This window comes from Paraglaciecola sp. MB-3u-78, assembly GCF_002835935.1.
In the GTDB taxonomy this organism is placed as follows: Bacteria; Pseudomonadota; Gammaproteobacteria; order Enterobacterales; family Alteromonadaceae; genus Paraglaciecola.
The window spans coordinates 115,343-576,715 of sequence record NZ_PJCF01000005.1 but is presented as its reverse complement, the minus strand read 5'-3'; the positions used below and the strand labels follow the sequence as shown (position 1 = coordinate 576,715).

Below are 461,373 nucleotides of genomic sequence, written 5' to 3'. Positions count from 1 at the left end.
ACGCTTAAACCGCGCATGGGGAGGAGTGGTTGATACCTGCCCCGATGCCTGTCCCATCATATCTAAAACCCATATTAAAGGACTGTATTTTAATTGTGGTTGGGGTACCGGTGGCTTTAAAGCCACACCAGGTTCGGGACAGGTATTTGCCCATACCGTTGCCAAAGACGAGCCTCACCCTCTGGCCAAAGCCTTTAACATTGACCGTTTCACTTCGGGTAAATTAATTGACGAACACGGCGCTGCCGGTGTTGCGCACTAAGTACGGGAGTTTTAAGCATGTTACATATCCATTGTCCCTACTGCGAAGAATATCGCGAAGAAGAAGAGTTTAGCGTTGTGGGCGAAGCGCACATTATACGTCCATTAGCGCCAGAGGAACTCACCGACCAGGAGTGGGCGAGTTACTTGTTCTTTCGAAAAAATCCTCGTGGTCTACATCATGAAATGTGGGCTCATAGCCACGGTTGCCGCAAGTTTTTTAATATGACGCGACATACCGTAACCTATCAGATATTAGAAACCTACAAGATGGGTCAACAACCCAGTATCACTACTGAGGATACAAAATGAAACAGATAAACCGTGTCGATAATGGTGGCCGTATCAATCGGCATAAAACCTTAGTTTTCACTTTTAATAACAAAACCTATCAAGGTTTTGAAGGTGACACCCTGGCATCAGCGTTATTAGCTAATGGTGTGGATGTGGTGGGCAGAAGTTTTAAATATAGCCGCCCCCGTGGCATTGTCACCGCTGATGCCCAGGAGCCAAACGCTATTTTCCAGGTGGGCTCAAGCCAAGCCACCACCATACCGAATCCCCGGGCGACACAAACTGAGTTGTATAAAAACCTAGAGTGCCACTCAACCAATGGTTGGCCGAACGTGGATTTCGATTTGATGGGGACGGTAGGGAAAATAGGTGGCGCAGCAATGCCACCGGGGTTTTATTATAAAACTTTTATGTTTCCCCAATCCATGTGGATGTCATATGAAAAAATTATTCGTAAAGGTGCAGGCCTAGGTTGTAGTCCTCAATTACCGGATCCAGATAGTTATGATAAGTTGCATCACCATTGTGATGTAATGATAGTAGGTGCAGGCCCGGCAGGTCTATCTGCTGCGTTGTCAGCTGCCCGCGCTGGCGCACGGGTTATTATTGCTGACGAACAGAATGAATTGGGTGGTAGCTTATTGTGCACCAGACAGCTACTCGACGGCCAGGCGGCACAAGTATGGATAGACAAGACCATAAGTGAATTGGCCCAGAATAAAAATGTCATTTTGCTACCACGCAGTACCGTATTTGGCTATTTTGATCACAATTATATTGGCATAAATGAACGCCGCAGCGATCATTTAGGCGAAGTGGATCATAACGGCACCCGCCAACGTTTACATAAAGTGCGGGCCAAACAAGTTATTTTAGCCACAGGCGCTCATGAACGGCCATTAGTGTACGGCAATAACGATGTGCCTGGTTGTATGTTAGCCTCGGCAGTCTCCACCTATATTAATCGTTATGGCGTCGTACCCGGCAAAACCTTAGCCCTAATGACAACCAATGACTATGCCTATAAAGCCGCCTTAGATTGGCATGACGCCGGCAGAAAGGTTGCATTGATTGTTGATACCCGTGCAAGCTCCGATGGCGACATGGTTAAAGAAGCCATGCAGCGTGGGATCAATATTGTATTTGGCCATGCCATTATCGACGTTAAAGGCAGTAAGCGGGTCAAATCCGTGGAGGTTGCAAAACTCAACGACAGCGCTGATAAAGTCTTGGGCAGTTCAGTTAATTATGTCTGTGATACCGTTGCCAGTTCTGGTGGCTGGAGTCCGGTGATCCATTTATCTTCCCATACCGGCAGCAGGCCCGTATGGCGTGACGACATTCAGGGTTTTGTACCTGGAGAAACGGTGCAGGCACAACATGTATGTGGCGGTTTACAGGGTGTCTATAATCTATCCCAGACACTGAAAGACGGTTTTAGCTGCGGCGCAGTAGCGGCACAAGAAGCCTGCAAAGGTCACGGAAACGATCACGACGATGACCTTAACGTAGTACCACAAATAGATGAATTATCTGAATCTGCGTCAATGGCGCTATTTCATATACCCCACTTTAAACCCACCAGTCGCGCCCCTAAACAGTTCGTCGATTATCAAAACGATGTCACCGCTGCAGGCATAGAGATGGCCAACCGCGAAGGCTTTGAATCTATAGAGCACGTAAAACGTTATACCGCTTTAGGCTTTGGAACCGATCAAGGTAAGTTAGGTAATATAAACGGTATGGCGGTCACCGCCAAATCCCTAGGTAAAACGATACCTGAAACCGGTACCACCATTTTCCGTCCCATGTATACGCCTGTTACCTTCGGTGCCTTAGCGGGCAGTGATGTAAAACAATTATTTGATCCGGCTCGATTTACTGCCATGCATAGTTGGCATTTAGCCCAAGGCGCTGAATTTGAAGATGTGGGCCAATGGAAACGTCCCTGGTACTTCCCTCAGCCGGGTGAAACCATGCAGCAATCGCTACAGCGAGAATGTTTAGCCACCCGCAATAGCGTGGGCATTTTGGACGCCTCCACTTTGGGTAAAATAGACATTCAAGGTAAGGACGCCCGAGAATTCTTAAACCGCATATACACTAATCCCTGGAGTCAACTGGCCCCTGGCAGGTGTCGTTATGGCGTAATGTGTAAAGAAGATGGCATGGTGTTTGACGATGGTGTGACGTCTTGCATAGACGACAACCGTTTTCTGATGACCACTACCACAGGTGGGGCCCCGGGAGTATTAGCTTGGTTAGAACTATGGCACCAAACTGAATGGCCTGAGCTGGAAGTGTACTTTAGTACCGTCACGGATCATTGGGCGACCATGACCATATCTGGCCCTAACAGCCGTAAGGTCTTAGAAAAAATCACCTCGGCCGATGTCAGCAATGAGGCCTTCCCCTACATGGGGTGGATCCCCGCAGAGGTTGCCGGGGTAAAAGCGAGAATATTCCGAATTTCTTTCACCGGTGAATTATCCTTTGAGATCAATGTACAAGCTAATTATGGTCTGCACACTTGGGAAGCGGTTATAGCGGCAGGTGAAGAATTCAATATTACGCCTTATGGCACCGAGACCATGCACATATTACGGGCCGAAAAGGGTTTTATTATTATCGGTCAAGATACTGATGGTTCAGTGACACCTCAGGATCTGGATATGAATTGGGTCGTAGGTAAGAAAAAAGAATTTAGTTATCTGGGCAAACGTTCCTGGACCCGCATAGACAACCAACGCAGCGATCGCAAACAACTAGTGGGACTAAAACCCAAAGATCCCAATTTTGTCTTGCCAGAAGGTGCACAAATTGTTTTTGAAAAAGGTCAGGCCATACCAATGACTATGGTTGGACATGTTACCTCCAGTTATTTTAGTGCCTGTTTAGGCTACTCTTTCGCCCTAGCTGTAGTAAAAGGCGGCATCGATCGCAAAGGACAATCCGTATTTTTGCCCTTAGCGGATGGCACAACAGTGGAAGCTGAAATCTGTAGTTCGGTTTTTTATGACCCCAAAGGAGAACGTCAAAATGTCTAATTCAGCCAGAGTAGAATCCCCCTTAGAGCATGCAGATTTTGCGGGCTTAGCGGCCTTGAAAATCAACGGTGGTGTCATCTTGCGTGAGGCAAAATTACTCGGTCATTTAAATTTACGGGGTAATGCTAATGATCCCGATTTTTTAAAGGGCGTAAAAAGCGCCTTAGATCTAGATCTACCCTTAGCGCCCTGCTCATCTGCTCAAAATGCCAACACCACTATAATGTGGTTATCACCTGATGAGTGGTTGGTCATAGTTGACGGAGTCACTGAAGCTGCTATAGAAGGCAAATTAAGACAATCCCTTAGGGGACATTTTGCAGTATCTGACATCAGTGGTGCCCAGACTATGCTGGAGATAAGTGGTAAAGATTGTCTGCAGCTTTTACAAAAATCCATAGGCTATGATTTACATTTAGATAGTTTCCCCATAAACAAGGTAATTGGCACTGCCTTAGCTAAATCGTCTGCCCATATAAGGCGCACAGGCGAGTATAATTTCCAGTTAATCATTCGTCGCAGCTTTGCGGATTACATCTGGTTATGGCTACAGCAAAGCAGTAAAGAATATGGACTCAGCGTTACCCTGTAACACCTTTTTATTTACCTAAACGCTCAACCTACAAACGGTAGTTGAGCGCTACAAGTGATAGTTAATATTATGATTGATATCAATATAAGCTTTTTTTTGTGGCTCACATTAGGGCCTGTTCAACTGCGGATCCCAAGTTTAAGGAGCAAATATGTCACAGTCTGCTAGCAGCCTACTACAAAGTGCCCAAACGCAGATCATTACTGCCAGTTGTCCAAGTCTACCTGGCACGGTAGATGTGGTTACTAGTTATTTGTACCAGCACGGATTTTATATCACTGAAATTCATTCCTTTGATGATACGGATAAAGGTCAGTTTTTTATTCGTATTGAATTTCGTCCCGATTGTGAAACTGAGTTTGATCGCCAAAGCTTTACTGCGGGTTTTGGTCCTCAAGCTGAAAAGTTTTCCATGCAATGGCAATTATCACCCAAGTCTTATAAACCCAAGGTTGTGATATTGGTATCCAAACAAGATCATTGCCTTAACGATCTGCTGTATCGCTGGCGAATTGGAAGTTTAGCTGTCGATATTCAAGGGATTGTTTCCAATCACCCAGATTGTGAAGCCTTGGCAAGCTGGCACAACATTCCGTATTTCCACTGTCCTATTACTAGCGACACGAAAGTCCAACAAGAAGCACAGATTTGGCAGATAGTTGAGCAATTTGATACTGATTTAGTGATACTTGCGAGGTACATGCAAATATTATCCAGCGATATGTGCAAAAAACTGGCAGGTTGGGCAATCAATATCCATCATTCACTATTGCCTGGATTTAAAGGCGCAAAGCCCTACCATCAGGCTTACGAAAAAGGTATCAAACTGGTTGGCGCAACAGCCCACTATGTCAGTGATGAGTTGGATGAAGGGCCCATTATTAGCCAGGGAGTGGAAACCGTGGACCATGGCTATTATCCACAAGATTTGGCGGCCAAAGGACGTGACATCGAATGTTTAACCCTGGCTAGGGCGGTGCAATATCATATTGAAAAGCGAATCTTTTTACATGGAAAAAAAACCGTGGTGTTTGTAAAATAATCCCCGGTGCAGGGTCTTTGTCTGCACCAAATTCAAAGCAATTGTCATTAACAGCTTAACGATACGACCTATTTTAACGTCAAAAAAACACTTACACGTAACAACCTACTCTCATTAACGGGCAAAAATGAACATCCATCATCAGGTGTTCTGGCCTAGTAAATACTGACTTATGACCCTAACGAATAATGGAAAATGATGTTACTTATCAGGCCTATTTGCTCACTTTCCCGAGCACAAAACCCGTTACCATTTTTTAATAAACATCCCTGCACTGTCTTTTTTAGACATCTTTTGGTCTTGAATGGAAATGTCATGGCCCCTTACAAGGCTTAAATTATAGTAACAAAATTTTAACATCAACCAAAAAAGAGAGTCAGTTATGTCTTCAAATCATGCAAATCGTGGCGTGGTATATACTGGGCCAGGCAACGTTGAGATACAAAATATTGCTTATCCAGAGCTCGCTATAGGTAACCGATCCTGCCATCACGGTGTTATTTTAAAAGTTGTCACAACCAATATCTGTGGTAGCGATCAACATATGGTTAGGGGCCGTACCACAGCCCAACCAGGTTTAGTGTTAGGCCATGAAATCACCGGTATGGTTGTAGAGATGGGCCGCGATGTAGAATATCTTGAGCTGGGTGACATTGTCTCTGTACCTTTTAATATCGCCTGTGGACGATGCAGAAACTGCCGTGAAGGCAACACAGGTGTTTGTCTTAACGTTAATCCTGGTAGGGCGGGTGCGGCCTTTGGTTATGTCGATATGGGTGGCTGGGTGGGTGGGCAATCCGAATACGTTATGGTGCCTTACGCTGACTTTAACCTACTAAAATTTCCTGATAAAGAACAAGCTTTAGAAAAAATAACTGGCCTGACCATGTTATCAGACATCTTCCCTACCGGCTTCCATGGGGCAGTGACGGCTGGTGTTGGCCCAGGTTCAACAGTTTATGTGGCAGGTGCTGGTCCAGTAGGATTAGCCGCTGCCGCCTCCGCACAATTACTAGGCGCGGCTTGTGTCATAGTCGGCGATATGAATCCAGACCGTTTGGCCCAGGCGCGCAGCTTTGGTTGTGAAACCATTGATTTACGCCAAGACGCGACAGTACCCGATATGCTTGAGAAAATTCTTGGTATACCGGAAGTAGATGCAGGGGTCGACTGTGTGGGGTTTGAAGCTCATGCTCATGGTTGTAGTCACCACAAGGAGCAACCGGCAATAGTGCTCAATACTATGATGGAAGTGACCCGTGCCGCCGGTGGTATTGGTATCCCGGGCCTCTATGTAACTGGCGACCCGGGTGCAGCCACGGATGCGGCAAAAACTGGTCAGCTAAGCATGAATTTTGGTCTTGGTTGGGCAAAGTCACATTCTTTTGTTACTGGCCAATGCCCAGTAATGAAATACCATCGCCAGCTGATGCAAGCTATTTTATGGGACAAAATTGATATTGCCAAAGCCGTTAATGTACAGGTTATATCCTTAGATGAAGCGCCTGACGGGTATCATGCTTTCGATCAAGGTGCTGCAAAAAAGTTTGTGATAGATCCTCATGGAATGGTCAACTAATGTTTTAACAACCATGTCATGGAAAAAGGACTTTCTAATGCATCTAAAAATGAAATGCCATCAATTATAATAACTAAAAGAGATACACGCATGAAACTAACAAAACTGAACTGCGCAATTTTAACAGCATTAGCCACCAGCCAACTTGTACATGGGCAAGATGCAACGTCTGTCCCAAAAAAAAGTAAAGCACAAATTGAAACTATTGAAGTAACCGCCACTAAAAGAACAGAATCAATACAGGATGTGCCTGTTTCTGTTTCTGCGTTAAACGGTGAAGCGTTAGAAGTTCTTGGCATTGAAAGCTTTAGTGATTACGTAGAATTTCTACCGAACGTTGTTTTCCAAGGCACTGGCCCCGGTCAAAATGAGATTTATATCCGAGGTGCAGCCACTACACAAACCAATATCTCAGTATCTTCAGTGCAGGCATTACAACCGTCCGTTGCGTTTTATCTCGATGAACAACCCGTTTCCATGCAAGGAAGAAACTTAGACGTTTATGCTGCAGATATGGAAAGAATCGAAGTATTGCCTGGTCCACAAGGCACTCTCTTCGGTGCAAGTTCACAGTCAGGCACAGTGCGCATGATCAGTAAAAAACCTGATCACTCTGGTTTTGCTGCGGGCATGGATGTGAATATTGGTAGTACTAAAGGCGGCGAAATGAGTAATTCCGTTGAAGCTTTTATGAACTTTACACCTACCGATGAGCTGGCACTTCGCGTAGTCGCTTACAATGACAAACAAGGTGGATGGATTGACAATATCCTGAATAAACCTGGCCAAGGCGGCTACATTGGCAGCGCAGTTGTTATTGACAGAATATCAGGTGGTCCCCTTAGCGATCCACTCAATACGCCTGTTGAGTCACCTGAAAATGGCAGATTAGTAGAAGATGATACCAACGATGCCATTTATGCAGGTGTTAGATTTGGTATGTCGTATTTGATCAATAACGATTGGTCTTTGTTGGTGCAACACACCGCTCAATCTCTAGAAACCGAAGGCGTATTCTCTTACGACCCAAATCTTGAAGGTGAAAGCTCTGTTAACCGTTTTACACCTGAAGACAATGATGATGAATTCGGACTCACCACTTGGACGTTAAAAGGTCGTTTAGACAAGCTTGATATAGTGTACACAGGTGGTTATCTAGATCGTGAAATCAGCTCTACCATCGATTACACCGGTTATACCAACGGTGGTTTGTTCTCAGCTTATTATGTATGTAGCTATGGCACTTTTAATGATGGCGTCGTTGCCCCAGAAGATGAACGCTGCCTTGATCCTACTAAATACTACAAAGAACAAACAGATACCTCACGTATAACGCACGAACTTCGGTTTAATACCGATGTAGACAACGCGTGGCGTGTCACTGCTGGTATTTTCTATGATGACCAAGAGCTTGAAACTATTGGTCAATTCAATATTGCCAATACAGAATTAGGCGCGTTCACTGATTTAGGCAGAACACTGCCAGGCTCTGAAGGTATTAACAGCAACGGCGGACCGTTCGAGTCAGGCATTAGTTTTGTTAATGATGTCACGCATACTATCGAACAAATTGCCGTATTTGGTCAGGTTGAATACGATTTAACCGATAAATTAACGGCTACTTTAGGCGCGCGTTGGTATCAAATTGATGACATATTTAAAGGCTCAACAACAAGCACTGATGTTAGCCGTAGAATTCGTGCCTTTGGTACTCAAGACCCTGCAGAACTAGACTTAGCAACGGGTGGTGATGGCCCTGGGGTACTTCAAGCAGCTATTGCAAGTGGCCAGTTGGACGTAAGTTTATTAGACGATAGCGGCACATTAACAGTCGATGATACTATCTTTAAAGCCTCGTTAGATTACAAAATGAATGACGATATACTGTTTTTCACTACTTACTCAGAAGGATTTAGACCACCGGTTACCAACCGTCAAGGTGGTGACCTTGCGAGTAATCAAAGTGGTGCATTTAATGGCTTCAGAATACCCGTTTACTCTACTACCGATAGCCTTGATAACTTCGAGATAGGCATGAAAGGTGACTTTTTAGACGGTATTTTACGAGTTAATGCTACTGCTTTTTACTCTGAAATCACCGATTTACAAACGTCACGTTTTGACCCAACCAATATTAGCTTTTTAGTCTTTACCGATAATGTGGGTGATGCAGAGATAAAAGGGGTAGATGCTGATATTACGTGGTTAGCCTCAGACAACTTAGTCATCAACGCGGCCTTTAGTTTACTCGATACAGAATTAACCCGGGTTAACGCTGAACTAGTAGGTATTGCTCCAGGGATAGGCGCACAACTGCCCTATTCAGCTGAGTTTTCGGGTAATATTCGCGCACGTTATTATTTCGAACTTGATAACGGTTACGACGGTTATTTCAATGCATCTGTCAGCTACACAGGTGACCGTTTAGCCGGAATGTCTATGGATGCTTATGTTACCGAAGACGCGACACGATTGATCTACGGTACTGGCTCAGGCTTACCTATTCAAAATGAAGCGGCAACGTATGACGGTTCTTCATTTTTAAACTCGAATGGCGATGTTTTCCAAGGTGGACGTTACATTCAAGAAAGCTATGCGATTACTAATGTATCTGTTGGCATCACCAAAGACGACTGGAAAGCTGAGCTATATATAGATAACCTGACTGACGAAAGCGCTGTGCTTTATATTGATACACAGCAATTTACGCCAAAGGTTGTGACTAACCGTCCTCGCACATTAGGATTGAGACTATCTTACGATTTCTATTAGACACATTGTTTAGAGTGATTACAGAGGTCAGTCCTGACTTACCTTTGTCATCAACTTAAACAGTTCTGCGATGATTCTGCACCTGTGCATTTTATCTACACATAAAAACTAATTAATTAAATAAATAAATAAAAGCGTCAACTCAAATAATATGCATAGCTAAATAATCTCGTTTAGCTATGCATATAAGGAGTAGTTGCTGGTTTAACTGTAACTATTTTTTGGTTTTTTTTGATTTACCATAAAAATAGTAACGTTTTTTTGCCTTAACATGAGTAGGTTGGCTTATCACTATGCCCAAGTATGGTCTATTGAAAAACATGAATCCGGTCACATCCCTTATATCTATGGCCCTAGTAATAATGTTTTTGTTAGCCGGTATATTTTTTACTGAAGGCTCAGCACTACTTTTTCATACTATTTCAAACTGGATATTAGATTATCTAAAATGGTATTACATAGGCATAGTCACTTCGATTTTATTCTTCTGTATCTGGTTATCCTTCAGTCGCCATGGCAAATTGCGCCTTGGTGACGATGATTCACGCCCGGAATACGGTAATTTCGCCTGGTTTTCTATGCTGTTTAGCGCTGGTATGGGCATAGGCCTGATGTTCTGGTCTATCGCTGAGCCAATCACCCACTTTCAAAGTAATCCTTTTGTAGAGCAAGGGCTTACCCCAGAGGCCGCGCAAGTAGCCATGCGCTTAACTTTTTTTCATTGGGGCCTACATCCTTGGGCGATTTACGTAGTTGTAGGGCTATCGCTATCCTACTTTAGTTATCGTAAAAAATTACCTCTGACTATACGCTCTTCGCTATATCCGCTGATTGGCAATAAAATATATGGCCCAATAGGTCACACCGTAGATATTCTGGCGGTATTTGGCACTATATTTGGCGTTGCAACATCTCTTGGCTTAGGTGTCACCCAAATGAATACCGGGCTTAACCTTATGTTTGGCATGGATATATCTCTGGGTAACCAGATATTACTCATTGGCGTAATATCAAGTATCGCTACGCTATCTGTGGTATCGGGCGTGGGTCGCGGCGTCAAGATCCTATCTGAAGTCAATATGTGGTTAAGTGCAGGCATACTGGTATTTTTACTCTGTTTCGGCCCCACTCGATTTTTGTTGGGTAGTTTGATACAAAATATCGGCGACTACTTGAGTAACCTGTTGTCATTGAGCACGTGGACCGACTCCTATACCGACAGCAAATGGCAATCATCTTGGACTGCTTTTTATTGGGGATGGTGGATGGCCTGGGCTCCTTTTGTAGGTATGTTTATCGCACGAGTGTCTAAGGGGCGTACCATTCGAGAGTTTATTATCGGTGTATTACTGGTGCCAAGTTTACTAGGTTTTATCTGGCTAACCTTATTTGGTAGTACCGCACTGTACTTGGAACTATTCCATCAGATTACTAATTCAAGTGGTGAGTTAGTAGCCGTTGTTGGTCAGGCAGGGGTAGTTGACGCAGTTAATTCCGATATCACGGCCGCTCTATATGTAACCCTGGAAAACCTTGATAATGGTTTTTTCGGTACCCTTGCGGCCTTTACTGCCACCTTATTAATTTCCACTTATTTCATCACCTCCTCTGATTCAGGCACCTTGGTCATTACCACTATTTTATCTATGGGTGACGAAAACCCACCACTTGGACACCGAGTCCTCTGGGGTTTAGGTGAAGGTGCCGTGGCTGCAATCTTATTGCTCGTTGGCGGACTTGCTGCTTTACAAACAGCGGCCATTATTGTTGCCCTACCGTTTTCGATGGTCATGATCATTATGATGTGGGGCTTAGTCAAAGCCTTACGTCAGGAGAACCAATATCATCCACAGCTTATACAAGAGCAATACAGGGAGACTTTTACGAGTCAAATCCTGACAGAAAAAGTTGTGCCTGATACTGAACTAAATTAAAAAGGACAGAGATTGACTTAAGGCCTCAGCTATTTTTGATTCAGCTGTTAATGTCTTTTAAATATACCATGCTGTCTTATTTAGGCTGTTTATTGTCTTTATTAGAAATGCGCTACTGCAATACAAAACGTTAAATAATCGCCAGTAATTTGCGTTTTTAGTTAACTTAATAGAGAAAACCATGATCAGTGTGTTTGATATGTTTAGTATAGGTATTGGCCCCTCCAGTTCGCATACAGTTGGACCCATGCGTGCTGGCAGAGAGTTTTGTCTGCAACTTAAAGAACAAGGACTATTTGAGCAAACAGATGAGCTAAAAATAGAACTATTTGGCTCTCTGGGACAAACGGGTAAAGGCCATGGCACCGGAAAAGCCGTGATTTTAGGATTACAGGGTCTCACACCAGAATCCATAGATATAAACTTAGTAGATGCACTATTACTCAAAGTAGATGATAAGCAAACACTAGACTTAAACGGTGAAAAAGCGATCAACTTTGCTCGAGAAGGATCCATAGTGTTTCATCGACGTAAAACTTTGCCCTTACATGCAAATGGGCTGACATTTCATGCCTTAAGTGGGAAAAAAATCATTGCAAGTCAAAGTTATTATTCCATTGGCGGTGGTTTTATTCTTCGAGAAGAAGATTTTCATAAGGAAAAAGTCAGCGCACTACAACACGACATACAGCCAGTGCCCTATTCATTTTCTTCCGCCGAGGAATTACTCGGTTTATGTAAAGAGCATGGCTTATGTATTAGTTCATTAATGTTAAAGAATGAGCAAGTATTTCAGACTCAAACCGAAATTAAACAAAAACTTTGGCACATATGGCAAGTAATGCAAGAGTGTGTTCAAAATGGAATTAAAAACGAAGGTATACTGCCCGGTGGATTAAAGGTTACACGCCGCGCACCTAAACTTTACCGTCGCTTGCAAAACGAAAATAGCACCGATCCAATGCAAGCCATGGATTGGGTCAACCTATTTGCCCTAGCTGTGAATGAAGAAAACGCGGCGGGCGGAAAAGTGGTCACCGCCCCGACTAATGGTGCTGCAGGTATCATCCCAGCGGTGTTGCATTACTTTGACAAATTTGTGCGCCCAGTAGATGAAGACATAGTGTCACGGTATTTTTTGACTGCCGCCGCCATTGGCATTTTATACAAAAAAAATGCTTCTATCTCAGGAGCTGAAGTCGGGTGTCAAGGGGAAGTGGGTGTAGCTTGCTCTATGGCTGCAGGCGCGCTCACTGAAATACTAGGAGGTACAGTTAACGAAGTAGAAAACGCAGCAGAAATAGGCATGGAACATAATCTAGGTTTGACGTGCGATCCTGTGGGTGGTTTGGTGCAGGTACCATGTATAGAGCGAAATGCAATGGGTTCAATTAAAGCTATTAACGCCTCAAGACTAGCCTTACGCGGTAGCGGTGATCACAAGGTATCACTGGACAAGGTGATCAAAACCATGTGGGAAACGGGTAATGACATGAAATCCAAATACAAAGAAACTGCCCGAGGTGGACTGGCCGTGAATATTATTGAGTGTTAATAGCTAAACAACAACGTTTCCCTTAGCCTACCCCAATGAAACATTATCAGGCACTTCCTGTTTTTTGGAGGGGTACTAGAAAATCCCAAAAATTCTAAGTGTCTCGTCTAGTTAATTAATCACATCAGGTGTTTATACTTGCATTACTGTGTACATCTAAACTGGGAGTATAAAGATCGAACACCACAGACAATATAGATCAATAGATGGACAAAAATTGGCCGTAATATCTTTAAAAAAAATTAAAAGTACGATTCAACAGGCTGCAACATATAAATATTTTAAATGATTTAGCGAACTAAGTTTAATTTGTAGTTGTGCTTAGTTGATTTAAGACTTCCCTAATTTTCAAACCGCATATCGAGTAGGGTGAGGCTTATGCCTCATCCCTCTCACAGAACCGTACGTACGGGCCTCGTATACGGCTCATGCGTACTATAAAACCACCAAGGGTGATAACAAGTTAGTCATAGAATACCCTATCAATGTGATAAAGCCCTATTTCATCGAACCAGCTATTCTTCATGGCAATAGTCGCCATTGGACAATTCGCATTGCGCCATGACGCCATTTTTATGAAGACACACTTTCCTTTGAAGCCAAGTTGCCTTAGTCGTCTATGAAGACGAGCTGGGCGTTTCCACAACTTCAATTGAATAGCGCGCATGCGTCTTCTTATCCATTTCATCAAGCTCACAAACTCTCGCTTGCAATTGGCTATCTTAAAATAATGTGCGAACCCTCTTAGCACAGGGGTTAACCGTTTAATGATATCTATCAGCGGTTTCCCTGTATTACGCTTAGTGAGCTGCTTCACTCGCTGCTTGAAGTTAACCAGTTTCTTAGGTTGAATTCGGGTATATTGTGTCCCAATTTCGACTCCGAGGAACTTAACACCATCATCACTGTGCGTGATATGGGTTTTGGTCTTATTCACAACAAGTTGTAAATCATCCTCTAAAATAGTCGTGGCAATGTTCAAGGCATGCTCTGCGCCTACTCGGCTGATGCATAACACTAAAATATCATCCGCATAACGCACTATTCGGTGCCCTCTGCGTTTCATTTCTTGGTCGAATGCATCAAGGTAAATGTTCGATAACAACGGACTGATTACCCCGCCTTGCGGACTGCCTTTGATAGTCGGTATCACTTCGTTACCTTCCATCACACCACTGGATAAAAACTGTTGGATTAATTTCAGCACACTGCCATCTGTGACTTTGCACTTAACGCCTTTGAGTATTAACTCATGGGATAAACGGTCAAAGCACTTTGACAAGTCCATATCCACGACCCAACGCCGACCATATTGCCTTATAAACAATGTGGCCTTGTTAATCGCATCATGGCAACTTCGCTTCGGGCGATATCCATAGCTAGATGGATGAAAATCCTTATCGAAGATGGGCTGCAATATCGTTAATAACGCTTGTTGGACGATGCGGTCTCGCACTGTCGGTATCCCAAGCAATCGCATACTGCCATCTTCTTTGGGTATTTCTACCCGACGTACAGGCTGCGCTTGGTAGGTTTTACCTTTCAGTTCGAGCAGTAAAATATGAAGATTGCTCTGCAAGTCAGCTGCAAAATCGCTTAGGCTCTGCCCATCTATTCCGGCCGCACCTTTCGCCCTTGCCACTTGTTTATAAGCCGCTTCTAATGCTTGCGCATGTAACAATCGACCATAAAGACTGTAGAACATTTCCACCCTCACCTTTAACTTGTGGTCGTTGTCTTGGCTTTATCATCATTGTGGCTGACAACTTCACTTGTTTCTCAAACGTGCTAGCCCCTTAATCGGGGCAATCTACTTGAGCGTTAACAAGCTAATCCAATACTCGGCTCTTCACCACAGTCCACTTATTCCTAAGCAACCATTAGCAAGATGTCTGTGCCCGTCGGCACACTTATGAGTCCACAACACTTCAAAAAAAAAGAACAACAGACACTTATAGTACACTTCCCCCCTTCGCAACAGACAACACCTTTTGAGTATTGCCTGCTCTGTTGAACACACTGCCAACAGTCGGTCTGGTTTTATCCTCCACACCATTACTGGCTTTCACAGGCCTGACCTTACTCACTACTACGGGTTCATCTGCCACCTCCCACCAATCTGTACCTTGAATCACTTCTTGGATACAAACTTCCAGTTACACTGGAAATGATGTCAGGCTTCCCCAGTTACTGCACTGGCTCCCTATTAGCTATTCCACCCTCAAACACGTAATGGGTCTGATTGAGTATTGGGCGTTGCGCTATTTTGCACGCTTACCCACCCACCACGCCGAAACAGGTTCGCTTACGCTGTGTATCGCTAACTTCCTATGGCTTCCTTCACACCCCACCGTTAGCCAGTGACGCACTTACCATTCGGATTATCTTCCCCTCAATCGGGGTGATTCAGGTTTCTTTCAACCTGACGGGTTTGCCAGCTTCGCTGGGCAAACAAAAAAACCCGCAAATATAGCGGGGTTTTTAGTTTTAATATTCACATTACCCGGCGTCGGTGTCGGCTTTTTTTACAGTTTCATCAGCTTCTACTGGCTTTGACAATAACAATTCTCTTAAACGCTTATCAAGATCTTTAGCCATATCAGGGTGTTCTTTTAAGTAACCAATTGAATTTGCTTTACCTTGACCTATTCGCTCACCATTGCAGCTATACCAAGCGCCGGCTTTCTCAACCATTTTATGGGTGACACCTAAATCAATGAGTTCTCCGAGGCTGTTAATACCTTCGCCATACATGATTTGAAACTCAGCTTGCTTGAAAGGCGGGGCAATTTTATTCTTTACCACTTTTACGCGGGTTTCATTACCGACTATCTCATCGCCGGATTTAACCGCACCAATGCGGCGAATGTCTAAACGTACCGAAGCATAAAACTTCAAGGCGTTACCGCCAGTAGTCGTTTCAGGACTTCCAAACATAACCCCAATTTTCATTCGAATTTGGTTAATGAAAATAAGCATAGTGTTCGAATTTTTTAAGTTACCCGTTAGCTTACGCATAGCTTGGCTCATCATTCTGGCGGCAAGACCCATGTGTGAATCACCGATGTCGCCTTCAATTTCAGCTTTAGGCGTCAGCGCTGCAACCGAATCCACTACTATTACATCGACGGCACCAGAGCGGGTTAACATATCGCAAATTTCAAGTGCTTGTTCACCGGTATCAGGTTGCGACACTAAAAGTTCATTTACATCGACACCCAATTTTTTGGCGTAAATTGGGTCAAGGGCATGCTCAGCATCAATAAAAGCACACACTTTACCGTTACGCTGTGCTTCGGCAATGACTTCAAGAGTCAGGGTAGTTTTACCACTGGATTCTGGTCCGTATATTTCAACGATACGTCCTAAGGGTAAGCCACCAGCACCGAGAGCTATATCTAAACCAAGAGAGCCCGTTGAAATAGTTTCAACGTCCATGGTTTTGTTGTCGCCCAGCTTCATTATAGAGCCTTTACCGAATTGTTTTTCGATTTGACCTAAGGCAGCAGTTAACGCTCTGGTTTTGTTGTCATCCATCAGAATGTCCTTGTGATTAAAGCGTGTTGAAGATTTGTTCTTCAACACTAATATGATTCAGTAATAGGTTTCGAAGTATACTGTATGGTTATACAGTTACAAGTGAAATGTAGAAATAATTTTTAGGGCGCTTGGTCATTTTTTTCATCATTGTTTATTTTTTCAACAACATTAATGTATTTGATAAAGCAAACTCAATAGCTTTTATTCTAACAGCTTGCCTGTTTCCCGTAATCAGAAGTTTTTGACTGATGCTCTGCCCGTTAATATAAAAACCAAACCAGACGGTGCCTACCGGCTTATTGGGTGTGCCGCCGTCGGGGCCTGCAACACCACTAATAGCAATAGCCACTTCAGCATTGGCGTTTTTTGCAGCACCTTCAGCCATTTCTTCGACGGTTTGTGCCGACACGGCTCCATGCTGAATTAAAGTATCCTCACTTACCCCTAATAGTTCTTGTTTAGCGTCATTTGAATAGGTGATAAAACCTTTTTTAAACCATGCTGAGCTTCCAGAAATACTTGTGATGGCGTATCCTACCCCACCTCCTGTGCATGATTCAGCACAAGAGATTTGCCAACCTTTAGCAGAAAGTGTATTTCCTAAACGTTGCGCTAATTGGGTAATGTCTTCAGTCATATGGGCAACCTAAATATGTGATATCTAATGATGAATATGTCACGCCAGCCATCAGATAAAAAGAATAAAGTAATCTCTATTATGCCATCGAACAATTTTTCAGAGCAAACACCCATTAGCCCCGCGCTGCAAACTCACACCCCTATGATGCAGCAATATTTAAAGATAAAGGCTGAACATCCAGACATATTACTATTTTATCGCATGGGTGATTTTTATGAGCTGTTTTTTGATGACGCCAAGAAAGCTTCAGAATTACTCGATATATCTTTAACCGCTAGAGGTAAATCAGGCGGCAATGCGATCCCTATGGCTGGAGTCCCCTATCATGCAGTGGAAAATTACCTCGCTCGTTTGGTTAAAATGGGGCAGTCGGTGGCCATTGTCGAACAAGTGGGCGATCCTGCAACAAGCAAAGGCCCAGTAGACAGAAAAGTCCAACGTATTGTCACCCCAGGCACTGTCTCGGATGAAGCATTGTTAGAAGATAAGCAAGACAGCATTTTAGCCGCGGTAGTGAGTGTCAAACAAAAGAACAACATCTACTTCGGCTATGCCACATTAGATGTCACCACGGGTCGTTTTACACTGTGTGAACCTAAAGATGCTGAAGCACTGGCAGCTGAAATTCAGCGCACCAATCCAGTAGAATTATTGTATCCAGAAGATTTTGCTTTCCAACATATTATTGAACAACGCAAAGGATTGAGACGCCGTCCACAGTGGGAGTTTGATTTTGACACTGCCACTAAGCAGTTAAATCAACAGTTTGGTACTAAAGAGCTAACTGGATTTGGTGTTACAGCCAACAAAATAGGGTTGTGCGCGGCAGGTTGCGTGATGCAATATGTTAAAGACACACAAAGAAGTGCCCTGCCCCATATTCGTAATATCGTGCTCGAGACAGAATCCGATACCGTATTGATGGATGCTGCCACTAGACGCAATTTAGAATTAACTCAAAACCTATCAGGTGGTAAAGAACACACGCTTGCCAGTGTCTTAGACAATGCAGCAACGCCAATGGGTAGTCGGTTGTTACAACGCTGGCTTCATCGCCCTTTAACCAATGTAAGCATACTTAAGCAACGTCAGTTAAATATTAAATCACTTATTAATAGTGATTATCCGCAATTACAAAGCAATCTCAAACAAGTCGGAGACATGCAGCGAGTATTGGCCCGCTTAGCACTTCGCTCAGCAAGACCCAGAGATTTTGTCAGGCTCAGACAAGCTTTTATGTTGTTACCTGATATTCAAGGTTTTGTCACCGACCAATCGGCAGAGTCTGCCAACGCTGGCTTGATGCAATTGGCAAATGACATCAGTCAGTTCCCTAGTTTTGCAGATTTACTCAACAACGCGATACAAGAAGCCCCCCCTGTTTTAATTCGTGATGGCGGAGTCATAAAAACTGGCTATAACCCAGAGCTTGATGAACTTCGCGCCTTGTCCAAAGGGGCCACCGATTATTTAGATGAATTAGAACAGCGCGAAAAAGACCGTACCGGCATTTCTACTCTAAAGGTCGGATATAACCGAGTGCATGGATATTTTATCGAGGTTAGCCGTAGTTACGCCGACAAAGTACCCGCTGATTATGTTCGTCGCCAAACCCTAAAAAATAATGAACGCTATATCATTCAGGAATTAAAAGAGCACGAAGACAAAGTGCTCACCAGTCAAAGTAAATCATTGGCCTTAGAAAAGCGCCTCTACGACGAACTGTTCGATATATTAATGCCTGAATTAGCGAATTTGATGCAAAGCGCTGATGCCATAGCCGAACTCGATGTGCTGACTAATTTAGCCGAACGAGCCGAAACGTTAAATTACCATTGCCCTGAACTCAGCGAAAAGAGTGGAATTCACTTCGATCAAGGTCGCCATCCCGTAGTCGAGCATGTAATGAAGACCCCCTTTATAGCCAACCCTATTGCAGTCAATCCCCACAGACGTATGTTGGTAATAACTGGCCCTAACATGGGAGGTAAGTCAACCTATATGCGCCAAACTGCATTAATAGTGTTGATGGCATATATTGGTAGTTTTATACCGGCTGAAAATGCACAAATAGGCCCTATCGACCGAATATTTACTCGTATTGGTGCATCCGATGATTTAGCATCAGGTCGTTCGACCTTTATGGTAGAAATGACCGAAACCGCTAATATCCTAAATAATGCCACATCCAATAGCTTAGTGTTAATGGACGAAATAGGCCGTGGTACTAGTACCTATGATGGCTTATCACTGGCATGGGCCTGTGCTGAATACCTGGCGATCAACCTTCAGTCTTATACATTATTCGCCACTCATTACTTTGAACTGACGCAATTAGCCGAAGATATGCCTGAACTGGCTAATGTACACCTAGATGCGGTGGAGCACGAAGAAGCGATCCGTTTTATGCATGCGGTACAAGAAGGCGCCGCCAACAAAAGTTACGGCTTACAGGTAGCTCAACTAGCCGGGGTGCCTAGAAGTGTAATTCAGCAAGCAAAACGTAAATTAGCAGAGTTAGAAAGCCAACCAGTATCTAACAATCAGCCATCTTTTAGGCAAGAGCAACAACTCAACCTACTTACTTCTGTAGATGAGTTGCGCCTGAGTCTAAACCAAATTAATCCAGACGATTTAACCCCTAAACAGGCGTTAGAATATTTATATCAACTAAAAACCTTGGCTGCGGAAAATTAAACATCAACGCCATCACATTAACCAAAGGATACACTGTGGAATTACCAGCAATTGTGACACTTATAGCTTTATTGGAATATTTATTTTTTGCCTTCAAAGTCGGTTTTAGTCGGGAAAAATATAACGTGCTAGCGCCTGCTGTGTCAGGCAACCCTATATGGGAAAGGCTGTACCGCGTTCAACTCAACACCCTTGAACAATTAATCGTATTTTTACCTTCGTTGTGGATTTTTTCATATTTGGTCAGTCCCTCAATAGGCGCCGCAATTGGCATTTTATTTATAGTAGGCCGACCTATTTACTATATCAGTTATGTCAAAGATCCTCGCAGCCGAGCCCTTGGTTTTATCATGGGATTTTTCGCTAACCTTGCATTAATAGTGGGTGGTTTGGGCGGAGCGATATATAGCATAATGGCATAATCGGTACTAGACAAAATACTAATCGCCATAAGTAATTACCCTCTGAGCAAATACTTATGGTGATTGCTATATGATATTCACTAAATTGAAATACCTTATGTCTTTTATTTTAGATTAATCTTTGTCTGAGATGGCATTTTTTAGTACAATGTTACTCCGTCCGGTAATGGTTTTTTTCTTGGCTTTTTAACAAGGAAATTCAAACCACACTTTACAACACCTATTCAATTTAAACGCCTTTATTAGGGTTATCATGACACATTATATTTTCGTCACAGGTGGTGTTGTTTCATCACTTGGAAAAGGTATTGCGGCAGCCTCGCTTGCAGCAATTCTAGAAGCTAGAGGCTTAAACGTCACTATGCTAAAGCTTGACCCTTATATCAACGTTGACCCAGGCACTATGAGTCCAATTCAGCACGGTGAAGTGTTTGTCACCGATGATGGTGCTGAAACAGACTTAGACTTAGGTCATTACGAACGTTTTATTCGTACCCGTATGACTAAACGTAATAACTTCACTACAGGCCGAGTATACGAAGAAGTGCTCAAGCGAGAGCGTCGTGGCGATTATTTAGGTGCCACCATTCAGGTTATTCCCCACATCACTAATGAAATTAAACGCCGGATTATTGCTGGCTCAGAAGGTGTAGATGTAGCCATAGTCGAAATTGGCGGCACTGTAGGTGATATTGAATCACAACCTTTTATTGAAGCAATTCGTCAATTAGGCGTAGAAGTTGGCCGTAACCGAGCGATGTTTATGCATCTTACGTTAGTGCCTTATCTCGCAGTAACGGCTGAAGTCAAAACCAAACCTACGCAACATTCGGTGAAAGAATTGCGCTCGGTTGGGGTGCAACCGGATATTCTAGTGTGCCGCTCTGAAGTGCCTTTACCTTCTAATGAACGACAAAAGATAGCGTTGTTTACCAATGTCATAGACAAAGCTGTTATTTCCCTAAGAGACGCTGACAGTATTTACAAAATCCCCGCCATGCTTAAAGCCCAAGGCTTGGATGAATTAGTGGTTGAACGTTTTGGTTTGGAATGCCCTGAAGCCGATCTGACTGAATGGGAACAAGTACTTTACGCAGAGTCGAACCCGACGGGTGAAGTCACCATAGGTATGGTGGGTAAATATGTTGAACTGCCCGATGCTTACAAATCTGTTAATGAAGCCCTAAAACATGCCGGCTTAAAAAATCGATTGACGGTGAAGATTAGGTACATAGACTCACAAGATATAGAGAGCAAAGGCGAACAAATATTACAAGGTCTTGATGCCATTCTGGTACCCGGTGGTTTTGGTGAGCGTGGTATTGAAGGCAAAATCGCAGCAGCTAAGTATGCTCGTGAAAATCAGATCCCATATTTGGGTATTTGTTTAGGTATGCAAATAGCATTAATTGAGTATGCGCGCAATGTGGCGGGCATGGAAAATGCTAACAGTACAGAGTTTGATCCTGATACTCCCTTCCCCGTTGTCGGTCTTATTACCGAATGGTTAGATGCAGCTGGCACCACAGAGTCTCGTAGCGAAAGCTCAGACTTAGGGGGCACAATGCGTTTAGGCAGTCAGCTATGCCATTTACTTCCAGGTAGCAAAGTACATGATATGTATGGTGCCAGCGAAATATACGAACGTCATAGACACAGATACGAAGTAAATAATAACTTACGTGACAAAGTCGAAGCTGCGGGATTAAAAGTCACGGGACTATCTGCTGACAAACGCTTAGTAGAAGTCATCGAAATTCCCGAGCATCCTTGGTTTGTAGCTGGACAATTTCACCCAGAATTCAACTCAACACCTCGCGACGGACACCCTCTTTTTACAGGGTTTGTGAAGGCCGCAGGCGAATATTTTAAGAATCACAATTAATATAAGGCAACAATAATGTCAAAGATAAACAAAATTATCGCTCGTGAAATCATGGACTCACGTGGTAACCCAACAGTAGAAGCAGATGTGTATTTAGACTCTGGTGCTATGGGTAGAGCAGCTGCGCCTTCAGGTGCTTCAACGGGTTCACGTGAAGCTTTAGAATTACGTGATGGCGACAAAAGCCGGTATTTAGGTAAAGGGGTATTAAAAGCCGTTGCTGCAATCAACAACGATATTCAAGCAGCCTTGTTAGGCAAAGATGCCGTTGACCAAGCCTCTATTGATAAAATCATGATCGATTTAGACGGTACTGAAAACAAAGAAAAATTTGGTGCCAATGCCATATTAGCTGTTTCACTGGCAGCAGCTAAAGCCGCCGCTATCCATAAAAAAATCCCTCTTTATCAACATATCTCAGAGTTAAACGGCACACCTGGTGTATACAGTATGCCTGTGCCTATGATGAACATCATCAATGGCGGCGAACATGCCGATAATAACGTTGATATTCAGGAATTCATGGTGCAGCCAGTGGGTGTAACGAGCTTTAAAGAAGCATTGCGTACTGGTGCTGAAATTTTCCATTCTTTGAAAAAAGTGTTGAGTGATAAAGGCTTAAACACCGCCGTAGGTGATGAAGGTGGCTTTGCACCAAACCTTGGTTCAAACGAAGAAGCTTTGACTGTCATCATTGAAGCAGTTGAAAAAGCCGGCTACGTGATGGACAAAGACGTAACTTTGGCTATGGATTGTGCAGCATCAGAATTTTACGTAGATGGTAAATATGATCTCAAAGGCGAAGGCAAAGTCTTCGATTCTGAAGGTTTTGGTGATTTCCTTGCTGACCTATCTAGAAAGTACCCTATCATTTCTATTGAAGATGGCCTTGACGAAAGTGACTGGGATGGCTGGGCAAGTTTAACCAAGAAAATTGGCGACAAAGTACAATTGGTGGGTGATGACTTGTTCGTAACCAACACAAAAATACTTAAGCGCGGTATCGACAATGGTATCGGTAACTCGATCCTAATCAAATTCAACCAGATTGGTACATTAACCGAAACCCTAGAGGCCATCCGTATGGCTCAGGCAGCTGGTTTCACCGTGGTTATCTCTCACCGTAGTGGTGAAACTGAAGATTCGACTATCGCTGATTTAGCGGTAGGTACTGCAGCAGGTCAAATCAAGACCGGTTCATTATGTCGTTCTGACCGTGTTGCTAAGTACAACCAATTGTTACGTATTGAACAAGAGTTAGGTGCCAGCGTAAGTTATAACGGCCGAAAAGAAATTAAAGGTCAATAAACCGTTTCTTAATAGATAATTGAATGTGTAGATAATAAAACTGCAAATTCAACGGTATAGAGTATAAAATGGTCAGCTAACGCTGGCCATTTTAGTTTTAAGCACTTTTATAAAGATTTTTATTAACTCTTTATATGAGAAGCCCATTAGAAACTTTATTAGAATAATGTACACATAATTAACCATGCAAATTTCAAACTCCCAACAGGTAGATATTTTTTCTGACGATCAATGTCAGTTGCATTATGCTGAAATGTGTAATGCTTTGTATGAGCGAGAACTCGCCAGCTTATCCCAACAAAAAATTAGTAATATCAGCCTGTTACAACGAAAAATCGCTGGACTTAGGCATCATGTGAAGCGCGCAGCGTATAGCCTGTTGCAACACCAATCACCATTACAAGTGGATGTACACAACGCCAGTTGGCAAGCTAAACAAGCAGCCAAATGTATGGCTAACAACTATGTCGCACAGAAAACCCAACAGTGGTTTTCTAGTAATATTCAAATTGGTTGCAGTATTGCAGTGCATGTTAAGCAGCTTGGCTCTGAACATATTGAGCTGGACTCAATAGACAAAATCGAACTAAGCAGCAATCGTGTACATACCAATAAATTTGGTTGGTTCAACATAGACGGCGAATTTGCTGAAGATAGTCATAGACAAGCCGATGTGCTTAACCTAAGACTACTCAAACCCACAAAAGCCATTTTAACTGCTGCATGCTGTGGTCATAAGTGGGATCACAAAGGCAAAGGTCAACAACGGGCGCTCTCTTTACGTGAATTGCTGTTGTCCTTATCAATAAATTGGAAGACCTTTCGTTAACTCACCTTCCCAGTGTACCAAGTCAAATTTGAATGGGGATAGATATCTAAAATGCTCACTGTTTGGGAAGTTTTCAAGATGGATTGGTATAATATTTCAATTTATACTTTTAAGTTATATGTTTTAAGCCATTTACAGTTGACCTAAAGCCCCTCCCGCGATACAAATACACTTCAATTTTGTTACACACAAATTAAAGAATTCAAATAATGAATAACGCTATTTTTTCTACTCTACTACTGCTGGCAGCAAGACTGCACGGGTAGGTTGTAAGCGAGCGTTAACTAGTTTACAAAAAACCCGTGCATAGCACGGGTTTTTTGTATGTGTATTTTAAACCGCGATTATATTGTGTAATCCAACAAACAGAACAATTAGGAGAAAGGTATGTCAGGCCCCAATACAAACCAGGTCAAAATTTTCGACACCACCTTACGGGATGGCGAACAAGCGTTACCTGCCAGTTTAAGCGTTAAGGAAAAACTGAAAATTGCTCTGGCTCTGGAGCGTCTTGGTGTAGACATTATCGAAGCGGGCTTCCCGGTTTCTTCTCCTGGTGATTTTAAATCAGTACAAACCATCGCCCGAGAAATAAAAAATGCCACTGTATGTGGCCTATCCCGAGCTCTATCTAAAGATATTGATGCTTGTGGGGAGTCGTTAAAAGTAGCAGAACATTTCCGCATCCATACTTTTATCGCCACATCTGATATTCATGTGAACACTAAATTACGTAAGTCTCAAGATGAAGTGGTCGAGATGGCCGTAAACGCAGTTAAACATGCACGTCGTTATACTGATGATGTTGAATTTTCCTGCGAAGATGCTGGCCGTACACATATAGATTATCTATGCCGTATGGTAGAAGCCGCGATTAACGCTGGCGCAACCACAGTGAATATTCCCGATACAGTCGGCTACACCACACCCACAGAGTTTGGTGGCATTATTCAGAATCTGTTTAATCGTGTACCCAACATTGATAAAGCGGTGATTTCGGTGCATTGCCACAATGATTTAGGTTTGGCTGTAGCTAATTCTTTAGCGGCAGTAGAGCAAGGTGCAAGGCAAGTTGAAGCCACCATCAATGGTCTAGGTGAACGTGCGGGTAACTGCTCATTAGAAGAAATTGCGATGATTTTGCAAACCCGTCAGGCAAAACTTGGGTTTACCACCAATATCAAAAGTGAAGAAATTTCTCGTACTTCTAAGCTGGTCAGTAATTTGTGCAATATGCCAGTACAGGCTAACAAGGCGATAGTGGGTGCCAATGCCTTTAGCCACTCCTCAGGCATACATCAAGATGGCGTATTAAAAGGTCAAAACACTTACGAAATTATGACCCCAGAAAGTGTGGGTATTAACAAAAACAATTTGAATCTCACGTCGCGCTCTGGCCGCCATGTGATCAAACATCGCTTATTCGAATTGGGTTACAAAGACACTGATTTTGACTTAGAAACAATCTACGATTCTTTTGTGAAATTAGCCGATAAAAAGGGCCAAGTGTTTGATTATGACTTAGAGGCACTGTTGTTTTTTAATCAAACCAAACAAGAAGACGAACATTATAAATTACTGTATTTGCAAGCCAATTCAGGTAAACAAATCATACCTAGCGCCACCGTAAGGATGTTAGTGGGTGATAAAGAAATCACCGAGTCTGCAACCGGTAATGGGCCAGTCGATGCGGCTTACAACGCTATCACCAAGGTTGTTGGTCATAATCAGGTTGAGATAGTGGATTTTAAACTTGATTCTAAAGGCAAAGGTGCCAATGCCTTAGCACAAGTATCCGTAGTCGCTGAATACAATGGACGTCGCTTCAACGGTATTGGTTTGGCAACCGATATAGTCGAATCAGGAGTCAAAGCGTTGATTTACGTATTAAACAACACACATTTAGCTGATCAGATTGACCAGCAAAAAGAACAAGTAAAGATTGCAGGGGTATAAAAAAGAATGTCTGACTACAACATAGCAGTATTGGCAGGCGATGGCATTGGTCCTGAGATCATGCGTGAGGCCAAAAAAGTGTTAGCAGCCGTAAGCAAGAAATTTGATATTTCGTTGCAACTAAACGAATTTGATGTAGGTGGCTTAGCCATTGATAATCATGGTAAAGCCTTACCCGCTGACACCTTAAAAGGTTGCGAAGATGCTCACGCCATTTTATTTGGTTCAATCGGTGGCCCTAAGTGGGACAATTTGCCTTTAGAGGAACGCCCAGAACGCGCAGCACTTTTGGCTTTGCGTGGTCACTTTGATTTATTCAGTAACCTGCGCCCAGCGAAAATTTATCCGGGCCTTGAAGCCTTCTCTCCACTTCGAGCAGATATTGCTGCCAATGGTTTTGATGTTTTGGTCGTACGCGAACTCACTAGTGGTATTTATTTTGGTCAACCTAAGGGGTTAGAAGGCGAAGGTGAGGAACAATTTGCTTATGACACTATGCGTTACAGCAAAAGGGAAATTCGCCGTATCGCTATTAGTGCTTTTAACGCTGCGCAAAAACGTGGCAAAAAAATTACCTCGGTAGACAAAGCGAATGTACTGGTTTGCAGCCGTTTATGGCGCGAAGTAGTTGAAGAAGTGGCGAAAGACTACCCAGATGTAGCACTTGAGCATATCTATATTGACAATGCGACTATGCAACTCATCCGCAACCCGAGTCAGTTTGATGTGATGTTATGTTCGAATCTGTTTGGCGATATTATTTCTGACGAATGTGCGATGATCACCGGCTCCATGGGTTTATTGCCCTCAGCCAGTATCAATCAAGACAACTTTGGTATGTACGAACCCGCAGGCGGTTCAGCCCCTGATATCGCAGGTAAAGGCATTGCTAACCCTATTGCACAAATACTCTCAGCATCCATGCTGTTGCGTTTCAGTTTAAACGAAACAGCAGCCGCAGATGCAATTGATGCAGCCGTAGTGAAGACCTTAGGTGATAGTATACTCACAGGTGACTTACTCGGCCCTGAAGAGCGTCATTTAGCTAAAAGTACCAGTGAAGTGGGCGACTATATCGCCGCGTTAATTTAACAAATTTAGGAAATAGTCATGGCTACCACCTTATATGACAAAATATGGCAAGCGCATCTTGTTGATGTGGAATATGTAAAAGATGCGAAAAAAACCTCTGAAACCGGTGAAGAGGGATTAATTTATATAGACAGACATTTGATCCATGAGGTGACCACGCCTCAAGCATTTGCAGGTCTAGATGAAAAAAGTCGCAAAGTGCGTTGCCCAGAGCGCACCTTCGCGACTATGGATCACAGCATATCAACCCGCTCTTTAGCCCTTGATGCCTGTGGTCCAACAAACAAATTACAACTACAGACCTTAGCTGATAACTGCGAAAAACACGGTATAGTTTTGTTTCCAGTGGGCCATCAAAAACAAGGTATTGTACATGTAATGGGGCCAGAACTTGGGCTTATTCAACCGGGAATGACAGTAGTATGTGGTGATTCTCACACCGCTACTCACGGTGCATTTGGCGCATTAGCGTTCGGAATAGGCACATCACAAGTTGAACATGTTTTTGCAACGCAAACCCTAAAACAAAGCAAAGCCAAAAGCATGAAAGTACAGGTCAACGGCAGCTTACCTATTGGCATTACAGCCAAAGATATTATCTTGGCTATCATAGGTAAAATCGGTCACGCTGGCGCAACCGGCTACGTCATTGAATATACTGGTGAAGCTATTTCAGCGCTATCCATGGAAGAGCGCATGACAGTCTGTAATATGAGTATCGAAGCTGGCGCTAAAGCCGGTTTAATTGCACCAGACAAGACCACGTTCGACTACCTTAAAGGGCGTGAATACGCACCTAAAGGCGACGATTGGACTCAAGCAATGGCTTACTGGACTAGCTTAATGTCTGATAAAGATGCTGTTTTTGATAAGATTATTGAATTAAACGCCACTGATATCACACCGCAAGTGACTTGGGGCACCAACCCAGGGCAAGTAATAGGTGTGAATCAACCGGTACCTAAGCCGAGCGATTTTTCAGATCCCATTGATAAAGACTCAGCCAACAAAGCCCTTAAATATATGGACCTAATAGCGGGTCAAAAATTATCTGACATAACGGTTAATAATGTGTTTATTGGTTCATGTACCAATGGACGTATTGAAGATATGCGCGCCGCAGCCGCGATTGCCAAACAAGGTAAGGTAGCACCAGGCGTTACCGCTATCGTTGTGCCGGGTTCAGTATCGGTCAAACAACAAGCAGAAGCAGAACAGCTAGATAAAATATTCATCGAAGCGGGTTTTGAATGGCGTTTACCCGGTTGTTCAATGTGTTTAGGCATGAACGACGATTTCCTAAAACAAGGTGACCGTTGTGCCTCCACCAGCAACCGTAACTTTGAAGGTCGTCAAGGCCGTGGTGCACGTACACATTTAGTTAGCCCTGCAATGGCAGCAGCGGCTGCATTGGCTGGTCACTTCGCCGATGTGCGCGACTATCAATAGGCCGTTTGGCGATAAAGAAGGAATGATTCATGACTAATACAGGTATTAATATCCACACCGGTACCGCAATGCCCCTTAATCAGGCCAATGTAGATACCGACCAAATTATCCCTAAGCAATTTTTAACCGCCGTCACACGCAGCGGTTACGGTAAACACTTATTCCACGATTGGCGTTACCTCGATCAGCACGAACAAGTGCCTAACCCTGATTTTGTATTTAACAAAGCACAGCACCAAGGTGCCAGCGTGTTGTTAACCCGCGAAAACTTTGGCTGTGGCTCAAGCCGGGAACATGCACCTTGGTCACTAGACGACTATGGCTTTAAAGTCGTCATAGGTACCAGCTTTGCTGACATTTTTTACGACAACTGTATCAACAATCAATTGTTACCCGTGCAGCTTGCCAGCGAAACAATGGATCAACTGTTTGCAATAGTTGAAAACGATCCTGCTGCGCAAATAACGGTTAACTTGCAAGATCAAAAAGTCAGCGTGGGTGACCTAAGTGTTACTTTTGAGATTGCCGAGCAACATAAAACTAACTTAATCAAAGGTTTAGATACTATTGGTCAAACCTTAGAGCTTGACGATAAAATCACAGCATTTGAAAATAATTTGCCTGAATGGCAAAGAGCTTAGACTCAGCTATTCATATAAACGGCTCACTTTGAGCCGTTTTTTTATCCACTGCTTATCAATAAATGTCAGATACCAACAACATCACAATTGATTAATTTCATGGCGTAAGTCGAAATTGTTATCGGTCACAATTCTTTCAAGCACTATAACTCTTTCAACCAACACTTCTACCCTCTGTTGCAGAGTTATCACTGCATCAGTATCACTGTCTTTTTGCAGCGCTAAAATCTTTTGATTAGTCTCTGATTTGTAATGAAAGTAATGACGAACAAAGTAACGGCAGAAAAAATCAATGCCCTTTGGACAAGTGCTTTTCTGGACAATAAATCATCTTGAAGCCACAACTGCACTATTTAGAAACCCCTACCCTTAAAAATCCGGCCATAAAAATACCACAGATTAACTTTGGCTCACGGAATTTTAGATAGTTAAAAAAAATAAAAGCCCCAAATAAGTCTTCAAACCACTGACTTTTTTAGCTAACGTATCAGTGCACCTCTGGCCAATTCAAATCTGAGGATGCCAAAGTCGAATAATTTAGGTAATCTAAATCCAGTCCCATCTAGAAAATAAACAGGTCAAAAAATGCACGCCCATTTTACCTTTGTCATCGTAGTTATTCTTTTCACTATGTCGCAGATATGCGTTAAAACTGCCGCTGCAAAATCGGTCGTGGTAAAGATTACAAACTTACAAACAGAACAGAAAGAGGGTCGTCTGCACCTTGTTTTTTCAAGCTCAATGGAGCAAGAGCCAAGGTTATACAGTGCTTGGCCAACAAAAAATATTGAACCACTATTTTCACAAGACCTATTGGGGTTGTCAAAAGGACAAATCATTACCTTTGATACATCGACTAAAGGTTTTCCTTTCGATTCATTGGCTGACCTGCCTGCGGGTAAGTGGTATGTACAAGCTATTTACGACAGTGACTTTCTGGATTCACGCATTAATTCGCCGCTGAATCTCTATTCAGATGTTGTTGAGTATCTCAATGATAGTGCCAGCGATATGTCGTTATCCCTTGATTTAAATCAACGTCTACCAGAGGAAACGTTACCCGTCGGCGATAAATTTTTAAAGTTTGTCAAAATGCCGAGTGACATGCTGTCTGCGTTTTGGAGTGCTGATATGTATCTTCGGGCAGGGGTCATTTTACCCAACAGTTATTATGACAATCCTCTTAAAAACTTCCCAGTGATTTTTAATATTGGCGGCTATCACGCACGATATGACAGAGCTCAAAATATGTATGAGAACGCAGCATTTAAACAGTTTTGGTTAGCCCCCGACACCCCCCAAATGGTCATAGTATTTTTGGATGGTGAAGCCCCATTAGGAGATTCATATCAAATTGATTCAGCAAACAATGGCCCCTATGGACAAGCCACTTGGCAAGAGTTTTTGCCTTACTTAACCAATCAATTTAACTTAGTAGACCATGCTAATTCGCGGTTTGTCACTGGGTGTTCAACGGGCGGCTGGGTCAGCTTAGCGTTACAAACTTACTATCCCGATTTATTTAATGGCGCATGGTCATTCAGTGCAGATGGTGTGGATTTTAAATATTTTCAGTTGGTCGATATTTATCAAGACGAGAATGCCTTTGTGAATGAAAATGGCATGCTAAGACCGTCTTATAGAGCAAAAGACGGCGAAACCATTTTTAGTATAAAGCGTGAAATAATGATGGAAAACCAAATGGGCAGAAATGCATCGTTTGCATACAGTGGCGGTCAGTGGGGAGGTTGGAATGCGGTGTTTGGACCAAAACTGCAAGACGGCTCTCCGTCAACTATTTGGGATCCTCTAACAGGCAAAATTGATCAGTCCATTGCCGCACAATGGACTCAGTATGACTTACGATTATACACCGAAAAAAATTGGAAAACTCTTGGGCCCAAGTTACAAGGTAAGCTGAATATATGGATGGGTGATATGGATAATTTTTATCTTAATAACGCCATGCACTTATATCAGGAAATGTTAAATGTACAGAAAGAGCCACTTTCCGATGCTAAATTCACTTGGGTAAGAGGGGCTGGACATTGCGATTATGAACAGGTTCCGATGCTGGAAAAAATCATGACACAAATGCAGAAAAGGCTGCCATAGCCTTTACCCGCACAGGGCATGTTGCCCCTACATGATTAAATTTCAGGTTCTCATAAAGATGCATATTAATTTCGGCCTAATGACTGATACCAAGGATACGAGCTGACGATTAGTCCTAAGGATAAAAAGGTTGAGCGTAAAATAGTCAACTTGAAGGAAGCACTGGACAAATATTAGAAAAAGAATAACGTATCTTCAAAATACAAAACACTCACAGGGAATTTCCTATTAAACTGATCAAATTGGCAGCTGTTGCTGCCCTCATACTCACTGCACCAGTGTTGGCTAATGACAACATTATTCCTGTTTCAAAAGAGACCAAAGATATCGCCACCCATCTGCGGGATAAGGCCATTGATGATGATAGCGCTTATGAAATATTAAAATCACTCACCACCGAAGTCGGTGCTCGACATCCTGGTACTCCTGGGGAAAAGGCGGGTATTGAATGGGCCATTAATAAATTAAAGGCCCTAGGGTTTGATAAGGTGTACACCGAAGACGTGAACATGAATGGCTGGCTACGCGGCGTCGAAACGGCTGAAATTTTGTTACCCTCTTACCAAAAATTGATAATAACAGCTCTAGGTCGTTCAAAATCGACACCTGAAGGGGGCTTAGAAGCCGATATTGTGCATTTCAAAACTTATGCAGACCTTGAAAAAGCGCTGGATGGCAGCTTAAAGGGAAAAATCGCCTTTATCAGTAATCGTATGCAACAGTTAAAAGATGGTGGTGGTTACGGCCCTGCTAACATCGCCCGGAGTAAAGGCCACGAGCTTGCAGCTCAAAAAGGGGCAGAAGCGTTACTCATCCGCTCTATTGGTACAGATGACCACCGCAACCCACATACAGGTGCAACTAATGTAGCCATGGGTTATACAGCGGTGCCTGCTGTTGCCCTTTCGAATCCAGATGCGGACCAGTTGGTGCGTTTAATGGACTACGGTCACAGCCCGAAAATTCGTCTAAATATCCAAACCAAAGACTTGGGGCCTATTGTCACCAAAAATGTCATAGGTGAAATAACAGGCCGCGAACTGCCTAATGAAGTGGTTGTCATTGGTGGCCATTTGGACAGCTGGGACTTGGGAACAGGAGCGGTTGATGATGGGGCTGGCGTTGCCATCGCCATGGCCACAGGCGCTTTTATCAAAAATAATGCAAAATTACGTCCACGACGCACTATCCGTGTCATCCTTTGGGGCGCGGAAGAATTGGGATTAATCGGAGCACGTGCTTATGCCAAGGCGAGACAAGAGGACGGTACCATCGCAAATCATGTGATTGGATCCGAATCTGATTTTGGCGCGGGTCCTATTTATGGACTTCAATCATCTAACAACGTCTCACCTAATGCTATACATGTGGTTGATACCATGGCCGGACTAATGGGTAAGCTGGGCGTGAGTCGTCGTAGTGGTGATACTAGCGGTGGCCCAGATATGATCCCTTTAGCAGCACTGGGTGTCCCTGCCCTGAATCTGATGCAAGATGGAACAGATTATTTTGATCTGCACCATACGCCTGACGATACCTTTGATAAGGTGAACCCTGAACATATGCGCCAAAATTTAGCGGTATGGACTGTCTTCACCTTTATCGCTGCAGAATGGCCAGGGTCTTTCAAGTAAGACCTTTTAGGATCAGCCAACAATAGAAAATGCCCTGTTAATTTAACCTGAACTCAGGTTATTTAGTATTCACAATGAGACAGGGCATGTTTACTCGCTCCCGCTAAAGAATATTTCGCTGCATAAGCTTATGGCTTATCAACGTTATTGTGTGGCGTGCTTACAAAGAGAACCATGTTAAATTAATAGGCTAGGCAACATTTAACGCTTGGCAGAATAAGGATCTTCAGCCATCAAATAAGCCCGTAAATCGGCTTTGTGGGGTTGGGTATTTAACCATCTGCGCATCTCTTTTATTTTGGCATAAACATCGTCACCAAACTTTTCATGGTAAATATTCACAAAGCTGTCTTTAGCACTAATTTCGCGAATTTTACGTTGCCAAACATTAGTCAAAATTTTGCTTATCTTCTTCAAATAAGGTTTGTAACTCTTGGCGACCTTGTTTACTGATTGCGATCAATTGATCAAAATCCATATTTTGCATCATAGTACTTTCTAGTAAGTTTTTATCGTGAACCGCAAAAATATCAATTAAGCCCTTGGCTTCGGTTTCACTTAGTCCATATGCTTGTAACAGCATGTTTGCGGCTTCCAAGCCACCAGCGAAGACTTCTCTGACATTGGTTTGAATGCCAAGATTATAAAGTTTGACCGCTGTATAACGATTTCTAGCTCTAGCAATAACTTTTACTTCAGGAAAATGCTCCCTGACCAACTCTGCAATCTTAAGTGCATCATCTTCATCATCTACAGCCACCAAGATCACCTTAGCGTGTTCTATTCCTGCCGCCACCAACAAGTCCAATCGACACGCATCACCAAAAAATACTTTATTACCAAACTGCCTGACGAATTCAATATGCTCAGCGTCTTTATCAAGTGCAGTAAAATGAATATTGTTAGCGGCTAAAATCCTGCCAGATACTTGACCAAATCGTCCAAACCCAGCAATCAATACTTCTGGCTCATTAAGATCGCTTTTAGTGTCATACACTGCGGGACAATCTTTGCTGGTAAACCACACACTATGCAAAATAACCAAAGGAGCCGTTAACGCCATAGATATACCTACTATTAACGTAACCTCACTACTAATTTGAACAGGCAATAAACCATTGTTTGATGCTTGTGCCATAACCACGAATGCAAATTCGCCTCCCTGAGACAACATCAAACCAATACGCATGGCATCTGTTTTGCGCTGTTTAGCCAGTTTTAGTATTGAAAATATAATGGTTGTTTTAAGCAACACTAATATGACACTGGCAGACAAGATAAATAGCGGTTTATCGACTAATAAACTTAAGTCGAGGTTCATGCCTATAGCCATAAAAAACAGTCCTAATAACAAACCTTTGAAGGGTTCGATTTCAGTTTCTAGTTGATGTCTAAAACTAGAGTTGGCTAACAAAATACCGGCCACAAAAGCGCCCATGCCCATAGTTAGACCTGCTTCTTGCATGCCTACAGCCGTTGCCATAACAATGAGTAGCGCAGCTGCAGTCATCACTTCTTCGCTACCATATTTAGACACTAGGCGTAAAAACGGATTGGTTAAGTAGCGACCCACGGCTAAGACTGCCACTATGGCTAACACGCCTATCCACCAGGACGGTGAAGCATGATTGTTTGTGGGTGATAGATTTTCGACTAACAACAAAATAGGGATCACCGCGAGATCCTGCATCAACAATATAGAAAAACCCTGCTGACCAATTGGGGATTTTAGAATACGGTGCTCTGTCATCAATTGCACAGCAAATGCAGTGGATGACAAGGCGAGAGACAAACCAATGATCAGTGAAATACTGATAGAAAAATCCAATGCAAAACGTAAAATAAGCGCAATAACGAGTGCGCTGACAAGTAATTGCCCACCGCCAGTGAATACAATTTGATTGCGCATTCGCCAAAGTTTTTCGGGCTGTAACTCTAAACCAATCACAAACAGCAGCAACACCACACCCAGTTCAGCAAAATGTAATATGGTCTGAGGATCATTCACCCAATTCATAACTTGTGGGCCAATCACCAACCCTGCAACCAGATAACCTAAAATAGCACCTAATTTAAACTTCTTAAAAATGGGCACCGCAATGACAGTAGCGGTCAAAAAAATCACTGCTGAACCTAAAACACTCATCAAATTTACTCAGGTTTATTTTGAACAATAGTGTGAAGAAAATGCTGAGGACAATCAATGGAATAAATTTCAACAAGAGCAAGGTAAACTCACCTTCCCATTAACAATTTGCTAACATAAGTATGCAAATCAAATAATAATCAGAGAAAACAGATGAATGACGCCAATACCATGGCACCAAAGTGGTTGGTAATTCTGGCAATTGTCATGGCCATATGGAATCTACTGGGCGTGATGGCTTTTATTATGCAACAAATAACAATAACTATGACAGCCTAGCAAATCGTGGCACTGCCAGAAAAAGAGCAGATGTTCCATGCATTTTTTATCGCTCATGCCTTTGAGGTATATGGGCTAGGCGGCAGTATCATGCCAATGATGGTGCTCATCATTGCACTATATTTAGTTTGGCTGGCCAATAACGCCGAAACTAAGGGTTGGTTAGCCTAATACTTAATAGACCATATCCACTCAGACAATTCAGAATAAGGGGTTTATTTGTACTAATTTGAAACGCTCAATACTAAAAAGCGGATAATCAAACTTCAAATGGTTACTCAAAGGTTTGGAAACCAAAGTAACCATCATTAAAGGTATTTAAATGAACGTTAATATTGCCTCCTCTAATATCATGATATGCAGCAATGGGGGGAGCAGAAACCACTCAACAGATATCACTTAACCACAGATTAACGAGTTATTAAAATGCCAAAAGACCCAACTCCCAACCCACTAATTGCATTCGATTCAACTGATCGAGAGTTGATCGCAGTACTCAAGCGAGATGCAAGAACGCCCATCTCGGTTTTAGCTGAAATACTGAATATATCACGGGGTACAGTGCAAAATCGTCTGGAAAGGCTCTTAAAATCAGGGGCGTTATTGGGATTTACGATCCGCGTCAGAGAGGACTTTGATCCCAACAGCCTTAGGGCGATTATGATGATTGAAGTGGCAGGAAAATCCACTTCACAAGTGATACAGAGATTACGCCGGATCCCAGAAATTGAGAAATTACATACAACCAATGGAGGGTGGGATTTGATAGCCGAATTATCTGTTTGCGACCTTAGAGAGTTTGACAGGGTACTCAGGGATGTAAGAGAAACCAACGGTGTACTCAATAGCGAAACCAGCATTTTGCTAAGTACCGTCTGAGTTTACAACACTCGCTATTCAAACCAATACCACGGGTCAGATGCCGTTAAATCAAAAGTATGTGATCCGTAAAAAATGAACAAAGTTCAATCACCTAGCAATATGTAACATGGGTCTATCAGTTTAGCTAAATGTTGCTTGGTAACTGGCAATCTTGCCCATAGAACTTGACAATATTTCTGCTTACCATGGCTTACGTAAAACCTATTATTCATTGCCACTGAACAGACATTATTTATATGACGTTATCACACTCAAATCCGCAATCTCCGGCTTCGATAGTCATGATTAGGCCCCATCACTTTAACCCCAATCCTGAAACCTTGGCTGACAATGGGTTTCAAGCGCTAAGCAATGATACAAACGGAACAAATCTATCTAATCGCGCCTATATGGAATTTACGCAAGCCGTTGAGTTGCTTAAAAACAGTGGCATTAATGTGCATTTGTTTGAAGATGAATCTCATAACACTCCCGATTCAGTCTTTCCAAACAATTGGTTTTCTACCCATCCGGAGGGTAAAGTTGTGCTGTATCCAATGTACGCGCCTAATCGCAGAAAAGAGCGCCGCAGCGATATAGTAGAAATGCTGAAATGTGAATATGAGGTGTGCGAAATAGTTGATTATTCAGGTTCTGAACATGACGATTTATATTTGGAAGGTACCGGCGCCATGGTTATTGATCATCTTGAACGCGTGGCCTATATGATCCCATCCAATCGCGCCAACCCAGCACTGTTTGAACGCTTTTGTCGCCAATTTAACTATGAACCCTTTGTTTTTTCGGCATTAGATTTAAACGATATTCCGATTTATCACACCAATGTATTTATGTCCATCTGCAGCGACTTTGCGGTTCTGAGTTTGCAAATGATCCCTGACCTCACGCAACGTGACAACATTGTGCGCAACTTAAGTCGTTCTGGTCGTGACATTATTGACCTCAGTGCTGAGCAAGTTTATCAATTTGCGGGCAATTGCATCGAGCTAACCGGAAATACCGGGAAAATATTGGTTTTATCTCGTAGTGCATTTAATTCACTCACCCAAGATCAAATCGCCACGATTGAAAAAAGTGCAGTATTATTGCCACTAAGTGTCGAGACCATAGAATTGGCCGGCGGATCTGTGAGATGTATGATTGCGGGTATTCATCTGCCCCCCACAAAAGACAAGACTAGTTTCACTCACCTTGAACAAGGCGTTGCCCATGATAATTGTTAGGCCAGTAGAGATTGTAGATATTGATCATCTTATGGAGATTGCTGTGGCAGCCTCCCCCGGGATGACAACATTGCCCCCAGACAGAAAAACCTTAGAACATAAAATATTGCTTTCATCAGAAAGTATCACCCGTACCATCAAAGAACCGGGCAGTGAAGTCTACTTGTTAGTCATGGAAGACACTGATACAGGGAAATTAGTAGGTACCGCCAGTATCATCGCTAAGTTAGGTATTGACGATCAGTTTTACTCTTACAAGCTCAATAAACAAACCCAGTACAGTCGACAGATAAACAAAAAAGTGACGGTAGAAACCTTACATCTCACCAATCACTTTGAGGGATTTGCGGAAGTTGCCACTTTATATCTCACTGATGCTTATCGAAAAAATGGTAACGGCAAACTATTAGCACGCAGTCGTTATTTGTTTATGGCCGAGTTTAGAGAAAGGTTTCCCGATAAAGTCATGGCAGATTTGCGAGGATATTTCGATGAAAATGGGCGTTCTCCCTTCTGGGAAGCACTAGGACGACACTTTTTTGATATGAGTTACTCTGAAGCTGATTTGTATGGTGCACTTAATGGCAATCAATTTATTGCTGATTTAATGCCGAAACATCCCATTTACGTCAACTTGTTGCCAATGGAAGCGAGAGAAGTGATTGGACGGCCAAATGATCAAGGTAAGCCTGCATTGACGATGCTCGAAAAAGAAGGCTTTAGAAACAACGGCCAAGTGGATATTTTTGATGGTGCGCCTAGTGTAGATGCCCATATCGACGAACTAAAGACAATCAAAGAGAGTCACAAAGTCAGGGTAAGTGGCACCGTGGCGCTTCAAGAAGGTCAAGAATATCTGGTTTGCGCCGGTACCCTTGAGTCCTATCGTGTCTGTATCAGCTGTTTAGTGATTGAAACTGACGGAAGTGTGCTAATGCCACAAACGGCTTTAAATGCACTTAAGATTGGTATAGATGATTTAATTCGCTACTCAGCCCTGTGAATTAGCCAGTGGTTAAAACTATCGGAAGATAAAGAGCTTAGAATTAAAATCCCGTTCTATAGATGAGTCTGAGTCTTGACTGAAATCTCAAGAGTTGACTACCTTTGCTAAAAATGCTGCTTCTAACCACTGAGCTAAGTTTTCTTTAGGGGACAAAAGAATAGCGCCTTCTGCAGGGTTTCATGAATATTCGCTGGGAAACCCTTGCCAAAAAATTTCATAGCATGATTAAATGCCTGTTAATGAGCCGGCTCACTGTTTATTAAGATGAAGTCCATAAAAATACGCGGTGCTCACAAGCCACCTCATATTCCATTTATTCTTTACTATCGTCGCCTTTAAAATATCCTTATATACGCCCCAACCAATAGCCTAGTGATATCCCCCACCCAGTGGACCCAGAAAACACTGAGCCTAAGCCTAATTCAATATATAACTCAGCATTTTGGTCGACAGCTATCTGCCCATAAAATGAGAGACACCTTGAAGTCTGCAACAATATCCAATCCGCTATTGGCACAACCTGTTATATAATTCCATCTTAATTACTGCCCACCTTTACCCAATCCCTTGGATCTGCATTTAGTATCCTTAGTGGGTCGCTAATATAATCTTTCCAGGCAGATGTACGAACTACAAAGATCTTGTCATTTAATATTTCTTACCTCTGTGTAGCGCAGAGGACACGGATAGCACAGAGAGAAGCAAAGCCTCCTGATTAAGCAAATTTTGCTGTGCCCCTGAATTAGGAAAGAGCAATTAGATCACTCTTTTATATAGAATGGTATTAGCATACTGGTAGCCGCTTTAAAGGCATCGACCAAACCCGCGCTTTGTTCGCAGGGGCTAGGCGGTGAATGGTGATTCAAAGCGGGCATTAACGGTCCCCATCACGGGGCTATTAATGTCATCTGGTGTGGCATCAGTGCCCATCTGATTGTGAAATTCTACCGAACGGGGAAAGTACCTCACCTTGTCTGATATCAAAACTGAGCCCTTGCAAAATATAACTTTCACCCTGTCTTTGGGTTCTGCCATAGGACCTTGGTCGACCATCACAAATTAAGGCGTATTACTTAATTCATGTAAATCCCCCTCAATCTTATTTTGGCCAGCAATATTCCCAAATATCAGAACATAGAAATGGTATGAGATGTCTGTATACGAGAAGAATATCCTTTTTGCTAACCTCCTAAGACCTTGGTCGTATAGACCATGAGCTTATATACAATTTGTTTGTCATGGCTCAATGTCAAAATCGTTTCTTACACACTTGAATAACACTTGGAAAACACATGAATAAATATATTAACAAAACCACAGCGTTTGCCGCGTTGCTAACAGGAGCCAGCCTTTTTGGCTCAGTAGCACATGCAGATGAATTTGAAGTAGACTTCAAAAACGGTGACAAAATGGTGTTTGGTGGCTACATAAAAGCAGATGCACGATATGTTAGCGGCGATTTAAATTATCAAGATTACTGGATTGGCAATAATCCAGGGGCAGTAGACACCTCTAAACTGGGTTTAAACATCAAAGAAACTCGCTTTAATATGACTTACGTTCACGATGACTGGACAGGCTTTATCGAATTGGATTTTTATGGCGGAGGGGGCAACGAAATAATCAGTAACTCGGTACTGCCAAGACTGCGTCATGGGTTTGTTAAGAACAAAAACTGGTTGATTGGTCAAACCTGGTCGACCTTTATGCCCTTAGCTGCATTAGTTGAGTCTCTGGACTTTGGTGGCCCCCATGTGGCCGAAGGATTTATTCGTCAAGTACAAATACGCTATAGCGTTGGAAACTGGCAATTTGCCGTAGAAAACTCGCAAACCTATGGCGACAGTGACGGCAACGGCGGCTCCGGTAATGTGGGAGTCAGTGGCGCGAATGCTGATCCTGATAGTAGTCTTCCTGATTTTGTGGCTAGATATAACTTTAAAGGCGATTGGGGCCAGGCAAGTATGGCTGGTTTAGTTAGAAAAGTCGACCAGGGCGGGATTGATGATACGGCCACAGCTGTAAGTTTTTCTGGCAGGATAAATGCTGTTGGTAAAGATGATATCCGTTTTCAGCTAACCTTAGGTGAGTCGGGTCGATATGTCGGAACAACGCTGGCAACAGATATAGTTATTGACCCTGTTAGCGGTGAAACTAAGGCAGAAAAAACCACGGCCTGGTATGTGGGGTATAGAAGGGTATGGAATGAAGAATATCGCAGTACTGTATTCTACGGTAATGGCGAAACCGATATACTCGGACATGATCGCTCTCATTACGCCGTTAATCTTATCAAACAGTACACGCCTAAAATGATAATTGGGGTGGAATTTGGTAAATACGTAGTCGATGACGGCGGTCTAGATCTTGACTCCAGCTATGTGCAAACCTCAGTGAAATACACCCTATAATGGATATCACTGATGTATGCTCAGAGAGCTCTGCACCCTTGTCTTTTTTATAAGCGTGTAGCGTAAATTCCGGCAGTTATTGTCCAAGTTGAATAACATGTATTGGCCTTTTACCAAAAAGTATTATTCAACTTGTTAAACTGCACATATTTATTCCAATGTCACTTGACTGCACAGTCAAATTCTCTAAGACTTGAACATCTGCTCACCTATAGAAATAAAAAACATGTTAGAAAGGGTTAATGTAGACACACTTTTACCGGGTATGTTCATTGTTAAGGTGACCAAACAAAGGGGTAACATTGCAGTCGCCTCCGCGGGGAAAATCAGTAGTGAGCAAGATATTGTTGGTCTAGTTGCTAAGGGAATATTACAAGTTCAAATTGATCTGACTAAAAGCACGCACCTTGATACTGACGATGAACTAAGTGACTTTGATGACCTAGATGACACGTATATCAACGCTTCTGGATTAAGTTATAGCCAACAATTAAAACATTCACTTAATCTCCATGACCAAGCCAAAACAATTCACGGGCGCTTAATTAAACGCGTAGCAAAGAGCAAAATCGCTGATCTTGAAGATGTTAATACCATTACCCAACAAATTGTTAGAAATGCCTTTGATTGTGATGATGCCCTTGGCATCGTCACCATGCTCAAGAAGGACGATGAATATTTTCTAGAGCACAGTATAAACTGCGCCATCTTGATGGTGATATTTGGCCGTTCACTTGAAATAGAAAAATCTACTCTGCGACATCTGGGTGCGGGTGCTTTGCTGATGGATATATACCCGTGATCAATGAAAATGCTTGATTTTGTCTGATTTGAGGATCAGGCTGTACCTATGATTGATATTTCCCTTACACCCGACCAAAAAACCGCGCTAGAAGCGAGACATACGAAAGCCCGTGATGGAAGGGAGCGTGACCGTATTAAAGCGGTGTTGTTACGCAGTGAAGGGTGGACCGTCGCTAGAATTGCACAAGCCTTGCGTAAGAGTGAAGCCAGCATTACACGCCATATCGGTGATTACGCCAAACGTCTGAAGCTCAAGCCTGCGGGTGGTGGCTCTGCCAGTCATTTAAATACTGAGCAAACCCAGCAATTGGTTGCACACCTGTCAGATATCACTTACTTACACACCCATCAAATAGTGGCCTACATTCAAAAGACGTGGAAGATTACCTATTCAGTGTCTGGGTTAAATAAATGGCTCCACCAAAACGGCTTTAGTTACAAACAGCCTAAAGGTGTGCCTCATAAATTTGATGAGCAAAAGCAAGCTGCGTTTATCGAAGAATATGAAACGTTACGGGATAGCGTATCGGATGATGAGCCTATTTTATTCATGGATGCAGTGCATCCTACTCAAGCGACCAAGGTGACATCTGGATGGATACGTAAAGGGGTAGATAAACCCATTGAAACCACAGGCAGTCGCACCCGAATGAATGTTGTAGGCGCGATCCGGTTAAATCATTTAGCTGAAGCGGTAGTGCATGATTACGAGACTGTAAATGGCAGCACCATCATGGATTTTATGGAGCACCTAAAGCAGAGGTACTTAGCAAATAATACGCTTCATTTAGTGCTGGATGGGGCGGGTTATCATCGTTCCAAGGAGGTGAAAGACAAAGCGGCTGAATTAGGAATTACACTGCATTATCTGCCCCCATACAGCCCTAATCTGAACCCCATAGAGCGATTATGGAAAGTCATGAATGAATATGCTCGCAATAATCGATATTTCTCTAGCGCAAAGGAATTTCGACAACACATTCGGCATTTTTTTAACGTCACCCTTCCGGATATTGCTGACATATTAAACAGTCGGATAAATGATAACTTTCAGGTACTAAAACCTGCAAGTTGAAGTAACTTGGGTATAGGTATGGTCAAACAGCCTCTTTTGTTAACACAAAAGGCCGATAGTTTGTCTGTTCAAGAAACACAAAGAATACAGCGTCATGTAGACATCGCATTAAAGCTCCTAGAGCCCATCGACGGTATAGATGAAGTGTGTCTCACAGTCATTAAGCAACACCATGAAAGACTTGATGGAACAGGATACCCTGACGGATTGAAGGGTGAACAAATATCTCAATACGGCAGAATGGCTGCAATTGTCGATACCTACGATTCATTAACCACCTCTAGACCCTACCGAGATATTTTCAAACCTGCTGATGCCTTGAAAAAAATGCAAGATGAGGACTTGGGTCTAGATAAAGAACTGTTGTGCAAATTTATTGTTTGTATTGGCGCTAATCCTATTGGTTCTTTGGTAAAACTAGCCAGCGGAAAACTCGCCATGGTAATGCGCCTTAATCGCCTTCAGCCGCTGTCGCCAGTGGTAATGGTTTTTTATAATTTAACCACAAAATTAGACGAAGTAGCACAACTAGACTTATCTAAAGTAGAGGATGAGATTGTTGGTAGTATTTCACCTGATGACTTTGGAATTCGCTTATCAGTCTTTTTGCGTCAGTCCTTTTTTACTCAATAATAATTACTCGATACCCAACAAGCTTGGGTATCGGTTTGAACCATTCATGATCATACCCGAGCGAAGGTTATCTACCAATCCGTCAGAGCCGCCATAGAAAAGGTTTGTCCAGAGTAATTTAAGATAACGTGCTGAGGTTCTATACGGACAATTTCAATCATGCCATCAATTTTATCGCCTTCAACCATTCGAGTGCCATTGACTCTAACCCACCTTTCAGATTCGATAGAGGCATACATATGAGCCGAAAAAGCCATACTAGGTAATCGATTCATCACCCATGCCGGTAACTGATCAATTCTTGGTACGTCATTTTTGCTAGATATACTTGGCACAGGCGGCGGGGTAACTGGCGAATCTGCCACTTCGGTGATGGCTTTTCTAAACTTCGCTAGCACTTCAGCAGAAATTTGCGGCTCTGGATCTGGCTCAGGTGCTGGACTCATGGTTGCTACAACGTCACTTGGCTCAGACTTTTTTGCAATATCATCTGTCCCAGCGACCTGTTGCGCAGCTGGATTTATAATGACGTCAGTGTTGGCATCTCGAAGGTTATCAACCTTAACTGATGGTTCAATTTTATTATCCAGTTGCTCAGTCGCAGGGGCAACGGCCGTTGGAACGGCTATAGAAACTATCCTTACTGGCTTATCAGTCTGGAGGCTCCATAAGGTCAATATTTCCTGATAATTAGCCAAGGTCCAGCCTAAGCTCAAACCACCTAGAGCAATAAACGCCGCTAACAAGTAACGTTTAGTATAAAACTGCCAAGCCGATGGAATATCTTGTACAGAAGGTAAATACAAACTGCGATGAAATTGATCTGACAAACCATCATCGATGCGGGTATGGGTGACTTTATTGCTTTCCAGCATTCTGCGAGTCGCCGATTTTTTAATCTGTGGCGCTTCTACTTTTGCGTCTACTTCAACGGTTTGGTCTGGATCAATTTCCACTTGTTGGATACCCATTTCAATCAAGCCTTGCACCATATTTTGGCTAGTGACCAGCCCTGCCTTCTTGATTTTGACATGCCCGTTTTGCGCAGTGATCCGCACAATCACCATGCCTGGCTGTAATTCTTGAATATTTATTTGTCTAAACATTGAACTGGCCTATGACAAAGCCAAGGGCGGCCGCTGCTAAAAATACTCCTAACAGGGTATAAGTCCAGCGTTTGCCTTGTCGCTGTTTCACCACATCTTCCCCTAAAATCTGCTGCGCTGCGGCAATAAAAACATGTTGCGGTACAACGGGCATTTGTTTAGTAAAGGTTAAGGTTAAGGCTCTATCACACAACAAGTTGATCACTCTTGGAATACCACCCGTAATATCAAATGCAGCTCGAATAGTGGCTTTAGAAAACACACTGATATCACCATTAGCCACGCCTAACCTATGGCCAATATACGCACCCACTTCGGAAGAGCTTAAAGGCAAAAGATGATAACGGGCGGTAATCCGCTGGGCTAATTGACGCAACTCATTACGTTTTAACAATTGCTGTAATTCTGGTTGGCCAATCAACACCACCTTCAGCAACTTTTCACGGTTAGTTTCTAGATTTGTCAGTAATCTAAGTTGCTCTAATACTTCAGGCAATAAATGCTGCGCTTCATCAACAATCAACACAGTGTTCACACCAAACTCATGATTATTAGCTAATTTATCGAGAATTTGGTCGGTAAAATATTTAAGGCTGGCATGTTTACGTTTGTATTCAATGCCCAGCTCATTACAAATGGTGCCCAGCAGCTCTAATGCAGATAAAGTAGGATTCAAAATCATCGCAACTTGGGTATTTTCGGGCAATTGCTGCATCAACTTGCGGGACACTGTCGTTTTGCCGGTACCAACCTCACCGGTTAACATCACAAACCCGCCACTTTCACGTAAGCCAAAGGTCAAGTGAGCCAAAGCCTCTTTATGACGAGGGCTCATATACAAATAGTCAGGATTGGGGGCAATAGAAAACGGATTATCGGATAATCCAAAATAGCTGAGATACATAAGTTAGGCAGACAATCCGTGAAAAAGATACAGCATTAATATAAGGTCTAAACTAACCAGTTAGCTAGATATTGTCAAAGAGACAGTTGCTATTTTAGAGTGATTTTAAGCTTAAGCGGCTTCTTCATAGACTAGGTCTGAGGCATAATAGCTTCAACCTAGAAACCGCAGTTGACCGCTAGAAGTGATATTTAACATTTTTACCTATCTGAAAATAAACGTTATTTTATGTCTCACCTCAAAGGTGCAGACGCTACAGACATTGAGGCTGGTTAAAAACCGCTGGCTCTACGTTATAAATTTTATAAGTGGAACAACCACTTATTGCAATTCATGCCTTGATCCAACGATGTTTTCCTGCGCCTCAACGCCTGTCCAACCACGGATTCTAGGTTCAATGAAACATTCTAAGATTTTATGCAAACTTATTTAGTGGGTGGCGCCGTGCGCGACAAGTTGCTTGGCCGCCCTATAAAAGACCGCGATTGGGTGGTGGTAGGCAGCACCCCAAAACAAATGTTAGCCCAAGGTTATCAAGCTGTTGGCGCTGACTTTCCGGTATTCTTGCACCCCAATACCAAAGAAGAATATGCCCTTGCTCGCATTGAACGCAAAATAGGCGCAGGTTATACCGGTTTTATCTGCGATGCCTCTAGTGAGGTCAGCCTAGAAGAAGATTTATTACGCCGAGATCTGACCATCAATGCCATGGCCATGGATGATCAAGGTAATATCATCGACCCTTACCACGGCCAACAAGATTTAGAGAACAGATTACTGCGCCATGTGTCTGATGCTTTTGTTGAGGACCCCTTGCGCGTTTTACGAGTAGCCAGATTTGCTGCCCGTTATTACGACTTGGGATTTCGCATTGCACCTGAAACACTGACATTAATGCAAACAATAGTCGCCAATGGGGAACTCACCGCCCTTAGCGCCGAACGTGTGTGGCAAGAATCCGCACGCAGCTTGTTAGAAACTCATCCTGAAGTGTATTTTGAAAACCTTAGAGCTTGCAAAGCACTAGCCGTATGGTTCCCTGAGTTAGATGTGCTTTGGGGCATTCCCAATCCGCCAAAATGGCACCCTGAAATAGATACCGGCATTCATACTATGATGGTGTTGCAACAGGCTGTTAAGCTATCAGATAAACTAACGGTGCGTTTTGCAGCCCTAGTACATGACTTAGGTAAAGGGCTCACCTCCTCTGAAAAATGGCCATCACACCCAGGCCATGAAAAGCTAGGACTAGAGGCAATCAACACCCTTTGCGACCGCCTAAAAGCGCCTAACGACTGCCGCGAACTCGGTTTAATGGTCAGCGAATTCCACACCCATGTGCATAATGCCTTCGAACTGAAACACAGTACTATATTGGGCATGTTGAATCGCTGTGACGTATGGCGCAAACCGCAAAGGTTTGCCGATTGTTTGCTCACCTGTAAAGCAGATGCCAGAGGTAGAACGACCTTTGAAGAAAGTGAATACAAAAACGCCGAGTATATATGGCAGGCTTATGAAGCGGCGGCAAAAGTCGATATCAAAGCCATAGTTGCCAAAGGTTACCAAGGTAAAGCCATTAAAGAACAAACCGAACAACAACGCATTGGCGTTATTCAAACATTTAAACGTTTTTATAAGACATAACAAAAAAATAAAGGACAACCATCACTATGCTCAGCTCAAACCAACTCGCGACTATGTTATCTCTGCAAGACGCCATGAATAAAAAGGTTAACCCTGATTGGCTCGACGCCGGTTACGCTTATTTACGGGCCGCCATGATAGAGTCAATAGAAGGCATAGAACACCACGGCTGGAAATGGTGGAAAGCCCAGCACAAGGATCTACCGCAGCTACAAATGGAACTGGTGGATATATGGCACTTTGCGTTATCAGACATCATCATTGGTTTTACTGGCGACATTCAAAAATCTGCCAACACCATCGCCGAGCAACTCGCATCCAACCGCAGCCAAGTCACTTTTGATGGCAAGGACTATGTCTTCACAGAACAAGATATTCTAAATAATTTAGAGTTAATGGCCGGCTTATGCGCCGCCAAACGTTTCGATGTACCTTTATTTTTAAAGATAGTCGAACAAGCAGAAATGGACTCAGACGAGTTGTATCGCCAATACGTTGGCAAAAACGTATTGAATTTTTTCCGTCAAGACCATGGTTATAAAGAAGGCACATACCATAAAATTTGGAACGGCCGTGAGGATAATGAACATTTAGTGGATGTATTAAACAGTCTTGATATTGGTCTAAGTGACTATAGTGATAAAGTTTACGCTGGCTTAAAACTCAGGTATCCGACTGAATAATAAATCGTGATATTTCGTGCTCTATGAACTAAAAACACAATTTGATAAGGAGAATGTCATGCGTATTATACACCCCAAGCAGTTCTGTGGATTACTCAACCCTGCGATGGCCCAAAGGTTTACAAATTTAAGTCTGTTACAGGCAATAACTTGGTTGATGATATCTATCGGCCTAGTTACAACCCCTGCATTGGCGGCACAAAACAATAAAAAGCCTTCAAAACAATTTACTGCTGAGCGTGTATTCGATATGGAATACGCGAATGATCCGCAAATTTCTCCCGATGGCAAAACCATTGTATACGTGCGCCAAAGCATGGATAAAATGACCGACCAAGACGCTGGCAAGTTATGGATTTTAGACATAAAATCAGCCACAAATCGGCCATTAATAGCCGACAAAAACGCATCATCCCCGCGCTGGTCTCCCGATGGAAAAAGTCTAGTATTTACCAGTTCTCATGAGGGTAAACCCGAGTTACGACGAGTGTTTATCGATTCAGGTATGAGTTTTTCACTGGCCCAATTACATAAAGGCGCCTCTGGAGTAGTCTGGTCAGCAAATGGAAAACAGCTAGCCTTTAGTATGTTTGTCGAAGCGGATAAACCTTCTTTTGCCACCCCCCTTACGCCCCCTAAAGATGCCAAGTGGAACAAAGCTTTCAATGTAATAGACGATATGACTTTTCGCTTTGATGGGGCAGGCTATTTACAAGACGGTGCCAGCCAAATATTTACCCTGCCAGTAGGTGGTGGCACTCCAAGACAGGTTACATTTGAAGAGGCGGGCCTCTCAAGTCCGCAGTGGCTCGACAATAACCAACTATTGCTTACCGGTAACTTAGCTGAAGATAGAGATCTCGATCCTATCGAAAGTGAAATTTACCAATTAGATTTATCCGACCTAAAGCTATCGGCGTTAACCACAAGAGATGGGCCAGACCATTCCCCTATTGTTTCACCCGATGGTAAAACCATTGCTTTTCGAGGCTACGACGATAAGACACTGTCGTATCAGCAAGATGACCTGTATTTAATCGATGCTGATGGCTCTAACGTGAGGCCTTTGGCAGAAAAATTTGCAGGTAGCATAGGCCAAACAATCTGGGCCCCTGATGCTAAAAGTCTGTTGGTGTTATCTGAAGATCATGGTGTATTAAGCCTATTTAACATCAGTCTACGAGGCAAAATATCTAAGGTAGTCACGAATATTGGCGGGACATCCATTGGCCGACCTTACGCCGACGGCAGTTTTTCTGTGAGCAATGATAAAAAACCACTAATCGCTTTTACCGCGGGATTTAGTGATCGTCCAGCCGAAGTTGGCTTAGTGAGCCTAAATGGTAAAAACCCAGAGATTTTAACGGCTTTAAATGAAGATGTACTGCCCTATCTAGATATAGCACCTATTGAAGAAATCAAAGTTAAGTCTTCCCACGATGGCCTAGAAATAGAGGCGTGGGTAGCCTTCCCTACAGATTTTAAAGCAGATGGCACCTACCCCATGATTTTAGAAATTCATGGCGGACCTTATGCTATGTATGGACCGTTTTTTGCCAGTGAAATTCAGCGTTATGCAGCCGAAGGTTATGTCACTGTGTGGGTTAACCCAAGGGGTTCTACTGGTTACGGCGAAGAGTTTGCACTGGCCATTGATTTAGCTTATCCCGGATACGATTACGATGACCTAATGACAGTCGTAGACGAAGTGGTAGCCAAAAAATACGCAGATCCTGAGCGTTTATTTGTCACAGGGGGTTCAGGCGGAGGCATTTTAACCGCGTGGATCACCACTAAAACCCAACGTTTCGCAGCCGCCGCGTCAATTAAACCTGTCATCAACTGGATGACGATGGCACTAGCTGCTGATATTGGCCAATATGTACGCAGACATTGGATACGCGCCGATCCTTGGGCTGATCCAGAAGCATTTTTAAAACATTCACCTATACGTTATGTGGATAAAGTTAAAACCCCCACACTGCTTATGGTTGGCGAAGAAGATTACCGCACCCCAGCCTGGGAAGCAGAACAATATTATACTGCGTTGAAAATGCTAAAAGTAGATACTGCATTAATACGCGTACCCAGCGCGCCCCATTATATTGCTTCTCGCCCTAGCCGCTTGATCAGCAAAACCGATAATATTATGGGTTGGTTCGCTAAGTATGATCCTGCTAAGCAGGAAAGCAGTGAAACGGAATCGGAAGACGTTAGTCAGTAACTAATCTAGGGCACAGCTTAATGCGTGCCCTAAGATTGTTTTTAACAATCCTAAAAATAATACAGAAGAATTAAGAGTCCAAGTGAGTATCGAGTTAATTTGAAAGCTCGCTACTCGCCATTGCCATCAGAGATATTCCGTAAAGAACCCATTTAAGGTCATTGCTCAACTAATTTTAAGCTAGGCTATCGGTCAAAATAGACATTTATCTTTCCAAATAAAGCGAGTGGCAAATCAAGTGATCTGATCCTTGATTTTGATTTCTTGATTTATGGAACTATTTAACCTGAACTTGGGTTAAGACGTGCCGCGAAACATAAATTAACTCTAATAAAAACAGTAAATTAGATGTGTGCAGTTGATTTGTTCGGTCATTTAATGCATCCAGTGCTGATATTATTGTGTTTATCAAGGCGAGCTTGTGAAGGAATAGCCAGCTATTGAGAGCAAGTTCAACGAAGATAGGCGCAATAATAGCGTTACTGGACGGTATGGCTTATCACGAGTTCAGGTTATTTAATACCCTGTAGTGGTAATTCGTAGTCAGGCGCAAAGGCAATGGGGATAGCGTAGGTACTGCTGTTTTCGGTGTAACGGTCATCGACTAACTCATCTTCCGTACTGGCACTTGGATTCCATACAACGGATATATCATGAATTCCCGGCGATAGCCCAGTTAACGGGACTATTCCAATTAGACCCCGCATTTGAATGTCCATACGTTCAGCAGTTTTGAAAGTGCTCATAGATACCAATTTGTCTCCTATACTCACTGACCACAAATTTCGGAGGCAATTTACTCGGTCTTCTGAATCCTCAGCATCTGGACACTGTGCGTCTAGCATCATGTTGTCGCGCAGCGGTTGGTAAGGTAGAAATAGTGTGACGAAACTGCCTTTTTGACTGAAACTGTCGATTCGTGGCCATGCCCGCAGGCGATCCTTGGGGCTGATCATATCTTCGTAATAGGTACTGCGAAAGCCGGTCGAAGAGGTCGTTGTATCAAGGTATGTAAACTCACCAGATAGCGAAAAACTTCCCCACGCGAGAAACTGCACGTTGCCAACGACAACTATGCTGGTGACGCCAAAAACTAGCGCCAAATAAAAAACCACCGGACGGATGTTACTTTGCAACGTAAGCTGCACAGGCAAAATCAGACGCTGGGGATAGACGAACCCTGCCAATCGCCCGAGAAGACGGACGAAGCCAACAAAAACTCGACTTTTTTGCAGGCTCGGAAACCGCGCCGCCAATTGCGCGTCCATCAACCACAAGAGAAGCGGTGGTCCGGCAAGTACGGCTAGCAGGAACGCAGTAGCGATGCCAATAGCCGCGTTTGTCAGACCAAATCGAGCGCCAATCTGTACTGCAATCACCAGCGTTATCAGCATAATAATGCCAATCCAAAGCGCACTTAAGGTGATCAGGCTAATAACGGCAAACAGTGATGATGCCAACCGATCTGTACGTTGAATCACAGTGTCCAAGTCAAGAAGTACTTCCTTATAACGTTTCTTGGTAACCGGCCCGATACCGGGTGTCTTGCCCCAATTAATGCCCTCTGGAAACGCTGTACGAAGGCCGATAAGTCCTACCCAGTAAGCACGAGCCATTAGATGCATCACAAAACAGGTGGCTAGGACATAACTTACGCCAGCGATCAATGTGATACTTATGGTTCCGGCGACAACCAAACCGTCTGACAGATGAGTATAAATGTTAGAGAAACTATCGAAAAGCCAACCCGGCAGAGTAAAAAGAGCAAAAATTGTCAGGCTCGAAATGATTAGTTCGAGCTCATCAGTGCGATCACGCAATCGTTGTAGAGCGCTTGATTGCGAGGAGGATACTTGCAAGTCGTCCGCAGTCACGGAAGTTTTGTCATCGTCGGAAATCATGGTTATGTTGCCATCGTTTGAAGCAGTTGTCGGTGTACTAAATCGTAGCATTTATTTGATGGGTTCAACTGGATTCTTTAGAAGCACGGATTTGCCCAGTTGAACATCTCGACAGGCGGACGCCGCGCGGGACGTCGAGATTGTTACGCGGTAACCGAGTGCCGATCATCATGGCGTGTGATTGACTAGCTTAAGGATATCCCAATGATTTAATGACTTCCATGTCATTTTCCCTAAGAATAAGCCATTTTTTGCTGAAACGTTAAAGGCGAGGAAAGCAGTGCTTGAGCCACCAGAGCTGATATCGACGTGGTCTATTATTTTACTTACGGCGAGTGTCCATATAATTGTAATAAGTAATGACTCGACTGGAAGTTTTTTTGTCTATTAATACAACGCTATTGATCAGTGGCCATCATATTAACTGTCGCAAAATAGCGAACATTTCAAATTTTCACTTCGAACTGCAAGTCATCGCTCAACTTTCCACAATTGAGAAGAATTGGTTAATGACCAAACTGCCTGAAAGCTGACTTAATATTTTGTTGATTTTTAACATCGTTGTTCGAGAAGAAAGTATAATATCGGTAACCAATCCCGTGGTTAGTTCAATGGCAAAAAGGGCTAATGGACTAAAATACTCACATGGTAAAAGTACCTGCCGCAATGCTTACGATAACCTTCAATAGTGGCGAAAATTTCTATAAATGTCGTTCTGGCAGCATGGTTTCATGCAATACCCCTAGTACCTCTATAAAGTTCTCTTGAATGAGATAGAAAATTACGTGTTTCTTATATTCGCTGCTGTAATAGCCTTCTTTTATTTCATTACGAGGGCGGCCCATTAAGGGCATATCTGCTAGAGATTCAAAGTGTTTATTGATACCTTGCAAATAGATGTTACGTTGATTTTTACCGTGATGTTTTAGGGTATAACGCCCAATTTCTTTTAGGTCTTCTATGGCCTCTTGGTGTAATTTATATTTTATGGCCACGCTACTAAGTGACTTCGTTATCAAGTTCTTTTATTAGTTCGTCCATAGAAAAATTATCAAGCAACGGGCTTTTTTCGGCAAGTTCGAGTTTTGCGCGCAATATTTCCATTTTCTTTTTATATTGCCGCTGTTCATTCCATACGCGCAGGGCTTCGCGCACTACTTCGCTCGATGAATTGTATAAACCGCTTTCGACTTGACCTTTTACAAGGCTCTCAAGTTCTGGTGTTAATGATACGTGCATGGTCTTACCTCTTGTTTGTGCACTTTGAAAATAACGCTAGTGACAATCATTGTCAATCTTTGATGTTGATACTTTATTAAGAAGGGTGTCCAAGCAAATCATTTTATGCGGTATTGCACAAAAAGTGTCAGGTTGCGGAGTCAGATTGCATGGTCTTGTTAGCCACCTTTACAACGCACTGCATACTCATTTTTATCTCGCCAAGAAGACACATCTTTACAGGGCGTATACTGAGTATAGATTGTTAGCAAATCTTCTGACTTAATGAGATCTAAACAAGCAGCAATCCCAGTAGTACTTCCGGCTCTTGTCTTATATGGATTAACACGACATCTAACACGATTAACAAGACATCCACATTAACTAACAGCAAAGCAATCTAAAACCCACAGTCGGCAAAGCCGATGCTTTTGTCTTATCTTTTGCCGTACCCTCGACTCAAGGCTCGCCGACTATTACTTCAATTTAGTAGAGTGATTTTCAGGGATGCAAATTGAGGCTGAAGCACTTCCTTATATTTAGTCAATCACACCTCCATGATGATCGGAACCCAATCTCGACGTCCTTGTCGAGATATTCAACTGGGCGAAGCCGTGCTTCTAAAGAATCCAGTTTCACCCCTAAAACAAGCATTTTTAAGCTGAAACTTTAAAGGCGGGAAAAGCTGTGGCTGCCACCAGAGTTGATATCGACAAGGTCGATTAATTTACCTTCTTAGGATGAGTGTCCATGTGATTATGTAATTCGCAACACACTCCATATTTGAAGCTAGACATATTTGTTACTGGTGGATACAAAAAGGTGACTGACTAAAGCTGCTTGAACCAGTCAACCTCACAGGACAATTTTTAATCCGGAAAATCTTGAATGTAAGCAGCGCCCGATGCATTACCATTTTCATCGCGATGAGGAGAAGCGATTATCGCAGTATTGTCTGTAAGGGCAACATTCCAACCAAACCTATCTTCTGACGCACCATCACTAGCCACTACTTTCGATGTAAAACGCCATTGACCTAATTGTTTTTTGAACACATACAAAGCTCCTGTATTAATGCCATTGGCATCATGGTGCATGGCACTGATTAGAGCCGTATCTTTGTTTAACGCTACGCCACGAGCGAATCTGTCATCGGCTTTACCATCAGGTGCGACTAATTTTTGTGTTTGCGTCCATTTGTCTTTTCTTCGCTCAAAAATATAGGCAGATCCCGCATCGGCGCCAACGCCTTCTATATCGTCTCTTCTGGCTGATATTAATGCTGTATCGCCAAACAACGCCACTCTCACGCCAAAGATATCAGTGTTAGCGCCATCTTCAGCCATAAGCTTTGCTTGTTAGTTCCATTGTTTGCCGTCAAATAAATAGACATAAACGGCGCCGGCTTTTTCTGCTTTTTCATCATTCAAGTCAGCACCAACTAGAACAGTATCACCATCAATCGCTACACTGATCCCGAACAAGTCACCTGCAGCGCCATCTTTTGCGGTTAGTTTGGCTTGAAACCGCCATGTATTTTTGTCTCGTATGAAAACGTAAGCTGATCCTGAGTCTTTACGTAGTGCATCGCTGTGGGGCGCGCCGATGACAAGAAACTGCTCTGAGAGAGCGATGCTTTGACCAAATGCATCCCCAGGTTTGGCATCTATAGCTGTTAAAATTTGCCTTTGCGACCATGAATTTGCCTCAAGCTCAAAGGTAAACACTGCACCAGCATCATCACCTTTATCGTCTCTTCTACTCACGCCTAACATTGCCATGTGATTTTTCAACGCCACATTACCACCGAGTGTGTCATCAACATGTGCGGGTTCGGCGACTAATTTTGCTTGCTGTTCCCAACCTTCAGAGCCAAGGGAATAAACGTAGGCTGCCCCCGAATCTTGGATGTGTTTGGCATCGGCTTTGTACGCACCGACTAATGCAGTTGTGCCATCTATCGCGACACTAAAGCCAAAATGGTCTTCTGCTTTACCATCATCAGGTAACAACTTTTGCTGCTTGGCATAACTTTGGGAGATCAAAATCAAAGTGGAACAGGCTAAGCATTTTAAAATAGAACTAAGTCTCATGAATACTTCTTTGTCTTTGATAATGGCAAAGTAGCAAGCTATTTGATTCGTAATGGCTTAACAAGAGATAAGCGACGAAATGACAAAAGCCAGAGATAGAAATAAAGCCTGTTTCTACTGCAGATATGGATTTGATTCAAGGTTAACTAAACAGGACATCCGCTTTCAATATTTTTACACCTATTTAGAATTAGTTGGTGTGCAGTCAATTTAACTGTCGTTCCGCACTTAAATTAACCATTAATTTTGGTCAATAAACAGACGATTTAAAGAATAATGAAAAAAAACTTGACGTAGATCTCAGATCTTGATCTATTACTCTCTTTTGAGAGCTAGAATTATGTCCTCACCTTTTACTAAAACATTAGAACACCACGGTCTGGTTGCCGGTTTTTGCAAAGAAATCCGCTTAGCCCAAATTATTGATCAAGCTCTTGGCGTCTCAGACAAGAGAAATATCAGCTTTGGACAGCTCTTTGTCGCCATGATTATCAATGGCCTGGGCTTTACTGGCCGTACCCTGCATATGTACAGCGAATATTTCGAGGACAAACCTCTTGAGCGACTGATTGCACCCGGGATCGAGCCTGAGCATATCAACGATGATGCCCTAGGTCGCTGTCTGGATGCGCTGTATGAAAAAGGCGTTTCAGCCCTTTATCAAACCCTTGGTGAAGCCGTAGTTAAACACCTAGACTTGCCTTGTGACTCTGTTCATCTCGACTCCACGAGTTTCCATTATGACGGCCAAGGTAGGCCAGCAGAGGATGAGTTCAACTGCATCCAGGTCGCCAAAGGCTACTCCAGAGAGCATCGACCTGAGCTCAATCAGGTGATCTTAAATCTTATTTGCGAAAACCAGTCGGGCATTCCGGTATATATGAAGCCGTCCAGCGGCAACACTAATGATATGGAAGGTTTCAAAAAAATTGTTAAGTCTCATATCCAAAGCTTAAAAGCCGCACAAGCGAGCCGCTATCTGGTGGCCGATGCGGCGCTGTATGTCAAAGAAAGTATTGTTCATCTTGATGCAATCAATCAGTTGTTTATTACCCGTGTTCCTCAAACATTGAACGAGGCGAAAAGTTTAATCGCTCAAGCCCATCAACTGGACTTTGTTGATATAAGCGACGGTTATCAAGGCGTGTGGCACGAAACGAGCTATGGTGATGTGGCGCAAAAATGGTTGCTGGTATGCAGTGAGCAAGCCAGAAAACGTGAAGGCCATAATCTGGATAAGCGGATGCTCAAACAGTTTGAACAAGGCCGTAAGTCCTTCAAGAAATTGGGTCAACAGGAGTTTGCATGCCAAGAGGATGCCAAACAAGCTTTAGCGCAGTGGGAAGTCAAACAGCCTTATCTGATGGTCGACAGCCAGATCAACAAGGTGCCTGTTTACGCGGGTGCAGGGCGCCCTTCCCAGGACAAACAGCCTAAACGTGAGTATTATCACATCACAGGGAGCCTCTATACTGGTCTTGCAAAACGACAGGATGCGTTGAAGCAGCTGGGCTTATTTATCATCGCTAGTAATGATTTAGCGGATGATTTAAGCATGGAAAAGATACTCAGTACCTACAAATCCCAGCAGTCCGTAGAAAAAGGCTTTCGATTCTTAAAGAGCCCCGACTTTTTAACCAGTGCTATTTACCTTATCGAGTAGGGTGAGGCTTATGCCTCATCCCTCTCACAGAACCGTACGTACGGGCCTCGTATACGGCTCATGCGTACTATAAAACCACCAAGGGTGATAACAAGTTAGTCATAGAATACCCTATCAATGTGATAAAGCCCTATTTCATCGAACCAGCTATTCTTCATGGCAATAGTCGCCATTGGACAATTCGCATTGCGCCATGACGCCATTTTTATGAAGACACACTTTCCTTTGAAGCCAAGTTGCCTTAGTCGTCTATGAAGACGAGCTGGGCGTTTCCACAACTTCAATTGAATAGCGCGCATGCGTCTTCTTATCCATTTCATCAAGCTCACAAACTCTCGCTTGCAATTGGCTATCTTAAAATAATGTGCGAACCCTCTTAGCACAGGGGTTAACCGTTTAATGATATCTATCAGCGGTTTCCCTGTATTACGCTTAGTGAGCTGCTTCACTCGCTGCTTGAAGTTAACCAGTTTCTTAGGTTGAATTCGGGTATATTGTGTCCCAATTTCGACTCCGAGGAACTTAACACCATCATCACTGTGCGTGATATGGGTTTTGGTCTTATTCACAACAAGTTGTAAATCATCCTCTAAAATAGTCGTGGCAATGTTCAAGGCATGCTCTGCGCCTACTCGGCTGATGCATAACACTAAAATATCATCCGCATAACGCACTATTCGGTGCCCTCTGCGTTTCATTTCTTGGTCGAATGCATCAAGGTAAATGTTCGATAACAACGGACTGATTACCCCGCCTTGCGGACTGCCTTTGATAGTCGGTATCACTTCGTTACCTTCCATCACACCACTGGATAAAAACTGTTGGATTAATTTCAGCACACTGCCATCTGTGACTTTGCACTTAACGCCTTTGAGTATTAACTCATGGGATAAACGGTCAAAGCACTTTGACAAGTCCATATCCACGACCCAACGCCGACCATATTGCCTTATAAACAATGTGGCCTTGTTAATCGCATCATGGCAACTTCGCTTCGGGCGATATCCATAGCTAGATGGATGAAAATCCTTATCGAAGATGGGCTGCAATATCGTTAATAACGCTTGTTGGACGATGCGGTCTCGCACTGTCGGTATCCCAAGCAATCGCATACTGCCATCTTCTTTGGGTATTTCTACCCGACGTACAGGCTGCGCTTGGTAGGTTTTACCTTTCAGTTCGAGCAGTAAAATATGAAGATTGCTCTGCAAGTCAGCTGCAAAATCGCTTAGGCTCTGCCCATCTATTCCGGCCGCACCTTTCGCCCTTGCCACTTGTTTATAAGCCGCTTCTAATGCTTGCGCATGTAACAATCGACCATAAAGACTGTAGAACATTTCCACCCTCACCTTTAACTTGTGGTCGTTGTCTTGGCTTTATCATCATTGTGGCTGACAACTTCACTTGTTTCTCAAACGTGCTAGCCCCTTAATCGGGGCAATCTACTTGAGCGTTAACAAGCTAATCCAATACTCGGCTCTTCACCACAGTCCACTTATTCCTAAGCAACCATTAGCAAGATGTCTGTGCCCGTCGGCACACTTATGAGTCCACAACACTTCAAAAAAAAAGAACAACAGACACTTATAGTACACTTCCCCCCTTCGCAACAGACAACACCTTTTGAGTATTGCCTGCTCTGTTGAACACACTGCCAACAGTCGGTCTGGTTTTATCCTCCACACCATTACTGGCTTTCACAGGCCTGACCTTACTCACTACTACGGGTTCATCTGCCACCTCCCACCAATCTGTACCTTGAATCACTTCTTGGATACAAACTTCCAGTTACACTGGAAATGATGTCAGGCTTCCCCAGTTACTGCACTGGCTCCCTATTAGCTATTCCACCCTCAAACACGTAATGGGTCTGATTGAGTATTGGGCGTTGCGCTATTTTGCACGCTTACCCACCCACCACGCCGAAACAGGTTCGCTTACGCTGTGTATCGCTAACTTCCTATGGCTTCCTTCACACCCCACCGTTAGCCAGTGACGCACTTACCATTCGGATTATCTTCCCCTCAATCGGGGTGATTCAGGTTTCTTTCAACCTGACGGGTTTGCCAGCTTCGCTGGGCAAACAAAAAACCAGAGCGTATTGAAGCACTACTGATGGTGATGACCAGCTGCTTAATGGTTTACGCTTCGTTAGAACATCAAATACGTAAACAGTTAAAAGTCCAAAACCGTTACTTCCCAGACATGAAGAAGAAACCCAGTCAAAACCCCACCGCCCGTTGGGTATTTCAGTGTTTTCAAGGGGTGACCCTCTTGTATATTGAGGGGAAAGAGTTAGTGGTAAACCTAAAAGAACGACAAAAAATAATCATTGATTGTCTGGGCAGTGAATACCAGCATATTTATTATTAAAAGTGGTGCGGAAGATCGGCCTTATATTTAGTCAATCACACCTCCATGATGATCGGAATCCAATCTCGACGTCCTTGTCGAGATATTCAACTGGGCGAAGCCGTGCTTCTAAAGAATCCAGTTTCACCCCTAAAATAAGCCTTTTTTATGCTGAAACTTTAACGGCGGGGAAAGCAGTGGTGGAGCCACTGGAGCTGATATCGACAAGGTCTAATAATTTGCCTTTTTAGGATGGGTGCTGATATTTTGAATAATTCAAGTAACGGCCAAAAGCGGGTTTAGTTGCACAACTGCTTTACGCCCAAAGCGGACTAAATTGTCCTACGGACAATAGGCTCATATAAGAGTAATGGTTCTTTTCTATTTAGTAATAGCCAATGGCTTACCATCACTCATTACTTCCCCGGCAAGTATCTGCCTGCTCCAATAATGGTAAGGGACTTTGACCCACGAGTCATAGCGACATACAAATCCTTAGCATCAAGTGTGTCTGCATCGAGAATAACCGCATGGTCGTATTCCAGTCCCTTGACTAGCAACGTTGTCCTAATGAGCTTTCGGTGGCTGATCGGCCGTCCATTATGCCTCATCTCGCGCTGATACAGGTTTGCTGCCTCGGTAAGATCTACCCCCTCGCCGTCGATGTGGATCTTCAATACGTTGAGGAAGCGATACAGCAGGTCACGACGATAAGCCGATGTCTCTGGGTTGGACTTCAACTCCAAGAAAAATGACTTAAGGTGGAAGCTTGTTGGTTGTTCCAGGTAAGCATTCACTGAATGCAAAACCCCTGGATACTTGGTCCTTTTAGTTTGCTTTGCCACATCCCCCCTCTTGGTAGCCGCAGTCAGTGTCTTGTTCACGCCAGTAAAGCATTTCTTGGCAAAGTCCAATGCGAGAAGAAAGCTTGCTTGGACTGTCTTAGCGGCTCCGAATTTCTTAAAAAACAAGTGAAGATCTTTGCCTTCAACTTCTTCAATTGAAGAAAACCGGCCAGCCATGGTCCGTGCTAATTGGTGAGTCTTGTTTTTGGACTTCTGAGCCCCGTCATGGAGAGCAATTACGCTGTCGTCATGACCAAGCAGATTGCAGAGCGAAGAGTACTTGTTTGATGCCAAATATACCGGTTCGGTGTATACTCGAACCACGCAAGGTGGACGATTGACAGACAGGTCGATTTTCTGACCCAACTCTATCTTCTTTCGAGCTTCCTTCAACCAAGCACCAAGTTTTGGTTCACCCGCATTTTCCCAGCGCCATGGGATTTCCAACTTTCCCAAGCAATCGAAAAGGGGGTAGACACTCTCGTCCCAATCTACAGGCTTGCCTTCGCCAAAGTTAAATATGGCCTGCATGGGATCACCTAAGATTCGGCTTGGCAAGAACTCGGCCAAGGCGCAGACCAACAAGTGTTGAAGATCGGAGCAGTCCTGATACTCATCTACGTACACGCCGACATAAGAAGCAGCGACGACACGACGAATAAACCTCTTTATCAGCAAACCAGCACAACATTCATAGAGCTTGTTCCACTGCTTGCTGGTCGGGTTTTCTGTCTTCCATGTCGAAGTCTTGGGATATGCCAAGCAGAGGCGCAGCGACCAGCTTGCAATCGTGTCCACCTGATATTTGGAGGCAGGAACACCAAGTGCGGCCATCTTGGTCTTAATCGAGTTTACGCCCGCAAATGTGTGGGTCAAAATCAGTTGCCGGCCTACAGAAGCCCTTACTGCCAATGCTATAAGATGCGTTTTCCCATACCCGGCGGGTGCGATCACATACCCTTTAGTTGTGCATTCGTTGAGCTTGATTGCCAGTACTTCAGACATGCTCTGCCCATGTCCAAAGCTTGACGAGTTCAAGAGCCAGATTCCTCTTGCAGAAAGCTTCATCTTGAAACGCCGGGCTTACGGCCTTAAACCATAGATCGCCTCTGGTTGTGTCTTTGAACCAACCGGCCTTCTTCGCAGCAACACCGATGGCAGTTCGTAGTTTGGGGCTGTCCATCCATGTGTCAATATTCTTGTCTAGCTCTTCAAGGAACTTGGATCGTACTTGGTCGTGCGCAGAAAAACCCAACTCATCTTGAGCGAGCTTCACACTGGCCAATACGTTGGGCCACGGCAGATCTTGGAAGGCCCGCTCTTCCAATGAAAGCTTGTCGCTCCAAACATGGACTGGAACCCCCAGCCCATCCAGCTCGGCAACGTCAGCAGCAGAAAATTGGTCTTCAGCATCTGCATCAGCAAGTACCGATACATCATAGCAGAGCGACTTAAAAGCCTTCGCTAGCCCCTTCACCTTGCTTCCGCCACCTGCATTCAAGATTGCCACGCCATGAAAGGAAAACGGATCTTTCTTATTTTCTACCTGATAGTCGTCAAAGCCTCTCAGGAAGCCAACCTCTGTAGCGCCTTCGCACACGACAACCTTCTTTGCCAAAAATGCATCTGTGCTTGACCGAATTTTCCCCTGCACCTCATGTTCGTCAAGGCTCTCTTTGGCAGCAGAAATCATCTGAACTACCCCATCATTGTTGTGAACGATGTGGAGCTCGTTTACTGTAAGTTCGCGCAGCACGATGGGCGAGTGGGTCGTGAGGAAGTATTGCCCCCGCTTGTCTTCTCTAACGTGTTTGATAAGTCGGGAGATCCGGTGCGGCTCCAAGCCGAACTCCACTTCATCGAACAACGTGATATGACCTTCTTCGAGGCCAACTTTTTGAATACCACATAGCAACATTCGCCTCGATCCAAGACCCAATTGACGCAACGGCATGTCGCCTTCATGCAAGGTTAGACCGCCCACCTTCAGATTTATGGATGTCAGATCAAGGTGGGCCTTGTACGCATCCTTCACTGGGACACCTAGCAGCTTTGCTATTTCCTGCGACTTTACAGCCGCAGCATCAAAGTTTTTGAGGCTGACAGGCCGGTTAGCATCCAGTGAACTTCTGGCCGTTCTAGAAGCATTCGCCAAAAGTTCATTCAGGCTCTGCGCTTCAGTCAACTTGGCTAGCGCAGTTCCAGTCGCCCACGAGAGTTGCCTCTCGCTGTACGCACCGATCAACCCCACACTGACTTTACTTCTGTCGCCTTGCTTGAACGGAACACCATCGGGAGTGCGGTCGCAGACCACGACCCACTTCGGCTCCAAATCCTTATCAACCGTGAGTCGCACAGTCAAAACGTTCTCCAGATGGTCATCCGGTTCATCTGTTAGCTTCAATGCTGCTGGGTCCCATCCTCGGAGGTAGTTGCCATACTTGTTGAGTGAGCAAAACTCTTCAACCAAGTCGCCAATTGTGACTTCAATGACAATAGAGTTCTCAACTTTACATTGATAGAAGTCCGAGTCGCTGAACGTGGGATTCCATTGGGGAAAGAACGCATACCGGATTGCTTCCAAGATGGTTGATTTGGAGGAGTCGCCTTTTCCTATAAGGCAGAAGATATCGCCTGCTGGTAGGCTCCAATCGAGCTGTTTTACCCCACGAAAGTTCCTGATCTTTAAACTTCTAATTTTCACCGAGCAACGTCCTTTTGAACTTAACTTATTAAAATGGTTGAACTCCTGAGGAAGCTCTGTGACTAACTAAATCATACACAGCAGAGACTTTCATTGGTTCTTTTCCTATCCTTGATACAGCATATTATGAAAAAAACAAGATGCACCAATGCATGTGTGCAGCCGCTTTCTCTATCCGATTTTGATGAATTTTTTCGCACATCTGCATTATATTTTGACTGTTTCACAAAGACATTAACGTCCGCTTTGGGTCGAAAACCGACCTAATTCCAGACTACCAGACAATTTTCCGTGTGTCCGTTTTTCGCTCAAATATTTGAAAGCCCCACCCAACCATCAAAAATACGCATCCTCAGCGACGATAGTTGGAAGATGATGTGGATTAACAAAACCATCCATATTAACTAACAGCAAAGTAATCTAAAATTTTTAGTCGGTGAAGCCGATGCTTTTGTCTTATTTTTTGACCTACCCTCGACTCAAGGCTCGCCGATTATTACTTCAATTTAGTAGGGTGAAAGTGGATTCTTTAGAAGCACGGCTTCGCCCAGTTGAACAGCTCGACAGGGAAGTCGAGATTGGGTGCCGATCATCAGGGACGTGTGATTGACTACTTTGAAGGTTTTGAACTCAGTTGAAGCCGCTAACTTTACCGAATAATCAGATGAAGAGCATTGCCCTCGAGCGGCCCTTTTTATGAAATACGTCCTATATTTCACCCTTCGGGCCATCCTGTGGATGTTCAAATTTTTTCCTGAAAAATTTGTGCTTATTTTTTGCGGCTGCAGACCATATTTACGGGATAAATATGGAACAGCTTTAGCTGGCCTGAAAGGTAAAGTGTAGGACGCACTTTATAAAAAAAGTAAGTCATTTGGCAAGGATGCCAATTGAAAAACCGCATGCGACCGACATGGATGTTGGAAGGTAGAATAACGCAGGAGCAGTTATCGAGATGCGGTAAGCGTCAGCGCATGCCTTAAAAGCACGCTTCGCGGGATGCAGATAAACACAGCGCATGCATTATCGCCCCAACACGATAGTCATCACAACAACGATCAACAAAAAGCATTAAATTAGATGCTTTAACGTTTCTGGTGTAAAACCACATCAGAGTAGCCAATTGTGAGCAATTAAAAATGCCAAGACAAAGTATTTCATTAATAGATAAAAACGACGAATGGTTGCGCTTGCAGGTCAACGACAGCGGCGAATACTCCAATAAAAGAAAATTAGTCAATGACCTTATTCATCGAGCAAGAAGAGCTGAAACCATCAATAGCAAGCTAGAAAAAGCAGAAAAAACAGGGTTTACTGCACAAACTCCCACCGTGATATTGTCCGAAATAAACTCTGGAATTAGGCGATAAATGTATAGTCATTCTTACACTGGGTGTATATGTAATTGTTTAGTTCAATATCGAGTAGGGTGAGGCTTATGCCTCATCCCTCTCACAGAACCGTACGTACGGGCCTCGTATACGGCTCATGCGTACTATAAAACCACCAAGGGTGATAACAAGTTAGTCATAGAATACCCTATCAATGGTGAGCTTGCGGCAGCATAGCGCAACTTCGTAAATTTGATCTGGTTTAATGTTTGCAACTTATTCATTGAAGATGAAAATATGGCAATCGCTAAAAAAATAAATCAGATCGTTGAAGCATTTGAGCTGTGGCGAAAAAACCGGGTTAGTCGCCGTTCTGCAACCCCACAAGCACTGCGCCAACAAGCAGTTGATCTACTCGAACACTGCTCGTCCAGTAAAGTCACCGCGATGCTGCGGATCAGTGGCACACAATTGAAACAATGGCGTGAAGCCGTTGAACCAAGCCCAACATCCTCTGATTTTATTCGCTTACCTGGGCAAGGCGCGAGGGAGCCTGTTGCTAACGAGCATCTCAGTGTCGAGCTTCGGTTGTGTAATGGTGCAGCATTAACCCTTTCGGGTGATATTTCCCAAGCCTTCCTCGTCGCCATGATCCAGGAAGTTAGATCGTGATCCATTTAACGGCCCAAACGCCTATCCTGATCGCCACTGAGCCTGCTGACTTTCGCATGGGGATTGATGGTTTAGCGGCGCTTTGCCGTAGCAGGCTGACGCACGAGCCTCGTTGCGGGATCTTATTTGTGTTTATTAATCGCAATAAAACCATGATCCGCACGCTCGCCTATGATGGCACAGGATTTTGGTTGATGACCAAGCGTTTATCTAAGGGTAAATTTCAATGCTGGCCCACCGTTAATTCACCTGTTCATCCGTTTGAGGCCAGGCAGTTGCGTCAACTTCTAAGCCCCGTCAAGCCTGATCTTAAGCGATCATTTACGGCAACATAAATGAGCGTCATGAGCGGGTTGTATTTTCAATTAATGAGATCATACTGCCTGCCAATCTCCTATCCACACACAACAAACGGCTAAGCGAAACAGTGAGTAAACCTTTTACAGATATTGATGGTCAGGCGCTGGAAGCGCTGATAGCCCGCGTGACTGAGGCCAAGGAAAACACCCTGGCGTTAAGTGAGCAAGACAGCCAGTTGTTATTGGATGCGTTGCTGACGTTGGCGAGTATGCAGGACCGTTTAACGCATCATAACGTTACTATTCATAAGTTACGAAAATTGCTGGGAATAGAGAAATCATCTGAGAAACAATCGGATGTCACGCCAAAAAAGCAAAAGCCCGCCAAGCCTCAAAAGCCTGGTAACAAGCGCCAGACCAGCGCCTCTTCAGATAAGGGATTTACGCCGGTCAAACCCACCGTGGTTATTCACCCGTTAACCACCATCAGTAAAGGGGATAATTGCCCAGAATGCCTCACCGGTAAGGTATATAAAACCGAGCCAGGCAGTTTCTTGCGGATCACCGGCCACAGTCCGTTTACGCCCGAGCAGCATGTGATGGAGCGAGTTCGCTGCAATACATGTGGGGCTTATTTCACGGCGGAGCTGCCACCGGACGTACTGCAAGAGGGCCCGGGGACCCGAAAATACGGTTATTCCGCGTGCGCCTTGATGGCGATCTACAAGTACTTCGCGGGGTTACCTTTTTACCGCCAGAGCAGTATTCAAAAGCTGTTGGGCGTGAAGATCAGCGCATCAACGGTGTTTGACCAGATTGAGCTGGTGTGCAATGCCATTTATCCGGTCTTTCACCACCTTTTAAATCTGTCTGCGGATGCCGTGCATTACGCCATTGATGACACCACACACCGAATTCTGGATGCTAAGCCCATTGAGAAAAAAATACGTAACAGTGATAAAACGCAGCTACGCAGTGGTGTGTATACCTCGGGTGTTATCGCTACCACGAAGAACAATCAACACATCGTGTTATTCGAAACCAATATCGGCCATGCCGGTGAATTTATTGACAGCATCTTACAAAACCGCAGTCAATCCAGTGCACAGCCCATTATTATGAGTGACGCACTTGCCAGCAACCGCCCGACGGTGAGGGAAACCATGGGATCGTTATGTAACAGCCATGCAAGGCGGCAGTTTGTTGATGTGATCAACCATTTCCCGGAAGAAGTTGAACATATTTTAACGCGCTATGGCGAGATCTGGTCACACGAACATCACGTAGAAGAGCAACAACTGAGCGTAGCCAAACGGCTTGAATATCACCAAACGCATTCGTTGCCCGTCATGGCAGAAATTAAATTGTGGGGTGAAACCCATTTGGCAAACGAGACAGTAGAAGAAAACAGTGGCTTAGGCAAAGCGATAAAATACTTTATCAAACACTATGCAGGACTGAGCCTGTTTTGCAGCGTGCCCGGTGCAAAAATCGACAATAACGGCATCGAAGCGATGCTGAAAATTGTAGTGAGAGACAGAAAAAACGCGATGTTCCATAAAACATTACTGGGCGCGACAATCGGAGATGTCATCACCTCGATGATAGCAACCGGTATGGAAGCGGGCGTCAACGTTATGGATTACTTTACGCTACTGCAACGGGAGCAAGCACAAGCTAAGGCCCATCCCGAAAAATACTTACCCTGGAATTATCAGGAAAATAGCTAAGCACGATCCCAATAAACATCGGCTGACGTAGGCTTTTTGCCTAGGTCAAGCTATGCTCCCGTAAGCTCACCATCCGCTGGGCTTCTCTCATCGGCATGTTTTGGTAAAGCTGAGCCACTGCGAAGATATTGAACAACAGCGATCAGAATAACAAGGCTAGAAAAAATCAATGCATAACGCAGTGATTCTACGCCGTACTCGGGTGCCAAATAGTCACTGACCATACCTGTCACTACAGGTCCACAACCGAGGCCCACTATATTAAGAATAAAGAACAAGATAGCCGAAGTTGTGGCACGCATGGACGGTTTGACCAAATGATGGGCAATCGCGATAGTTGGGCCGAGATAACAGGACATAAACACATTACTGATAAATATGCAGACCAAAACCGCATTCAGGGATTCTAAGGTCAGTGCCAACATACTAAAAGGCAACGAAATTAAGACGCCTATGCCCGGCATCCACATATACCAACGCATATCGTTTTTGCCCAACTTGTCCGCCAAATAGCCACCACTGAGGGCGCCAATCACACCTGAAACACCAATAATCAGACCCAAGGAAAACCCCACATCCGAGACACTCATATCATGGCTGCGAATTAAGAAAGAGGGTAAGAACGTTAATGTAGAGTAACCCGCAAAGGCACAGAATCCGGCAGCAAAAGAGGCATTTCGAAAGGCTTTGGAACCCCATAGGTAACTAAGTGTCTCTTTAAAGGTATACCCCTCGCCAGCAGTAGGATCAGACACCATGCCAGCGCCACCGCGAGGAGGCTCTTTGAGCGTTAAACGCACTACTACGGCCATCAAGATACCGGGTAAGCCCACAGCAAAAAATGCCATACGCCATCCAATTTTGTCCGCCAACCAGCCACCTAATAACAGGCCAACCAGAATACCGATATACAACCCCATACTATAAATAGACATGGCTGCGCCACGCTCTTCAGGCGCATAATAATCAGAAATCATGGAGTGAGAGGGAGGGCTGGCTCCAGCCTCGCCTACACCTACACCTATCCTTGCAAGTAACAATTGCACATAGTTTTGTGCCAAACCCGATACCGCTGTCATACCGCTCCAAACCACTAAGGCCAGACTGACAATATTTCGGCGATTACCGACATCGGCCCATCGGGCGATTGGAATACCGACTACTACGTAGAATAAAGCGAAGGCAAAACCGGTTAATAAACCAAGCTGTGTATCGGACAGACCAAGTTCAGCTTTGATCGGCTCCTGTAGAATGACTAGAATCTGTCGATCGACAAAATTGAATACATATACCAAGGTAAGTATAAACAGGACATACCGTCGATAACTGCGTGTTTCCGCATTCATAGAACATTCTCAAGTGATTATTTTTATATAGGAATAATTTAGTATGCCCACTAAGTATTTTACGCTCAAGCATCACTCAACGAAGTATGTTGTCTATTTTGATAGGGTTTTAGGGCTCTATGCGTTTACACATACCTAACAAGACGATTACAAGTTACCTACAAACACATCTATTTTAATTGTGAATGAATTGCGATGGATCTTTATCAATTGTTGTTGGACGAAAAGGGTTACGTTTGCAAAAAACGTGCAAACTGCGGGGTCAAGGCATCTGGGGGCAGAGTATATCTGGGGTTATATTTGTGGGGTTCCCTCAGACTCTGACTCCAGATATTCAGATATTTTATGACCACAATGGGTTAACGAGACTAACCCCATAAGCTTTTTAGATTTCGCAAATAGGTGTCGACCATCCCAGAAAACTCAAATTTAACCAAAGGGCTAATCGCTAATTTAAGTAATCCAGGTAATGGTAGCGTGAGTTCTGCTTTTGTTTTAAACGAAATATTGGTACCGGTTGCAACCTCTGTTAATTCCCATCTACCCGATACTATGCCGTTACCCTCACCCTTGATAGGTGTCCACACTATCGTTTTAGCATCGCTATCAGAAATATACAGGCAGGCATAACTGGTTTGGATTGAATAGGTACCAAGACCGACCTTTTCCATATCCCATCGATATGAGTTGTCTGACAGAGCAGTTATTGCGTGGACTTTAGGAAAATGCTCTGCGGAAGCTGGGACATTAGATAAAAGGGAGAATACGGTATTGATGTCCGCGGTAACGATAAATTTTCGATTTAGATCAACGGTAACTTTAACAGTCATAATGGTTCCTTAGGTAATGTGACAATCATGGCGTCTACAGGAGACGATATCCAAGCTGTATCCCCTCTAATAATCACTTGTGGTTGATGCATGAAGGTTCTTACACCTTCTACACGCCCCAAATAGTCACCATAATCAATCGCTTCTTTATCTTTACCTTGATGTAAATACACATCACTTTCGCCAAAAACAGAATAATCGGGGTGAATATGCTTTAAATAGGCTTTTAAATTATTAGTCTCTACGGCTTTCCACATTGAATGAACATTTTCGACAATTTGGTCTTCAGCTGATTGGCTTGCGTAGCTAGCATTAGCCAACAAAATGCTGCCAAATAAGATAGCCAGTAAAATTCTCATATAGTCTCCAAAACTTGAATATTATTATTTGATTAATTTGTTTTAAAACTAATACTGACATAAAGATTTTGGCGGTACATCAACAATTAGAATGACTTTATTATTACTACCTCTCAAACGACGTTCCGCGCGGCGTTCACATGTCTTTGTGGCGAAGCCATCCCCCTCTAAAACTCCTATGCATAGTGATGAAAAACATCAATTGATCCAACATCACTGTCATTCAAACACTTAAGAAGTGTAAGGCCATAATTTATTCGCTAGACATAAAAAAAGGATAACAACATTGTTGTTATCCTTGCAGATTTTAAAGAATGCCTAACCTTAGCTTGCCAGTTTTAATGCAATCCAGGCATCAACTTTTGCTTCCAAGACATTAAGTGGTAGTGGGCCATACTTAAGGATCTCATCGTGAAATTCACGTATATCGAACTTGTCGGCCAACTTTGTTTTGGCGTCAGCACGTAACTCAAGAATTTTCAGCATGCCAATTTTGTAAGCGGTGGCTTGCGAAGGCATGACAATATGACGTTCTACCATTTTCACGCCATCTGAAACTGCATTCGGTGTGTTATCGGTATAATAAGCAATGCCTTTTTCACGGCTCCACTTTTTAGAATGTATGCCAGTATCCACCACTAACCGAGCTGCACGCCATAATTCCATCGATAAGCGACCAAAGTCTGAGTAAGGGTCTTGGTAGGCACCAAATTCTTTGGGTAGATATTCTGAATAGAGTCCCCAGCCTTCGGTATAAGCCGTGTAACCACCGAACTTTCTGAACTTAGGAATATCTTCCAACTCTTGTTGAATCGCAAGTTGCATGTGATGTCCCGGAATACCTTCATGGTAAGCAAGGGCTTCCATTTGATAAGTTGGCATGGCTTTCATTTCGTACAGGTTGGCGTAATACAAACCTGGTCGTGTTCCGTCCTCTGATGGGCGTTGGTAAAACGCTTTACCGGCAGATTGCTCACGAAAGGCTTCTACGGCTTTAACATTTAAATCAGCTTTAGGTTTAGTGATGAACATTTCATCTAGCTTAAGCTTCATGTCGTCAATTAAAGTTGTGGCTTCATTTAAGTAACGAGCTTTACCTTCAGCTGTATTGAGGTAGTAAAACTGATCATCATCACGCATAAATTGCATAAATGCTTTTAGGTCACCTTCAAAATTTACTTTGTCTTTTATAACGCGCATTTCATTGTGAATGCGTGCCACCTCTTTTAATCCAATTTCATGGATTTGGTCGGCACTGAGGTCTGTGGTTGTGGTTCGCTTGAGGGCAACATTATAAAAAGCATCACCGTCTTTCCATTTCCAAATACCGTCGTCAGTTGTGGCTTTGGTTTCGAGCTCGGTTAAGTGAGCAACAAGTTTTTGATATGCTGGTTTAACCGAATCACTTAACGCTAAGGTGGCTGCATCAATTAACGTGGCTTTTTTATCGTCGGTTAATTGGCTGTCTTCTTCGCCTTCTTTTTCGCTCAATGCATTTAATTTCTTGGTAAAGTCTGCAAGCAATGCACTTGGTTCGCCATCGTCAAATGGTGCGCCTTTAATAATGTTATTGGCGTCGCGGATCACGTGAGGAAATACAAATTTTGGCGGAATGATCTTGGCCGCTGTTCGTGCTTCGAGGTTAACGATAAGTTGATCAAATAATTTTGGAACAGCGTTTAGACGCGCGATATAATTCTCTGCATCTTTCACGTCGCCAATTCTATGTTGGTTAATCAACAAAGAGACCACACTTGAATGCCGTCCAAACATTTGATTGACTGGGTAGTTATACAAACGCCATTTATAATCTTCAATCTGCTCTTCCATTGACTTGACAGATAAGTCGTAGCTGAGCCTGGTATCTTTATCAAGCTTATCGCGATCGAAAGTCTGCAATTCAACAAGCTGCTTCTTGGTTATCTCCATAGACTCATTAGCGAACGCTTCTGATAAGTCGTTCCATTCATCAGCACGGTCTTTACGCCCAAGCGCAGTAAGAAATTCAGGGTAACGGGCAACTGAATCCTCGAAGGTACGTTCGAAGAAAGCGTTGACACGCTCAGACTCTAAGACGTCTGTTACAGCAGAAGCTTGTTCTACTGCCATTGCAGGTTTAGTTTCATGGGCTTGACTGTTTTTTTGTTCTGATGATTGATCACAGGCAGCCAGCAATAAAACAGCACTAATGGCTACTGAATAAGATTTAAGCACGAATATCTTCCTTTGGTTGAATTTCGAAAAAGAATAAACGCTATAGCAGCCTGATGCAATAGACCTTGGGTTTGATGTTTAGATAGAACAAAGTAGTCATTATCATGGGTGACTTGGTAATTATGGTAATTACAACGAACCTGCCCCACCGATTAGAAAGGAAGGTTAAAAACAGGGGTTACACCCCCATCTCGATGGCTTTTTTAGGCGTAAAACTACTGCCTATTGAAGCGATAATGACCAAACCAATTGCAGCCCACTGTAACAAGGTCAGTTGCTCACTTAAAATAACAAGACCAGCCAAAGCCGCAATCGCTGGCTCTAAACTCATCAGCACGCTAAAGGCCTGTGTAGGCATATTTCTAAGGGCTACCATTTCCAAGGAGTAAGGCAAGGCACTGGATAACACCCCCACCAATAACCCAAGGGGTAAAACTTCCCAGGTAATTAACGCTAAGCCTTGGCTCACTGCGCCAATTGGCACGAGCACTATGGCAGCCACTGTCATGCCTAGTGCCACTGTAATGCCACCTGATGCTTGCTTGCCAGTGCGAGTCCCAAACAAGATATAACCTGCCCAGCACCCACCAGCCCCTAAGGCCATTAATGCACCAGTAAGATCCAAACCTTGTGCGCTAGCTAAATCAGGCAGTAGCAGAAAAATCCCCGCTATGGCTAAAGCAACCCAGAGGAGATCGCTTTTTCGCTTAGACCCAAATAAAGCCACGGCTAAAGGACCGGTAAACTCAAGGGCCACGGCTATCCCCAAAGGAATGCGCTCAATAGCGAGGTAAAACAGGATATTCATCCCGCCTAAACACAGGCCGTAAATAATAATACTCTGCCATTCTCGCCCCTGAGGTAATGCTCGCCATGGGCGAAACACTAACCAAAGTACGGCAGCGGAAAAACCTAAACGCAATGCTGTGGTGCCTTCCGGCCCAACCAAAGGAAAAAGTTGTTTTGCTAAAGACGCGCCGGTTTGAATTGTCACCATAGCGAGTAAAACACAGCCCACAGCAGTCAGCACTACACGATTAATTTGCATCTAAAACACGTCCAAAAAAAATGAATAACCTAAGTGGCGGCATTCTACCTGAGGCAAGTCAAACCCTGCAGAAATTATTACTGTCAGGTGCAAAAGACACCCTTTTCAATTTCAAATGAATGACGATGAGTAGCTTGTTAATTTTATTGCATTATTTATTGCGTTGTTAATTGCGTGCTTAAGTTGATTTTTAAAAAGTGACTTGCCCCCTGCTTTTATATTTTATAAAACATCTAAACCACCTTGGCCACTATGTTACTGTAGTTTCATTCACAACACCTTCACCCCTCCTCAATATTCCAAGCATTATGAGCCAAGCATTCATATTACGAGATTACCAAACTCAAGCTGTTAAGGCGGCTGTAAAGCACTTTCGTCATGGCGATGACCCAGCGGTGATTGTATTGCCTACCGGTGCAGGTAAAAGCTTAGTGATTGCTGAGTTGAGTCGACTGGCAAAAGGTCGCGTCATTTGCCTTGCCCATGTAAAAGAGTTAGTTGAGCAAAACCACGCAAAATTTCTTGCTACGGGTTCAGCCGCGGGTGTTTTTTCGGCAGGGCTTTTTTCGGCAGGGCTAGGCCAAAAAAATAGTACAGCAAAAACAGTCTTTGCCAGTATTCAGTCACTTTCAGCTAACCTAGACTCTTTTCAAGTCCCTGCCAGCCTGATTATTATTGATGAATGTCATCGAGTGGGCATAGACGAAAGCGGTCAATACAATAAAACGCTGACGCATTTTCGCACGCTTAATCCTAGTGTAAAAATTCTTGGCTTAACCGCTACACCCTATCGATTAGGCAGCGGTTGGATTTATCAGCATCATTACCATGGTTACACACGACCATGCACCACCTCTTTTTTTAAAAAATGTATTTTCGAACTACCACTCCAGCACATGATAAAAAACGGTTATTTAACGCCACCCATTCATTATGATGCAGCCATTGCGCATTATGACTTTAGTTTGTTGACTCAAAGCTTGGACGGTGAACAAGACACCGATGATATCGCCTTAAATGAACTCATCCACAAACACCCACGAGTGACCAAGGCGGTTACCGAGCAAATTATACAGCTGAGCCAAGACCGTCAAGGCGTGATGATTTTTGCTGCGACCATAGATCACGCACAAGAAATCACCGGTTATTTACCCGCAGACCAAACGGCCTTCATTACCGGCACCACAAAAATAAAACAACGTGACGGGCTAATAGCTGCGTTTAAAGCCAAAAAAATTAAGTACCTGGTGAATGTGTCTGTATTGACGACAGGCTTTGATGCACCGCACGTGGATGTCATTGCTATTTTGCGTCCCACTCAATCCATCAGTTTATTTCAACAAATTGTAGGTCGTGGTTTGCGCCTCAGTCCGAGTAAAAAGGACTGCTTAGTATTGGATTACACCAATAATGGTTACAATATTTTTCAGCCCGAAATTGGCGAAAAAAAGCCCACACAAGATTCAGTAGCGGTGCAAATTCATTGCCCTCAATGCGGTTTTGCCAATGCATTTTGGGGACGAAAAGACCCTGAAGGGAATATTCTTGAGCATTTTGGGCGGCGGTGCCATGGCTTGATTGAAAGTCCCGAAGGCCCAGATGGCCCTGAAAGCACAGAAGTCTACACCCAATGCACTTACCGTTTTCGCTTCAAACACTGCCCACATTGTAACCAAGAAAACGATATCGCCGCCAGACAATGCCAGCATTGCTCTGAAAAGCTAATTGATCCCGATGATATATTAAGAAGAGCGTTAAATTTAAAGAATAATAAAGTATTACGCTGCGCTGCCATTACCACAGAGATTATATGGGCCGACAAGTGTTTAAAAGTCACCTACCATGACGAAGACGGCCTCACGTTATCGGAAACCTTCCGCTTTAATTATAAAAATTCGAGGCAAGCCTTTAACGATTTATTTGCACGAAGAATAGCTAACGCAAGTCAGTCGATTCAGTTCAACTCACTGGAAGAATTGGAGAAGTTTTTGCCTTACCTACCAGTGCCTGACTTTGTGATAGCCAAAAAGCAAAAACATCACTGGCAAGTGACCGAACGCTTATTTGATTACGAGGGTCCTTATCGAAAAGCGAATGAACTACTTTGACTGTCGGTAAAAAAAGGCACGCTGCGCACCATCGTCCCGCGCGGCGTCCGCTTGCCATTTACCCCTAAAATAAGCCTTTTTGTGCTGAACTTTACATACGGATAAAGCAGTGGCCGAGCCACCAAAGCGGTTATCGGCGAAGCCGATTTTCTTGTACTCTTACGATGTGTGTCCAGTTTTCCACTTAACAGTAGTGAACGTACCAAGAAGCTTTTACTTAACGATCATTCTGCGGGCATTTAAAGTATAAAATTTATACTGTATCTGGAAGGTGTGTCAGATGATAAAACCCTTAGTCGTAATACTTGTGTGCATAAGTATAATATTAAACTCAACTGCTCGTGCTGACTATGCGCTTGGGTGTAACGACCCTGAATATCATCAATATATAAAAGAGCGATTCGCTCATTTCGAGACAAAAAATCGACGTACACTTGCTTATACTCTGCGCGACTATGAACGAAGCTTAGCGACAAGCAAACACCCATTCCAAGTGATAGGCGATTTAAGCCGGCACCTTAAATACAGCGCGCAATTTGAACCAATCAATGAGGTCAATGCCAAGATTAATCGCATCTTTGAACATGCAAATAAGTTAAGTATAAAGCAGCAAATAGCCGGTGATGTGTTTGACAGTTTTAGCAGCGAAAAACACTCTGTAGGTATTGCACGGGCATGGATCGCATACAGACAAGGCAAGCAAGAATTAGCCTTTGAAGAGTTATTGAAGTCTATCGACATAAGCGGCTCAGCGGTCCTAAGTTCTTTTGGTCCTGACCTCGAGTTAATTCGCCACATTTATCGTGATGGGCATATTGCGCCTGTTGTTGCCTACATCAACAAAACTGAAGAATTCTGGACCGGCAGACGGCCCAACGGCCTGCGCTATGTGTGGCTTGAAATGATAAAAGCAGAGTGTAAAGTACAGTTTGATTTTGTTGACACAATAAAAGCATTAGAGCTTGGTATTAGCGTCATTGATGTAAACAAAGACTATGGACTGAGTCGCTAGTGCAATTATGTCATTCACGACTACGCGCAGTTAACTTTGAGGTGGATAAAGGGATCGTATTAACATTATGCCGGCGTTGGTATGCTTTTTATGTGCAAAACATCCCGTCCGTCTCCTAAGTTCCTCTCGTACTTGTAATCCCTTGATATGTTCAGAGCTTGGCAGCCATCAATGACATGCCGTCTGAATACGCGGTTTGAGGCTACGTCTAGTCTTCTGTCAAAGCGAGTAACCAATAAAGCAGGATGAGAGCCGAAGCGTTTGAATTCAACCTTTGCTGTTGGCAGTCCTACTGCTGCTGATAATTGCATACAAATGTATTCATTCAGCACTAGATGTTCGCATTTAGGTTTTTCGAACTTTAAAATGTGCGTTGAGCAATCTGCCCTTGTGCGGTGACAAATACATTGAGCTTGTCTTGCACACCCGCCACGCTAAGCCTAAGTTTATCATCCCAATGTAACAGGCCAAAATCTTCTTTGTTGTTAAGCCGCTCTGCGAGCTCTGCTTCGCCTAATAATCTAAAACTAGCAGGAGCATTAGGATCTGGCGCAATATCTGTAAACGAAAAAGCCCCAGACAAATCTTCGCCTAGCGCCCTTATCTGCGGGTAGACCTGTTTTTCAGATACACCTGTCTTTCTCGCAAAAACATACCCAGTGAATACGCCATACTTATACCCAATCATCGTCTGACGAGTCCACTGAAGCTCCCAAATAAGACAACTTAATACCTAATCCTTTGAGGATAGAAAAGGTAGCACCTAGTGTGCTGTTGGGATTACCATTTTCAATGCGCGACAGGGTATTGATACCCACATTACATAAGGATGCGCAATCCACTAATTTCATTTTCATAGCCGTACGTTTGGCCTTGATTAGTTTGCCAAGGTTTATCGAATCAAGGATTACGTTCGTTTCTGGCATATCCGATTCTGTGACTTGCTTACCCATATCATTTACTTATAATCACCGTTATCAGTGATTATAGATAGAAAATCTCCATCGTCAAATCGATTCACCGATATCGGTGATTTAATGTTGTGAAGAGTGTGCATGTTCAGTTTTAACCGATATCGGTGATTAATTTACTAATCTCTTATGAAGGGTGTCCTTGTAATTTTTATTTTAGAATACGTTTTAAACCAGCCAACATAAGCTTTTTAAATTGTAGTAAATTGGTCTTCTAATCCAAATGCATGTGTCCAGTTTTTTTACACTTTCAAAAACGTAAATATATAACCTATTGAAAAATATCGATAATATTTTTTGGCATAATACATGCATTGTATTATGTGGGTATAAGAAGGCAGCAGCCTCACCCGATTATCTTATGCTTAGTCTCTTTACTTGCCTAGTGTTAGCTGATCTGTTGTCCTTACATCAGCAATAAAATTCCCCTTGAATGGGGATCTGAATTTTCGTTACCAAGGAATAAAAATGAAAAATAAAGTGTTAAAAATATGCCTGACCGGTTTGGCTTTGTCTGTTGCTGGTTTAGTCAATGCAGAAACTACTGTCCTTAAAGTTTATGCTAACCCCCTTGATGGTGACGGTGGCGCCGTTGTCAAGGTTGCCACTGGTAATTTGCCTTTTGTGTCCACTGGGATCCAATTTGAAAAGGGCGAATTAATCACTATACAAGTCGATACGACTGACACGGTTAATTATAAGCCACTTATAGATGTTCCAGGTCAACCGCATTACACAGTAAATCCTAATGGTGTAGTCCATCCTTATCTTGATCTTAGACGTTCAAGTGCTGATTATTTAGTTCAGGGTACTGTTAGATACAGCCTCGTCGGTTTCATTGGCAGCCATCCTACCGATCCGTCAGAGGGTGGTATGCTTGTGACGGAAGCAAGTGATAATAAAAGGGCGGGATTCGTCGGCTCTAATTATGAACAAACTGCAAATGCTTCAGGTTATCTGTATCTTGCATTCAATGACGATAATTATAGAGATAATTCTGACTATTGGACCGTAACTATCACAACGCCTGGAGAGCCTGACCCCGGCCCATTAGCATCCTGTGATGCATCACCCCGTGAGGCAATAGCCGGTGGCTATATCAGTGTGGCCGCATCCTCCTCGGCAAACGCTTGTCTCGCTGCAAAAGACTACGTTACTATAGGTGCTCACACTAAAGCCTACGATATTTATGCGGGCGCCGCCGTTACCATAGGTGCTCACGCTCCCGTTGATAACATTTTTTCTGGGGCTGCCACGACCGTAGGAGCTCACGCTACTACCAAAAACATCCATGCTGGAGCCGCCATTACCTTAGGCGCCCATAGTGATGTCGATAACATCTATGCGGGGGCAGCCACCACAGTCGGCGCGGGCGCTTATTCGGATGGCAGTTTAGCTGCAGATGCCAACATAACAAGCACAGTGCCAGAAGATATACATAATGCTGCGAGTATGTCGGCCGCACTCTTACAGATAGACGTTGTTCGTGCAGCTTTGACTGCTGAAGCACCTAATTTCATAAGAGCGACGACCACTATGGGAACAGAGTACTTAAGTCCTGGTGTACATCAAGCCGGCGCTGTGAATGTAACCGCAAGCTCAACCATTACTTTTGAGGCGGGTGGTCTTGGTACTCCAAATGATATAGGTGGTACGAACTACCGTTGGGTTATGAATTTTGGGACGCTGACGGTTGGTGCTTCTACAAATTTCGTTACTGCTGGTTTGGGTCCTAAGGATACCGCTACTATTATCTGGAATGTAAAAACTGCTACTATCGGTGCAAGTACCTCTTTCCGTGGTACCGCATTTGCAGATGGCCCCTTTACCGCTGCTACTGCAGTTGTTACTTGTGGTAACATTTATGCGACGGGTTTAATTAGTCTCCGTGGCATTGGTGTCGAGTTAGACGGTACTACAGCCATGTGCGATTCTGATGCTGTCTTCGGTTATCTTGATTTCTAATTAATTAGTTTTAATTACGCACTTTAATGTGTGTATTTTCTTAAAGTAAATGGTCGGCTGTTATGGTTCGGCCATTTTTTTATTCAATAAAGGCAATATCCAATAAAGTAATTAAATAGTTACCAGAACCCGCAGGTACTGTTATAAGTCCAGTCGGTTAAGTGAAGATTTTAAAGCATCTGCCTTGGCAGGAATGGGCGATCATCTACAAGACTATCTTGCTAAAAAATATGAGCTGAACGTTTCGGTTTATGAACCCACGTTATCTAATACTGATACATCAACGTGGAAAGTAACAATAGAAAAATTCCCTAATCCAAAAGTGTCGTTTACACTTATCTAAATCAGACCAATCAACTAAGATAACTGGCCGAGATGAGCAACTTTGACTTCACTTTTGTTCCTACGCTAACTGACGCTCCTTTTCATTTATTCCAAGTCGAGTATAAATAGAATGAGGTGTTACAAATCACTCTTTTTATCAAGGGTATTACAATTAATAGGGGCCTTATCATTGGCCAATGTCTTTGTTAATTCGACAAACTTGGAAACGTCCATGAGCCATCGAGTACTTCCTCTCGTGGTTGGTATAGTCTTACTACGTAATTCCAACCATCCACTATAGGTATGTAATTAATACTATCTGGCTGTCCTCCGAAACTTACCGTAATTGAATTGTCGCTGTTCTTTTTCGCGGTGAGGTTATTGATACTGTAGGACTGGTAATCGTTTGGCTCAAAAAAGCCATCTTTGTTGTAAACACTGATTGACCAAAAACCATCAACCGGAACATCCCGAATTGATAGGGTATAGGCGCCTATCGGAAGTGTAGGTTGTACATTGATGTAGTATGCTTCTTGTTCTGGTAAGCCGCCCCAACCATAGGCAGATGTCAGCATATGTTTTACCGGGTTTACATCTTCTTGTTTGCCAAATGCGGCTTTAGTATCGGTCAGCCCTGTTGCAAGTTGGATTAAGGATTTTGCTGTTGTTTTTAAGCTAGACATATCATAATTTGGATGCGTGTAGTTGCCGCTGGCTGCACTGTTAACCATAAGCTCGTCCTGTAAATGATTAGCTTGCTTGATATCTTCTGGATCCGTTGAGTCGACTAAAATCCTTACCGTCACCATCACAAAGTTAGTTTTGAAACTCAGTAAATCCAGATTAAAGTCGCCCGCGCCATGAAAGATATTATTGATATAATTATGCTCGTTGGTCACTGTTGCCGACATATAACGCGTTCCAGCGTCAGGTAAGGTCAGCGAAGCCCCTTTGCTAATATCAACAACGACTGAGCTATAAATAGTGTCTCTATTCATTCTTCTTAGTCGCTGTTGGTCTATGGGGATGGGGGAGCGTATATGACCCCATAAATTCACTCCGCCTGCCCGGGTTATCACTCTGTCGAATTGTACGGATGTCTTTGCGTCGACAAAATTCATCACATTTACTGGGATTGTGTCACCTGCAGCTTGCACGGTTGACGTTAGTAAAATAGCGCTAAAGATACTTGAGCTTAATAGAGTGATTAATGGTTTTAGGTTAGGCATCGTTTATTCCGGCAAGAGAAATAAAAATATTTCATTAGAAAGGCGCCAGTATTTAGCGCTTAAAAGTGTTGAAACAACCTTAGCACAATATTCTGAGTTGACTTGATAGTATGTTGTTTTGAGTTTTAACATCAACTTCTGTTGAGCTTCACGGGCAATGTACTCATTGAGACTGCGCATGAGCCAACTGATGTCATACAAACGTTGTCGGTAAATCGTCACTGTTTCTTCTAGGCTAATCAGTTCACCTTTACTAAGCGCATCCCCTCTTTGATACTTTTGACTCAATAACGTGCCATGGTACAGCTGATGTCAACGCCTTACCCCCTCTTTCATCGACCAACTATCTGCTGAGTCTTTGTCCACACACAACACCACATGGGTATGATTACTCATCACGAAGCACAAATATCAATAGAAAACACCGAAGACAAAAACAGCAACCGCTCTTCTACCCACCCACGGCGATGTTCATAACTTTGCCCGGTAAATTTATCCTCACCACACAAAAATGAACGCCGAACACAGCGGGAAACACAATGGTAATAAGGGGTATTGCTGTTAAATTATTTAGCTGAAGCAGTGGTGCATGTTTACATAATTATTGTTAACCTGTTAAGAGATACAGAAAGTATGGATAGTCCCGATTATGCATTTAAGAAAGAGAGTATTAGTAACTGGCGGTGCTGGATTTTTGGGGTCTCATCTATGTAAACGGCTATTAAAAGATGGAAATGATGTACTCTGCGTAGATAATTTTTTTACTGGAACTAAAGATAATATACTTGAATTATTGTCTTCTCGTCATTTTGAGTTAATGCGCCACGATATAACTTTACCCTTATATGTAGAAGTGGATGAAATTTATAATCTAGCCTGCCCAGCGTCTCCCATACATTACCAACACGATCCCACGCAAACCATTAAAACTAGCGTGTTAGGAGCAATCAATATGCTCGACTTGGCTAACCGTGGTAATTCAAAGATATTCCAAGCCTCTACGAGTGAAGTGTATGGTGACCCACTTATTCATCCCCAAACTGAAGACTACTGGGGTAATGTTAACCCTATAGGCCCAAGAGCGTGTTATGACGAAGGGAAGAGATGTGCAGAGACCTTATTTTTTAGTTACCACCAACAATACAATATAAATATAAAAGTCGCTAGAATATTCAACACCTATGGGCCTAATATGCACCCTAATGATGGCAGGGTGGTGTCCAACTTTATTGTTCAGGCACTAAAAGGAGAGCCAATTTCAATATATGGTAATGGTAGTCAAACGCGTTCATTTTGTTATGTAGACGATTTGATTGAAGGCTTTATTAGGCTAATGAGTAGTGCTGATGGTGTGACTGGGCCTATCAATTTGGGTAATTCTAATGAATTTAGTATGTTAGAATTAGCCAATATGGTGATTGATTTAATTGGCAGTTCATCCAAATTGATTTTTAAACCTCTTCCACAAGACGACCCCAAACAGAGGCAACCTGATACTACCCTTGCCAAAGAGTTATTGAGTTGGCGAACGAATACTCGATTACAAAACGGGGTTAAAAAAACTATCGAATATTTTGATTGCCTGCTAAAAGAAAAGTATTTATATGACTGAATTGTGTTCTCGCTCACCACATTTAAGTCTCTCAGTTAAACCACTTTAGGTGCCTCAGATGCTAGCCTTTATTACTTCGATCAGACATCCACACAACACGAATAGTTATAAAAAGGCCGTCGCTTTATATGAAATAGCGGCTCGTTCAATATGCTCCCAAAGTAATGCTAATTTTATATTAGTGGTTGTTTGTAATGAAAAACCCGTCATTGAATTTCACGATGAACGTATTCATTATCATATTGTTGATTTTCCAGTGCCACCGTCACTTGATGAATACTTAAAAACTTTCTCTATCTCTGACCAAGATGTGTCTTGCCACCCCAAAAAATACTTTCCTAATAGAGGCGATAAAGGTACAAAAATTCTTTCAGGTCTTTTATATGCCAAACAATTCAATCCAAAATATGTATATATTGTTGATGCTGATGACTGGGTTAACATCAATATTGTGCAGTATTTGGAAGAGCAAGCGGATTACCCTATTTGGCATGTAAATGAGGCTTATATTGTAAACTTTAAGCAAAAAACCTTTATGACACGCTATGGTATATCACGGCATTGTGGCAGTACTTTCATCTATCAAACCGATTTTTTACTTTCCTTGGGCAACTATAATCAAGCAGTTGATAGTTCAAGTTCTCAGCAAGAATTGATGGAAGCAACCTCCGTATCATACGTGCATGAAATTTGTGGTAATCACACTAAGCAGTTCGCTTTATCAATTAAAAAGGGAACACCCGCTAAACCCATTCCGTTTCCTGCAATATGTTATGTATTAGAAACCAGTGAAAATGAAGTACAACATGTTGATGTGAATGATGGATATCCTATAACGAGAGCGGTTATTGACGACTTTGGCTTAAATGAAAGTTACCTTTCTATGAAAAAGTTATCAATTAAAGCCTATTACAAACAAGGTTTGGCTGCGTATAGATCAAAAATGGGATGGCATCTTGAAAAAATTAAATTCCACAGAAAATATAATTTATAAAATGAAGCTGGGCAAACAGCAAGGACGAAGGTCTTTCTATTGCAAACCAAAGGGGTCACGTCTTTTGATCATTAAAACTATCCAGAATTAACAGAAGAATTAACAGGACATATATGTTAATTAATGATCGGCACCCAAACCTGACTTCCACGCCATTTTTCCCAAGAATAAGCCATTTTATTCTTAAACTTTAAAGGCGGGAAAGCAGTGGCGGAGCCACTAAAGATATAGTCGGCGAAGCCGATCTTTTGTCTTATCTTTTGACCTACCCTCGACTCAAGGCTCGCCGATTATTTTGTGAATTCAGTAGGGCAATTAGCAGGGATGCTAATTGAGGCTGATGCAAAACCTTAAATATGGTCAATAACACGTCCATGATGATCCTCACCCAATCTCGACTTCCCTGTCGAGATGTTCAACTGGGCGAAGCCGTGCTTCTAAAGAATCCAGTTTCACCCTGCTAAATTGAAGTAATAGTTGGATGAAGAGCATTGCCCTCGAGCGGGCCTTTTTGCTTACTTTTTGCGGCTGTAGGTAAAAAGTAAGTCGTTTGGCAAGGATGCCAATCGAAAAACAGCATGGATGACGTAAGCGCAGCGCATTATGAACAAGGAGATTCCGGCCCAAAAGACTACCGGAATGACGGTGTGGGGGTGACAGTGTAAATCACAATCAAACCGCAAACTCACGATCCAACTCACTCACCCCCAACCCACTCTTCTTTGTCACCCGCAACTGCGTAGGAATACGCTCCTTCATCGCCTCAATATGACTAATCACCCCAATCATCTTCCCCGACGCATTCAGATTATCCAGCGCATCCAAAGCAATATCCAAAGTCTCAGCATCCAAAGTGCCAAATCCTTCATCAAGAAACAGCGAGTCAATACTGGTTTTATGGCTCACCAAGTCAGACAAGGCCAAAGCTAGCGCAAGACTCACCAAGAAACTTTCACCGCCCGAAAGGGTTTTGGTATCCCGCTCTACGTCACCTTGCCAAGTATCAAGCACGGTAAGGGCTAACCCTTGTTCTTCTTTGCGTTTAAGCAAATAACGTCCGTGGATGCGATCGAGTTGTTTGTTTGCAAGGTATACCAAGTTATCTAGGGTTAGCCCTTGTGCAAAGCGGCGAAATTTATCGCCGTTGGCGGAGCCTATTAGACCGTGCAGGTAACTCAGTTGGTCATAATCTTGTTTTTGTTGTTCGATTTGGTCGAGTAATGCTTGTTGCCGTGAGGTTTCTTTTTGGTCTGCCGATAATTGGCTGCTAATGCCACCTCTGCTTTCTACTAACCTATCTTTTTCAGTTTGTAGTTGCTGCAGTAGTGCCTTTACCTCTTCTTGTGAGGTTTGCTGCCACAAGGCTGCTTGTTCGATATTATTAAGTTCGTTGAGCTGGGCGCCAGACTGCTCTAACAACGTAGTAGCGCGCTGTAATTGTGTATCGAGTCTTTGTTTCAAACTGATTAGCTGGCTACGCTGTTCTTCGGGTAGCAGTGCCATTTCAAATTCGCCTTGGTTAACAAAAGGGCTATTGGTGAGTAATTCATGCCAGTTGTCGGTGTGTTCTTTGAGTGACAGTTCTAGCTCTGTTTGCTGTTGTTGCTTCGCTTTGATGGCAGCTAATAGCTCGTTATCTTGTTGCGCAATATTTTTATGGCTAAGACTTGCTGTCTGATTTATTTGCTCTGCACTGTCGAGTTGTTTGTTAGCCTCTGCCCTTGCTTGTAAAACGGTTTTGTCGCCAAATAACTGTTGGCGCTGCTTAGTGGCTTCATCCCATTGCTGTTTTAGCGTAACTTCTTCTAACTGCATCGATTTCACTTGTTCATGCATAGACAGCAACTGCTGTTCAATTTCTGCATTTTCAGCACTTTTAACAGCCATTTGTTTACTTAACTGTTCTTTTTCGTGCATTTTTTGTTGATAAAGCTGAACATCTTGACGTTTATTTTGTAGCCATTGCAGCAGTTCATTTTCTGGCGGCGCAATGTAACCTAAGGCAACAATATTGCTGATCAAAGTCGTTCGATTTTTATCTACAGACTCAATAAGCGTTGCGTATTCTTGGGACGTTTTTTGACTGCTTTGTTGCAAAGATTGTTGGCTTTGATCCAGTAATTTTAGTTCACTGTTGAGTTTATCCCCTCCCCGCTCGGTAATGTTTAAAGCTTCTTTGTTTGCTTGGCGTTCTTTATCTATCTGACTAAGTTGCTTTAATTGTTTTGATAGCTGTTCGGACTGATTTTGCATACCTTGCTCGAAGGCTTGCATGCTCTGCTGGTCGCTTATGGCAAAGTCTAGTTGTAAGGTTTCTACTCGGCCTTGCCATAAAGCGCTTAGCTCAGTTTCGAGTGTGTTCAATTCAGCCGAGTGGGTTTGTAGCTGTTTGATTTCAAGTTCTAGGGAGTCGAGTTTTTCGCGAACCGCTTTTCCGTCTTGTTCTAATTGGTTTAACAGCGTTTCAGCTTGGTGTTTTCTGGTCACGGTTTCAGGAATATCTATCGCCATCTCAGAAGATTGGGGGTGATCGGTCGCCCCGCACAACGGGCATTCTTGATCTGCTTTAAGCAGCTGGCGATATTGAGCCAACTGTTCTTCTTGGCTGACTAACAGTTGTAAATCTTTGCAATGTTGCGCTTGTTCTTGGTACTTGTGCAATAAAGTATTGCGCTGTGCCCTTAGTTCTTCAGCTTGGGGGTGGCTAGTTTGCAACTCACTGTGGTTGTTTGTTTTGTCTTTTTCTAATTGTAAATAACGGCGTTGGATTTCTTTGGCGCTATAGAGTTCAGGCCAGCGAAGATTAATAGCGGCTAAATGGTTTTCAAGGGTTGTTGCGTCTGACTCAAGGGTTAAGGCTTGATATTGCGATTCTTTCTCTGCCAGCGCTGACTGTTGCTGCTTTAAACGTTCAGACAGGTATTGCCATTGCTCCTGCAGCTGTTGCTTAACCTGGGTGTTTTCATTGAGTTGGCTGTCGATGCTTACTGTTTGTTTATGCAGAGCTTGGGCGGTTTGATTATCTCGCTCAAGTTGCGCAAGTGACGCACTCCAGCCGCTAAGTTGCTCGCCTACAGCACTGTCTGCAGAATGTTCAGTTAGGTAGTTTTGGGTAAGGGAGTGTTGCTCGTTTAAGCCTGTTAACGCTGCCTGCAACTCTTGCTGTTTTGTGGTCGACTCTTGCTGTTGTTGCTGCAACTGGCGAATAGTTTGTTGTTTATCACTGTGCTTTTCAGCTAAGGCGCTTATTTGACTATCTAACGGCATAACCTGCTCGGTGATCAGCTGTTCCTGACTTTGTTGGGCTTGCTTGCTGCTTTGTAATGATTGTGCCGCCACAGACAACTTGTCGGCTGCGCTTGTTAACTCTATTACCAACTTCGCCTTGGTTTCTTGCTGGGCAGCCAGTTGCTCACTGGTTTTGGTATGTTGCTGTGATACCTCACCTAAACGTTGCCAATTGGCGCGAAGGCGTTCAGCTGGTGCACTTTTTTCAAGTAAACTTAGATCGACTTGTGCATTGTCGATGGATTGTTTGGCGTCAGTGCATAAGATTGTGGCATCTTGTTGGCTTCGCTGAGCACTGAGTTGTTTGTCCCACCAGTGCACATGGCTTTGGTTGGTTTTAATTTGTTGCTCAATGCCTGTTTGTTTGTCTTGTAATTGATTAAGCTCTTGTTGCAAGATTTGCTTTTGCTCTGCGCTGAGCACTTGAAATGTACTCGCCCCCACCTGTAATTCCTTTAATCTTTGTTTGGCTTGGCTGTGGTGTTCATGCACCTTAACTGAAATCTGACCATAGACTTCAGTACCGGTAAGCTCTTCGAGTAACTCCGCCCGTTTATTTTCATCTGCGTTAAGAAACGCGGCAAAATTCCCTTGGGATAGCATCATTGATTTGGTAAAACGGCCAAAGTCTAGGCCGGTTAATTTTTCTATTGCTTCACTTTTTTGCCTAATTTGAGTGGCCAGTACTTTGCCTGTGGCCACTTCGGCTAATTCAGCGTCGGCAGGTTGAAGATTGCCATCCACGTTACCCCGTGAACGGCGCATACTCCAAAACGCCCGATAGGCGGTGCCTTTTATTTCAAACTCCACCTCGGCCAAACACTCACTGGTGCCCCGGGTCATGATTTCGTTAGATGAATTAGTGATTTGCCCCAGCCTTGGAGTTTGATGATAAAGCGCCAAACAAATGGCATCTAATAAGGTGGTTTTGCCCGCGCCGGTTGGCCCAGTGATAGCAAATAGGCCGTTTTCGGCGAAAGGCGATTGGGTAAAATCAATTTTCCATTCCCCCTTAAGTGAGTTGAGGTTTTTTAATCGAATGCTTAAAATTTTCATACATCCGTCCCCTGATGTTCTACTTCAGACAATATTTGGCTAAACCGCTGTCGCACTTGTTGCAGTGTGGTTTGTTGTTCATCGGTTTTTTCTGAGTCTACTTCAGGGCTTGTATCAAATGTCTCCATGGCTAAGCGTTTTTCGAATACGTCTTCGGGGGTTAATTCAGCAAGGGTTTCACTTTGCATTTGACTCAGTAATTGTCTGCGCTGGTTACGCGTGCGGCGCAGTTGTAATACCTCTACATTTAACCCTTGTGTCATAGTTTGAATACGCTGCTGCAGATCCGATAAATAATCCTGGGTATCCACCTCCAGACATAACCAGACGGGCTGCGCACCTGTATCAGCTTTTGTGTCAGCTTTTGTGTCAGCTTTTGTGTCAGCTTTTGCATCAGCGTTAAGCTGCTGTAGTTCTTTCTCAATTTTTGCAAGGTCGCCCTTAATCACTAACATGGGCTGAAAAATAGGAATGTCGATAGGTTGTAAACTGGTGCGCTGTGCGCCAGTAAACTCCACCAGCATCACTTGCTTTTGAGTACCGAGTTCATCAAAACTTAAAGGGATAGGCGAGCCGCAATAACGAATATGTTCAGACTTAGCCACGATTTGCGGTTTATGAATATGTCCCAGCGCAATGTAGTCTGCTGGGGGGAAACCGTCTGCGGCAAAACCGTCTAAGGTACCGATGTAAATGTCGCGCACACTTTCGGATTGGCTCACGCCTAGCGCGGTTAAATGTCCGGTGGCAATGATGGGTATATTTAGCCCGTTTGCTTTTTGTTCTTTTTGTTCTTTTTGTTTAAGTAAGGCTATTTGATAAAGTGTTTGGTAATGCTGCTTAATCGCATCGCCTAGTGCTTGGCGTTTTTGTAATCCGGTTTCACCTGCCGTGCTTTGCAATACATCTCTGGCCCGGATAAAAGGCACGGCACATAAAATTGCTCCAGGCTGTCCGTGCTTATCGGGGATAGTAAACACTTGTTCGTCAATAGCGACGCCGGTACTGGCCACCACAAAGGTATTTAAACAGGCAAGAATTTGTTTGGATTCGTTTAGCGTAGAAACCGAGTCATGATTGCCGCCAAGCACCACTAAAACACAGTTAAGCTGTTGCATATCCACAACAAACTGGTTATACATTTCCCGTGCGTAACTGGGCGGAGTGCCGGTATCAAAAATATCCCCAGCGATAATCACGGCGTCAACATGCTGCTGTTCAACTTGAATTAATAACCAGTTGATAAATGCCTGATGTTCATCCTTACGACTTTTGGTAAAAAAACTCTGACCTAAATGCCAATCAGAGGTATGCAATAGCTTCATGCTTAAAGTTCCGTGAAATAACCAGCTAAGTGATCAAAAATCATGCAATAACTGCTTGTTAGTACTCAAGTATCTAACACTACACTATCCGTTCTCTGGACAGATGAAAAGATCTTGTAGCAGTAAAAAATGGCTAGAAAATTAGATTAATGCCCCGCTAACGTTTCACTGCGCTTTAGCGCTGTCATCATCGACTTTTTCTAATTCAGCAATATGTTGATTAGCCGCTTGCAGCTGACGCTCGATATCACAACGGGCATCAATCATTTCGTTGGCAATAGTGGCTAAATATTTAAACTCTGAGAAACCCAGCTTTTTGCCATCCATATGCTGATATTCCCGTTTGCATCGATAGAAAAACATCACAAAATTTAAAAAAGCCCGTTGAAAGGTAATATAACTTTTAATCAGTAATGTCATTAAGACCAAAGTGGTAATCGTCATAATCAATAAGCTGGTTTGCTCTATTCGTTTTTCAGCGACGGATATGAGTACAGTCAGTTTGTTATTTACCCTGGTCAGTTGACCTTCCAGTACGTGGGCTTGCTCGCGGAACTGACCTTGCAAACCAAGAGTATGATCTAACCCAATAGTTTGATAAGCCGTCACTAACTGCATAAAACTGTGCTGGTAAGCGTTTAATAAGGCTTGTTGTTGCTGGACATTAAGCTGGTTGCTTTGAGTGATGGCTAAAGATAGTTGTTGGTAAAACAGCTTCTCACGTTCAACATAATCCAAATGTTTACGGAGTAAAAAATCTTTTTCACTACGGCGCATTTGTAGCATAAGTACTTGTAAATCGGTTTGATTGAGCCGTTGCAATTGCTCTTCTAAACCATGAGTGGCCTGACGAAAACGCCCTTGGAAACCACTATTTTCATTGAGTCCAATTTGAGTTTGTAAACTAACCAAAGAAAAAAATTGCGAGCGATACTGGGTAAAACTAAGACTGAGTTCATCAAATAAGGTGTTGGTGTCACCTAGTTTCGCAAAAATAGGATTTAACTGGGTGATCTGTTGAGAAAAACCCTCGGCTCGCACTTTAAACTGGTCAACATATTGAGGATCTAGACGTAGTAAAAAGTCTTTTTCATGGCGACGTAATTGCAGTAACTCATGACTTAAATTAAGTAACTGTTTACTTTGACTATTGAGATTAATTAACCTGTTTGTATTATAAATTTGGTTACCAACCAACACTAGCATTCCCAATAAACACACGACGATAATAATGATTAAACGAGTTTTAATCGAATCAAACTGTATTGTTGCTAACATAGTCTAACGCCCACAATTATAATCCCTAATCATGGCATGTAATTATGACGATTTTATGTATCTAGCTTTGGATTAATCAGCGACGAGATGGGTAAACGGCTTGCACAGCCATAAAGATTTGAGCTGTTATTCTGCTCGAAACTACGATGGTAATATTATCACTAGCCACTGCTAAAGGACCTGAAATTAGAAGGCTGAAAATTGAGTAATAGTTGGATGAAGAGCATTGCCCTCGAGTGGCATTTTTTATGAAATACGTCCTGTATTTCACGTTTCTAGCCAAATCGTGGATGTTCAAAAAGATTAAAAGGAAGGCAGTACACGCTAGAGCTAAAAAACCAAAATAACGTTTGATAACCTAATATTAGGTCATCAAACCAATTACCCCTCGAATACCATCCACATACTTGCTATATTTCACGGCCTATAAATAAGGTTTTGTGTGGTTACAACAACAACACAAATTAAATGGGAATTTGGTGAAAATCCAGAACTGTACCCGCAACTGTAAACGTTGATTAGAAACGTAAGTCAGATACCAGCCTTGTTATATGCTTGAGGTCGCTTTTTCACCTTAAGATACCTTTTAATCTTCGTGCGGGAACACACGGATAACATTATATCTTGACAGTTTTCATGCTGTTTTTTGATGTGTTTCCCTGCTCTCGCTATTTGAGTCAACATTGTGAATGTTATTCTGATTGTTAAGCCTGAGTGTGAGTCCTTGCATGTCTAGCCCCAGCTCCCTTATTGCCACCAATGTAAACTTAAAAATAGGTCAACAGCAGATTTTGTCTGATGTGTGCCTTAACTTAGGTGCAGGTAAAGTGATGGGTGTATTGGGTCCCAATGGTGCGGGTAAAACCAGTTTACTTAAAATGTTATCGGGGCAATTAGCGAGTCATCACAGCGTCAGTTGGAATAACAAAACGCTGACAGATTACGACCCAATGTCTTTGGCAAAACAAATCGCAGTAGTGAATCAGCTTAACGAAAGTGTCTTTGCATTAGACCTATACCAAATAGTGCGTATGGGCCTGTTACCTCACAAATCATTGCTTAGTAGACAAACTCTCGAAGACGACAAAAGCATCAGCGACGCCATATCCCGGGTAGGACTAGATAACAAAATTCAGCAAAGCTTTAATTCATTATCTGGCGGTGAACAACAGCGAGGTTTGATTGCCCGCGCTTTAGTGCAAAAAGCCGCACTGATCATCTTAGACGAGCCGGTTAATCATCTCGATATATATTATCAGCACCAAGTGCTTAAGTTGCTGCGCTCCCTTGCTCACAAACTCAACATTACAGTGGTCATGAGCCTACATGACTTAAATTTAGCGGCTAATTATTGTGACCATCTTTGTTTATTGGACGCCGGAACAATGGTCGCACAAGGCCCACCTGAACACGTGCTTACCTCACAACGCTTAGAACAAGTATTTAAGATCCCTTGCCACATACGACATGACGATAACAATGCGGCATTTCGGGTGGACTTTTACCCTCCTGATGAAGTTGAAATAGATGTGGTATCTTCTATAGCGAACCCCCGAACGTGAATAAAAAATGGATATTTTTGTGTTTACTGGTTATCGCTTCACCCATGGGCGCGTTATTTTTTGGCGCGGCTGATTTATCCAGTCCTGAACTGATTCAATGCATCACTCAGGGTTGCCAAGACCCCGTTAACAATATGATTTTTTGGGAAATCCGCGCGCCCAGAGTGTTTGTGGGATTTTTAGTGGGCGCAGGCTTAGCGGTAGCGGGCGCCACATTGCAAAATATTACCCGTAATGGTTTAGCCGACCCCTATTTATTTGGTGTGGTATCAGGAGCCGGATTAGGTGCCAGCATTGCCACTTTGTTATTTGATAGCAAGTTAGCCGAGCAAATTGGGCTGATGCAAATGTTTCCTAATATCTCATTTTCATTGGCCTTACCTTTTGCGGCTTTTTTAGGCGCCTTGTTCTCGGTATTTTTGGTACAGCTTTTGGCTTCGAAAACCTTGGGCAGCAAAACCGAACATATGTTGCTGGCAGGCATAGCCGTGTCTTTTATGCTCAGTGCGCTGAGCCATTTTTTATTATTTTTAGGTGAACCTTTTGCCGCCAACAAAGTGATATTTTGGCTAATGGGCAGCTTAGCCCGAGTAGAAACCTGGTATGCCTGGGTGATGCTGCCAGTAGTGGTAGTAAGCGTGGCAATATTGTTACTTTACGGCAGGCATATGGACGCACTATTACTTGGCGATGAAAACGCTAAAACACTAGGCGTACAGGTCACTCGTTTACGGGTTTTATCACTGGCAATTTGCGCCGCTCTCACCGCCTGCATTGTGTCTTACTGTGGTGGTATAGGTTTTGTTGGTTTGATGATCCCACATATTGTTAGAAGTTGGTTGGGCGTCACCAGCCGTATTGTCACCATCGGCTGCGTGTTACTAGGAGGCTGTTTTATGGTGTGGGTCGATGTGTTGGCGCGTGTGGCGCTGCCCAATCAAGAAATTCCCATTGGCATTATCACCTCTGCTATTGGCAGTGTGTTTTTTCTAATCGTGATGAGCCAAAGACGCAGTTAGCAGTTAGCAGTTAGCAATTCACTATTAAACATTTAAACAGTTAAACAGTTAAACAAAAGTTAACAAGGTAACCCAATGAGTATGCACACAACTCAGCATCCAGTTTTTACATCTGAATATTGGAATATTCCACAACTGGATCAGGCTCAGCTACCTGACATTCAACATCACATCGACACTAAAACCAAACCCATTGGCGCTTAGCTGAGGTACCTATGGATCTGAACTTACTTTTAGTGTCCAACGAGGTCGGGTTAGGCATCATACCTATAGGAGAAGTCAGTCGTCAGTTTGTCGATCAAGCAGGTTGGCTAAATCAAGCTTTGGCAGCCCGAGTGGATAAAGTGACCTTTATTGCTGCAGGCCTGCCTATGACCTTAAAAGACACATCAAAATGACATCCGATGCGGGTAAAAGTGTGTTGGTGGCAGGATTTTGTCGTTGTTTAAAACGTTTGGGATACCAAGTCGCGCCCTTTAAACCACAAAATATGGCATTAAATAGTGCGGTGACTGCTTTTTCGCGGATCAGTAACCATACCGACTTTGATATGCTGCGGGCTCATCCTCAAATTGAACTGACCTTTGTGGGCCAAGGACAAAAAATTCCCGCTGCTGATCTTATTATTTTACCTGGCAGTAATCATGTCAGAGCAGATTTAAAACTGCTTAGACAACATGGCTGGGATAAAAATATTGTCAGACACTTGCGCTACGGTGGCAAAGTATTAGGAATTTGTGGCGGTTACTTACATGGCATGTTCGACTTACCTGAAGCGTTGCAACAGATTATCGCTTGGGCCGTTGCAGATATCGATAAAACCGACAACTATGCTAGCCAACAAGAACATGAATTAGACCGTCTAGCCGATGCCTGTATGGCACATTTAGATTGGCAGAAAATACACACATTTATCACTAATCAAACAAAGAGCAAACACCATGACTGATGAAAAAGATAACGACCGCCATAAAGCGCGAATGCAAGAACAAAAAGCCAAAGTAGACGAACGTATTGCCGCTGCTCAAGAAGATAAGGGATTACTGCTGGTGTTAACCGGTAACGGAAAAGGTAAATCTACCTCAGGTTTTGGCACCATTGCCCGAGCGGTTGGACACGGATTAAAAGCCTCAGTAGTGCAATATGTTAAAGGTGGCTGGGAGTGTGGCGAACGTAATTTATTGGAAAAACATGACGTCGAATTTCATGTAATGGGCACAGGTTTTACTTGGGAAACCCAAGACAAAGACACCGATAAACTAGCAGCTCAAGCGGCTTGGGAACATAGTAAAAAATTATTGCAAGACCCTTCTATTGATGTGGTGCTGTTAGATGAAATCACTTACATGATCACTTACAAATATATCGATTTGGATGAAGTACTGGCTGCGTTAACCGCCAGGCCAAAAGATCAACACGTGGTTATCACTGGCCGCGCTTGCCATCGCTCAATAATCGAAATGGCAGATACAGTCAGCGAAGTAAGACCTGTCAAACATGCTTTCGACAATGGTATCAAAGCACAGCAAGGCATTGATTGGTGAGCCTGATGACAAGCCGCTATTTAAATGTAATGTTATTGGTCTTAATTGGCTTTCATACCAATTATTCTGTAGCCAATAGCGCTAGTGATGACTTACTTCAAAAGAAACGAATTATTGCTCTTGCTCCGCATATAGTTGAGTCGTTATACGCTATTGGTGCTGGCTCCCAAATCATCGGCACCACTGCCCATGCAGACTATCCCAAAGCCGCCGAAAAGATTTTACGAGTTGGTAATTACGCACGTTTACAAATTGAAAAAATTATTCAACTTAAACCTGACGTGATCATTGCTTGGAAAACTGGCAACCCAGCGGATGACTTAGCGCGCCTCGAAAAATATCAACTTAAGGTGATTTATTCGCACCCACAAACCTTAGAAGATGTGGCTAACGAATTAATCATGTTAGGTAAAATAACAGGCCGAGAAACAGCGGCCAATAATATAGCCGCAGAATATCTGAAAACACTGCAAACAATAAAAAACACCTACAGCAACAAAAGCAAAGTCAGTGTGTTTTATGAGTTATGGTCACGGCCGTTACGCACAGTGGCAAACAAAGCATGGCCACAACAACAAATCGAGCTGTGCGGAGCCAGCAACCCATTTGCTAATGCACAAGACGATTATCCGTCTATTGGCCTAGAACAAGTATTAGTCACCTTACCCCAAGTTGTAATCCAGCCAAGTCAGCATAGTGCACAACATAGTGCAGACAGCCCCGATGGGCTTAGTTGGTCACAGTGGCCGCATATTCCAGCGGTAAAAAATAATTTTATTTTTCATCCAAATGCCGACAAATCCCATCGTATGACCACCCGTATGTTGGATGAAGTGATCGTCTTATGCGAACAGATTGATACTGCCCGGCAATTTTACCAAACTCAAAGCTAAAATAGTGTCCTCACTTTCATCCTCTGAAGGATTATCGCCAAGTTCACTATTTTAAAGTGTCACAGTTGTGGCTTCGAATTAATGTTTGAAACTGAACATCGCATTTTCAAAATCAGGGTTTATTTTATCTAAGCTGAATCTTGTAACCGAATTATCACGCTAGTTCACTGCCCCAAAGACAAGTTTGAGCACTTTTGAGTGCTTTCAAACACTATGGGCAAGAGAAAGATTAACCTCAAAAAAATATACTGAAGGTGCACCGAATTAATACGAGTGACAAAAACTCTCACCTCTTATTAAGACGCTAATAATAGGCCAAATTAGCTATGGCACTTCAGTATTCATGATTATCGTTATATAATAAGAGAACATTAGGGAAATATTTGAATTTTTTATGAACCCATTTTGTTATCGGTTCAATTCAATTATTTTATTTAATTAATCAAAGTACGGAGTAATTTTGCCCACATCTGACCTACAAAAAAACGAAACCTTCCCACGAAAAACCCCACGTATAGTCATAAAAGTCGGCTCAAGCCTATTAGCAAACGTTAAAAATTTAACCCCTAGTTTTGCATTTATGCATGGTTTACTTAATGATATTGCTACGCTGCGTGGCCAAGGCTACGAAGTGGTACTCACGTCCTCGGGATCTGTCGCACTAGGTCTCAATACTGTTGGCTGCACCATTGAAAACGCCAGTGTTCAGGATAAACAAGCGGCAGCGGCTTGTGGACAACCGATATTAATGCATGCTTACAAGCAAATTGCTCTTGAGTATGGTTTTGATATTGCGCAGGTATTAGTCACCTTAGATGATCTCGAAAATAGACGTCGATTTCTCAATGTTAAAAATACGGTTCATCGTTTGATAAAACAAGGCGTAATGCCTATCGTAAACGAAAATGATACCGTGACCACTGAAGAAATTCGCGTTGGCGACAATGATCGACTTGCAGCCAAAGTGGCTCAGATGATTGGGGCAGAGTATCTGTTTATATTAACCTGTATCGATGGCGTTTATGACCGAGATCCTTCAGAAGAAGGGGCGGTGTTCATAGAATCTATCGAAGATGTAAGCAGTTACATGGAAGCTGCAAGCGGAACCAGCTCTTTGGGTACTGGTGGTATGTTCACTAAATTGCAAGCAGCAAATATGGCACAGAATGCGGGTTGTACTACCATTATTGCCAGAGGAACAATGGAAGAACCGGTGACGGCAATTCTTCGTGGCGAACGCAGGCATACCAAATGTATTGCTTACTCATCGCCTTCATCGGCATGGAATGTCTGGCTGACTGACCGCTTGCAAATGGCCGGTAGCTTAGTGATAAAACAGGATGTCGCTGACTCATTATTTGGGGGTGATGATGGTTTTTCATGCCATGATGTGGTTTCAATACACGGAGATTTTGAGCGCGCAGATGTGCTTCACGTCTATGATGAGAAAGGTGAGGAAATAGCACGTGGCTTGTGTAATTTTTCATCAGATGAAACCGCCATTATTTCAAGCCGCCCTGATGAAGATGTTAAAAACATACTGGGATATGCAGCTTCAGATCGCTTAATTAATAGTGAAAATTTGGTGGTATTGGCTGAGCATCATCTTTCTTGGGATGAACCTGTTTAATGTGATTAACTAACACTCAGCGCTTCTGTCGAATACTGATTTTGCTTTTTCCTTTATTGTCTTATTCAAGAGGCTTAAGGGAAGTGGCAGCATAGAAATAGATATCTGATGAGATGGGTTAATAAACCCCATCTCGTCAGTAATTTCATTTATCTGAACTAGCTGTTGAAACACGTTCGAAACCAATATTCACAATAACCAAAGTGTATCGAGCAGCTCAAGCCCGTTAGTTTTCCTCATCTCGATGATGAGTTGCTAGAGCTTGCAACACTTTAACGGTGTCTGACATCTGGGTATAACCTAAGCCAATTTCTCTTGAAATCGACAAGTCTTTGATGGGTTTAAAGTGGATGTATTTGTCTTTGACAATTACCTCAGATACCGGAATAAAGGCACAGCCTAATCCAGCCTTCACTAAACCTAAGGCGTATTCTATGGTTTGTATTCTTGCTCTAGTGTCGACTCTGATATTCCCATTATTTAGTGCTTTTTTTAAATAGCTCCAGCCTTCACAAGGACTGCGTTGTATAAAAGCCACATCCTGTAAATCCATAATATTAATGCTGTCGATTAAACTTAGCCTATGATCCAGTGGCATAGCCAATTGATATTCCTCCTGCCACATAGGCACAAACTGTTCATTGTTTAACTGTAAGTCACGGCTAATGATCCGTGCTTGGCATGGTTCATCCTGAGAAACTAAGGTGAGCTCTAAGGAGTCAACTGAACGGGTAAATCGACCTAACAAATCACTCATGCGTGCCACGCCTAAACCTTTTATCAACCCTAACCTAAAAGGTGTTTTTGTGGTGTCTGTGCTAAAAACATCTCGAATAGCTCCTGCTTGCTCTAATAATTGTTTAGCTAAAGGATAGAGCTGCTCACCTGCATGAGTGGCTTGAACGCCTCTAGCATGGCGCACAAATAAGCTGGTTGCGAGACTGTGTTCTAATTGTTTCAATGAGGCTGATATTGAAGGCTGGGCGATAAATTTCTTTTTTGAAGCCGCGCTTAAACTACCATTTTCGTAGATAGCCACAAAATACTCTAATGCTCGTAAATCCACGTTGGATGCCCTTATATCTGATATAGGTAAAAACTATAACAAATAAAGATTATTAATATTATTCCTTTAGCTAAATAATCCTTATGATTTAACCACTCTGATCCTAGGCCGAGCAAAAACTGGCTTACAGGCATTTTTTTAGCAGTATATTTAAGGCGTAACAGCATGATGCAAGATCGTAATATTAAGGTTAAACAACAGATTATTGAGGCCATAGAATCTGATGCGTTACCTGTTGTCAATTCTGCATTCACGCCTGCTGAGGTGGGTTTGTCAAATACACAATTGATAGACTTATTCGAATCACAAGTTATGAGTCGTCATCTGGATTTTCAGTCCCGCATCATGCAAAAACAAGGTCAAAGTTTTTATACTATTGGCAGTGCAGGCCATGAGGGTAACGCGGCTTGTGCCTTGGCTTTTAGGCCTAATGACATGGCCTTTTTACATTACAGAAGTGGCGCTTTTGTAATACAAAGATCTAAACAAGTGCCCGGACAAACACCTTTGTACGATATGTTGCTGAGTTTTGCTGCATCATCTGATGATCCCATTTCAGGCGGCCGGCACAAAGTGTTGGGCAGTAAAAGCTTATTTATTCCGCCGCAAACCAGCACCATCGCATCACACTTACCTAAAGCAGTAGGTACGGCTTTCAGCATTAGCCTGTCCCGCAAGGTAGCGGTCGATAATGTCTTGGAAAAAGACGGCGTAGTGGTATGCAATTTTGGTGACGCTTCGTCGAATCACTCCACAGCACAAGGTGCCATTAATGCTGCGGCTTGGGCAGCGTATCAGTCTGTGCCTATGCCCATAGTATTTATATGTGAAGATAACGGTATTGGTATCTCTACCGCAACACCTAAAGGTTGGGTGCAGGCCAACTTTGAGCATAGAGCGGGGCTGCATTATATCCAGTGTGATGGATTAGATTTACTCGACACCTACCACAAAACTCAACAAGCCGTAGATATTGCTCGAAAACTCCGCAAACCGGTGTTTTTACATATGAGAACCGTGCGTTTACTGGGACATGCGGGCTCTGATTCTGAATTTACTTACCGTAGTAATGAATATATTGAAGATACTGAAGCCCATGATCCCTTATTGTTTAGTGCCGCTTTATTGTTGAAATACAACTGCCTAGATGGGCAGCAAATTATCGATTTATATAAAACCATAGAAGAGTCTGTGGCAGACATTAGCAAACAAGTGATCACTAAGCCCAAGCTGACTTGTGCTGAAAAAATCAAACACAGTATCATTCCACCTAAATTAGATAAGGTATACCTCAGTAACGTATCTAAAGCCCAACGCAGCGAATTATTCAGTCATGAAAAACACAACCTAAAGAAGAAACAACACCTCGCCAAATTGTTGAATTGGACCATGATCGATTTAATGGCACAGCAGCAGAATATTGTGATGTGTGGTGAGGATATTGGTGTAAAAGGTGGTGTATATAACGTTACCAGTAAACTAGCAGACAAGTTTGGCCCGCAAAGGATCATCAATACCTTACTCGATGAACAGTCGATTTTAGGCATGGCAATAGGCTTAGCTCACAATGGTTTTTTACCTATGCCAGAAATTCAGTTTTTAGCTTACGTGCACAATGCTGAAGATCAAATAAGAGGAGAGGCCGCCACCCTACCCTTCTTTTCGAATGGGCAATTCACTAACCCAATGGTCATTAGGATCGCAGGTTTAGCGTACCAGCGTGGTTTTGGTGGGCATTTTCATAACGACAACTCCTTCGCTGTATTTCGTGATATTCCTGGTTTAATCATTGCCTGCCCCTCAAACGGTGCCGATGGGGTGGAAATGCTCAGAGAATCCGTCAGGTTGGCCCAAGAAGAGCAAAGAGTGGTTATATTTATAGAGCCTATAGCGCTGTATATGAAAAAGGATTTACATCAAGAAGGCGATTCACTTTGGACATTTGATTATATCCAACCCAGTGATGCACAACCGATTAAAACAGGGCAACTAGGGTGTTTTGGGCAAGGTAAAGATGTGTGTATTATCAGTTATGGCAATGGCTATTACTTAAGTCGTCAAGCTGAGAAAGTTCTCGCTGAGTCAGGTATTAACTGCACCGTGATTGACTTACGCTGGCTTGCTCCTCTAGATGAAACCGCTATTGTTGCGGCTATTGGCGACATAAAAAATGTGCTGATAGTGGATGAATGTCGCAAAACGGGATCCATTAGCGAAGCCTTAATCACTTTGCTGATTGAACATGATGTTGATTATTCCCACCGAAAAATTGAACGGCTTACTGCCCATGATAGTTTTATCCCTTTGGGAGCAGCAAGTTATGAAGTGTTACCGTCTTGCGAGTTGATTGTTGATCAAGCCAAACGAATGGTAGGTGTGGGAGAGTAATAAACCTCTAACCCGTCTATTAGAAAACCCTTGCTGAATTAGGCTTTGCAAGGTCTTGTCTAACTTCAATTCCAAATTATAAGCAACATCAATCTAATTGCTCAATTCCATTATTGTTTTCCTAAACCCTATATCCATTGAAATCTACGGATTTAAAAGACCTGAGAGTTCGTTAGTGACTTCGACATAATCCCTTAGTGTTAACAATCATTTGTTTGCTGGGCTCGACACAAACTGGTAGTCGCAAAAACCTTTGCTGGTAATTGAGACATTATATGTAATGACAGAAAGTGCGACTTAGCTGACGTAAACGCTACCAAATTTATAATTTCTCTGAAAATCTCATAGATTGGCGGGAAAACTATTGCTTAAATTGACTATTTTCCCTTTCCCCATGCAAGCTATTCTAAATCGAGTGCTACATACGAAAAATTAAAGCACATTTCGTCGTCTGACCCTACGCCGCCATAAACTGTATTATCACTGTAATTTTTAAAAGTACATTCCACAAACAACTGGTTTTGTTTTAATGTATCCACTGGAAATATTTTAGCCTGGGTAAATACAAAATCTCGTTGCCAGTCTAAATCCCAGTTGGGGATGGAAAGTAGTAGTTGTGGATCTTTATTATCGGGTTTTAGATAAGTTTTACCTGACGCTCCATGCGCATGCATATGAAGATTAACCGAATGAAGCTCGAGATTTTTAATTTTAGATTTATCAAGATTAATGTTTTTTGTAATGTAGTTACTTATTTCATCTAAGGATGTGCCAACGCTGAGTGTTTTGACTTCGCCAGAGGCAATCGTCATTTCGTTTTCTTCTGGTTTATTAAACCAATCGTTATTAGTGACTTGAATTACCAGAGCAGGTTTATCAACATGTTTGCTAAGTTTAAACTCCATTTTACCATTGCTGTCTTTTTCTCCTGGCGCAAATCCTGAGTAGTAATGCATCTGAGCGATCAAGATAGAGCCCTTTTTAATCGGTACTCCGGTGTTTTTCGGAAATTCATAACCAAAAGTACCTGGAGCCCATTGGGCAAGCCAAAAATTGTTATCCAGTAGTTGTTTTACGCCATTGGGGTATTTTTGTTCAAATTGTTCTCTTGTTTTTTTGTCACCAAGCATATCTGGCAAGGCTCCACCGTAGCATTGGTAACCCTCTTTGTTATCTAGCCCATCTAAATACTTGAGCATATCAACCGTCTCCGGTGATGCTGAGTAAAGTACTAAGTGATGCATCACCTTTAAATTACCAGGGCTTGCTTTAAATTCTGAATTATGTGGAAACATTAGATTAATAGGCGTGAAGTGTATGACTATCGTTCATTCATTGATAAAAAAACTAGTGAAATTGAAGACATGAGCTAAAGTTTATTTTAAATCTTAAGAAATTGGCGTTTTATTTTACCAACACTCCTTTACCTGCATGCTACATAATATATTTATCAGCCACAGGAAAAACATCTTGGATGCGGGAGCATAAAAGACTTACTGAGAGGAATAAGCTTCTCAGTATTCCAACAACACAAGCCTGTGTAAACGAAGTATAAATCTAATAACTAAAAAAGGATGTTTTAATGATTAAATCTACAATGTATATCGCCACAGCCATATTGGCTCTGGGCTTTGGTTCTGCCAATGCACAAACCTTTAATTTCGAATCGAAAAATGATACCCGAGTCGTGGTAGGTGGCATCGGACCAGACGGTGGCAGTTATGTTGGGAGTTACGTCACCGGCAGCGGAGTCTCGACCAACGCTGATGGCAGCAAATTAAAGAGTATAAGTAAATGCGTATCTATGATGCAGCCGCCAAATGCGAATATATTTGCTGTGCACGTTGCCTGTGACGTTACACGTGAAGCGACCGTATACACTGTTGCGGCAGGCTGCAATTTCATGAATAAGGAAAAGACCGAGACAAGCTGCGTAGGCGGACTGAAGGGCAAGGCTGGAGAGCTTAAAGGTCGGACCGGTTCCATTACTTGGCACACTAAAGGGGGCATCTCAAAGGGCACTGGTCAATGGCACGAGTGATCTTCGAATTTGTTATCACTACTGACGATTAATTCATTCATAGTTAAGCGAAGCCGTCGGGGTTATTAGATATCCTGACGGCTTTTTCTATTGTAGGAACTTGATAATTTAGATAAGAATAGCCTGTAACAAAGGCGTCGGGGGCACAGTCATCTAACTCCCCCGGTACATATTGTCACTATTCGAAAAGATGCTATCGCTACAGTCAAACAGCAAGGACGAAAGGTATTTACCTTGCTTTCAAAAAATGCAGTTTTTATGCTCTATGCTGGGCGTTACTGACCGAGAAGTGAATAGTTCTAGGTTGTTTTATCCATTTCGATAATACTATAGACCCTTATGGTTAAAAGATAAGGTGTTATGCTCACATCTATTCAAAACATTGAAACTCATGATCAACACAGTCATTAGAAATTTATATTATGATTTACCAGTTCAATCACATAAAAATAGACGATCAAAATTATAAATTGACGGTTAAGGATATTAAAGTTCAAGTTGAACCTCAAGTATTCAACATCATCATTTTTTTGATACAGAATAAAGACAAGGTAGTCACTCGAAACGAACTGTTAGAGCATGTTTGGCAAGGACGTGTAGTGTCCGACACTTCAATTAACAACAGTATCAAGTCAGCCCGCAAAGTTTTAGGCGATGATGGCACTAGCCAAAAAATCATAAAAACTATTCATTCTCGAGGTTACCAATTTGTTGCAGAATTAAGGTCTGCTGCGCCATCACTTAACGCAAATTTAAATAAAAGTTCAACAAAACGTAGGCTTTTCGTTTCAGTATCCGTTATCAGCAGTTTTGTATTCATGTTGATTTTCTTTTGGTATCAATACCAATCTGAACAACCCTACGTCAAGCAAACTATTTTTTCACCTGATGTTAGTATTTCAACAACAGACCCAGAAGATAAAAACAAGCCATTAAAAGCACAAAAACTAATTGCAGTGTTACCGTTTTCCAACACCAAGCCTAATATTGATACTGATTATTTAGGCTTTGCATTGGCCAATCAAATAATCGGAGAATTGACCTATTTGGAAAAATTTTCTATTCGACAAGTGGGATTAATCAGAAAATATGTGGACAAAGTTATAGACCCCATTACCGTCGGCCAAGAACTTAAGGTAGATTATGTAGTTAGCGGCAATTATTTATTAGAAAATGATGTTATTCGTTTGAGTGTAGAAATGATTGAAGTAAACAATAGTCATTTGGTTTGGCGAGAGTCGATGCAAGTTGATTACTCCAACACTTTCGATTTACAGGACATGGTTGCACAAAAAGTCGCTAAAGGTCTAGAAGCAGAATTCCGACCAAATTTTATTAATCAACGGAATCGGGATATTCCGAATAGTGCTCTGGCCTATGAGTATTATTTGCGCGGTATTTCATACCCTCAGTCAAATGAGGGACACAAGTTGGCAGTTGAAATGTTGCAAAAGTCTATTGAACTGGATCCCTTGTATGCCCCAAGTTATGCCCACTTAGGTTTTCACCGTCGATTGTTAGAACAGCATGGACGAATTGTTCCAATCGAGCTTAAAAAAGCGCAATGGTATTATCAAAAAGCGCTAGAGCTTAATCCAAACCAACTAGATGCCTTGAGTAATCTGTCTGCTCTTTATGTTGAAACCAATCGAATTGAAGATGCATTATTAATTACCAGAAAGATGCTAGAAATTGCCCCTAACGATGCAAATTCACTTTTTGCCTTGGGCTACATTTATCGCTACGCGGGTATGCTCGATGAGTCTATTGACTCGATGGAAAAAGCCCTAGAAATCAGCCCCAACAATACGCGTTTCAGATCCATCATCTCTACATACGCAAGTGCAGGGTTGTATGAACAAGCTTTGGCCAAAGTTTACTTAGATCCTGGTGATTATGGGACGGGCTACAGTGGTATAATTGCTTTTTCACAAGATAAAAACGAACTGGCTCAAACCCTGTTTAATCGAGTGATTGAAATAGATGAAAATGGCATTTGGAGCTTGATCGCACAAGTCTATTTGGCCGTTATGGATGGTGACAAAGAGCGAGGATTAATAGCACTATCTAAAATGGTGGATACCAATGTAGTTGATGCTGAAAATATGTATTACTTTGCTAATTTTTATGCCCTTTTAAAAGAAAAAGAACAATGTCTAAACATGTTAGAGCAAGCGGTTAATTCAGGCTATTTTAATTACCCTCATATTTCTCATACCCCATCTTTCAACTATCTTCATGATGATGCGCGCTATATCTCTATTTTACAAAAAGCTAAACAAAGACACGATAATTTCAGACATAAATTCCTCTAGCATTAAGCCAGCACAATGCTTTCATTACGTAAATCATTACATAAACAATACCTAATCTTCATGTCTTAAAAACCATTCACCGCTAGTATTTTCTCTGCTTATTATCTTATAAATGGAGAACAACATGAGCATAGATGAAAACAAATTGAATGCATTACTGGGTCAAGTAGTAGTAGAGATGGGTGCAGCGGCCAATGGACCATTGGTCACCATTGGCGATAAGCTTGGACTTTATAAAACCTTGGCCGAGTCGGGCTCTATAGGGGCCAGTGAATTGGCTGAAAAAACTCACACTGCTTTAAGGTATGTACAAGAGTGGTTAGCTGCACAAGCTGCCTCTGGCTATATCGAGTATGACGCAGATGAGCATAAATTTTTTATGACACCAGAACAAACAGCTGTTTTTGGTGATTCCTCTAGCCCGGTTTTCATGACTGGTGCATTTTATGCCATCACTTCTTTGTATCATGATGAACCCAAAATGCTAGACGCATTTAAAACAGGGGAAGGCATTTCATGGGGTGAGCACCACACATGCTTGTTTTGTGGCACTGAAAAATTCTTCAGCCCATCATATTCAGGTAACTTGATCAGTAGTTGGATCCCCGCACTCGATGGCGTGACTGAAAAATTAAGCAAGGGTGCCAAAGTAGCCGATATTGGATGTGGTCATGCAGCTTCAACCATCATTATGGCCAAAGCTTTTCCAAACTCACATTTTATAGGAATAGATTTCCATCAAGAATCAATAGATAAAGCTATAGTTCGCGCGCAAGAGGCCGGTATAAGCAATATAGAATTTAAAGTAGCCACTGCAAAAAGTTACGACGACAAAGGTTTTGATTTCATGACATTCTTTGATTGCCTGCACGATATGGGTGATCCTGTTGGCGCTTGCGAACATGCCAAACAAGCATTGAAACCAGATGGTTCTTGTATGATTGTTGAGCCTTTTGCCAATGATTCCATCAAAGACAACCTCAACCCAGTAGGCAGAGCCTTTTACGCTTTCTCCACACAACTATGCCTGCCTTGTTCAATGAACCAAGAAGTTGGTTTGGCATTAGGCGCACAAGCCGGTTTGCTGCGCTTAAAAGAAACCATCAAATCAGGTGGATTTAGTTATTGTGAAAAAGCAGCTGAGACGCCGTTTAATTTAATTTTAGAAGTTAAAAAGTAAAACCGTGAAGAAAGTTATGTAAATAACGAATACATAAATATATTTACGAAAATAGTCAAAGACCCAGCCATCTGCATTGACAATTCCTGTGAGGGAGTTAACTAAGATGCTTTTGGCTTATTTAAATACAGCATAACCAATGCCAACAAGACCAAAATGAGCAAACCACTAGACTCATACCTATTTTGAAACGTCATCGTTTGATCTTGATTCCATAAGGTACTTGGTCGAGCTTGTTTCGGTCGAAATTACCTTAATCATCTTATAGGCGAAAATACAACCTATAATCGGAGATGCAAATATGGACAATAAAAAATTTTTTCCACCCCAAAAAGATGGACGTATTTATCTTTCAGAGGGTGGAACTGAAACCGAGATTTCGTACAAATACGGGTTTGAGTTACCCGAATTTGCGATGTTCCCTTTGCTCGATAACCCAGAAGCTGTATCGCAGATGCAGGGGATGTATCGTAAGTATCTCGATGTAGTCGCAAAGCACGGAATGTGCGCACTCATCGGGGGGCTAGATTATCGGGCGAGCCCCGATTGGGGTAAGCTACTGGGTTACTCACCGCAAGGCTTGGCAGAAGCAAATCACAAGTCGATAGATTTCCTAAGAGAGGTCGCGAGTGAGTACGCTTCAGATATACCGGAGATTTTAATTCAGGGCCTTATCGGTCCGCGCGGCGATACCTATGAAAGGAATATTAGCATCTCAGAAAATGAAGCCGAGGATTATCACTCCATCCAACTCACGACATTGAAAGAAGCTAATGTTGATTTGGCGTTAGCAATAACCTTTAACAATGTTTCGGAGTCCATTGGCGTAGCCAGAGCAGCAAAAAAAATCGGTGTGCCGCTTGCTATATCTCTTTCCCTTGATAGCACCTCAAAACTTAACTCGGGACCGAGTCTTGCTGAAGCAATTACTACGATTGATGCCGAGACGGATCTAGCACCAGAGTTCTATTTGATAAACTGTTCTCACCCCCTGGAGTATGAACCAGCTATCGAATCAGGTGATTGGATAAATAGAGTTAGGGGAGTCAGGCCGAATGCTTCAAAAATGGAAAAGATTGAACTGTGCCAAATTGGGCACCTCGAAGATGGCGATCCTGTGGAGCTTGGCGCGCAATGCGGGGACCTGGCCCGACGTTATCCTCATATGGATATATGGGGAGGATGTTGCGGAACTTGGGATACTCATCTGGACCAAATCGCAAAAAATATTCTAGCTATCGGGAGTAAATAGCTCACCCAAAATCGAGGTTTAGTTGTGTCGCCTGACAAGCGCATAAAATTTGCCCCCGCAAATCAGCCGCTTTTTTGCAAAAATCAAAGGCGCAAAAAAGCGTCAAACTCCCTACGCAGTTTATGCGGGCGTAATATCCATTTTACTGCGATAAATTACTCAAAAATTGTATTTCACGACCGTCTGCAATCTTTACACCCACCTTACACTTTAAGTAGTTATAATTAGATTATAACTAGATGTTATTTTTTGTGATTTACTTAGATTGCAACCTGCACTAAAACTTAGATTTTGTATTGGTAGCCTAGAGTAAGTAATGAAACATTGTTACCGCTACCTAAAAACAAACGGTTACATTGGCATTGGCAAAGCAGCCGTTCGTGTAGGTTAGCACCAATGAATCCTGAACACTCACAGGAACGAGTCTGTCACTAATTAAGAAGTCAGAGAAAGTATGTACATTATTGTCAATCTACATGATAGAAACATACAGAAATAACTTAGATATTAATGGCAACAGTGGATCTAATAAATCGCAGTTAATAATTGCTCTTAAATACTTAAAAATAAGCTTTCATGCTTCTCCATTTAACTCAGGTTGATTTTAAAGGAGTATGAATAATTGCCAAGTTTAACAATCGATTAGGTATTTGTTTTTCCACAAAACGGCGATTATACCGATAACAAAACTCATTCAAGTATTCTTGTAAGTAATTACCCGTAACGCCATGAAACGTGCCCAACAAAAACGTTTTCAAATTACCTATCGCGATATGAACCCAAGGCAACCATTCGTCTACCTTTTCACTTGGCGTGACTCTTGGCTCATGTTGCTGTGTTTTATCTATAATATTTAACGCAGGATAAGCATCCGTTCTGACATGCTGATTAGCTAAAAGGTGATGTGATACAAATTCTTTTACTGTTTTAAAATTCACATTTTTAACCGCTTTCATTGCGATAAACCCTGCCTTTTTATGCTTGTTTTCACATGCTATGATAATGGGGGTTTTCCCTTCTGCTCCACGACCACGCTTGCCTTTGTGCTTACCGCCAACAAAGGCATCATCTAACTCTATTGTGCCCGACAATCGGTAGAGGCTATCCCTGTGTCCCATAGCCGCTCTCACTTTCGTTAACATAAGCCGAGCAGTCTTCCAATTCACTTCAATAAGCTTGCTTAGCCTTAACGCTGAAATACTGCCTTTGTCTGAGCCTATAAAATACAGTGCCCAAAACCATTTGAGTAACGGTAGATGACTACCATGAAATAAAGTACCTGACATCACCGATGTTTGCTTATGACAATGGCTGCATTCGGTTAATTCTCGGCAGTGAAGGTCAATCCCATTGTCGTGACCACATTGAGGACACATAAACCCATTAGGCCACTTCATTTCCTTCAGATACTGGAGACAATCTTTATTCGTTCTGAATTGCTGTTGCCACGTTAAAAAACTGGCTTCTGGCGTGTTCATGTTCGAACTCCCTTAAACTGTTTATTTTCATATACAGTTTAGTTCATGCCTGAGCAAAGTGGAGAAGCATGTAAGCTTTTAACTTAGATGAGTTAATACAAAGTTAGATAATCACCTTGAAAGTACCGTTATTATTGGATCTTCTAACTTTTTTATCTAAATTTAAGTTACATGTATATCTTGGGCATAGCAGTCATTTGATAATTCAATCAGGCAGCTGTGAGCCTAAAAGCGGACAGTCGAGCGTTAAACCTGAAGGAGAACTTTGTGCCAAAAGCCGACATAAGGTTCTAGTCTAGAAAAGGCTTAAATCGACCTATAGCTGACGTTAGCTAATTCGAACTATCAGACTATATTGAGCTAAAAATCATCATGCGAGCTAATTAGTTTTTCAACCACTAATGCCCATATCTTTGCACTATAAAGTTCCAGCATACCGACAATAAAAAAACACACCTATACTGTATAAAAATAAGGGGTATCCACTTAGCTCCACCTATGTCAATATGTAGTGGTGGCTATTTCATCAAATTCACTAAAATCAGGTAGAGATTATCCCGGAAATTGGACTCAGTTTTTACAATGGTTTCCGGATGATAATGCATGCCTTCAGTTTCTGGAGCACTTACGTTGGCCCTCTGGTTTTGTATGCCCACGTTGTCTCAAATTATCCAAACCTTATCACTTAACTCGCGGTCGAATGATGTGTTCTATATGTCGATATCAAGGCACGGTGACAGCAGGAACACTATTTGAAAAAAGCCGAACTCCCTTAACTAATTGGTTTGCCGCAGCTTGGTATATCACTAATGAAAAGCACGGAGTGAGTGCGTTAGGTCTGCAAAGGTTACTTGGGTTAGGTAGTTATCAAACTGCATGGACAATGTTACATCGTTACCGGCGGGCGATGGTCAACCCCAGTCGCGGAAAATTATCAGGTATTGTCGAAGTAGATGAAACCTACGTGGGTGGCGCTGATAAAGCCAAAACCCGTGCTCCTTGTGCCCAAAGTAAGAAATCAATTGTGGCGATAGCGGTTGAAATTAAAAAGCCCAAGGGATTTGGCAGAATAAGGTTAAAACGTATTGAAGCGGCAACGCAAGTTCAATTGCATTCGTTTATACAAGAAACGATAGAGCCCGGTTCAGTCGTCCAAACAGATGGTTCAAGTGCCTATCATAGAATTTATGAGCTTGGTTATGAGCGTAATAAGTTGGTTCAACTTGGGTCTAAAGAGCCTGCTCATGAGACGCTAGTCGGTGTGCATAGAGTCGCTTCACTATTGAAAAGATGGATATTAGGAACTCATCAAGGCTCAGTAGGGCATGAACATTTAGATAGTTATCTCGACGAATATGCCTTTCGTTTTAATCGTCGAGCATCTAATTCACGTGGTTTACTATTTTATAGATTGCTTGAACAAGCGGTGGTTACACCGCCCGTTAGTTATGAAAATATCAAAAAGCGCTAAACACAACATGTAGTGGGTAGTGGAGCTAACAGGATACCCCTTATAAAAATACAGCATTTGGGGTGATATATGTCTATTGTAAAGGATGCCAGAAGAGAGGGGACGGTAAAGTATGAACGTCATAAACCAGAGCAAACCCTTCTTTATCAAATTATTGAAAAATATTACCCGCAGTTTCTGAACCACATGGGGCAACAAGATAAATGTTTGCCCAAGTATGTGCGGTCAGAATTTGAAGAGTACCTCAAGTGCGGTCGTTTGGAATATGGGTTTTTGCGAGTACGTTGTGAAGATTGTCACCATGAGCACCTGGTCGCATTCAGTTGTAAACGCCGAGGATTTTGTCCCAGCTGTGGTGCGCGGCGAATGGCAGAAAGCGCCGCCTTGCTGGTTGATGATGTGTTGCCCCATGAGCCCATTAGGCAATGGGTATTGAGCTTCCCTTTTCAACTTAGATTTTTGTTTGCCAGCTATCCTCAGATCATGGGAAAAGTACTGGGTATTGTCTATCGCACACTTGCCACACATATCACTAAAAAAGCAGGCTACAACAAACAGACGGCACAAACGGGTGCGGTCACACTGATCCAACGATTTGGCTCAGCGCTGAATTTAAATATCCATTTTCATATGCTCTACCTCGATGGCGTATATGCCGAAGATAACTATGGCAAAACGCGTTTTCACCCGATAAAAGCCCCGACAAAAAGTGAACTGAATAGTCTTACTCACCGCATTAGCCAGCGTGTGGCTGGTTTTCTTGAGCGCGAGGGCTTATTAGTGAGGGATGATGACAATGACTACCTGGCTTTGGATGGGCTGGAAGACGATCCGATGTTGCAAATTCACGGGTATTCAATAACCTACCGTATCGCTACAGGCAAACAGCAAGGACGAAAGGTCTTTACCTTGCAAACAATTGCACCTATGGCAGAACAAGGGCTTGCGGCAGGCTGTGCCGCAAACGTGGCAGGCTTCAGTCTCCATGCAGGTGTCATGAGCAACGCACAGGATAGGGGTAAACTCGAAAGGCTGTGCCGTTATATTACCCGCTCTGGGGTATCAGAAAAAAGGTTGGCAGTAACGACTTACGGCAAGGTGCGCTACAAACTAAAAACACCCTACCGTGACGGCACCACTCATGTGATCTTTGAACCGCTGGATTTTATTGCCCGTTTAGCGGCACTGGTGCCCAAACCCAGAGTTAACCTGACGCGTTTTCATGGTGTGTTTGCACCAAACAGTCGGCACCGCGTGACAATAACACCCGCCTTACGAAATAAGACTAAACAAGCATTGCCGACAGGGCAGGAAAAAACACGGGCACAAAAGCACCAGTCGATGACCTGGGCGCAAAGACTTAAACGGGTTTTTGGGATAGAAATAGAAACGTGTGAGCAATGCGGTGGTGCTGTTAAGGTTATAGCGAGCATCGAAGATCCATTGGTGATCCAAAAGATACTTAGTCACCTGAATACAAAAAATGACGAAGTCGTCGAGCTATTGCCCCCACAAAGTCGAGCACCGCCTCAGATAAGTCTGTTTGAATAAAAGCCGTTCATCATCATAAGCAAAACTGGTTTTCACAACAGCGGGAGGCGCTTGTCTTGAATTCTGAATTACGTGGAAACAGTTGATTAATTGACGAAAAATAGCCGACTTTCACTCCCTTAAGAATATAAAATAGATGCCAATATGGAAAATATGAGGCATCATGTATTTTGATTTTAGGAAAAATGACGTTTTATTTTACCTATACTCTACTTTGCTTGCTTTGGTATGCACCATAGTGACTTTTTCAGCAGTATCTAGTGATGATAGTGATGTTAATGAAGCAAGTGATGATATTGAAAACATTACAGTTAAAGGCTCTACGACAGCCAACAAAGAACCTGTGGGAACCTTTGTTTCGCTGGTTTCAAACTTAGAATATGACCCGCGCGTTGATTTACAGTCGCGCAATATGGCTGAGGCTCAAGCTGATGTGACGATCCGTGGAGGCATTTTTGAAAATACAGGGTTTAGGGTAGGCAGCGCAACGTTACTCGATCCGCAGACCGGGCATTACTTTTCTGAGATCCCCATTGCTCCGGAAATGTTGAGTCAAGCTTATATACTAACGGGAGCAGATAATGCCCTTTACGGTGTGAATAGCTCTGTGGGGACTGTTTCCTTCGACTGGAAACCGATTAACACTGCTGGTAGTGTTTCGATTGGCGCTGGCAATAACCACTTTAATCTTCACAGAATTCACAGCGGTATCAGTATGCCACTAGCTGATGCTAAGGATTGGATCATCGGTTTTGAAGGTGAGTACTCCTTCTCTGAAAGTGACGGCACTATCGACAATGGTGATCACGATTTCAAACGCACCTCTGCGCGCGTTCAACTTGTGGGTCCATCATCGCAGACTGATCTGTTTTTTGGCTCTCAAGATAAGTTTTTTGGCTGGCCTAACATGTATACCCCTTTTAATGTCAATGAGACAGAAGACCTTAGAACGCAACTATTGATGCTAAATCATCAACAGAACTATGGGACAGATAGCACATTTGAAATTACTGCTTACACCCGGGGGCATAACGACCATTATGTTTTTTCTCGTGAAAACCCGCAGATATTTCAGGCCTTTCACGAAACCGAGGTTAATTCGGTAGCGTTTTCTGGGCGCCATGGGCAAACAGAATCGTTTGCACTGAATTATTCGACACAGTTTATCGAAGACTCCATCGAGTCCACTACGCTTGAAAATAATTTTACGTCTCGTCGTTACTATAAGGTGAGTGTGTTGCCTGAATTCCAAATAAGTTTAAAAAATGAGGAACAGTTAACGTTTCGCTTAGGGGCTGCTTTTGACGATACTAATAGAGATGATTCCGACGTTTCATTGATTGGTGACATAACTTGGAACACGTTCAACGGTGATGACACCTCTCAGACTTTCTATCTCTCCTATGCAGAAGCGAGTCAAGTGGCAGGTTATACCGCTATTGGTGGCAGTAACACCAGTGGGCTGTTCAGAAGTAATGATAGTCTTGAACGAGAAAAGACTAAAAATCTGGAACTGGGCTTGGCATTAGACGGATTAAACTGGAGCCTTGATTCTGCTATTTTTTATCGTAAGGATAATGACTTAACCGATTGGACCTATAACTTAAATTCGACATCGGCACGTTCTGCAAATTCAGTGGATATCGAAACCTTGGGTTTGGAGTTACTTGCAAGCACAAATGACGTTTTATTTTACCTATACTCAGCGATTTATCTGTTTAATATACAGACATTCGAGGTCGCCCCGTTCAAGACTGCGTTTTGAAGTACTTAATGAACGCTTTTTTGGCTTTCCAACCTTTGCCTAATATAAGTTTAATCATTTTATGCAAATGCGTGCTATAGCCATCTGAACTGTTCTTTAGGTGCAAATACAGGTCTTTCATTGTGATTTTATGTTGATAGGGGAACTCAAAGCATTGCGCTAATCTATTGAACTTGGCTAAACGAGAGGCCACCGAATGCTCACTAAAGGGGTGCTCAATGACTTTCAATGAATCGACACCTTTTAAATAATTCGCTCGTCGTCGGTCCCAATCATGATATTTTGATACATGGATATAATATTTGGTTTTTCCATTCCATGTCGCTACAACATTCATCAAATCGAAATAAGACTTCACTCGATCATCTAATAGCTCCAAGCCATCAATAACTCGACTCATCGTCTGCAACGACGGGTCTTTTAGTTCTGACATTTTACTACGATTTAAATATGTATATGGCGCGAAGGAGACGACTTGATCAGCCTCTAACAAGTGTCCAAATAGTATAGCTGAATGTGCCCCGGCTGATGTGCCTGTCACTATCAGTTGTTTATGAGGTATTTCGGCAATTTGATTGCGTAGATATTCTATAATATCGAAAAACGTTGGATACTCCGGTGGAATCCCTGACAAACCCACTCTAAAAGAAGGATCGATAACGACTATCTTTGAGGCACTTGTCAAACTTGCTTGTTCAAAAAACTCATTAACTGGAAGGTTTAGCTTGTTTCTAAATCCGGTAATGGCGATAACTAAGCTATCAGAGTCCCTAATTTCTTTGGTGATGGGCATTAAATATCCTTCTTTTGACCTGTTTAAATTAAAATCGAATAAACCACACTATAGCTTTCAGCTTTGGTTTGTGCAAGCCATTCAACAGGTTACGTAGTATATTGGTAACTGCTCATAAAGTGGTGGTAGGTCTTGTTCCAGTTAACCTTTCGCTCAGCATTACTGGCAATGGAGGGATTAACTTCTCGTGATGGCGGTCAATCAAATACTGCCAGAATGAGAGTCCTAATTTGCGGCATGTTTTTTTGAGGCTGGCGAAGGTGTCTCGGCATTGCTGGCCCACATCGCTGCGGGTACCCCCGCTGACTTTTCGTTTTTTCACGTAATCCCTGATGTCGCCTTCACTACCATTTGTGTGAATGGGGATTTCAGGTCGCTTTAACACCAACAGTAATTTACTCTTTAACTTGTTCAGTCTGCGTAAACTTCTGTTCAAGGTTATATAGGCTGTTTTTTGTTGGAAGATGGTATCAAATCGGTTGGATATCGCCTCAGCTTGTTGTGGCGATGGACTCAACTTATAAGACTTGAGCGCGCGATATAATGTCCATATTTGTGCTCTTACACCCTCGACTGCTTTTTTGTGGGGCTCGTTCATTGGCAATAGTGTGTGAATGAGTCGTTCGGCGTGAACCCAACATAAACCATGCTGAAACACGGCGAACTGGCCCGCACCATCACTGATGATGGCAAGTTTTTCAACATTGCCTTTGTGTAACAACGAGCCAATTAATGCGCCTTCGGTCGCGATACGGATATGCCGTTCATCGCTAATGTTGAGGTGTTTTAAGTGCTTGTCCCATGCTGCTTTATCCGCAAATTCAATGACAGGGCTGGCCGCCAATGCATCAAGTAATGTACGTGGCACGTTTTTTAGCTTGTGCTCTCGCATATACGTTAACGCCTCAGGAGACAGGCGATAACTTTCACCACTGTTGAGCAGGGTCAAAAAGTTAAGCCTGCTTTTCGACGGTGTTGAGCTAAACCAAACAAAGAATTCATTACCCATATGTGTGACATAGCCGTTTTTGCCTTTATGTCTGGCACCACTGTCATCTACCGTGATGTAATCCGCCTGGGTTAACGCTACCTCAAGCAGCCCCTCTTTTTCGTCGTGAAACCGCTCTTTATTGGCTGACAGTAACCTATTCAATTGGCCAGAAGATATTTTTATGCCCCATTCACGTAATTGCTCTAACAACAAGGGCTGCGTGGTTTGGCAGTGGTGATGCTGATATAACAGGTACGTCAACAACGTCGGACCGTAGTGACGGTTTTCCAGTGTTCCAGGTAATTGCCCCGTCAGTAACTTTCCATCAGGCGTCATCCACCGCTCCAAACGATAGCGAACATTCTCACTTTTAATCACCAATTCCTGCACATGGAAATCTCGATAACCCTTGTATCGAGAGCCCTGTGGAATATTGAGCGGCTTTATCCGTTCTTCACGGTCGACTGGCAGCCCCTTTTTGCTACGACGTATTTTCTTGGTTTTTGTATGTTCTTTATCTGACGGCTCGGTTTTATCCGAACTCTCAGACGCGTCTTCCACCTCATCGTTAGTGCTTTCATCTAGTTTGCTTGGCGTAAATTTCGGTCGTTTTTTCTCTCCTTTTAATATTCGAATTTCATCTTTCATCACCTCAATTTCTTCTTGTTGCTTTTGCGAATGTTCAATCAACTGCTCAAGCATAGCCAGTAAGCCCTTAACAAGGGGCGTCTGTTCAGCTTCAGGGATGTCAGGCAATGTGAATTTCATCGTAATTAAGGGGCAATCGGCAACAGGGTGATCCAATAACTGAATTGTAACATGGGTTTTTGAGGCCTAATTTTTCGAACTATGTGGCATTCTAAAGGGATAAAAATTATCGAAGCCTATCGGGTATGACTAACAGATTTGTTGATCTGCTTCGCGCTGCCACTTCGCATACAACAGCAAATGGTGCTGCTATTCGAATGTAACAAAAAAGAGGCGGGAAACGAGTAAAATGGTGTCAAGCATTATTTTCAATTTAATCAAAAAGAAAAAAGGGGTCAAGTTGCTTGCTTCACAATACTCTTGATCAGTCCCTCAAATCGCGTCCTATACTGGCTATTTTCTCTTTCGCGCTTGCGGATTTGGTGGGTAATAAAGCTCACAGATCCGACATGACTCAAATGAAATCGAGCGGCTATATCTGTCAACTTCGCTGCAACTAACTCCTGGCAAAAATACATAGCCAACTTTCTTGCTTCGTTCTCTTTTTGCGGGCCCTTGACTCTTTTTGTAATATCAACTTCGGTTACAGAAAAATAATTAGCTACGACACTGATCACCTGCCCCATAGTCAAATCAGGCTGAATGACTCTGCTTTTTTGTTCAGCGGCCAATTGAGGCAATAGTTCTTCATAAACCCACTCCCGAAATCCTTTATCACCAATAATACTGGCCATATTACCTTTACTGTAAAATTGGGCAGTTTCTTCGTCTACCCCTGCCATTACATAGTTGGCATATCCCTTGTGTTTGTCTTCATGACCCAGCATTTCAAACGTCAAATCCTGCGCTAGCCACTCAACCGGCTTGGCCTTGCCGACATAGCTCGGGTAACTGGACCAATAATAGTCAAGCAGTTGAGTCACCAAAGGACTTTTCATATCAATCGGGTTGCGATGTATATATCTGGACAATTGCAAAAGATAACCGTCATGGTCAACCAGAATCGCCTTGAATCGGCCTCTAAACAGTGGCCCATCAGATTTTTTCAAACGGTTATACCGCTGGGTATAAACACCATTTATGTGTCGCATGATACGACTTAAATTCGCTTTGGGTGTTTCGATTAAAATGTGATAGTGATTGCCCATGAGGCAATAGGCGTGAACCAAACAGTCAAACCGCAAACAAGCCTCGCCGAGAGTATCAAGAAACGTTTGATAGTAAAAATCTTCATGAAAAATCATACACCTGGCTCTACCCCGGTTCATAACATGGTAAAAGGCATGTTCATATTCGATTCTTGGTTGTCTCGGCATAATCAGCAAAAAGCATTTTTAACTATAAAATAAGTGTAGATTCAAAAGTATTGTTAGACAAGTGACTTGACCCCTATCTTTCCCTATCTTTTCTCCCAAAAGTATTGTTAGACAAGTGACTTGACCCCTATCTTTTCTCCGGTATGTTTGAAGCGTGAGCAAATACATGACGCAAGGGGATTTTGTATAAATAATTGACTGATCCAGTGACCTTGGATTGATGTTTCCAATTTGTGGCAGTTCCTTTAAGGCTTAGGTCCTAATACCTTTGGATATCTGTCTTATTATGTGTAACAAGAGTAGTCCGAATAATATAAACAAATTGATACTGCCACCAGCCGAATCACTATTCTGTGTTTCAGGCTCTACTTGAGTAGCAGGTGTCACAACTGACAGTGTGATGGTTGTCTCATCACTGAGTGTTGTTTGTGCACTGTCAGATGCTACTACCGTGATTGAGATTTGAACATTTGCTAAACCTGATGGATCAAAACTGATGGCATTGTCGTTTTTGTCAAATTCTGAAACAGCAGATACTGTCCAAACATAAGTATGCTCATCACCTTGATTTTCATCAACAACATTGGCCTCAATGGTGACACTTCCAGCATCTGTAATAACACTAGTGATGGTTACACCACCTTGTGTGGCAATTAAGCTGACGGTTGGTGCTATATTCACTTCTAGGGCACAGCCTGCTGCATCTACCTCAACACCTGTGGGTGTGTTAGCACACTGATCATCATTATCTTGAACACCATCCATATCCCCATCGGTCAAGGCTTCAGAGTCTGAACTGAAATAAATATTGTCTAAGTAAACCGTGCCATTTCCTTCTACCTTTAATTGAAATATGTCGGCTAAATCTACATCTGAAAAGCTACTCAGTGGAATGACCAGACTTTGCCAACCTTGCTGCTGCACATCAATGACAAAAGAGCGTTCTTGAGGCCCCGAACTAATTAAAAAGAACTCAAGTTCGGTGGCGTTATAGGTCCAATAGTCCAGATGAACATTGTCCATATTAGTCACGTCTTGTTTATTATCACCAAAGTCTGTGCCTTGATAATTTAGCCCTGCGTATTTAAGTATATTATTGCCCGCTATATCAATTTGTGTGACTTGGGTGGCTTGTTGCCAATCAGGATTGTAATCAATATTCGCTATGTTGCTGTAACTGTCACTAAAGAGGGAAATCACTTGCTGATCAGATATTTGAGGTGCAGGGGCAACAACTTGAGGTTGAGTGACAAGTTCACAACCATTTTGGTCAACCACTGTGCCTTCAGGCGTATTGGGACATTGGTCCAAATCAGTGCTTACTCCGTCATTATCCTCATCACTGATGAAGGGTGTGCTTTCATTACATTCCTGATACTCATTTAAATCTGACTTTACACAGTGGGCAACATAGTCAACTTCCATAGTTGCGTTATTCAATTGGGGGTCAATCGTCCCACCCAAACTTCCACCCATAGCAACATTAAGCAAAATAAACATGGGTTCTTCATATTGTGCACAATTGGATAAGTCTTGTTCAACCACCACAGTATTATTAAAAAAGAACGTGATATTGTCTGCTGTCCATTCAATCGCATAGGTATGAAAAGCGAGAACGTCTGGTGCTCCCCCAGGATAACTCACCCTCACATCGGAGCCGCAGTTACCCGTATTAAAAAAGTTGGTGATATAGCGATCACCATCGTTACTAAACCACTCCCAGACATCTATTTCACCTGCTCCAGGGTTAGGCCAATTAATAGTATCGTTATCTCCTTTGAAAGGGTTTTCGGCAATCCTATTTTCAAGCATCCAAAAGGCTGGCCAACTACCGCCTTTTAGCTCCAAAAATCGAATCCTAGCTTCAATACGGCCATATAAAAATTCCGCTTTGTCTTTACTGTTCAAGCGACCCGAGGTCCAAGACTTGTTTGCACCACCTAAACCAGGACAACTGATATTTTGTTTGCGAGCAATAATTTTTAAAGTGTCATCAGATACATCGTAGTTTTTTTGTGCAGAACTATCATCATCGGTATAACACTGTACTTCATTGTTATAGTTTGCTTGAATTTGTGGGGTCCAATTATCCCAGTTAACACCCGTTTCATCGAACCGGTCTATCCAGGTCACTTCCCAACCAGCAAAACTTAATGGGATCTGTGAAATGCTTAATATGGCAATAATCATGCCGTTTTTTAAAGACCTTTTGGAAATACCTTTCATTTCATCTACCTCACGTGTGCCCATTAACCCAATCTATTTGTGTTTGCATTCTTGGCAATATTACAGCAGAAATTATCGACCAAGTAACATTCATTAACCAATATAAACTAATAGGTTAAAGCCCAACAAATTTTAAGCGTTGAGAAGGACTGATTTAAGGTTCAAATCTTTTTAACTCACTTTTTGGCTTGTGCTTTCATTCAGGTACTAAAGCATAGAGGGAAAGTGGGGGAGATATTATCGTCTGTTATCCTTATTTAGGCACATTCAGGGCTAACACGTTAGAGTGTTAGGATTGTTTGAATGTGCCAATGCCAGTCGAATTTTACGTTATTCTTGATACCAGTTATTTCATTACAAATAGATCAGATGTCCCAGTACTTCTTTTAGTTTGTCGGAGAAGGGCAATAATTCCTTGATGGGAATATCATCCTGCATATCCATCAACTGCGCATACGCTTGCACATGTTGGTAAATCGCCTGTACCAAATAGGGTAAGGCCAATAGTTTAATTTCACCAGATAGGATGAGGGGGTCAGTTCCAATTTGCAGGTAGTCCTTGTGTTTACTTTTATTCAGCAAGTGTTTTAACAAGACAGCTAAGGATGGTGTTGGTAAAAGTGGTGGAAAATATAAGGTAAATGTTTCGCGCAGTGAACGGGTTTCCCAAGCATAAGGTACGACATCCAGTGAATTAGCAATACGCGTGAAGTTTGGGCCCATGCGCTGATTAAAATACTCTGCGAAAGCAATGTTTCCAGGCGTTGGGCCGGCGAAAGCAACGCAGGAAATTTGTACTTTTTTGCCCAGTTGAGTGTCCTGAATATCTTTCAACCATAACGCCAACACAGGTGCAAGGGCCCCTCCCAGACTATGGCCGGTAGTACAAATTGATAAATTGTTATTACTTGTTAGTTCTTGTTTAAAAAATTCCAATATAGTTTGTTTATAACCGGGGATTCCCTCCTCGGGCCGCAATCCCTGTAATATTATCAAACCAAAGGCCGAGCTTTCAGACAGCATTGGCATTTTAAGTGGGTGTGGGTCCCCGTAGGGCCAAGCCTTAAGCTCCTTGGCCTGAAAATCCCAGATGATCCAGTTTGGGATAGAAATGGGATTAGTTCCGCGGATACCGATAACGTATTGACTTTGATCAAGGGTGTTCTGAACAACATACATTAAGGCATCATCATATTTCGTCCCTGGCAGCGAGAACACTGCAGGGCCCCAGACAAGTTGCCACTGACCATTAAGTGGTGTCCAGTTATCCAATGCCTCGTTAAAAAATTGCTGGATTGTCTCGGCGTTACGCCGATCAGTTTCATCCAGTGTAAAGCCATAATAGGCCATATAACTCAGCGCCAGCATGATTTGATTTCGGTTAAATATTTTCATGTTAAACCCCTTTATAGGGTATAAATATTAGCCTGTATTTTACTAAACGCGCTTAATTTTTATATTCAAAGCATATTATTCAATAAAAAATAAGGGAGCATATAGGAAACACCCTGTTAAAGTGTTATAGCAAAATGGAAAAAACACCCGAAACGTCACACCACCCTGTATAAAAAAACGCGCCCAACCCCTGAAAAAAAACAGCGACAACCCAAAACTTGGATGCACTTTGTGGGCAACCCTAGGCAAGATCTAGCGAAGGGCAGAGTCGATGATGAAGGAACGACTTCATATTCCAATCTTCGAAGCTGCGACATCCAATCTTTCGACTTCCCCAATGAATCTTTCGACGTTGTCTTCGCTGCAAACTCTGTGCAATACGCCGAGGATCCTCTCGCTGCTCTGGGAGAGTTCAAACGAGGATGGAAGTATTGTGTTTCCAACAAATGAGTTCATCTACGTTGCAGGCAAGGCGATGGCAGACTGACGATTGAATATAGATTACTAAACCCTGAACTTTTTATAATCCAATTACCCCGTTTAATATTATTCTGAAGCTGTTTATGACGGTTTTGTCATTTTTTGATGTTCATCTCGACAAAACGTCATTACAACTTATTGACTTTGTAGAGCACAAAACGTATCTTCCTTGCCGCTATTCTAGGTGCCTATCGGTTGATGCCAAATCAATCTGGATAGGGTAAACGGGAAGTGTGGTGAGCCTAACTCTTGGTAAGTTATGTGCGAATCCACCGCTGCCCCCGCAACGGTAAAATATGCTAGCCATATTCAAGCCCGACACCGGCCTATGACATTAGCTTTTGTACGTATGGAGCGGCGGGCTTCATTAGAATGCATATCCCTGCAATAGTTAATCTATGGTTTTTAAAGACTTATAATCTTGAATATTTAAAGTTAACTTTTCAGCCAAGCATCCTCTTTTACCCCCCTCTCAATCGTTTGCTTATTATAGATTGAGGATTTTATGAAACACATTTCATTGGCACTAACCATTAGTACAGCCCTTCTCGCGAGTCCCATTTTTGCAACTGAAAACAAGGCACAAAACGAAGAAAATGAAATAGAAAAAATGGTTGTTGTATCGAGTCGAGTAGCGATGCCTTTACGGGAAATTGCGACGTCGGTGTCTTTAGTCACGCAACAGGATATTGATGCCCGCGGCTACGCCAACTTGACCGATGTATTAAAAACACAACCTTCTATTAGTGCCACTAATAGCGGTGGTATAGGTTCACCCACGGCCTTGAGGGTGCGCGGTGAAGAAGGTTATCGCACCTTAGTGCGCATAGATGGCGTGGATATATCCGACCCAACTAGTACTCAAGTTGGTCCACAACTAGGTCATTTACAAAGCGCTAATATATCTCGGGTCGAAATACTCAGAGGCTCACAAGGCTTGGCTTATGGCGCCGATGCCGGTGGCGTAATCAATATATACAGCGGCTCACCTAAAGAAAAGTTTTCAGGTAATGTTAGCGGTGAATTTGGACGATATGACACTCAAAATCTGTCTGCCAATATGGGCGCGACCTATGAAGACTTCGATTATTACATCGCTGCGACAGATTACAAAACGGATGGATTCAATTCTCGTTTAGACGATGCCAGCCAAGACAAAGATGGTTACGAAAACACAACTATACACTCACGTTTAGGTTTTAAAATCAGCGATGATTTAACTTTAGGTGTGGTACTTAGAAACAATCATGGTCTGGGGCAATTTGATAATTGTGGTTTTGGAGCCAGTGCTAGCAATAATTGTGAGAGTGAATTTAATCAGTCCAATTTACGAACTGACCTCAATTACTCCACTGACAATTCGCAGCATGAATTAGCCTTCGCTAAAACCTCTATTGAGCGAGAAAACATTAATCAAGGTATCTCTGACTTTTTGACGAAAGGCACTTTGCAAAGAGTGGAGTATTTAGGTCACACCCAACTTAACCAAGATCACCAGTTGGTATATGGACTTGATTGGGAAGAAGAGCAAATAACCTCTGCTAACCAAAGTCGAATTAGCAAAGGCTATTACTTTGAATATCAAGGCGAGTTGCTCGAAAACCTCTATCTCACGGCGGGTGTGCGCCATGATGACAACGAAGATTTTGGGGAACATACTAGCTTCCGGGTAAGCGGTGCTTATATATGGGCATTGGGTGATGACGAAATCAAACTTCGAAGTGCTTATGGAACAGGCTTTAGGGCACCCAGTTTGTTTGAAATAGAATATAACCAAGGACCTTTCGCGTTCGCTCCAGCCTCGACCACAGCTTTACAAGAAGAGACTACCCAAGGCTACGAAGTCGCTCTTGAATACAGCACAACACAAGGTTCTCGTTTTGAAGTTATCTATTTTGATCAGAAGATTGAAGATAGTATCTTTTTTGATTTAGCTGGATTTTCAGGTTATTTACAAGATCTAGGTCAATCAACGTCTAATGGATTGGAACTCATTGCCAATATCAAAATCAATGATGTATTACGTATTCATGGTAATTACACCTATAACCAAACTAAAGACACCCTAGGCGAACAGCGTCTTCGACGTCCTAAAAACATGGCTAATATAGGTTTTGATTACCAAGTCGAGAACCTAATTTTGTCTGCCAATTTAAGGTTTGTGCAAGATTTTGTTGATCTTGTGGTGGATGAAACGAGTTTTGCGAGCACCGCACAACCTTTAGAAAACTATAGGGTTTTTGATATCAGTGCACGTTATCAGGTCAATACTCACTTAACCGTATTCGCCAGAGTCGAAAATGTATTTGATCAAAACTATCAAGACTTAACCGCGTTTAATACCGCTGGCGACACCCCGCATATTGGTCTGAAATACCAGTTTTAATTACTTTTGAATAGTTAACTGCAAACCTTCTTGGCGTAATTTTCCATCGATAAGTCCTTAATCATATTAGGCAACTAACCACGCTTTTGCTACAATGAGAGCAATTAACAACACTCTAGTAAATATATTGCTATTATTATAGCAATATATTTATGAGGAACTTTATCGTGCTATCGTTATTGTCACCATTTGATTTGCAACTTGAACTTGGTCAGTTTGTCAAAAATACTCGTAAGCTTAAAGGGTACAGTATACAAGTTTTTTCTGAAAAAACAGGGGTACCTAATAGCACAATTCGAAAATTCGAAAGTACAGGTGAAATATCCTTACGGCAGTTTTTGATGCTATATGCTGAAGTTGGTAAGTTAACAGAGCTACAACAATTAACCCAAAAAACTGAAGCACCAAAAAGTCTTGATGAGGTGATCAAACATGCTTAATTATAAACTGATCGTAAACCGTCGCCTTGCAAACGGTGATATTGTTCAAGTGGGTGAACTTGCTGAAAACAGCTCTGGGATATATTTCCAGTATGATGAAAGTTATTTGCTCAAACATTCAAGCCTTTCACCTTTTGCATTAGAACAGTCCACTAACCTGCAAATAGGTCCCTCTGCACCACATAAGAAATTGCATGGTGTGTTTGCTGATAGTCTGCCAGATGGATGGGGGCTCTATTTGATGGATAGGCTCTTTAGAAAAAATGGCTACAACCACAAAAGCATTTCTCAACTAGAACGACTGGCGTTTATTGGCGATAACTGCCTTGGAGCACTTTTTTATGAACCCACCATTAAATTTGATGAGAAAGAGACCCAGCAAAACATTTCCATTCAAAAATTAGGCAAGCAAGCGATAGAGGAGTTTGAAGGCACTGAAACTGATCTTGTTGAACACTTAATGAATGCCGCAGGCTCTGGCGGTGCTAGACCAAAAATCAATGCAACACTTTTGGCTGATGGCTCCTATTCCACCGACCGTTATGCCAGCGGTCAACATTGCATCATTAAACTCACCTCAGATAACTTCTACCTTAAGCATGAAGAGAGCTTAGTCGAGTTTAGTTGTATGACCTTAGCTAACCAGTGTGGTATTGATACCGCCTCATTTGAGTTGCTTAGTGCTAGTAATAACAGGTTTTGGTTACGTCAAGATAGATTTGATTGTGTTGGCGACACGGGTCGGTTACATATGATATCTGCAAGTGGCTTACTGGATGCGTCATTTCAAGAGCCTGCTCTGGACTATATCGATTTAGTTAAAGCTACACGGATCATGTGCGGTGTTGGAGAAGCAAGAAAGCTTATTCAGCGAGCTTTATTTAATTATCTGATATGTAACCAAGACGATCATGCAAAAAACTTTGCTTTTCTTTGTGATGATGATGGCAATTGGCGCTTATCACCGTTCTACGATGTCATCTATTCCCCTACTGATTTTGGTGAACATATGACGTCGTTTAATGGTAATGGCATTGCGCCTAATAAGTCGTCCCTAGCACTTATGGCACGACAAGCCAACATCAACCCCAAAGTGGTCAAGCCTATGGTCGAGGGGTTGATGGATAACTTATCAAATACCGAAGCAGTACTTAAAAGTGCTAATGTATCATCAACTACTACCAAGACAATAACCGCAACGATAAATGATAAGTGGTTACAGCTTAAAGGGCATATATAGTCTTTTGAATGCACCAGCGTTCATAGGGAAGCAAAGAGCGACAACGGACAGACGTCGATGCGGTGTCATATAGCAAGGTCACACTGCGTTAGCGGATTATCAATCAGCACCTTTTCAAGTGTTCTAACCCTTTGATTTTTTATAATCCTCTTAATATACAACTACTTGAAAGCGCTATATCTGACTGAATACCGCGACCAATACTGGTGACTATGGCAGTCGCTCCAGCCAGCAGACTTGTCACGCAAGCTGCCGTCGCGTTTCTTCTCGTAGCATGCATATTAGGAGTGACAAAGGAAAGGGTTTTGTTCAAAATAGTGTTTACATTCATGGCATTAATGATTCGTGAGGTTTGGCGATTGAACTGAACACCAATTGCCATGAATGTTCCCCTACTTTTTAATTATCCCTATGATTTTAAAGGGTATTCGTGGGAATACCTCAGGATCTGACCACTTTTATTCTTCTTAAAGTTTAGGTGCCCGTTAACAGTTCTAAATCATGACCAGTCAAATACGCCCCAAATTCTTTGACCAGCATATTGATATAGTGACGAGGAACTTTGTCACATGACTGAAGTTTTTTTATGGAAGAAATGTTACATCCTAAACGTTGCGCGAAACAACTGGCGGGGATACCTCTGTGGGCAAGAAAAGTCAAAAAACGTTTGCCGGTCATATATTACCTCTAAAACTAACTGCACTTTACGGACTATAAAATGAGGCGTATTTATAGCACAGTAGTTTCCTCTCTTTAGTATCTCGTTACATACCATTAACACTTTAATAACATGGTAATAATTACAGAACACAAAATAACCTTAGCGCAGGCAACTTCTTTAATCTGTTATCGACCTGTACTGATTAAGCACCTTATTATGTCAGTCAGTTGGCTGAATAACCTTAGTTCAGGTTAAATAAGCTTCACTAGAAAAAAAAGCATCAAGTTGTTTGCTTCACAACACTCTTGATCAATCCCTCAACTCGCGTCCTAAACTGGCTTTCTTCGCGGGTGCACTTAATTATTAACTTTCCATTAACCTTTTCATTATATTATTCAATGAATTAGTCGTTACCATCATGAAAATTTAGATTTTTGCACTGACAAAAAAAGGCTACAATAGTGATGTACACCTATTTGCCACTTCCTTTGGAGAAATCATGGAAAAAAAAACCGAGTCTCATAGCAGTGTGAGTTCACGCTCAACGACCCAAAAAGCGTTACGCATTAACCTTGATGAAAAGAAGTACGGCACAATAGTAGAAATTGGTGCAGGCCAAGAAGTCGCCCGACAGTTTTTCTTAGCGGGTGCGGCTGCAGGCACTATTGCTAAAACCATGTCTGCTTACGACATGAAGTTTTCAGATGCCATTTATGGTGTACAAGAAGACGGCCGCTATGTCAGTAAAGCCCGTGTTAATGCCATGATGGAACAAGAATTTGATTTGGTAGTAGACCGAGTCGCTAACATTCGCTCTAAGTCGTCGCGGTATTTTGCCTATGCAGCCACGGTTTCGGCAAAAAGTTTTAATCATAAAAACGAATGCCATGCATGGTGTGGTATACGCGTGCAAATGTACCCTGGCGCAAAACCTTCAAACATCACAGTGCATGTTAGGATGCTTGACGACAATGCTGAAGCGCAACAACAAGCCTTAGGTGTACTTGGCGTCAACCTCATCTACGGCGCTTACCATTATTTTGAAAACCCTAAACAAATTATTGATTCATTAACCGATGGTATGAAAGCCGATCGCATTGAAATTGACTCAATCGATTTTGAAGGCCCTTACTTTGAAGATGCTGACAATAGAATTAAAAACATCCACCTTATTCGTAGCTGGAAAACCCGTGCCGTTATGTTTAAGCCTGATGGCAGTGTCGGTATCCCTGCTGAGATGTTATACAAAAAAAATATACTCACCATTCGAGGCTCATTCCGGCCGGTCACCAAATTAAATGTAGATATGATTGAGCAGGGACAGAATTCCTTTTCTGAGCTGCCAGAAGTCGACCCTAGCAACACTATTGCTATAGCCGAGATATCTCTTAATGATGCCCACGGTAACGATACCAAAGTGCCAGAGAGTGACATTGTGGCAAGAGTGCAATTACTCAACTCCCTGGGTTATAACGTCATGGTTTCGGATTATACCCGTTACTTCTCTCTCAGAGCCTACTTCCGTCAATTTACCCAGTTACAAATCGGTATAGTGATGGGTATGGTGAACGTTAAGCAGATATTCGATGAAAAATTCTACCGAGGTGTCGAAGGCGGAATATTAGAAGGTTTTGGTAAACTTTTTCCAGACAACACCCGTTTATTTATCTACCCAGAAATCGATAAAGATGGCCAACTAACAGAATTTACAGATGTTAAAGTCCCTGACCATTTACGCTTTTTGTACCGTCATTTATTAGAAAACGACTTCTTACATGGGATCGCATGCAGTGATCCAACGTTGTTTAATATCTATTCACGGAAGATCCTGCAACAAATTTCTAGTGGTCATGGTGATTGGCAAAAAGATCTACCTGAAGGTGTGGCAGAAGAAATCATTAAAAATAAGTTTTTTGGTTATCGTAGCTAGAATACGTTAGTTTAAAATACACAAAAAGTGGGCATAAAACGTGATTTTCATACCCATTTTTTTGTTAATCACAGCTGCCCATCCTACTCATTGTTTCTTAAATACGCCGCCATCGCATGCTGCCCCGATACAAAGGCCAATTGGTTACTATCCACATTCGACACATCCAACCAAAGGTAACGACTCACTTCCTCTTGCTGCAAAACTAAAGCAGGCTTAGTGGATAGGTGGATTTCAAAAAAGCTATCAAGTGTAGAGTAGAGCACGTCTTTGTATAGGTAACTATTGGGATAAGAAAAAAGATATTGCATGTGACCAATAGGCAGTTGCAACTCTTCCAATAATTCTCGTTTTAATGCTTGCTCATTGGACTCGTCGTAATCAACAAAACCACCGGGGAAGTCTAACTTTCCCTCGGAAGGTTGTTGCGCCCTTTCCACCAGCAGCATTTGCCCATTACACACAACAACCGCACTCACGGCAGCGGCCACATTATGAAAATAAACAAAGTCACATGAGTGACAGCGGTAGGCCTTTTGGCCTTGATTAACAAGGCTTGGCTGGGCGCATTTTACGCAATACAAAGTTGAATGGGCGTTCATCATTCTAAATAGGCGAGCCCGGCGGTAAAGGTTTTAATGTAAACTGCGACTGCCACTTGCCCAGACGCCAATATTGTTCCAACTGACGAGCCATCACTTCGTTGTGAGCATTGCGTCCTTTGTTTTTTAACCACTTATGTAAATCAATCAATTGTAATTCCATTTCGCCCCGAGCTTCAGGTGCCAAGTTTTCCTGCTGCATGGCTTTTACCACTTGATCTAACACTAAATAGTTCACCCGCTTACTCAACTGCGGGTAGTCTTTGTCGATACCGTCTTTTATGGACTGATTAAATAGTTCGGTCAATAAATACCCCAAATCGGGGACACCTTGTAACTGTTCTTGTTGTTGCGCGATACGGTTTAAACGTTCAGCTTGCAACAATAGGTTAAGACTGTAACCCGCAGCAGATTCTGCTGCGCTGATGGGGTCAAACGTATGCCCAGTTCGACCTTTGAAACTTTCTCGATTACGGCTTTCGCCATATGCTTTAGGCGTGATCAGTTGCGCCAAAGATTTAGGAATACTCAAAAATTCACTCTGTAAGGTTTGTAACATGGCGGCTAGAGCATCTTTTTGCTGTTGAGCAGCAATGACTTTGACGCCTTTAGCAACTGCATAATCACCTTTTGATTCGTATTCGTAGCTCACCCCACCAATTAACTTAGCAACCGCATCTAATTGGTAACGATGTAACAAATAAATGGGTGCAAAGGTTTCTTCTAATGAAGATAAAGTGGCACCGGTTTTAATCGTTTTAAGACCAAAGTTAGCCATAGCGACTTGGCGCACTTCACTAATACGACTTAGCTCGGTGACAGGGTCAGCACCATTGTCCCAAAGGTGTCCCTGTGCATTAGCAGCATTTGCCTGACGAGCGTCTGGGTCGGACAGATACTTAAACCCTTTAGCTCTAGCATCAGTCACTAAATCTTTTAACGCCTGTTGTTCGGTAATGGCATCGGGATATTCTTGATAACCATAAGCCACCACATATTTATCCCACGCTCCCATACCCACATCGTAAGCATTATCGAGACTGATTTTACCATCCTTAATACTCACCAAAGGATGAGGGTAATCCATCACTGATTCTCGGCCATATTCGCTGGCGGCAAAGTTGTGAGAAATGCCTAAGGTATGCCCTACTTCGTGTGCAGAGAGCTGACGGATACGCGCCAGAGCCATTTCTTTTTGTTTAGAGGTATCTACTTGAGCATCAGATGGGTTATTTTCACCCCCATAGTCCGCACCCGTTCCATCGGCACTAAAAGGACTTGTCAAACCTAAGGCAATTAAATAATCCTGCTTAACGCGCAGTGAACCCAAAGTAACATGTCCTTTAATAATTTCGCCGCTACGAGGGTCAATAACAGAAGAACCATAAGACCAACCGCGAGTCGCCCTGTGCACCCACTGGATCACGTTGTAGCGCACATCCATAGGATCAGCATCTTCAGGTAATACTTTAACTTGAAAAGCGTTTTTATAACCTATGGCACTAAAGGCTTGATCCCACCATAAAGCGCCGTCTTTTAATGCACTCATTACCGGCTCAGGAATGCCGGGGTCAAGGTAATAAACAATAGGTTCAATCGCTTCGCTCATATCCATATTGGGCTGTTTTTTATTCAAACGGTGCCGAGGAATAAACTGTTTTGTCATACTTTGTTCAATTGGCACTGAATAATCTTCATAACCCACAGACCAAAATCCAGAAAAAGGTACAAATTTTCTGGGTTGGTAATCCGTATCGGGTAACTTCACCAATGAATGATGTAAATGCACAGAAATGCTAATAGGATCCGGCGTAACCTGATCCACATACTGCCCCGGTTTAGAGCCACCGAAGGTCACTAAGGCTTCTAGTTCAGTATTATCAGGGAATGACTTACTGCGCTTTAAAAACACCCCACTACGCTTTGGATAAGCTTGATAACTACCTTGTTCAGTTACCGTTAGACGCTCAGAAATTTGATGAATATCAGACAATAAAAAATCAGTATAATCAATGACAACCCCATCACCGTCGGTGGCCACAACAACGAAACCAGCAATCACTGAGTCCGCAAATGCCTCATCAATGCTCGCTTGTTCGGCAAGATTAGAAGAACTAGCGCGATACTGTGTATTCAATTGTTTAAGTAGCACTTTATTGCCAAAACGCTCGAATTTAACTAACCGAGTATCACCCAACTGCCCACGGTCTAACCCTATATCATTCGAGCCAATGCCTTGGGGCATACTACTTTGAAACAGAAAAGGCTGGTCAAACTTGTCAATTTTAAGGAACACTTTGTCGGTCTCGATTTGATAATAAAAATCGAAAAAACCAGTTTGGTGCGACATATGTTCAGTGAAATCGGCAACACTCGTTTGTTTATCCGAATCAGTAGCAAAAACCTGCGCTGAAAGAATTAACAGGCAAATAACAACAAAACGCATGGGGCTTATCTCTTTAATAATTATATATATGTAACACTAACGATATTTGCTGACAAAAAAAAGCCATGTGAATAAATTGACAAAAATAGCGAGACAACAAATTTATTTTTAACCCGAGAGCACAACAAGAAAATAAATATAAAAAAAATTCAAATTAGGAGCGGTTTTTGCAATAGTATTTAGAAGCGGATTTTGCAATAGAATTGTAGAAATAGTATTGTAGAAAGAGAATTGCAGTAACCACAGTTCGGTTTGAAAAAAAGAAGTCATTATGGAAATTCAGTTAGAAGGTATAGTAAAAAACAACATGAACAAGTTTGCCGCAGCTTATAGGCTTGTGGACATTTGTTTAATTCAGGGATTATTATACCTAAGCGTTTTGGTTTATTCTCAAAACTATACCCTGTATTATTTTACCTTATCGCTTGTGGGCTCTGTAGGTTTTACATTAATTGCAGAATCCTTGGCATTGTATCGCTCTTGGCGAACCGGTTTTTTGAAACAAACCGTGTTCTATACGATTATATGTTGGCTATTCTCAGGATTAATCGTACTTACCTACCTATTTTTATCTGAAACATCACATGATTATTCTAGGGTTTCACTTGGGCTGTGGATGTTGTCATCTATCATTATGCTTTTAGCATGGCGCTATTGTTTTCAACTGTTTTTAAGGTCTATACGCAGAAAAGGTTACAATATCCGCAACATTGCCATTTTTGGATTATCCGAAAAAGGTATTCGCCTAGCGAAAGAAGTGATGGACAATCCAGATGTGGGTTATCGTTTAGTGGCATTTTATGATGACAGGGAAAAGTCACGTTTAAATGAAGAATATCATGATTACCTCAAAGGGACTATTGAAAAGGGCATAGAAGACACCAAGCACCACGATTATGATGTGGTTTACATTACCTTACCAATAGAAGCGACAGCCCGTATTCATGAAATACTTTTTGGACTGGGAGACTCAACAGCCACAGTACATGTAGTGCCCGATCTATTTATGTACTGTCTAATGCATGGCGAAATGTCTCATGTAGGTAACGTGCAAACGATTAGCGTTTACGACAATCCGATGAAGGGTGGCCTAGCGTTAGTTAAAAGAATAGAGGACATAATTTTAGCTTGTGGAATTCTGACGATAATTGTATTACCCATGTTAGTTATTTCGTTATCAATAAAAATGACCTCCAAGGGCCCCATAATATTTAAACAAGACCGCTATGGCCTAAATGGAAGAAAGATCAGGATGTGGAAATTTCGCTCCATGACTGTGACCGAAAATGACGCAGTGATTACCCAAGCCAAAAAAGGCGATGCTCGCGTGACTAAGGTAGGCGCCTTTTTACGCCGCACTTCGTTAGACGAACTCCCTCAGTTTATTAATGTATTAAAAGGCGACATGTCAGTTATTGGCCCCCGCCCTCATGCCGTTGCGCATAATGAAGAATACCGAAAGGTTGTTGATTTTTATATGTTACGACACAAAGTAAAGCCCGGTATAACTGGTTGGGCACAAGTCAACGGTGCTCGGGGCGAAACAGACACGTTAGAAAAAATGAAAAAACGTATTGAGTTCGACCTTGAATACATTAGAAATTGGTCACTTTGGTTAGATTTTAAAATCGTTATTTTTACGATTTTTAGAAGTTTCAATGATAAAAATGCATATTAATTTGTTATAAGGATTTAAAATGAAAGTCACTTTCTATGGAATTGGGTATGTCGGTTTAGTGCAAGCAGCGGTACTTGCCGATGCCGGTCACGATGTTTGCTGTGTAGACATTGACGAAGCTCGAATAGAAAACCTCAAGAAAGGTGTAGTTCCAATTTTTGAACCCGGCCTAACACCATTAGTTGAAAAAAATCATGCTGAAGGTCGGCTGATTTTTACCACAGATGCAAAATTTGGCGTTGAGTTTGGTGAATTGCAATTTATTGCCGTGGGCACTCCTCCGGATGAGGATGGTTCTGCCGATCTTAAATACGTTTTAAAAGTGGCTGAAACCATTGCCACTTATATGCAAACGCCAAAAGTCATCATAGACAAGTCAACAGTACCCGTTGGCACAGCCGATAAAGTCCGCTTAAAAGTACAACAAGTGCTAGACAGCCGAGAGTCGGATCTACATTTTTCTATTGTCTCAAATCCAGAGTTTCTCAAAGAAGGGGCAGCGGTAAGTGATTGTCAACGCCCTGATCGTATTGTCATAGGCACAGACTCAAGCGAAGCAGAAGAGTTGATGCGCGAACTTTACCAACCATTTAATCGTAATCACGAAAAAATTATTATTATGGACATTAAAAGTGCCGAGCTGACCAAATACGCTGCAAACTGTATGCTGGCCACCAAAATTAGCTTTATGAACGAAATGGCCAACATTGCTGAATTGGTGGGTGCTGATATAGAGCATGTTCGCCATGGCATAGGCTCAGATCCGCGTATAGGTTATCAATTCATCTACCCTGGATGTGGGTATGGTGGGTCGTGTTTCCCTAAAGATGTGCAAGCATTAGTTAGAACTACCGATGCAATTGGCTACAACTCAGAAATACTTAAAGCGGTTGAAAACGTTAATTTTCGTCAAAAGAATAAATTATTTGAATACATTTCAAGACACTTCAAGCTTGAGCAAAACCCTGATGCACTAAAAGGCAAAACGTTCGCAATTTGGGGTTTGTCATTTAAACCCAATACCGACGACATGCGCGCCGCTTCTAGTTTAGTATTGATGGAGTCGTTATGGGCAGCAGGTGCCAGAGTGCAGGCATTTGACCCAGAATCAATGGAAGAAACACAACGTATTTGTGGCAGCCGTGATGACCTATCGTTAATGGGCACCAAAGAAGCCGCATTAAATGGCGCCGATGCTTTAGTAATATGCACCGAATGGCAAAATTTTAGAGCGCCTGATTTCGATTTAATAAAAGAAAAACTCAAAACCAATGCCTTTTTTGACGGACGAAATATGTTTGAACCTGAACGAATGCAGAAAAAAGGGTTTGCCTATTACAGTATAGGCCGAGGAATGTCCGTTTCTTCAGCAAAAAACGGAGTTAGCTAGTGAAATATTTAGTCACAGGGGCAGCGGGCTTTATAGGATATTTTGTTGCTAAAAGGTTGTGTGAACAAGGTCATCAAGTTATCGGTATCGATAACTTAAATGACTATTACGACCCTAAACTAAAGCTTGCTCGCCTAGAACAAATTGAACATTTTGATAATTTTACTTTTATAAAAATGGATTTAGCAGACAGAGACGGCATTGCTACATTATTTACCGAAGAGCAATTTGAACGAGTCATTCATTTAGCCGCCCAAGCAGGCGTTCGTTACTCAATTGAAAATCCGATGGCTTACATTGACTCAAACTTAGTCGGCATGGCGACGATTTTAGAAGGCTGCCGTCATAACAAAGTACAGCATTTAGTGTATGCATCGTCTAGCTCGGTTTACGGCATGAATGAAAAAATGCCATTTTCAACCGAAGATGCAGTTGATCACCCTGTATCTCTTTATGCCGCCACTAAAAAGTCAAATGAACTCATGGCACACAGCTATAGTCATTTATACGACTTACCCACAACAGGCTTACGATTTTTTACTGTTTATGGCCCATGGGGACGCCCTGATATGGCACCCTTCCTATTTACCGATGCAATATTAAATGACCGAGAAATTAAAGTATTTAATCATGGCAAAATGAAACGTGATTTCACTTATATTGATGATATTGTTGAAGGAGTTATTCGTATTCAAGCTGTAGTGCCAGTGCGTAATCCCGAAAACCCAAATACGTCTCCCTCATCAAGTAAAGCGCCTTATAAAGTATTTAACATAGGTAATAACGACCCTATTGAGTTGATGACCTTTATCGAAGCGATTGAAGATGCTGCAGGCAAAAAAGCCAAAAAGAACTACATGCCGATGCAAGCCGGTGATGTGCCAGCAACCTTTGCAGATATTGATAGTTTAAAAGAAGAAGTAGGATTCAAGCCAGATACTGCTATTGAATATGGTATGCAACAGTTTGTTGCTTGGTTTAAAACGTATTACAAATTGGCTTAATTAATAGGGGGGTTGGAATATACTGACAAGCAACAGTGAGTTGTATTCCATAATCCGTTAAGGTTCGCAGCACCTAACAACAATCAAGTAGTGTTTAATCCAAACTGAATAAAGATGTAAATTAGATATGATCCAACCTTTTAAAAACATAGTTTTTAAGCCGCAAGTTATCTTTATTTGGTTGACCGTTGCGCTAGTCAGTTGTGCTCAGTTTGATACCCCAAAACCTATAAAAAAAAGCCTAACAATAAGCGGTCAACCTGGAGACTACTTTGTAAAGCAAATTAAAACGCAAAAATTAAGTCGCCCAAAAGAGGTCGTTGCTATGTTGCAACAATCTAGTTATCAATCTCAAAAAAACAATGCTTATTTAATTAAAAATCCGCAAGACACCGCAAAACTGTTACTAAGTATTAGTCGTTCAGAAGAGGTTAGTCAGGCAATCATACAACTTTCTAAAACGCTTCCTGATAAAAATGAAACGTGGATAGCCTTAGCGCTAAAACTTTACCCTATAGACGCCTACCGCATTGTTGAACAATTATATATTGACTCGGATTTTCAAAAATCGACATTAAAATCAGCAGCACTTATGGCTGGGCTCGAACCCAGTAGAATATTGACTGCTACCGCAACAAGCGATGTAGAGTATCGAGTTGTCCCACTTATCCACTCTGCGAGTTTAACCGTTTACAATCAGTACGAAGATACCAATACTCGGCTTTGGTTTAAGTCCAGCACATCAAGTGATTGGTTACCTGCTCTGGCATTACAGTGGGAACCAATAAGGGGCGCGTTATCTGGTTCAATAGTGCGATTAGAGCCCGACACTGCTTACGATATTAAACTTGAATACCTAGACAACAATCAAGTGATAGAAGAGCGCGTTTACAACTTTAAAACTCGCCCCAACTCACCCCCTATCGACCCTGATAAAATTTACTATCTTTCTGACATTTATAACGGCGGCCAACTTAACTTAACCGAACTGGGTATTGAAGGTACTGAAGACGGATGGGCACTTATTATTGGTGATGGCCCTGAAATTATAGCAGATAAAGGTGACAAGGCAGCCATCGATATAGGCAGTCAAAGTTATATCAAATTTGAAAACATCACGGTAAAAGGAGGGCGATTCGGTATTTATGCCTCGAAGGCCCATCATATTTGGATAAAAGGCTGTGATGTTTCTCAGTACGGCCGAGAAGGTCAAGATATTCGCAACGGTGTAGCTTATGCCACCACTGAAAGTACCAAACCTCTCAATTACGACTCAGGTATTTATCTTAAACAAACCGGCTTAGTGACTGTAGAAAACTGTGAAATACATAGCCCAAACGGTAAAGCTAATAATTGGAAATATGGCCACCCAAAGGGCCCAAATGCAATGTTAATTTGGGCCTACCACCCCACTGAAGAATATCAAGGCCAATACATTATTCGGAATAACCGCTTTTATGGCACACCAAACCACCGTTTTAATGATGTGATTGAAGGCCGCAGAAATTTTAGGCGCGATGGCGCATTTGGAAGAGATTCGGCGATTCACAATAATTATTTAGCCTATGCAAACGACGATTTAATAGAGCTAGACGGCGGCCAAAGTAATGTGTTGTTTTATGACAATGAGTTAACGCAAGGTTTTTGTGGCATCAGTGTTGCCCCTAATATGCTAGGCCCGAGTTATATATTTAATAATTATATTCATGACTTAGGAGATGAACGCGGTAAGGAGTGGACAGCAATAAAAATGGGTGGGTTGATAAGCCGTCCTGCTGGCATAACCAACTTATTTGAAAACTTGATTATCATTAACAATAATGGCGTTGCCAGATCAGGCGTCGACAACGACCGTACATTTTGGCTCAATGCACAAAATAACATCATTATCTCAAAGAAAAGAGGAGGCCATGGTATTTATGACAAACAGTTTTACGAGGGCTCAGTATTTAAAAATAATGTGATTTACAACATGTCTTACGGGGCACCTTATGTGCAGGCCACTATTGGTGATGATTTTTATCACCCTTGGTCAGAACAAGCAGACAAAATAGACGAAATTATTAACTCAGACTCGACATTTAGTTTAGAAACTGATGCTCGTTTTATTATCCCCAACTTTTCTCCTTCTAATCAGGTTCCGGAATCTGCTAATTATTCTTACCCTTCCTCTGAGTCAGTTGAATTAATCAACTTTAATGACAAGGCAATAACGTCATTTGACGCCCAAAATAAAAATAATAACTATGAAGTAATACAATCAAAATCGCCTTTATCTAAAGCTAGGTAAGGCTACAAAATTAACCCACAAAAATCAGGTCTAAAATGAACACTTTTGACATGGAAATAATTTATTCGCTCAATCAACTTGCTCAACTTTCATCGATTTTTTAATACCACAATAAAATTTATTTCTGGGAATCATTTAACCAAAGGGGGAGTTTTACTAACAATATTTTGGTGGGGCTGGTTTAGAATTAATAACAATCAACCCATGTTCAAGAACGTTTAATTGCCACATTATTTAGCTGCTTCATTGCAATGCTTTTAGCGAGAGCATTTGCATTGTTACCGCCATTTAGACTTAGGCCTCTACATGAGCAAAGCCTATGACCTGCAGGTTCGTTGAAAGAAAGCAATTGAATTAATGGAATTATGAATTATGAATTATGCGTACCACATCAACTCAAAGATTCTGCTACTAAACATAATGTTGCCATCCATGCATTTGTTCTAATGACTAACCATGTTCACTTATTAATGACAGCTTTTTCGCAAATCGACGTTAGTAGACACTGAACGTTATCATTTAACACTTTATCGCTACATTGAATTGAACCCCGTTAGAGCTAGGATGGTCGAATATCCGGCTGCGTATCCAAGGCGTTTAATACATCGAAAATCAAAAGATTAATAATTTCTATTTTTCAACGAACCTATCCCCGCAGTATATTTTAATTTTTGAAAAACATTCCTTTAATCTGAGCAAGTTGCTCAGTTGTATGTTTATAAAAAAATAAAAAGCTTAAAATGGGATAACTTAAACATCCAGTAAGTATCAATACCGATAGTAAAATAATTTGATTTGAAATTAGTGGACCTAAAAAGTGCTTACTGAGCATAATACAGGCAAACATGGCCAACGCACAAAAATAGGATGGAAAAATAGCCCAGATCAACTTCTTAATATTAATTGGTATATGTTTTGTCACAATTTTAAAACGTATCGGTAGTATTAAAAAATTTGCGATAACGATGCAAATCAGCATGGTAGTAATGCCAAACCAAATTGTGCAACCTGCAACCAATACACTGCTTATTACACTTATTAAATTGAGGTTAAATGCATCCCTGGTTTTGGCCTGCGAAACAAGCAAGGTTGGTAAAAACCAACCGATGATAGCTGGGAACATAGTAAAAACTGAGATATTCATAAAGATAGCGCTATCGCTGAATTTTTCTCCAAATATAATTGTTACAAACGGATCTGCAATTGCACCAAGGCCCATAAACATTGGCATTACTGTTGTCGCGCTAATTACCACTAATTTAATATATAAATCTCCCAGATTGACGCCTACTTTAAGACGAGAAAAACTGGGTACGACCATAGAATTGATCGAGCTCATCGTAATCGCTTTTATCATGTTCTCGCCTCTTTTGGCGGCATTTAGCAGAGCAAAATTAGCAGGACCTAAGACTGCTCCTGTAAATATGGAAACGGATTTTTGGTTCACCATGTTCAATATAGCGGACCCCAAAAGCGGTAAGCAAAATTCTCTCAGTTCCTTTTTGTCTTCTTTATTAAAATATAACTTGGGTCTGAACCCAGCAATAGATGTCATCAACAGTAACTCTAAAATAGAGTGCACCAAGCGGCCAATGACCATTGACCATAAGCCATATCCCAGCTCAGCCAAAGTAATAATAACAATAGCTGAAAGCACTGTGGCAATTAGTTTAACGACACCCATTTGTTTGTTTTTAAAATCTCTGACTAGTTTGCCGTTAAAGACGACCTGCAAACTCAAGAGAATAGTAATTGGCGCTAGACTCATAAAAACGTAGGCAGCCACGTGTGAATAGGTGTAATAAGCAATTGGTGCGCCAATAAATACTAAGCCCGCAGCAACCAAAATAGCTAAACCTACCACGTAAAACATAGTACTAGACGCGTATTGCTCATCCCACGTTTTACGTTGAACGATATTTTGATTAACACCGGCGTTTACTGAGATATTGGCAAACTCTATAAAGAGCATGCAAAACGCCACTAAGCCAAAGTCCTCTAAGGTGAGAATGCGTGCTAAGTAAACAAACACAATAAAACTAATAACATTGATGCCAGTACGCGTGATTGAAATCCACAACCCTCCTTTTGCTGCCCGTTTTTTTAACGACATTCAATAACTCTCATTGTAATATTCCAACCCTTTTACTTTAATTTTTATTAACTAATATCACCCTCTTCCTTACTGGGATACGACAGTATAACGATCTTTCAAGGTTGTTTAAAACCTGCAAAGGGGGTTCAAAGTTTTGTTAAAAAACTCTAAATCTAAGCCTGTTGGAGTGACTTAAATAATCTTAACCATTTATTTTGAATTGAAAGCGTGTCACTTGTTGCTGATAGAGAAATACTTTCAAAAGACATATGCTGATATACCGAGTCGATTGTCAAAATTTTCCGGATACCATCAATAAATAACTGCTGGTCAAATGGCGCTATTAAAAAACCATTCTTACCATCAATTACCACTGATTGAGCTGCATCAAAGGTATTGAATAATACAATAGGTAATCCTTGGCTTCTCGCCTCGATAAGTGATTGACCATAACCTTCGTAATAAGACGTCATGATAAATATACTGTATTCAGAGAGCGTTTTTGCAACATCATTCGTTTTACCAAAAAACCTTATATTAGCGGACTTTGAAATTTTATTTTTTAGTGACTTAACTTCTTCAACTGAGCCAGTACCATAGATATCTAAAGTCATTTCCGGGATCTTAGCCATAATTTGAATCATTGCCGTAAAATTTTTTTGGTTTTCTACTATTCTACATATGGTGACCAGTTTGTAGTTCTTACTTTCTCTCGGCGCAGTTGTTGGCAATTTACACGCTCTAGGAATAATAGAAATTTTATTATCATCAACTTGAAAACGGCGACACAATGCTTGTTTGTCAAATGAAGTATAAAGAGTCAGCGCATCAACTCTGTTAAGAATTTTTTGCGACAATGCTTTAAGAATACGTCCTTGGAATAGTTTTTCTACGCTGTTTGACTGTACTAAAATTATTTTAGGTTTGTGTTTTGTTAATAAAAAAAACAATAAATTTGCTGGATGATAGGTAATAACAACGTCATATTGGCTCCGAATGGCCTGTTGATAAAAAACAAAAGCTTTGTTTAATACCGCAAGAAATCCAGATTCGAAAAAAAGTTTTTTCTGAATATCAAATTCAGAGCAAGCAATTTCAATTTCTTCAACAGGAGGTTCTCTATTATACAGCTCATATATCTCAATATTACTTTGCTCTACTGATAGCTTAATAGACCTAACAAGGTTTTCAATTCCACCAAAACCATTACACCTATTAGGGTGATAAGACAGCACAGTTAGTTTCATCATAAAAATAAATTTAATTCTACGTTATATAAAAAGTGGCAAGAATAACTTTGAATTTTAATTAGCAAGGGGGCTAGACCATTGTCCCGCGATCATATTATTAGAATATGTTTGATTTGCTAACGCTATAATTTCCTCACATGGAAATCAAACTAGACTAGACAACGCGTCGCCTCAAAAGTTTTCTACTAAATGAACCAGAGGAAACTCGCTTTTAACAGTCCTGCCAAACTCAGAGTCTTTTAAAACTACATTCGCACCGTAAGAAATTGCATGATAAAATGTTTCACACGCAATCATTGAAGCTTCTTCATGATCGAGAATTACAAAAGTAACAGATGATAAGAGGCCATTTAACTCTTCGACCTCCATAAATCGATTTTCATAAATGACCTTAGGGAGCCTATCTTTTATTAAAGTTGTAATCTCACTATTAAGGTCTGCACTTTTGCACTTACCAATTATTTTATGCTCACGTTTAGGTTCCCAATTCTGAAGAATTAACGGAATTTTTTTGTATGATTTAATATTACCAAATATCAAATCATACAAAGGAGCTAACGTATTAGCCTTGGTTTTTTTATAAAGAGGGTGAGATATAACCTGAGATTTGAATTCTTGAACTCTTCGATGAGTAACAATACTGTCACTGAAAAATCCAATTACGCCACATATTGTGCGATAACATAATTTACTATATTCCAGATGCGGCTTGTAACTATGCCGTATCCAGATAATTTTTTTATAACAGAAACCAGTAATTACCATACCTAAAACAAATCGCAAGGTCTCAAATCCCTCTGCCAAAACGCCTTTTTTCAAACAGGGATAGTCTTCTAGCCAATTTAATATCAGAACATCTGACTTTCGCCTATTTAACAACATTTTCAACATGCTTTTGGGTGAAAACCCAACAAATTCGACGCTAGAAAAATTATTTTTTAGTATGAATGACAGATTTAATAAGTATTCGTTATCACCTCGGTATCTTGGGAAAATACATATATCTTTGGCAATTTTACACTTTTGCATTATTTGATATTTTCTCTGATTGATAGCTTTATGAGATTATCGATTTTTGTTGTTAATAACATTGTAAAATAAAGTTGCGTTACCACTTTGGAAAATACGCGGTTACCCGATACATTGATTTACAAATTACACATAATGTTACCGACTGAACGACTTTTTGTAGTATACAAGATATCTTCGAACACAATAAACACGCAACATAAATAGTCGAGTACTTAGAGAAAAAAAAAATTTTCGAGTTTTGTCAATTGCAATATTGCATACAGCGATGAAATAACTACAACTCTTCAAGCGAACTGCTTCTATCGCTAAATCTTCTAAATTAACAAACCATAACCGTTTTCTCTCATTTTCGGTCAGATTAGTGAGAGTGAAGAGTTCCTCAACCAACTCTACTTTATGCTTTAAATTACTCATACCTTTCTATGTAAGATTATTTACATGGTTTTCCTTATGAATACCGGTATATCACCCCTATGTTATTGTTTAATATATGGTAAATAAACCACAACTCTTGAATAATGATACAACGGCTTTATTTTCATTTCACTGATTTTATCATTCAAATCATATTTCGATACTAAAATTGAGACGTTATTGTCAAGTCGGTTTGGACACCCATCCTCAAGTATATAAAAGAGATGTCAATATGGAAAATATGAGGCATCATGCATTTTGTATTTTGTGAAAAATGACGTTTTATTTTACCTATACTCCTGAGAGAGGCACAAATTGTTATATTTACACATCGGAACTGGAAAGGCAGGGAGCACAACAATTCAGACGTTCCTGAAAAGCTGTGGAGCTGAACTGCCTTACTCGCAGCTGGAATCCTTTGGGTTAGGCAATAGCTGGAAGATCGCCGCCTCCACGGGCACTGAGAGGAGCCGGTGGTATTGGGTAGAGCATATAAAGCGACTTGACGCCGACGAATATCAAAGACTTTGCTCTAGGTTCTGGACGGAGGTCAAAAGTGAAGTAGCAAGTCTGGAACACTCAGATTTTGTCGCTTCTAGCGAATTTATTTTTGGGCAGGTAGCTTGCGACCAGGAGGCCATGGCACGACTGCAAGTGCAGCTTACCGAAATATTCGGCGAGGTAAAGCTGTTGGTGTATTTTCGGAACCAGATCGATTTCGTCAAAAGTTTTTATGCGCAAGCCGTCAAAGGGCCAACACGAGAGATCTTGTCGTACGACGTATACATTAAAAATCTAAAAAAAATTCAGGTCCCGATCAATTACGCGGAAAGGTTGAAATTGTGGGGAGAAGTATTCGGATGGGAGAATGTCGAGGCGGTCGTTTTTGACCGAAAAAACTTTCCAAATGGCAATCTAATCGAGGATTTTTGTTCTCGTACTGGCATTGAATACGACAACGAACGCTTTGCCATTCATCGACAAGAATCAAATATATCTCCAAGCTACAGCCATCTAGTAGCGTTTCGGTATTTGAATCGCCTAACATTGAGGAAGCATAAAGGGCTAGCTGTACGTGCAATAACATCGCTAGCTCGACGTGCAATAACGAGCACTTTACCCGATAAAGAATTTCCCAAAGAATACGATGACCTTTTGCTGTCCAAGGTCTCAGAAGGTAATAAATGGCTTAATGAGGTTTTTTTTTCTGACCTTGCCGTCAAGTTACCAGAAATTAACTAAATCTTCCGTCCCGTCCCGGCATGCGATGGGCTGTTGAACTTTGACTATTAGAAGTAATTAATTCGGGTGAATTTTTATCTAGAGCGCCAAGCGGTGACATCACATTGATTAACCGGGCAAACATGCAGAAGAGTACCGACCCGAGAACGGCAGCCGGTAAGTCTGCCGCTGCACGGAATGCGCGCTGGCATGGCGAGACGGGAAAGCCTGACCCTGCATCAGTTGCCGCCTAGCTGCGAGTGATCCTTGATGATCCGGACCTCATGCCGGGGAACCTTCTCGCCGATGAAAAAGGGCCAGATGAAAAAGGGTCAAGTTGCTTGCTTCACAATACTCTTGTTCAATCCCTCAACTCGCGTCCTAAACCGGCTTTCTTCGCGGGTGCACTTACTGCTATTGGTAATAGCTGGGGCCGTAGCAAAATCAATTTATTGCACAGAGGAGCATCTATCAAAATAGTGGATTTCAGCAACTCAACTAAGCGGCCGCCTTCGCCCTCATTTGATTTTAATACAGCAGGTTCCTGAACGGTGGCAAACGAGATCGTCAAAACCAGATAATTGGACTCCCCCTACCCCGAAGAGGTAGGGTAATATACTGTTACCACACAAATATATTAAAAGAGTCCTGAAAATAAATATTACTAGAGTTGGTGTTGATTTAGCAAAAAAAGTTATTCAAGTTTGTGTTTATAAAAATACAAAGGTGCAATCTAATACAGAAATGACACCGAATGAATTCCTTAATTGGCTTGTTAATCAAAAACCTTTTATTATCATTTTTGAGGCGTGTGGTACGACGAACTACTGGAAGCAAAAAGCTTTAGAAGCAGGGCATGATGCTCGCTTAATATCAGCAAAATTAGTGTCAGCTGTTAGACAAAATCAAAAAACAGATAAAAATGATGCACTGACAATTATACAAGCATCGTTATTACCAGAAGTTAATTTCATTGATGGTAAGAATATTAAACAACAGCAACTGCAGTCAATCAAGCGATTACGAGAGCTAGCAGTTAAGCAGCGAGATGCTATTCAAAAACAAGTTATCGCTCTATTGTTGGAGTTAAATATACGATGTCCCAATAAAAGCGCTAGCCTGCTGAAGCTCATATCAGATGTTTTAGAAGACGGGGAAAACAACCTATTATTCGAATTCAGACAAGCGTTGGAAACAGCAAAAATAACGTTAACCACACTGATTGAAGCTGTTTTTGCTTATGATGATTGCATGAATAATGTTATTCAAGCAGATAATGATTGTAAAAAGTTCCTTAAACTCGAAGGAGTAGGCTCCGTTAATGCAGCCAATTTATATATAGAGCTTGGTTGTTCTGAATCAACGAGATTCAATAAAGGTAAAGATGCCTCAGCATGCATTGGTGTTACCCCTATTCAGTATTCTTCTGGTAGTAAGATAAAAATAGGCACGATAGGTAAAACAAAAAATAGTTTACTAAGAAGTCAATTGATCACAGGTTCAATGGCGTTCGTAAGGCAGGTAGTAAAAAGAGAGCCGAAAACCACTAAGGAGGTTTGGCTTAAAGCGCTAGCAGAGCGACGAGGTAATAAGTGTGCAGCTGTAGCGTTAGCCAATAAAACGGTAAGAACGGCTTTTGCAATGATTAAAAACAGTACCGAATACAAAGCTGCCTTAATAGCAGCTTAGAAAAGAGTTCTAACAACAAAATGCAAAAATAAAGCAAAGATTAAAATCAGCAAGCTAAGTCAGCTAAAAACGAAGAGCCTAATAGCTCGTAAACCAGATTTGACAGTTTGTTCGCGTAAATATCATAGAGCCTGGGTTCGCTACTCAAATAGAGCTCGTACATAAGTTCGCATTTATTTCTTTCATTATTTAAAGTTTTGCTGTTGACAAAGGGGGAGTCCACATAAGTTTATACACTCGACAAACTTCCGGGCCAAATAACCGAATGATCTTTTCTTTTTCTTCATTCAACCCGCTAATACAGCTATCCCGGCCCGGTATGTGAACCCGATGGATACCACTCATTTTCTGAAATATCCATCGTAATGTAGGCTGCTTTGTTGGCTTTCCAACTTGACTGAGTATGCTTTCATCCTGCACCTCCAGTTCTTTTCTTACCTGATATTGTCCTGCGTTATATACCATCAGACACAATGTCATCACCATCATCAGAGCGTCTATTCTCTCCGGCTTTTTCAAAAAAACACCGCTGAGATGAAACAGCGGATCTTTGATGAAACGAAAGCCACGCTCAACACCTTGCTGCTCTTTATAGGTTGATAGCATATTAGCTTCATTCATATCAGGGTTGTCCAGATCATTGCTTGCTAATATAAAACGACCCAGTTTATTTCGCTGTGGGCGGATTTTATCAAAACATGCTTCAAATTCTGCCTCCAGTTTATAGTGAGAAAAAACGGGTTCATCTGTACTTTTTGGCCTTCCGCGCCCTTTATATTTAAGTACCTTTGTGATGTGATAATTCATCCGGTGATACGACAATGTTTTTTCAAATGTTTTGGCTGTTCGTAAGGCATCCTGCTCACAGCCAAATGCTTGCCTGGAGAGTTGGGTGGCTGACTTTTCCGCTTTCTTCAGGCTTTTTTCAATGCGTTTTTCCAGCGTGATGCTTTCCCGTTTTTCAGCTTGCGCTGAATGAACCAGCAGCCAGCGTTGTTTCAATCCCCGATCATTTTGCCCGATGAATACGCCTTTATAGCCGTCCTGCAAGTTTTGCCAGGCATACTCATTTTCATCGGCCCGCACCAGTTGCTTTACCAAGCCAAGATTTTCGGGTGCTCGGGTTAGCCATAACAGCGCTGAGTGGCGTAATTTATCTTGAGAATAAAGTGCTGAGTCATAGACCCAGAGGAACTCAGGCGTGTTTTCCAGTTTATCCCTGAAAGCTTTTTATGCGCGCCAGTGTTTGGTGGAAATTGGCTTTATCGCTGCTATTGCCATCTAATCCTTCATACCAAATGGGCAGCTGAGCAGGCCCACTGGTGGTTAAAGAAATGACTAATTGTTTTAAATCAGGCCGGTGATCTTTAGAATGACCATGGCATGGCAAGGGGGGCCTGTTTGTATCGTCAGGGTAAAGATGCTCAACGGCGTAGTCTCCACACACTTTTAAACTGGATGTGTCTAGGTGCCCGTTTTGTCTGCCTGTCGCCGGAATGAATTCCTGTGAAATCTCATTAGCAATCTCCGCCAACAGTGCTGTAGTCCCGTATTTATAGATGGCGTCCAACGTACGCCCATGTACATCATCATTCAAATGTTGCGCCTCAATCCCTTCCCCCATCAGTGCACAAACATATTTCCCTTCAAAGAAGGTCGGTGACAAATAAATAGGATTTTGAGTAAAGCCGAGTCCATTAATGATCATGGCTTTGATGCTCTGGCCATGGGTGACTACTGCACCGTGCTTTGTAGAAATTGGGACTCTTGCGTCTATTCTCTCTACTAGCTTCAGCTTATCGACCAGTCCGGCTACGATCCCTAAATGATCGAGAGTTTCAACCTGAACAACTTCATTTTTTTCTTTTTGCTTAATGAATTCAGCTTGTAACAAAAGGGAAATCCCTGATTATGAGAAATTATTAGCCGCCATTTTTCACAATAAAATTAGAAAATATGTAAGCTATCGGCTTATTTGTTGTGATCTATTGGCCATAGACACCGTGATCTATTGACCATGGCCACCGTGATCTATTGACCATTAAAGTTTGCTTAGAGGTTTCTGAGATAAATAATTAATTTGTCAGGAATTGGGGCAGAATGACGGATACATCTCTGTGGCTCAATATTTTTATTACAGTTCAGCAATATATGAGAGTGTTTCTGGGTGTGACTTTACCAATTTAAGCAGCGTGATTGCTTGTCCATTTGGGGCACTACGACCTTGCTACCAACGTTCTAATGTTCTTACTGATGTATGTAAATACTTTGCAAATACCCCCGAGACAGATTAAATGTCTGATGAATGTTTAATATTTCGTTCGGTGTAATTACTAATACATCAGCAGTTTCAATCACATAGGTTTTAGGGTTAACTTACCTGTGAATGCTGTTTTACTTCAATTAAGCTTGTTGATAATACTGTAAATAAGTCACGTTTGTTCATTACGCCATAGCTCCAAGAATTCTTTAAGTTGATGCTTTTGTTCTGCTTTTAAATCAGACATTACATTTTTTACTTATATGGACAATAAATAAAAACGCTCAAAATTATCGAAGTAATAGTAGATTACCTTTGCACCACCACGCTTACCTTTTCCTTTTCCTTTTCCTTTTGCTGCTACCCGAGTTCTTCTAATAACACAGTTCCTTAAATCACAACGCCTTTTCAGGTTGTGTAAGTAATTCATTTTGGAAAGAATTGTAATCATCATTAGCCAAATATTCACCGCGGTGCTTTTCAAATAAATTTGATTCGATGAAAGTTTTTTCATAAAAACAACCGTACGTAATTCACGTACATCTGGCAAATTTAAACCTATACTGCTGGGTTATGTACGCATATCATGCCTGATTCAGAGGATGCTAAGAGCTATGGATAGATAAAAGCAGTAAATGGTAGATAGACAAAGTCAAAGCGATCTCATCACAGGGAAAAGGAGGCTACGCTGCACCCGTTACCCTCTATGATGGTGAATAGTCTTTGGCTCTTACAATCTACTTTTTACTATCTACTGCTGTTAACTATTTATCGCAGTTAGCGGTTAACTATCTACTGTATTAATGTAATATTATGATCTTTTAATTTAGGGAGAAAATCTAGATGAAGTTATTGGTGACTGGTGGAGCCGGGTTTATTGGGAGTGCCGTAGTTAGGCATATATTGGCTTCTTCTGATGATGTCGTCATTAATTTAGATAAGCTTACCTACGCGGGCAACGAAGAATCGATACCTAAAGAATTACAGGGTGACCGCTATATTTTTGAGCAAGTAGATATATGCGATGGCGCTGAGCTAAAGCGGGTTTTTGAGCAGCACCAACCTGATGCAGTAATGCATTTAGCGGCTGAATCTCATGTTGACCGTTCGATTGATGGACCTGGTGAGTTTATTCAAACTAACGTAGTGGGCACTTACACCTTGCTAGAGGCAGCTCGTGCGTATTGGACAAACTTAGCGGCTGACAAAAAACAGGGTTTTATTTTTCATCATATTTCAACGGATGAAGTGTATGGCGATTTGCCTCACCCTAACGAATTACCTGCTGGCACTGAGTTGCCTTTGTTCGCAGAAGACACCGCCTATGAGCCCAGCTCACCTTATTCTGCCAGTAAAGCCAGTTCTGACCACTTAGTTAGGGCATGGCAGCGCACTTATGGTTTACCTACTGTTGTTACTAACTGCTCGAACAATTACGGCCCTTACCATTTTCCTGAAAAACTTGTTCCCCATGTGATTTTAAATGCACTTGCAGGTAAATCGCTGCCTGTATATGGCGATGGTAGTCAGATAAGAGACTGGTTATACGTTGAAGATCATGCACGTGCTTTATACCTAGTAGCTAAGTCTGGCAAAGTATCTGAAACCTATAATATTGGTGGTCACAACGAAAAACGTAATTTAGAGGTAGTTGAGACTATTTGTGATTTATTGGATGAGTTGGCTCCTAACAAACCCAATAACATAAAAAATTATCGCGAATTAATTACTTTTGTAAAAGACCGCCCCGGCCATGATGCCCGCTATGCGATAGATGCAAGTAAAATTCAAAAAGAGCTTGATTGGACACCACAAGAAACCTTTGCATCAGGCATTCGCAAAACTGTAGAGTGGTATTTGAATAATAAACAATGGTGGGAACGGGTGCTAAGCGGCGCTTATAAACTTGACCGCTTGGGTGGATAGGGGCAGATAAAGAAGTGACTAGTAGATAGAAAAAGGTAAGTACAAAAGATATTGGACCACAGGGGCAAAGAGTAGGAGGAAGTGAGGATGATTGTTAAGAATAGCAATTGTATTCGCTGATACGGATAGCACTTAGTTAATCATCAGATCATTGTTGTTTTCTCTGTGTTCACTGTGCGCGAAACCCGTTAACCTCTGTGGTGAATAGTTTTTGTTTTTTACTATCTACTGTTTCTATCTATTCACTGGTGTTAAATTTAATTAAGGAAGGGATATGGCGAAGTATAAAGGTATTATTTTAGCGGGCGGTTCGGGCTCTAGGTTGCATCCGATTACTCAAGGTACGTCCAAACAGCTGTTACCGATTTATGATAAGCCTATGATTTATTACCCGTTGTCTGTACTTATGCTGGCGGGTATACAGGATATATTGATCATTACTACACCTGAAGATCAATCGAATTTTCAGTCTTTGTTAGGCGATGGCAGTGCTTTTGGTGTCAATATCAGCTACACCATTCAACCTAGTCCTGATGGGTTAGCTCAAGCCTTTCTGCTTGGCGAGTCTTTTATTGGCAACGACAATGTTAGCTTGGTTTTAGGCGATAATATTTTTTATGGACAACATTTTTCTGACAAACTAAAAATTGCCACACAATTAGAAAGCGGCGCTACGGTTTTTGGTTACCACGTGAATGACCCTGAACGTTTTGGTGTCGTGGAATTTAATGAACAGGGTAAGGCTATCAGTATTGAAGAAAAACCCAGCGTGCCTAAATCAAGTTACGCAGTAACCGGTTTATATTTTTATGATAACCACGTTGTGGATATGGCTAAACAAATCAAACCTTCGCCCCGTGGTGAGCTTGAAATTACTGATTTAAATATTGCCTATATGCAACAAAATAAGCTGAATGTTTCGCTGTTGGGCCGTGGCTTCGCATGGCTCGATACAGGTACCCATGACTCGTTATTAGAAGCAGGGCAATTTGTGCAAACCGTTGAACACCGCCAAGGTTTAAAAGTTGCTTGTCTTGAAGAGATAGCCTATCGAAACAAATGGATTAACGTCGAGCAATTGCTTGAACAAGGTAATAATTTGAAAAAAACCGGCTACGGCCAATATCTGCTAAAAGTAGCAGGAGGCTATAGTTAAAAGAGCAAGTAACAACAGTAGATAGTAAGAGCAAAGGATTAAGAGCGTTTGAACCCCAGAGGAAAAGGAACAAAGCTCAATAATGCTTAAGACTAGTAACGGGATACGCTGATACGAATAGAGTCTTTTAAATCATCATTATTTTTGTTTTACGCTGTGTACTCTGTGCGCGGCCCTTTGTGGTGAATATTCTTTGGTTTTTACTCTTTACTGCAATTCTCTATTTAATTTACTGCTTCATAATTTAAGGTATTCAAATGCGAGTAACTAAAACAAAACTTAATGATGTGTTGATATTTGAGCCTAAGATTTTCGGTGACGAACGTGGCTTTTTTATGGAGACATTCCGCAAAGATATTTTTACTGAGCAGACCGGTATTAAAGAACTTGTTCAAGATAACCACAGTAAATCAGCCCAAGGTATTTTACGTGGACTACATTACCAGCTAGAACATACTCAAGGTAAATTGGTACGAGTCACTCAGGGTAGTGTGTTTGATGTGGCGGTCGATTTACGCCAATCATCATCTACTTATGGGCAATGGTTTGGGTTAGAACTTTCGGCACGAAATAATAAACAACTATGGGTACCTGCGGGTTTTGCTCATGGTTTTTATGTGACCGGTGAAACAGCTGAATTTGTGTATAAATGCACCGATTATTATCATCCTCAATCAGAAGTGTCTATAAAATGGGATGATCCGAGTCTTGCTATAAATTGGCCGCTGGTGAATGGCGAACAGCCTTCATTGTCTGCCAAAGATGTTGTGGGTGAAAGCTTTTTAAGCGCACCCAAATTTGCCTAAAAGGAATATTTGTTCGTGAAAATACTAGTCACAGGGAAAGGCGGTCAATTGGCCCATGAACTTGGGAATAGCGTGCCTCAAGGGCATCAATTAGTTTCACTGGGATCTAAAGAACTTGACATAACCAATAGTGAATTAGTTAATCAAACCATTAATGCACAGCAACCAGACATTGTGATAAATGCTGCCGCTTATACGGCTGTTGATAAAGCCGAAACCGACAAAGAACTGGCCTGCGCGGTTAACCAAACAGGTGCAAAAAACCTGGCGCTGGCATGCAAACAACAGAATATTCGCTTATTGCACGTTTCCACCGACTTTGTGTTTGATGGTACCAAAAGCACGCCTTATCAAACTGACGATATCCCCAACCCCATCAACGTCTACGGCGCTTCAAAATTGGCCGGTGACCTAGATGTGATGGAAATATTACCCAGCTCAGTCATAGTCAGAACTGCTTGGGTGTATTCAGCACACGGCAATAACTTTGTAAAGTCGATGTTACGACTCATGGCCGAAAAGCCAACACTGGGTATTGTTTATGACCAAATAGGCTCGCCAACTTGGGCAGCAGGATTAGCAAAGTGGTTATGGGCGGTTGTTGAAAAACCACAAGTCTGTGGTGTATATCATTGGACAGATGCCGGTGTTGCCTCTTGGTATGACTTTGCGGTAGCTATTCAAGAGCTTGCTATTGAAAAAGGGCTACTAAAACATTCCATCCCAATATCACCTATTCCAGCAAGCCAATACCCTACCCCAGCTATACGCCCAAGCTTTTCGGTAATAGATAAAACTAGCGCAGAAGTAGCAGCAGATGTAAAAACCATCCATTGGCGCAAACAACTTTCAACCATGATGGATGAGTTAATGGGCTGATAATCGCGACTAAGGATAGTAGATAAGGCAGTAAATAGTGGCTAGTTGATAGAATAGGACAAGAGCAAGAGCAAAAGATAAGATCCTCTGAACCACGGGGCATACATCTCTGTGGTTACGGACTGACAGTGCATAACATCGCGGCGATGACGTCTCCGAAAATATGAATGGCTTTCCAGCCTTTGGCACCAGATAAAACAGTGGACATGGGTAAGGAAAATTCTATGTTACAAATCATAATATTTGTTGATAACGGTACAGTTATCTACGATGTATTCACATAATTCTAAAAATGACATAAAACGGTCTGTAGATAAGTGAACTTAGGCGATCTGAACTGTCATCGGGTATAATTTACCATTGTTTTTATATCATTATGAGATCATTATTAGACTTCTTATAACTACAAGTGTGATCATGCTCAGGGCCCTCAGAAAGTGTTTTATATCGGTAATAACGAACCCATTGCATTAATGACCTTTATAGAAGCCATTAAAAAAGCGGCTAAAAAGAATTTTATGCCAATGCAATCAGCCATTTGCCAAGATACTGCATCTTTAAATTCACACTCAATCAATCCACATTTACTAAGTGTAAGAAATCCCGACACCAGTAATAACAAACATAACCCAAGTGAGCACTAGCTGTTGCAACAAGTAGTGTTACTGCCATTATGTACTTGAAAAAAGTATTTATTTCTTGTGAAAACTTTGTTCAAAAAAACTCAATTCATGTTTTTTGACGAAGTTAATTGAAATCTAATAATGTACTAATAGAAAACAGGTTGAAAATTTAAGATAGAGAATCAAGATAGGTAATATCAAATGATGCTTTTGCAATAAGACACCCAACACTTGTGTATTAGGGCGCCAAAAAAATCAACTACATTTTACGACTAGTTCAGCAAACTTAATAATTATATGGGTTTACTATTTGTAGCGACGAGCACCGATCAGCATGATGCCCAGCCCAAAGATAGCTAATAAAGAAGGCTCAGGGACAGGGATAGGAACACTGACCGCCTGGATTAAGCCTTCTATGTTTAAATTGTCGAAACCAGCATTATTGCCTCTAGCAATATTAGTGCTTGCAGTTAACCGTAAAAAATAATCATTGCCGGCTAATAAGGTGTTACCGGACAAGTCAAAAGAAACAGCTTGACCTTGTACCACTGGGCCGCCACTGGCATAGATGTTTAACTCATTTACATCAGCCAATAAACTTGCACCAGAAAACAAAGAAAGATTAAGATCTAGGTCACGACTTACCGATTGCAATATATCAGAATTAGAAAAAATGTATGCATTCAAACTAACGGTAGACAGTGCAATATTGTTCACAGCCAATACATTGAGAGCGATATCCACTGACCAAGAACCTTCAGTAAACAAATTATAATCTACAGCGAACATGTCTTCGGCTGCTGAATTTAGATTAAGATTTTTGGTGGCGGTAAGACTAAGAGGGTCGCTAATACCATTTATTGTCCAATTAAGATTTGACGCAGTCGCACCACTTGCAGTCTTATCGTTAAAATCGGTGAAGGCAATAATTGTCGCGTAACTGCTAGCGGACGCAAGAAAAATAGCACCAAGTGCAATATATTTAATACCAGCTTGAATATTCATTAATAACTCCAAAATTTAAATTAGTTTTACTTACTTACTTACTTAATTACTTCTAGCAAATATCAGGCCAAAAAATAAATTATCATTTTAATCAAACACTTGAAATATTTTAAAAAAAACAAAATGAGAACTTGTAAAAATTCCTGACAACTATTTTACGATCTTAATCCTAGCAATAAATTGTGCGGCGTTAAAAATGGCCAGTGGTAACCAAGCTAAAAGTACTAGCAGTGGATGCGGCCCTAGTTGTGTAACACCAAGTCACTGACTCTCCCGAGTTGTGCATAAAAGATAGTACCACATGCAAAAGGTTTATGACTACGAAGAGCCAAGCAATCACCAGGGCAATCGCATTAAAAATGGCTTGACACAGATCCCCTAATTTGATCTATTACTTCGCTTTACGCGACGTAATATGACCAAATACAAGCCCACACTTATCGAACATTTCAAAGACATTGAAGATCCTCGTCTTCTAAGAAAACAATTACATAAATTAGATGACATCTTTTTTATTACCCTATGTGCCGTTATCTGTGGCTGTGATGGCTGGGTTGCCATTGAAAAATTTGCCAACATTAAACGCACTTGGTTTGAACAATATTTATCCCTAGAAAATGGTATTCCGTCTCATGATACTTTGGGACGTATTTTTTCCTTAATTGATCCTGAGCAATTTCAAACCTGTTTTTCTAGCTGGATCAAAGAGATAGTAAAAAATGTCACGGGCGATGTGATCGCTATTGACGGTAAATGCCTTCGACGCACTCATGATAAGTCATCTAATAAATCAGCTATTTATATGGTTAGCGCATGGTCACATGATAATCAGCTGGCACTTGGACAAGTGAAAGTTGATGAAAAATCGAATGAAATAACCGCCTTACCTTCCCTACTCAAAAACTTAGACATCACAGGCAGTATCATCACAACCGATGCATTAAACACACAAAAGAAATCGGCTGAACTGATCGTGAGTAAAGGCGCTGATTATTTAACCGCACTGAAAGGAAATCAAAGCACCCTACATGATGATGTGATTTTATTCTTTGAAAATACCCCTAAAAGTTATGAGGGCACGTTAAATACTTATAAGAGTATTGATTCAGGGCATGGCCGTATTGAAGAAAGAACAGTGACTTCCTGCAACCGAATTGACTGGCTTACTGAGCATCATACTCACCCACACCTTGCCAGTATTGTTAGCGTCAAATCAAGAAGATTTCTTGCGAACGAATGGTCAGAAGAAACGCGATACTTTATTAGTAGCGTTAAGCATAACGATGCAGAGAAATTTGCTCACTATGTACGTGCTCATTGGGGTGTAGAGAATAATCTTCACTGGAGATTAGATATGGCATTTGACGAAGATCATTGTCGAATTCGTCAAGGATATGCAGATCAAAACATGGCAATATTACGCCACATATCTTTGAATTTATTAACGTCAGATAATGATAATAAGGTAGGTATTAAGATTAAGCGGCAAATGGCAGGTTGGGATAATGATTACTTGCTGAAACTGCTACAAATATTTTAATGCGATTGCCCTGAAGCAATCACTGCCACTACAGTTTATGGCATTTCATTGATGGTGCATATTACTTTTCCCTTCAGCCAACAAGGTCAGCACGCTTAAGTGAGGAAACCCCAGCGCAATATTGGGCGGCCTCTGATCCGTCCTTCTACAGTTATATCTTAGCGCACTGGGTGTACTGTACATTATTTGGTCGCGAGTTAGCGCATGTTACCGCGCTGAAAAAATATAATTTCAGGTTGTCTCATAGCCGATAACTTCGTAATCTTTCCCATAAAAATCTTGAATCTGGGTCAATTTTTTATCGAAAGCTTCATGTATCTCGATAGGTTTTATCGTTTTCTTCAATTGTGAAACTTGAGTGCTACGAAATATTTTTTTAAACGGGTTGCGCTTTATTTGTAAAGGAGAGACCGCATTTAGAGCTTGATTAATACCATCCTGTTCTAGCTTATAAATTAGACTTTCGTTAAGTATAAAATCATTTTGAGGACGAATATGATTGTCGTAGACAAAAGGATCTTGTTTAAATGCTGAGAATGCATGTTCAACCCAGTCTGCAGGCGCTAGATTGGTAATTGATTGTGCCCTCTGCCATGCGTATTCAGATTTTAATCTGGATACAGGCTCTCGAACTAACGTTACAATTTTATCAAAATACTCTGGCCGAACGATTCTACTCAAAAGTTCAACATGCATATGCTGAGGAGTACAATGCATAAATCTAAGGTTTTTTGCGTTAACCCCTCTAATACTTAGAAGCTCCTGCCACCCTCTATCTGCCATACAACGTTCAAAAGTTGAACCACCACATTTCGGGATATGAATAAATAAAACACTTGTATCGCCTTTCAGCATAATTGGCATATAAGAAACCCTCTAATTTAATAACAAAAGACAAATTTAATCGAGCAAATGAGTATCTATAATGGAATACAAATAATTTATAAATAATATGCAAAAAGCAATAGGGTGTTCCGCTAGCTTTGTTACAATAAATCAACTAACCATTTGATTATTAATCAATAATTTGACGAACGTGAAATAAGACGAAAGAAAACATAAATTCTCAAATTAGTCGATTTGATTTTCATGCTTATCAAGACATAGCCCAACAAATAAAAACTGTACCCGAGCTCATAAATAATAATATGCCATTGTTGATTTAGCTGTTCAAGATATATTTAGAGATACTTAGAGAAATACCGGTTGTAAAGGATTAACAGCCACAAACATACTAAGCGCCGCACATAGCGTTAGTAATTCATCTAGTCGTTTATAAGGTTTTATGGTGCCAAAAAAAAGGCATTCGACTTCAAAGCTCACAGGTTCTAATCGGTTAATATCATGCAACATTTCATCGTCATTGCGGTAAAGAGGGTGCGGAATAACAGTTGAGTTGAAAGACTCTGTTTTTTCAAGAGTAACGATTTTAGTAGCAAGCAGGTTCAATGCCCCGCAGGTAAGTTTGTGGGTAAAAGGTCGCTGCGCCCTATTATGTGGTTTAAAATTGTGCCTAACCCAAATAATATGGCTGGCAAACAGCCGCATTAAAATCAATTGAAAGAAAACAATAAAATGCTCAATGAACGCCCTGAGCTTGCCGAATCTTTTTTGATACAATCGATCTTCATACCAATTAAGCACGGCAACATTATTCTTTCTATCAAATATGTTTTTGATGTGAAATAATTTTTTAAAATCTAGTACTTCAAAACCACTTTCCGAGATACTTTCTTTAGATATTTCCACATATTCATTAACGTGTATAAAGGGAAAATAGAACGCTTTTTTATTAGCCATATATTGATTAAACCAAGGTGTTTTTTTCTGTTTTATCGACAAGCATTGAATTAATTACAGCCTTATATTTTAAAGCTATCTCTACCCAACTAAATTTATTTGCTTGCTCAAGAGGCTTAGTGCCCCATTCGGTATCAAGCGCTTTTTCTAAAACCTGCGCATATTCCTCGGTATTTTCTACATCACAAACCAATCCAGCATCTCCTATAATAGTGCGGCGCATATCATCATCAGGCGCGACTACCGGAGTGCCGCTTGCTAAAGCTTCAAGATAGACGCGCCCGAAAGGTTCATTTGCGGAAGGCAAAGTAAATAAGTCAACACTCCGGTATAACTTTGGCATTTCATCAAAGGATAAAGACATTTGAAAAAAATGGTCTTTACCCAACAATTCATGTGCTAAAGCGATAAAATATTCTTTATCAATACCATCGCCGCACAGTATTAAACTGGCCTGTGGCACCTTTACCATTGACCTAATAACTAGTTCGATACGTTTATGGTTTTTTCTATTAAGCGTGCCTACACACAAAACTAATTTGCCGTTGAGTTTGAAATCAAATTTATCGCCGCAAGGTGAGAAACAACTTAGGTCTACCCAGATGGTGTATATGCCGAAGATAACTATGGCAAAACGCGTTTAGATGAGAAACATCCCTATTTCTCACCCTACGGGCAACCTTTGGTTGTCCAGCCTGTTTATCTGGAATAAACAGCAACAGCTCTGCTGGCCCGTAGGGTGAATTACATGGATGTAATGAATAAATTCATTCCCGATGAATTGGTCACCCGATAAAAACCCCGACAAAAAGTGAACTGAATAGTCTTACTCACCACATTAGCCAACGTGTGGCTGGTTTTCTTGAGCGCGAGGGCTTATTAGTGAGGGATGATGACAATGACTACCTGGCTTTGGATGGGCTGGAAGACGATCCGATGTTGCAAATTCACGGGTATTCCATTACTTATCGCATCGCTACAGGCAAACAGCAAGGACGAAAGGTCTTTACCTTGCAAACCATTGCACCTATGGAAGAGCAGGGGCTTGCGTCAGGCTGTGCATCAAATATGGCAGGCTTCAGTCTCAATGCAGGTGTCATGAGCAATGCACAGGATAGGGGTAAACTCGAAAGACTGTGCCATTACTTATTTTGAAGAGAGTCCCGCTCTGGGGTATCAGAAAAAAGGTTGGCAATAACACCAGCCTTAAGAAATAAGGCTAAACAAGCATTGCCGACAGGGCAGGAAAAAATACGGACACAAAAGCACCAGTCGATGACCTGGGCGCAAAGACTTAAACGGGTTTTTAACATCGACATTGAAACCTGTGAGCAATGCGGTGGTGGGAGGTTATAGAGAGCATTGACAAATCGGCAGGAAAGCCGATTTGCACAGCGAATGCTGCCCGTAGGGTTAGACACAGGGATGTGTCTAATGAACATCCATTGGTGATCCAAAAGATACTCAGTCACCTGAATACAAAAAATGACGAAGTCGTTGAATTATTGCCCCCACAAAGTCGAGCACCGCCTCAGATAAGTCTGTTTGAATAAAAGCCGTTCATCATCATAAGCAATATTCAGAGCTGGTTTGCACAACAGCGGGAAGCGCTTGTTCTAAATTCTGAATTATGTGAAAACGATTGATTAATAAGCGAAAAATAGCCGACTTTCATTCCCTTAAGAATATAAAATAGATGTCAATATGGAAAATATGAGGCATCATGTATTTTGATTTTAGGAAAATGACGTTTTATTTTACCTATACTAAGTGCAATAATGGTCAGCGAGCGAGTAGAAGCTGAAACTGAGCATGTTGGTGTTTATACAAAAGCAAAAAAGAGTTGAATGCTTATATTTGCAAAAATTTCCCAGAATGGGGATGTAAGCGTATTTAAACTAAGTTGTTATCTTTTTTACAAAGGTTTTTATAATTAAATGAACAAAGAAAAGTCATTGTTGAAATTATTTATGGGAACAGCAAGTGTTAATTTGTTTGCTCGCGGGCTTTCTGTCATCACTGGAGTTATTTATGCTCGTTTTTTAGGCCCAGAGCAATATGGATTATACGCTTATGTAATGTCAATTGCTGCGCTATTAATACTACCAGTTATTGCCGGGTTACCTAACCTTATTATACGTGAGGTAGCTAATCTCCAACTCGATGAAAAGTGGCAGCATTTGCAGGGTCTCATTAGCTGGTCACGTTGGTATGTCCTGATTATTTCTTTTATAACGGCAGTTATTTCTATTCTGGCTATTTATTATGACTTTTTTAAACCATCTGTCGCATCATTATTGGTTATTGCATTAATGATTATTCCCTTTCGCGGTTTGTTAGTGCAGCAAGGGGCAATATTAAATGGCTTTAGAAAACCCATATTAGCCCAAATCCCGAATCAAATTTTAGCGCCCGTCATCACTTTAAGCTTATTATCTTTTTTGATTTTTAATAACAACGAATTAACTGGCGAGGTGTTAATAAAAATATCTGCTGTAGCCTCTTTATTAGCATTTTTTTTGAGTGCCTGGTATTTAAATAAAATAATCAAACAAGAGTCTAAAATTGAAAAACCAAAATATTTAATTAAGCAGTGGCATGTAAGTTTGACTCCTTTTACATTGATGGTAATTATAGGAACATCAAGTACCGTATTAGCCAGTGTCTTTTTAGGCTGGCTTGCTAACACTGAATCAGTGGCATTTTTTAAAGTTGCAATGCAAGGTGTGTTGTTAATTGCGTTGGGATTAAGATCAATTAATTCCGTCATTATGCCACAAGTGGCCAGACTTTATAGGCAAGGTGATTTAAAGCAAACTCAGGAAATATTAACGAAAAGTGTCCGAATAAGTTGTTTAGTATCATTGCCAATTATATTGGCGCTCATTTTCTTTGGGCAGTTTGCGATAGAAGTCTTATTTGGTAAAGAATATTTATCAGCTTATCCGTTACTGGTTATTTTATGTGTAGGGCAAGCCGTTAATGTGCTGATGGGGTCGGTTGGTTTAGTGTTGAATATGACGGGTAATGAAAAAAGAACGTTGAAATTACTGTCTATGACATTGATACTAAATTTAATATTGCTTGCTACTCTTGTGCCTATGTACGGTGCTATCGGCGCTGCAATTACTGTTTCAGTGAGTTTGGTTTTTTCGAATTTGTTGATGGGAATTTATGTTTTTAGGCTATTAGGTTTGAAAACTTGGTTAAAATAAATGTAACTACTCAGCACATAATCTAGTTTATTTTTAACGATCAAAAATTAAAAAATGATCGACTTGCTTGATCATTTCTAAGCGTTATCATACTGTTTTATTTCGATAATTACGTGGCTAAATGAAAGTAAGCGGCATTGATATTGAGTCGAATATCAATAACATTAAAGCACAAATTGAAGCGGACAATACATTGTCACCTTCAATGCGTACTGCTATGGATTTATTGCTTCTTATTGTCACGTTACTCTGTCAACGGCTTGGGCTTAACAGTAATAACAGCAGTATACCGCCCTCGTCCGATCAAAATAGAAAGAAAAATTCAAAAGGCAACAGTACTAAAAAATCAGGTGGACAAAAGGGGCATAAAGGCACAACGCTACCACTTGATGACAACCCTGACATCACACATAAATTAATCGTTGATAGCACACTTTTACCGCCCGGTAACTATACTGATATGGGTGAAGAGGTGCGGCAAGTGGTCGATATTGAGTTTAAGCGTGTCGTCACTGAATATCGCGCACAAATACTTGAGAATGAGTTAGGTCAACGCTTCGTTGCCCCATTTCCCCAAGACGTTAATAGCCGTATTCAATATGGTATTGGGTTAAAAGCTCATGCGGTTTACCTGTCCCAATATCAATTACTGCCTTATGAGCGCATTCGTGAGTATTTCACTGACCAGCTTAATATACCTTTGAGCAGCGGCAGTCTTTTCAACTTTATCAATACCGCTTTTACCAAACTGGAAGAGACGCAAGCATTAGATATTATCAAAGCGAACTTGAGAAAAGAAAAGACATTACATACCGATGAAACTGGCATCAATATCAACGGAAAAAGACAATGGCTACATAACGCTTCGTCTCTGGATTGGACGTATTTATCAGCCCATGAAAAACGAGGCCATGATGCCATGGATGAGATTGACATATTACCCCAGTTCAACGGTGTGATGTGCCATGACCATTGGAAACCTTATTATCGTTATGAGTGCCTACATTCATTATGCAATGCGCATCACCTGCGAGAATTAACTCGAGCGTATGAGCAAGATAATCAAGCTTGGGCTGAGGAAATACGGGTGTTTTTAGTTAAGCTCAATCAAGAGGTAGATAAGGCTGGCGGGTTACTCAGTGTTGAAAGACAAGACACCTTGCGACGTCACTATCAAGCGATTTTAAAGGCAGGAGAAAAAGAAAGTCCTGCGCCGATACCAGTGAAAGGTAAGCGAGGACGGCCTAAAAGAACTCAATCACGTAACCTACTTGAGCGATTACAAAACTATGAAAGCGATGTACTTAGATTCATGACGGATGAGGCAGTGCCATTCACTAATAATCAGGGCGAAAATGATTTGAGGATGGCAAAGGTTCAACAAAAGATATCGGGATGTTTTAGAAGTGCTAACGGAGCCAAAATGTTTTTTGGATTACGTAGCTATCTGTCGAGCTGCAAAAAACAAGGGATCAGTGGGTCCACGGCATTAACGTTATTATTAAATGGCATGCTGCCTAATATCTTTATACCCGCTGAGTAGTTACAAATAAATAAACACAATATAAAGATGAAGGTTTATGAAAAAAAAATTACATCTACATATAGGTAGCCATAAAACAGGTACTTCTTCTATACAAGTTGCGTTAGTAAACCATAAAGAAAAACTAAAAGAAAACGGCATATCTTTTTTTAATAAAACGCCTAAAGGAAACATTATTTTAAATGGTAATGCGGGTTTTTGGATAAACAGGTCTATTGATCAGTATGATAATTTAATAAATGGGAATGGTTTCACTGTACATAAGGCTAAAAAACTAGCGAATGAATTAAATAAGACGTCTTGCAACACAGTTGTTATGTCTGCTGAAGCCTTTTCTTGGATATTTGGCGGAGATCATATATCTGAATTGAAACTAGCATTAGCTCAGTATTTTGATGTGAATATTATTTTATATATACGGCGGCAGGATCAATTAGTAATATCTCATGTCCAACAGGGCTCAAAAAATATTAATCCAGCATTTAATTTTTATTCCTGTAGCGGAGAAGCACTACCTAAATATAAATCATATTATGATGATTATTTGGATTTTAATAAAAAAACACTCCTGTGGGAATCTGCATTTGGTAAGGAAAACATCACTATAAGGATAATGGATAAGAGGCTATTGTATAAATCAGATGTGGTTCTTGATTTTTTTAATATCATAGCTCCAGGTCTTACTGTCGATTCTATAAGAGTGAATGAAAGTCATGGGTTTGAAAAAACAAAAGTTGGACATTTGATAAATAAATCTGGAGTTGATAAGTTTTTTGGAAATAAAATTCGACTTAATCTTTCAAATGGAAAAAAAGCATTACCATCAAGACTAGATGCCCAGCAGTTTTATGCCCGTTATGTAAAGTCTAATATTGAATTAAATAAGCGTTATCATTTGTCTCATTCTGACAATGATATCTTTAACAATGATTTTTCAAATTACGGCGAGAATAGAACAGATCTGTGGGATGAGGATAGTGCAAATCAAGCCATAATTAATGTGATTACATCTTTAGATAAAATACCAGTCAAAGCTTTTCTTCTCTTTAGGTTGAAAATATTTATTAAGCAAATCTTAAGAAAATCAATGTGACATATTATGGGAAATGATTTATTTAGACAAATAGTTGTTTTAAGGTGCATCGAAGTGGTACGTCAATAATACTAAGTAAGATATTGATTAACTTAGGTATAAATATGGGGGAGGGGCATTCCATTGGTGATCTTTCAAACGTTGAAGTTCACAACGAAGATTATGAAATATTAAAAATCAATAAATCTATACTCTCATCTTTGAATTCATCGTGGGTCAATCCACCAACCATAAAGAAAATAACGAACATAGAACAGGATATAGTGCGTCGCTATCAGGTGTATGTTGACAATAAAAATGGCATTTGGGGTGTAAAAAAGCAAAAGTGAACTGAATAGTCTTACCAAACGCCCTTCTCTTGGTGTCCTGTAACCTAAAAATTTTGCATTACGGCAATCGCGTTTTCGGGTAGGTCGGGCACTAAAGATAAGATTATTTCTTATTGAGAAAGTGATTGATAATGGCTCAAATTATTACTCGCACAGACGGTAATCCATTTGCACTGGTATCGATATCAAATCACCGTTTATACGGTTCAACCCAACCAATTTAAGGTGTATAGGTAGAATAAACGTCACTATCATAAATCAAGAAAAGAATGACGTTGTCAGAGATCAGCTAAAGTTTGCTATTTAATACGACTTTGACGCTTACTTTAGCCCTTTTTGGACTTCACTTAATAAGCCACCAGCGGCGCTGTTGGCAATTTAACTTGCACAATAAATCTTATTTAACCATAATCGAAATTGAATTCTTATGATGCGCTAGCCAAAGTGACTCCACATGAATTTAGCTATTAGAAGCCAGTTTTAACTTGAAAACCTAGGTTATATCGCCCGTATAAAAAAGTTAATGGAATAAAAATTAGCTTTTGGTTATTTTTAATGCCCATTTAGAGCACGCCATGGTTTCGCCGCGCGGATTAAAATCTTTTTCTGAGACTATATTAAGGAAATCTAAATGATTGATGGAGTTTATAATGTTACTTTTTTGGTTCTTCTGTATAACAATGAAATTTCAACATCAACGACGTTAAATACATTATTAAATTCAGAAATTGAATATCATAATTGTAAACTAATTATATGGAATAATGGACCCAGTAGTTTAAATTGTAAAGATACAATGCCTTTTAGAGCTATGGGGTTAAATGTCAACATTCAGGAAACAATAAATAATGAATCGTTGGCAAAAATATATAACAAATTTATTAAGTTAGTTAAAAGCCATAAATATGTCATTTTAGATGATGATTCGCATTTAAATAAAAATTATTTGGAGTTGACCTTAAATGCTACAGAGTGTGAATTATGTGTTCCAATGATTACTTATAAAAACAAAATCGCAGGACCAAAATGTAATGGTATAATAGTTAGCCAGATAAAAAAATTGGATGTTGATGATAAATTAATGACAATAGGTAGCGGAATGGTTATCGGTAATAAGGTTGTCAGTGATGTTGCTGCTATATATGGTTCTACATTTGATGAGAGGTTTTATTTATATGGTGTCGATTATACGTTTTGTCATCGTGTGAACCAGATAAGTTCTATTGATATAAGGATTATACAAGGCTTTGAGCACTCCCTTTCAAGGTTTATAGATGAAGAGGATTTAGTTACACAATTTAGATTGAAAGAACGAAGTTATGATCAAGCTCTTCGATTAAGATATTATAATTCTTGGATGCGATCCTCATATCGTGTAATTCGCATTTTAGTCGTTCATTTAGTTAAAAAAGTAAGTAAGAAAAAACAATCTATTTTATTAGTGGATTTTTTAAAAGCCTATATAAAAGGGAAGCATTACCGAGATAATAATGGGTAGCTGATAGCTTGGCAAATTAAGTAACTACTCTCTATTAATTATTATAATACCTAACTCCATTACACACTTTTTCTTATTACTTTTGCTGGGACACCACCAGCAAGACACTTTGAAGGAACATCTTTAGTGAAAACCGCTCCCGTAGCAATAACGGCATCTTTACCTATAGTTGCACCTTTAAGTATAGTGGTGTTTATACCAATCCAAACGTGAACCTCTATCACAGCACTCATATTAGTATTGCTGTCAATAAAATGATTATCACTATCCCTTATTGTCACCCCTTTGAAATAACCGTAAGCGCTTAATAAACCTACGTCCTTATTCCGACGGGCAATCTGCTGCATAATTTTGACCTGGTCAACCTAAGACTACTACCCCAGATAATTGGACTCCCCCACATCCTTGAGTGTGGAGTAATATAATCGTTACCACACAAATATATTATAGAGAGTCCGCAATATGTATCGTACTAAAGTTGGCGTTGATTTAGCAAAAAAAAGTGATTCAAGTTTGTATCTATAGAGATAAAAAGGTGCTTTCTAATGAAGAAATGACACCGGACGAGTTTCTTTGTTGGCTGATTAACGCTAAACCCGCGACGATTATATTTGAGGCATGTGGCACATCCAACTATTGGCTACAGCGGGCAATAGAAGCAGGGCATGATGCGCGTCTCATTTCAGCTAAATTGGTATCAATCGTCAGACAAAATCAAAAAACGGATAAAAACGATGCGTTGGCGATGATTCAAGCCGCGTTGTTGCCAGATATCACCTTTATATCGGGTAAAAGTGTCGAGCAGCAGCAATTACAATCGATACAGCGCTTAAGGGAATTAGCCATAAAACAACGGGATGCCTCTAGAAAACAAATTATCGCATTATTACTAGAATTGAATTTTCGTTCGCCCAATAATGGTGCGGGCATGATACGTAAAATAGAAGATAGAAGATATTTTGGAAGACGCTGAGAATGGATTATCCATGGAGTTCAGACAAGCAATAAATGCAGCAAAAAATCAATTTGAGTTAGTGGTTCAAACCATCGCAACCTATGATACGAGTTTGGAGAAATCTATACAAATACATCCGGACTGTAAAAAACTGCTCAAACTTGAAGGTGTTGGCCCTATTAACGCGGTGAATCTTTATATTTCACTTGGATGTGCGGAATTGGGGACATTTGACAAAGGAAAGAATGCATCTGCCTGTATAGGTTTAACACCCATTCAGCATAGCACTGGCGGCAAGGTGAAACTGGGTACGATAGGCAAAAAATGCAAAAACAGTATGCTCAGAAGCCAACTTATTAGCGGCGCAATGTCAGTCGTGAGACAGGTTGTCAAAAGAGAAGCTAAAACCAAAAAAGAAATGTGGCTTAAAGCCCTGGCCGAACGACGAGGCAATAAATGTGCGGCCGTGGCCCTGGCCAACAAAACCGTGCGAACTTCCTTTGCCATGCTGACACAAGGCACCGAGTATAAAGCTGAATTACTCGCAGCTTAAAAACGAGTTCATACAACAAAAAATGCATAAACAAAGATAAAAATCAGCAGGTCAAGACAGTGCTTAACAATGAGCTTAAAGCTCGCACCCCAGATTTGTCGACCTGTTCGCGTAAATATCATAGAGCCTGAGTATGCAACTCAATTAGAGCTCGTACATAAGTACGCATTTATTTCTTTGCTTAACATTATTTTTGTTGTTGACACGGGGGAGTCCACATAAGTTAAGCTACTTTTTGTAATTCATGGTTTTGTTCAAAGTCATTAGGACTTTGGTAATCCAAGTACGAATGAAGTCTATGGCTGTTGTACCGTAAGCAAACAAGTCTTAAATTAAATGATAAACTCTAAAAAAGTTTACAACCTTTACCTTGCCAAAGACAAAGAAAATGGCACTTTTCAAAAATCGTTTCTAGCATATTTACTTAATGACACTTGGAAGTTTTTGCGTCGATTACGTCTACTAGAATATGTAACAAACACAAAGACTGGGGTACTTTGGTCGTCATTCGGCTATTTAGTAAAATTATTGTTCAAGTCAAACAGTAAGAAACTTGGCTTTAGTATTCCTCCAAACGTTTTTGGTCCGGGATTGTCGCTACCTCACTACGGGAACATTATAATAAATAGAAGAGTAAGAATCGGCGCAAATGCTGTTGTCAACAAGTCTTGTCTAATTGAAAACGCTACTTTGCTTGGCGTACCTGCAAAGGTTTACCCACCTAAAACCGATCGAGAAGTCTTAAACAAGGGGCCAAAAGCTTCATAGTCCTTTTCGTACCGTAGAAAAATAAGTTGAAGCGTATCTTTCGATATTGCCTCAATTCCTTTGCTGTCACCCCCTAGTCTATTCCTCCACAAGTTTTGAGTGATGGATAAATTATTTGTTTGAGCATAATCGGTAACAATCTCGCTTAATTTATTTAAGTTATAAAATTTGGCATCATCAAAAGTGGGATTTCCTGAGCTTAAAAGTTTAGATTGAGATTTCCAGTGCCTATCTGCACATTCATCTTTACCATTATCAGAGCACAGCCACTTCACAAAAGATTCAAAAGGCATATCGGGATATAGCCCCTTAAAGCGAGTGATAATAAATATATCTGCAAATCGTTTGTTATTGCTAATTTTATCTTGCCAACAGCTATAAAGTCTTTCAACAGGATCGCGAACAAAAGAAAATTTACAATAACCATATTTATCTGAATATTGTTTAGCAAATTGTGTATAAGAAGTGGTTAGCAGAAATTCACTATTCGGTATGGAATTAAGAAATAAGCTCTTGATAGTACTAGATGCAACTTTTGGGTTGGCTATGTAAAGCAACTTTAATTCATCATTAACCATAACTCCGGTTGCATTGTCTGGTGATGGGTTACGAAAACGTCTAAAAACAAACCTAAGTAACCAAATCATCCATACAATAGCCCTCAACAAGAAAGGAAAGGCTTTGATTCTCGAAAGTATTACGTTGATAGGACGTTTATATTTCCAGTTAGGTTCCATAATTAAGACTAATCATCCTCTTATTATTTTTTAAATATCTTGATATCTTTTTTTGTTCAAAAAAAGCAGCTAACTGCTAAAGTTGCATTGCTATTCATTAACAAATAACAAGCTAATATACTAATAACTGCTTCAGCCCTTATAATAAATCGAAAGGTCATTTAATTTTACATTTAGCATCGCCAAAGCTCCCTTTAAAAAAATCGTTACTATAAATTACCCTCACCCGCAAAGTGGTGAGTAATAAAAATCAAAGAGTTACCTATAACTCAAATGTTGTCAATAGTGTGTGTCAAATTATGGTGAACAGTCCGATATTAAAATATCGATATTCCTCTGTACTGACTAAATTAATTATATCACTTCAGATGAAGTTAGTTGTAAAAAAAAGTTTTATACTACATATATCGATAACTATTCCTGCTTTACTGGTTCGAAAATGAAAGACGCACCCAAAGTAATTTACTTTGTCACCGGCTTAGGTATTAGAGACACTCCAACAATATTATCTTGACTAATTAAATATTAGCAAACGTAAAAATCAAGTTAAATTTCATGGTTTTAAGTTAACAATTTGTAGAGAGCTTGCACCTTGCTGTTAATCTATACCCGTTGTTTTTTTGGCTACCTACTAAGCATGTTTTTTCGTAACCTTGGACAAAAATAAGTGCTATCTTTAAACACTATTTGACTTTTTGTATTCAGGGGCTAGGTTTTGGAAAAGAAAAAGGTTGTTTTTTTGCTCAAGGAATTAATCCTGGATGGTGGTGTGGAGAGAGTAACAGCGAACTTAGGCAAGGCTTTCGAAGGTTTTGGTTTTGACGTTTATTATTACGTACTTTGGGAAGACGAAGCAGTAGTTAAGGGATTATACGGAGACAACGTATTCGTCGAACCTCGCAACTCAGATAATAAATTTAAAAAAACATCTGCAGCGCTTAGTAAGTTTAAACATTTTCTGTCGGATAAAGACATCGACATTGTTATTTCTGCCAAGGAAACAGCAAATATAGTGGCATTTTTGACAGCCCTCAGCAAATCTAAGACTTCGTTCATTTTGACTAGGCATGTCGACTTTAAGGGCAGCGGTCAAAAATTAGGCGCTCTAACATTAAAAATTATGTATGCGCTATATTCAATGGCCAAACTTAGTATTGTTTGTGTGTCGAAAGACCTGGCAAATGAAGTAAAGGCCATGCCATTTGTTCAGCAGAAGAAAGTCAGTTTTGTAGAAAATGCAGTATTTAACCAAGCAGTCATCGAGCAAGGTTTAGCGCCGTTAAACGACGATAATCTCCAAGGCGATTACATATGTGGCGTCGGACGACTGAAGCATCAAAAAGGCTTTGATATATTGATGAAAGCCTACTCTATATGTATTGAAGCAAAAGAGGATATGCCTAAATTAGTGTTAGTAGGCGACGGCCCCGATCATGATGCTTTAATCAAACTAAGATCCGAACTAAAGCTCGAAAACAGTGTGGTGTTCGCTGGTTATACTAACAACCCTTACAAATATATGAAAAATTCAAAGCTGTTTGTGCTTTCTTCACGCTTTGAAGGCATGCCTACCGTTTTAGTTGAAGCTATTGCGCTTGGTGTTCCGATTGTTTCAACCGATTGTCCAACCGGCCCTTCTGAGTTAATCGGTCATATTGACGGCGTTAACTTAGTAAAAGTGGGTGATCACGAGGCACTTGCTGCTGTGATTTTGGCCAAACTTGCCAACCCTCAAGCCATTGATAAAAAGGCTGTTGAAGGATATGAGTTTACGAACGCTGCCCGCTCTTACCTTAAACTTACCCAAGAGTAAATTATGCAAATTGTATCTAATGTAATAGTAATGGATTACCTAAATCGTTTTTATTGTGGTGATGTTCCCTTAACTGAGTGTATTTCTAAAAGCACCTTAGCCGGTGACTTTGCTTATAAAGACAGCTATACGGATTGGGACTTTTATGGATCTGTTGATATCATATTCACCCTTTATGTCATGGGATTATTGTACCAATACACTGATGAAAACAGTCGTGCACAATGGGCAGAAAAAATCTTGTCATGCCAAGATGAAAACGGCTATTTCACCAAAAAAAATGCCACGGCTCATGGTAAAGAACATGCTACAGCCTATGCGATTTCTGGCTTAATTCTTCTTTCTAAAGATACCAATTATATTCAAGCCTTACGCCCTTGTGGCGAATATGTTGAGCTTATAAAATCCAAAGCGAAGCTAACAAAATTTATAGATAAAATGGGTCTTCGTTTTCCACAGCTCTATAAAGGCAAAGGACTTTACGGAAGTCTAAAGAAGAGTTCTTGGCATTTAGGTTGGCATAATATTTGGCCTGCGTCACATATAGGTGGTGGTGCACTAGCAGCTATTCAAATGTCTCAAGATCTTTATATAGAGGCTGGCTTAGTATCAAAAGAGCAAATGAGTGTTTTTTTTGAAAATGCAGTGTCTGAATTGAATCAACGCGTTGACGCTAAAACCGGTTTGTGGAAAAAGGGTTTTCACGATGTGTTTATTAAAGATGCTACCGTTAGAGATGTTGGTGGCGCTGCGCATTTCTTGTGGATTTATGATGCACTTAACGCCGAAAAACAATCCAAAATGGCACTCATTAACAGTTGTCTGGGCCATCAAACCGATTCAGGCCTATTAAAAGAGAAACCTTATTGTATTGACTTTGATTTTGTCAATATCCTTTGCAGAGCATACTTTGACTTGCCAGAAGAACAAAAAAAAGAGGTGTTTGCAGACGTTAATGAGTTTATTGGGCGTAACTACAAGTCGGTAACCACGTTTTTTGAGCATAGAGAGAATCTCGCTCAATATGATAATTCTCATGGTTTCCCCGGTGCTTTATGCACACTTGCAGAGGCTCAAAAGTTTGGTGTGGGCAGCGAGGACGAAATGGTTCACCACCCATTTGATAGTGTTTGTTGGTTATAAATCAACATTAATATGTTGGTATCAATATAAATTTTTATTCTAAAAGAAGTCGGCGGTATTCATTAGCTGAATTTGCTGAGCTGAACCTAGCAACATCCTGGGTATAGTCCACCGGCTTCTTTGCTTTTAACGTCGACACAATTGCCTTAGCTAAAGCATCTACATCCAAGTACTCAACTAATGGTGCCACAGTGCCATCTCTGAGTATTTCTTTAGGGCCATGGGGGCAATCAAAAGCAATCACGGGTGTGTTAACTGACATGGCTTCGACGATAGCGTTTGGGCTACCCTCAAACCGAGAAGACAGTATGTATAAGTCTGCCGCTTTCATCTCTGCTATCGGGTTTGCTATGTAGCCCGGGAAGCTAACGACTTCGCTGAGCGATAATTCATTAACCTGCTCAACTAAATCTTCTCTTAGTTCGCCTTCACCGTAGATTATTAACCGGCACTTAATTTCACTTTGCACAAGGCTAAAGGCTTTCAAAAGTAGGTCAAAACCCTTTTGATGAGATAACCGCCCGATACTCAATAACACTGGTATATCGCTGTTTATTATCCATTCGTGCTGTGGCGCAGATTTCGAGGCTTCTATTGTTTCAACGGTGATAACAGGGTTGCTTGCTGTTGTAACATTTTTGCGTTTGACCATGGTATGTTCTACGAGATCATCAGCAACACCTTTGGAAACTGCAATAACTGGCTTAGGTAGTAATTGGTAAATAAATGGAGCAATAAAATACACCAACTTCATTACCCTATCGGTTTTCAACGCCCTGTCTAGAGAAAAGGCATTTCGCTCGCTTACAGAGAGTTTGCTTTGCCAACCAAGACTAAAGCAAGTGATGCCAGCAATGACATTAATATGAGTGAGTACAGACAGGATTGCGTCGGGTTCAATAGCTTTTAACGTTTTGCGTAACTTACCAAAAGATGACAGCGTTCTTTCGCAACCAAGTTCGACTAAATTGACGTTTTCGTTAACAAATTTTTTGTTAACCCCTCCTTCAGCAGTAAGCACCAAATGCACGCTATCACCATTGGCAGATAGCTGATTGGCAAGCCTGACCATCATTTTTTCGGCCCCACCGCCTCTAAGGTCGTGCATTACAATTACAATTATAGCCATTTTCTTAATGTATCCTCTGGGCTTTGGTTTCTTCTACAGTTTACAAATTCACGATATTTAATGTCACACCGGTTTGAATGTGAAGTTGTGGTCAAATAACGCTAAAAGCGATTTTATGTTCTGTTGCCATTGTATGCTCTATCCGTAACGTTCATTTAAGCCGATTCGATGGTTAATTATTTAATAGAGATTTCCAGCTATATTCCAAAGATTTACGACCATAAATGGGCAGGATACTAGATAAAAAATTTTTTTCTCTATCCAAATATTGGCTAATGTTTGCTCATCTAAGCCAACAAAGTTTACCAAATGTATAAAGTCATGCTGCTTAGCTTTATGACTGGTAAATGCTGACTCACTTGCTAGTACGTTGCATCCAAAAGTAAGTGCATGATAAAAAGACCCTGAAGTGACCATAGATTTGTCTTTATGAGCCATTACAACACAGTGAGCAGCTGACAACGATTCGTCTAATAATTTATCTGATATAAATTCATTTAACCAATTTACTTTAAGATTTCTAGTCTTAATAATGGCATTAAAGAATTAGTGTAAGACTCGTCTGAACAACGACCCAATATCGTCAGTTTTAGATCTTTTGACCAAGATTCTAAAAGTTTATCTACACCTTTGTAAGGTTTTATAGAGCCGAATAAAACCGTTGTTATTTCACCTTTTAAATCTACCATTTTTGCATTAGTCGTTTTTTCAAGTAGATCTTCATCGGACTCATAAAGAGGATGTAACAAATGTTGCGATCTAATATAATCTTCTAAATAAACATTCCGATAATTATAAAGCTTTAAACTCCAGACCATGGTCTAAAAAAACACCAAATTGCCACTAGCATTGTGAGGCACAAAGTTGTGCCTAATCCAAATTTTATTTTTACAAAAAATAAGGCTCAAAAATAGAAAAAACTGGTAACGAATAAATGAACGCATTGTACTTAACATGGTTGCATCTTTTCGATACATTTGATCCTCGACCCAATTCATAACCACAAGCGCTTTATTTCTGTTCTTCCATTCGGTTTTGACTGAAAGCATAGCGTTCAGCTTAAAAATTTCATAACCCATTTTTTTCAATACATTTTGGTTTATTGAAATAAATTTATTTGCATGACTTTTTGGTTGAAAATAAGCTCTCATCTGTATCTACTTACTAAATCGACTGAATAAGAAAATCAAAGTGGGTTTTAAACCGATAAATTTTATGCATAAAGCTATCCATCCAAACTTATGGGAACGTTTAGAAACCCCCTCTAAAAGCTGTTTCGCAACCCTGTCATTAAATGCCTTTTCACCCAGCCATGTTTTATGTTTAACAGAAGATGCTAATCTACTTTCAGCTGCAGACGGGCGAATAGTTTTGACTCTTGCAGAAATACCTGAATAAAGATTAACGCGATAGAAAAATAAAGGCGCTGTAATATTAATTATTTTTCTGCCAGCTTGTACAATTCTTACAAAAAAATCCCAATCTTGACCGTTTTCTAATTGCTCATCAAAAAGCGTTTCTTCTGCTACAGATGTTAAGACTGTCACCCCACTCATGCCACAATACGTATTGCCAAGCCTTAGCTCATCTTCTTGTACTTCATTCAATTTATTAACCACATCAATTGAATGGTCGTGCATTAGACGTTTACCACAGGTTGTGCCTGCTGCCTGACTGTTATTCAAGTAGGTTTGCTCCACGCTTGCTAAGTACTCGGGAAACCAAATATCGTCATCGTCTAAAAACGCTATAACATCACCTCGCGCTAGTTCAATACCTTTATTTCTAGAATAATTAGCCCCATAGGACTTATCATTAACGTGATACCGAACATTAGCAGCATTTAATTTATCGAGAATAGGCTCGTATCTTGTTGTTGAATGGTCGTTGATAACAATAATTTCAAAAGGCGGTATCCTTTGCTTCAAGACGCTTGCCAAAGACTCCGCCAAATAATCAGGCCTATCGAAGGTAGTAATTACCACCGAAAACTTGATTTTATCTCGGGTGTTATTCATATATTTCTCATCTCGTTCATTCTTAATTGCGTCGTTAAAGAGGTTGCACTGAAGTAGCAAACTGTGAATAAAAACATATCGAATGAATTGTGGTTTAATATAACGTAACCAACATAATTCGTTATCGTTTGCACAACTAATATAGAAATAAACAAGGCTGATATTTTCGAGGTATTTGTATTAAAAAACAGTTGTAAGCTTTTATGAAAAAACGAAATCAGCAACAAAAACAAAGCTGATAGGCCTAACATACCAGCATTTAGTCTGGTTTCTATATAACCACTATGCGCATTTCCTATAAATTTCCAGCCTTCCAAAAATCCGCTCGAAGCATCACTAGCCCAAAAGGCGCCAAATCCAAAGCCATACCAATACTCATCTTCTAACGACTGCTCAAGTAACTGCCAAATAACAGTCCGATCAGTTAAACTTGCATCTCGTCCCATTAAGCCCAGCAAATACTCATAAATAACACTAAGCAAACCTATCCCAATTACTGATAAAATAATGAGCATTGCTAGTCGATTAAAACTTTGCTGCTTACCACTTCCTCGGGATATACGAATAAGTGTAATAATAGCAATACCCATTATTGCCATTATAATCGCAGAAGCCGATTGTGATAATGAAAGTGCAAGTAAAAAAACAATTATCTTTATGTAATGAAATTTTGTGAATTTATCGCTAATAGCAACGAATACAATTAAACCATAAGCATAAATTCGGGCAGCGGCGTTCTTATCCGGTATTATTCCTCTAAAAGCGCTACTCCTATCACCAAGTCCAATAGCTAATGATTTACCGGTTGCAACCTCATAGACTAGGCCTACAAAAATCGCTAATAGAATTGCATTTGCCAGAAAGTTAAATAACGATTTTGGTGAATAAGTTATTGCTAGATAGTAGGCAACAACAACTAAGGTCATAAATGCAATTAATCGTCGAAATGAAATTGACGGTGAATATGACCATAAAACCGAACAAGCTAATATGCCCAATAAAATAAACCATGGCCAGTTCTCTAAAAAATGTTGTTTTATATAATTATTTAACTGCCGGTATAAAATAAATAAACATAAACCCAATAAAAGAATACCTACAAGCTGATTAATAATATTGCCAGCTGCTGCACTCTCAAAACCACCACCTTTACCTCCGCCTTTGGCAAGGCGCTCAAAAAAGCTAACAAAACCTACATAGTAAGCAACACTTAAAAATAAAATAAACTTGTGAACAGAACTAATTTTCATCTAATAGACGCTGCCTATATATTTTGACTGAATTAGCCACTGCAAATTTGCTGAAAACTTGACTGTCATCTCCCTCAATTGGAAATGAGATATAGTAAACCACTTGTGAAAAAATAGAATCTTTACCGACACGGCTAGCCCCTTGCTCTATCCAATTTTTTTATGTCTATGTTTAATCACACAATAAATAGCATGTGGGTTGGTCGTAATGTAGCGCCATAATAATTTACGAGGCTCAGTAAAAGCACGATGTAACCACTCTAAGCCTAAGGTCTGAAATATTTCAGGCGCCCTTTTATAATCACCAGTCACAAAATTATAGCAGCCACCACAAGATATAATCACTGGGACATTGAGCTTTTCTCGATTACGAATAATAAAAACTTGCTCTTTGGGTTTACCTAAACCAACCCATAAAACATCTGTGCCAGACTGGTTTATTTTATCAACGATAGCTTGCTCGTCTTGCTCTGAAAAATATCCGTGCTGGGTACCTGCTATTTTGAAATTATTATATGCGGTACTCATTACATCAGCACATTTTTCAATCGTTTGTTTACTTGCGCCTAATAAAAAATGATGTAGCACTTCACTCGACATTTTCGGTACATCATGAATAGTATCGGTGGTTGCAGTGCGCTCAGGAATTGGGTATTCACTAAAATGCTTTGAAAAAGTCACCACACTTTGTCCATCAGCATGCAAAATATCAGCTTGATTGAGCATATCGCCCATCACAGGATCATTATTGGCTATAGAAATGCTCTGCCCATTTGCGGAAAATATGACTAATGGCTTTACAGTGTGAGGCGTTTTTAAATGCTGAGCTTGTTTTACTTTGGTGACCATCAGATTGACGAGATCAAGCCGACTAATACATGCAGTGATCAAACCTCCGACATTAGTCTTTCGTACTTCACTTAGATCCATTTATTATTCCTTTACAACAAAATGGCTTTTCACTACAAATTGGAATATGCCAGATAAATCTTTAATTGAGTAATTATATCACGCCAACATAACAACATATTAAGCAAAATATAAGCAAAATCGATACCAGTGAATATATGTTGTGAAAATCATCCGTTTTGTACTCAATTTGGTAAGGCGGGCATTGGCAAAATATTTATTAATTATTAAAAAACACATTTTATAGATTGAATTGTTATATTAGATGAACTCAAATAATATTTATTTTATATTACCCAAACAATCGACTTACGCGAGTACCCATGATTTTCATTTCAAAAGTAGAAGCTTAAATGCGAATTGACTTAGTTGCTCGTGTACTTTTTTTATGTTGGATTGTTTTTCATCTAAGTGCTCAGGCTACGTTTCAGTTAAACGAGGCGCTATTTCAAAAAGTGCAAGTGCGCTTTGGCGTTGAAGCATCAAAGCGAGTGAGAGATTGGCAAGAAGTGATTGCTGATAACAAAAATTCAAGCACTGCTGACCAGCTTTATGAGGTAAACCGCTTTTTTAATCGTTTAGAGTTTGTGGATGATTTAAAGCATTGGAACAAAAATGATTATTGGGCAACGCCGGTTGAATTTTTATCCACAAATGGTGGCGACTGTGAAGACTTTAGTATTGCCAAATACTTCAGTTTACGGGCGTTGGGCGTACCAACAGAAAAGCTGCGACTCATGTACGTAAAGGCCTTAAATTACAATATGGCGCATATGGTACTGGCTTATTACGAAACGCCTAAATCTATTCCTTTGGTACTCGATAATCTCAATAAAGATATTTTATCCGCGAATAAACGCCGGGATCTTCGCCCCGTATATAGCTTTAACGGTGATGGTTTATGGATGGCCAAAGAGCAAGGCCGAGGCAAACAAGTTCAAGAGGGCGGCAATAATGAACTGTGGGAAGATTTAAACAAACGTATGATGCAAGAATCAAACAATAAAGAGGATAAATAATATGCCCTTGTCGAGACAACTTGTTCTCAGCTTATTTTCTATATTTTTGGCACTTTTTATTGGTGCAGTATGGATAAGTGTTAGCAATACAAAAAACTTTATCGAACAGCAACTCTCATCTCATGCGCAAGATACGGCCACTTCACTAGGTATGTCGATTACATCCTATATTGGTGATAAAGATATGCCTTTGATTGAAACCATGGTAAACGCCATTTTTGACCGAGGCTACTACAGTGCGATTGTGTTAAAAGATGCAGATGGCAAAGTGATTTTAGAAAGGCGCAACCCTGTTTCGCTGGAACAGGTGCCTAGTTGGTTTATTAATATGTTCCCTCTTTCTCCCCCGGTTCGCGTAACAGAATTAAACGATGGGTGGACTATCGCCGGACAGTTGTCGGTACAGAGTGATCCAGGGATTGGTTATGGGCAGTTATGGGATAATGCCTCCGATTCATTTCAGCTGATATTGTTAATGTTTTTGGTTGGATTGGTGCTTGTGTGGTTTTTAGTTCGCATGATAACCATACCCATTATGGCTTTGGTAAAACAGTCTGAGGCCATTAGTCAGCAAAAGTTTGACCGAGTAGAGTTAAAACCAAAAACCTTAGAGCTTAGGATTATTGTGGATGCGATTAATCTAATGTCAGAACGCCTTAGTGACTTATTTGGTAGATTAACCAATCAAGCTGAACGCTACCGCGACTTTGCTTATTCTGATGAATTAACCAAAGTGGGTAATAGACGCGCTTTTGACTTAGCCTTTGAGCAGATTTTAAGTGATGCTGAGCACCAAACCAGTAGCTTTTTGATGTTTGTACGATTAAGTAGTTTAAATCAAGTGAACTGTAATATTGGGTTTTTAGAAGGCGATGCTTACATTAAAACGGTGAGTGATTTATTAAGTGAGCACTTAAATAAGCAGGATATAGACTTTACGCTTTACCGTTTAAACGGTGGCGATTTTGCGTTAATTATTGAAGGTATTGACGAGGTGACTTGCTTAGATTTGTGCCAACAGCTTATCGATAAATGTAACGCTATTGAGAAGTCAGAATATGAATCGGGTACTGCTCAGATTGCTGCGGGTAGTTTTAATTATGGCGACCGTAAAAAAGCCATTTTGGAACAAGTTGATAGTGCGCTCACTCAAGCAAATTTTAACCCTTTAAAATGGCAGGCTGTAGACAAACTTCAAACCGTTCAAAGTAACGATACTTGGCGCGAAAAGATAAAAGCGTTGTTAGATAAAGATACAGCGGATTTTATAGCCCAACCCATTAAGTCATTTTCAGGGGATGAGATTTATCAGGAATGGTTTGCTCGTTTTCCTGAACCAGATAGCAAACAACATATCCCAATGGCGGAGTTAATCCCGGCAACCATTCGGCTCGATTTTTCTCAAAAACTAGATGAGTTATTAGTACGCTGTGCGTTCACAAAACTTTCAAGTCAAAGTGGCACAGTAGGTTTAAATATTTCACGATTGTCATTACTCAAACCTTCTTTTCAGCATTGGTTTGTCACTCAACTTACCCAATTAGGTGCACAGTGCTCTCATTTGGTGCTAGAAATTCCCGAGCGTTGTCTTTTTAGTGATACCAACAACTTTTTAAGCTTTATCGTCAACGTGCAAAACTTAGGGGTAAAAATAACAATCGAGCGATTTGGTGCACAAATTGCTTCGGTGACCCATTTACGAGCTATAAAACCTGACTACTTAAAACTAGATGGACGGTTTACCAAAAATATTCACACCGAAAAAGACAATCAACTTTTTGTCCATTCTTTAGTGGATATTGCCCATGGACTCAATATAAAAGTCATTGCTGTGCAAGTGGAAACAGCGCAAGAAGCTCAAACACTTAAAGATATGCAAGTTGACTTTGTACAGGGATTTTTTGTGGGAGCCCCAATAGCCTTAGAATGTTGACAGTTTCAGAAATAAACACTTAACCAGTCGACTAAATTGCTTAAAAGACTAAACAATGAACTAAGTTGGCTGTATGATATGCATCATTTACAACACTAATATCAGCAGTATTAGGCATCGACAAATAAAAGGTAGATACCATGAAGCTTTTAGTAGTAGGCGGTTTATTAACTGTTGGTATAGTAGTAGTCGGTTTATTAACGATTGGTTTAATGCAAGAAGATGTTACAGAGCAAGCAGCAGTTGTTCCGTCTACAAGTGGTATCGTGTCTCAATCCGATAATCAAGAACAAGCAGCAGTCGTTCCGTCTACTAGTGGTATCGTGTCTCAATCCGATAATCAAGCGCAAGCAGCAGTCGTTCCGTCTACAAGTGGTGTAGTGTCTCTATCCGATAATCAAGCGCAAGCAGCAGTTGTTCCGTCTACCAGTGGTATCGTGACTCTATCCGATAATCAAGCGCAAGCAGCAGTTGTTCCGTCTACTAGTGGTGTAGTGTCTCTATCCGATAATCAAGCGCAAGCGGCAGTCGCTCCGTCTACAAGTGATGTAGTACCTCTATCCGATAATCAAGAGCAGCCAGTTACAAGTGCTCAAAAGACCATTAATGATTTGGTTCTTCAGGATACTCCTGTAAACACGTCTACCTTGAATGTTATTGATAACGCAATAGTGTCAGTTTCTCTTTACGGCAATAAAGATCAACCAGGTACAAGAGTCCATCAGGCCATCAATGACTTGGTTCTTCAGGGTAACCCCGTTAAAGCATCTATCTTGAAAGTAATTGATAATGCAATCACCAATGAAGGTGCTAATTTACTATCCTCAGCAGCTCTAAAATCTACCAGAAATAATAAGCCGACTGTTTTAGCGTTAATGGCTAATATGGTAGCGGCTAATGATTTATTTCCAGCCACTAAATTATCGATAGAAAATAAGCCAGAGGATGTTCTCAACATCATTAATGCGGGTGTTGTACTTTATCCAGATTTTGCACAAGTAGTCATCAATGCCGCCGTAATGAGTGGCGAGATAGATTCAGAGCAAGCGTTGCTAGCAGCACTAAGTGCTGGAGCAGATCCTACAACAGTTGGAGAAGCAACAGCTGCCGGTGGTCCAGTGGCGCTAGCATTGGCTGCTCCTGTTGGTGTTGGTATTGGTGCAGGCGGAACTGGTGGTGGTGATCTCACCGCGTCGACTAACTAGTATTTAAACTAGTGTTGAATAGTCTGGTCTTTTTGTAGAACAAACAGGTAGAATTGTTAAAAATATCAAAAATCGAGTTACTTTTTTACTTTGAAATATTCACTGCATTCCATCTTATTTACTTTCCTCTTAGCGACATTGTTTTGGGCGCCATTACCTTTAGGTTCGAATAGACCTTGGGCTTGGAGTCTTTTACAAATTTCAATTTTCATATTGATGCTTGGCTGTATATTCTTAAAAAAAGATGAAATTTTTTTAGGTTTAAAGAAATTTAAAACAGTCATTTCAATTTGGCTGGTGTTTTTAATATTTGCCACTTTGCAGGTAATTCCATTGCCTGAGTTTATAATTGACATACTTTCACCAAAAGCCAATTTTTCCAGCGATGTCCAGAGCATGTTTCTCAGTACAGACGTTGGCCAAAGCAAGGTTAGTTTATTAAAAAGCTTTGCCTACTTCTGTTTATTTTTGTGTAGCTTAATATTAATTAATAATGAGCAAAGGGTAAAAAAAGTACTTACCCTGATGTTAATTGTTGGGTCGTTGCAGGGCCTGTATGGGATTTTAGAAATATTGCTAGACACAAAATTCAGTTTGATTTTCAACCTTCCCATTTCAGAAGTGGCCACTGGCAGTTTTGTGTATAAAAACCATTTTGCTAATTTCATTATGCTTTGCTTGTCTGCTGGTACGGGTTTGATTATAGCAAGCTTAAATAACAACCAATCCATGTCTGGCCGAGATTGGTCTAGGGTGATTATTTCAAGTTTGCTAGGAAATAAAGCATTAGTAAGAATTTGTTTAGCCATCATGGTTATCGCACTGGTTATGTCACGTTCAAGGATGGGTAACACTGCTTTTTTTGCAGCTTTAACGATAGTGGGGATTTATGCGTTGTTTGCAGATAAACAACGTTCAAAGGGATTAAGTATCTTGGTGATCAGTATGATCATTATCGATTTATTAATAGTGAGTTCTTGGTTTGGATTAGATAAAGTGCAAGAACGATTAGTTGAAACAAGTTTGAGTCAAGAAGGCAGAGACGAAGTGGTTATAGATGCCTCGGTTATTATTGCTGATTATCCTTTAATGGGTAGCGGTAGTGGTAGTTTTTATAGCGTTTTCCCGTCCTATAAAAAAGCCGATGTATATCCGTTTTATGACCAAGCACATAACGACTATCTGCAAACCTTAATCGAATACGGTTTTATCAGTTTTTTATGTTTAGTTGCCATAGTGCTACTTTGTTTTACTAGTGCACTAAGTGTTATCAAAAAACGTAAAAATGCTATGTACAAAGGTGCGGCATTTGCGAGTTTAATGGCGATACTTGGCATGTTGATCCATATGAGTGTGGACTTTCCACTGCAAGCGCCAGCTAACGCCAGTTATTTTATTGTTTTTCTAGCTCTGGCGCTAATTAGCAAAGCCAATGTAAGTAAAAAGTCGCGTTCGAGAACTAGTACAAGGATACAAAATGGCCATTAACCGCCCTGCTTCGGTATATGAGGATCCTGCGTTACAAAATTTACTCGCTAAGGTGCCAGACCGAGTAAAGGAAACCTTTACCGAAGAACAATTATCCTACCTCAGAAACGCCAGTATTAATCGTCAGTGGCGTAATCACTCAGTTGATTTAAGAGGCACAATACCTTGGTTTAAATACCGCTATTATTACGTATTTATCGCGGGTAAAAATAATCGTGAATTAAGTCGCGCAGAACAAAAAGCTTCAAGAATAATTATCGCAGTTTTTCTTGTTGGTTTTCTTTGTGTTTCAATAACTTTCGGTTTACTGGCTTTATATTTACTTAAGTCCGCACTGGGCATTAATCTGTTTGACAACTTTTCACTGGGGATTTGGGATTGGTTTAAAAAATTATAAAATTGAAATTAGTCAGGTGAAAACCAGTTATTCACATTTTGATACTAACCACTTTGTAGCATTCGGCTCATTTCGCAACCACCGGCAAACTAATCGTTCTGCGTCATAACTTTTAATGACTTGTTTAACTGGTTTACGACTATAAGGATTAATAACGCCTTGCGCTAATCGCTGATAAAACATAGACCTTATTTTGAGTAACATTGGATGATTATTTACATAAAGAGCTAGACCTAGATCAGCAATGAGTATGTTAACCTCTGCTTTTTTAGGGCCAAGTGTATTGGCTCTTTCTAGGAAATACAGCATCTCATCGTCAAATTCTTGCAAACGCCATTTAAGTTTTGCTAAAGAAGCCCATGTAACGGGCCATAAAGGACGCAACTGAGTAGCTTGCAAATAGTATGTCTTTGCTGAGTTTAATCCTGCTGTGCTGTTCTCAAACTCGAATATGACGCCCCACTCGTCTACCTGAGCTTTAAGATCTAAATAAAGGGCGTTATCTGGGTGATATTGAATAGCAACAAGACTGTTATTTTTAGCCCTTTTATATGCCGCTAGGTCATTATTTTGCGGATCGAGATGCCACTTTGCAACTGTGTTTTTGACGTTGTAATAATTGACGCTAGCAACACCATAATCATAGGCTGTGGAAATTCCACACACACAAATAATGACAAGCAATAAGGCTAGTAAGTAATGATAGCGACTCAAGTTACATCCAGCTTAAGGTTTGGGTTATTTTTGTTGGATTTGTCTCAACTAACGTTGTTACATATTGGTCATCGATTTCATTTTGCAAAAACTCACGGCACTGCCCCATATCATTGGGCCTTCGTTCCAAGCCATGTGAATCTGAGGCGATGACACAAATTGATTTTTCACTCAACATTTTCAGAGATAATGTTTTAATTGGCGCTGAAAAACGGCCAATGACTGAACCTGCCGTTAATTGAAATATACAGCCGCAACGCTTTAACATTTCAAATTTACGATAGTCGGCCAATATATCCCTATTGCGCTCAGGGTGAGCTATTAGCGGTTGTACATTATTATTTAACAACCAGCGAATAAGGTTATCGGTGCCTGCAGGTACATGGCTATGAGGCAGCTCAAGTAAAATCACATGCTTACTTTGCCACATTCCAATATATGGCAGCGTATTGTTGCTATACCACGACATTATTTCAGGGCAGATCCGCAGCTCTGCAGCACTGGCTACTTTAAGTTGGCAACCTGCTGCGATTAAATGCTGTGAGAAGGCTTTGGTAGCTTCAACTATTTTATCTTGAGTATTATCAAAATAGCCCTGATGTATATGTGGTGTACACACTATATGTGTTACACCACACTCTAAAGCTTGCTCGGCCATTTGCAGGGATGTTGCAAGGGATTTAGAGCCGTCATCAATACCTGGCAGTATATGATTGTGTAGGTCTATCAAGCTTTTTTAGTGTCACTTTGGTAGTTGTTGTAACCATATTGGTCATAAAAGCCGGCATATTCACCCTGCTTTTTCGCTTTTTTCAAATCAACTTGATTCAAAATAATACCGTCGACTCTGTGGCCTAAGCTGATGAAGCGGCTTAAACCACTTTTTATCATTTTATGGCTTGTACTATCAGACTTCACTACATAAATAATAGAATCACAGACATTAGATACCACAACGGCATCGCTGACGGCTTGAATAGGTGCACTATCCACAATAATGTAATCATACATTGTGGTAAAACCCTTCATGATTTTCTTAAACTGTTCTGAAGCCAATAGCTCTTGAGGGTTATTTGGTACCGTGCCTGCGCAGATAAGATCAACGCCAGAATATTCATCATGCACTATACATTCATCTAACTTGTGAGTTCCTGCAATCAAGTTGGCTATACCAGGTTGAAAACCAGGTAAGTCAAATAGTTTGCCCAAGGTTGGTCTGCGTAAGTCAGTATCAACAATCAGTACTTTATGTAATTGGCCTAAAGCAAAACCTAAATTAATAGTAACGATAGTTTTACCCTCTTTGGGTACACTGGATGCGACTAAAATAGTTTTTGATGGTTTATCAATATTCAATAACTGTAAACTTGTTCTTAAGGTTCGCACTGATTCACTAAAAGTGTGATGTTTAGAATCATAGAAGTGACGTAATGGAATGTTCTGTTTTTTCTTATGAGCTTCCCACGGAATAAGACCTAACATGCGTTGTGATAATTTACGTTCAACATCATCTAAAGAACGAATGCCGCTATTTAACGCATCCATGGCAATGGCCAAAAACACCCCTAAGCCAATACTGAGAATGAAAGCAGCAGCAATAATCAAACCCTTTTCAGGTTTGGCTGGATTGCCTGGTTTTTTAGCAACATCCATTAACCTTGCGTTAGCCGATTCAAAACCACCTAACTCGTTTGTCTCTTTTAAACGCGTAAAAAACGAACTATACAACTGTTGATTGATAAGCACTTCTCGCTGCAGGGTTTTGCTACGATTATCTAGGATAGTTAATTCACGGAAACGTTGTTTTGCCTGTTCAACGTCATTTTTTAAAACCGCAACATTTTCACCGGCATTGCTAAAGTCTACCGTTATGCCCGAAATCAACACTTTTATCTGGTTTGCTAAACTGGCCTGTATAGACTCTAATTCTGCCAAAGCGGCAATCATTTTAGGGTGTTTTGGGCCGTAAACTTTACTTAATTCAAACGTACGGCTTTGAGACGATACTTCTGCTCGTTTAACAGATACTACCGAAGGATGATTGATCACTTCGTTTAGCGCAGAAAGTTCAGCAAGATTGGCACCGCTTTCTACAACTTGTTTATAAATAAATTCATTTTGTTTAAGACTAGCTTGCGCCTCTAATAATTGCTGACTCAGCTTTTGTAATTCATCTTTTGCTAAACCTACTACACCGTCGATATTAACTAATTGCTCAGCTTCGTAAAAATCAGACAGTTGCTTTTCAGAAGTCGTTAATTTAACACGCAGACCATCTATACTTTCATTTAACCAGGTCGTAGCTTTCTCGGTCATATCAAAGCGCGCTTGCAGATAGCTTTCGATGTATACATCACCAACAGTATTTGCAATTAGTGCTGCTAACTCTGGGTCTTCATTTTCGAAAGAGATGTTAACAATCTGGGTATTCGTAATAGGTGAAATTACTAAATTTTTCGCTACTTTTGCCACCGCATAATTTTGCTTAGATACCTGCAACTGTTCGGGGGTATAAACTACCGGAGTTTTTTGAGGTAAAAAGGGCAAACGACTCGTAAGTTGGTCTCTTATACTTGCTTTCAACTTATCTAATGGACTGACATCAGCCAATTCAGAATTAAAGCTCGGCTGTTCAACAAGATTTAATTTTTTAACCACATTTTCAGCTACTTTACGAGATCGTAGAATTTCGTATTGGGTTTGAAAATACTCTTTACGACTTGCATCAAGACCATAAACTTCTTGAATCGATAACACTTTCGCTTCATTTGATTCAATTAATAGTTTTGCTGTGGCGATATACCTTGGGGTAATTGACATAACGATTAAAGCTACAAGGATCGTTATAAAAACCGACAAACTGATGATTCGCCATTTGAACTGCATGACGATATTCCAGTACTGACCTATATCGATGGTTTCATTTTCAAGCAACTTAGCTTCTATTTGTCCAACATTGTTTTGAGTATTCACTAAATGTTACATCCCTGCCTAAAAGAAGCTTTGTTTGATTGTGATGATGTCACCGGGTAAAACGGTATCGGTTGGCAGAGCTTCAATCAGCTTTTGCACACCTGAGATATCACGTCTGATCATAATTTTAGTGCGCGAGGCTCTTTCTGTATAACCTCCAGCGAGCGCAGCAGCCTTGTCCACTGATAAACCTGGCTGATAAGGATAGCCCCCAGATTTTTTAACTTCACCATCAATAAAGAAGGGACGATATTCTTCTATTGTGACTGAAATAGACGGTTCAACTAAATAATCGCCTTTTAAGCCTTTATAAATATTAGATTCAAGCTCAGAAGCTGTTATGCCAACAACTTGAATATCACCCAAAAACGGATAATTTATCACTCCCATGGCCGGTACTCTTGTTGTAAGAGATAAATCGATTTGACCAAAAACAGAGATTTTAATTACGTCACCTAAGCCCAAACGATATTGACTTAAACTAATTGTTTGCGAAAAAATAGCTGAGCTGAATACACAGCAAAGCATTAGACTCCAAATTTTCAATTTCACTTAATTCAACACCTTTTTATAACGAAATTTTTACAGTAAAACTCACCAAGCTTCGATTGTAATCGAAAACAGTTGTGCTATCACTATTTCTATCGAAGTAACTGACTGCTGTAACCAGGGTTAACCAACGTCTAAATCGGTAATCAGCCGCAACTTTGAATTCTTTGATTTTATCGTTCCTGGGAACCGTATCACCTTCATAGCTATCATCTGAATAACTAAAGCTAGCGACTGTGTTAAAACGATCAAGCCACTCATGTCGCCAATTGGCTACATAATCTTTTCGGCGAATATAATTGCCCTGACCATTGGTTTCTCGTGTGTCACTTGCGGTTGAAAAGTCGAATATGGCGCGTTCAATTGGACTCCAAGCAACCCCCAAATCCCACTTTAGCCCGGAGAAACCAGCACGACTTGCCACGTCGAAGTCGCGTTTTTGATAACCTATCTTTGCAAACCCGGATGTAACAGCGGTTGTCTCCCATCTAGCACCGGCCAGTAATGATTTTGTTTTACTATCTAGTGACGCGATGTTTTCAATGTTGCCTGAATAGTCAGTAATTAAATAATTACCTTCTAGCAATAAATCGGTTATGGGTGAAATGCTGTAATAAAAAGTTGAACCTAAGGAGTTCTCCTTTCGGTCTCTCAGTCTATTCGGATTTGAGACAACCACATCATTGTCATAGTCGATGTCTATTAATCGCATATCTACATCGATATTAGCATTTGCTGTTAAGGCGCCATATGAGTATGTTGCGTCCAATGTATTGGTAGTGAATTTGTCTGGGCCATCCAACAATTCACCAGCACCGAGAGTGTAAGATGTTCCTCTGGCGTCATGGCCTGATAAATGAACAATTGAACCTGAAAGACGGTTACGGCGATCAAACTCTACTTCACCATTGGTAAATATGCGATAATCGTCATAGTTGTCGGTGTCGCTTGAATTATAAATACCTTTAGTAGCACTGACTCCAAAGCCAAGACTGTTATTACCAATTTGCTTACCTAATTCAAGCTTTGGATTTAAAACTGTTACCCAGCTGTCAACCTTGTTGTCGCTTACACGCGTCACGTTACTGTCTTTAGAAAGCGACACATTTAATGTCGGTGTCAACTCAAATGTGCCAACAGGCATACTTGCTTTTTCTTGAGCCTGTGCTGAAACACCTATAAAAGTGCTTACACTTGCGCAGATCAAAATTGTATTTCTTAACCTACCCATTCCATTGCCTCGACATTACTATTCGGTTATATATTTTAAATAATTCTGAATTAAAAAATCGATTACCTTTAGGGCACAATTTTCATGGTTCTTTATTTTTGGTGCATTCGATTGTGACACAGCTATTTTCATGCCACTAATTTAATTTAGCCATCCATCCTGTCAAACAATTTATCTTATTCAATCAAGGTGTTGCAGTTGTCATAAAGTATTCCACCTTGAATTGAAATTCTTTAAACTGCAATTAATAATCTTACGCCCTAAAGTAGTGCAATTTCGGTGCTTATCATATCTTATCGAAACGCTTTTATCATTCTTGTGTTGAGCGAATTCATTAAAACTTCATTTTTAAAACAATTAATAAGTTTAGAATTGCTCAAAAATTAGCATGTTAACCTTTGATAAAATATGGAAATACTCATCTACTCACACTCTATATATCATAAATACGCACACAATAATATCTGGAATAAAATTTGCTTAAGACTCTGATTGCTACTTTTGCATTTGTGAATTATATGAACTTTTATAATAAGTTTTTGGATTAAAGAAATATCGTAGTTTTTGGAGCATTAATTGCGTAGTATTGATAAGGAGTTTAGTTGTAATGGGTACTGAAAAGTTATTAAGTATGAGCAATAAAGGTATCATTCAAAGCAACAAGAGCAGTTTTTCCACCCTTTACCGATTGGTAGATATGCTATTAATCACTGCGGTATTATTTACTTTGTTAATTATTTTAGATAAAAAAATTGACTCAGAAGTCATGGTACTACTTTTTGTTAATATCGTTTCTTACAATCTTTGTGCAGAAGCTCTAGACTTGTATCGTTCATGGCGAACTGCCTCGACCACTCTAATGATTAAAAGCGTAACAATTGGCTGGATGATTTCTACTTTTGTTACTAGCACCTTTGCTTATTTATTTCCCGGCTTAGTTCACTTAGATAATTTTATTGTAATTAGTTGGTTGATTATCTCGGTCGTTGCTTTAACAAGTTGGCGAATAGTATTCAGGCAAATACTTTTTCATCATCGACGTCAGGGTCACAATTCCCGAAAAGCCATCGTTATTGGGGCCACAGCATCAGGCTATAGCCTGTCAAACCAAATTATTGATAATGAAAGACTAGGCATTATATTTTCTGGGATCTATGATGATCGAACCATCGATAGAATACCCCATGAATTTTCTAATCAAATTGCCGGTAACATTGAAGACGCAATCAATAAAGCCAAAAATGGCGAGATTGATTATGTTTATATTGCGCTACCTATGAGCGCAGAAAAACGCATATCACATATTTTACATTTATGTAGTGATACTACTGCAAGTGTTTATCTTATTCCCAATTTCTTTATGTATAACTTGATTAATGCACGTTGGCAGAATGTTGGGTCTATTCAAACTCTAAGTGTTTATGACACGCCTTTTCAGGGCGGTAGTGAGCTGCTTAAACGACTAGAAGACGTAGTTTTGTCAATTTTAATCCTAACGTTGATTGCCATACCTATGCTCATTATTAGTGCAGCAGTTAAATTTACTTCACCTGGGCCGGTTATTTTCAAACAAAACCGTTACGGATTGGACGGTAAAAAAATCACCATTTACAAATTTCGCTCCATGACTTCAATGGACAATGGCGATGTAGTAAAACAAGCGACTAAAAATGATGCAAGAATAACCCCTCTAGGCGCGTTTCTTAGAAAAACATCACTCGATGAACTTCCACAATTTATTAATGTGATGCATGGAAATATGTCAATTGTCGGGCCCAGACCCCATGCAGTTGCGCATAATGAACAATATCGAAAATTAGTTGAAGGCTATATGCTACGCCATAAGGTGCGCCCAGGAATTACTGGGTTAGCTCAAGTTAACGGTTTGCGTGGTGAAACTGAAACGATAAACAAGATGGTTAAACGTGTTGAATATGACCTAGAGTATATTCACCGTTGGACAGTATGGCTTGATATCAAAATTATTTTAAAAACCGTTTTTAACGGTTTTCGAAATAAAAACGCCTATTAATTTTAAATGAGAGCAGGTCATTTTCGGCCAAGCCACTCCTGCCTTTTGCTTTTCCTCTGCGGTTCAAAATCTTTTTATCTTTTACTTTTACTTTTACTGCTCTATGCCATGGGCAATCAGAGTAAAGGCATACTCCTCAGCATAATCTTTTAAACGTCCATACCTGCCAGTATTCGAGAAATGCCCTGCCCCCATATTGATCCGCATCACCAATAAATTATTGTCTGTTTTGGTGGCTCGCATTTTTGCTGTCCATTTTGCTGGCTCCCAATAGGAGACTCGTGGATCATTTAGCCCGCCGGTTACCAACATTGGAGGGTATTCTTTGGCTTGAATATTGTCGTATGGTGAATAGCTTTGAATGAACTCAAATATTTCTTTGCTGATTAAAGGATTACCCCACTCCCCCCACTCGGGCTGTGTTAAAGGTAGGGTAGCATCGAGCATAGTATTGAGTACGTCCACAAAGGTACTGCTAGGTTAACTGAACGCCATAACTCGGGAGCTTGATTAAAACCACGGCGCCCATTAGTTCACCACCGGCACTGCCACCTTCAATGGATATGTTACCTTTGGCGACATATCCTGCACTGGTTTATCGTTTACTTCTGGATACCCCTCGTCTCTAAGCCAATGATAATCATCTGTTAAGTCAGCCCGTGATATTCAGCTTGATAGCTTTTTGCGATTGCCTGAGGCGCCTTACCCTCTATTTGTGGTAAACGGTGTGTCCTTTGTGCCCAAAAAACTTAATGTTTCTTTACCTCTGTGTCCTCATTTTCCTCGGTGGTTAAATATCTCTTATCTTTTGTTTTTACCGCTCTTTAGAAATGTGGATGCTGATGGTGCGAAACATAGCATAGTGTTTGGCTCTGAAGTACAGACTTATATCGGTGAAACGGTAGTTGGCTGTTTTTAACTTTGATCCGGATCGATGTAGCTATATTGGGCATAAATACCTTGAGCAGCAAATTCGTCTTCAGCGCCAAGTGGCAGTACACTTACAAACAAGAAAAAGCCGAGAATAATCAGCTCGGCTTTTGATAAATCAATGACATAGTAGACAAAAGCCATTTAGTAAAAAGTGCATATGTAATAGGACGGATCATTACATATATTCAGAAAAAACAAATAGGCTGAAAGTCACAAGATGCATATGACAAAAGTCATTAATGACTAGAAAAACACTAGATTAGAGCAAACGTTAGGTGGGTATATGGATAGTAATTTATAACACAGCGCTTTTTGTGGTTTTTTGATCCATTAAGAGTGTCAGTTCGGTGGAAAAGCGACAGGAGAACTCGCTTCCCTTACCGATATCGCTTTTAATTGCCAATCGGGAGTTGTGGTGGGATAAAACATGTTTGACGATAGCCAACCCTAGACCAGAGCCTCCAGTTGTTCGCGATCTTGCTTTGTCTACACGATAGAAACGTTCTGTAAGACGGTCGATATGCTCTGCTGCGATACCATCTCCATTATCTCTAACACTAAACTTGGCCTGATCACCTTCTAGGGACCATCGTACTTCAATCACACCATTATTAGGTGTGTATTTGATGGCGTTGAAAATGAGATTAGAAAACGCGCTACGCAATTCAGATTCGATACCGTAGACGTATAAAATTGGCGATATATCAAAAAATATTTTATGCAATCTTTTACGATTCAGTGCTTCTGCTTCAGCATGAATTTGCCACAACAATTGAGGTACATTCACCCGTTTTTCGAAGGCTCTTTCAGTGCTTGCTTCAATGCGTGACAACACCAACAACTCTTCAATTAAGCTTTGCATACGAATAGATTGAGAGCGCATTTCAGATATAGCTTTTTGCATCATTGGCGCAGGTAGATCGCCATTTTCTGGCAACATCTCCAAATACCCATTGATCACCGTTAAAGGTGTTTTCAACTCATGGGAAACATTGGCTACAAAATCTTTGCGCATTTTTTCAATTTGGGTCAGACGCGTGACATCACGAATTAGGAACATCAAATGATCATCTTCGTAAGGCACGACTCTAAATTCTAATACTTTATTGGGATTAATCGGCGAAATAATTTCTATCGGTTGCTGAAAACGATTAGCCTGATAGAACGTAATAAACTGCTCATCATTAATGCAGTCATATACTTTCCGCCCCATATCTTCGGGCCAACGTAAACCCAATTCGATTCTTGCCAAGCGATTACACCAGATTATCTCAGAAGAATTATCAACTACGAGTGCTGCGTCGGGCAGTGCTTCTGATCCTTGCCGAAAACGACGAATAATCTCACCTAAAGACTTACGCTTATTACGATTTTTTAAATTAGCGCCATAAATCCCTTGGTAAATGTGGGACCAAATACCACGGGCAGTAGGAGGAGAAATCTTTTTACTGTGCCATAACCAATAGTTAAGCCTATAAAGTCGCCAGTAATGCAATCCAAGCAGCCCAAAAGTCCCCACCAACAAAGTTAGCACTAACTGATTAATATATAAGCCAAGTAACGTACAAGATGCCAGAAAAACAATGACTCTTGCAATGCTTCGCAACCAAGGAAATGGGTGATACATCTGGGTGCTATATTCCTATTTTAATGGATTAAAAATATTGCTACTTCTGAGAACTATGCTTTGTCTGAAAACTAGGAGTTGGCTGCATTTATTAAATTTTGCTGGAAAAACGATAACCTGCACCACGTACGGTTTGGATCATATTATCGTGTGAAAACTCAGCCAAGGCTTTACGTAGCCTTCTAATATGCACATCTACCGTTCTATCTTCCACATAAACGTTAGTACCCCAAACATTGTCCAACAGCTGTTCCCGGCTATAGACTCTCTCAGAATGTGTCATAAAAAAGTGTAAAAGTTTGAACTCAGTTGGCCCCATATCAATGGGCGTCTCGTTAGATGTCACGCGATGAGAAAGAGGATCGAGTTTCAAACCTTGATAATCAATGGCATCTTCGCTGGATGTGGGTGATACACGTCTGATCACGGCCTTGACTCTTGCCACCAATTCTTTTGGTGAAAAAGGTTTAGTCACATAATCATCCGCACCGGCTTCCAAACCTCTTATTTTGTCTTCTTCTTCGCCTCTGGCAGTTAACATAATGATTGGAATGTCTCGAGCGTATTCATGTTGCTTGAGTTTTTTTGCTAGTTGTACACCCGTGCCACCTGGCAACATCCAGTCTAATAAAATCAAATCTGGAAAAGGCTCTACTATTTTGTCTAACGCTATTTGATAATCTTCAGCCTCAACGGTTTCATAACCTGATTGTTCAAGTACAAACTTCAACATGTCGCGGATGGGAGCTTCGTCTTCCACCAGTAAAATACGTTTTACCATTTTTTATATTCCTTGCTAGAGCAACAACTCGCTAGATTATTCATATTTTGTGTGACATTTTTATTACGATAAGCATTTTAGTCTGCATTTATACTTCTAAAACACTTTGTTACTCAATCAGATATCTACCCATTCCACCGAAGAATATAGGATACAGCGAAGTGTAAAGCGGTTTAGCCATGGCGGCAACCGTTCTGGTCTATGTCACTCGGCATTTGCATAGATGACCATGCTTCGCATCTCCCTTATAGATCAAAACGGTCGCCCCGGGGCGAACTGAAGGTAAACAAATTTTGAACTTGTCAGGTAAACAGCTCCCTAGACATCTTGTTTATTTTTTTTATTCCGCATACTCTCTTTGAGCTGTTTAAATTTAAGGAAATATGAATTTTGATGTCAAAAGTCAAACAAGGGTTATCCAGAAAGCTTCTAGCCAGAGTGCTGTCAGTTTATTTCGTTCTAACTCTAATAGTGACTGCAGGTCAGATTTTCACCGAATATTTAAACGCTAAAAGTCATATTGAAGGTGAGCTTAAAACCTTAAAAAACACCTTTAGCACCAGTTTGACTCGCGCTATTTGGGAGCTCAATACCCCTCAAGCAAAATCTATTGCGGTAGGTTTGATGGAATTACCCATAGTTGAAGGCGTGCAAATTCGAGATGAAAACAGTCATTATATTGCCGATTTGGGACGTACGTCTAAATTAGTCGGTGAATCTATTACTAAAGGTGTTGTGAGGGATCACCCAGGGGGAACTTTTGGCTATAGTTTTCCTTTGATATTCGAATTCTCCGGTCGAACTTCATTGGTCGGTGATGTCACGTTATATTCAAGCTCAGCCATTATCTTTAGTAGAATAGAAGTCGGAATATTTTTCTTGATTGGCAATGCCATCGTTAAAACGGCGTTTTTAGTATTTTTATTTATGAGTGCATTTCGCACTATGCTGACAAATCCGCTGAATGAATTAACCCAACAAATTACCGATTTCAACTTAGACGACCCTGAATCCTCTAAGCTGGATTTGAGCATTGATGAAGACAATGAATTAAAAGTGCTGGAAACGTCTTACAATAAATTAATCGATGAAATGATTGAATTTCAATCCAAGCTTGCAGGCACCCAAAATGAGTTACAACAAGCCAATCTGAGATTAGATGATCAGAATATCTCCTTAGAAGAAGAGGTGGCTAAAAAAACAGCCACACTGAGCAGAATTATGTTGGACTTGGAACAACAAAAGGATGAGTTATTAATTAATCAACGTGAACTTCGCCAAGAAAACGAAAATCGTCAATTTATCGAAGATGAACTTCGCAAACGAAATACAGAGTTAGCCACATCGATGGAAACCATTCAAATGGCGAAAGATCAATTGGTTGAATCAGAAAGAATGGCTTCACTGGGTGGCTTAGTAGCGGGCATAGCCCATGACGTTAATACACCTTTAGGTGTCAGTGTTACAGCAACCAGTTTTTTGCAAGACAGAGTACAAAAACTTCAAAGCGCCTACGATGATAAAAAGCTAACAGGCAATACCATGACGTCGTTTTTGTCTGAAGCCCAACAAACTATCACGTTACTCACCAACAATTTAAATCGTGCTTCTGATCTTATTTCAAGTTTTAAACAAGTAGCTGTGGACCAAACGAGTGAAGCAGAAAGAGAAATCAATGTCAGTGAGTATTTAACGGAAGTCGTACAATCTTTAGCACCTAACTTCAAAAAGACTCAGCATACTATTGATATTCATTGTCCAGACGATTTATCGATCAAATGTGCACCTGGGGTGTTGGCACAAATATTAACCAATATGATTATGAATTCTCTGATCCATGGCTTCGAAGATAAACTCAAAGGAGCGATTAAACTCGAGATCTCGGAGCATGACAACAACCTTATCATTAACTATTCTGACGATGGAAGAGGTCTTGATGAGGCAACACTTACACGCCATTTCGACGCATTTTTTACTACTCGAAGGGGTCAAGGAGGAAGCGGCTTAGGGACTCATATTATGTACAACTTAGTGACCCAAACACTTGGGGGTCATATAGAAGCATTTAGCCAACCTGGCCAAGGTCTACAATACAAAATTACTATCCCCGTTTAGACAAAAACTATTTAGGCATATTTATGTCCTTTTCACATAGTAGCCAAGGTTGTTTCCTGATAGTCTCTACGGCCATTTTTAATAGCGCAGTTGTGCGCCAAGGCGCTTTATATTTTTCGCAATCCAAGCAGCAGTATTGCTTTAGATTGAGCAACACTTAAATTCGAAAGATAAACAGCCCCTAACTCTTAGCGGATTATTTTATGTGGTTTAAAAACCTAAAGCTTTATGCAATTACCCAAGACATGGATTTCAAAGAACAAGACTTTGAGGACAAACTTGCTGAATTCAAATTTCGCCCGTGTGGTAGCCAAGAATTAGCCACTATGGGTTGGGCTTCTCCCTTTAATCAAGGAGAAACGTTAATCCACGCAACAGCGGGTAGGATTTGGTTAACGCTAAAGAAACAAGAACGTATTTTGCCAGCTGTGGTTGTGAATGCAGAACTCGCAGACAAAGTTGCGTTAATTGAAACCGAAACAGGCTCTCCTGTAGGCAAAAAAGCCCAGCAGGATATGAAGCAAGAAATAATTCATCGTTTGTTGCCCCAAGCGTTCACCAAAAATAGCTATACGCACGGCTTCATCTCTACCAAAGATAATTTAGTCGTAGTAGATTCTTCTGCAGACGGCAAAGCTGAAGCTTTCTTAGCCATGTTACGAAAAGCCATTGGCTCGTTACCTGTTGTGCCTTTAGCAAGACATACGGTGCAGGCTGATTTAACCTCATGGTTAAAAGATGACTCAGCGCCAACAGATATTAGTGTATTAGAAGAAGCAGAATTAAAAGCATTGGAAGAAGACGGTGCCATTATTCGTTGCAAAAACCAAGATTTATACAGCGAAGAAATCAAACATCATTTGGAAGCAGGAAAGTCAGTCCAAAAAATTGCTGTTGAGTGGAATGAAACCCTCACGGCCATTATTCAGGAAGACTTAAGCATCAAACGCTTAAAGTTCACCGATGTGATAAGAGAACAGAACGACGACATACCTAAGGATCAGATGTTAGCTCGATTAGATGCAAACTTTGCGCTAATGTCGGGAGAAGTGGTGCGTTTCGCTAAACGTCTGAAAGAAATATTTAACTTAGACGATGAAAAAGTGAGTTAACGGAATAAGCGAGCTTCGAGCATAATAATTCTAGATTAATAAGGAAAAGCAAATACTTTTCCTTATCTTTAAACTTTTGTTCTTTAAGCTCGCGGGCTCGAAGCTAGTAACTCGAAGCTTTTTTTAACCTTATTGGAAAATTTGCTTGGCATTATTACGTAGTTCGTCAAATTCATCAGACAGTACCGCAGACAAATCATCAATAATACCTTTCTCTACAGCCGCGTTAAAAATGTCTTCTTTATGACTTTCAAACTTTCCACAAAGCGCAGAACCCAGTCTAACCAAGTCTAAGTAAGAAACAGCATCAGAAGTCACAGACAAATCTTTCCAGTTTTGGGTAACATCCACAAACTCTGGCTCAAAGCCCCACTCAGTCATGATACTGGTGCCAATTTTACCCGCTAATTTTTCTAATACCACATCTAAGAATGTGGGATTAGCAAATACATCCGCATGGCGCTCAGCCTCGGTTAAGATTGGTAACACCCCAATATTATGCACCAACGCAGCCAACATCATGGAGTCAAGATTAAGGGTGCGGTTTTTGGTTTGCTTAGTATGTATTTGCAATACCGCCATAGAGCTTGCCACAATTTCAATAGTATCGACCCAAATACGCGACATATATTCTTTTACAATTTCATTTTTGGAAACAAACAACTGTTCCATCGCCAAAGCAGTTGCAATATTTTTAATTTGGCGTAATCCAATACGAGTCACAGCCTGCTGTATCGAGGTCACTTTTACAGCTCTGCCTAAATATGCACTATTAGATATTTTTACCATACGTGCACTTAAAGATGGATCTTGGCTAACAACATCAGCCATTGCACTTAAATTGATGTCTGGATCGTCAGCCGCTCTCCTAACCTTCAATGCAACGGCAGGTAATGTTGGTAGAACCAAGGTGTCGTTATTAATTTTTTCTACCAAAATAGTGAGAAGCGCGTTTTCTGTAGCCATATTTTTACCTATATCCTGTCAAAACAAATCGAGATCTGGGGTGAGTCTAAGCATTTCAGCAATGAAACAGCTGAAAAAAAATAATGATAAATGCTAGCACACTTTTTTATGGTTTCTAGAGATGATAAACGCATTTCAAGCTAAAAATTTGTTATATTTCTATTGAATAAAGGTAAATAGCGCAATACCACAATAAAAAGGAAGACGTAATGAAAATTCTTTCAAAATCATACATCTCAGCAATTGCATTAGTTGTTTGTACGACTATGGTTTCATCTTGTAATAAGCCAGTAAATGAGAATACTCAGATACAGCAAGCCTCAGACATATCCATTGATAAAAAAGCAAAGTTATCTCTGATTGGGGTCGACGAAAACAGGCTCAATATTTATTTCCCTGTGACCTTGTCTGCAGACTTAAGTCATCTAAGTGCTAACCAGAAACAAATGTTAGCTGTTTTGATTGAAGCATCAGTCATTATGGACGACTTATTCTGGCAACAGGCATTTGACCAAGATAAGCAGACATTTTTATCTCAGATTGATGACTCCAAAGTGCAAAATTTCGTTGAAATTAACTATGGCCCCTGGGACAGATTGAACGGAGATCTGGCTTTTATTTCAGATACACATGAAAAAAAATTAGGCGCACAGTTTTATCCCACAGACATGACCAAGGAAGAATTTGAAACCAGTGACTTTGCAGACAAAGATGGTTTGTATTCTATGGTACGCAGAGATGAAAACGGGAAGTTAACGGCTATTCCATACTCTATTTACTTCGCAAAAGAATTAAAAAGCGCTTCACAACTGTTAACAAAGGCGGCCACTTTAGCAGAAGATAATAAATTTGCTGATTACCTAAGGTTACGGGCCGAAGCGTTGTTAACCGATAATTACCAAGCTTCTGATTATGCTTGGATGGATATGAAAACCAATCCTATCGAGTTGGTTTATGGTCCAATTGAAACCTATGAGGATCAGCTGTTTGGTTATCGAGCAGCATTTGAGTCTTATGTATTGTTGAAGGATTTAGCGTGGAGCGAACGACTCAGTAAATATGCCTCTTTCTTACCTGAGCTACAACAAGGCTTACCCGTTGAGGCTAAATATAAAGCCCAAATGCCCGGCGCAAATGCTGATTTAAATGCCTATGATGTGATTTATTACGCTGGTCATTCCAACGCTGGTAGTAAAACAATTGCCATCAATTTACCTAACGACGAAGAAGTACAACTTAAAAAAGGCACTCGCAGGTTACAACTCAAGAATGCTATGCAAGCTAAATTCGACAACATCTTGTTGCCTATTTCGAAGCAATTAATTGTGCCCCAGCAGCGTCAACACATTACCTTCAATGCTTTTTTCGCTAATACCATGTTTCATGAAGTCGCCCATGGACTGGGTATCAAAACAGTATTAGACAGTGATCAAACGGTCAGGCAGGCTTTAAAAGAATATGCATCAGCACTAGAAGAAGGTAAAGCTGATATTTTAGGGGTGTATATGGTTCAACAGTTATTAGCCAAAGGTGTAATTGATGAGGGTATGTTAGAAGACTATTATGTGACTTTTATGGCGGGTATCTTCCGTTCTGTGCGTTTTGGCGCATCCAGTGCCCATGGCAAAGCCAACATGATCAGATTTAACTTTTTTCAGGAATACCAAGCATTTAGTAGAAATGAAGACGGTTTGTATCAAGTCGATATGTTGAATATGGCTGAAGCTATTGATGCGCTGTCAAATAAGATACTGACACTACAAGGTGATGGGGATTATGACGGTGTTGCGAAGTTAGTGGTAGACAAGGGCATCATCAAAGCACAATTACAACAAGACCTCGATAAGTTAACGGCTGCTGATATTCCAGTAGATATAGATTTTAAACAAGGGATTAAGGTACTAGGACTTTAGTCACACACGATATCTGCTACGTATTGAGCTTATTAGCAGCTCAATACGTGATGTATCAAAGTGTTTTAAGCTTGTCTTGATAGGGCGGCCAACCCATAGCTTTACCTGCCAATACGTGTAAATGAAGGTGATACACAGTTTGCCCACCGTTTTCGTTACAGTTCATCACAGCTCTATAACCCTCTTGGGCAAAGCCATGTTTTTCAGCTAATTGTGCCGCCACCCAATACAAATGCCCAACTAACACTTTATCGTCTTCTTCAATATCATTAATAGTGGTGATCGGCTTTTTAGGGATCACCAAAAAGTGAATTGGAGCTTGGGGATTAATATCACTAAATGCCAAAGCTAATTCATCTTCATAAAGAATGTCAGCTGGAATTTCTTTATTAATAATTTTTGTAAAAATAGTTTCGCTAACGGTTTCGCTCATACCTTTTTCCTTATTAAATAAAGACGAATAATAATAGTGCTGTACCTAAAATCAACCTATAGATCACAAATGGCAACATACCAATTTTGGAAATCCACGCTAGAAATAAGTAAATACACGCATAGGCACTAACAAATGAGAATACAGCTCCAAACAACAAAGCGTGCCAATCCACTGCGTTGGGAGTTTCCAACAGGTCTAGAGTTGCCAGTAATCCTGCACCCAGTATTACTGGTATAGATAATAAAAATGAAAAACGCGCAGCACTTTCTCTATCTAAACCAATCATCAAGCCAGCTGTCATGGTGATACCCGATCGTGAAGTACCGGGGATAATTGCGATTGCTTGTGCAAGACCAATAAAAACTGCATTTTTCCAGGTGATTTGATGCACTGTTTTAACTTGGGTGGCCTTGCTATCCGCATACCAGAGTAATAAACCAAAACCGATGGTGGTAATAGCAATGACTAAGGCTGACCGAGCGTATATTTCTATCAGGTCTTTAAAAGCAAATCCAAACATTACTGCGGGAATAGTGCCAATAATAACCCACCAAGCCAAACGACTATCTTGGGTTTGACTTGCACTAAGGCCATGGCTAAACCAAGCGCCAGTTAAACGCCAGATATCTTCACGAAAGTAGATCATAACCGCTAGTAGGCTACCCACATGCACAGCTACGTCGTAAGCTAGACCTTGATCGTTCCAGCCCAATACCTCGGAAGGTAAAATCAAGTGAGCCGAGCTGGATATAGGTAAAAATTCAGTCAACCCTTGAATAATCGCCAAGATAATAATTTCAAATAATGTCATGTGACCGTTGGACTCCAGTTAAAATTAATCGCCCACAGTTTTTGTTGGCTTTTGTCATATGCTTGCCAAAGGTTAGCGTAGTTTTTATTGACTATTGGATGCACTTCATCAGCGGCAATCTCAGCTAAAGGTTTTAACACAAATGCATTATAAAGCACCTCTGGACGAGGCAATTCTATGGGCTGAGACGTCACCTGGTAATCGTATAGTAACAAATCTAAATCGAGAGTTCTGGGAGCAAACTTTTGCTCACCACGCTGACGCTTGTTGTCTTGTTCGATTCGTTTAAGAACCGAGCATACCTGTGCAATGGATAACGTAGTGCTGGTTTTAATCACTAAATTATAAAAATTATTGCCTTCAAATCCCACTGATTCACTTTCAAAAACAGAGGAAAGTGTCAACTCACCAAATGCATGATACATGCCCTGTAATCCAGCTTTAGTGTGTTTTTCTTTATCGACATTGCTACCAACACTGATATAGATAATATGTGATTGTTTGATGTCAAGACTCAAAAAGTTTGTTCCTTAGTAAATTCAACCGCAACATTTTTAGCATTCGCAAGAATATCAGGCTTACTCAACTTTAGGCGCACTGTTTTAAGCTTTGGAAAAGATTGCAGCAACCAGTCCACCATATGGCTTGCTAAGGCCTCAATCAGTTTAAATTGGCTTGTTGCAGCAAAGTCGCTAATGCCTTGAGCTATTTGGGCATAATTCAGCGTATTGTTTACATCATCTGTTTCAGCCGCCTCAGAAAGGTCGGCACTGAGTTCAACATCAACGATTAATCGTTGTTGATGTTCTCTCTCCCAGTCATAAACGCCAATCAACGCTAAGACCTCAAGTCCTTCAATATGAATTTTATTCATTGGTGATCCGCGCTGCATTTTATTGGTGTTTGGTATATTCTGCCAAATTGTAACTCATTCTTAAAACAAGTACATGACAGCACTAACAATATTAATTTTTGCTTCGGCCTATTTACTGGGTTCTATTTCCAGTGCCATTTTGGTGTGCCGATTATTTAGCTTAGGCGACCCCAGAGAACAGGGTTCTGGTAACCCAGGTGCCACTAATGTTTTGCGCATAGGCGGAAAACTTCCAGCGGCTTTAGTGTTAGTGTTTGATGTACTAAAAGGCACAGTGCCGGTTTGGGCTAGTTATTACTTAGGATTAGAGCCTATTAATTTGGCCTTTGTGGCTGTGATGGCATGTTTAGGCCATATGTACCCTTTGTTCTTCGGGTTTTCTGGAGGCAAAGCCGTAGCCACAGCATTTGGCGCAATTTTACCTCTGGGTTTAGACTTGGCAGCAATATTAATTGTTGTTTGGGGAATAATGGTTCGATTAACTGGCTATTCTTCTCTGGCTGCCATTGTATCTGTAAGCCTAGCGCCGTTATTTACCTGGTTGTTAAAACCAGAATACACCTTACCAGTCGGCATATTAAGCGTGTTAATTGTGCTGCGTCACAAAGATAATATGATTCGGCTGCTACGTGGACAAGAAAGTAAAATATCCAAGAAGAGTGATGTTAAAATATGAAGCGTTAAATCCGCGCTAACTCCTCCAACGACCAACGAGGTCTAGCCTTGGTAGACAAACCTTCAATTTCGCCAGCTTTTAGTCGTTGTAAACCCGCGTAGGCAATCATGGCACCGTTGTCGGTACAAAACTCCAGACGAGGGTAAAACACTTCACCTTTGATACTTTTCATCATAGTGGCAAGGTCTTCACGTAATTGTTTATTGGCGCTCACGCCACCTGCAATAACTAAACGTTTTAAATTAGTGTGTTTTAAAGCACGTTTGCATTTAATGGCTAAGGTATCGACTACTGCTTCTTGAAAGGCGTAAGCGATATTTGCCCGTGTTTGATCTGAACCATCGGAAGCTCGAATGGTATTCGCAGCGAAGGTTTTTAAGCCACTAAAACTGAAATCTAAGCCTGGTTTGAGGGTCATGGGCCGTGGAAATTTATAGTGACCTGCCTCACCTTTTTCGGCTAATTTAGCCAGTAAAGGCCCTCCGGGGTAATCTAAACCGAGTAACTTTGCCGTTTTGTCGAAGGCCTCACCAGCTGCATCGTCTACCGATTCACCCAAGACTTGGTATTGACCAATGCCTGCAACTTTCACCATCATCGAATGACCGCCTGAAACCAAAAGTGCCACAAAAGGAAATTCAGGTGCAGGCTCGTCTAACATAGGAGCAAGCAAGTGCCCTTCCATATGGTGCACACCAACAGCTGGTTTGTTCCACGCATAAGCCAAACTGCGCGCCACTGATGAGCCCACTAACAAAGCCCCAACCAAACCGGGGCCTTTGGTGAAAGCGATTCCATCTATATCTTTAGCGATACAATTCGCCTCTTGCAAAGATTTTTTAATTAAAGGAACCAACTTTCGAACATGATCTCTAGAAGCAAGTTCGGGAACAACACCACCATAATCAGCATGTAATTTCACTTGGCTATATAATTGGTGAGACAATAACCCTTGTTGGTCATCATAAATTGCCACACCTGTCTCATCACAAGAGGTCTCAATACCTAATACACGCATATTTAATTTCTAACAAAAATACTTTAAACTAACGGTATTCTACTGATTAGCAGTCAAACCTCCAATTTAATATGACATTTGTTGGAATTAATCTGGTATTTAGGCTATCAAGACTTTACATCCTTTGAGGATATGATTAGAATTCCGCACCATTTTTAACCGAGCTGGCTATTCATTGTACCGGCACGATATAGTTTTTATTTTTGAGGTAAGAGTTTAATGCCAATCGTTAAAGTAAGAGAAAACGAACCTTTTGATGTTGCATTGCGTCGTTTTAAACGTTCATGTGAAAAAGCAGGTGTACTTTCTGAAGTTCGTCGTCGCGAATTTTTTGAAAAACCTACTTGGGAACGTAAGCGTAAGAAAGCTGCCGCTAAGAAACGTCTTTTAAAGAAGTTGTCTCGCGAAAACGCTCGTCGCATCAGATTATACTAAATCTCTTCTGAAGCGCGTTGTTTGTAGTTAAGAACCACGCGCTTTAAGTCGTTTTATCACACATCCTTTTTCCGTTTTTACCGAGTCATTCCATGTCCTTATTAGATGATTTAAAAAATGCACAAAAAGATGCTATGCGTGCAAAAGACAAAATACGTCTTGGTACTATTCGCATGGCTTTATCTGCCGTAAAGCAACATGAAATCGATGGGCGTATTGATCCCGATTATATTGCTTTGAATGACGATGGTGTGCTTGCGATATTAATCAAGATGGTAAAGCAACGAAAAGATGCAGCAAGTCAATATGAGACTGCGGGTCGTCAAGATTTACTTGATATCGAACTAGCAGAAATCGTTATTTTAAACGATTTCATGCCCAAAGCTCTTAGCGAAGAAGAACTTGATGTTTTGATTGTGCAAGCGATGGCGGAATCAGGTGCGTTGAGTATGCAGGATATGGGTAAAGTCATGTCTTGGCTGAAACCTAAAATCCAGGGCCGTGCTGATATGGGGCAATTAAGTGGCAAAATAAAAGCCAAACTTAATTCATAGTAAACCCCACGTATAGTTCAATATTTTACAAACCGCACTTCGATGCGGTTTGTTTGTTTTAGTCGATGTATAAAACTTAAATGTGCCAAATTTTATGGCACTATACCCATACTCCCTCAAGATGCGCGTTTCAGAACGACTGGGGCGCTCCAATTCAAGGCGTGTCAATGACTGAATGTCGACCACCTTCTGAATTGGCGCAACGAAGAAGTGGGGTGCCCCAGTCGTTCCCTTTAGGGCGGGTTTTAAAGCGATGTATGCTGCGTTAGCTATTTTTGACTTAGATTACTAAGCCAGCAAATATCCGCCTTGCCTAAATCGCTTTAAACTCCCGCTGAATCCGTCATCTTGAGGCGGCATGGGTATAAATTCAGCCGTTTTTGTTAATTGAGAAGGTATAATGTCTGGTCGTATCCCCCGCGAGTTTATTGATGACATTATTGCTCGTACAGACATAGTTGAATTAATTGACAGTCGTGTACGCCTTAAAAAAGCGGGTCGAAATCATCAAGCTTGCTGTCCTTTTCACGACGAAAAAAGCCCCTCATTCACTGTCAGTCAAGACAAACAGTTTTATCACTGCTTTGGTTGTGGTGCTCATGGCAACGTCATTTCATTTTTAATGGAATTTGACCGCCTAGAGTTTCCAGAAGCCATTGAAGAACTGGCGCAATATCATAGTATCGAGGTGCCACGAGAAAAAGGCGGTGCCCCTCCCCCATCGGCTGAACAAAAACAACAAAAACAAAGCGATTACGATTTAATGGAAAAAGTAGCTAAATACTTTGCCCAACAACTCAGAGTGCATCCCGACAAAGATAAAGCGGTCAATTACTTAAAAAATCGTGGCCTCAGTGGCGAAATAGTAAAAGCCTTTGATATGGGGTATGCCCCTCCAGAATGGGATTCAGTGCTTAAAACTTTCGGCCTAAGCCCGGTGTATCAGGAACAATTGCTTGATTTAAAACTCATCACCGAAAATGACAACAGAAGACGCTTTGACTTTTTCCGCGACCGTATTATGTTTCCAATCCGTGACAAACGTGGACGTGTTATTGGTTTTGGTGGCAGGGTATTGGACGATGGTGGTCCAAAATATCTGAATTCGCCCGAAACCCGTATATTTCATAAAGGTCATGAACTATACGGCTTCTATCAGGCCAAACAAGCCCATAGAAATTTAGCCCGAGTAATGATTGTCGAGGGTTATATGGACGTTGTAGCACTAGGGCAATTTGGTATCGATTATGCCGTTGCATCTCTAGGCACCGCCACCACACCAGAGCATATTCAAATGTTATTCCGTGCTACCAGTGAAGTGGTGTGTTGTTACGATGGTGACCGTGCCGGCAGAGAAGCGGCTTGGCGTGCCTTAGAAAATGCTCTCCCTTATCTAAAAGATGGGGTAGAAATGAAGTTTTTGTTTTTACCCGATGGCGAAGATCCCGATACATTAGTGCGTAAAATTGGCAAAGATACCTTTGAAGAAAATCTAAAGAATGATGCTGTGCCCTTGTCTAAGTTCTTTTTTGATAACTTATTACAACGTCATCACGTTAGCAGCAATGAGGGTAAAGCCGCTTTAAAAACCGAAGCCATACCGCTCATTCAACAAATAGTCGGCGATAATATTCGGGAAATTCTATTATCTGATCTTAGTAATTATATGGGTGACCAAAACAAACATAAATACGAACGTGATGTCGCGCAGGCAAATCTGAGAAAAACGCCTAAAAAATTAGACTTCAACACGCCGAATAAGAGCACAATATCGCCGATACGTATGATGATTAGATTGCTATTAGATGATCCAAGTTTAGCGACAAAATGTCAGGCCGCTGATCCAACACCCCTTGTGTCAGTAGATATACCAGGTATAACAATGTTAATAGAGCTTTATCAGTTTTGTTTAAGCAAACCTCTGGCAAATACGGCGCAAGTCTTAGAGCATTTTCGCCATCACCCACAAAGTGCTCAATTAGCAAAATTAATGATGTGGGAATATGCTGAGCAAAACCAAGCAGCTGTGTTTGAGGATAGTTTTTCCAAGCTTTTAGATTGGCATTTACAGAGCCGTATGGATGAATTGTTTTCTAAGTCTAGGGTGAGCAAATTAACCGATGCAGAAAAACAAGAGCTTAATCTTCTTGTAAAAGAACAAAGGTAACCTTGTAAAAGAACAAAAATGACCCAAGATCTAGCCCAATGCCTAGTGAATATGCTATACTGGCTAATTCGCTAACACCGCAGTAAATACACATTACTTACTGGGTTTATTAAGCAAGTTACAGCGTAAATCCTCTCTGACGGGGGGGTTGATGAATATTCAACTAATTCGAGAAGCGTAAGTTATATGGTGCAAAGCAAGCAGTCGCAGATAAAACTCCTCATTGCTAAAGGTAAAGAACAGGGCTATTTGACTTTCGCGGAAGTTAACGACCACCTTCCTCAAGATATTGTCGATTCAGATCAGATGGAAGACATCATCCGTATGATCAACGACATGGGCATCAAGGTATTTGAAAGGGCTCCTGATAAAGATGAGCTTTTGATGCAAGAAAGCGATACTGATGATGAAGCAGCTGAAGCCGCCGCCGCAGCTCTTGCTACTGTTGAAAGTGAGATAGGTCGCACAACAGATCCAGTACGTATGTATATGCGTGAAATGGGCACAGTTGAACTGCTAACTCGTGAGGGCGAAATTGTTATCGCCAAACGTATCGAAGAAGGTATTAATCAGGTTCAGTGCTCTGTTGCTGAATATCCTGAAGCCATCACCCATTTGCTTGACCAATGGGACATGTTCGAAGCAGAAGAAATTCGCCTTAGCGATATCATTATCGGTTTTGTTGATCCAAACGAACAAGACGTTGCGCCTACTGCCACCCATGTTGGTTCTGAATTATCTAAAGAAGAATTAAAGGATGCAGACGATGACGAGGAAGAAGAAGAAGACACAGGCCCAGATCCTGAGTTAGCACGTGAAAAATTCACTGCACTTCGTCATCAATACGAAAAAGCCCGTGATGTTATCGATGCAAAAGGCCGTTCTCATAAAGAAGCCCGCGTTCAAATTAATGCACTAAGCGAAGTCTTCAAAGAATTTAGACTAACGCCTAAGCAGTTTGACCGAATGGTTAAAAACATGCGCAGTATGATGGACAGAATTCGTGTGCAAGAGCGCATAGTAATGAAACACTGCGTGATCACAGCAAAAATGCCGAAAAAAGACTTTATTAAAGCCTTTGCAGGCAACGAAACATCTACCGTTTGGTTATTCAAAATACTCGATTCTACATTACCTTATGCAGAGGAAATGAGAGAACACCAAGAAGAACTTGAACGCGCCATTAGCAAAATGAATACGGTAGAAGACGAAACCGGATTGATTATTGCCGATATCAAAGATATCAATCGCCGTATGTCCATTGGTGAAGCCAAAGCGCGCCGTGCCAAGAAAGAAATGGTTGAAGCCAACTTACGTTTGGTTATCTCTATTGCGAAAAAATACACTAACCGTGGTTTGCAGTTCTTGGATCTTATCCAAGAAGGTAATATTGGTTTGATGAAAGCGGTAGATAAATTTGAATACCGTCGTGGTTATAAGTTCTCAACTTATGCCACTTGGTGGATACGTCAGGCGATCACTCGCTCGATTGCTGACCAAGCACGTACGATCCGTATTCCTGTTCATATGATTGAAACGATCAATAAACTGAATCGTATCTCACGTCAAATGCTTCAAGAAATGGGCCGCGAACCCACACCTGAAGAATTGTCAGAACGCATGTTAATGCCTGAAGACAAAGTCCGTAAGGTATTGAAAATAGCTAAAGAGCCTATTTCAATGGAAACCCCTATCGGTGATGACGAAGATTCACACTTAGGTGATTTCATTGAAGATAGCACTATAGTGCAGCCTTTGGACTCAGCTACAGGTGGTAGCTTAAAAGATGCCACTCAAGAAGTGTTAGCTGGCTTAACAGCTCGTGAAGCAAAAGTACTTAGAATGCGCTTTGGTATTGATATGAACACCGATCATACCCTTGAAGAAGTAGGTAAACAGTTTGATGTAACCCGTGAACGTATTCGTCAAATCGAAGCGAAAGCATTACGTAAGCTGCGTCACCCGAGCCGTTCTGAACAATTGAAAAGTTTCTTAGACGATTAATCAAAAGCACAATGATTAAAAGCCCTGATAATGTATATTGTCGGGGCTTTTTTATTTAAGTAACTAGGTTCTGACTACGAATTATTTGGCTACTTTACTGTCTCAATCTGGTGTGTTGTCACCTATTATAAGATTACTGTTTGCATGGGTTTATCATTTTTCACATTATTACATCCGAATTCTTTATTAAAACATGTAATCGTACTCAGCTTAATATTGAGTTTTTCTGCGTGCAGCAGCTTAGGTTTTAAAGACTTATTTTCAGATTATGCGGAACAGCTTAAAAACGTAAGATCTGCACAGTTAAAAGGGGATTTTAAAACCGCTGCCGCATTGATTGTTGAACCAAAAGCCAATCAAAATAATTACACATTAAACTTACTTGAAAAAGCCCGTTTACATTATTTAGCGAATGATTGGACCCAAAGCCGCAAAGACTTTGCCTTAGTATCTGAGGTGTTAGATGAAGACGCTGCTAAAGCAAAACTTAGGCTGAGTCGTGGAGTCGCCAATGTGGCATCTTTAGTGAGTAGTGACAATGTCATTGCCTACCAAGTTGCACCTTATGAACAAACAATGTTACACAGCTACCAAGCCTTAAATTACTTGTTTTTAGGTCAGCTTGAAGGTGCTTTAGTTGAAGTGCGCCGCGCAAATTTAGTTCAAGAAAATGCCTTAAGAGCACATCAGCAAGATCTAGATACAGGCGATTCAAACGTTGATAGACAGTCTTTGGAGCGAGCGTATCCGTCTATGTCAGCCACGATAGGTGATATTAAAAACGGTTTTCAAAATGCTTATACTTTTTACTTGTCAGGGTTACTTTATGAGGCCGCCTTGCAGACTAATGATGCCTATATTGATTACAAACGTGCTTTAGAAATCTATCCAAACAATCATTACTTACAACAAGATGTTCTACGCCTGGCTACCAGACTGGGTATGACGGATGACCTTGCATTATTTACTGCAAAATACGGTGCTTACCAAGCCCCTAAAATTGCTGACAGTGGCGAGTTGCTTGTTTTACTCGAAAACGGCGCAATTAATCCCAAACAAGAAGTGTCCATTAATCTGCCCATATTTAGTGGTGTTAATCAGCCGCGATTTTTTAGTTTTGCCTTACCTGTTTATAATGGAACACTTGCAAAGTATCCAGCCTTAACAATCAACCTAGCTGGACACACCTATGCATCTGAACAGATTGTCAGATTACAATCTCTCGCATCTAAACAATTACAAGAACAAATGCCTAGCTTAGTAACACGCCAAGCCTTAAGACTTGTAGCCAAAGAAAAGCTGCGCAGTACCATGAGTCAGCAAGGGGGCGAAATTGGCAATATTCTGGCCGCTTTATACAACGTGGCCTCAGAACAGGCCGATACCCGTAGTTGGTTAACCCTACCTGATGAAGTACAAATATTACGGCTCTCCTTAGCACCAGGAAAACAAACAATAGAGCTTAACCTTGGTGGTAAAACTGAATTAATTGAAGTAAATATCCAACCTAAGCGCATTAGTTTGTTAAATGTAACAACTATTGGAAACTTTCAAAGTCATAAGCTGACTCAACTATGAAAACACTTGACCTAAAACATAATGACTTCCAGAAAAACAGCTTAAAATAATAATGAGAATTGATTGTGCCCCCATTGATATCAACCCCTGCAGTGCCCACATCTGGATCACGCAGGGTTAACAACAGCTCCCTTGTTTTACAATAAACAAAGAGCCCAACAGAATATGAAAAGAAAGGATAAGTTATGAAAAAATTACTTTTAGTCAGTGCCATGGGCCTGTCAATAAGTTTACTGGCTGGTTGTGCCAATAAGTCGGTGGTCAGTTATGGTGATGCTAACGCAATTGAAACCACAGATATCAATTTTGGCTCCACAGATTTACAGAAAATCACTAATCAGATGACAGAGTCTCTTATTCAGTCGCCTGTAGTGGGTACCATGACAGCCAATAAACGCCCCATTGTATTTGTTGATACTGTAAAAAACAAAACCAGTGAACATATTGATACTGAGTCACTCACGGATTCAATCTCAACCCAATTGTTACGCTCAGGCAAGTTTCGTTTTGTCGACATGACTAAAGTCAGTGCAGTGCGTGAGCAACTGAACTATCAAAATGAAGGTGATTTAGTCAACCCAAACAAAGCGGTTCAATTTGGTAAACAAGTGGGCGCTGAGTATATGTTGTATGGAAATTTAGCCAGTATAGTCAAAACTAATTCAGATAATTCAGATGTCTATTACAAATTCACTATGCGCTTAATGGACTTAGAAAGTGGTTTGGTTGAATGGGCGGATGAAACTGAAATACGTAAAACCAGTAGCAAAAAACTATTAGGCTGGTAAATTCAATTTTTATCAGAAACCTTATACCAACAATGAGGATAGAATCATGAAAGCACTGTTAGTTTGTCTCATACTATTGGCAGGGTATACGCCGCTAGCCGCAGCTGAATATGATCGCAACCAAGCAGTGCCGGTTGATAAAGTATTGTTTGGTCATGTCACCTCTGTTCGCCAAATTACAGAAACTGAATTGACCCAAGATCGCAATCAAGGCTGGAAGGTGTTTGGCGGAGCGCTAATTGGTGGCAGCATAGGAAATCAATTTGGTAGTGGAAGCGGCAGAGCACTCAGTACTATATTAGGTGCCATGTTGGGCAGTTCCATAGCTAATGACAGCCATGCACGTGTCAAACAAGTGACAATTCAGTTAGTTGAATTGATGATCAGTATCGATAATGACGGTGAGTACATGGTGGTACAAGATTTTGATCCATCTATGCGGTTCCACGCACAAGACAAAATCCGTATGATTTATTTAGCTAATGGCTCAGTACGCATAGATAAACAATATTAATGACTGATGGTGAGTCCTAGTTTACACAATCTGTTATCACTGATTAATATCATCGTGAACCTTATATGCAAACTGCGTCACCTTAACGGCCCTGAGCAACTGAAAAGTTTCTTAGACCAATAACCCAACGCATAACAAGCATCAAACTAAAGTTGTTAATTTTCATCACCTTTACGATATGGCATGCTAATTTCTAAGTCTGCTATTTGCTTAGCCCGCGCATTAGGGGAACCAGTATGCCTAGCAAGCAGATAATAGGCAGTAGGCACAATATACAGGGTTAGGAAGGCCGAAACTGTCACACCTGAGAATATCACCATACCAATGACGGTTCTACTTTCAGCCCCAGCACCTGTGGCTAAAACCAGTGGTAGTGAGCTAAAAATAGTAGTAAAGCCTGTCATCACTATGGGTCGCAACCTTTGAGTAGCCGCTTTACGTAAGGCCTCTTCAAACTCTACCCCCGCATCCCGTAATTGATTGGCAAACTCAACAATTAAGATACCATTCTTAGCGGCTAAGCCGATTAACATCACCAAACCAATCTGACTGTATATATTTAAAGTCATACCAGAAAAGTATAAACCAATAAACGCCCCAACTAGCGCCAAAGGCACGGTTAACATGATCACCAAAGGATGGATCCAATTTTCAAATTGAGCCGCTAAGACCAAATACGTGATAGCTAAGGCTAAGGCAAAAATAAATAAGATCGAGCCGCCTGACTCCTGATACTGTTGAGACTCGCCTTTATAATCAATAGCGACCTCGTCAGGTAGTTCGGTATCCACAATGTTACGTAAATATTCTAATGCTTCACCTACCGTATAGCCGTCGGCTAGGTTGGCACTAATAGTGATACTACGCATTCTATTGTATCGATTGAGCCTCGATGAGGTGGCGTTTTCACTCACAGTTAATAAGTTATCTAAGGGGATCAATTGCTCAGACTGAGATGAACGAACATAAATATTCTCAATGCTCGAAGGACTACGATAATCCTCTTCCCAGCCTTCCATGATCACATCGTATTCTTGGCCTTTATCAAGAAAAGTGGATACGCGCCTTTGCCCTAACATAGTCTCAAGAGTTCGTCCTATATCGCTAATAGAGACACCTAAGTCTGCGGCTCGGTTTTTATCGATATTCACCAATAATTGTGGCCACGTTTCTTTATAGTCAGAGTCTATTCGCACTAAATTAGGGTTTTCTCTAGCCTTAGTTAATACAATGTCTCGCCATTCTACTAGCTCTTCATAGGTATTACCTTGCAATACAAATTGTACCGGCCGGCCGAGCCCACGCCCCCCGATCCCACTGCGCATAACTGCAAAAGCGGTAACGTCAGGGATAGTGACTAATTTACCGCTGATTTCATCCATCAAATCAAAGGTCGAGCCCTTTTTCTCTGGGCCAATAGCGGTGCCTACTATCGCAATACCGGCAGTGCCTCCAAAACCAGGAGTACGCACGATAATACGCTCAGCCTCACCCGTTTCTGTATAGGGCAGCAATATACTCTCAATCTTTTTTAAATTAGCGGCATTGCTCTCAAAACTTGAACCCTCTGCACTTTGCATAAGTATAAAAAAGTTGCCTCTGTCTTCTTTAGGCACAAATTCGCTTGGTAATATTTGCACCAACTTAAACAACGCGACTATGCTACCAATCACCAGCAAGCTCATTAACCACGGTTGATGGATAGTGGTGCCTAGACCGTTGAAATATCCTCTTTCAATCTTACTAAACTTAGTATCCACCCAATGGGCAAATCCTGAAGGGTGACTGCGTTTTTTCAATAGTTTGGAGCACATCATCGGTGACAGCGTTAAGGCAGTAATACTAGAAAAAGCCACGGCTGCCGCTATTGCTAAAGCAAACTCAGTAAACAATCTGCCAATATTTCCTTCCAAGAAAACCAAGGGGACAAATACTGAGATTAAAACTAAAGTGGTGGCGATGACCGCAAAACCCACTTCTCGAGCTCCTCGATAGGCCGCCAAAATAGGAGGTTCACCCATTTCTATGCGCCGAGAAATATTTTCTAATACCACTATGGCATCGTCTACCACTAACCCTATCGCTAACACCATAGCTAACAAGGTTAATAAGTTAATGGAAAAGCCTAAGGCATACATAACTATAAATGCAGAAACTAGAGACACAGGCACAGTGACTGCGGGGATCAGCGTTGCCCGAATATTGCCTAAAAACACATAAATAACCAGCACTACCATCAAGATAGCGATCGCCAAGGTTTCATATACTTCGTTAATAGACGCTTCGATAAACACCGAGGAATCATAACTTGGAACGATAAAAATATTATCTGGCAGAGTCTGTTCGATAAGTTGGATCGCGGCTTTTGCAGCCCTAGCCACTTCGAGTGTATTGGCTTTTGATTGTTTGACAATGCCTAGACCAATCATGTTTACGCCGCCACCACGAAACTCTGTTTCGTCATCTTCGGCGCCTAATTCGACTCGTGCGACTTCTTTTAATTTAACTAAGTAACCATCGGCACTGGCCTTAATGGTTAGGTTAGAAAAATCTTCCGGACTGAGAAAACTTCTGGCCACTCTGACTTCAAAATCCCGATCGATAGACTCCACTTCACCGGCGGGTAATTCGACATTCTCAGAGCGTATAACGTTCTCGATATCCGTCACGGTAATATCTCTGGCAGCCATGGCATTTCTATCCAGCCACACCTTCATAGCGTATCTGCGCCCACCCCCTAATTGAACCCGTGCCACGCCTTCTGCAACAGATAAACGGTCAACCACAAATCTGTCCGCATAATCTGTTAATTCCATCACCGATAGGTTGTCGCTGCGCAGGTTGTACCAAACGATAACGTCTTCGTCTGAGTTTGACTTAGACACCTCAGGTGGCTCAGCTTGATCGGGCAGATTGTTCAGTACTCGGCTAACCCTCTCTCGCACATCATTCGATGCGGCATCAATATCTCTAGATAAGTCAAACTCAATACTGATAGATGAGCGGCCATTACGACTACTGGATTCAATATTTTTAATGCCTTCGATGCCACTAATACGCTCTTCAATTAATTGGGTGATACGCGTTTCTACAATCGAGGCCGAAGCACCAGGGTAATTCGTGTTGATTGACACTATAGGAGGGTCAATATCAGGATATTCGCGCAAAGATAATAAACTAATGGAAACGACACCAAAAACCACAAGTAACAAATTAACAACTGAGGCAAAAACCGGGCGCTTAACCGATACATCTGAAAGAAACATGGCTTACTCCTTTATCTCATCAGCATTAAGAACTTTGACTTTTGAGCCATCTCTTAACTTTAATGCTCCTTCAATAACAACCAGCTCACCTTCTTTTAAACCCGAAACAATTTGCACTTTTCCGGGTTTGCGCAGGCCTATGTTCACTTGCTTTCTTGTTACTGTTGCATCGTTAACTACAAACACAAAATGTTTATCTTCTACTGGTACTAAGCTAGCTTCTGGAAGGGTTAAGGTAGTCAGCATTTTCTTCTGTAAGTTAATCTGTAACAACATACCCGGACGTAATTTAAAATCTTGGTTGTTGATATTGGCTCGAATTTGGATCGCCCGAGTAGCAGGGTCAACCCTTGAGCCTATGCTGACTATCTTGCCTTCGAATATTTCATCTGGATAGGCAATGGAAGTAGCACGGATATTTTGACCGATGGCCACACTGGGTAGGTGAACCTCGGCAATATTAAAATCGACTTTGATAATGGATAAATCATCTAAAGTAGTAATGGCATCACCGGGTCTAACTAAGGCCCCAACACTCACTTGACGCAGTCCCAATAAACCATCAAAAGGTGCCCTCACTTCCAATGCTCGCATCTGAGTTTTTAATACATTCATTTCTGCTATCAGGGCATTCACTTCGGCTTGTTGTTCATCTAATAGTTGTTCCGACGCGACATTGTTTTTAGCTAAGTTGGAGATCCGCTTCAATTGACGGTTTGCTTCCTGTAAATCAACATCTAAGGCGGCTAATCGGGCTTTTTCTTCTAAATCGATTAAGGTCAGTAATACCTGACCGGCTTTGACCCTATCACCATCGTCGAAATTAATTTTCTGAACAATATCAGAAGTTTGTGTTGTTATCAGTACAGACTCATTTGCCCTACCGGTACCTAAAGCTTCAACAATTACCTCAAACTCTTCTTCAATTGTGCGATGCACTTTGACTAAAGTTGTATTGGCCTGTTTAACTTGCTGAGACACATCCTGTGGCAGATACAAATACACCACTAACCCTAAACACAACACCACAGCAATTAGCAGAGGAGAAACTTTTAACCCTTTAGACATTAGATAACCTATATAAACGTAGAGCCGAACAAGACCTTTGACGCAATTGATAAATTGCTAGCTTTTACAATTAATTATGGAGAATAAGAAAATTGATGTGATAATACCCCTTACTTATACCGCTTTTGTACGAAACATTATGCTGAATAGACTATTTGTAGTCATAACAATTTTTTTATTGGGATGCAGCAGAGATATCCCTGCCGACCCTATGTGCCGGACGAGTATATTATATACAGAAACAAAGCCCTCGGCAGCAGCCTGTCTTATAAAATCAAACTTTCAACTGTTAGTAATCAAAAACCATGACGATGATGGTTGGAATTTACCCACTCATAAACAACAAAAATTAATAAGCCCTCAATGCACAGCGCACCAAGCGGTTTGGGAAACAACGGGGCTAAATGTTGAAGTAGGTAAATTACTGTTTACTGCCCCAAACCAAACCCAATATTTCGAGTGTAAACTAACAGATGATTTTTCTAGCCAACTGCAGGTATTTCCTGTTCCATCTTGGGCTCAACGCAAAACCAGTAAAATTTCTTTGATTAACCCATTTGATACAGAACAAGATCATTGGGTAAACGTCATTAATTTGATTCAATTGCGTGAAGTGTATAATCAAATAGAATGATTGTTAATAGAACTTCGGCTAAAAGCAGCGAACATTCATAAAATCACTTGCGCCACATCAACACGTTTAATAGTCATTACATGACTTTTAGGAACCAAAACCGGCAAATAACAGTATAATCAACACAATATTAGACTTTTAGAGATTATTTCCATGCCCCAATACACGGCTCCAATAAAAGACATGCAATTTATACTGCATGATTGGTTAAATCTGTCGGCACATTATCAAAAATTAGGATTAGAAGATTTTGATCAAGAGTTGGTGAATGAAATTTTGAATCAAGGAGCCAAGTTTTCCGAGGAAGTTATCGCTCCACTTAATCGCGAAGGTGATGAACAGGGCTGTAAGCTTACCGATGGCATAGTGACGACTCCTGAGGGTTTCGCCGCGGCCTATCAAGAATATATTGCCAATGGCTGGAACGCCATGTTGGGAAGTGCCGACTATGACGGCCAAGATTTACCTCACACCATAGCCGTCCCAGTGCAGGAAATGCTGAGTTCAGCCAATGTTAGCTGGAGACTCACCAGTATATTGACCGAAAGTGCTGTACTTGCCGTCACTAAACATGCCAGTGATGAATTAAAAAACACCTATCTCGCCAAACTCATCTCTGGCGAGTGGACCGGTACTATGTGTTTAACTGAACCACATGCTGGTACAGATTTGAGTTTACTGTCGACTAAGGCTGAACCTAGTGACGATGGTAGTTTTAATATTACGGGCGGCAAAATATTTATCTCTGCCGGAGACCACGACTGGACAGACAATATCGTTCATTTGGTACTTGCCCGCTTACCCGACGCACCCATTGGTGTGAAAGGCATCAGTCTATTTTTAGTGCCTAAATTTTTGCCAACTGTAGAGGGTACACCAGGACAAGCGAATACCTTATCAGTGGGTAGCATAGAAAAAAAGATGGGACTCAAAGGCAGCCCAACCTGTGTCATGAATTTTGATGGTGCCAAAGGTTTCTTAGTGGGCGCACCCCATACCGGTTTAGCCTGTATGTTTACCATGATGAATGACGCGCGCTTTCAGGTGGGCTTGCAAGGCTTATCGATCAGTGAAGCCTCATATCAAGGCTCACTGGCCTATGCCATAGACCGTTTACAGTCACGTGCTCCACAAGGCATACAGCAAAAAGACAAAAAGGCCGATGGCATTATCCACCAGCCAGATGTGCGCCGGATGTTACTCACTCAAAAAGCCCTAGTTGAAGGCTGCAGAGCCTTGTCTCTTTTGTATGCTCAGCAAATGGATATCGAAAAATTTGCGAGCGATGCCAGTGATAAAAGCAAAGCCAATAACATTGTGGCTTTTTTAACCCCTATAGCTAAAGGTTTTATGACCGAAATGGCTACAGAGTTGGCTAATTTGGGAATACAGATATATGGCGGCCACGGCTATATTCGCGAATGGGGCATGGAGCAGTTAGTACGTGATGCGCGTATCACTCAGCTATACGAGGGAACTAACGGTATTCAAGCCCTTGATTTAATTTCCCGTAAGTTAGCCAGAGACAAAGGCACTATGCTGGAAGACACCCATGCCTTGTTTGCCAGTAAAGTCGCCGAGATCAGCGACCCACAAGCCAAGACTCAAGCAGAGGCCTTATTGCAGGAATGGTTAAATACCGCTGAACAACTTAAATCCTTAAATGCCGTTGATTTAGCAGCGGCGGCCACCGACTTTATGCATTACAGCGCTTATTGCCTGCTTGGCGTAATTTGGATGAGCTTGGCTGATACAGCCAGTAACAGTACCAATGAAAAGATTAAACACGGCAAAGCAAAAACCTGTGAGTTTTATATAAAAAGACTGTTACCTAGAAAAGACGGTTTTAAAGCAAACTTGTTTACTGGTGCCGATGATTTGATGGCTTTAAGCGATATGGAGTTTGATTACCAATAGTCACAAATAACTGCTACAAGTAGCTAAAAACAAAAAGGCGGTTGATTTGCATCAACCGCCTTTTTAATGTTTTTTGGAGTTAAGCTTTACGGCGAAATCCGGCTAAACCTAAAACAGTAACGGCAAACAAGCCAACGGTTGCAGGTGCAGAAACAACTGAAATATTTGCTGAAGCACTATTGAAAGCACTGGATACAAACGGATTCAATCCAGTAAAACCCTCAAATATATCGCCGAATGTGCTTGAAGTATTCGCTGAAGTTAAGCCATAACCTACAGCTGTAAATTCAAATGTACCCAGTAATATATTTGAACCAAATATAGAGCCAAATGGGCCAGCGCCAGCGCCATTTCCAACGCCACCAATCATATCGCCATCCAGGGTAAATCCTGCAAAAAAATCACTACCAAGGGTAAAGCTATTTAATGCAAGGATCCCATTATCAAAGTCGAGATCTAGCCCCCAAGATATAATCGAATCTACAGGTGCTTCGGTTTCAACAAATAGTTCAAGGGTAAAAGTGTCATTCAATCCTACTTCAACATCACTTTCGCCAAAAGACAAAACCAAGTCAGCTTGTGCACTAAAAGTACTCATCAATAAACCACCTGCCAAAGCACATGCTTTTAGAACTTTACTATTAAAAATTACATTTTTCATCGTATACATCTCTTCTTTAAAATTGAAATATTGGCTACCTACTCAATAGCAGGTAGCCGGATTATTTTATTGGCTTAGGAACAACTGATACCAAGCTTGCAAATCTAAAGGTGAAATCACACCATCACCGTCATAATCTGCAATTACATTGAAGTTGGCATCTCCTGGGGCACTTCCTAACATGCCTAAAATGGCAAAGTAGTCATTGAAATTGATACTGCCATCAGCATTTACATCAGCAGAAGTTTCTTCGTTACTGACTTCGGCATCAATTTGTAGAGCAATCAACACAGGGTCGTGATCTGACATACGGTATTGGTCAGGTGCATACAAACTGGCTTGCTGCGTTTCAGTCTGAAATTCAACGTTATAATCCAAAACGATAGGCTCGTCAGCATTGATATGCCACTCAGTAACATCTACAACTTTAACCAACAATTTATTGTTGCCAAGTGCGTGATCCAAGTATCCAAGTTCACCATTAAAGGTATATGAATAGGCTTTGCTACCCTGGAAGTATTCAACTAAGTTGGTATATCCAGCGGAAGCAATAGTAGTGATGGGCTGCTCTTTTGCGTAAGAGTTCAAATCACCTATGATTAACGTAGGTAAATCAGTGAAGTTTTGTGCCAAGTGAGTAACCAAGCCAGTCGCGGCGCGAGTTCTTGTTCCATTACAATTACCTTGACCGTTAGTTGTATCATCATCTCCTTCACCACAACTTGAACCTTTTGATTTTAAGTGATTCACACTGATCACTATCTGTTCACCATTTTCAGTTAAGGTAAACATCTGCGACATTGCCGGGCGGTTTTTAAGAGTGTCAAACAAAGGACCTTGTTCATCACTGATAGAGTTATCGCTATTTAGAATATCCACTGCGCCAGACAAACTGACTACGCTGTTTTTGTAGAGCAAACCAACGGTTATTGCATCAGTTCCAACAGGACCACCTGCATTAACATAGCTATAAACATTTTCGCCCATGGCCGCATTCACTGCTGCAGCTAATTGAGCAATCGCGCTGAAGCTATCAAAACCATCGTTTTCAATTTCCATCAACCCAACAATATCAGCATCCATAATCACAATGGCTTCAACCGTCTTAGCAATCTGACGATCGTATTCTTCGATTGAATCTGCACCACGAGATGTTGGGAACCCAGCACCTTGCCCGTCACCATTAAAGAAGTTAAGAACATTGAGACTCGCCACTTTAAGGTTACCTAATCTTAAATCGGGAGCCGCTGTACGTGGGTTAGTTGCAGCAAAAATAGGCGCAACAGTAGGATTAATGAGATATTTACCAAAATCATAATCTAAAACACCCGTTACCGAACTTACCGTGTCACCACTTCTAAGTGTATTAACCGCTGACAAATTTCCTGCAGGAAAAATAATAGGCTCAGGGTTTTGCGCTGGATTTGCATCACCCATGTAAACAACATTTAAGCTGTTTTCAATTGCTAGAGCTTGTGCTTCGCTAGAACCAGGTAAAAATACGTTAGTTGGAATGAATAGACGGCCATTAGACAAGGCAACTTCACCGAATCGACCTAAACGGAAGTTATCGCTGACGGTTAGCTCTTGGTTAGTTGTAACTAACATCCCTTCTAATGACTCAGCAGATTCAACACTTACAAAAGGAAGGTTCAATGTAGCTGAAGTGGCAGTACCACTGCCACACTCAAGCCAGTCTTCAGAGACGTTAATTTGGGTTTTACCAAAGCTTTCGGAAACGGTACCCATTACTCGCACAACACTACCAACGACGGGAAAATCACCACTAAAGGCAATAAACACCCCTTCTGAAGTAGCTACATCAGCATCGGTATCAAAATTTTCTTCTTGAATAAAGAAGCCGTCAATGGCCTCAAAAGCAGCCGTTACAACGGCTTCAACGATTAAAGTTTCACCTTCAAAGGGTGAGCTGTCATCAGCACCTTGGATATTATGTATTAACGTAGCAGCATCACTACATTGGCCAAAATCTACTACCTCACCACCAGTATCACCATTACCATAACTGCCAATAGAGCTGAAATCATTCGATGGTAAACCATCCCACTCAGTAGCTGGGTCGAATGCATCATCAATAACCACATCACCTACAGTAATAGATGCCTTACGTAATAGTGTATGATTTGCAGAAGTCACATCGCCTATGCCCCAGCTCGAACCTGGGTCTTCGCCAACACGACCAAATGAATCGATTACCGTTTCGCCATTCAGTAATACATAAGCGTCATCACCATTGTGACTGATACCACTTGAGAACTGATCCGCAGCATCTTTGATTTCTTGAGCTGCAGTTGAAGCGTTTGTCGCGATGACAAATACATCGTTACCTTCAAGTGTGCCCTCTAATACTATTGGGCTAGATCCAGTAGTTGCACCATTGCGATAAAGTACAATGCTGTATGTGCTTAAATCCACATTACGACCATTAGGGTTGTATATCTCTAAGGCCTTATTATTCCCTGAACCTTCAATGTATTCAGAAAAGAACAACTCTTTGTTATCAATTTCATGTTGACCAAGTTCAGAAAAAGTATCTTGAGGAAAACCAATCCATTGCACCGCAGGGTCGAATGCATCATCGATAAAAGTGTCACCAGTAAAAATTGATGCTTTACGTACTAGAGTGGTATTTTGCGAACTAGTGTCACCTGTACCCCATTTAGAGCCAGGATCAGTTCCCACTTGCCCGAAAGAATCAACTACAACACCATCTACAGACAATGTATAAGCATCATCACCATTGTGATTAACACTACCAGACTCTTGATCGGCTTTTGCTTTAAAGTCAGCATTCGCGCTAGTGTTAACAATGACATAGGTACCGTTGGCAGGAATAGTGCCTGTTAGAGCAATATTTGTTCCTGATGAACTACCATTAGAAAAACGTGCAAGTGACACATTAACTGAATTTAAATCAACAGCTTGCGATGAATTATTATAAATTTCGATGGCTTTGTTATTACTGCCACCTTCAACATATTCGGAAATGAACAAGTTGATTGGGCTGTCACCACCTGTGTCCCCCCCCGTATCACCGCCACCTGTATCTTCAGAGCAAACATCTGCTTGATACAGTATGGAAACCCATTCAGGATGATCAATATAGGGGTTTCGGTTACCTTGAAATTCGTAGATAGTGTTGTTACGTAACTGTTCGGCTGCATCCACTGGATCAGCATTATGCCATTCAATTAGACGACATAAGCGACCGAGTTCTGGCATATCAATTGAGGTTAAACGATCCACCAACTGAAGATCTGTAGTGGTATCACTGCCTTCATAGCGGGTGTCCATATAGAACATCATTCGCGCAACATCGCCTTTCACCGCATCACGTGGTTCAAATGAGTCCGAGTCAATTCTGTTGATCGTAGACTCTGCTAATTCATTATCGCTATTATCAAAATCTAAGTTTCCTCGACTCTGATTGACCGAAATATCGGTAGGTCGTAAATGATGAATATCAGTATAGGCCTCAGCGCTTTCTTCCAAATCCGCAAAACCATGGCTTTGGGGCCAGCTGTGTTCGCGGTTCCAGTTATCTGGATCGGTACTTTGGGAACCACTGCCGTTTAAGTTTTTAGCCATCGAACGACCGGTATACCAAAGAATAACGTTATCTGTATTGTTTGGGTCCTCATCCGTATGGGTCAAAGCAGTCCACACTTCGGAGTAGCTCAGATCCTTATGATCGGCACTGATAATTTGGTTGATCGCAACTTTGATAAATGACGCTGGAGAACTGGCGTTCACTTCGGTAATAGCAGTTGCATAGTAACTTGCGTCGTCAAAAAGACTGGCTTCAGCAATTGTTTCTAGTTCCGGGCAATTAAAACATGGTGCAGTTGGTTCTTCGCCCGTATCACCACCATCGCCGCCGCCATCAATTTCTTCTGAGTAACTTTTTAAAGGGAACAGACTTGTTGTTGTGTCATTGGTCAACCCACCCTCAAGACCATTAACACCACTAAAACTCCAATTTGCAATAACAAAGGTACTACCATCTGGACCAGTACCTGCAGTTCTATAAGCCCAACCGTCTAAGGATTCCCAATCAGTACCAGAGCCATCGACAGCAATATCACCAAATACATCTATTACTGCACCATCACAAAACAACTCAATTGCATCATCGCCGTTAATGTTAGCGGCACTATCAGTATAGGTGGGAGCAAAGCCAAAAAAAGCAGTGAACTGCGGACTCTCCGAGGCCAGATAAATGTAACTGCCAGCGGTTGCTGCGGTGGCCGGAAATGTAAATTCCTGACCATCAGTGCCACCACCGTTATTAGCAGAACCAACGCCACATACACTAAGGTCTGCAATATCATTGACTACAAATAGCTCAACACCCTTAGGTATGCCGCCGGGAATTGGCCCATCAAACACACCTGTGATCACAATGTCACTGGCTTGCACTGAGGACGCTGCTATGAGCGCCAGCAGAGCTGGATATTTCAATTTCATGTTTTCTCCTGAAAATTTGTAAGGGTCGGTGTTCCGACTTTTAATAATTATATTTTTTGGTGTAAGCGATGATCTTAAACTTCTGTGACATCCGTGTGACAGGGAATGAAATACATGCTGTTCAACAGATAAACTTGACCCATTGGTCAAGACAATTGCAATAGTTGTACCTAATTGTTTTTCTCCATGAAAAACAATTAATTAAAAAACCATAAAAGAATTGTAAAAAAATAACTCTTTAAATGTGTCAAAAACCTGACAACTTTCTGATTAATTTCAGCTGGTTAACCACTAAATCTCGCAAATTACAGGTATTCAAAAACATATAATTTTCAAAAAATGGTGCTCGAATCAATACCTTCACAAATAAATTGCTTTTTTTACAAAACAACACTAACCTCAATTCAATATCATAATGATATCAATAAGGAGTTTTATATGATTACTGAGAAAAAAGGGTTTTCGATTAACGGGTATGTAGCTTTTTTTGTGGTTTTACCCTTACTACAAGTGAGTTTTGGCATCATGCTCGCAAACAAAATACTGCTCCCAGTCAGTATGGTTTGCTCCATCATTGTGCTGATTTGTTGGGCTGGCTTTTTTATGGTGCAACCCAATCAAGCTAAAGTCATGACCTTATTTGGTAGTTATGTGGGCACTGAAAAACGCAATGGCCTTCGCTGGACCATCCCATTTTTTATGCGCAAAACCGTGTCCTTACGTATTCGCAACTTTGAATCAGCCAAAATAAAAGTGAACGATAACTTAGGTAACCCGATAGAAATCGCCACTATAGTAGTCTGGTCTGTGACAGACTCGGCTGAAGCCATGTTTGAGGTAGATGACTATGAAAGTTACGTCACTATTCAAACTGAATCAGCTCTTAGAAATATGGCCAGCAGTTATTGCTACGATCGGCAAGATGATAACAGTGCCGATATCGCTTTGCGCAGCCACCCTCAACATATTTCTGAAATATTGAAACAAGAAATTCAGGAGCGTTTAGGTAAAGCAGGGTTAACTGTGCATGAGTCTAAAATCAGCCATTTGGCTTATTCACCAGAAATTGCCAGCGCCATGTTACAGCGCCAGCAAGCTACCGCCATTATTGCTGCCCGCAGCAAGATTGTGGAGGGTGCAGTAGGTATGGTTGAAATGGCACTGGATAGACTCAAATCGAGAGGTGTCGTAGAACTTGACGAAGAACGCAAGGCGATGATGGTAAGTAATTTGTTGGTGGTATTATGTGGTGATAAGAACGCTCAACCCATAATTAATAGCGGCAGTTTATATTAGAGTTAAGTTCAAATTAAGTACAAAGAGCGTGCTTAAAACACTGGGAATACCATGTCTAAAAAAGCTTTTCCTCTTAGAATAAACGCTGACGTATTGGCAGCCATGCAACGCTGGGCAGATGATGATCTGCGCAGCGTCAATGCCCAAATCGAATATGTTCTAAGAGACACTTTGGTGAAACACGGCCGGGTTAAATTGGTCCAAAAAGTCACGACTGAAGTGGTCGATGCTAACGCACCAAAAACCAATTAAGCTGATGTTAGGATCTGTTGACCCTAACATCAGCTTTTAAACGCCCTGTTCTAATGTCATTAAGATTTTCGATATTGGCGTGTAATGAGTAATACCGGTAATAGCAACAACCCCCATAAACTCACACTGCCACCATGCTCACGAACAATAATTACCTGGGTAGACTCGTACTCTTTACTCTCTAGGGATAATAAATACAAATCCGCATCGTCATTACCATCAAAAACAGCCACTAGTTCATCGCTGTAGGCATCATATAATTCAATTAGCACTTCATATTCAGCAGAAGAAAAACCGTTTAACAATTCACTTTCTACGACAAAACTATCATCACTGTTGTCCGAAAAAATGTCGAAGTTAGAGGTTGTATGATATTCCTTAAATACTTCATCTTTGCCCAAATATAATCTGGCGTACACTTTTGCTGAACTGAATTGAGTATCGGCGTCAAACTCCACAGAGAAGTGATTAAAGTAGCCATCTCTGTCGGTATCACTATAAAACTCAACCCATGCGTCAAAAATCCAAAATTCTTGATTAAAGACCTTAGCCTCTGGTCTAAGGGTTAATATTCTAGCCTGTTCGTGTTTTGTATTATTAGCACTAGTTGCCCCTTTTGACTGTGCACTGGGAGTCACAGAGAGCACATTGGTGTGATCATCCTTAGACGATTTGTACATTACCCCACTTGTCAGCTCAAATTGTTTTTCAGTTGACTGAGCACGCCAACTTTCATTTTCGGTACCCCATGCAACGCTTGATAAAAATACACCGCTTAATAATAACAAACTTGAATTTTTCATTTCACTTTCCTTTTCAAACTTGTCGTTAGTGTGGAATGAAAAGCATGAACAAAAACTGAAGATTGGCTTAATCAACTAAGTTCAAACATGGGTAATCCACAACATACTTGGAGATGCCTTTGGTTATGGTGGCGTAAAACTATTTACCAAAGACGAAGCGTCGTCAGGCACGACTGCCTTCAAAGTAAGTATACCAAACTCAGGACTCGCATCAGGTATTGCAGTGAAAATGGGGGAGTCGCCAGTATGGGCCTCCCCCCTCAGTATTCTGGCTGTTGATGAATAATACAGGTTATTCACTGGCGTCATGGTGACGAGGCCAACAACCAGAGACTTCAAGGGAGGAACGGTAAAATAAATAGTTGAAACCAAACAACGCTTATTCAGCATAAAACTGTGCTATTTAAACCCGCGTTTTTCCTTGATCATTTCATAGGCTGACTGAATATCTTGGGTTTTATTTTTTGCTATCTCTAGGGCTTGTTTAGGTAAACCTTTTGAGACTAATTTGTCGGGGTGATGTTCACTCATCAGCTTGCGGTAAGCTTTCTTAATATTTTTACCGTCGTCGGATATTTTAACACCGAGAATTTTATAGGCATCATCCAAGGATTGTTGAGAAGAATACTTTTTCCCATTGGTCTGCTGTTTACCCCCTCCCCCTTGCCTAAAGCGCATTTCCGCTTCAAATGCTGACATTAAGTAGAGTAAATCGTGTTGGCTAAAGCCTAAGTATTGAGACACTGTCTCTAAAATAGTTTGTTCGGCTTTATCCAGTTTGCCGTCAACGTAAGCCGCTTGAATTAAGATTTCTAAATACACCTGCAAAATATCACGGCGACCATGGCAGGACTCTTTAAACTCTTGAACCGTTTGTTTCAAAGCGAAGTCTTCAGCTTTACCATCTCTAAAAGCTTGCTGTGCCTCTTTACGCATATCGCCTTCAAGGTTCATCTGATCCATCAAGGTGCTAGCCATACGTATTTCGACATCACTTACCTTGCCGTCAGCTTTGGCTACATGTCCCATCACCGAAAACAGGCAATGGAAAAAAACAGCTTGGGTTTTAAATTCATCTTTACTAGCAAAAAAACGGTTGAATCCACCGGTTTGATTGAAATCTTTACTATAACCTTTGTCGAACATATGTCCGACTATAAAACCTAAAACCGCACCAGGGATGCGCCCAAACATAAAACCAAAAATGGTACCTAAAATTTTACCTATCATCTGCTTCCGTTAATTTTTTTATTTAATTCATTTAATCGTTGTGGGGTACCCACATCTGTCCATTGACCCGTAAAATGTTGCGCTGCAATTAAACCTTGGTTAATGGCTGTTCGCCACATAGGGGGCAAAGCTTTCACCCCGGAGCGGTGCTGTGCAAAAAAGCTTTTACGATAAACAGCGATCCCACTGAACGTTAATTTAGATCCTTGTTTAGGGTCTAAACCATGACCCGTAAAATAAAAATCTCCTTTTGGATTATGATCAGGATTATCAACCATCACCAAATGAGCTTCTACCCCTTCGGATAAAAAACGGGGTAAAGTCTCAAAATTAAAATCAGTAAAAATATCGCCGTTAACCACAGTAAACATTTCATCCTTTGAGTTTGAACAAAGCAATGGCAATGCGTTAATTATGCCTCCCGCTGTTTCTAATGCACAAGGCTCAGCAGAATAGAGTATCTCCAAACCAAAACGTTCACCTGTACCCAAGACACTTTCAATCTGTTGACCTAACCATGCATGGTTGATAACAACGCGCTCATAACCTGAGCACTTAAGCGCTTCAAGGTGATATTCAATCAGAGGTTTACCTTGGACTTTCAGCAGAGGCTTAGGCACAGAATCGGTTAAAGGCCGCATTCGCTCTCCTCTACCTGCAGCTAAAATCATCGCAGTGTTAAGGTTCATGCTGAGTAGACTTTAGTTTTTGCAACACATTTGGCAACACTCGCTCACGTACAAAACTAGCGAATTCAGCATATTCAGGATATTGACTGGCTTCATCAATCAGATAATCTAATGTGTGAGGAATGTCCGACAAAAAACTCGGTTTGTTATCGCGAATACTCAAACGAGCAAAGATCCCTGCAATCTTGATATGCCTTTGCATCCCCACACAATCAAACCACATTTTGAATTCACCCCAAGGATACTCAGCATAATATTCTGCATGCCAATTTTGTAACCACTGCAGCACTTTTACTTTTGGCCAGTCTTGATAACTGTCCCTTAGTAGCGAAACCGCATCATAAGTAATAGGCCCGACTACTGCATCTTGAAAATCAATCACCCCTACATCATCATTTTCAAGCAACATTAAGTTGCGGGAGTGATAATCTCTATGCATCCCAACCCTAGGTTGGATCAGACATGAATGTTTGACATCATCAAACACCTTACTTAGCATTTTTTCTTCGACATCAGTCAAATCTAACTGCAGATATTGACCCAATAGCCAATCTGTAAAAAGACTTAATTCCCTGTCGATAAATACGTCATCATGATCTGGTAATGGCCCTTTCTCAGTGGATAAACAACCTTGAATAATGGGAATGTTGGCTAATGCTTTGGGATAAAGCAGGTCACAGGAATCAACCGTTAAAATGTCACTAAACAGGCGATTACCAAAATCTTGCTGAAGATAAAATCCCTGAGCAAGATCGTAGGCATATATTTCAGGGACTTTTATTCCTTTTTCTCGATAACTTTGCGCCACTGCAATATATTGACTGGTGTCTTCACTTTTAGGTGGCGCATCGACTGCAATAATCGACTGCTCATGGTGAACAAATCGAAAGTATCGACGAAAACCGGCATCGCCAGACACTATTTCCAACGTTTGACAATCGAAGTCAGTGTTTTGGTTAATCCATATGTGTAATTGCTGTTGTCGAAGTTGCTTGAAAGTTAACAGTGTTTCCAAGGGGATCTCTTATTATTGAACGAAGTTGGCTGTTGGATGAAAGTTAAGAATGGCGAAATATAGGTTTTTTTGCAAGTTTACTGGTAAATCTCATTGAAACCTTTAAAATTATGTATTAACTCCTTGTTTTAAACCCAACCTTAGGTCACTTTGTACTTGCCTAGTATACAAAACAAACAATTCTTATTTATTAGCCTTCTGCTTATGTCGATTGGGCTAGCTGATGCTCAAGAAGTCTGTTTTGTTCCATTGCCTGGGCCTAATCTCGATAATTCGCTACTTGAAGGGCAAATCCAAGTAAAGTCAGAAGATAGTGAAATCAACCAAGATACTTTTGCGCACTTCAAAGGCAAAGTAGAAATCGATAGTTCACAAGCCAAAATTAATGCGGATCAAGCCTTACTCAATCGACAAACCCAGACCCTGAATGCCACTGGCAATGTCAGTTTTCAAGACAATAACATCACTGTATCCAGTCAAAATGTGCAGCTAAACAGAGTGACGAATGAATTACTCATTGAACAATCTTTGTATCAGCTAAATAGAGTACAAGGTCACGGCAAAGCAGAAAAAATTGCCATTGGCGAAAATACAGGTATCAATCTTGTTGAGTCGAGCTTTACCTCTTGCCCAGTGGACAATGAAGTGTGGCGTATCCAAGCAAGTAATATAAAGATCACACCTGACCAATCGAGAGGAGTGGTTAAACATGCACGATTCTATATTAAAGACCTGCCAGTGCTGTATTTACCCTATTTTTCCTTCCCAATTAACAACCAAAGACAATCAGGTATCCTCTACCCGAGTATTGCTAGTAACAGTTCCACAGGGGTAAGTGTCGAACAACCAGTGTATTGGAATATTGCACCCAACTATGACTTAACCTTTAGTCCAAGGTTTATGACCGAGCGTGGATTCCAGCTTAAAACCGAATTCAGGTATTTAACTGAGAAACAGACTGGTCAGGTAAATATTGAATATTTGCCTGACGATCTGGACCTAGACGATGACACCGAACGATACTTTTATCGATTTGTTCACAGTGGACAGATTGGTGAAAACTGGCGAGTGAATGCTGATATCAACGGTTTGAGTGATGACAACTATATTGTTGACTTAGGCTCTGATTATTTCAATCGAGCAGATACGCATTTATATAAAACACTAGGTGTGAGTTATTTTTCTCAGAGCCTAGATGTTACCGCCCAATTTAGAGACTTTGAAGTATTGGGCGACCATCCCGACAGTTATCGAGCATTACCCGAAATCAGACTCAATTATTTAACGCCAATAGGCCTAGGGGCGGAATTTCAAGTGAACTCAGAGTTAGCCTACTTTGAAAGTGGTGAATTAGAGAACCCAACTGCAACGCGTTTTCATATTGCGCCTACAGTCCGTTATCCCTTTCAAAATCAATGGAGCGAGTTTCTAGCAGAAGCGACTATTTTACATACTCGGTATATTCAAAAAAACATTCAAAACTTGGCACTTGAAAAGAATATTTCTCGCACCTTAGGACAAGCCAAAGTTTATGGCTCCTTGGCGTTTGAGAGACCAGCGAGTTGGTTTGGCAAAGATGCAACCCAAACCTTCGAACCTAAAGTCCAATACTTATATACCAGCTTCGAAGACCAGAGCATCATTGGTCGATATGATACGACTCGGCTTTTTAATGACTTTGCGGGGTTATTCAGAGGGCAAGAATTCACGGGTCTAGATCGTATCAGCGACAACAATCAAATAACTGTAGGTCTGACATCAAGATTTATTGATAAAAATAACCAAGAGCGTTTTAAATTAAGCTTAGGACAAATATTTTATTTAAAAGACAACCAAGTGGTTGATGCTTCTAAAAATGATGACCGTTCGGCATTAGCCGCAGAACTCGATTGGCAAATAGGCAGTAAATGGTATGCACATACTCAGGCTCAGGTTTCAACTATTACCGATAAAATCGAACGTAGTAGTTTGTCTTTGGAATATCAACTTACCGAAAACAAAATTATTCAGATAAACCACCGATACGTAAGGGATTTATCCTCAGAAAAAATTAATCAAGTGGGCATCACAGCAAGCTGGTCCTTAGCTAAAAATTGGCAATGGGTTGGTCGCTGGTATCATGACTTAGAACTAAACAGAACAGTGGAGAGTTATACTGGCGTGCAATATGAATCATGTTGCTGGAATGTCAGTTTTGTTGCCCAACGTAATTTAAGTAACCGTTTTGATAATAATGGAGCACAAAGTACCACTGAATTTGAGTCGGGCTTTCATGTATACTTCACCAGTCGAAACTTATTAAGAGATGGGTTGTTTGGATATAGACGCCCTTATCTATTGAACTAAATAAAAGGCTGGTTTGGATATACGCTCTTAGATATTGAACTAAAGCGAAGGTTGTTTGGATATAAACGATTTTGTATGTTGAACTAAAGTGAAAGTAGTTTGGATATAGACGATCTTAGATATTGAACTAAAGTGAAGGTTGTTTGGATATAGACTGCCTTGTGTGTTGAACTAAAGTGAAGGTTGTTTGGATATAGACTGTCTTGTGTATGGAACTAATTGGGGTTTGAGTTAACTAATTGTTGCTAACCTTTTGACATATCACCCGCGTAATCAAACAACGCATTTAACTAAAAAAGTAAAGATAACCATGAAAGTAATAGTAGTAGCCCTTTTAATTAGCTCTTTCTTATCACTTAAGACAGAGGCAGCACCTGAACTGTTAGATAGCGTATCTGTGATCGTTGATCAAGGTGTGGTGTTAGAGAGTCAGATAACTGAATTAATCACAGTGGTAAAACGTAATGCCGTGCTTAATGACCAATCACTACCATCTGACCGAGCTTTACGCACCCAAGCGATTGAAAAATTGATTTTAGATAATCTGCAAATGCAAATGGCAGACCGTATGGGTATCCAAATCAGTGATCCACAACTTGAGCAAACTATCCTGAATATTGCTCAGGGCGAAAAAATGAATATTGCCCAGTTTCGTGAGAAAGTCGCCCAAGAAGGGGTCAGCTATGACACCTACCGCGAAGAAATCCGCAAAGAACTGATACTCGGTGAAGTGCGCCGTGCTAACGTCCGCCGCCGTGTTTACATTACCGAACAAGAAGTTAGTAATCTGGTCACTCTGATTGATGAGCAAGGCGATGAACAAGCGGAATACAACTTAGGACATATCTTAATTGAGTTTCCACCTGAGCCAACAGATGCAGATATAGAGCAGGCGAAAACTCGAGCAAATAAAGTCCTTGAATTGCTAAATAAAGGTTCAGATTTTGCCAAAATTGCCACCGCTTCTTCAGGCGGATCTCTTGCGTTAGAAGGCGGAGATATGGGCTGGATGAATATCAACTCCATGCCCACCTTATTTGCCGAAGCAGTGCAAAAAAAATCCAAAGACGACTTAATAGGTCCGATTAGAAGTGGCGCTGGTTTTCATATATTGAAGGTCATAGATCTTCGTGGTATAGAAAGGGTCGAAATAGCCGAGGTAAACGCACGACATATTTTAATCGCACCATCGGTTATCTTAAGCGATGAAAAAGCGGAAAAAATGCTCAAAGAATTCCGCAAACAAATTTTAGCCGGTGAAGCAGATTTTGCTGAGTTGGCCAAAGAGCATTCAGCCGATACTGGTTCAGCTTTAAAAGGTGGAGAATTAGGCTGGGCAGATCCAAACATCTATGTTCCTGAATTCATAAATACCCTAGCTAAATTGGAAGTGGACGAAATCAGTGAGCCTGTTCGCACTCAATACGGTTGGCATCTTATGCAGTTAATCGGCAAACGTGTAGGTGATGCGACTGAAAAACGTAAAGAAGAAAAAGCCCATCAGTTGTTATTTCAACGTAAATTTGCTGAAGAATCTGACATTTGGTTACGAGAAATACGTGCCAGTGCCTATATTGAAGTATTAACGCAGCAAGGCGAATAATTGAAACCATTAAAATTAGCCATTACCCCTGGCGAGCCAGCGGGTATTGGTCCAGATTTACTCCTGGGTATTGCCCAAAAAGAGTGGCCAGTACAATTGGTGGCATTTGCCGATGGAGACATGCTTAGGCAACGTGCTACACAACTAAACTTAGCCATTACCTTAGTCCCGTATGATGCAAGCATTGAGCACACATTGCCTGCTGGGCAGTTATTTTTAGTGGATATTAAAACTAAAGTGCCCGTTATAAGCGGTAAATTAGACAGCGAAAATGGCCACTATGTAGTGGAAACCTTGCGCCAAGCATGTAAAAAAAATCTAGATGGTGAATTTGATGCTGTAGTAACAGGCCCTGTTCACAAAGGCATCATTAATGAAGCCGGCATCTCCTTTAGTGGTCATACTGAGTTTTTTGCACACGAGTCTAATACCAATGACGTAGTCATGATGTTAGCGACAGAAGGTCTAAGAGTCGTGCTTGCCACCACTCATATTCCTTTGGCTTATGTTTCTAAGGCTATTACCTTTGAGCGTTTACATAAGGTACTACACATAGTCAATACCGACTTAATGTTGAAGTTTGGTATCAAAAACCCCCATATTTTTGTTTGTGGTCTCAATCCTCATGCGGGTGAAAATGGGCATATTGGCAAAGAGGAAATACTGGTTATCATACCTGCACTTGATGCTTTGCGCGAAGAGGGATTGAACATCACGGGGCCTTTACCCGCCGATACTATTTTTAATCCAAAATACTTAGAGCAAGCTGACGTTGTGTTAGCCATGTATCATGATCAAGGACTACCTGTATTGAAATACAAAGGCTTTGGAGCCTCAGTCAATATCACCTTAGGTTTACCCTTTATTCGTACATCTGTGGATCACGGTACAGCATTAGATTTAGCGGGTACCGGTCATGCAGACGCAGGCAGTTTTAATCTTGCCATCGAAAAAGCCATATCAATAGCAGCGCAAAAAGAATGACTAAACAACATTTAGGGCATACAGCCAGAAAACGTTTTGGACAGAATTTTTTACATGACAACTATGTTATCGACCAAATAGTTACCGTCATCGGGCCTCAAAAAGACCAACACATGGTTGAAATTGGCCCCGGACTGGGTGCGTTAACTGAGCCGGTTTGCGAATTAATCGATGCACTCACTGTTATTGAACTTGATAGGGATCTAGCCGCAAGGTTAAGAACCCATCCTTTTATTGCTAGCAAGCTCACCATTATTGAAGCCGACGCACTAAAATATGACTTTTCTGAGCTTTTATCACAAGATAAGTCATCAGACGACAAACCTTTACGTATTTTCGGCAACCTACCCTATAATATTTCAACACCTTTGATGTTCCACTTATTCTCTTTTACTAATAAAGTACAAGATATGCACTTTATGTTGCAAAAAGAGGTGGTGAATCGCTTAGCCGCCTCTCCCGGTAATAAAAGTTATGGTCGTTTATCTGTTATGGCTCAATACCATTGCCAGATTATACCTGTATTACAAGTGCCACCAAGCGCATTTAACCCTCCCCCTAAAGTAGACTCAGCTGTAGTTAGGCTGATACCCCATCAGCAAAAACCCGTATCTTTGATCAATGAAGACACCTTGCATAAAGTATGTGCCCAAGCATTTAACCAAAGGCGCAAAACAATTCGCAATAGCTTAAAAGAAAGCTTAAGCGAACAACAACTCATTGATATAGATATTAATCCCGAATTACGAGCTGAAAATTTATCGTTACAGCAGTATGCAAACATCGCCAATGCGGTAGACTCTTTAGTATAGAATTCAAAGTGTATGGCAGTGTCAAATAACAGATGAAGCAAATTAATAAAGTTGAGATTACAGTTGAGACTCAGTATCTAAAAAACCAGGTACCCGATAAAGATAAGTATGCGTTCGCATATAAAATTTCGATCCATAATCAGGGACAACATTCAGTACAGCTGGTTAATCGATATTGGCTTATCACAGATGGAAATGGCAAAAAAACTGAGGTACAAGGTCCCGGAGTGATAGGTGAACAACCTCACATTCTCCCTGGTGAGTATTTTAAATACACCAGTGGCGCCGTATTAGATACTCCAGTGGGAACCATGCAAGGCTTCTACGAAATGCAACAACAAGATGGCGAACGTTTTGAAGCGGCTATCAGTGTTTTTAGTTTAGCTGTTCCTAACATAGTTAATTAACACCTATGGCTACTTATATTGTTGGAGACATTCAAGGTTGCTTTGAAGGATTGCAGAAGCTACTAAAAAAAGTCGACTTTTCGCCTATAAACGACCACTTGATTGCTGTAGGAGATTTGATTGGCCGCGGCACCCAACCCCTTGAAACACTGGATTACCTGTATTCCCTAGAAGGCAGTTTTGATACGGTTTTAGGCAATCATGATTTAAATTTGTTAGCTATTTACGCGGGCATTCGCAAGGTCAAACCCAATGATAATTTGGACATCTTGCTTACCAGTCCAAAGCTCAAAATCTTTATCAATTGGTTAAGGTGCAAACCCCTAGCTTTGCTGGCCGACCAAAATACGTTAGTCACCCATGCGGGCTTATATCCTCAATGGTCCGTAAAAAAAGCACTGAAAGTTAGCCATGAAATCAGTGAACAATTGCAGTCAAAAGATTGGAAAGAATTTCTAGTCAACATGTATGGAAATGAACCTTCAACTTGGAAAAAATCATTGCAGGGAGCAGCACGATTTCGCTTTATCATCAATGCCATGACTCGTATGCGTTTTATTGAAAATCATAATGAACTTGATTTTAGTTGCAAAACATCACCAGAGCTAGCGCCTGATAACCTAACACCTTGGTTTAACGTGATGAATAAAAAACTCAAAACGAACCAAAAGGTGGTATTTGGACATTGGGCTTCACTGAATGGAGACACCAAGCTTCAACAATTTTGTGGCTTAGATACTGGCTACGTTTGGGGACAAAACATGACGATGCAAAAACTTTCGAGTGGTGAAATATGTTCGGTAGAATATCAAGATTTATCAGAACCAGTCGATATATAGACTTATAAACAATCGATTAGATTTTAGTCTAAAAATTAAAATTCTAATATTACAAATTATTATTCATTCGCGTATAGTCTTATATTGAATAAGAATAGGTTGCATTTAGCAGTCAAATTATAAAGAAATATAAAGCCAGTACGGATACTGCCAACTTGATTTAGGGCCATTCAATGAAAATTACAGTAGCTACCCGTGTTGTCGGTGGATTTGGGATTATTACACTGCTTTTAGTTATTTTGGGAGTAGTAGCAGTATCCAGTTTATCTAGTATAGATAGTGCCACTGAAGAGGTTAATACTTTAGCCCTGCCCACAGTGAGTGGTAGTAGTCAATTAAAAGTGTCATTTTTGAATATGGGACGTCTCACCACAGAGTCTTATTATGAGACAACATTAGATGCCTTAAGCGTAAAAAAAACTGCCTTCGAAAACAGCCAAGCCAATTTTGATAATGAATTACGCACCCTCACTAGTGTGGTCAGTGCTGAGCAAGATTTACGCGAGTCGTTGATCGAAACGGAAAATATTTATCGTGAATATATAGAAAATGTCAACTCAATATTCGACAACAAAAGAGCCGACTTAGAGTTTGGTAACAAGGCATTAGATGTACTCAGCAATATTGAAGATAACGCTGACGATGGTTCAACTTTAATCGTTGATTTTGCAGATTTAGAAAAAGTACAAAGCAATAGCCAATTAAAGAAAGCAGCAGAAATAGCCAATGGTCTTGAATCAAGTCTTACGTCACTGCTCACCGTTGGTGCAGAATATGTTAAGACACAAAACTTAGTAAGAGCCGACACTATAGGCAATGAAGTTAAATTAGTAGTAGATCAAATCAGAGACAAAAGGGAGCAAATTCAAACCATTGCAGGTGACAGAGATGACAGTGGTACATTGAGAGAGTTGTATGAATTAGTTGCAAGCGTCACCGACTCCATTTCCTCTCCTAATGGCCTAATTCAATCTCAAATCAAACGTTTAAACAGCCGTAATCAAGCTGTAACAGCCTATCAAGCGTCTGAAGATAATATTCAACATGCGGTTAAAAAGCTCGATGATCTCCTTAAACTTGCCGACGCAAAGGCAAAAAATGCCAAGAAAGATGTGGCAGACTCAGTGAGTATCGGCAAAATAGTCACAATCGTTATTGGTTTAATCTCCGTGATCATCGCTGCGGGTATTGCTTATGGAACCGTACTCGCCATTATCAGACCGTTGCACAAAGTAAACGAAATGCTCCATGTTGTTTCTACAGGCGACTTAACACGAAGACTCGATGATTCTGGGCAGGATGAATTTGGTGACTTAGCCAAAAACTGCAACAACTTAATTGATAGCTTAAAAACCTTAATATCAGGTATCAGTTCACGGGCGGCACAACTAGCAGCTGCAGCTGAACAAACATCTACGGTAACGGCACAAACCACTCGCTCAATCCAGAACCAAAAATCTCAAGTAGCACAAGTTGCGGCTGCCACCACTGAAATGCACAGCACATCGCAACTAGTGACTAAGAGTGCCGAAGATACTCTAAATCAAATTAAACACGCTGACTCTGAAGCAGAAAAAGTCAAAATAATTTCAGAAGAAAACAAAAGAACAATTATGGTGTTAGCTAAAGATGTAGAAGAAGCGGCCGAGGTGATTAACAAATTACATCAAGACAGTGCTAGCATAGGCGGTATCTTAGACGTGATTAGAGGGGTTGCCGACCAAACCAACCTACTCGCTCTAAACGCAGCAATAGAAGCCGCTAGAGCCGGAGAACAAGGTCGTGGATTTGCGGTTGTAGCAGACGAAGTAAGAACGTTGGCAAGTCGCACCCAACAATCAACACAAGAAATCAACTCGATGATTGAAGTCTTACAAGCAGGAGCGGAAAGAGCCGTAACTGTAATGAATCAAGGCAAGGAGCAAACTACAATTTGTGTAGAGCAAACTGAAAAAGCGACTATAGCCCTAGAATCCATCACAGATGCGGTGCACAAAGCCCATGATGTGAGCAGCCAAATTGAACAATCTGCTCGTGAACAAAATGTGGTGTCACAAGAAATCAGTGAAAAACTTGAGAATATCGTGAATATTGCTGAGGAAACCGCAGTCGGAGCGAATCAAACATCTGAATCTAGTAATGAAGTGGCTAAACTTGCAGAGGAATTACAAAGCTCGGTGCAACAGTTTAGGGTTTAGTTTTAGCCTACGAGCCACGAGCTTTTAAAGAGTATTTGAAGAACCGGCGAAAGCCGGTTTTTTATTGCCGATTATTAAAGTATTCAGATACACTATTCAATTCATTTAGCTGAGGGAGTGATTCATCAAATATTTTTCTACCACTGCTACTGCTAAACATCTTGGTCTTGAGCCAAAGATTCTTTTTGCTAAGCTTCAGGAAGTTAACTACATTCTGCGCGAGGCTGAGAAATGGGCTTTAACTGCAAAGGGCAAGCTGGCAGGGGGAAGGATTAAAACGTCAGTAAAGCTTGGTGATTACATTGAATGGCCTGAAAATTTTGATTTAACTCAATTACCTCCACATCAAAGCCCTGACATCGCTGTTGAACTGGTTAGCTCAACTAAGATTGGCAAAGAATTTGGTATCTCGGCAAACAAATTGAATTATCTTTTTTCAGAGCTTGGATGGATTAATAAAAGCTTGAAGGGCTGGATCGTCACAGAACAAGGCCTCAAACAAGGGGCGCTTCAAAGTGAAGATTCTCGTTCGGGGGTGCCTTATGTTAGGTGGCCAGAAACAATCACTCAATCAAGCTCATTATTAAGCTCCATAGCCGATATTACCGGTTCAAATAGCCCATCACCATCCGATAACACCGATTCTTCATTAACTTCATTAGAAATAGGCACTAGCCTTGAGGCCAAATACCGCACAACTGACGGGCATTATGTCCACTCTAAAGCAAAAATGCTTATTGATAACTGGCTATACATGGCTGAAATTGTGCATGCTTATAAACGTAAATTACCCATTGAAGAAAACGTCTATAGTGACTTTTATATCCCAACAGGCAAAGTCTATATCGAGTGTTGGAGTGACGATAATGATCCTAGGTATTTAGCCCGCAAAGAAAAGAAATTAGCTATCTACGAAAAATACGGATTTAAGATTATTCAACTCAACGCTGAAGACGTGCAGAATTTGGATGATATATTACCGCGGTTGTTGTTGAAGTTTGGGGTGCAAGCTTATTAGTCATCAAGCCCTAAGGGGGCTTGCAATCAAAGCATCAGCTGCACGTACTGTCACCTCTAAAACGGTCACTGCCATCCTAAAATATTTATATTGAGTAATATGATCTTAGATTAAATATACTAACTAAATTAACGAAAAGTGAAATTCTCTACGAGCCCATCTTTACCTACACCTACGCATCCAAATTGGTCATCACAGGCTAGGCTCCAAATATTGTTTTTACTGAGAATCGTCCATGATTTTGATCCTTCTTGCCATAAACTAACACCTTCCGGATTAGCTGCTAAAACTATGATTTTATTGCCTTTATTTATTAGCCCAGAACCATAAACAGCGCCGTTCAATGGCACTTCAGGCAAGGAACTCCACAACTTTGTTTTTAGATTGAAACGCTGTACTTTGGCAGGATTTTGATTTTCTTTTAAGCTACCGCCAAAGATGTAAAGCCATTGTTCAGCTTGTTGCACACTAAACACGCCAGCGGCTTCTCCACCCTGAAAAGGGGTATCAAGACTTTGCCAATTTTGGTCTTTTTGTATGAACACACGTGGGATAAGAGCATTACCGGTGCCAATATAAATATTGTTATCATGCCCCTTGTTTAAGCAAGTACCGCTTGAGGCAAAGCCGCCCTCACCTACTTGTGCTGCAACGACTAGGTCTTGTCTATTCCAATGACTGCCACCATCGACTGTGGCCAAAATAAACAAGCCATCTTGATCAGAATCACCATATAACCAGCCCTGCTGATCGTTAACAAAATGCATGCAATCGTAAAAGGTGGATGCTCGTGTACCTTCAATTTGTAGCTGCCAATTTTTTCCATCATCAGTGCGGTATATTCGTGATGTATCACCTTCACCGGCACTCATTACGATGAGTCCACCGTTACTCAATAATTGAATATCTCTAAACTGCAAACCTAGACTATTCTCAGGCCCTGTAATCTTGTTCCAGTGTTGACCATTGTCAGTACTTTGATAAATCCCACCATTCGTGCCGCTTGCCACAATATGCTTACCGATACGGTGAACAGCTTGAAAGCTCACGTTAGGATCAAGTACCTGCACTGAACCAGCTAATGAAGTAAAACTAAGCATAAGGCCAAGTATGAAAGAAAATGTTTTGATCATCATAGGTGCATTTTTTATGTTTATTTTCATTAGGTTAACACGACGTTTTGTAAATAAAAAACCAAGACTTTGCAACGATTTACGTAAACGCCATTGAACTTTATATTCAATGACGTCTGATTTAAGTTTCCTAATGGTATTGGCTTAAGGCTTTAATACCTGTCTTTGTTAAAACCCCTATCAATTCTGGTTAATCTTCTCACTCAGATTATCAACCACATCCTGAGCACCATAGCTGTCTTCATTAGGTTTTACGCCCTTACCCATACGTATTTCCAATATACTATGTACTTCTTTACGATCGTTATTGATGCCAGTATTGATATTCACACCCACTTCTTTAGATGGACGACTACGGCTTTCACAGGTTAATAATCCGCAATTTCGTTCCATCTGACTTGTTTGTGTAAAACCAACAGACGATCCTGGTTGCTGTTTTTCTGACTCCACAAAGGTTTCTTTGCTGGTGACCACAAACCAGTCGTAACCTTGTTGCTGAGTTAACTCGGCAGCGCGTAACAGTGCATAATCTGATGCATCGGCTACGGTTTTCGAATGACTTTTAAACTGCACTCGGAAACGGTCGTCGGTGATTTTTTGATCACTGTAGCCCACGGAGCCATTTTTAGCCAACCGATAGTCTGGCTTTGAAGCACAGCCGGATATAAATAATGTCAGGGTTAATAACGTGATTAAATATTTCATAGGTCACCTCTTTGTTGATTTTCAAATTGCCATTGATGATTGATTGCTTGTTGTTCTTGGTTTCTATCCAGTGCGTTGCCACTGATCATTCCATCAATCACCGCTTCCAACTGTTGGCGGCTTGAAGCCGTTTGATAATCACCAGTAATTAAATCACCTTCCTCGGAAAATTGGGCTTCAAGTTGCCAACCGCTGGATTGTTTACAAGCGATTTTGGTAACGCGGCTGTCACTGCTGGCCACTTGAAACTGGCGACACAGTTGCCCCTGTTGATTTGCAAAACTCAGTTGTGCTTTCACCATACTTCCGTCTGCGAGGTAGGCGGTCTCACCACTCAATTCAGTATTTAACACTGCCGCTATGTCATTGGAAAAACCAAGCTCAGTCGTTTGCTGAGACAAATTCAACATAGCGATACTTGCCACCAACGCAACACCAGCGGCCATGGCATAGGGTGTTTTTATATCCGCAGTCCATTTTTTCCAAGGCGAGATCTGCACCACATTATTCACAGCAGCGGTGGTATTTCTGTTGCTCTTAACATCAAGTTGTTGTGCCAGCACCACTAATTTTTGTGGCACCTCGGTATGATCAATTTGCTGAGCGTGTTCTAACACCCACTGATCAACCTGAGACAATTCAGCCATTCGCATCACTAAGTCATCATCGGTTTCAAGGGCCAATCGAACCTGTTCCATGTCTTCTGGCGGTAATTCTGCATCTAAAAAACCACTTAACAGATCATTGCTAATGTTCATGCGTTTTCCTCTAACTCTTGTGGCCTGACCAAATTCAGTAAGGAATGTCTGGCTCGAGATAGACGACTCATAACCGTGCCTATTGGAATTTCTAAGATGGCAGCCACATCTTTGTAAGCCATACCTTGCAGAGCAACCAACGACAAAATAGAACGCTGGTCATGGGGTAAGGTGTGCATTGCAGAATTAACCTTAGACAGCATGTCTTGAGACTCATGTTGTTTTTGCTGTTCTACTGCGGCCTGCTCTTGTAACTCTGGAGCTTGTGTTGCTTTTTGTCTGACTTTGAGTGAACGATATTCATCGATCCAAACATTGCGACACACTTTGAACGCCCACTTAAGGATCTCCACGTCATCAGGTAATCCCTTAGTTAATATTTTTTCAAATGTGGCTTGCACTAAATCATCGGCATCCGCATTGCTACCGGTTAGTGAATAGGCAAAGCGCCGTAACATGGGTATGATATTTTCAAACGATTCATGCATTGCTGTTACTCTTGTTTATCTCTTATTTACAAAGATGACGAATGGGCCTGACTTTTATTCCAAAAATAATGAAATTTATTTATGGCTGAAACGTTTACTGTTTAATTTTACTATTTTCAGCTCGAGAACTACATGATATTACGCAACGTTACCCTTGCCAGTCTGCTGGTCTTCAGCCAAATGACTTTGGCACAAATTGTTAATACCGATGCACTTGTAAAGCAAGTAGATCAGTTACAAGACACCGCTATGGGCCTCCAAAATCATCGCAGTCAAAGGATCAATGCTCGTCCATTTTCTTTAAGTACATTACCGCCAATAGCAGAGCTAGTCACAGAGCCAATTATCAAACTTCCAAAATCGTTACCAATTGGCCCAGACCTAATCAACCCGCTCCTGATGGACGTAGAAGTAGAAGAAGGTTTCAGAGCGGTAAAAAATCAATGGATAGTAATGGCCGATCAGCACAGTAAACAAGTTTTGATTGGACTGGGTGCCAAAATTGAATCAAGCCAATCCTATGCTGGCTTAGGCCTGACCTTATTACGTTTTACAGTACCCGATGTATTAAATACTAAACCCGCATTAGCAAAACACTTGTCTCACAACACCTTTAAAACTTTAGATCGCAATCACATATATCAAGCACAAACTCGGAAAAACCTTCCCATAGACAGCAGAATAATAACAAAAACCGCGACACACCAAGGGATCATGTGCGACACCCCGGTGCGTATTGGCATGATAGACAGTGCCATAGATACAAAGCACAGAGCATTTTCTACTGCTAAGATTTACGCAAAATCATTTTTAGCCAACAATCTAAGGTCTCCCTCTTTGCATGGAAGTGCGGTGGCCAGTGTGCTTATTGGAAATACCGATGAGCTAACGGCTTTACTTCCCCAAGCTGAGCTGTATTCAGCAGAAGTGTTTTACCGGCAGTCCGACTTTTCACAAGGTGCCACCTTAAGTGCCATTATCGACGCCTTGAATTGGATGCTTGAGCAGAAAATCGCAGTGATTAATATGAGTTTAGCCGGACCTGACAATCGTATACTTGAACACGTAATAAACACCGCCATCCATAAGGGAGCCTTTATTGTTGCTGCCGCTGGAAATGAAGGTCCAGCCGCTGCAGCTGTTTATCCAGCGGGCTATGAAAATGTTATCGCGGTGAGTGCCTTTGATAAAAATCGACAACCATACCGCTGGTCTAATCGTGGAGACTATATTGATTACTCAGCATTAGGTGTGAATGTGTTAAGCGCACAACCGCAACAAAGCTTAGGTAAAGAGTCTGGTACTTCTATGGCAGCCCCTGTGGTTTCCGCGGCACTTGCATGTGTATTGGCGAAGCAGACTATGCATCAAAAGCTGAATAGAGTCAGCGTGTTAATCAGCCTTTTGGAGCAAGCTGTTGACCTTGGTCCAAAAGGAAGAGATCCCATCTTTGGCGCAGGTGCCATTCAAAGACTTTATTCTGTGGGATCGAATTAATGTTTAAAACTCAAACTTTGCTGATAGGCTAGCTAGCCAAAATGAACGCAAGCGGTCAATCAGTGCGTTTTACCAAATTGGTGCTTTGTCAATTGCCGTCATTGAGCAGAAATTGTCTGACAGGCAGCTCCGTGAGCCTAAAAGCGGTCAGTCGAGCGTTAAACCTGACTGGGGCGTTTGTGCCATTACCTGGCGTTGGTGAACCACTTACTTAACGATTACAAATAGCAGATAGCGGATGATGAGGATTTACAAGCTATTACACGTCATTCCCGCGAAGGCGGGAACCCCAAAATAGCCCCAGTAAGCTCAATCCATTCTCGGTTCCATTTCTTGAGCCTTTTCTCTCGACATATTGCGCTATCCAGATCTTCAAGTTGCTCAAAATAGACTCGTTTATTCAAGTTGTATTTTGAGCTAAAGCCCTTCACTTGTTTGTTTTTATGTTGATAAATACGCTGCACTAAATGACTTGTTACCCCGATGTATAGCGTGCTGTTGTTATCATTAGTGAGAATGTATATGCAGGGCCGTTTCATAGTTGAATTTCTTTTCAATCGTTAATAAATATATGCAAAAATTGCCATGTTGAAAAGGACGATTCTTTTAGATTAGCCATTTGGTTTGGAGGTTCCCGCCTTCGCGGGAATGACGGAGAATAGACGGGAATATGTCACCATCTGCTTCCTCAGTATAGGCGATCGTCACCGCTACTTAATCGTCTGACTGTAATTCGCTCAAAGCGGAAATAATGAAAACAAACCTAACCGTCCCCTTAGACGGCTACCTTCAGTCAAAAGTGTAATTGTGTTGTTAAGAGTGATTTAGCAAACCAAGCAAAAGCCCCGTGTAAGGGGGACATAATGCTGAAGTCAGTTTCAAACTTTAATGTGCTCGTACATAGTTTTATCTTAAAGGGGATAATTAAAAGGTGTATTTTAAACCAACACTGGCGGTGGTTTGCTGATAGGTTTGGCTTTCAAGTTGAGACTTAAAGTCACCATGTTGCAACTCTGTCTTCACTGACAAATTATCTAATAAGTGTAAGTCCCAGTTCGCTTCTATTACCTGCCTATTTTCATCTCTCTCATTCGTATCCGCGGCCTGTAGGGTTTCCACTGTAAGACTTTGGTAGTCTTTCTTTTGATAACGTAAGCCGAGCCCCACTTTAGAACTAAGACCAAATAGACTGAACTTATGAGTAATTTTAGTATGAATGCCTAGCCCAAAATAATCGAACTGACTATCTTGAGCATTTTCTTTTTCTGCACTTAACCCAAATATCAACATGGTGTTGGCACCGTCCATGAAGTGAAACATGTCAAAGGTTGTACCAAACCCACTCGCATCTCGAGCGGACAATTCCGAAAAAGATTTATTTTTTACTTTAACACTAGTGCGCAAATAGGTTTCTGGCTGAATAAAGTGACCTAAATAAAGACTCGCTTGTTGGTAATTTAAAAACGTTTCACCCGCTACAGAAGCACTAGCGCCGTCAACACGTACTCCAATTTCACTGCGGTTAATTTTATAACTGCCATCAACGCTGAGCTGATGTAAGGCTAGATCATACTGGGAATATTCACTGTATGTTTTTTGATTGTAGGCATAGCTAGAAGATAGTTTGGCATTATCAGTTAATTGCCACTTACCTTTAACCTCCCCATTGTATTCATAACCATTATCACTTTGAGAAGACACCTCATCCAACTCGTCTATACTCAAAGCAGAATTGAATATAAGTCCCCCTCCCACTTCACCATTGAGTTTAAAACTGGATTGAGGTGCTGCGAATGCCAGCGAACTTGTTGTTAGTGCTAGAACACATGTCATATTGCTAAAAAATATTTTCATCTTAACCACCTATAGGTATAAAACAACGCCGGCTCTAGGCCGGCGTATGATTGACATTCAGTAAGCTTAAATCCCCAAATCTAAGTCGCTGTTGATAGTATTATCGACTTCAGATGTGGTCGCATTGGCTACTTCGGCATTGATTTGCTCGGCAACCAAGGTATCAATTTGACTATTCATGGTTTGCACCACTGAGCTTTGTGCATTACTCGCAATGCTATCTGTAATGGTTGAATTGACAGACTGTTCGATAACCTGATTGGCCTGAGTGGTTACATCTAAGCTAGTCAGTTGTTCCACATTAGCGGCTAGGCGGTTTGCAACATCAGTGGTGTTATCAAGGGCAACTGCATTGCTAAATTCAGGCACTTCAGGCATTTCACTCGCCGTGGTTTCTTGCACAGCATCAGCATCATTCATTGGCTCTGATGGTCCTGATGGTTCTGTTTCAGGCATTGTTGGTGATTCAAGCTGCGACAAAGTAGACAGACTATTAGTGGCGATCACAGATGTTGATTGGGTTGCCGAACCACTGAAACTTTGCATGCTCTTCGCCACTAAATCAGTATTTAGCTTGCCCAATTGAGTGCTGGTCATTTCGGTAGTTTCATCCGCTGTAGATCCCGCTTGCTGTTGTTCACTGTTGCTATCAGCATTGGCCTGAGTGTTAGTATTTCCCTGCGCATCCTGATTGCTTTGCATCGATGAATCAGAATCGGATTCAGTTGCGTTATTAACACTGGCTTGATCGGCATCCGCTTGTTGCGACACTGTGATTTGGTTGGCGAAATGAGTGTCTTGACTCGTTTGTATGTTAGCTGCAAAGGCCGCACTGTTATAGTGAACCACGCCAGCTATAACCATTAGGTTTACTATTTTATTTAACTTAATCATCTTCGTTTCCTGTAGTTTTATGTAAGTGACACATGGATAACGAATGGAAAATCAATTTATTCCCTAAATTTTTAAATATGTTTTAAAAAACCAAATATGAGGGCATGGGGTTACCTCTTGGAGCAGGCTAGCGCTTTATCAATTTATCGGTAATCAACCCATAGATGGGGAGAGAGTAAAAATCAAAATGCGGGCTAAGTATGGGCTAAGCAATCTGAAATCCAGCGCAGCAAAAACATTGTATATTGCGAAGTTGATGTAGTTCAAAAAGATGCCCGTAGTGATCGCTAAATACCATTTTGCGGGAACACCTGTAGTAAAGCTGCAATAACAAATCTAGTTGATTGCAAAGCTATATTCAGCAGGTCTTTGCGGTCAACTATCATCAGAACTCCATTTATAATTTACTCAAATCACTGGGGCTCAGCTGGACGACAAGTCGCTCGAAACACCCTAAGCAATCAGAAGAAGCCCAAGAAAACTTTAAAAAAACTGCAAATTGAAACGATCAAGTTGATCCCCAGACATATTGCACTAGATAAGGTGGATTTTTGGTTTCAGGATGAAGCGGGTTTTAGCCAGTAAAATACCACCACACGCATTTGGTCGATGAAAGGCTGTCGACCAAGGGCGGTTAAGCAACAACAATTTGACTATGCGGGGCATCCTATGCTTATTTGTTTTGGCTGTGTGTCCTGCCACAGGCGAAACAGAGGCATTGATAGCGCCTTATGTTGATAAAAACATCATGACTCAACACCTCGAACAGCTCTCAGCGAAAACCCAAACAGGTAGACATGCTGTGGTGATAATGGATGGTCCGGGCTGGCGCTCCAGCAGGATGGCATCAAGCGTCATTGGTGGAGGATATCAGCAATGTGAGTATCTTAAAGTTGCCCCCGTATTCACCGGAGCTAAACCCAATAGAGCAAGTGTGGAGTTGGCTTCGCCAACATCATTTAGCTATTCGATGTTTTAGCGGCTATGACGATATTGTTGATGCTAGCTCAATCGCTTGGATTGATTTTGTTAGCGATGTAAAACGCGTGACAAAAATGTGTTCACGAGACTGGCTAGAGGTGAGAAAAACTTAATGCGGATTGGTATCTTCCTATGGTTTCCTTCAGACCCCACTGTTAGCTAGGTGAGTAACGACCGATGTACTACATTGCAGCGTTATAAACCCCTTGCCATTCGGACTATCTTCCCCTTAGTCAGGGTGACTCTGCTATCTTTCAAGCGAACGGGTTTGCCAGCTTCGCTGGGCAAACAAAAAAGGGCTACCTTTGCGGATAGCCCTTTCTTTAAATGGGAGCCTGGCAATGTGCTACTCTCGCATGGGGAGACCCCAAACTACCATCGCCGCTAATGTGTTTCACTTCTGAGTTCGGAATGGGATCAGGTGGTGCCACATCGCTATTGTCGCCAGACAAAAACTGTTATCTATCGAGTTTTTACTCAATAAATTAATATGTAAAAGCTGATGCTCTTCTCTTGCGAGTTGAGCTGTAATCGAGGCTAAAGAATGTCTCTAGTCTTACTCTATAATCTTGTGTTGTTACTTGTCACTCATCAAACGCTTTATGTTTCTTATATCACCGTCTCGTTTGTCCCTCGCTTTTAACTTTAGCGAGTAAGATACTTGTCAGCAAACTGTGACCATCATGGGACACGATTTTGCGACAACATATCACGACAGCACGATAGTGCGTTTATAAAAAGCCACTTGGGCGTTGTATGGTTAAGCCTCACGGGCAATTAGTACAGGTTAGCTCAACGCATTGCTACGCTTCCACACCCTGCCTATCAACGTCGTAGTCTTCAACAACCCTTTAGGTACATTAAATGTACAGGGATGACTCATCTTAGGGCTCGCTTCGCGCTTAGATGCTTTCAGCGCTTATCGATTCCGAACGTAGCTACCGGGCAATGCCTTTGGCAAAACAACCCGAACACCAGCGGTTCGTCCACTCCGGTCCTCTCGTACTAGGAGCAGCTCCCTTCAATCATCCAACGCCCACACCAGATAGGGACCGAACTGTCTCACGACGTTCTAAACCCAGCTCGCGTACCACTTTAAATGGCGAACAGCCATACCCTTGGGACCGACTTCAGCCCCAGGATGTGATGAGCCGACATCGAGGTGCCAAACACCGCCGTCGATATGAACTCTTGGGCGGTATCAGCCTGTTATCCCCGGAGTACCTTTTATCCGTTGAGCGATGGCCCTTCCATTCAGAACCACCGGATCACTATGACCTACTTTCGTACCTGCTCGACGTGTCTGTCTCGCAGTTAAGCTGGCTTATGCCATTGCACTAACCTCCTGATGTCCGACCAGGATTAGCCAACCTTCGTGCTCCTCCGTTACACTTTGGGAGGAGACCGCCCCAGTCAAACTACCCACCAGACACTGTCCACATTCCCGATAAGGGAACAATGTTAGAACATCAAACCTACAAGGGTGGTATTTCAAGGTAGACTCCACATCATCTAGCGACAATGCTTCAATGTCTCCCACCTATCCTACACATGTAGGGTCAATGTTCAGTGCCAAGCTATAGTAAAGGTTCACGGGGTCTTTCCGTCTAGGTGCGGGTACACAGCATCTTCACTGCAATTTCAATTTCACTGAGTCTTGGGTGGAGACAGCGTGGCCATGATTACGCCATTCGTGCAGGTCGGAACTTACCCGACAAGGAATTTCGCTACCTTAGGACCGTTATAGTTACGGCCGCCGTTTACCGGGGCTTCGATCAAGAGCTTCTCCGAAGATAACCCCATCAATTAACCTTCCGGCACCGGGCAGGCGTCACACCGTATACGTCATCTTTCGATTTAGCACAGTGCTGTGTTTTTAATAAACAGTTCCAGCCACCATTTCACTGCGGCCCCCATTCGCTCATGAAGCAAGTTCAATCACAAACAGAGGCGTACCTTCTCCCGAAGTTACGGTACGATTTTGCCGAGTTCCTTCACCCAAGTTCTCTCAAGCGCCTTAGTATTCTCTACCTGACCACCTGTGTCGGTTTGGGGTACGGTTCGATATATCATAAGTTTAGAGGCTTTTCCTGGAAGCATGGTATTTGCAACTTCAACTCCTTGGAGTCTCGTCTCGTGTCTCGAGCTCTTCATTTAAGAAGTGCGACCCGGATTTACCTAAGTCACAACCCTACGCACTTTCACCTGGACAACCAACGCCAGGCTTGCATAACCTTCTCCGTCCCCCCTTCACTGATATACCAAGTACGGAAATATTAATCCGTTTCCCATCGACTACGCATTTCTGCCTCGCCTTAGGGGCCGACTTACCCTGCCCTGATTAGCATGGGACAGGAAACCTTGGTCTTCCGGCGTGGGGGTTTTTCACCCCCATTATCGTTACTCATGTCAGCATTCGCACTTGTGATATGTCCAGCTCGCCTCTCAGCTCACCTTCAGCCACTTACACAACGCTCCCCTACCACTTGCGCATCCTTAACATTACTCGTTTCGCTTACCTTTACCTCATCGACAATCGAAACCTCGACTGTGTTGAGACGCTTTACCAGCAGGTGCTTATGCACGTTGCTGTTAGCTCGGTATTTAAATAATGTTAAGTGATGCGCAAGTCCGCAGCTTCGGTATATTACTTAGCCCCGTTACATCTTCCGCGCAGACCGACTCGACTAGTGAGCTATTACGCTTTCTTTAAAGGATGGCTGCTTCTAAGCCAACCTCCTAGCTGTCTGTGCCTTTCCACCTCGTTTCCCACTTAGTAATATTTAGGGACCTTAGCTGGCGGTCTGGGTTGTTTCCCTCTTCACGACGGACGTTAGCACCCGCCGTGTGTCTCCCGGATAGTACTCACAGGTATTCGGAGTTTGCAAAGGGTTGGTAAGTCGGGATGACCCCCTAGCCTTAACAGTGCTCTACCCCCTGTGGTATTCATCCGAGGCGCTACCTAAATAGCTTTCGGGGAGAACCAGCTATCTCCGAGTTTGATTGGCCTTTCACCCCCAGCCACAAGTCATCCGCTAACTTTTCAACGTTAGTCGGTTCGGTCCTCCAGTTGATGTTACTCAACCTTCAACCTGCCCATGGCTAGATCACTCGGTTTCGGGTCTATACCTAGCAACTCAACGCGCAGTTAACACTCGCTTTCGCTACGGCTCCCCTATTCGGTTAACCTTGCTACTAAATATAAGTCGCTGACCCATTATACAAAAGGTACGCAGTCACAAGACTATTCTCTTACGAGAGCTTGCTCCTACTGCTTGTACGTATACGGTTTCAGGTTCTATTTCACTCCCCTCACAGGGGTTCTTTTCGCCTTTCCCTCACGGTACTGGTTCACTATCGGTCAGTTAGGAGTATTTAGCCTTGGAGGATGGTCCCCCCATCTTCAGTCAAGATAACACGTGTCCCGACCTACTTAATATGGCAATAATGACGCTTCGTGTACGGGGCTATCACCCTGTATCGCTGTGCTTTCCAACACATTCCACTACTTCATTACTACTCGGCTGCTCCCCGTTCGCTCGCCGCTACTAGGGGAATCTCTGTTGATTTCTTTTCCTAAGGGTACTTAGATGTTTCAGTTCCCCTCGTTTGCTTCTATACACTATGTATTCATGTATAGATGACGCCGAAGCGCCGGGTTTCCCCATTCGGAAATCTGTGGGTCAAAGCATTTTGTCGGCTCTCCACAGCTTATCGCAGACTTACACGTCCTTCATCGCCTCTAACTGCCTAGGCATCCACCGTATACGCTTAGTCACTTAACCATACAACCCCAAATAGCTTCGTCTTCGCTTCCTGCTCTTCGTTTCACGCCCTCACTCGTTCGCCGTTCAACTCGATCAGAAACCGAATAGTCGCTATTTCCACACTTTGAACGAGTAACTGCTCAATTTGTCGAAATAACTCGCCCTACCCGCTTACCTTTTCGTTAAGCGTTAGGTGCAATACCTGAATAAACAGAGTATTGCCGTTGTATGCGTGACAAGTTTTCATCACAAAATCAGATAGAGTAAGTTCCTAAGAACACTCTTTTAGTTTTCGATTACTTTTTATCAGCTTTCCATATTGTTAAAGAACATTGTGACCTGCGTTACACGCTGGCTACAATTAAGGTTTAAAAAACCTTAATCAATAAACACTGACTAGTGAACACTAATAAGTACGCATTGATTAAGGTTACTTAATCTTATTAAAAACCAAGAGTTGGTAGGCTTGGGCAGACTTGAACTGCCGACCTCACCCTTATCAGGGGTGCGCTCTAACCAGCTGAGCTACAAGCCTATTATTCTGACTAGGCCAGATAAGTGGTGGAGCTAAGCAGGATCGAACTGCTGACCTCCTGCGTGCAAGGCAGGCGCTCTCCCAGCTGAGCTATAGCCCCGTAAATATTGGTAACTTCGCTCTAGCCTAGGCCCGAACAAAAATACTCATAAATACAAAGTCTCTCGGTTTCTCTTCATCAAAACAAAACAATCTGTGTGAACACTCAACGAAGCAAGGTCCGCCGTAATAGTAAGGAGGTGATCCAACCCCAGGTTCCCCTAGGGTTACCTTGTTACGACTTCACCCCAGTCATGAATCACAAAGTGGTAAGCGTCCTCCCGAAGGTTAGACTACCTACTTCTTTTGCAACCCACTCCCATGGTGTGACGGGCGGTGTGTACAAGGCCCGGGAACGTATTCACCGCAACATTCTGATTTGCGATTACTAGCGATTCCGACTTCATGGAGTCGAGTTGCAGACTCCAATCCGGACTACGACGAGCTTTAAGGGATCCGCTTACCCTCGCAGGTTCGCTTCCCTCTGTACTCGCCATTGTAGCACGTGTGTAGCCCTACTCGTAAGGGCCATGATGACTTGACGTCGTCCCCACCTTCCTCCGGTTTGTCACCGGCAGTCTCCTTAGAGTGCCCAACTTAAGGCTGGCAACTAAGGACAAGGGTTGCGCTCGTTGCGGGACTTAACCCAACATCTCACGACACGAGCTGACGACAGCCATGCAGCACCTGTATCTAGATTCCCGAAGGCACAGCAAAATCTCTTCTGCCTTTCTAGTATGTCAAGAGTAGGTAAGGTTCTTCGCGTTGCATCGAATTAAACCACATGCTCCACCGCTTGTGCGGGCCCCCGTCAATTCATTTGAGTTTTAACCTTGCGGCCGTACTCCCCAGGCGGTCTACTTATCGCGTTAGCTTCGCTACTCACGGATTAAATCCACAAACAGCTAGTAGACAGCGTTTACGGTGTGGACTACCAGGGTATCTAATCCTGTTCGCTACCCACACTTTCGCACATGAGCGTCAGTCTTTGGCCAGGGAGTCGCCTTCGCCACTGATGTTCCTTCTGATATCTACGCATTTCACCGCTACACCAGAAATTCCACTCCCCTCTCCAAGACTCTAGTCTGCCAGTTCTAAATGCTATTCCCAGGTTGAGCCCGGGGCTTTCACATCTAGCTTAACAAACCGCCTGCGTGCGCTTTACGCCCAGTAATTCCGATTAACGCTCGGACCCTCCGTATTACCGCGGCTGCTGGCACGGAGTTAGCCGGTCCTTCTTCTGTTGCTAACGTCATACCTGATGGGTATTAACCACCAAGCTTTCCTCACAACTGAAAGTGCTTTACAACCCGAAGGCCTTCTTCACACACGCGGCATGGCTGCATCAGGCTTGCGCCCATTGTGCAATATTCCCCACTGCTGCCTCCCGTAGGAGTCTGGGCCGTGTCTCAGTCCCAGTGTGGCTGATCTTCCTCTCAGAACAGCTAGAGATCGTCGCCTTGGTGAGCCTTTACCTCACCAACAAGCTAATCTCGCTTAGGCCACTCTCTGGGCGAGAGGAGCAAGCTCCCCCCTTTGGTCCGTAGACGTTATGCGGTATTAGCTATCGTTTCCAATAGTTATCCCCCACCCAAAGGCATGTTCCTAAGTATTACTCACCCGTCCGCCACTCGACATCATCTAGCAAGCTAGACATGTTTCCGTTCGACTTGCATGTGTTAGGCCTGCCGCCAGCGTTCAATCTGAGCCATGATCAAACTCTTCAATTAAATATTAAAAATATGAATTTTTTTTGGTGAACTCTCACTTCGTGAGTGTCCACACAGATTGTCTTGTTCTAATTGTTAAAGAGCATGCTAACTGCGTTAGCGGCTTAAGTGGTTGTCCGTAGACCCTCTTAAGCGGGAGGCGAATAATACGCGGTTCCCATATGATGTCAACAATTTAATTTATTTTCTTTTTAATTAAATCTTGCTACATCCCGCATCAACTATACGTTTACCGTATATGCAACAAACTGAGAAACCTAGTTTGTTGCGGTTGACCTAACGGGTCATCCTTGAAGCGAGGGCGCATGGTATAGATTTATACTTGGCCGTCAACCCTTAAAAACAATTAATATGTTTTAATTACATAACCCGCTTATTTTTCCTTCAAAATGTTGAAAGACTGTTCAGTTGTTAATAAATTGAATCTTTTTCTTTTCTACATGTCATATCTACAGATTAATAAAGCAGTGGTGTTAAAGGTATGAAAAAAATTGTTAGATTGGCAATAGTCTGTAGTTCTCTAGCATATCTACCTAGCGCATTTACAACCGAAACGAAGGATGGAACGAATCATAGTCAATTAAGTGAAAAATTTCTTCAAATACAAATTGAACAAAATATCACTCTCGGTAGAGCAATTAAGACCATAGTAGGTCATTACCCACAACGAGCAGCCTCAATAGTTGGTACGGCACTTGATTTATATCCCGATAAATACAAAGAGATCATCCATGCAGCTATTTCAGCACAACCTACCTTAGCTGATGAAGTTGTCACTATGGCACTCAATAAAGGTATTAGCAGCTGCACAAGTATTGTTGAAACGGCTATTAATGCAGATCCAAGCTACATTGACTTTGTAGTGACAGCAGCAGCTCATTCAACGCCTGAACAATTAACTGAAATAGTGCGAATTGCTGTTTTAACTGAGCCTGATTCAGCTGATTATATTGTCCAGTCTCTAGCGAAAGAACATCCAAATAAGATTGTAGATATATTACAGTCAGCTATAAGCGCAGTACCCTTTGTAGGCGAATATGCAGTTGAAGCCTTACTGGCGGTCTTTCCAAATGATGCTGAGATAGTTATCACTACAGCGGTTCGTGAATCAAGTGCCCATAGAGAGTATGTGAAAAGGATTATTGAGATTGCACAAAATGCGGGAGTTGATGTGGACAAACTTCAAGCTTACGCAATCAATGGTGGGGCAACAACTGAGGAACTTTCTCAGGTTTTAGATAATAATAAATAAATTCACTATAGATACAAAAAAGCCAGACTAGGTCTGGCTTTTTTATTTGATACGGTTGTTTACTCCGCTTCAGTTTCTTCAATCTCTACGACTGCTTCTACTTCAGGGCGATCAACCAATTCAACATAGGCCATAGGTGCTTTATCACCAGTACGGAATCCACATTTTAAAATGCGGATATAACCACCAGGACGCTCATCATAGCGAGGACCTAGTTCGTTGAACAATTTACCAACAACTTCTTTATCACCAGTACGTGCCATTGCCAAACGGCGATTAGCTACACTGTCTTGCTTAGCAAGTGTGATAAGAGGCTCAATTACGCGACGCAGTTCTTTCGCCTTTGGTAGAGTTGTCTTAATCAACTCATGTTTAACCAAAGAACCAGCCATATTTTTAAACATAGCTTGACGATGACTGCTGTTACGATTTAACTGACGACCACTTTTACGATGGCGCATAGTTTTATCCTTCTTTACAAATCAGATTCGAAAACCTGATTAATCTTTTTCAGCGATTGACTCTGGTGGCCAGTTTTCTAAGCGCATGCCTAGAGACAGTCCACGAGAAGCTAGCACGTCTTTAATCTCTGTAAGAGACTTCTTACCTAAGTTAGGAGTTTTTAACAACTCAACTTCGGTACGTTGTACTAGGTCACCAATATATTGAATGGCTTCGGCTTTCAAACAGTTAGCTGAGCGTACAGTTAGTTCTAAATCATCAACAGGTCGAAGTAAAATCGGGTCAAATTCCGGTTTTTCTTCTTTTTCAACTGGTTCAGAAATATCACGAAGTTCAACGAATGCGTCTAATTGTTCAGCTAAAATAGTAGCTGCACGACGTATCGCTTCTTCCGGATCTATAGTGCCATTTGTTTCCATGTCAATGATCAGCTTATCAAGGTCGGTTCTTTGCTCTACTCGAGCAGACTCAACATTGTAAGATATGCGATCAACTGGGCTATATGAAGCATCCACTAATAAACGACCAATAGGTCGATCATCTTCTTCTGAAGAGCGGCGAGTTGATGCAGGAACATAACCACGACCCATTTCTACTTTAATACGCATGCTGAGTTCAGCTTCGCCAGTTAGAGTACAAACCAAATGGTCAGGGTTAACAATTTCCACATCGCCATCATGCTGGATATCACCAGCTAACACTGGTCCCGCACCGGATTTCACTAGAGTTAGTGTTGCTTCAGTTTTGCCTTCAAGACGTACGGCTAAACCTTTAAGGTTAAGCAATATTTCAATAACATCTTCTTGAACGCCTTCTTTGGTGCTGTATTCATGCAATACACCATCGATTTCAACTTCTGTTACAGCACATCCTGGCATTGAAGACAATAAGATGCGACGTAACGCGTTACCTAGCGTATGGCCAAACCCACGTTCTAAAGGTTCAAGTGTGACCTTTGCGCGAGTTGACGAGACGTTATCAATTTCAACTAATCTTGGTTTTAAGAATTCAGTTACAGAACCCGACATTGTTTCCTCTCTTCTTTAAGCTTTACTTAGAGTAAAGTTCGACGATCAACTGTTCGTTAATATCAGCTGATAAGTCAGTTCTTTCAGGAACACGTTTAAATGTGCCTTCCATCTTCTTGTTATCTACTTCAATCCAAACTGGTTTTTCACGCTGATCAGCTAGTTCCAGTGCAGCGACGATACGCGCTTGCTTTTTCGCTTTCTCACGAACGGACACAACATCATCAGCAGAAACGTTAAAAGAAGGAACGTTAACAACTTTACCGTTAACCAAAATGGCTTTATGGCTTACTAGTTGACGCGCTTCAGCACGAGTACTTGCAAAACCTATGCGGTATACGACGTTGTCTAGACGCTGCTCCAAAAGCTGTAACAAGTTTTCACCTGTGTTGCCTTTTAAGCGTGCTGCTTCTTTGTAATAGTTACGGAATTGCTTTTCCAATACACCATACATACGACGTACTTTTTGCTTTTCACGTAACTGAACACCGTAATCAGACAAGCGGCCACGACGGGCGCCATGTTGACCAGGTGCGGTATCAATTTTACATTTAGATTCGATTGCTCGAACGCCGCTTTTAAGGAATAAATCTGTTCCTTCGCGACGGCTAAGTTTGAGTTTTGGACCCAAATATCTTGCCATGATCTTTCTCCAACTGTCCGTCGATTAAACGCGACGTTTTTTCGGTGGACGACAACCGTTGTGAGGAATAGGTGTCACATCGGTAATATTAGTGATTTTATAACCAGCAGAGTTCAAAGCTCGGATCGCAGATTCACGACCTGGACCTGGGCCCTTAACGAACACTTCTATGTTTTTCAAACCGTAATCCTGAGCGGCTGTACCAGCACGTTCAGCAGCTACTTGAGCAGCAAATGGGGTTGATTTACGTGAACCACGGAAACCAGAACCACCTGATGTTGCCCATGACAGAGCATTGCCCTGTCGGTCAGTAATAGTCACTATTGTATTGTTGAAAGAGGCATGAATATGAGCCATACCATCAGCAACTTGACGTTTTACGCGCTTACGCGTTTTGGTTTGTGCTTTAGCCATAATATCCCCCGCTTATCGTTTTATTGCTTTGCGAGGACCTTTACGGGTACGCGCATTAGTTTTAGTGCGCTGACCACGTAGAGGAAGACTACGACGATGGCGAATACCACGGTAGCAACCTAAATCCATCAAACGTTTGATACTCATTGATACTTCACGGCGAAGGTCACCTTCAACTGTGAACTTAGCAACTTCATCACGAAGTTTATCAATCTGTTCTTCACTAAGATCTTTGATCTTGGTTGTCTCTGCAACACCAGAGGCCACACAAATGCTTTTTGCACGTGTGGAGCCAACACCATAAATCGCAGATAATGCAATTACAGTATGCTTGTGCTCAGGGATGTTAATGCCAGCGATACGGGCCATTAACAGTACTCCTTATAATTTATAGTTATTAGCCTAAAAAGCCCGATAGGATACTTACCCAATAACTAAATTGCAAATAAGGATTGAGGCGCTAGTGTATCTAGACGACCCCCAATCCAGTCGATTAACCTTGCCTTTGCTTATGCTTAAGGTCAGAACTGCAAATCACACGCACAACACCGTTGCGCTTAACGATTTTACAGTTACGGCAAATCCGCTTGACTGATGCACGAACTTTCATTTCATCACTCCGTAAATCGCTAACTTAGCGGCCATAGCCTTTAAGATTAGCTTTTTTAAGAACAGAATCATATTGATTGGACATCAAATGAGTCTGTACCTGCGCCATGAAATCCATGATTACCACTACCATAATAAGCAGTGACGTACCGCCAAAGTAGAACGGAACGTTCCAGGCGATTAACATGAACTCAGGCACTAAACATATAAAGGTTATGTAAAGTGCACCTGCCAAAGTAAGGCGAGTCATCACTTTATCAACATATTTAGATGTTTGTTCACCAGGACGAATACCAGGAACAAAAGCCCCAGACTTCTTCAAATTATCTGCCGTCTCGCGTGGGTTAAAAACCAAAGCGGTGTAGAAGAAACAGAAGAAAATAATCGTCGCAGCATACAACATCACATACAAAGGTTGTCCAGGGGACAACTGTAGCGCCACATCTTGCAACCAAGATAATGACTCATTCTGACCAAACCAATTTGCAATGGTTCCAGGGAACAAAATAATACTTGATGCAAAGATAGGAGGAATAACACCCGCCATGTTCACCTTTAAAGGTAAGTGCGTACTTTGTGCAGCAAAAACCTTTCGACCTTGTTGACGTTTTGCGTAGTTAACAACGATACGTCGCTGACCACGCTCTACGAATACAACAAAGTAAGTGACGGCAATAATGATTACGCCCACTAACATCAAGAACAATAAGTTCAGTTCACCTTGTCTTGCCATCTCAGCAACATTACCTAATGCTGATGGCAAACCAGATACAATACCGGCAAAAATCAGAATAGAGATACCGTTACCAATACCTCTCTCTGTAATTTGTTCACCTAACCACATTAGGAACATCGTTCCCGTGACTAAGCTTATCCATGCTGTAAAGTAAAAACCGAAGCCGGGATTAATCACCAAACCTTGTATTAGGTTGGGTAGATTTGTCGCTATTCCAACTGCTTGGAAAGAAGCCAACACTAACGTAAAATAACGTGTGTATTGACTAATTTTACGACGTCCAGCTTCACCTTCCTTTTTAAGCTCCATCATCGGTGGATGCATATGTGACATCAACTGAATAATAATGGAAGCTGTAATATAAGGCATGATGCCTAGGGCTAGAACTGACGCGCGTTCAAGTGCACCACCGGAGAACATGTTAAACATCTCCACGATTGTACCTTTCTGTTGCTCAAATAACTGAGCTAACACCGCAGCGTCAATACCAGGAATAGGTACATAAGAACCCAACCTAAAAACTATGATCGCACCAAGTACGAACAACAATCTTGATTTAAGCTCGCTCAAGCCGCCTTTGGCGCTTGAATCCTGTCCTGGTTTAGCCATCTAGCCTATTCCTCTACTTTACCGCCAGCCGCCTTGATTGACTCAAGAGCGCCTTTTGATACCTTTAAACCACTAATCGTAACAGCACGTGCAATGTCACCACTTTTCATTACTTTAACGAACAGCATTTCTTTCTTAATAAGACCTGCTGCTTTTAAAGATTCAAGTGATACCACATCACCCTCTACTCTAGCGATCTCACTTAACGTAACTTGGTCAGTAACCAAAGATTTACGAGATGTAAAACCGAACTTAGGTAGACGACGCTGAATTGGCATTTGCCCGCCTTCAAAACCAGGTTTTACAGAACCGCCTGAGCGAGACTTTTGACCTTTGTGACCACGGCCACCAGTTTTTCCAAGACCAGAGCCCATACCGCGACCCACACGTTTACCAGAATTTTTCGCTCCAGGTGCAGGAGCAAGAGTATTCAAATGCATCTTTTACTCCTCCACTACTTCAACCATGTAAAATACACGGTTGATCATGCCACGGACAGAAGGGGTGTCTTCTAGCTCACGAATATGACCTATTCGACGAAGACCTAAACCAGTAAGCGTAGCTTTATGCTTAGGTAAACGACCAATAGAACTTTTTGTTTGCTTTACTTTAATCATTTTAGTCATGATCAATTACCCCAAAATCTGTGATACAGACAATCCACGTTTAGCGGCAACTGACTCAGGCGAATTCATTTCTGTCAACGCATTGATAGTTGCACGCACAACGTTAATTGGATTGGTAGATCCGTAACATTTTGAAAGTACGTTTTGTACACCCGAAACTTCAAGGACTGCACGCATTGCACCACCGGCAATAATACCAGTACCTTCAGATGCTGGTTGCATGTAAACCTTAGAGCCTGAGTGACGGCCTTTTATTGGGTGCTGTAACGTGTTGCCATTAAGATCAACATTCACAATATTGCGACGTGCTTTTTCCATAGCTTTTTGAATTGCAGCAGGCACTTCACGTGCTTTACCATAACCAAAACCTACACGACCATTACCGTCACCAACTACTGTCAAAGCAGTAAAACTAAAGATACGACCACCTTTAACTACTTTAGACACACGGTTAACGGCAATTAGCTTTTCTAACAGATCACCACCGTTTTGAACTTCTACTTTAGCCATAATTAACTCCTAGAACTGAAGGCCAGCTTCGCGGGCTGCGTCAGCTAATGCTTTAACTCGACCGTGATACTTGAATCCGCTACGGTCAAAAGCAACTTTTTTGATGCCTTTTTCGATAGCGCGTTCTGCGATCGCTTTGCCAATAGCCGCTGCTGCCGCTGAGTTACCAGTGCCCTTAAGGCTACCAGCTAGTTCAGTTTCAACTGTTGAAGCCGACGCCAATACTTCAGAACCGCTAGGTGCGATTAACTGAGCGTATATGTGACGCGGTGTGCGGTTAACAACCAAGCGATGCGCGGCCAATTCACTAATTTTTTTGCGTGCACGAGTAGCGCGACGCAAACGAGCTGATTTTTTATCCATCGTACTGACTCCTTATTTCTTCTTAGCTTCTTTACGACGCACAACTTCTTCTGCGTAACGAACGCCTTTGCCTTTATAAGGCTCTGGTGGACGGTATGCGCGGATGTTAGCTGCAACCTGACCTAACAACTGTTTATCTACGCCTTTGACGATGATTTCAGTTTGAGTAGGAGTTTCAACAGAAATACCTTCAGGCATTTCGTATGCTACAGGGTGTGAGAAACCCAGAGTTAGATTTAGTTTTGTACCTTGAGCTTGCGCACGGTAACCAACACCATTTAACAATAGTTTCCTCTCAAAACCTTGAGATACACCAAGAATCATGTTGTTTAATAAAGAGCGAGCTGTACCGGATTGTGCCCAACCATTTGCTTTACCTTCACGAGGTTTAGTCATTAATTGGTTTTCTTCCTGTACTACTTCAACTGCATCATTAAATACACGAACTAGGGTGCCATTTTTACCTTTAACTGTGACTTCTTGGCCAGCGATAGATATTTCTACACCAGACAGGATATCAACAGGAGCTTTTGCTATACGTGACATATTATTCCCCTTACGCTACGTAGCCGATGATTTCACCACCCATGCCCGCTTTACGCGCTGCACGGTCAGTCATCACACCTTTAGAGGTAGACACGATAGCCACACCTAAACCACCCATTACTTTTGGCAACTCATCTTTTTTCTTATAGATGCGAAGACCAGGGCGACTTACGCGCTCAATGCTCTCGATTACTTTTTTGCCTTCGAAGTACTTTAAAGTCACTTCTAATACAGGCTTAACGTCACCAGACACAGCGAACTCTGTTACATAACCTTCTTCTTTTAGCACGCCTGCAATTGCAACACGAACTTTAGACGAAGGCATAGAAACAGAAACTTTACTAGCCATCTGGCCATTACGTACGCGGGTAAACATATCCGCGATAGGATCTTGCATACTCATATCAGCTACCCCTTACCAACTGGCTTTTTTCAAGCCAGGCACTTCGCCGCGCATCGCTGCTTCACGCAACTTGATACGACTCATGCCAAACTTGCGTAGGAAACCATGTGGACGACCTGTAATGTTGCAGCGATTACGCTTACGACTTACAGATGAGTCACGTGGCAGTTGTTGTAGCTTAAGAACAGCGTCCCAACGTTCTTCGTCAGAAGAGTTGACATCGCTGATAGTTGCTTTAAGCGCTGCGCGTTTTACCGCGAACTTAACAACTAGCTTCGCACGTTTTACTTCGCGCGCTTTCATTGATTCTTTTGCCATAACCCTACACCTTACTTTTTAAACGGGAAGTTGAACGCGCTTAATAAAGCGTGTGCTTCCGCATCGGTTTGTGCGCTAGTAGTGATAGTGATATCCATACCGCGTATCTTGTCCACTTTATCGAATTCGATTTCAGGGAAGATAATTTGCTCACGAACGCCCATGCTAAAGTTACCGCGACCATCGAATGACTTAGGATTTAAGCCACGGAAATCACGGATACGAGGAATTGCTATTGACACTAAACGTTCAAAGAATTCCCACATACGTTCACCACGTAGGGTTACTTTACAGCCAATCGGATAACCTTCACGGATTTTAAAACCCGCTACAGATTTACGAGCAACAGTTACAATAGGCTTTTGACCAGCAATTGCTTGCATCTCAGCCGTGGCATTTTCTAATACCTTTTTGTCTGCTACCGCTTCACCTAAACCCATGTTTAGAGTGATTTTATCAATCCGAGGGACTTGCATGACGCTGTTATAGTTGAACTGCTTAGCAAGTTCCGCTACAACTGAGTCTTTATAAAAATCATGCAGTTTCGCCATCGTACTCTCCAATTTTTATACTAGTTCGCCGTCTGATTTGAAGAAACGAACTTTCTTCTCACCTTCAAGACGGAAACCCACACGATCTGCTTTACCCGTTTTCGAGTTGTAGACCGCTACATTTGATACGTGAATCGATGCTTCTTTCTCAACAATGCCACCAGCCACACCCAATTGAGGGTTAGGTTTAGTATGCTTCTTGATCATGCTCACACCTTCAACGATTAGTCGGTTAGAAGCGGGAAGAACTTTAAGCACTTTGCCTTGTTTTCCTTTATCTTTACCAGCCAAAACGATGATTTCATCATCACGACGAATTTTATTAGCCATATCGTGACTCCTTATAATACCTCAGGGGCTAGCGAGACAATTTTCATGTTATTCACACGAAGTTCTCGAGTAACCGGACCAAAGATACGCGTACCAATAGGTTGCTTGTTTGCATTAAGCAAAACAGCTGCGTTGCTGTCAAAACGGATCGAGGATCCATCTGGACGACGTACGCCTTTTCTAGTACGCACCACCACTGCAGTTAGTACATCACCTTTTTTTACTTTACCGCGAGGAATTGCTTCCTTGACAGTAACTTTGATGATGTCACCAATATGTGCATAACGGCGATGCGAGCCACCAAGAACCTTAATACACTGAACCCTGCGAGCGCCGGAATTATCAGCAACCTCCAGGTTAGTTTGCATTTGGATCATGTTAGTGCTCCGCTATTAAAAATTAAGACTCTTCCGAGCCGTTTAGCTGCAAAAAAACAGTGTTTAGCTGCTTTTTTATACATACCCCAGTTAAAAGGGCGCGAAATACTAACAGAAATCGCTATGCTGCGATAGTCTAATCTTAAAAAATAATAAGAAAGGACCTGATATATCAATTAGGATGCTGTTTACACACACGTTGCTTATGCAGAGCCTTGATTTCAAGGTTCTGTTCTTTTCTCTTGATAACAAAAATGCCTCCTAAGAGGCCTGTATTGGTCAAGTTAAGGTTAATCTAGAATAGAAATCTTAAACCCTGTGTCTGAGTCATCTGTTTTTTCAACAGTAATAATATAATTGACCTCTTCGTTAATTCCAATTAACTCGGTTCTATCAAGTAGTACTTGAGTATCGTTACTGTCATCAAACACTGCAATAAGCTCATAAAAGTCACTTGGCAAGGTGATACTCCTGCTCTCTTCATAATCTAAACCCGCAACTAGATACTCGGCGCTTTCTATGGTCTCGTCTTGACGCACAAAATAGAAATCAATATCAAAAAAATCAGGCGTCAAATTAACAATCTGAATTTGATGATCAAATACTTGCGGTAAATTACTTTCTTTAAATGATAAGGAATTTAGTGTCCCTTGTGCATCTCGATACAGAATGACTGCTTTGCTCTCTCCTTGATTCAACGTCACTAAGCGGTTATTAAAACCTTCATCACCTAACTTAGCCGTTAATCGATAATCGATAATCCCCAAATTCTACTTCACTAAAATCACTTAAAGTATTTGCGCTCAGAATCGTATCGTCAGTTGTTCCTTTATTGCCTGCTAAGGTTAAACTAACTGAATCCGCATCATCTAGACTATTATAAACACGATATTGCGCTGTTGCATCTTCGTCAGTGTAATTAGCAACGGCCGAAGAATTAATAATAAGATCTATAACAACATTGTCTTGAATAGCACCAGTGGTAGTTCTTAACGCTAAAACATATTCAGTATCGAAGGCAAAACTGATAGTGGCACTTTCAAAAAATGGCACATTTGACCCAGGCGTTGTTAGATAAAGAATATATTCGCCTTCGTTGAAATAATCACTATCGGTGTCTGGATCCCAATAAGTTAACTCATCAAATTGTTGTAAGTTAATAGTACCTAATAGATGTGCAGCACTAAAAGGTTCTCCTGCCGCATTCATATATAAATCATAACCTTCAGATCCACTAATGACTGAAGTAGCAAATAAGCGGAAATGAGCTTCAAGTTCCTCACGTATATAACGATGCGTGGTAAAAGAGGGGCTTTCATATTCACAGCTTAAGATCATTAGTACTTTTTCACCTTCTGATAAATCAACCGTTACTTCTTCTAAAATCACTTGTTGATCATCAGCATCTATCCGGAAAAACTCTAATTCTAGCTCACCGCTTTGTGAAGTAATCAATCCTGATGCATCGCCGTATGTGGCTGTACCTAACGTATTGCCATCTACTTCTGCCATAAGTGTAGCGGCGCTATTTGACGAGCCATTGTAAAACTGTAGATAGGCATCGGAAAATACCGGTTCATAGTCATCACTAGAACTGCTGCAAGCAGATAGCTGTATTAGTGATAGAAGCAAAGTAGGTAATAGCAAGGTTTTCATAAAAGTCATCCATAATTAGCAAATTTATGCGCCAATAATATGGATGACTTAACAAAAAGTTAGGGGCTTTACTCAAGCTTTACATTCTTTGCTTTGAAGCGTCGAACTATTTGTAAAGATTATAAACCATCAAGGATTTTACCGGCTATTGCCTCACTATTTTCCCAGACAGCTCACCATTGATAAGGCTATTATAGTGTTCTTCAAGATCATGGCGTTTAATCTTAAGAGTCGGGGTCAGAAGGCCATTATCTACAGTCCATTCATCCTTCATCACGACTAGGCAGTCAAGTACCGCATGGCTTTCAAGGGTGGCATTGACTTCGTTTAACGTTGCCAGCAAGCTTTGTTCAATTTCTTCCGATGGTAACTTAAGCGCTTCTGGGGACAAAACAACTAAACCAATAGGTTGTTTTAATTCCGAACCTGTCACACATACTTGCTCTATGTAGGAATTAGCCATTAATTTTGATTCAATGGGTACAGGAGCAATATATTTGCCTTTTGATGTTTTAAAAATCTCTTTTAATCGACCGGTGATTGTGATGTAACCATCACTATCTATCGCACCTTTATCACCCGTTTTTAGATACCCATCTTCAGTCATCGCTTCTGCAGTTTTTTCAGGCTCTCGATAATACTCTTTCATATTACAAGGCCCCTTAACTTGGATTTCACCTTGTTCGGCTATGCGTATATCCACGCCTGCATAAGCACGCCCTATGGAGCCTAATTTATCGGCCCTAAAAGGCACACAGCAAGTGCCATATGCACTATTTTCAGTCATTCCCCAACCTTCGGAAATGTTGACACCAATTTTTCTAAACCATTCTAGTGTAGTAGCAGGAATGGGGGCTGAACCGCTTGCGCACAGCCTTGCTTGCCCCAAACCTAATTTATTGCGGATCTTTCTACTAACCAAGCTCCCCACTATTGGGATATGTAACAATAAATCGAGTTTTTTCTGCGGCATGTTAGCTAATACGCCCATTTGAAAACGTGTCCATAAACGAGGAACAGAAATAAACAAGGTGGGCTGCGTAGACCTAACATCACGGGCAAAGGTATCCAAAGATTCAATAAAGTCGATACGTGTACTAGAGTATAAACTAGCAATTTCTACTAATACTCTTTCAGTAATATGCGCCAAAGGTAAATAACTGAGAATACGATCGTTTTGATTCACTCCCAGTTCGTTTAATGAATTCGATGCTGCCCAACAAATAGATTGATAAGTGTGCACCACACCTTTTGGATTTCCCGTACTGCCGGATGTATAAACGATAGTCATCACTGAATCTAGAGCTGGTATCGGTTTGTCAAGAAAGGGAGTCGCTTGTAATAATTCATCCCACTGTTTATCAGCAGGAATATTCGGATAAGGAAAAGCGAGCTTAACAATCCCATCATCAATAGCGGCGACTTGTTTTTCAGTATTGTCCAACTTACCAACAAATATCACCGGACACTTAGCATGATCCAGAACATAACGAATGGTCTTTTCACCAGCCGTTGAATATATAGGTACAGACACATGACCTGCTAACATAATCGCTAAATCGGTAATAAACCACTCAGCGCAATTTTTCGATAAAATGGCAATATTGCTAGCTTTAGGCAAATCCATTGCCAATAAACTTGCAGCAACTTTTCGAGCTTGTTGGCTAGTTTCACGCCAAGTGAAATCTTTGATGGCACCATCAATAGGCTGTTTTAAGTAAATAGTTTCGGGATGAGTCTCTTCCCATTGGTAAAACATTTCTAAGGGTGTTTTTAATGACATAGTGAATACCTATTGTGGGTCTTAAGTTATTTATAACGATTGTTAGTAAATAGGTCAATTGTTCTTTCATAACAAGTTGTTAACGAATGAAAAAGCTTGCCAACAAGCTGTTTTTTCAGAAGTAATCATCAGTTTTTTCCGTTGGTATAGTCTAATATCGATTAATTAGCGAAACGTTAGCAAGCGACAAGTTTCTAAACTTATCTGCAAAAAAACAAAAATTATCTTAGATTGAAGCCCAACCATCCCAAATTAATGGATATCAGCTAACGTTTCGATAAGCCACTTTTCATACATTCAGCCACTTATCACAAAGCATCAAATACATCATAAACCACGCCCACAGCACAAATCTGATATATTCAAACACATCGTTGGCAAGAGCGTGTTTTGTGTATTCGCTAAACAAGGAAGTATGTCTCATGATTTAAGGGAACCAATCCTTGGGGCTCCAGTAATAAGTCTGGAAGTGCCAATGCAACAAGCACCCACAAGACTCGTCTACGCAATGACAGCATTCAATAGTTTTGGTGGTGAACTTCATCCCAATTTTGAACAATTAGTTGTAAACGAATGCTCTAGGGCCAAAAGCTTACTTACTGAGGCAGGTTTAGGGGATTTAGTCTCAACCTCACTGCTACGTGCGCTCTTAGTGCGCGCCGTTAGATCCCCCCCTAATTTAAAGATAAATCAGATGCTCGATGACTTCTTTAAACTTGCTGAGCGAAGCTCTCAAATTTCTGGAGTGACAACGGTCTGCTAAACAGATAGCCCTGATACACATGACATCCTAGATCCTCGAGGTAGTCCAGCTGGGCATGGTTTTCTATACCTTCAGCGCTGACCTCCACCCCCAAATTTTGGCTAAGAGCAATAATCATTTTGGCTATCGCCGCATCGTCCTGATCGCTGTTGATTTCTTGGACAAAACTTTGATCGATTTTTAACCTATCCAGCGGTAGCCGCTTCAAATACGACAGGGACGAATAACCCGTACCAAAGTCATCAAGAGAAAAGCGGATACCACTAGCCTTTAAGGTTATCATTTTGTCGATCACATCGTTCATGTCATAAATCAACACACTTTCTGTCAATTCCAGATTAAGACGCAGTGGATTAGCACCGCTGCGTTTAAGTTCTGTCAATACTTGGCTAACGAAGTCAGTCTGGTGAAATTGCATGACACTGACATTCACAGCCATGCTCAGTTCTGCCATTTCTGGGACACAAGCCCATTTTACAAGTTGGTCGCAAGCATTTTGTATTACCCATAACCCAATGGGTAAAATAATACCACTTGCTTCAGCGATGGGGATAAAATCTCCGGGCATTATTACACCCCGCTTAGGATGTAGCCAGCGGATTAAGGCTTCTACGCCTATTAGCTTATTTTTACAGGTCACTATTGGCTGATAATAAAGGACGAACTGCTCTTTTTTTATTGCTTCATGTAAATCATTTTCCATTTTTATACGAGCGACCATCAATGTCTGCATCTCGGGGGCAAAAAAACGCAGGGTGTTGCGACCATCTGCTTTGGCAGCATACATGGCGGTATCGGCCTGCTTTATCAGTTCGTCAACTGTGGTGGTGTCTTCACTGAATAGGGCTATACCGACACTACAGGAACAGTGGTACTCGATCTTGCTCTGTGAATCTCTACTGACACTCTGCTGCAAAAAATACGGCTCGTTCAGGTGAAAGATGAATTTTTTCGCCACAGCCTCGACTTGCCTCTCAACTAAAATCGTTTCATACAGATCTTCGATAATCACTACAAATTCGTCCCCGCCAATGCGCGATACGGTATCCCCCTCTCGCATGCATGATTCTAGGCGTGATGCGACACTGATCAGCAACTGATCACCGACATCGTGTCCCAAAGAATCATTGAGGGTTTTAAAATTGTCCAGATCAATCATCATCACTGCCCCCAGTCTTTTGTGGCGAGCACGGCTAGACAGGGCATGTTCTAGGCGGTCAAGCATTAGTCGCCTATTAGGTAATTTAGTCAACGGATCATAGAAGGCAAGGTTTAAAATTTGTTCTTCCGCCACTTTTTTCGCAGTAATGTCTCTTATTGTGTATACATAGTGAGAAACATCGTCTTCGTTATTTCTCACTTCGTTGACCGTCATCCATATTGGATATACCTCAGAGTTTTTACGGCGAGCCCAGATTTCCCCTGACCATTTACCTTGCTGTTTTAACTGTGTTTTCATTTCAACAAAAAAAGAGCTGGTATGCCGCCCCGAATTGAAGAGATCCTGGGTCTGCCCAACAATTTCTTCATCGCTATAGCCACTCATGGTCATAAAAGCCCGATTAGCCTGTAAAATCAGACCTTCAGCATCAGTAATTAACATGCCATCTAGTGACTCAAAAGCAATCGCTGCGATCCGTTGTTGTTGTTGTATCAGCCGTTGTTCTGTGATGTTGCTCACCCCGAGGTGTAATTCAACTGTGCCGTCGGCTTTCTTTCTGCTAGTGCTAGTCAGATGCACCCATAAGGTCCCTTTATTCGAGGTCAACATTCTTAGATCACAGGACATAGTTTGCTGGTTTACCAACAGTTTTTTTGTTTTTAAGTAAAAATTATCCTTGTCAGCCTTAAAGACAAAGCGGCTAAAGGACTTCCTAACTAGTTGATTTCTGGGAATATCAAGCATGGTCGCAATGGTGAGGTTGGCTTCCTGGATAATGCCCGTTTCGTTAAGTGTACAATACCCTACTGGGGACATATTATAGAGCTCGAAATATCGTGCCTGTGATATTTCAATATTTGACTGTGCAGTCCTCAACTCTTCATTTTGCATTTCCAGCTGGATCTTATGTACTCTCAGATCGTACACTATTTGCTGGACTTCTAGCGCTGACAGGACTCCAATATTTTCCTGTTGAGCATCATCTATTCTGCTGGCTATATCCTCTGCTCGCTGACGTAAGTCTATGTCAGAGGAAGATGATTTATCTTGTTTTTTAGTCACAATGATATACTCAATTTTTTATGGATGGTGAGGCGAGCTTAAGTTGCTGCAGCTCACGTTTTTTTTCGCACAAAGCATCCTCGGCCTGCTTACGGTCGGTCACATTGTTAAAAACGGCAACGAAATGTTGCGGTGCATCTCTGAAGGCCATGCATTCACACCAGCAGTTACTGGGTTGAATAAGCGTTTCAAATTGGACTTTTTCTCCTGTCTTGACGACATGTTCAAAGGTGCCTATCCAGTCAAAGTTATCTTTCTCAGTACCGAGATCCAGCTCTCTCATGGTTTTCCCTAAGGGGTCGATGCCTATGAGAACTCTATAACTTTCATTCGACCCAAGAAAGCGATAATCGACGGCCTTACCTGAACTGTCATAGATCATTTCATGGTAGGCCACACCAAAGGGAACATTGTCAAATATGGTGTGAAATCTGCTCTCCGATTCCTGCAATTTACCTTTTATTTGTTTGACCTCAGTTATGTCGATAAAACTGATTACAGCCCCTTCAATGACATTATCAAGGGTTCTATAGGGCTGAATACTCATGTTGAAACGCTTGCCATTTGGGGTTTGCACCTCGGTCTCTTTAGGCTGAAGTGTGTTCAGCACTTGCTGAATGTCAGTAACCAGGCTGCTATAGTCGACCAGATTAGACACAATATGCCCTACTGGGCGGCCAACATCGCCGGTTATCAGGTTGAGGATAGTATGGGCGGTAGGGGTGAAGCGCATGATCCGCAGTTTATGATCGACAAACACAGTGGCGATGTTAGTGCCTGCCAGCAAGTTATTCATGTCGTTATTGGATATTGACAAGTCGCGCACCTTAGTCTGCAACTCGCTATTGACCGTACTCAGTTCCTCGTTGATCGACTGTAATTCTTCTTTAGAGGTTTCCAGCTCTTCGTTGGTGGATTGCAACTCCTCGTTAATCGATTGCATTTCTTCATTAGAGGACTTCAGCTCTTCGTTAGACGCATCTAATTGCTCCTGCGTGTTCTGGAGGTATTCGTCTTTCTTCTTTAGTTCCTCTTGGAGATCCAACACTAGCCGTTTGAGCTTAGAGTCGGTTACATTAGTTTCAATTTTGGCCACGTCTTCAGGCTTTTGCTCCAATAGCCGATTTTCCATAACCATCAAATACAGATACTTATCATTTGACAATTCGCTATCAACCTTAATGGGACAGATGATCAGATTGAAGTATTCAAAGTGCTTGTTGGACTTGATTTTCACGTTTGAGTGTCGTTCGATATTTTTAGACTTAATTGCATTATATAGGACGCTCTTCAGCTCATTTTTTAGGCCGGGCCGGGCCATTTTCAAGACATTATTGATGATAACGTTCCCAGGGTTGAGAGATAGAAACATGCCACTTTGCCCATGCAAATAAAGAATATCGCCGTTGGCCCTAATCAACACGCCGGCAGGGGATAACTTGTTGATTAACGTCATTTCGGTCAGTTCACGGAAGGATAATGGACAGCTTAGGCCTGATTTAATAGAGGAGGCTGTTCCATGGGAGAGACTTCCCATATTTTTTGACCTAAAACCGCTGAAGGACATAATGGTCATGCCCGGAAAATCAACTTTGCGCCTGAACAATTTACTATTACGGTTAAGTAATTCAAATAGCATTTCGCCTTTGCCAATACCCTCGGACGTTCCCAGCATTAATACGCCCAGGGGATTTAGAGCATAGTGAAATAGATTGATCAATTTCTCCTGTAGTGTGGTATTTAGGTAGATCAAAAGGTTTCGGCAAATGAGCAGGTCTAACCTCGAGAACGGAGGATCTTTGATGACATCCTGCTCGGAGAAAATAAGCATGTCACGGACCACTTTATTGATACGATAAGCACTGCCATCGGGTTCAGATGTAAAAAAGCGTCCAAGGCGTTCTGACGATATATCATTCACTATGCTGGCTGGATAAAGCCCGCTTCGGGCGGTGATGATTGCCCGCCCGTCAATGTCAGTAGCGAATAGCTGCACCTTATATTCTTGTTTTATTTTCTCCATCCGCTCACGCAACAGGATGGCAATAGAATAAGCCTCCTCGCCAGTGGAACAGCCCACTGACCAAATCCGAATCACTTTGTCCGTGTCCCTTTCCTTTAACAGACCAGGGATAATATCCCTTTCGAGAGACTTGAAAGTTTCAGGGTCTCTGAAAAAATGGGTCACCCCAATGAGGAGGTCATAAAACAAAGCTTGTATTTCCAAAGGCGTATGCTGAAGAAACTGGACATAATTTTTAATATCACTGATCTGATGGACCGCTAAGCGGCGCTCAATACGGCGGTTAATTGTACTTGGCTTGTACTGAGAAAAGTCGTGACCGGTCTGGTCACGTATCAGAATAAATATTTGATTCAAGCTACTATCAGTTTGCATTTGATGAGACAAAAAGGAAACGTCTGAAGTCTTATTAAAATGTGAGGTGTAAGCAATGAGTCGATTACCCATTTTAGCAGGAGACAACTCGTAATCGACCATCCCAGTGGCAATGGCACTGAGAGGCATGCCATCAAATTCAGCTGTGGAGGGAGTTTGTACCATTACCATCCCGCCCTCCCCCTTAATTGCCCTAACCCCCAGGGTACCATCACTACCGGTACCCGATAACACAAGGCCGATGGCCCGCTCTCGCTGATCATGGGCGAGTGAACGGAAGAAAAAATCAATAGCTAAACGTTGCCCATGAGGGGCGACAGGGGTTAACAATTGCAGCTTGCCATTGATAAATGCCATGTCATACTTAGGTGGAATGATATAAATGCATTTGCTATGAACCTCCATACAATCTTCTACCTCGAATACCTGCATGGACGTATAACGGCGAATGAGATCGCTAAGAATACTCTTGTGATCAGGCGCCAGATGCTGCACTAACACAAAGGCCATGTTCAGGTTAGAAGTGTCCGGTATCCCAGAGAAAAAATCTTGAAAGGCTTTTAAGCCCCCCGCTGAAGCTCCTATACCGACGACGTAAAAAGGATCTGCTTCTAGATTGGACACCTTCTCGTGATCCTTCGCTTCACTGCTGACTTTGGGTGACACTTTGTCGGTCTTATTCAATGACCTGTTACTCGTTTTTTTTACTGCCATCATATCCCCTTACCTGATCTTATCCCTGTTTGACTACAAACAATCCGTTTAGCTATTAAGATGAAGATCAATTTCAAACACCCAATACAGTATCTATCTCAGCACTTTAAAAACTATTGATACAAATCAATTTTTGTCATATAGGATATTAATGATTTGAGTGCTCAGTACTGGACGTTGTTGTTTTACTTAGCATTTCAGATAAATACTATAACCTCACATCCTTTTGATTATAGTCGATATACTCACACTCGCCAGTGTTAGCTTAGTGGTCACTAACGATTATTAGATGTAATCCTAGTGGCGAACACATTTACTAGCCAGAGCAAGTTTTTGAGGACCTAAGCCTTACCCAATCGCGATAAAATACGCTACCTGAGCGTCAAAAAACCGGGGAATTTGACGTTGGAAGCGTATTGTGCAGCAAGGAAGGGTCTATAAAATACATATAAGCAAATACCACTCATCATGATGCGTGTTAGTGTTAGCTGAAGCTGAAGCTGTAGCTGTAGCTGCATTTACATACCTGACGTGACTCTCAATGGCCTAACGCAAGACATAAACCCTAGGTGTTTTTTGACTTTTGGTTTAAGGGAGGCTTTCTGAGGGGGCAATTCTTTATACTGATTGATATTAGGCGGTCTTGGAAAGTAGTGTAAACCACTGGATTAGACAGGCTTGTGATCTATTGTTCAGATGTAGTAGCACATTGACCATAGTGAAAGAAAATAATGCGAAAACCATTTTATGTATAGGCTTAGAGCCATTTAGTGGCAAGCATTTAAATTTGAGCAAAAACGGCTTTAGACGCTAAATCTTAGAGAAGAGAAGCCAAAATTGAGTCTTCAGTACCTATGGTAGAGGTATTGATAAGAATGCAAGCAACAAAATAATTGCCGCCTGCAGTGTCTGATGATATTAACTAACCTGAGTTCGGGATAAGCCATACCTAAGGTTTAGATCTTAAAACTGGCACATAGCTGTGTGTTAACTTCGTTGCCTAAGAATCTCATATAAACACACGCCTGTTGCGACCGAGACATTTAGGCTTGAAACTGAACCAGCCATAGGCAGCTTGATCAGCTCGTCACAGTGTTCACGAGTTAAGCGGCGCATGCCTTTACCTTCAGCCCCCATGACAAGGGCCATTGGCCCATTGAATTTACAATCATAGATATTATTTTCTGCTTCCCCTGAGGTGCCAACTATCCACACTCCAGCGTCTTGCAAGTGTCGTATGGTTCTAGCGAGGTTGGTGACTTGAACTAAAGGAATAACATCAGCCGCACCACAGGCCACTTTTCGTACCACTGGCGTCAGAGCAGCAGATTTGTCTTTAGGTACAACCACCGCGTCCACACCAGCCGCATCGGCTGTACGCAAACAAGCCCCTAAATTGTGAGGATCAGTCACGCCATCCAATATAAGCAAAAAGGGTAATTTACTTGACTCTACAATTGCTGCCAGGTCATTTTCATTATATTGCTTAGCAGGTTTCACTTTTGCGACTACACCTTGATGTTGCCCACCGTCTACCTTGTCATCTAAGGTTTTACGTTGACAAAATTGCACAGAGGTCCCAAAGCCCCTTGCTTGGCTAACAATATCGTGAATACTTTTATCATCACGGCCTTTCAATACAAAGAGTTCAATTAAACGCTCAGGTTCACGCAGGAGAATGGATTCAAGGGCGTGGATACCATATATCCATTCTTGTTGAGCCATATTAACTGCTCCCCTTTCTTGACGAACTTGCCGGCTTGCTTCGAACAGACTTAGTTTTAGATGATGTGCGGCTTTTTCTAGTCGCTGGCTTTTTAGTGGTTTTAGCAGCGGTAGCTGGTTTAGCTTCTGTGACTTTTTTACCTTGCTCCGACTTTTTAGACCTAGAAGGTTTCCTACCCGCTGTTTTTCTAATATTTTTGCCTGCAACGCCATCCAATAAAAAGTCTATTTTTCGTTCATCTAAATTGACTGCAGCGATTTTAACTTCAACAGGATCACCCAAGCGGTAAACCGTACCAAAACTCTCGCCAATTAAATGCTGCTTAACTTCGTCATAACGAAAATAGTCTTTTTCTAAAGAAGTAATATGCACCAAACCATCAATATGGAATTCGCTCAAACGCACAAAAAACCCAAAGTTAGTCACTGAAGCAATCACACCTTCAAATACGTCGCCAACATGGTCCAGCATAAATTCACATTTGAGCCAATCGGAAACGTCTCTAGTCGCATCGTCAGCACGGCGTTCTGTCATCGAACACTGTTCACCTAAGGTCTCCACTTCATCAGCGGTATAAGCTTTGCCGCCTGATTTACTCTTGCGCTGCTGTTGTTTATCGATAATGCCTTTAAGGGCTCGATGCACTACTAAGTCGGGATAGCGACGAATAGGCGAGGTAAAATGTGCGTAAGCCTCCAATGCCAAACCAAAATGACCGATGTTTTCATGATCGTATACTGCTTGTTTCATCGAGCGTAACAACATGGTTTGAATGAGTTCTTGATCAGCTCGACCTTGAATTTTTTCAATCACGTCGGTGAAATCTTGCGGGGATACGTCACTACCAATTTTGTGAGTGATGCCCACTTCACCCAGATACGACAAAAATGCACCTAAGCGATCTGAATCAGGTTCATCGTGGATACGATACAAAGCTTCGGCTTTATTTTTAGTTAAGGTTTGCGCCGCTGACACATTCGCCAAAATCATACATTCTTCAATTAGCTTATGCGCATCGTTGCGCGTCACCGGTATAATATTATCAATTTTACGTTGAGCGTTGAATACAAACTTGCTTTCTTGAGTTTCAAACTCAATCGCACCACGTTGTTTGCGAGTGCGTTTCAAAACACGATACATTTGGTGTAAATTTTTCAGGTGAGGGACTTGCTCAGCATAACGTTTATGTAGTTCAGGGTTACCTTGTGTTCCCTGTTCTTTCAAAAGGTCCCACACTTTTGTATAGGTTAATCTTGCCTTGGAGTTCATTACCGCTTCGTAAAATTGATGCTCCACCAGCTTGCCTGTTTTGCTGATAGTCATTTCACACACCAAACATAAACGGTCAACTTGAGGATTTAATGAACATAGACCGTTAGACAATACTTCTGGCAACATGGGAATAACTTGTTCAGGGAAGTATACCGAGTTACCACGATTTTGTGCTTCGCTATCCAGTGCCGTGCCTGGGCGCACATAATAACTCACGTCAGCTATCGCCACCCATAGTTGCCAACCACCGTCATCTAATGGTTCACAAAAAACCGCATCGTCAAAATCACGAGCATCTTCACCATCAATAGTGACCAGTGGCAATTGTCTTAAATCAATACGCTCTTCCTTCGCCTCTTCGGGGACTTGTTCATTTAGTCCCTTCACTTGCCTATCGACACCTTTTGGCCAATGATGTGGAATATCAAAAGTACGCAGCGCCATATCGATTTCCATGCCGGGAGCCATATGTTCACCCAACACTTCAATAATTTTACCGATAGCATTCACCCGCTTTCGAGGACGCTGCACAATTTCAACCACAACAATGTGCCCTTGACGGGCACCGTTGGTTTGTTCTTTGGGGATCATGATTTCGTGATTAATACGGCTGTCGTCGGGGATCACTACACCTACGTCATTTTCAAAAAAATAACGACCCACTATGGGCTCGGTGCGAGGCTCGACAATTTTGGCAATTCTGGCTTCGCGTCTACCACGGTTATCTGTGCCACTTTCTTTAACAAGCACCACATCGCCGTGGAATACCGTGGACATTTGTGCATTATGAATAAATAAGTCTTTTTCACCATCATCGCGTTTTAAAAAACCAAAGCCATCACGATGACCTATTACTCGGCCTTGAATAAGATCCTCTGTTTTAAGCTTTGCGTACTTTTTGTCACGATTGAACTCAACTTGTCCTTCACGCTCCATGGCTCGAAGGCGACGCTGAATGCCAATGCGACTGTCCTCATCTTTTGCATCAAGCAACTGACAAAATTCTAGGAAAGACAAAGGTTGTTTAGCTTCGACTAAAAGTTCGAGTAAGTATTCGCGGCTAGCAACCGGCTTTTCGTATTTTTCTTTTTCGCGTTGGTAAAATGGGTCGTCGCTCATAGGGCGAGGAAATTCCTAACTAATAAATATAATTGTCCAGTATAACTAAATGAGCCGCCCAAATAAGACTTTTTAACAGATACTGTCTTAGTTTCACTATTTAACTCTTTTACCATGAATACGATGCACCTCTAACCAGTTGCTCTTGCCATCATTTGACCATTGCAATTTCCATTCAAATGAGTCTTGTTGCATGTCAAAAAATGTAATGCAAGCATATTTGCCCTGTGGCGTTTTATGTTTAGATAACATCACTATCTGGTTGCTGTCTGACACTGCGCTATAGAGATCAATTGTTTTCCCCGCTTTGGTTATCCATGCCATCAACCATTGTTGTTTATCTTTATCAAAAGCACGTGAATTACTGCCTACTTGGCGATTATTTTTAGGCATTTTTATAAGGTAGGATCCCTATAAAGGGGATAAAGGGAAGAGACAACAATCTTTACCCACATAAAGTGAGATTAGGAATTAAGTGGTCTTTTCGCCTTACGTACTGCTTTGGGATGCATCAGTTTTTCTAAGCTTTGCATACAACGGGCAATTTTACGGTGCGTGGATTTATCTGCGGTAATTGCATTGTACAACCAGTGATAAGCGTCTTCATAATCATAAGGGCTGCCATATCCTTCAATAAATAATTCTGCCAATTGAATTTGTGCTTTTAAGTCGCCCAGTACAGAGGCCTCACGTAAAAAAACCACAGCTCTTTCTTTATCCTGTTGCACAAGTTTACCTTGAGAATAATACCGACCTAATTGTTCTAATCCAGCTGAAAGACCTTGCTCAGCAGCTTGATGCATAAAGTTTATGCCTCGCTCTGGCTCTGCGTCCACGCAGACTCCCCAAGCAAGCATGTCGCCCCACAAAAACTGATAACTGGGAATTTTGAGTACTTCTGCCCGTGCCTGAATATCTTGCACCAACTGGCAATCATCTAACACCACACGGCTCAAATGTTCATTTCTATTAATTAAGTCCAGTAACTCATTCTGTGAATAAAGCTGCACAGCTTTAATTTCATCAGCTGCATGAGTAGCAGTAACAAATGACAAGACACAACATAATATTGATAAAGATTTGAATAAGGGCATAAAAATTATCTGACTTTTAGTATCTGACTTTTAGCATTTCTTTTGTATCGGCAACAAAATTTTTTATATAAATAATTTAGGGCCATAGACCCTAAATTATATGCAAGACCAATTATTATGCTAACAACTGTTCGACCACTTTCTATTTATGGGTTAACGCCATTTTTATAACCTGGGCATGTTCGAATAAATCATGCCCTAAATCGGTTAAATATCCCCCATCAGGTAAGGTCACGATACCTTTTTCGAACAATCGCTTCGCAGCATCAACCACTGTTGATTCTGCGTCATTATGAATTTTCAAACCTTGCATCAGACTCTTGTTAGGAAACTTCAATAATAAGTTCAGTTCTGCAACCATCTCAGACGTAAATGTCATGTTTCTTCCTCAAAAATTATGCACTTAATTCCCGTGCACAGAGCGGGCTCATATTAGATTTAAGCGGAACAAGGCATTCATTTACAGAACTTCCACCAAAACCTAGTATTTTCAGTTAATTACGACTCGTATAAAAGCAGTCATATGTTTATAATCCACCACTGAGCCTAAAGCTCAAACAGATGAATATCAAAGGTTATTTCAAATAATCATATTCAAGTCGTATTAATCTAACCAGAAGAGATCCATGCAAATAATCCAATGTAAGGTAGAAAAAATTGAATCCCTTACAGACTCAATTAAACGTATCGTATTAATTCCAAGTTTACCCCTGAGTTTTATTGCCGGTCAATATTTGCAAGTAGTCATGGGCGAGGATGACAAACGCCCCTTTTCTATTGCTAACGCGCCTCGAGCGGATGGCAGTATTGAATTACATATTGGTGCTGAACCAGGCAATCAATATGCAGGGCAAGTCTTAGAAAAAATGACCAAAGATGCACAAATAAAAGTAGAGGGTGGATTAGGGGAAGCCTTTCTTAATCAAGCCGCTGCACAGTCTACTATTTTGTTAGCTGGCGGCACTGGATTTTCGTATACCTTATCTATACTGCAACAACTACTAAGCAAACCATTAATGGCTCCTGTGATTTTGTATTGGGGAACACGAACGGTTAATGACATGTATGCCTTCGACGAACTTAGCACTCTTGCCAAACAACACCCTCTTTTTACCTTCATCCCAGTAGTAGAGCTTCCAGAAAAAGATTGGACAGGCAAAACGGGGTGGGTACATCAAGCCGTACTTGAAGACATTCAAGACTTGAGCAATTATCAAGTGTATGTGGCCGGACGTTTTGAGATGGCTAAAGTGGTGCGTGATGATTTCATTAAACAAGGATTACCGATAACCTCTTTGTTTGGTGATGCATATGCATTTATCTAAGGAATAATTGATGAGGGAGCTTGAAAACAAGCTCCTAAATAACCTGAGCTCTGGATAAATAGCAATTACACCGCGCCATCAAACTCCAATTGCCGCCAAGCTTCATACACAAACACTGACACCGCATTTGACAAGTTCATGCTACGACTTTGTGGCAGCATAGGAATACGCACTCGCTGCTCGGGTGGCAGAGACTCAATAACCTCATCGGGTAGACCTCGGGTTTCGGGCCCAAATAACAATGCATCGCCGGATTGATACTTAGCTTCGGCAAAGAACGCCTTGCCCTTGGTTGTGCATGCAAAAATTCGTTTAGGCTGTCGAGCTTGAATATAAGCTTCAAGATTTGGATAACGTTGTACATTGGCAAACTCGTGATAATCCAACCCCGCCCTGCGTACTTTTTTGTCATCCCAATCAAATCCTAGAGGTTCAATTAAATGTAATGCAAAACCAGTATTCGCACATAGACGGATAATATTGCCAGTATTGGGAGGGATTTCAGGTTGGTATAAAACGATATCGAGCATGGGTATAATTTCAGTTATCTATAATAGAGGCATATTAACAAAATCCAGCTAGAAGGTTTAACACTTAGTGGGTCTTTATCTTTTGGATGTGTCTTTTGAGAACGATCATCTAAAAAAGTCCAAAATTGCCGTGAAACAAGGCACTCTAAATTTATCTTGTTCTTCTAACAATTCATGCTTAGCGCCTTCAATTATCATCAGTTTAGAATTTGCCATTTTTGCCACTACCCTGCTCTGGCGTTTGTTATCAACGACTTGATCAGCTCCGGCTTGAATAACTAAGGCGGGAATGGGGAAACAGTGCACATTTTGCTCTACTTGGTCCATTGCTTGAGCCGCCATTTTTAGCCACTGTCCGCTGACGCCACCTAACTGTAATTGAGGTGCTGCTTGATACTCTTGACGAAAAAGTTGATACCTGATTTCACTGTGAGTTAACTCATTAGCTGCAAATGGCTGATGCTCATAATTTTTTTGTCCAAAAAAATAGCTGTTTTTGTTATTTAAAATGGCGTGTAAATCGAGCAATAACTTGGCGAACCAATCAGGTAATGGCGGACGAATGCCAAACATAGGGGCCGAAAACGCGACCTTTTCAAATAATTCTGGATAACGTGAAACTGTCAAAGCTCCGATGGTCCCACCCATTGAATGACACAACAAGTTGGGTTTGTGCGGTGTTTTTTCAGTGACCACTTCATCAATAAATTTTTTGAAATCGGACACATATTCAGAAAAGTCCGCCACATAGCCTATTTGTGAATTTTCTAACATACGCCCTGACAAACCCTGCCCTCTATGGTCATGAATAAATACCGAATATCCATTTTGATAGAGGTCGTACACTACTTCCTTATATTTTATTAAACTTTCGATGCGGCCAGATGCAATTACTACAGCTCCGAGTGCCTGTGGATGCAGTGCATAAGCATACGCAATATCTATTTTTTCCATTTTCCCCACTTCCCCCACTCCATCAAACGTTCCGTGTTGAACGCTGTTTTTCCAGAATGGTTGAATAGCGGTTACATACTTTGACGCTAAGTTATCTTCAGAGCAAAGGACAAACTGAGACATGTAAAAAACCTATTTTGAAATTCGATGTGAAATACCTGCCGCAAACTAGTACCCACTATTTACATAGCAGTGACTGAAAACTAGCTCATTTGGCTCGACTGAGTTTTTTGTTGTGATTGACTTCAATTGTCCTAAGGATATCGCGCCAACTAATAATTCCAACGGGGGCATCTTTTTCATTCACAATAGGGATACAGGAGATATTATGTTGATTGAATAGGCTAATTGCCGCATACACATCCGCTGAGGGTGGCAACGTAATGGGCTTTCGGCTCATGATTTGGTGCACTTTTTTATTCAAAGTAAATTTGTCATGGGCTGTTGCTTGAAGCGTATCGATAAAAGGACTGATGGATTTTAGCAAATCGCGATCTGAAATCACACCGTACAATTTACCCTTTTCTACCACGAGTAAATGATGAAACTTAGCGTTTTCAAAAATCTGTTTAACCGTGCGCAAAGTATCATCCAATGTCACCGTCACCACGGGTTTACTCATGATCCGCTCAATTAACATGTGTTGCCTTATTTACCCTAAGTTACAATCGAAATAAAGCTAACCGCAAATTTGGGTCTGATGCAATAAAAAACGACATAATTTAATTCTCTGCAAAATTTTGTCGCTTATGGCTACACAGTGTATTTTCTACAATAGGGTACTCAAACTATTCTATTTTAGATAGTAACGCAGGATTGGTAACAAGTTTACGCACACCATGGCCATGGTCTTCTCCAAACTCATTGCTGTCACACCAAGTAGCTAAACTATTAATGTTTGATCTGGTGTGACATCAGCAGAACTATGCACCCAATGCACTTCAACTGTATCGCCTGGCTTCAAACCTTTACAAACGTTAGTCTTTGTAGGGGTTAATTCTGCGGCTGTTAACTCTTTACTTATGAGCAATAAACTTACCTAAGTTAATTAAAGATCATAAATATTGAAAGTATAATTTTATCTTTAATTACAAATGCTTAAACATTATTTAAGCCCTTATAAAAGGTATGGATATTTTGACATGTAATCCACCTTGGGGTTTGTTGCTTGCCTGAATAAAACCTTGGTGTTTAGCTACAGCATGATGGGCAATAGCTAAGCCTAACCCTACTCCTCCACTATTTCTGTCTCGAGCGGTAGATTCTCGGTAAAAGGCTTCAAATATTCTATCTAACTGACTTTCTTCAATACCATTACCATCATCTTCAATGATCCACTCTATATGTGTATCTTGCACCGACACAGAAACTTGAATGAGATGATTAGAATAATAAATCGCATTGCGTAGGATATTTTCAATCGCGCTACTTAATAATTGGGGTTCTGCATACAAACTAATATTTTCCTGTGCCTGATAAAACAATTCTTTATTTTTTTGCTCAGCCTCGAATTGAGCATCGTCAATAATAGGAGTCATAATTTGCTCAAGACTAACAGACTGTAAATTTTGGATAGGCTGCTTATTATCCAATCTAGATAACAGCAATACTTGAGCTATCATATTTTCAATTTGTTGCGACTCTTTTTCGATCCTTTCCAAGGCTGCCAGCATATTGACTGACATATCAGACTCATTCTGTTGCAATGCAATACCAATAGATAATTGCAAACGCGTAAGGGGTGAACGTAACTCATGTGAGATATCGGCCAGTAATCTTTTCTGGCTATTTAGCAAACTCTCAACTTGTTCAGACATAAAATTGAAGTCACGGCCAAGTTGACCAATTTCATCTAAGCGCTTACTAGCATTGCCTACACGCACCCCCATCTCGCCTTTTGCCATGCGTTTAGAGGCATGCCTGAGTTGCGCAATAGGGTTAAGTAATCCCCGTACAAATAAGTAACACAGACCCAAACTAAGGGAAATCATAAAGAGTATAAAAATGCCTGGGTATTCATGCCGTATAACACCTAGATTTCCCCCTGCCCTCGGTTTAACCAAAAACAACATATATTCAGATTGATTGGTTTTTATCATACCGGGTCCAATAAAGTTGATACCTTCTACTTCTAACATCAGCGGCGCACTTTGCTGATTAAAATCATCAAACACTTCGTCTTTGAGTGGCCTGTGCCTATTGACATTATGCACAGTCTCTCGTGTGGAGAGATCAATCAAAATCAAACCAAAACGGTTACGTTTACTCACGTGATCAAGCAACCTTTTAAGCACGACATTACCATCACGCTGATCAATTTGATTTTGCAATTTGTCAGTCATGGTCACTAAATCTCTTTGCTGCTGCGGATTCAATGGCTGATATCTGGCTTCAGAGCCAAGTTGCTTTGCAAGCCAGACTGAACTAAAAAAAATCAATAAAGCGGCCAACCAAAACCATAAAAACACTCTAAAGAATAAACTCTGAGCTGGATTAAACCGACCCAATCTTTTCATGTCGATACCAAATAAAGATAACCAGCACCACGATGGGTCTTGATTTTTTCCTCTGGGCTGAAGGCCGCTAATTTTTTACGAAGATTACTCACGTGCATATCTATGCTGCGATCAAAAGCGGCTAGCTTTTTACCTAATACTTTTTCACTAATATTCTGCTTACTAACCAAACTCCCATGGTTAATCATCAACAGGTGCAAAATAGAATATTCAGTGGCCGTCAGTTCAACCAGATTGTTAGCACAAAACACTTGTTGTGCTGGGGGGGAGAGCTCTACATTACCTAACTTCAAATTCTGCTGCACACTACTACTAGGAAGCAACGCCATTCTGCGCACTAAGGCCTTTATTCTTGCTGACAGCTCCCTATGGTTAAAGGGCTTCGCTAAATAATCATCGGCCCCCATTTCTAGACCAAAAATTTTGTCATAGTCATCCCCCTTAGCAGTCAACATCAAAACGGGGGTGAGATGACTAGTACGTAACTTTTTTAAAACTTCAAATCCGTCAAGTTTAGGCAACATCACGTCCAATAAGATTAGGTCGTAGTGTTTGTGTGACGTCGCTAAACTCAAACCCGCTTCGCCATCGTGAGCTACATCTAATTCGTATCCCTGCGGGGTAAGATATTCTTTAAGCAATTCTGTCAGTTCTAAGTCATCATCAATCAATAATAGTTTTTTAGCCGACATATGTTTCCTTGGGTATTCTTAGGCTAGCCACACTATAACTCACAGCATATTGTGCAACACGATACATTTACACAAGCTTTACACTCCCTTTGCGTTTCTTTGCATTACTTTGGCTAGACTTGTTGACAGTTCAACAAGAGGATAAAAAAAATGACAACATTTAAGACATTATTTAAAACAACACTTACACCCATCGCGCTTTGTCTTTCCCTTGCCGTCGCTGCACCTGCTACAGCTCAAAAAGGGCATCATCAAAAACATGATGGCATGCGCCAAATTTTGTCTGAGTTATCTCTAACGGATTCACAAAAGCAAGATATTAGACAAATTTTAAAACAAACCCGGGAAGACAGAGGCCTATTTAACACCGATGCTAAGTCCCTAAGAACACAGCTACGTAACCTTGTGCAATCTACTGAATGGGATCAAACAGCAATAGAGAGTGCCATTACTCAACGCCAGGCTTTACACCAAGAAAAAGCGTTACAACGGGCTACCAACAAAAACCTAGTATGGAATATGTTAACTGAAACCCAGCAAACTGAATTTGCTGGGCAGTTAGAAACACGCAAGGCTGAGCGGGATGAAAAACGTAAAGAAGGTAAAAGAAAGGGTAAACGTAATGACTACAAGCTAAAACGTTTAGATCTAACTGAAGCGCAACTTACTGCCATCGAAGTTATTAAAGATGTAAGCAAAGCAAGTGCTAAAGAAATTGAGATAAAGTTAAAAACCTACAAGCAAGCAGAGCGGTTATTAATTCATAGAACTGACTTTAAGTCTGATGTTTGGCAAGCCCTTAGCAATGAATACCAAACTAATTTTCTGGCAATGGCGGTATTAAAAGCGAAAACCAAACATGACATTTGGAATCAGCTTACTCCAGAGCAACAAGCCGATGCAGGTGAAGAAATGTGCAGTAAAAAAAGAAAACATAGAAAGAAAGGTAAAGAGCACCAAAACCAAAAGTCAGTTTAACTTTCTACCAGTACAAATCTAAAAACGGCACCAAAGAGGTGCCGTTTTTGTTTAACTCTAAATAACCTCAGTCCCTCTATTAACAGGCTATTAACACAACATGACGACTTGAAAATAAATAGATTCATTTAGCACTGAATGTAAATTTGTTTTATGCTCTGCGCATATTTATAAATGCCTTATTTTAAATAATAAGTTTTGTATTTTTGACTCAATCAGGCAACAAGGGATCTTTATGCAAGACATCGAACTACGCACTCGTCTTGACCAATATTATGGCCAAATAAAATCGGTCATTTTGAACAAACAACACCCCATATCTGGGTTACTTCCTGCCAGCACGGCTGTCACAGTGCATGGCAATTACCAAGATGCTTGGGTACGAGACAACGTTTACAGTATTTTGGCCGTGTGGGGACTAGCACTGGCCTACCGTAACTTAGATGATGATGGTGGGCGAGGCTTTGAATTACAGCAACGTACCGTAAAATTGATGCGTGCATTATTACGTTCGATGATGGCGCAATCGGCAAAAGTAGAGAAATTCAAACGAACTCGCCAACCCATAGACGCTTTACATGCCAAATACGATACTGCAACAGGTGATAACGTTGTAGGTGATGGTGAATGGGGTCATTTACAGGTTGATGCAACGTCTGTATTTCTACTGACTCTTACGCAAATGATTGCCTCAGGTTTGGAAATTATCTGGACCGATGAAGAAGTCAGTTTTATACAAAATTTAGTGTATTACATTGAACGTGCCTACCGCACACCCGATTTTGGTATGTGGGAGCGAGGTGCTAAAAGTAATAGCGGCAATGTCGAACTTAATGCCAGCTCGTTAGGTATGGCCAAGGCCGCACTTGAGGCACTATCTGGTTTTAATCTTTTCGGCGCTAAAGGGTCACGATCGAGCGTTATTCATGTCATTCCAGATAACATTGCACAGTCTAATATTACGTTAACTTCAATGTTACCCCGTGAGTCCAATACTAAAGAAACAGATGCAGCCCTACTTAGCATAGTGGGCTATCCGGCTTTTGCTGTCGACGACCCAATACTTGCCAATAAAGTGCGTAACGACATCATTGCTAAGTTAGAGGGTAACTATGGGCTTAAACGTTTTTTGCGTGACGGACATCAAACCGCTCTCGAAGATGAGGGCCGCCTGCATTACGAAGAGCAGGAGCTGAAACAGTTTGAGCATATTGAGTCAGAATGGCCACTGTTTTATACGTATTTATATTTGGATGCGATTTTTCGCGATGATACACAACAGATAAGTCATTACCGAGCTCGTCTTGATGCAGTGTTAGTAGAACAAAATGGTCAAAAACTGCTACCTGAATTGTATTTTGTCGCCGAAGACTGTGTTGAAAAAGAACGCCTTGAGCCTGGCTCTCAAGTGCGTATTCCGAATGACAACGTGCCTCTGGTGTGGGCCCAAAGTTTATATTTGCTAGGTTGTTTACTCGAAGATGGGCTATTACGTCCAGGTGATTTAGATCCTCTCGGGCGTAGGCATCACAAAATACCTAAAAAGCCTGTGGTCCAGCTTATGTTTTTGGCTGAGGATGAAGTGTTACAACAAGAGTTGGAAACCTTTGGCGTGCCGACACAAACTATTCAAGATATTTCGCCCGTGCAAGTGTATCGACCCGAGGATATTGCCAGCATACATGCACAAATTGGTAAATGTGATGAACTAGGTCTTACCGGGCGTATTCCTAGAAAATTGAAAAGTCTAACCACCAGCCGTGTTTATATGATGGGCAAAAAACGCGCCATATGCCTGACACCTTCTTTTATCCAAAAAGATTTTTTCCTCAGTTATGACATCGAATTTTTAGTGCGCCGCTTTAAGTCAGAGCTGAGTTATCTTCACCGGCATTGGACTGAATTAGGTCGCCCTTCGGTTACAGTGTTGCTGACTCACAATTTGCTGGACACGGATCGTAGTACCTTTTATGCATTGATGAAACAGATTGCCAGCGGTGAAGTAGACGGTATACCTGTGCGCCACGATATAATGGCGCAGTTATTAAATACGGCAGCGGTTGAGCATGTGGAGCACCTAAAAGACTTAATTTTACCTGACCAACCCTTAGCTATTCTATTGTCTCAATCTTGCGTATTAACCTTAGCAGGTGAGCATGAACAATTATCACCAAGTGAAGAACTTGAAATCGCATTACAAAAAGAGACTGGCATATTAGAATCTAGATTAGGACAAGCGACCAATCTTTACGAACAAATAGCGCTACTGACTAAACTAGTCGAGCTTGAATCTATGGACACTAAAATCCACATCCACAATCAGCAGCGCAGCTTGCTCGACTTGATTGAAGAAGTATATACCCAAGCAGGTAGGCTGAGACTTTGGTCAGTGTTGCGACAAGCGTCTGGATTACAAGGCAAAATTGATGGAGACATTGGCCTAGCAGTGGGTGACTTATTAGTCGCACAAAAGTTTATTCAGGTAGGTCGTTCATATCATGATGAGTCGTTGATCACTCGCCCAATCAGTGACGAGGAGTTGATGCAGCGAATTGTGCAATATTGCCGCGAAGATGTGCGCGATCAAATTTTAACCCAAGAGGTGTTGCTGTACTTGGGTCTGTTAATCAAAGCTAGGCCAGAGTTATTTAGCGAGCTATTAACTTTGCGTGCAAGTCTTTTGATCATTTTGCTAACGAGTCAAATTACCAGATCACAAAATACCACGACTGATGAGGCCTATGAAATATTGATGAACTTGCCACCATCAGAAATTCAATCACGCTTAGAAGCGGTGCTAGAAAATTATCAAACTTTAGCTGAACTTCCACAAAAGCTCGAAACATTACATGCTCAAGGCAATACTGAACAACTAAATTGGCAGCAAAATTTGGGCTTGGAGCAGCTCGAAACTCCAGTTGATGGTTGGCTGGTTTGGCGTCAGCACCAAGGTGTACTCGACCGGCGTTCAACAGAATTTTTAGCAAAAATTTGGAGTGTTTTGAAACATACCAGCGGCCTGGTTATTGGCAACAAAATGGATAAACGCAACCGTATTAGTAGTGACTTAGTTTTAAGTGATATGACTGAGGGAGAGAAAGCTTTTGCGTTATTAATTGAACACATGTTTAACAACATTCATGCAGCAGAATATCGTCAACTGACTATTGAAACACTCACTGCGTTAGCTAGCTTCTTTGAACAAAATCCAAGTTTAATAGTGGAAGAAGCGATAGTCATTGACGTGACCATTGGTCATGCAGTGAACCTTGCATATGTCAAAGAATTCCCTGAACGGCAACAACACTACGACGAACACAAAAGCCATGCTTGGGAGCTCTTTTACCAGCAATCACCCGTGCATAGCACTACCTTCATCATTTCAGCGTTGAATCACTTATTAACCATCAGACAGGTAGAGTAAACTAAAAACATCATATCACTTTAAAGAACCATAAAATTAGGCGCTTTTTTTGAGATTTTTTGGTCTATGTAATATCAGCCATTCACTCAAACTTAGTGCTTAACTTATGGTATTCAAACCATAAATAGAAAAGTGAAACGTCAATTTTCATATGCTTTATTTACTGGCGAATAAAGGTGTCAACATCCTTAAAAAGGCACTTAAATCGAACTTTCACCATCATCACAATGTAATTATAAGTCAGGAATATCTCGCTGGTAATCTGTTTCAAAAAACAAAGGTGACGTAATTAACATATCCGCTGTCGCGACATTACAAGCGACGGGTAAATTCCAAACTGAGCATAATCGTAGCAACGCTTTTACATCGGGATCATGAGGTGCAGGGTTCAAGGGATCCCAAAAGAATATCAAACAATCTAATTTGCGTTCAGCAATCAAAGCACCTATTTGTTGATCACCACCTAAGGGACCACTATTAAAACAATGCACATTCAAATTCAATTCTTTCTTCAATATACCGCCAGTAGTCCCTGTTGCGACGAGCTTATGTTTACTTAATTCAGCTTTGTGCGCCAAAGACCATTTAACTAAATCAGGCTTTTTATGGTCATGAGCAACCAGTGCGATGGTTTTTTGCATTATAATTGGAACCCTATTGACGATGGTTAATGGGTAAGATGGTAGGTGAAAAAGAGGATACCTGGCCTAAGCTTTTTTGTTTAGGGCCCAGACCACCAATCACCACTATTTGTGCCTCTTTATTTTGCCCTTCAGCCACTGAAATTGGCAATATTATGGCGCCACGGTGATCCATTGAGGCCACAGGTAGTGTTTTAATTTTCCATGTTTGACTATGCCATTCAAATTCCCACAACTGGTTACTTGGCTCTGATGGTTTGCCATCGTAACCAATACCGTTGTAGTTATAGGGATTGTCAGTGCCACCAAAAAACCAAATACGGTTAGATGTAGAGTCACTTGCAACAGCCATTCTATATCTTGCAGTACCTGTAGGGTGAGAGACTTTACGCCAGTCTATTTTGAACGGTTTTTTATCGCTGATAGTACCTGAATAACAGGCAGCCTCTGCAATAAAAGTGCGTCTTTTCGATACTTGAGCTTGAACCTTGACCCCATCACAAATCAACATATTGTTATCGACTATGCCACCAGCGTGACCAAACACAGATGCACCCAAAAATGGCGAAGCCTGATGCCAACTATTAGTTTGTATGTCGTAAACTTGCACCAAATTGACGTTACCGTCGTTATGCCAACCACTGATCAAATAGATGTACCTTTGTTGATAAACCAAAGCTACAGCATCATCCACAGGCACTGGCATAGGTGCTAATTTTTTATAACTGTCGTTTAATACATCATAAGCATAACTGTCTGGACTAGAAATTTCGTTATGGCTTTTATCGACCGTATAACCACCAAATATGTAAGCTTTACTCTTGATACCGACAGCGATACTGGCCAGACGACCTTTTAAAGTTAGCGACGAAGGCACAGGGGATTTTGCCTGCCAACTGATTTGTTTCGAGGCAACATCAGACAACTTAAGGGACCACACTTTGTTGTGCACATCCAGATACGTTTTTCCTGATCCTAAGCCCATAAAACTCAATAAATACTCGCCGCCTTCAGTTTTTACAAGTGCCACGGCGTTATTACTCACGGGCTCCGGCAAATCTGGCAAAGGTTGGGCGATAGCAGTATTGAATGAAAAACTAAGAAAAATAGCTGCTAGGTGTAAACCATATTGAGTTGAAATAGTTGGGAGTATCAAAAACACACCTTGTTGATCATTTGCTGCAAAATATTCACAGTGGGATTAACGTAATCCAGAGAAATAAATTCATCAGGTTGATGGGCTTGGTCAATACTACCTGGGCCCAAAACAATCGTATCGCAGCCTAGTTGATTGATAAATGGCGCTTCGGTGGCATAGTTGGCACTTTGGTATTTTTTACCGGTGAGTTGTTCAGCTAGCGCCAAAATATTTTGTTCATCACGACATGCAAAAGCGGGCGCTGTGGGATACATCAAATCCAAACTTAAACGGTTGGGGTATTTTGCGAATACTGGAGCCAACGCTTCATCAATCATGGCAAGAGCTTGCTCATCGCTTAATTCAGGTACAGCACGAAAATCAAAGTTAAGCTTACAATGCCCACAAATGCGATTTTCAGCATCGCCGCCATGAACGTGACCTAAATTCATGGTGACATGGGGCACACTGAAAGCTTCATCATGGAACTGAGTTTTGAGTCTGCTTTGCAAATCCATCAACTGACCAATCGCCTGATACATGATTTCAATGGCGTTGACACCTTTATCAGGGTCGCTCGAGTGCCCCGCTTTACCCTGAATATTTAAACTTTGGGCAATATGCCCTTTGTGTTTATAGATGGGTACAAGTTCAGTCGGCTCACCAATAATCGCCATACTTGGCTTAATCATTTGTTGCTCAGCAAAAAATCGTGCGCCAGCCATGGATGTTTCTTCATCTGCCGTGGCCAATATGTACAAAGGTTTATTCAACTTATTAAGTGGAGTCGTTTTTAATGCTTCAAGAATAAAGGCAAAAAACCCCTTCATATCACAACTACCTAAACCAAACAGCTTGCCATCCGCTTGTTTGACTTTAAAGGGATCGGATTGCCAACGTCCCTCATCAAAAGGCACTGTGTCTGAGTGACCACAAAGCAACAATCCCCCCTCACCGCTGCCCATTTTAGCTAACAGATTAAACTTGTTGCGAGTACCAGGGACTTGTTGAATAGTTATGGAAAATCCCAGCTCACTAAACCACCCTGCCAATATGTCAATTAGGGGCCTATTTGATTGATCAATTTTTTCATCAAAGGCACTAATAGACGGGCTTTTAATGATAATTTCGTAGCGTTCTAAGAAAGATAAATTTGGCATAACCACCCAATTAAATAATTATTCACTTTTATTGCATAAATATATAACACATGGCATGCTATAGCCTAATCAGAAACGATAAATAAATTAGTCGTTTCAATGTCATTGTTTATTACTGTAACTTGTTTTGGTTAGATAACGAATATGTACTATTTAATTTCCCATTTAATTTCCCAGTTGATATCCCTGCCTAGCTTCGCCAGCATGCTGTATCGACGATAGTCGAATCGTTAGCGTATAGCTCACTCTTTGCTTTAAACTATGTACTTTTTGCAAAGAGTGCTTTTTTTATTTTTCGCCTTCAATATTTAATACACGACTCATATAGAGCCTTTAGAGAAATTCCCCATGATCAAAACCTGTATTATTGGAGCCAGTGGATATACTGGCGCTGAATTGGCCGCACTCGTTCATCGCCATACCCAATTTGAATTAGCCGCTTTGTATGTTTCCACTAATAGTGCTGATGCATGTAAATCTTTGGGCGAACTTCACCCGCAATTTTTTAACATCATTGATTTACCACTGCAGCCTATCGATGAAGGCAATTTATCTGTCTTAGCAGACAGCTTTGACCTAATATTTTTAGCCACACCCCATGAAGCAAGCCATAAATGGATGCAGGAGCTATGTGGTAAAGAAAGTGGCAAAAAAGCAGTGATCATGGACTTATCAGGTGCATTTAGAATAAAAGACAAACACAAATTTGCAGCGTTTTATGGCTTCGAACATCAGGCTGATAAATTATTAGCCGAGGCAGTATATGGTTTGGCTGATTGGCATCAAGAACAAATTAAAAATGCAAATTTAGTCGCAGTACCGGGTTGTTACCCCACAGCCTCTTTAACTGCGCTTAAGCCTTTACAACAAAATGCCCTAATTGATTCTGCACATTTTCCTATTATCAACGCAGTATCTGGGGTCTCTGGGGCAGGAAGAAAAGCAGCGTTGAATAGCAGTTTTACTGAAGTCAGCTTGCAGGCATACGGGGTATTGGGACATAGACATCAGCCTGAAATTTCTGACTATTTAGGCACTGATGTCATTTTCACACCCCATTTAGGCAATTTTAAGCGCGGTATATTAGCAACGATCACGGTAAAAACGGCAGCCGGTGTTACTGAGCAACAGATTAGCGACGCCTATCAGCAAGCATACCAAGGCAATCCTATTGTAAGGCTCAGAAATAGCTGGCCTAAAATTGACGATGTAGTCGGCACACCTTTCTGTGACCTTTTCTGGAAATTAGATAGCAAAACTGGCTACCTTGTTATCACCAGTGCCATTGATAACTTATTGAAAGGTGCGGCATCGCAAGCGATGCAATGTGCTAATTTGCGTTTTGGTTTTGAGTCTCACAGGGGATTGGTAAATTAACAATGAGTCATAGAAATATTTTAGTCATCAAGGTCGGCGGCGCGTTTATGCAGGCTGAAGATGCCGCTTTAGCATTGCTAACCACCATTAGTGAGTTACAGAGAAACTTTATTGTAGTCTTAGTACATGGCGGCGGCGCTATGGTAGAAGAGTTACTGAGTGCGCTTAACCTTAGCAGCCAAAAAATTGATGGTTTACGGGTGACCCCTAAAGAGCACATGCCGTTCATCACGGGTGCACTTGCAGGTACCGCTAATAAACAACTATGTGGATTGGCCATTCGAGCAGGTCTTAGCCCAGTTGGCTTGAGTTTGTTAGATGGAAAAATGTGTATTGCAACCGTTATGCGTGAAGAGTTGGGAGCTGTGGGTTCAGTAGAGCCTGGTGATGCAACCTTATTGAAGGCATTGGCCGCCACACATATGCTGCCTATCATCAGTTCCATCGGTGCAGATAGCCAGGGCAATTTACTCAATGTGAATGCTGATCAAGCTGCCACGGTTATTGCCCAGTTATTAGATGCAGAGTTACTGTTATTGTCCGATGTGCCTGGCGTGTTAGATGCCAACAAAAACCTTATTCAAAACTTAGACACTGAGCAAATCGAAACGCTCATCACACAAAACGTAATCCGTGACGGCATGCTAGTCAAAGTACATGCCGCATTAAAAGCGGCGAATAGCTTAGGCCGCAGCGTCACTATTGCCAGTTGGAAAGATGCAAAAAATTTGCTCGGCTTATTGCAACAACAAACAATAGGCAGCAAAATCGCCCCCCCAATAAATACATCTAGTTACAAGGCTTGATTATGAAACAAGATCTTCTTTCATTTAAAGATTGGAATGCAGACCAATTACACAGTTTATTAGCTTTGGCTAAAACCATCAAAAACAATCCTGCAGGTTATCGCAGGGCTTTAGATGGCATGTCAATTGTTGCCTTATTTGAAAAACCTTCATTGCGTACCCGTGTGAGTTTTGACATTGGTATCAATAAGTTAGGCGGCCATATGGTGTACCTAGACACCCAATCAAATAAATTGGCTGGCAGAGAAGATGTCAAAGATATGGGCGCAAACTTGGCCTGTTGGGCAGATGCAATTGTATCTCGTGTTTTTTCACATCAAACCTTAGAACAATTAGCTGAGTCATCTAAAGTACCCGTCATCAATGCTTTGTGTGATATGTATCACCCCTGCCAAGCGGTAGCTGATTACCTCACTATCAGCGAAAACTACGGCGACTTAAGTAAAGTTAAACTAGCTTACATCGGTGACGGTAATAACGTAACCCATTCACTTATGTTAGTCGGCGTTGCACTGGGCTGTGAAGTGGTTGTCATCACTCCAGAAGGTTACGAAGTTGACGAAAATATCATAAAGCTAACCCAAGCGCGTGCCCAACAGTTTGGCGGAAAGCTAACCGTTAGCACTGACATCAATGCAGCAAATGGTTCACAAGTTCTGTATACAGACACTTGGCTATCGATGGGTGACGAGACGCCATTAGCCGATATCAAAGACACTTTCGCTGGTTATGAAATTAACGAAGCGTTGATGGAAAAAACCGGTGCTGAATATGTATTACATTGTCAACCAGCCCACAGAGATTTAGAAATCAGCGGCAGTTTGATCGACAGTGATGCATCATTATTAATGCAACAAGCTGAAAATCGTATGCATGGACAAAACGCTATTTTGGTACATTTACTAGCTAGCGATTTCGAACCAAGAAATTAAAAAAAGCTACGAGCTACGAGCTACGAGCTACGAGCTACGAGCTACGAGCTACGAGCTACGAGCTACGAGCTACGAGCTACGAGCAGAGTGTAAAAAATATTGTAGATAGAGTGTCAATCATAAATCACTTTATTAAATCAGATTAAATTAATGCAGCAATGTGTTAGCTCGTGGCCATTATCTCGAAGCTCGCAGCTGCCTTTAAACAGGAAATATCATGGCTATTAAAGCAAACAAAGAATTCAAAAAAGTAGTGTTGGCATATTCAGGTGGGCTAGATACATCAGCTATCATTCCTTGGTTAATCGAAACCTATAACTGTGAAGTTATCGCTTTTGCAGCCGATGTAGGTCAAGGCGATGAGGAATTAATTGGGCTTCGTGAAAAGGCTCTCGCCACTGGCGCAAGTGAATGTTATATCGTTGACTTGAAAGAAGAGTTTGTTGCTGACTATATTTACCCAACCATTACTACTGGAGCGGTATACGAGGGTGAGTACTTACTAGGTACGTCTATGGCTCGACCTATCATTGCTAAAGCGCAAGTCGAAATTGCCCTTAAAGTGGGTGCGGATGCCCTTTGTCATGGTTGTACTGGTAAAGGTAACGACCAAGTTCGTTTTGAAGGCACCTTTGCAGCTCTTGCGCCACAATTGGCGGTGATAGCCCCTTGGCGTGAGTGGGACATGGTATCGCGTGAAGATCTACTTGATTACCTAGCCGAACGTAACATTGAATGCTCAGCATCTTTAACTAAAATTTATAGCCGTGACGCAAACGCTTGGCATATATCTCACGAAGGTGGTGAGTTAGAAGATCCTTGGTGTGAACCCACTAAAGGGATCTGGACGTTAACCGTTGATCCAGAAGACGCTCCAAATAAGTCAGAACGTGTGCAACTTAGCTTCGAAGAAGGCAAGTTAACCAAAGTAAATGGTGAATCATTAACACCTTACGGCGTTTTAATGGCCCTTAACAAAATTGCAGCAGCCCATGGTGTAGGCCGTATTGACATTGTTGAAAACCGTTTAGTTGGCATGAAATCTCGTGGTTGTTACGAAACGCCAGGCGGCACAGTCATGATGAAAGCTTATAAAGCCCTTGAGTGTTTGGTCTTAGACAAAGCATCACTTAAATACCGTGAACAAATCGGTCTTGAATATTCACATGTGATGTATGACGGTCGCTGGTTTACTGCATTAAATGATGCCTTATTAGCAGGCGCCGCCAGTTTCGCAGAAAAGGTCACAGGTGAAATTGTAGTTAAACTCTACAAAGGCCAAGCTACAGTTACCCAAAGAAAATCTCCTAACAGCTTATATTCGGAAGACTTTGCTACTTTTGGCGCAGATGACGTATACGACCAAAGCCACGCCGAAGGTTTCATCCGTTTATACAGCTTATCTAGCCGTATCGAAGCCATGAATAAAAAAGGCTTAGCCTTTAAAAATACAGGTAGCGAATAATGAGCTTGTGGGGCGGGCGTTTCCAAGATGGCAGCAGTGCGATGTTTAGAAAGGTGAACGATTCGTTACCCTTCGACCGTGCACTCGCTAGCCAAGATATCCTCGGTTCTATTACTTGGTCAAAAGCGATATATAAAGCCGGTGTATTAACCCAAGACGAACAACAGCAGCTTGAACAAGCGCTGCAAGCATTGTTAGTTAAAGCCGAAGCAGGCACCTTGGACTTTGATGCAAGCGATGAAGAAGACATTCATAGCTTTGTTGAAGCCACGCTGATAGAACAACTTGGTGATATAGCCCGCAAACTGCACACGGGTCGAAGCCGTAATGATCAAGTGGCCACAGACTTTAGATTGTGGACACGTGAACACGTTGACTTATTGATTGACGACTTAGAAAACGTCAAGGCCTCTTTAGTTGGCACGGCTAATAACAATAAAACGGTTATATTGCCCGGTTATACTCACTTACAACGGGCGCAACCTGTGCGTTACCCACACTGGTGTTTAGCCTATGTGGAAATGTTTAAACGTGACATTAGTCGCTTACGTGACTTAAGAGTGCGTTTAAATCAGTCACCCCTTGGTTGTGGCGCGTTAGCAGGGACAACTTACCCTATTGATCGTTATGAAATTGCCAGTGAGTTAGGCTTTGATAGTCCCTGTTTAAATAGCTTAGATGCGGTGTCGGACCGGGATTTTGTATTGGAGCTTTTATTTACTGCCAGCACCAGCATGATGCACATGTCGCGTATGGCCGAAGACTTGATTTTCTTTAACTCAGGTGAAGCCGGATTTATTACATTAGGTGATGAAGTGACCTCTGGCTCATCATTGATGCCACAAAAGAAAAACCCCGATGCCCTAGAACTGATGCGTGGTAAATGTGGCCGTGTATTTGGAAGTTTACAAGGCATGTTAGTGACCATGAAAGGTTTACCCCTTGCTTACAACAAAGACATGCAAGAAGACAAAGAAGGTTTGCTGGATGCGGTGACTCAGTGGCATATCTGTTTATGTATTGCCTGCGAAGTCATTGACAGTATCAAGTTGGACTCAGAGCGATGTGCTAAGGCAGCTCGTGAAGGTTATGCGAATGCCACTGAACTGGCCGATTATCTTGTAGCTAAAGGTATCCCCTTTAGAACCGCTCATGATATTTCAGGTCAAGTGGTATTAGCCGCGCTAGAGAAGAAAAAAGCCATCGAAGAGTTAAGCATTACTGAGTTGCAGCAATTCTCAAACTTAATTGAAAACGATGTTTACGAAATATTGCAACTAGAATATTTAGTGAATAAACGCAGCATCTTGGGTGGGACGGGGATTGACCCAGTAACAAAAGCGCTAAACGCTGAATTAGCGCAAATTAAGTAAGGATTTATTTGTGGTCGTTTCACATATCGACAGCGTCAAAATTATTCGTAACTCGGCGCCATACATCAATGCCCACAGGGGTAAAACCTTTGTTTTGATGTTTGGTGGCGAAGCCATTGAAGAAGCTAACTTTGCCAATATCATTCATGATATTGCCTTGTTAAACAGCTTAGGTGTGCGTTTAGTTTTAGTACATGGTGCAAGACCGCAAATCGATCAGCGCGTGATACTACGTAACTTGCCATCTCGCTTTCACCAAGGTATTCGCATCACCGATAAACAAACCCTTGAATGTGTAAAAGACGCAGCAGGTTCGCTGCGCGCTCAGGTAGAAGCGTTATTAACTATGGGGCTGGCTAATTCGCCCATGCACGGCTCACATATCCGTGTGTGTTCCGGTAATCTAGTGGTTGCGATGCCTATAGGTGTCCGCGATGGGGTAGATTTTGAAAATACAGGCCTAGTTCGCCGTATCGATGTAGATGGCATAAACGACCATCTAAATGACGGCTCCATTGTGTTGTTATCCCCAATGGGATACTCAGCCACTGGCGAAATATTTAATTTATCTCATGAAGACGTGGCCACCAAAGCTGCGATCGCACTTAAAGCCGACAAACTCATATTATTTAACTACCAAGACGGCATAGTTAACCAAGATGGAAAACTCCTAAGAAATTTAGAATTAGACGCGCTCTACGCCATGTTGAATGAGCCTTTTTACGCCTCTGAAAAACAGTCATTACAAGCCATAGTCTCTAGTTTAGAAGCGGGCATTAGCCGTTGTCACACTGTTAGTTATCGTCAAGATGGTGCGCTTCTACAAGAGCTATTTACCCGTGATGGCGCAGGCTCACTAGTATCCCAAGCATTATATGAACAACTGCGCCAAGCCAATATAGAAGATGTAGGTGGTATTCTTAAACTGATCAAGCCTTTAGAAGAAACTGGTATCTTGGTTAAACGCTCAAGGGAACATCTAGAGCAAGAAATCGAACAATTTGCCTTGATTGAACGAGACGGTATGACTATAGCTTGCGCCGCGCTCTATCCTTATTTAGAAGAGAAAATGGGTGAGCTAGCCTGTGTTGCTACCCATAACGACTATCGTGGTGGCAATCGTGGCGAACGGCTATTAGATGCCATCAAAATACAGGCACGAGAACAAGGCTTGGACTTCATTTTTGTGCTCACTACTGTTACAGCCCACTGGTTTCAAGAGCAAGGCTTTGTTGAAATCAGCCTAGACGAATTGCCAACCAAGAAAAAACTGCTTTACAACTTTCAACGAAAATCTAAAGTGTTTAAGCTAGCGGTTTAAATACTCGTAAATTAGGCCCGCAATGAATGCATATCTGATCCCCAAAACACAACTTTTGGTTGTGTTTTTTATTAGTTTCATAATATCTGGCTGCGACTTATTCCAAGACCAAGCCATCAAGGATGCACAACAATTTATCAACCAACAAAAGATTGATAAAACCCAAGAAGACTGGAAAACAACGTTACCGCAACCCACCGAATTCACCTTTAGCCAAGATATAACTTACCTCTGGCAATTAACAACTAATAAGGGTGAGATTGTTATCGAACTTATGCCAGACATTGCCCCCATGCATGTGTCTAGCACACTATATTTAACCACTTTAGGTTTTTACGACAACACCCTATTCCATCGAATTATCCCTGGCTTTATGGCTCAAGGTGGCGACCCCTTAGGTAATGGTAGGGGTAACCCAGGTTATAAATATGCAGGGGAATTTAGTGATGACATCAAACATACTCAGGGAGGGTTACTGAGTATGGCGAATTCCGGTCCAATTACCGACGGTAGTCAATTTTTCTTAACCTTCACGGCTACGCCTTGGTTAGATGGAAAACACACTATATTTGGTCAAGTTGTACAGGGCATGGAAGTGCTTGAACGTATGGAAAAAATCGGATCGAGAAGTGGCAAAACTAGCGAAGAAGTGGCAATCGTTAAAGCAACTATTTTGATTCAATAAGTGTAGGACATGTTAATGTTAATTTGGAATAACCAAGTTAGCATTAACACTTTTTCATAGACAATAAAAAAGCCACTAATGCGGCGTTTTTAGCATTACTGGAATTAAAATTATTTAACGCCAGCTACCGCTTGTTTTGCAAGCTCAGTAATTTTATCCCATTCACCATTGATCATGACATCTTCTGGAGCTAACCAAGAGCCACCAGCACAACAAACATTAGGTAATGCTAAATAATCATTGTAATTGCTTGGACTAATACCACCTGTTGGACAGAATTTAATATCAGGGAAAGGACCACCGATAGCTTTAAGGGCTTTCACGCCACCTGATGCTTCAGCAGGAAAAAATTTCAAATGGGTATAACCATGATCAACAGCTGTCATCAATTCTGAAATAGATGAAATACCAGGAATAAGCGCAATATTGCCTTCGTTTCCAGCCTTGAGTAAATCAGAGGTTAATCCCGGGCTAATCGCAAACTTAGCACCTGCATCTATGACTTGTTGTAATTGAGCACGATTTGTCACTGTACCTGCACCGATAATCGCTTCTGGTACTTCCTTAGCAATTTTTGCAATCACTTCTAGGGCAGCGTCTGTACGTAAAGTCACTTCTAATACCCGAATACCTCCAGCGATAAGTGCTTTAGCCAATGGCACCGCGTGTTCAATATTTTTAATCACCAATACAGGCACAACAGGCCCTTGACTGAATATTTCTTCCGATGTGATTTTCCATTTTTTTGTCATTGAACTTAACCTTTACAATTTTGATTTAAATAAGCCATCGCACCAATCAAACCATGATCCGGCTCAGTAATAATGAAAGTCGGTATGCAAGCTACATAGTCACGAAATCGACCCTTGGCCTCAAAACGTAACCGAAAATCACTTTGTTTAATAAAATTGGTGAAACGAGGGGCAATGCCACCTCCAATATACACGCCACCACGTGTCCCTAAATTAAGGGCAAGGTTTCCTGCAAAGCTACCCAAGATTTTGCAGAATTGTAACAATGTAGCCACGCTTAATGGGCAACTACCGTCAAGGGCTCGTTCAGTGATATCAGCAGGCTCATCCAATGGTGCTAATAATCCTTTATGCTTGGCAATAGCTTGATATATATGCACCAAACCACGACCGGAAAGCACTTCTTCAGCAGAAGCATGGCCAAATTTATTGGTTAAAAATTGCCAAATAGCGATATCCACCTCATCCACTGGAGCAAAATCAACATGACCACCCTCACCATCTAATGCCAACCAACCTTCTGATGTATGAGTTAAGTGTTTCACCCCAAGTCCAGTACCAGGACCAAAAACAGCCATGTTGTCAAAATCATTTGCATGCCCTTGACCAACTTGTTCTTTCTGTTGATTGGTTAATACAGTAACGGCATAGGCAACTGCAGTGAAATCGTTAATCACCCCTAACCAATCTAAGCCTAACTCAGCTTGTAATTGGGAGATAGAAAACTGCCAGTCATTGTTGGTCATAGAAATCACATCACCATTTACTGGGCAAGCGACACCTAAACATCCCGCAGTAAAACTCACCTCAGGAAATTCAGCTATATATGCTCCAATAACAGTCCCTATGGTCTTATAATCACTACACAAATATTTTTTGATATGACACAGTCTGCCACTATCTAATTGTGCCAAACGAATATTAGTACCACCTACATCCGCAACAAATTTTGACATTTGATTAGTCCTGGCCAACGAACAATGAGCAAGCTCCCTGCTCTGCACCGGTTAATGTTGAGCGCATACCAGCAAACATTTCACGGCCCATGCCAATTTGATGTTTTGCAACGTCGGGCACCTTAGCCTCGCGCTTGGCTAATTCTTCTTCACTGATAAGAATATCCATCGCACCAGTTTCAGTATTAAGTTCGAGCATATCACCATTTTGTACCTTAGCTAATATACCGCCTTTTAATGCTTCAGGAGTGACATGGATAGCCGCTGGCACTTTACCTGAAGCGCCAGACATACGTCCGTCTGTAACTAATGCAACTTTAAAACCCCTGTCTTGCAATACCGCTAAAGGTGGAGTCAAACTGTGTAATTCAGGCATACCAATAGCAGAGGGCCCTTGAAAGCGCACGACCACCACACAATCCTTATTTAGCTCACCGGCTTTAAACGCCGCGTGCAACTCAAACTGGTCTTCAAATACCACAGCTGGCGCTTTAATTTTGCAATGTGGTTCACGTAAAGCAGAGGTTTTCATAACTGCACGGCCTAAATTACCGCACAATACAGATAAACCGCCGTCAGCCTTAAATGGCTCTTTAACAGTAGCAACGACTTGTTTATCAAATGATTCTCTTGGCCCGTCGCGCCATACCAGTTCGCCATGTTCTATTATTGGCTCTTTAGTATATTGCTCTAACCCTTGACCACATATGGTTTGCACATCGTTATGCAGTAACCCACCTTCTAACAATTCTCTGATCAACAATCCCATACCGCCTGCTGCAGTGAAGTGGTTAATGTCGGCTGAACCGTTAGGGTAAATGCGAGTTAATAAGGGTACTGCGCTAGAAATATCTGCAAAATCATCCCAGTTGACGATGTATCCTGCGGCTCTAGCCACAGCAACTAAATGCATAGTGTGATTTGTTGAACCACCAGTAGCCAACAGACCTACCAAACCATTTACAATGGCTTTGGCATCCACTATGTGACCAATCGGACGATAGTCGTCACCTAAATCAGTAATACGGGTAACTTGCCTTGCAGCGGCATCTGTTAATGCGTCACGTAAAGGTGTGCCTGGATTAACAAATGACGAACCAGGGAGATGTAGACCCATTATTTCCACTACCAATTGATTACTATTCGCGGTGCCATAAAAGGTGCAAGTACCGGCTGAGTGATAAGACTTTGATTCAGCATCTAGCAACTCTTCGCGACCGACTTTACCCTCAGCATAAGCTTGGCGTACTCGCGCCTTTTCTTTGTTCGGGAGACCCGAAGGCATGGGTCCTGCAGGGACAAATACCGTAGGTAAATGACCAAAACTCAAGGCACCAAGCAATAAACCAGGGACGATTTTGTCGCAAATACCTAACATCAAGGTGCCATCAAACATATTATGTGAAAGCGCAACAGCCGTGGCCATTGCAATCACATCACGGCTCATCAGGCTCAAATCCATGCCCGGCGTACCTTGAGTAACACCGTCGCACATAGCAGGTACGCCACCAGCAAATTGGGCGACACTACCCACCGCATTAATCGCCCGTTTTAGCTGAGCCGGAAAGGCTTCATAAGGTTGATGAGCCGAGAGCATATCGTTATAAGAAGACACTATCGCAATATTCGATTTAGTCATGCTACGCAAGTCGGTTTTATCTTCGGTGCCACAAGCAGCAAAGCCATGAGCTAAGTTGCCACAAGACAATGAGCCTCGATGAGGGCCTTGCAAGCGTGCACTTTCAATCTTTTCTAAATAACTTTTCCGCGTACTTTGGCTCCGCTGAATAATTCGGTCTGTGACTTCTTGGATAACAGGGTTCATCGATTTTTCCTATAACTTAAATTGAATCAGGGGGCCCACAAAAGCTCGACATCAGCGTTATTGATGACGGCTCTAATCGGCATAGCAAAGGGGTCTTCATCTGACAGAACCTTATTTAACACCTCTTTTTTGCTTTCACCGGTGAGATGCAAAAATATTTGATTGCTGTTTAATAATGCTGGCAAGGTCAATGACATACGTTGATTGGGTGCGGTGATAGGCTGAACCGCAATAAATGAATTGCCTGACTCAAGATCTAAGCCTTGGGCAATTTGTTCTGAGCAAGGAAACAACGACGCAGTGTGGCCATCTTCACCCATACCTAGAATCAGCACATCAAAGGGAGTGCGCATTTTTTGTAAATTCTCGGTACAGGTTAATACTGCCTCTTCGGCATCGCTATGTTGCGTTTTCAACGGCACAAAATTAGCATTAGCAGCATTGTTGATAAGTAACTGGGTGCGAAGCATTTTTTCGTTAGATGCATCGTCAGTATTATCTACCCAGCGTTCATCTGCCAAACTGATATCAACTTTGTCCCACTCTAGGTTCGATTTTGACAATATATTAAACAGGTCAGCGGGAGTTCTCCCACCGGATACGACTAGGCTTGCTCGGCCATTTTCTTCGATGCCATCTCTCAGTAACTTCGTGATTTTACGAGAGAATGCAGTATTGAGTTGTGCGGTTGTTCTAAATTTAGATTGCGATAACGCCATTATTTTTTTCCCATGCGGCTTTCATACCAAGCTCTGTCTTCACGAGCGAGTAACGCAATTGACGCTACTGGCCCCCATGTACCGGCCTGATAAGGTTCAGGTGGTTCGTTGCTGTTTTTCCAAGCAGCTAGGATACCATCAACCCACTTCCATGCGGCCTCTACTTCGTCACGACGAACAAATAAGGCTTGATTACCCAACATGACTTCCAATAACAGCTTTTCATAGGCATCAGGAATGCGATCATCTTTGAATGTGTCAGAAAAGCTCAAATTCAACTTAGATTTTTGCAAGTCCATTGACCCCCTTCCAGTGAGTCCTGGCACTTTATTCATGACAGTCACTTCAACCCCTTCATCAGGCTGCAACCGAATGGTTAATTTGTTCGGTGGTAATTCTGGGAAACTGTCTTTAAATAAGTTATGAGGTTGACGTTTGAAATAGATCACCACTTCACTGGTTTTATTGGGTAAACGTTTTCCGGTACGCAAATAAAATGGCACCCCAGCCCAACGCCAATTATCCAATTCGACCTTTAATGCAATAAAGGTTTCCGATTCGCTGGATGTATTCGCATCAGGCTCGTCTAAATAACCTGGTACTTCTTGACCTTTAACAAATCCACCGACATATTGACCACGAACAGTATTCTGACGAACATTGCTCGCATTAATAGGGCGTAATGCTTTAAGTACCTTGAGTTTTTCATCGCGAATACTATCCGCATCCAAATTGGCAGGAGGCTCCATGGCAACCAGAGTCAGGATTTGCAACAAGTGGTTTTGCACCATGTCGCGCATTTGCCCAGCTTCGTCAAAGTATCCCCAACGGCCTTCAATGCCTACAGACTCAGCGACACTAATTTGCACATGGTCGATGCAATTATGATCCCAGTTAGTCGCAAATATCGAGTTGGCAAAACGCAATGCGATCAAGTTCAGAACCGTCTCTTTTCCCAAATAATGATCAATTCGGTAAATCTGACTTTCATCAAAGAACTCTGCAACTTGATCGTTGATCACTTTAGATGATGCTAAGTCGTGACCAATGGGCTTTTCTAAGACAACACGCATACTTTTATCGATAATCTTAGCCGCTTTCAACCCAAGACAAATATCACCAAAAATGGCAGGAGGCGTGGCAAAGTAACAAACCATCAACCGCTTGGGATCGACATGTTCTTTAAACGCTTTGTAACTCTCTGCGTTTTTCATGTCGACTAATACATAGTCTAATTTTTCAGAGAATCGCTTCCAAGTTTTTTCGCAGAGCGCCTCTTTAGAAAACTTTTCAATATTTTCTTTTACGAGTGCCACGTACTCTTCTTTACTGATATCTTGACGCGCCACACCGATCACTTTTGTTTCGGCATGCATCAAATCAGCTTTTTCGAGTTGATATAAAGAAGGTAAAAGTTTACGTCTGGCCAAATCGCCTTTTGTACCAAACAACACGAAATCACAAGGTTCGAATGAATTTTCCAAAACCATTTTTTCTGCCTACTTTATTTTGATAGATAGTGTTAATTGTCATAACAAATAGTCGTTACAACCCAATCACCAACGCATAACGTAAAACTTAACATCATTTGTAGTAAGTTTACAACTTTTACGCGTTTTTGACGGGTAAAATTGTCATCATGAGTGGTTTAGTCCATTAAATCGAAAGAATTCCTGTTAAAAAATTACAAATATAGTACTCTGAGTGTAAAAGCCAAGCTCAATACTCGCAGTTGAGTGGGACCATTATAATGAAGTTTTGGATGCGCGCATGAATATTCTAGAAAAAATAACCCAACATAATTCTGTTTTTAGTAAGTCTGAGCGCAAAGTTGCAGAAGTCATATTAGCGAATCCACAAACGGCGATACACAGTAGTATTGCCACGCTAGCAAAAATGTCAGGGGTAAGTGAACCCACAGTGAATCGCTTTTGTCGCAGATTGGATACTAAAGGCTATCCAGATTTTAAATTACATTTAGCACAAAGCCTCGCTAATGGAACACCTTATGTCAATCGTCATGTTGAAGAAAACGATGGCCCCGAAGAATATACCCATAAAATATTTGAATCCACTATGGCCTCTCTCGAAGTAGCACGCCAATCAGTTGACATTGCCACTATTAACCGTGCAGTAGACTTGTTAACTCAAGCACAAAAAATATCTTTTTTTGGTTTAGGTGCTTCCGCTTCAGTAGCCCACGATGCATTAAACAAATTTTTTAGGTTCAACATTCCGGTAATTTATTTTGAAGATATTATCATGCAACGTATGAGCTGCATGAACTCCGGTGAAGGTGATGTAGTCGTCTTAATTTCTCACACTGGCAGAACAAAAAGTTTGGTAGAAATAGCCCAAATTGCCAGAGGCAATGATGCAACTGTCATGGGTATTACTTCTAAAGATAGCCCACTAGCTAAAGAGTGTAGTTTGGTGTTATCCCTAGAAGTCCCAGAAGATACCGATATGTATATGCCTATGGCATCCCGTATTGCTCAGCTTGTACTCATTGATATTTTGGCAACAGGTTTCACCCTCAGAAGAGGTAATAAATTCAGAGAAAACCTTAAACGTGTGAAAGATACCTTACGGGGTTCAAGATTTGATAAACGCGGTGATTAAATTAATAACCTGTCTATTTTTTCTAATATAGAGCCAACAGGCTCTTTTTTATTAGAATAATTTCACTTTCTGACTATTTTGCACTATTATTTTTGTAATAAAATTACAGTTTTGTTAATTTATAACTATCTAATTTTAAGATCTCTACAATGAGAACTAAAGCTTTAGAGAGGCTATGCTTAATTTATTGAACTCCGCCAATTCTAAGCAGTACGTATTGCGAAGAGAGGCAACATATACGCCATAACAACAGAGTAACCAACCTATGTTAAGACGAACAAAAATACTTGCTACCTTAGGTCCATCTACAGATACAGTGGAACAAATTGAAGCGATTATTAAAGCTGGAACCAATGTGGTTCGCATGAACTTTTCCCATGGAACGGCCGAAGATCATATTAACCGAGCGGAAAAAGTTCGCACAGCAGCAAAAAAATTAGGTAAATACGTCGCTATTTTGGGTGACTTGCAAGGGCCAAAAATTCGTGTAGCTAAATTCGTTGATGGGTCGATTATCTTAAAGATTGGTGATCACTTTATTCTAGATGCAGATATGGGCCGTGATGATGGCAACCAGCAAGCAGTTGGCATTGATTATAAAGCCTTACCCCAAGACGTCATCAATGGCGATTTATTGTTACTTGATGATGGGCGTATTCAACTCAAAGTGACGAGTGTTGAAGGTAATAAAGTACATACCGAAGTCACAGTAGCTGGCAAATTATCAAATAATAAAGGCATTAACCGTCAAGGTGGTGGTTTATCTGCTGAAGCACTCACCGCCAAAGATAAAGAAGATATTGTGACCGCAGCAAAGATTGGTGTGGACTATCTGGCAGTGTCTTTTCCTCGTTCTGGTGACGATTTGCGTTATGCCCGTCAACTTGCTGAAAAAGCCGGTTGTTATGCCATGATATGCGCAAAAGTAGAACGTGCAGAAACAGTTGCCTCTGACGAAGCCATTGACGACCTTATCGAAGCATCTGACGCAGTGATGGTGGCTCGTGGCGACTTAGGTGTTGAAATTGGCGATGCCGAATTAGTCGGTGTGCAGAAGAAACTCATCGCTCGCTCTAGGCAGCTGAATAAAGTCGTGATTACCGCCACCCAAATGATGGAGTCAATGATAACAAGCCCTATGCCTACTCGTGCTGAAGTGATGGACGTAGCGAATGCAGTATTAGATGGCACTGACGCCGTCATGTTATCAGCCGAAACAGCCGCAGGTGAATACCCAGTAGAAACGGTACAAGCTATGGCACGTGTCTGCGTTGGCGCAGAGACGCATCCAAGCGTGACTATTTCAAAGCATAGAATGGATGAATCCTTTAGCTCTGTTAGCGAAACAGTTGCCCTAAGCGCGGTGTATTCAGCTAACCACTTAAGTACGATAAAGGCAATTGTCTCTTTAACCGAAAGTGGTAGCACACCTTTGTTAATGTCACGAATGACAACCTCTCTGTCCATTTATGCGATGTCTAGACACGAAAGTACGCTTAATAAAATGGCATTATACCGTGGTGTGATGCCAGTATTTTTTGATTCAAGAGGCAGTGATCCGGGTCAACTGAAAAATGATGTGGTGGCCATTTTATTAGAAAAAGGTATTTTAGAACCCGGTGACCAGTTCATTATGACCTACGGCGATGTAATGGAAACAATCGGTGGTACTAATGCTTGTAAGATTGTTACAGCTTAATAAACATTGGTAACTAGAGTGCTTTAGTGAATCTTCTGAATACAAAACGAGTCATGATGACTCGTTTTTTTTGCGCTGTTATTCATCTTTTTATGAATCATGACCCCAACTCCTTATCAATCAATTCAATTAATAACGCATCTATTTATTACTAAAGAATATAGTTAGCTATTACCCAAATAAATTAAAATTATAGATAATCCCCATTACACTCAAGACACTAAAAGTAATAAAAAAGTGAAGGAAGTGTCTAATGAGTAAAAATAAAAAATTCGATATTGTTATTTATGGTGCAACTGGGTTTACAGGCCGATTAGTGGCCGAGTATTTGGTGAAACAGTACCCCGGCGATAGTTCGGTGAAATGGGCAATGGCCGGCAGAAGCAATAAAAAACTCGCTCAAGTTCGAGATGAAATTGGTGCACCGCCAGACACACCTTTGGTTGTCGCCGACTCTGAAGATTTAAGCTCGATCCAAGCTATGTTAGACAATACCAAATTGGTATTGACGACTGTGGGCCCCTATCAGTTGTACGGCTCTGATTTGGTGGCAATGTGCGCTAAGTCTGGTGTAGATTACGTAGATTTATGTGGTGAGCCGGTATGGATGAGTGAAATGATCCCTGCCCATGAAGAAGCAGCTAAAGCCAGTGGCGCACGTATTGTGTTCTCTTGTGGTTTTGACTCTATACCATCGGACCTAGGTGTTTATCACTTGCAACAACTAGCCAAAGAAAAATTTGGTCATGTTATGCCCAGAGTAAGATGCCGAGTTAGAAAAATGAAAGGGACTTTTTCTGGCGGCACAGCTGCTAGCTTTAAAGCCACCCTAGTAGCGGCCAAAAAAGACCCCGCCAAAATGCAGGCGTTACTTAACCCATTTTCTCTCACCCCAGGCTTCAAAGGTGCCGATCAACCATACGGCAACAAACCTTACTACGAAGAAGACTTAGGCTCTTGGGTGACACCTTTTGTGATGGCAGCCATTAACACACGCAACGTTCAGCGTTCTAACTTTCTGTTGAAAAGTGAATATGGCGACGATTTTGTATATGACGAAATGTTTATGACAGGACCAGGTGAAAAAGGCGAAACTATTGCCAACGCTATGGCGAATGACAAAAGCATGGGCGGTGACGGTGGACCTAAACCAGGTGAAGGCCCCAGTAAAGAAGAACGGGAAGCAGGTTTGTACGACATGGTATATGTAGGCTCTGACGAAACAGGTAATGTCATTAAGGTAGCCGTGACAGGTGACAGAGATCCCGGATACGGCTCTACGTCAAAAATTATAGCCGAAGCCGCTATCTGTTTAGTAAAAGACGCAAATGAGACTAAAGGTGGCATTTGGACATCGGCGCCTGCCATGGGCGACAAGTTAATTAAACGCCTTGTTGCGAATGCGGGCTTAACTTTTACGCAAGAATAGTCTGTAACAAGTGGGCTAGGCATGATTTGTCAGCCCACATATGCCTATTGATGGATGAGTTGAAATATAATTTTAACTACTGGTTTGTGCCATAAGCCGTCATACGCATTTGATTTTAAGCCTATTTTGTATCTAGACTTTACCTTGTAAGCGGACTGTCAGGGTTTTCTACACTTATTGATTGATGAGCAAGTCACAAAAACGTTTGAGAGAGTTTAATCAATATCAGTTTATAGCGCGAAGTGGAAGTAAACCCACCTAAAGCAGTCTTTGTGTTAGTCTGAAAACCCCTGTAATGCTTATCGCTAATGGTTTGAGCAGCCATATCTCTGAATTAATCGTTTTATAAGCTTAAACATGAAATTATGTGGCTTACTTTCCAGTTTCACACGTTAATTAAACAACTCATTGGCTTTTTACAGCGCCATATTTTTAAGGTTGAGTATTTATTTATATATCCATGTTGAATCAACAGATTAGCTCACCATTATTGTCAGGTTATTTTACAGATTAGCTTTATAAAAAACACCATAAACCTCTATAATATTGAAACAAAAGCATTTTTAATATTTGGCATCTAATTTGCATATGGATAGTGACTTGTTTTATTAACGTTTTCCTTCCAAAAAATTGGAAAGAGTTAAATTAGGAATATCAAATGAAATTTAAATTTTTAAAGACATTATTAATCGCAACATCTTTGTTTGTAGGAGCATTTGCAAACGCTGCTTTAATTACATCACTGTCAGGTAATTCTTATATAGATGACAAAGGTTTTATTGCTATAAGCACAAATGATGTTGTACAAGGTACAACAGTAGCCTCCACAAATATCTGGAACAGCCCCGCAAATTTCTCTGGGTTTACGTTATTGGCTGATGTTGATTATTTCATCCACATTTTCGTTGACGGTGGTAATTATCCAAACAACATAATAGGCGAATTCAATATCGACGGGACTACTCATGAGTTTGTAAATGGTACACAAACGTTAGGTACGAATAAGGTAGATTGGCTTTGGGGTACGAGCCTGTCGAATATGGTTAATGCGCCAGTAAATGTTGGGAATAATTACGCAGGATCATTCGATTCAACAACCGAAAACATATTCAGAGCAAACACATGGCCTGACTATATAAATACAAATGCATTTTTTACTACTAAGATATCTGCAGTCCAGCTAGATGTATCCAACGTACCAGAACCATCGACACTAGCTATTTTAGGATTAGGTTTAGTGGGTTTAGCATCACGTAGATTTAAGAAATAATCTTAGTTTAGAAAACATCAAGAAGTACTTTCCAGTTTGGTAGGTGCTTTTTTTTGTTCGTAAAGTTGCGGTATTCGACGAATGTGATTGTGTAACGTCCGTTTTAAAATAAATCAAACGTCTGCTATAGCGTCAGACCTCAAATTCAAATTATAAACATTGTATGGCGGCTGATCGCTCATTGCCGTCAGTCAAGTTTGATTAATCGCATGATTTTTCGCTCAATATAGTCTGATAGTTCGAATTCTTTTACGACCGCTTTAGGTCGTTAGCTGCCCTTTGAGGCTGCGAACCAGACTGACAATTCATCGCGAAAATCAGTTTAACTTTAGTGACTCCGAGTGACGGGTATTGACACTCAAGAGGCTATCTACTGAAAACGCCGACTCTCCGCAATGGTGGTTTTTTGCCCTGAAAAAGAATAATACTATATTGATATTGGTGCCCACTATCGAATTAAATTATCAGTAATTTGGTATTGCCAAACGTCCGCTTTACCACAGGAGATCGACGAGCTTAAATCTAGTAAACACAACATGTAGTAGTTGGTCGAACTAAGTGGATAGCACTTCCTTAAACAATGCATACCCCCGAAATCCCTATTTTTGAAAATAGCTTGATGTAACTTTAGCGATTAAAACGTTGTTACTTAGTTTTCGAAGGTTTTTTCTCAAAAATAATTTTTCCAAAAAAAACCTTAAAAATATCATTTTTTTTGTAATTCATTGAAATACATAGAAAATATAGAATAAAAAGATTTGACATTATCAATCAGGCCCTCCATTTATTAGGGTAAGAACGGCAAAGTTAATGGAGATAAGGAATGGCTACCGTCAAGATCAAATACGTGTCACTAAGAGGGTGTAACATCCATCCTGAGGCAAAAACAGCATATGCATTTACCACAGCATTAGCTTTTCAATTGAAATCTGACTGGGGCAAAATATTGACCCTAAGCGAAGTTTCCCCGCCTTGGGTGATATTCGCCCAGGACAACAAAAACTATTCGGTGTTCAATCACTGGAAACCATTACTACCGCGTCGCAGAAATCAAGATACATTGCTTAAGGTTATGGTCTGGCAGTCTGCGGAAACTGACATTGAAGAATTAGCCTGGCGCTATGTGGCTGATTTACTCGATTCCTCCATTCATCGGGAATCTGTGTTGTATCGACTGGCTCACTTTATCGATATCGCACCAGAGCATACTCAATCGAAGTTTCGCCAAATCACAAAAAGCAACTCTCTGGAGACACTTTGTCGGTTTTACTCTGATGAGTCTCGTTCGCCTGTTCGGATGAACGTTGAAGATTACCGCAACAAGCGAGACGAAGAATGAGCAAGCCAATAGTGGATAGCCTCGTGCACGCTGCTATAAAGCGTAAGAGAATTCAAAAGTCTATTGCACGCTCAGAGAAGCAAAATGTCTGTGACTATGAGCTTCTAACGGATCATGAGGTTTTATGTTTATTGAAACATACAAATGAAAACCCATCTTTGACGTCAACTCTAATTCTGCTTAGCCTGATAATGGGCAGAAAAGTAGAAAACCTGCTGGATGAAAGCATAGATTTTGCTATGCCATCCGAACTTGATGAAAATGCAGGTTTTGGTTTTATCGTCGTTGATAGGCCATATGCCAGTCAACACCTTAAAAAAGTTAAGCCTTATTCTGACAAATCAAACAAAGGTTACATACCAGTCCCTAGAGAGCTCGTTCAGCAATTTTCAGACATTAAGAATGTACAACTAACCGAGGAGGCAATCCGAAATATAGTTACCTTTGCAAGAAACAATCTTTCTGATATTAATCACAAGGAAGGGACAAGGTTATCGTACGTAAGGGTGGCCCGACATCTGCGATTATATTGTGCTCATCGGGGTATATCTGAGGTGCGCTATGCAGCTATTGCAGGAAAAGAGTTGGAGTTTCATGCAGGTATCCACTATACAGCTCATGAAAACGCACAAATATTGACCTTACTAGCCAGCTACAGTGAATACCTGCGGTCACTTTATCCATCACTCAAATTAACCTTTCCGGTGGCCAAAAATGAAAACCGTTGGGGTAGCCTGAGAGTGCCCAATAAAAATGACGTTTCCAAATATTTTAGGGATTTGTATGTACTTTCAAAAAAGAGTGCTAGGCAATTGGACCTGCTGACATCTGCAAATTGTTATGTAGCTTACACTTTAGGAGTCCTACAACTCGCTACGGGACACCGACCAGAGCGAGATGCATTTGGCGATTTATCAGTATTTGACTTGAGGTATGGTTACATATTTATTGATGACAAAGAGTCAGGTCACAACCATAGACGTATCGTTAAATTATGCACCGTTGCGCATCAACAACTTCTTAACTTTGTTGATCATATTCGACTACTGAAGTGCAACACAGAGTTTCAATATCCTGACATTGCTAGTGGAACGCAAAAAATACTGGACAGTAGCGCTCCCCTGCTAAGCTACATCAGCAATGAGGCATTCCAATTTGACTCACCTCTATCACCGCCTTTGGGTCAGCTCCCTGATTTACCTGGTGAGAATAATTATTATCGACACCTATTGCGCACGCATTTTGAACAAGTTGGGCTTGCCACTGATCTTGCGGACTGGTTTATGGGGCACGAAGGCAAGTGTGATCACTCATTCGGTAGTTATAGTGCGTTTGAGAACAAAGATTTAGAAATGGTCGCCACAACTGTCGACGAATTGTTTCATGAGCTTGGAATATCAGCACAAACTAGCCCATTGCTGGAGGTTTAAAGTGAACGCATTCACTGGCGAGAGTATGGCGGCGATTACACCTGTTTGTGTAAACCAGCAGGTTTTCGCTCGAAGCCTTGAGCTGATGAACGCAAAAGAAGTTCTAACCAGTAAAATTGAAACTGGAAATTTAGCCATTGACGAACTTAGCAAAGCAGAACTAAATCTCACCTTATTTATTTTTTATGCTGCTGTTAGCAGTCTTATCTGCTTACCAAGCGGGCTTTTCGCATTGTTTAAGTTAGCCCTCTCCAACGAATTAGAACTCCATGAAAACGGAGGGCGTTTTCACATTAAATTGAACCAAAAGTTAGATGGGATGGGCAGCAATTCGAACGATGGTGAACAGCGCACAACACTTTTTTGTGGTTATCTGGATCCACTTGCGATGTCTGCCCTGCACAAGTATCTGATTAGCGATGACTGTCCACAAATTGAAAGCAGTGAAGATAAGCTATTGTCTTTAATCAACAGATTACTGTCTACCTGCGACAGTCGCCCCTTCGGAGCGATAAAGACATTTTGCAATGCGGCAGTAGAGTTGCTTAGAAGAAATTCTGATGTATCAATCCCGGTATTTTTAGCTGAATTTGCGAAAGGAAATAATATAAGTCACGCTATGCCACTGATTTCATTGCACCTTTTCCATGATCGAGTAACGAAATCAGAGTTTCAGGTTCCTCCGCTAAGGCACGTATCAAAAAGAGAGCAACGATACAAATCAAGTGAAAGTACGCCAACAAATGTTGATTACGAGTATGACATCATAGTTGATGCATTGTATTTAAGGTTAAACGACATGCTCAAAGTTAACCGGGATGCTCACCAACCTGATGAGATAAGCAAACTGATCGATTATTTGGAGAGTCGAATTACGCAACTCACATCACTACCTCAGTCTGCAGTTATCTTACTCTCTTGGTTTATAGAGTGCCTTAAAGGTAAAAAATGGAAACATGCTGAAACTCCGAAAAAATACCTAAAAACTATAGGTAAAAGTTGGCTCAACCTTTTAACGGATATTGAACTCAGTAGTCTTGATGGTGCAGAAATGGATGTGCTCTGCCAAGCCGTCATCGAAGACAAGGATGCTACATCTGAGACTCCCAGCCGGCTGCGGGACCTAATAATTTATGCCGTAGGCCACTTTGCTATAACCGCCCCCGACGATCCATACTACACCATCAAAGACGCTGAAAAATATGTCCGAACCACCATTATTCCTGAGCAAGTTGTTCATCAGGTTGGGCTTGATCTGCATCGCAATAACACCAGCAGAGGAAAACACTTTCAAGACACTATGGATGCCATGTTTGTATTGATGTCTAGGCTCGGCGGTCGGACAACCGACTGGACTCGATTACTTATTAAAGACGTGGAACTGTCTGAGCAAGGATGGATTTTAATACGTCCGAGGAACCGCATAGCCCTCAAAACCATCCAATCAAAAAGGAAAGTTCCATTTGGAGTACTACTCAAACCTGATGAACGGATCTTATTTCGGAACTTCCTTGCATTTAGAAAGCAACAGTTAGGTAACAAAATTAAGCAAAATTTGTTCTCAAAAGACGAATTTAACAATCAAGCTTTTAGCAACGCTGAACTTGAGGAACATATTGGTAGCCTTGTTTCCCAATACATGAAAATGTATGTTCCAGTTTATCAATTCAGACATACCTGCGCGACTAATCTAGCAATTGTAATTTTTGGGTCGGACGAATTGATAGAACAATACACACCATACTGTTTAGAACAGGCAATCAATATCAAACATGTCCTCATCGGGAGTCGGCGACGTGACAAATTATGGTCAATCGCAGCACTGTTGGGGCATCAAACGCCAAAAACTACACTCTTCTCCTACATACATTGTCTGGATCTGTTGCTGCACGACCGTCTTTGCCATCAACAACACAATTACACACCCCAATTTTGGTTGGAACTGTCTGGCTTACCGGCAAGAGCCATCGCCCAAATCGCAAATAAGACGAAACTACTATCTGCTAATGATATTTACCCTTTACTGCAAAGCAAATTAAGAAAGTTTGTTACTAACGCCTCAGTAAGAGACAGAAGAAAGTTTGGACAGGATACTATTGAGTTAAACGTCGTTGAACCGGATATGATCCAATGCCTGAAAGTTTTGCAGCAGGTCGATGACGGCAGAAGCATGGCAGAGATCAAATTAAATTCGCCCGTAGATGAGCTTTCAGTTGAAGCTTGGATTAACGCGGCACAGGACGTTGTGAAACGTTACTTAACTCAACAAAAATATCCAAGGTTGGTATCTAAAGTAGGAAGAATTTGCCCACGCCTTCGTTCAAGTGAAATGGCAGACCTAGATTTAATCCGAATAGCTTTTAAAGCTGAGTACAGGAAACATCGGGATGAGATTCAGTGGTGTATTGAGTACGCATTATCCCACGTCCTCGATACAAAAGTTTATATCCAGTTTAGATCGGTAAACGACTACCAGCGGTTTATGAAAGCTATGTTAAAGATTGCTCCAGGTCACCAATGGCGGTTAATCCTAGCTGGAAACGAAAAGGCACAAATAGGTAGCAAAAAGTGGCAACGATTTAGTCAAGTCTCATTTGAGCAGAATTTCTGCGAAACCGACCTCAACTTGTTAGGCAAACTGTATTTTATTACTGCAAAGGATAGTGATAAAAACGTGGTAAAGGGTTCGCGATTAATTCGTTGTTTGTTGCACTTAGCCGAGATCGTGATCAAAGCTGAACAAGCAAAAAAAATACGTTCAAATTCGATATCAGAACACTTTCTAACTTAGCTTGGAGCTCATAAAGGTAAATGAGTGCATTCTTAAATTCGTTGAGACTGGAAATTATTATTGTGCAGAACTACGCAACGCCTCTACAAAGGAAAAATGGTGCTTTGTAGAGGCGCCAGACGACCAGTTAGATTTAATGCACGCGGCTTTCTGTTGATGACAAGCTTTCTGTAATCATATTCAAAACTGTCGGGCAAATATTACTGCTAATGATGTCACTTTGATAGGTTATGAGCAATTCGCATGCAGAGCGAAACTCTGTAGTTTTGCGGTAGATGTTGATGATATCCCTGATTTTGGGATCATGGATACAATTGCTTACTACCTCAAAACAATACAGCATGTAATGAACTGTAAATTCATCAGATGTAATCGGGCCGTGGTCAAAATTTCTTGGGGAGAGTGAGCAAGCCAGCCGAAGTAAACTTATTGGACAAGCACAATGAGCTAAAAATTGCAGGATAGCTTGTGCCTTTGCATTTTTGGCTGGGTATATCGCATGTTCGAGAAAGTCGGTATGGTGCCAGAAAAAATAGCAACCGTCTGACAGGTCCATTTGATACTGAAACTCATTTTCTAATTTTTCTAGCGTAGAAATACCCGCCAGCTCAGTAAAATCAATTCTTGCAATAGTCATTGTCTTTATCTCCTATGTGGTTGATTGTTGGCTTACTTTATCGCCAAAATGTTCATCTAGCGCAGCAATCCGCCCGCGTAATTCAGCATTGCCAATGACTAGGTTGGCATTTTGCTCAGCCAAACCTGATACCTCCTTATTTAAGCTATGCAATTCGTCCTCTAGCTTTGCTACAGATCTATCTGCGTCAGTCTCAGCGTCTTGGTAGGATTTAAGGGCTTTTTGCTGACTTATCTCCATGCTTTGCATCCGCTTTTCAAACACTTGCTGACTGTGTTGATAAGCTTCAAGGATAAGCTGTTCAAGTGCGTTGTTAACGCGCTTCATTAACTCACTACCATTTTCGGCGTACTTTTCAGGAAGCGCCTCAATTGTCAGCTCTAAGTTACCCTCGGGGAGCAGTTTTTCATCACGCTTTTGTGTGAACACTGTCCAGACAGATTTGATCCTCATCAAACCGCCTCGATAGCCAAGGTAGGCGCGGATCGCGCCTGGGTTTGGCATCTTTCCTGCAGATTCAAGCTCGGTACCCGCTTGGATGATCGATTTTTCTGATACTTCTGGATGTCGGGCCATACTTGCTCCTTAATCAATAATAACTTTAATTAAATTAATTCAATGCTTATGCACTGAGCGCTTTAGCTGAATTCCCGAAAACAGGTAAGAATCCTTCGCGCACTTTTCCGCTAGCACTGGCGTTATCGACTCTTTGTAACAAGTGGGCAATTCTGGTTTTAGGTTTGAAACCATATCGTGATTTAGGTGAATAGCACGTCCAAGCATGACGCAACTGATCGGCAATGACAGGAGCAAAATCAGCTAAGTTTTTTAATGGCCAAGCGCATATTTCGAGGGTTAACTGAGAATGATCGACTAGCCGACCGGTTGGGGTGCGCTTAATGTCAGGGCTCATTGTTTTAACTTTACCGATATCATGTAACAACGCAGCAACTACAGCGACATCGCGCTCCAATGTTGACAATTCGTGAACACCTGCAATATTCCAGGCAGTCTCGAGCGAATGTTTTATTAGTCCACCTTTGAAATTGTGGTGATAATTCAGACTAGCTGGACAAAGTAAGTAATTAACGCCCACATCAGGTTGTAGTAAGACGTCCCTGACAAATTGTTTGAGAAGCGGATTTTTGATACGACTGAACATCACCAAAAGGCAATCAAAAGCATCTATAACAGGGCATAGTGAGCGAGGTAACACCGACAAATCATGGCCAACACGTTTATCGGGAAAACTTTGCGCTAAATCTTTGCATCGATAGTACGCTGCGCCATGATCCTGTTTTAATGCGGCTTCAACATGAACTAATTGATTAACCGCTACAGGTAAATCTATCAAGTGTTTAGCATTACAAAATACCCGCAAATCGCCCGATGCATCAGAAAGGGTTAATACCTTACAGGGCTTACCTTTTGAATCAGACGATACTTTTAATGCTGTAACGAAGTACCGGCCCATAAAACGTGGGAACTCTGTTGCATCTTCTAATAACGGCTGCATTGAATCTGTTGAAAAATTTTTCATAAATGTCTCCTAAATACGTATCGTAAAAGTTAGTTTGAGTGGGCTGATTAAGAATTCGAAGAGACAAATTGTCGGCTTACTTTTATCTTTTCTTACGTTAATACTAGACATGAGTAACACCTCTACTGGTCATTGGAATAGCCATGGCATTCTGTGAAAATTTACACATATCCTTTTGGATAGCTTCCCAAACATAAAGAATTTTACGTCCACCAAACGGCCGGATGTAATGGATCCCTTCAATTAAAACAGAATCTTTGAGCCGTTCGCGGATCGTACGGCTATCGTATTTGATGAGTTTTGATAACTCACAGGTTGTTAAATAGTGCTGACTCATTCGTAATCTCCTAGTAATTTAAAGTGTTTTTGTTTCGCTAGAGATACAATATTACACTTATAGGATGCATGTCAAGTACTTTTGTGTCGTTAAAGACACTTTTAGTTGCTTTAACGACATAAAATGTATTTTATAAGAACTAAAAGGTCCGCAACGTCTAAAAATTTTAGATGTAGTCAGAGATACCGGAATAAATAGGAGTACAGCCAATCGGCTTTACCACGAAAGTACTTCTAGTATTGATTTTGAAACGCTTGAAAAACTCTGTGACTATTTAGAATCTGACGTTGGTGAGTGGTTAGAAACAATTAAGTGATAAATCAAAGGGGAGGAATACAAACACATGGAAATACATACTACCGATGCAAGAATCTTCAAACAGTAGCGGGGGATTATCTGTGACAGGGTGTAATTATCTCAGTAAATTAACATGAGGTAATTATGGATATTCAACAAAAAACCAAACACTGGGAAAATGTTTTTGAGCGGCAACAATCTGCTGGTTTGAGCATTGTGAAGTTTTGTCGCAATAACAAAATAAACATATAAAATTTCTTCGCCTAGCGTAAACGCCTTACTAGCCAAATACAGATTTCAATAACCGCACTATATGCCAATCCATGATTATTTTATTAGCAACTTACTATCATTGCATGACGACTAAAAGCCGTTAACTTTGGATATAATGTAAGCGGCTAATCAACCCACGTATCAAACAGTCGTAATACTGCGCTTATAGTTCCACGGCAATAACGCTTCAAAATCTTCCACCGTTTCCGCATAGGGTATCGCTTTGAATATAGTATTGAGATATGCGTATGGCTCAATGCCATGTAACCGAGCGGTTTCAATCAAGCTGTAATGTGCGGCACTGGCGTTTGCGCCAGCAGGTGTGTCGGCGAATAACCATGCACGCCTCCCAACGGCAAAAGGGCGAATGGCGTTTTCAGCCATAATGTTACTGATGCGAAGCTGCCCATCTGTGCAATACACAGTGAGTTTATCCCACTGATTATGCAAGTAGGTCATGGCCTTGCCAGTTAAACTGTCGGTGGCCACGCGCGGTTTGTTTGCCGTGAGCCATGCCTGCAGTGTGTTTAATATCGGCATGCTCTTAGCTTGGCGAACGGCCAGTCTTTTCTCATTGCTAGCATGTTTGATGGTGCGCTCAATCCCATAGAGCTTGTTAATCAGGCTCAAGGCCATGTCGGCTTTGCTGGCTTTTATTTTTTTCCCTTTAGGTTGTGATTGCTGTGCCTCGATGAATTTGCGGCGAGCGTGATCCATACAGCCTAATTGAATGAGCTGGTTTTTGCGGCACACTTCGTTGTAACCTGCATAACCGTCGGTTTGCAGGTAGCCATGAGTAAATCCATGTAGCAAGCGCATAGGCACATGGCGAGCACGCGATGGGTCATAGTCAAACAGCACGCTTTGTTGGTCGGCTTTACCGCCGAGTGTCACCCACATAAATTTATCGCCCGTGGGCGCAAGCCCTGGCTCTTTTAATACCTGAATGCGGGTTTCATCCGCCATAATGAGTGAGCCGGCATGCTGAGTCTCCCTTAATAAGTTAATTAAGGGTTGGATTTGTTTGCCTAGCGCAATGACATAGTTGGCGAGTGTTGTTCTTGATATGCTGCCCCCGTATCGTTCGATAATCCCCTCTAATCGATAAAGCGGCATGCCATCGGCGTATTTAGCAATAATGATGTAGGTCATTAAGTTGATACTGCCCATGGCTTTGGGTACAGGGTGTTTAATGACCTCAGCCGCTTTCATGGTGGTTGTGCCTTGTTCGTCTTTAAACACCGCCTTTTCCTGCATGTACTCTAGTACCTGTACTTTGGCAGGGATAATATCTAGCTCTTCTCTGACTTTCACAAAGAAGGTATTGATTGCGCCTTCTTTTTCAGTATCTGACAAATACGCAAACACTTGGGTGCGTGGTAGGTTTTTAGCAAAGGGTTTGCGACCGGTTTTGGCTTTAGGCTCGCTTGTGGTCGGTAACTCAGGCTCAGTTTGTTCTGGCTCACTGGTCGCTTCGGCTTCGTTGAACAAGTTACCTTGCTCTGGCGGGGTTTGTTCAGAGCTGCTGCCAAAGCGTTTGCTATTAGATAAGCGTAAATACTCTTCGAGTAACTCAACGCGCTTTTTAAGTGAATCGATGACATCAGACTTCTTTTCGATGATGTCACTTTGCTCTGCAATCAGTGTTTCTTTTTCCCCAATCACCCCGTCTTTTTCAGACAGCATAGCTTGCAACCTTGACATGGTATCGGTGTCGCTAAAAGCCTTGTTTTTATGGGTGTTGGGCGGTAATTTCATGCCCGATATTATACTAAACTTGAGGCTAAAAAGCCCTAAAAAACACTGTCGAAATGCAACTTTTTATGGCCCTTCATGGCACTAATATCAAGACCATCAAGTAGCCAGTTTATTTGCTGGCCGTTGAGTGTTATCACCTCCTTTTCACACCTCGGCCAAATGAATCTATCTTCCTCTAGGCTTTTGTAATACAGCACGAAACCATTGTTTTCCCAGAACAGACATTTGATTTTAGTGCGCCGTTTATTGGTGAACACATACAAGTGACCCGAAAAAGGGTTGTGACCCAACTCACATTCGACAATGGCGCTAATGCCTCGAAATGACTTACGGAAGTCAATTGCCTGCGGATATAGATAAATATGCGTAAGCGACATGCACGGGCGCATCGCACTTGTCATGACAATGCCGCCGTTAGCTGTTTCACCACATCGATATTATTGGGCGCAATACCCGATAACGACAGGCCATTGGCGAAGTGCAGCGTTAATAATTCTGGCTTGGGTAAATACTCTGGAATAGGCAATGCAATGAAACCCGTTTTGACCGGTGCTGTTTCTTGCGTTTCTAATCTACGCTTATGGTGACTTAGTCGCTGCGGGTTTAGTTGATGCTTTTTACAATACTGCGTTTGTGTTAATGCTGAATCCTTCCATTGGCTTACGTGTTGCTGCCAAAAGATGATGGGTTGTTTTGACATGTCATTTCCTCACTTGATTTCAGTGACGAAATTATGCACCAGCGGTAATGGTAAAATAAGACCGTGGGTTTATTTGGCGCTTACGATATAATGCATTGGCTCAAGTAACAATAATTGCGTCGGTGTTTTGTATGCGATTTTTAACAAGGCATTTTGGCCAAAGCGAGCGGCCAAGTTATGCATCGCAGATTCATCATCGGTAAAAATTAAATAACTGGACTCTTTCGGCCATTTTTCAGCTTCGTCCGTGCCATACCCTGCCAGATAGAAGTATTGAAGCTTGTCTATCTCTTTGCGCAACCGCCTATGACGTAGTGAATTTTCTTGTTCAGAGACTGTGCAACTGAATGGGTTTTCAGGGGTTATAAAATAAGCAGTTTTTATATTTTGTTGATGAAGCATGCGGTCAACAAACTCGGAGGTACTTCCAACTTGAAGTCGACATTCTTCATCTTTATAAGTCACTATATATTTAGCCAACCGATATGCATTTATTAGGCTTTCGTCAATCATTTTTTCTCGTCGCACTTGATGACAGTTAGTGAGTGTGTGATGGCGAGGATAGCATCACAAATCGCTCTTCTAACTAATTGTGATGTGGCGAGTGATTATCTATAGTTAATTATTCGTATTAGCTATTAGACCAAAATACTTTTGAAGGTTTGATATTTAGTGACGCTCTTTCGTAGACTAAAGGTGCGTTTTAATAAGTCCCAGAAGAGCATTGATTTATTGTCCAAACTAACACTGCAACCATTTCCTTAGGTGACTATAACGACTCTTGCACTGCAATACTCTCTCTTTGCTTTAAACTAACGCCATTATGGTCTAGCCAATATTCGGGACCACTACAGGGGTAACCTAGCAATACTGCTGCGGCTTGTGATGGGCTGGCAAATAATCGGTCTTCTTGCATAATTAACTTATTTCCTACTGTTTTGAATATGCCTTTATCAATCAGGTCAATTCTTACTTTGGAGTAACCTTTTGACAAACTGGCATTAGCCTTTGGAGCTCCTTCCGCTCCGGCCAGCACCACAATCCCCTCATCGGTTTGCAATGCTTGTGCATTATATTTTTTTACTTTTAAGCTGAAGGTATCAACTGTGTTAATGATTCCGCTCGTGTCCATTGTTGCAATCAGTGGCTGGAGTTTAGCTAAAGGCTCAAGTACGCGGTAACCAAGAGCACCAATAAGTAATCGAATGTTATCAATAAACTCTTCCATCGCATCACGGTCGCCTCTGGGCAATACCGCAATTGGGGGCTGGTTGGCATTAAGTAACTCATACCGATTGGCCTGAGCGGATAAGACCACCAGTCTCGATTCAAGGTATTTAACATGGGCCTTGGTGAGGTTTTCATCTTTATTAGTAAAGCAAATAATCTCGTTCCAAAAATCCTTTCCTGACAAATGCTGTTGTATTCGGCTAGCAACTTGTTCTGCTTCGCCAATATAGACTGCATCGTTACCACTTTCGCTATCCACGCCGAATAAAAAGTAAACCCCAGGTTTCTGACTTTCTTCCCACTCTACAAGTTCTTTCACTCTATTTCTGGGTATGGCCAACGCCTGCCCTGTCCAATTCACTATTTCTGCGTGACGAATACCCGTCACTGATCCATCGGCTAGATAGATTTTTATTTGTCGTCCTTTGGGCATCATTGAACCCCAAGCGCTTTATAAACGGCATCTACCGGATCACTATAGAAACTTACCTGGAATTTGGTGAACGTTTCGGCAGGTACAGTCGGGATGTCTGTTGCGGAGGCCATGGGTAGTAGGATTTTTGTTGCACCAGCCTCCAAAGCTACTTGCATGCTAGATGCCAGGTCTTGTACCGGATTAACAACACCGCCTAGTGTCATACTCCCCAGGACAACCATTTGCTCCTGTACAGGCTTGTTCAATAGTATTGAACAGCAAGAAACTAATGATGACAAGCTTGATGAATGGCTATTGCCTGAACTTTGTAAATCAACAAAATGAAGGTGAAATTCATGATCAGAGAATCGAGATGTTGCTGCAATTCGGTTTAAGTTACCTTTGAAATACTCAAAACCGACTCTGGCCTGTTCTTTAGCTGAGGTGTCTGCGCCAAATCCAGACGTTGAATGTTTACCATTACCCGCTGTCATTTGACTTTCTAAGCGATATACACCCAACTTACCCGTTGCACCACTGCTTACAAAATGAACCACACCTGATTTTGAAATACCTTTGGGGATTAAATTTGAGCCGCCCTGCTCTGGGACATTTACAAAAAATTCTTCAAACGTTTCATTGTCGATGTAGCTAAAATTAACATCGAAAAACTCCATACCACCAATCTTCTTAAGCTGCTCCTTCACACGCCGACGTACTTCAAGTGCGTAAGTTAGGCAGGTTCTTACGTCTTCTTTGGTGTAATCTCCGTGCGGGACTAGCAATTTAAGTAAACCTGATGTGGTTCTACGCACCCCGATAACATCACGTTGATTCAGGTTATTTCCAAGTTTAAAGAACTTATCAATAGAGTCTGAGAAGGTGGTTTTGCGCATTTCACGCATATATTCGGCAAGGTAATCAGTGATCAAGCCAAAACGATCAGTGAAAAATTCTGGGCGCATTTTGGGTATTTCCCAACCAGGAATATAGCCATGAAAACGGTCAAAAAAGGCACAGTCAATCATTTCGTCAGGAAAAGGCGCTAACAGATGACTCGTTTTCACTAGCGTTTCAACGCTATGGTCTATGTTGCCAACGAATACCATGGATGCTTTAGCTTCAATAGAGTCTCGGCCACGAGAAAATGATCCTGACGCCATGTAATCTTTCATGATTTGCACGCCATCTTTATCCTTAAATCGCATACCCGCCACTTCATCAAAGGCGACAACATCCCACATACCCACTAAACCGATTTGGCGTGACGTCATATTATAAAATAAGTTGGCAACGGTTGTTTGACCACCGGAGACGAGCAGTGAATTAGGCGAGCATTCTTTATAAACATGGGACTTACCTGTACCACGGGGGCCAAGTTCACAAACGTTATAGTTATTCTCTACAAATGGGATCATGCGAGCGATTAAATGCCACTTAGCTCGGTGTTTTAAATTAGCGGGCTCCATTCCAATAGAGCGCAGTAACAAGTCCATCCACTGATCCAAGGTGAACTTTCTTCGAGCATCAAATATCTCATCCATGTTCATGGACGGCATTTGAATAGGTTTTAAGTTAGATACTGAAAAAGGCGATATTTTCTGCCCTTCTTCATAAAAATAACTCAACGTAATAATGCACCATATCCCGCCAGTCAAAAGCTTTTCATTTTGCTTAACAATGCCGCTTGGCACTACCGCATCATTAATACCTAAATTTGAAAGGTTGGCTTCATAGATATCTTTTTTCTGGTTTAGTTTAACCGTTACTTTATCTATAACTTTATAAGTGCCCTTTTCACGGATCAGTGACTTCGCTTTTTCTGCTTCATCAGGGCGAACATAGTTCTCCGTCAATATTTTCTTAACGGTTTTCATGCCTTCATTGATCTGTTCATCCTCAGCGGAGGAACAGTACATGCCGAGCAGATATTCAAGTACATAAACCGGAACGTTAGCGCCTTCTTTCAATTGTTTAGTTAAATCTTTACGAACGATACGCCCGTTAAATTCTGCGATCATTAACTCATCTAAGTCCATTGCACGAATTTCAGATTTTTCTTCTGCGTAGGTAGGTGGTAGTGGCTCTATTATTTGCTCAGCTTCATCAAGCTGCGCAGCTTGCTCATCGTCATGAAGGTGAACATGCACATCAACACTGACGTTCTTATTATTGTTCGAGTCTTCGTCATTTATTTCATTCTCGTCGTTCACAACCACATACCCCTAAAAAAAATCATCTTCAAATGCTAAATCGATAGTCACTGAATGACTCGTTTTTGTTTTGCTTTCAGTGTCTTCCATTATCAATTTGTAACTTATTGTGCGGTCAAAACCACTACCTTCTATTTTGATTTGTATGTTGCGTTTACGCTCTTCCATTTTGTCGGAAGACGAATCGAACAATACTTTTTCACTGGCACTCACCTTATTGCCATCAGGATCTTCAATCCAGATGGCCAGCTCACGCGCTTTATACTTTTCACCTATCGGATCAGCTTGCAAGAATTGGATGCGGTCAATATTCGATACGATCTTCACTGGGCTCTTCAGTGGCACTACACCCACTTTCTGTTTAGTTTGTTTTTGTTTTACAGTTGAATGAATTGCCCTTAAATGCATGACCGGAACACACACTTCCTGGGGCATGATACCGCCATGAATAAACTTAGCACCGCCAACAAAATGGAATCTATTGCTACCTCGCGGTACTATAAACTCAGCATCTGAATCTGGGGCAACATTAGCCGTGTTGGACATTTTTCCAACCCAATAGCTATCGCCCTTAGGCAAGTTTTCACCAATTAAATAACGTTTCTTTGAAAGCCTAGTACCTGCGGGTTTTGATTTTAATTCGGTTTTATCCGTTGCTGTTACATCACTTTGATTAAACAAAAATCCATGATCTGCGGTTAAAATAACACGGCCACCTTTTAACTTATCAAAAATCCGTATAATGAGTTTATCAATTTCATTTATGGCGTCTCGCGTAGCTAAGAACGCCTCATTCTCAGTAGCACCATCATCACCAATAGCGTCAATTTTATTATGGTAAATGTAAATTGCAGTTGAATCTTGGGCCAAATCTCTATACTGCTGATTTGTCCATTTCATCACGTCGTCGTAAGTACAGGCTATACCGCCGTGTCCCTGGAGTATTTTATTGCGATTCTCAGTCCCGTGAACAGATAAACCATCAAGCTTATACTCGACATTTTTGTTTAGGTGAGCAGTAAACTTTGTGTGTGGCAACAACGCAGCCATACCCGCCTGGGTGTAGGATGGCACAACGCCCAACTGTGATTTTAATTCTGATTTATAGCGGTTACGGTTATTAATTGAATCATGAATTTCTTTAGCACATTCATATCTAAATGCATCTGAAATAATAACAAAAACGCGCTTAACACTGCCCTGCCTAAGCACCGTTTTAACTTCACTATTGTAAAAATCGTATTGATTATTTATGGATGGCAGTTTCCAGTTTTCGAGTAAAGACTCATTATCGACTAACTTACCCCAAGCAATGGCAAAGTCATGTAAGAACCAGTCAACATATAAGCTTTCTATATCATCAACCAAGCCAGTTAATTTTAATATATCTGAGCCATTCTGAGATGCCCTCAAAGCATTTTCTGAAAATACGCGATATGAGGTATCAAACCGGTATATCTCATCCTCATAGGCTTTATAAAGGGTACTGGCACGATCAAAGTTTTTAGCACCTAGGGAGCTAAAGCCATCAGCGTATTTATCTTTTAGTTCATAAAATTGCTTAGCTGATTTCAGCGCTCTATAAATTGCGGCATATTTTTCATATTGGTAACACCAATGGCACCGCAGCCTAATAGACACCCAATCAGCAATATCATTCGAATGGTAAGCGGGTAAATCTCTAGCCAACAACTTAAGCACCGCCTCCTCTGCATCAGCAAAGGTTTCAACATGAAGTAAATGTTCAGGCTGTGTAAACTCAGCTAACTTATTCTTTATTTCTAACTCGTATGCAACATCGCTGGCAATTTGATTATACGATTCTGAAAGCGTTCTACTCTCACGCCATACTTTTACAAAGTTAATGACCGCTGCTCTCTTAGCCGCAGTATTGCCAACGATTTCCTGTATCTCTTTTGGCAATTTTTCACTTATGTCCCTATCAAGCGCAATGGGTAATATATGTGCAGACAAACTCAGAGCAAAATTAGACTGGGCTATATTGGCACCCGATGATTGCAAACCATGATAACAGTCAGTCACCAAAAGCTTAGTAACAAGGTCTTTTAACGTGGGTTTGCTATTGTCTTCTAGCCAAAGACCAAGCCCAATATAGCCTAAGTCTTCAATGGCACATTGCCAAAATACTGTGTCTAAGCCGAACTTTTCAAACTCATCGAACAATTCCTTAGATTTTTCAACAGACTCGTTATAACGACTAATCAACTCATGTAAAACTGCGTTAAAACTAACAGTTTCAACTTTTACCAAAGTCGCTATCATCGTAAGCTCTAAAACATCTTTGTCCGCGTTGTTAGGTAATAATTTTTTTAGTTTGGAATAACGCTGTTTATTGCCAAAGAATTTTTTGTAACGGCCAACTAACTGGCGAAACTCCATCCTCATGCCTAGCTCACTTAAAATCATCGAGCTGGAATCGGCATAAAACTGCTGAGCATATAAGCGGATATCGAACAACCAGTCTCTTGTGGGTTCATTAACCGCTTTATTACTATAAAGTAAAAACTGCTGCTGTGGCTCTAACAGCTCAATACGTTGTTTAACCTCAAAATGAGACTCATCATCAAGGGCGATTACATTAATACCTAATAAATTCAATTCAGCAGCAATTTCAGGCAACGGTTCCTGAAACTCTATGTCTTCGTCCTGCCAAAATACCAAACGGCTCTTTTCAAATTTGGCTAGGATGCCTTGTTTTATTTGTTCTATATTCATTATTGATAAAAACCCATATTCTCTTCTAACGCTACCCCGCACACTTCACAGTATTTAGCGTACCTATCGTTAGGTGAATTACATTCATAACATACACTTACATCATCTTCATGTCTTAACGTTTCTGTACACGCGTCGCATTCCAACTGGTATACCGAAGCTATGGTTTCGCAAGTAGGGCATACAATTATCAGAGATTTCTCATCATGGTAAAATCTGGACTCCATGATTGGTCCAATACGCTCTATCACACCGAAACGTTGTATGTTTTCTCCATAGTCTAATAGCAATGTTTCGGACTTTGATTTATGCAGTCGCAAGCCCCGTCCCAGAATTTGCAAAAACAGACCAGGGCTAAGAGTGGGTCTTGCCATCACAATACAAGATAACCTTGGAGCATCCCAACCTGTGGTCAAGGTCGCAACGTTAATTAACCCGTTTTGCTCACCAACCTCAAAGTCATTCAACCACTGTTTACGCAATGTTTTTTCTGTTTTGGCAGTAATAAGCGGAAAATCAAACCCAAATATTTTTAACACGTCGGCAAATATTTCTGCTTGCTGCACTGAGCTGGCATAAAATACTGTGGGTAGAGATGCATTGGTTTTATTAAGCCAGTCTTGCACTATGCCTGTAACCACTGATTCTATAGCGGTTACTGCTTGCAACTCAGTTTGCACAAAGTCCTGCTCTGTTCTTCTAACTTTACTGGTATCCACTACGGCTTTGAAGTCAGTTACCACTGCCCGCAACGGACATAAATATCCAGTACTTTGCAATTCATCAATCCGCTTTTGGTAGATCAGTTTTTTAAATAGTTGATTGTCATCATCGCCGTAAATATTGCCTGATTTTGTTCTAAATGGCGTAGCAGTAAAACCAAGTAAAAATGGCTTTTTACCGTGGAGCTGAATTGTACTTATGATGAACTGATAACGGGTTGTGAGTTCGGGGGATATTAGATGCGCCTCATCGACAATAACAATATCCCAGTCTGCGAATTCACCAATTTCTTTAATGATAGAATCTCGACTGGCGGAAGTGACCTGCTTAATTTCTTTTCGCTTAAGTCCTGCGCAATATATGCCTACATTGGCTTCTGGCCATACCGTTATTAACTTTTCTGCGTTTTGCTCAACTATTTCCTGAGTATGTCCCAGAATCAATACTTTCGTTTCAGGTTTAATTAACAATGCTTCTCGGATAAATTCGGCAAAAACAACCGTTTTACCACTTGCAGTTGGCAACACGCAAAGCCCAGCGTTTAGATTATTTAGCAACCAAAAGTTGATTAACTCAGAAACAGTTTCTTGCTGATAGGGACGTAATTCCATTACTTTATCCTGCGCAAGTTGACTAACTCACCATGTACTTTCCAAAAATCGGCGGTTTTAAACATGCCAAAGAGTTTTATTTGATTTGAATACATGTGTTCAAATACGTACCAATTAACATTCTTGAACTTTAACTTTTGAATATCAGCATGGCCTGCAACATTTCTAATATGATAAAAATAACTCTTTAAAATGTTGTTCTTGGCATTGTGTAAGTGGATGGTATTTTTACTATCAGTAGAGACATTCAGATTTATATTATCGAAAGCTGCTTTAGTTTCATCTAAAGTGGCATGCGCATGAAGTTCAAATGAATATTGTTCTTTTAGTCGGCGAAAGGTTTTACCTACACGTATATTAAAAGTCTGATTTAGCAGGTCGCCATTTTCCCAAAGCAATATAAGCCGCTCATAAAAATCTGCCAATTCTTTGCGCGAAAATTGTTGTGGGTTTGAGTTCAAACTACTTCACCGCCACGCCGTGGATTTTTTTCACATCTGCCAGAAGATTGCCGAATTTGCCGTAATTGATGTTTACACCCTCGTAGAGATTGCGGGTAATGTCTTTTTCGTTATTTACACGAAATTAGACACGTTTCATATGGAAACTGAGACTATTCAGGAGTTTGTTTTGTGTCAACTTCACTCTTACGTTTTTTAATCTTAATTTGACGAGTTGGTAATGGAACTTTCGGGAGGTTAAATCTACTGCACATATTGGCCAAATATTCTCGCCAATATGGCCAAACATGGTAACTTACATTTTCAAGGGCAAAAACTTTTAGACCATCTGGGTTAACATCCTCTCTAGTCATCAGATACTCAGCACAGAAAGTGGCTTCAATTTGAGCCTTCATTTCGTCTTCTTCATTGTCATCAGCTTTAACAAACCGACAACCAACCAGTAAATTGACTCTAAAATATTGCCTCGAATCTCCATTTTCTTCTACAGTGAGAACTTCCGAAGTTTTAATCTGGTGCATGAACTTAAAGCGCACGTCATCTATATCTGAGCGCTTCGGGTCCCAATCATCAGCGCATGAGGCATTAGTGCTCTTAATATAAATATCATTAAACACCAAGCTATCTTTGACTGTTTGAAAATCTGGATCATCAACCATATGCAAGTTTATTCCCCTCATCTTCAGTTATATCAATACGTCTAAGGTCTACCACGTTCGATTTCGATTTACTTACTATTCGCAACGAATCGCTTGAATATTGGCTTCCGAGAGCATAATCGTTTTTCTCTAGCTTAGTTGTCTTAGCCGCAAAATGGTCACCCAAACACATAGACAAACAGTTAACCAACAAATGATTCAAACTCACTTCTTCAAAGTCAGCCCAACCAGCAAATGAAGCATGCATTGACTTCGGCATCCGTAATGTCACTCTGCCACTGAAATTTTGTTCTTCGATCATAGGTGAAGGCATGACTTTACCTTGCTCTTGCATTAGCTCAGCAGTAGTTTCAATTGAATCTAATGCTAATTGATAAGCCTCTTCAAATGTTTCAGCATATTCAGCAACGTCTGGCAATTCTCTAATTTTTGCTTCAAAAAAGGTTTCTCCATCAAAATCACCTTTTCTTACTGTAATATTGTATAAACTTGCATCTACCATTTTTTTATCCCTTTTGAGATCACTCAAGATATTCAATCAATTCTTTTTCATACTTTTCAAGTATTTTTATTATTTGCTTTATATACGGGCGCTTGATCTCAGGGTTTTTTCCATGATCACAATTAAACGCACCTGAAGTAAAATCTTCGATATGACGATGAGTGAATACTTTATGTCCACCTCTTTTACCGTCTTTAACGGTAAAGCCTAATGACTCTAGGTGCTTTTTAACCTCAATACAACGCATTGAGGCACCCGCTCCTTTAAGAGCCTGTATTACATCATCATACAAAACATTACTCATGTGACACCATATATAGTGTCAAAGTTCCAAGAATGCAAATTGTACTGACATAAAGCATATTTGCAATCATTTACTTCACCGCCACGCCGTGGATGTTTTTTACGTCGGCGAGTAAGTTGCCGAATTTGCCGTAATTAACTTTTACGCCGTCGTCGAGGTCTAGGCTGATACGTTTTTCGGCGTGGTGTTTGAGTTGCTCGTCGAAGGTGCGTAGTTCGGCTTGTTTTTTCTCCAGGTCTTTAAGGGCTTTTTCGGCAAGGCGTTTTTGTTCGGTACTGCCTTCGAGAATCTGTTGTTGTAGGCTGCTGTGATGGTGCTCGTATTTACCCATGAGTGGTGTGACGTATTCGGTACGCATACGGGATAAGGTGCCCTCGTTGTAGCGGTGTAAATACACTAAACATTCAAAGGCTTTTTCTTTACCTGAGCTAAACAGCCAATAGATTGGTCGTTTTTTGTAGGTTTTGCAGTGGTCTTTGAAAAACTGGGTAGAGAAGTAACGGCGGATGGTGTCCATTGCTCCTTCGCCCTTCTTGGGATTTAAGGCATGTAAACGCAGGCTTTCAGCGACAAACGTTAAGTTCTCACTCAGATTTTCTGCTCCCCAAACGGTCTTTACAAACTCGCTGAAGCGAGTGGTGGCATCGTCGTCAAAAAGCCAGTCTTCTGAAGCTAAAGGAATAATACCATCGTCGTCAGCAGGAAAAGTTTGGTAAGCGCCTTCAACAACCAGCTCTTTAAAGCCTTCGTTACCTGCATGGGCGTAGACTAACCCTTCTCGGTCAAGTGAGTAGCGGGCCATCATGCAACCGATTGAGTAACTTACTAATTCCCTGTTTAGGTCAGATTTAAATTTTTCAATTATCAGTGAATTTAGCTCATTAGATTTATATCGATAAAGAGGGTTTGCATTAATTGTAATATCCGATAGATTCACTTTTTCGTTAAACGCAGCTTCCAGACCATAATGCGTTAATAATTCTCTGTTATTTGCTGATTCATACTGACTCATCTTTTCAGTAAGTTCTATACAATCATCTATATAAGAATGAATAATTAACTTTAATTTTGAGTTTTTTTGATTCGTTAAAAAATTTTCTTTAAAATCCCACGACAATTCTGAGTTATCCCAATCTTTCTTACTAAGCTTTATTAGTTCATTGCTTCGCTCAACAATTCCTTTATGTGAAATCGGGGTGTAATTAATTATTGGAGTTTTTGCAATGTCACCTGGTTGAAGGGATACAGAAGGTGCTAATTCTGCAATAATTTCCGAAACAATTACTGAGTTCAAAATAGAAGAAATAAATATCAGATGCTCTTCACAGTCAACTCTTATACTTGCACCTTTGTTATCAAATATGAATCCATGTCCATATTTTCTAAATCCTGGTGATTTACTTGTACTGACAGTGGACCAAGTTATACCTGGCTGGAAATACATATTTTCATTTGCTACAACTGAGTGCTTTATAGCTTTAATTTCTTGCCCATTATTTTCCCAATTAACGACGGATTCATTTAAGCCATACCACTTACGGTTACCCCCTCCCTTGTTGTATGGTGCCCACATAGACTGGTTATGAACAAATTCGTCAACATCGGAACAATCTAAAGCAATCTTCCTTCTAGTTAACTCCCACCAAGATCTTACAAATCTATCATTATTTGTTGTGGTATTGCCTTGTCTTGGGTGATAAATATGCGTAATAACATGAAACCGATCGGTCAATAACATTGAAGACGATCACTTTTTTGTCTTCCAGTAGAACTCAGTAAAATCTAACTTGTGTGATCGGCTTCAGTCAAGGAATTTAGTTTTTTTCGCATGGATTCGCCTTTTAATTCTAACTTAATTGCCCCGTGAACAAGCCGATCTAGGATCGCATCTGCATGTGTGGATTCACCGATCATATCGTACCAATTTTCTATTGGTAATTGACTCGCAATCAGTGTGGATTTTGTGTCATACCTCGCATCAATTAACTCAAGTAAATCACTGCGTTGTTGCGGCGTTAATGGCTCTAATCCCCAATCATCTAAGATCAGTAAATTTGCTGACGTGAGTTTGTTAATCAATTTTCGATAACTGCCATCCGCTTGTGCCATAAACATCTTTTCAAGCAATTCTTTGAGCCTGAAGTAGTAAACGTTTTCTCCCTGCTGGCAGTGGTTATGACCCAACGCACAAGCAAGATAGGTTTTACCGCAACCTGTTGCCCCTGTGATCAGTATGTTTTGATGAAGACGAAGCCATTCACCTTGTGCTAATGAGCGGATCTGCGTTTTGTTTAACTGCCTCGACGCACCATAATCCAACTGGGCTAATATCCCGTTCACTCTAAATTTGGCTTGGCGGGTCAGTCGATCTATTTTACGTTGATCTCGCTGGGTTATTTCATGGTCAAGCAATAAACATAACCGCTCTTCGAAGCTTTGTTCGACGTATAGATTGGGTTGTTCACTTTGTTGTGATAACGCATCACGTATGCCGCTTAGCTTTAGCGTGGCTAATTGAGTATTGATTTGTTGCGTCACTGATTGCATGTTGTTTCCTTAGGTTTTATTAGTGGTAATAATGATTGCCACGGATATTTTGATGGTCGATCTCACTTAGAAGATCCAGTTGTTTTTCCGGTAGAGGTTGGCTATCTAAACCTTTTTCTAAGATAGTTTTCACTTGGTTTACTCGCGTAACACCTGTTGCTAAAGCTCTGTAGCAGGCAGCTTCAAGTCGTTTGTCTGTGAACTTTTTTCCTAAACTCAATACGCCCATACAGGCACGGTAACTTTGCTCGGGGTGTTTTTTGGTTTGCATGAGTTGAATGACAAATTGCTCGGTTGATTTTCCGAATTTTCTTGCCCAACTTTCAAATCGTTCGGGGGTCCATTGCTGCTGTTTTTGATGGGCGATTGGCATATGGATATCCAGGGTGCTGTGACCTCCCACGCGGTATGATCTTGGATGAACGGCCACTTGTACCCCTTGATGATAAAGTGTGACCAGTTGCCCCGTAGCATGTGCTTCTAGCTTTTTCTTGATCAAGGCGTGTGGCACCGAGTAGTAATGTTTTTCAATCTCGATGTGATAATCAATATGCACTTTGACCTGTTTCACTAAGGTGTAGCGATAAGGTTGTGACGGCAAAGGTTTCAGTGCGGGTTTATCTATCGCTTCAAATTGGGATAGCCTTGAGCCTGGATGCTTTTTCATTTGCCTTTGATTCAAATCGGTTAAAAGTGTCTGTATTTTTAGATTTAACTGTCGCAAGCTAAAAAAGCTTTCCTTGCGAAGTCGCGCCATTATCCAACGTTCAACGATTTGAACACCCACCTCAGCTTTCGATTTATCCTTGGGTTTATAAGGTCTGGCAGGCACGATAACGGTATCGTAATGGGCGGCGAGTTGTTGGTAGGTTGGGTTCAGATCCGGCTCGTAACGACACGCTTTTGTCACGGCACTTTTTAAGTTATCTGGGATGACCAATTCAGGTACGCCACCCAGAAATTCAAAGCATCGTGCATGACTCATCACCCAGTCTTCGAGTTTTTGGCTAAACGTAGCCTCTGCAAAGGTGTAGTTAGATGCGCCCATGACTGCCACAAAAACCTGTGCTGTGCGGCATTCACCCGTTGTTGAGTCCACAATATTCATAGTGGGTCCACAATAATCAACAAACAGTTTTTCACCTGCTTTATGGTTTTGACGCATGGACGGTTTTTGACATGTTAGCCATGTTTTATATAGACGACAGAAGTGGTTGTAGCTGTAAAAACCTTCTGGATACCGCTCACCATATTCTTCCCACAATAACTGCAATGTCATCGTTTTCGGCCTCAGCTCTTGCTGGACGACAGACCAATTAGGGATGATGTAGCCCTTGCTCTTAGGTTTGGTTGTGAAGAATGCTCGTTGAAGCGTCTCATCATTCCATTTTTCATCAAGCGGCCAGCTAGTGATCCCAAGAGAGGTGGCACGAATGGCATAAATAGACACGATTGACGCTGAAATAGATAAGCTTTTGGCTATTTTTCGATGGCTGAGCAAACAGCCGTATTTGAGTCTTAAAATCTCTTTTAACTTACGCATTGAAATAGGTGCCATTGGCATAGTTATTCTCACCATCAAAAATGAAAAGAATAACGGTTAAAAACACCTACTGGAAAGACAAAAAAGAGTAAAAGTTGGGCAATAACATTAAGCCGGTCACTCAATAACATTTTAACCATAAAGTGATCGGCTTCGATGTTATTGAGTGATCGGGATGGATGTTATTAGGTGATCGGCATCAATGTTATTAGGTGATCGGGTTGGATGTTAATATGCAAAATATTTTTAAGAGAATTATTCTCACTGAAAATTTTTGGGATTTCGTTTGAAAACCAGTATGACAATGGAAATCCTGGGATTTTTTTAAAATCACTCTGTGCTGCTTCATCAAACTTATTCAATTTATTAACTAGAGAATCCCTCTTTTCCTCTTCGTTCCCTTTAGTTAGTCGGAAAAAAACCGGTTTATAAGTATCAATATGCGCCTTGTTTAGCACCCACGCTGTAAGCGCCAAATAAACCCACGGTCTTATTTTACCATTACCGCTGGTGCATAATTTCGTCACTGAAATCAAGTGAGGAAATGACATGTCAAAACAACCCATCATCTTTTGGCAGCAACACGTAAGCCAATGGAAGGATTCAGCATTAACACAAACGCAGTATTGTAAAAAGCATCAACTAAACCCGCAGCGACTAAGTCACCATAAGCGTAGATTAGAAACGCAAGAAACAGCACCGGTCAAAACGGGTTTCATTGCATTGCCTATTCCAGAGTATTTACCCAAGCCAGAATTATTAACGCTGCACTTCGCCAATGGCCTGTCGTTATCGGGTATTGCGCCCAATAATATCGATGTGGTGAAACAGCTAACGGCGGCATTGTCATGACAAGTGCGATGCGCCCGTGCATGTCGCTTACGCATATTTATCTATATCCGCAGGCAATTGACTTCCGTAAGTCATTTCGAGGCATTAGCGCCATTGTCGAATGTGAGTTGGGTCACAACCCTTTTTCGGGTCACTTGTATGTGTTCACCAATAAACGGCGCACTAAAATCAAATGTCTGTTCTGGGAAAACAATGGTTTCGTGCTGTATTACAAAAGCCTAGAGGAAGATAGATTCATTTGGCCGAGGTGTGAAAAGGAGGTGATAACACTCAACGGCCAGCAAATAAACTGGCTACTTGATGGTCTTGATATTAGTGCCATGAAGGGCCATAAAAAGTTGCATTTCGACAGTGTTTTTTAGGGCTTTTTAGCCTCAAGTTTAGTATAATATCGGGCATGAAATTACCGCCCAACACCCATAAAAACAAGGCTTTTAGCGACACCGATACCATGTCAAGGTTGCAAGCTATGCTGTCTGAAAAAGACGGGGTGATTGGGGAAAAAGAAACACTGATTGCAGAGCAAAGTGACATCATCGAAAAGAAGTCTGATGTCATCGATTCACTTAAAAAGCGCGTTGAGTTACTCGAAGAGTATTTACGCTTATCTAATAGCAAACGCTTTGGCAGCAGCTCTGAACAAACCCCGCCAGAGCAAGGTAACTTGTTCAACGAAGCCGAAGCGACCAGTGAGCCAGAACAAACTGAGCCTGAGTTACCGACCACAAGCGAGCCTAAAGCCAAAACCGGTCGCAAACCCTTTGCTAAAAACCTACCACGCACCCAAGTGTTTGCGTATTTGTCAGATACTGAAAAAGAAGGCGCAATCAATACCTTCTTTGTGAAAGTCAGAGAAGAGCTAGATATTATCCCTGCCAAAGTACAGGTACTAGAGTACATGCAGGAAAAGGCGGTGTTTAAAGACGAACAAGGCACAACCACCATGAAAGCGGCTGAGGTCATTAAACACCCTGTACCCAAAGCCATGGGCAGTATCAACTTAATGACCTACATCATTATTGCTAAATACGCCGATGGCATGCCGCTTTATCGATTAGAGGGGATTATCGAACGATACGGGGGCAGCATATCAAGAACAACACTCGCCAACTATGTCATTGCGCTAGGCAAACAAATCCAACCCTTAATTAACTTATTAAGGGAGACTCAGCATGCCGGCTCACTCATTATGGCGGATGAAACCCGCATTCAGGTATTAAAAGAGCCAGGGCTTGCGCCCACGGGCGATAAATTTATGTGGGTGACACTCGGCGGTAAAGCCGACCAACAAAGCGTGCTGTTTGACTATGACCCATCGCGTGCTCGCCATGTGCCTATGCGCTTGCTACATGGATTTACTCATGGCTACCTGCAAACCGACGGTTATGCAGGTTACAACGAAGTGTGCCGCAAAAACCAGCTCATTCAATTAGGCTGTATGGATCACGCTCGCCGCAAATTCATCGAGGCACAGCAATCACAACCTAAAGGGAAAAAAATAAAAGCCAGCAAAGCCGACATGGCCTTGAGCCTGATTAACAAGCTCTATGGGATTGAGCGCACCATCAAACATGCTAGCAATGAGAAAAGACTGGCCGTTCGCCAAGCTAAGAGCATGCCGATATTAAACACACTGCAGGCATGGCTCACGGCAAACAAACCGCGCGTGGCCACCGACAGTTTAACTGGCAAGGCCATGACCTACTTGCATAATCAGTGGGATAAACTCACTGTGTATTGCACAGATGGGCAGCTTCGCATCAGTAACATTATGGCTGAAAACGCCATTCGCCCTTTTGCCGTTGGGAGGCGTGCATGGTTATTCGCCGACACACCTGCTGGCGCAAACGCCAGTGCCGCACATTACAGCTTGATTGAAACCGCTCGGTTACATGGCATTGAGCCATACGCATATCTCAATACTATATTCAAAGCGATACCCTATGCGGAAACGGTGGAAGATTTTGAAGCGTTATTGCCGTGGAACTATAAGCGCAGTATTACGACTGTTTGATACGTGGGTTGATTAGCCGCTTACCCCACGCTGAAGTTTGAACCACTTCGCCTGATATTTGTCCAAAAGCTCTTGCTCCTAAATGTGCCATTGTGACAAAGGTTTTAGTCGCTAGTAACCATTCTCGAAGTACTTCATAGCTTGAAAGAAACATCCAGGATTGCATATTAACCTGAGCGTTGTAGCCATTGTCATGCAGCAAGCCAAATGCTCTTTCCATAAACATCGCAAATAGATCTGACTTTGAATTAGGAAACTGCTTCTTAGCAAATTCCTTAAGATCTGCATTCATGCCCTTACCACCCATATAAGGCGGATTTGCGATCACGGCATCATATTGTTGGGCAAGCAAAATGGCCTGGTTCACAATGGGCATTAACGCTACAGCAGCATGTTTAGCCGCTGGGTCTGATCCTTGCATTTTCTCGGTTAAAATTTTCAGTAGGTTTTTTAGTCGGTCTAATTTTTTTTGTTCAATCTGGATCAACGAACCCAGGGTTTTGGCCTGTAGAAAGGATGTTTTGAGGTAATTAAATAATTGCAGATAGTCTGCATAGATCCCCGCCTGTGCGGGAATGACGTCGGTTGGTTCATCAAATAATCCACCTGTAGTACCCGTTTGTTGTATGCCCTCTAAATCCAGAGCAGCCCAGAGCTTGTCTATGTCCAGACCTTCGCTTGATTGCAGTGAATACACATTAAGATGCACGTCACCGTCTTGCACCCGCTGAAAAATGCGCCTGTCATCTTCACGGGCTTTCATCATGAGGGCAAAGCCAGCAAGCTGTGCTGCGCGGTCGTCAATATCTAGGCCGTAGATGTTTTTGGTGAGGATCAGCTCCGGTACTTCCCGTAAGCGATAGCCCCTTTCAAGGTAGATTTCCCGCAAAACCTCGTAGACTTCCACTAATATATGGCCTGAGCCTGCGGCTGGGTCTAGCACTTTGATTTGCTCTGGATCGATGCTGCTTGGGGTAATGGCTTTAAGTTGTGCTATGACCTCTGCACTTTGCTCGGCAGGCTCAATGTAGTATTCCATTTTGCCTTTAAGCTCGGACTCCGGATAGGTAGCTAACCATTGTCTGCCCACAGAGTTCTGTACCAGGTATTTGACTATCCAGTTGGGGGTAAAAAGCTGAGTCGCGGCGGGGATATCTTCAGACTTAACCACCTTGCCGATAACCGCATCTTTATGTTCGGAGATATAAAACTGATATAACCAACCGATTACTTCAATTTCCTGCCAGTCTTCTTCTGGGATCTCGTTGACTAAACCTTTTAAGATGGAGTCAGTTTTGGTGAGGTTGTCTGGTAAGAGCAACTCAGTAGCATCATCAATCGCCTCAAACATGAAAGGCATGATGTTGTATAAATAATGGCACTGGCCTAGTAACAACTCGCGGTATAACTCTTCTTCTTTGTTACCCGCTAATTGAAGTTCAATAATATGGTTTTTATCCAAATACTTTTGCCCATTTGAAGCGCCATTGGGATCTAAGATATCGACGACATCCGAGGCATGGTCGAGTATTTCAGGCAGGCTGTCAGGGCTATTGGGATTAGAGAGCACACGAAAGCCATGCTCTAAATAGTCATGCAATTCCATGTAGCGAATAGCGGCTAAACGGTTAAACCAGGTGTAGGCCATTTCACGAATAAATAGGTTATACCGCTCTTTATGAGTGGCTAAAGGCTTCTCTTCAATCTTCTGTGCAAGGCGTTTACGTTGCTCACCTTGTTTTTTGGTGAAGGCACGGCCTTCGATGATGGCTGCCCCCCCTTCGACCTGTACTTCTGCAAATCTGTCTTCATAAATACCCAATTGAGCAGCACGCTGTTTTATCGCTTCAATAAATTGACGACGTGCTTTTGGTGCGTAGGCTTTTAAATTTTTAGTGTTCATATACTTCTACTTCCCTGTTTATTTGATACGCACTTTATTGTTGCTGTTAACCAATGAGACCAGCCTGTTTTTTAGCGCTGTCAGGTAGTTATCTATATCGTGTTCTGTTTCGATAAGACCTGCGCTGTTAACCTCGCGCATAATACTTGAGGTATCAATTGATACGATCTTTTTAGGAGGGGGCTGCGGTGCGGGCTCTGCTACTTTTAGAGGTTTGCTTGTAGTCGGTACGTAAGCGGCATTGCCTTGTTCGCTAGGTTGCGCTGCTGTTTGAGTGGCTGCATGAGCTGCTTTTTGAGCGTCCTCTTTGGCTTTTTTCTCAAATAATGCTTGCTGCTCTTCAATGTACTTATTGATAAGATCGTGGGCATCGTCTTCCAGATTGATAGAGTCTGCTTGCTCTTGCAGGATTTCAGCAATACCTGTTAAACCATCAATACCTTGCAAGGCCAACTGCAATGGCCGCAGCGCTTTATTACTTAATTCACTGGGTACATTTGCTTCCTGAATTTGTTGTTTTACTTGCTCAATGCGATGTTCGATGCGTGATTTAGCATGAGCACGCTTGTCAGATAACAGTGATTCATTTACCTTAGCCACTTTTTCAATGGTGGGTTCGATATCTCGGATATCGCGATACGGTCGTTCATTGTTGTAGATGCTTGCTAACTTCTGCAAAGCCTGTAGTGCGTTGGCATCCTTTTCCAGGGCGTTGCGGTTACGGTCAAAGTCTATGGTTAAGGCTTTATGCAGCTTTTGCCAAGTTGAGAATTGTGTTTCGTAGAAGTTATCTAAGTCTTGATAGTCTTCTTCAAAATCAAGCAAGTCGTTGTCACTTGCTAAAAACTGTTCAATAAACTGAAAGCTAGAGGGTAATTCAGTTAAGCCTGCTAACAATACAATGCCTTGCTCTATGTCTTTACCTCCAGGGTATTTGCCCGTCGACGCTTTATTCGCAAAGGCATCAAGTTTGGCTTTCATGTTGATTAGGTTTTCTTGAGCGATATTAAACAGTTCTTTCTCACTATCTGGTGCATTTTTACCGAAGAAGTCCTTGAATAACTTGGCCGCCCGTTTTAGGTTAGCTTCTGATTGCTGCTTAATACGCCTGACCCGCATTTCGGCACGTTTGCGCACTTGTATTAGATTATCGTAAGCACTTCTAAGCACGACATCTTGCTGGCGCATTTGAAAGCTGATTTTATTGGATAACGCCAAACGCGACATGATTAGCAGTATTTCATCATCGTTCCAACCGAAAGGACGTTTAGAAAAACGTTTAACGATGTCTTCAGCAGTAACTGGGCGGCTGGTGTCATCAGCTAGGGTTATATGCTTTTCAACTTCTAGCGAAGCTAATGGGTTCACTTCTTCGGCATTAAGATCCAAGCCGATTTGCGCTATGTCATCGGCGATAAGGGTATTTTGGATTTCTCGGCGAATATCACCTGGGAAGGGTTTCACTAATTTGAGCTTGCTAAAGGTATTTTCGATAACGTACTTGTAGGTTTCATCTAAAATATGGCTAATTGCGCTACCTCTGGGGTTTTGCTCTGAGCCTAAGGCATAAAATTCAGCCTCTTTTAATAACGCTTCAACCGCATCTTTAATGCGGCCATTACGTTTTTGGTTTTCAGATCCCTTTTGGTTTAATAGCTGTTGCTGCTCTGGTCTGTTACCACTGGTACGTTTTAAGAATTTGTCGGTTTTAATAAAGGAGCGGATCTCTTCAAATACCTTAGAGGTATCCGCAAGTTTTATGATGATTGACCCATTACTTTCTTGAGAATGATTCGCGCAAACAGCCTTGTTATATTCACTGTAGTTGGGGTCGATGGGTGAAATGATTTTAACCACAAGATCATTCTCTTGTGAGCCGTCCCTTGGAATACCATTACAGAAACGACTTACCGGAAAATCTTGATTGTTTTCTTTGTAGCGATAGATGTTTTGTCTACGCAGGATCTCATCAAATATGATGTTGCTTAGTTTGTTGGTTTCATCAGATAGCTCTATTTCAGTTTCTCTGATCTCGTTTTCAATTTCTTTTTCTTCGTTGGTTAAGAAGATGTATTCATCACCCTGGCGGGCAATTAACAAGTTTTGCTCTAATGAATTAATCGCAGTTTCGATGTTATGACGCAGCGCTAGGCGGTCTTCATCTACTTTGCTCACACATAGGGTAACGAGGTTATCCAATGTTGATTTGATCGCGTCTACATAACGGATCAAGAACAGGGTTTTTAATAAATCGACTGCAAAATCTGATATTGATTCTTTATCAGCCGCTTCTAGTATGTCGCGCTTAACGGCGGTATCCAGAAAGTTTTCAATGGAGTGGTAAAAATAATGTAGGGGTACTAAAACACCGACTTTTTGATTACTGATTATTTGCGCTGCTGATTGGAAGGCGTCTAGCAATGAGCGCTCTCCTCTTGCCATGTGCATGCCTGCGGCACCAGATTTACTCAGCCCTTCAAATATCTTTTGAACCAAGGTGTAGTGATACGGCACAAAGGGGTAACTATGGATAAAACTGGTTGCGTCTTTATAGTTTGCCATCTCTGCTGTTGTAGTTGAGTCGAAAGCTAATTGATTACGCAGAATATCGCCTTTTTCATCGTACAGTTTTGAGAGTAACTCTCGTGCAGGTAGTTGTTTTTCGAGCAAACGCTTTTCGATGACTTCACTGGTATTTGAGCTTGAAAGAGATAAACGTTCAAAGCGAGCCTGGATTTTAGAGAAATCATGGCTTTTTGAACCCGACATGTGACCTAACACCACATCGATATCTTCTTGAGAAGTCACCACCACCCAGGCACGGCCTTCACAAATCGTCCCTAAGTTTTCAGTGATTGTTTGTAACTTCAACATCATCTGGGTGTTTTTGCCAATAAACTGCCCTACTTCATCAACAAAGAATAAAACGCGGCGGTCTTGGCTAACATCTAAATATTCTTTTACCCATTTACAAAAATTCGCAATGTCGAGGGTAAAGTTGTTTTCGAGTTGCTCAACCCACTGCCGCGCTGAGTCTGTTGATTGCGCTGTTACTTTAGCCAGGGCTTCGGTCATGTCATCACGATAGAAGTCGTATGAATCACGGTTTTCTAACCAACTCATGCCTGCCAGTGATTCAAATGTCTGATGGAATTGTTCTAATACACCTTTGCTTTTAAGTTCTCGTTCTAAGTGAGCGATATGCGGGTGATCGCCACTAAAGCCCATTTGCTCGTTAAATACCTTGAGGAATACTTTTAAGATGGCGTCGTCACCATCGTCGGTGTTGGCACGGCTATCAATGTTGAACAGAATAACGGTATTTTCTTTGGTGATGGCGGTGTCGATTTCACCAATGAGAAAACCGTCTTGAATTTTGTCCTTAAAGAAATCGATAGCTTTTCTGTCTACCGTGCCATTTTTAGCCTCAATATTTTGCAAAAGATAAGAAAGAATTTTGATGAAATGTGATTTACCTGAGCCGAAGAAACCACTTACCCAGATACCTAACTTGCCAGAGGCTGCTTTTGCTTTTGGATCGCGTACCGAGGGCATGTAGCAATCAAAAAACTTTTCGAAATGCGTAAACAGCTCTTTAGTGACCACGTATTCATCAAGCTCGGTGAAAACTACATCGTCTTCTCGTTGGTCTGCCTTAACTACTCCATTAATTTTACGTTCGATATCTTTATTAAAGAGTTCGTAACTACTCAGCACATAATCTAGTTTATTTTTAACGATCAAAAATTAAAAAATGATCGACTTGCTTGATCATTTCTAAGCGTTATCATACTGTTTTATTTCGATAATTACGTGGCTAAATGAAAGTAAGCGGCATTGATATTGAGTCGAATATCAATAACATTAAAGCACAAATTGAAGCGGACAATACATTGTCACCTTCAATGCGTACTGCTATGGATTTATTGCTTCTTATTGTCACGTTACTCTGTCAACGGCTTGGGCTTAACAGTAATAACAGCAGTATACCGCCCTCGTCCGATCAAAATAGAAAGAAAAATTCAAAAGGCAACAGTACTAAAAAATCAGGTGGACAAAAGGGGCATAAAGGCACAACGCTACCACTTGATGACAACCCTGACATCACACATAAATTAATCGTTGATAGCACACTTTTACCGCCCGGTAACTATACTGATATGGGTGAAGAGGTGCGGCAAGTGGTCGATATTGAGTTTAAGCGTGTCGTCACTGAATATCGCGCACAAATACTTGAGAATGAGTTAGGTCAACGCTTCGTTGCCCCATTTCCCCAAGACGTTAATAGCCGTATTCAATATGGTATTGGGTTAAAAGCTCATGCGGTTTACCTGTCCCAATATCAATTACTGCCTTATGAGCGCATTCGTGAGTATTTCACTGACCAGCTTAATATACCTTTGAGCAGCGGCAGTCTTTTCAACTTTATCAATACCGCTTTTACCAAACTGGAAGAGACGCAAGCATTAGATATTATCAAAGCGAACTTGAGAAAAGAAAAGACATTACATACCGATGAAACTGGCATCAATATCAACGGAAAAAGACAATGGCTACATAACGCTTCGTCTCTGGATTGGACGTATTTATCAGCCCATGAAAAACGAGGCCATGATGCCATGGATGAGATTGACATATTACCCCAGTTCAACGGTGTGATGTGCCATGACCATTGGAAACCTTATTATCGTTATGAGTGCCTACATTCATTATGCAATGCGCATCACCTGCGAGAATTAACTCGAGCGTATGAGCAAGATAATCAAGCTTGGGCTGAGGAAATACGGGTGTTTTTAGTTAAGCTCAATCAAGAGGTAGATAAGGCTGGCGGGTTACTCAGTGTTGAAAGACAAGACACCTTGCGACGTCACTATCAAGCGATTTTAAAGGCAGGAGAAAAAGAAAGTCCTGCGCCGATACCAGTGAAAGGTAAGCGAGGACGGCCTAAAAGAACTCAATCACGTAACCTACTTGAGCGATTACAAAACTATGAAAGCGATGTACTTAGATTCATGACGGATGAGGCAGTGCCATTCACTAATAATCAGGGCGAAAATGATTTGAGGATGGCAAAGGTTCAACAAAAGATATCGGGATGTTTTAGAAGTGCTAACGGAGCCAAAATGTTTTTTGGATTACGTAGCTATCTGTCGAGCTGCAAAAAACAAGGGATCAGTGGGTCCACGGCATTAACGTTATTATTAAATGGCATGCTGCCTAATATCTTTATACCCGCTGAGTAGTTACAAGAGTTCTTTGATTTGCATTTCATTTTGCATACTGCTTTGCATAACTAACTTCCCTAGTGATCCATTGTATTGTGCAGACTTATAGGTCCTGCCACTCTATTTTTTAACGCTATTTAAAATTGTTTCTTATGGTACGAGCTTAAAAGCTCGGTAATAATTGTTTGAGTCTATTTCTCCAAATGGCTTGAGTGTTAAACCATCATATTCGCCTGGATAAAATAGTACCGTAGGCACGCTGCCCACTTTTGCATGCAGCGCATTTAGTAAGCCATGTCCACGGATGATAGGCCATGCGCTACCTAAACCGTGTACTAAAATAAATTCGCTGTTCTCTAAATTGGCTTTTTTCGCAATAAATTCTGCCACTCTATTTTGTTCCAACGGCCCTTTAAGGGCGTTAAAAAGCGCATCGTCACCACGCTCCTTTTGTACCTTAAATGCACGCTCTGTCAGTTTTCGTGAATCGAGTATTTCAATGACTATTTCAAATAAATTTATATCGGCAAAGGTTTTGCCACGTTTCTTCATTTTGTCAGTCATAAAGGTAAGGTGTTCCCTTACTTCTAGCTCTGACTCTGCTGGATAGTCAAATACATAGAACCCTATTTCATTGCCAAGCCCTTGGTTTTTAAGAAAGTCTGGGCTTTCTATTTTCGGCATGATTTGATCCAGGCGGATTCTTAGTTCTTTATTCGTAGCGGTATTGGTCATGGTGTCTGAAGTCATCCTTGATTAAACCTCCATAGCCGCGATGATATCGTCACGGTTCAACGTTGTTAGAAATGATCTAACTTCAGGCAACAAATAAACATTTTGAAGTTTTTTATTGCGTGTTGTTTCGATGTAACCCGCATCAGCCAATACCTTAAAGCCTACCTGGGATATTTTATAAGTTGAAGAGTCCGTCATTTGAGAAAGCTCTGGAAACAACCTTGAACGCTCAGCCCAAAATGACTGCCAATCGGTACTGTCGATACTTTCACGAAACATATGTTTGGCATCTATAAACACGCTACGCATAAAGTCAGCTAGCAAGGTTGAGTTTATTAATGTTGCCGCAAACATCATTTGAGTTGAAAGCTCTGTACTACCAAAAGCGATCTGCTCGATAAACTCATCACTTAAGACTTCCAAACGTTTTTTAATAGTTGATGCATTGCGTTTTGCTGAGGCGTCGGAACGTTTCTGCAATATGTTTTGATTGACGATATGATCTAACCACTCTTCTTGGGTGGGTTTCTTCAATAAAAGCTCAGCTATGATCTGACTCTCACGGATCATCAAACTACCGCCGATAAGATCGCCTAAATACGCTTTGTAATTTTTTAAACTGGCTTGCGGTATCAAACTACCCTTCCTCTACTTCTAATTTTGATTTTGATTTATATCCAGGTGCTATAGCCAAATTCTCTGCACCAAACAGGGTTTGCTGATTGCGCAGCCAAAGCTGGTATTCGCCGCCTATTAAGCTGGCATCATCGGTGCAGTCCACGTTCCAGCGTCTTAACAAATAACCGGCCAAAGCGGCCCTGACGTTCAAATTCAACACGCCATCACTCATGCCATAATCCATCTCGATGGCAGTGGGAAACTGAACATTGTTAGGGTGTGGTATCAGTTGCAGTGGCATCATTCTCTGCCATTGATGATCTTCGAATTTGTCTTCATGTTGTTTTGGCGCGTTGTCGTCACTGTCGTTTAGAATTTTTACCTTGCAGATACGAGTAAGTACAAAGTCGCGAAACGAAGATGATTTACGATCAAATGCCCTAACATGCCAGCGCAGACCGTTATCAACAATACTGTGCGGCACCAGCTCACGACTGGCTGAACCACTGCTTAAGGAGGTATAAATAACACTAACCGATTTATTATTGAGTATGGCCTGCACCAGACGGGCGACGATAAAAATGTCTGGCACGTTAAGCTGACTGGGCGCTTCTACGGGAAACTGTATATCGCCAATAGCATCAAAACCATCACTGATATTATTGGCTAATTTGACCAGAGTTTTACGGGCGTCATGTTCAAACAAGGGGCTAAAGAGCTTGCTTTGGCGATAGAGCTTGCCGGGATTATCAAACTCACAGTTATCTGCTGCCAATTCTCGATACAGCGCAATATCTCGCGTTGCATTGGCCATACCCATTTCAAATTTATTGGTTAAGTCACCACGGGAAAATGAACCTTTAAACAACAATAAAAAGTCGATAAAAGCCAAGCGGCGTTTTTGGGCAAAGTTGAGTTGTTGTAGTTTGTTATTCTGCATACTTCCCTATCTACTGCGACTGCGACATCTAACGTTAACTTCAAAACATAATCATTTTGATTAGCGGATAATTTACGACTCATGGACCTCGTTGTCAATTACAAACATGTTTGTTTAATAGGACTTGTTTTCGCTTATACCCTAACCTTACCCACTATTGGATAGTCAAGACCAATTCAAAGTATGATACATTTTTGTTTCTGAAAGAGCCGACTTTATGCGGTCAACATTAGGTACAACATAATAGTATAATATTTTCTAACTATATATTCGTGCTGCCAAACTTCAGTGCCTGAAATTTTCGCCCGCAGTATGAGACTTTAATTGTCAATCTACATTCCCTCGGTTTTTCCTAATTTGGCTACAATACCTTTGGCCGAATTTATGGCACCAGTTTCTGATGGTTTCGTAGCTGACGTAAATACCTCTTGCTGCCAGCAATTCTTCGATGTCACAGAAGCTAAGTATAAATCTACGATAAAACCACACGGTCTGACTGATAATTTGGGGTTGATAGCGATATCCAGCATGAATATAAAATTTTCATGCTCTGATTATCGTACGTTTCTGAGTCTGCTCGTTAACTTGGCAGTACCCTTATGCAGATGATGCGAATAGACATCAATTTAGTTGCGGCCGATCCCAGAACACATCAAGTGGTCATCCAAAATATGGATGCGGTAAAGCAGTAGTTGTTTAGATGATGGGCGACTTATTAACAAGGAGTGCCTATCGATGCAGTTAAGAGTTGCTTGTGTTCTCACCAATGAGGAGGACGCTATTCTGAATAACCTTGGTTTAAAAAATAAAATGCCCACAAATTGGGATAATAAAGATCCATTAGCGAGATATCACTATGCAGACATTAGGATTATAAAAAAGGACTCTCTTTTAACCTAATTAATGGCACACATTCATATCCGAGCGGGCACTTAAAAGAGGATGCAATATATGAATGTCCCTCATACTCGGATATAAAAACTAATTGTCACGTTGTTAATATTCTGGTGATCCAACTAAAGCCCAATCGATGAAGCAGTTTATATACCGCGTTAGGATGGTAATTTATTTGAAATTGCTCAGAGATATAGGCTCGAATGGCTTTACCGGTTAAGCGACCTCCTTTCGTACTACGACTTTGCTTATCAATATAATCTGATAGTTGTTCCCGCTGTTTTATAGACAAAGGGCAAGGCTGTCCTTTGGCTTTTTTGGCTTCCAACGCTGGCAAGCCATCTGATAAATAATTGGCCACCCATTTATTGACACTACACCTACTGACTTTGAGGATACGAGAAATTCGAACTCGATTTTCACCCTCGAGAAAATGAGAAATAGCCGATTGCAGCAAAAAGGATTGATAATTTTATATTGCAGCGCTTGTTTGAACACGCCTATTTAAGTTTTTAATTCAACATTATCTCCGCAATCTAAAGCCAATAACATTTATTGAAATCTCCTGTTGTTAATCAGTAATTTCCAAAAAGTCACTGACATCACACTCCAAATACTTACAAAGTATTTCAAGCGTCTCAAAATCAATGCGAGAAGTTGTTTCATGGAAAAGCCGGTTCACCGTGCTTCTATTGATTCCAGTGTCTCTAACAACATCTGAGATCTTAAGTCGCTTTGCGCCCATAAGCGTGGATAAGCTACATTTTATCATTTATAAGAACCATAATGAGCCTCTAGAGAGTCAAAAAAACTTGACAATCACCTCTTGATTATAATATTGTGTCTCTAGGGAATCAAAAACACTCTTTTAAGTAGTAGGGGATTATGTATGAATCAAGCTTATTTGACAACCTCCGTATCGTCCAAGGGAATAAAATCTGGCACTCGCACAATTGGCGAGCGTCCTGGAGATCCAGTCTTTCTAAAAGACATGCGAAAATTTTCAATGCAAGTCATCGGGATGCAAATGACTAGTGGAGGACTAAGTCATGGCTAGCATTGGAGTAAGGCAAGACACGGGGAAACTGTACTTTAATTTTTGTTTTAGAAATGTACGATGTCGAGAACAAAGTGACCTAAAAGAATCTCCGGCAAATCGTAAGCGGATGCAAGTCGCTTTAGACAAAATTCAGGCTGAAATACTGCTAGGGCAATTTGATTATGCCTCTACATTCCCTAATAGCCCAATGCTTAAAAAAATTGAGGGTATTGCCAAAGCTACGGCTAACTTCTCTGAGCAAGTTCCTTTAGTAAAGGATTTTTGCGAACTATGGTTTGAAGAAAACAAAGTCCAATGGCGGAAGGGTTATACGGTGTCTGTCACCCATATAATTCAAAACAGAATTATTCCATTTTTTGGGGATATCCAGATTGATAAAGTGACGAAACAGCAAGTTCTCGCTTTTCGCACTTATATTTGCAGCTTAAAGAAAAGAAATGGTGATCCTTTAGCTCCGGCACATGTTAACAAACATATGAAGCTTTTACGTGCAGTGCTTACAGAAGCGGCCGAACGCTTTGGTTTTATTTCCTCTTATAGAGGAATAAAGCCATTAAAAGTACCGAAAACCGATATAAAGCCGTTTAGACCCGATGAAATCAATCTGATTTTACAGAATTGCCGTGAAGATTTTAGGGATTATTTTCTTATCCGCTTTTTCACTGGAATGCGCACTGGTGAAGTAGATGGTTTAAAATGGAAGTACGTTGACTTTGAAAACCGTAAAATTAAGATCCGTGAAACTATAGTTGAAGGGGAAACCAACTATACAAAAAATGATTTCAGTCAGCGTGATATTCAAATGAGCCAACCGGTTTATGAAGCATTTTTACGAATGAAATTAAGAACGAGCAACTATGTTTACGTGTTCATTAATCAAGAAGGCAATCCGCTGAGTCATAATGGTGTAACAAAGCGCGTTTGGTACCCATTACTTCGTTCTGTTAATCTAGAAAAGCGTAATCCCTATCAGATGAGGCATACGGCAGCTACCTTATGGTTGGAATCAGGAGAAAGCCCTGAGTGGATAGCGAATCAGATGGGTCATGCAAATACTGAAATGCTTTTTCGAGTTTATTCTCGATATGTACCAAACCTAACTAGACAAGACGGGTCAGCTGCAAATCGCATGTTTTCAAATGTAATCGGAGACGTGAATTAAGTTAAGTGTCCAATAAAAACCATTTAGAGTTTTAGTATTTGAGGGGCGAGTTATGATGTAAATTCACACTAACACAAAGCTGAAAACATTTTTTAACGAGCTGACTCTTTAAATCGCTCGTAAGCCGGAATGTTAAAAAAATCACTGTCATCATCAGTCAGGGATTTTTTTACCTGTTCTTTGTGATTTTTGCGTTCTTCATAGGTTCAGGCCGAAACTAACGCTCCTAAGCGGCTACGTCTATTAGTCTATTTGAAAATGAAAAAGACTATGGTTCAGTCGTTATTGGTAAGAGATAAAAAGTGTACTAAATAAGATGGATAATTTTTAATTTGGACACGACATAGCCACGAATTATATTTAGTTAGTGCTTACTACCAATTAAAGCCATTGAAGTATGGTGCACCCGGCGCGATTCGAACGCGCGACCCTCGGCTTCGGAGGCCGATACTCTATCCAACTGAGCTACGGGTGCATATAAAATCTAGTCAGCCTTTAAAGGCTGCGCTGTATCTAACTGAGCTATGGGTTCCGTCAGTCTATTTAGCTGCATCACTACGTCTGACTGATCAACTCGACAAAAATGTGGAGTTGGGTGCTCATCATCGTGGAGACATATTAGCTAGTCTACATTAGACGCCACATTTACAACACCCAATCAGCTTGATTAAGCGAGCGGTGATTCTAATGAATTATGCCGCTTTTACCACTTTTATTTGGTTTTATTCTGGGGTTGCCTGATAAAAGAACACTTAGATTTTTCATAGAACGTCACGCAGAGGTGTTAGCTGTATTTTATGATTTTCATCTCTTACAAGTGACTAACCTATGATACAGACCAATATTGAGGTATCGGCAATATTGACAAATCATTATGCAAATAGGGCAAATTAAATCGAATATAATCAAATTAAAATTACACCGTAAAGATTAAGTATAAAGATATGGGCTGGTATCATTATTAGGTAACCGGATGTGATTTTTAATTTTTTTAATAACATATTTAAAATAAGATACTTATGCCTACTACAATATAATTCGTCGCCCCTGTTTAGCAAGTATAAAGTTGAAACCTAGCGTATTTCCTTGTTGCAGTTCTTGTTGAATTTTATCTCTAGGATCAAGACCACTTTTTAGACTGTATTTAATATGGCTGATGATGACACCCATAGACTGAAACTGCTCTTTTTGTTCTACCAACGAATAGAAATAAGTGAGTTCTGACATTAACCATTTTGGGGTTAAATGACCAAATAGAAGATTATCAGGTTGTTGATTATCAAATGATACTTCTATCACTAACCCTCTCAGCTTTTTCGTTTGCATTTGCTTGGCTAGGTAGTGCCAAATAGTTGCAAGTTTTTCTTGTTTCTCGACTTCGTCTGGGCCGGTGTCGCCAAAGTACACAAACAAGTTATCTTGGAATTCAATCACAAATGCAGTTGACTCAACAGAGTGGCTAAGGCTGAATGCAGTGACTTTTAGCTGGGTGTTTTGCAGACTGATACTTTGCTGAGGAACTAGGTCTATGACTTGGTATGTATTTAAAAAAGGCGGTATACCTTTATTTGTAAAATTCGGCCAAGCTTTCCAATTGAAATAGCTATCCATAATGGTTTGGTTAACTGACTTAAGTGCATAAATAGGTTTGTTACTGTCGTCTGGCGCTGCAATCAATAGTCCTGCAACATGATCTAGGTGACCATGGCTAATCAAATAACCTTTGATGTGATGCTGTAGAATATTGCCTGTTAGGGACAACTTTTTATCTGCATTTAGCGCTACGTCTTTAAAAGCATTGTTAGCCAGCGATACATTGATGCCGTTAATCACAGTACCTGCATCTAGGGCAATATAGTTAGGTTCTGATAAAGCTCTGAATAAAAAAGCGCTAAGATTGCCATCTTGAATACCACCAGCGTCACCTAAAGTGACTAGCTCAAATATGGGTGAGGCTTCAGTTGCTGTTAAAGGTTGTGCAGCCTGTAAACGACACGATAGAACAAATAAAAATACACAGAAGCATATTTGTTTGAGCTGCAAACCAGCAAAAGTGTGTTTATTTAACTGCAATCATTTAACCTTAGGTTAATTTTCGTGAGTTCCCATACTCTGCTTATACAACTGTAGGGCTTGTTGTTGATCGTCTTGTGACTCTTTTATACTTGCCATCAAAACTAAATCTTCCCGTCGATTACCCAATTTAATCGCCTTAGCTAACGCTTTTTCTGCTAATAGTTTGTCATTTGCGTTAAACGCAATATGTCCTAAAGCGGATAATAGTTCGACATTTAAACCATCTTGTTTCAGCCAAGACTCTAGTGTTTTAATTGCTGCGGTTGGGTTGGGCAATTTAATGAGCTTGAACAAAGGTATCAGGAGTGGATGAGGTGCAGATTTTTGGTATTCCACCAAAGCAAGTTCTGCATCCCCATGCATGCCTTGATCAATAAGCTGCTGTATATATGCAGCTTGCTGTGCAGGATCTTTGCGTGTGGTTCGTGGTAACGACTTCCAGTTTTGTGTTAGCTGGCCAGCCCCTTCCTTACTGGCGATTTCTGCAAAGTGACCTTTTGAGGCCTGCTGCATTAAAGGTTCGTAATCGTTACCTAGTGCTTTTTTCCAGCCTTTTAACTTGCCTTTTAACTCTAGCCATTTGCCTGCTTGACCCAGTGCTTGTGCCCAGAGTTTTAGTACCGGTGTTTGAGCTTGCTGTTTCTCACTTAGACTTTGAATAAGTGTGATCGCTTCATCTGACTGATGGTGTTGCAAGGCATCACGAATTAAGCATAAATTAGCTGCCAAGGTCGACTTTTCATAGGTTGTAGCCAAACGCCAATAACTTTTAGCTTGTTCAGGTTGCCCCAGTTGCATTTCCACTTCAGCTGCGGCTAACAAATTAATCCCATCAAAATCTTCATTTTCAATCTTTTTGAAATTTTCTTGGGCAAGCAGATAATTGGTTTCAGCCAAAGCTATCAAACCAGCAGTAAAGGCTTTTTTCTTTTTACGATCACCCCAGTTACCTAACCAATTTTTCGAACCAGAAGCAGCGGCCAGAGAAGTTTTAATCAATAAGTTGATGAGCATTAAACCGACAAAAATAGCAATCAGCGATAAGCAAAGTGACCAGACATTCATCTCGACTACCCAGCCGTTAAATTCGACCATAACATAACCACTATCGTCGAAAATCATTGCAGCAATGACGACACCTATCAGTAACAGAACTAAGACCAGAAAAATTCTAATTAGATGACTCATGATTAGTTATTTCCGTTTACAAAACGGCTATTTAAGCGTTGTTCGATTACATCTTGCAGTAATGGTGCGACATTAAACTGCTTAGGATAAGTTTTTTCAAAGTCAGTCCTTTGTAGGTTGCTAAGGCTATCAGTAAATTGAACAACACTGTCTTTTTCAGTATCGAATGACTCAATTAATAATCCAAACGCGGTTTGTATCGACTGCTGATAAAGCGTTGAGTTTTCTTGTAAGACGGCTATTTGCCCTCGCAGCAAGGCAAACTTGAGCTGCTCTTTAGATAACCATTGTTGTTGCTCAGACATAAAAGGTTTGATGTCGGCAGTCACCTTTTTAAAACTAAAAAAATTCTTTGTGGCCTCTCGCCAGTTACGGGCTAAATTTGAGCGCCAATCATCAATAGATCCTGTGACGGTATCATCAACTGCTTCTGCCTCAGGCTTTTTAAAGAAAGCTAAAGGTAAGTTATCTACTTGTTTTAGCATGGCACCTAAAGCCAATGCGATAGAGCTAGTTGAAACTGGATTCATTTGTTGCAGGGCTTGTACATCCTCTGCCAGCGCTGCCCGTATAGGTAACAAACTAGGATCGTCTAAATCTTGAAGACGACTCTGGGCAGATTGCAACATCATGGTGGCAGTTTTAACATCATGTTCTAACCAGAGTTTGCGCCCTGCCATACGTATCAGGAAATCAGCTTCGGCCAATAACCAATCCGCAGGTCTACGACCCGATACATCGGCTAGGTTACGCTGATTGGTTTGCACTTGTGCACTGGTAAGTTGGAATTGTTCAATCAGGCTTTGCATACTTATCTGTAATGCTTGGTTTTGTTGTTCTAGATCACCCTTCGCCAGTTGGTTGGAGGCAATAGAATCAGCGATGTCACTTTGTTTCTGCTCAAGGCTGATTTGCTGTTGATCCAGACTCGTTTGCTGGGCAGCTAAAACATCAGTTTGTTGTTGGCTTTGTGTTTGCCACCCCAGCCATGCCCAGTAACCTGCACCAATGATGGCGGCCAGTAGCAATAAATTAATGATAGTGAAAAACCACAATACGCCAGTGTTCCCTTTAGATGCAGTAGCGGGTTTACGTGGAATAGAAGACGCCGTACTTTTACTGCTTTTATGGCTGGTTGCTTTCTCTAAGGGATCGCTAGGTTTGGTTGGCTGATTTTCCATACTTTTATTCGATGACGATGAGGCCTGCTTGTTTTTTGTTAAGGGACTAGCCGTCTTTTCTTTAGCTAATTGTTTTTCCAACTCTGCCAGCTTTGCTGCATCTGACGGGGTTAACTTGTCCTGACTGTCTGTCATTTAATGCTCCGAAAAATGTCTTGCGCGAGTAACCAACTGTTGTGCGCATTGAATAAGTGCCTGATCACTGGCATCACTGCTAATGTCTAACTGGGTTACCCCCAGTTTAGATGCTATATCTGCGGTTCGCTGGCTAACGACGATCCAGTTTAACCTCTTAAGCCAACTCGCTTCAAAATACTCAAAAGCAGCTTGAATAACCTCACCACTGGTAGCAATAATGCAACGAATTTGCCTTGCGCGCCAGTCTTGTGTGAAAACGGGAGAGTCTAATTTGACTCGTTTATACACTTCCCACTCTGCCACTTTAGCACCCCGGCTAATCAAGACATCCCGGAGTAATTCTCTGCCGCCAAAACCTTTCATAATTATGACGCTTTGATTAACCACCTGAGTAAGTTGAGGTAGGGCAAGCAGCCCTTCCGTTCTGGGTTCCTGTGGAACAACAACCTCAAGACCAGCGACCTGTAAAATATGCCCAGTACTGGGTCCCACTGCAAAAAAACACACACTTTGGGGCCATTGATTTTTCATCAACACACATTGCTGAGCGGCCACTGTGCTGGTCACTATCACATAAATATTTTCTTCATCATGGCTGCGTAAATCGGCTAATTTTGTAGGTAATTGGCCAATGGCTTCATCATCCACAACAGTATCAATCAAGCCGCAAGCAACTGCAGATAATCCTGCTTGGCTAAATGCTTGTGCACTCGCTTGGCATTTAGCTTGAGGCCTAAGGACTAAAAATGTCACAGGCTAATCGGCTTGCAAAGCGCTGAGGATCTCCCCCGCCCCTTGGGCAAGCAACAATTCTGCGACATATTCTCCCAGCTTTTCGGCATGTTCTAGAATGTCAGTGTGCTTGGCATACAACATCGTTTTACCATCGACCGAACCAACCAAACCCCGTAACGTAATATGTTGACCATCTAATTCGGCAAAACTGCCAATAGGCACTTGGCAGCCACCCTTTAATTTGGTGTTCATTGCCCTTTCTGCCTTTATCCTAATAGATGTTTCAAGGTGATTCAAAGGGGCTAATAGCGCAATCAAATCTGCATCATCATTACGACATTCAATGCCTACGGCACCCTGCCCCACAGCGGGAAGTGATATTTCAGGCTGCATCTCAGATTGGATCCGCTCTCGCATGCCCAGTCGGATCAAGCCTGCTGCGGCTAACACAATGGCGTCATATTCACCTGCATCTAACTTAGCCAATCGGGTATTCACATTGCCCCGTAAATCTTTGATCACCAAATCAGGCCTGACTTTACGTATTTGGCACTGACGTCTCAAACTCGATGTGCCTACTACTGCATTTAATGGTAACGATTCGAGAGAATTGAAGTGATTAGACACAAAGGCATCAAAGGGATTTTCACGCTCACAAATGGCATGCAGCCCAAATCCATCAGGGAAAGCAATTGGCACGTCTTTCATAGAATGCACAGCAATATCAGCGCGACCTTCAGTCATCGCCACTTCTAGCTCTTTAATAAACAAACCTTTGCCACCAATTTTAGCTAAGGGAGTGTCTAAAATCTTGTCGCCCTGAGTACTCATAGGCACAAGATCAACTTGTAAATTGTTATGGGCGCTAAGTAACGCCGCTTTAACGAACTCTGCTTGCCATAACGCTAAGGCACTTTTGCGAGTGGCGATTCGGATAATGCGTGTTGACATGAAACTTCCTGAACAAATAATGACGTAGTCTATGTTATCAGAAACATAAGTCCTGTGAGAGCTTGGCTAAAGACAAATTTCCAGTAAAGGTAAAAAACGCCCCGGTACACTAAGTGATTCTGTTTGACCAACCTTGACTGCGCCATTTGCCCGATAAAAGTCCTCAGCAAAGGGATCGGCTTGTAGTTTGATGCTTTTTGCGTGGTGTGTTTTTGCGACAACTATGGCTGCATTCAGCAAATATTTGCCCCAGCCTTGACCGATATAGTCTGGATAACGCACTTCAAAGTGGTGACTAATTAACATTAGGTCACCTTGCCATACCTGTACTTGCCATTTTCCTTGCCAGTACCTTGGCAAACGTTTACTCGAGTAAGTGCGCCAGCTATCACCACCTATATTCAAAGTCACTGCCGCTTTTTCTTCTCCTGCATACAACCAGCGGTGAATAATTTGCTTATTCTTTAGTCCAGTGATTTGCGTGAAAAAATAAACCCGCTTCATTTCGTTGCTTTGACCTTGCACAAAACCTTCAAGATTATCGATAGGCTCTCTGTTTTCTATACTGCTGGTCAGTTGACTGCGCTCAACTTGTGCAGATGAAAATTGACTGAATACCCCTAACAATAAAATAATCAATAGTTGAGTGAATTTTTCCATAGTGATCTCCAATTGTTCTATTGAATGTTCTAAGTACTTACTTTGCACTGTTACGCAGACATCGAGTAGGGTGAGGCTTTTGCCTCATCCCTCTCACAGAACCGTACGTACGGACCTCTTATACGGCTCATGCAATTTACTGTTTCTCATTCATTTAGTAATAAGAAGCAAGAACCCCTGTTTTAAGTTTATCTATCTGATACAAACCCATTTCTTTAAACCATTTGTTGGGCATTGCGTAGTTTGCCAATGGACTCTTAGCACTTCGCCATGAATTCATCTTGATAAACTTAAAAGGAGGCTTAAACTTTAATTGTTTCAATCGCCTATGTAATCTCATCGGCTTTTTCCACAACCTCAGTTGTACCGCCCTTAATCTTCGCCGGATCCAAGTAAACAGTTGCTGTAAAATGTTGCTTATATTCGCTATTTTGAAGTAATTTACAAATCCCCTCAGTACTGGGTTAAGTCTTTTTAGCACTGTCGCTAAATTACCGGCTCCATTACGCTTAGTGAATTGTTTCACTTTTACTTTGAAGTTTTTGAGTTTCTTTTCTTGAATACGCGTGTAATTGCTACCAATTATCACCCCTAAGAATTTTATCCCCGTATCGCTATGTGCTATATGGGTCTTACGCTCATTCACTTTAAGTTTCAGTGTCACTTCTAGTAGTTGACTCGCTACTTTCAATGCGTTTTCTGCGCCTGATGTTGAGGTACAGAATATCAAGATATCATCAGCATAACGCACTATTCGGTGCTGTCTTCTCATCATTTCTTGGTCAAACTCATCTAGGTAGATATTTGATAATAACGGGCTAATTACGCCACCTTGTGGGCTACCAATCTCACTATTTTCAAACGTTGAGCCTATCATTACACCGCTGTTGAGAAACTGTCTTATCAAGTTTAAAATACTGCCGTCTGTAATACGTTTTCTCACGAATTTTAAAATCAACTCATGGTCAAGCGTATCAAAACATTTCGACAAATCCATATCAACTACGTGCCGTTTGTTGTACCTGCGTATAAATAACGTCGCTTTGCTGATAGCTTGATGACAGCTTCGCCCCACGCGATACCCATAACTCGATGGATGAAAGTGTGGGTCAAATATAGGGGTCATGATATTCGATAAACATTGTTGAACAATGCGGTCTCGAACTGTTGGAATACCTAGTTGTCGCTTGTCTCCATCATCTTTGTCGATTTCAACGCGCTTGACTGGTTGCGCTCGGTAGCGCTTTTCTTTGAGTTCAAGCAATAATTGTTTAAGCTCTTTTTCCAAATTTTGCGTAAAGTCACCTATGCTCTGACCGTCAATTCCGGCAGCGCCTTGATTCTTTTTCACTTGTTTGTATGCCAGATAAAGCGCTTGTAGTGATAACAAACGCCCATAAAGGCTAAAATGCACTCTCACATTATTGTCTCACATCACTTGGCTTTGGTTTCCTTTGTATCGGTTAGGTTTGTTTCATTATCGCAGCAAGCCTTCTAGCGAGGGATTTATCCCTATAATGCAATGTACTTAACCACCTTTATTTTGCCTCTAGTAAAGAGGAATAATTACTCCCCGTGCCCAGTTCCATCCTCAGCCTTGGTTTCACTCTCAGCCAATCAAGGAGACCTTGCCTTATTAGGCAACTCGTAGACCCGATATAAATTCCACTACACGTTGTGATTTATAAATCACTTCCCCCCTTCGCAATCAATGAAAGCTTTTGACTAAAATTGACCCTATCAAACACACTGCTGATAGTCGGCTGGGTTTTCCCCTCCACACCATTACTGGCTTTCACAGGCCTAGCCTTACTCACTACTACGGGTTCATCTGCCACCTCACACTCGCAACATTCTTGGATCACTCCTTGAACGATACGTCCAATCATTTTGATTGGATACAATGCCAGGCTTCCCCAGTTACTGCACTGACTCCCTGTTAGAAATGCCACCCTCAAACACAGCATTAGTTTGACTAAGTATTGGGCTTCGCGCTATTTTGGACGCTTACCCACCAATGCCGCCGAAACAGGTTACGGTTAGTTGTGTACCTCTAACTTCCTATGGCTTCCTTCAGACCCCACCGTTAGCCGGTGACGCCCTTGCCATTCGGATTATCTTCCCCTTAGTCAGGGTGATCAGGCTTCTTTCAGCCTGTCGGGTTTGCCAGCTTCGCTGGGCAAACAAAAAAAAAGCCTGATAAACGGGCTTATGGTTTTAATAAATATCATTAGTTGCTTCGAAATTTACTGACATTAGTAATTTCAGGATAATTTTTATCTGCAGAAACAATGTCTGCTTCTATAGTAGAAAGCCAATCCTGTTGTACTTTCTTGTTATAGTTTAGATATAACTTTCCCTCTTCGATGTGCCATGCTTGAGGATCAATCCCCGCCGTTTTTCCATCCGCCATTGCCCATGCGCAGTAGCCACCGTATTGAACAGCATACATTTCTGGGTTTTGTTTGAACAAGTCTACATTCTTTTGGCTAGAGAAACGCCAATTAGCATCACGCCATAAAAATTGGAACTTCTTATTACCTGCAACGGCTTTACCTTGGGTAAAATAAGCAACGGTGTCATAACCATCCATCGCGGTATCGTTAAATATTCCTGTGTTCACTGCGTCATCAAGGGCAAAAGCAGGTACAGTGAAAAGTGTAAAAACAACGATACTTAGGTATTTCACAAACTTGTTCATTTATCTCTCCGTCTATCATTATCAATAATCTCGTGAGATTAAACCGGAAGAGGTTGATTATTCGTAACTATTCAGGTCGCGCAGATGAAAAGATGTCAGGAAGCCTGCCCTTGAACAATAGTCGCAACGCCTCACTTGCTGAAACATCTTGCTTGCGACAACTGGATATGTAACTGCGAAGCAAACAAAACATATCCGCACCGTTTTGACTTCTGAAACATCCCGATATTTTTTGATGTACTTTTGTCATTCGAATATCGTTTTCCCCTTGATTGTTAGTAAAGGGGACATCTTTTATTTCGATAAATCTAAGCGCATCATTTTCAAATTCTCTGAGCCGTTCAAGCAAGGCGCGCGCTTTGGTTCGTTTTAAACGACCCCGTTGTCCTGCTGGTCGGTCCTCCTCATTTGGTGGCGGACACTCCTTATCACCCTCAAAGAGTATTTCACGGTACTGTTCTCTGGCGACGCGGGCAGACTCTGGCGTTAACTTACCGTCATTATCCTTCACGTCCTGACAAAGCTTGGTCAGCAGTGCACGCATTTCATTGGCCCATTTCTGCTTGTCTTGCTCCCACGCTCTTTCCAATTCTCTCAAATGATGGGCATTGCACAGAGAATGTTCACATAGGATATATTTGTAGTAAGGTTTCCAGTGGTCATGGCACAGAATGCCCGTAAAGCATGGCAGTATCTCGGCCGCATCCATGGCCTCTTTCCCACGTTTATCGTGGGCATGGAAATACGTCCAGGTAAGTGATGAGGCACAATGTAACCAACGCCGCTTGCCGTTAATGTTGACGCCTGTTTCATCAACATGCAGCACGGGTGATGCTCGTAGTGCGGCTTTGATCCGATCCGCGGCACCTGTTTGCTCAATTAAATCTGACGCTTTTTGATTGAAGTTAAACAAGGTTCCCGCACTGATCGGAATATTGAGTTGATCGGAAAAATACTCTTCAATACGTTTATAAGGCAGCAATTGATATTGTGACAGGTAAACCGCGTGCGCTTTAATGCCATCGCCATATTGGATAGCACTGTTAACACCTTGTGGAAACTCAGCTGTGAATTTCTTGCCTGTTTCGTTGAGCAGTATTTGCGCTCTGTATTCGGTGACCATGCGTGATATTTCTATGTCAACCACTTGACGACACTGGACGCCAGCATCACGATACTTCCCAGGAGGCAATAGCGCCCTGTTTACGGGAATATCCTTGACTACATCGGGCTCTTCGAACGGGCTCAGCGTTTTACCCTCCCGCCCTTTCTGGCCGCCGGCCGGATTGTCAGATTTAGTCCTTGAATTCTTCTTTCTATCAAAATCTGTGGAGGGTGGTTTACTGCTGTTTTGGCTATTTAGTCCTAATCGATTAGCAAGCAAAGACACAACCAGCATGATCAATTCAATTGCCGCTCTTAAGGCCGGCGAAATTGATTTATCCTCTGTAAGCAACTTTTTTGTTGAATCGATCACACTGTCGATTTCAATGCCGTCAATCTTCATTGGTTAATAACTAAAGTGATATTAAGGCAAGTCTGACATCCTAGCGGGATCAGTCAATACGATCGCTGGGATCGTCAAAATATATTTTCATGAGGCTGAATAGTTACGATTATTCTTTCATCACTAAGTGAACATTCATCATCTGGATAAGCGAGATGCAATGACCGGACTAATATTTTATGGTGCAGTCGCTGAATAAATAAAGGCTTGTGGCGGCGTTTCAAGCATTTGTTCAACAAGAGTTTGCGCAGCAATGCTGGCAACGTGGTTAATTAATTCCCTTTGGGTGTTGTCACCTAATTCAAATGTGACTGCATGTACCTTATATTTATCTGCAATATATTGCTTAAACACCCCTCGCCCGGGGCTTGAACCTGGCTTGGGCCTAACAACAAAAGACGAAACCGTTTCAGTTTTTATTTTACTCAACCAGTCATTGGAAAATTGGCTGGGTGCCACAGTGTAATCTGTTGGCATAGTATAAAATATATCCTGTTGAGTGGAGTGAAAGTCCAAAGCAAATACGATGCGTTGTGAGCCTGTTAGCAGGTTATCAAATTTTGCTTTAATCAAGGCTGTTTCAACTTGAGTGAATTTCCCCCAGTCACGATTTAGGTCAATACCTTTACTATTGTGCCGCCAGTTTCCAGCAGCTACACCGTCAGGATTCAGATTAGGGACAATCAGTACATTAAAACGCTCAAGAAAAGCTTTTTGAAGTTGGGTGCCTTGTGCTAATTCATCAACAAAACCAAGCAGCGCTAGTGCACCTGTCACTTCTGGTGGATGTTGACGGCCTAAAATCAATAACCATTCAGTATTATTGGCGTTTTGCGAAATTAAGCCATCAATGGGCCGACCTAAAGTAGAGTTACCTAGCTTGATCTGGGTAAAACTACTGGCTTGAGCTACCTCGCTCATCCAGCTTAGGTATTGTGCATTATTGATAATTTCTTGCCCTGCAATAAATAACGTTTTGGTAAGGGTAAGTTCAAACGTTATCTGATTGTCTTTGATCACAAAAGGTAGGTCTTGCCAGGTTTTGCTGTCGATACTCATCTTAGGCAGGTATCTAGGCTTAGATTGTTTTGCTTGAATGCTAATTTTTATTTGCTGGGTTTTGGCAGCTTCATTTAGTTCAACTTTAAAGGCATACCAAGGGCTTGGGTTAATCGGGCGATTTTCAGCATCGGTGGTTAATAAATAATGATTGTCGGATAACTGTTCACAACTATTGAGCTTGGCCGTTTCAAAACTAGTGGTAAAACTCACGGCTTTAAACTCACAGCTCTTTGCATAAAGATTTGCACTAAACAAACAACACAATAAGCTCAGCAGTGTGTTTCTATGACTAATTGATCGCATTATTTAACCTTTTTAAAAAACTGTTGAGTGACTTTCCAACTGAGTTTTTGCAAGGCCAAAGCGGTAGCTTTATCCAATTTCCCAGTGAAAATGATGCCCTCGGGGGAGCGTTGATACAAGGTTGCATAAAATACACAGGCAGCTAAATAAGTGCCCGCTTCACTGGGGTGTTTCCAGTCTTTTCGGTAGGTAAGTTGATTTTCGCGGTCAACACCTAACACATCCGGCACAAACAGTTCGATATTGCTGAGCTCTGTTTCTGCCATAGCAAAAGCAACACCTACTGGTACCACCAACACCTCTAACTTATTAGCTAATTTAGTATACACATTGGCAAGATCTGCCCCCATATCGGGCTGACCTTTATAACCCCAAGTCATAAACAATATTGGTTGTATGCCTTTCGCTTTTATTTGTTTAACCGCCTTTGCAGTCGCTAAAACAAACGCCTTATTTTTTTTGGCGCTAATAGGCTCATTACTGTGCCCCTGTAAAACAATGGCGTCCCAACTTTGAGATGCATCACTTAATATAGAGTCTAAATCGGCACTGTGCTCGCTTATATGTCCACCAGACAACGTGGATAATCGCAGCCGATTTTGTTGTCTTTTCCATTCTCCAGAGGAACGGATCAAACTGCCAAGATGATTGTGTATGCCATTGTTGTAAAAACTAAAACTATTACCCACAAATAATACCCGTATTAACAAACGTGTTAGGTTAGATGTGGGTTGGACGTTGGGAGCGACTATGGCCTTAAAAAAGGCATCGCTATTATTGACGTTATCTTTTGCATGAATATTGTGACATGAAAAAAATAGTAAAAACGCAAAACTGGAAATTTTCAAAGCTAACTTGTAAAACGTAACCCCCCTCATAAAAACACCAAAGGTGCTAACCAAATTGAGACGGCAGAAAGTAATATCATACCAATCACGTTTAGTACCGCACCTGCACGGACCATCTGCGGGATATTGATAAGTCCAGATGCAAATACAATAGCATTGGGCGGTGTGGCAACTGGCAACATAAAGGCACAGCTTGCTGCTAAAGTAATTGGAACACACAATAATAATGGCGACACACCTAGTTCAAGGGCGACTGCAGCGACTACTGGTAAAAAGGTGGCTGCTGTTGCGACATTGCTGGTGAGTTCAGTTAAAAATATCACTAAACCGGTGGCGGCAATCACTAAGGCAAATATGCCAAATGCGCCAAGAGGAGTGAGACTACTGCCTAACCAGGCTGCCAGACCCGAAGAAGAAACAGCAGCGGCTAAACTTAAGCCGCCACCAAACAAAATAAGTACTCCCCAAGGTAGTCGATTAACATCATGCCAAATCATAATTTGCGGTTGTTTTTTATCGCCACTGGGTAATAAAAACAATAACAAGGCTGCTGACATCACTATGCCAGTGTCAGTCAAAAAATCGATATTCAGCAATGTGGATATAGGTCTTCTAACAATCCAAAATATGACCACTAGTGCAAAAATAGCAGCCACACGTTTTTCTGCGGATGTCATTTTTCCTAAGTCATCCTTTAATTGTGCTAAATGTTTGTTCACCTCAGGGTTAGCCGGAATATCTATTTTAAAGGTCCAGCGCGTAAGAGATAACCAAGCCAATGGCAACATCACTAACATCACGGGTACTCCCACTAACATCCAGCTAGCAAAGGTGATTTTAATGTCATAGTTTTCGTTTAGAAACGCGGCTAAGAGTGCGTTAGGTGGGGTGCCGACTAATGTGGCTAAACCACCTATTGTAGCGGCATATGCCAGTCCAAGTAACATGGCTACCTGAAATGATTTGGTTTGTTCTTGATTCAGGTGGGTATTGTTGTCTGCAATCACTCTAGCCACAGATAATGCGATGGGCATTAACATCATAGTGGTAGAGGTGTTCGTCATCCACATGGACAATAATGCAGCAACCAACATAAAGCCGCCAATCAAGCGACTACCGTCAGTACCGGTATAGGATAAAATGGCCAAGGCAATACGTTTGTGTAAATCCCATCTTTCTACAGCAAGGGCTAAAATAAACGCACCGAGGAACAAGTAAATTATCGGATTGGCATAAGATGCTGTGGCTTCTGCCAATGTACTAATACCCAAAAATGGAAAGACAACAATCGGTAAAAATGCGGTAACCGGCACAGGTACCGCTTCTGTTGCCCACCAAATGGCCATCCATAAACCAACAGCTGCCACACGCCATGCCGCAGGTTCCATTGTGGTTTGGGATCCTCCAAATAACATCATCAAGACAAAAACGCCTGGTCCCATTACCAAACCTATATCTTGGAATCGAGCACGATGTTGATCGGTAATATCCGGTAAGCTATTACTCATTTTACTGCCTTGTGTTTAAGTTAATTTATTGATTGAGGCGGGCCAGATCATCTAAGAAAGTCTGGCCCTTGTAAGGATAAGAAAATATTAGAACTTGGTTTTGAAGTCCATGTAATAGCTGCGACCAAAATCTCGATGTGCATCGGAGGAGAATCCGAAGTAGTTGCTAGTAAGTGGTGCCCGCTCGTCGGTTAAGTTCCGAATGCCTAAACGTAAACGAGTACTGATGTCATTCACATCAAAGTTATAATCAAAGGTGGCATTAAACGTGGTCATTGAAGGTACGACATAAAGTGTACCATCATCTAGAGTTAACCTACTTTGATAAAAGCTACCTATCTTGTTACCACTCAAAGATGCGGCGAGATCACCTTTGCGCCATGAAACCCGCATCGATTGGCGTTTTTCTTGGTTACCATCTTGACCGATTAAATCAGCAAAACCATCAATAGGTATATTAGCTGGCAACACACCAGATTCTTGTGCAGCTACCAGTAACGCCGCTTGACCACCCGCCACTTGTTCAAATTTTTCAATGAATGAACCGTTGTAACTGAACTTGAACTTGCCGATTTCAGTTTGTAAGTCGTAATAAATACCAATGTCATAACCTGCTAAGTTACGGTCATCCAGATTCGCATATTGGTCATCTATAAATTGGATATCGCCTCCGGCACAAAGGCCAGCTGCTTCGTATATCGCGGTTTGATCATCGTCTGGAGCTTGACGTGTGACAGCAGGATTAAACTGCGCTGTATCACAATTATTTAGGCCATTTTCAATCCGCGCTAATAAATCCAATACGGTATGATTTTCTTCTCCAAACAAACCAATAGTATTTTCTTTATCTATTGACCAGTAATCGAAGGTGATAGTGAAATCATCTGTAGGGGTCAGTACCAGACCCACAGAGGTATTAGTCGACTCTTCAGGTTCTAGAAGACCACTACCTTGAGCAATACGTTGTATGGAGTTTCTACAATCAAGCGTATCTTGGTCAGGATCACCGCCGTTTTCTGCTGCATAGATACACGCGAAATCATTTCGAGTATTATTACGTGCCACGATACTTTCGTTGATGGTCACTAGGTTAGGCGCTCGAAACGCTTCTGACCATGAACCACGCACCAACAACATATCTATTGGACGCCAGCCAAAGGCCACCTTACCTACAGTGGTGTTACCCACATCAGAGAAATCCTCATAGCGTAGTGCCACCTGAGCGTTTAACGTTTTGAGAATAGGGACTTGAAGTTCCGCAAATAATGAAGATACGTCACGTTCGCCTGAGTTATCAGGCGTCGGGCTTGAGTTAACCACATCTGATACGAAAGGATAAGTGTCACCTTCATAATCGGTGAAAGCAATAGTGCCGTCCAGTCTGTCATCTCTGTCATCAACAAATGACTCGTTACGATATTCAACTCCTACTACAAAACCGACAGGGCCAGCAGGCAAAGTAAATATTTCAGGATGAGAAAATTTTGCATCAAAAGTGGTTAATTCCGTTTCACTTAAACGCACTACATCAATCAGAGCACGCTCAATATTAGAATCCACTCCACCACTAAAAGGGTTGTAAGCTGCGGCTGTGGAATCAAATAAGGCTTCTGCCATCAGGGTATTTGATACCCGGTTTCGGGTAACGTCATCTTTTGTCGCCTTGGAGTGTGCAAAGGCCGTTTCCCAGTCCCACTCACCCATTTCACCTCTAAATCCCTGTAAGAAACGGTAAGAGTCGCCGTCGTTATCGATAATACGCGGTAGCTCGGCAAAGCGATAATTATCAATAGTTAATTCAAGGCCACTGCATGGCACATCAGGAATACTCTCATCCGCTAACCTGTTCGGTGAGCCACAAGGGCCAAACGGATTATAGTAATTTTCTGCACCCACTCTGAGTTTAGAAGTTGAAAAAGAAGCACTGGCATGGCGTCTCAAGTTGGTTTCTGACTTGTAGTAAGACATTTCAGTGAAGGCTTCAACGCCGTTTTCGAATTCATGGTTAATAAACATAAACAAGTTCAACCGCGAGAGTTCTGAACTGAGGTCGCGATCGGCATTTAGGTTGAGACGATTAGTCCCTTGGCCATCTATGGCACCGCAGGTAGTGGCATTGAGTGCGTATTCACAACGTGCATCACCAATAGGGTAAGTTTCAAATTCACCGCTCCCGTCAGTAAATATATCTCTTACACCTGCACCTGATGCACTGCTAACTAAGTCATATTGACCAAATAGTGAATTGGCAGAATCCCTACGAAATCCGGTATCACCAAACCACGGTGAATCTTCAGGCACCCGTGACCGAAAATCAGAATTGGCCCAACGTTCATCATCTTGGGAGTTGACTCTGTCCCGAGAGAAATAATTGAAAAAGGTGCTAACGTTAGTTCTACCTTCATTAAAATCTTTGCCCCACTCAAGGGTGAGGGTTTGTTGGTCTCGGGGTAAATGTTGATATTCTGCCCATCTGCCTGAGAGTGTAAACCCAACAAAATCAGATTTTATAACGTGGTTTACAACGCCTGCTACGGCATCTGCTCCATAGATGGCTGATGCACCATCGCGCAACACTTCCACTCGATCTAAGCCGACAACAGGAATAGTATTGACATTCACCGAGGTGACCGGCACAAAACTACCGCCCACTTCTTCAGTTTGATAGGACGCCGAGTTGACCATTCTTCGACCATTAAGTAATACTAAAGTGTTACCAGTACCCAAGTTACGTAAGTTATAGGTGCCTATGTCACCCCTTGCGGAATTCACGCCGCCACTAATATTTTCACCTTCATTAAAAAAATTTTGTCCATTTTCAGGAATAAGTTGTAACAAGTCATCTATGGAATCAATGCCCAAAGTACCTATCACTTCAGAACCGATGACAGTAACCGCTAGGGCCTCAGCTACTTGTCCGCCTTTGATATTGGAGCCGATCACTTGAATTTTTTCAACTTCTTCTTCTTTGGTATTGGTTGTGGCCTCTTGGGCAAAGCTCGACAATGAAAAAAGAGAAGCGATAGTGAGAGAAAGAAGTTTGGGGGTAAATCGATGGGTATTATTTTTAGTAAAACAATGTGTCATGTGTTTGCCTCGATGAATGAATTGTTATTCTTTTCATACTTAACGCGTGAGAATTGAAAAACCCCTACTATTTTTTACATTTTATTTACAAAGAAGTAAAAACTTGACGATTAGTATCAAATAATATTTTGAACGATAGGCAGACTTAGGCCCACTAAAATAAGGCCGATAGTCAATGAATAGGCCCATGCCGGACTGGCGGTGGTTTGTGGGATATTGGTTTGGAACTCGGGTCTAGGTAGGTGACTTGGAAATGGCAGCACTTTGGACGTCTCCACTAAATGCTCCATGCTTTTGATGCAGGAACTTTTAGCCCACAATTCTGATAGCTCTAAGTAAGCTTGTTGATGTGACGCCTGTTGTTGTAACCAGTCATAAAATGCAATCTGTTGATTATTGTCTAGGTTTTCACTATCAAGCACCGCTAACCAGTTAGCTGCTTGTTCAAGCACACCTTCTGATACTTCATAGCCTGACCACTCTTCAATATTCAATTCGAATTTACCCGCAGTTTATTGTTTTTAACTTGTTGCGCTTTTTGTACAAAATTGCGACACAAAATAAGACCTTTGCTTAAATGGTTTTCCACGGTCTTAGTGGTAATCCCCAACATAGCCGCAATCTCGCTATGACTTTTTGCCTGTATCTTTCTTTGTACAAATACCTGTCGACAAATAGGTGGCAGGTGATTGATCGCTTCAAGTAACAAGGCTTCTTGATCTTGCTTAATTAACTCATCTTCTGAGTTTTGAGATTGCCAAAGTTCATTTGCATCCATATCACTAACACTAGCCTGAAAATGTGAATTCACTACCTTTTGATGGCGAATGATAGTGATTGCTAAATTTTTAGCAATAGAATAAAACAAAGGTTTCAGCAAAATTAGTTGCTGTAATGGCTGTTGTTTATTGGGGTTTTTCTGGACTAACAAATAAATTTTTAAATAGGCTTCTTGCAAAATTTCTTCTGCTTCGCCCTTATAAACCATATTTTTCAAGATCGCTAGTTGCTGGGCTTTGGTCTGTGCAATAAACTGTTGCATTGCACTTTCTAAGTTTGGGTCATTGGACTGTGGACTATGACTATCTATCATCTTTACCCTTATTTTTTTGCACCGACATTTTCCTATATCCGAAATACACGTAAGATAAACCAAATTGTCAGATTTGTTTCGGGGGTTTTTAATTCGTAAAGAATTAGCTCTGCTTCAAAGATCATTATCAATTACGACCATAGAATTTCGCCACTGTATTCTGCGCAATTGTTTGCAGGAATAACATAGTTTGTGGATCAATCGCCCCATAGTAATCATAACTATTGCCTACAGGGGAAATGCCATAGATGCTCGCAAATACTGTTGCAGATGCCAAATAGGTGCCGGCAAGATCGGGGTGTGAGCCATCAAAAGACTTGTGGAGTTGCAAATTGGGTCTTAGCCGATAGGCTTCTTCGAAAGCAAGACCAACGGGTATCACTAAGGCATCAATTTTGTTCCCCGCTGCCACATACAAAGACGCAATATCCTTAATCATGCCGGGGCGATATCTAGCATGTGGTTCTACGTAAGAATGGGTCATGTAGAGGACAGTCTCACCACCGGCTAGCTTAATTTTTGCAGCAAAGTCTTTTGTGGTTTGCATAAAACGCTCCCGCCTCTTCTCTGACAGTGGTGCAGCACTTCCACCTTGCAAGATGACAACTTCAAAAGGCTTATCAACGCGAAGGTTTTCGGGGTTCAGTAAGTGATCAATATTGTGGTCAAAGATTGCTGCGCCACCAATAGTGGCTGATTTGTAGCTCATTTCGGAGCTATCATGAATGCCCGCCGCGATGGCTATTCTGCGAACATGATTATGGACGCTGTCTCCGTAATACAGGTAGCTGTTACCGACAAACAATATATGGGTTGGGTTTTCAAGTTGTAAGCGTTTCACTTTCGGTTGGGGCCAGTCTGAGCTATCGACCGCAAGCTCTGGATTTGTAGTTTTATCAAATGATCTAGCGCAAGACGCTACCAAGAATTGAACACCCACAATAATGAGTATTATCGTTACCTTGTGCATTTTATTTGTTTCCTTGATGCAAAATTTGATTTGCGATTGCTTTACCCACTTCTTGGGTAGAGGCCTTGCCTCCCATATCAGGCGTGAGCACACCACCGACCAAGACTTTCTCGATAGCAACCATTACAGCTTTGGATGCCTCATGTTGTCCGAGATGCTCAAGCATCATCGCACCTGACCAAATCTGTCCAATTGGATTAGCAATATTCTGGCCATAAATATCCGGTGCTGAGCCATGAACAGGTTCAAACATAGAAGGGTATTCGCCTTCTGGGTTGAGATTGGCTGAAGGGGCAACGCCGATAGTTCCGGTGCAAGCTGCACCAAGATCAGATAGGATATCGCCCATCAGATTGGAGGCAACAACCACATCAAATTTCTCTGGTTTTGTAACGAAATGCGCTGACAGAATGTCGATATGATACTGTTCAGTGGTGACATCAGGATACTCAGCGGACATTTTTTCAGCTCGCTCATCCCAGTATGGCATCGCAATGAAAATACCATTGGATTTGGTGGCCCACGTCAGTTTTCGCTGGCGTTTCATGGCCGTCTCGAAACCGTAGCGCAGAATTCGGTCAACGCCTTTACGTGTAAATACGGAATGCTGGATGACTGTTTCTTCATCAGTATCTGGCGATATGACCTCACCCTGATCAGAGTATTCACCTTCGGTATTCTCTCGGACAATCAAAAAGTCGATATCACCAGGAACTGCGCGGACAAGCGGCGACGTCATACCTGGCATCAAACGAATTGGCCTGAGATTCACATATTGATTAAATTCACGCCTAATTGGCAGCAACAATCCCCACAGTGAAATATGGTCAGGGACGCCAGGAAAACCCACAGCCCCTAGATAAATTGCATCATGCAGACGAAGTTGCTCTAGGCCGTCATCGGGCATCATTTGCCGATGTTTGGCGAAGTACTCGCACGACCAAGGATACTCAGTCCATTCAATCTCAAATTCAAACACTTTTGCTACGGCGTTTAATACACGTTGCCCTTCAGGCAAAACTTCTTTACCAATCCCATCTCCGGGCAGGCAAGCAATTTTTAAGTAGTGAGATTTATTCAAACTGAGTTCCAGTTTTTTATTAACAGTTGTTGCAATGCTGTTACTTTACATTTAATGGTCATTAGTAAACAATAGTCACTAATGTAAACTCATTAAACATAAACTGTGAACAATCTTCCTGCACCACAAGACTTGTTGGTATTCACCGCAGTCGCTAGATTTGGCAACTTCAACACAGCCGCCGATGAACTGGGCATGTCACCTGCTTTTATTTCCAAACGTGTGCGTTTATTGGAATCTATGCTGCATCTCAAACTTTTCCATCGCACAACGCGCAGTGTTTCATTGACTGACGATGGCGAGCGATTACTTGGGCTCGCCACGGAAGTGCTAGATAAACTCGATAGGCTTGTGGCAGAAAGTGGCCTTGGCGACAACACACTTAAGGGCCGCTTCCGGGTTTGCAGCAGCTTCGGATTTGGCCGCAAAATTGTAGGTCCCATCATGGGTGAACTTATCGCGAACTTTCCGGAGCTTCACATTAGGTTCGAAGTGTTGGATAAAGTGATTGACCCAGTGGCACAAGGCTTTGATTTAGACTTGCGTATTGGCGACCAAATTGCGCCCCACTTGATCGCCCGCAAACTGGCTGAGAATGAGCGATGGCTAGTAGCCGCACCTAGTTATCTCGCAAAAAACGGAATTCCTAAACGTCTCTCAGAGCTCAGCAAACATCGATGCATCGCCATCAAAGAGCGAGATCATCCAGTCGGCGTCTGGCAAATGAACATCCGTGGTAAGCAAGAATCTATTAGTGTTAATGATGCAATTTCCACAAATAATGGCGAGATTGCTGTTGACTGGGCGCTAGCAGGTTGCGGAATATTATTGCGTTCTGCTTGGGACATTAATCAACATGTGACGTCGGGCAAGTTGCAACGGGTGTTACCCGAGTACAGCCAGCCCGCCAGTATATATGCAGTCTACCCAGCCGAACTTAGAGACACTCACAAAATTAAAACCATTGTCGATTTTTTTCGTGAGCGTATTTGAAATACCGCAGCACAGTGTGTCGTCGCGGTGATGGAGAAAGTTCTGCTTTACTTGAGAGTTTCTTGTAACCAGGTTGAAATATCATTTAATTGCTGCATACACACATTGTGTTGCATGGCATATTCATGCCAAGTAACTTTATAGCCGTTGCTTTCTAACACTTTAAACGCCGCATTGCCCATAAAGATTGGTACTACATCATCGTGAGTGCCGTGGGCAACAAATATGGCTGTATTTTTGTTCGCAGCGTGCGCTTCATCACTGAGTTTTTCTGGCTCACTCATATAGCTAGACATAGACATAACACCGGCCAAGGATTTTTCGTAGCGAGTGCCTAGATGCAAGGCAATCACTCCACCTTGAGAAAAGCCCGCCAAGACAATTTTATTTGCCGGAATACCTTGGGCAATTTCTTTTTCAATTAAATCGGCGACTAAGTCTGATGACTCTTTTACACCTTGGCTATCTGCCCTGTTATTAAAATCTAGGCTGGTAATATCGTACCAAGCACGCATCGACATGCCATTGTTGATGGTCACTGGGCGCGTAGGTGCATGGGGGAAAACAAACCGAATGCCTAGTTCATCAGGTAATTTTAGATCAGGTACTATTGGGGCAAAACCATTACCAGAATCGCCTAAGCCATGGAGCCAAATGACTGTGGCTTTTGCCTTACTTTTAGGATTGACTTCAACATAAGGTAAAGCTTGTTCGCTCATGGACATTATCTCTTTGGGTTAATGGCTTATTTTTTAAGGGTAATAGTTTGCTCAGCTTGCTTAGACACCGCGTTATCTAAAAACGACCAAAACTCTACCCCTGTACGTTCATCTATCCATTGCTCGTCTTGAAAGTTAAAATGATGACCATTAAACTTAGTCGCTACCCATAATTGCTGTAAAGGTGGCTGTTTATTGATGATGATTTTGGTACCGTTCTCAAAGATCATGGTTAATATACTGCTGGCTGACTCATAATCGATGTCGACTTCACACTCGTCGAGCATTTCTTCAATGTCAATTAACAAGTCATCGCTCATTTGATGATATTGGCTATCGTTCATGTTGCTTTACCTGTTTGATTATCTGGCTGCGGAACTAAATGATTGTTTAACACTAATACACTGCGACATATTGCATACAATAAGATTATGCTAACATTGCTAATCAATCGCGACATAATAATTAATCATTAAAAGATAAAAAAATGCCTCAAACTCTTGGAAATTTATTTATTTTGGCGGCGCCATCCGGAGCCGGAAAATCTAGCTTAATAAAAGCTCTATTAGAAAAACACCCTTCCACAGATGCCCATGATAATGCTATGCAAGTATCTGTTTCACATACGACAAGAGCACCACGCCCCGGAGAAATTGGTGGTGTGCATTATCATTTTGTTGACCACACAGAATTTGAGTCACTGATTGAGCAAGGTGCCTTTTTTGAACATGCAGAAGTATTTGGTCATTATTATGGCACTTCTAAGGTCGTCATAGAGCAAACTCTGCGACAAGGTATAGATGTTTTCCTGGATATTGATTGGCAAGGAGCACGGCAGGTCAAAGCACAAATACCCGATACCGCGACCATTTTTGTTGCTCCGCCTTCAAAAGAAGAACTAAAAAGACGTTTAACTGAACGGGGACAAGACTCATCTGAGGTCATTGAACAACGTATGATCAATGCTGTTTCTGAAATTTCCCATTATCATGAGTTTGATTTTGTGGTTGTGAATGATAACTTTACTGCCGCATTGGCTGAGCTAGATGCGATAGTGACCACTCGCCGTTTACGCAAAGAAAAACAGATTATTCGCCATCAGCAATTGTTTAATAATTTATTAGGATCATAATTGCTGTTTCTGTCATCATTAATAGATCAAATTACTTTTAAAATGTCGCATTAAACAGTACACTACGCGACCTTTTTTTCATATTACACCCGACGGAGATCATCATGGCCCGCGTAACAGTTGAAGATGCTGTAGATAAAATTGGCAACCGATTTGATTTGGTTTTAGTTGCTGCTCGTCGTGCTCGCCAAATTGCTATTGAAGGTAAAGAGCCCTTGGTAGAACGTGGCACAGATAAGCCTACCGTAATTGCATTACGGGAAATAGAACTAGGTTTAGTGACGGCTGATACGTTAGAAGCTGAAAATCTTCTCGATCAACAAGCAAATGACCAAGCTGAATTTGCTTCTGTAGCAAACATTCTGCAAGAGCAATAATTCGCTCTATTTTAACGGCTTTTCATCAATCTGATGTTTAGCCGTTGGCTTCCCGCCAAATTCCCCGTATTCTTAGTTTATTAACTATTTTATAAGCGTTTAGTGTGTATCTTTTTGAAGGTTTGAAACAAAAGCTGGAAGCATATTTACCTCCCGACAAGGTGGCGGATACTCTGCGCGCTTTTATCGTAGCCAGAGATGCTCACAGCGGACAAATGCGTTCCAGTGGTGATCCTTACATTACCCATCCTGTTGCAGTAGCTGGTATCTTAGCTGACATGCACCTTGACCATGAAACCTTGATGGCAGCCTTATTACATGACGTGATAGAAGATACTCACCACAATAAAGAAGACTTAAGTCGACAATTTGGTGAAACAGTAGGCGAACTCGTAGAAGGAGTCAGCAAACTAGAAAAAATTCACTTCAGCAGCACTCAAGAAGCTCAAGCAGAAAATTTTCGCAAGATGATGATGGCCATGGTCCAAGATATCCGTGTCATTCTAATAAAACTAGCCGATCGCACCCATAACATGCGCACTTTAGGTTCTTTACGTCCAGATAAGCGGCGGCGTATTGCCCGCGAAACATTAGAAATATATGCGCCGATTGCCCATCGCTTAGGTATTCACCAAATTAAAAATGAGCTTGAAGAATTGGGTTTTCAAGCTATGTACCCGATGCGCTATCGTGCATTAGGCAACGCCGTGAAACAAGCCCGTGGTAACCGCAAAGAAGTCATTGAAAATACCCGCAAAGAAGTTGCAACACGTTTAGCTGCAGTTAAAATAAACGCGACTGTCACAGGTCGCGAAAAACATCTGTATTCGATTTATCGTAAGATGAAAAATAAAGAATTGATGTTCAACGAAGTCATGGATATTTATGCTTTTCGGGTGGTAGTAGACTCGGTTGATCACTGTTATCGGGCGTTAGGTGCTATGCATGGCTTATACAAACCCATAGAGAGTCGCTTTAAGGATTATATCGCTATCCCTCGTACTAATGGCTATCAATCATTGCATACATCGTTGATTGGTCCACACGGTATTCCGGTCGAAATTCAGATCCGTACCAACGACATGGATCATATGGCTGACAAGGGTGTGGCGGCGCATTGGGTCTATAAAGACACCAAAGACAGTAATGATACAACGGCACAAGTCCGTGCGCGGAAATGGATGCAGTCTTTGATTGAGTTACAACATAGCGCCAGTTCTTCTTTTGAATTCATAGAGAACGTTAAAACAGATTTATTCCCAGACGAGATTTATGTGTTTACACCCGATGGCAGAATCATTGAGTTGCCTCTTGGCGCAACAGCAGTTGACTTTGCCTATGCGGTGCATACTGATGTAGGTAATTCTTGTGTGGGGGTAAAAGTAGAAAGACGCACATTTTCACTGAGTAAACCATTGGAAAATGGTCAAACAGTTGAAATCATCACCTCTCCCAGAGCCAAACCCAATGCTAACTGGCTAAATTTTGTAGTCAGCGCCAAAGCACGTTCCCGTATACGTCATTATCTGAAAAACCAACGATCTGAAGAAGCAATAGTAATGGGTAATCGCTTACTCAGGCATGCTTTGGGGAAAGTGAAACTAGATAAACTACTGCAAACAGATATTGATCGCGTTGTGCTCGAAACCAAACATAGTAGTTTCGATGAACTTCTAGCAGACATTGGCCTAGGCAATGAGCTTAGCGCTATAGTAGCAAGACGATTGTTAGGTGAAAATACTGACCTATCGGATAAACAAAGTAAGGTTGCGATCCGTGGTACCGAAGGTTTATTGGTTTCCTATTCGCGCTGCTGTCACCCTATTCCTGATGATGAAATTGTTGCCGTCTTAAGTCCAGGAAAAGGCATGACGATTCATCAAACTGGTTGCAGTAATATTCGTAAACTAAGTAAAGAAGAGCCTCACCGTGTGTTAGTCATGCGATGGGGAGATGATGTACTTGGTAATTTTCACGCTGCGCTACGCATTGAGTTAATTAATCATCAAGGTACCTTAGCCACATTAACCAACACTGTTGCGAGATGTGGTTCGAACATTGTTGGATTACAAACCGAAGAAAAAGAAAGCAACGTTTATTATATTGATATTGAGCTGACCATCAAAAACCGTCTGCAACTAGCCAATGTTATGCGTAGGATCCGTACCATGCCAGAAGTACAGCGAGTATCTAGGCATAGTCAAGCCAAACAAAATTAGGCATCCCCTAATTCACACATCCATCTATAAATAGAAAAAGGTAACTATTATGTCTCTTTCCGTTATTCAAACCGACAAGGCGCCGCAAGCTATTGGCACATATAGCCAAGCGATTAAGAGCGGCACCACAGTGTATATTTCTGGGCAAATCCCTTTGGTACCAGAAACCATGCTAGTTATATCTGAAGATTTTTCCGAACAAGCCCATCAGGTATTCAAAAATGTGCAAGCTGTATGCGAAGCGGCTGGGGGCTCAACTAATCATCTTGCCAAAGTGAATATATTTCTAACCGATTTATCTAATTTTGCTACCGTAAATGAAATCATGAGTCAGTATTTCAAACAACCTTATCCTGCTAGAGCAGCGGTACAAGTCAGCGCTTTACCCAAAGGTGTGCAAATTGAAATAGACGGTGTGATGGAGTTGCCTGAGTAAATATTTAGGACTTATTATGTCAGTAGAAGCCTTTATGTCCCCTGAGCGTTATGCTCGGATCAGGCATTTTCTCAGTCTACGTCAACCTAGCTTAACCTTGTGTTTAGAACAGCTACACAAGCCGCACAATGTTTCTGCCATTGTGCGTAGTTGTGATGCGGTAGGTGTGTATGAAGTGCATGCAGTCTGGGATAAAAAACCAGAAATCCGCAAAAGTACCGCTATGGGCAGCGAGAACTGGGTGTATACCAAAGAACATTTATGTATTGCGGACGCGGTAAGTCATTTAAAAACACAAAATATGCAGGTGCTAGTCACAAATTTATCTGAAACTGCAGTCGATTTTCGTGACATTGACTACACCCTTCCTACTGCCATCATTCTGGGCCAAGAAAAACATGGCGCAACGGAAGAAGCGGTAGCAGCAGCTGACCAAGATATCATTATTCCTATGGTAGGCATGGTGCAATCACTCAATGTATCAGTGGCTGCAGCACTTATTTTGTATGAAGCCCAGCGACAAAGGCAACTAGCGGGTATGTATAAAATCCAACAGTTAACAGAACAAGCCTGCCAAAAAATGCTGTTTGAAGGTGGTTTCCCTAAACTTCGAGAAGTATGTGACCGTAAAGGGTTACCTTATCCACATATCGACACCAATGGACATATTCACGCAGATGAAACATGGTGGAAAAAAATACAGTTGACTCGCTAAACCTTGCGTAATCTTGTTAAATCTTCGAGTATACTTAGCTATATAAATTTGTGATGACTCGGACCGATATTTGTTAGCTAATCTGACGACACCTTCCTATAAATATGACTTAACACATCTGGTGTGTAGGTTATGAAAGGGCTAGCCCAAACACCTATCACTGAACTAAAAGGTGTGGGCGCCAAAGCAGCAGAAAAACTAGCGAAGCTGGCCATTGTTTCTGTGCAAGACTTACTGTTTCACTTACCCCATAGATACGAAGACCGCACTCGTATTTATCCAATAGTAGATTTACAACCTCACTTACATACCAGTATTCAAGGTGAGGTAATGTCGTGTGATATCCAGTTTGGCCGCAAGCGAATGTTAGTTGTGCGGCTCAGCGATGGAACCGGGACTGTCACTTTACGTTTTTTTCACTTTTCAGCTGCGCAAAAAAACAATCTTGAAATAGGCACTACTATTCGCTGTTTTGGTGAAGTCAAAGCGGGTAAATATGGCCTTGAGATCATGCACCCGGAATATAAATCGATAAACCTCGATAACCCCCAAGTCATGCAAGAATCACTTACGCCTATATATCCTGCCACTGAAGGCATCAAACAAATCACACTACGAAATTTAACTGAACAAGCACTGAAGTTATTGAACAAAGGAGGTTTAGCTGAACTCTTACCAGAAGGCTTATACCAACATCAAATAGGCTTAGTTGCAGCTTTACACTTGGTACACCGGCCACCACCCGATGTGACCTTATCTTTATTTGAGGAAGGTAAACATCCCGCTCAACAACGTTTAATTATGGAGGAGTTACTCGCGCACCACCTAAGTGTCTTGAAAGTCCGTCAACAAAGTAAACAACAATTGACGTTTCCAATCAAACCTAGTGCTGATTTACTTAATCAGTTTTTAAAAAACTTACCTTTTAAACCTACAGGCGCACAACAGCGTGTAGTCGCTGATATCCAAGATGATATGCAACAAAACTGCCCTATGATGCGCTTGGTACAAGGCGATGTAGGATCTGGCAAAACCGTGGTAGCCGCTATGGCGGCATTATCTGCCATCGGCGCGGGTTATCAAGTGGGGCTGATGGCACCCACTGAACTATTAGCCGAGCAACATTTCAATAATTTCCGTCAGTGGTTTGAACCATTAGGTATAGAAGTAGGTTGGTTAGCCGGGAAGTTAAAAGGTAAAGTCAGAGAAAAGGCGTTAGCTCAATTAGCCAATAATGAAGTAAAAATGTTGGTAGGCACCCATGCTATTTTTCAAGAAGCCGTCACCTTTTCATCTTTGGCTTTGGTAATAGTTGATGAACAACACCGTTTTGGTGTGCATCAGCGTTTAGCATTGCGTGAAAAGGGTGCATCTCAAGGTGCATTTCCCCATCAATTAATTATGACCGCCACCCCCATTCCCCGTACTTTGGCAATGACCGCCTACGCTGACTTAGACACTTCAGTTATTGACGAATTACCGCCGGGCAGAACGCCAGTAAAAACCGTTGTATTACCTGATACTCGCCGCGACGAAGTCATTACAAGAGTGCGTAACATTAGCGTTGAGCAAGGTAGACAAACCTACTGGGTCTGTACTTTGATTGACGAATCTGAATTCTTGCAAAGCCAAGCTGCCGAAGATACCGCGATTTTATTACGTACGGCACTGCCTGAACTTAAGGTGGGCTTAGTGCACGGCAGACTAAAATCCAATGAAAAACAACAAATAATGGCAGACTTTAAAGCCGGTGAACTGGACTTATTAGTGGCAACTACTGTGATTGAAGTGGGTGTTGATGTACCGAATGCTAGCTTGATGATCATCGAAAATCCAGAACGTTTGGGGCTAGCACAATTGCACCAATTGCGGGGACGCGTAGGTCGTGGCTCAGTAGAAAGCCATTGTGTACTGATGTATCAAAGCCCCCTATCTAAAACAGCTAACAAACGTTTGGCCGTGCTTAGAGAGTCTAATGATGGCTTTTATATTGCTCAACAAGATCTGGAAATTCGTGGACCAGGTGAGCTGTTAGGCACCAAACAAACGGGTTTAGCCGATTTAAAAATAGCGGACCTCATTCGTGATGCAGAACTTATCCCCCAAGTACAAAATATTGCTAACCATCTATGGGAGCAATATCCATCAAACGCCCAAGCTATAGTGAATCGATGGTTAGGTAACAAAGAGCATTTTGGTCATGCATAGGCCCGTTATGGATAGCCCTATTTTGCATAACATCCTGCATAACACCCCAGTCACTGCGCCCCGAAACGCAGCACCCGAATTAATCATTCAGGCCCAACAAACCGCTGCAAAATGGGGACTGGTGTATCGTGAAAACACCGATTCTGGTTTAGCGTTGGTACAGCAAGCTTATCACTTAGAACTACGACAATTAGACGAACCCAAAGTTGGCGCAATAGTAGTCGATTTTGCTTCAGATGCACTGACGTTCAGACGTTTACATGGTGGCGGTAAAAAAGAAGCCATTGCCAAAGCGATTGGCTTAAAAGGTAAAGACAGTTTACACGTACTGGATGCCACAGCAGGTTTGGGACGAGATGCATTTGTGTTGGCTAGTTTAGGTTGTGTGGTTGACATGATTGAACGCTCTCCCATTGTTGCTGCGTTACTTCAGGACGGCCTAGACCGAGCTTCATCTGATGACGAACTCGGTGCTTGGGTACCAAACCACATGCGCCTGTTTCATGGAATCGCGGTTAACCTGTTACAGAGCTGGCAAAATACCAACCCACCTGGGGCAAGACCAGACGTGGTGTACCTTGATCCTATGTTCCCTCATCGAAAAAAGAATGCCGCAGTGAAAAAAGAAATGCGCTTATTTCAACAGTTACTGGGCCCAGACGAAGATGCCGACTTGTTACTGGAACCGGCTTTAGCATTGGCGAAAAGTCGGGTGGTGGTTAAACGCCCATCTGGCGCAGCATTTTTGGCAGGTAAAAAACCACACATTGAAATGTTAGGTAAAGCCAATCGCTTTGATGTTTACATGACGCAACTTGTAAAAAAACACCCTTGACCGAAATGACAAAACATATTTTTTAACATGCGTTGTTGTTCGATGATTTCAATGCCCAGTGCAGTAATTTGTAAATATATTCAAGGATCCCATTAAGTTTGTTGTCGCCACTTAAATTGCATAATTATGACACTGATACTTTCATCAATCTTTTTGCTCTTTAGGAACAAATTATTTCGTTTTCAAATTTTATCATTCCGCTTGATAATGAGGATGCAACTATTGCAAAATTTTAATAACCCCTTTTTGGACAAAGTAATGAGCAAAAATTTTCATTTAAAAAAAAATGATTACGAAAAAATAAATGGTGCTGCAAAGCATAGGTTTAATGCTGAATACAGCGATGAATTAGAGCTTAGATCAAAAAAAGGTAAAAAAGTATCCCAGCGAAGAGCCGATGAAAGACTCCGCCAAATCGCTGAATTACATTAATGAATTTTCACAAATTGAGAATATGATGAAGAAAGTATTATTCACATTAGGTTTATTATTAGCAACAACCGTCATGGCTGATGAGCAACCTATTGCAGACAAAGAGTTGATTGCCGAACTTAAGCAATATTGTACAGAATTAGCCCAAGAAGAGGGTACTGATGGTAAAGAATTAAAGGAGTTTATGCTGGAATGTGTAAACGAAGAGCTAGACTCGGAAGGCTATCAAACTCTGACCACTTTAGTATAAACGTCTATAATATCTCCCAAAAGGGTGCATCAGCACCCTTTTTTGTTTGTTAGCATCTGTGTAAACACATCAATAAATTGAACTAGCCTAGCATTTTTTGTTTGTTTCAAATAAATCAAAAACACCTTTACTGATAGCGGTGCTAAAGAATCAAGCATCACCAACTCTCCCTTGTTAACCAAGGTTTGTGCAATTTCCTCAGGTAAGATAATCACACTTTTGTGTGTAGACAGATAACTCAAAGCAACTTGAAGTGAGCCAGTACGGATGCCAGCCTTTTTTATTTCTGGATAACTTTTTTCTATCACTTCGTTGGTTTTCAGACCCCAGTCCAGCGAAATATTCAGGTGTTCAAGAGGTTGTTCAGCTAATGCGACTGAACAATAAAGCGCCAACATCGACTCACTTAGTTCGAGTATTTCCACATCGTCAGATTTAAAAGGCACCGTTGTCAGAGCCAAGTCTATGCTGTGCTCGTGTAACATACGACTAAGCTGTTCGTTACTGCATACCTCTGCTCTTATGGACACATCTTCAAGGTGGCTGTTCACCGCATCCAAACCTTGCTTTAAATATAGATCCCAAGCATTAGGAGTACTAGCGATACTCAAGTATTGAATACTTTCTTCATTCATTGCAGCACGTGCCTGTTCGAGTGTATCGGCAAGCGAGGCAGCAAAAGGCAGTAATTTTTCGCCTGCAGCTGTGAGTTGCAAACTATTTCTGTTTCGTACAAAAAGCGCCGAATTAAAATATTCTTCAAGCTGTTTAATACGTGCACTGACTGCTGACTGAGTCAAATACAAGTTTTCAGCGGCTTTACCAAAATGCCTCGTTTGCGCCACTTCCATAAAGGTCACTAGGAATCGAATATCCATAAAAATCACAAAATAGTAGAGATAGGTTTTGATGCCTTAATGATACCAAGCATACAAAAACAAACTTAAAAAAGAATAAGCAGTATTCTGCTATTGCGTGATGATTTTAGCCACTATTTATTTGCTCCTAACGATTAAAATTTTTAAGGATGGAATGTATTCACAAACCCAATAAAAGACGTAGGATCCGCCAAATTTCGTGGTACTAAAGGCGCCTAACTAAAATGTGTTTGCATGAATAACATACGTAAAAACCTCATTGTCTTAAACGATAGTCACGGTATCGAGAGCGTTAACGGGACAATTGTTAATTTTAACCAATACTTAGCAGAGTTTCCAAAGAAGGGAAATATCACCACTAGATTGATTAATTTATGTGATCCTACTCAATATTTGAGTCAGGGCTACTATTGCTCACTGTTAGCAGAAGCGCGACAGCATCAAGTGCTGCCTAGTGTGAGTACCATTAACGACTTAACTTGCCAGCCGGAAGGCTTAGTACTGGTTATACCTAATAATATTTCCCGAGTGTATCCCAAGGATAAGTCTAGTGATGTACTAGTTTATTTTGGTTGGCATAACGACGAAAACATTAACAAAATCGCGCAATATGTGTTCGCACAATTCCCCGCGCCAATTTTAAAGTTAGTCTTAAATTGGCGCGACAATAAGTTGTTTGCGACACTCGGTTTATTTGCACTAGCGGGGCTAAGCACAGATCAGCATATAACGTTGCAACAAAGATTAGACAACTTCACCAATAATGTGTGGCGTAGTAACAAAAATCGTAAACGTTTCCGCTGGGATATGGCGATACTGGTTAATCCTCAAGAAGATACTCCCCCGAGCGACCAAAAAGCCTTAAGTCATTTTATAAAGGCCGCCAATAAGTTTGGTATTAATGCTGAGCTGGTCACTGTTGATCAAATCGGCTTACTCAATCGCTACGATGCATTGTTTATTCGTGAAACAACCGCTATTCGCCATCACACCTACCAACTTGCAAGGCAAGCTGAAAAAGAAGGATTGGTGGTAATAGACGATGCCACATCAATCTTGCGTTGCTGCAACAAGGTATTTTTACATGATGCCTTTAGTTACAACTCAGTGCCGTCGCCTAAAACACAATTTGTGTCTGATGCAACACCGTCCACACTTGAGCAATTAGAACAAGATTTCAGCTATCCTATGGTTTTAAAATTACCAGAAAGTTCGTTTTCTAAAGGCGTTTTTAAGGTTGCTGATCGTGTTGCGCTAGAGCAAAAACTGAGCTCGATACTTGCCGACTCGGCGATCATCTTGGTACAAGAATATTTATACACCGAATATGATTGGCGAATTGGTGTGCTAAATGGTCGCGCTATTTACGCCTGTCGATATCACATGGCTAGGAATCACTGGCAGATTTATAACCACGGGGCGAAGCGCTTTTCGACTGGTGACTTTGAAACAATGGCCACCTTTGAAGTACCGCGCCAAGTGTTAGAAACCGCGGTGAAAGCTTGCTCCTTTATTGGTAGCAGCTTATATGGTGTGGATTTAAAACAACTTAGTGACAAAGTGTATGTGATTGAAGTGAACGATAATCCCAGCATCGAACATGGTGTAGAGGACCGTTATCTTGGATACGAATTATATATGCAAATTATGCAAGAGTTTGCCAACCGCCTTGAACAAAGAGGCCGATAATAATGGCTGCTTTTGCAATGAACGAGACCAGTGTAGCGAACTTAGATAATATTGAAATACGTGACGTCACGTCAGCAGATTTGACACAACTCATCGCTTTAGAAAAAAGCTGCTTCGCAACCGACAGGTTGAGCAAACGCAGTTTTTCACATTGGATTAAGGCCAAGCATAGAGTGTTTATGGTAGTACTGCAGGACGATCAAATCATAGGTTATGGTTTAGTCATAATGCGCAAAGGCACACGTTTGGCGCGACTCTATTCTATTGCTATTGACAAAAATATCGAAGGCAAGGGAGTTGGGCGTCAACTCATGTTGGCCTTAGAAATCCAAACGGTAGCCGCCGGTAAATTATTCTTAAGACTAGAGGTAGAAAAAACCAATGAACGTGCCATTGGTTTATATCAGTCAATGGGATACAAAATATTTGGTGATTATGCCCATTACTACGAAAATAATGGCGATGCGTTCAGAATGCAAAAGCCTATACGTCAGGCCGCAAAGCATAAGCAACTGCCCTCTTATCCTTGGTATGCACAAACAACCGACTTTACCTGCGGACCGTCAGCTTTAATGATGGCTATGGCTAGCCTGTCTGAGCAAACAGTTATGGAACAACCTTTAGAGTTTGACCTGTGGCGCGAAGCAACCACTATTTTTATGATGGCCGGCCATGGTGGTTGCCATCCCCTGGGTTTAGCATTAGCCGCCGAAAAAAGAGGATTCAAAACTAAGGTATACATCAATCAACCCTTACCTTTATTTACCTCAGGGGTTCGCCAGCAAGTTAAAAAACACACCATTGAGTTGATAGAACAGCAATTTCAGTCAAGGGCACAACAACAAAACATTCCCGTGGTTTATGCAGACTTCGATTTAAGCGCATTAAAGGATGCTCTTAAAAATGGTTGCAAGGTATTAAGTTTAATTAGTACTTATCAAATGGACGGTTACAAAGTACCCCATTGGGTGGCGATTACCGCGATAGACGAAGAATGCCTGTATCTACATGACTCCAGTGTGCCAGAACAACATGCAGCAGGATTCGACTGCCAGCATATTCCTGTCGCCTTGGATGACTTTATTAAGTTATCGAGTTACGGAAAAACAAAATTACGCACAGCTTTAGTGATTTCCAAAGCTAATTTTAAGGAGCAGTAAATGACTATTAATTTTGTGACTAATGAAGTTGATGTGTCGTTGTTAGGGGACAATATTAAACTAGATGGCCTAAGTGAAAAAATTGGTCAGACATACTTTGTGAAACGTTTTCGCGATGCATTAAGCATAACCACGCCTAAAGGTCAGGTCTTTGTTTTTGATTATGGCGTCATCATATCTTGGGGTATAAGTGACAGCAAAAAGTCGCAACTAGCTGATATGATCAACGAATATGTGGTGCAACTCAACATACAAAAAGATCGCGAGCACTATGTGTTCGAAGTATCAGAAAATGCCACGGTTTCTATGATTAACGATCACATTATTTTGCCCGATTACAAAACCATGACCTTATTGGCAGTCAGTCATGCACTGGCGCAATCCGCCAAACTTGGTCGCTTTGAATCATTAGCCGAACGCGCCATTAAAGATAATGCTTATCTGTCTTTAACCTTAGCAAATACCGGAAAAATACCCTTAAGCCGTAAAAAACTTTCGATGTTACGTGGAGCATTATTTAGTACTAAAAGTGATATTTTGTTGCACTTTAACTTACTCGATACACCTGAGTTTTTTTGGGAATATCCAGAGCAAGAACAAAAATATTTAATCGTTAGTCGCTACTTAGACTTAAAACCACGAGTAGAGCTGTTGACCATGAAGTTGTCGGCCTTAAATGAGCTAAATGAAATGCTTGCAGCAGAGCAGAATCACAAACACTCATCATTCTTAGAGTGGATTATTATCATTCTAATTGCGGTAGAAATTGTACTGTTTTTTGTGCATTAAATCTTGGAATTGCTACTACTACAGTGGCAATCTTCCACTATTTATTAAGCCACTTATCATCCCCACAAAACCTCCTCCAAACCCTAAGATTAATCCACACCAAAAACAGATATCTAAGCGCAATCGCATATTTTTTTGTTTGCTGGTTTTAAATTCAGATTGGCAAAGCTCACTTGATACCGTTCGACGAAGGTTAGTGACTTGATTTTCTGAAACATAATGACCGGCCTCCTTAGCTTAATTTATTTGTCCAACATAGCTAAGGCACGACGAGTTAAAAAAGTGTGACAAATATTTTTAATTTTAATTAATCCCTCCATTCTAGGTTGCTAGACAAATTGCTCTGGCTGTTCACTCAAGACTTTTTTTAGCAAAGCAGCAAAACTTAAACTATATAAGTAAGTGATAAGACATACAAAAGTTCTAATATGCTTTCAATATCCAGTAAACATCTGCATAAACGATTCAGTCATGAGGTAATTTAAAATGGAAACAAAAGATATTGCAGATCTATTTATCGCTGCCACTGGGAAAATCGAGTTCTACTGGAACTTTTATACCGTCACCCTACTTGTACTTATCGGATGGCTAATTTCAACTAAAAAGATCCTGCGACCAGGATTAAAGTGCCTTATTACAGTTGGCTATTTGGTTTTTGCATTAATGAATATCCTTGGATTGTGGGGTTCATATACATTTGCAGAAGCCCTTAGGCAAGATTTATTGATTGCAGCGCAGTCGGCCCCTGACACTCTCAAAAATGCGCAGACGATTCTTTCAAAAAGTTCTTTTTCTAAGCAAAAAGTATCAGTGCTGATAATTCACGGCGTACTTGGAGTATTTGTACTTTCTGTTATTTGGTTTGGACGTTTAGGTGAATTGCGTGAAGATAACAAAAACTGATCTATAGCAATATCATTCAAGTCTGTGTAATAACTGCCCATTGCTCAAACATGACAATTGTCATTCCCTATTGATGACAGCTGTCTCTAACTTATTAGCTTTACTTCATTCATAGTTTGCATACGGTTTAAACACTCAAGCTAGATACCAACATGCAACTAGAACACACTTATGAGCCACACATACATCCACATGTGATTGCCTCGGTTTATGGATTGAGCAAATCATTTGCAGGTAAAAAGGCCTTAGATAATATCGACTTAGAGATCAAGTCGGGACAAGTTTTTGCCATACTTGGAGCGAATGGCGCAGGTAAAACCACCTTGATCAATATTTTGCTTGGGCGGCTTAACGCCGATTCGGGTGATGTGAGTGTATTTGGTGTCAAAGCGGGATCTTTACAGGCTAAGCGTCAAGCGGGCGCCATGTTACAAGTGGCTAATTTACCCGAAACATTAAAGATCAAAGAACATATTCAGCTATTTCAAAGTTATTACCCCCACCCTATGGACTACCAAAAAGTCATTAATTATGCAGGTTTGCAGGATATGCAAAATCGCTATTCTAAAAAGTTATCCGGTGGTGAGAAGCAGCGGCTTTTGTTTGCTTTAAGTATTTGCGGTAATCCCAAGTTATTGTTTTTAGACGAACCCAGCGTGGGCATGGATGTTGCAGCTCGACAAGGTTTATGGCAAGCCATTCGCGATTTAAGAGCCAAAGGTACGGGAATAGTCTTAACCACACATTATTTGGAAGAAGCTGACAATCTCGCCGATGAGATTGTGTTGTTAAAGCAAGGAAGAATCATTAGAAAGGGCAGCAGTGATGCGATAAAAGCCAGTATCAGTCACACCACTATTCGTTTTAGTCGTACAGAAAATCATCACGTATTCAAACCACTCCCAGCAGTAGTAAATGTACAACTCGTTGGTAAATTTATCCAGATACACACTGAAAATGTGAATCAAACCTTGCTGGCATTGTTATCTGCCTACCCGAATATACAAGAACTCACTGTATCTAGCGCAGGTTTAGAAGAAGCCTTTTTACATTTAAACGCTGAGGGAAAGTAAACATGAATAACATTCAAAGCATAAACACCACTCAGAATATCAACATTTTGCAAATTTTGAACATTTACCGATTAGAGACCAAATTTGAGTGGCTCAAAAGCATCCGCAATCCTGCTTTCGCTTTACCAGCGATATTATTCCCTGCCTTGTTTTATACTTTTTTTGGGGTGTTAATGAATCAGCATAATCCTCAAGCTGCAACCTACTTACTATGTACATATGGCACCTTTGGCATAATTGGCCCCGCTTTGTTTTCCTTTGGCGCAGGCTTGGCGGTAGAGCGCGGACAAGGTTGGTTAGATATCAAAGATGCATCTCCTATGCCTGGGTCCGCTCAAATTGTCAGTCGCTTGTTAGTGTCTATGGCATTTTCAGTGATGGTGTTAGTTAGTTTAGGTATAGTCGCCTTTACCATGACAGGTGTGAGTTTGTCTTTGGTGCAAGTGCTGAGCTTATCTATCATTTTGGTATTGGGTGGCTTACCCTTTTGTTTGTTAGGCTTAACGCTTGGGTTATTGCTAAAAGCAGAAAGCGCACCTGCAGTGGTTAATCTAGTGTATTTGCCCATGTCATTTTTATCTGGTTTGTGGATCCCTATCACTATGCTGCCAAACTTTTTACAGACTTTTGCCGAGTTTCTGCCACCATTTCATTTGTCTCAATTGGCGTTAAAAGTAGTTGCACTGGATGCAGGTGGCTCTGTAGTTCATCATATAGTTATATTGGCGTCATTTACCGTAATATTTTTTATATTAGCTATCATGGCTTTCAATAAAAAAAGTGTCAGTTAGAAGGAAAAGCGGGTGATAGATACTTTAAAAAAAATCGATGCATGGTTATTACCTAGAAATCTCAATGAACAGTTTTCGCCATACGTATGGTTGATTTACCTGCCGTTATTTTTTGTTCCTGTGATCATTTTTCATCAAGACCCGATGGATTTTGTATGGACCTTCTTAGCTGTGATTACCTTTTTGGGACTATATTTTCATTCCCATTGGGTTAAAAGCAAACTGACGATATATCATATAGTCGGCATAGTATTGATTGGCACTTTAGCTACTTTTGTTACTCCCACCGCTAGTACGTTATTTGTCTACGCAGCTGCTTTTTGCAGCAGACTAAAACCTCTTAAATATGCCTTTGCGGTGTTAATGGGTATATTGCTATGGATAACAGGTATTAGCTGGATCTTTGATTTTGTAATCTATTTTTATTTGCCTGCCCTGACATTTACCTTGATCGTGGGCATATTGAATATCTATCAATATGCTTTGCATCAAAATAAACAAGAGTTGGTTTTATCCCGCAAAGAAACCCAACGTTTAGCCCAAGTAGCCGAAAGAGAGCGTATTGCCCGTGACCTGCATGATTTAATTGGACATACCTTTTCAGTGATTACTATAAAAGCCGATCTTGCAGGGAGACTCTTGAATAAGGGTCAAGATAAAGATCTCGAAAAAGCCCGTGGCGAAATTAAACAACTACAAGACATTTCTCGCGCGGCCTTAAGCCAGGTTCGCGAGGTGGTGTCGGGTTATCGCACCAGTGATTTACTCAGTGAACTGGCTAACGCCAAAAATGTATTTTCGAGTGTCGATATACATTTTGACTATCAGTTTGAAAATATCGATGAACAACAAATCGAGTTAGACTCAGCGAGTAATAAAGAACTAGCCATAGTGCTGCGCGAACTGGTAACAAACATTATTAAACACGCCAATGCCACTCAAGTAAACGCAACCATCAAGCTTAACAATGGCAAGATCGTATTAGCCATGCAAGACGACGGACAAGGTTTTAATAATTCACATCACCAAGGATTTGGCATTAAAGGCATTGAAGAGCGTATTCAAAAACTTCATGGCTTTGTAAGCATCAAAAGCGGTGGCGATTTTAGCGGAACATTGAGCGAAATTGGCTTGCCTATGGCGACTAGAGACTCATCACTATGAAAAAAATCAACATTCTTTTGGCTGAAGACCAAACTATGCTGCTCAATGCTTTGGCGACTATTTTAGATTTAGAAGACAACCTACATGTGGTCCAAAGCTGCGCCAATGGCAAGCAAGCCTTTGACTACATTCAATCAACCGAAAGTGAGCGAGTGGACATTGTACTCACCGATATTGAAATGCCAGATATGACAGGATTAGAACTCGCGCAAAAACTTTTTGAATCAAAAGTCCCGAGTAAAACCATAATTTTAACTACCTTTGCTCGAAGTGGGTACTTACGCCGAGCTATGGATTCAGGTGTAAAAGGCTACTTATTAAAAGACTCACCCTCTCAAGACTTAATCGACGCTATTCAAAAAGTACATCAAGGCGGGACTGCGATTGCGCCAGAATTGATGGTGGAATCATGGATGGAAAAAGATCCACTTTCAGACAAAGAACGCCACGCTTTACGATTAGCTAAAGATGGACTTTCCACCGAAGATATAGCCAAAAAACTATTTTTATCCACGGGCACTGTGCGTAATTATCTATCTTCAGCATCCAGCAAACTCAACGCTAAAAACAGGATAGAAGCAGCCAGAATTGCCCATCAAAATGGTTGGTTGTAGTTCGACTTAACTTAAGATACTTTTTGATTATTCCTCGAGTATTTGTTCAAAAGCTACGCGGCTTTTTCAAGCAACGTTTTATAGATAAAATGAAGCCTCAACTAAGCGGCTTCAATCGACATCTATACAGTTGCCAAATTCGCTAGTGTTTAATAAAACGCCTGAATATCGGTGATGGCTCGTCCTAAAATGAGGGCATGGACATCATGAGTACCTTCATAGGTATTCACTGCTTCTAGATTCATGACATGGCGGATCACGCCATATTCATCACTGATACCGTTGCCACCATGCATATCACGTGAAACCCGAGCAATATCAAGAGACTTACCACAATTATTACGCTTCATTAGAGAAATTAATTCAACTGGACACTGATTTGCATCCATCAAACGTCCCATTTGTAAGCAGCCCTGCAAACCAAGGGTAATCTCCGTTTCCATATCAGCCAATTTCTTTTGAATTAACTGATTGGCAGCCAAAGGACGACCAAATTGTTCACGATCTAAGGTGTAAGTTCTAGCAGCATTAAAACAAAATTCTGCTGCGCCAATCGAGCCCCAAGCAATACCGTAACGGGCTTTATTTAAACAACCAAAAGGCCCTGCTAACCCTTTAATTTCTGGGAACATGTTTTCTTCTGGCACAAACACGTTATCCATAACAATTTCGCCCGTTATCGAAGCACGTAAAGAAAACTTACCTTCAATTTTCGGTGCAGATAAACCCTGCATGCCTTTTTCCAGCACAAAACCACGAATTTTACCTTCGAGTTTGCCCCACACCACAAACACATCGGCTATGGGTGAATTGGTGATCCACATTTTATTGCCCGTTAATGCATAACCACCGTCCACTTTTTTGGCGTGAGTGGTCATCGATGCAGGATCACTACCTGAGTTTGGCTCAGTCAAACCAAAACACCCTACCCATTCACCAGAAGCCAATTTAGGTAAGTACTTCATGCGTTGTTCTTCAGTACCGTATGAATATATTGGGTGCATAACCAGTGACGATTGCACACTCATGGCGCTGCGATAACCACTATCCACACGTTCGACTTCACGAGCAACCAAGCCATAACTGACATAATTGACGTCACTGCCACCGTATTGTGAAGGCAAGGTCGCCCCCAACAGTCCTAACTGCCCAAGTTCATTCATTATTTCGCGATCGAAGTGCTCATGTCTATTGGCTTCAAGCACACGTGGTAGCAGTTTTTGTTGGCAATAATCATGAGCAGTATCACGGATCATGCGCTCTTCTTCGGTAAGTTGGCTGTCAAGAAACATCGGATCTTGCCAGTTAAAAGAGGTTAACTTTTGGCTCATAGGGTGGCTCCGTTTATATATTTTTATAGGCAATAGTCTAATTTATAGGATTACTCTATGCTTAAAACAAGAATAAATATAATATATAGTTTTTATATTTTCGATAATTTTTTATTATAGAGTGTTGTAACATGAATTTGAAACGTCTTGAATATTTTTGTCAGTTAGCGGCGTTAGGCAACTTTACTCGGGCAGCACAGAAAATAGGCATTGCGCAACCAGCATTAACCGTTGCCATTCAAAAGCTAGAACAAGAAGTAGGGCTTAAGTTAATTAATCGTGCTGACAAGCACGCCTTATTAACGGCTGAAGGTCAAGTCCTGCATAAACTGGCAATCCAGTTATTAAGTCAAGCAAAACAAGTTGAATTAGAGTTAGAAGAACTAAAAGATCTAGAAAGAGGCACAATTCGTTTTGGCGTTTCCGCAATGATGGGCTCTTATTACTTCCCCAAAATATTGACCAAATTTAAGCAAAAATACCCAAAAATAAAAATCCACTTAGTTGACCAAGGCACCGCAGCACTTGAGAAAATGTTACTCAATAGCGAACTTGATCTAGCCTTAATACGTGGTGATTTAGAAAATTCACAACTACGTTACACGCAACTTATTAATGAAGAAATAGTGGCAGGCATGGTTAGCTCTCATCCACTAGCCACTCAACAAACTCTATCACTGGCACAATTTTGTCAGCAGCCACTAGTGTTATTTCATGAGGGTTACTTTTTACGTGAAGTAGTCAGTCAATATTCAAAAAAACATCAACTCCCATTAGATGTCCGTATGGAAACCAATCTTATTGAGTTGCAAAAATCATTAGTGCGCAATAAGGTGGGAATTACTACTTGCCTAGCCCGAATTTTACAAAATGAACAGCAGATGACATCTGTACCCTTTGAGCCAAAAATCGAATTTAAGTTGAGCTTGGCATGGAAAAAAAATCACTATCTTTCTAAGGCCAGTAAGGTGTTCATGACTTATTTAAGCTCAACTGTTGAGCCTACAAACTAAGTGTAAATGGAGCTCGAGCCAGAGCATCTCTCAAGCCAGTTTATAACTCTTTTTATAAAATTTAGAACCTAGCAACAGGCCAAATTAGGAAATCCTAGATAAGGTATTTTTGACTGGTTTCGCTACTATTTACTAATCTATAAATTTTATCCTTAAACCTATGTATAATGACCTTTGTTATTGAAAATAATCAGATTATTATTTTTATAATTTTAAAAACGTATCGGCAGTTGCAACAAGTCAATACGCCTAACGTGATAAACAATTGAGTAGTGCAAAATGAATACACTGACTGGTATGCCAAGAGATAAAAAGGGCGAAGTAGATCGTAAGTTTGTCGAAGCCCTTGCCAGAGGATTAGATATATTAAGGGCATTTAATCCGGGAGACGGATTTCTTGGCAATCAAGAAATTGCACAACGTACTGGATTGGCTAAATCCAGTATATCTCGGCTAACTTACACCTTAACAAGCTTGGGCTACCTGACTTATTCGAAGCGGTTAGAAAAATACCAACTTGGGGCTGGCGTGTTAGCTTTGGGTTATGCATTTGTTTCCAACCTTGCCATTCGCCAAGTGGCAAACCCCTTAATGAAAGAGCTTTCAATTGCAACAGGTACTTCCGTAGGCCTAGCCGACAGAGACCGACTGGATATGATTTATGTTGATCATTGTGCCCCAAAAGACATAGTCACCTTCAAGAAAGAGATTGGTGATAAAATTCCGATGGCCACTACGGCCGCTGGTCGAGCTTATTTAGTGGCTTTATCAGAAGAAGAACGAAATTTCTTTATGCGGCATTTCAAAGAAAAATTAGGCGATAAGTTCGAAGCTATCAAAGCCGGTGTTGATCAAGCGTTAGAAAACTATGAGAAGTTTGGATATTGCTATTCATGGGGCGACTGGGAGCCCGATACCACAGCCATAGCAGTGCCGTTAAAACTCACCCAAGGCCAAATCTATGTCTTTAATGCTGGCGGCCCCGCATTTCGATTATCCCAAGAGTTTTTGAGCGGTGAAGTGGCGCCACAATTAAAAAGCATGGTGCGCAATATCGAAGCAACCTTAATTCGGTTTTAGGGTTTTATCTTTTCAGGCTTTTATTTTTACCTGTAGATAGGTTGCTGCCTAAGCGCGGATCAAAATACGTGCTGCAGAAGATTACTTTTTATACATTTTTCTGAGATCAAATGCGGGTGTTGCGGTAATTTCGCTGCCACATTTTTTAACCATTGCTGCAGTTTTTCATTTTCAATAAAAATATTTTTTTGTTTTAAGCCAACTAACCAGGGCAATGACATTGCGGGAAATAAGGCGAAATCGGCTAATGAAGGGCTGTGATAACCGCCTAAAAAAGGTCCATTTCCTAGATGCTCTAGAAATTCATTCAACAAACGTTTACGCATTTTATACAAAGGCTCATCCCAGGAAGTTAATTTTGCATGGGCGCGAATAAAACCTGTACGTTGTACTAACCAAGGATAAAACATTCTGAGTATCAAGGGTAAAGGTTTTGATTGATGAAAAACCTCACAATAACGCCACCGATCGGCCAGCCAGGTGAAATAATTCCCGTCCCAGTGGATCAAACCACGAAAGGATGCAGGTAAGACGCTATTGGATACCCATTGATCTAATTTAATTATATGGGCCTTTTGTTCGGCATTTTCGCCAAGTATGGTGGGGCCGACAAAACGTTCCTCAAGCAGCAAACAGATCGGCGTCGAATCTTGCAACCATTCATCGTCAATTTTTATAGTGGGTACAATAGGTTTTTGCGTAAAGGCCAGTTCTTTTTTTGAAATGGGATCGACATGCACCACTTTAAAGGGAATGTGTTTATAATGTAAAACTGCCGCAACCTTTGCCGCATAAGGACTGGTGGGGTAAATATAGAGGGTTACTTCAGACATTATTCATTCCCATGTTTAGGATTAATCAAAGTGGATATCTGCTGGATTGATTGACGTTTTTTTAACTCAAATTCACTGGCATTAAGACAGTAATAACGGGCAGATTATTTCAGAATCTTAGTGTGCTTGTTAATATTGTCTATGTATAGATAACCTGAACTAGGGATAAGCCATACCGTCCAGCACCGCTATTATTGCGCCTATCTTCGTTGAACTTGCTCTCAATAGCTGGCTATTCCTTCACAAGCTCGCCTCGATAAACACAATAATATCAGCACTGGATGCAGTAAATAAGCGACTAGATAAATAGTGATATTTTAACCTATTGTTTTTATTAAGATTACTTTAGAGGAAGCGGTACGTCTTAACCCGAGTTCAGGTTAGATAGAAATAAAACGTCGTTTTTCATAAAATGAAAAACATGATGCCTCAAAAATAACTAAAACACCCAAAGTAATAAAACACCCAATCTCAACGCTTACTAAGTCACTAGAACACAATTGATATTAGTGTTGACAAGACGACAACGCATCTTGAATACTCCGTACTAAACTACTGAGTTTAAGTGTGATGATGAAAAGAACAATTGGCGTGCTTGCAAAAGAAGTTAGCGTAGGTATTGAGACAATCAGATTCTATGAACAGAAGGGACTTATTTCTCAGCCTGTAAAGCCTGACATTGGATACCGCATTTATCCAGATTCGATTGTAAAAGAAATCATCTTTATTAAAAGAGTGAAGGCGCTAGGATTTACCCTCAGTGAAACAAAGAAGTTGTTGAACATAAAAGAATTACAATGCCACGACATGGAATCGTTAGCACATGACAAAATCCGAGTAGTTCGTGAAAAAATAGCTGGCTTAGTAAAGCTCCAACGTGGATTAGAGTTGGTTATTTCGACCTGCGAATCAAACCCAGACAAGCACAGTTGCCCAGTAATTAATTCTTTATACGCCTAGGTTGACTCTGGGGTTTACTACGGGGTTTATAGTTACTTCTGATGATACAGAGGTGTCCGATGTTTAGACAGATATTAGAAAAAACAGGTTTGGCGGGAACGTGGCTGTCAGCATTGAGTTGCGCCGCTTGCTTCCCGTTACTCGGATCGTTGGGCGCAACTATGGGTCTGGGAGTATTAAGCCAGTTCGAAGGGATAGCTATTAATACACTACTCCCTATATTTGCCAGTGTCGCCTTAATTGGCAATGTGGTTAATTGGTGGAAGCACAAGCAGCACTGGCGTGGCATGTTATCCGTTTTAGCGCCTATAGCTGTGCTGCTAACTTTGTACCCATTGTGGCAGTATGGGTGGAGCACCTACCTGTTTTATGTGTCACTTATGTTGATGCTTGTTATGTCACTTCTAGATATTTTTAAACCTGCAAGGCCACCACAATGTCAAATGTAACCCTTGAGTCAACTATTACATGTCCCAAATGTAACCAAAGCAAAGCGGAAGTAATGCCGACAGATGCGTGTCAATGGTTTTACGAATGTGAGTTTTGTAAAGTCGTGCTGAAACCCTTGGCGGGAGATTGCTGTGTATATTGCTCTTACGGCACAGTGCAATGCCCTCCTATTCAAGAGGGTGGCGGGTGTTGCTTATAGCCATTATCGTCTAATTTGGAACTGCTCCCTTTTATTTACTCATCACACTTTTTATTGAGCATCATCACGGCTCAAAAACCGTAGCTGCTGAGCAAGCATTCTAGCAAGTTTCATATCTGCACCCGATCGCGCAGCACGGTCGATCATCGATTGATATATAGCATTAATTTCCAAGGGACGGTTGTGATCATAGTCAACTTTCATACTAGGCGCGTAGCCCTGCATCTTAGTCTCGGTATTCACGAGCATTACCTCGGCCATCGAAGTGCTAAGGGACTGCCCACAAGCATTCGCGGCGGCAATCACCTCTAGCATGATAGATTTAATTAATTCACGGGAGTTTTGCTGACTGAGAAGTGCAGAGGTACTACTGTTAAGCACGACTGAGAGTCCGTTGAAAGGCACATTCCAAACCAACTTTTGCCAGCGTAAAAAGCACAAATTCTCAACAGGTTTTACGTCAATACCACAAGCAAGGAAATCCTCAGTCACCAGTCCCAACTCGGGAGTGATGCCGGCTGCAGATTCGTCCTTCATATAATGCCCCAGACTAACCATCCCAAAATCGCTATGTTTAATATGACCAGGGCCAATTTTGGTGCTACCAATAAAACACAAACCACCAATAATGCTCGCCTGGGGTAAAATGTCAGCAGCGACCTGCTCCACGGCTAAGCCATTTTGCATGATCACCACAATCCCAGTGTGCTTTACGACCTGCGGCAGCAATACTTCAAGCAAATGATTATTCGTTGTTTTTAAAGCGACAATGGCGACATCGCACAGTGGCATATCTTCAGGCTTGGCATATGCCTTAACAGCAACGTTGAAGTTACCGTTGATAGAATCTATCCGTAACCCCTGTTCATTAACGTGATGGAAATCACTGTGGAGCAAAAAATGCACATCCATTCCATTGCGGGCTAACATAGCACCGTAATAACCACCAATAGCGCCAGTACCAATTACCGCATACTTCATTATATTCTCCACAGACTGGGTAATAAATTTTGTGAGTGTGTTTAAATTTGTGAGTGCGTTTAAAATGGATCAACCAATAAACTTACAAAGTTTTAATCTGCTCGTACATTTACATCCGTCATTCCGCCCCAATTCCTGGCAAGTTATCTAATTATCACATAAACATCTATATAAACTTTAATGGTCAATAGATCACAAAAAAATAAGCCGATAGCTCACAGATTTTCCAATTTCATTGTGATAAATATATTCCTAAAATGCTGCGGAATGTCGGTTCAACCAATTGAAATAGCAACACAGTTTGAGAGATGTCGGCATCTATTTGACAATTTCAAAAGTTAGATTCAATATTCAAAGTAAAATGATCATTTGATGAAAATGATAGGATAACTTGCCAAATAACTAATTATATCCTCGGGTCATGTATCAACAATATTGTTTTTTTAGCTTTAAAATTGCCCCCCTTGACATATAGACCTTTGAAACACAAGCCAATAATGGTCATTGTTCTTCCCAACAATTGTTTGGCACGACTCATGCTTAGCTTTTAATAAGATATAGTCAAGGCAGTCCTGTTGATGCCCCGTTTGATGAATATAAAGGAACTGTTCTCAGTTTTTTATCCTAATTGAGGAATCACTTTGCCAGCACCTATTAATAACTTCAAATTAGCCATACAAGGGAAACAAACACAAATAGGGTTATGGTTTGGATTGGCAGACGGCTAATCAGGAAATTTGTGTTCTACTTCAAATAAAAACAGTGACTGGCGTTACTAACTTAGATGATATTTTAAAAGTAAAAGGTGTAGAAGGCATTTTTATTGACCCAGCTGACTTAAGTGCATCAATGGGGTACATCGAAAATTCGGGGCACCCCGAAGTACAGGGTGTAATTGAAAATTGTATCTCGCGTATTATTGCTACTGGCAAAGCTGCGGGAATACTTATGGGCGATAAAGAATTGGCAAAACACTACATTAAGTGCGACGCATTATTTGTAGGCGTTGGCACTGACACCGGTTTATTGCTGGAATCGTCTGTATCATTAGCTGCGACATTCAAACCTTCATTAGCAAAAGCTAAATCAAATCGCTCTGCTGTTTACTGAGGGATAAAAAACATAGCTCAACTGAAAGTAATACTATTAGCATAGTCAGGCGTGGAAAATGAATATTTTAATTATAGGTTGTGGAGCGATTGGCGGATTTTATGCCAGCCGTTTATACAGATGCTGCAAATCGGTTACCGTGACCGCTAGAGGCGAGCACCTACTTGCGATTAAAAAAAAGGGGCTTAAAGTAACTCATGCAGGAATACAAAGTGTTTGTGCTCTAACAGCACTAGACCACACTACTTTGAAAACTGATTTTCGAAGTGATCAGTTTGATATGATTATTGTTTGTTTAAAAGCGAATCAACTTTTGACAGTATTAAAAGATCTTGAAAAATGGCTAGAGCTATCGACCTGTCCGATATTGTCACTGCAAAATGGTATAGATAGCGAATCTACTTTATGCAGCTTTTTAAACCCTAAAAGAATTTGGGGTGGCACGGCTATCAAAATTGGGGGAGAGGTTGTTAAACCAGGTGAAATTGTTTCAGCTGGTATCGCAAAAATCACCTATGGCCCATGGCCTATACTCAAAAGAGGTCAAATGATGCCGGATGAGCTGATTACGTTCGCGAAATACTTGGCACTGGCAAATATTCCCTTTGAACTCACTTCAGACATTCAAACGGAATTGTGGAAAAAACTAGTGATTAATAATGGCGTTAACCCATTATCCGCAATTACCGGACTAAATACTTTTGAACTAACTCACAACCCTTATTATGCCGCGATTGTTTATGCGGCCATGCAAGAAACGGCAGCTGCCGCTCTTTACGATGGTGTGGAGTTAACACAACAAGATATAGACAGTTTATTTGAACTTATAAAAAACTTTATCCCCATAAAAACGTCTATGCTAATTGACAAGGAAAAAGGGCGCCAAATCGAACTGGAGGCAATAGTTGGTGCAGTTGTTAAAAGATGCAAACAGCGAGGAGTGCCTGCTCCTCAAAATCAAAAATTCTTGCACCGTCTCAGCGATCTGGCAAGTAAAACATGTTGAAAATTTTAACGTTAGGTCCAGCTGGAACATTTTCAGAAGTCGCGGCCCATAAATTTATTAAACAACAATCTGAGTCTTTCAGTATTAGTTTTCTTCCCTCGATTAAAAGTGTACTTCATGAAATAGGTTACTCGTGTGATATTGGTATCTTGCCAATTGAGAACTTTTCTGAAGGTTTCATCGCGGTTGTCTTAGACGAATTAGTAGAGTTAGATTTATGTATAATTGACGAAATTATTTTACCCATCGAATTTTCATTTGTTGCCAACACACCTAATATTAAAGAGGTAAAAGAGTTGTTTGTGCAGTTTGTTGCAAAAGGTCAGTGTTTCGAGTTCATCAGTAGTCTGGATAAGATCAATATCCAATTAACAGAAAGTAATATTGAGTCATTACACAAATGTTTAGACACTGAAGCAAAAGTGGGTGCAATAGTACCTACAGGCTCGTTCGATTCTGATCAGTTTGCAATCACTATTAACAAAGTAAATGACTACGATAATAACCAAACCCGGTTCTTGGCAATTAGCGGCGGTAACACTCACCAAATCCCCAACAATGCCAACAAAACTAGTCTCATTGTACTGGATGATGACGATCACCCTGGTTTGTTGGGTGAAGTCCTTCAATCTTTTTCTGCAAGGCAAATAAACTTAACTAATATCATATCGCGTCCAACCCGAAAGACATTTGGAAAATACCATTTTTTTATTGAACTTGAGGGCAGTCAAAACGACGTTCGATTGGCTGCAGCTTTACATGAGATAAGTCAACGAAATAAAGTTAAGGTGCTCGGTTCATACAAAAAGGCAACAAGGTAAAGTTGTTTGATGTCTCGCGACAACAAATTAACTTTTCAGACCTATTTATTGTCTTTCGGATATAACCAAAATGAAAAGATTTTTGTTATAAACGGCATCAGTACGTAGGTCATTAGCACAATAACAACAGCCGTTACGACTAAGATTCTAAGTAGCAAATGTATGTCTACTAGCCAAGGCTAAAATAGGGCTGCAATCTTCACCAAAACCTCAGTTCTTTGTGAAGAAGCTTCCCAAGCATTAAGCCTTTCCCGCCCTTGAATTTAAACATAATTCGATATTCAGGGTCGTCGATTGCGGTTGCTTTAAATAATGTGGTGCCTAAAGATCCCTCGACGAGAAACAACCACAGTAATCGGACTACTTTTATTGGCAATAAGTGTCCCCTCAATTACAAATTAAAAAAAAGGGCCGCTGACGCGAACCCCAGGCTGGAAATATTAACTTCCGGTTGCTCTTAGATGTTGCACACTAAACATACTAGGCGGTGATAATTCTTGATCAACTTGACCTTTAAATTGCCCTGTTGTGCAATGATTAGCTTGCACATCAATCATACTAAACGCGTCATCAATAGATACGCCCGACCCTTTATTCGCTGCTAAATGATGGTCAGGGTGTGCTTGCCCAATCGTAAACGTCTTCCACATTGTACCCTTACGATCATATGAAACCGTTCTGGGTATAGTGAATGTTTGCGCATCCATAAAATGCACACGTTTAGATATTGGATGTGATTCGTTTACTGGTATCGCTTCTACTTCGTAAACTTTGCGTAACTGCCAAGTAATATTAGGGAAACAACCACCTTTACCACTGAAAGCAACCACTTGATAGCCTTCATCATCTTCATGTGTTTCACTGTCAAGCGTTAAGTCATTATGATTAAAGAAAGGCATCAACATATAGCGCGTTGCTTTATATTTCCAATTCATATCTGAAATTCGACCGTTATAACCTTCAAAGTCTTCAATCATCAAGTCTGAACCGAGAAAAGCGTCCGTTACTTGTCCAGTTGCTAAGCGTCTTACTCTTCGCTGGAAGCCAAGATAAAGCCACGAGTTATCGCGTTTTAAGTCGTCGGCAGCACGATGGATTAATAATTGTGTGTTACGCACATCGTCAGGGGCTAAGACCTGCACATATATAGAGCGGAAAAGATCCGATGGGTTAGGTGTAATTTCGGGTGTTGGAACTTGATTTACTCTGCCTTTAAAATTAAGGAAGTGAAAGTTAAACTTAATAGTGCGCTCAACTTTTGCAGATTCCATATTCTTATATTTCCAGTAAAACGGTGAAATTGCGGCACTGTCTCCCCAGTTGTATCCATACTTATAATTCCAAGCCATCTTTTCACCCGCGCGCGGATCTTCTTCGTTAGGCTGAGCCGGGAAGGGTCGACCTGCTTGCCAGCCATTGATTTCACCGACCTCGGAACCAAGCTTTACGTTACCGTATCCTTTCGCACTTGCATCGATATAGTTTTGATGTAGGTCCAAGGACGAAGTATCTCCTACAGTTATAGATGTCCACCCTTTTTCAATAAATGAGAAAAACGCTGGATCAATAATGTCTTTAAACTGAGCTACATTAGATTGGTCGATGACAAGCCCTACCGACAAACCATCAAATGTGGGTTTACTGTTTGCATATGGAAAAAACGATTTCTGAATAACCTCATCTGATGCCAAAGCAGGCGACGCGATTAAACTTGCAATGCTCATTGCGGCTGCACAGATTTTTGTTCTTAAAATTAATGTTTTCATTTTTTTATCCTCTATTAAAAGCTGTAGCGAACTGTAAATTGGAGTTCATCTTCTTTTTGAGCCATACCTATTGGTCCAGATTGAAAACGACCTAGGGGTTCGAAGCCTTGCAGGCCCAAAGTGGAGCCTTCGGCGTGCTCATCAAACGCAGCGGTAAACGGTGCGAAAGGGTTACAGGTGCGGCAGTCGTCGAATTTTCGGGCTCCAGTGCCTAATTTGAAGTTAACGCCTCCAGTCAGTTTGAGATTATCTGAAAAAATCCATTCAACAGACATCGCTATCGCTGTTGCTTGCGCTCTAACGTCGTGAGCAGCTATCAATTGAGGGCTTAATCTATCATTCATCCACCAGCCTTTTATGAGCATGGTTGCAGTCCAGTTTTCTTCCCAGTCAGGGATACCTGCAGCCCCTAATAAACGTTCTTCACTTTGATGATCCAAAATGTGCTGGCCAAAAACTTGGCCTGAAAAAAGAAACGCCTTACTGTCATTCAAGAAAGGAATAAAGATATTTTTATCAACACCTATTACGTAACGCAGCACATTTGATTCGGAATATAAATTTTCGTTTAGTGTATTTGCAAACTCTTCTCCAGAAGTGTGTGCAGCTTCTAGTCTAAATACGGTATCAATACCTTGAGAATAATAGTCCATTGAGCCTCCCAATAACTGCACGCGAGGGAAGTGAATATCAAAAGCAATAAGCGCTGGCCACGCATCCACCTCGCCAGTAAACGAGTTTTGAGCGGGTATACCACCTCGTAATGAAGGCATTTGTGAACGATAGTTTAATGCATTTAGTGAGAAACCTAGGTCACCCAGAACACCTTCAAATTTTAATCCAACCTGAGTGTTTGAAAGGCTCCAACTAGGCATTTCAGCCTGACGTATACCTATTTGCCCCGGTCCAAAATCGGTAGCTACTACCCCTCCGGCGAAGTTAGCGACCGTACCTCCATTATCCCATAAGGCATTCATTCCTCTAAAGAAACAACCGGCGTCAAGAATGACATTTGGTTGACCACATTGGCCTAAATCATTTGGACGAAATCTATCGAAATTCCATATCAACTGAAGGTTTAAGTCATCAAATGTTTCCGTCGCGCCCATTCGATAATCAGTTTTTAAAATCCACATTGGAATACGGATATCTTCTAATTCGTCATAAATGTTGTTACGGGAATAATCGACTGGATTGATAACATCGAGCACTCTAAATAAATCAGTGCGTCCCCAAATTACCTGCTGCTTACCGAGTCGAGTACTGATGATATCGCCATTATCTAGATTAAAATCAAAGTCGAAATATAGCTCGCGAATAAAATCGAGACGATCATTGAGCTCTTGAAATCTTAACTCATCAATATCGCGGTCAAGGTATCCATTAATACACCCGCGTGAGTCTTTATCACACGAGCGTACAGGCACACCAAATGCTACGCCTCCATCTGTCGCATGAAGATGTTCGCCAAGCACAATCATTCCTTCATTTGGGTTATTAGCAGTGTCAAAGGTAAAAGGTAAGGCTAAGCCCTCACCGAAAGTAACGCTAGAACCGGGGCCTCCAATTGTATTCTCTAAAGATATTGGGCCTCCAGCTTTGTTACCGAAATCTTCCTCATTTAAATCATAAACACCGTCGTAAGTAAGACGAAAAGTGCCATTAAAAGACATATTGCTAAATGAACCTTTGGATTTGATAGGTTTTTCTGCTTCTAATTGCAGGGTATTACGAAATTTAGACAAACCAACATCATTGCGGATATATGTCGCATTTTCGAAATAACCATTTATTCTGCCCTCCTCGGCAAAGGATATTTGTTGAAGAGTAGGTATCAAGGCAATACCCAGTGCTATTTTTAACATTGTACACTTCATGTTCTGTGTGTTTTTACGCATGCTTAGTCCTCACATATTTGCAAAAAGGAATTTACCGAACTATTGTCGGCTTTGATTCCCAGTAAGTGCTCCACTTTCTATTGTCGGAATTGACTGTCCAGCGGATTCGTCGTCAACATCTTCAGCTTCGGTGTGAAGCACACCGTCTTCATCGCTATAGACGTTGACAATAAATTCAGGTTTGAATACAAGTACCCAAGATGGCACCAGTAACATAGCGGCAAACCCGTTAATCACGATCATGACGCAAAGCAGCAGTGCAGCATCAGCTTGAAACCTCAGGTCCGAAAGTATGACCCACATAACAATGCCAGCAATTAAGGTGAAAGCGGTGAAACTGATAGCCATACCAGTAGTCGCAATTGATTGACGAACTGCGTCCGTCAGATTGCCACTTTTAGCTACGAACTCGCGTATGCGATCCATCATGTAGATGGAATAGTCAATACCAACACCAATACCAACGGCAACAACAGGCACAGTATTGATATCAATACTCATGCCATAGATGCCCATATAGGCGTAGGTTAAAATTGAGGCAAAAAGCATCGTGGCTAGCATCATTAATCCGGCATGCAAAGACTTGTAAAACAACATCACAAAAGCAAAAATCAACAAGAAGACTAAAGGCAGGACGATCATATTGGTTTCAAACGCAGACTCGTTCATAGCCGCAGCGACTCCCATGGTGCCTCCCGCAAGTTGAATCTTTAAACCCGCGACATCATTACCGTGCTCATTAATCCACGTTTTAGCCATATGGATAGCACGTCGAATTGTTTCACCTTGCCGATCTTTGTAATAAAATACTAAGTTAGCAACCCGATCATCGGTATCGTTGAATTCATTTAACGCACCTGGAATTGGGCTTGATGCCATGTAAGTGAACATAAGGCCACCAACATACGAAGCGTCATGGGGGATCTGATACCAGCGTGGATCGTTGTTATGCATGAGTCGATTAACCTGCTGCACAAGATCAGTAAGACCTTTGCTGCCGCCGACCTCGGGATCTGACAACATGTGTGCCTGTAGCGAAATGAGTGATTTCAGCACCTCTGGCCGCTTCAGCCCACCAGTTGCATCAGTTTCTGCAATAATGTAGAGCTCTTCAGAACCGGGAAAGCGTTCGTTTATGGTTCTCGACGATATGTTGTAATCATGATCAGGATATAGAATAGGTGAGCCGGGTTCTGAATCACCAATTTGGACCTGTGAAGCCGCTACTAATCCAACAATAATGAAGAAAAATGCGGCAACTAATAACCTTGATGCGGCTTTAGGGCGAGTGACGATGCGTGAACAACTCGATCCGATATAACGCAAAAACGTTTCTTTAACTTCTGGATTTTTTGGCGTCGGTAGAACACAAAGGAGTAGTGGTACACCAACAAGTACGGTTAATACCACCGTAATTGCCCATAAAGAGGCATAAATACCCAAGTGTGTATTCAGCGGGATAGAACCCACTGCAATCAACAGTAGGCCTACCGCATCAGAAACGACTCCCAGCGTTCCTGGCCGAAACAGACTATCGAATGTTGCTTTTGCGGCATCGCTTCCTTGAGGGCGTGTTTTCAATTCAGCATAATATCGTTCAACCAATTGCACGCCATGGCTCATGGCTCTAGCGGCGATTAAAAATGGTATTACCAGTCCTAGAGGATTTAGGTTATATCCTAGTAAACTTATAATCCCTAATCCCCATATTGTTGAAATCAGAACTCCGCCTAGGGGTATCAGCACGCCATAGGCCTTACGAAAGTGAAAAACCAGCAGCGCTAACATGATCAAGATCGTACAGATGAAAATCTGTAAAATTTGTTCCATATAGGTGTAAGCCCAACCAACTAAAACTGGCTGACCGGTAGCGTAGATCCTTATCCCTAATTGACTCTCTTCAGTTCTGATTTTCTGAAGTTGAGCAAAGGTCTTTTCGTAATCTAACTCTCCCTCAATTAACTGGGCTTTAACGAGTGCCATTTTGAAGTCAGTAGCGACAAGGGGTCCATATACTCTGGGATTGGCGGCAACATTGGCTCGCATCTGTTGCAATTCAGGAGTGCTGTATTTTCCATAAGTTGAATCATAATAAGGTTCTGAATTGATACTGCCCACTTCTGTTAACCAGATATGACGGGAATTTCGATGAGTTAGACTCGAGACAAGATTATGATTCACGCCGGGTAAACTATCGACGGCCATTGTGATCCGATCTAAGGTCGCCAAATTTTCATTTGAAAAAAGATCACCCTCGACAAATTCGACGCCAACAACCAACACATTTGCACCACCAAAAGTGTCTTTTATACTGTTATGCAGCTGAATGTATGGATGTTCTTGAGGTAAAAGATTAGCAAAATCGGTATAGATTTTTAGTGCAGGTATACGGCTTAAGAAAAATACCGTCAGCAATAGTATTCCACCTAATACCATTAACGGGCGCTTGAAAATACTGACTTCAACTTTGTGCAGAAAATGCGTGAAACGATGCGTAGATGACATTTTATTGCTCCATTGCATTAGCAGACAAAGTAGCAGCACTTGGCTCAATAGCTAAAAACATACCGCGCCCTCCAGCGACCAATAATTTTTTGTTTATCGATAAAGCAGCTCTGAGGTAAACGGGGGCAGTAGGGGCTTGCATCGTCTGCCAATTAGAACCAACAAGATTCATTACCGTTGCGTTGTCACCCAGGGCGTATAAGACCTCATCTACATTCACAAACTGATATATCGGGACCGTGCTATCTGCCGCTTGTTTCTGCCAACTGCTGCCACCATCTTCGGTGTAATATACAAAACCATTGAGACCTCCCACCCAACCTTCGTTAGTGGTAGTAAAGTGTGCGGCGTGAGGATAGAATTCATCAGGGAGGAAACCGGTTAGTTCCCAAGAAGTGCCACCATTTTCAGTGACTAAAATCATGCCAAATTCTGCGGTAGCGATCGCTTTTTGTTCAGTAATAAAAACCAGATTAGTAATAATTGCGTCTTCTTCTAGACTGCTCGAATCCCAACTTTGGCCATCGTTACTTGAGTGCAAGAATGTTAAAAACCCGCCTGCAACCCACCAATCGCCGTTAGGAGTACAATCAATGGTCATTAACTGCTCTTGTGTAGGAATTTGCATAGATATCCAATCGTCGCCAGTGATGTTGGATACCCAAACTTGATTGTCGAATGAAAGTGCAATAAGACGCTGATCGGGGCAACTAGCAATGTCGAGCAATGCTGGTTTTCCAGTCAGAATTGTTCGAGACCATGTCTGCGCATCACTGCTCGTTAAAACAACGCCATTATTGCCAACAAGCACGGCTACTTGGTTGTTTTTTGCAAATGCCTGGTAGAAATCAGTTCGTTGCAGAGGTTTTTCACGTTGAGAAGTCACATTATCCAAGACTAAAGGCGCTTCACAACCGGACGCGAGTAAAAAACTCACAGCAAGAACAATTGCACTAAATCGTGATTGACTCGTAAAGAGATGATTTAAGCGTAGCTTCGGTATCCAGTGATAGATTTGTTTGAATGGCATTCGTTATTACGTTTATCTAATTAACATAAAGATGACATTTGCAAAAGATGTGCCAGCGAGAGGATACTTAGAAAAAACCAATTAAATCATAACCATACAGAAATTTGATTGATATTTTTATACTAAACAGAAAGTTTTGAAATTTTAAATGTTAATGAAATGATTAAATGATTACAGCATGAAGGCGCTATATTCGCTTATTTTAACGATTTGGTAACATCGTCTCTTTTTACACTTAGAATCCTCAGGATAAGCATTCCAACAGCTGTAACTCAAGTGTGCTTAAAGTTATTTATAAACTGAAAATATTTGAGGTCACTTGGGTATATTAGTTTATAAGACAAGTCCATGCTTTTTCAAACGATAGGCCAGTGCGGGTCTTGTTACGCCAAGTAAGCGCGCCGCACCAGAAATATTTTCATTTGCTTTTTCCATCGCTTTCTCAGTTAATATCTTTTCGATAGAATCAAGGCTTATTTTATTTTCGAAGATAGCGTCGATCCAACTATCTTTGTCTTTTTCACACGGTTTTACTACTTGCCCCTCGGAGTAAACATGATCATCATTAGTCATTTCCAATTGCGAAATGGTAGAAGAAAACAATGAGTCTACCGATATAGTTTCGTTACTATCGGTTAAAATAATGCCTCGTTCTATAACATTCTCTAGCTCGCGTATATTACCCGGCCACGCATACTTTGTTAGGTAATCCCAGGCTTTATCGGACAAGCCCAATGTGCGTTTTGAATAATCGTTATGAAATTTTTGTAAAAAATGTTCAACCAGCAGTGGGATATCATCTAGGCGATCTCGCAACGGCGGTATCTTTACCGGAAATACGCACAAGCGATAATACAAATCTGCACGAAATCTTCCCTCATTAACCGCTTGCTCCAGCGACTCATTAGTAGCAGCAATTACCCGCACATCAACTTTCTGTGTTTGGACTCCCCCAACACGTTCTAGTTCTTGTTCTTGAAGCACCCGCAGCAGTGTAGCTTGTGCGCGAGGAGTTAGTTCTGCTACCTCATCAAGAAATATGGTTCCTTTATCTGCTCTTTCGAAACGCCCAGCACGTGATTGGGTCGCCCCCGTAAATGCACCTTTCTCTACACCGAATAATTCAGCCTCTATCAGTTCTTGCGGAATAGCCGCACAATTAACCGCTACAAAGGGTTTATCGGCACGTTTACTGCGCAAATGAACACTGCGTGCTATGACTTCCTTGCCAACACCAGTTTCACCTAGCAACAGCACAGATACTTTGCCTTGTGCTGCTTTATCAATTTTTTTGCACGCTTCATTATAGGATTGTGATTGTCCTATTCCGTAATATTGCCCCTGTTGACGTTCCAAACTGCTGCGTAAGGAATTGACTTGAGACTGCAAACTATAAAGCTGCTCAATGATCGGCTCAGCCTTGAAATACTCGGAAAACTCGTCATGATCTTCCCATTCTTCTGCAGGCTTTCCAACGATCAAACAACGTTCATCACCACACCCGCGACAACTTACTTCACGAAATATAATTTCTCTTCCCATAAAAGATGAAGTAAATGCGCATGCATAGCCTAACAAAGACCAACATGCGGGTTCATCCATTTGACCTAGTTCAGTTTGGACTACCTCTACTTCCCAGGAGTTAATCCATTCAAATTCAGCATAGAAATGCCCACTTTTCTGGTCAATATCTAATTTTAAAGGGTTGGCTTTAACCATACCTTTAAGGGAATGCAGTTGCGGGCCAGTAAGAAAAATTTCAATATCTGTGCATTGGGGTCGTAAGCGACGAGAAAGTTCAGCATCACGCAGTCCACTCTGATATCCGAGCCTTAAAAAGAAACCTTTAGCTCGCTCAACACCAATACTATTTACAAGCTCTCTACGAAATGCAGCCATAGCAGAAACTTGCATCAACAGCATACGTTGCTCGCCAAACCATACCTTGCCGTCTTCATGACTAAAACGAATGAGATCGGTTAGGTCTTTAATATTTGCTTCGAGTAATTCATTTTTCAAACTGCTGGACATGGTTTTCCTCAAAATAATTTAGTGAAAATGATATTTCCTAATATCACCTATTTTGACTTCAATAGAGAAATTTACCGATACGTTTCAGTCTGCAGCCAATTTATCAGAAAAAAAAATTTAACGCAGTTTAATCATATGATTAATTTTGTTCTATTTTTAACTAAATCATTAACATTTTATTTGGGCCAGCCCATTTTTTGAAACGAAAAATAAGACAAAAAACCAACTAAACTTATTAATTATCAATACTTTACATTTTATTTTAGGGGGCTTTCCAATGAGTGGCATGCCTGTTGCTAACCATAGTTTTAACATAACGAAAACATGGTTTAAGCAACTTAATAACATGACTGCCAATATTAACAAGAACAAATTTAATGCATTTACCCGCTATGTACGAGTGCGCAGTGCCCCTGAGGATATCTTTGTTGAGTTTGATTTCGCAATTGAATATCCCGAACTTTACGTCGAGTTGGCCTTGCCTAAAGCAGCCTTCGAGCTATTTTGCAAACACAATAATGTGGTGCATATGGACGAAGATATGGCGAAAAAAGTTGATGAAGATGCTCAAAAATGGCGCTTCGGTGATACCCGTAAGATTTAGTACAAGAGATGTTGATTAACCAAACAAGGTAACAAAATATGAGTGTTGAAATAAAAACTAATTCCGTTTCCACGATTAGGAATACCTATAGTCATATTAAGCGTCGCTTTGGAGATAAGCCAGCAACACGCTATCAGGAAGCTAGTTACGATATTGAAGCAACTGAAAACTTCCATTACAAGCCGCTATGGGATCCGCAACGCTCGTTAAATGATGCGAGTCGCACGTCAATCAAAATGAAGGATTGGTATCAAATTAGCGATCCTCGTCAGTTCTATTATGGCGCGTACGTTGGCAACCGAGCGAAGATGCAAGAAAGCGCTGAAACAAGTTATAAGTTCTGCGAAAAGCGCGATCTTATTTCCAGCTTAGAGGAAAGTATTCAGTTAAAAATCCTAAAATATTTGGTGCCTTTTCGGCACTTAAACCTCTCGGCAAATATGAACAACAGCATGATTGCCGGTGATTCTATTGCTACAACAGTCGCCCAGGCACATATTTATCAGTCCATGGATCACCTTGGCATGGGCCAATATTTGTCCCGCATTGCATTAATGATTGACGGCAATACTGGCGCTGCATTGAATACCAGCAAAACATTTTGGATGGACGACCCCATGTGGCAACCCATGCGCAAACTGGCTGAAGATTCTATGGTTGTGCAAGACTGGTTTGAGTTATCACTGCTACAAAACCTCTTAATTGATAAAGCGTTATTTTCATTTGTTTATGAAGCCATGGATGAATGGTTTGGCACATTGGGCGCGAAAGATATCAGTATGTTGACGGAGTTTATGCGTGATTGGAACAAAGACACCACCCGATGGATTTTAGCAGTGGTGAAAACAGCTGTGGCCGAGTCCGACGACAACAAAGAAAAATTACAAGCCTGGGTCAATCTTTGGGAGCCACAGGTTTTTGCAGCACTTGCTCCCATTGCGCAAGAGACGGTTGGCAAAGAAGCTTTACCTAAAATTCAAAACGAACTGGCGGCCTTATTGAAAAAAACAGGCCTTCAATCAACAGGGGCGGCATTATGAGTCAAAAAGTATTTATTGCATTTCAAGACAACGAAAACGCTCGTTATTTAGTGGAAGCGATTAGCGAAGACAACCCAGAAGCGGAAATACAGTATCAACCAGCGATGATTCGGATCCAGGCTGAAAAACGTTTGGTGATCACTCGTGAAACGATGGAAGAAAAACTGAATCGGGATTGGGATGTACAAGAAATGTTGCTAGATGTCATCAGTATTGGCGGCAATGTTGATGAAGATGACGACCACTTTATCCTTTCATGGAATAATTAGGAGTAACTAATGACCGCGACTAAAAAACTAAATCTAAAGCAAAAATATCAATACCTGACCCGCGATATGGATTGGGAACCAAGCTATCAGAAAAAGTCTGATATTTTTCCACAGGAAGATTTTGAAGGTATAAAAATTGTCGACTGGGACGGCTGGGAAGATCCGTTCCGCCTTACCATGGATGCTTACTGGAAATATCAGGCAGAGAAAGAGAAAAAACTTTATGCGATTTTCGATGCGTTTGCACAAAATAATGGGCATCAAAATATTTCAGATGGACGTTATGTCAATTCTTTAAAGCTTTTTTTAAGCGGTGTATCTCCCCTCGAATATGCAGCGTTCCAAGGCTATGCAAAGGTTGGACGACAATTCAGTGGTGCGGGTGCGCGAGTTGCGTGTCAGATGCAAGCCATTGACGAACTTCGTCACTCACAAACTCAGCAGCACGCAATGAGTCACTATAATAAGCACTTTAATGGTTTGCATGATGCGCCATTAATGCACGATCGTGTATGGTTTTTGTCCGTCCCTAAATCGTTCTTTGACGACGCGCGCTCTGCAGGTCCTTTCGAATTTTTAACCGCTATTTCATTCTCATTTGAATACGTATTGACCAACTTATTGTTTGTGCCCTTCATGTCGGGTGCTGCATACAACGGTGACATGGCGACTGTAACTTTTGGATTTTCGGCGCAATCCGATGAAGCCCGTCATATGACCTTGGGTCTAGAAATAATCAAGTTCTTGCTAGAGCAACACGAAGACAACGTGCCGATCGTTCAAAAGTGGATAGACAAGTGGTTCTGGCGAGGATTTCGCCTTTTAAGCTTGGTCAGCATGATGATGGATTACATGCTTCCGAACAAAGTGATGTCGTGGCAAGAAGCTTGGGAAGTCTACTACGAGCAAAGCGGTGGAGCCTTGTTCAAAGACTTAGAACGCTATGGTATTCGCCCCCCTAAGTATCAGGATGTTGCTAACGCTGCAAAAGAACACATTAGTCATCAACTATGGTCAACATTCTATCAATACGGCCAGGCTACCAACTTCCATACTTGGATCCCTAAAAAGGAAGAGCTGGACTGGCTTGCTGAAAAATATCCAAACTCCTTTGATAAATATTACCGTCCTCGTTTTGAGCATTGGGATGCGCTACAGAAGAAAGGTGAACGTTTCTATAACCCAACGCTCCCCCAATTGTGTCAGGTGTGTCAGGTGCCTGTTTTGTTTACTGAAACAGACGATCCAACTGCGTTTAGTCATCGTGACACGGTTTACAAAGAAGAACGCTACCATTTTTGCTCTGAAGCTTGTTGTGAAATTTTCGACAATGAGCCTGAAAAGTATATTCAGGCTTGGTTACCGGTGCATCAAATTTACCAGGGAAACTGCGGAGGTCCGGATTTACCGAGTGTGCTATCGGATTATTACCACTTTAATCTGGGCGAAGATAATTTGGACTTTTCTGGCTCACCAGACGAGAAACGCTGGAACGAAATTAAGGGCATTAAACCCTTAGATAAAGATGATGTCGCATAACAATAAACGGGCAGCTTTGGCTACCCTAACACACATAAAAGAGGTTTGAATCATGGCTGTAAAAGCGATTTCAGAATACACCGCGGAACCTAAAGACAAGGTCGAAAATTTTAATGGTATGCAACTACTTTATATTTGTTGGCATAAGCATCTCATGTTTTGTGCACCCTTTGCGTTATTGGTATCTCCCAATATGACGTTTCCTGAATTGTGGGAAACCCAAATAAAACCAGCAATTGCGCCACATCCTGATAGTGCAAAAATCGCGGTTGAGAAAATACAATGGGAACTCAATGGTAAAGCCTTTGAGCCGAATCAAGACACGTCTTTGCTAGAGCTTGGTATCGATCATAAAAGCATGCTGACAATGGCAACACCAGGCTTAAACGGCTTATACGACGCTGGTTTTTAGGAATTCTATTATGACATATACGGTAACGGTGGAGCCTACTGGTGAGCAAATAGAAGTAGAAGAAGGCCAAACCATTTTGCAAGCAGCGCTGCGCCAAGGTGTATGGCTTCCGTTTGCTTGTGGTCACGGCACTTGTGCAACTTGCAAGATTACGGTTCTTGATGGTGACGTAGACGTTGGTGAGGCTTCGTCATTTGCCTTGATGGATTCGGAGCGAGATGACGGAAAGGTCCTTGCTTGCTGTGCCACAGTGGAGAGCGATGTAACCATTGAGGCAGACATTGACGTAGACGACGACTTTGAAGGATTGCCAGTTGAAGACTTCACGGCGACAGTCTCAAAAATTGTCGACCTGTCGCCAACTATCAAGGGAATTCATCTGTCATTAGATCGAGCTATGAGCTTTCAGGCTGGCCAATATATTAACTTAAACGTTCCCGGTTGTGATGGGGCTCGTGCATTTTCCATCGCTAACCCGCCATCTAAAGGACACGAAGTTGAATTGCATGTTCGTCACGTTATTGGCGGATCGGCTACTGGCTATATTCATGAGCAATTGAAAGTAGGTGAAACTTTGCCTCTATCAGGCCCTTATGGACAGTTCTTTGTTAGAAGTTCGCAGCCCGGAAATTTGATTTTCATTGCCGGTGGTTCAGGTTTATCAAGTCCTCAATCAATGATTTTAGATTTGTTGGAAAAAGGTGATGAGAGGCAAATCACTCTATTCCAGGGCGCCCGTAACCAAGAAGAATTGTATAACGCTGACCTGTTCACCTCGCTAGCCGAAAAACACTCAAACCTTAGCTATATTCCAGCGCTTAACGATGCAGAAGATGACGCCGATTGGAAAGGTTTCAAGGGCTTTGTTCACCAAGCAGCAAATACGCATTTCGATAATCGTTTTGCTAATCATAAAGCCTATTTATGCGGCCCTCCTCCAATGATAGATGCTGCGATTACGGCATTGATGCAAGGCAGATTGTTTGAAAAAGACATATTTATGGAGAAATTCATTACGGCTGCAGACGGCGCTGACGGACAGCGTTCTGCACTGTTCAAGAAAATATAATGAAGAGATGATTGATGCGTGTATTCAACATTACCGACAAAACCAGCGAACAGACTTTTGTTTGTCGTGAGAACGAGTACGTTCTTTATGCTATGCAGCGCACCGGAATAGCATGTATTCCAATAGGCTGTAAAGGCGGCGGTTGTGGAGTATGTCGAATCAACATCATTGCAGGAAAAGTAGATTTTGGTCCCATGAGTAAAGCTCATGTCAGCGATGAACAACGAAAAAATGGGTATGCATTGGCTTGTCGTGTAAAGCCAAGAAGTCATTTAGTGATTGAGTGCGCACCCAATTTAAAAGCTCGCAACAAATAAAGAGCTTATCAACCTAAGCAACTGAATGAGGTATTACAATGAAAAAAGGTGTAATGAGACCAGGGCATGTCCAAATACGTGTACTGGATATGGAAGCAGCGCTAAAACACTATGTTGATTTGCTCGGCCTTATTGAAACAGATAGTGATGAATCAGGAAGAGTATATTTAAAGGCGTGGAGTGAAGTAGACAAGTTTTCAGTCGTGTTACGCGAAGCAGATGAGCCAGGATGCGATTTTATGGCTTTCAAAGTCGTTGATGAAGATTCCTTAATTCAGCTAGAAAAAGACATTGTTGAATTTGGCTTAACGGTTACGCACCTTGCTGAAGGTGACTTAAAAGATTGCGGCAGGCGAATACAATTCACCTCAGCGTCAGGGCACTGCTTTGAGCTATATACTGACAAGAAATATACCGGTAAATGGGGCTTAAACGAGGTTAATCCTGAAGCTTGGCCACGGGGCTTGAAAGGCATGAGAGCAGTCAGATTCGACCATTGTTTGTTTTATGGTGATGCACTCGCCGAAACCCATGATTTATTTGTGAACGTCCTTGGATTCTATTTATCCGAACAAGTCGTTGATCCTGAAGGCAATCGCATTGCGCAATTTCTTTCTCTCTCTACTAAAGCCCATGACATCGCGTTCATCAAGCATGAGGAGAAAGGCAAGTTCCATCACGCCTCGTTTTTTCTAGAAAGTTGGGAAGATATTTTAAGAGCTGCCGACCTGATATCGATGACCGATACGCCTATTGACATTGGCCCTACGCGTCATGGTCTAACGCATGGCAAGACAATTTATTTCTTCGATCCATCCGGCAATCGCACAGAAGTGTTTGCAGGTGGCGATTATAACTACCCTGATCATAAGCCGGTTACCTGGAAGACCGAAGAGCTAGGTAAAGCCATCTTTTATCATGACCGTGTACTTAACGAAAAATTCTTAACGGTTGTAACCTAAGGATAAATCAGCGGGTATCCCCCCGCTTTTCTGTGCCTGAATGATTAATAAATGTAGATAGTTAACAGAGATAACAATGAAAGAATATAAGCATTTTATTAACGGTAAATATGTTGCCTCTCAAAGTAGAAAAACCTTTGAAAATCGCTGTCCGGTTGATGGCAGTTTGCTCGGATTAATTCATGAAGCAGGTGAATTGGAAGTCGATGCGGCGGTAAAAGCAGCTAAAGATGCATTGAAAGGCCCATGGGGTAAATTGACCCAGGCTGGACGCACAGAGTTGCTCAACAAAGTAGCGGAACGTATTAATGAGCGTTTTGACGAATTTTTGCAAGCTGAATGTCTGGATACAGGCAAACCCCATAGTATGGCAAGTCATATTGATATTCCAAGAGGAGCGGCTAATTTTAAAGCGTTTGCTGAAACACTGGCGAATCACCCTACCGAAAGCTTCCGTCTTGATACCCCCGATGGTAAAGGGGCGGTCAATGCAGGACATCGTACCCCCAAAGGAGTCATTGCGGTTATTTCTCCGTGGAATCTACCTTTATTGTTAATGACCTGGAAAGTGGGCCCAGCCATGGCTTGTGGTAATACCGTTGTGGTTAAACCGTCAGAAGAAACCCCCGCAACAACCACATTACTGGGTGACGTCATGAACGAGTGTGGCGTGCCGCCGGGTGTATTTAATGTGGTGCATGGTTTTGGAGCATCATCCGCAGGTGAATTTCTAACCAGCCATCCCCTGGTAGATGCCATCACGTTTACCGGCGAAACCTCTACTGGTGAAGCTATCATGAAAGCCGCTTCAGTCGGTTTGCGCAATATTTCGATGGAGTGTGGTGGTAAAAATCCGGGCATTATCTTTGCTGACTGTGATCTGGAAAAAGCCATTGAAGGCACCTTGCGCTCGGCATTTGTTAACTGTGGTCAGGTATGCCTTGGCACTGAGCGAGTTTACGTTGAAAGGCCTATATACGACATATTCGTACAACGTTTGAAAGAAGGTGTAGCGCAATTGAAACTTGGCCGACCCGAAGATAAAGTTGCCAATCTCGGCCCACTAGTCAGTCTTAAACATAGAGATAAAGTTCACTCCTATTATCAATTAGCAGTTGAAGAAGGCGCCACAGTTGAAATAGGTGGCGGCATACCTGATATGGGTGACGAGCTCAATGAGGGAGCCTGGATCGAGCCCACAATCTGGACCGGACTGGCAGACGATGCACGTGTTGTGCGAGAAGAGATTTTTGGGCCCTGTTGCCATATTCGTCCCTTTGACAGTGAAGAAGAGGTTATCGAATTGGCAAATGACACCAACTATGGTTTAGCCGCAACAATTTGGACAGAAAACGGTGCGCGAGGAATACGCGTTGCTGAACAGATGGAGACCGGTTTGGTATGGATCAACAGTTGGTTCTTGCGTGATCTGAGAACCGCTTTTGGTGGTGCAAAACAATCGGGCATTGGTCGTGAAGGCGGTGTACATGGTCTCGAGTTTTATACCGAGCTGAAGAACATCTGCATCAAACTTTAGGGCGCTTGCACACATTAACCATCAAAGTCATATGTATTGGCTTGAAAGGACAATTACATGACAGTGATAAAAAACCCGGAAATCGGCCAGATCATCAATGTCAAAGGTGTAAAAACCAATGTTCATGATATCGGTTCGGGCCCGCCAGTCATGCTAATACACGGCTCCGGTCCAGGCGTAACAGCCTGGGCAAACTGGCGATTGGCTATGCCTGAACTTGCCAAAAGCCATCGAGTGATCGCTCCCGATATGCTTGGGTTTGGGTTTACCGCAAGACCGGCGAATAACCTGTGTAATCTGGAGCGCTGGATAAGCCATACGATTGACTTACTGGATGAGCTAGGCATAGAACGCATCGACCTTATTGGCAATTCTTTTGGTGGTGGGATCGCACTGGCGCTGGCTATCCGCTTTCCACACAGAGTGCGTAGTTTAGTGTTGATGGGGAGTGTAGGTGTGCCATTTAAACTGACGCCTGGACTCAATGCCGTTTGGGGCTACGAGCCTTCCTTGCAAGCAATGAAAGGCCTGCTCGATATATTTGCCTACGACCGCAACTTAGTCACAAATGAACTGGCCGAACTGCGCTATCAAGCCAGTATTCGTCCGGGCTTTCAGGAGGCTTTTTCAGCCATGTTTCCAGCGCCCAGACAGCGCTGGGTAGATGCCCTAGAAAGTAAAGAGCATGACATACGGGCACTCTCACACGACACATTGATTTTGCATGGACGAGAAGACGAAATTATTCCCTTGCAAACCAGCCAGACCCTCTTCGAGTGGCTGCCCAAGGCCCAACTTCATATGTTTGGTCATTGTGGACACTGGACGCAGATAGAACATGCCACAAGATTCTCCAAACTGGTGGTAGATTTTCTGGCAGAAGACGAAACAAATTAGCAAGAGACTGAGGACTTTATGAATAAACAACAAATACAGACTTGTGGGGATGAACTCTACAACGCTCTAATACAAAGACATACAGTGAAGCCGTTAACTCAACGTTTCAATGACATTAGCATTGAAGACGCATATCACATCTCATTGCGGATGGTTGAACGCAGGGTGCAAGCCGGTGCAAAAATTATCGGCAAAAAAATAGGGGTTACCTCTAAAGCAGTTCAGACCATGCTCAATGTTCATCAGCCTGACTTTGGTTATCTTACCCATGACATGGCCTATAGCCAAGGTGAAGAAATGTCCATCAGCGAAAAACTGATCCAACCAAAAGCTGAAGGTGAGATTGCCTTTATCCTTAAAAAAGATCTGATTGGTCCGGGTATTACCAATGCTGATGTGTTGGCCGCGACAGATTGTGTCATCCCGTGTTTCGAAATTGTCGATTCCCGTATTGAAGACTGGAAGATCAAAATTCAGGACACCGTTGCCGACAACGCATCTTGTGGTCTGTTTGTTTTAGGTGACAAAGCGGTTTGCCCAAGCAAGGTCGATCTTTCCACCTGCGGCATGGTGGTGGAAAAAAATGGACAAATTATATCTACCGGGGCCGGCGCAGCAGCTCTGGGCAGTCCGGTCAATTGTGTGACCTGGTTAGCCAACACCCTGGGGCAGTTCGGTATTCCCCTTAAAGCAGGCGAAGTGATCCTGTCGGGCTCTCTGGTTCCTCTGGAACCGGTCAAAGCCGGTGATTTCATGAGTGTCAGTATTGGTGGAATTGGCAATGCTTCCGTCCGTTTTGTTTAACTATAGGAATGTTAACGATGTCTAAAAAATTAAAAGCAGTAATAATCGGGCCGGGTAATATCGGCACTGATTTACTAATGAAAATAATGCGTTCAGATTGGGTAGAGCTGGTTTGGATGGTGGGAATTGATCCCGACTCTGCCGGCCTTAAACGGGCAGCTGAATTGGGCATTAAAATCTCCACAAGCGGTGTTGATGGCATGCTGGACAAGGTCATCGAAGATGATATTAGAATTGCGTTTGATGCAACATCAGCCTATGTGCATGCCGAAAATAGCCGTAAGTTGAATGAGTTTGGGGTGATCATGATTGATCTGACGCCGGCGGCCATTGGTCCATATTGTATCCCGCCAGTCAATCTCAAACAGCACGCTGAAAAACTGGAAATGAATGTCAACATGGTCACCTGTGGTGGCCAGGCTACTATTCCGATGGTTGCCGCCGTTTCGCAAGTACAAGAGGTGGAGTACGGCGAAATTATTGCCACAGTATCTTCCCGTTCCGTTGGGCCGGGGACACGTCAAAATATCGATGAGTTCACCCGCACCACTTCAGGCGCAGTTGAAAAAGTCGGTGGCGCGAAAAAGGGCAAGGCGATCATCGTCATCAACCCCGCCGAACCACCATTAATGATGCGCGACACCATTCATTGTTTGACCAAGGAAACACCAGACCAGGCCAAGATAACCGAGTCGGTGCACAACATGGTCAAAGAGGTTCAGAAATACGTACCCGGCTATAAGTTGGTTAACGGCCCTGTTTTTGATGGCAATAAAGTCTCGATATTTATGGAAGTGAAAGGTTTGGGTGATTTTCTGCCTGACTACGCAGGTAACCTCGACATAATGACGGCAGCCGCGCTACGCACCGCAGAAATGTTTGCTGAAGAAACCTATAACCAAACAATCAAGTTACCAGCGAGGGCTTAAAGTGATGGATTTAAAAGGTAAAAAAGTAACGCTCCATGACATGAGCCTACGTGATGGCATGCATGCCAAACGTCATCAAATATCGATAGAGCAAATGATTGCCGTCGCAACCGGATTGGATGAAGCGGGTATTCCACTGATTGAAGTAACCCATGGCGACGGATTAGGCGGGGCATCATTAAATTACGGATTTCCGGCACATACCGATGAAGAATACCTTAATGCGGTTGTGCCTAAGATGAAAAATGCCAAGGTTTCGGCCTTATTGTTGCCCGGTATCGGGACAGTGGATCACCTTAAAATGGCCCGGGATTGTGGTGTCCACACCATCCGAGTGGCTACTCATTGTACTGAAGCCGATGTCTCCGAACAGCATATCGGTATGGCGGCAAAAATGCAGTTGGATACCGTCGGTTTTCTGATGATGGCCCACATGGTCAGTGCTGAAAAAATTCTCGAACAGGCCAAACTGATGGAGAGTTATGGTGCCAACTGTATCTATTGCACGGATTCCGCCGGTTTTATGTTGCCTGATGAAGTCACTCAAAAAATAAGTCTATTGCGCGCTGAACTCAATCCAGCAACGGAACTGGGGTTTCATGGTCATCACAACATGGGGATGGCCATCGCTAACTCATTGGCGGCAGTCGATGCGGGGGCAAACCGTATTGACGGATCTGTCGCCGGATTGGGGGCAGGTGCCGGTAATACGCCTTTAGAGGTGTTTGTTGCGGTGCTGGATCGCATGCAAGCCATTCATGGTGTCGACCTGTACAAAATTATGGATGTGGCAGAGGATCTGGTTGTACCGCTAATGGATCATCCAATACGGGTTGACCGAGACGCTCTGACTCTTGGCTATGCTGGCGTTTATAGTTCTTTTTTGTTATTTGCCCAGCGCGCCGAAGCAAAATATGGCATTCAGGCCCGGGATATTCTGGTGGAGCTCGGCAGACGCGGTACGGTGGGTGGACAGGAAGATATGATTGAAGATTTAGCTTTAACAATGGCCAAAGAAAAGGGGCTGATATAATGGGGAACTTAAGCAAACAACAGATTGAAGAGCTTGCTAAACATCTTGAAGATGCCGAATTGCAGGCCTATGAAGTCACCAAGATAACCGACGACTTCCCGGATATGACTTACAAGGATGCCTTCGATATCCAGTGGGAAATCCGTCGCAGTAAGGAAGCCCGCGGACATAAAATTGTTGGCATGAAAATGGGCCTGACGTCCTGGGCCAAAATGGCCCAGATGGGGGTAGAAAAACCCTGTTATGGCTTTTTGGCAGACTATTTTTCAATACCGGATGGTGGGCAGATCAAACTTGATGAACTGATCCATCCCAAAGTTGAAGCGGAACTGGCTTTTGTTACCAAAGCCCCATTGGTGGGACCAGGCGTGCATATCGGTGACGTATTGCGTGCCACAGACTTTGTTATGCCAGCGGTGGAAATCATCGATTCCCGTTATAAAGATTTCAAATTCGACCTTAAAAGTGTCATTGCCGACAACTCCTCGTCCAGTCGTTTTGTGGCTGGCGGAACGATGGCCAGACCTGAAGATCTGGATTTGAAAAACTTAGGTGTGGTAATGGAAATCAACGGTGAAGTGGTACAGTTGGGAGCCGGAGCTGCCGTATTAGGCCATCCTGCATCGTCTGTTGCCATGCTGGCTAATATGCTGGCTGAGCGAGGTGAGCATATCCCCGCAGGCACCTTTATTATGATTGGCGCGATCACCGCTGCGGTGCATGTGAATAAAGGCGACTCGTTTTGTGTTCGCTATCAAGGGCTGGGCACGGTATCTGGCAAATTTGTTTAGCAAAAAGCAGGTGGATAGATACATTAAGTGAAAGACAAAGCGGGTACATTGTCCTTAAGCCATGGCAAAAATGATATTTGTGAGCCTGGTGACGAGGGACCGGTCACCGTCAGTATTGCCCGCAAAATAAAAGCGGGTTATGAGAATGAGTATGAAATATGGATTTCCGGTGTGATAGAAGCAGCGTCAGGTTATAACGGCCATATGGGCAGCAATGTTCTAAGGCCCGCACCTTCGACTGATGACGAATATGTCATTATCTATCGGTTTGATACCTATGCCAACTGCATGAAATGGGAGCAATCGGACTTGCGCCAGCAGTGGTTAGATAAACTGGAAGCCATGGTTGAAGGTGAGTCCACAACCCGGCGAGGAACGGGACTGGAATTCTGGTTTGATCTGCCGGAACTGCCGCTAAATAAAAAACCGTCAGCACACAAAATGGCGTTGGTGCTGATCATTGTTGTTTACCTATTAGTGATGGCCATAAATGTCATATTCCAGCCATTGTTTGAGGGGATGAATATCTGGTTACGCAGTTTAGTGGTGGTGGTGGGTCAGGTGTTATTGCTGACCTATATTGTTATGCCCTGGGTCACAAGATTGCTCAAAGGCTGGTTATTTAAAGACTAATTTAAAGTTATATTTTACGTACGAAACAGGGAAATAAAGACATGCCCATAGCGCAAATAAATATTATTGAAGGAAGAACTGATGAGCAAAAAGAAGCGCTCATCAGCGAAATAACAGATGCCATTGTGCGTGCGATTGGTGCACCCAAGCAAAGTGTGCGGGTAATTATTAATGAAATGCCCAAACAACACTTTGGTATTGCAGGTGAGTCAGCCAAAAAATTGGGAAAGTAATGATGACACTGACACCTCATAATACAAAACTCTGGGCACAAAAAACATTTGGCAAGAACAATTTTACCGGCAAGACCAGATGCGTCTATGGATTGGCCAGACTGGATCTAAGGAAAAATAATTTGAATCCCGAAAAAGATGCGGAATGACACTTACATCATAAAGTTAGGCAGTAATAATGACAGTATTGGGAAGGCGATAATCGCAATCAGTACCAATACATCCATTACCAGAAATCTTGCCACTCCCATAAAAATGTCATACACAGCAACCGAGGGTTTAGTGACACTGGCGATGACGAACACGTTTAACCCTACCGGAGGGGTAATCAAGCTAATTTCTAGCAATTTTATGACGACCACCCCAAACCAGATCAAATCTAATCCGTAACCATCTACCATGGGGATTAAGAAAGGTAGGGTAAGCACCATAATACCTAATGGGTCAAGAAACATACCGAGCAAGAGGTAGACCCCTGCGATCATTACCATCAATAACCATAGAGATACATCTGCACTCTCGACAAGTCCAACCAAAGCAGGTGCCATGCCGGTTAATGCCACAAATCCAACAAAAATTTTGGCACCTGCGGCGATAAAAAAGATAGACGTGGTTTGGGTACAAGTATCCTTAATAGATAAGATAAATTGCGACCAATTAAGCCTTTTTTGTAAAGAACCAATAACAATGACCGCAAAGGCACTGATTGCTGCAGCTTCGGTAGCGGTGAATAAACCGCCATAAATACCACCAATAATAATGGTAAAAAGCAACATTGACGGCCAACATCTTATTGCTGCTTTTCGGCGATCTCCTTTTTCAAGTATGCTGTCATCGACCGGCGCAACGTCTGGATTACGTTTTACCCATACGTAGATAACCACTAAAAAACCAACCAGCGATAATATGCCAGGGATCACACCTGCCATAAATAGGCGACTAACCGACATTTCGGTGAAAATACCATACACAATAAACAATACACTTGGCGGGATCAGCGAACCCAACGTGCCGCCTACGGCTACTGTAGAGGTAGCTAGGCGTTTATCGTAGCCCATCCGTAACATTTCTGGCACACAGATTTTACCCATAGCCGATGCGCAAGCGATGCTCGAACCGGTAATCGCCGAGAATCCCCCACAACCAAAAACAGATGCCATGGCAACCCCCCCTGGCAAGCGTTTTAACCAAACGCGCGCAGCATGATAGATGTCAGTAGTGATACCAGTATGGTAGGCAATATGACCTAAAAGCACGAACAGCGGTATCATGCTTAAGTCATAAGAATGCACTAACGCGAAGGTGTTAGATGAAACCATCGACAGGGTAGGTGCCACTGCACTAACAATGTCAAAACCGCCATTTCGCATGGCAAAAAATAAAAGTATAAATGTAGATGAAACACCCGCCAAACTGAATGCGATTGGCACACGAAATATCAGTAAAAGCAACGCACAAGCAAACCCTATGGGCCCAAGAATCAGTGGATCCACAGCTTAACCCTCTTCAATTATGTCGTGTTCAGCGTCGGTTCGCTGCACGAGGTATTTAGTATTTCCAGTGATAGCCGCTCGCATATCTGCAACGAGAATTATCGATAAACGTACAATAAATAGTGCTGCACCAGCAAAAAAGGCAAATCGCCCCGGCCATTCAGGCAGCTCTAACTCGCCAAAGAAATAGGCACCACTACTTGCTGCATGAAAGAAGCCTTGCCATGCAGAAAAAACCAGTGGCAGTAAGATCAATAAACTGATGAGAGAACCGATGGCTAACATCCATAATTTGGCGTGTTTACCCAAACGTTTAAATAAGAACTCTATAGTGATGTGGCTATAATCTGCTGTGACATAAGCGAGTGGTAAAAAAATAGCGCCCACCATGAGTTCTCGGACGATAACCACATCGTCGGTCACTCCCCAACCAAATAGATTTCGTGTAAGAACGGTTAGGGTGATCATTAATCCCAGAGTGACAATACACACCCCAGCGATAATCAGTGCCCCCTGTTCAATTTTTTTCAACATAATAATCACTCTATGGGGTTAAATTAACGTGTCCAAGGGTAGCCTTTAGAATCGCGTTCTTGGCTATATTTAGTCAGGGAGGCTTTGTAGTTCTCGACCATGGCTTTTCCATCGAGACCACTTTTATTAGCTTCGTTTTCCCATTTTGTGATATAAAATTGACTGGCTGAATATAATTGAGTGGAATCAGCAGCAGATAGACTAATAATTTCCAACTTGCGACCATCAATCCCTTGGGTCAAATTTTGCTCTGCAGCAATGTTAGATCTCATCACATCTCGACCAAGGTAATCGATAAAGTCAGCACCCACTTCATTAAGCACCTTCCTCTGAGATGGGCTCAATCTTGCCTGTGCATCTTTATTGATAAATATTCCCAAGCCTGTATACAGTCCCCAATTAAGTTTGGTTAAGCTATCCGCCACCTCATGTTGCTTCAGGGCAACAGTAGTATTCATATAACCTAGACTGCAATCGAACAAACCGTTATCGAGTCCTTGATAAGCTTTATATATGCTCATACCAACCACATTGGCTTCCATATCATCAAATACTTTCCCAAAGATACCAATGGCACGTATCTTTTTATCCTTAATATCATCAATTGAACGCACTGCATCACCTTTACACAACATGATAATGTTGGAGAGCATATATGAAGACACGAAGACTAAATTTTGTTTGGCCAAACTACGAGATACTTCCGGGGATTGCATGTGGTCAAAGTTTGCTTTTAGTCCAACCCAAGGATCTAGATTTTCAAAGGGTAAGTTAGTCAGTGAAAAAGACACCATCTCTTTTAGAAAGTAATCTGGAATAATTGTCCCTAAATCGACTACTCCTGCAGCAATAGATTGTCGCGATGCATTCGCCTTAAATAATGCACCACCCCACATAATATCAATTTTTAAATCACCGCCAGAGCGCTTCTCAACTTCATTTGCAAACCATTTAGTGGCTTGTGCACGAGCGCCTCGGTTTGGCCCTGGCTCACCATAGGTGAGAACCGTTGCTGCGACAGCAGGGATCGCAATCAAAGTGATAGCCGTTAATGCTACCGCGCTAAAAAACTTGCTGATTATGTTCATTATTTACTTCTCACAAGAACTACACATATTTCGCTTAGCGGAATTAAAGAGCCATTCATGCTTGTTACTTTACATTAACAAACATAGTGCTGCAAGGCTGTTGTTTACTAAACAGAATCAACCTTTTTACGGTCGCAGGATCTGCTCTTTTGCCCTAAATTTGAGGGAGTAACCAGCGAGGAAAAATCACCGCCACGACAAAAAATCTTGTTCAAGAAGTCAACTTCGATTTGTAGAAAATGCAGCTAACTAATAGCAAAAAGACGGACCTCTTTATTGCTACCCTGTTTAAGCATCACAAAATACACGCCTATTACATAAGATAGGTATAGTGTTGACTCTTTTGGTACTCCCTTAGTGCTTGTTAAACATTTAGGATGTTATCGAGACTACATCACCTTGCAAGGATACTGACTTATGAAAGCTTTTTTTACATTTGCTTTTTCTATTTTAATTTTATTACTTATGAACCAGCATGTGAAAGCTGAAGAAAAAGTCTTAGTGGTGGGCGCCGGTATAGTTGGGGCCTCAATTGCATACCATCTAGCCATTGAAGGCGTTGAGGTGATCGTAATTGATATGCAGGCTCCCGCTTCTCATGCTTCTTTGGGTACCTTTGCTTGGATCAATGCATCTTGGGCTAAGCAACCTAAAGCCTATCACTCCTTGAACCAACAAAGTGTGGCTTATTGGCATCCATTATCGAAGCAACTTAATATCCCAGTTAAATGGGGTGGCTCATTAGAATGGTTTGGCAATCCCAAGCGCCAAGAAAAGCTCAGCCAACAAATACAAGAACAACAAAGCTGGGGTGAAGCGGCCAAAATGGTTAGCCCATTGAATGCCAAGTCATTGGAGCCCAAAGTCAATTTCATGGATGTCGATGCTATCGCTTACTCACAGAACGATGGTGCCGTTGACCCCGCTCAAGCAACCCAGCGGTTCTTATCCGCAGCAATGAATAGTGGCGCAAAGGTAAAATACCCGTGCAAGTTAGAGAGTATTACTGATACCACAGCGACCAGAGTGGCAAATACAACTTGTGGTCCTATCACCTTTAATAAGCTTGTGCTTGCGGTTGGTGCAGCATCAAACACTATTACTGATATCGCTAAAATGGACATTCCACAACGCACAACGCCTGGTATTATTGTGGTAACAGAGCCGATGGAGCCGATACTAAACAAAATTATTGTAGCTCCGGGGGTACATATTCATCAGCGATTAGACGGACGGGTCGTGTTGGGAGAGCAAGCGGGTCCACCAAATACCTCGGCACATAGTGCCAGATTACAAAACAGACCGAATGAATATCCGAGCGAAGCGCTCGCGCAACAACATGCTAACAGCATATTGGATAATGCCATTAAGTACGTGCCCCAATTAAGCAATGCACAAGTAGAAAATGTCTATATAGGCTGGCGTCCATTGCCTTTGGATGGCCATCCAGTCCTAGGATTTTCTACTGAAGTTCCTTACGTCTACATCGCAGTGACGCATAGTGGCGTTACGCTAGCGCCGATCCTAGGTCGTATGGTGTCACAGGAGTTAATCGGCAATAAAAACATCGATGCGTTAAGTCGCTATCGTCCAAGTCGTCAATTTGAGAAAGTTAAGCGATATTAAGCACTTTCTGCTTCTGGTTAAATAGAAATTGCACTGGGTGGATGTTGACTGTCCGTTAGCATCAGAACCCTATTTTCTATACCTAAATACGCCTTGCCCAGAAGCAATATGATTATCAAAAGAATCATATACATCACCGGCACCATAATAGATATTTCGACCAGAAGCCGTCACTTTCCCAATGGCATAAAGTGTGTTGGATTGTGCTTGCCCTAAAAAATTGATGTTTAATGATAAAGTCAGCGCTTTTCTATATTCAATCGGGTCATCACTATATGCCCCAGACAATGCGGTGGTTGCATCTAATAAGGCCGAAATAAAACCACCATGGGGGATATCTGAACGGTTCAGATGTTCAGGTTTAAGTTCAGCACTCATTTTAATATATTTTTCTCGCCATTCTTCAACCACAAAACCTAAATGGTTATTAAAAGGCGGCATTATTTTATTTGCCCAAGATGTCATTATATTTTTAACACTCTTATTTAATTTTTCTAGCGGCTTGTGATTCTTCGCTTTGCAGTAACTCAGAAAAAATCACTAACTCATCTTCAATAATTTGACCAAGGAGTGTCTGCTGCGGTGCTTTTAGCAATCTTTTAGTGGTTCGCAAAGCATTTTGAGGCTTGAGTGCCAATGCTTGCGCTTTTGATAAAGCAAAATCAAGTACTTCAGATTTGTCTATTTGTTGGTTAACAATACCCATATTAATAGCTGATTGCGTATTAAAAGCATCACCCAGCATTAATACTTCTGCGGCTTTACGGTGACCTGCTAACAAAGGAATAAGCAGACTTGAGCCGCCTTCAGGGCAAGCACCTAAATCCACGAAAGGCATTTTAAAATACGTGTCTGATGCATAAACCAAATCAAAATGCAGCAGCATAGTGACGCCTATGCCAATAGCTACCCCAGATACTGCTCCGACGATTGGCTTAGGATAGTGATGTAGTTCACGTAATAAAACTGATGCCGGTGAGGGTTGATCAAAATCACGAGAATTAAAATCGTTTAAATCATTACCTGCAGAAAACGCATCTTGAGTGCCGTAGATCAACACAACTTTAACACTCTCATCAGACACACTGTCTTTTAGTGCTTTAGCCATAGCAAGATACATTGAGCGGGTTAAAGCATTTTTTTTCTTGGGACGATGAATACCAATGTGTAAAACACCACTGTCAGTTTGAATGAGTACATTCTCTTCAGATTCCATATTTATTGCGCCTATTTATTGCACTAGTTAAATAAATTAGTTAAATACATTAGCTAATTGCACGAGCTAACTGTACTTATTGATTATTCAGACCATTTAAACGAGATAATGCCAAGTCGTATTCTGTTTTGAAGCGGGCAACAATCGTAGCCACATCGGTGACATCAGCAATACTGCCTAATCCTTGGCCTGCACCCCAAATATCTTTCCAAGCTTTAGTTTTACTGCCGCCCTCAGAGCCAAATTTCATTTTGTTTTTATCACCCTGCTCTAAATCATCAGGGTCTAAGCCAGCATTAGTAATACTGGGTTTAAGGTAATTTCCATGCACGCCGGTAAATAAAGAGCTGTACACAATATCTTTGGCACTACTTTGTACCAACATGGTTTTATATGCCTGTTCGGCATTGGCTTCTTTGCTGGCAATAAAACGCGTGCCAATATAGGCAAAATCAGCACCTAAGGCTTGTGCCGACAAGATTGAGGCACCATTTGCAATCGAACCTGACAACGCAATAGGGCCATCAAAAAATTGTTTAATTTCACTCACTAAAGCAAAAGGACTTAACGTTCCGGCATGACCACCAGCACCAGCACACACCAACACTAATCCATCAACCCCCACTTCGATGGCCTTTTGGGCATGACGCACATTAATCACATCGTGAAAAATAATGCCGCCATAAGCGTGAATACGTTCAACCAAATTAGGATCTAAGGCACGCAAGCTGGTAATAATAATCGGCACCTTGAATTCGATGCAGGTGTTCACATCATCTTCTAAACGGTCGTTGCTCTTATGCACAATTAAATTAACTGCATAGGGTGAAACAATAGCCTTAGGATTAGTGGCCTGATATGCATCTAGCTCAGTTTTGATAGTGGTTAGCCACTCACCAAGTAATGATTGTGGGCGGGCATTGAGCGCCGGGAAAGACCCAACAATACCGGCTTTACATTGCGCGATGACTAATTCTGGTCCAGAGATGATAAACATAGGAGCACTGATAACAGGCAAAGATAATTTATTTTGTAGTGTCTTTGGAATTGACATATTGGTCCTCTATAAGATATTCGATGTGATCAACAAAAAATGCGTTATGTCAGAAAACCAACATAACGCATTGTAAACTTATTTAGCGGTTGGCCCACTGAGTTAAGGTTTTTCCTTCTGTGACCAGTTGTTTTAATAACGCTGCCGGTTCCCAAAACTCTGCACCGTAAGTGTCGCCAAATTCACAAATGGTTTGATAAATTTTGTCTAAACCAACGGTATCTGCATAAAACATCGGGCCACCTCGGTAGGCAGGAAATCCATAACCATTGACATAAACCACATCAATATCACTGGGACGCTGAGCGATGCCCTCTTCGAGTATTTTAAAACCCTCGTTGATTAGAGCAAACGTTAATCGCGCTAAAATTGTGTGCTCGGTTAATCCTTCGCGCTCAACATCATATTTTTCAGCTTGCTCTTCAATCACTTGCTCTACTATGGGATCAGAGTAACGCTGCCGTGTTTGTGAGTCATAGCGGTAATAACCTGCTCCCGTTTTTTGTCCTAAGCGGCCCATTTTGTAAAGCGCATCTGCAATACAATATGTTCTCACATCACCTTTTTGCTCAGCAGTGAGTGCTTCGCGAGCTTTGTAACCGATATCGATCCCAGCTAAATCGCCAACAGCTAATGGGCCCATCGCCATACCAAAATTTTGCATCACTGTGTCTATGTCGTCTGGAGATGCGCCTTGAAGTAAACATAATTGTGCTTCGCGAGCATAGAGGCGCAACATACGATTACCAATAAAGCCGTAACAAACACGGGACATTACAGGCACTTTATTGATGGTTTTAGCCATAGCCATACATGTGGCTAGTACTTGATCAGAAGTGTGTTCGCCGCGCACAATTTCTAGTAATTTCATTACATTGGCTGGGCTGAAAAAGTGAAGCCCAATCACATCTTGGGGACGAGAGGTAGCCTGAGCAATTAAATTCACGTCTTGATACGAAGTGTTAGTAGCTAAAATAGCTCCTTGTTTACACACCTCATCTAGCTTACTAAAGACTTGTTTTTTGATATCGAGGCTTTCGAATACCGCTTCTATCACTAAGTCTATATCAGATAAATCATTATAATCCGTGGTACCGGTGATCAGCTCTTGGCGCCCTATTGCCTGCTCAGCGCTTAACTTACCTTTACTCACAGTCATGGCGTAATTTTTATCGATAATATCCTTACCGCGTTGTAATGCTTCTTGGTTGATTTCAAGCAAAGTGACCGGAATGCCCACATTTGCAAAATTCATTGCAATGCCGCCGCCCATTGTTCCACCACCAATAATACCCACTCGTTTGATGTCTTTTAGGGGTATGTCTTTGGCTAATCCATCTATTTTTGCCGCCTTCCTTTGCGCAAAAAACATATGCCTTAGAGCAGCAGACTGGGATGATTGCATACACTCTGTAAATAAACGCCTTTCAACTTTTAAACCTTGATTAAAAGGTTCAATTAAGGCGGCCTCAACACATTCAACAATACGTAGTGGCGCTTTTTGCCCACGATAACGCTTTTTTAATGAAGTCCTATATTCGGCAAAAAATTCATCTGTAGCGCCTTCTTTATCCACCTCTAAAGCGCTGACTTTTTTAAGCTCTGAACCTTGTGCAATCACCTCTTTGGCAAAATCTATTGTGCCGCTAAGTAAATCACCATCAATCAGTTTATCAATTAAACCAATACTCAGGGCTTTAGCGGCCGCGATAGGCGTGCCTGAAGTCATTAAATCTAGTGCAGCTTTAACGCCTGTTAATCTTGGTACTCTTTGGGTACCGCCTGCACCTGGCAGTAAACCTAGTTTCACTTCTGGTAAACCCACTTCGGCACTGGGCAAAGCACAACGGTAGTGACACGCCAAGGCAGTTTCTAATCCACCACCAAGCGCGGTGCCGTGTATAGCCGCAATAATGGGTTTTTGCGATGCTTCAATGATAACGAGCAACTCTTGCAAAGAGGGATGTTGCGGGGGTTGACCAAATTCGGAAATATCCGCGCCAGCAATAAAGGTACGCCCTTCACATATGAGTACTAAAGCTAACGAACCATCTGTTTTAGCTTGGATTACCGCCTCTTGAATACCGCTACGTAATGCATGTGAAAGGGCGTTGACTGGCGGGTTATTTAATCGAATAACACCGATATCACCCTCTAATTGATAACTAACAACTGACATAAATTCATTCCTTACTTTTAGAAAGCTCTTTATTAAAGACTCATTGGAGTTTCATTGGAGATTTACTGGAGAACTAAACACGTTCGATAACCACAGCGATACCTTGACCAATGCCAATACACATTGTCGCGAGGGCATAGCGACCACCGGTTTTTTCTAATTGGCGAAGTGCGGTCAACATAATCCGTGTGCCACTGGCACCCAAAGGATGACCAATCGCAATCGCACCACCATTTTGATTAACACGCGGGTCATCAAAGGCAATGCCGAGTTGCTTCATGCACCCTAAGGCTTGTACTGCAAATGCTTCATTAAATTCTAAAACGTCCATATCGGCTAGGGTTAAGCCCGCTCTTGCTAATACTTTTCGGGTAGCAGGCACGGGGCCTAAGCCCATCACTCGTGGTGGTACACCCGCAATGGCACCAGCAATAATTCTACCGCGAGGTTTGACACCCGCTTTTTCGCCGACTTCTTTACTACCAATGATCATGGCAGAAGCGCCATCGTTGATGCCTGAAGCATTACCTGCCGTAACCACACCATCAAACAGTGGCCTTAATTTACCGAGTGCCTCTAACGTAGAAGCCGGACGTGGATGTTCATCAGTGGTGACAGAAAGTGCTGGCAGCTTTCGACCTTGTGACACATCAATAGGAATGATTTCATCGTTAAAATATCCGGCTACTTTCGCCGCTTCGTATTTAGATTGGGAGGCCGCAGCAAAGACATCACATTCATCTCTACTAATATGTAAATCGCTGGCAATATTATCAGCCGTTTCAGGCATTGAATGACCACCAAACTGCTTAACAATCTTTGGGTTAGTAAAACGCGCGCCCATAGTGGTATCAAACATTTCTTGTTGCCTAGCAAAGGCAGAAGTAGCTTTGGCTAAAACAAAAGGTGCGCGACTCATAGACTCAACACCACAGGCAACAAATAGTTCTCCTTCATCGGCTTTTACACATCGAGCTGCATCTAATGCCGCCGCTAAACTTGAACCACACAAACGGTTTACGGTTAAGCCACCGGTCTCAATCGGCAAACCCGCTAATAGTCCTGCAGTGCGGGCTACGTTTCGGCTGTCTTCGCCGGCTTGATTGGTGTTACCAGCAATCACATCTTCATACAGGCTTAAATCAAAGTCATTGCGTTGCACTAAGGTTTTAATAAGGTGCGCCAACATGTCATCGGGTCGAACAGAAGATAAAACGCCTCCATGGCGTCCAAATGCCGTTCTTGCGGCATCGTAGATATAGGCATCTTGCATGATTGTTCCTTATAAATTGATGTAATTAACCATTTATGTATTTAACTAAAACTGGAAAAGCGATAAGTAATGTAGCGGCTTTGTCTTGGTCTTGACTATTTGATAATTGAATATTTACCACCTGCCCTTTTTCAGGGTCAAACTCTGACTCAACTTGAGCAGTGATATCATGTTGTTTAAACAAATCATTCACGCTAAATTCTGTGGCTTTATTACGTAACAACGGTTTGAATACTTTACCGACAGCCGTAACAGGTAGGCTATCAAGTATTTCGATACGTTTAGGGATCGCTGCTCTTTCGCTAATATGCTCTTTGCAAAAAGCCAGTAATTCAGATGCTGTAGTTTGTCGCTTATCTTTCACCACCACATAGGCAACGGGTATTTCTCCTGAATGCACATCAGGTTGGCCAATCGCCACCGACTGGATCACACCAGCATGGCCCATGAGCGCATCTTCAATGATTTGGGGATCAATATTATGACCACCACGGATAATCAGATCTTTGGCTCGGCCAGTCAGCTGAATGTGCCCTAACCCATTAATCACACCTAAATCACCGGTGTTAAACCACTCACCTTCAACCCATGCACCCGCATTATCACTTTCATTCAAATAGCCTTGAAAAATATTAGGGCCTTTCACCAAAATAATGCCGGGTTCATCAGTGGCACAAATACGGCTAATGTGGTTATCCGTAAGTTGCACCGCAATCACGCGGGTATAGGGTATGCCATTACCCACGGCCACCCCTTTAATATCAGAGTCAGGTAATACTCTAGCAATCAAACAAGATGACTCTGTCATACCGTAACCATTAGTCACATTGCAATTAAATCGTCGTTGAAAGGATAATTTCAACTCAAGAGGTAAAGGAGCTGATCCACAAGCCGCATATTCAAAACAACTGAGATCAATTTTCTCATCCGGCTGCTGCAGTAAAACAGACATAATGGTAGGTACAGTAGGGAACCAACACACCTGATATTTATTCACAAAATACCACCAGTTTTTCACTGTATTAGGGTTTCTAAAGCCTTCTGGGGTCATAATCACCACAGTGCGACCTACAATGAACATCGCCAAACTAGCGGCAATCACACCAAACACATGGAATAATGGTAATGCATTTAATATTGCAGATTTACCATGGTAAGCATTAAATCCTGCATACACCTGCACCACAAAACTAATATTGTTATGGGATAGTTTGGCTATTTTAGGGCGGCCTGTTGTGCCGCCCGTATGGAAGTACATCGCAATATCGTCACCCTTAGGTTGACTGGATGACGCTAATCTTTCACTGGGCTGGGTTGCGATCCCACGATTAAAATCAGTCACTGTGACTTTTTTATGGTTAATTTCCCCATGACTATCATCCAGCACCAGTATGTGTTCAAGTGAGGGTACACGCTGAATAATTTGAAGCACTTTTTCACCTAATTCAGTGGCAGCATCAAGGGAAACAGTGACTAATACTTTTGCTTTTACCTCATTCAATATTTCAACAATATGCCCAACTTGCAAAAGGTAGTTAATAGGGTTGGCAATGCCCACAGCTTGTGATGCCCATATACTAAGATGAGTTTCAGTTAAGTTGGGAAGTAATATAGAGACAACATCAGTTCTCTGTACGCCGAAAGATTGATACAGGTTTGCTGTTTGATTGATTTTTTTGGTTAAAGCAGCAAATGTCAGCTGTTTGGCGACTTCATCTCGAGAAGCAGTGGCATGTTCAGCTATGGCTATATCAGCAGGGAATTCATCTGCAGCATGGCAAAACACATCATATGTTGTCTTACAGTGATATCGGTCTTGGTAACTTATTTTTTCTAAATCAGCAAGTAACTCTAATTCTGTTTGTTTGGACATTAAACACTCATTTTAATACAAATTGTCATTAATTATTATTACCACAACACTAACAAAATCGGTGGAACAGCGTTAGCATTCTGCAATGCGGAATTACATTTTGCAATGTTTTCTGAAAGACAACACACTGTACTCTATATAACAATGAGATAAGCAACTAGACCCATGCCTAATAAAGCCACAAATGAATGACTCCTCTCCTTGGCTGTCCCCCCTATGTTTAGTCGTTATTTTTTTTGCGACCTTAACGACAGAATGGACGGGTTACCAACCACCCGCCATATTGGCCGTATTTGTGTTGCTTGTATTTACTTTGCTCGAATGGAAATATTTAGAGTTAACCACAAAAGTCATAGCCATGGTGGCTATTGGTTTAACCCTCGCATTGTTATTGTTGTCTCAAATATCCTTGATGCAGTTAGGCATGTTGTGTGGCAGTGTCGCTTTTTTTGCCTTTTTTTTAATTGCATTGGGCCTTTTAAAAGAAGCGGCCTTAACCTCAGAGTCAGTCAACCTAACATCTTAGACACCTTGTGCCAGCAATATCCAATAATTTATCAGATTTGAAGGTAAGCTTCCCTATTGCCATTGTTGTTATCTCATTAGCAGCCGTTTCTGGTCTACTAATGTATATGACCTCCCTACGGCCCATTACTGCGGTGTTAGTGAGCGCACCGATTGTCAGTACAGCGTGGATATTTTTCCAGTATCACCGCAAACGAAGCACATTAAGCTCAATGGAATTAACCGTAAGACGTTTTACCCAAGACATCTTTTTTAAAATGCCATTGCAACGTTCAGAAATTGTCTTTTTTGCTGGCTCGGTACTGATTGGACGCTTATTGTTAACCGTGTTGGATATTGAATGGTTTGCGCAACAATTAGCCCATTTGAATATATCTGCTGCTTTGATATTAATTACATCTTCATGGATCATTTTTTTAGCGGCGCTTGTATTTATCAATCCAATGATTTCAGTTACTTTGGTGGCTAGGGCATTATCTCAATTACCTAGTGTCGAAAATATGCCTGTGACCATAGCACTAGTGATGATGGTCACTTGGGCTGTGGTGATTGGTAGTTCCCCCACGACAACATCGGTACGTATTAGCGCTAAGATCACTGGCATTTCGCCTTTTCATATGGGGATTAAATGGAATGGCTTATACAGTGCGTTAGTGTTGTTGGCATTAGATCTTTATCTGATTGTGATGCTGTAATTGAAGACCTGAATGATTAGGCATTGCACCTACACTTTTGGATAGCTAATACACTTTTTATAATCTTTTTTCTAGCGTGCTTCTAAGTCGCGGATTGAGCACGCCATTAAATCGATTCATAACTTAACCTTCAAGCTTGATTTACTTAATATCGGCTCGCAGTTGCAAAGCAACCTTACTCTCAAATACCTTAATTTGAGCTTTGAGTAAGGTTAGTTGTTGCTCATATTCAACGCTATCTAGCTGCTGCATTAAGAGTAAAGCAGCGTAGGCGCTGTATTGGTTATGGTGGTTCACCAAAAAATCCGATTGGTTTGGACCCTCAATAAGCGACAGAAACTGCGGCAATGCTTGCTTTATTAGTGTGGGTTGTGACGCTAACAAGGCCTTTTGCAAAGGCACTAAACTAAAAAATCGAGTAGTTTTTAGAGTGACTTGATTAACCAGTTGTAGCGAGATATCAGGGTCTTCTTTTTGTGTGATAAAACTTAAATAGTTTTGCCAAAATCTGGCGTCCGGGGAATCGCCATAAAGTGACGCGGTATGGGCAAACCATCTTTCAGCCTGCTCCGGCATTTCAGCTTTGGTGTATAGCAGCGCCAAATAAATACTATTCACTGGCGAGCCATCATCAATTTGTAAACAGGCTCTCATGGCCTCAATAGCGTCTGAAAGCTGCCCCCTTTGACTGAGTATTTTGGCTTTCCACACGTAAGCCCAAGTGAAACCGCTGTCAATATCGATGGCGTGCTCTACTGATGCCAGCGCTTCAGCCATCTCATTACGCCAAAAGTGCACCATGGCTTTGTTGACATTTATCCAAGGCGATAAAGGATCTATCTGTAGCGCCTTATCGGCATAAGTGAGCGCAACGTCAAATTTATTCCTAGCCAAGGCCAACTCGGAATACACATATATCCCTCTGGCGTTTGCGGAGTCTACATTTAATACTTTACTGATCAATTGCTCGGCCTTATCAAACTCCAGGTCTTCAATAGCCAACAGGGCGCCAGCTAGGAGGCCGTTAATATCATTAGGGTCAAGGTGTAAGGCTGTATCAATAGCCGCCCTAGCTTTTGCAACAGCCACTGCCTTTTCCATGTAGATATCATGATAATTATATCTCCCGTAGATAAAGGCTAAACTGCCAAACGCAGCGGCAAAATCAGGTGCCAGTTCAGTTGCTTTTAAAAATGAGGTTTCTGCTCTAAAAAACCACTCGCTGGTTTTTCCATTCATCCACCAGTAATTACCCTGAAGATAAGCTCGGTAAGCATTAATATCCACACTGTCTGATGCTGTTGTGAAATTGGCTGGTTCGCTTTGCCCAAACAGTTGTGCATTAATATCTGAGATGATCCTAGAATTTAATGACAGCAGTTTTTTCATTTCGTCTTCATACACTTCAGACCAAATCGCATTATTAGTCTGTTTTTCCACCAAACGTACTAAGACCCGGATCCGCTCATTAGCCTCAGTAATGCTGCCTTCTACCCAATACTTAAGGTTCAAATGCTCGGCTAAAGTATCTAAGGCACCGGAGTCTCTGGCAAGAGCAATAGATGAATAATGTGCCAACACGGTAATCTTGTCTGACTTGGCCAGAGTGATTGACAACTCCTCTGGGAGCATCTCAGCTAAGTAGTCATTGCTGTCATCGCCGGTAAGATTCCGCCATGGTAAAAAGGCGATGATAGTGTCGATAGTGTTGATAGTGGTGTCGTTTTTTTCAATATTCTGAACAATCTCCTGAGTCAGTACCTCGGGTGCAGATCCCTGATGCTCAGACGTTTGAGTAAATAAACCAAAAATCAGCAAGGCAAGTATTAAGCTCAATATGATAAGTGCTGCCACTTTGCCTTTATTAAATGATGGGGCTAAACCTGATGCAGCGCTGTGTTTTGTGGTGAATTTTATAAATTCTTGTCTGGTCAACCAAGTGACATCTGCCGATAGCCGGTAACCTTTTTTAGGCACAGTGCGGATTATCTGGCGAGTTTTACTATCGTTGAAATTTAGGCGCAGCTGCGAGATGATCCGCGTCAGGGCGTCTTCTATTACCACACGTCCATGCCACACTTTGTCCATTAATTCTTGTCGACTAACGGTCTCACCAGCACACAAAGCCAGTTGATAAAGAACATGCATGGCTTTGGGCTCTAAGTGACGACTTGCAGCACCATGAAATACTCGATGAGCGCCCACATCAATGCAGTAGTCACCTAAACGAAAATAGCCATTTTCAGGCAGTGCTTGTTCAATCACTTTTCTGGTCCCACTCAATGCTCACCCTAAATGGTCCCATTTAATTATTACCCTGATATTTTGAGGTGGTATGAGTATAAAACCACCAACATTTGTTTTTCATCAGCTTTTCCTCAGCTTTTTATCTGCTGTTCCTCAGGAATATTTCCTACCAGTTCACCATACTGTTCAAACACAAACGGCACAAGCAACTAGCACAAGTAAACATAAATCATTGAAGGTTAAACGTTAACCACTCATTCAAACACAAAAGGTAAATCATTATGAAAACAGCAATCAAATCATTCTCTCCAGCGTTCTTAGCCATGCTGATTATAATGCCAGTTAGCCATGCATCAGCAAATTATGTCACTGCAGGTTCACAGCTAATAGTAAAAACCAGCGTGGCCGAAGTTATAGGTGTACGAGAAATTGAGTCGGGTAAATTGGAACAGGGTATACGTAAAAGTAAGGCGGCTTTAGCTAAAACGTCAACTGTGTCTTTGCGTAAACCTCTGCTTGATAACTTGTGTGTCGCTCATTTAGCCATTAACGATATGGAACAGGCAAACCAATACTGCCAAGCCGCCGTTAACACAGGTAAAGCTTCAGCTATTTCCTATAATAACCGTGCAGTGATGCATTATGTTTTGGGAAATTTCGCGGCTAGCCTTGAAGATTTAGATGCAGCCAGTAGTCAAGGTAGATTCCAAAACCTAGTGGCAGCTAATCTGAAGATAGTTAAACAGCAAAATATCCAAGGCAAGGAATATGGCTTAGTGTCTGAAGAAGATTCATCACTTATCGCGTACATGGATCGTTGAAAACAACGACGCCTGTGTTTACATTTTTTAACACAGGTGTCATCAACATAATGTCACAAGACGTACTTTAGGCGTCTCACAAAGACCCCATCGAATTGAGCTGACTTAAAAGTGGGTTTGTCATCACAACTTTCAAAGATGCTCCATTCAATTAATCCTATCCCTATATTTTATCTGAATCGCGACCTTAGCACTGCGACCAATATGCATTTGATTAAATCGTTACTAAACGCAACAGGATTAGGTAAATCAACCCTAGATCTCAGTCAATTCTCAAAACTCAAGCATGAAGTTTTTTTGGCCGATAATGAGCCTAAATAAAGATTGGTTCATGGAAATTAGAGATTTGTAATTATCTATATCAGCCTTACAATAGGTAACATTTGACCTCACTAAGACTCTAAAATGACCAGCCCACTTGCAACCCCTATTTCCTTACCAAATGGCAGCGTACTTGCGAATCGTTTATGTAAAAGTGCCATGACAGAAGGCCTTGCTGACAAGTTTGACCTACCTACTCCTGCACTGATGCAACTTTATAAAACCTGGTCACAAGGTGGAACAGGATTGCATATCACAGGTAATGTGATGGTTGACAGGCGTTACCTCGAACGGGCTGGAAACGTTGTGTTAGAAGATGATAAAAACTTAGAACTATTTCGAACCTGGGCCAAACAAGGCACCACAGGTGGCAACCATCTGTGGGTGCAACTTAATCATCCCGGTCGTCAATGCCCCAAAATGGTATCTACAGAACCTTTGTCCCCTTCAGATGTACAATTGGCAATGCTGGGGAATTTTGCTAGGCCGCGCCCTATGGATCAAAGTAATATAGAAGAGGTTATTCAGCGTTTTATAACATCGGCTCAACTGGTGAAACAAGCGGGCTTTACCGGCGTGCAAATTCATTGCGCCCATGGCTATTTACTCAGTCAGTTTTTATCACCAAAAATTAATCAACGTCAGGATCAATGGGGTGGATCTCTGGAAAACAGGGCACGGATCATTCGCCGCATTATTGTGGGTGTGCGCGCAGCCGTGGGTGCTGATTTCCCCATAGGCGTGAAGCTCAACTCGGCAGATTTTCAAAAAGGCGGTTTCAGCCTTGAAGATTGTATCACCGTCGCCAGTTGGCTGGGCGAAGATGGAGTGGATCTGCTAGAGATATCAGGTGGCACTTATGAACAATTAAGCTTAATAGGTGTTGAACCCACAGACGTGCGAGAAAGCACCCGCAAACGCGAAGCCTACTTTATCGAATACGCTGAGCGTATCAAACAGTCCGCGAAAATCCCTGTGATGATCACTGGTGGCTTTCGCAGCCGTGACGTCATGGAACGGGCGATTGAAAGTGGCGAGGTAGACGTAATTGGACTTGCTAGGCCGCTGTGTACCGAACCTGATTGCTCCACAAAACTGATCCAGCAAACCATTCAGAGTATCGACTGTTATGAGGATAAATTGGTTTTAGGTACCGGATTTTGGGGTAATAACAGCCCATCAAATCTGATAAAAGCCATCAATAGTTTTGGTCAGGTAGGGTTTTATTACTGGCAAATTATTCGACTTTCCAAAGGGTTACCCCCCGAGCCACAATTAGGCACATTCAAGGCGTTTTTGAGGCACATGACTAATGATTTCAAGCTGAATATAAAAAGAAAATTTGGTTAAATACATCCTACTTTGTAGCTCTACAGATAATGAAGTTAAATACGGTCTTTAAATCCTTTATGTGAATTTTTGAAGGCCGCACTTAACCTCTTTCAATGCCATCTGTCCCACATATAACCAATGACAGCCATGACTCAAACGTTATATTTTGCTCTCTCTGTTTAGGTTTGTTTCTATTTTTGGTGGGAATATTAAGAAAAGCGTTGCATTCACCATTCAAATTATATCGTTGCATTATTGCTAATTAACAGTCACTTTGATAATCAGTCAAAACGGTAAACTTGATGACAAATGATACGTTTCAACGAACCTGATCCCCACAGGTTCGTCTCTGTAATTCTCATAGACTAACCTTACAGATCGCAATATCTCGTTAAATTTTTGTGGCTTAATTTTCTCTTAAGAAATTGTCTGTATTGTAAAACTTCAATTAATCAAGATTAGTGAAAATAATGACCCTGACGAACATAACGAGAATACTGCTCCTCAGTTTCATCCTGACTCTATACGGTTGTGGTGGCGGAGGATCAGATTCAAACTTAAACGCTGACGAAGAATTGCCCTCAGGTCTGGATACAGATTTCGACGGCATCAACGATGATAGCGATACTGACGACGACGATGATGGTGTTGCTGACACAGATGATGCCTGTCCATTGGATCCGGATGGAACAACAGATACAGATGGTGATGGTATTTGTGATAATGCCGATCCGGATTTCGTCTCGCCACAGGGCCAGTCGCTTAGCAGTGGTGTGGTCAGCGCCTTTGGTTCAATCTATATCAACGGCGTAAAGTACGACACGACAAACGCAGAATTTGTTAATGGCAATCTAGATGAATTGCCGAATGCAGAGCAGGATCTTGATGTGGGTGATGTTGTCTGGGTTCGCGGCACCGTTAATGACGATGGCGTCACCGGTGTTGCCCACACCGTTATCTATGCTGTCGATCTTTTTGGCACAGTTGGTGCTATCGACCCGTCAACTCGCACTATCACGGTACTGGGCAGGATCGTGCAAGTTAATAGCGATACCGTTTTTGGTAACAACTTTACTCTGTCCGAGTTATCAGATATTGCCCTGGGCGATGTCTTGAAAGTTTCTGGGTTTGATCAATTGAATGGCAGTTTGTTAGCAACCCGAATTGACAAAGATATTTCTACCACTGCGTTGTTGTTTAAAGTAGAAGGAATGATTAGCGCACTTGATGCCCAGGCTGCGTCACTTAATATTGGCTCACAAGTGATCAATTACGCCGGTTTCAATAGCAGTTTTACGCCCTCGCTCAATCAATGGATTGAGGTAAAAGGCAGTCTTAATGATAGCGGCATATTGATTGCGAGTTCTATTGAAATTGAAACCCGTCAGGGTGACTTCGGGCTGTCCGCTGGTGATGTTGCCAACCAGCTTTCTCCCGACACCTCAATTGCTTTGGAAGGTGTGATCAGCGAATACAGTGACACAACAACTTTTGCGATCAATGGTTATGCTGTTAAGACCAGTACAGAGACACTTTATATCGGTGGAGACGCAAGCGATATTACCCTCGGTGCCCGCTTATCGGTGCGCGGTGTCAGGTCGGACGATGGTCAGACGTTGTTAGTCAACCGCGTTTATGTTCGCGCCGCGTCAAATCTTGAGATTGAGGGCAACATCACCGCTATCGATACCTTGGCCGGTAGTGTTGAGGTAGACGGTATTACGGTGCAAATTGAGTCGACTACTCAGCTCGAGGACGAAACCGGTGCCTACCGTAAATTCAGTATTGAACAGCTCAACGTGGGTGACTACATTGATGTCAGTGGACAGTTTGATGGCGCACAATTGATAGCCTATCGCCTTGAGCGAGACAGTGTTGATAATGATATTGATGACTATGTCGGTAATGATACCTTAATCAATGGCGAGACCTTTTATACTGACGACGACGGTTATCTGCGCAATGAAGCGGGAGATTATCATGTAGAGAATGATGGTAACTACAGTGATTATCAGGATACAGATGACTATCAAAACCAAAACAGCACAGACCATAGTGGACTCAGGCTTGAAGGTATTGCCACTGATATTTCGCAAACTTCATTGACATTGTATGGCAATGTCATTGCGTTGACGGCAAGTACTTTTTTTGAACTAAATGATCGACTGGTAACCCTGTCGGCCTTTACCTCGGCAGCCAGCGCTTCACCCTATGTCAGTGTGCAGGCAGCGCAACTGGCTGATGGTACTTTTCAGGCACTTAAAGTTGAGTTGGAGCATGTTGGTGGTAATTCCTCATCATCTGGCGATGACAGTAATGATGGCGACCAACTATCTGCTTTTGACTTTGTTATCAAAGGCACTATAGCGTCTATCGATAGTGACGGCATCAGTTTAAGTAATGGTTACAATCTGTTGTTTGATGCCTCGAGTTTATATGAGACCTATGACCTGGTAAGTCAGTCACAGTTTATTACCGATGCCAATGGACTGATCAACCCTACAGTCGAGATAAAGGCACGGCGCAATAGTGCAGATCAGTTGGTCGTTTTAAAAGTTGAACTGGAGTCCAGTGACAGCAGATCTGATGACGACAGTCAAAATTCATCCGAGCGAGAGTTTGAGGGTTTTGGCTCGATCGACAATACAGGTGTCACTATGCAAAGTATTCGCATTGAGTTTATCGCAAGCACGTATTTTGAACTCTTTGATCACCAAGTTGAGAAAGCGGTATTCCTCTCCTCAGTATCAGGTTCAGATAAATTTGAGGTGAAAACCAGACTCAACAGCAACGGGGATTATGAAGCGCTTAAAATCGAGCTGGATGATTAACTTAACACTATAGAGTTTAAAAATCCTGGCCACGTTGGTGACCGGGATTTTTTATGTCCAAACATTTTCAGTTCGTCTCAATCCATCTTCCGCACCACTTTTAAGAATAAATATGCTGGTATTCACTGCTTCAATACGCTCTGGTTTTTTAAGGTAAATAGCACGGGTTAAAAAGTCGGGGCTCTTTAAGAATCGAAAGCCTTTTTCTACTCACTGCTGGAATTTGTAGGTACTGAGTATCTTTTCCATGCTTAAATCATCCGCTAAATCATTACTAGCGATGATAAATAAGCCTAGTTGCTGCAACGCATCCTGTCGTTTCGCAAGACCCGTATAGAGGCTCCCTGTGATGTGATATTCGCTGTAGATATGCAGCGTACGGCCAGTAAAGCCCAGGCCTTTGATAATCATGGCGACAAAGAGCTGTCCAAAGCTGATATTTCTCTTGTCTGAGACGCCAAGAGCTTGATCAATCATTTGGGCTAAGCGGATTTCTTTTCAAAAACCGGCAACCAGACCGTGGTGCTCTAATGTTTTAGTAAAAGGTGAGGACATAATTCTAGCTCTCAAAAGAGAGTAATAGATCAAGATCTGAGATCTACATCAAGTTTTTTTCATGATCCTTCAAATCGTCTATTTATTGACCAATAATTAATGATTGGTTTAAGTGCGGAACGACAGTTATAATAAATCAAAAACTATTTAAAATAGTTGCTACTTTAAAGGCTCTAATAAAAATGTTGAATGCTTTACCCAACTCATCAGTTATTGACAACCTCAAATTTCATACTCATATACAACTCAAATTTCATACTCATATAAAAGATGAAGCAGACGCTGACAATACGGCTTATTTGGCAAGCCTTATTAACAATTTAAACGATGCAATTATTACTGTAGATGAGAATAGAAGGGGTAACTAGAATGGAAATACGTTCTGGGGAGTTGTTAGAATTTATTGGCGAAATTTACCAAGCAGCCTATACCGGCGAGTGGCCCCCAGTATTGAACAGACTCATTGATATCACCCAATCTAATAAAGCCTTTTTTTTCTTGCAAGAATTAGATAATCAGCAACCATTGATAATGGAATTACAAACCACCTTTGAATATTCTCAATCAGTCTTACTCGACTTTCAAAGCCGTCCCTTTAAATGCCCAACTTATCAAAGTACCAAATACCTGACTGCAGGTGAATCAACCAATGCCAATAAGTATATTGATTTGACCCTCCATAGAAATTCCAATTTTTTTCAAGACATTTATAAACCATTTAAAGTGTTTCATTCTGTAGTAGGTATTTTGTGCAGGGATGCCGATTATGATTCGATAATGGTAGTCAATCGCGACGAAGACGATCAACCTTATCAGCATAACGATGAAGAATTATTCCGTCTCATCACGCCCCATTTCAGTCGCGCCATGCATATTTTCATGGCATTGCGTTTTTATAAAAATCAATCCTATATGTCCCAAAGTGTATTAGAGAAGCTAGACAAGGCCTTTATTATCTGTGATGAAAATGGACAGGTGATGATTGCTAACACCTTTGCTAATGAAAAGCTGAATGCGGAGAGTCCGGTTACCCTGGTAGCCAATAAGCTCGTCATCAAAAATCCCATTTATCAGCAACGTTTATTATTTTGTATCAGGCAGTGCGCCAATCGTCACTATACCGATTTAAGCGAGCAGGAAACGATTATTCTTCAAGGCAGTAACGATGAACATATTCTGCTCGCTATTGCCCCGCTGAAAAACAAAAATACAGTTAATGATATTGATGTGCCCTGTTGTATAGTAACGATTAGTTTTGAACAGACTCGGGATTGGTTAAAGATAAGCGAGCTGTTTTTGCTAACACCCATGGAAATGCGACTGTTAAAAGCTTTGTATGCTACGAAAAAAATGACCGATTTAACTACTATTTACAACGTCAGTTACAATACCCTGCGCTGCCAATTGCAGGCTATTTTCAAGAAATTGGAAGTCGGTTCCCAGAGTGAATTAATGATAAAACTAAGCCTATTTGTCTGAATGGACATGCAGAAAATGGGCTGAATTCAAATTAACCCGAATAAGACTGTGTACCTATTTGAGTGCCACGGTTTAACGTGTGCCCGTTGTTTATCCTAGCAATCCCAGATCCTAATTATCGTCAATACGTGTTAAAAATTTTGAGCCACAAAGCATCTGTCAGTAACCTGCTTAATTGTGGATTTTCAGGATCTATGCCCTTTCATATCAATGAGAGACTAAATTTCAGGCATTTCTGGCTCATACCCCAAGAGTTTTTCATCACATTACAGCTAAAAAACACCTTATCCCACTGTTGTGCAATACCCTCTAAAGATCGTCCTATTTATAGTGATGAATTTATATTTATATGTAGGCATGAATGTTGCCAATGAATGTTGCCATATGTTCGATGTGCTTAAGGGATCCGCTATAGTTAAAAATTATCACCCCATGGCCAAAGTCTAAAAATAAGTGTTGATCTCACCTAATTTAATCCAAATGGATTAGACAAGTTTTTTTACACTTTGAGTGGAGGATGATGCCAGTATTTATTTTATTCGCCCACATGTTAAGCCACTTCAAGTCTGGAAAGTGCAAGCTTAGCCACTTACTCTGTGCGCAATATCCCATTGGATAACATGCGTAACGCCGTTAGGGAACTGATGTTTTGATTACGGGCGTCCTGCCCTCCACCTAAAGGCCATCCTGCGGATATTTATCCAGCACGACCAATAGAAAAACAAATATTGCGAATAATATAACCGGTACGCCGAACCAGAATCCAGATTTGCTGGGGGTGTTTATAATCCAAATGCATTAGTCAGATAATTTTACACTTACGTATTAATAAATAATTTTATTTTAATAAGTCACTGATTTTTAATCAAAAATATTTAATGGAATGAAACTTGCTGTGTTCCACATGAGTTAACGTGTAACTCCAATTGATGCAGTATCACTATTTATAATCTCCATTCACAAATGGGTAGAGTGGAATTCAAAAGGAACGTAAAATGAAAAATGTAGTATTAAAAACATGTATGACCAGTTTAGTTTTATCAATGAGCGGATTAGCTGCGGCAGCAAACCAACAGTTTGATGTCCCTTTCACAGCTGATAATTTTTATACAGATTATACAGATTATTCAGCAATAGCTGGTGCGGCTTTGAGTGTTGCCGCAGGATCCTGCATAGAAAAAGATGTTGCGGCACAAGCTGCTGTGACTATCGGTGCTGATGCTAGGGCTGATAACCTCTATGCTGGCGCTGCCGTTACTGTAGGTGCAGATGCTGTCGTTAAAAATATCTATGCCGGCGCCGCCGCAGGTGTAGCAGCGAATGCTAAAGCTGAGAACATCTATGCCGGAGCTGCTGTTACACTAGGCGCGCCTAGTGACGCTCATGATATCGAAGCTGGCGCAGCCATTACTTTAGGCGCAAGTTCAACTGCATATGATGTGCATTCTGGCGCGGCGACCACTGGCGCTACGGTACGGACAGTAGACGAAAATGATGGAATTATTACTCTTAGTGGTAACGTTAATTCTCTTGGTCATAAAGAGGAAGTCACGGAATTGTTTCCGTTTGAAATGCAAGATGCATTGGAACGTATAACGGCTGTACAAGGTGCTCTAAATCTTGTAGGTACTTCTGACAACAACGGTATTTCTACCGACATTAATGATTACGTATTAGGTACGTATATGGGCAGTGCAACTGAGGTAACTGAATTAGCCGGTGGCGTATATGAAGCAAGTGCTTTGAATATGCCTGCAAGCGCAACCATTAAATTTACTGGTGACGCAATTATTAACCTTAGCGATGCGCTGACACTGGGTGCAGACACAACAATAGTTGTTGATGGTGGCCATAAAGTTATCTGGAATGTCGGTGGTGCGCTTAATCTGGGTGCAGGCACATCCTTTGCTGGTACGGCCTTTGTAAACGGTTCAATCAGCGGTGCAACATCAGACGTACAAGCTGGTGGTCAATTGTTTGCTCAGGGTGCCGTTGCCATAGGTAGCATAGGTACAGATTGCGAATAATAAGTCGACTATCTTTGACATTGCTACAGGTAGCATAAATAAAGAAGCAACAAATTGCAGTGTGTCACATATTAGTAATATTGACGTAAACAAGCAGTCGTTACGCCAAGTAATAACTGCAAAGTAATAACTGCAAAATATCAGCAGTAGATGGTCGGCCTTATGGTCCGGCCATTTTTTTGTCGATAACATCACGTCAATAAACCCGCTGCGGCCCGAAATACGTCGCAAGAAGACGCCAGCACAGGCTACCCCAAATTGTGTTCTATGGTGCTCAGTTGCCTGTTATTGAAATGACCAAATGTTACGAGGCAAAAGCGGTAACCCTAGCGCAAAAACGCTGCACTGAGATGGCACTGTTGAGACAAACACATGTTAACCAACCCAAGTATTCGGTCACCAGTGCATCACTGGTAAACGTTAACATGGGCTTAATGGTTCTGGGTTAAGGACTTTTTATTTTTTATTGATCGGCTTTTTGAGCGTACATATGCTCCCACCACAGGGGTTCATTTTTGAGCTTCAAATCGAAGTAGGCCAAAATAGTCTTCCACCAGCGTAATCTGTGCTCGCGGCTATTGATGTGATGGTCGTCTCCTTGAAACTCGATTAACTCAACGTCTTTGCCCAACAACTTTAAGGCGGTGTACATTTGATGGCTCTCGCCGACAGGCACGTTGATATCTGCATCTCCGTGAAGTAATAATAATGGTGTGGTGACTTTATCCGCGGCAAAAACAGGACTTTGTTGAGTGTACAAATCAGGGTTATTCCAAGGAAAGTTTCCTTTAGTGGCAACACCAGAATAAGCGTACCCCCACCATCCATGACCCCAATAAGACGTGATATTACTGATGCCAGCATGGGAAATAGAAGCGGAAAACACATCCGTTTTAGTGGCTAGATACATAGTCATAAAACCACCATAAGAGGCGCCCATATTGCCTAGACGATCTTTATCCACAAAAGGATGGGCCTTAACGAAAGCTTGGGTACTTTCAATGATTTCATCGGCGGTGTTAATACCCCATGCATTCACATGACGGGCAGAAAAATTTTGGCCATAACCTGTTGCACCAGAAGGTTGTAACACATAAACCACGTAACCTTGAGAAGCCCAAAGACTATATGGCCACCTACCCGTAAATGCCCTGCTCACAGGCGATGTGCCCGCATAATAATAGACAATGGCAGGATATTTTTTAGTCTTATCAAAGTGAGATGGATAGTATACTCTTCCATCAATGGCTTGACCCGATTCAGTGGTGTAGTCCCAGTCTTTTAGGTCAACAAAGTCGACCTTGGGGTAGGCTGTTTTGGCTGAATCAAATAAGCGTTTTCCTTTTGTTGAACGCAGGGTTCTTGTATGCACCGATTGCGGCCTAGTAGCGCTGGTGCCTTCGTAAATGATGATGGGTGAACCTTGCTTCGAAACAGTAAAACCGCTGACTATTTCCACTTCAGTATCCAGTTTGCTAAACGTTTTTCGACTCATGTCAAATCTGTATAGCTGTCTTCTATCTTGATCAGTAGTAGACACGATTAAGTCACCATTTTTAAGGACTTCAATCTGGCCAATGGCCGGTTTAAAATCCTTGGACAGAGGCATAATTTGTGCCTGCTTATCCATAAGGTAAAGTTGATCGTCATAATCATTGGCGACACCCGCATTAGACACATTATTACCTTGGCCACCTTTAAAATCTGGACCCGCACCAATAATAAAGCCGTCTTTGTGGAACTGGGCCGAATTGAAGGTTCTATATTCGCCCACTAGCTTTTCATCACCGGTGTTTAAATCTAATTCGATTAATTGCGTTAAACCATGAGCAGGGGCTTTATAATCAATGGGATGTCGAGTCATTAACGCTTTGCGATTTTTGATATCGATATCTGCTAGATAACTGGATAGTTTGTTATGGGTTATTTGTTTAAATAAACTCGATTGAATATCAAATAATTGCAGTTGTTCATTGTCCCGCCAATCATTCCAGCGGTCTTCAAGTCCGCGATAACGTTTTGTGAATTCGTGGGATTTTTCTGCTGATTGATTCCAAGCGATAAGCAATTCAGAGTCGCTTAACCACTCAATGCTACTTAAGCCTTCGAGATCGGCTGCTAACTGGCTTAACTGCCAATCTTTTCGTGAGAGTTGATAAAGCCGATCATCATGGGTGAATACCAATGCTTGGCTGTCTGCACGCCAAGCTATGTGCCCAGGTGTCATTGCTTGCCAACGATAAACAACATGTTGTGAGTCTAGGTTGATGATCTCAACAACCGACCCTGCTTGATCGCCTGTTAAGTCACTGTATGCCTTTTTTGTCCAAACCAGAAGTTCGCCGTCAGGGGAAATATTCAGCGAGCCAACTGTTTCACTGTCATAGTACTGTTTCATTGAGGCGCGTTTATGACTGTGATCATTCCCAAAGACAACAGAGCTTTGTTGTGCCATGACCGAGTCTGTTTTATCTGTTTCTGTTTCTGTTTCTGTAATCCCATCATCAAACCATTCAATAGACAATGCTTGCCACTGCTCTACACCAGAAATAACCAATAACGCCCGATAATCTTGATTCAATAAGGCTACCGAAAAATCCTTATCACCTTCTATCAAGCTTTGGTTGAGATAAAAAGAAGCGTTTTTTGCACCACTTATTTTAAACTTGCCGGTTACAAATTTATTGGTGGAGATTGAAAATCTTAATAGGTGCGTACCTGAAGGATCACCAGACAACGACTCCCATTCTTTTGACTGGTTGAATACTTTTATGGCGATGTCATGATCAATCTTATTAGACATGGCCTTAACAACATTTTGCTCAACCACCTGTTTGAAGGGGTTATCCCCTAATGCCACTTTAGCATGGTCTTTTTCTAAGGTGATTTTACTGATGAGACTGGGATCGACCTTCATGGCCAATAATGATGTAGAAAAAAAGCCTAACATCATCACAATGAGTGATACATTTTTTGTCATTTATATTCTCTTAGTATGTTTCGAGAAGCAGCTAAAACTTTTTTAGCAACTTAGTCAGCAACATGATTATACCTAAGACAGCAGAGAACATATAAATCAATTTTTATTCCCAAATTAAGTCTCAATATGGGTTTATCAATGGCTGAAGCCCGAGTGTATTAAAGCTTAGAACTGAGTGAATGGGCATGAAATTATATTTGTGACTGTTCAATGGTTTATATCTTTATGACAGCTTGTCCGACAAAGCAGTCATACGAACGAAGAATTATATTGCTGTATTTTGCTACTAAACCCATCTTTAGGAACGTCCTCTATCCGTCGGCCAACACCAGTCATTCAGCTTTTCTAAAAACAACCAAAGCTTGCTCCCTCAGCCGCCATTCAGCTATGCTTAAGCCATGCTAGATACCAAACTTGTTTTCACCGAAGCCACGCTCGATACTGCTTATTCATGGCTATGTAAGCAGCGGCGTAACTTTCCCGCCAATGCCGATATCTGGCATCTGCGTTTTCACTGGCACACTATCCGTGGTGAGCTGCTGCAAACACTCAACAAACAAGATTACACCTTCATGCCGCTCAGTGTGGTGACCAAAGCCGATGGTGAAAGTATTCATTTGTGGTCATCACAAGATGCGCTGGTATTAAAGATGTTAGCCATGGCCTTACCGGAGGCATTAGCATTATCCTCAGTTTGTACTCATATCAAAGGGCATGGGGGACTAAAAGCCACCGTGAATGACCTACACGCAGCTTTGCCTGATTATCGCTACGTGATGAAAACCGATGTAAAGGGCTATTATGAGTCGATTGACCATACGATATTGCTCAAGCAATTAGATAAAGACATCACCGACCCTTTTATCTGGCGCTTGTTAGTGCAGTTTGTTAAACGCACCGTTGAAAGAGGCGGTACGTTTAAGTCTATACACTGCGGTATATCAAGAGGCTGCCCCTTATCACCGATTATTGCGGCGTACTATTTAAAGGGACTGGATGAGCAGATGGCAGGTGACCCACGCTATTTTTATCGAAGGTACATGGATGATTTGATTGTATTGGCCAAAACCCGCTGGCACCTTCGCAAAGCCGTGAGAACAGTCAATCAGCACTTTCATCAATTAAAAGTGGAGCAAGCGCCGGATAAAACCTTTATAGGTAAAATATCAAAAGGCTTTGATTTTTTAGGTTATCAATTCGGCAAAGATAAATTAAGGGTTTCAAAACGAACATTAGAAAACCACATTCGTCGATTATCAAGGCTTTACGAGCAAAAAAAGCATCAACCAAATTGGAAGATGCTTCTTGATGATTATCGACAACGTTGGGTTACATGGGTTTATTCAGGCATACCGTCGTCGATAATTGATACTGAGCGACAAACGCTAGATAGTTTATTTTTTAAATCTACGTACCACAAGTCCCAGCAGGCCCAATCCGATTAACATCAAAGAATGTGGTGCTGAAACCTCCGGGGTTGGACCGTTCCCGCTTACCTGCACAAAGTCCGTCTGGTAAATTTCATAAATCGCGTGTAAACGGGGTTGGCGTGTTGGTTTTCGGTAATAGCAAGTACTGTCAAAAAAATCATAACGATTCATTTGACAATCGTTGAAAAATCCGTCGTCGCCCACACCCAATCCGTAACTATTACTGTCCACATCTCCGAATAATCCGTAACCATAAGCTAAGTCTATGTTGTCAAGGTGATTGGCAGTGAACGTAAAATTATCAGTACTACCAAAAGGTTCATTACCTCTGTGTACTTTCCATCCGTTAACGCCACCATAACTGATACTCGACGCAAACGTCTGTGCATCACTTAAACGTTGAGCATGATCTCCCGTAAAAACAAAACCTCCATAATTAAACACGGGCAAAATATAAAAACCTCTCCCAGCGTCGTAAAGTACCGTATCCCCATTTAAATCACTTAAAACCAATGTAGCACTCGCGGGTTTCGTGACAAAAACCGCAATGGCAGTGAACATAAAATAAAGTAAGGTTAGGTATAACGTGTTTTTCATTGAAATTTTCCTAATATTGCGTATGGAGTCCCTAAACTGAAGGGCGAAAGTATTCCTGAGGTAAGGACTTCAAACTAGGAAAGACGAAACACGTGAAATGCTTAGTGTTAGCAAATAAGAAGAGACTGCTGTCTAATAAAATTTATCTTGCATGATTTATGCCCATATTAAATTATCTATATGATTCAACATGTTGGTCTCTTTATATTTATTCCATAATAGAAAAATGCAAAGAAACCTGACACAACAACAACTAAGTAATTGAGTTGGTTATCACACCTTATATCAAGAAATGTGACTTCTACGCAGGGTACAGCATTAAATAGGCGATGAATTATCAATTTCAAGGGAATATTCCAGAGCTAAATTATGTAAAGGAATCTGACAGTGCGTCGCTCAAAGCATACATACTCAAAATCAAGGGGGCACAGCACTTGAAAAGGCGTTGATTGATAGTCCGCTAACGCGGTGTGACCTTGCTATATTACACCGCCTAGACGTATGTCCGGTGATCGCTCATTGCCGTCAGTCAAGTTTGATTAATCGTATGATGATTTTGCGCTCAATATAGTCTGATAGTTTGAATTCTCTTACGTCCGCTATAGGTCGTTAGCTGCCCTTTTGGGCTGCGAACTAGACTGACAATTTATCGCGAAAATCAGTTTAACTGAAGTGACTCCGAATGACGGGTATTGGCACAAACTTCTAATTCACAACAAGTGATGTGACTGTCTGCTTTCTCAATTTTTGAGACGGTCGGTAGCGCTTGATCGTATAACGATAATTCGCTCAATCCTGTCTTTCTCAGTTAACAACTTTATTGTTTACCGACACAGAAATAACATCCAATGCTTTAGACCAAGGTGTACACACAGGTTAAAAAATCGAATGTATCCTCCCTCTGTGTAGCGCCAACGCTCGTTTTCTTCTGGGGTATTAAGCTTTTAATATTTTTTCACTTCAAACTAGTCGTTGGTAGCTACCTTTAAAACAACCCCATTTGTTGGCTGGTCATGTCTTCGAAAGATAAACCTATAAAGGGCAAAATTCCTTCTGCAATAGGTTTGATTTGTTTTTCTACGTAGTGGTCGTAATCAATTTGGCTGCTTAGATATTCTAGCGGCTGTGGGCCATTGATAGTGATGATATAAGATATCCAGCCTTTGTGCTGATACCTGAGTGTTTTACCTAAAGCTGCATTTTGTTGATCCGCTAGCCTTGCGGCTTTGACATGAGGCGGTATGTTTTTCACATAGAGATCTAACCGACGGCGGATCCGTTTGCGATATACCAGTTGCTCGTCAAGCTTTCCAGAGCGTGTATCTTCGATAATCTGCAGCAAATAATCGTGCACCTTTTGCCCCGCAAAGACCCTTTTATATAGTGTAAGCTGAAAGCCTTTAGCCAGTGGTGTCCAATCGGAACGCACAGTTTCCAAACCTTTAAATACGAGTTCTGCACCATCTTTGGTGGTTTTTAATCCTGCATAACGTTTTTTACTACCAAGTTCTGAACCACGAATCGTTGGCATTAAAAACTGGCTAAAATGCGTTTCAAACTCAATTTCTAAATCACAATCAAGCTGATGTTCTTGGCGTATGTTGTCTTGCCATTTTTGATTAATATTAAGGGCAAGGGACTGACCAATTTCAGAGGCTTGTTGATCACAATACTCCCCATCTAACCAAACAAAGGTCGAATCAGTATCGCCATAAATCACTTGATAACCGGCTTCTTCAATCCATTTTGCTGTGGTTTGCATAATGTCATGGCCACGCATAGTAATAGAGCTAGCTAAACGGGTATCGTAAAATGGACAACCACCTGAGCCTAATACGCCATAAAAGGAATTCATTAGAATTTTTATCGCCTGACTGCGAGCGGCATCTTGGTTTTTCTTAGCCGCATCGCGCTGTTGCCAAAGCGAGGTAATAATGTCTGGTAAAAAGTGTTTATCTCGACTGAATTTAGCCCCGCGGTAACCTTCGATAGCCTGTTCTGGAGATAATAAACCTTCCACTAAACCCAGTGGGTCAATTTTAAAGGTGCGCATGATGGACGGGTATAAGCTCTTAAAATCGAGTACCAATACATGTTTATACAAACCCGGCTTGGAACTCATCACATAACCACCGGGGCTCGCTAACCCCCCGTCTTTTGGTCTGTTAGGTGCGATATACCCTGCCCGGTGGAGCTTGGGTAAATACAAATTGATAAATGCAGCAACCGAGCCACCCATTCTATCTAACTCAAGGCCTGTTAGCTGACTACGTAACGTTAAATAATCCATCACTTTAGTGTGTTCAAAAATATCTAACACCAACTGGCAATCTTGTAGATTATATTCTGCTAACTTGACTTTATTATGTTTAAAATCATATTTAATTTGGGCGAGTCTATCGTCAACGTCTTCCGTCTTTTTACCTTTTCCTAAAAGAGTTTGAGCCACATTTTCTAAGCTAAAGCTGTCAAACTGATAAGTGGCGGTTTTTAATGCGTCAATGCCATCCACCACCACTCGACCGGGCATAGAGACAAACCCCTGATCCACTTCATTTCTAGCATCTCGCCATAAAACAGCTTGATTATCCCGCCCCAAAGCCAATTCAACTCGATGCAAAGCGGCGCGTTGAATCAACAAACGAAAGTCAAAATTAACCACGTTCCAGCCAATAATTATATCGGGGTCGATTTGGTTCACTTGAATAACAAACTGTTGCAGCAATGCCTTTTCATTGTCTATCCAATGGATCCAATCTTCTGCTGCTTGTGTTTTGCCAATCATCAATACACACTTATAGGTATCGCTGGCTAAGCCAATTGAGAACAATTCGCCGTGCTCACTGCATTCGATATCGATAGATAACAGGCTGAAGTTCGGCACAAATTGGCTGGGTTTACATTGAATATCTGTCACTTCTACAGGACTGTCTTTTAATGACTCATAGGTAACTTGTTTGCCTGTAAAGGCAGCACTGCCATACACAAAACGCTCCATCAAATAACGTTCGGTTAAACGAATATCATCCTCAAAACAGCTGATGTGGTGCTGCTTTAGGAGTGTTTTTGCTTTATACAGTGAGTTTTTTCTATCAAAATACACACCTCCCACGACTTGATGCGCAAACGTCTTTAAAGCTAAGGATTTGTAGTGATGTTCAATTGCACTTTTTTTTAGTACTTGCGATGCTTGCGTCTGATCTTTTTGATCAATAAAAAACACCCCTTGTTGCGCTGTTGATATCCCCTTTACTACGTTATTTTCAGTTAGAAACCAGCATTCAATATAGGTTTTACCTTGTCGTTCTATACTGCGAGCTGTAAGAATAAATCCCTCTAAGGAGACTTGCATAAGTGGCGATTCTAAAAATTTAAGTGACGGCAAGGTAAGGGTAATTCTAATAGATAGCAAGCCACAACACCTTGTACTGTCAGAAACTATATTTTGATGTGACTTAACTGCATTATCAATTCAGGAGTCGGTATTTAAGATAACCTTGCTTGCTCACTTGTTTTACTGCTCGAACTAAGATGAAGCATAAACACAAAGTGGAATAAGCTCCCAGCACTCATCCTTGAGTGATGATATGTCTTTAATTTTCACCATAAAAAAATGGCCTCAAAAGAGGCCATTTTTTTATGGTGAGTTGCTTTCTATTTAAAAGAACGAGACTCACCTTCCATGTTGAACTTGTGATCCGTTAGGAAAAAGCGGTTATAAAACTTAAATTCTGCCTTTAAGCACAGCAACTATTGGAGAACTATTTAAGCCGTTTTCTGATGCCCAAGCAATAACGGTTTTGCCGTCTTGCTCAGGAGCGCTTAAGTCACCTTTAGACATTTTCTTGACCATCAAGGTACCAGTTTCAATAGCATTATTAAGCATAGCGGTGCGGATAAGGCTGTTACCACCACAAGAGATACCAGAATAATAATCTTTAAGCTTAAGTTTATAATCAGATTCAACGCGTTTCATTTTTTTACGAAGTTCACCTTTGTCATCCGCTTTAACGATAGTACAGATATTTTGAAGGGCTTCGTTTACGTCGGCTTGGGCATTGCCCACAGAGAATACAGAGATAATAGAGATGGCGATGGTAATTTTAACTATTTTCAACATGGTTAAGTTTCTCAAGTTATATTTAAGGAAAAGGTGAAACGTGTTCTGTTTCGATATTGGGCATTAAATAGTAATTTGAGTGATTGAAAAATCTACAAGGTGATACTTATGTATGGGGAATGATAACTTTACTTTTGGTATGTATTATTTGAATCTCAATGCTATGAGGCTTAAAACTTAAAGACTCATGACATAACGATGATTAGTGCATTTCATATAAAAATGGATACATCTAAACACCTCTAACACTAGTTTAAGTCAAGTAAGTACAACGTATTCCCGAACAAAATACTACTGTTCTTCCCGCGTAAACACCAACGTATTGCCCTTACTCTTTTCAGTGGAAAAATGGTATCCGGCAGAATCGAACTGTTGTAATTGGCTAACCTGAGTTAACTGATTTTGTAATATATACTTAGCCATCATGCCCCTGGCCTTTTTAGCGAAAAAGCTGATCACTTTATATTGTCCTTTTTTACAATCCTGAAATACCGGAGTGTAGATTTCAGCATTGAGAGCCTTAGGTTTAACGGCTTTAAAATATTCATTTGAAGCCAGGTTAACCAACACATTGTCACCTTGGGTATCGATTGCTTCGTTTAACTTGTGGCTAATACGCTCATCCCAAAACTGATACAAATTTTTGCATTCGCCAATGCCCAGTTTTGTGCCCATTTCTAATCGATACGCTTGCATCAAATCCAGTGGACGTAGCACTCCATATAAGCCTGATAAAATACGTAAGTGTTGCTGAGCATAGTCGAAATCTGCTTGGCTAAACGAGCTGGCATCTAACCCTGTGTATACATCACCGTTAAATGCTAATAGCGCTTGTTTCGCATTATCAATATCAAAAGGTGTGTGCCAACTGGCGTAACGGTCTGCGTTTAGGCCGGCTAACTTATCGCTGATTTTCATTAATGATCCAATTTTAGCTGGACTTAATGTTTGGCAATATTTGATCAGCGTTTGTGAATCATCCAACATCTCTGGTTGAGTATAGATGTCTGTTACTGCTGGGGTGTCATAATCGAGGTTTTTGGCGGGCGAGATAACAACTAACATTCAATGAGATCCTGTATTGATAAAACTTAGTTTTAAAAGATGGCTAAAGGGAATATGTGGGATACGTGGGCAAATACAAGTTGAATTTTAATTTTCTTTGTATTTCATAAGCGCTTCAGCCAGTATTAAGCTCAGCCGGTTTACAAACTTTCTACATAAACCGACCTTTAGATAAGGATAAATATGTACATAAAATTTTTAGGCATGACGGCCATCATTTTGTTGTTATCAAATTGCGCCAATATGAATGAATCAGATTGCTTAACCGCTGATTGGCATTTAATAGGTTTTGAAGACGGTAGTTTTGGTAAGCAAGAATCACATATTTCGCAACATAGAAAAGAGTGTGCCGAGCACGGCGTCACACCTGATTTGACGGCCTATCGCAAGGGGCATTTTGCTGGCTCTAAACGTTTTTGCACAGCAAACAACGGTTTCTCTCGAGGGCGTCAAGGCAAAGATTATAGCCGTAGTTGTCCTGAACAATTTGAAGCTGCATTTTTAGCGGGGTTCAGAGATGGCCAAACCCTCTATGGCTTAAAAAAGGTATTAAATCAACGTGCTGGGGATCTCGAAGGCACTTACAAAGATATCGATTGGCTAGAACACGCGATTACTGAAAAAAGTGAGCTTATGATTGCTGATGGTCTTAAACGAGATCAGCGAATAATGGTGAGAGACGAAATTGCCCAACATCAACAGCAACAAGTTGACCTATATGATGCCTTGCCTGAATTAAAACAGGAATTTGAAAGTGCTCTACACACATACGAGCTAGCAAAAGCTGAGTTCTCATACTATTAAATGATGAAAAAATTAACGTCTTTAACAAAACATATAAGCCACGGCTCTTAAATTAACCAAAATATTTTTGCAATTTTAAGCTGGCCTTACGATTACGTGATTTCATATAGTCGTTATTTTTGTTCGCAAAATTGGCCTTTTACTGGCGTCTGCTATTTAACGGTTATACCCTGTACCTATACTTTTTTAGTAATCTTACGGTAAGCATTAAGACATATGATAGTCAGCTTACTTCTTTGAATTCCTGAACAATTTTGCCAAGCTATACACATTAGATCGCGATAGCGAAAAAGCGTCATTACTTACTGAGGATAATATGTCTAACCAATTACAAGCACTACGAGAAATCACCACTGTTGTGGCTGACACAGGTGATATTGAAGCCATTAAAAAATACCAACCGGTAGATGCCACCACTAATCCGTCATTGTTACTTAAAGCAGCAGAAATGCCGCAGTATCAGTCTCATCTTCAAGCAGCAGTGGCTTGGGCGAAAGCACAATCTTCTGATGCTGAACAACAAATAATTGATGCTGGCGACAAATTATCTGTGACTATTGGTACCGATATCGTGAATATCGTACCTGGAAGGATCTCTACAGAAGTAGATGCTCGTTTATCATTTGACACCGCAGCTAGTATCGAAAAAGCCCATAAATTGATTAAGTTATATAAGGAAGCAGGGATCGACAAAAGTCGTATATTGATTAAGTTAGCCTCTACTTGGGAAGGAATTAAAGCAGCAGAAGTATTAGAAAAAGAAGGAATTAACTGTAACCTCACTTTGCTGTTTGGTTTTGCTCAGGCTCAAGCTTGTGCAGAAGCAGGTGCATTCTTAATTTCTCCGTTTGTGGGGCGTATTCTTGATTGGTTCAAGAACAGCACCGGAAAACCCGACTACACTTCAGCCGAAGATCCAGGTGTGGTTTCAGTCACTAAAATTTATAATTACTATAAAGATCATGGTTATAAAACGGTTGTTATGGGTGCCAGTTTCCGTAACACTGGTGAAATTACTGAATTGGCCGGTTGTGACCGTTTAACTATTGGTCCTGCCTTGCTTGAAGAATTATCACAAACTGACGCACCTTTACCCATTAAGTTAAAAGACAAGGGCGCAACCAAAACACCTGGAACGCCTTTAACTGAAGCTCAGTTCCGATGGGATATGAATCAAGACGCCATGGCGACTGAAAAATTATCTGAAGGTATTCGCAATTTTGCCGCTGACCAAGTTAAATTGGAAACCGTGTTAAGAAGCTACCTATAAGCTAAATTAATAGTTATAAAAGCGTCGAATTCGGCGCTTTTAACTATGTTATACCCAAAGCCATTGGAGTTGCAGCTAGGCGGCAAAGGAACTCAGCCCATGAGCTTAGACGTATAAGTGATTGGGGTGAGTGAGAGCAGCCAACAACGCTGCAGCTTCAAGGGAGACGGGTATAAAGGCCAGACCTAATCTTTATCCTACAGTGAGAACATTATGACAGCACTAACCGCATCCATCGCTTGGAAGAACCTTGAAAAATTAGCCACTCAAATAAAAAGCCAACATATGCGTGACTGGTTTGCTGCAGATCCACAACGTGCTGAAAACTTCACCCAAGCCGCTTGTGGTATTGAATTAGACTTTTCAAAAAATCTTATTACTGACGAAGTAATGCAAGCATTACAAGCACTTGCCACTGAATGTCAGGTAAGCCAAAAAAGCCAAGCTATGTTTGCCGGTGACATAATCAATCACACCGAAAAGCGGGCTGTACTGCATACTGCGCTGCGTAACTTTTCAGATAAACCGATAATAGTAGACGGCGAAGATGTGATGCCAGAAGTGTTAGCGTGTCAGCAAAAGATCCAAGACTTTGTTAGCAGTGTCCACAGTGGTGACCGTAAAGGTTATACCGGAAAATCACTGAAACAAATTGTCGCCATTGGCATAGGTGGTTCCTTCCTTGGTCCTAAAATAATGTCAGAAGCCCTTAAACCTTATTGGTTTGAAGGGGTAAAAGTGCACTATGTAGCGAACGTTGATGGTTGTCATATAAAAGACGTATTGGCCACTGTTGATCACCAAGAAACCTTAGTGGTGATGTCATCTAAATCATTCACCACCCAAGAAACCTTACAAAATACACTAACAGCTAAAGCATGGTTTCTAGCCGCAGGTGGGTCACAACAAGATATCGCTAAACACTTTATTGCTGTGTCTTCAAATATTCAAGCGGCCACTGAGTTTGGTATGGCCGAAGACAATATTTTTCCTTTATGGGATTGGGTGGGAGGACGTTATTCACTTTGGTCAGCGATTGGTTTACCCATTGCACTCACAATAGGTTACGACAACTACCGCGAATTATTGCAAGGTGCATTTGAAATGGATGAACATTTTCAAACGGCACCCATTGAGCAAAACTTGCCGATGATTTTAGCCTTGTTAGGTGTGTGGTATGTGAATTTCTTTGGCGCACAAAGTCATGTGTTATTGCCTTAT

At 41.6% G+C, this 461,373-nt stretch carries 395 protein-coding genes, 3 tRNA genes, 3 rRNA genes, 9 pseudogenes and 2 riboswitches (2 of these 412 only partly in view); of the genes and pseudogenes, 197 read left to right on the top strand and 213 right to left on the bottom strand.

Annotated elements, in window-relative coordinates; translation table 11 throughout:
• The 9 genes from CXF95_RS13635 to CXF95_RS13595 form a co-directional block, all read left to right on the top strand.
• On the top strand, positions 1 to 262 hold the end of the coding sequence (locus CXF95_RS13635; RefSeq protein WP_101199184.1) for a sarcosine oxidase subunit beta family protein. 989 nt of this gene lie to the left of the window's left edge; the window shows 262 of its 1,251 coding nt (coding positions 990–1,251); its start codon lies beyond the left edge, outside the window; it ends in the stop codon at positions 260 to 262.
• 17 nt (positions 263 to 279) lie between these two features.
• Positions 280 to 573 (top strand): sarcosine oxidase subunit delta, encoded by a 294-nt coding sequence (locus CXF95_RS13630; RefSeq protein ID WP_101199183.1) that lies wholly within the window; start codon positions 280 to 282, stop codon positions 571 to 573.
• Positions 570 to 3,602 (top strand): sarcosine oxidase subunit alpha, encoded by a 3,033-nt coding sequence (locus CXF95_RS13625; protein WP_101199182.1) that lies wholly within the window; start codon positions 570 to 572, stop codon positions 3,600 to 3,602. Before CXF95_RS13630 ends, CXF95_RS13625 begins: the two co-directional genes overlap by 4 nt.
• A complete protein-coding gene (locus tag CXF95_RS13620; protein WP_101199181.1) occupies positions 3,595 to 4,194 on the top strand; it encodes a sarcosine oxidase subunit gamma in 600 nt (199 codons plus the stop codon). The genes CXF95_RS13625 and CXF95_RS13620 overlap by 8 nt, the downstream gene beginning before the upstream one ends.
• A gap of 151 nt (positions 4,195 to 4,345) precedes the next feature.
• Complete coding sequence (gene purU, locus CXF95_RS13615; protein WP_101199180.1) at positions 4,346 to 5,236, top strand: formyltetrahydrofolate deformylase; 891 nt, start codon at positions 4,346 to 4,348, stop codon at positions 5,234 to 5,236.
• 382 nt (positions 5,237 to 5,618) lie between these two features.
• Complete coding sequence (gene fdhA, locus CXF95_RS13610; protein WP_101199179.1) at positions 5,619 to 6,815, top strand: formaldehyde dehydrogenase, glutathione-independent; 1,197 nt, start codon at positions 5,619 to 5,621, stop codon at positions 6,813 to 6,815.
• A gap of 90 nt (positions 6,816 to 6,905) precedes the next feature.
• The gene (locus CXF95_RS13605) at positions 6,906 to 9,587 is read left to right on the top strand and encodes a TonB-dependent receptor (protein ID WP_101199178.1); all 2,682 of its coding nucleotides are present in this window, start codon (positions 6,906 to 6,908) and stop codon (positions 9,585 to 9,587) included.
• A gap of 293 nt (positions 9,588 to 9,880) precedes the next feature.
• The gene (locus tag CXF95_RS13600) at positions 9,881 to 11,521 is read left to right on the top strand and encodes a BCCT family transporter (protein ID WP_198556586.1); all 1,641 of its coding nucleotides are present in this window, start codon (positions 9,881 to 9,883) and stop codon (positions 11,519 to 11,521) included.
• 181 nt (positions 11,522 to 11,702) lie between these two features.
• Positions 11,703 to 13,076 carry an L-serine ammonia-lyase gene (locus CXF95_RS13595; RefSeq protein ID WP_101199177.1) on the top strand — a complete coding sequence of 458 codons (1,374 nt, stop codon included), beginning with the start codon at positions 11,703 to 11,705 and terminating at the stop codon, positions 13,074 to 13,076.
• Positions 13,077 to 13,539: 463 nt separating this feature from the next.
• Here the strand turns inward: CXF95_RS13595 and ltrA (CXF95_RS13590) are convergent, their stop codons facing one another.
• From ltrA (CXF95_RS13590) to CXF95_RS13570, 4 genes are all read right to left on the bottom strand, one after another.
• On the bottom strand, positions 13,540 to 14,781 hold the full coding sequence (gene ltrA / locus CXF95_RS13590) for a group II intron reverse transcriptase/maturase (RefSeq protein WP_232787834.1): 1,242 nt from the start codon (positions 14,779 to 14,781) through the stop codon (positions 13,540 to 13,542).
• A 247-nt stretch (positions 14,782 to 15,028) separates the two neighbouring features.
• Positions 15,029 to 15,211, bottom strand: coding sequence for a hypothetical protein (locus tag CXF95_RS13585; RefSeq protein ID WP_101199148.1), 183 nt, complete (start codon positions 15,209 to 15,211; stop codon positions 15,029 to 15,031).
• Positions 15,212 to 15,575: 364 nt separating this feature from the next.
• Positions 15,576 to 16,613, bottom strand: coding sequence for a recombinase RecA (gene recA, locus CXF95_RS13575; RefSeq protein ID WP_255418917.1), 1,038 nt, complete (start codon positions 16,611 to 16,613; stop codon positions 15,576 to 15,578).
• A 154-nt stretch (positions 16,614 to 16,767) separates the two neighbouring features.
• Positions 16,768 to 17,253 (bottom strand): CinA family protein, encoded by a 486-nt coding sequence (locus CXF95_RS13570; protein ID WP_101199176.1) that lies wholly within the window; start codon positions 17,251 to 17,253, stop codon positions 16,768 to 16,770.
• 81 nt (positions 17,254 to 17,334) lie between these two features.
• On the opposite strand from CXF95_RS13570, the gene mutS reads away from it, so the two are divergent.
• From mutS to CXF95_RS13505, 11 genes are all read left to right on the top strand, one after another.
• Positions 17,335 to 19,953, top strand: a complete 2,619-nt coding sequence (mutS, locus tag CXF95_RS13565; RefSeq protein WP_198556585.1) for a DNA mismatch repair protein MutS — start codon at positions 17,335 to 17,337, stop codon at positions 19,951 to 19,953.
• A gap of 35 nt (positions 19,954 to 19,988) precedes the next feature.
• Positions 19,989 to 20,375, top strand: a complete 387-nt coding sequence (locus CXF95_RS13560; RefSeq protein WP_101199174.1) for an MAPEG family protein — start codon at positions 19,989 to 19,991, stop codon at positions 20,373 to 20,375.
• Positions 20,376 to 20,628: 253 nt separating this feature from the next.
• A complete protein-coding gene (locus tag CXF95_RS13555) occupies positions 20,629 to 22,260 on the top strand; it encodes a CTP synthase (protein WP_101199173.1) in 1,632 nt (543 codons plus the stop codon).
• A gap of 15 nt (positions 22,261 to 22,275) precedes the next feature.
• Positions 22,276 to 23,568 (top strand): phosphopyruvate hydratase, encoded by a 1,293-nt coding sequence (eno, locus tag CXF95_RS13550; RefSeq protein ID WP_101199172.1) that lies wholly within the window; start codon positions 22,276 to 22,278, stop codon positions 23,566 to 23,568.
• A gap of 184 nt (positions 23,569 to 23,752) precedes the next feature.
• Complete coding sequence (locus CXF95_RS13545) at positions 23,753 to 24,397, top strand: hypothetical protein (protein WP_101199171.1); 645 nt, start codon at positions 23,753 to 23,755, stop codon at positions 24,395 to 24,397.
• 387 nt (positions 24,398 to 24,784) lie between these two features.
• On the top strand, positions 24,785 to 26,353 hold the full coding sequence (gene leuA, locus CXF95_RS13540; protein WP_101199170.1) for a 2-isopropylmalate synthase: 1,569 nt from the start codon (positions 24,785 to 24,787) through the stop codon (positions 26,351 to 26,353).
• A 6-nt stretch (positions 26,354 to 26,359) separates the two neighbouring features.
• A complete protein-coding gene (gene leuB / locus CXF95_RS13535) occupies positions 26,360 to 27,445 on the top strand; it encodes a 3-isopropylmalate dehydrogenase (protein WP_101199169.1) in 1,086 nt (361 codons plus the stop codon).
• Positions 27,446 to 27,463: 18 nt separating this feature from the next.
• Positions 27,464 to 28,894 carry a 3-isopropylmalate dehydratase large subunit gene (gene leuC / locus CXF95_RS13530; protein WP_101199168.1) on the top strand — a complete coding sequence of 477 codons (1,431 nt, stop codon included), beginning with the start codon at positions 27,464 to 27,466 and terminating at the stop codon, positions 28,892 to 28,894.
• Between the two features lie 29 nt (positions 28,895 to 28,923).
• The gene (gene leuD, locus CXF95_RS13525) at positions 28,924 to 29,535 is read left to right on the top strand and encodes a 3-isopropylmalate dehydratase small subunit (RefSeq protein ID WP_101199167.1); all 612 of its coding nucleotides are present in this window, start codon (positions 28,924 to 28,926) and stop codon (positions 29,533 to 29,535) included.
• A gap of 585 nt (positions 29,536 to 30,120) precedes the next feature.
• Positions 30,121 to 31,650, top strand: coding sequence for an alpha/beta hydrolase-fold protein (locus CXF95_RS13515; protein WP_101199165.1), 1,530 nt, complete (start codon positions 30,121 to 30,123; stop codon positions 31,648 to 31,650).
• A gap of 242 nt (positions 31,651 to 31,892) precedes the next feature.
• Complete coding sequence (locus CXF95_RS13505; RefSeq protein ID WP_232787841.1) at positions 31,893 to 33,284, top strand: M20/M25/M40 family metallo-hydrolase; 1,392 nt, start codon at positions 31,893 to 31,895, stop codon at positions 33,282 to 33,284.
• A gap of 201 nt (positions 33,285 to 33,485) precedes the next feature.
• Here the strand turns inward: CXF95_RS13505 and CXF95_RS13500 are convergent, their stop codons facing one another.
• Both CXF95_RS13500 and CXF95_RS13495 read right to left on the bottom strand, forming a co-directional pair.
• Positions 33,486 to 33,680 carry a hypothetical protein gene (locus tag CXF95_RS13500; protein ID WP_101199164.1) on the bottom strand — a complete coding sequence of 65 codons (195 nt, stop codon included), beginning with the start codon at positions 33,678 to 33,680 and terminating at the stop codon, positions 33,486 to 33,488.
• Positions 33,673 to 35,430 (bottom strand): monovalent cation:proton antiporter-2 (CPA2) family protein, encoded by a 1,758-nt coding sequence (locus CXF95_RS13495; RefSeq protein WP_101199163.1) that lies wholly within the window; start codon positions 35,428 to 35,430, stop codon positions 33,673 to 33,675. Before CXF95_RS13495 ends, CXF95_RS13500 begins: the two co-directional genes overlap by 8 nt.
• 285 nt (positions 35,431 to 35,715) lie before the next feature.
• Between CXF95_RS13495 and CXF95_RS13490 the strand changes: the two genes are divergently transcribed.
• The 8 genes from CXF95_RS13490 (at position 35,716) to CXF95_RS13450 (ending at position 43,743) form a co-directional block, all read left to right on the top strand.
• Positions 35,716 to 35,880, top strand: a complete 165-nt coding sequence (locus tag CXF95_RS13490; RefSeq protein WP_232787840.1) for a hypothetical protein — start codon at positions 35,716 to 35,718, stop codon at positions 35,878 to 35,880.
• Between the two features lie 255 nt (positions 35,881 to 36,135).
• On the top strand, positions 36,136 to 36,588 hold the full coding sequence (locus tag CXF95_RS13485) for an Lrp/AsnC family transcriptional regulator (protein WP_101199162.1): 453 nt from the start codon (positions 36,136 to 36,138) through the stop codon (positions 36,586 to 36,588).
• A 284-nt stretch (positions 36,589 to 36,872) separates the two neighbouring features.
• Positions 36,873 to 37,814 (top strand): citrulline utilization hydrolase CtlX, encoded by a 942-nt coding sequence (ctlX, locus tag CXF95_RS13480; RefSeq protein ID WP_232787839.1) that lies wholly within the window; start codon positions 36,873 to 36,875, stop codon positions 37,812 to 37,814.
• Entirely contained in the window at positions 37,801 to 38,817 is a 1,017-nt protein-coding gene (locus CXF95_RS13475; protein ID WP_101199160.1) for an arginine N-succinyltransferase, read from the top strand. The genes ctlX and CXF95_RS13475 overlap by 14 nt, the downstream gene beginning before the upstream one ends.
• Positions 38,818 to 40,112: 1,295 nt before the next feature.
• The gene (locus CXF95_RS13465) at positions 40,113 to 41,231 is read left to right on the top strand and encodes a DcaP family trimeric outer membrane transporter (RefSeq protein WP_101199158.1); all 1,119 of its coding nucleotides are present in this window, start codon (positions 40,113 to 40,115) and stop codon (positions 41,229 to 41,231) included.
• Positions 41,232 to 41,457: 226 nt separating this feature from the next.
• A complete protein-coding gene (locus CXF95_RS13460) occupies positions 41,458 to 42,033 on the top strand; it encodes a DUF3391 domain-containing protein (protein WP_101199157.1) in 576 nt (191 codons plus the stop codon).
• A 51-nt stretch (positions 42,034 to 42,084) separates the two neighbouring features.
• On the top strand, positions 42,085 to 43,110 hold the full coding sequence (locus CXF95_RS13455; protein ID WP_198556590.1) for an IS630 family transposase: 1,026 nt from the start codon (positions 42,085 to 42,087) through the stop codon (positions 43,108 to 43,110).
• 18 nt (positions 43,111 to 43,128) lie between these two features.
• On the top strand, positions 43,129 to 43,743 hold the full coding sequence (locus CXF95_RS13450; protein WP_232787838.1) for an HD-GYP domain-containing protein: 615 nt from the start codon (positions 43,129 to 43,131) through the stop codon (positions 43,741 to 43,743).
• 71 nt (positions 43,744 to 43,814) lie between these two features.
• On the opposite strand, the gene CXF95_RS13445 is transcribed toward CXF95_RS13450, so the two are convergent.
• Complete coding sequence (locus tag CXF95_RS13445; RefSeq protein ID WP_101199156.1) at positions 43,815 to 44,849, bottom strand: general secretion pathway protein GspB; 1,035 nt, start codon at positions 44,847 to 44,849, stop codon at positions 43,815 to 43,817.
• Positions 44,842 to 45,753, bottom strand: a complete 912-nt coding sequence (locus CXF95_RS13440; protein ID WP_101199155.1) for an ExeA family protein — start codon at positions 45,751 to 45,753, stop codon at positions 44,842 to 44,844. The genes CXF95_RS13445 and CXF95_RS13440 overlap by 8 nt, the downstream gene beginning before the upstream one ends.
• Before the next feature lie 417 nt (positions 45,754 to 46,170).
• Between CXF95_RS13440 and CXF95_RS13435 the strand changes: the two genes are divergently transcribed.
• From CXF95_RS13435 to CXF95_RS13425, 3 genes are read left to right on the top strand one after another with little or no spacing between them, the layout of a single operon-like run.
• Complete coding sequence (locus CXF95_RS13435) at positions 46,171 to 47,400, top strand: multifunctional CCA addition/repair protein (protein WP_101199154.1); 1,230 nt, start codon at positions 46,171 to 46,173, stop codon at positions 47,398 to 47,400.
• A gap of 26 nt (positions 47,401 to 47,426) precedes the next feature.
• Positions 47,427 to 48,083, top strand: a complete 657-nt coding sequence (locus tag CXF95_RS13430; protein ID WP_101199153.1) for a dUTP diphosphatase — start codon at positions 47,427 to 47,429, stop codon at positions 48,081 to 48,083.
• 58 nt (positions 48,084 to 48,141) lie between these two features.
• Positions 48,142 to 50,307 carry a S9 family peptidase gene (locus CXF95_RS13425; RefSeq protein ID WP_232787837.1) on the top strand — a complete coding sequence of 722 codons (2,166 nt, stop codon included), beginning with the start codon at positions 48,142 to 48,144 and terminating at the stop codon, positions 50,305 to 50,307.
• Between the two features lie 512 nt (positions 50,308 to 50,819).
• Here CXF95_RS13425 and CXF95_RS13420 read toward each other — a convergent pair.
• From CXF95_RS13420 to CXF95_RS30640, 5 genes are all read right to left on the bottom strand, one after another.
• Positions 50,820 to 52,208, bottom strand: coding sequence for a hypothetical protein (locus tag CXF95_RS13420; protein ID WP_101199152.1), 1,389 nt, complete (start codon positions 52,206 to 52,208; stop codon positions 50,820 to 50,822).
• Positions 52,209 to 52,909: 701 nt separating this feature from the next.
• Positions 52,910 to 53,203 carry a type II toxin-antitoxin system RelE/ParE family toxin gene (locus CXF95_RS13410; RefSeq protein WP_198556583.1) on the bottom strand — a complete coding sequence of 98 codons (294 nt, stop codon included), beginning with the start codon at positions 53,201 to 53,203 and terminating at the stop codon, positions 52,910 to 52,912.
• Between the two features lie 4 nt (positions 53,204 to 53,207).
• Positions 53,208 to 53,447 carry a type II toxin-antitoxin system ParD family antitoxin gene (locus tag CXF95_RS13405; RefSeq protein ID WP_101199151.1) on the bottom strand — a complete coding sequence of 80 codons (240 nt, stop codon included), beginning with the start codon at positions 53,445 to 53,447 and terminating at the stop codon, positions 53,208 to 53,210.
• 848 nt (positions 53,448 to 54,295) lie between these two features.
• A complete protein-coding gene (locus tag CXF95_RS30645; protein WP_232787836.1) occupies positions 54,296 to 54,772 on the bottom strand; it encodes an FG-GAP repeat protein in 477 nt (158 codons plus the stop codon).
• Between the two features lie 12 nt (positions 54,773 to 54,784).
• Entirely contained in the window at positions 54,785 to 55,519 is a 735-nt protein-coding gene (locus CXF95_RS30640) for an FG-GAP repeat protein (protein WP_232787835.1), read from the bottom strand.
• A gap of 340 nt (positions 55,520 to 55,859) precedes the next feature.
• Between CXF95_RS30640 and CXF95_RS13395 the strand changes: the two genes are divergently transcribed.
• Entirely contained in the window at positions 55,860 to 57,182 is a 1,323-nt protein-coding gene (locus CXF95_RS13395; RefSeq protein WP_101199150.1) for an IS1634 family transposase, read from the top strand.
• A gap of 95 nt (positions 57,183 to 57,277) precedes the next feature.
• Here the strand turns inward: CXF95_RS13395 and ltrA (CXF95_RS13390) are convergent, their stop codons facing one another.
• The gene (gene ltrA / locus CXF95_RS13390) at positions 57,278 to 58,519 is read right to left on the bottom strand and encodes a group II intron reverse transcriptase/maturase (protein ID WP_232787834.1); all 1,242 of its coding nucleotides are present in this window, start codon (positions 58,517 to 58,519) and stop codon (positions 57,278 to 57,280) included.
• A gap of 247 nt (positions 58,520 to 58,766) precedes the next feature.
• The gene (locus CXF95_RS13385; protein ID WP_101199148.1) at positions 58,767 to 58,949 is read right to left on the bottom strand and encodes a hypothetical protein; all 183 of its coding nucleotides are present in this window, start codon (positions 58,947 to 58,949) and stop codon (positions 58,767 to 58,769) included.
• A 318-nt stretch (positions 58,950 to 59,267) separates the two neighbouring features.
• On the opposite strand from CXF95_RS13385, the pseudogene CXF95_RS13375 reads away from it, so the two are divergent.
• Positions 59,268 to 59,555: pseudogene (locus CXF95_RS13375) on the top strand (IS1634 family transposase); the annotation flags it as partial.
• A 395-nt stretch (positions 59,556 to 59,950) separates the two neighbouring features.
• Here CXF95_RS13375 and CXF95_RS13370 read toward each other — a convergent pair.
• A complete protein-coding gene (locus CXF95_RS13370; protein ID WP_101199147.1) occupies positions 59,951 to 61,384 on the bottom strand; it encodes an AAA family ATPase in 1,434 nt (477 codons plus the stop codon).
• Entirely contained in the window at positions 61,377 to 63,083 is a 1,707-nt protein-coding gene (locus tag CXF95_RS13365) for an ATP-dependent endonuclease (protein WP_101199146.1), read from the bottom strand. The genes CXF95_RS13370 and CXF95_RS13365 overlap by 8 nt, the downstream gene beginning before the upstream one ends.
• A 1,139-nt stretch (positions 63,084 to 64,222) precedes the next feature.
• Between CXF95_RS13365 and CXF95_RS13360 the strand changes: the two genes are divergently transcribed.
• The 4 genes from CXF95_RS13360 (at position 64,223) to CXF95_RS13345 (ending at position 67,115) form a co-directional block, all read left to right on the top strand.
• Positions 64,223 to 64,453, top strand: coding sequence for a CopG family transcriptional regulator (locus tag CXF95_RS13360; protein WP_101199145.1), 231 nt, complete (start codon positions 64,223 to 64,225; stop codon positions 64,451 to 64,453).
• Between the two features lie 258 nt (positions 64,454 to 64,711).
• Entirely contained in the window at positions 64,712 to 65,086 is a 375-nt protein-coding gene (locus CXF95_RS13355; RefSeq protein WP_101200367.1) for a hypothetical protein, read from the top strand.
• A complete protein-coding gene (gene tnpB, locus CXF95_RS13350) occupies positions 65,083 to 65,421 on the top strand; it encodes an IS66 family insertion sequence element accessory protein TnpB (protein WP_101199143.1) in 339 nt (112 codons plus the stop codon). The genes CXF95_RS13355 and tnpB (CXF95_RS13350) overlap by 4 nt, the downstream gene beginning before the upstream one ends.
• Positions 65,422 to 65,513: 92 nt before the next feature.
• Entirely contained in the window at positions 65,514 to 67,115 is a 1,602-nt protein-coding gene (locus CXF95_RS13345; RefSeq protein ID WP_101199142.1) for a transposase, read from the top strand.
• A 50-nt stretch (positions 67,116 to 67,165) separates the two neighbouring features.
• Here CXF95_RS13345 and CXF95_RS13340 read toward each other — a convergent pair whose 3' ends face one another.
• The 5 genes from CXF95_RS13340 to CXF95_RS13320 all read right to left on the bottom strand — a co-directional run bounded on the left by CXF95_RS13340 (position 67,166) and on the right by CXF95_RS13320 (position 72,912).
• Positions 67,166 to 68,461: an MFS transporter gene (locus tag CXF95_RS13340; RefSeq protein ID WP_101199141.1), complete on the bottom strand. Its 1,296-nt coding sequence runs from the start codon at positions 68,459 to 68,461 to the stop codon at positions 67,166 to 67,168.
• A gap of 368 nt (positions 68,462 to 68,829) precedes the next feature.
• Positions 68,830 to 69,291, bottom strand: coding sequence for an SRPBCC family protein (locus CXF95_RS13335; RefSeq protein ID WP_101199140.1), 462 nt, complete (start codon positions 69,289 to 69,291; stop codon positions 68,830 to 68,832).
• Entirely contained in the window at positions 69,288 to 69,650 is a 363-nt protein-coding gene (locus CXF95_RS13330) for a nuclear transport factor 2 family protein (protein ID WP_101199139.1), read from the bottom strand. The genes CXF95_RS13335 and CXF95_RS13330 overlap by 4 nt, the downstream gene beginning before the upstream one ends.
• Positions 69,651 to 69,974: 324 nt before the next feature.
• Positions 69,975 to 71,864: a DUF885 family protein gene (locus CXF95_RS13325; protein WP_101199138.1), complete on the bottom strand. Its 1,890-nt coding sequence runs from the start codon at positions 71,862 to 71,864 to the stop codon at positions 69,975 to 69,977.
• Between the two features lie 178 nt (positions 71,865 to 72,042).
• Positions 72,043 to 72,912, bottom strand: a complete 870-nt coding sequence (locus CXF95_RS13320; RefSeq protein ID WP_101199137.1) for a DMT family transporter — start codon at positions 72,910 to 72,912, stop codon at positions 72,043 to 72,045.
• A gap of 308 nt (positions 72,913 to 73,220) precedes the next feature.
• Between CXF95_RS13320 and CXF95_RS13315 the strand changes: the two genes are divergently transcribed.
• Together CXF95_RS13315 and CXF95_RS13310 are read left to right on the top strand one after the other, a co-directional pair.
• Entirely contained in the window at positions 73,221 to 75,020 is a 1,800-nt protein-coding gene (locus tag CXF95_RS13315) for a DEAD/DEAH box helicase (protein WP_101199136.1), read from the top strand.
• A 280-nt stretch (positions 75,021 to 75,300) separates the two neighbouring features.
• Positions 75,301 to 76,032, top strand: a complete 732-nt coding sequence (locus tag CXF95_RS13310; RefSeq protein ID WP_101199135.1) for a hypothetical protein — start codon at positions 75,301 to 75,303, stop codon at positions 76,030 to 76,032.
• 65 nt (positions 76,033 to 76,097) lie between these two features.
• Here the strand turns inward: CXF95_RS13310 and CXF95_RS30635 are convergent, their stop codons facing one another.
• From CXF95_RS30635 to CXF95_RS13300, 3 genes are read right to left on the bottom strand one after another with little or no spacing between them, the layout of a single operon-like run.
• Complete coding sequence (locus CXF95_RS30635; protein ID WP_232787833.1) at positions 76,098 to 76,364, bottom strand: HipA domain-containing protein; 267 nt, start codon at positions 76,362 to 76,364, stop codon at positions 76,098 to 76,100.
• Positions 76,365 to 76,393: 29 nt separating this feature from the next.
• Complete coding sequence (locus tag CXF95_RS30630; RefSeq protein ID WP_232787832.1) at positions 76,394 to 76,720, bottom strand: hypothetical protein; 327 nt, start codon at positions 76,718 to 76,720, stop codon at positions 76,394 to 76,396.
• Positions 76,707 to 76,985 carry a helix-turn-helix domain-containing protein gene (locus CXF95_RS13300; protein ID WP_101199134.1) on the bottom strand — a complete coding sequence of 93 codons (279 nt, stop codon included), beginning with the start codon at positions 76,983 to 76,985 and terminating at the stop codon, positions 76,707 to 76,709. Before CXF95_RS13300 ends, CXF95_RS30630 begins: the two co-directional genes overlap by 14 nt.
• A 486-nt stretch (positions 76,986 to 77,471) precedes the next feature.
• On the opposite strand from CXF95_RS13300, the gene CXF95_RS13295 reads away from it, so the two are divergent.
• On the top strand, positions 77,472 to 78,968 hold the full coding sequence (locus CXF95_RS13295) for a hypothetical protein (RefSeq protein WP_101199133.1): 1,497 nt from the start codon (positions 77,472 to 77,474) through the stop codon (positions 78,966 to 78,968).
• Between the two features lie 530 nt (positions 78,969 to 79,498).
• On the opposite strand, the gene CXF95_RS13285 is transcribed toward CXF95_RS13295, so the two are convergent.
• Both CXF95_RS13285 and CXF95_RS30625 read right to left on the bottom strand, forming a co-directional pair.
• A complete protein-coding gene (locus tag CXF95_RS13285) occupies positions 79,499 to 80,521 on the bottom strand; it encodes a DUF1214 domain-containing protein (protein ID WP_198556581.1) in 1,023 nt (340 codons plus the stop codon).
• 135 nt (positions 80,522 to 80,656) lie between these two features.
• Positions 80,657 to 81,078, bottom strand: a pseudogene (locus tag CXF95_RS30625) (transposase); the annotation flags it as partial.
• A 92-nt stretch (positions 81,079 to 81,170) separates the two neighbouring features.
• Between CXF95_RS30625 and CXF95_RS13270 the strand changes: the two are divergent.
• Together CXF95_RS13270 and CXF95_RS13265 are read left to right on the top strand one after the other, a co-directional pair.
• Entirely contained in the window at positions 81,171 to 82,133 is a 963-nt protein-coding gene (locus CXF95_RS13270) for a UDP-glucuronic acid decarboxylase family protein (protein ID WP_101199132.1), read from the top strand.
• 58 nt (positions 82,134 to 82,191) lie between these two features.
• Entirely contained in the window at positions 82,192 to 83,127 is a 936-nt protein-coding gene (locus tag CXF95_RS13265; protein WP_101199131.1) for a hypothetical protein, read from the top strand.
• 672 nt (positions 83,128 to 83,799) lie between these two features.
• Here CXF95_RS13265 and CXF95_RS13260 read toward each other — a convergent pair.
• From CXF95_RS13260 to CXF95_RS13250, 3 genes are all read right to left on the bottom strand, one after another.
• On the bottom strand, positions 83,800 to 87,471 hold the full coding sequence (locus CXF95_RS13260; RefSeq protein WP_101199130.1) for an AAA family ATPase: 3,672 nt from the start codon (positions 87,469 to 87,471) through the stop codon (positions 83,800 to 83,802).
• The gene (gene sbcD / locus CXF95_RS13255) at positions 87,468 to 88,796 is read right to left on the bottom strand and encodes an exonuclease subunit SbcD (RefSeq protein WP_101199129.1); all 1,329 of its coding nucleotides are present in this window, start codon (positions 88,794 to 88,796) and stop codon (positions 87,468 to 87,470) included. Before sbcD ends, CXF95_RS13260 begins: the two co-directional genes overlap by 4 nt.
• Positions 88,797 to 88,961: 165 nt before the next feature.
• On the bottom strand, positions 88,962 to 90,074 hold the full coding sequence (locus CXF95_RS13250; protein WP_101199128.1) for a hypothetical protein: 1,113 nt from the start codon (positions 90,072 to 90,074) through the stop codon (positions 88,962 to 88,964).
• 416 nt (positions 90,075 to 90,490) lie between these two features.
• Positions 90,491 to 90,636: riboswitch (cobalamin riboswitch) on the top strand.
• A gap of 166 nt (positions 90,637 to 90,802) precedes the next feature.
• Here CXF95_RS13250 and CXF95_RS13245 point away from each other — a divergent pair.
• The 8 genes and pseudogenes from CXF95_RS13245 (at position 90,803) to proB (ending at position 96,722) form a co-directional block, all read left to right on the top strand.
• Positions 90,803 to 91,636 carry an ABC transporter ATP-binding protein gene (locus CXF95_RS13245; RefSeq protein WP_101199127.1) on the top strand — a complete coding sequence of 278 codons (834 nt, stop codon included), beginning with the start codon at positions 90,803 to 90,805 and terminating at the stop codon, positions 91,634 to 91,636.
• A complete protein-coding gene (locus CXF95_RS13240) occupies positions 91,633 to 92,655 on the top strand; it encodes an iron ABC transporter permease (RefSeq protein WP_101199126.1) in 1,023 nt (340 codons plus the stop codon). The genes CXF95_RS13245 and CXF95_RS13240 overlap by 4 nt, the downstream gene beginning before the upstream one ends.
• Before the next feature lie 75 nt (positions 92,656 to 92,730).
• The gene (locus CXF95_RS31150; protein ID WP_255418916.1) at positions 92,731 to 92,859 is read left to right on the top strand and encodes a hypothetical protein; all 129 of its coding nucleotides are present in this window, start codon (positions 92,731 to 92,733) and stop codon (positions 92,857 to 92,859) included.
• 23 nt (positions 92,860 to 92,882) lie between these two features.
• Positions 92,883 to 93,053: pseudogene (locus tag CXF95_RS13230) on the top strand (bifunctional adenosylcobinamide kinase/adenosylcobinamide-phosphate guanylyltransferase); the annotation flags it as partial.
• Positions 93,050 to 93,604 carry a hypothetical protein gene (locus tag CXF95_RS13225; RefSeq protein WP_157828147.1) on the top strand — a complete coding sequence of 185 codons (555 nt, stop codon included), beginning with the start codon at positions 93,050 to 93,052 and terminating at the stop codon, positions 93,602 to 93,604. The pseudogene CXF95_RS13230 and the gene CXF95_RS13225, both read left to right, overlap by 4 nt.
• Positions 93,597 to 94,199, top strand: a complete 603-nt coding sequence (gene cobO, locus CXF95_RS13220) for a cob(I)yrinic acid a,c-diamide adenosyltransferase (protein WP_101199125.1) — start codon at positions 93,597 to 93,599, stop codon at positions 94,197 to 94,199. Before CXF95_RS13225 ends, cobO begins: the two co-directional genes overlap by 8 nt.
• The gene (locus CXF95_RS13215; protein WP_101199124.1) at positions 94,196 to 95,092 is read left to right on the top strand and encodes a cobalamin-binding protein; all 897 of its coding nucleotides are present in this window, start codon (positions 94,196 to 94,198) and stop codon (positions 95,090 to 95,092) included. The genes cobO and CXF95_RS13215 overlap by 4 nt, the downstream gene beginning before the upstream one ends.
• 460 nt (positions 95,093 to 95,552) lie before the next feature.
• Positions 95,553 to 96,722, top strand: a complete 1,170-nt coding sequence (gene proB / locus CXF95_RS13210) for a glutamate 5-kinase (RefSeq protein ID WP_101199123.1) — start codon at positions 95,553 to 95,555, stop codon at positions 96,720 to 96,722.
• Positions 96,723 to 96,948: 226 nt separating this feature from the next.
• On the opposite strand, the gene CXF95_RS13205 is transcribed toward proB, so the two are convergent.
• On the bottom strand, positions 96,949 to 97,788 hold the full coding sequence (locus tag CXF95_RS13205) for a LysR family transcriptional regulator (protein WP_101199122.1): 840 nt from the start codon (positions 97,786 to 97,788) through the stop codon (positions 96,949 to 96,951).
• 168 nt (positions 97,789 to 97,956) lie between these two features.
• On the opposite strand from CXF95_RS13205, the gene CXF95_RS13200 reads away from it, so the two are divergent.
• On the top strand, positions 97,957 to 100,176 hold the full coding sequence (locus CXF95_RS13200) for an alpha-ketoacid dehydrogenase subunit alpha/beta (RefSeq protein WP_232787851.1): 2,220 nt from the start codon (positions 97,957 to 97,959) through the stop codon (positions 100,174 to 100,176).
• 401 nt (positions 100,177 to 100,577) lie between these two features.
• Here CXF95_RS13200 and CXF95_RS13195 read toward each other — a convergent pair whose 3' ends face one another.
• Entirely contained in the window at positions 100,578 to 101,306 is a 729-nt protein-coding gene (locus tag CXF95_RS13195; protein ID WP_157828146.1) for a hypothetical protein, read from the bottom strand.
• A gap of 452 nt (positions 101,307 to 101,758) precedes the next feature.
• Between CXF95_RS13195 and CXF95_RS13190 the strand changes: the two genes are divergently transcribed.
• The 4 genes from CXF95_RS13190 (at position 101,759) to CXF95_RS13175 (ending at position 106,964) form a co-directional block, all read left to right on the top strand.
• Entirely contained in the window at positions 101,759 to 102,217 is a 459-nt protein-coding gene (locus CXF95_RS13190; RefSeq protein ID WP_101199120.1) for a hypothetical protein, read from the top strand.
• Positions 102,218 to 102,639: 422 nt separating this feature from the next.
• Entirely contained in the window at positions 102,640 to 104,532 is a 1,893-nt protein-coding gene (locus CXF95_RS13185; RefSeq protein WP_101199119.1) for a winged helix-turn-helix domain-containing protein, read from the top strand.
• A gap of 124 nt (positions 104,533 to 104,656) precedes the next feature.
• Entirely contained in the window at positions 104,657 to 105,712 is a 1,056-nt protein-coding gene (locus CXF95_RS13180) for a class I SAM-dependent methyltransferase (RefSeq protein ID WP_101199118.1), read from the top strand.
• Between the two features lie 301 nt (positions 105,713 to 106,013).
• Positions 106,014 to 106,964, top strand: coding sequence for a homocysteine S-methyltransferase family protein (locus CXF95_RS13175; RefSeq protein WP_101199117.1), 951 nt, complete (start codon positions 106,014 to 106,016; stop codon positions 106,962 to 106,964).
• Between the two features lie 593 nt (positions 106,965 to 107,557).
• Here CXF95_RS13175 and CXF95_RS13170 read toward each other — a convergent pair.
• On the bottom strand, positions 107,558 to 108,442 hold the full coding sequence (locus CXF95_RS13170; protein ID WP_101197018.1) for an IS1595 family transposase: 885 nt from the start codon (positions 108,440 to 108,442) through the stop codon (positions 107,558 to 107,560).
• Positions 108,443 to 108,956: 514 nt separating this feature from the next.
• Here CXF95_RS13170 and CXF95_RS13165 point away from each other — a divergent pair.
• The 3 genes and pseudogenes from CXF95_RS13165 to CXF95_RS13155 form a co-directional block, all read left to right on the top strand.
• A complete protein-coding gene (locus CXF95_RS13165) occupies positions 108,957 to 109,913 on the top strand; it encodes an IS1595 family transposase (RefSeq protein ID WP_198556578.1) in 957 nt (318 codons plus the stop codon).
• A gap of 69 nt (positions 109,914 to 109,982) precedes the next feature.
• Positions 109,983 to 111,464 carry an IS91 family transposase gene (locus CXF95_RS13160; RefSeq protein WP_101199115.1) on the top strand — a complete coding sequence of 494 codons (1,482 nt, stop codon included), beginning with the start codon at positions 109,983 to 109,985 and terminating at the stop codon, positions 111,462 to 111,464.
• 163 nt (positions 111,465 to 111,627) lie between these two features.
• A pseudogene (locus CXF95_RS13155) lies at positions 111,628 to 113,137 on the top strand (TonB-dependent receptor domain-containing protein); the annotation flags it as partial.
• A gap of 75 nt (positions 113,138 to 113,212) precedes the next feature.
• Here the strand turns inward: CXF95_RS13155 and CXF95_RS13150 are convergent.
• The 5 genes from CXF95_RS13150 to CXF95_RS13130 all read right to left on the bottom strand — a co-directional run bounded on the left by CXF95_RS13150 (position 113,213) and on the right by CXF95_RS13130 (position 120,658).
• Positions 113,213 to 114,022: a hypothetical protein gene (locus tag CXF95_RS13150; RefSeq protein ID WP_101199114.1), complete on the bottom strand. Its 810-nt coding sequence runs from the start codon at positions 114,020 to 114,022 to the stop codon at positions 113,213 to 113,215.
• A gap of 112 nt (positions 114,023 to 114,134) precedes the next feature.
• The gene (locus CXF95_RS13145; protein WP_198556577.1) at positions 114,135 to 115,769 is read right to left on the bottom strand and encodes a transposase; all 1,635 of its coding nucleotides are present in this window, start codon (positions 115,767 to 115,769) and stop codon (positions 114,135 to 114,137) included.
• A 287-nt stretch (positions 115,770 to 116,056) separates the two neighbouring features.
• Positions 116,057 to 117,037 (bottom strand): transposase, encoded by a 981-nt coding sequence (locus CXF95_RS13140; protein ID WP_255418924.1) that lies wholly within the window; start codon positions 117,035 to 117,037, stop codon positions 116,057 to 116,059.
• Positions 117,038 to 117,289: 252 nt separating this feature from the next.
• A complete protein-coding gene (locus CXF95_RS13135) occupies positions 117,290 to 119,263 on the bottom strand; it encodes a family 16 glycosylhydrolase (RefSeq protein WP_198556575.1) in 1,974 nt (657 codons plus the stop codon).
• 354 nt (positions 119,264 to 119,617) lie between these two features.
• Positions 119,618 to 120,658, bottom strand: coding sequence for a lipase family protein (locus CXF95_RS13130; RefSeq protein WP_101199110.1), 1,041 nt, complete (start codon positions 120,656 to 120,658; stop codon positions 119,618 to 119,620).
• Positions 120,659 to 120,880: 222 nt separating this feature from the next.
• On the opposite strand from CXF95_RS13130, the gene CXF95_RS31460 reads away from it, so the two are divergent.
• From CXF95_RS31460 to CXF95_RS13110, 4 genes are all read left to right on the top strand, one after another.
• Complete coding sequence (locus tag CXF95_RS31460; protein ID WP_101199109.1) at positions 120,881 to 121,108, top strand: class I SAM-dependent methyltransferase; 228 nt, start codon at positions 120,881 to 120,883, stop codon at positions 121,106 to 121,108.
• 195 nt (positions 121,109 to 121,303) lie between these two features.
• Positions 121,304 to 121,483: riboswitch (cobalamin riboswitch) on the top strand.
• A 160-nt stretch (positions 121,484 to 121,643) separates the two neighbouring features.
• Entirely contained in the window at positions 121,644 to 123,524 is a 1,881-nt protein-coding gene (locus CXF95_RS13120; protein ID WP_101199108.1) for a TonB-dependent siderophore receptor, read from the top strand.
• 167 nt (positions 123,525 to 123,691) lie between these two features.
• Positions 123,692 to 123,964, top strand: coding sequence for a helix-turn-helix transcriptional regulator (locus CXF95_RS13115; protein ID WP_101199107.1), 273 nt, complete (start codon positions 123,692 to 123,694; stop codon positions 123,962 to 123,964).
• Positions 123,957 to 125,204 (top strand): type II toxin-antitoxin system HipA family toxin, encoded by a 1,248-nt coding sequence (locus CXF95_RS13110; RefSeq protein WP_101199106.1) that lies wholly within the window; start codon positions 123,957 to 123,959, stop codon positions 125,202 to 125,204. Before CXF95_RS13115 ends, CXF95_RS13110 begins: the two co-directional genes overlap by 8 nt.
• Positions 125,205 to 125,343: 139 nt before the next feature.
• On the opposite strand, the gene CXF95_RS13105 is transcribed toward CXF95_RS13110, so the two are convergent.
• Both CXF95_RS13105 and CXF95_RS13100 read right to left on the bottom strand, forming a co-directional pair.
• Positions 125,344 to 125,586 carry a hypothetical protein gene (locus CXF95_RS13105; RefSeq protein ID WP_101199105.1) on the bottom strand — a complete coding sequence of 81 codons (243 nt, stop codon included), beginning with the start codon at positions 125,584 to 125,586 and terminating at the stop codon, positions 125,344 to 125,346.
• 92 nt (positions 125,587 to 125,678) lie between these two features.
• Positions 125,679 to 125,882 carry a hypothetical protein gene (locus tag CXF95_RS13100; RefSeq protein WP_101199104.1) on the bottom strand — a complete coding sequence of 68 codons (204 nt, stop codon included), beginning with the start codon at positions 125,880 to 125,882 and terminating at the stop codon, positions 125,679 to 125,681.
• Positions 125,883 to 126,364: 482 nt separating this feature from the next.
• Here CXF95_RS13100 and CXF95_RS13095 point away from each other — a divergent pair, with 482 nt between their 5' ends.
• Entirely contained in the window at positions 126,365 to 127,795 is a 1,431-nt protein-coding gene (locus tag CXF95_RS13095; protein ID WP_101199103.1) for a nicotinate-nucleotide adenylyltransferase, read from the top strand.
• Between the two features lie 83 nt (positions 127,796 to 127,878).
• On the opposite strand, the gene CXF95_RS13090 is transcribed toward CXF95_RS13095, so the two are convergent.
• A complete protein-coding gene (locus CXF95_RS13090; RefSeq protein ID WP_232787830.1) occupies positions 127,879 to 128,274 on the bottom strand; it encodes an NUDIX domain-containing protein in 396 nt (131 codons plus the stop codon).
• Between the two features lie 127 nt (positions 128,275 to 128,401).
• A complete protein-coding gene (locus CXF95_RS13085) occupies positions 128,402 to 130,843 on the bottom strand; it encodes a zinc-dependent metalloprotease (protein ID WP_101199101.1) in 2,442 nt (813 codons plus the stop codon).
• 271 nt (positions 130,844 to 131,114) lie between these two features.
• On the opposite strand from CXF95_RS13085, the gene CXF95_RS13080 reads away from it, so the two are divergent.
• The 5 genes from CXF95_RS13080 (at position 131,115) to CXF95_RS31455 (ending at position 137,714) form a co-directional block, all read left to right on the top strand.
• Complete coding sequence (locus CXF95_RS13080; protein ID WP_101199100.1) at positions 131,115 to 132,521, top strand: undecaprenyl-phosphate glucose phosphotransferase; 1,407 nt, start codon at positions 131,115 to 131,117, stop codon at positions 132,519 to 132,521.
• Positions 132,522 to 132,540: 19 nt separating this feature from the next.
• On the top strand, positions 132,541 to 133,911 hold the full coding sequence (locus tag CXF95_RS13075) for a UDP-glucose/GDP-mannose dehydrogenase family protein (protein ID WP_101199099.1): 1,371 nt from the start codon (positions 132,541 to 132,543) through the stop codon (positions 133,909 to 133,911).
• Positions 133,911 to 134,915, top strand: a complete 1,005-nt coding sequence (locus CXF95_RS13070; RefSeq protein ID WP_101199098.1) for an NAD-dependent epimerase — start codon at positions 133,911 to 133,913, stop codon at positions 134,913 to 134,915. The genes CXF95_RS13075 and CXF95_RS13070 overlap by 1 nt, the downstream gene beginning before the upstream one ends.
• Positions 134,916 to 135,042: 127 nt before the next feature.
• Positions 135,043 to 137,205, top strand: a complete 2,163-nt coding sequence (locus tag CXF95_RS13065) for a right-handed parallel beta-helix repeat-containing protein (protein ID WP_101199097.1) — start codon at positions 135,043 to 135,045, stop codon at positions 137,203 to 137,205.
• A gap of 365 nt (positions 137,206 to 137,570) precedes the next feature.
• Entirely contained in the window at positions 137,571 to 137,714 is a 144-nt protein-coding gene (locus tag CXF95_RS31455; RefSeq protein ID WP_369809312.1) for a transposase, read from the top strand.
• Between the two features lie 155 nt (positions 137,715 to 137,869).
• Here CXF95_RS31455 and CXF95_RS13055 read toward each other — a convergent pair whose 3' ends face one another.
• From CXF95_RS13055 to CXF95_RS13045, 3 genes are all read right to left on the bottom strand, one after another.
• The gene (locus CXF95_RS13055) at positions 137,870 to 139,318 is read right to left on the bottom strand and encodes an oligosaccharide flippase family protein (protein ID WP_101199096.1); all 1,449 of its coding nucleotides are present in this window, start codon (positions 139,316 to 139,318) and stop codon (positions 137,870 to 137,872) included.
• Between the two features lie 155 nt (positions 139,319 to 139,473).
• Entirely contained in the window at positions 139,474 to 140,550 is a 1,077-nt protein-coding gene (locus CXF95_RS13050; protein WP_101199095.1) for a glycosyltransferase, read from the bottom strand.
• 171 nt (positions 140,551 to 140,721) lie between these two features.
• Positions 140,722 to 141,579 (bottom strand): hypothetical protein, encoded by an 858-nt coding sequence (locus tag CXF95_RS13045; RefSeq protein WP_232787829.1) that lies wholly within the window; start codon positions 141,577 to 141,579, stop codon positions 140,722 to 140,724.
• A gap of 732 nt (positions 141,580 to 142,311) precedes the next feature.
• On the opposite strand from CXF95_RS13045, the gene CXF95_RS13040 reads away from it, so the two are divergent.
• Both CXF95_RS13040 and CXF95_RS13030 read left to right on the top strand, forming a co-directional pair.
• Positions 142,312 to 143,238: a hypothetical protein gene (locus CXF95_RS13040; RefSeq protein ID WP_101199094.1), complete on the top strand. Its 927-nt coding sequence runs from the start codon at positions 142,312 to 142,314 to the stop codon at positions 143,236 to 143,238.
• Between the two features lie 633 nt (positions 143,239 to 143,871).
• Positions 143,872 to 144,906, top strand: coding sequence for an IS110 family transposase (locus CXF95_RS13030; protein ID WP_101199092.1), 1,035 nt, complete (start codon positions 143,872 to 143,874; stop codon positions 144,904 to 144,906).
• Between the two features lie 189 nt (positions 144,907 to 145,095).
• Here CXF95_RS13030 and CXF95_RS31145 read toward each other — a convergent pair whose 3' ends face one another.
• The 3 genes from CXF95_RS31145 to CXF95_RS13010 form a co-directional block, all read right to left on the bottom strand.
• Positions 145,096 to 146,118, bottom strand: a complete 1,023-nt coding sequence (locus tag CXF95_RS31145) for an IS1634 family transposase (RefSeq protein WP_157828152.1) — start codon at positions 146,116 to 146,118, stop codon at positions 145,096 to 145,098.
• A gap of 1 nt (position 146,119) precedes the next feature.
• The gene (locus tag CXF95_RS31140) at positions 146,120 to 146,800 is read right to left on the bottom strand and encodes an IS1634 family transposase (RefSeq protein ID WP_157828144.1); all 681 of its coding nucleotides are present in this window, start codon (positions 146,798 to 146,800) and stop codon (positions 146,120 to 146,122) included.
• Positions 146,801 to 147,425: 625 nt separating this feature from the next.
• Positions 147,426 to 147,716 carry a hypothetical protein gene (locus tag CXF95_RS13010; protein ID WP_232787828.1) on the bottom strand — a complete coding sequence of 97 codons (291 nt, stop codon included), beginning with the start codon at positions 147,714 to 147,716 and terminating at the stop codon, positions 147,426 to 147,428.
• 293 nt (positions 147,717 to 148,009) lie between these two features.
• On the opposite strand from CXF95_RS13010, the gene rfbB reads away from it, so the two are divergent.
• From rfbB to CXF95_RS30615, 5 genes are all read left to right on the top strand, one after another.
• Entirely contained in the window at positions 148,010 to 149,092 is a 1,083-nt protein-coding gene (rfbB, locus tag CXF95_RS13005; RefSeq protein WP_101199089.1) for a dTDP-glucose 4,6-dehydratase, read from the top strand.
• A 274-nt stretch (positions 149,093 to 149,366) separates the two neighbouring features.
• On the top strand, positions 149,367 to 150,248 hold the full coding sequence (rfbA, locus tag CXF95_RS13000; protein ID WP_101199088.1) for a glucose-1-phosphate thymidylyltransferase RfbA: 882 nt from the start codon (positions 149,367 to 149,369) through the stop codon (positions 150,246 to 150,248).
• A gap of 257 nt (positions 150,249 to 150,505) precedes the next feature.
• On the top strand, positions 150,506 to 151,054 hold the full coding sequence (gene rfbC / locus CXF95_RS12995) for a dTDP-4-dehydrorhamnose 3,5-epimerase (protein WP_101199087.1): 549 nt from the start codon (positions 150,506 to 150,508) through the stop codon (positions 151,052 to 151,054).
• A gap of 15 nt (positions 151,055 to 151,069) precedes the next feature.
• Entirely contained in the window at positions 151,070 to 151,933 is an 864-nt protein-coding gene (gene rfbD, locus CXF95_RS12990) for a dTDP-4-dehydrorhamnose reductase (RefSeq protein WP_101199086.1), read from the top strand.
• 437 nt (positions 151,934 to 152,370) lie between these two features.
• Positions 152,371 to 152,577, top strand: coding sequence for a hypothetical protein (locus CXF95_RS30615; RefSeq protein ID WP_232787827.1), 207 nt, complete (start codon positions 152,371 to 152,373; stop codon positions 152,575 to 152,577).
• Between the two features lie 285 nt (positions 152,578 to 152,862).
• Here CXF95_RS30615 and CXF95_RS12980 read toward each other — a convergent pair whose 3' ends face one another.
• A complete protein-coding gene (locus CXF95_RS12980; RefSeq protein ID WP_101199085.1) occupies positions 152,863 to 153,561 on the bottom strand; it encodes a PEP-CTERM sorting domain-containing protein in 699 nt (232 codons plus the stop codon).
• Between the two features lie 415 nt (positions 153,562 to 153,976).
• On the opposite strand from CXF95_RS12980, the gene CXF95_RS12975 reads away from it, so the two are divergent.
• Positions 153,977 to 155,101, top strand: coding sequence for an ISAs1 family transposase (locus tag CXF95_RS12975; RefSeq protein ID WP_101197148.1), 1,125 nt, complete (start codon positions 153,977 to 153,979; stop codon positions 155,099 to 155,101).
• Positions 155,102 to 155,332: 231 nt separating this feature from the next.
• Here CXF95_RS12975 and CXF95_RS12970 read toward each other — a convergent pair whose 3' ends face one another.
• The 3 genes from CXF95_RS12970 to CXF95_RS12960 all read right to left on the bottom strand — a co-directional run bounded on the left by CXF95_RS12970 (position 155,333) and on the right by CXF95_RS12960 (position 157,505).
• Complete coding sequence (locus tag CXF95_RS12970; RefSeq protein WP_101199084.1) at positions 155,333 to 155,965, bottom strand: sulfotransferase family 2 domain-containing protein; 633 nt, start codon at positions 155,963 to 155,965, stop codon at positions 155,333 to 155,335.
• Positions 155,966 to 156,292: 327 nt separating this feature from the next.
• Positions 156,293 to 156,901 (bottom strand): hypothetical protein, encoded by a 609-nt coding sequence (locus CXF95_RS12965; protein ID WP_101199083.1) that lies wholly within the window; start codon positions 156,899 to 156,901, stop codon positions 156,293 to 156,295.
• A gap of 7 nt (positions 156,902 to 156,908) precedes the next feature.
• Positions 156,909 to 157,505, bottom strand: coding sequence for a glycosyltransferase (locus CXF95_RS12960; protein ID WP_255418923.1), 597 nt, complete (start codon positions 157,503 to 157,505; stop codon positions 156,909 to 156,911).
• Between the two features lie 245 nt (positions 157,506 to 157,750).
• Here CXF95_RS12960 and CXF95_RS12955 point away from each other — a divergent pair, with 245 nt between their 5' ends.
• The 6 genes from CXF95_RS12955 (at position 157,751) to CXF95_RS12930 (ending at position 164,579) form a co-directional block, all read left to right on the top strand.
• The gene (locus CXF95_RS12955; protein ID WP_101201801.1) at positions 157,751 to 158,056 is read left to right on the top strand and encodes a hypothetical protein; all 306 of its coding nucleotides are present in this window, start codon (positions 157,751 to 157,753) and stop codon (positions 158,054 to 158,056) included.
• 782 nt (positions 158,057 to 158,838) lie between these two features.
• Positions 158,839 to 160,116, top strand: a complete 1,278-nt coding sequence (locus CXF95_RS12950) for a flippase (protein ID WP_101199080.1) — start codon at positions 158,839 to 158,841, stop codon at positions 160,114 to 160,116.
• Positions 160,117 to 160,237: 121 nt separating this feature from the next.
• Positions 160,238 to 161,659, top strand: a complete 1,422-nt coding sequence (locus CXF95_RS12945; protein WP_101197251.1) for an IS66 family transposase — start codon at positions 160,238 to 160,240, stop codon at positions 161,657 to 161,659.
• A 37-nt stretch (positions 161,660 to 161,696) separates the two neighbouring features.
• Entirely contained in the window at positions 161,697 to 162,752 is a 1,056-nt protein-coding gene (locus CXF95_RS12940) for a hypothetical protein (protein WP_101199079.1), read from the top strand.
• Between the two features lie 83 nt (positions 162,753 to 162,835).
• Positions 162,836 to 163,081: a hypothetical protein gene (locus CXF95_RS30610; RefSeq protein ID WP_232787825.1), complete on the top strand. Its 246-nt coding sequence runs from the start codon at positions 162,836 to 162,838 to the stop codon at positions 163,079 to 163,081.
• A gap of 631 nt (positions 163,082 to 163,712) precedes the next feature.
• Positions 163,713 to 164,579, top strand: a complete 867-nt coding sequence (locus CXF95_RS12930; RefSeq protein ID WP_101199077.1) for a hypothetical protein — start codon at positions 163,713 to 163,715, stop codon at positions 164,577 to 164,579.
• Positions 164,580 to 164,638: 59 nt separating this feature from the next.
• On the opposite strand, the gene CXF95_RS12925 is transcribed toward CXF95_RS12930, so the two are convergent.
• Positions 164,639 to 164,926, bottom strand: a complete 288-nt coding sequence (locus CXF95_RS12925) for a hypothetical protein (RefSeq protein WP_101199076.1) — start codon at positions 164,924 to 164,926, stop codon at positions 164,639 to 164,641.
• A gap of 115 nt (positions 164,927 to 165,041) precedes the next feature.
• Here CXF95_RS12925 and CXF95_RS12920 point away from each other — a divergent pair.
• Positions 165,042 to 166,087, top strand: a pseudogene (locus CXF95_RS12920) (IS110 family transposase).
• Positions 166,088 to 166,800: 713 nt separating this feature from the next.
• Here the strand turns inward: CXF95_RS12920 and CXF95_RS12910 are convergent.
• Complete coding sequence (locus CXF95_RS12910; RefSeq protein WP_101199074.1) at positions 166,801 to 167,592, bottom strand: sulfotransferase family 2 domain-containing protein; 792 nt, start codon at positions 167,590 to 167,592, stop codon at positions 166,801 to 166,803.
• A gap of 715 nt (positions 167,593 to 168,307) precedes the next feature.
• Here CXF95_RS12910 and CXF95_RS12905 point away from each other — a divergent pair.
• Both CXF95_RS12905 and CXF95_RS12900 read left to right on the top strand, forming a co-directional pair.
• Positions 168,308 to 169,405, top strand: coding sequence for a glycosyltransferase (locus CXF95_RS12905; protein WP_101199073.1), 1,098 nt, complete (start codon positions 168,308 to 168,310; stop codon positions 169,403 to 169,405).
• A gap of 3 nt (positions 169,406 to 169,408) precedes the next feature.
• Positions 169,409 to 170,548 carry a hypothetical protein gene (locus CXF95_RS12900; protein ID WP_101199072.1) on the top strand — a complete coding sequence of 380 codons (1,140 nt, stop codon included), beginning with the start codon at positions 169,409 to 169,411 and terminating at the stop codon, positions 170,546 to 170,548.
• Between the two features lie 34 nt (positions 170,549 to 170,582).
• Here the strand turns inward: CXF95_RS12900 and CXF95_RS12895 are convergent, their stop codons facing one another.
• From CXF95_RS12895 to CXF95_RS12865, 7 genes are all read right to left on the bottom strand, one after another.
• Positions 170,583 to 171,677 (bottom strand): glycosyltransferase, encoded by a 1,095-nt coding sequence (locus CXF95_RS12895; protein WP_101199071.1) that lies wholly within the window; start codon positions 171,675 to 171,677, stop codon positions 170,583 to 170,585.
• A gap of 180 nt (positions 171,678 to 171,857) precedes the next feature.
• Positions 171,858 to 172,115: a hypothetical protein gene (locus tag CXF95_RS12890; protein WP_157828143.1), complete on the bottom strand. Its 258-nt coding sequence runs from the start codon at positions 172,113 to 172,115 to the stop codon at positions 171,858 to 171,860.
• 68 nt (positions 172,116 to 172,183) lie between these two features.
• Positions 172,184 to 172,495: a hypothetical protein gene (locus tag CXF95_RS12885; protein ID WP_101199069.1), complete on the bottom strand. Its 312-nt coding sequence runs from the start codon at positions 172,493 to 172,495 to the stop codon at positions 172,184 to 172,186.
• Positions 172,496 to 172,498: 3 nt separating this feature from the next.
• Positions 172,499 to 172,828, bottom strand: coding sequence for a hypothetical protein (locus CXF95_RS30605; protein ID WP_101199068.1), 330 nt, complete (start codon positions 172,826 to 172,828; stop codon positions 172,499 to 172,501).
• Between the two features lie 6 nt (positions 172,829 to 172,834).
• Complete coding sequence (locus CXF95_RS12875) at positions 172,835 to 173,695, bottom strand: glycosyltransferase family A protein (RefSeq protein WP_101199067.1); 861 nt, start codon at positions 173,693 to 173,695, stop codon at positions 172,835 to 172,837.
• Complete coding sequence (locus tag CXF95_RS12870) at positions 173,692 to 174,945, bottom strand: O-antigen ligase (RefSeq protein WP_101199066.1); 1,254 nt, start codon at positions 174,943 to 174,945, stop codon at positions 173,692 to 173,694. Before CXF95_RS12870 ends, CXF95_RS12875 begins: the two co-directional genes overlap by 4 nt.
• A gap of 147 nt (positions 174,946 to 175,092) precedes the next feature.
• A complete protein-coding gene (locus CXF95_RS12865; RefSeq protein ID WP_101199065.1) occupies positions 175,093 to 175,875 on the bottom strand; it encodes a WecB/TagA/CpsF family glycosyltransferase in 783 nt (260 codons plus the stop codon).
• A 332-nt stretch (positions 175,876 to 176,207) separates the two neighbouring features.
• On the opposite strand from CXF95_RS12865, the gene CXF95_RS12860 reads away from it, so the two are divergent.
• The 3 genes from CXF95_RS12860 (at position 176,208) to CXF95_RS12850 (ending at position 180,011) form a co-directional block, all read left to right on the top strand.
• Positions 176,208 to 176,873, top strand: a complete 666-nt coding sequence (locus CXF95_RS12860; RefSeq protein ID WP_101199064.1) for a transglutaminase-like cysteine peptidase — start codon at positions 176,208 to 176,210, stop codon at positions 176,871 to 176,873.
• Position 176,874: 1 nt separating this feature from the next.
• Positions 176,875 to 178,806 carry an EAL domain-containing protein gene (locus CXF95_RS12855; RefSeq protein WP_101199063.1) on the top strand — a complete coding sequence of 644 codons (1,932 nt, stop codon included), beginning with the start codon at positions 176,875 to 176,877 and terminating at the stop codon, positions 178,804 to 178,806.
• Positions 178,807 to 178,946: 140 nt separating this feature from the next.
• Entirely contained in the window at positions 178,947 to 180,011 is a 1,065-nt protein-coding gene (locus tag CXF95_RS12850; protein WP_101199062.1) for a DUF4097 family beta strand repeat-containing protein, read from the top strand.
• Between the two features lie 77 nt (positions 180,012 to 180,088).
• Here CXF95_RS12850 and CXF95_RS30600 read toward each other — a convergent pair whose 3' ends face one another.
• Positions 180,089 to 180,367 (bottom strand): hypothetical protein, encoded by a 279-nt coding sequence (locus CXF95_RS30600; RefSeq protein ID WP_232787824.1) that lies wholly within the window; start codon positions 180,365 to 180,367, stop codon positions 180,089 to 180,091.
• Here CXF95_RS30600 and CXF95_RS12845 point away from each other — a divergent pair.
• On the top strand, positions 180,345 to 181,499 hold the full coding sequence (locus tag CXF95_RS12845; RefSeq protein WP_232787823.1) for an O-antigen ligase: 1,155 nt from the start codon (positions 180,345 to 180,347) through the stop codon (positions 181,497 to 181,499). The genes CXF95_RS30600 and CXF95_RS12845 overlap by 23 nt on opposite strands.
• Positions 181,489 to 181,896 (top strand): 3-phosphoshikimate 1-carboxyvinyltransferase, encoded by a 408-nt coding sequence (locus CXF95_RS12840; RefSeq protein ID WP_101199060.1) that lies wholly within the window; start codon positions 181,489 to 181,491, stop codon positions 181,894 to 181,896. The genes CXF95_RS12845 and CXF95_RS12840 overlap by 11 nt, the downstream gene beginning before the upstream one ends.
• A gap of 27 nt (positions 181,897 to 181,923) precedes the next feature.
• Here CXF95_RS12840 and CXF95_RS12835 read toward each other — a convergent pair whose 3' ends face one another.
• The 5 genes from CXF95_RS12835 to CXF95_RS12815 are packed head-to-tail and all read right to left on the bottom strand — an operon-like array spanning position 181,924 to position 187,363.
• Complete coding sequence (locus CXF95_RS12835; RefSeq protein WP_101199059.1) at positions 181,924 to 182,610, bottom strand: VpsP family polysaccharide biosynthesis protein; 687 nt, start codon at positions 182,608 to 182,610, stop codon at positions 181,924 to 181,926.
• Between the two features lies 1 nt (position 182,611).
• On the bottom strand, positions 182,612 to 183,340 hold the full coding sequence (locus CXF95_RS12830) for a tyrosine-protein phosphatase (RefSeq protein WP_101199058.1): 729 nt from the start codon (positions 183,338 to 183,340) through the stop codon (positions 182,612 to 182,614).
• Positions 183,337 to 185,583 (bottom strand): polysaccharide biosynthesis tyrosine autokinase, encoded by a 2,247-nt coding sequence (locus CXF95_RS12825; RefSeq protein ID WP_101199057.1) that lies wholly within the window; start codon positions 185,581 to 185,583, stop codon positions 183,337 to 183,339. Before CXF95_RS12825 ends, CXF95_RS12830 begins: the two co-directional genes overlap by 4 nt.
• Before the next feature lie 18 nt (positions 185,584 to 185,601).
• A complete protein-coding gene (locus CXF95_RS12820) occupies positions 185,602 to 186,111 on the bottom strand; it encodes a polysaccharide biosynthesis/export family protein (protein ID WP_101199056.1) in 510 nt (169 codons plus the stop codon).
• Positions 186,112 to 186,151: 40 nt separating this feature from the next.
• Positions 186,152 to 187,363, bottom strand: coding sequence for an outer membrane beta-barrel protein (locus CXF95_RS12815; protein WP_101199055.1), 1,212 nt, complete (start codon positions 187,361 to 187,363; stop codon positions 186,152 to 186,154).
• Between the two features lie 631 nt (positions 187,364 to 187,994).
• Here CXF95_RS12815 and CXF95_RS12810 point away from each other — a divergent pair.
• Complete coding sequence (locus CXF95_RS12810; RefSeq protein ID WP_101199297.1) at positions 187,995 to 189,395, top strand: undecaprenyl-phosphate glucose phosphotransferase; 1,401 nt, start codon at positions 187,995 to 187,997, stop codon at positions 189,393 to 189,395.
• Between the two features lie 93 nt (positions 189,396 to 189,488).
• Here the strand turns inward: CXF95_RS12810 and CXF95_RS12805 are convergent.
• A pseudogene (locus CXF95_RS12805) lies at positions 189,489 to 189,981 on the bottom strand (prolyl oligopeptidase family serine peptidase); the annotation flags it as partial.
• A 150-nt stretch (positions 189,982 to 190,131) separates the two neighbouring features.
• Between CXF95_RS12805 and CXF95_RS12800 the strand changes: the two are divergent.
• A complete protein-coding gene (locus CXF95_RS12800; protein WP_157828142.1) occupies positions 190,132 to 190,314 on the top strand; it encodes a hypothetical protein in 183 nt (60 codons plus the stop codon).
• On the opposite strand, the gene CXF95_RS29605 is transcribed toward CXF95_RS12800, so the two are convergent.
• The 3 genes from CXF95_RS29605 to phoB all read right to left on the bottom strand — a co-directional run bounded on the left by CXF95_RS29605 (position 190,311) and on the right by phoB (position 192,736).
• The gene (locus tag CXF95_RS29605; protein WP_157828141.1) at positions 190,311 to 190,469 is read right to left on the bottom strand and encodes a hypothetical protein; all 159 of its coding nucleotides are present in this window, start codon (positions 190,467 to 190,469) and stop codon (positions 190,311 to 190,313) included. The two genes, CXF95_RS12800 and CXF95_RS29605, sit on opposite strands and share 4 nt — an antisense overlap.
• A gap of 154 nt (positions 190,470 to 190,623) precedes the next feature.
• On the bottom strand, positions 190,624 to 191,955 hold the full coding sequence (gene phoR, locus CXF95_RS12795; RefSeq protein WP_101199053.1) for a phosphate regulon sensor histidine kinase PhoR: 1,332 nt from the start codon (positions 191,953 to 191,955) through the stop codon (positions 190,624 to 190,626).
• A gap of 91 nt (positions 191,956 to 192,046) precedes the next feature.
• Positions 192,047 to 192,736, bottom strand: coding sequence for a phosphate regulon transcriptional regulator PhoB (phoB, locus tag CXF95_RS12790; protein WP_101199052.1), 690 nt, complete (start codon positions 192,734 to 192,736; stop codon positions 192,047 to 192,049).
• A 393-nt stretch (positions 192,737 to 193,129) separates the two neighbouring features.
• Here phoB and CXF95_RS12785 point away from each other — a divergent pair, with 393 nt between their 5' ends.
• The gene (locus CXF95_RS12785; protein ID WP_101199051.1) at positions 193,130 to 194,851 is read left to right on the top strand and encodes an ATP-binding protein; all 1,722 of its coding nucleotides are present in this window, start codon (positions 193,130 to 193,132) and stop codon (positions 194,849 to 194,851) included.
• Between the two features lie 203 nt (positions 194,852 to 195,054).
• Positions 195,055 to 195,963 (top strand): recombination-associated protein RdgC, encoded by a 909-nt coding sequence (rdgC, locus tag CXF95_RS12780; RefSeq protein WP_101199050.1) that lies wholly within the window; start codon positions 195,055 to 195,057, stop codon positions 195,961 to 195,963.
• 129 nt (positions 195,964 to 196,092) lie between these two features.
• On the opposite strand, the gene CXF95_RS12775 is transcribed toward rdgC, so the two are convergent.
• A complete protein-coding gene (locus CXF95_RS12775) occupies positions 196,093 to 196,929 on the bottom strand; it encodes an HDOD domain-containing protein (protein ID WP_101199049.1) in 837 nt (278 codons plus the stop codon).
• Positions 196,930 to 197,138: 209 nt separating this feature from the next.
• Here CXF95_RS12775 and CXF95_RS12770 point away from each other — a divergent pair, with 209 nt between their 5' ends.
• Positions 197,139 to 198,842, top strand: a complete 1,704-nt coding sequence (locus CXF95_RS12770) for a Zn-dependent hydrolase (RefSeq protein WP_101199048.1) — start codon at positions 197,139 to 197,141, stop codon at positions 198,840 to 198,842.
• Positions 198,843 to 198,897: 55 nt separating this feature from the next.
• Here the strand turns inward: CXF95_RS12770 and CXF95_RS12765 are convergent, their stop codons facing one another.
• Genes CXF95_RS12765 through folB form a run of 4 tightly spaced genes read right to left on the bottom strand, consistent with a single transcriptional unit; the run spans position 198,898 to position 200,963 of the window.
• A complete protein-coding gene (locus tag CXF95_RS12765) occupies positions 198,898 to 199,275 on the bottom strand; it encodes a histidine triad nucleotide-binding protein (RefSeq protein ID WP_101199047.1) in 378 nt (125 codons plus the stop codon).
• Between the two features lie 13 nt (positions 199,276 to 199,288).
• The gene (locus CXF95_RS12760; protein ID WP_101199046.1) at positions 199,289 to 200,089 is read right to left on the bottom strand and encodes an undecaprenyl-diphosphate phosphatase; all 801 of its coding nucleotides are present in this window, start codon (positions 200,087 to 200,089) and stop codon (positions 199,289 to 199,291) included.
• Entirely contained in the window at positions 200,086 to 200,607 is a 522-nt protein-coding gene (folK, locus tag CXF95_RS12755) for a 2-amino-4-hydroxy-6-hydroxymethyldihydropteridine diphosphokinase (protein ID WP_101199045.1), read from the bottom strand. The genes CXF95_RS12760 and folK overlap by 4 nt, the downstream gene beginning before the upstream one ends.
• Positions 200,604 to 200,963 carry a dihydroneopterin aldolase gene (gene folB, locus CXF95_RS12750; protein WP_101199044.1) on the bottom strand — a complete coding sequence of 120 codons (360 nt, stop codon included), beginning with the start codon at positions 200,961 to 200,963 and terminating at the stop codon, positions 200,604 to 200,606. The genes folK and folB overlap by 4 nt, the downstream gene beginning before the upstream one ends.
• Positions 200,964 to 201,036: 73 nt before the next feature.
• Here folB and plsY point away from each other — a divergent pair, with 73 nt between their 5' ends.
• A complete protein-coding gene (gene plsY / locus CXF95_RS12745) occupies positions 201,037 to 201,639 on the top strand; it encodes a glycerol-3-phosphate 1-O-acyltransferase PlsY (RefSeq protein ID WP_101199043.1) in 603 nt (200 codons plus the stop codon).
• 4 nt (positions 201,640 to 201,643) lie between these two features.
• On the opposite strand, the gene tsaD is transcribed toward plsY, so the two are convergent.
• Positions 201,644 to 202,657 carry a tRNA (adenosine(37)-N6)-threonylcarbamoyltransferase complex transferase subunit TsaD gene (gene tsaD, locus CXF95_RS12740; protein WP_101199042.1) on the bottom strand — a complete coding sequence of 338 codons (1,014 nt, stop codon included), beginning with the start codon at positions 202,655 to 202,657 and terminating at the stop codon, positions 201,644 to 201,646.
• A 219-nt stretch (positions 202,658 to 202,876) separates the two neighbouring features.
• Between tsaD and rpsU the strand changes: the two genes are divergently transcribed.
• The 7 genes from rpsU (at position 202,877) to CXF95_RS12705 (ending at position 210,697) form a co-directional block, all read left to right on the top strand.
• Positions 202,877 to 203,092 carry a 30S ribosomal protein S21 gene (gene rpsU / locus CXF95_RS12735; protein ID WP_006991319.1) on the top strand — a complete coding sequence of 72 codons (216 nt, stop codon included), beginning with the start codon at positions 202,877 to 202,879 and terminating at the stop codon, positions 203,090 to 203,092.
• A 92-nt stretch (positions 203,093 to 203,184) separates the two neighbouring features.
• The gene (locus CXF95_RS12730) at positions 203,185 to 203,646 is read left to right on the top strand and encodes a GatB/YqeY domain-containing protein (protein WP_101199041.1); all 462 of its coding nucleotides are present in this window, start codon (positions 203,185 to 203,187) and stop codon (positions 203,644 to 203,646) included.
• Positions 203,647 to 204,046: 400 nt separating this feature from the next.
• Complete coding sequence (dnaG, locus tag CXF95_RS12725; RefSeq protein WP_101199040.1) at positions 204,047 to 205,813, top strand: DNA primase; 1,767 nt, start codon at positions 204,047 to 204,049, stop codon at positions 205,811 to 205,813.
• A 129-nt stretch (positions 205,814 to 205,942) separates the two neighbouring features.
• Positions 205,943 to 207,817, top strand: coding sequence for an RNA polymerase sigma factor RpoD (gene rpoD / locus CXF95_RS12720; protein ID WP_255418921.1), 1,875 nt, complete (start codon positions 205,943 to 205,945; stop codon positions 207,815 to 207,817).
• Between the two features lie 144 nt (positions 207,818 to 207,961).
• Positions 207,962 to 209,395 (top strand): COG3014 family protein, encoded by a 1,434-nt coding sequence (locus CXF95_RS12715; protein ID WP_232787821.1) that lies wholly within the window; start codon positions 207,962 to 207,964, stop codon positions 209,393 to 209,395.
• A gap of 185 nt (positions 209,396 to 209,580) precedes the next feature.
• On the top strand, positions 209,581 to 210,183 hold the full coding sequence (gene lpoB / locus CXF95_RS12710) for a penicillin-binding protein activator LpoB (protein ID WP_101199038.1): 603 nt from the start codon (positions 209,581 to 209,583) through the stop codon (positions 210,181 to 210,183).
• Between the two features lie 46 nt (positions 210,184 to 210,229).
• Positions 210,230 to 210,697: a glycine zipper 2TM domain-containing protein gene (locus tag CXF95_RS12705; protein ID WP_101199037.1), complete on the top strand. Its 468-nt coding sequence runs from the start codon at positions 210,230 to 210,232 to the stop codon at positions 210,695 to 210,697.
• A gap of 155 nt (positions 210,698 to 210,852) precedes the next feature.
• Here the strand turns inward: CXF95_RS12705 and CXF95_RS12700 are convergent, their stop codons facing one another.
• Together CXF95_RS12700 and CXF95_RS12695 are read right to left on the bottom strand one after the other, a co-directional pair.
• Entirely contained in the window at positions 210,853 to 213,963 is a 3,111-nt protein-coding gene (locus tag CXF95_RS12700) for an efflux RND transporter permease subunit (protein WP_101199036.1), read from the bottom strand.
• Positions 213,964 to 213,966: 3 nt separating this feature from the next.
• Positions 213,967 to 215,031, bottom strand: a complete 1,065-nt coding sequence (locus tag CXF95_RS12695) for an efflux RND transporter periplasmic adaptor subunit (RefSeq protein WP_101199035.1) — start codon at positions 215,029 to 215,031, stop codon at positions 213,967 to 213,969.
• Between the two features lie 139 nt (positions 215,032 to 215,170).
• On the opposite strand from CXF95_RS12695, the gene CXF95_RS12690 reads away from it, so the two are divergent.
• Complete coding sequence (locus tag CXF95_RS12690) at positions 215,171 to 215,665, top strand: hypothetical protein (protein ID WP_232787820.1); 495 nt, start codon at positions 215,171 to 215,173, stop codon at positions 215,663 to 215,665.
• Between the two features lie 153 nt (positions 215,666 to 215,818).
• The gene (locus CXF95_RS12685; RefSeq protein ID WP_101199034.1) at positions 215,819 to 217,582 is read left to right on the top strand and encodes an acyl-CoA dehydrogenase family protein; all 1,764 of its coding nucleotides are present in this window, start codon (positions 215,819 to 215,821) and stop codon (positions 217,580 to 217,582) included.
• A 79-nt stretch (positions 217,583 to 217,661) separates the two neighbouring features.
• Here the strand turns inward: CXF95_RS12685 and CXF95_RS12680 are convergent, their stop codons facing one another.
• Both CXF95_RS12680 and CXF95_RS12675 read right to left on the bottom strand, forming a co-directional pair.
• The gene (locus tag CXF95_RS12680) at positions 217,662 to 218,243 is read right to left on the bottom strand and encodes a hypothetical protein (RefSeq protein WP_101199033.1); all 582 of its coding nucleotides are present in this window, start codon (positions 218,241 to 218,243) and stop codon (positions 217,662 to 217,664) included.
• Between the two features lie 66 nt (positions 218,244 to 218,309).
• On the bottom strand, positions 218,310 to 222,731 hold the full coding sequence (locus CXF95_RS12675; protein WP_101199032.1) for an ExeM/NucH family extracellular endonuclease: 4,422 nt from the start codon (positions 222,729 to 222,731) through the stop codon (positions 218,310 to 218,312).
• Between the two features lie 438 nt (positions 222,732 to 223,169).
• On the opposite strand from CXF95_RS12675, the gene CXF95_RS12670 reads away from it, so the two are divergent.
• The gene (locus tag CXF95_RS12670; protein ID WP_232787819.1) at positions 223,170 to 224,027 is read left to right on the top strand and encodes an SPFH domain-containing protein; all 858 of its coding nucleotides are present in this window, start codon (positions 223,170 to 223,172) and stop codon (positions 224,025 to 224,027) included.
• A 51-nt stretch (positions 224,028 to 224,078) separates the two neighbouring features.
• Positions 224,079 to 224,279 (top strand): hypothetical protein, encoded by a 201-nt coding sequence (locus tag CXF95_RS12665; RefSeq protein ID WP_101199031.1) that lies wholly within the window; start codon positions 224,079 to 224,081, stop codon positions 224,277 to 224,279.
• A gap of 59 nt (positions 224,280 to 224,338) precedes the next feature.
• On the opposite strand, the gene CXF95_RS12660 is transcribed toward CXF95_RS12665, so the two are convergent.
• From CXF95_RS12660 to CXF95_RS12640, 5 genes are all read right to left on the bottom strand, one after another.
• Positions 224,339 to 225,082, bottom strand: coding sequence for a choice-of-anchor H family protein (locus CXF95_RS12660; RefSeq protein WP_101199030.1), 744 nt, complete (start codon positions 225,080 to 225,082; stop codon positions 224,339 to 224,341).
• Positions 225,083 to 225,205: 123 nt separating this feature from the next.
• Positions 225,206 to 225,472: a hypothetical protein gene (locus tag CXF95_RS12655; protein ID WP_101199029.1), complete on the bottom strand. Its 267-nt coding sequence runs from the start codon at positions 225,470 to 225,472 to the stop codon at positions 225,206 to 225,208.
• 9 nt (positions 225,473 to 225,481) lie between these two features.
• A complete protein-coding gene (djlA, locus tag CXF95_RS12650) occupies positions 225,482 to 226,312 on the bottom strand; it encodes a co-chaperone DjlA (protein ID WP_101199028.1) in 831 nt (276 codons plus the stop codon).
• Positions 226,309 to 226,983, bottom strand: coding sequence for an N-acetylmuramate alpha-1-phosphate uridylyltransferase MurU (murU, locus tag CXF95_RS12645; protein WP_101199293.1), 675 nt, complete (start codon positions 226,981 to 226,983; stop codon positions 226,309 to 226,311). Before murU ends, djlA begins: the two co-directional genes overlap by 4 nt.
• Before the next feature lie 7 nt (positions 226,984 to 226,990).
• The gene (locus CXF95_RS12640; RefSeq protein WP_101199027.1) at positions 226,991 to 228,016 is read right to left on the bottom strand and encodes an aminoglycoside phosphotransferase family protein; all 1,026 of its coding nucleotides are present in this window, start codon (positions 228,014 to 228,016) and stop codon (positions 226,991 to 226,993) included.
• 156 nt (positions 228,017 to 228,172) lie between these two features.
• Between CXF95_RS12640 and CXF95_RS12635 the strand changes: the two genes are divergently transcribed.
• The 8 genes from CXF95_RS12635 to CXF95_RS12600 all read left to right on the top strand — a co-directional run bounded on the left by CXF95_RS12635 (position 228,173) and on the right by CXF95_RS12600 (position 238,223).
• Entirely contained in the window at positions 228,173 to 230,362 is a 2,190-nt protein-coding gene (locus CXF95_RS12635) for an LPS-assembly protein LptD (RefSeq protein WP_232787817.1), read from the top strand.
• 310 nt (positions 230,363 to 230,672) lie between these two features.
• A complete protein-coding gene (surA, locus tag CXF95_RS12630; RefSeq protein ID WP_101199026.1) occupies positions 230,673 to 231,965 on the top strand; it encodes a peptidylprolyl isomerase SurA in 1,293 nt (430 codons plus the stop codon).
• A complete protein-coding gene (gene pdxA / locus CXF95_RS12625; RefSeq protein WP_101199025.1) occupies positions 231,966 to 232,949 on the top strand; it encodes a 4-hydroxythreonine-4-phosphate dehydrogenase PdxA in 984 nt (327 codons plus the stop codon).
• Positions 232,946 to 233,761, top strand: coding sequence for a 16S rRNA (adenine(1518)-N(6)/adenine(1519)-N(6))-dimethyltransferase RsmA (rsmA, locus tag CXF95_RS12620; RefSeq protein ID WP_101199024.1), 816 nt, complete (start codon positions 232,946 to 232,948; stop codon positions 233,759 to 233,761). The genes pdxA and rsmA overlap by 4 nt, the downstream gene beginning before the upstream one ends.
• Positions 233,762 to 233,793: 32 nt before the next feature.
• Complete coding sequence (gene apaG, locus CXF95_RS12615) at positions 233,794 to 234,168, top strand: Co2+/Mg2+ efflux protein ApaG (protein ID WP_101199023.1); 375 nt, start codon at positions 233,794 to 233,796, stop codon at positions 234,166 to 234,168.
• A 5-nt stretch (positions 234,169 to 234,173) separates the two neighbouring features.
• On the top strand, positions 234,174 to 235,007 hold the full coding sequence (locus CXF95_RS12610) for a symmetrical bis(5'-nucleosyl)-tetraphosphatase (RefSeq protein WP_101199022.1): 834 nt from the start codon (positions 234,174 to 234,176) through the stop codon (positions 235,005 to 235,007).
• A gap of 173 nt (positions 235,008 to 235,180) precedes the next feature.
• On the top strand, positions 235,181 to 237,205 hold the full coding sequence (locus CXF95_RS12605; RefSeq protein ID WP_101199021.1) for a methyl-accepting chemotaxis protein: 2,025 nt from the start codon (positions 235,181 to 235,183) through the stop codon (positions 237,203 to 237,205).
• A gap of 421 nt (positions 237,206 to 237,626) precedes the next feature.
• Positions 237,627 to 238,223, top strand: a complete 597-nt coding sequence (locus tag CXF95_RS12600) for a glycerol kinase (protein ID WP_232787816.1) — start codon at positions 237,627 to 237,629, stop codon at positions 238,221 to 238,223.
• Positions 238,224 to 238,351: 128 nt separating this feature from the next.
• Here CXF95_RS12600 and CXF95_RS12595 read toward each other — a convergent pair whose 3' ends face one another.
• The 4 genes from CXF95_RS12595 to CXF95_RS12580 form a co-directional block, all read right to left on the bottom strand.
• A complete protein-coding gene (locus tag CXF95_RS12595; protein WP_232787815.1) occupies positions 238,352 to 239,386 on the bottom strand; it encodes a hypothetical protein in 1,035 nt (344 codons plus the stop codon).
• Between the two features lie 150 nt (positions 239,387 to 239,536).
• Positions 239,537 to 240,061, bottom strand: a complete 525-nt coding sequence (locus tag CXF95_RS12590) for a hypothetical protein (RefSeq protein WP_101199019.1) — start codon at positions 240,059 to 240,061, stop codon at positions 239,537 to 239,539.
• The gene (locus CXF95_RS12585) at positions 240,058 to 240,819 is read right to left on the bottom strand and encodes an anti-sigma factor (protein ID WP_101199018.1); all 762 of its coding nucleotides are present in this window, start codon (positions 240,817 to 240,819) and stop codon (positions 240,058 to 240,060) included. Before CXF95_RS12585 ends, CXF95_RS12590 begins: the two co-directional genes overlap by 4 nt.
• Entirely contained in the window at positions 240,816 to 241,307 is a 492-nt protein-coding gene (locus tag CXF95_RS12580) for an RNA polymerase sigma factor (RefSeq protein ID WP_101199017.1), read from the bottom strand. Before CXF95_RS12580 ends, CXF95_RS12585 begins: the two co-directional genes overlap by 4 nt.
• A gap of 132 nt (positions 241,308 to 241,439) precedes the next feature.
• Here CXF95_RS12580 and CXF95_RS12575 point away from each other — a divergent pair, with 132 nt between their 5' ends.
• Positions 241,440 to 242,804: a S8 family serine peptidase gene (locus CXF95_RS12575; protein WP_101199016.1), complete on the top strand. Its 1,365-nt coding sequence runs from the start codon at positions 241,440 to 241,442 to the stop codon at positions 242,802 to 242,804.
• Between the two features lie 266 nt (positions 242,805 to 243,070).
• Here CXF95_RS12575 and CXF95_RS12570 read toward each other — a convergent pair whose 3' ends face one another.
• From CXF95_RS12570 to CXF95_RS12560, 3 genes are all read right to left on the bottom strand, one after another.
• Entirely contained in the window at positions 243,071 to 243,343 is a 273-nt protein-coding gene (locus CXF95_RS12570) for a GIY-YIG nuclease family protein (RefSeq protein ID WP_101199015.1), read from the bottom strand.
• Positions 243,344 to 243,728: 385 nt separating this feature from the next.
• Positions 243,729 to 244,658: a surface lipoprotein assembly modifier gene (locus tag CXF95_RS12565; RefSeq protein WP_101199014.1), complete on the bottom strand. Its 930-nt coding sequence runs from the start codon at positions 244,656 to 244,658 to the stop codon at positions 243,729 to 243,731.
• Between the two features lie 66 nt (positions 244,659 to 244,724).
• A complete protein-coding gene (locus CXF95_RS12560) occupies positions 244,725 to 245,552 on the bottom strand; it encodes a hypothetical protein (protein ID WP_101199013.1) in 828 nt (275 codons plus the stop codon).
• A 353-nt stretch (positions 245,553 to 245,905) separates the two neighbouring features.
• Between CXF95_RS12560 and CXF95_RS30595 the strand changes: the two are divergent.
• A pseudogene (locus CXF95_RS30595) lies at positions 245,906 to 246,646 on the top strand (IS630 family transposase); the annotation flags it as partial.
• Positions 246,647 to 246,866: 220 nt separating this feature from the next.
• On the opposite strand, the gene rrf reads toward CXF95_RS30595, so the two are convergent.
• From rrf to CXF95_RS12525, 5 genes are all read right to left on the bottom strand, one after another.
• Positions 246,867 to 246,982, bottom strand: a 5S ribosomal RNA gene (rrf, locus tag CXF95_RS12545).
• Between the two features lie 307 nt (positions 246,983 to 247,289).
• A 23S ribosomal RNA gene (locus CXF95_RS12540) occupies positions 247,290 to 250,318 on the bottom strand.
• A gap of 440 nt (positions 250,319 to 250,758) precedes the next feature.
• Positions 250,759 to 250,835, bottom strand: a tRNA-Ile gene (locus CXF95_RS12535).
• Between the two features lie 24 nt (positions 250,836 to 250,859).
• Positions 250,860 to 250,935, bottom strand: a tRNA-Ala gene (locus CXF95_RS12530).
• Positions 250,936 to 251,067: 132 nt separating this feature from the next.
• Positions 251,068 to 252,604, bottom strand: a 16S ribosomal RNA gene (locus CXF95_RS12525).
• The 16S, 23S and 5S rRNA genes sit together here with 2 tRNA genes alongside, the layout of an rRNA operon.
• A 481-nt stretch (positions 252,605 to 253,085) precedes the next feature.
• On the opposite strand from CXF95_RS12525, the gene CXF95_RS12520 reads away from it, so the two are divergent.
• Complete coding sequence (locus CXF95_RS12520) at positions 253,086 to 253,856, top strand: hypothetical protein (RefSeq protein ID WP_101199010.1); 771 nt, start codon at positions 253,086 to 253,088, stop codon at positions 253,854 to 253,856.
• Between the two features lie 59 nt (positions 253,857 to 253,915).
• Here CXF95_RS12520 and rplQ read toward each other — a convergent pair whose 3' ends face one another.
• The 20 genes from rplQ to CXF95_RS12425 all read right to left on the bottom strand — a co-directional run bounded on the left by rplQ (position 253,916) and on the right by CXF95_RS12425 (position 265,820).
• Positions 253,916 to 254,317, bottom strand: a complete 402-nt coding sequence (gene rplQ, locus CXF95_RS12515) for a 50S ribosomal protein L17 (protein WP_101199009.1) — start codon at positions 254,315 to 254,317, stop codon at positions 253,916 to 253,918.
• Positions 254,318 to 254,356: 39 nt separating this feature from the next.
• Entirely contained in the window at positions 254,357 to 255,346 is a 990-nt protein-coding gene (gene rpoA, locus CXF95_RS12510; RefSeq protein ID WP_007625666.1) for a DNA-directed RNA polymerase subunit alpha, read from the bottom strand.
• Positions 255,347 to 255,368: 22 nt separating this feature from the next.
• Positions 255,369 to 255,989, bottom strand: a complete 621-nt coding sequence (rpsD, locus tag CXF95_RS12505) for a 30S ribosomal protein S4 (RefSeq protein ID WP_101199008.1) — start codon at positions 255,987 to 255,989, stop codon at positions 255,369 to 255,371.
• A 24-nt stretch (positions 255,990 to 256,013) separates the two neighbouring features.
• Complete coding sequence (rpsK, locus tag CXF95_RS12500; protein WP_101199007.1) at positions 256,014 to 256,403, bottom strand: 30S ribosomal protein S11; 390 nt, start codon at positions 256,401 to 256,403, stop codon at positions 256,014 to 256,016.
• 12 nt (positions 256,404 to 256,415) lie between these two features.
• Entirely contained in the window at positions 256,416 to 256,772 is a 357-nt protein-coding gene (rpsM, locus tag CXF95_RS12495; protein ID WP_007625678.1) for a 30S ribosomal protein S13, read from the bottom strand.
• A 124-nt stretch (positions 256,773 to 256,896) separates the two neighbouring features.
• The gene (gene rpmJ, locus CXF95_RS12490) at positions 256,897 to 257,013 is read right to left on the bottom strand and encodes a 50S ribosomal protein L36 (RefSeq protein WP_081588951.1); all 117 of its coding nucleotides are present in this window, start codon (positions 257,011 to 257,013) and stop codon (positions 256,897 to 256,899) included.
• Positions 257,014 to 257,037: 24 nt separating this feature from the next.
• The gene (secY, locus tag CXF95_RS12485; protein WP_101199006.1) at positions 257,038 to 258,357 is read right to left on the bottom strand and encodes a preprotein translocase subunit SecY; all 1,320 of its coding nucleotides are present in this window, start codon (positions 258,355 to 258,357) and stop codon (positions 257,038 to 257,040) included.
• 5 nt (positions 258,358 to 258,362) lie between these two features.
• Complete coding sequence (gene rplO / locus CXF95_RS12480; protein ID WP_101199005.1) at positions 258,363 to 258,797, bottom strand: 50S ribosomal protein L15; 435 nt, start codon at positions 258,795 to 258,797, stop codon at positions 258,363 to 258,365.
• Between the two features lie 3 nt (positions 258,798 to 258,800).
• Positions 258,801 to 258,986 carry a 50S ribosomal protein L30 gene (gene rpmD, locus CXF95_RS12475; protein WP_187292429.1) on the bottom strand — a complete coding sequence of 62 codons (186 nt, stop codon included), beginning with the start codon at positions 258,984 to 258,986 and terminating at the stop codon, positions 258,801 to 258,803.
• A 3-nt stretch (positions 258,987 to 258,989) separates the two neighbouring features.
• Positions 258,990 to 259,493, bottom strand: coding sequence for a 30S ribosomal protein S5 (gene rpsE / locus CXF95_RS12470; RefSeq protein ID WP_007634249.1), 504 nt, complete (start codon positions 259,491 to 259,493; stop codon positions 258,990 to 258,992).
• A 9-nt stretch (positions 259,494 to 259,502) separates the two neighbouring features.
• Positions 259,503 to 259,856 (bottom strand): 50S ribosomal protein L18, encoded by a 354-nt coding sequence (gene rplR, locus CXF95_RS12465; RefSeq protein ID WP_007625689.1) that lies wholly within the window; start codon positions 259,854 to 259,856, stop codon positions 259,503 to 259,505.
• Between the two features lie 12 nt (positions 259,857 to 259,868).
• A complete protein-coding gene (gene rplF, locus CXF95_RS12460) occupies positions 259,869 to 260,402 on the bottom strand; it encodes a 50S ribosomal protein L6 (protein WP_101199004.1) in 534 nt (177 codons plus the stop codon).
• A gap of 10 nt (positions 260,403 to 260,412) precedes the next feature.
• Positions 260,413 to 260,805, bottom strand: a complete 393-nt coding sequence (gene rpsH / locus CXF95_RS12455) for a 30S ribosomal protein S8 (RefSeq protein ID WP_007634255.1) — start codon at positions 260,803 to 260,805, stop codon at positions 260,413 to 260,415.
• Between the two features lie 12 nt (positions 260,806 to 260,817).
• The gene (gene rpsN, locus CXF95_RS12450) at positions 260,818 to 261,123 is read right to left on the bottom strand and encodes a 30S ribosomal protein S14 (RefSeq protein WP_007625692.1); all 306 of its coding nucleotides are present in this window, start codon (positions 261,121 to 261,123) and stop codon (positions 260,818 to 260,820) included.
• 11 nt (positions 261,124 to 261,134) lie between these two features.
• On the bottom strand, positions 261,135 to 261,674 hold the full coding sequence (gene rplE, locus CXF95_RS12445) for a 50S ribosomal protein L5 (RefSeq protein WP_101199003.1): 540 nt from the start codon (positions 261,672 to 261,674) through the stop codon (positions 261,135 to 261,137).
• Positions 261,675 to 261,689: 15 nt separating this feature from the next.
• Positions 261,690 to 262,004: a 50S ribosomal protein L24 gene (gene rplX / locus CXF95_RS12440; protein WP_101199002.1), complete on the bottom strand. Its 315-nt coding sequence runs from the start codon at positions 262,002 to 262,004 to the stop codon at positions 261,690 to 261,692.
• 11 nt (positions 262,005 to 262,015) lie between these two features.
• A complete protein-coding gene (rplN, locus tag CXF95_RS12435) occupies positions 262,016 to 262,381 on the bottom strand; it encodes a 50S ribosomal protein L14 (RefSeq protein WP_007639984.1) in 366 nt (121 codons plus the stop codon).
• 290 nt (positions 262,382 to 262,671) lie between these two features.
• Positions 262,672 to 263,148 (bottom strand): hypothetical protein, encoded by a 477-nt coding sequence (locus CXF95_RS30590; protein WP_232787814.1) that lies wholly within the window; start codon positions 263,146 to 263,148, stop codon positions 262,672 to 262,674.
• Positions 263,117 to 264,037 (bottom strand): hypothetical protein, encoded by a 921-nt coding sequence (locus CXF95_RS30585; protein ID WP_232787813.1) that lies wholly within the window; start codon positions 264,035 to 264,037, stop codon positions 263,117 to 263,119. The genes CXF95_RS30590 and CXF95_RS30585 overlap by 32 nt, the downstream gene beginning before the upstream one ends.
• Positions 264,038 to 264,182: 145 nt before the next feature.
• Positions 264,183 to 265,820, bottom strand: a complete 1,638-nt coding sequence (locus CXF95_RS12425) for an AMP-binding protein (RefSeq protein ID WP_101199001.1) — start codon at positions 265,818 to 265,820, stop codon at positions 264,183 to 264,185.
• A gap of 259 nt (positions 265,821 to 266,079) precedes the next feature.
• Between CXF95_RS12425 and CXF95_RS31450 the strand changes: the two genes are divergently transcribed.
• A complete protein-coding gene (locus tag CXF95_RS31450; RefSeq protein WP_101199000.1) occupies positions 266,080 to 266,583 on the top strand; it encodes a DUF1569 domain-containing protein in 504 nt (167 codons plus the stop codon).
• Here CXF95_RS31450 and CXF95_RS12415 read toward each other — a convergent pair.
• The 7 genes from CXF95_RS12415 to CXF95_RS12385 form a co-directional block, all read right to left on the bottom strand.
• Positions 266,531 to 268,807 carry an EAL domain-containing protein gene (locus CXF95_RS12415; RefSeq protein WP_101198999.1) on the bottom strand — a complete coding sequence of 759 codons (2,277 nt, stop codon included), beginning with the start codon at positions 268,805 to 268,807 and terminating at the stop codon, positions 266,531 to 266,533. The two genes, CXF95_RS31450 and CXF95_RS12415, sit on opposite strands and share 53 nt — an antisense overlap.
• Before the next feature lie 10 nt (positions 268,808 to 268,817).
• Positions 268,818 to 271,922 carry a chemotaxis protein CheB gene (locus CXF95_RS12410; protein ID WP_232787812.1) on the bottom strand — a complete coding sequence of 1,035 codons (3,105 nt, stop codon included), beginning with the start codon at positions 271,920 to 271,922 and terminating at the stop codon, positions 268,818 to 268,820.
• 984 nt (positions 271,923 to 272,906) lie between these two features.
• Complete coding sequence (gene rlmB / locus CXF95_RS12405; RefSeq protein WP_101198998.1) at positions 272,907 to 273,644, bottom strand: 23S rRNA (guanosine(2251)-2'-O)-methyltransferase RlmB; 738 nt, start codon at positions 273,642 to 273,644, stop codon at positions 272,907 to 272,909.
• Between the two features lies 1 nt (position 273,645).
• The gene (rnr, locus tag CXF95_RS12400; RefSeq protein WP_101198997.1) at positions 273,646 to 276,036 is read right to left on the bottom strand and encodes a ribonuclease R; all 2,391 of its coding nucleotides are present in this window, start codon (positions 276,034 to 276,036) and stop codon (positions 273,646 to 273,648) included.
• A 96-nt stretch (positions 276,037 to 276,132) separates the two neighbouring features.
• A complete protein-coding gene (locus CXF95_RS12395; protein WP_101198996.1) occupies positions 276,133 to 276,429 on the bottom strand; it encodes a hypothetical protein in 297 nt (98 codons plus the stop codon).
• Between the two features lie 71 nt (positions 276,430 to 276,500).
• On the bottom strand, positions 276,501 to 277,130 hold the full coding sequence (locus CXF95_RS12390; RefSeq protein ID WP_198556574.1) for a tetratricopeptide repeat protein: 630 nt from the start codon (positions 277,128 to 277,130) through the stop codon (positions 276,501 to 276,503).
• 142 nt (positions 277,131 to 277,272) lie between these two features.
• Positions 277,273 to 277,509: a TIGR02647 family protein gene (locus tag CXF95_RS12385; protein WP_101198995.1), complete on the bottom strand. Its 237-nt coding sequence runs from the start codon at positions 277,507 to 277,509 to the stop codon at positions 277,273 to 277,275.
• A 247-nt stretch (positions 277,510 to 277,756) separates the two neighbouring features.
• Between CXF95_RS12385 and fre the strand changes: the two genes are divergently transcribed.
• Positions 277,757 to 278,455 (top strand): NAD(P)H-flavin reductase, encoded by a 699-nt coding sequence (fre, locus tag CXF95_RS12380; protein ID WP_101198994.1) that lies wholly within the window; start codon positions 277,757 to 277,759, stop codon positions 278,453 to 278,455.
• Positions 278,456 to 278,520: 65 nt separating this feature from the next.
• Here the strand turns inward: fre and trmL are convergent, their stop codons facing one another.
• From trmL to CXF95_RS12355, 6 genes are all read right to left on the bottom strand, one after another.
• Positions 278,521 to 278,985: a tRNA (uridine(34)/cytosine(34)/5-carboxymethylaminomethyluridine(34)-2'-O)-methyltransferase TrmL gene (gene trmL / locus CXF95_RS12375; RefSeq protein WP_101198993.1), complete on the bottom strand. Its 465-nt coding sequence runs from the start codon at positions 278,983 to 278,985 to the stop codon at positions 278,521 to 278,523.
• Between the two features lie 105 nt (positions 278,986 to 279,090).
• Entirely contained in the window at positions 279,091 to 280,062 is a 972-nt protein-coding gene (locus tag CXF95_RS12370) for an alpha/beta fold hydrolase (protein WP_101198992.1), read from the bottom strand.
• Positions 280,063 to 280,147: 85 nt separating this feature from the next.
• A complete protein-coding gene (locus CXF95_RS12365) occupies positions 280,148 to 280,579 on the bottom strand; it encodes a CBS domain-containing protein (RefSeq protein ID WP_101198991.1) in 432 nt (143 codons plus the stop codon).
• A gap of 243 nt (positions 280,580 to 280,822) precedes the next feature.
• Entirely contained in the window at positions 280,823 to 280,969 is a 147-nt protein-coding gene (locus CXF95_RS31445; RefSeq protein ID WP_369809311.1) for a delta-class carbonic anhydrase, read from the bottom strand.
• Between the two features lie 79 nt (positions 280,970 to 281,048).
• Positions 281,049 to 282,455, bottom strand: coding sequence for an ATP-binding protein (locus tag CXF95_RS12360; RefSeq protein ID WP_101198990.1), 1,407 nt, complete (start codon positions 282,453 to 282,455; stop codon positions 281,049 to 281,051).
• Entirely contained in the window at positions 282,452 to 283,147 is a 696-nt protein-coding gene (locus tag CXF95_RS12355; RefSeq protein ID WP_101198989.1) for a response regulator transcription factor, read from the bottom strand. The genes CXF95_RS12360 and CXF95_RS12355 overlap by 4 nt, the downstream gene beginning before the upstream one ends.
• A 150-nt stretch (positions 283,148 to 283,297) precedes the next feature.
• Here CXF95_RS12355 and CXF95_RS12350 point away from each other — a divergent pair, with 150 nt between their 5' ends.
• Together CXF95_RS12350 and CXF95_RS12345 are read left to right on the top strand one after the other, a co-directional pair.
• Complete coding sequence (locus CXF95_RS12350; protein WP_101198988.1) at positions 283,298 to 284,125, top strand: Spy/CpxP family protein refolding chaperone; 828 nt, start codon at positions 283,298 to 283,300, stop codon at positions 284,123 to 284,125.
• Positions 284,126 to 284,360: 235 nt separating this feature from the next.
• A complete protein-coding gene (locus CXF95_RS12345; RefSeq protein ID WP_101198987.1) occupies positions 284,361 to 287,549 on the top strand; it encodes a glycoside hydrolase family 15 protein in 3,189 nt (1,062 codons plus the stop codon).
• A gap of 233 nt (positions 287,550 to 287,782) precedes the next feature.
• Here CXF95_RS12345 and CXF95_RS12340 read toward each other — a convergent pair whose 3' ends face one another.
• Genes CXF95_RS12340 through argE form a run of 3 tightly spaced genes read right to left on the bottom strand, consistent with a single transcriptional unit; the run spans position 287,783 to position 290,488 of the window.
• Complete coding sequence (locus CXF95_RS12340; protein WP_101198986.1) at positions 287,783 to 288,190, bottom strand: methylglyoxal synthase; 408 nt, start codon at positions 288,188 to 288,190, stop codon at positions 287,783 to 287,785.
• Between the two features lie 13 nt (positions 288,191 to 288,203).
• Positions 288,204 to 289,346, bottom strand: coding sequence for a galactose oxidase (locus CXF95_RS12335; protein WP_101198985.1), 1,143 nt, complete (start codon positions 289,344 to 289,346; stop codon positions 288,204 to 288,206).
• Positions 289,343 to 290,488 carry an acetylornithine deacetylase gene (gene argE / locus CXF95_RS12330; protein WP_101198984.1) on the bottom strand — a complete coding sequence of 382 codons (1,146 nt, stop codon included), beginning with the start codon at positions 290,486 to 290,488 and terminating at the stop codon, positions 289,343 to 289,345. The genes CXF95_RS12335 and argE overlap by 4 nt, the downstream gene beginning before the upstream one ends.
• A gap of 348 nt (positions 290,489 to 290,836) precedes the next feature.
• On the opposite strand from argE, the gene argC reads away from it, so the two are divergent.
• The 7 genes from argC to CXF95_RS12295 all read left to right on the top strand — a co-directional run bounded on the left by argC (position 290,837) and on the right by CXF95_RS12295 (position 298,447).
• Positions 290,837 to 291,865 carry an N-acetyl-gamma-glutamyl-phosphate reductase gene (gene argC / locus CXF95_RS12325; RefSeq protein WP_101198983.1) on the top strand — a complete coding sequence of 343 codons (1,029 nt, stop codon included), beginning with the start codon at positions 290,837 to 290,839 and terminating at the stop codon, positions 291,863 to 291,865.
• Between the two features lie 2 nt (positions 291,866 to 291,867).
• The gene (argB, locus tag CXF95_RS12320) at positions 291,868 to 292,671 is read left to right on the top strand and encodes an acetylglutamate kinase (RefSeq protein ID WP_101198982.1); all 804 of its coding nucleotides are present in this window, start codon (positions 291,868 to 291,870) and stop codon (positions 292,669 to 292,671) included.
• A gap of 2 nt (positions 292,672 to 292,673) precedes the next feature.
• Complete coding sequence (locus tag CXF95_RS12315; RefSeq protein WP_101198981.1) at positions 292,674 to 293,603, top strand: ornithine carbamoyltransferase; 930 nt, start codon at positions 292,674 to 292,676, stop codon at positions 293,601 to 293,603.
• A 217-nt stretch (positions 293,604 to 293,820) separates the two neighbouring features.
• Positions 293,821 to 295,068 (top strand): argininosuccinate synthase, encoded by a 1,248-nt coding sequence (locus CXF95_RS12310; protein ID WP_101198980.1) that lies wholly within the window; start codon positions 293,821 to 293,823, stop codon positions 295,066 to 295,068.
• Complete coding sequence (argH, locus tag CXF95_RS12305; protein ID WP_101198979.1) at positions 295,068 to 296,441, top strand: argininosuccinate lyase; 1,374 nt, start codon at positions 295,068 to 295,070, stop codon at positions 296,439 to 296,441. The genes CXF95_RS12310 and argH overlap by 1 nt, the downstream gene beginning before the upstream one ends.
• Positions 296,442 to 296,451: 10 nt before the next feature.
• Complete coding sequence (gene argA, locus CXF95_RS12300) at positions 296,452 to 297,762, top strand: amino-acid N-acetyltransferase (protein WP_101198978.1); 1,311 nt, start codon at positions 296,452 to 296,454, stop codon at positions 297,760 to 297,762.
• Positions 297,763 to 297,784: 22 nt separating this feature from the next.
• On the top strand, positions 297,785 to 298,447 hold the full coding sequence (locus CXF95_RS12295; protein ID WP_101198977.1) for a peptidylprolyl isomerase: 663 nt from the start codon (positions 297,785 to 297,787) through the stop codon (positions 298,445 to 298,447).
• A 110-nt stretch (positions 298,448 to 298,557) separates the two neighbouring features.
• Here the strand turns inward: CXF95_RS12295 and CXF95_RS12290 are convergent, their stop codons facing one another.
• The 5 genes from CXF95_RS12290 to zwf are packed head-to-tail and all read right to left on the bottom strand — an operon-like array spanning position 298,558 to position 304,189.
• The gene (locus tag CXF95_RS12290) at positions 298,558 to 299,199 is read right to left on the bottom strand and encodes a bifunctional 4-hydroxy-2-oxoglutarate aldolase/2-dehydro-3-deoxy-phosphogluconate aldolase (RefSeq protein WP_101198976.1); all 642 of its coding nucleotides are present in this window, start codon (positions 299,197 to 299,199) and stop codon (positions 298,558 to 298,560) included.
• Between the two features lie 5 nt (positions 299,200 to 299,204).
• Positions 299,205 to 300,155, bottom strand: coding sequence for a glucokinase (locus CXF95_RS12285; protein ID WP_101198975.1), 951 nt, complete (start codon positions 300,153 to 300,155; stop codon positions 299,205 to 299,207).
• Between the two features lie 4 nt (positions 300,156 to 300,159).
• Positions 300,160 to 301,980, bottom strand: a complete 1,821-nt coding sequence (gene edd / locus CXF95_RS12280) for a phosphogluconate dehydratase (protein WP_101198974.1) — start codon at positions 301,978 to 301,980, stop codon at positions 300,160 to 300,162.
• A 26-nt stretch (positions 301,981 to 302,006) separates the two neighbouring features.
• Positions 302,007 to 302,699: a 6-phosphogluconolactonase gene (gene pgl / locus CXF95_RS12275; protein ID WP_101198973.1), complete on the bottom strand. Its 693-nt coding sequence runs from the start codon at positions 302,697 to 302,699 to the stop codon at positions 302,007 to 302,009.
• The gene (zwf, locus tag CXF95_RS12270; protein ID WP_101198972.1) at positions 302,699 to 304,189 is read right to left on the bottom strand and encodes a glucose-6-phosphate dehydrogenase; all 1,491 of its coding nucleotides are present in this window, start codon (positions 304,187 to 304,189) and stop codon (positions 302,699 to 302,701) included. The genes pgl and zwf overlap by 1 nt, the downstream gene beginning before the upstream one ends.
• 280 nt (positions 304,190 to 304,469) lie before the next feature.
• Between zwf and CXF95_RS12265 the strand changes: the two genes are divergently transcribed.
• From CXF95_RS12265 to CXF95_RS12235, 7 genes are all read left to right on the top strand, one after another.
• Positions 304,470 to 305,321: a MurR/RpiR family transcriptional regulator gene (locus tag CXF95_RS12265; protein ID WP_101198971.1), complete on the top strand. Its 852-nt coding sequence runs from the start codon at positions 304,470 to 304,472 to the stop codon at positions 305,319 to 305,321.
• Between the two features lie 265 nt (positions 305,322 to 305,586).
• A complete protein-coding gene (pyk, locus tag CXF95_RS12260; RefSeq protein WP_101198970.1) occupies positions 305,587 to 307,020 on the top strand; it encodes a pyruvate kinase in 1,434 nt (477 codons plus the stop codon).
• 253 nt (positions 307,021 to 307,273) lie between these two features.
• On the top strand, positions 307,274 to 308,449 hold the full coding sequence (locus tag CXF95_RS12255) for a trans-acting enoyl reductase family protein (protein ID WP_101198969.1): 1,176 nt from the start codon (positions 307,274 to 307,276) through the stop codon (positions 308,447 to 308,449).
• A 658-nt stretch (positions 308,450 to 309,107) separates the two neighbouring features.
• Positions 309,108 to 309,719, top strand: coding sequence for a PEP-CTERM sorting domain-containing protein (locus CXF95_RS12250; protein ID WP_101198968.1), 612 nt, complete (start codon positions 309,108 to 309,110; stop codon positions 309,717 to 309,719).
• A gap of 823 nt (positions 309,720 to 310,542) precedes the next feature.
• Positions 310,543 to 311,058 carry a hypothetical protein gene (locus CXF95_RS12245; RefSeq protein WP_101198967.1) on the top strand — a complete coding sequence of 172 codons (516 nt, stop codon included), beginning with the start codon at positions 310,543 to 310,545 and terminating at the stop codon, positions 311,056 to 311,058.
• The gene (locus tag CXF95_RS12240) at positions 311,055 to 312,488 is read left to right on the top strand and encodes a hypothetical protein (protein ID WP_101198966.1); all 1,434 of its coding nucleotides are present in this window, start codon (positions 311,055 to 311,057) and stop codon (positions 312,486 to 312,488) included. The genes CXF95_RS12245 and CXF95_RS12240 overlap by 4 nt, the downstream gene beginning before the upstream one ends.
• 25 nt (positions 312,489 to 312,513) lie before the next feature.
• Positions 312,514 to 315,279, top strand: coding sequence for a hypothetical protein (locus tag CXF95_RS12235; RefSeq protein ID WP_157828140.1), 2,766 nt, complete (start codon positions 312,514 to 312,516; stop codon positions 315,277 to 315,279).
• A 133-nt stretch (positions 315,280 to 315,412) separates the two neighbouring features.
• Here CXF95_RS12235 and CXF95_RS12230 read toward each other — a convergent pair whose 3' ends face one another.
• From CXF95_RS12230 to CXF95_RS12215, 4 genes are all read right to left on the bottom strand, one after another.
• Positions 315,413 to 315,916 (bottom strand): hypothetical protein, encoded by a 504-nt coding sequence (locus CXF95_RS12230; protein WP_101198964.1) that lies wholly within the window; start codon positions 315,914 to 315,916, stop codon positions 315,413 to 315,415.
• A gap of 12 nt (positions 315,917 to 315,928) precedes the next feature.
• Positions 315,929 to 316,492: a DNA-binding protein gene (locus CXF95_RS12225; protein ID WP_101198963.1), complete on the bottom strand. Its 564-nt coding sequence runs from the start codon at positions 316,490 to 316,492 to the stop codon at positions 315,929 to 315,931.
• Between the two features lie 46 nt (positions 316,493 to 316,538).
• Entirely contained in the window at positions 316,539 to 317,456 is a 918-nt protein-coding gene (locus CXF95_RS12220; protein ID WP_101198962.1) for an HD domain-containing protein, read from the bottom strand.
• 103 nt (positions 317,457 to 317,559) lie between these two features.
• Positions 317,560 to 317,793, bottom strand: coding sequence for a hypothetical protein (locus tag CXF95_RS12215; protein WP_101198961.1), 234 nt, complete (start codon positions 317,791 to 317,793; stop codon positions 317,560 to 317,562).
• 163 nt (positions 317,794 to 317,956) lie between these two features.
• Between CXF95_RS12215 and CXF95_RS30580 the strand changes: the two genes are divergently transcribed.
• Positions 317,957 to 318,109 (top strand): helix-turn-helix transcriptional regulator, encoded by a 153-nt coding sequence (locus CXF95_RS30580; protein ID WP_255418920.1) that lies wholly within the window; start codon positions 317,957 to 317,959, stop codon positions 318,107 to 318,109.
• A gap of 395 nt (positions 318,110 to 318,504) precedes the next feature.
• Here CXF95_RS30580 and CXF95_RS12205 read toward each other — a convergent pair whose 3' ends face one another.
• From CXF95_RS12205 to CXF95_RS12130, 16 genes are all read right to left on the bottom strand, one after another.
• Positions 318,505 to 320,121, bottom strand: coding sequence for an IS66 family transposase (locus tag CXF95_RS12205; RefSeq protein ID WP_101197785.1), 1,617 nt, complete (start codon positions 320,119 to 320,121; stop codon positions 318,505 to 318,507).
• Positions 320,122 to 320,156: 35 nt separating this feature from the next.
• A complete protein-coding gene (gene tnpB, locus CXF95_RS12200) occupies positions 320,157 to 320,522 on the bottom strand; it encodes an IS66 family insertion sequence element accessory protein TnpB (protein ID WP_101197784.1) in 366 nt (121 codons plus the stop codon).
• Complete coding sequence (locus tag CXF95_RS12195) at positions 320,519 to 320,821, bottom strand: hypothetical protein (RefSeq protein WP_101197783.1); 303 nt, start codon at positions 320,819 to 320,821, stop codon at positions 320,519 to 320,521. The genes tnpB (CXF95_RS12200) and CXF95_RS12195 overlap by 4 nt, the downstream gene beginning before the upstream one ends.
• 69 nt (positions 320,822 to 320,890) lie before the next feature.
• Positions 320,891 to 321,334, bottom strand: a complete 444-nt coding sequence (locus CXF95_RS12190; protein WP_101198960.1) for a DUF3293 domain-containing protein — start codon at positions 321,332 to 321,334, stop codon at positions 320,891 to 320,893.
• 256 nt (positions 321,335 to 321,590) lie between these two features.
• Complete coding sequence (locus CXF95_RS12185; RefSeq protein ID WP_232787811.1) at positions 321,591 to 322,487, bottom strand: GIY-YIG nuclease family protein; 897 nt, start codon at positions 322,485 to 322,487, stop codon at positions 321,591 to 321,593.
• Complete coding sequence (brxL, locus tag CXF95_RS12180) at positions 322,484 to 324,505, bottom strand: protease Lon-related BREX system protein BrxL (RefSeq protein ID WP_101199288.1); 2,022 nt, start codon at positions 324,503 to 324,505, stop codon at positions 322,484 to 322,486. The genes CXF95_RS12185 and brxL overlap by 4 nt, the downstream gene beginning before the upstream one ends.
• Positions 324,506 to 324,691: 186 nt before the next feature.
• Positions 324,692 to 327,415, bottom strand: coding sequence for a BREX-1 system phosphatase PglZ type A (gene pglZ / locus CXF95_RS12175; protein ID WP_101198958.1), 2,724 nt, complete (start codon positions 327,413 to 327,415; stop codon positions 324,692 to 324,694).
• The gene (locus tag CXF95_RS12170; RefSeq protein WP_101198957.1) at positions 327,415 to 328,749 is read right to left on the bottom strand and encodes a DEAD/DEAH box helicase; all 1,335 of its coding nucleotides are present in this window, start codon (positions 328,747 to 328,749) and stop codon (positions 327,415 to 327,417) included. Before CXF95_RS12170 ends, pglZ begins: the two co-directional genes overlap by 1 nt.
• Positions 328,749 to 329,210, bottom strand: a complete 462-nt coding sequence (locus tag CXF95_RS12165) for a hypothetical protein (RefSeq protein WP_101198956.1) — start codon at positions 329,208 to 329,210, stop codon at positions 328,749 to 328,751. The genes CXF95_RS12170 and CXF95_RS12165 overlap by 1 nt, the downstream gene beginning before the upstream one ends.
• A gap of 152 nt (positions 329,211 to 329,362) precedes the next feature.
• Positions 329,363 to 329,869: a preprotein translocase subunit SecB gene (locus tag CXF95_RS12160; protein ID WP_101198955.1), complete on the bottom strand. Its 507-nt coding sequence runs from the start codon at positions 329,867 to 329,869 to the stop codon at positions 329,363 to 329,365.
• On the bottom strand, positions 329,862 to 330,371 hold the full coding sequence (locus tag CXF95_RS12155; protein WP_101198954.1) for a toxin-antitoxin system HicB family antitoxin: 510 nt from the start codon (positions 330,369 to 330,371) through the stop codon (positions 329,862 to 329,864). The genes CXF95_RS12160 and CXF95_RS12155 overlap by 8 nt, the downstream gene beginning before the upstream one ends.
• 19 nt (positions 330,372 to 330,390) lie before the next feature.
• Positions 330,391 to 330,675 (bottom strand): type II toxin-antitoxin system HicA family toxin, encoded by a 285-nt coding sequence (locus CXF95_RS12150; protein ID WP_101198953.1) that lies wholly within the window; start codon positions 330,673 to 330,675, stop codon positions 330,391 to 330,393.
• Between the two features lie 70 nt (positions 330,676 to 330,745).
• Entirely contained in the window at positions 330,746 to 332,413 is a 1,668-nt protein-coding gene (gene pglX / locus CXF95_RS12145; RefSeq protein ID WP_101198952.1) for a BREX-1 system adenine-specific DNA-methyltransferase PglX, read from the bottom strand.
• Between the two features lie 44 nt (positions 332,414 to 332,457).
• Complete coding sequence (gene istB, locus CXF95_RS12140; protein ID WP_101198951.1) at positions 332,458 to 333,222, bottom strand: IS21-like element helper ATPase IstB; 765 nt, start codon at positions 333,220 to 333,222, stop codon at positions 332,458 to 332,460.
• Positions 333,223 to 333,241: 19 nt separating this feature from the next.
• Positions 333,242 to 334,786: an IS21 family transposase gene (istA, locus tag CXF95_RS12135; RefSeq protein WP_101198950.1), complete on the bottom strand. Its 1,545-nt coding sequence runs from the start codon at positions 334,784 to 334,786 to the stop codon at positions 333,242 to 333,244.
• A gap of 164 nt (positions 334,787 to 334,950) precedes the next feature.
• A complete protein-coding gene (locus CXF95_RS12130) occupies positions 334,951 to 335,316 on the bottom strand; it encodes a hypothetical protein (RefSeq protein WP_101198949.1) in 366 nt (121 codons plus the stop codon).
• On the opposite strand from CXF95_RS12130, the gene CXF95_RS12125 reads away from it, so the two are divergent.
• The 3 genes from CXF95_RS12125 to CXF95_RS12115 are packed head-to-tail and all read left to right on the top strand — an operon-like array spanning position 335,315 to position 337,631.
• Positions 335,315 to 335,617, top strand: a complete 303-nt coding sequence (locus CXF95_RS12125) for a hypothetical protein (RefSeq protein ID WP_101197783.1) — start codon at positions 335,315 to 335,317, stop codon at positions 335,615 to 335,617. The genes CXF95_RS12130 and CXF95_RS12125 overlap by 2 nt on opposite strands.
• Positions 335,614 to 335,979: an IS66 family insertion sequence element accessory protein TnpB gene (tnpB, locus tag CXF95_RS12120; RefSeq protein WP_101197784.1), complete on the top strand. Its 366-nt coding sequence runs from the start codon at positions 335,614 to 335,616 to the stop codon at positions 335,977 to 335,979. Before CXF95_RS12125 ends, tnpB (CXF95_RS12120) begins: the two co-directional genes overlap by 4 nt.
• Positions 335,980 to 336,014: 35 nt before the next feature.
• Entirely contained in the window at positions 336,015 to 337,631 is a 1,617-nt protein-coding gene (locus CXF95_RS12115) for an IS66 family transposase (protein WP_101197785.1), read from the top strand.
• Here CXF95_RS12115 and pglX (CXF95_RS12110) read toward each other — a convergent pair.
• Together pglX (CXF95_RS12110) and brxC are read right to left on the bottom strand one after the other, a co-directional pair.
• Positions 337,618 to 339,534 (bottom strand): BREX-1 system adenine-specific DNA-methyltransferase PglX, encoded by a 1,917-nt coding sequence (gene pglX / locus CXF95_RS12110; RefSeq protein WP_101198948.1) that lies wholly within the window; start codon positions 339,532 to 339,534, stop codon positions 337,618 to 337,620. The two genes, CXF95_RS12115 and pglX (CXF95_RS12110), sit on opposite strands and share 14 nt — an antisense overlap.
• A gap of 18 nt (positions 339,535 to 339,552) precedes the next feature.
• A complete protein-coding gene (gene brxC, locus CXF95_RS12105) occupies positions 339,553 to 343,278 on the bottom strand; it encodes a BREX system P-loop protein BrxC (protein WP_232787809.1) in 3,726 nt (1,241 codons plus the stop codon).
• Positions 343,279 to 343,355: 77 nt separating this feature from the next.
• Between brxC and CXF95_RS12100 the strand changes: the two genes are divergently transcribed.
• Positions 343,356 to 344,777 carry an IS66 family transposase gene (locus CXF95_RS12100; RefSeq protein WP_101197251.1) on the top strand — a complete coding sequence of 474 codons (1,422 nt, stop codon included), beginning with the start codon at positions 343,356 to 343,358 and terminating at the stop codon, positions 344,775 to 344,777.
• 132 nt (positions 344,778 to 344,909) lie between these two features.
• On the opposite strand, the gene CXF95_RS12095 is transcribed toward CXF95_RS12100, so the two are convergent.
• The 5 genes from CXF95_RS12095 to CXF95_RS12070 form a co-directional block, all read right to left on the bottom strand.
• Positions 344,910 to 345,443: a DUF1788 domain-containing protein gene (locus CXF95_RS12095; RefSeq protein ID WP_232787808.1), complete on the bottom strand. Its 534-nt coding sequence runs from the start codon at positions 345,441 to 345,443 to the stop codon at positions 344,910 to 344,912.
• A gap of 72 nt (positions 345,444 to 345,515) precedes the next feature.
• Entirely contained in the window at positions 345,516 to 346,130 is a 615-nt protein-coding gene (locus CXF95_RS12090; RefSeq protein ID WP_232787807.1) for a DUF1819 family protein, read from the bottom strand.
• A gap of 1 nt (position 346,131) precedes the next feature.
• On the bottom strand, positions 346,132 to 347,052 hold the full coding sequence (locus CXF95_RS12085; RefSeq protein ID WP_101198947.1) for a WYL domain-containing protein: 921 nt from the start codon (positions 347,050 to 347,052) through the stop codon (positions 346,132 to 346,134).
• A gap of 988 nt (positions 347,053 to 348,040) precedes the next feature.
• Positions 348,041 to 348,403, bottom strand: a complete 363-nt coding sequence (locus CXF95_RS12075; RefSeq protein ID WP_101198946.1) for a winged helix-turn-helix domain-containing protein — start codon at positions 348,401 to 348,403, stop codon at positions 348,041 to 348,043.
• 114 nt (positions 348,404 to 348,517) lie between these two features.
• Entirely contained in the window at positions 348,518 to 348,691 is a 174-nt protein-coding gene (locus CXF95_RS12070; protein ID WP_232787847.1) for a helix-turn-helix transcriptional regulator, read from the bottom strand.
• 304 nt (positions 348,692 to 348,995) lie between these two features.
• Here CXF95_RS12070 and CXF95_RS12065 point away from each other — a divergent pair, with 304 nt between their 5' ends.
• On the top strand, positions 348,996 to 350,168 hold the full coding sequence (locus CXF95_RS12065; RefSeq protein WP_101198944.1) for a site-specific integrase: 1,173 nt from the start codon (positions 348,996 to 348,998) through the stop codon (positions 350,166 to 350,168).
• A gap of 398 nt (positions 350,169 to 350,566) precedes the next feature.
• Here the strand turns inward: CXF95_RS12065 and CXF95_RS12060 are convergent.
• The 19 genes from CXF95_RS12060 to CXF95_RS11965 all read right to left on the bottom strand — a co-directional run bounded on the left by CXF95_RS12060 (position 350,567) and on the right by CXF95_RS11965 (position 371,257).
• Positions 350,567 to 350,643: transfer RNA gene (locus CXF95_RS12060), tRNA-Arg, on the bottom strand.
• Positions 350,644 to 351,194: 551 nt separating this feature from the next.
• Entirely contained in the window at positions 351,195 to 352,241 is a 1,047-nt protein-coding gene (locus CXF95_RS12055; RefSeq protein ID WP_101198943.1) for an MBL fold metallo-hydrolase, read from the bottom strand.
• Positions 352,242 to 352,256: 15 nt separating this feature from the next.
• Complete coding sequence (locus CXF95_RS12050) at positions 352,257 to 353,432, bottom strand: heme biosynthesis HemY N-terminal domain-containing protein (protein ID WP_101198942.1); 1,176 nt, start codon at positions 353,430 to 353,432, stop codon at positions 352,257 to 352,259.
• 2 nt (positions 353,433 to 353,434) lie between these two features.
• Complete coding sequence (locus CXF95_RS12045; RefSeq protein WP_101198941.1) at positions 353,435 to 354,748, bottom strand: uroporphyrinogen-III C-methyltransferase; 1,314 nt, start codon at positions 354,746 to 354,748, stop codon at positions 353,435 to 353,437.
• Positions 354,749 to 355,504 carry a uroporphyrinogen-III synthase gene (locus tag CXF95_RS12040; RefSeq protein WP_101198940.1) on the bottom strand — a complete coding sequence of 252 codons (756 nt, stop codon included), beginning with the start codon at positions 355,502 to 355,504 and terminating at the stop codon, positions 354,749 to 354,751. It lies immediately after the preceding gene.
• Between the two features lie 3 nt (positions 355,505 to 355,507).
• Positions 355,508 to 356,437, bottom strand: coding sequence for a hydroxymethylbilane synthase (hemC, locus tag CXF95_RS12035; protein WP_101198939.1), 930 nt, complete (start codon positions 356,435 to 356,437; stop codon positions 355,508 to 355,510).
• Positions 356,438 to 356,503: 66 nt separating this feature from the next.
• Positions 356,504 to 357,097, bottom strand: coding sequence for a DUF2914 domain-containing protein (locus CXF95_RS12030; protein ID WP_101198938.1), 594 nt, complete (start codon positions 357,095 to 357,097; stop codon positions 356,504 to 356,506).
• Between the two features lie 154 nt (positions 357,098 to 357,251).
• Positions 357,252 to 358,517, bottom strand: a complete 1,266-nt coding sequence (gene ltrA, locus CXF95_RS12025) for a group II intron reverse transcriptase/maturase (protein ID WP_101198937.1) — start codon at positions 358,515 to 358,517, stop codon at positions 357,252 to 357,254.
• Positions 358,518 to 358,779: 262 nt separating this feature from the next.
• Positions 358,780 to 359,001 (bottom strand): hypothetical protein, encoded by a 222-nt coding sequence (locus CXF95_RS12020; RefSeq protein WP_232787806.1) that lies wholly within the window; start codon positions 358,999 to 359,001, stop codon positions 358,780 to 358,782.
• 326 nt (positions 359,002 to 359,327) lie between these two features.
• A complete protein-coding gene (locus CXF95_RS12010; RefSeq protein WP_101198936.1) occupies positions 359,328 to 359,798 on the bottom strand; it encodes a YHS domain-containing (seleno)protein in 471 nt (156 codons plus the stop codon).
• A gap of 67 nt (positions 359,799 to 359,865) precedes the next feature.
• Positions 359,866 to 361,305: an IS66 family transposase gene (locus CXF95_RS12005; RefSeq protein ID WP_101197042.1), complete on the bottom strand. Its 1,440-nt coding sequence runs from the start codon at positions 361,303 to 361,305 to the stop codon at positions 359,866 to 359,868.
• A gap of 177 nt (positions 361,306 to 361,482) precedes the next feature.
• Positions 361,483 to 362,670, bottom strand: a complete 1,188-nt coding sequence (locus tag CXF95_RS12000) for a M14 family metallopeptidase (protein WP_101198935.1) — start codon at positions 362,668 to 362,670, stop codon at positions 361,483 to 361,485.
• Positions 362,670 to 363,518 carry a DUF4886 domain-containing protein gene (locus CXF95_RS11995; RefSeq protein WP_157828138.1) on the bottom strand — a complete coding sequence of 283 codons (849 nt, stop codon included), beginning with the start codon at positions 363,516 to 363,518 and terminating at the stop codon, positions 362,670 to 362,672. Before CXF95_RS11995 ends, CXF95_RS12000 begins: the two co-directional genes overlap by 1 nt.
• Positions 363,519 to 363,544: 26 nt before the next feature.
• Positions 363,545 to 365,026: a DASS family sodium-coupled anion symporter gene (locus tag CXF95_RS11990; RefSeq protein ID WP_101198933.1), complete on the bottom strand. Its 1,482-nt coding sequence runs from the start codon at positions 365,024 to 365,026 to the stop codon at positions 363,545 to 363,547.
• An 87-nt stretch (positions 365,027 to 365,113) separates the two neighbouring features.
• Positions 365,114 to 368,113: a TonB-dependent receptor domain-containing protein gene (locus tag CXF95_RS11985; RefSeq protein ID WP_101198932.1), complete on the bottom strand. Its 3,000-nt coding sequence runs from the start codon at positions 368,111 to 368,113 to the stop codon at positions 365,114 to 365,116.
• A 116-nt stretch (positions 368,114 to 368,229) separates the two neighbouring features.
• Positions 368,230 to 368,607, bottom strand: a complete 378-nt coding sequence (locus CXF95_RS11980) for a DUF4880 domain-containing protein (RefSeq protein WP_101198931.1) — start codon at positions 368,605 to 368,607, stop codon at positions 368,230 to 368,232.
• Positions 368,604 to 369,206: an RNA polymerase sigma factor gene (locus tag CXF95_RS11975; RefSeq protein ID WP_101198930.1), complete on the bottom strand. Its 603-nt coding sequence runs from the start codon at positions 369,204 to 369,206 to the stop codon at positions 368,604 to 368,606. Before CXF95_RS11975 ends, CXF95_RS11980 begins: the two co-directional genes overlap by 4 nt.
• Positions 369,207 to 369,333: 127 nt before the next feature.
• On the bottom strand, positions 369,334 to 370,176 hold the full coding sequence (locus CXF95_RS11970) for a hypothetical protein (protein ID WP_101198929.1): 843 nt from the start codon (positions 370,174 to 370,176) through the stop codon (positions 369,334 to 369,336).
• Position 370,177: 1 nt separating this feature from the next.
• On the bottom strand, positions 370,178 to 371,257 hold the full coding sequence (locus CXF95_RS11965; protein ID WP_101198928.1) for a tartrate dehydrogenase: 1,080 nt from the start codon (positions 371,255 to 371,257) through the stop codon (positions 370,178 to 370,180).
• A 105-nt stretch (positions 371,258 to 371,362) separates the two neighbouring features.
• Here CXF95_RS11965 and CXF95_RS11960 point away from each other — a divergent pair, with 105 nt between their 5' ends.
• Positions 371,363 to 372,250: a LysR substrate-binding domain-containing protein gene (locus tag CXF95_RS11960; protein WP_101198927.1), complete on the top strand. Its 888-nt coding sequence runs from the start codon at positions 371,363 to 371,365 to the stop codon at positions 372,248 to 372,250.
• Positions 372,251 to 372,297: 47 nt separating this feature from the next.
• Here CXF95_RS11960 and CXF95_RS11955 read toward each other — a convergent pair whose 3' ends face one another.
• Together CXF95_RS11955 and cyaY are read right to left on the bottom strand one after the other, a co-directional pair.
• Entirely contained in the window at positions 372,298 to 372,969 is a 672-nt protein-coding gene (locus tag CXF95_RS11955; RefSeq protein ID WP_101198926.1) for an alpha/beta hydrolase, read from the bottom strand.
• A gap of 26 nt (positions 372,970 to 372,995) precedes the next feature.
• The gene (gene cyaY / locus CXF95_RS11950; protein ID WP_101198925.1) at positions 372,996 to 373,313 is read right to left on the bottom strand and encodes an iron donor protein CyaY; all 318 of its coding nucleotides are present in this window, start codon (positions 373,311 to 373,313) and stop codon (positions 372,996 to 372,998) included.
• A 143-nt stretch (positions 373,314 to 373,456) separates the two neighbouring features.
• On the opposite strand from cyaY, the gene gmk reads away from it, so the two are divergent.
• From gmk to CXF95_RS11905, 9 genes are all read left to right on the top strand, one after another.
• Complete coding sequence (gene gmk, locus CXF95_RS11945) at positions 373,457 to 374,101, top strand: guanylate kinase (protein WP_101198924.1); 645 nt, start codon at positions 373,457 to 373,459, stop codon at positions 374,099 to 374,101.
• Positions 374,102 to 374,205: 104 nt separating this feature from the next.
• A complete protein-coding gene (gene rpoZ, locus CXF95_RS11940; RefSeq protein ID WP_101198923.1) occupies positions 374,206 to 374,478 on the top strand; it encodes a DNA-directed RNA polymerase subunit omega in 273 nt (90 codons plus the stop codon).
• 104 nt (positions 374,479 to 374,582) lie between these two features.
• Positions 374,583 to 376,697, top strand: a complete 2,115-nt coding sequence (gene spoT / locus CXF95_RS11935; protein ID WP_101198922.1) for a bifunctional GTP diphosphokinase/guanosine-3',5'-bis pyrophosphate 3'-pyrophosphohydrolase — start codon at positions 374,583 to 374,585, stop codon at positions 376,695 to 376,697.
• A gap of 49 nt (positions 376,698 to 376,746) precedes the next feature.
• Positions 376,747 to 377,133, top strand: a complete 387-nt coding sequence (locus tag CXF95_RS11930; protein WP_101198921.1) for a RidA family protein — start codon at positions 376,747 to 376,749, stop codon at positions 377,131 to 377,133.
• Positions 377,134 to 377,167: 34 nt separating this feature from the next.
• Positions 377,168 to 377,848 carry a tRNA (guanosine(18)-2'-O)-methyltransferase TrmH gene (gene trmH, locus CXF95_RS11925; protein WP_101199283.1) on the top strand — a complete coding sequence of 227 codons (681 nt, stop codon included), beginning with the start codon at positions 377,168 to 377,170 and terminating at the stop codon, positions 377,846 to 377,848.
• A 132-nt stretch (positions 377,849 to 377,980) separates the two neighbouring features.
• Positions 377,981 to 380,056: an ATP-dependent DNA helicase RecG gene (recG, locus tag CXF95_RS11920; RefSeq protein WP_101198920.1), complete on the top strand. Its 2,076-nt coding sequence runs from the start codon at positions 377,981 to 377,983 to the stop codon at positions 380,054 to 380,056.
• Complete coding sequence (locus CXF95_RS11915) at positions 380,049 to 380,891, top strand: class I SAM-dependent methyltransferase (RefSeq protein WP_198556572.1); 843 nt, start codon at positions 380,049 to 380,051, stop codon at positions 380,889 to 380,891. The genes recG and CXF95_RS11915 overlap by 8 nt, the downstream gene beginning before the upstream one ends.
• Before the next feature lie 222 nt (positions 380,892 to 381,113).
• Positions 381,114 to 381,323, top strand: a complete 210-nt coding sequence (locus CXF95_RS11910; protein ID WP_157828137.1) for a hypothetical protein — start codon at positions 381,114 to 381,116, stop codon at positions 381,321 to 381,323.
• Positions 381,289 to 381,573 carry a hypothetical protein gene (locus CXF95_RS11905; RefSeq protein WP_369809310.1) on the top strand — a complete coding sequence of 95 codons (285 nt, stop codon included), beginning with the start codon at positions 381,289 to 381,291 and terminating at the stop codon, positions 381,571 to 381,573. Before CXF95_RS11910 ends, CXF95_RS11905 begins: the two co-directional genes overlap by 35 nt.
• A 29-nt stretch (positions 381,574 to 381,602) precedes the next feature.
• On the opposite strand, the gene CXF95_RS11900 is transcribed toward CXF95_RS11905, so the two are convergent.
• Entirely contained in the window at positions 381,603 to 382,451 is an 849-nt protein-coding gene (locus tag CXF95_RS11900) for a LysR family transcriptional regulator (RefSeq protein ID WP_101198917.1), read from the bottom strand.
• 243 nt (positions 382,452 to 382,694) lie between these two features.
• Here CXF95_RS11900 and CXF95_RS11895 point away from each other — a divergent pair, with 243 nt between their 5' ends.
• From CXF95_RS11895 to CXF95_RS11860, 8 genes are all read left to right on the top strand, one after another.
• Positions 382,695 to 384,140 carry a RimK family protein gene (locus CXF95_RS11895; RefSeq protein WP_198556592.1) on the top strand — a complete coding sequence of 482 codons (1,446 nt, stop codon included), beginning with the start codon at positions 382,695 to 382,697 and terminating at the stop codon, positions 384,138 to 384,140.
• A gap of 2 nt (positions 384,141 to 384,142) precedes the next feature.
• On the top strand, positions 384,143 to 385,300 hold the full coding sequence (locus tag CXF95_RS11890; protein ID WP_232787805.1) for a GNAT family N-acetyltransferase/peptidase C39 family protein: 1,158 nt from the start codon (positions 384,143 to 384,145) through the stop codon (positions 385,298 to 385,300).
• Positions 385,301 to 386,089 (top strand): RMD1 family protein, encoded by a 789-nt coding sequence (locus CXF95_RS11885; RefSeq protein ID WP_101198914.1) that lies wholly within the window; start codon positions 385,301 to 385,303, stop codon positions 386,087 to 386,089. It begins immediately after the preceding gene.
• Between the two features lie 486 nt (positions 386,090 to 386,575).
• The gene (locus CXF95_RS11880; RefSeq protein WP_101198913.1) at positions 386,576 to 386,992 is read left to right on the top strand and encodes a hypothetical protein; all 417 of its coding nucleotides are present in this window, start codon (positions 386,576 to 386,578) and stop codon (positions 386,990 to 386,992) included.
• A gap of 152 nt (positions 386,993 to 387,144) precedes the next feature.
• Positions 387,145 to 388,065 carry an ABC transporter ATP-binding protein gene (locus tag CXF95_RS11875; protein WP_101198912.1) on the top strand — a complete coding sequence of 307 codons (921 nt, stop codon included), beginning with the start codon at positions 387,145 to 387,147 and terminating at the stop codon, positions 388,063 to 388,065.
• 2 nt (positions 388,066 to 388,067) lie between these two features.
• Positions 388,068 to 388,856 carry an ABC transporter permease gene (locus CXF95_RS11870; RefSeq protein WP_101198911.1) on the top strand — a complete coding sequence of 263 codons (789 nt, stop codon included), beginning with the start codon at positions 388,068 to 388,070 and terminating at the stop codon, positions 388,854 to 388,856.
• A gap of 12 nt (positions 388,857 to 388,868) precedes the next feature.
• Positions 388,869 to 390,020 (top strand): sensor histidine kinase, encoded by a 1,152-nt coding sequence (locus CXF95_RS11865; RefSeq protein WP_101198910.1) that lies wholly within the window; start codon positions 388,869 to 388,871, stop codon positions 390,018 to 390,020.
• Positions 390,017 to 390,634 (top strand): DNA-binding response regulator, encoded by a 618-nt coding sequence (locus CXF95_RS11860; RefSeq protein ID WP_101198909.1) that lies wholly within the window; start codon positions 390,017 to 390,019, stop codon positions 390,632 to 390,634. The genes CXF95_RS11865 and CXF95_RS11860 overlap by 4 nt, the downstream gene beginning before the upstream one ends.
• Positions 390,635 to 390,783: 149 nt before the next feature.
• Here CXF95_RS11860 and CXF95_RS11855 read toward each other — a convergent pair whose 3' ends face one another.
• The gene (locus tag CXF95_RS11855) at positions 390,784 to 391,965 is read right to left on the bottom strand and encodes an acyl-CoA dehydrogenase (RefSeq protein ID WP_101198908.1); all 1,182 of its coding nucleotides are present in this window, start codon (positions 391,963 to 391,965) and stop codon (positions 390,784 to 390,786) included.
• A gap of 131 nt (positions 391,966 to 392,096) precedes the next feature.
• Between CXF95_RS11855 and CXF95_RS11850 the strand changes: the two genes are divergently transcribed.
• Together CXF95_RS11850 and CXF95_RS11845 are read left to right on the top strand one after the other, a co-directional pair.
• Entirely contained in the window at positions 392,097 to 392,978 is an 882-nt protein-coding gene (locus CXF95_RS11850) for a LysR family transcriptional regulator (protein ID WP_101198907.1), read from the top strand.
• 279 nt (positions 392,979 to 393,257) lie between these two features.
• Positions 393,258 to 394,058 carry an IclR family transcriptional regulator gene (locus CXF95_RS11845; protein WP_101198906.1) on the top strand — a complete coding sequence of 267 codons (801 nt, stop codon included), beginning with the start codon at positions 393,258 to 393,260 and terminating at the stop codon, positions 394,056 to 394,058.
• Between the two features lie 59 nt (positions 394,059 to 394,117).
• Here the strand turns inward: CXF95_RS11845 and CXF95_RS11840 are convergent, their stop codons facing one another.
• A complete protein-coding gene (locus tag CXF95_RS11840; protein WP_101198905.1) occupies positions 394,118 to 394,891 on the bottom strand; it encodes a glutathione S-transferase family protein in 774 nt (257 codons plus the stop codon).
• A 573-nt stretch (positions 394,892 to 395,464) separates the two neighbouring features.
• Here CXF95_RS11840 and CXF95_RS11835 point away from each other — a divergent pair.
• The 3 genes from CXF95_RS11835 to CXF95_RS30570 are packed head-to-tail and all read left to right on the top strand — an operon-like array spanning position 395,465 to position 396,500.
• Positions 395,465 to 395,851 (top strand): MerR family transcriptional regulator, encoded by a 387-nt coding sequence (locus CXF95_RS11835; RefSeq protein ID WP_101198904.1) that lies wholly within the window; start codon positions 395,465 to 395,467, stop codon positions 395,849 to 395,851.
• A 59-nt stretch (positions 395,852 to 395,910) separates the two neighbouring features.
• Complete coding sequence (gene merC, locus CXF95_RS11830) at positions 395,911 to 396,300, top strand: organomercurial transporter MerC (RefSeq protein WP_101198903.1); 390 nt, start codon at positions 395,911 to 395,913, stop codon at positions 396,298 to 396,300.
• Positions 396,288 to 396,500, top strand: coding sequence for a GDCCVxC domain-containing (seleno)protein (locus tag CXF95_RS30570; protein WP_101198902.1), 213 nt, complete (start codon positions 396,288 to 396,290; stop codon positions 396,498 to 396,500). Before merC ends, CXF95_RS30570 begins: the two co-directional genes overlap by 13 nt.
• 51 nt (positions 396,501 to 396,551) lie before the next feature.
• Here the strand turns inward: CXF95_RS30570 and CXF95_RS11820 are convergent, their stop codons facing one another.
• Positions 396,552 to 397,481 carry a putative 2-dehydropantoate 2-reductase gene (locus tag CXF95_RS11820; RefSeq protein ID WP_101198901.1) on the bottom strand — a complete coding sequence of 310 codons (930 nt, stop codon included), beginning with the start codon at positions 397,479 to 397,481 and terminating at the stop codon, positions 396,552 to 396,554.
• 708 nt (positions 397,482 to 398,189) lie between these two features.
• Between CXF95_RS11820 and CXF95_RS11815 the strand changes: the two genes are divergently transcribed.
• From CXF95_RS11815 to CXF95_RS11805, 3 genes are read left to right on the top strand one after another with little or no spacing between them, the layout of a single operon-like run.
• The gene (locus CXF95_RS11815; RefSeq protein WP_101198900.1) at positions 398,190 to 398,591 is read left to right on the top strand and encodes an aldolase/citrate lyase family protein; all 402 of its coding nucleotides are present in this window, start codon (positions 398,190 to 398,192) and stop codon (positions 398,589 to 398,591) included.
• Positions 398,592 to 398,649: 58 nt separating this feature from the next.
• Positions 398,650 to 399,597 (top strand): ketopantoate reductase family protein, encoded by a 948-nt coding sequence (locus CXF95_RS11810; protein WP_101198899.1) that lies wholly within the window; start codon positions 398,650 to 398,652, stop codon positions 399,595 to 399,597.
• The gene (locus CXF95_RS11805) at positions 399,591 to 400,418 is read left to right on the top strand and encodes a prephenate dehydratase domain-containing protein (protein ID WP_101198898.1); all 828 of its coding nucleotides are present in this window, start codon (positions 399,591 to 399,593) and stop codon (positions 400,416 to 400,418) included. Before CXF95_RS11810 ends, CXF95_RS11805 begins: the two co-directional genes overlap by 7 nt.
• Before the next feature lie 440 nt (positions 400,419 to 400,858).
• On the opposite strand, the gene CXF95_RS11795 is transcribed toward CXF95_RS11805, so the two are convergent.
• The 5 genes from CXF95_RS11795 to CXF95_RS11775 all read right to left on the bottom strand — a co-directional run bounded on the left by CXF95_RS11795 (position 400,859) and on the right by CXF95_RS11775 (position 409,648).
• The gene (locus tag CXF95_RS11795) at positions 400,859 to 402,184 is read right to left on the bottom strand and encodes a DUF1329 domain-containing protein (RefSeq protein WP_101198897.1); all 1,326 of its coding nucleotides are present in this window, start codon (positions 402,182 to 402,184) and stop codon (positions 400,859 to 400,861) included.
• 14 nt (positions 402,185 to 402,198) lie between these two features.
• Positions 402,199 to 404,082, bottom strand: coding sequence for a DUF1302 family protein (locus tag CXF95_RS11790; protein WP_101198896.1), 1,884 nt, complete (start codon positions 404,080 to 404,082; stop codon positions 402,199 to 402,201).
• 39 nt (positions 404,083 to 404,121) lie between these two features.
• Positions 404,122 to 406,587, bottom strand: a complete 2,466-nt coding sequence (locus CXF95_RS11785) for an RND family transporter (protein WP_101198895.1) — start codon at positions 406,585 to 406,587, stop codon at positions 404,122 to 404,124.
• A gap of 1 nt (position 406,588) precedes the next feature.
• On the bottom strand, positions 406,589 to 407,617 hold the full coding sequence (locus CXF95_RS11780) for a hypothetical protein (protein WP_232787804.1): 1,029 nt from the start codon (positions 407,615 to 407,617) through the stop codon (positions 406,589 to 406,591).
• A gap of 333 nt (positions 407,618 to 407,950) precedes the next feature.
• Positions 407,951 to 409,648: a sigma-54-dependent Fis family transcriptional regulator gene (locus tag CXF95_RS11775; RefSeq protein WP_101198894.1), complete on the bottom strand. Its 1,698-nt coding sequence runs from the start codon at positions 409,646 to 409,648 to the stop codon at positions 407,951 to 407,953.
• A 277-nt stretch (positions 409,649 to 409,925) separates the two neighbouring features.
• Here CXF95_RS11775 and CXF95_RS11770 point away from each other — a divergent pair, with 277 nt between their 5' ends.
• From CXF95_RS11770 to CXF95_RS11695, 16 genes are all read left to right on the top strand, one after another.
• Positions 409,926 to 410,252 (top strand): phenol hydroxylase subunit, encoded by a 327-nt coding sequence (locus CXF95_RS11770; protein WP_232787803.1) that lies wholly within the window; start codon positions 409,926 to 409,928, stop codon positions 410,250 to 410,252.
• Positions 410,253 to 410,290: 38 nt separating this feature from the next.
• Positions 410,291 to 411,292, top strand: a complete 1,002-nt coding sequence (locus CXF95_RS11765) for an aromatic/alkene monooxygenase hydroxylase subunit beta (RefSeq protein WP_101198893.1) — start codon at positions 410,291 to 410,293, stop codon at positions 411,290 to 411,292.
• Positions 411,289 to 411,561, top strand: a complete 273-nt coding sequence (locus CXF95_RS11760) for an MmoB/DmpM family protein (protein WP_101198892.1) — start codon at positions 411,289 to 411,291, stop codon at positions 411,559 to 411,561. Before CXF95_RS11765 ends, CXF95_RS11760 begins: the two co-directional genes overlap by 4 nt.
• Before the next feature lie 9 nt (positions 411,562 to 411,570).
• A complete protein-coding gene (locus CXF95_RS11755; protein WP_101198891.1) occupies positions 411,571 to 413,100 on the top strand; it encodes an aromatic/alkene/methane monooxygenase hydroxylase/oxygenase subunit alpha in 1,530 nt (509 codons plus the stop codon).
• 52 nt (positions 413,101 to 413,152) lie between these two features.
• Positions 413,153 to 413,512, top strand: a complete 360-nt coding sequence (locus CXF95_RS11750; RefSeq protein ID WP_101198890.1) for a phenol hydroxylase subunit P4 — start codon at positions 413,153 to 413,155, stop codon at positions 413,510 to 413,512.
• Positions 413,513 to 413,522: 10 nt separating this feature from the next.
• Positions 413,523 to 414,581, top strand: a complete 1,059-nt coding sequence (locus CXF95_RS11745; RefSeq protein WP_101198889.1) for an NADH:ubiquinone reductase (Na(+)-transporting) subunit F — start codon at positions 413,523 to 413,525, stop codon at positions 414,579 to 414,581.
• A gap of 14 nt (positions 414,582 to 414,595) precedes the next feature.
• Entirely contained in the window at positions 414,596 to 414,898 is a 303-nt protein-coding gene (locus CXF95_RS11740; protein ID WP_101198888.1) for a 2Fe-2S iron-sulfur cluster-binding protein, read from the top strand.
• A 38-nt stretch (positions 414,899 to 414,936) separates the two neighbouring features.
• On the top strand, positions 414,937 to 415,860 hold the full coding sequence (locus tag CXF95_RS11735; RefSeq protein ID WP_101198887.1) for a catechol 2,3-dioxygenase: 924 nt from the start codon (positions 414,937 to 414,939) through the stop codon (positions 415,858 to 415,860).
• Positions 415,861 to 415,936: 76 nt separating this feature from the next.
• Positions 415,937 to 417,397 (top strand): 2-hydroxymuconic semialdehyde dehydrogenase, encoded by a 1,461-nt coding sequence (locus CXF95_RS11730; protein WP_101198886.1) that lies wholly within the window; start codon positions 415,937 to 415,939, stop codon positions 417,395 to 417,397.
• Between the two features lie 150 nt (positions 417,398 to 417,547).
• Entirely contained in the window at positions 417,548 to 418,294 is a 747-nt protein-coding gene (locus CXF95_RS11725; RefSeq protein WP_304528694.1) for an alpha/beta fold hydrolase, read from the top strand.
• Positions 418,295 to 418,312: 18 nt separating this feature from the next.
• Positions 418,313 to 419,098 carry a 2-oxopent-4-enoate hydratase gene (gene dmpE / locus CXF95_RS11720; protein ID WP_101198884.1) on the top strand — a complete coding sequence of 262 codons (786 nt, stop codon included), beginning with the start codon at positions 418,313 to 418,315 and terminating at the stop codon, positions 419,096 to 419,098.
• Positions 419,099 to 419,115: 17 nt separating this feature from the next.
• The gene (locus CXF95_RS11715) at positions 419,116 to 420,027 is read left to right on the top strand and encodes an acetaldehyde dehydrogenase (acetylating) (RefSeq protein ID WP_101198883.1); all 912 of its coding nucleotides are present in this window, start codon (positions 419,116 to 419,118) and stop codon (positions 420,025 to 420,027) included.
• Positions 420,028 to 420,031: 4 nt separating this feature from the next.
• Positions 420,032 to 421,060, top strand: coding sequence for a 4-hydroxy-2-oxovalerate aldolase (gene dmpG / locus CXF95_RS11710; protein ID WP_101198882.1), 1,029 nt, complete (start codon positions 420,032 to 420,034; stop codon positions 421,058 to 421,060).
• On the top strand, positions 421,060 to 421,851 hold the full coding sequence (gene dmpH / locus CXF95_RS11705) for a 2-oxo-3-hexenedioate decarboxylase (RefSeq protein ID WP_101198881.1): 792 nt from the start codon (positions 421,060 to 421,062) through the stop codon (positions 421,849 to 421,851). Before dmpG ends, dmpH begins: the two co-directional genes overlap by 1 nt.
• Before the next feature lie 27 nt (positions 421,852 to 421,878).
• A complete protein-coding gene (locus tag CXF95_RS11700) occupies positions 421,879 to 422,484 on the top strand; it encodes an antibiotic biosynthesis monooxygenase (protein WP_101198880.1) in 606 nt (201 codons plus the stop codon).
• A gap of 41 nt (positions 422,485 to 422,525) precedes the next feature.
• Positions 422,526 to 422,717: a 2-hydroxymuconate tautomerase gene (locus tag CXF95_RS11695; protein WP_101198879.1), complete on the top strand. Its 192-nt coding sequence runs from the start codon at positions 422,526 to 422,528 to the stop codon at positions 422,715 to 422,717.
• 152 nt (positions 422,718 to 422,869) lie between these two features.
• On the opposite strand, the gene CXF95_RS11690 is transcribed toward CXF95_RS11695, so the two are convergent.
• From CXF95_RS11690 to CXF95_RS11680, 3 genes are read right to left on the bottom strand one after another with little or no spacing between them, the layout of a single operon-like run.
• Positions 422,870 to 424,210, bottom strand: coding sequence for a TRAP transporter large permease (locus CXF95_RS11690; protein WP_101198878.1), 1,341 nt, complete (start codon positions 424,208 to 424,210; stop codon positions 422,870 to 422,872).
• A 3-nt stretch (positions 424,211 to 424,213) separates the two neighbouring features.
• On the bottom strand, positions 424,214 to 424,744 hold the full coding sequence (locus CXF95_RS11685) for a TRAP transporter small permease (protein WP_101198877.1): 531 nt from the start codon (positions 424,742 to 424,744) through the stop codon (positions 424,214 to 424,216).
• 23 nt (positions 424,745 to 424,767) lie between these two features.
• Positions 424,768 to 425,832 (bottom strand): C4-dicarboxylate TRAP transporter substrate-binding protein, encoded by a 1,065-nt coding sequence (locus CXF95_RS11680; protein WP_232787802.1) that lies wholly within the window; start codon positions 425,830 to 425,832, stop codon positions 424,768 to 424,770.
• Positions 425,833 to 426,249: 417 nt separating this feature from the next.
• Here CXF95_RS11680 and CXF95_RS11675 point away from each other — a divergent pair, with 417 nt between their 5' ends.
• The gene (locus CXF95_RS11675; protein WP_101198876.1) at positions 426,250 to 427,458 is read left to right on the top strand and encodes an FAD-binding oxidoreductase; all 1,209 of its coding nucleotides are present in this window, start codon (positions 426,250 to 426,252) and stop codon (positions 427,456 to 427,458) included.
• Positions 427,459 to 427,527: 69 nt separating this feature from the next.
• Here the strand turns inward: CXF95_RS11675 and CXF95_RS11670 are convergent, their stop codons facing one another.
• The 6 genes from CXF95_RS11670 to CXF95_RS11645 all read right to left on the bottom strand — a co-directional run bounded on the left by CXF95_RS11670 (position 427,528) and on the right by CXF95_RS11645 (position 435,053).
• Positions 427,528 to 427,899 (bottom strand): PaaI family thioesterase, encoded by a 372-nt coding sequence (locus CXF95_RS11670; RefSeq protein ID WP_232787801.1) that lies wholly within the window; start codon positions 427,897 to 427,899, stop codon positions 427,528 to 427,530.
• 40 nt (positions 427,900 to 427,939) lie between these two features.
• Positions 427,940 to 428,674, bottom strand: a complete 735-nt coding sequence (locus tag CXF95_RS11665; RefSeq protein WP_101198874.1) for an enoyl-CoA hydratase-related protein — start codon at positions 428,672 to 428,674, stop codon at positions 427,940 to 427,942.
• Between the two features lie 76 nt (positions 428,675 to 428,750).
• Positions 428,751 to 429,728 (bottom strand): nitronate monooxygenase family protein, encoded by a 978-nt coding sequence (locus CXF95_RS11660; protein WP_101198873.1) that lies wholly within the window; start codon positions 429,726 to 429,728, stop codon positions 428,751 to 428,753.
• Between the two features lie 82 nt (positions 429,729 to 429,810).
• Complete coding sequence (locus CXF95_RS11655; protein WP_101198872.1) at positions 429,811 to 431,907, bottom strand: 3-hydroxyacyl-CoA dehydrogenase NAD-binding domain-containing protein; 2,097 nt, start codon at positions 431,905 to 431,907, stop codon at positions 429,811 to 429,813.
• 73 nt (positions 431,908 to 431,980) lie between these two features.
• A complete protein-coding gene (locus tag CXF95_RS11650) occupies positions 431,981 to 433,180 on the bottom strand; it encodes a 3-oxoadipyl-CoA thiolase (RefSeq protein ID WP_101198871.1) in 1,200 nt (399 codons plus the stop codon).
• A gap of 25 nt (positions 433,181 to 433,205) precedes the next feature.
• Positions 433,206 to 435,053: an acyl-CoA synthetase gene (locus CXF95_RS11645; protein WP_101198870.1), complete on the bottom strand. Its 1,848-nt coding sequence runs from the start codon at positions 435,051 to 435,053 to the stop codon at positions 433,206 to 433,208.
• Between the two features lie 184 nt (positions 435,054 to 435,237).
• Here CXF95_RS11645 and CXF95_RS30565 point away from each other — a divergent pair, with 184 nt between their 5' ends.
• The gene (locus CXF95_RS30565) at positions 435,238 to 435,579 is read left to right on the top strand and encodes a hypothetical protein (protein ID WP_232787799.1); all 342 of its coding nucleotides are present in this window, start codon (positions 435,238 to 435,240) and stop codon (positions 435,577 to 435,579) included.
• A gap of 7 nt (positions 435,580 to 435,586) precedes the next feature.
• Complete coding sequence (locus CXF95_RS11640) at positions 435,587 to 436,273, top strand: hypothetical protein (protein ID WP_232787798.1); 687 nt, start codon at positions 435,587 to 435,589, stop codon at positions 436,271 to 436,273.
• A gap of 141 nt (positions 436,274 to 436,414) precedes the next feature.
• On the opposite strand, the gene CXF95_RS11635 is transcribed toward CXF95_RS11640, so the two are convergent.
• Positions 436,415 to 438,556: a winged helix-turn-helix domain-containing protein gene (locus CXF95_RS11635; RefSeq protein ID WP_232787797.1), complete on the bottom strand. Its 2,142-nt coding sequence runs from the start codon at positions 438,554 to 438,556 to the stop codon at positions 436,415 to 436,417.
• 245 nt (positions 438,557 to 438,801) lie between these two features.
• On the opposite strand from CXF95_RS11635, the gene CXF95_RS11630 reads away from it, so the two are divergent.
• The 3 genes from CXF95_RS11630 to CXF95_RS11615 all read left to right on the top strand — a co-directional run bounded on the left by CXF95_RS11630 (position 438,802) and on the right by CXF95_RS11615 (position 443,825).
• Positions 438,802 to 439,341, top strand: a complete 540-nt coding sequence (locus tag CXF95_RS11630; protein ID WP_101198869.1) for a hypothetical protein — start codon at positions 438,802 to 438,804, stop codon at positions 439,339 to 439,341.
• Positions 439,342 to 439,746: 405 nt separating this feature from the next.
• A complete protein-coding gene (locus CXF95_RS11620) occupies positions 439,747 to 441,012 on the top strand; it encodes an NADH:flavin oxidoreductase/NADH oxidase family protein (protein WP_101198868.1) in 1,266 nt (421 codons plus the stop codon).
• A 452-nt stretch (positions 441,013 to 441,464) separates the two neighbouring features.
• Positions 441,465 to 443,825: a DUF5666 domain-containing protein gene (locus CXF95_RS11615; RefSeq protein ID WP_101198867.1), complete on the top strand. Its 2,361-nt coding sequence runs from the start codon at positions 441,465 to 441,467 to the stop codon at positions 443,823 to 443,825.
• Between the two features lie 120 nt (positions 443,826 to 443,945).
• Here the strand turns inward: CXF95_RS11615 and CXF95_RS31440 are convergent.
• Both CXF95_RS31440 and CXF95_RS31435 read right to left on the bottom strand, forming a co-directional pair.
• Positions 443,946 to 444,119: pseudogene (locus tag CXF95_RS31440) on the bottom strand (IS1634 family transposase); the annotation flags it as partial.
• A gap of 69 nt (positions 444,120 to 444,188) precedes the next feature.
• Positions 444,189 to 444,317 (bottom strand): annotated as a pseudogene (locus tag CXF95_RS31435) (DUF4277 domain-containing protein); the annotation flags it as partial.
• 432 nt (positions 444,318 to 444,749) lie between these two features.
• On the opposite strand from CXF95_RS31435, the gene CXF95_RS11600 reads away from it, so the two are divergent.
• The 3 genes from CXF95_RS11600 (at position 444,750) to CXF95_RS11590 (ending at position 448,335) form a co-directional block, all read left to right on the top strand.
• Entirely contained in the window at positions 444,750 to 445,859 is a 1,110-nt protein-coding gene (locus tag CXF95_RS11600) for a hypothetical protein (RefSeq protein ID WP_101198864.1), read from the top strand.
• 995 nt (positions 445,860 to 446,854) lie between these two features.
• Entirely contained in the window at positions 446,855 to 447,886 is a 1,032-nt protein-coding gene (locus CXF95_RS11595) for a hypothetical protein (protein WP_101198863.1), read from the top strand.
• A 260-nt stretch (positions 447,887 to 448,146) separates the two neighbouring features.
• The gene (locus CXF95_RS11590) at positions 448,147 to 448,335 is read left to right on the top strand and encodes a hypothetical protein (RefSeq protein WP_101198862.1); all 189 of its coding nucleotides are present in this window, start codon (positions 448,147 to 448,149) and stop codon (positions 448,333 to 448,335) included.
• 14 nt (positions 448,336 to 448,349) lie between these two features.
• On the opposite strand, the gene CXF95_RS11585 is transcribed toward CXF95_RS11590, so the two are convergent.
• The gene (locus CXF95_RS11585) at positions 448,350 to 450,866 is read right to left on the bottom strand and encodes a S9 family peptidase (protein WP_101198861.1); all 2,517 of its coding nucleotides are present in this window, start codon (positions 450,864 to 450,866) and stop codon (positions 448,350 to 448,352) included.
• A 398-nt stretch (positions 450,867 to 451,264) separates the two neighbouring features.
• On the opposite strand from CXF95_RS11585, the gene CXF95_RS11580 reads away from it, so the two are divergent.
• Complete coding sequence (locus CXF95_RS11580) at positions 451,265 to 452,311, top strand: reverse transcriptase/maturase family protein (RefSeq protein WP_101198860.1); 1,047 nt, start codon at positions 451,265 to 451,267, stop codon at positions 452,309 to 452,311.
• On the opposite strand, the gene CXF95_RS11575 is transcribed toward CXF95_RS11580, so the two are convergent.
• The 4 genes from CXF95_RS11575 to yaaA all read right to left on the bottom strand — a co-directional run bounded on the left by CXF95_RS11575 (position 452,261) and on the right by yaaA (position 458,078).
• Entirely contained in the window at positions 452,261 to 452,893 is a 633-nt protein-coding gene (locus CXF95_RS11575; protein WP_101198859.1) for a PEP-CTERM sorting domain-containing protein, read from the bottom strand. The genes CXF95_RS11580 and CXF95_RS11575 overlap by 51 nt on opposite strands.
• Positions 452,894 to 453,878: 985 nt before the next feature.
• Positions 453,879 to 456,245: a DNA polymerase II gene (locus CXF95_RS11570; protein ID WP_101199277.1), complete on the bottom strand. Its 2,367-nt coding sequence runs from the start codon at positions 456,243 to 456,245 to the stop codon at positions 453,879 to 453,881.
• Positions 456,246 to 456,617: 372 nt separating this feature from the next.
• Positions 456,618 to 457,013, bottom strand: a complete 396-nt coding sequence (locus tag CXF95_RS11565) for a DUF3718 domain-containing protein (protein WP_101198858.1) — start codon at positions 457,011 to 457,013, stop codon at positions 456,618 to 456,620.
• Positions 457,014 to 457,304: 291 nt separating this feature from the next.
• Entirely contained in the window at positions 457,305 to 458,078 is a 774-nt protein-coding gene (gene yaaA / locus CXF95_RS11560; protein WP_101198857.1) for a peroxide stress protein YaaA, read from the bottom strand.
• 183 nt (positions 458,079 to 458,261) lie between these two features.
• Between yaaA and CXF95_RS11555 the strand changes: the two genes are divergently transcribed.
• From CXF95_RS11555 to pgi, 3 genes are all read left to right on the top strand, one after another.
• Positions 458,262 to 458,882 (top strand): DUF2799 domain-containing protein, encoded by a 621-nt coding sequence (locus tag CXF95_RS11555; protein ID WP_101198856.1) that lies wholly within the window; start codon positions 458,262 to 458,264, stop codon positions 458,880 to 458,882.
• Between the two features lie 316 nt (positions 458,883 to 459,198).
• On the top strand, positions 459,199 to 460,152 hold the full coding sequence (tal, locus tag CXF95_RS11550; protein WP_101198855.1) for a transaldolase: 954 nt from the start codon (positions 459,199 to 459,201) through the stop codon (positions 460,150 to 460,152).
• A gap of 213 nt (positions 460,153 to 460,365) precedes the next feature.
• Positions 460,366 to 461,373: the 5' portion of a glucose-6-phosphate isomerase gene (pgi, locus tag CXF95_RS11545; protein WP_101198854.1), read on the top strand. 636 nt of this gene lie beyond the right edge of the window; only the first 1,008 of its 1,644 coding nucleotides appear in the window; it begins with the start codon at positions 460,366 to 460,368; its stop codon lies off the right edge, out of view.

Excerpts from the sequence above, each read along its gene's own strand:
- CXF95_RS13630 (WP_101199183.1), top strand. The coding sequence starts at position 280 with ATGTTACATATCCATTGTCCCTACTGCGAAGAATATCGCGAAGAAGAA.
- CXF95_RS13625 (WP_101199182.1), top strand. The coding sequence starts at position 570 with ATGAAACAGATAAACCGTGTCGATAATGGTGGCCGTATCAATCGGCAT.
- CXF95_RS13620 (WP_101199181.1), top strand. The coding sequence starts at position 3,595 with ATGTCTAATTCAGCCAGAGTAGAATCCCCCTTAGAGCATGCAGATTTT.
- purU (WP_101199180.1), top strand. The coding sequence starts at position 4,346 with ATGTCACAGTCTGCTAGCAGCCTACTACAAAGTGCCCAAACGCAGATC.
- fdhA (WP_101199179.1), top strand. The coding sequence starts at position 5,619 with ATGTCTTCAAATCATGCAAATCGTGGCGTGGTATATACTGGGCCAGGC.
- CXF95_RS13605 (WP_101199178.1), top strand. The coding sequence starts at position 6,906 with ATGAAACTAACAAAACTGAACTGCGCAATTTTAACAGCATTAGCCACC.
- CXF95_RS13600 (WP_198556586.1), top strand. The coding sequence starts at position 9,881 with ATGCCCAAGTATGGTCTATTGAAAAACATGAATCCGGTCACATCCCTT.
- CXF95_RS13595 (WP_101199177.1), top strand. The coding sequence starts at position 11,703 with ATGATCAGTGTGTTTGATATGTTTAGTATAGGTATTGGCCCCTCCAGT.
- ltrA (WP_232787834.1), bottom strand. The coding sequence starts at position 14,781 with ATGTTCTACAGTCTTTATGGTCGATTGTTACATGCGCAAGCATTAGAA.
- recA (WP_255418917.1), bottom strand. The coding sequence starts at position 16,613 with ATGGATGACAACAAAACCAGAGCGTTAACTGCTGCCTTAGGTCAAATC.
- CXF95_RS13570 (WP_101199176.1), bottom strand. The coding sequence starts at position 17,253 with ATGACTGAAGACATTACCCAATTAGCGCAACGTTTAGGAAATACACTT.
- mutS (WP_198556585.1), top strand. The coding sequence starts at position 17,335 with ATGCCATCGAACAATTTTTCAGAGCAAACACCCATTAGCCCCGCGCTG.
- CXF95_RS13555 (WP_101199173.1), top strand. The coding sequence starts at position 20,629 with ATGACACATTATATTTTCGTCACAGGTGGTGTTGTTTCATCACTTGGA.
- eno (WP_101199172.1), top strand. The coding sequence starts at position 22,276 with ATGTCAAAGATAAACAAAATTATCGCTCGTGAAATCATGGACTCACGT.
- CXF95_RS13545 (WP_101199171.1), top strand. The coding sequence starts at position 23,753 with ATGCAAATTTCAAACTCCCAACAGGTAGATATTTTTTCTGACGATCAA.
- leuA (WP_101199170.1), top strand. The coding sequence starts at position 24,785 with ATGTCAGGCCCCAATACAAACCAGGTCAAAATTTTCGACACCACCTTA.
- leuB (WP_101199169.1), top strand. The coding sequence starts at position 26,360 with ATGTCTGACTACAACATAGCAGTATTGGCAGGCGATGGCATTGGTCCT.
- leuC (WP_101199168.1), top strand. The coding sequence starts at position 27,464 with ATGGCTACCACCTTATATGACAAAATATGGCAAGCGCATCTTGTTGAT.
- leuD (WP_101199167.1), top strand. The coding sequence starts at position 28,924 with ATGACTAATACAGGTATTAATATCCACACCGGTACCGCAATGCCCCTT.
- CXF95_RS13515 (WP_101199165.1), top strand. The coding sequence starts at position 30,121 with ATGCACGCCCATTTTACCTTTGTCATCGTAGTTATTCTTTTCACTATG.
- CXF95_RS13495 (WP_101199163.1), bottom strand. The coding sequence starts at position 35,430 with ATGAGTGTTTTAGGTTCAGCAGTGATTTTTTTGACCGCTACTGTCATT.
- CXF95_RS13485 (WP_101199162.1), top strand. The coding sequence starts at position 36,136 with ATGCCAAAAGACCCAACTCCCAACCCACTAATTGCATTCGATTCAACT.
- ctlX (WP_232787839.1), top strand. The coding sequence starts at position 36,873 with ATGATTAGGCCCCATCACTTTAACCCCAATCCTGAAACCTTGGCTGAC.
- CXF95_RS13475 (WP_101199160.1), top strand. The coding sequence starts at position 37,801 with ATGATAATTGTTAGGCCAGTAGAGATTGTAGATATTGATCATCTTATG.
- CXF95_RS13465 (WP_101199158.1), top strand. The coding sequence starts at position 40,113 with ATGAATAAATATATTAACAAAACCACAGCGTTTGCCGCGTTGCTAACA.
- CXF95_RS13460 (WP_101199157.1), top strand. The coding sequence starts at position 41,458 with ATGTTAGAAAGGGTTAATGTAGACACACTTTTACCGGGTATGTTCATT.
- CXF95_RS13450 (WP_232787838.1), top strand. The coding sequence starts at position 43,129 with ATGGTCAAACAGCCTCTTTTGTTAACACAAAAGGCCGATAGTTTGTCT.
- CXF95_RS13445 (WP_101199156.1), bottom strand. The coding sequence starts at position 44,849 with ATGTTTAGACAAATAAATATTCAAGAATTACAGCCAGGCATGGTGATT.
- CXF95_RS13440 (WP_101199155.1), bottom strand. The coding sequence starts at position 45,753 with ATGTATCTCAGCTATTTTGGATTATCCGATAATCCGTTTTCTATTGCC.
- CXF95_RS13435 (WP_101199154.1), top strand. The coding sequence starts at position 46,171 with ATGCAAACTTATTTAGTGGGTGGCGCCGTGCGCGACAAGTTGCTTGGC.
- CXF95_RS13430 (WP_101199153.1), top strand. The coding sequence starts at position 47,427 with ATGCTCAGCTCAAACCAACTCGCGACTATGTTATCTCTGCAAGACGCC.
- CXF95_RS13425 (WP_232787837.1), top strand. The coding sequence starts at position 48,142 with ATGCGTATTATACACCCCAAGCAGTTCTGTGGATTACTCAACCCTGCG.
- CXF95_RS13420 (WP_101199152.1), bottom strand. The coding sequence starts at position 52,208 with ATGATTTCCGACGATGACAAAACTTCCGTGACTGCGGACGACTTGCAA.
- CXF95_RS13405 (WP_101199151.1), bottom strand. The coding sequence starts at position 53,447 with ATGCACGTATCATTAACACCAGAACTTGAGAGCCTTGTAAAAGGTCAA.
- CXF95_RS30645 (WP_232787836.1), bottom strand. The coding sequence starts at position 54,772 with ATGGCTGAAGATGGCGCTAACACTGATATCTTTGGCGTGAGAGTGGCG.
- CXF95_RS30640 (WP_232787835.1), bottom strand. The coding sequence starts at position 55,519 with ATGAGACTTAGTTCTATTTTAAAATGCTTAGCCTGTTCCACTTTGATT.
- CXF95_RS13395 (WP_101199150.1), top strand. The coding sequence starts at position 55,860 with ATGTCCTCACCTTTTACTAAAACATTAGAACACCACGGTCTGGTTGCC.
- ltrA (WP_232787834.1), bottom strand. The coding sequence starts at position 58,519 with ATGTTCTACAGTCTTTATGGTCGATTGTTACATGCGCAAGCATTAGAA.
- CXF95_RS13370 (WP_101199147.1), bottom strand. The coding sequence starts at position 61,384 with ATGTCTGAAGTACTGGCAATCAAGCTCAACGAATGCACAACTAAAGGG.
- CXF95_RS13360 (WP_101199145.1), top strand. The coding sequence starts at position 64,223 with ATGCCAAGACAAAGTATTTCATTAATAGATAAAAACGACGAATGGTTG.
- CXF95_RS13355 (WP_101200367.1), top strand. The coding sequence starts at position 64,712 with ATGGCAATCGCTAAAAAAATAAATCAGATCGTTGAAGCATTTGAGCTG.
- CXF95_RS13340 (WP_101199141.1), bottom strand. The coding sequence starts at position 68,461 with ATGAATGCGGAAACACGCAGTTATCGACGGTATGTCCTGTTTATACTT.
- CXF95_RS13335 (WP_101199140.1), bottom strand. The coding sequence starts at position 69,291 with ATGACTGTTAAAGTTACCGTTGATCTAAATCGAAAATTTATCGTTACC.
- CXF95_RS13330 (WP_101199139.1), bottom strand. The coding sequence starts at position 69,650 with ATGAGAATTTTACTGGCTATCTTATTTGGCAGCATTTTGTTGGCTAAT.
- CXF95_RS13320 (WP_101199137.1), bottom strand. The coding sequence starts at position 72,912 with ATGCAAATTAATCGTGTAGTGCTGACTGCTGTGGGCTGTGTTTTACTC.
- CXF95_RS13315 (WP_101199136.1), top strand. The coding sequence starts at position 73,221 with ATGAGCCAAGCATTCATATTACGAGATTACCAAACTCAAGCTGTTAAG.
- CXF95_RS13310 (WP_101199135.1), top strand. The coding sequence starts at position 75,301 with ATGATAAAACCCTTAGTCGTAATACTTGTGTGCATAAGTATAATATTA.
- CXF95_RS30630 (WP_232787832.1), bottom strand. The coding sequence starts at position 76,720 with ATGATTGGGTATAAGTATGGCGTATTCACTGGGTATGTTTTTGCGAGA.
- CXF95_RS13300 (WP_101199134.1), bottom strand. The coding sequence starts at position 76,985 with ATGGGTAAGCAAGTCACAGAATCGGATATGCCAGAAACGAACGTAATC.
- CXF95_RS13295 (WP_101199133.1), top strand. The coding sequence starts at position 77,472 with ATGAAAAATAAAGTGTTAAAAATATGCCTGACCGGTTTGGCTTTGTCT.
- CXF95_RS13285 (WP_198556581.1), bottom strand. The coding sequence starts at position 80,521 with ATGCCTAACCTAAAACCATTAATCACTCTATTAAGCTCAAGTATCTTT.
- CXF95_RS13270 (WP_101199132.1), top strand. The coding sequence starts at position 81,171 with ATGCATTTAAGAAAGAGAGTATTAGTAACTGGCGGTGCTGGATTTTTG.
- CXF95_RS13265 (WP_101199131.1), top strand. The coding sequence starts at position 82,192 with ATGCTAGCCTTTATTACTTCGATCAGACATCCACACAACACGAATAGT.
- CXF95_RS13260 (WP_101199130.1), bottom strand. The coding sequence starts at position 87,471 with ATGAAAATTTTAAGCATTCGATTAAAAAACCTCAACTCACTTAAGGGG.
- sbcD (WP_101199129.1), bottom strand. The coding sequence starts at position 88,796 with ATGAAGCTATTGCATACCTCTGATTGGCATTTAGGTCAGAGTTTTTTT.
- CXF95_RS13250 (WP_101199128.1), bottom strand. The coding sequence starts at position 90,074 with ATGTTAGCAACAATACAGTTTGATTCGATTAAAACTCGTTTAATCATT.
- CXF95_RS13245 (WP_101199127.1), top strand. The coding sequence starts at position 90,803 with ATGTCTAGCCCCAGCTCCCTTATTGCCACCAATGTAAACTTAAAAATA.
- CXF95_RS31150 (WP_255418916.1), top strand. The coding sequence starts at position 92,731 with ATGAGTATGCACACAACTCAGCATCCAGTTTTTACATCTGAATATTGG.
- CXF95_RS13225 (WP_157828147.1), top strand. The coding sequence starts at position 93,050 with ATGACATCCGATGCGGGTAAAAGTGTGTTGGTGGCAGGATTTTGTCGT.
- cobO (WP_101199125.1), top strand. The coding sequence starts at position 93,597 with ATGACTGATGAAAAAGATAACGACCGCCATAAAGCGCGAATGCAAGAA.
- CXF95_RS13200 (WP_232787851.1), top strand. The coding sequence starts at position 97,957 with ATGCAAGATCGTAATATTAAGGTTAAACAACAGATTATTGAGGCCATA.
- CXF95_RS13195 (WP_157828146.1), bottom strand. The coding sequence starts at position 101,306 with ATGCTTGGTGACAAAAAAACAAGAGAACAATTTGAACAAAAATACCCC.
- CXF95_RS13190 (WP_101199120.1), top strand. The coding sequence starts at position 101,759 with ATGATTAAATCTACAATGTATATCGCCACAGCCATATTGGCTCTGGGC.
- CXF95_RS13185 (WP_101199119.1), top strand. The coding sequence starts at position 102,640 with ATGATTTACCAGTTCAATCACATAAAAATAGACGATCAAAATTATAAA.
- CXF95_RS13180 (WP_101199118.1), top strand. The coding sequence starts at position 104,657 with ATGAGCATAGATGAAAACAAATTGAATGCATTACTGGGTCAAGTAGTA.
- CXF95_RS13175 (WP_101199117.1), top strand. The coding sequence starts at position 106,014 with ATGGACAATAAAAAATTTTTTCCACCCCAAAAAGATGGACGTATTTAT.
- CXF95_RS13170 (WP_101197018.1), bottom strand. The coding sequence starts at position 108,442 with ATGAACACGCCAGAAGCCAGTTTTTTAACGTGGCAACAGCAATTCAGA.
- CXF95_RS13160 (WP_101199115.1), top strand. The coding sequence starts at position 109,983 with ATGTCTATTGTAAAGGATGCCAGAAGAGAGGGGACGGTAAAGTATGAA.
- CXF95_RS13150 (WP_101199114.1), bottom strand. The coding sequence starts at position 114,022 with ATGCCCATCACCAAAGAAATTAGGGACTCTGATAGCTTAGTTATCGCC.
- CXF95_RS13140 (WP_255418924.1), bottom strand. The coding sequence starts at position 117,037 with ATGCCGAGACAACCAAGAATCGAATATGAACATGCCTTTTACCATGTT.
- CXF95_RS13135 (WP_198556575.1), bottom strand. The coding sequence starts at position 119,263 with ATGAAAGGTATTTCCAAAAGGTCTTTAAAAAACGGCATGATTATTGCC.
- CXF95_RS13130 (WP_101199110.1), bottom strand. The coding sequence starts at position 120,658 with ATGAAAATATTTAACCGAAATCAAATCATGCTGGCGCTGAGTTATATG.
- CXF95_RS31460 (WP_101199109.1), top strand. The coding sequence starts at position 120,881 with ATGCACTTTGTGGGCAACCCTAGGCAAGATCTAGCGAAGGGCAGAGTC.
- CXF95_RS13120 (WP_101199108.1), top strand. The coding sequence starts at position 121,644 with ATGAAACACATTTCATTGGCACTAACCATTAGTACAGCCCTTCTCGCG.
- CXF95_RS13110 (WP_101199106.1), top strand. The coding sequence starts at position 123,957 with ATGCTTAATTATAAACTGATCGTAAACCGTCGCCTTGCAAACGGTGAT.
- CXF95_RS13105 (WP_101199105.1), bottom strand. The coding sequence starts at position 125,586 with ATGGCAATTGGTGTTCAGTTCAATCGCCAAACCTCACGAATCATTAAT.
- CXF95_RS13100 (WP_101199104.1), bottom strand. The coding sequence starts at position 125,882 with ATGACCGGCAAACGTTTTTTGACTTTTCTTGCCCACAGAGGTATCCCC.
- CXF95_RS13095 (WP_101199103.1), top strand. The coding sequence starts at position 126,365 with ATGGAAAAAAAAACCGAGTCTCATAGCAGTGTGAGTTCACGCTCAACG.
- CXF95_RS13085 (WP_101199101.1), bottom strand. The coding sequence starts at position 130,843 with ATGCGTTTTGTTGTTATTTGCCTGTTAATTCTTTCAGCGCAGGTTTTT.
- CXF95_RS13080 (WP_101199100.1), top strand. The coding sequence starts at position 131,115 with ATGGAAATTCAGTTAGAAGGTATAGTAAAAAACAACATGAACAAGTTT.
- CXF95_RS13075 (WP_101199099.1), top strand. The coding sequence starts at position 132,541 with ATGAAAGTCACTTTCTATGGAATTGGGTATGTCGGTTTAGTGCAAGCA.
- CXF95_RS13065 (WP_101199097.1), top strand. The coding sequence starts at position 135,043 with ATGATCCAACCTTTTAAAAACATAGTTTTTAAGCCGCAAGTTATCTTT.
- CXF95_RS31455 (WP_369809312.1), top strand. The coding sequence starts at position 137,571 with ATGAATTATGAATTATGCGTACCACATCAACTCAAAGATTCTGCTACT.
- CXF95_RS13055 (WP_101199096.1), bottom strand. The coding sequence starts at position 139,318 with ATGTCGTTAAAAAAACGGGCAGCAAAAGGAGGGTTGTGGATTTCAATC.
- CXF95_RS13050 (WP_101199095.1), bottom strand. The coding sequence starts at position 140,550 with ATGATGAAACTAACTGTGCTGTCTTATCACCCTAATAGGTGTAATGGT.
- CXF95_RS13045 (WP_232787829.1), bottom strand. The coding sequence starts at position 141,579 with ATGCAAAAGTGTAAAATTGCCAAAGATATATGTATTTTCCCAAGATAC.
- rfbB (WP_101199089.1), top strand. The coding sequence starts at position 148,010 with ATGAAGTTATTGGTGACTGGTGGAGCCGGGTTTATTGGGAGTGCCGTA.
- rfbA (WP_101199088.1), top strand. The coding sequence starts at position 149,367 with ATGGCGAAGTATAAAGGTATTATTTTAGCGGGCGGTTCGGGCTCTAGG.
- rfbC (WP_101199087.1), top strand. The coding sequence starts at position 150,506 with ATGCGAGTAACTAAAACAAAACTTAATGATGTGTTGATATTTGAGCCT.
- CXF95_RS12980 (WP_101199085.1), bottom strand. The coding sequence starts at position 153,561 with ATGAATATTCAAGCTGGTATTAAATATATTGCACTTGGTGCTATTTTT.
- CXF95_RS12975 (WP_101197148.1), top strand. The coding sequence starts at position 153,977 with ATGACCAAATACAAGCCCACACTTATCGAACATTTCAAAGACATTGAA.
- CXF95_RS12970 (WP_101199084.1), bottom strand. The coding sequence starts at position 155,965 with ATGCCAATTATGCTGAAAGGCGATACAAGTGTTTTATTTATTCATATC.
- CXF95_RS12965 (WP_101199083.1), bottom strand. The coding sequence starts at position 156,901 with ATGGCTAATAAAAAAGCGTTCTATTTTCCCTTTATACACGTTAATGAA.
- CXF95_RS12950 (WP_101199080.1), top strand. The coding sequence starts at position 158,839 with ATGAACAAAGAAAAGTCATTGTTGAAATTATTTATGGGAACAGCAAGT.
- CXF95_RS12945 (WP_101197251.1), top strand. The coding sequence starts at position 160,238 with ATGAAAGTAAGCGGCATTGATATTGAGTCGAATATCAATAACATTAAA.
- CXF95_RS12940 (WP_101199079.1), top strand. The coding sequence starts at position 161,697 with ATGAAAAAAAAATTACATCTACATATAGGTAGCCATAAAACAGGTACT.
- CXF95_RS12930 (WP_101199077.1), top strand. The coding sequence starts at position 163,713 with ATGATTGATGGAGTTTATAATGTTACTTTTTTGGTTCTTCTGTATAAC.
- CXF95_RS12925 (WP_101199076.1), bottom strand. The coding sequence starts at position 164,926 with ATGCAGCAGATTGCCCGTCGGAATAAGGACGTAGGTTTATTAAGCGCT.
- CXF95_RS12910 (WP_101199074.1), bottom strand. The coding sequence starts at position 167,592 with ATGGAACCTAACTGGAAATATAAACGTCCTATCAACGTAATACTTTCG.
- CXF95_RS12900 (WP_101199072.1), top strand. The coding sequence starts at position 169,409 with ATGCAAATTGTATCTAATGTAATAGTAATGGATTACCTAAATCGTTTT.
- CXF95_RS12895 (WP_101199071.1), bottom strand. The coding sequence starts at position 171,677 with ATGGCTATAATTGTAATTGTAATGCACGACCTTAGAGGCGGTGGGGCC.
- CXF95_RS12890 (WP_157828143.1), bottom strand. The coding sequence starts at position 172,115 with ATGGCTCATAAAGACAAATCTATGGTCACTTCAGGGTCTTTTTATCAT.
- CXF95_RS12885 (WP_101199069.1), bottom strand. The coding sequence starts at position 172,495 with ATGGTCTGGAGTTTAAAGCTTTATAATTATCGGAATGTTTATTTAGAA.
- CXF95_RS30605 (WP_101199068.1), bottom strand. The coding sequence starts at position 172,828 with ATGAGAGCTTATTTTCAACCAAAAAGTCATGCAAATAAATTTATTTCA.
- CXF95_RS12875 (WP_101199067.1), bottom strand. The coding sequence starts at position 173,695 with ATGAATAACACCCGAGATAAAATCAAGTTTTCGGTGGTAATTACTACC.
- CXF95_RS12870 (WP_101199066.1), bottom strand. The coding sequence starts at position 174,945 with ATGAAAATTAGTTCTGTTCACAAGTTTATTTTATTTTTAAGTGTTGCT.
- CXF95_RS12865 (WP_101199065.1), bottom strand. The coding sequence starts at position 175,875 with ATGGATCTAAGTGAAGTACGAAAGACTAATGTCGGAGGTTTGATCACT.
- CXF95_RS12860 (WP_101199064.1), top strand. The coding sequence starts at position 176,208 with ATGCGAATTGACTTAGTTGCTCGTGTACTTTTTTTATGTTGGATTGTT.
- CXF95_RS12855 (WP_101199063.1), top strand. The coding sequence starts at position 176,875 with ATGCCCTTGTCGAGACAACTTGTTCTCAGCTTATTTTCTATATTTTTG.
- CXF95_RS12850 (WP_101199062.1), top strand. The coding sequence starts at position 178,947 with ATGAAGCTTTTAGTAGTAGGCGGTTTATTAACTGTTGGTATAGTAGTA.
- CXF95_RS30600 (WP_232787824.1), bottom strand. The coding sequence starts at position 180,367 with ATGTCAATTATAAACTCAGGCAATGGAATTACCTGCAAAGTGGCAAAT.
- CXF95_RS12840 (WP_101199060.1), top strand. The coding sequence starts at position 181,489 with ATGGCCATTAACCGCCCTGCTTCGGTATATGAGGATCCTGCGTTACAA.
- CXF95_RS12820 (WP_101199056.1), bottom strand. The coding sequence starts at position 186,111 with ATGCTTTGCTGTGTATTCAGCTCAGCTATTTTTTCGCAAACAATTAGT.
- CXF95_RS12815 (WP_101199055.1), bottom strand. The coding sequence starts at position 187,363 with ATGGGTAGGTTAAGAAATACAATTTTGATCTGCGCAAGTGTAAGCACT.
- CXF95_RS12810 (WP_101199297.1), top strand. The coding sequence starts at position 187,995 with ATGAGCAATAAAGGTATCATTCAAAGCAACAAGAGCAGTTTTTCCACC.
- CXF95_RS29605 (WP_157828141.1), bottom strand. The coding sequence starts at position 190,469 with ATGGCTTTTGTCTACTATGTCATTGATTTATCAAAAGCCGAGCTGATT.
- phoR (WP_101199053.1), bottom strand. The coding sequence starts at position 191,955 with ATGTATCACCCATTTCCTTGGTTGCGAAGCATTGCAAGAGTCATTGTT.
- phoB (WP_101199052.1), bottom strand. The coding sequence starts at position 192,736 with ATGGTAAAACGTATTTTACTGGTGGAAGACGAAGCTCCCATCCGCGAC.
- CXF95_RS12785 (WP_101199051.1), top strand. The coding sequence starts at position 193,130 with ATGTCAAAAGTCAAACAAGGGTTATCCAGAAAGCTTCTAGCCAGAGTG.
- rdgC (WP_101199050.1), top strand. The coding sequence starts at position 195,055 with ATGTGGTTTAAAAACCTAAAGCTTTATGCAATTACCCAAGACATGGAT.
- CXF95_RS12775 (WP_101199049.1), bottom strand. The coding sequence starts at position 196,929 with ATGGCTACAGAAAACGCGCTTCTCACTATTTTGGTAGAAAAAATTAAT.
- CXF95_RS12770 (WP_101199048.1), top strand. The coding sequence starts at position 197,139 with ATGAAAATTCTTTCAAAATCATACATCTCAGCAATTGCATTAGTTGTT.
- CXF95_RS12765 (WP_101199047.1), bottom strand. The coding sequence starts at position 199,275 with ATGAGCGAAACCGTTAGCGAAACTATTTTTACAAAAATTATTAATAAA.
- CXF95_RS12760 (WP_101199046.1), bottom strand. The coding sequence starts at position 200,089 with ATGACATTATTTGAAATTATTATCTTGGCGATTATTCAAGGGTTGACT.
- folB (WP_101199044.1), bottom strand. The coding sequence starts at position 200,963 with ATGAATAAAATTCATATTGAAGGACTTGAGGTCTTAGCGTTGATTGGC.
- plsY (WP_101199043.1), top strand. The coding sequence starts at position 201,037 with ATGACAGCACTAACAATATTAATTTTTGCTTCGGCCTATTTACTGGGT.
- tsaD (WP_101199042.1), bottom strand. The coding sequence starts at position 202,657 with ATGCGTGTATTAGGTATTGAGACCTCTTGTGATGAGACAGGTGTGGCA.
- rpsU (WP_006991319.1), top strand. The coding sequence starts at position 202,877 with ATGCCAATCGTTAAAGTAAGAGAAAACGAACCTTTTGATGTTGCATTG.
- CXF95_RS12730 (WP_101199041.1), top strand. The coding sequence starts at position 203,185 with ATGTCCTTATTAGATGATTTAAAAAATGCACAAAAAGATGCTATGCGT.
- dnaG (WP_101199040.1), top strand. The coding sequence starts at position 204,047 with ATGTCTGGTCGTATCCCCCGCGAGTTTATTGATGACATTATTGCTCGT.
- CXF95_RS12715 (WP_232787821.1), top strand. The coding sequence starts at position 207,962 with ATGGGTTTATCATTTTTCACATTATTACATCCGAATTCTTTATTAAAA.
- lpoB (WP_101199038.1), top strand. The coding sequence starts at position 209,581 with ATGAAAAAATTACTTTTAGTCAGTGCCATGGGCCTGTCAATAAGTTTA.
- CXF95_RS12705 (WP_101199037.1), top strand. The coding sequence starts at position 210,230 with ATGAAAGCACTGTTAGTTTGTCTCATACTATTGGCAGGGTATACGCCG.
- CXF95_RS12700 (WP_101199036.1), bottom strand. The coding sequence starts at position 213,963 with ATGTTTCTTTCAGATGTATCGGTTAAGCGCCCGGTTTTTGCCTCAGTT.
- CXF95_RS12695 (WP_101199035.1), bottom strand. The coding sequence starts at position 215,031 with ATGTCTAAAGGGTTAAAAGTTTCTCCTCTGCTAATTGCTGTGGTGTTG.
- CXF95_RS12690 (WP_232787820.1), top strand. The coding sequence starts at position 215,171 with ATGCTGAATAGACTATTTGTAGTCATAACAATTTTTTTATTGGGATGC.
- CXF95_RS12685 (WP_101199034.1), top strand. The coding sequence starts at position 215,819 with ATGCCCCAATACACGGCTCCAATAAAAGACATGCAATTTATACTGCAT.
- CXF95_RS12680 (WP_101199033.1), bottom strand. The coding sequence starts at position 218,243 with ATGAAAAATGTAATTTTTAATAGTAAAGTTCTAAAAGCATGTGCTTTG.
- CXF95_RS12675 (WP_101199032.1), bottom strand. The coding sequence starts at position 222,731 with ATGAAATTGAAATATCCAGCTCTGCTGGCGCTCATAGCAGCGTCCTCA.
- CXF95_RS12670 (WP_232787819.1), top strand. The coding sequence starts at position 223,170 with ATGATTACTGAGAAAAAAGGGTTTTCGATTAACGGGTATGTAGCTTTT.
- CXF95_RS12665 (WP_101199031.1), top strand. The coding sequence starts at position 224,079 with ATGTCTAAAAAAGCTTTTCCTCTTAGAATAAACGCTGACGTATTGGCA.
- CXF95_RS12660 (WP_101199030.1), bottom strand. The coding sequence starts at position 225,082 with ATGAAAAATTCAAGTTTGTTATTATTAAGCGGTGTATTTTTATCAAGC.
- CXF95_RS12655 (WP_101199029.1), bottom strand. The coding sequence starts at position 225,472 with ATGCTGAATAAGCGTTGTTTGGTTTCAACTATTTATTTTACCGTTCCT.
- djlA (WP_101199028.1), bottom strand. The coding sequence starts at position 226,312 with ATGATAGGTAAAATTTTAGGTACCATTTTTGGTTTTATGTTTGGGCGC.
- murU (WP_101199293.1), bottom strand. The coding sequence starts at position 226,983 with ATGATTTTAGCTGCAGGTAGAGGAGAGCGAATGCGGCCTTTAACCGAT.
- surA (WP_101199026.1), top strand. The coding sequence starts at position 230,673 with ATGAAAGTAATAGTAGTAGCCCTTTTAATTAGCTCTTTCTTATCACTT.
- rsmA (WP_101199024.1), top strand. The coding sequence starts at position 232,946 with ATGACTAAACAACATTTAGGGCATACAGCCAGAAAACGTTTTGGACAG.
- apaG (WP_101199023.1), top strand. The coding sequence starts at position 233,794 with ATGAAGCAAATTAATAAAGTTGAGATTACAGTTGAGACTCAGTATCTA.
- CXF95_RS12610 (WP_101199022.1), top strand. The coding sequence starts at position 234,174 with ATGGCTACTTATATTGTTGGAGACATTCAAGGTTGCTTTGAAGGATTG.
- CXF95_RS12605 (WP_101199021.1), top strand. The coding sequence starts at position 235,181 with ATGAAAATTACAGTAGCTACCCGTGTTGTCGGTGGATTTGGGATTATT.
- CXF95_RS12595 (WP_232787815.1), bottom strand. The coding sequence starts at position 239,386 with ATGAAAATAAACATAAAAAATGCACCTATGATGATCAAAACATTTTCT.
- CXF95_RS12590 (WP_101199019.1), bottom strand. The coding sequence starts at position 240,061 with ATGAAATATTTAATCACGTTATTAACCCTGACATTATTTATATCCGGC.
- CXF95_RS12585 (WP_101199018.1), bottom strand. The coding sequence starts at position 240,819 with ATGAACATTAGCAATGATCTGTTAAGTGGTTTTTTAGATGCAGAATTA.
- CXF95_RS12580 (WP_101199017.1), bottom strand. The coding sequence starts at position 241,307 with ATGCATGAATCGTTTGAAAATATCATACCCATGTTACGGCGCTTTGCC.
- CXF95_RS12575 (WP_101199016.1), top strand. The coding sequence starts at position 241,440 with ATGATATTACGCAACGTTACCCTTGCCAGTCTGCTGGTCTTCAGCCAA.
- CXF95_RS12570 (WP_101199015.1), bottom strand. The coding sequence starts at position 243,343 with ATGAAACGGCCCTGCATATACATTCTCACTAATGATAACAACAGCACG.
- CXF95_RS12565 (WP_101199014.1), bottom strand. The coding sequence starts at position 244,658 with ATGAAAATATTTTTTAGCAATATGACATGTGTTCTAGCACTAACAACA.
- CXF95_RS12560 (WP_101199013.1), bottom strand. The coding sequence starts at position 245,552 with ATGATTAAGTTAAATAAAATAGTAAACCTAATGGTTATAGCTGGCGTG.
- CXF95_RS12520 (WP_101199010.1), top strand. The coding sequence starts at position 253,086 with ATGAAAAAAATTGTTAGATTGGCAATAGTCTGTAGTTCTCTAGCATAT.
- rplQ (WP_101199009.1), bottom strand. The coding sequence starts at position 254,317 with ATGCGCCATCGTAAAAGTGGTCGTCAGTTAAATCGTAACAGCAGTCAT.
- rpoA (WP_007625666.1), bottom strand. The coding sequence starts at position 255,346 with ATGTCGGGTTCTGTAACTGAATTCTTAAAACCAAGATTAGTTGAAATT.
- rpsD (WP_101199008.1), bottom strand. The coding sequence starts at position 255,989 with ATGGCAAGATATTTGGGTCCAAAACTCAAACTTAGCCGTCGCGAAGGA.
- rpsK (WP_101199007.1), bottom strand. The coding sequence starts at position 256,403 with ATGGCTAAAGCACAAACCAAAACGCGTAAGCGCGTAAAACGTCAAGTT.
- rpsM (WP_007625678.1), bottom strand. The coding sequence starts at position 256,772 with ATGGCCCGTATCGCTGGCATTAACATCCCTGAGCACAAGCATACTGTA.
- rpmJ (WP_081588951.1), bottom strand. The coding sequence starts at position 257,013 with ATGAAAGTTCGTGCATCAGTCAAGCGGATTTGCCGTAACTGTAAAATC.
- secY (WP_101199006.1), bottom strand. The coding sequence starts at position 258,357 with ATGGCTAAACCAGGACAGGATTCAAGCGCCAAAGGCGGCTTGAGCGAG.
- rplO (WP_101199005.1), bottom strand. The coding sequence starts at position 258,797 with ATGCATTTGAATACTCTTGCTCCTGCACCTGGAGCGAAAAATTCTGGT.
- rpsE (WP_007634249.1), bottom strand. The coding sequence starts at position 259,493 with ATGGCTAAAGTAGAAGTTCAAAACGGTGGTGATCTGTTAGAAAAGCTA.
- rplR (WP_007625689.1), bottom strand. The coding sequence starts at position 259,856 with ATGGATAAAAAATCAGCTCGTTTGCGTCGCGCTACTCGTGCACGCAAA.
- rplF (WP_101199004.1), bottom strand. The coding sequence starts at position 260,402 with ATGTCACGTATAGCAAAAGCTCCTGTTGATATCCTGTCTGGTGTAGAA.
- rpsH (WP_007634255.1), bottom strand. The coding sequence starts at position 260,805 with ATGAGTATGCAAGATCCTATCGCGGATATGTTTACCCGCGTACGTAAT.
- rpsN (WP_007625692.1), bottom strand. The coding sequence starts at position 261,123 with ATGGCAAAAGAATCAATGAAAGCGCGCGAAGTAAAACGTGCGAAGCTA.
- rplE (WP_101199003.1), bottom strand. The coding sequence starts at position 261,674 with ATGGCGAAACTGCATGATTTTTATAAAGACTCAGTTGTAGCGGAACTT.
- rplX (WP_101199002.1), bottom strand. The coding sequence starts at position 262,004 with ATGGCTAATAAAATTCGTCGTGATGATGAAATCATCGTTTTGGCTGGT.
- rplN (WP_007639984.1), bottom strand. The coding sequence starts at position 262,381 with ATGATCCAAATGCAAACTAACCTGGAGGTTGCTGATAATTCCGGCGCT.
- CXF95_RS30585 (WP_232787813.1), bottom strand. The coding sequence starts at position 264,037 with ATGAAAACCTTGCTATTACCTACTTTGCTTCTATCACTAATACAGCTA.
- CXF95_RS12425 (WP_101199001.1), bottom strand. The coding sequence starts at position 265,820 with ATGTCATTAAAAACACCCTTAGAAATGTTTTACCAATGGGAAGAGACT.
- CXF95_RS12410 (WP_232787812.1), bottom strand. The coding sequence starts at position 271,922 with ATGATGGCAGTAAAAAAAACGAGTAACAGGTCATTGAATAAGACCGAC.
- rlmB (WP_101198998.1), bottom strand. The coding sequence starts at position 273,644 with ATGGCTCAACAAGAATGGATATATGGTATCCACGCCCTTGAATCCATT.
- rnr (WP_101198997.1), bottom strand. The coding sequence starts at position 276,036 with ATGAGCGACGACCCATTTTACCAACGCGAAAAAGAAAAATACGAAAAG.
- CXF95_RS12395 (WP_101198996.1), bottom strand. The coding sequence starts at position 276,429 with ATGCCTAAAAATAATCGCCAAGTAGGCAGTAATTCACGTGCTTTTGAT.
- CXF95_RS12390 (WP_198556574.1), bottom strand. The coding sequence starts at position 277,130 with ATGCCCTTATTCAAATCTTTATCAATATTATGTTGTGTCTTGTCATTT.
- CXF95_RS12385 (WP_101198995.1), bottom strand. The coding sequence starts at position 277,509 with ATGACATTTACGTCTGAGATGGTTGCAGAACTGAACTTATTATTGAAG.
- fre (WP_101198994.1), top strand. The coding sequence starts at position 277,757 with ATGCAAATAATCCAATGTAAGGTAGAAAAAATTGAATCCCTTACAGAC.
- trmL (WP_101198993.1), bottom strand. The coding sequence starts at position 278,985 with ATGCTCGATATCGTTTTATACCAACCTGAAATCCCTCCCAATACTGGC.
- CXF95_RS12370 (WP_101198992.1), bottom strand. The coding sequence starts at position 280,062 with ATGTCTCAGTTTGTCCTTTGCTCTGAAGATAACTTAGCGTCAAAGTAT.
- CXF95_RS12365 (WP_101198991.1), bottom strand. The coding sequence starts at position 280,579 with ATGTTAATTGAGCGGATCATGAGTAAACCCGTGGTGACGGTGACATTG.
- CXF95_RS12360 (WP_101198990.1), bottom strand. The coding sequence starts at position 282,455 with ATGAAAAGATTGGGTCGGTTTAATCCAGCTCAGAGTTTATTCTTTAGA.
- CXF95_RS12355 (WP_101198989.1), bottom strand. The coding sequence starts at position 283,147 with ATGTCGGCTAAAAAACTATTATTGATTGATGATGACTTAGAACTGACA.
- CXF95_RS12350 (WP_101198988.1), top strand. The coding sequence starts at position 283,298 with ATGACAACATTTAAGACATTATTTAAAACAACACTTACACCCATCGCG.
- CXF95_RS12345 (WP_101198987.1), top strand. The coding sequence starts at position 284,361 with ATGCAAGACATCGAACTACGCACTCGTCTTGACCAATATTATGGCCAA.
- CXF95_RS12340 (WP_101198986.1), bottom strand. The coding sequence starts at position 288,190 with ATGCAAAAAACCATCGCACTGGTTGCTCATGACCATAAAAAGCCTGAT.
- argE (WP_101198984.1), bottom strand. The coding sequence starts at position 290,488 with ATGCCAAATTTATCTTTCTTAGAACGCTACGAAATTATCATTAAAAGC.
- argC (WP_101198983.1), top strand. The coding sequence starts at position 290,837 with ATGATCAAAACCTGTATTATTGGAGCCAGTGGATATACTGGCGCTGAA.
- argB (WP_101198982.1), top strand. The coding sequence starts at position 291,868 with ATGAGTCATAGAAATATTTTAGTCATCAAGGTCGGCGGCGCGTTTATG.
- CXF95_RS12315 (WP_101198981.1), top strand. The coding sequence starts at position 292,674 with ATGAAACAAGATCTTCTTTCATTTAAAGATTGGAATGCAGACCAATTA.
- CXF95_RS12310 (WP_101198980.1), top strand. The coding sequence starts at position 293,821 with ATGGCTATTAAAGCAAACAAAGAATTCAAAAAAGTAGTGTTGGCATAT.
- argH (WP_101198979.1), top strand. The coding sequence starts at position 295,068 with ATGAGCTTGTGGGGCGGGCGTTTCCAAGATGGCAGCAGTGCGATGTTT.
- CXF95_RS12295 (WP_101198977.1), top strand. The coding sequence starts at position 297,785 with ATGAATGCATATCTGATCCCCAAAACACAACTTTTGGTTGTGTTTTTT.
- CXF95_RS12290 (WP_101198976.1), bottom strand. The coding sequence starts at position 299,199 with ATGACAAAAAAATGGAAAATCACATCGGAAGAAATATTCAGTCAAGGG.
- CXF95_RS12285 (WP_101198975.1), bottom strand. The coding sequence starts at position 300,155 with ATGTCAAAATTTGTTGCGGATGTAGGTGGTACTAATATTCGTTTGGCA.
- edd (WP_101198974.1), bottom strand. The coding sequence starts at position 301,980 with ATGAACCCTGTTATCCAAGAAGTCACAGACCGAATTATTCAGCGGAGC.
- pgl (WP_101198973.1), bottom strand. The coding sequence starts at position 302,699 with ATGGCGTTATCGCAATCTAAATTTAGAACAACCGCACAACTCAATACT.
- zwf (WP_101198972.1), bottom strand. The coding sequence starts at position 304,189 with ATGGTTTTGGAAAATTCATTCGAACCTTGTGATTTCGTGTTGTTTGGT.
- CXF95_RS12265 (WP_101198971.1), top strand. The coding sequence starts at position 304,470 with ATGAATATTCTAGAAAAAATAACCCAACATAATTCTGTTTTTAGTAAG.
- pyk (WP_101198970.1), top strand. The coding sequence starts at position 305,587 with ATGTTAAGACGAACAAAAATACTTGCTACCTTAGGTCCATCTACAGAT.
- CXF95_RS12255 (WP_101198969.1), top strand. The coding sequence starts at position 307,274 with ATGAGTAAAAATAAAAAATTCGATATTGTTATTTATGGTGCAACTGGG.
- CXF95_RS12250 (WP_101198968.1), top strand. The coding sequence starts at position 309,108 with ATGAAATTTAAATTTTTAAAGACATTATTAATCGCAACATCTTTGTTT.
- CXF95_RS12245 (WP_101198967.1), top strand. The coding sequence starts at position 310,543 with ATGGCTACCGTCAAGATCAAATACGTGTCACTAAGAGGGTGTAACATC.
- CXF95_RS12240 (WP_101198966.1), top strand. The coding sequence starts at position 311,055 with ATGAGCAAGCCAATAGTGGATAGCCTCGTGCACGCTGCTATAAAGCGT.
- CXF95_RS12235 (WP_157828140.1), top strand. The coding sequence starts at position 312,514 with ATGGCGGCGATTACACCTGTTTGTGTAAACCAGCAGGTTTTCGCTCGA.
- CXF95_RS12230 (WP_101198964.1), bottom strand. The coding sequence starts at position 315,916 with ATGACTATTGCAAGAATTGATTTTACTGAGCTGGCGGGTATTTCTACG.
- CXF95_RS12225 (WP_101198963.1), bottom strand. The coding sequence starts at position 316,492 with ATGGCCCGACATCCAGAAGTATCAGAAAAATCGATCATCCAAGCGGGT.
- CXF95_RS12220 (WP_101198962.1), bottom strand. The coding sequence starts at position 317,456 with ATGAAAAATTTTTCAACAGATTCAATGCAGCCGTTATTAGAAGATGCA.
- CXF95_RS12215 (WP_101198961.1), bottom strand. The coding sequence starts at position 317,793 with ATGAGTCAGCACTATTTAACAACCTGTGAGTTATCAAAACTCATCAAA.
- CXF95_RS12205 (WP_101197785.1), bottom strand. The coding sequence starts at position 320,121 with ATGAAATTACCGCCCAACACCCATAAAAACAAGGCTTTTAGCGACACC.
- tnpB (WP_101197784.1), bottom strand. The coding sequence starts at position 320,522 with ATGACAAGTGCGATGCGCCCGTGCATGTCGCTTACGCATATTTATCTA.
- CXF95_RS12195 (WP_101197783.1), bottom strand. The coding sequence starts at position 320,821 with ATGTCAAAACAACCCATCATCTTTTGGCAGCAACACGTAAGCCAATGG.
- CXF95_RS12190 (WP_101198960.1), bottom strand. The coding sequence starts at position 321,334 with ATGATTGACGAAAGCCTAATAAATGCATATCGGTTGGCTAAATATATA.
- CXF95_RS12185 (WP_232787811.1), bottom strand. The coding sequence starts at position 322,487 with ATGATGCCCAAAGGACGACAAATAAAAATCTATCTAGCCGATGGATCA.
- brxL (WP_101199288.1), bottom strand. The coding sequence starts at position 324,505 with ATGGACTTAGATGAGTTAATGATCGCAGAATTTAACGGGCGTATCGTT.
- pglZ (WP_101198958.1), bottom strand. The coding sequence starts at position 327,415 with ATGAATATAGAACAAATAAAACAAGGCATCCTAGCCAAATTTGAAAAG.
- CXF95_RS12170 (WP_101198957.1), bottom strand. The coding sequence starts at position 328,749 with ATGGAATTACGTCCCTATCAGCAAGAAACTGTTTCTGAGTTAATCAAC.
- CXF95_RS12160 (WP_101198955.1), bottom strand. The coding sequence starts at position 329,869 with ATGGTTGATGATCCAGATTTTCAAACAGTCAAAGATAGCTTGGTGTTT.
- CXF95_RS12155 (WP_101198954.1), bottom strand. The coding sequence starts at position 330,371 with ATGGTAGATGCAAGTTTATACAATATTACAGTAAGAAAAGGTGATTTT.
- CXF95_RS12150 (WP_101198953.1), bottom strand. The coding sequence starts at position 330,675 with ATGAGTAATGTTTTGTATGATGATGTAATACAGGCTCTTAAAGGAGCG.
- pglX (WP_101198952.1), bottom strand. The coding sequence starts at position 332,413 with ATGTTATTGACCGATCGGTTTCATGTTATTACGCATATTTATCACCCA.
- istB (WP_101198951.1), bottom strand. The coding sequence starts at position 333,222 with ATGCAATCAGTGACGCAACAAATCAATACTCAATTAGCCACGCTAAAG.
- istA (WP_101198950.1), bottom strand. The coding sequence starts at position 334,786 with ATGCCAATGGCACCTATTTCAATGCGTAAGTTAAAAGAGATTTTAAGA.
- CXF95_RS12125 (WP_101197783.1), top strand. The coding sequence starts at position 335,315 with ATGTCAAAACAACCCATCATCTTTTGGCAGCAACACGTAAGCCAATGG.
- CXF95_RS12130 (WP_101198949.1), bottom strand. The coding sequence starts at position 335,316 with ATGTCATTTCCTCACTTGATTTCAGTGACGAAATTATGCACCAGCGGT.
- tnpB (WP_101197784.1), top strand. The coding sequence starts at position 335,614 with ATGACAAGTGCGATGCGCCCGTGCATGTCGCTTACGCATATTTATCTA.
- CXF95_RS12115 (WP_101197785.1), top strand. The coding sequence starts at position 336,015 with ATGAAATTACCGCCCAACACCCATAAAAACAAGGCTTTTAGCGACACC.
- pglX (WP_101198948.1), bottom strand. The coding sequence starts at position 339,534 with ATGAACACTAAAAATTTAAAAGCCTACGCACCAAAAGCACGTCGTCAA.
- CXF95_RS12100 (WP_101197251.1), top strand. The coding sequence starts at position 343,356 with ATGAAAGTAAGCGGCATTGATATTGAGTCGAATATCAATAACATTAAA.
- CXF95_RS12095 (WP_232787808.1), bottom strand. The coding sequence starts at position 345,443 with ATGCCGAAAATAGAAAGCCCAGACTTTCTTAAAAACCAAGGGCTTGGC.
- CXF95_RS12085 (WP_101198947.1), bottom strand. The coding sequence starts at position 347,052 with ATGCAGAATAACAAACTACAACAACTCAACTTTGCCCAAAAACGCCGC.
- CXF95_RS12070 (WP_232787847.1), bottom strand. The coding sequence starts at position 348,691 with ATGGGCGCAAAGCGACTTAAGATCTCAGATGTTGTTAGAGACACTGGA.
- CXF95_RS12065 (WP_101198944.1), top strand. The coding sequence starts at position 348,996 with ATGGCTAGCATTGGAGTAAGGCAAGACACGGGGAAACTGTACTTTAAT.
- CXF95_RS12050 (WP_101198942.1), bottom strand. The coding sequence starts at position 353,432 with ATGAGTCATCTAATTAGAATTTTTCTGGTCTTAGTTCTGTTACTGATA.
- CXF95_RS12045 (WP_101198941.1), bottom strand. The coding sequence starts at position 354,748 with ATGACAGACAGTCAGGACAAGTTAACCCCGTCAGATGCAGCAAAGCTG.
- hemC (WP_101198939.1), bottom strand. The coding sequence starts at position 356,437 with ATGTCAACACGCATTATCCGAATCGCCACTCGCAAAAGTGCCTTAGCG.
- CXF95_RS12030 (WP_101198938.1), bottom strand. The coding sequence starts at position 357,097 with ATGGAAAAATTCACTCAACTATTGATTATTTTATTGTTAGGGGTATTC.
- CXF95_RS12010 (WP_101198936.1), bottom strand. The coding sequence starts at position 359,798 with ATGAACAAGTTTGTGAAATACCTAAGTATCGTTGTTTTTACACTTTTC.
- CXF95_RS12005 (WP_101197042.1), bottom strand. The coding sequence starts at position 361,305 with ATGAAGATTGACGGCATTGAAATCGACAGTGTGATCGATTCAACAAAA.
- CXF95_RS12000 (WP_101198935.1), bottom strand. The coding sequence starts at position 362,670 with ATGCGATCAATTAGTCATAGAAACACACTGCTGAGCTTATTGTGTTGT.
- CXF95_RS11990 (WP_101198933.1), bottom strand. The coding sequence starts at position 365,026 with ATGAGTAATAGCTTACCGGATATTACCGATCAACATCGTGCTCGATTC.
- CXF95_RS11985 (WP_101198932.1), bottom strand. The coding sequence starts at position 368,113 with ATGACACATTGTTTTACTAAAAATAATACCCATCGATTTACCCCCAAA.
- CXF95_RS11975 (WP_101198930.1), bottom strand. The coding sequence starts at position 369,206 with ATGATAGATAGTCATAGTCCACAGTCCAATGACCCAAACTTAGAAAGT.
- CXF95_RS11970 (WP_101198929.1), bottom strand. The coding sequence starts at position 370,176 with ATGCACAAGGTAACGATAATACTCATTATTGTGGGTGTTCAATTCTTG.
- CXF95_RS11955 (WP_101198926.1), bottom strand. The coding sequence starts at position 372,969 with ATGAGCGAACAAGCTTTACCTTATGTTGAAGTCAATCCTAAAAGTAAG.
- cyaY (WP_101198925.1), bottom strand. The coding sequence starts at position 373,313 with ATGAACGATAGCCAATATCATCAAATGAGCGATGACTTGTTAATTGAC.
- gmk (WP_101198924.1), top strand. The coding sequence starts at position 373,457 with ATGCCTCAAACTCTTGGAAATTTATTTATTTTGGCGGCGCCATCCGGA.
- rpoZ (WP_101198923.1), top strand. The coding sequence starts at position 374,206 with ATGGCCCGCGTAACAGTTGAAGATGCTGTAGATAAAATTGGCAACCGA.
- CXF95_RS11930 (WP_101198921.1), top strand. The coding sequence starts at position 376,747 with ATGTCTCTTTCCGTTATTCAAACCGACAAGGCGCCGCAAGCTATTGGC.
- trmH (WP_101199283.1), top strand. The coding sequence starts at position 377,168 with ATGTCCCCTGAGCGTTATGCTCGGATCAGGCATTTTCTCAGTCTACGT.
- recG (WP_101198920.1), top strand. The coding sequence starts at position 377,981 with ATGAAAGGGCTAGCCCAAACACCTATCACTGAACTAAAAGGTGTGGGC.
- CXF95_RS11915 (WP_198556572.1), top strand. The coding sequence starts at position 380,049 with ATGCATAGGCCCGTTATGGATAGCCCTATTTTGCATAACATCCTGCAT.
- CXF95_RS11905 (WP_369809310.1), top strand. The coding sequence starts at position 381,289 with ATGAAAGACTCCGCCAAATCGCTGAATTACATTAATGAATTTTCACAA.
- CXF95_RS11900 (WP_101198917.1), bottom strand. The coding sequence starts at position 382,451 with ATGGATATTCGATTCCTAGTGACCTTTATGGAAGTGGCGCAAACGAGG.
- CXF95_RS11890 (WP_232787805.1), top strand. The coding sequence starts at position 384,143 with ATGGCTGCTTTTGCAATGAACGAGACCAGTGTAGCGAACTTAGATAAT.
- CXF95_RS11885 (WP_101198914.1), top strand. The coding sequence starts at position 385,301 with ATGACTATTAATTTTGTGACTAATGAAGTTGATGTGTCGTTGTTAGGG.
- CXF95_RS11880 (WP_101198913.1), top strand. The coding sequence starts at position 386,576 with ATGGAAACAAAAGATATTGCAGATCTATTTATCGCTGCCACTGGGAAA.
- CXF95_RS11875 (WP_101198912.1), top strand. The coding sequence starts at position 387,145 with ATGCAACTAGAACACACTTATGAGCCACACATACATCCACATGTGATT.
- CXF95_RS11870 (WP_101198911.1), top strand. The coding sequence starts at position 388,068 with ATGAATAACATTCAAAGCATAAACACCACTCAGAATATCAACATTTTG.
- CXF95_RS11860 (WP_101198909.1), top strand. The coding sequence starts at position 390,017 with ATGAAAAAAATCAACATTCTTTTGGCTGAAGACCAAACTATGCTGCTC.
- CXF95_RS11855 (WP_101198908.1), bottom strand. The coding sequence starts at position 391,965 with ATGAGCCAAAAGTTAACCTCTTTTAACTGGCAAGATCCGATGTTTCTT.
- CXF95_RS11850 (WP_101198907.1), top strand. The coding sequence starts at position 392,097 with ATGAATTTGAAACGTCTTGAATATTTTTGTCAGTTAGCGGCGTTAGGC.
- CXF95_RS11845 (WP_101198906.1), top strand. The coding sequence starts at position 393,258 with ATGAATACACTGACTGGTATGCCAAGAGATAAAAAGGGCGAAGTAGAT.
- CXF95_RS11840 (WP_101198905.1), bottom strand. The coding sequence starts at position 394,891 with ATGTCTGAAGTAACCCTCTATATTTACCCCACCAGTCCTTATGCGGCA.
- CXF95_RS11835 (WP_101198904.1), top strand. The coding sequence starts at position 395,465 with ATGAAAAGAACAATTGGCGTGCTTGCAAAAGAAGTTAGCGTAGGTATT.
- merC (WP_101198903.1), top strand. The coding sequence starts at position 395,911 with ATGTTTAGACAGATATTAGAAAAAACAGGTTTGGCGGGAACGTGGCTG.
- CXF95_RS30570 (WP_101198902.1), top strand. The coding sequence starts at position 396,288 with ATGTCAAATGTAACCCTTGAGTCAACTATTACATGTCCCAAATGTAAC.
- CXF95_RS11820 (WP_101198901.1), bottom strand. The coding sequence starts at position 397,481 with ATGAAGTATGCGGTAATTGGTACTGGCGCTATTGGTGGTTATTACGGT.
- CXF95_RS11810 (WP_101198899.1), top strand. The coding sequence starts at position 398,650 with ATGAATATTTTAATTATAGGTTGTGGAGCGATTGGCGGATTTTATGCC.
- CXF95_RS11805 (WP_101198898.1), top strand. The coding sequence starts at position 399,591 with ATGTTGAAAATTTTAACGTTAGGTCCAGCTGGAACATTTTCAGAAGTC.
- CXF95_RS11795 (WP_101198897.1), bottom strand. The coding sequence starts at position 402,184 with ATGAAAACATTAATTTTAAGAACAAAAATCTGTGCAGCCGCAATGAGC.
- CXF95_RS11790 (WP_101198896.1), bottom strand. The coding sequence starts at position 404,082 with ATGCGTAAAAACACACAGAACATGAAGTGTACAATGTTAAAAATAGCA.
- CXF95_RS11785 (WP_101198895.1), bottom strand. The coding sequence starts at position 406,587 with ATGTCATCTACGCATCGTTTCACGCATTTTCTGCACAAAGTTGAAGTC.
- CXF95_RS11780 (WP_232787804.1), bottom strand. The coding sequence starts at position 407,617 with ATGCCATTCAAACAAATCTATCACTGGATACCGAAGCTACGCTTAAAT.
- CXF95_RS11775 (WP_101198894.1), bottom strand. The coding sequence starts at position 409,648 with ATGTCCAGCAGTTTGAAAAATGAATTACTCGAAGCAAATATTAAAGAC.
- CXF95_RS11770 (WP_232787803.1), top strand. The coding sequence starts at position 409,926 with ATGAGTGGCATGCCTGTTGCTAACCATAGTTTTAACATAACGAAAACA.
- CXF95_RS11765 (WP_101198893.1), top strand. The coding sequence starts at position 410,291 with ATGAGTGTTGAAATAAAAACTAATTCCGTTTCCACGATTAGGAATACC.
- CXF95_RS11760 (WP_101198892.1), top strand. The coding sequence starts at position 411,289 with ATGAGTCAAAAAGTATTTATTGCATTTCAAGACAACGAAAACGCTCGT.
- CXF95_RS11755 (WP_101198891.1), top strand. The coding sequence starts at position 411,571 with ATGACCGCGACTAAAAAACTAAATCTAAAGCAAAAATATCAATACCTG.
- CXF95_RS11750 (WP_101198890.1), top strand. The coding sequence starts at position 413,153 with ATGGCTGTAAAAGCGATTTCAGAATACACCGCGGAACCTAAAGACAAG.
- CXF95_RS11745 (WP_101198889.1), top strand. The coding sequence starts at position 413,523 with ATGACATATACGGTAACGGTGGAGCCTACTGGTGAGCAAATAGAAGTA.
- CXF95_RS11740 (WP_101198888.1), top strand. The coding sequence starts at position 414,596 with ATGCGTGTATTCAACATTACCGACAAAACCAGCGAACAGACTTTTGTT.
- CXF95_RS11735 (WP_101198887.1), top strand. The coding sequence starts at position 414,937 with ATGAAAAAAGGTGTAATGAGACCAGGGCATGTCCAAATACGTGTACTG.
- CXF95_RS11730 (WP_101198886.1), top strand. The coding sequence starts at position 415,937 with ATGAAAGAATATAAGCATTTTATTAACGGTAAATATGTTGCCTCTCAA.
- CXF95_RS11725 (WP_304528694.1), top strand. The coding sequence starts at position 417,548 with ATGCTAATACACGGCTCCGGTCCAGGCGTAACAGCCTGGGCAAACTGG.
- dmpE (WP_101198884.1), top strand. The coding sequence starts at position 418,313 with ATGAATAAACAACAAATACAGACTTGTGGGGATGAACTCTACAACGCT.
- CXF95_RS11715 (WP_101198883.1), top strand. The coding sequence starts at position 419,116 with ATGTCTAAAAAATTAAAAGCAGTAATAATCGGGCCGGGTAATATCGGC.
- dmpG (WP_101198882.1), top strand. The coding sequence starts at position 420,032 with ATGGATTTAAAAGGTAAAAAAGTAACGCTCCATGACATGAGCCTACGT.
- dmpH (WP_101198881.1), top strand. The coding sequence starts at position 421,060 with ATGGGGAACTTAAGCAAACAACAGATTGAAGAGCTTGCTAAACATCTT.
- CXF95_RS11695 (WP_101198879.1), top strand. The coding sequence starts at position 422,526 with ATGCCCATAGCGCAAATAAATATTATTGAAGGAAGAACTGATGAGCAA.
- CXF95_RS11685 (WP_101198877.1), bottom strand. The coding sequence starts at position 424,744 with ATGTTGAAAAAAATTGAACAGGGGGCACTGATTATCGCTGGGGTGTGT.
- CXF95_RS11680 (WP_232787802.1), bottom strand. The coding sequence starts at position 425,832 with ATGAACATAATCAGCAAGTTTTTTAGCGCGGTAGCATTAACGGCTATC.
- CXF95_RS11675 (WP_101198876.1), top strand. The coding sequence starts at position 426,250 with ATGAAAGCTTTTTTTACATTTGCTTTTTCTATTTTAATTTTATTACTT.
- CXF95_RS11670 (WP_232787801.1), bottom strand. The coding sequence starts at position 427,899 with ATGCCGCCTTTTAATAACCATTTAGGTTTTGTGGTTGAAGAATGGCGA.
- CXF95_RS11665 (WP_101198874.1), bottom strand. The coding sequence starts at position 428,674 with ATGGAATCTGAAGAGAATGTACTCATTCAAACTGACAGTGGTGTTTTA.
- CXF95_RS11660 (WP_101198873.1), bottom strand. The coding sequence starts at position 429,728 with ATGTCAATTCCAAAGACACTACAAAATAAATTATCTTTGCCTGTTATC.
- CXF95_RS11655 (WP_101198872.1), bottom strand. The coding sequence starts at position 431,907 with ATGTCAGTTGTTAGTTATCAATTAGAGGGTGATATCGGTGTTATTCGA.
- CXF95_RS11650 (WP_101198871.1), bottom strand. The coding sequence starts at position 433,180 with ATGCAAGATGCCTATATCTACGATGCCGCAAGAACGGCATTTGGACGC.
- CXF95_RS11645 (WP_101198870.1), bottom strand. The coding sequence starts at position 435,053 with ATGTCCAAACAAACAGAATTAGAGTTACTTGCTGATTTAGAAAAAATA.
- CXF95_RS30565 (WP_232787799.1), top strand. The coding sequence starts at position 435,238 with ATGAATGACTCCTCTCCTTGGCTGTCCCCCCTATGTTTAGTCGTTATT.
- CXF95_RS11630 (WP_101198869.1), top strand. The coding sequence starts at position 438,802 with ATGAAAACAGCAATCAAATCATTCTCTCCAGCGTTCTTAGCCATGCTG.
- CXF95_RS11620 (WP_101198868.1), top strand. The coding sequence starts at position 439,747 with ATGACCAGCCCACTTGCAACCCCTATTTCCTTACCAAATGGCAGCGTA.
- CXF95_RS11615 (WP_101198867.1), top strand. The coding sequence starts at position 441,465 with ATGACCCTGACGAACATAACGAGAATACTGCTCCTCAGTTTCATCCTG.
- CXF95_RS11600 (WP_101198864.1), top strand. The coding sequence starts at position 444,750 with ATGGAAATACGTTCTGGGGAGTTGTTAGAATTTATTGGCGAAATTTAC.
- CXF95_RS11595 (WP_101198863.1), top strand. The coding sequence starts at position 446,855 with ATGAAAAATGTAGTATTAAAAACATGTATGACCAGTTTAGTTTTATCA.
- CXF95_RS11585 (WP_101198861.1), bottom strand. The coding sequence starts at position 450,866 with ATGACAAAAAATGTATCACTCATTGTGATGATGTTAGGCTTTTTTTCT.
- CXF95_RS11580 (WP_101198860.1), top strand. The coding sequence starts at position 451,265 with ATGCTAGATACCAAACTTGTTTTCACCGAAGCCACGCTCGATACTGCT.
- CXF95_RS11575 (WP_101198859.1), bottom strand. The coding sequence starts at position 452,893 with ATGAAAAACACGTTATACCTAACCTTACTTTATTTTATGTTCACTGCC.
- CXF95_RS11570 (WP_101199277.1), bottom strand. The coding sequence starts at position 456,245 with ATGCAAGTCTCCTTAGAGGGATTTATTCTTACAGCTCGCAGTATAGAA.
- CXF95_RS11565 (WP_101198858.1), bottom strand. The coding sequence starts at position 457,013 with ATGTTGAAAATAGTTAAAATTACCATCGCCATCTCTATTATCTCTGTA.
- yaaA (WP_101198857.1), bottom strand. The coding sequence starts at position 458,078 with ATGTTAGTTGTTATCTCGCCCGCCAAAAACCTCGATTATGACACCCCA.
- CXF95_RS11555 (WP_101198856.1), top strand. The coding sequence starts at position 458,262 with ATGTACATAAAATTTTTAGGCATGACGGCCATCATTTTGTTGTTATCA.
- tal (WP_101198855.1), top strand. The coding sequence starts at position 459,199 with ATGTCTAACCAATTACAAGCACTACGAGAAATCACCACTGTTGTGGCT.